Source organism: Sphingopyxis sp. FD7 (assembly GCF_003609835.1).
Classification (GTDB): Bacteria; Pseudomonadota; Alphaproteobacteria; order Sphingomonadales; family Sphingomonadaceae; genus Sphingopyxis.
Map to the genome: position 1 here is coordinate 2,815,440 of NZ_AP017898.1, position 441,701 is coordinate 3,257,140.

Sequence of the window (441,701 nt, forward strand, 5' to 3'; positions counted from 1 at the left end):
GAAGCCGCGGGATCGGCATCGCCCCAGCCGGCACGCCGCGAACGTCCCGCTGCCGCGACGATCGTGACGATGCCCAAAAGCCCGGCGGTCAAGATGCGCGAGGCCGACGAAATCATCGCGCGCGCCGATGCCGGCGAGACCGTCGACGCCGATGCCCTCCGCCGTGCCCGCCTTTACGCCTCGACCAGCGAATACCGCGCCCAGCGCGCCGTTGCCGAGCACCTCGCGACCCCCACCAGCGGCAAGACATCCGCCTGACTGAAGGAGAATAGCCTTGATCGACCTTTTGACCCGCCCCGCGCCGGCACCCGCCGCGCCCCGGCGCGGATATGCCCCCCTCCCCAACATGGCGCTCGCGCTACAGACGCTTGTCGAATGCACCGAGGCCGAGGAGGATCAGCCCCGCCTTGGCCTGCTCTATGGCAACAGCGGCTTCGGCAAGACCGTTGCCGCCGCCTTCGCCGCCGCGCAGACCGGCTCGGTCTATATCGAGGCAAAGAGCCTCTGGACCGTGCGCGCGCTGCTGGAGGCGAAGGCGGAGGAACTCGGCATCACCAAGCCGGAGCGCACCGCGCCACGCCTGCTGCGCCAGATCATCGACGAACTGAACCGCGCGCCGCGCCCCCTGATCATCGACGAGATGGACCACCTGGTCAAAAAGCAGATGGTCGAAATCATCCGCGACATTCACGACGCAACGTCGATCGCGATCCTGATGATCGGCGAAGAAGCGCTGCCGTCGAAGCTGAAAGAATGGGAGCGGTTCGACAACCGTATCCTCGTCGCAACGCCCGCGCAGCCCGCAACGGCCGAGGACGCACTGCTGCTCCGCGACCACTATGGCCTGAATGGCATCATCGCCGACGATCTCGCCATCTATTTCGCCGAGCGGTGCAAGGGCGTCACGCGCCGCATCGTCAACAACCTGCGCGCGGCTGCCCGCACCGCCGCGACCGAAGGTGTCGACACGATCGACCGCGCCTGGTGGGGGCCGCGCCTCGTCACCAACGGCGACATCCCGACGCGCCGGAGCCTCGGCCAGTGAGCCCGCGTCGGCCTCATCTCACTGCGCCGCCGCTCTATCGCCCGGCATTGGCTGTCGCGCAGCTTGTCAGGGCGCTGGATCCAACAGCTCGTCTTGTCCGGGCAACAAATGCTGTTGATGAACGGCTTCAGCGACGTGCCGAACAGCTTTGCGATATCCAAGACCGCGGACGTCTCCAACGTCTCGAACTACGGCTAATATATTGGCTGACCGAAGAGCATAAGCGCGCGCCAGCACCCACAGAGGCAGCCTGTCCGCTTCCGCAGTGCGATCCCACGTCGCGCGGCGCTTCGATGGCGTCGCCGTCGCAAAGGCCAGTGCGCGCTGCAACGCCGCCGCGCTCATGTCGCGCCAGCATTCCGGATCGTCATCGTCCAGCATTTGTCGAAACGACGCCTCTTCCTGCGGGGACAGAAGATCCAGCAGTTCGTCCGCAATCAGCCGCGCCTGCCACGCATAATCATCAAGGCTCATCCTGCATCGCTCCCACCGAATCGGACTGCAATAGCAGCCGCAAAGGCGCTGCGTAATGGCGACTTCGGCTCTCCCACGCTTCTGGCCGCCGCAGCATTGGGCCGCGCGTCAGCGTCTCGCCGATCCCGCCGAGGCGCTGTGGAGCGAGCTGCGCATCGCGCGCGGCGCGATTGACGTCGTCGAACTGACAATCCGCGCGATCGAGCATTGCGAGGACGCCTTCGCAATCCGCGGCGATGCCTTCCGCCGCTTCGATCAGCTGCTCGACGACTGGGTCGCGCGCGGCCTCGTCACCGTCACCGGCCATCCGGCCCGCTACGATCTTGTCAGGGAATATCAGCACTTGCGCTCGCCGCCACCGCCGCCCGCTCCGCGCGCCCTCCCGTTCCCGAAGCGGACCCAGCAACAACGGCTATGGACCGCTATGAAGGTGCTCCGGACATTCGACCTGCCGACCCTGTTGATGGCGGCCGACGCGAATCGCCGCGCGGCGCTCGACATGGTCCGCACCCTCGAACGCGGCGGATGGCTTCGCGCGACCGCCAACGGCTGGACCACCACCGCCGCGCGTAAATGGGGGCCGGTCGTTCCGTTGATGCGCCGCCAGATCGTCTCTGGCGTCAGCGTCATGCGCGTCACCGACCGCCTTACCGGCGCGATCGTCGACTTTCCGGCGCGCTCCTACGCCGCCCGCGCTCGCGGTCAGGACAATTCCAGCAACAGCTTAGCGGACGGGGGGTAGGTTAACCATGTCGGGTAACGTTAATAAAAACAGCGACTTGTCGAACCTCGATCGCGCGCGCGCGGCATGGGGACCGAACCTGCCTCGCTGGGTCCAGCTGCTCGCCAGCGCCTGCGATGCGACCAGCCAGCGGGTCGCCGGCGAAAAGCTCGGAAAATCGAGCGGCTACGTCAGCCGCCTGCTCAACAATTGCTATCCCGGCGATCTTGCCGAGGCCGAAAAGCTGGTCCGCGCCGCCTGGGGAAATGAGGATGTCGTCTGCCCGCTGTGGGGACCGATCCCGCTCGCCAGCTGCATGACCGCGCGCCGACGCACTCTGCCGCCGACGAACCGCGTCCATCATCTGCACCGCAGCACCTGTCCGACCTGCCCGAACAACAGCGACGAGCGGCATGACGAAGTGGAGGCCGCCTGATGCGCCCGCCCGCCGACGTCCGCCGCGTGCAATGGCGGGGAGCGGTCCTCGCCTTCTCCTGGCTGTTGCCGCTGCTCGCCACGCTGCTCACCGGCGTGATGGTGGTGACTCCGTGATCGCGCCGCCTCCGCCCCCGTCGCTGTGGAACCAGCTGCTGCTGGCGATCTCCAGCGTCCTCGCCGGCGCCTTCGTGGCCGCCGCCATCATCTTCGCCCCGCTCATCTGAAAGGAATAACCATGGGCCGCCGTAAAGCCGCACCTCAACAAGCGCCGACGACGCTCCCTGAAGCGATCGCCACGCTCGAACGCTATCTTTCCATCACGGGTGAGATCGACCGCACGAAGGCCGAAGCCGATCGCGCGATCCTTGCGATCCAGACGTCCCGCGACGAACTCGTCGCACCGATGAAGACGCAGGCCGAAGATCTGTTCCTTCAGCTGCGCGCATGGTGGGGCGTCGCCGGGCCGGACATGGCAAAGGGCCGCAAGTCGATCGAACTGGCCGGCGCGCTGATCGGCATCCGCACGACGACACCCAGCCTGAAACTTCCACGCGGCATGAAAGTCGAAGAGGCAGTGGCATTCGTCCAGGCGATCGTCGCCGACTATCCGGGCGCCCGCGATCTGCTTCGCGTCAAGACCGAGCTGGAAAAGCCGGCGCTCATCAAGCTGCTGCGCAGCTCGACGGCCGTCGGGCCGGTGGTGGAGCGGATCTCGCGCGGCGGCTTCACCGTCGCGCAGCGTGACGAATTCTTCATCGATCGCGCGGCGCCGAAAGAGCCCGATCCCGAAACCGTCGAAACGCCCGCGCCCGTGATTGCCGAGGTGCGCTCGTGATCCGCGTTCGCGGCGCCAGCGCGGGGGAGGTGCAGATCCTTCTTCGCTTCGACAACGGCTGGACTGCGTCGATCGCGCCGGGCGCCGACGGCACCGCCGTGCTCGCCGCCTGGGCCAGCCACGAGGACGAACCGCGCTTCGGCCTGTGCCGCGTCGCGGGCGGCGGCCCCGCGAGCGCCGGCGAAGTCGCCGCTTTCCTCTCCGACATCTTCAATGCAGCCGAGGTGAAATCCCATGACAAAACGATTTGAAGCCAGCACCTCGGACCGGGTCGGGTTCCACATGATCCGCGCCCAGGTGGTCCCCGACGCAGTCGGGCCGCACGACGCGCGCTTCACGGGGGTCGGCTTCGCGATCGTCGACGGGCGGCTGTCGATCGCGATCATGGATGCGATCACGGGCCTCACGCTGTCGGCCCGCGTCGATGGCGCCGACCTTGATCGCTTTTGCGGCATCTTTGCCGATCACCTCACCGAAGTGTCGCCAGAGGCGGCGAACGCCCAGCTGGAGGCCGTGTCATGGCCGACCATGCAATAAGCGACACCGTCACCATCCGCGTCGATCGCTTCCGTCGCTGGTTGCCCCAGCTCGTGGCTGCGACTGCCGAGATCGGCTGCATGGACGCGACCGAGCTGGTGGCGCCGTGCCGCATCGGATGGAATATCAAGCTTCGCGCCGCGATCATTCTCGCTGCCGTCGACGTCTTCGGCAAAAGCTGGAGTGAGATCGGCCGCGCCCTGGGCGGGCGCAATCATGCGACGATGAGGCATACCTATAAGACCGCCGAGCGGCTCGCCCAGCACGATGCAGAGTTCCAGAAGCTGTCGCAGCTGATCCTCGCGGTTGCGCGCGAGATCGCGCGGCGTCCGGCCATGACGGTCGAGATCGAGCCGGAGCTGCCGCTGTGAAGCCCAATCCCGGCCACTGCCCCGACGAGGCAATCGGCAAGCGCGTCCGCGTGCGGCTGGCTGACGGCTCGATCGCAAAGGACGTGCCCGGCGCCCCGCCGGGCTGGGCCGCCGATGGCCGGAACGGCTGCCGCTGGACGCTCACCGGCCACCCCCTCGACATCGCTGAATATGAGGTGATTTCATGAAAGCCGACGAAGAGAAGCTGCTCGCCTTCATCGCCAGTAGGATCGAAGCGACCGGCGAAGCCCCGACCTATAGGGAAATGCGGGCGCACACAGGACTTCAGAGCAACCACGGCGTCGCCCTTCGCATCGACCGCCTCTGCGCCCAGGGACATCTCGTCCGCAACGCGCGCGTCCACCGCGGGCTGAAGCTCGCGGGCTCGCCGTTGGGCAATATCCCGACCGCCGAGTTGCAGGCCGAACTGGCGCGCCGCGAGCGGGAGAGCGGACGATGACAACGCTCCTTCCCGACGAGGCGGCGATTGTCGCCGCATGGTCCGCGTCGGAGGCCGCCACCGAGTTGCTGCGTTTCGCGCGCGAAGGCCGCTTCAGCGGCAACATACCATTTTCGGATGACGTTGTCGGCAAGCTCGCAGACGCCATGCTGAAGGTGATCGACATCGAGGGGCCATCGCCCTTCCTGATCGCCGAAGAGCGTGAGCTTCTTGCCGCGTTTCGCGCCCACGTCGCCCAATTCATCGAAGGTTGGTGAAAATGAGCGACCTGCAATTCAAGTTGGCCGTGCAGCGCGTCACGCGCGGCAAGTTCGACATCGGCCTCTCCGGCGTGTTGCGCGATCTCTATAACGCCGGCCTTCCCGATCTCGGCGGCGCCCAGGTCGCGCGCCAGCTCCGCGCTCTCGGCTATCGCCGCGATGGATGGCACGGTACCGGCTATGACCGGACGCCCCGCTATGTGTGGGGGAACGCGTCGTGACCGTCCTTCCCGAACTGCGCCGCCGCCGCGCCGCGCCCGTCGATCCCAAGGTCGCGCTGATGCGTGCGATCATGGCCGCCTGCAAACGCCAGGGCGTCGATAACGAAACCCGCCGCGCGGCGCAAAAGCGTATCACCGGCAAGAACTCGATGACGGACATGACCGTGGCCGAGCTGATCCGCCTGCGCGATCATTTCAATCGCGGGTGGAATGGGCCGAAGAGCCAGCGACCGCACGTCGGCAAGATCCGCGCGCTTTGGTGGTCTCTCTACTGGATCGGCGCGATCGAGCGCGTCGATGACGAGGCGCTCAACGCCTTCGTCAAACGCCAGGCGCATATTCAGCACATCAATTTCCTCGACCATCGCGGCGCCATGCCGGTGATCGAAGGGCTGAAGGCTTGGTTGGAGCGCGAAGGCGTTATGTGGTGGTCGGCGGAGCAACTCGCCGGCGTGGTCGCGACCGGCGCGATGACATCGGCGGGCACGCCCTTTTCGCAGGCCGAGGCCGATCGCCATGCCGTCCTGAGCCAGCTCGCGGCCCGCCTCGACGACGCGGGCTTGATGAACAGGCTCGCGCTCTACAGCTGGATTGGCAACGCCGTCGGCCGCCCGACCTTGAACCAATGGACCTTCTCGGCGTCCGAGCTGGATCAGGCTCTCCGCGCCCTTGGCAAGAAATACCGCGCGCATCTCGCAAAGGAGCAGCGGCTGTGAGCGGCCACACGATTCGCGATAGCTTCCGTGGCGCCGTTCCTGTTTGGCGTCAGACCGGGCCGCACACCGTGGAGCGCGTCGGTGTGCCCGCCCTGATCGGCGTGTCCCTCGATGTCGACGCTTTGGTCAGCAAGCTGGGTGAAAAAGCCCTGAAGTCGAAAGGCAAGCGAGCGACAGCCTTCCATGGCGCTCTTGTCCTTCAGGTCAAGGAATTGCCGGAATGACCTGCCACCCCATCAATTTCGGCAATGACACCCGCGGTTTCGTCTGCACAGGTCGGCGCGGGCGCCGCAAGTGCATCGAGTGCGGCCAGGCCGCCGACCTGCTCTGCGACTGGAAGGTCAAGGCGCGGCGCACAGGCACCTGCGACGCGCCGATCTGCTCGATCTGCACGAGCAAGCCCGCCGAAGGCAAAGATCTGTGTCCGAAGCACGCGGCCGAATGGGCTGCCTATCCGAAGGCGGGCGCCCGATGAAGCTCGATCGCCCCTGCACGATCGATGAGCTGCCGATCCCCGCCGACGCCCGCGTCACCAAAAAGTGGACCGAGCAGATGCGCGAAATGGCCGCCCATATCGGCGCCTATCGCACGCTCCTGGTCGTTGACGCTCTCGGGGGGCAGTCGATTTACATCCCGGCGTCGTCCGCGCGCGGTCGGTTGGCGGAGGTCATCGGCGAAGAGGGCGCCGCGATCATGTCGCGGATCTACGGCTGCAACCGGATCCGCGTCCCGGTCGGACGTGCCGCGCTCCATGAGGCGCGCCGCGCCGGCGTCATCGCGGCGATCCGCGAAAAGCGGATGACGATCGGCGAGGCGGTTCCGATCCTCGGAACCTCGCGCAGCTATCTCAGCCACCTCGTCAACGCGACCGACGAGGGCGATGATGCGGCGCCCTTTGTCCCCAGGCGATCCCGTCATGATCCACGCCAGCTCGATATGTTCGCCGTGTCGAGCGACGCCGAATGAAGCGGCAGCAACCGGTAGCGGCCGATACCGCCGCGTTTGCGCGGTCTATGAGGGCGGCGGCCGATCAGCCCGACGCGATGGAGATTCTGGACCCCACCTATCGGGCCGCCGCAATCCTGTTTGCGCGCGGCATTTATGTCGAGCCATGCCGGCGCTTGATCCCGCAGCATCCGATCGTCTATCTCGCCTGCTGGCCCGATGGTGAACGACGCCATCTTTCCGAAACCGAACTCCTCACGCTCGCTGGCGCCCCCGCCGGACAGGTGTCCGCGAACGGACGCCGCATTCTACCAGATCGTCCTGACAATGTGATCCCCGCGCGCGGCGCCTGAAAGGCGCCGCTGTTTTGCAGCTGCATTGGGGTTTCACATGGGTTCAACACTGGCAAAGTTCATGGTCTATTGGCCGCTTGCCGTTTTCGCGCTGCCGATCCTGCTGGCGGTCGGCCTTCTCTGGCTCCGCACCAAGTTCCCCGAACTGGCCGCGTTCAACCAGGCGGTCAAAGACATCGCCGATCTCAAATCCAAGGTCGGCATTTTCGAAGTCGAGCTGAAGGAGTTGCGCAACGACATCGAAAGTGAGCCGACCCGCGCCCAGGTGCTGGCACAGCTCGCCGACGCGATCGCGCGGCTGAGCCGGGTCGAAGGCGGGATCGAGGGCGTCAACCGCCAGCTTCAGGCACAGAGCCAGTGGATACAGGCCCTCGCGCTGCCGGAGGGACGCCGGTGATCCATCCTGCCATTGCTCCGACCGTTCGGCGGGCGATCCTCGATCTCATTCACGACGTCGGCGGCGAGGTCGATGACGACACAGCGACGATCCTGCTCAACGAGATCGGTCATCGCGTCGCGCGATCGGATGTCGCCGACGAAATCCGCTGGCTCGCCGACAAGGGGCTCCTGAAGGTCACCGAAACGCCCGCGATGCTCGTCATCGCCTCGACGAGCGACGGCCGCGACACGGCCATGGGCCGCCTGCGGTTCGAAGGCGTCAGCCGTCACAAGACGGGCGAATGACGTGGCGCCCCGTTCCTCTATCGAGCGCAACCCGGCCCTTCAGGCTGCCGTCGAACGGCTGATCGCCGAAGGCGAGCACACGATCGACGAGATCCACGAAGCGGTCGCCGAATATGGCGTCTCGCGCTCGGCCGTCGGTCGCTACGCCAATCGCTACCGCCCGCTTGTCGACACCATCATCCGCGATCGCGCCGTCCGGCAGGCGATGCAAAAGCATCTGCCTGCCGGCGTGGACACCGGCCTGATCGACATCGCCATCCATCGCGCGCAGTCGGAAGTCCTGCGCGCGATGGATGCCATGGGCGACGATGAGGAGCCCGCGAACGCCGATCGCATCGCCAAGCTCGTTCGCGCTCTCAATGGCGTCATCAAGGCGATGCGCGAAAAGCGCGAGTTCGAGGAGGAGGTCCGCGCCAGCGAACGTCAACGCGCCGCCGACGCGGCCGTCGAGGCATTGGCCGAAGCGGGCGCCGGCGAAGCACAGATCGACACGATCCGCCGCCGCATCCTCGGTATGCGGGAAAAGCCGCAATGAGCGGTGCCGATCAGCCCGAACCGCTCCTGCGCTTTGCCGGGCGGCGCCCCGACGAGGGCATCCGCGCGGCCACGCCGTTTCCGCTCGCGGTCGCGCTGCGCGACTATGCGATCGCGCGGGGGCTCGCGATCGACAAGCTGGAGCGCAGCCGCGTCCGCGTGTCCGGGAGCATTTATCTCGCGATGACCGATTGCAGCGGGCGCTGCTGGAATATGCGCGTCTCCAACCATCGCCGCCCGCGACGCACCGGCCATCCGACCCCGCACATCGATCTCATCAGCTTGGACGGCGTCGCCGGCATCGCCGTCGGTCGCCGCCTGATCGACGACATCATCGCCGGGAATGTGCCGTGGTTCGATCCAGACGCGACCGTCCGCCCCCTCCCGCGCACCCGCCGCAACAGCAGGATACGCCGCCGATGAACGCCGCCGCCGAAGCCCCGACGGTGCTGCTGCCGTATCAGGTCGAAAGCATCGAACTCGCCGAGGAGCATCAATTCCTCGTGGTCGAAAAGTCGCGCCGTATCGGCCTGTCCTACGCCTTCTCGCCCTGGGCGAACCTTATGGCATCGGTCGCGACCGGCGCGCAGAACGTCTACTATATCGGCTACAATCTCGACATGGCGCGCGAGTTCATCGGCTATTGCGCCGACTTCGCGCAGGCATTCGAGGATGTCCGCGTTTCGCTGCCCGACGAGGATCGGGCCGACAGCTTCGTCCAGCGCCGTTTCGACGGGAGCTATCTCGATACGGCGGGCAAAGTCCTGGTCGATGCCGCCGACGGCGATTTCCGCTCCGATCGCGTTGTCCAGGAGGCGCGCGGCGGCTTCCTGATCAAAGGCGACGCCGGCAAGTCGATCAAATCCTTCCGGATAGACTTTCCGTCGGGCAAGGCGGTGGTCGCGCTGCCGTCCAGCCCGCGATCGGTGCGCGGTAAGCAGGGCATCTTCATCATTGATGAAGCGGCCTTTCACGACAATCTGGAAGAGCTGATCAAGGCGATCCTCGCCGCCCTCATGTGGGGCGGCCGCGTCATCGTCATTTCGACCCACGACGGCACTGACAATTATTTCAACACCCTGGTCGAAGAGATCCGCGCCGGCAAGCGCGGCGGCCACGTTCACCGCATCACGCTGAAGGATGCGATCGCCGCCGGGCTCTACCAGCGCATTTGCCTTGTCCAGGGGAAGGACTGGACGCCCGAGGCCGAGGCGAAGTGGGAGGCCGATCTCCGCAAGACCTATGGCGACGCCGCCGACGAAGAGCTGGACGTTATTCCTTCACGCGGGACCGGCACCTATCTCGCGCGCGCCACGATCATCGAAGCGATGTCGGCCGAACTCCCCGTCGTTCGCCTTCGCTGCCCCGATGGCTTCGAACGGTGGGATGACGAACGACGCCGCGATTGGCTGCTCGAATTCCTTGAGGACGAGGTCAAGCCCTGGCTCGGCAGCTTCGATCCCTCCCGCCGCACCTTCATGGGTCAGGATTTCGCGCGCTCCGGCGACGTCTCGCCGGTCAAGTTTGGGCAGCATGACGAATATATGCGCTTGGTCTGCCGACTGACGCTGGAAATGCGCAATGTCCCCTTTTCGGATCAGGAATTCATCCTCGAATGGCTGATCCGCCGCGTCCCGCATTTCGCCGGCGGCAAGATGGACGCCCGAGGCAACGGCTCGGCGCTCGCCGAGAAAATGCAGATGCTCTTCGGCTTCGATGTGATCGAGGCGGTGATGGCGAGCGACAAGACCTACCTGAAATATATGCCGCTGCTGAAAGCGGGGATCGAGGATCGGACGTTCGTAATCCCCTATGACGAGGGCGAACTCGACGATTTGCGGATGATCAAGATGATCCGCGGCATCCCGAAAATCCCCGACGGACCGCAGCGGAGCAAGGAAGACGGCAAGATCGCCCGGCGCCACGGCGATAACGCGATTGCCGACATGCACCTGATCGCCGCCGCTGCCGAAGATCCCGGCGACATCGAATTCATGAGCGCCGGCTCGCGCACAAGCAACGCCGGTGACTTCGGCACCAGCAATCGCGGCTTCGGCACCGTGTCGCGCCGCTCATCCGGAGGATTTGGACTATGAACGCTCGCACCCGCAAGCGGACGGCGACGGCCGCGAACCGCAGGCTGCCGGCGCAGCTCGGCGCGGAGATCGCGACGACGGCCGACGGCCGCGACATCACCCAGCCATTCATTTCGGGGTTGCGCCAGCCCGCCGATCCGCGCCTTGCCGGTGCGGTCGATTGGGGCGTCTACGATAGCGTCTATCAGGACGATCAGGTCAAATCGACGTTCCAGCAGCGCCGTCTCGCCGTCGTCAAGCATACCTGGTCGACCTTGCCTGGCGACGAGAATGATCCGCGATCGGTCGAGGCCGCCGAACGCTTCGGCGCGACGATGGACCGCATCGGCTGGGACCGCATCACCGACAAGATGCTCTATGGCATCTATAACGGATACGCCGTCTCCGAAATCATGTGGGGCGCCCGTGATGGGCTGATCGACATCGACCGCGTTAAGGTCCGCCACGCGCGCCGCTTCCGCTACGACGCGCAAATGCGGCTCCGGATGCTGACCATGGCTGGTGGCCTCGGCGAGATTCTGCCCGATCGCAAATTCTGGGTGTTCAAGTCGGGCGGATCGAACGACGACGAGCCCTATGGTCGCGGCCTCGCCGAATGGCTCTATTGGCCGGTGCTGTTCAAGCGCAACGGTATCGGCTTCTGGAACATCTTCCTCGACAAGTTCGGCTCGCCGACGGCCGTTGGCAAGTTCCGGCCCGGCACGCCGAAGTCCGAGCAGGCCAAATTGCTCGCCGCGCTGCAGGCGATCGCCACCGACAGCGGGATTGCTGTTCCAGAGGGCATGGTAATCGAGCTGCTCGAAGCCGCGCGATCGGGAACCGGCAATTACGAGCAGCTCGTCCGCTACATGGACGAGGCGATCGCCAAGATCGTCCTCTCGCAGACGATGACCACGCAAAACGGCTCCAGCTTGAGCCAGGCCGAGGTGCATCAGGACGTGAAGTTCGAAGTCGTCAAATCCGACTCCGATCTGCTCTGCGACAGCTTCAATGCCGAGGTGCCCCGCTGGTGGACCGATCTCAACTATGGCCCCGACGTCGCCAGTCCGATCGTCTCGCGCCCGGTCGAGCAGGAAGCCGACACCAGGGCGCAGGCCGAAACCGACGAAAGCCTTGACCGCCTCGGCTGGGTCCGCACCGAGGAAAGCTTCCGCGACACCTATGGCGACGGCTATGTCCGCAAGCCGAAAGCGGCCGATCCCGCCGATGGCGACAAGGTCGACGTCGACGATCCGGACGCCGACGAGGCGAACGATAACGATCCCGCCGATCCCAATGTCAACGACCGCAATATCAGCTTCGCGGCCGACGATCCGCGCCCGCTCTACGTTTACCGTCCCTTGACCGAGGAAAGCGCGACCGAGCTGCTCGCCTGGGCGCGGGAGGAGGGCTTCACCGAATTGATGGAGCCCAAGGATCTGCACGTCACCGTCATGTATTCCCGCCGCCCGGTGAATTGGATGAAGATGGGCGGCTTTTGGGGCTGGGGTCCAGACACGAGCGAGCATCTCGTCCCCTTCGGCGGCCCGCGCCTGGTCGACCGGATTGGCGCCGACGGCGCCGTCGCGCTCCACTTCTTCTCGGGCCATCTCAACCAGCGCAATCGCGAGATGCGCGACGCCGGATGCAGCTGGGATTATCCCGACTATCTGCCGCACATCACCTTCACTTACTGGCCGGGCGACGTCGACCTGAAAAAGGTGACCCCGTTCCGCGGCGAGCTGCGGTTCGGTCCCGAGGTTTTCGAGCCGATCCAGTCGGAGTGGGAAAAGGAAATCCGCGAGGCGAGCTTCGCCGAAAGCGACGTCCCCGACAGTGCGACCGACAAACTGGTCGACGATCTGATCGCCGAAGACGGCTACCGCGCCGTCCGCGCGCTCACCGATCCCATGCTGGGCGCGATCCGCGCCGCCCGGTCACCCGCCGAGCTGCTCGCCATCCTCGGCGCCGGCCCCGGCGACACCGCGCCGATCGGCGCCGACCTCGAAGCCGCCGGCCTCGCCGCCTCGCTCGATGCCGGGGAGAGCAACGATGACTGATCGCGCGATCATCGACAAAATCCGCAAGCTGCTCGCACTCGCGAAAGGTTCGACTGAGCATGAGGCGGCCGCCGCGCTCGCCAAGGCGCGCGAAATGATGGACGCGCACGGCGTGTCCGACGCGCATATCGCTATGGCCGATATCGAGGAGGCAACCGCGCGCGCATCGCGGACGCAGCGACCGCCGCGATGGGAAGGCATCTTGTGCGCCACCGTGCGCCGCGCCCTTGGCGTGGAAGTCTTCATCACCGCTTGCGGCGACCGAACCTACGTCGGGCGGGCACCGGCGGCTGAGATCGCGGCCTATGCCTTCGCAGTGCTGTTTCGTCGGCTGAAGGCGGCGCGCGCAGACTATATCCGGACGCAGCTCAAGCGGTGCGGACCGGCGCGGAAACGCCAACGCGCCGACATATTCTGTGAAGGGTGGGCAATCGCCGTTTTCCAGAAGATCGCTGAGCTGATGCCCGAACCGCAAGGAGATGAACTGATCGGCCAATATCTGGCTGAGAGGCATCCGCACCTCGCGCCCGTCGGCTCCCGCGCTGCGAAGCTCAAAGGCCGAGTCGCGGGCAACGACTATTGGCGCGGTCGCGAGGCGGGTCATGACGTCCAGCTTCATATGGGTGTCGGCGGCACAGCCGCGCGGCTGGCGTTGCCAGCGTGAAGCGGGCGCGGCCGACATATCCGCGCGTCAATTGCCTCGTGCCGGGCTGCAAGCGGGGCACGACTCGCGCCGCGCCGCATAACGACGGCTCGCCGCCTGAAGTCATCTGCGGGCCGCACTGGCGCACCGTGCCGAAGGAATGGCGGCGGCGTCTCTCGCTATACGCGCGTCGATATCGCGCGGCCGAGGCAAAGGATGACCAGCGCGGCATGAGGATGGCGGGTCAGCTCTGGTGGTCGCGCTGGCGCCGCATCGGCGATCTATTTCGCGAGCCCGAGAGCGAAATGGTCGAGGACATGCCGATTACCTTGGTCGAACGGCTCAAGGCAGAGGGCCTGCTATGACGACGCGCCCCGACCTCCGCGACACGATCTACATGGACCCAGGCGACATCATTGCCGCCTGGGTCGAGCGGTCGAACTATCGCTTTTCCGAGCATTGGACCGACACTTGGCAGGAAGAGCACGCGGCAGCCTTCACCGTCGCCAAGATCGCGAAGCTCGATCTCCTCACCGCGATCCACAAATCGCTCGACGACGTCATCCAAGGCGGCGGCACGTTCGAGCAGTGGAAGGCGAACCTGCTCCCCGAGCTGAAGAAGCACGGCTGGTGGGGCGTCGTCCAGGACGAGGCGCTGACCGGCACGCCCGATCCCGTCATTGTCAACGAACGCCGCCTGCGCACAATCTACCGGACCAACATCCGGATGAGCATGGCGGCTGGCCGGTGGCGCAAATATCAGCGCGAAAAGGAGCTGTTCCCCTATCTGCGTTACCGCTCTGACCATTTCCGCAAGCACCCGCGCCTCGATCACAAGAGCTGGCACGGCCTGATCCTGCGCGTCGATGATCACGCGTGGCAATGGATGTTCCCGCCTAACGGCTGGGGCTGCAATTGCCGCGTCGAGCAGGTCAGCGAAGCGCGGATGCGCCGCATGGGCTGGAAGCTCGACGAGGCGCCCAATCCGCCGCGCCACGACTTCATAACGGCGGCGGGCGAGATCGTGTCGGTGCCGCAGGGTGTCGCGCCGGGCTTCGGCTACAATCCCGGCACCGCGCACCTTCGCGTCCTCGCCGATCGCGCGACGGCTTCGCTGAAATCCGCCCTTGCGGCTGGCAACGATCAAGCCGCCCACCACACGCTCCGTCAACTGATCGGCGACCCGGCGTTCGAGCAGTTCCTTGCGATGCCGGATGGTGCGTTCCCCGTCGCGATCCTCGATCCGGATCATCAGGCCACGATCGCGGCCGCATCGCGCATCGTCATGCTGCCGGGCAAGGTATATCGCAAACAACTGGGCGAGTTCCCCAACATTTCTTCCGGTCATCCCGAACTGACGATTGCGGATTATCGGATGCTTCCCGACATCGTCGAACGTGCCATTCTCGTCGCGATGCAGGGCGACAACCGTTTGATCTATTTCGCTGACGAAGCTGGCCGTCTCTGGAAGGCGGTAGTTCGTCAGGACGCCGGGGTCGGATTTCCGGCGGTGGTGAGTTTCCACAGGAGTCGCGCGCGCAACATCGCACCCGAAACGCGCAATCTCGAAATCCTGCTGGATCGCCGCTAATGACGGAAGGGGCAGCGAGCGGCAGGGACTTCCGGTCCCCTGCTAAAGCGGTCGACGGCCGAAACCTCGCGCTACGGAGGGAAGAATTCACCGCGTCGCGCTCACTGCACGGCCGATATAGCACCCAAGCCATCAATTCTCAATTCCCGCCGAAAGAGGCGGGGGAAAGGGCGTTGGCGCGCCCTTTAACCGACGGAGGACACCCGTCATGGCCCAACCGGTTCCGCTCTAGAAAACGAAGAGCTGGACCACCCCGCCTGTCCGACCGGACGGCGGAACGAATAGGGAACATTGATAATCGTGTCGAGTCTGCCTTCCTCTCCCGCGGCGGGGCTGTCGCCCGTTGCGCCGACCCGTCCTGTCGCAGGCTACATCGGTGGCAAGCGCAACCTTGCCAAGCGTATCGTGCAGCGGATCAACACTATCCCGCACGTCACCTATGCGGAGCCCTTCGTCGGCATGGGCGGTATTTTCCTGCGCCGGGATCATCGACCGCAGGCCGAGGCGATCAACGATTGGTCGGCCGATGTTGCGACCTTCTTTCGCATCCTCCAACGGCACTACGTCGCCTTCATGGACATGCTTCGCTTCCAGCTGACGACGCGGCTGGGTTTCGAGCAGCTTCTTCGCACCGATCCGACCACGCTGACCGATCTGGAGCGCGCCGCGCGCTTCCTTTATCTTCAGCGGGCATCCTTCGGCGGAAAGGTCGCCGGCCGCGTCTTCGGCGTGTCGCCGACGACGGCGGCGCGCTTCGACATCACCAAGCTGGCGCCGCTGCTCGAAGCGGCTCATGAGCGGCTGGCATCCGTCACGATCGAGCGGCTGCCCTGGTCGGAGTTTATCACCCGCTATGACCGGCCGGGGACGCTCTTCTATCTCGACCCGCCTTATTATGGGTCTGAGCGCGACTATGTCGGCGACGATTGCAAGCCTCTTTTCGAGCGCAGGGAGTTCGAGGCGATGGCCGAGCAACTCGGCGCCATCCGCGGGCGCTTCCTGCTCAGCGTCAACGACCATCCGGACGTCCGCGCGATCTTCGCGGGCTTCGATATGGAGGCCGTCAAGACCACCTATTCGGTCGGCGGGATGGACCGCGCCAAGCGCGTCGGCGAGCTGGTCATTTCAGGAGGGGGCAGCGGGTGATTTCGCGTCCCACTTCGCGTCCCAGTTCCGCGTGGCCGGCCAAAAACTCCGCGAGGCTCTGCCCCGCAGATATGTGCGCTTTGCGACGTCCCACTTAGAAAACCGCATAAGTGGGACGCACCGACGCGTTTCTGCGCCTTTCAGGGCCATTGAAACGCCATTTTCGCCGCAATGCACGTCATCCCGGCCAAAAATTCGATATCCCACGTCGAAACCGCAAAAATCCCGGATTTCGGCCACTTCGGTCCCGCCCAAATGCCCCGATGTCCCCGCATATCCCGTCACACCATTATTGGCCGGTCACAATCGAGGCATTTCTGAAGGAAACGGCGATGCCGCCGACGGTCTTTGGCCGCGCGGCGGTGCGCGACCCGCGCCTCGTCAGCGACCTGCGCGGCGGACGCGAACCGGGCGCGAGATTGAAAAGACGTGTGGAACATTTCATGAACAAGTGGCGCGCGGAGCGTGTGAGCGAATGCGCCGAAACGGAAGCCGCGGCATGATGTCCTGGTCGCCCGCACGCCCGCCGCGCCCCGGTTGCCCGCACCGCCGCCTGCGCCACCTGCTGACCCGCGAGCTGCCGCTCGGCCTGGCCGCCGACGCCTCGACATTCCGCCCCTGGGCCAGCGCGAGCTTCGTCGGCGCGCGTCATATCTTTCCCTGCACCCTTGCCGCGGGCGAGGCCGAGCCGATGCGCCGCGCGCTACAGGAGCGGCTGGGCGCGCTCGAATGGCGGCTGCCCGGCCATATCGTCGCCGATGTCGCGGTGGAGTGCGGGCGCGATCCGCAGATGCTGCGGATCGAGATTTTGACGGTCGAGGATTAGCCGACCGATTGCCGCGTCATCCGCTGCAAGGTGCCGAGCGCGGCTTCGAGCGCGAAGTCGATCTCGGGCTCCTCGGCGGGAACCGCCGCGTCCGCGCCCGGAATCGCCGCGCGCGCGACCGCCGCCTGTCGGCGCCGCGCGAGGCCCGCCTCGAAGCGCGCGACCATCGCGGCGAGCGACGTGTCGGCGAGGTCGGATGCAGGCGCGGGAGCGGTCATTTCGGCGGGCTGGAGCCAGGGCGCGTCGGCACCGAGATCCTCTTCGGTCGCCAGGTCGGCGAGGATCAGCTCGTCGTCGGCCGCGATGTCGACACCTTCGCCGCGCGCGGGATCGGCGGCGGCTTGAAGAACGGGCGCCTCGAAACCATCGAGCCCGCCCGCGGGCAGATCACGCCCCGCGCGGAGCGGGGGGCGCAGCGAATCGTCGGGGTGGAGGTCGGCGCGGCGGCGCGTGAACACGGGCTCGTCATCGTCGCTCGCTTCGGCGTGCCGACGAAACGGATTGCGCAGCCGCGACAGACCGGCGGCCTCCGGTCTGGCGATCAGCAGCGCGACAAAACCGGCGATCAGCGCCGCGACCGCCGCCATGCCAAAGGCGAGCGCGAGGCGCCCGCCATTGCCGACCGGCGGCACGAACAGATCCGAAAGGCGGTCGAGATAGAGGTTCCAGCTGATCGCGCTGACCCAGGCGAAGGGCATCAGCGCGGCAAAGAGGAAGGTCAGCGCGGCAGCGCCGATCACCGCGGGGATCGCGGGCCGGAGCGCGCGCAGCAGCGCGCCCGCCATGCCCTTTGCCCCATAGTCGCTCGTCTCGTCCATATCGTCCCAAATCCATGGCCCCATCGGGCCCGCGTCGCGTCGTGCCATTTGCCTCATGCGCCGCGCAGCAGTCGCTGGTAAACCGGCTCGTAACGTAAAATGTTTGATGACCAGTTACGATGGCTTTCGACAAAAATACGTGCCGTCCGCCGCCTTTCGGGCCACATCTCGCGATTTGCCAGCAGCTTGTCGAGCGCATCCGCCATCGCTGCCGGATCGTCGGGCGCGAACAGCGTGCCGGTTGCGCCATCCTCGATCAGTTCGCGGTGTCCGCCGACATCCGACGCCGCGACCAGCCTGCCCTGCGCCATCGCCTCGAGCGGTTTCAGCGGCGTCACAAGGTCGGTCAGCCGCATCTTCTTGCGCGGATAGGCGAGGATGTCGATCAGCGAATAATAACGCTCGACCTCGCCATGCGGCACGCGGCCAACGAAATGGATCCGCGCCGATGCGGGCGACGCCGCCGCCTGGGCCTTCAGCGCCGCCTCCATCGGCCCGCCGCCGACGAGCAGCAGCCGCGCCGTCGGCTGCGCGGCGACGAGCGCGGGCATCGCGGCGATCAGGTCGTCGATCCCCTCATAATCGTAAAAGCTGCCGATATAGCCGATCACCGCATCATCGGCCGCGATTCCCAGTTCGGCCGCGAGCGCATCGTCGCGCGGCGGCGGGTCGCCGAACAGGTCCAGATCGACGCCGTTCGGCGACACAATAATCTTCGCCGGGTCGATCCCGCGCGCGATCAGGTCGCCGCGCAGCCCGTCGCAGATCACCGCGACCGCATCGGCCGATCGGACGGCGTGCGTTTCGACCGCCTTGGTCAGCCGGTAGCGCAGGCTGCCCTCGCGTCCCGTCCCGTTGCCGACCGCCGCATCCTCCCAGAAAGCGCGGATTTCATAAATGACCGGGATACCCAGCCGCTTGCCGATGCGCAGCGCCGCCAGTCCGTCCAACACCGGCGAATGGGCATGGAGAACATCGGGTTTCCAGTCCCGCGCCAGCGCCTCGACGCGCCGCGCCAGCGCGCCGATCTCGCGCCATTCGCGCAGCGGCGAGCGCGCGGGCGCGATCGGCGGCGTGCGATAGAAGGTCAATCCGTCGACCGTTTCGCCATCAGGGCCAGGCTCGGGATGCCGAACGCCGGTGACGCCCGCGACTTCCCACCCCTTTGCGACCTGCGCCTTCATCAGCGCGCGGGTACGAAAGGTATAGCCGCTGTGCGTCGGCAGGCTATGGTCGAGAACATGCAATATGCGGGTCATCGTGCGGGGCTTTGACAGACAAGGCTTAACGCGGCGTCAACCCCGATAGCCTAGGCGGCGTCCGATATGGTCGACAATTTCTCCATTGGCCTGACGCACTTGCTGATGGCGATCGCGCTGGGGCGCCTGCTCTATCGGGGCGATCTCGACCGCGAGGTGAGCCCGCGGATGCTGTGGCAGCAGCGCCGCGACGCCGAACGCGCCGCAGAGGACGCATCGGCCGATGCGTGACCTGGTTTTCGTCGCCTTTCTCTTCGCCTTCATCGGGGTCGGCTTTCGCAAGCCGTTCCTGTTCGTCCTCTGCTTCTGCTACATCGACATCGTCGCGCCGCAGCGGCTGAGCTATTTCCTCATTAATTCGATCCCGGTTTCGCTGATCGTCTTCGGCCTTGCGATCACCGGCTGGCTGGTCGCCGACGACAAGCGCGATACCAGATGGTCGGGGCGGCAGAGCTTGCTCGTCCTCATCCTCCTCTATTGCTGGCTGACGACGATCCACGCCGATTTCCCCGTCGAAGCCGCGGACAAATGGAGCTGGGTGTGGAAGGCGCTGCTGTGGGCGATCTTCCTGCCGCTGACCTTGCGCACCAAGCTGCGGATCGAGGCGCTCGCGCTGATCATGCTGCTGTCGGCGGCGTCCATTGCGATCGCGGGCGGGATCAAGACCGCGGCGGGTGGCGGCGGCTACGGCACGCTCCAGCTGCTGCTCAACGAAAATTACGGGCTGTATGAAGGGTCGATCATGTCGACCGTCGGCATCGCGATCATTCCGCTCATCCTGTGGTATCGGCGCCACGGGACGATCTTTCCGCCCGACTGGCGCGTCTCGCTCTTTGCCTTCGCGCTCTGCTTTGCGTGCATGTTGCTGCCCGTGGGGACGCAGGCGCGCACCGGGCTCGTCTGCCTCGCCGTGCTCGCCGTGCTGTCGCTGCGCGCGGTCAAGCATCGCTTCCTTTACATTGCCGGGGCGGGGCTGCTCGCGGTCGCCGCGATCCCCTTCCTGCCGCAAAGCTTTACCGAACGCATGGAAACGATCCGCGACCACCGCGCCGACCAGTCGGCCTCCACCCGCGTCGCCGTGTGGCAGTGGACATGGGATTATGCCAAGGAAAACCCGTTCGGCGGCGGCTTCGAGGCCTATATCCAGAACCGCGTGCGCGTCGAAAAGGCGGCGAGCGATTACGACCCCGCCGCACCGCAGAACGCCGAACCGACGGTGTATGAGGAACATTCGCGCGCCTATCATTCGAGCTATTTCGAGATGCTGGGCGAACAGGGTTATCCGGGGCTTGCGCTCTGGCTGCTCCTCCATGCGATCGGCCTTGTCCGCATGGAGCAGCTCCGGCGGCGCTATCTCAAGACGCGCCGCGCCGAGGAGCAATGGATCGCACCGCTCGCGACCGCGCTCCAGCACGGCCATATCATCTATATGGTCGGATCGCTGTTCGTCGGCATCGCCTTCCAGCCGTTCATCTATATGATGCTCGCGCTCGAGATCGGGCTGTCGACCTATTGCCGCCGCCGCGAGCAGGAAGCGGGATGGCGCCCGCTGATGGCGCGCCCGGCACAGGTTCCGGCGCGCCACAGCCTGCCCGCGAACCCATAGAAGCGGAACCATCGCAGCGGCCGAGCGCTATGGGATCAGGCATCCGCACAGGTTTTGCGTTACGCGCGCGGATTTTTGACCTATCCGGGGCGCGCCCGACAAGGGCATGATGCTTCGTCCCACCAATCGAACCAGAGGACCAACAGGCCCCGCATGACCGCCACGATCCTGACCGCCGCCGCCAAGACGTCCCCTGCCAAAGCCAGTGCCGCGACCGGCGATCCGCTCGACGCCATGCGCGACTGGCTGGACGGCAGCGTCGCCTGGATAAACAGCCACTGGCTGGAGATCGGCATCGCGATCGCGCTCGGCCTCGCCATCTATTTCCTGCTTTCGATGATTCGCCGGATCGCGCTGAAGCGCGCGCAGGCGGCGCCGGGACAGTTCACGCTGACCGACATTGTCGGGCGCGTGATCCACAAGACCAAGTCGCTGGTGCTCGCGATCATCTCGATCCGGCTCGTCGCGGGTTATGCGCAACCGCCCGCGCTGGTGATGCAGGCGATCCATTACGCCTTCACCGTCGCCGTCGTGCTGCAGGCGGCAATCTGGGCGCGCGAAATCCTGCTCGGACTGATCCAGCGCCGCGCCGCCGAGGGGCATAATGAAACGCTGAGCAACGCGATGGGGATCATCCGCCTGCTGATCAGCGTTGCGCTGTTCGCGGTCGCCGCGATCGTCATCCTCGACAATATGGGGGTCAATGTCACCGGCCTGGTCGCCGGGCTCGGCATCGGCGGCATCGCGATCGGCCTTGCCGCGCAGGGCATTTTTTCGGACCTGTTCGCGTCGCTGTCGATCATCTTCGACCGGCCGTTCCGCGTCGGCGAGACGATCAAATATGACAACAGCACCGCGACGGTCGAGCGAATCGGGCTGAAAAGCACGCGGCTCCGTTCGATAAACGGCGAACTGCTCGTCATCTCGAACACCAATCTGCTCGCCAAGGAGATCACCAACTATGCGCATCTGCACCGCCGCCGCGTGACCTTCATGATCGGCGTCGTCTATCAGACGACGCCCGCGATGCTGCGCGACCTGCCCGCGCTGCTGGAGGAACAGGTGAAGGCCGCGGGCCACGAGTTCATTCGATCGAGCTTTGTCACCTTCGGCGCGTCGAGCCTCGATTTCGAGCTGTTGTTCGACGTGTTCAGCGACGATTATGACGTCGTGACCGCCGCGCGCACCGATGTCGCGATCCGCCTGTTCGAAGCCATGACGGCCGCGGGTTATGATTTTGCCTATCCGACGCAGACGACCTTTACCGCGGCGCCCGACGGGACGATGATTCTCCCCTATGCCGACCCCGCGACGACCAGGGCGGCAAAGCCCGCCGGGGGCTGACGCTACGGCGCCGCGGCCAAAGTCCTTGGCCCTTGTGCAATGCGGCAGGAGAGGCCTAGAACGCGCCCCGAACCAGGATTGAGGGGATGATTTATGGCCACCATCACGCCGCAGGAATTGCAGTCAAAGGTCGGGCAGCATCTCGGCACCTCCGATTGGGTGCTCGTCGACCAGGCGATGATCAACAAGTTCGCCGACGCCACCGGCGATCATCAGTTCATCCATGTCGATGAGGAAAAGGCCAGGCTGACGCCCTTCGGCGGCACCATCGCGCACGGTTTCCTGACGCTGTCGCTGATCCCGATGCTCGGCGCGCGCACCGACGGGCCGAAGATCGAAGGCGTCAAGATGGGCGTCAACTATGGCGGCAACAAGGTCCGCTTCCTCGCCCCCGTCCGTTCGGGCAAGCGCGTGCGCAGCCATGTGAAGCTGCTCGAACTCGAAGAAAAGCGCCCCGGCCAGTGGCAGCAGACCAATGAAGTGACCATCGAGATCGAGGGCGAGGAAAAGCCCGCCCTGATCGCCGAATGGATCAGCCAGTTTTTCGTTTGAGCTCAGCCCTCCCCGGCAAAGATTTCGCCAAACTCATCGAAAAGGAATTGCATCATGCGTGACGCCGTTATCGTTTCCACCGCCCGCACCCCGCTGACCAAGGCGGCGCGCGGTTCGTTCAACAACACCCTCGCCCCGACGCTGGGCTCCTTCTCGGTCAAGGCCGCGGTCGAGCGCGCGGGCCTGGAGGGCGGCGAGATCGACGACGTCGTCTTCGGCGCCGCGATGCAGCAGGGGTCGCAGACGATGAACGTCGCGCGCCTGATCGCGCTGCGGTCGGGCCTGCCCGTCACCGTCCCCGGCATGTCGATCGACCGCCAGTGCTCGTCGGGTCTGATGACGATCGCGACCGCGGCGAAGCAGATCATCGTCGACCGCCAGGACATCTGCGTCGCGGGTGGCATCGAAAGCATCTCGAAAGTCAGCGGCAGCGGCAAGGTCTTCATCGAAACCGACGCCGATCTGATCGCGATGCACAAGGACACCTATATGCCGATGATCGGCACCGCCGAGGTCGTCGCCAAGCGCTACAACATCAGCCGCGAATATCAGGACGAATACTCGCTCCAGTCGCAGCAGCGCACCGCTGCCGCGCAGGCCGCGGGCAAATATGACGACGAGATCGTCGCGTGCAAGGCCACCATGGCGGTGATGGACAAGGAAACCAAGGAAGTCAGCTTCAAGGAGGTCGTCGCCGACAGGGACGAGTGCAACCGCCCCGACACGACGCTCGAAGGGCTGGCCAGCCTGAAGCCGGTGATGGGCGAAGGCCACACGATCACCGCGGGCAACGCGAGCCAGCTCGCCGACGGATCGTCGGCGTGCGTCGTGATGGAGGCCAGGGTCGCCGAAAAGCGCGGGCTTCAGCCGCTCGGCCGTTATGTGGGCATGGCCGTTGCGGGCACCGAACCCGACGAAATGGGCATCGGCCCCGTCTTCGCCATCCCCAAGCTGCTCGAACGCTTCGAGCTCAAGATGGACGACATCGGCCTCTGGGAACTCAACGAAGCCTTCGCCGTGCAGGTGCTTTACTGCCGCGACAAGCTCGGCATTCCGAACGAGCTGCTCAACGTCAACGGCGGCTCGATCTCGATCGGCCACCCGTTCGGCATGACCGGCGCGCGCTGCGTCGGCCACGCGCTGATCGAAGGCAAGCGTCGCGGCGTCAAATATGCCGTCGTGACGATGTGCATCGGCGGCGGCCAGGGCGCAGCGGGCCTGTTCGAGGTCTTCTGATGCGCCTCAGCGCTCCGCGCATCGAGCCGGTCGATCTGGACCGGCTCGATGCCGAACAGCGCGCCGCGCTCGAACCCTTCCTTTCCACCGAGGGTGGAAAGGTCGGGGGCGGCAAGATCCTTCATATCTTCCGCACCCTCGCGCACGCGCCGAAGGCGCTCACCGCCTTTCTCGCGTGGGGCAATTATATCCTGTCGAAGCGCAACGCGCTGAGCCCACGGAATCGCGAACTCGTCATCCTGCGCACCGGCTATAATTGCCGGTCGGGTTACGAGTGGACGCAGCACAAACGCATCGGCCTCGATTGCGGACTTTCCGAAGCGGAGATTGTGCGGATCAAGGCTGGACCCGATGCAGCGGGATGGGGCGACATCGAGCGCGCGATGCTCCGCGCGACCGACGAGCTGACCGCCAACCATTTCGTCAGCGACGCGACCTGGGCCGCGCTCGCGCCGCTCGGCGACAAGGGGCGCATGGACCTGGTGATGACAGTCGGGCAATATACGCAGGTCTCGATGATCCTGAACAGCTTCGGCGTTCAGGTCGAGGAAGGATGGGAGGTCGACCCCGACCTCAAGGCCTGACGGGAAGGGATAAGGACATGAGTGCCATCGGCATTATCGCCACGCTGCGCGTGCAGCCGGGCAAGGAAGAGGCCTTTGAGGGCGTCTTCGCCGAACTCGCCGCCGCGGTGAGCGCGAACGAGAGCGGCAACAGCTATTATAAACTGTTCCGCACCGAAACGGCGGGCGTCTACAAGGTCATGGAATGTTATGACAATGACGCCGCGGTCGAAGCGCACCGTGCGTCGGAGCATTTCCGCAGGCTGGGCGCCAAGCTCGGCCCGTGCCTCGCGGGCGCGCCGGAGATCGAGCGGCTGACCGCCGCCTGAGGACCGGTTGCGGACGGCGGGTTTCGGCTGATAGCGGTCTGAGGCGATCCTCCCCAAAACAGCCGCCGCTCACCCCACCTCGGCAATCTCCCCCGCCCGGTCGCCCAGCACATAGCGCGGCCCCGCGCCGCGCTGCGCCGCCTTGTCCTGCGCGTTGTAGAGTCGGCATTTCTTCAAGGACAGGCAACCGCAGCCGATGCACTGGTCGAGCAGGCCGCGCGTGCGCGTCAGCGCCGCGATCTGCGCGTCGATGCGCGCGCGCAGCCCGGTGCTGATCCGCGTCCAGTCGGCGGCATTCGGCGTCCGTCCGGCGGGCAGCCGCGCCAGCTCGGCGCCGATCTCCTCAAGGCTCAGCCCCATCTGCTGCGCGATCAGGATGAACGACACGCGGCGGATGTCGGCGCGCAGGAAGCGCCGCTGCCCGCCGCGCGTGCGCAGCGCCTCGATCAGCCCCTTCGCCTCGTAAAAGCGGATCGCCGATACCGCGACGCCGGTGCGCGCGGCCAGCTCGCCGATCGAAATCAGGTCGGTGCGGTGCATGACATAAACTCCCGTCATTGCGAGGAGCGAAGCGACGCGGCAATCTCCAGCCGTCGGCACAGCCGGGCCGACAGCTGGAGATTGCTTCGCTTCGCTCGCAATGACGGACCAGAGAATGATCGTCATTTCCTCTTGATCTAAACTCGACTTGAGCTTTCATAAGTCGCGGCGTCAACCCGAATCAGGAGTTCCCCCCGTGACGCACCCCTTCATCGAACATGTGAACCTCACCGTCAGCGACCCCGACCGCACCGCCGGCATATTGTCGGCGATCTTCGGCTGGCACGAGCGCTGGCGCGGCCCGGCGCGCGATGGCGGCCGCACGATCCACCTCGGCAGCGACACCGCCTATATCGCGCTCTACACCGGCCCCGACGGCGAGCATGCAGGCGTCCGCTATCCCAAGGGCGAACCGCTCAACCATGTCGGGGTGCAGGTCGATGACCTCGACACCATCGAAATGCGCGTGAAAGCGGTCGGCCTCACGCCGTTCAACCACGGCGACTATGAACCCGGCCGCCGTTTCTATTTCTTCGATCCCGACGGCATCGAATATGAAGTCGTCAGCTATGCCGAGCCGCGTGCGGGCTGAACCGGGCATCAAGTGTCGGTCAAGCGCGCGGTCGGATTGACGACGAAGGACCGCGATCCTGGCAAGCACGCCGCTCTAAGAAGGTTGGAAAATCCGTTCGCATCGAGCGAAGTCGAGATGCCCATCGGTCGTGTATGCCTGTGGGGTGTCTCGACTTCGCTCGACACGAACGGATTTCGCGGTCAGCCCACCGGCGGGCCGATCCGCCCCTCGCGATACTCGAACCCGCCCTCGCGGTCCCGCTCCAACAGCGCCGGACCGTCGAGATCGACCCAGCGCGCGCGCTGGGCGAGCACAAAGGCCGGGGCGATCGCAAGGCTGGTCGACAACATGCAGCCGACCATGATCGCCAGCCCCGCGGCGTCGGCGGCGTCGGCGATGCGCAGCGCCTCGGTCAGCCCGCCCGCCTTGTCGAGCTTGATGTTCACCCCGTCGTAAAAGGCGCCGATCCGCGCGACGTCGGCTGCCGTCTGGCAGCTTTCGTCGGCGACGAAGGGGATCGACGCATAAACGGGATCGAGCAAGGCGTCGGCGCCGACCGGCACCGGCTGCTCGATCATCTCGACCCCCATGTCGGCAAGCGCCTCGGCCTCCTCCAATATGTCGACCTGTCCCCAGCTTTCGTTGGCATCGACGATCAGCCGGGCATGAGGGGCGCCCTTGCGCACCCCGGCGACGCGCAGCCGGTCGTCCTCGCCGGTCAGCTTGATCTTGAGCAGATGATAGCCGTCGGCCTCCGCCGTCGCCGCCTGTTCGGCCATCGCGCCGGGGCTGCCGAGCGAGATGGTGAAGGCGGTCGTGCGCGCGGTCGGCGCGCCGTCGCAGCCCGCAAGCTGCCAGAGTCTCACGCCGCGCTGCCGCGCCTCCAGATCCCAGAGCGCGCAATCGAGCGCGTTGCGCGCCGCGCCCGGCGCCATGATTTCCTGCACCGCGGCGCGCGCCTCGGCCGCGTCCATCCCGGCGAGATGCGCCGCGGCGAGCAATATCTGGTCGCGGCACGCCGCCGCATCTTCGCCCAGATAATAGATCGGCGTCCCCTCGCCGCGTCCCACCGCACCGTCTCCCTCGATTTCGGCGACGACGACGTCGACATGGTCCCTGGCGCCGCGGCTGATGACGAACGAGCCCGCGACCGGCCAGCGTTCGACGCGCGCGCTTTTCAGTTGGATAGCCATGGCGGGACGTTAATGATCGAAGCGATGACCGGCAAATCCCTTTCCGAACGCATTGGCGACGTGGGCCGCCGCCTCGCGGTCGAGGCGCACGCCGCCTGGCTCGCCGCGCGCGACCCGCGCGTGCCGTGGTTCGCGCGGCTGCTCGCGGTCGCGATCGCCGCTTATGCGCTTTCGCCGATCGACCTCATTCCCGATTTCGTGCCCGTGCTCGGCTGGATCGACGACCTCGTCGTCGTGCCGCTCGGCCTGCTTGCGGTGCGGCGGCTGATCGCGGCGCCGCTGTGGGCCGAACTCCAGGCCACGGCCGAAGCGGCAAGCGAGCGCCCTTCGAGCCGCGCGGGCATGATCTTCATCCTGCTGATCTGGGCCGCGCTGCTCGCCATCGTCTATTGGTCGGTCCGCACCTCGCCGCTCCACTGAATCGCTATTTGCCTCGTCATCCCGGCGGAGGCCGGAATCTCGCCGCAGCGCCGGAACGGGGGGGGCGAGACCCCGGCCTCCGCCGGGATGACGATTCAGGCGGGGTCAATCATGCCCCAGCCCCGAATCCGCTTGCCCCACCCTTTTCCATCCTTACATATCGGCGCACGATAATTTCTTTTCAGCATAATGAGGATCGCCTTGCCATGCCCGCCAAACGCCTGTCCGCGCCGCTCGCGCTGGTCGCCCTTGCCATGACCCCCGCCGCCGCGCAGGCCGCCGACGCGGCGGCGGCATCCGCGCCCGCCCCCGCGCTCACCTATCCGGACACGGCGCGCGGCGACACGGTCGATCCGCAGTTCGGGGTCGATGTCGCCGATCCCTATCGCTGGCTGGAGGATGACGTCCGCGTCAATCCGAAGGTCGCGGCGTGGGTCGCGGCGCAAAACAAGGTCACCGACGCCTATCTCGATACGCTGCCCGGCCGCGACGCCTTCCGGGCGCGGATGACCGAGCTGTACAATTACGAACGCTTCGGCCTGCCGACCAAGGCGGGGACGCGCTATTTCTATACGCGCAACGACGGGCTTCAACCGCAGTCGGTGCTTTATGTCCGCGAAGGGCTGAATGGCGAGGGCCGCGTGCTCATCGACCCGAATCTGTGGGCGAAGGACGGCGCGACCGCGCTCGCCGAATGGGAACCGTCGGACGATGGCAGGCATCTCCTCTATTCGGTGCAGGACGGCGGCACCGACTGGCGCATCGTGCGCGTCAAGGATGTCGCGACGGGGCAGGACTTGCCCGACGAGGTGCGCTGGGTGAAGTTTTCGTCGCTCGACTGGGCGAAGGACGGCAGCGGATTTTTCTATTCGCGCTTTCCGGAACCCGAAGCGGGCGAGGCCTTCCAGTCATTGAACGAAAATCACGCCGTCTATTTCCATCGGCTCGGCACGCCGCAAAGTGAAGACGTGCTGATCCACGCGACGCCCGACAAGCCGAAGCTCAACAACAGCGCGCTCGTCACCGACGACGGCGAATATCTGCTCGTCGTCTCGTCGGAGGGGACCGACGAACGTTATGGCCTGACGCTGCACCCGCTCGGCAAGCCGGGCGCGAAGCCGATCACCCTGGTCGACGATTATGCGAACAACTGGGAATATGTGACCAACGCGGGCACGCGCTTCACCTTCCTCACCAACAAGGGCGCGCCGCGCGGGCGCCTTGTTTCGTTCGATATTGCGAAGCCGGGCAAGCTCACCGAACTCGTCGCCGAAAATCCGGCCACGCTGGTCGGCGCGTCGCGCGTCGGCGACCGCATCATCCTCTCCTATCTCGGCGACGCCAAGTCGGAGGCGCGGATGGTGGCATTGGACGGCAAGCCGGTCGCGAACATCAACCTCGCCGACATCGGCGCGGCGTCGGGATTCGGCGGGAAATCGAGCGACCCCGAAACCTTTTATGCCTTTTCCAGCTTTGCGCGGCCGACGACGATCTACCGCTTCGACACGCAGACCGGAAAGAGCGAGATTTTCGCCGAGCCCAGGCTGACGTTCGATCCCGCCGACTTCAGTGTCGAGCAGCGTTTCTACAAATCGAAGGACGGCACCGAAGTCCCGATGTTCGTCGTGATGAAAAAGGGCATCGACCGCAGCAAGGGCTCGCCGACGCTGCTTTATGGCTATGGCGGCTTCAACGTTTCGCTGACGCCGGGCTTTTCGCCGACGCGGCTCGCATGGGTCGACAAGGGCGGCGTGCTCGCCATCGCCAACCTGCGCGGCGGCGGCGAATATGGCAAGGCGTGGCACGACGCCGGCCGCCTCGCGAACAAGCAGAATGTCTTCGACGACTTCATTGCCGCGGGCGAATATCTGATTGCTCAGGGCATCGCGGGCAAGGGCCAGCTCGCGATCGAGGGCGGCTCGAACGGCGGGCTGCTCGTCGGCGCGGTCACCAACCAGCGCCCCGACCTGTTCGCCGCCGCGCTGCCCGCGGTCGGGGTGATGGACATGCTGCGCTTCGACCGCTTCACCGCGGGGCGCTATTGGGTCGACGATTATGGCTATCCGTCGAAGGAGGCCGATTTCCGGAACCTGCTCGCCTATTCGCCCTATCACAATATCAGGGTCGGCGTGGCCTATCCGGCGGTGCTGGTGACGACCGCCGACACCGACGACCGCGTCGTTCCGGGGCACAGCTTCAAATATACCGCCGCGCTCCAGCACGCCAAGGCGGGCAGCAAGCCGCACCTCATCCGCATCGAAACGCGCGCAGGCCATGGCAGCGGCAAGCCGACCGACAAGATCATCGCCGAGGCCGCCGACAAATATGCCTTTGCGGCGAAGTGGACCGGGCTGGACGTCGAATAGGATGAGCTACACCCTCTCCTTCACCGCCGCCGATCCCGCCGAACGGTGGGCCGAGGCGGGCGACGCCGCGGTGGCGCTCGTCGCGGGCGAGCATGACGGGATCGCCAATATGGCGAATGTCGCGGCGCTGATCTGGCAGGCGATCCCCGACCTCAACTGGGCGGGCTTCTATCGCTTCGACGGGCAGGAACTGGTCCTCGGCCCGTTCCAGGGCAAGGCGGCGTGCATCCGCATTCCGCTGGACAAGGGGGTGTGCGGCGCCGCCGCGCGGCTGCGCGTGGCCCAGCGCGTCGACGATGTCCACGCCTTTCCCGGCCACATCGCCTGCGACGCCGACAGCCGCAGCGAACTGGTCGTGCCGGTGATCGCGAACGACCGGCTGATCGGCGTGCTCGACCTCGACAGCCCGCTTCCCGCCCGCTTCACCGCCGCCGACCAGGCCGGCGCCGAGGCGCTGGTCGCGCGCATCGCGGCGGCGCTGGCGTGAAGCGGCGGCGGCGCTGACAAAAGCGGGACCATGCGCGGGGCAATGGCGGCTTTGGGGTAGGGAGCGGACGTTCGCCTTATTGTTGTACCCCGGCGAAAGCCGGGGTCCAGGGCGCCCAGGAGCAGGCGTTGGCTCATCCCGCTCTGGACCCCGGCTTTCGCCGGGGTACGGCAACGATCGGTCGAAACCGGATATCGACTCCCATCCACCTGACCCAAATCGGGACGCAATCCTTAGGGTTAACGGATTCGCGAATCCGCGCCCTTTTTGCTAACAACTTGTTAACCAAACGGTTCGCGCCGGGGAACAGGGAGCTTAGGCATGCGCACCATCTTGCTATTGGGTCTGGCCGCGGGATCGGTGCTGCTGACAGAGCATGCCCACGCCGAACCGCCCGCGCTCGACTATGGCGTGCCCGCCGATCCCGACGCGCGCGTCTACACCGGCTATCCCGACCGCGTGCCCAGCGAAATCGAATATCGCCGCGTCAGCGGCTATGATGCCGAGGGTCGCTGGACGGGCACGTGGGACGGCACCTACGAGACGCCTGACGGCCGCCGTTACGAGGGCCGCTATGAAGGCACGGTCGAAGGGCATGGCGCCCCCTACCCGCCACCGCCCTATGGCCATGCCTGGTATCACGGCGATTATGATCCGCGTCATGACGCCGAAATGGAACGCCGCTGTGGCCGGGGGGGCACAGTCGGCGGCGCGGTTGCCGGTGCTGTCGTGGGGGGCATCGCCGGCAACCGCATCGCCGGGCGCGGCAACCGCACCGAAGGCACGCTCATCGGCGGCGGGCTCGGCGCGCTCGCGGGCAGCGCGATCGGCAGCGCCGAAGACAGGAAGAAATGCGAACAATGGTGGGCGCGCAGCCGCGGCCACCATCGGGGCGGCCATGTAACCACGCATTACCACGGCGGCTACGGCTATGGTTATGGCTGGTACACGCCGGGAGTCGTCGTTACCACGATCATCAATGGCGCGCCCGTCGTGACCGAAACGGTCGAAACGACGACGCGCACCTATTATGAAAATGTGCCGGTGCGCAAACGCCATGTGGCGAAGAAAAAGTGGAAGCCGAAACCCAGGCCGAAACCGCGCTGCGTCTGCTGACAAGCCGCACGCGCTGGTCACCCGTGCCCGTCCCGAAGGCCCGTCGTCCGCTGGATGGCGGGCTTTTCGCCGGCTCACCCGTCGCCGCAAGATGAACCTCGGCCAACCAAGGCTGAACGCCGGATAAGCGCCGGGTTCAGCGCCGTGTCACCACCGAATCGCTAAACCCTCCCCAACAGGCCGCGACGTGCCGCCTGCGCTTGTTTGAGGAGACCGAACCATGGCTAGGAAGGCCAATCTGACCAGGGCCGCAATTGGGGCGGCCACCGCGGGAGCGTTGGCGATGAGCGCGACCCCCGCGATGGCGCGCGACCATTATGACGACGACGGAATCGGCGCGGGCGAGATCATCGCCGGCGCCATCGTTCTGGGCGGCCTTGCGGCGATCCTGTCGTCGGACAATGACCGTTATGACCGTTATGACCGTTATGACCGTTATGATTATCGCTATCGCGATCGCTATGGCGATCCGCGTTATGGCTATGGCTATGATTATCGCCGCTATGGCAACAGCCGCCGCGCGGTTCGCCAGTGCGTCAATGCCGTCGAATATGGCAGCCGCCGCTACGGCCGCACTGACGTCACCGAGGTGACGAGCATCGACCGCAAGCGCGACGGCTACAAGGTCAAGGGCCGCGTCGTCGTTCGCGACGGATACGGCGGTCGCTGGGGTCGCGGCGGCTATTATGATCGCGGCAAGTTCACCTGCGACGTCCGCTACGGCCGGGTACAGGACATCCGTTTTTCAGGCCTGCGTTAACATCCCGAACCTATGGCAAGGAGCCCGCCCGTGCCCCGGCACGCGGCGGGCTTTGTCATGTCCGCGCCCTTCCTTTTGCCATGAGCAAATATCGAATCCGACCTTGCTAAGCCGCCCGCGTCCCGCAACAGTGGATTTTTCACAAATGAGGGATCCCAGTTCATGCGCCGCCGCACACTCCTCGCCGCCGTCCCCGCCGCCGCGCTGTTGCCGACAGCAGGCCTCGCGCAAGGAAGGAAGCCCAAGGCAGCGCCCGCCGCCGCCAGGCCGGACGGTTCACTGCCGCCGGTATGGGAAGCGGGCGCCGACCGCTTCGTGCGGCCCGACGTGCAAAGCGGCGATCGCCCGGTCGGCGCGAGCTTCGCCTCGCGCACCGCCGTTTACGGTCTCAGCGGTGCGGCGGGCACCGCGCACCCGCTCGCGACGCAGGCGGGGATCGACATGTTGAAGCGCGGCGGATCGGCGGTCGATGCGGCGATCGCGATCAACGCATGTCTCGGACTGCTCGAACCCACCGCGAACGGCATCGGCGGCGACGTCTATGCGATGATATGGGATCCGAAGACGAAAAAGCTCGCGGGACTGGCCGGATCGGGGAAAAGCCCGCGCGGGCTCGATCTCGCGACGGTGCGTAGCCGCGCCAGGGGCGGCACGCTGCCCGCCTATGGCGCGATCAGCGTATCGGTGCCGGGCACCGTCGACGGCTGGTGGACGATGCACCAGCGCTACGGCAAATTGCCCTGGAAAGACCTGTTCGAGCCTGTCATCGCGCATGCCGAAGCGGGGGCGCCAGTGCCCGACCTGATCGCTTATTATATGCGCCGCAGCCTCGCCGGTTTCCGCCAGCCGGGCCGCGGGATCGAAGAGATCGACAATGCGCTGCGCACCTATGGCCTGAACGACGGGAAGGGACCGGCGGCGGGGCAGGTTTTCCGCAACCCCGACCTCGCGCGCACCTTTCGCCTGATTGCCGAAGGCGGACGCGACGCCTTTTACGAGGGCGACATCGCACGGACGATCGACGCCTATTTCAAACGGATCGGCGGCTGGCTGCGCTACGAAGATCTGGCCGCGCACCGCTCCGAATGGATCGAGCCGCACAAGATCGATTATCGTGGCACCGACGTCTACGCGCTGGGCGCCAACACACAGGGCATCGCAACCTTGCAGATGCTGGGCATTCTCGAACATTTCGACCTGAAGGGCGCGGGGTTCCAGTCGGCGCTGTCGATCCATCTGCAAGCCGAGGCGAAGCGCCTCGCCTATGAGGATCGCGCGCGCTACTATGCCGATCCGCATTTTGCCGAGGTGCCGGTCGAATGGCTGATCTCGAAGGATTATGCGGCGAAACGCGCCAGGCTGATCCGCCCCGACCGCCTGCTCACCCCCGTCCATCCGGGACAGGCGCCCAGCCACGGCGACACGACCTATTTCAGCTGCGCCGACCAGGACGGCATGATGGTGTCGATGATCCAGTCGAACTTCCGCGGCATGGGATCGGGACTGGTCGCCGACGGTCTCGGCTTCATGTTCCAGGACCGCGGACAATTGTTCAGTCTGGTCGACGGGCATCCGAACATCTATGCGCCCGGCAAGCGGCCGTTCCAGACGATCATCCCCGGCTTTGCGGCGCGCGGGGACGTGCCGTGGATGAGCTTCGGCGTGATGGGCGGCGACATGCAGCCGCAGGGCCAGGCGCAGATCGTCATTAACCGCGTCGATTATGGACTCGAAATCCAGGCTGCGGGCGACTCGCCCCGCTGGCATCACGAGGGGTCGTCCGAAACCATGGGCGAGGATGCAGCCGATCTGGGCCCGACCGGCCTCTTGCGGCTCGAAAGCGGCGTACCCGAAGCCAGTCGGCGACGGCTTGCCGACATCGGCTGGACGCTCGGCGAACCCGACGGCGGGTTCGGGCGCTATCAATGCGTCGAACATCGCATGGACGGCGATACGCGCGTTTACGCCGCGGCAAGCGAAATGCGCGCCGACGGATGCGCGCTGGCCTATTGAGACGGGCGGGCGGCGAGGCAGCACGACTGCCGCCCGGAAAATTACCGCGCGCGATATCCGAATATTTACCTTCTTCCTTTAGAAGATGGGTCGGGACCAATAAGATAACCGTCCGAGGTGGGAGTCGGGCGGCAGATGTTGAGTCGCGCATGTCCTATTCCGAGGCCACCCCCGCCTCACCGCCCCCGGAGGAGAAGCGCCAGCCGCGCCAGTCACGGCTGGTGAAAGCGGCGCTCGGCTGTGAACGGCTGGGGCGCTTCGACGTCACGTTGCGCAATGTCTCGCTCACCGGGATCGGCGGACAGGGGCCGCACATGCTGCAGATCGGCGAACGGATCAGCGTATTCCTGCCGGGGCATCAACCCATGCTGGGGACGGTGCGCTGGGTCGCGGGGACGCGTTTCGGCATCCAGACCGACCGCGAGATTGAAACCGTCCGCTTGCGCGCGGCGCATGACGATCAGATCGTCCCGGCCGACAGCCGCCTCGATTTCCAGATCGTGCCGCCGCCGCAAATCGACACTTGGCGACCCGGCGTGACCCGCGCCGCCAACCTGCCGGGGCATTTCGGCCGAAAGCGCTGAACGCGGCTCCCGACCGACCGTCCGGTCAGCCGTCAACCACCGTGCGCGCGGATCCACTCCTCGACCACCGGCGCGATCGCCTCGCGCCACTTGCGGCCGTTGAAAATGCCATAATGGCCGACGCCCTTGGCCAGCAGATATTTCTTCCGCTCGGCGGGCAGCGCCTTCGCCAGCGTCAGCGCGGCCCTGGTCTGGCCGATCCCCGAAATATCGTCGCGCTCGCCCTCGATCGCCAGGATCGCGATATCCTCGATCGCGCCGATGTCCACCAGCTCGCCGCGATGCTCGAACGCGCCCTTGGGCAGCAGGTGGCGCTGGAAAACCGCATCGACGGTCTGGAGGTAAAACTCGGCGGTCATGTCGCACACCGCGCGATATTCGTCATAGAACTCCTTGGTCTTGTCGGCGCTTTCGCCGTCACCCTCGACCAGATGCTTGAACATTTCCCAATGGCTCATCATGTGATTGCCAAGGTTCATCGACATGAAGCCGGCGAGCTGCAGGAAGCCCGGATAGACACGGCGGCCCGCGCCCGGATAATAGGCCGGCACGGTCGCGATGACATTTTCCTGGAACCAGGCATAGGGCCGCGTCGTCGCATGTTCGTTCACCGCGGTCGGCGCCTTGCGCGTGTCGATCGGCCCGCCCATCATCGTCAGCGTCTTCGGGCGGCATTTGTGCCCCGACGCCGCCATGATCGCCGCGGCGGCGAGGCTCGGCACCGACGGCTGACAGACCGCGAGCATGTGCGCACCCGGCCCGATATGTTCGAGCCACGAAATCAGATAGTCGATATAGTCATCGAGATCGAACTTGCCCGCTTCCAGCGGAACGTTGCGCGCGTCGCGCCAGTCGGTGATCCACACGTCATGGCCCGGCAGCATCCGTTCGACCGTGCCGCGCAGCAGCGTCGCATAATGGCCCGACATCGGTGCGACGATCAGCAGCTTGGGCGCGTTCTTCGTGCCCTTGTGCCTGAAATGCTTGAGCTGGCCAAAAGGCCGCCGCGCCTCGATCGCCTCGGTCACGCGCACCGTCGCGCCATCGACGACCGTTTCATACAGTCCGAACCGCGGCTTGCCGCGCGGCGCGGCGGCATGGGCAAAAACCTCAAGCGCCGAGGCGAACATCGGGCTGCCGCTGAAATAGCCGAGCGGATTGGCGGGATGCTGCATCGCCTGCGCCCCCGCGGTCGCCAGCGCGCTGGCGCCCGCCAGCCAGTTCTTCTGCATGTCAAAGGCGTGATACAGCATTGATCAAGATTTCCTTGCGTCCGATTGGGCGCTCTTCCGGCGTTCCCCTGTCGTCCAGTCTAGGCGTTGATCGCCATTGTGCAACGCATCATTTCGCGCTGCTTCACGGCGTTTGAAGGCGCGGCGGCATTTTGCGGCGTTGAGCGCGCATCGCCCCGCTGCTAGGGCCGACGCCATGGCCAGCCAATCCGACCAGCCCGCCGCGAAAGCCGGTCCCAGCCGCAAGCTCGGCAGTCTGCATATGGTGTGGCACTTTGCCAGCCGTTATCCGCTGCAACTTGTCATCGCCGCCGTCGCGCTCTGCATCGCGGCGCTCGCGACGCTGGCGATTCCCTATCAGTTCAAGGAAATGATCGACAGCGGCTTCATCGCGGGCGGTGGCGACGTCGCGCCGCATTTCCGGCTGTTTTACGTGATCGTCGGCGTGCTGGCGCTGGCGACGGCGCTCCGCTTTTATTTTGTCAGCTGGCTCGGCGAACGCACGGTGGCCGACATCCGCCGCGCGGTACAGCGCAACCTGCTTCGCCTCGCGCCCGGATTCTTCGAGGAAAACCGCCCGTCCGAAATCGCTTCGCGCATGACCGCCGACACGGCGATCATCGAACAGGTCGTCGGCACCACCGTCTCGGTCGCGCTCCGCAACATGGTGATGGGGATCGGGGGCATCGCCTATCTCTTCAGCCTGTCGCCCAAGCTGACCGCGGGCATCTTGCTCGGCATCCCGGTCATCATTCTGCCGATCGTCCTTCTCGGCCGGCGGCTCCAGAAAGTGTCGCGCGCCAGCCAGGATCGCGTTGCCGACATCGGCGCGACCACCGCCGAACAGATGGGCGCGATGAAGATCGTCCAGGCCTTCGGACAGGAGGAACGCGAAGCCGCGCGCTTTGCAAGCGCGGTCGAGGCCAATTTCGTCACGGCCAAGCGCCGCATCCGCCTGCGCGCGATCATCACCGCGACGGTCATCGGCCTGCTTTTCGGCGCGATCACCACTTTGCTCTGGTATGGCGCGGAAGGCGTCGCCCAGGGCACGATCACCGGCGGCACCATCGCCGCCTTTGTGCTCACCGGCGGTCTGGTCGCGGGCGCTTTCGGCGCGCTGACCGAGGTTTATGGCGATCTGCTCCGCGCCGCCGGCGCCGCCGAGCGTCTCAGCGAGCTGCTGAACGCCGGGACCACCATCGCAGCCCCCGCGCACCCGCGCTCGTTCCCCGATCCGCCCACCGGCGCGCTCGAGTTTCGCGGCGTTGAGTTCCGCTATCCGACGCGCCCCGACGCCCCGGCGCTCCATGATTTCAGCCTCACGATCCGCCCGCGCGAAACCGTCGCGATCGTCGGCCCGTCGGGCGCGGGCAAGTCGACGCTGTTCCAGCTCGCCGAGCGCTTCTACGACCCGCAGGCGGGGCAGATTTTGCTCGACGGCGTGCCGCTCGTCGACGCCGATCCCGCCGACATCCGCGCGCGCATCGCGATGGTGCCGCAGGAAACGGTGATCTTCGCCGCGTCGGCGCGCGACAATCTGCGTTACGGCCATTGGGACGCCAGCGACGAGGATCTCTGGGCTGCCGCGCGCGCCGCCAATGCCGAGGAGTTCCTCCGCAAGCTGCCGCAAGGTCTCGACACTTTCATGGGCGAAGGCGGCGCGCGGCTGTCCGGCGGCCAGCGCCAGCGCGTCGCGATCGCACGCGCGCTGTTGCGCCGTGCGCCGCTGCTGCTGCTCGACGAGGCGACCTCGGCGCTCGACGCCGAGTCCGAAAGGCTGGTGCAGGATGCGCTCGAAACGCTGATGCACGATCGCACGACGGTCGTCATCGCGCACCGTCTCGCGACCGTGCGCGCCGCCGACCGCATCATCGTGATGGACGAAGGGCGGATCGTCGAGGAGGGCCGTCACGACGACCTCGTTGCCGCCGACGGCCTTTATGCCCGCCTCGCGCGCCTCCAGTTTCAGGACAGTCTGGCGCCCGCCTGATCGCCCGCCAAGCCGCCCCAACGGGGCCAGCCGCAAAGGATTGCCGATGCTCTACGATCTGACCGTGCCGGCCTATGTGAACGGATTGAAGGCCCTGTCGGCCCAGCTCGACAAGGCATTGGCCTGGGGCGCCGATAGGGGCGTTGGCGAACAGCAGTTGCTGGTTGCGCGGCTCGCGCCCGACATGTTCCCGCTTGCCGCGCAAGTCCGCTTCGCCTGTTTGCAGGCGGTTCAGCCCGCGACGCGCCTCGGCGGGACAGGCGCACCCGGTTTTGCCGAGGATGTCGCCGATTTCGCCGGCCTTCAGGCGCAGATAGCCGATGCGCTGGCGTGGCTGGACACGGTCGATCGCGCGGCATTCGACAGCGATCCGGGCCGACCGGTCGGCTTCGATCTGCCGAACGGCATGGCCTTCGACATGACCGCGCTCACCTATGTCCGCGACTGGGCGCAGCCGCAGTTCTATTTTCACCTCGTCGCCGCCTATGCCATCCTGCGGCATATGGGGGTGCCGCTCGGCAAGGCCGATTATGTCGGCTATATGATGGCCTATCTCCGCCCCGGAACCGCTCCGACGGGATAGCGTCCTGACCGCGGGGCGCGATCAGATCAGGTCGCGATAGCCGTCGATCCCCGGAAAGGCGATTGTCTTCGCGCCATTGCGGCGGATCGCCCCGATCGCCTGATCGACGCGCAGGTATCGCGCTCGCGCATCGGGTTCCAACAGCAGCGTGGCGGGCTCGGCGCGGTCGGCGGATGCCTTTACGAGCTGCCCCAGCTGCGCGAGGTCGACCGCCTCGCCATTCCAGCGGATCACATCTGCCGCGTCGATGCTGATATGATTTTGATCGTGGATCGCGGCCGATCCAGGCTCGGTTCCCGGAAGATTCACGTCGACGCTGTGCGTCGGCCGCGGGATGGTGATGACGAACATCACCAGCATGACCAGCATCACGTCGATCAGCGGCGTCGTGTTGATCAGCGGGCTGGCATTGGGGTTGGTGCGGAAAATGCTGCGGCGTCGGCGCATCGTCTCTCTCCCGGTCGGTGGAGGTGTCGCGGCCGATGATCGGGCGATCCCCCGTTCGACGACACCAGGGCTCTTGGCATGGCCCTTTGGCATCAATGTAACGGTATAACATTATTCCCCAATGACAAGCCCCGATCGAACGCGATGAAAGAACGAGCAAACAATGATCATGAAGAAAGGGCGGCGCCTTTCGGCACCGCCCTTCTTTTTCTTCCAGTCCCCGTCGGGGATGGAAACCGGTCTTACATGCCCGAATTCGGACCGTAAGTGATTTCCACGCGACGGTTCTGGTCGTTGCGGACGCCGTCGGCGGTCGCAACGGCCGGACGGGTTTCGCCGAACGCCTGCGCGCTGATCGAGCTGTCCGCGATGCCGCGAGCGGTCAGATAGCTGCGGACCGCGTCGTTGCGGCGTTCCGACAGACCCACGTTGTACCTGGCCGAACCCGAACGGTCGGCGTGACCGGCGAGCATGATCTGCGTGCCCGTGCAACCGCGGTTGTAGGCGCTGATCGCGTTGTCGAGCGTCGAAGCCGCTTCCGGCGTGATGTTCGACTGATCCCAGTCGAAATACACGATGTACGGTCCAGGCGCACATTCCACAACCGGCGGCGGCGGCGGGGGCGGCGGGGGCGGCGGGGGCGGCGGCGGCGGGGGCGGCGGCGGGGGCTCGACCGGTTCCGGCGCACCGCCGAAGTTGTAGGTCAGCGTGCCGAGGATCGAGTGCGAGCGGAAGCGCGTCGAAACGTCGCGACCGACCTGATCGACCAGATCGACATTGTCGACGTTGAAGAAGCGATACTTCAGCCCGACATCCCAGTTGCTGCTGAGCGGCGCGCGGACGCCCGCGATGGCCTGCCAGGCAAAGCCCGTGTCCGAATCGTCGATGAACGGCCCGGCGAACACGGGTTCGACCGACACGCGGGCGACACCGGCGCCACCGCCGACAAAGCCCTGCAGGCCGTCGTCGTCGCCGAAATCGAGCATGCCGTTGACCATGAAGCTGAGCGCGTTCGAATCGCCGTTCAGATCGGTCGAACCGGTGTAAAGCGTCCCGGCGCCCGACGCCGACTGCGGGATGCCGGGGTTACCGAAACGACCCGACTTGATGTCGGCTTCGCGATAGCCGACTTCGACTTCCGCGCGGAAACCGCCGAAGTCATAACCGACGGTGCCTTCAAAATCATAGCCAGCGCGATGATCGAGCGTCCCGGCGTTGTTGAAGGTACCGATATCGAGATCAATGTCTTCGACGAGCATCGCGCCCGCGCCGACACCGACATACCAGGAATCGTCACGCGCCATGGCAGGCGACGCGAGGGTGGTGGAGGCCAACGCCACAGCGACGGCAAGCTTCCTCATAATAATTCCCCTTTCAATTTGAGATATACGTCTCGCCAGACGTCCTACTCGCCGCTTTGGTTCCGTGCAAGCTAACAAATCGTCAATCTGTTGCCAAAAAGTCGCACTCGCGCCCCCAAAAATCGCAAAATCAGCCTGAAATCATAAGACCCTGCGCCGCGAGGTTCGTCATCAGCGCGAGCAGCGCCGCGCGTGCTTCCACGTCGATCACGGTCCCGCCATCGGGCGCGGCAATCGTCGCGGGCGCGACCCAGGCGCCGCCATGAAAGCGAAGCCGCGCGCCATCGCTCGGCCGGACGATCCGCATCGCTTCGCGCGCGGCGAAGAACCGCCAGCCGCCGCTTGTCCACAGCGCGATCGACCCGCCCTGCCCTGCCCACGCGCCGGTCGGCGCCGCACCGACGATCCAGCATTGCCCTTCCATCGGCGCGCCGGGCGGCGCCGCCAGCGGACCGTCTTCGACGGCGGCGTGCAGCAGCGCGTCGATCAGCGTCAGCGCCTCATTGTGCGTCGCCTCCTTCTGCGCCTGCGCGACGGCAAGCAGCGGCAGGGCAAATCGCGGCGTCGCGAGCGTGTCGGTCATCCTGTCCTCCTATGTCAGCGGTATGAAAAGCGGCGGGGACTGGTCGAAATCGCCGACCTGCCGAACCTCGATCGCCGTTCCCGGCGGCACGGCCGCCAGTTCGTCTGCCGTTATCGCCAGCAGCGGCGATGCAAGCGTCCACGGTCCGATGCCCGGCGCCGGTGGCGCCAGCGCGGCGCGCCACGCTTCGCGGCTTTCGCCGAGCGGCAGCTCGACATGATCGCGCCATCCGTTATCGACGCGGCTGCGCCGCACCCAGCGCACGATCGCCCCGCCCGCCCCGTCGGGCGAGACTCGACCATGCACCGGCGCCAGCGGCCGCAACGCGCGGCCCGCCGCCGGCACCGCGACCTCGTTCAGCGCCGCGCCGCCGCGCGACGCCCATTGCACCATCGCGCCGCCGCTTTCGGCCCAGTCCGCCAGCATTTCGGGCAGCATCAGCGCCGCCGGGTCGTCCAACAGCACAAAGGGCTCGCCCGCCGCATGGATCGTCGCCGCGTCGGTCCCCGCGCGCCCGCGCAGCAGTCGCGACAGACGCCAGACGCCGGGCGCAACGATCTCCGCGCGCCCGAATTGCAGCAATTCGCCGCCCAGCATCGCCCGGTTCGCCCCGCCCAGCAGCGCGGCATCACTCACCGATTCCAGCGTCATCGCCGGATTGACCAGCTCGACGAGCACCGCATTCGCCAAATCGAACAGGCTCGCGCTTCCCGCCGCCAGCAGCGCGGTCAAATGCCCCAGCGCCGCCGCCGGGCGCGCCGTTCCGATCGCGATAGGCTCGGCGCCGGGCGCGGGCACGAACCAGCAATCGGCGCCTCGCCAGCCGTCGTTGCTACCCGCCCCCGCAATCAGGACGTGCGGCGCCGACGCGGCCGGGCTGCCAAGGTTGGGCAGATCAAGCACATGGACGGTCCCGACGGCATCGGGCCAGTCGGGCGCACCGACCGGAGCGCCCGGATCAGCCGGCACCTCGTCGGCAGGAAGCGGCTGGTATCGCTTCAGTTCCAGCCAGATGTCGTTCCCGCGCATCGTGCGTTCGGCCAGCCGCCAGCCGCTGCCGTCGGCCAGTGTCACCACCTGCCCCACCGTCAGCGCCGCGGCCGCCAGGTCGGCGCGCAAAATCATCGTGTCGCGACCGTCCGCCGCAGCCCCCGCCAGCCGCGCGGCCAGCGCGCGCGCCGAGGCGACGGGCAGCGCGGCGGGCAGGTCGATCCGCTCCTCGCGCGCCCCGCCGCCCGCGACGCCGCTCGCCTGCTGGCCGAGCTGATAATCGCGTCCCGGTTCATAATGGCGCAGCCGGATCGTGCCGGGCAGCGACGCCAGCGGCGCCCGTCGCCGCTCGGTATCGGCGCCCGCTTCCTCGCCCCGTCGCGCCTCGCGAAAATCGGCGAGCGCCACCGCTTCCCCGGCCAGCGCGGCGGGCGCCAGGCGCCACCCGCCCGGTCCGCTGCACAGCCGCACGCCGTCGGCCTCGAACAGCGGCGCCAGCGCGTCGCGCGCGCGGTCGCCCGACGCCGCATAGCCCGAAAAGCCCCAGTCGCCGTCGCACCGATCGGCATCGTCCAGCAGCCGCGCGCCGACCAGCCCGGCGTCGATGCTCGCCGCGTCGGCTTCGACCTCAAAGGTCAGCGAGGGAATGCGGTTGCCAAAGCTGCCCAGCTCCAGCTCCTCGAACAGCGCATAGGCCAGCCCGCGAAAGCCGCTCGCCGACGCGATCCCCAGCGCCGACGCGATCAGCGGATCGACCGCCTGATCCTCGCCGCCGTCATACCAGCGAAAGGTGCAGCGCTCGCGGAACGTCCCGCTCGCCCCGCGCAGCAGATTGCCGTCGGCCCAGATCCGCCGGATCGCGCGGATCGGCCGCGACGACAGCGCGATCGCCAGCGACACCGAATAGCTATATTCGGTCACCGACGGGCGCCCCTTGCCGCCGCCGCGCTTCTCGCGCCGCTCGATCAGGTCGGTCGCCCAGATCACGCTGCCCGCGACGCGCATCGTCCCGAACAATTGCGGAATCTGCTGGCCATAGGTCGACGCCTGCACTTTCAGGTCGGCGAGCCGCGGCCCCTCGCGTCCCTTGGGCGCCAGGATCGCCGCGTCGACCTGCTGGCCCAGCGCCGCCCCGATCGCCGCGCCCACCGGCCCGCCGATCAGGCCGCCAGCCACCGTCAGCACCAAAGTCGCCATCCTATCCCCCTTGTCCGAAGCGCCATCGCGGCGCCGCGCGCACCGCGGCATCGACGGGCGCCTCGACGACGCGCCGCAGCCCTGCATGGGCGTGAATCCAGTTGTCGGTGCCCATCAGCCCCAGATGAAATTGCCCCGCGGGCAGCGCGACCAGCGCCACATCGCCCGCTCGCCCCTCGCTTTCGGCGGGCACGAACCCCGCCCCACTCAACGCCGCCTCGACCCGCGCGCGCGCCCAGCCGCGCAGCGGATAGCCGTCCGGTCGCGCAAGCCGGACGCCCGCCTCGGCATAGGCCGCCCAGACCAGCCCGACACAGTCCAGCCCCGTCGCCGGATCGCATCCCTGAAAGCGGAACCGCGCCCCGACCATCGCCCGCGCCGCCGCAAGGGCGCGCGCGCCGACGTCATCCACCGGGATAGCGCGTCAGCAGGTCGTTGCCCGGCAGATGCGCCTCGCCGCGAAAATTGACCGCATTGGCAAAACGGTCGCGACAGGTGGCCAGCTGCTTGTCGCATCCCTCGGTCAGCCGCACGCGCACCGGCGCGGCTGGCAGAAACGCCGGGGCTTCAGCCAGATGCAGTGCGGCCCCGTCGGCGGCGATCACCGGGCTCGCCAGCCCGCAATTGGCGCCCTCGATCCACAACAGCTCGCCGAACGCCATATGTGGCGCGGCGGCGTCGAGCGTCACGACGCGCCCTTCGACGGCTACAACGTGCCGGATATGCGTCAGCGGCGCGAGGTCGACGCGGCACGCGCGATCGCCCAGCGTCGCGCGGCACGACGGTGAGGTCGCCGGGCACACCGGCCGGTCGAGCAACTGCGTCACACCCTTCAGCTCGGCGGCAAAGCTCGCGCCGCGCCGCTCGATCGTCCCCAGCGATCCGCGCGCGATCGTTACCGGCGCCGCATCGGGCGCCGTCCAGTCGGCCAGGAACAGCTCCAGCCCGGCGCCGTCCCAGCGCCCGGCGTCCAGATCGCGCGTCGCAATCGCGTCGCTCGCGATCGCCCCCTCGATGTCCATCGTCGCCGCGTCCAGGCTGTCGCGCGTTTCGATCGCCGATGGCTTCATCCCCGGCGCCGCGCGATAGGGCAGCCCGTCGATGAACAGATCGCGGTCGTGCGAGGTCAGCCCGATCACCACCCCGTCGCGCCGCGACAGCCGCCAGCACCAGGCGAGCGTCACCAGTTCCGCGCGCAGCCAGTCCGGCGCCGCGCTCAATCCGATCGGCGTCACCATGGCGCGCGCACCTCGACCAGCGGCACGCTCGCCAGTTCGCCCGCGAGGAAGGTCGCGCGGCTCACCTCCAGCCGGTCCTCGGCAAAGCGCACCGGCACGTCGAAGCGAAAGCCCGCGCGCACCGCGGCGCCCTCGGCAGGCGCCGCGTCGAGCAGCACTTCGCCCTCGCCCGTCACCAGAAAGGCCGCCGTCTCGATCCCACCCACCGACACGCTGACGCTGCCCGCGACCGGCAGGCGGATCGGCCGCACCACTTCGGCGTCGCCTTCGCCATAGCGCTTCACCAGCGCAAATTGCCGCCGCACCCCGTCGCCTGTTCCCAGCAACTGATCCTCGGCGGTCGGCAGCCCGTTGTCGGCCGCCGAACTGCTGTCGAACGGATCGCGAAAGCGGAACGCGCGCGCCGCACCGCGCCGCGCGCGGAAAAACGCCGTCAGCGCGCGCACATCGGCCTCGGACCTTATCCCCGGCCCGGCGTCATAGCGCATCCGTGCCTCGGCCCATTCGCTCGCGCGCTGTTCGTGCCCCGATGGCGAGCTGACGATCTGCGTCGAAAATTCGGTCAGCGCCACCGCCTCGCGCCCGATCGCGATCGGGAAATCCACTGCATCGAACGCCTGCACCCTGTCCTCCCCGTCAAAGGCCGTGAAGCCGTCGCGCGCCACCTGCGGCAGCGCCCAGATAAAGGTCCGCGCCACCCCCGCGCGCCGCGCCGCGTCGGCGGCCTCGGCGATCGCCGCCCACTGGCCGCGCTGTTCGGGCAGCAGCACGAACCCCGAAAAATAATGCTGTTCCGCAATGGGATAACCGAGCCGCAGCGCCATCGCGGCGCGCGCGCCAGCGGTCTCGCCGCTGCGCCCGCCGGTCACCCAGTCATAATCCTCGAGCTGGAGCACGTCGAACGCCGGCGCCGCCCAGCCGAGCGGCACATTGGCGCGCCGCACCTCTGCCGCCGCCGGGTCGAGCACCGGCGGCAGATAAACGAGCAAGTGGCTGACTAGCCCCGCCGCACCCGCCTCCTCCCGCGCCGCCGCGACCAGCGCGGCGGTCGAATCGGCGAGCAAGGCGCCCAGCGCATCGAGCATCGCCCGCTGCGGCGCATCGAGCGTCCCCCGCACGTCGGCGATCGGCACGCTCGCACTGCCCAGCATCGCGGTCGCCGCGGCGTCATAGGCACAGATGCGCCCCTCGCCCGCGATCCACCACCAGGGCTCGCCGACCTGGAACCTGCCCGCCAGCCCGGCGTCGCGCCCGATCGCGACAAATGCCCGCGCCACCGCCTGCAAATAAGCCATCGCCGCCGCATTGGCGGGCGACAGCAAGGTCGAGGGCGGCTGCCACCCGGTCAGCGCGGGCGCGCCGTCGGCGTCGCGCTGCTTCCAGTCTGCGGGGCAATAGGCGTCGAAGAGTTCATAGGAGAGCGACCAGATCAGCCCCAGCCCCGCCGCCGCGCAGGTCGCGGCGAAATCGCGGTGCCACGCGGCGCACGGGCCGTTGAGCGCGCCCCCCGCCGCATCCGCGAGCAGCCCCGCGCCCGACGGCGCCAGCCGCATATAATGGCTCATCCCGACATAATGGACGACGTCGCCGCGATAGCCCAGCTGCACGATCTGCCGCACCACGCGCGCCGGGGTCAGGTGGTAACAATCGTCATAGCCGTTCGTCATGCCCAGCGCCGTTTCGGGCAGCACCGCATCGCCGATCGCCAGTACCGATCCCGATCCGGTGCAGACGATGTCGCTCATCTCGGCCCAGCCCTCGGCGGGCGCCGCCAGCTCGCCCGCGCCGCCGTCATAGGTCGGCGGCACCAGCGAGACGAACATCCGGTCGATGTCCCCGGCCCACACCGGATCGGCCTCGCCGGGGAGCAGGAAGCCCCCGTCGAGATCGTCGAAATCGAGCGCGATCACCGCATCCTCGCCGGTCCCGTCGGCATAATTCCACAGCCGCACATACCAGGCGCGCGCATTGCCCGCCCCATCGCGCCCCTCGATCGTCAGCGTCGGCCCGTGCAGCGCGTCGAGCGGCTTCACCCCGCCCGACCGCCACCGGAAGCTCAGCTGCGTGTGCCGGAAATCGCGCCGCGTCTCATAGGCGAGCAGCGGATGATCCCAGCGGTCCGCCGCCTCCCAGATCAGCCCCGCCAGGTCCTGCTTGCGATAAAAGACCGCCTCGACGCGCAGCGAACCCGGCGCGTTGCTCGTCACGCTAGCCATCATCGGCCGCGCAAAATCGACCGTCCAGAACCGCGGGTCGAACCGCTTGATCCACCCCTTGCGATGATGCGGTTCGGCCGCCACCAATGCCCAGCCCATCACAAAAGCCTCCCCCTCCCGCCTGCGGGAGGGGCAGCGAGACTTGCGAAGTTGTTCGCTAGTCGCAGCGGGGTGGGCAGTCGCGACGTCGCTGGCCCACCCCCAACCCTTCCCGCAAGCGGGAGGGGAGCGAACGCATCACTCTTGATATTTGCATATAGGATCATGCCGTCGCTCCTAATCCTCCCCCGCCGCCACCGCGCGCCGCACCGCGCGCGCCAACTGCCGCCCCGTCTGCGCCAGCCGCTGCGGATCGCTCCCCGCCGCGCCCTGCACATTCACCGTGATCGCAAGATTGCGCACCGGCGCCCCCGCCGCCTCGATCCGCCCGCTCGCGGTCGGCACGAACAACTCGGGGCCCCGCTCGCCGACGCGATAGGCGCGCCCCGCGCTCACCGGCCCGCCTGTCGCGCGCCCCGGCGCGCCGAACAGCGCCATCGCGATCGACGAACCCAGCGACAGCAGCCCGCCGCCACCGCTCCCGCCGCCGCCCAGCGCCGCCCCCAGCCCGCCCGCCACCGCCGCGCGCGCGATGTCGGCCATCACCGACAGCGCCAGCCGCTTCAGATCCTCGAACCCCAGCTTGCCGGTGGTGATCGCGCGCGACAGCGCCCGCTCGATCGCGCGTCCGGCATCCTCGGCCCCGGCGACCAGCGGGCCGCGCAATTCCTCGCGCAGCGCCGCGATGTCGCGCCGGAACGCCCCCGTGTCGGCGCGCACCGCGACGACCATCTCGTCGATCTCATCCATCGGGAAATTGCTCCATCATTGCGCTCAGCGCCGCGCGGTCGAAACCGGCAACGCCGCTCTCGTCGATCCACCCCGCCAGCACCGCCGCGACATCGGCAGGCGTCGCCGCCCAGAAATCCTCCGGTCGCCACCCCGCGACGCGCGCCATCACGCCGAGCAGCCGCGCCGCGCGCGGACCAAAAGCCTGCTCGCGGGCGGCGTCGGTTTGGGACATCATCGCCTTTCGCTCCCTCACCCCCGGTTCAAAGGAATCTCACACAAAGGCACAAAGGTACGAAGAAGGAGGAATCGCGGCGAAGCCGCCTCCACCACAGCATCGCTCCGCCGTGGCGCAACGCTCACATGACCCGATAACCCCTCGCCGATCACGACATCTTCGTGCCTTTGTGTCTTTGTGTGAGACTCTTTTTCTTCCCACGGAACGCCCACTCTCACCGCCCCTGCAATATCTGCCCCAGCAGCACGCGCAGCGCCGGGGTCACCGCCGCCAGCCCCTGCGCCACGACCGCCTCGCCGACATCCTCGCGCGTCAGCGCGTCGGGCCGATCCTTCACACAATGCCAGAACAGCGTCGCCAGCTCGCCCAGCGCCAGCCGCCCGTCGGCCGCGCGCTCGACCAATGCGAACAGCGGCCCCAGCTCCGCCTCCGCCGCGACCAGCGCGGCAAAGCTCGGGCGCAGCACCAGCCGCGCGCCCGCGACGCACAGCTCCGCCTCGCCGCGCAGCGCGTTCGCTCCCATCCTTGCCGACGCGCTCACAGGCTCACCACCGCGCCGCTCGATTCGAGGTTCAGCGTATAATTGCGCTCGCCATTATAATCGCCGGCATAGTCGAGCCGCGTCACCAGAAAGCGTCCGCGCATCCGCTCGCCGCTCTCGAAGCTCAGCTCATAATCGTCGATCGCGCCCGACAACGCATGGCCGCGCAGCCGCAACTCGGCGTCGGAGCCGGTAAAGATGCCCGCGGCGCTCACCGACACCGACCGCACGCCCGCGCCCGACAACAGCTCGCGCCATCCGCCCGAATCCTTGGTGGTGACGTTCACCGCCTCGCCATTCACCGACAATTGCGTCGTGCGCAGCCCCGCCACGGTCCGATAGGTCGGCGGAGCGCCGCCGTCGCCGACCTTGAGCAGAAAAGCGCTCCCATTTTCGATTGCCATCGTCTAACCTCCTTGAAAAATAATCGTGCGGAATGGGGAGTCGCAGGATGCTGATCACGACACTGGTTCTGGCCATGATGGTCCAGTCGCCCGCGGCGACGGTCGACCGGACGCGCGCCGCTTTCACCAAATGCCTTCGCGACGATCTCAAGCGGGCGCTCGAGGCGAAGGTCGAAGAGGCCGAATATGTGATGACGCTCAAGGCGAACTGCACGGCCGAACGCGACGCCTTTCGCAAGGCGGTGATCGCGCTCGGCCGCGCCGCGGGCGATTCCGAAAAGGTCGCGACCGAGGACGCCGACTGGCAGGTCGAGGATTATCACGATAATTTCACCGAGAAGTTCAGGGATTATAAGGCGACCAACACGCTGCCCGGCGACTGACCGACGCGCTTCCCGATCTTCAGGCCACGAGGCATCGGCATTGCACGATCATCTCGTGCCGCCAGCCGCCCTCGCGCGCAAAGCCAAGGCGCGTGCGGATCGTCCGCGCGCCCACGATCGTCCAGCCGCCCGCCGCCCCCCGCATCGTCGCGACGACGCGTTCGATGCGCTCGGCGGCGCCTTCATCCACCGTGCCGCCGACACCCGCCAGCACCAGCGTCAGCCGAACCTCGCGCCCCGCGCGATCCTTCGTGCCCCAGTCGCGCCCCTCGACGCCGCCGACCGTCACAAAGGGCGCGCTCGCGCGCGGCGGTGCGCCGTCGAAGACGCCATGGACGATCCCCGCCAGCGCTTCGTCGCGCGTCAGCAGGTCGAGCGCGCGGGCGCGCACCGCGCTCTCGGCGCTCGTCACCGCCCGCTCCCCAGCGTCAGCCGCCGCCACGGCTGCCACAGCGCGGCGATGGCGGCGGGCGGGGCGGTGCCCGACCCGTCGCGCGCGTCGTGCAGATGTTGCGTCATGCGCAATATGCCCTGCCTTATCGCTTCGGGCACGCCGTTCGGCCCATCGGCGATGCCCGCGCGATAGGCGACGCGCAGCCGCTCGGCGTCGTCCGCCCGTTCGACCGCGATGCGCGTGCTGCCATCGCGGCCGACGGTTAGGCGATATTCGCCCTCGGCGAGCGGTCTTTCCCCGCCGCCCGGCACGAGCAGCGCCAGGCTGTCGATACCGGTCACCGGCTGCGCGGCCAGCCGGACCGCGCCCGCGTCGATCGGCAGTCTTTCCTCGACCGCGCGCACGATCAGCCACTGGCCGATAAAGGCCTCGCAGATATTGGTCGCGGCGCGGATCAGCCCCGCCACCACCGCATCGTCGACCGTCGCGCCCATCCTTAACCAGCCGCGCGCTTCATTCAGGCTTACCGGCGCTTCCCCCGGCAACAGACTCTCGGCCATCATCGCTCCTCCACCCGCATCGACACCGATCGCTCGTCGATCTGTCCATCGCTCAGCGTCACCCGGTTGGTGACGCGATAGAGGCGGCCCGCAACGCCGCCCGTCAGCGTGACGGTGGTTTGCAGCAGGCCGTGCGCCGCGCCCGCCACGCTCACGCCCCCCGCCTCGGCCGGGATGACCGACCAGTCGCTCGCGACGATGGCGGCCCCGTCGGAATAAGCGGCCGCCCAGTCGAACTCGAAATCGATCCGGGTGCCCGGATCCTTTACCATCATCGTCATCATCGGCCCTTTCCGTCAGGGTTTGCGTGGTGTCGCACGCCGCGCGATCGCGCGCGGCATCGGCAGCATTGTCTGCGGCGCTGCGGGGGCCGGCCCGGCCCATTCGCTCGCGAGGTCGCGTCGGCCGACATCGCCGATCGCGCGCGCCGCCAGCGCCGTTCCGCCGGTCACGCCGCCGCCTCCAGCGCCGCGATCCGCGCGTCCTGCGCGGCGATCAGGAACAGCGCGAGCTGGTCGACGCGGACCCCGAAGCGGCTTCCGGCGGGGCGACCGGCCTGCGCCGCGCGCACCGGGGCGATGAGGTTGCCTTCCCCGTCGCGGACTTCGTCGGTCGCCGTGACCGGCTCCACCGCGTCCCACTTGTCCCAGCAGAGAAAGGCATAGGCGCTGCCCGGATCGACGCCCTCGGCAAGCGGCTCGATCAGCCCCTCGTCGGCCATGATCGCCCACACCGCCTGCGCGCGCACGCCGAAGTGCATCCGCGCACCGTCCGCGCCCTTCGCGGCGATCGCGTCGTTCCACTGATAGAAACCGAGTTCAGCCGCGATCCGCCGCGCGGCGCGCAGTTCGGCTTCGGTCGGCGCGCCGCGCCACGTCTTGTCGCGCGCGTCGGATGTGTTGATCGTGCCATTGACGGCATAGATTTCGCTGACCCGGTTGACGCCGCCGCCAATCGTATAGGCATTGTCGGCGACCGGATAAAAACCGCCCGCCGACGAGATCGCCCAGCGATAGGTGCCATTGGTGCCAAAGCGTATCTGGTGGTTCAGGCTGTTCCAGATGTCGAAACCGTCGTCGATTGCCGAATAGCCGCAAAAGCCCTTCGCCCCCGACGGATCGTAAAAGCCCTGATAACAGGCGCCGCCGCCGCGCGCGGTGGTCGTTTCGAGCCGCTGGATTTCGCCGCCCGACACGATATGCAGGCGCGCGTTCGGCGCTCCCGGCATCGAACCGATGCCCAGATGGCCTGTCGCGCTCAGCCGCATCCGTTCCAATCCACCGGACACAAAGCCGATATTGTCGGCGGCGGGTTGCCAGAATCCGGTGTCGGCGTCGGCGGCAAAGCTGATCGACGGCGCCGCTGCGCTGCCCGCGGCCGCGCCCAATGCGCCGTCCAGCGGATAGCGCCCGCCGGCATCGCGAAACGCCAGCGCCGACAGGGGGATGTTGACCCAGTCCGCGCCGCGCCGAACGGTCACCGCGTCGCTTGCCTCACCCCCGCTCGCGCTGTCATGCGATGTCGAGATCGGTTGCCTCGCAGCAAGCGCGTCGTGCACGCTCGTCAGCTGGCCCGACAGCCCCGCCACCGCGGCCGCCAGCGCCGCCGTCTCCATGTCGCGCGCCGCGAACCAGTCCGCGCCCACCGTCAGCGCGATCGTCTTGAGGCCGACCGCGAAATCGACCGCCGCGCCGCCCGCGGACGAAGCCGCCACCGCGTCGCGCAGCAGCCGCCCGTCGCCGCCGATCCGGCCGGTCCCCACCTCCCATTCGGCGGGATGCGCTATCCCTGCGATGGCATAATGAAACGACACGCCGGGCGGCACGACGCCCGAAAAACGGCGATGGCCGGGCACCGCGCCGGTGGGCGTCAGCGGCCCGGTCCCGCCCTCCTGCGCCAGCTCGCGCACCAGGTCGGCGAAAAAGGGAGTCGGCATGGCAAAGCCATCCTTTCCAATCAATTTTAGATGAGAAGAATGTCGGTCGGCATTTGGCGCCCGGCTCCGCCCCGAAAGGGTTGGACGGGCCGGGCGCCCTCGCGCGCCTGCGCTGCCTTCGGGTCAGCTGGCGGCGAATTTCATCAGCTTGATCGCCTGCGAATCGATGATCGCGCCGCCCACCCTTTTGGTTGCATAGAAATGCACAAAAGGCTTGTTGCTGAACGGGTCGCGCAGGATGCGCGTCTCGCCGCGGTCGGCGATCAGGTAACCGGCGCGGAAATTGCCGAAGGCGATCGACAGGCTGTCGGCCGCAATATCCGGCATGTCCTCGGCCTCGACCACCGGATAGCCGAGCAGCGTCGCGGCCTGTCCCTCGACCATCCCCGGCTGCCAGATAAAGGCGCCGTCCGCCGTCTTGAACTTGCGGATGCGGGCAAGCGTGTCGCTGTTCATCACCCACACCGCGCCCTGCCGGTATGGCGCTTTCAGCGCATGGACCAGCTCGACCAGCCTGTCCTGCGGGTTCGACGCCGGAAAGGCGCCCGCGCTGCCCGTCGCCAGATGCTGCAAGGTGCCAAAGGCGCGCGCGCCGTCGCCCTCGTCGCTCGTCGCATAGGTCAGGAAGCCCCTGGGGCGGTTGACGCCGTTGCCGGTCACGAACGCCGCCCCCTCGGCGACCGCGAACTCGCGCGCGATCTCGTCCGCCAGCCAGTCCTCGACGTTGAACATCGCATCGTCGAGCATCGCCTGGCTCGCCGCCGGATTGGCGTAAAGCTCGCCCGACGGCGGCGCGATTTCGGCAAAGCTGCGCGTCGCCGTTTCGGGCCGCGCGTCACTCTCGCCGACCCAGCCCGCGCCCGTCGCGCCCGTCGCGACCAGCTTGCGATACCCGCTCGTCCCCGTCTGCACGACGGTCGCGATGCTGCGGATCGGCGACAGCGCCTTCAGCGTCGCGGCGATGCTGGTGTCGATCTCGCGCGGCACCGCATAGCCGCCCTCGGCTCCGCTCGCCCCCGACAGGCTCTTCATCTCGACGCCCGCGTCGATGCCGCGCCGCAAATATCGCTCAACGAACGCACCCAGCGCCGGATCGGCCGCCTTCGCCCCGTCGAGCGGCAGTCGCGCCGCCGCGACCGCCTGGGCGTCGACCTGCGCCTTCAGCGCCGCGACCGACGCTTTCAGCTCGTCGACCGCTTCCGCCGCCAGCACCGCATCGAACGCCCCGTCCAGCGCATCGGCCTTCACTTCCATATCCATTTCCATGCCCGTCACTCCTTCAACGAAATCCATCGCCCACTTTCCTCGTCATCCCGGCGAAGGCCGGGATCTCGCCCTTTCGCTCGCCTCAGCCGTCGAGATTCCGGCCTTCGCCGGAATGACGATGGAAGGAGACACCCCCACCACCCGCGCCAGCGGCTGCATCGGCGCCGCCACCAGGCTCACTTCGGCCAGGTCGAGCGCCAGCAGCTCGCGCGGCCGCGCCCCGCGCGCCGCCCGCACCCGGTATCCGAACGACAATCCCGTCAGCGCCCCGCGCGCCACCAGCCCCGCCGCCGTCGGATGCGTCACCCGCGCCACGACGCGCAGCCCGCGCCGATCCTCCGCCAGTGCCTCGATCATGCCGATCACCGCCCCCGGCCGATGCTGCCACAGCAAAGGCACCGCCCGCCCCTCGGCCAGGCTCGCCGCAAACGCCCCCGCGCGCACAATGTCGCCGCCGCGATCGACACGGTCGAACACGGCAGCGTAACCGGCGAAACGAATGGACAGAGGTTCACGCGGAGACGCGGAGACGCGGAGATTCTCCAACCCCGCTCGCCCTGAGCTTGTCGAAGCCTGTCCTGAGCGCCTGCAAGGCAGTCGAAGGGGGTTGTTCTTTTTTCCGACGTCATCGAAGGGAAAACGGTCCTTCGACAAGCTCAGGACCAATGGAGAGGGGCAAGCCTTTCTCCGCGCCTCCGCGTCTCCACGTGAACCTTTATCCAGCGCCGACGCCCCCCTCACCGCAAGAGCCCCGGCAGCCCCAGCTTCACCGCCAGCCCGACGACCAGCAGCGCCAGCATCGCGCGCACCGCCCAGTCGACCGCCGCCTTCCACGCGCTCCTCTTCGCGTCGCGCCACGCGCCCAGCAGCTGCCGCAGGTCCGCCACATCGTCGCGCGCCGCCGCATCGGCCAGCCCCAGCCGCGCCAGCGCCCGCCGCGCCCCCAGCTCGCTCGCCTCCTCGACCACCGCACGCAGCAAGGCCGCGTCGGGCGCCCCGGACGCTCCGGCCGCGCTCGTCCCCGCCAGCGCGATCAACCGCGCCAGCGCCTCTTCCTCATCCATGTCGTTATCCTCACAAAAAAACCCTCACCCTGGGATGGGGGAGGGTTGCGCAGCCTTGGCAGCTTGCTGCCCAGGCGAAGCTGGGTGGGGGTGGGCCGTCGCCCGCGAACGCTACGCCACCCCCAGCAACGCCTTCTTCTCGTCCGCGCTCAGCCAGTCCGCCGCCGACACCTCGCGCCACAGCGCCATCCGGTCCTCGGCCAGCGCGGGCAGCTTGTTAAGGTCGACGCGCAGCTCGGCGCCGTCGAACCAGCCGCGCAGCCCGTGCGCGATCGCCCCCAAAATCTTCGCGCACAAGGGCAGCACCGTCAGCCGCCACAGCGCGCGATTGGCTTCGCGGTAGTTGGCATAGGTCGCATCGCCGGGCAGCCCCAGCAGCATCGGCGGCACCCCGAAGGTCATCGCAATCTCTCGCGCGCTCGAATCCTTCAGCGCCAGAAAATCCATCTCGGCGGGCGACAGCGACAGCGCCTGCCACCGGAGCCCACCCTCCAGCAGCAACGGCCGCCCCGCATTGGCGCGTCCCGAAAAACTCTCGGCCAATTCCTCGCGCAGCCGCTCGACCTGTTCGGTCGACAGCGGCATTCCCTTGTCGCCCGGATCATGCACCAGCGCCCCCGACGGCCGCGCCGCATTTTCCAGCAGCGCCGCATTCCACTTCGCCGCCGCATTATGCGCCGCAATCGCCCCCGCCGCGGCGCCCAGGCACCCCGCGCCATAATGATCGTCCAGGGGGTGCAGCGCCTTCACATGCACCACCGCCACGCGCCCCGCGCCATCCTCGGCGGGCAGGACCGCCGCCGACCCGCCCGCCTTGTAGCGATAGGCAACCGGCCACCCCCGGCTATCGGCCTCGACCGTCACCCGCTCGGGCCGCAACGCGAACAGCTCGGCCGGCACCCCCGCGCCATCGGTTAATATCTGCACATAGCCATTGCCGTGGAGCAGCAGGTGCGACGCCAGCGTTTCGAGCAGCCCCTGCCCACCCGACGGCCCCGCGACGAGCGCCAGCAACGCCGGATCGCTCGCCTCCAGCGGCGCACTCGCCGCCGCCTCGGCGACCAGCCGCACCGATCGCTGCACGATCGCATTCGCCAGATACCCCTCGCGCACCTGCGCCTCCCACGACAGCGGCGCGGGCGCCGACCAATTCCCATACACACGCGACAAAGCAGGCCGCGCAGCACCCTGCGCAGCCTTCCGGCCAAACCAGTTCATGATGTTCTCCTCACGCCGCGCGCAGGGGATGCCCCCTCGTCACCCCGGGCTTGACCCGGGGTCCCGCTTCAATCCTCAAGCCAGCCTGTCGGACAGATCCAGCCAATCGGGATTACCCCGCTCGATCAGTTCGAACTTCCATTGCCGGTGCCACCGCTTGATGCGCTTCTCCTGCGCGATGCACAGCACAATATCGTCGCCTCGCTCCGCCCAGACGAGGCGGCCGAGCCCATAACGCGCGCAAAAATCCGATCCGTCTCCCGTCCGGTGCTGATGGATGCGCGCCGCGAGATGCGCGGTCACACCGACATAGATCGTGCCGCGATAACGGTCGGCCATGATATAGACCCAGCCTCCCTTCCGTTCGCGTTCCATTCGCTTGCCATCAGAAAAGCGGGACCCCGGGTCAAGCCCGGGGTGACGAGGATGGCGTGGAGAGACGTCGAAGGGGGCGTGAATCGCGTCCATATTGGCGCTTTCGCGCCTGAACTGTCGCGGAAAGCTGACTGCAATCGTCACCCCGGGCTTGACCCGGGGTCCCGCTTTCGGGCGAGCGGCAGGCTCAAACCACCCGCACCCCCGGCCCCCGCCCCTTGCGCATCCCCGCGCGCAGCGCCGCCAGCGCCCACACACACGCATCGGCCCGATCCGGCGACCGTCCCGGTCCCGCATAACCCCCGCCGATCTGGAGCCCGCAAAGCTGGTCCTCCAACTCGGCGAACACCCCCGCATGGACCACCTGCCCGCGCTCATAGGCGAGCGCGACCGGCTCGGCGCGCCGCACCTTGCCCGCGCTCGCGCGCACCGGAACGACGGGCAGCGCCATGTCGGCCTGGCGCAGCACCGCCTCGACCATCTCGCCGCCCATATTGCTCTCGGCGACCACGCGCTCGGCGCCCCACCGCGCCGCCGCGGCGGCCACCGCCTGCGCCCACACGCCCGGCACCGCGCGCTCGACGCTCGCATCCTCGACCACCGCCAGCCGCCCGTCGCGCAGCTCGGCGGCGACGATGATCCCGCACGCGTCGCCCCCCGCGCTCGCGGGCGGATCGACGCCGATCACGACGCGCACATATTTGCCCACGCTCTCCGCATCGACCCGGCACCGCTCGATCAGCGCGCGCGTCCACAGCGCGCCCTCGACATCCTCCAGCAATTCGCCGTCCAGCTCCTGCCGCCCCAGCCGCGTCCCGCCGTAACTCGCCAGCATCGCGACGACGAAATCGTCGGGCAGGTGCGGGTTGTCGCGCGTCCGGCCAAAGGTTTCGACGATCCCCGGCGCCGCCATCACCTTGCGCATCACCGCATTGGGGCGCGGCGTCGTCGTCACCAGCACGCGCGGCCGCTCGCCCAGCCGCATTCCCAGCATCAGATTGTCCCACGCCGCCTCGCCGCGCCGCCATTTGGCCAGCTCGTCGCACCAGGCGAAATGATGTTCGGGCCCGCGCAGCTCCTCGCCCGCCTCGGCCGAATAGAGCGTCGCCACCGCGCCGCTCACAAAGCGCAGCTCGCGCCGCCCCGCCACCCAGAGCGGTTCCTCGCCCCTGCGCGCCACCGCGATCAACCCGCTCGGCCCCTCGATCATCACGCGCATGGCATCGGCCTGCGTCGCGCCGACCAGCGCGATGCGCGCTTCGGGCCAGTCGCGCGCGATCTGGCTCACCCATTCGGACCCCGCGCGCGTCTTGCCGAACCCGCGCCCCGCGCGGATCAGCCAGATGCGCCACGCCCCCGGCGGTTCGCGCTGCCCGTCGTTTTCGAACCCGTACCAGCGCGCGGTCAGCTCGTCCTTCTGCGATGGCGACAGTCCCTCCAGCACCGTGCGCTGGTCGCGCAGCTTCATCGCGGCCAAGGTGCCCATAATGTCAAGCGACCGGGTCCGCCGCTCGGCCGCGCTCGCGCGCCGCGCCGCCGTCATGCGCCGCTCCCCGCGGGCGGCAGCGCGACCAGTTCGCCGCCATCGACCGTCCCCAGGCGCCGCGCCTGCTGGCGCTTGACCATCGCGATGCGCTTCAGCAGCACCGCGTCGGTTTCCTCCTGCGTCGCGATATGCCGCGCCTGCGGCCGCCGCCGATGGGCAAAGCCCTGCTGCACGCTCCGCCGGTGCTGGTTGAGCAGCCCGATCGCCTGTTCGACCGTCATTTTCTCGACCGGCTGCTCGCGCTCGTCGAGCGCAATCTCGCCGACCACCTCCAGCGCGCGGCGCAGCAACGCCGTCTCCAGCCGCTCGAAGCCGACCTCCAGCGCCCCCTGCCACGCCTGCGCAAAGCCCGGATCGCGCTGGCGGAGCACATAGCCGCTGCGGTCGCCCATGCCCGCCGCCCTGTGCGCGCGCGTCACATTACAGCTATGCGCCAGCTCGGCCAGAAACGCCGCGCGCCGCGCCTTGGTCCAGCTTTGCGGCTTCGCTTTGCGCCGTTGCAACGGCCCGCTCTGGAAGCCCGCAATTTCCTCGTCGCCACTCTCGTCCGCCATCGCCCATCGCCTCCAAAAGCGATCGGGCCGGAACACCCTCCCGCCACTGGGGAGCGCGCCGGCCCGACTCGCAATTCTTCATGATGTGACACTTGTGCCATATCAGCGTGACGATGTCAATAGAAAATAACCAATATGGTTATCTCATGGTCGCCAACCCATCCATCACCGCCGTCAGCGCCAGCGCATTCTCGCGCTCCATCGCGCTGTGCCCGGCGTTGGTGACGACATAGGACACCGGCTCCGCCCCCGCGGCGCGCAGCGCGGCGACCAGCCGCGATGCCTGTGTCAGCGGGCAGACTTCGTCGAAACGGCCGTGGACGATATGGATGGGGATCGCCGCCAGCACGTCGATATGGTCGAAAAAATGGCCCGCGGGCAGGAACAGGTCGTTCGCGAAATAATGCGCCTCGATCTGCGCGAAACACAGCGCGAAATCGGCCTCGCCGAACTTGCCCGTATCGGCGCTTTCGGGGATCATGTTGGAAATCACCCCTTCCCAGAGCGACCAGGTGAGCGCGGCGTTCAGCTGCCGCTGCTTCTCGGCGGGGGTCGCGGGGACCATATCGAAAATCGCCTTGTACGACGCCATGACGTCGCGCCGCTCGTCGGGCGACAGCACCGAGAGCAGCGCCGCCCATTCGTCGGGATATTTGATATAGGCGCCGGGCGCGGTCAGCCCGAACGGGTCGTCCCCCCACGTCGCGGCATTGCCCTGATACAGATAGAGCAGATCCTCCGCCGCCCCCAGGAAGATGCCGCGCAGGATCAGGCTGGCGCAATGCGCGGGGTGCCGGGTCGCGTATGCCATCGCCAGCGTGCTGCCCCAGCTCCCGCCAAACACATGCATCGGCCCCGCAATCTCCAGATGATCGCGCAATTTCTCGATGTCGCCGATCAGGTCGGCGGTGGTGTTTTTCGCCAGCGCGACCGCCGGCCCGGCCGAGGCGACATTGGGCTCGCTCTTGCCGCATCCGCGCTGGTCGAACAGGATCACGCGGTATCGCTTCGGATCGAAGAATCGCGCCATCACCGGCGCGCATGCGCCGCCGGGGCCGCCGTGCAGGACCATCACCGGCTCGCCCGCCGGATTGCCATATTCCTCCCAATAAAGGCGGTGCGCGGGATCGCGATCGACCTCCAGCCACCCGAAATTGAGGCAGGGCGGCTGCGGATAGACCCAGTCCTCGCCGATCTTGCTCGACGCCTGAAGCCGCGAAAAATCCATGTCCATAACCCCATCCGCTCCCCGACAAGCCCCTCCCCTGAAAGGGAGGGGCTCGATTCCGCCCGACCCGAACAGACGCTCGACCCGCAAAAACCCCAAACCCTTGAACCATCAGGTAGTTGACCGCCCGCCCCCGAATGTCCAGACCCTGCACTTCGGGAAACAGGGAGCGATTACGGAACTCGACGTCGGATCGGCAAAGCGTCGCGACAAGGGAAAGCTGTACCCCGGCGGAAGCCGGGGCCAGGGCGTCCAGAAGCCAGGCGTTGCGCCAGGACGCTCTGGACCCCGGCTTCCGCCGGGGTACGTATGACGGCTTCGATAAGGCATAACCGCCAAGCCAAACCGCCCGCCGCTTGCCGACAGGCAGGAAGCAGCAAGGAAAAAGGGAAAGATGTTGATGCGCAAACTGGCCTTGTTTGGAACCGCCCTCCTCGCCCTCACGGCGCAGCCGCTCTGGGCGCAGCAGGAAGAGGCCCCCGCGCCGCAGCAGCCCGCATCCGAACCCGCCGCCGCCACCCCCACCCCGATGCCCGCCGCCGCGGTGGGCAGCGCGCGCACCGGCCCCGAACGCCGCTTCACCGGCGCCGACCTGTTCGACCTCGCGATCGCCGCCGATCCGCAGATCAGCCCCGACGGCCGCCACATCGCCTATGTCCGCCGCGCCAACGACATCATGACCGACCGCGCGGTCAGCTCGATCTGGCTGATCGACACCGCGACGGGGCGCGAAACCCCGCTTGCGGGACAGGACGGCCCGGCCTTTTCGCCGCGCTGGTCGCCCGACGGCGCGCGCCTCGCCTATGTCTCGGCCGCGGGCGGCAGCGCGCAGCTCTGGGTGCGCTGGATGGACGGCGGCGAAGCCGTGCGGCTGACCGGCCTGCCGACCAGCCCGTCCAGCCTGACCTGGGCGCCCGACGGCCGCTCGATCGCCTATACGATGCTGGTGAAGGACGAAGGCGCCAAGCTCGGCAGCGCGCCAGCGAACAAGCCCGAGGGCGCCAAATGGGCCGAACCGCTCGACATCCGCACCCTCCTCACCTACCGCGCCGACGGACAGGGCTATGTCGAGCCGGGGTTCGAGAAAATCTTTCTCATCCCCGCGACCGGCGGCGCGCCGCGCCAGCTGACCTTCGGTCCTTACCATGATGGCGGGCCCTTGAGCTGGTCGCGCGACGGCCGCACGCTCTATTTCAGCGCCAACCGCCAGCCGGACTGGGAAACCGACCCGCTCGAAAGCGAAATCCACGCGCTCGATGTGGCCAGCGGCGCGATCGCGACGCTCACCGATCGCAACGGCCCCGACGCCAATCCGCTGGTGTCGCCCGACGGCCGCCTCATCGCCTGGCTCGGCTTCGACGACGCAAAGCGCGCCTATGAACAGACGGAGCTTTATGTGATGAACCGCGACGGGTCGGGCCGCCGCCGCGTCGCCGCCAACTGGGACTACAGCGTCGATGCCGTGCAGTGGGCCGCCGACAGCCGCAGCCTCTATGTCCAATATGACGATCATGGCGAAACGAAGGTCGCGCGCGTCACGCTCGACGGCGCGGTGCGCGACGTGGCGAAGGGGTTGTCGGGCGGCGGGATGGACCGGCCCTATACCGGCGGCAGCTTCACCGTCGCCGACAATGGCGCCATCGCCTTCACCGGCGGCACCGCCACGCGCCCCGCCGAGGTGCAGCTCGCGCGCGGCGGCGGCGAGGCGCGCATCCTCACCGATCTCAACCGGACTTTACGCGAGGTCAAATCGCTGGGGCAGGTGCGCAAGATCACCGCGGCGTCGAGCCTCGACGGGCTGCCGATCGAGGGCTGGCTGACCTTGCCGCCGGGCTATGTCGAGGGACAGCGCGTGCCGCTGATCCTCGAAATCCATGGCGGACCCTTCACCGCCTATGGCCCGCATTTTTCGACCGACAACCAACTCTATGCCGCCGCGGGCTATGCGGTGCTGTCGCCGAACCCGCGCGGCTCGACCAGCTATGGCGAGGCCTTCGCGCAGCAGATCGACAAGGCCTATCCGGGCAATGATTATTTCGACCTCATCTCGATCGTCGATCAGGCGATCGCGCTCGGCATCGCCGATCCCGACGCCCTGTTCGTCACCGGCGGGTCGGGCGGCGGCGTGCTGACCAGCTGGATCGTCGGCAAAACCAACCGCTTCAAGGCGGCGGCGACGCAGAAACCCGTCATCAACTGGGCGACGCAGGCGCTGACCGCCGACGGCCCCGCCTTCTTCGGCCCCTATTGGCTCGGCGCCCAGCCGTGGGAACGGCCGGAGCTGTTCTGGGAGCGCTCGCCGCTGTCGCTCGTCGGCAATGTCGAAACCCCGACGCTCGTTGTCGTCGGCGGCGAGGATTATCGCACCCCGGTCAGCGAATCCGAACAATATTACACCGCGCTTCGCCTCCGCGGCGTGCCCACCGCGCTCGTCAAGGTGCCCGGCGCCAGCCACGGCAGCATCGCCGCGCGCCCGTCGCAATCGGCCGCCAAGGCCGCCGCGATCCTCGCCTGGTTCGACAAATATCGGAAAGGCTGGACGCGGCCCGCGCCATCGGATTAATCCCGGTGCGATGAGCGACGACAAGATTTTCATCAGCGCCAACGAACTGCTCGCCGATTCGCTGCGGCTGGGCCGGCAGGTGATCGAAAGCGGGTTCAAACCGACGCATCTCGTCGGCATCTGGCGCGGCGGCGCGCCGGTGGGGATCGCGGTGCAGGAACTGCTCGACTATCATGGGCACGCCTGCGACCATATCGCGATCCGCACCTCTTCCTACCGCGGCATCGACGATCAGGACACGCGCGTGCGCGTCTTCGCGCTCGGCTATCTCATCGACACGCTGAACCCCGACGACCGCCTGCTCATCATAGATGACGTCTTCGATTCGGGTCGCAGCATCCGCGCTTTCCTGTCCGAATTGAAGGCGCGCTGCCGTCATAATATGCCGCGCGACATCCGCATCGCGACCGTCTGGTTCAAGCCGCGCCGCAACGTCACCGACCTCCGCCCCGATTTCTTCGTCCACGAAACCGACCAGTGGCTGATCTTCCCGCACGAGATCGACGGGCTGACGGTGGACGAGATCCGCCGTCACAAACCCGAAGCGGCGATCATCCTCGGCGAAGCGGAGGTGCCGGGTGCCTGACGGCTTCGCCTCGCGCGAGGAGCGCGCCGCCTTTATCGCCCGCCTGCCCAAGGCCGAACTGCACCTCCATATCGAAGGCTCGCTCGAACCCGAGCTGATGTTCAGGCTCGCGCAGCGCAACGGCGTCGCCATCCCCTTCGCCAGCATCGACGACGTGCGCGCGGCTTACGCCTTCTCGAACCTTCAGGACTTCCTCGACATCTATTATCAGGGCATGGGCGTTCTCCAGACCGAGCAGGATTTTTACGACCTCACCGCCGCCTATTGCGCCCGCGCGAACGCCGACAACGTCCGTCACATCGAAATCTTCTTCGACCCGCAGGGTCATACGGCGCGCGGCGTCGCTTTTGAAACCGTCATCGCCGGCATCACCCGCGCGCTGGACGACGCGGAGGCGCGGTACGCGATGACCTCCAGGCTCATCCTCTGCTTCCTCCGCCATCTCAGCGAAGCCGAGGCCGAGGCGACGCTCGACGAAGCGCTGCCCTTCCTGGGTCGCATCGTCGGCGTCGGTCTCGACTCGTCCGAACTCGGCCACCCGCCCGCCAAGTTCGAGCGCGTGTTCGCGCGCGCCCGCGCGCTCGGGTTGAAGCTCGTCGCCCATGCGGGCGAGGAAGGCCCGCCCGAATATGTCCGCGAAGCGCTCGACCTCTTGAAAGTCGACCGCATCGACCATGGCAACCGCAGCCTCGAAGACCCCGCCCTCGTCGCCCGCCTCGCGGCATCGGGCATGACGCTTACCGTCTGCCCGCTCTCGAACCTCAAGCTGTGCGTCGTGCGCGACATCGCGGCTCACCCGCTGAAAACCATGCTCGATGCGGGCCTCAGGGCCACCGTCAACAGCGACGACCCCAGCTATTTCGGCGGCTATGTGAACGCCAATTACCAGGCCGTCGCCGACGCGCTCGACCTGTCGCGGGACGATCTCGTCATGCTCGCGCGCAACAGCTTCACCGGCTCCTTCCTGAGCGATGCCGAAAAGGCACGCCACCTCGCGGCGATCGACGCCTGCGCCTGATCGCGTGCGCGATGTTCGCTAACGACCGAAAGCGGACTTCTCAATTCTCGTCACCCTGAACTTGTTTCAGGGTCCATAGCCCAGCCGTTTCCTCCGGCGCAGCGCTGGATCAGAGGTCAGGCCATGGATGCTGAAACAAGTTCAGCATGACGAAATCATAGGGCAGCTCCTCACCCCATTCCGGCCCCGAACAACCTCACGCCGCGATCAGCACCCCGTGATAGGTGCGATCCTCGAACGCCCGCCCGGCGCCCATCGCGACGCAGATCAGCGCGTCGTCGGCGACCACCACCGGCAGTCCCGTCGCGCGCGCGATCGCCGCGTCCATCCGGCGCAGCAGCGCGCCGCCGCCGGTCAGCGTGATCCCTTCATCGATGATGTCGGCCGACAATTCGGGCGGCGTCTGTTCCAGCGCGGCGCGCACCGCGCTCACGATCTGCCCGACGGGTTCGGCCAGCGCCTCGGCGATTTCGGCTTCGGTCACCTGCACCTCGGCGGGTCGGCCGGTCACCAGGTCGCGACCCTTCACTCCCAGGACCATGCCGTCGCCGTCGGGCGGCGTCGCGCAGCCGATGGTCAGCTTGACGCGCTCGGCGGTCATTTCGCCGATCATCAGATTATGCTTGCGGCGGATGAACGACGAAATCATCTCATCCATCTTGTCGCCGCCGACGCGCGCCGAATTGCTATAGGCGATGCCGCTCAGCGACAGCACCGCAACCTCGGTCGTGCCGCCGCCGATGTCGACGACCATCGCGCCCCTCGGTTCGGCGACCTGCAACCCCGCGCCGATCGCCGCGGCCAGCGATTCCTCGATCAGCTGCACCGACGCTGCGCCCGCATTGCTCGCGGCGTCGCGGATCGCGCGGCGTTCGACCATCGTCGACCCGCTCGGCACGCAGATGACGACATGAACGCGCTGTGCAAAGCGGCTCGCGCCCCCCTGCGCCTTGTCCATGAAATGCTTCAGCATCTGCTCGGCGACGTCGATGTCGGCGATCACCCCGTCGCGCAGAGGACGGATCGCTTCGATATTGCCGGGGGTCTTGCCCATCATCAGCTTGGCTTCATCGCCGACGACTTTGACACGGCGGACGCCGTCGCGCGTCTCCAGCGCGACCACCGACGGCTCGTTGAGCACAATGCCCCGGTCCCGCGCATAAACCACGGTATTCACGGTCCCCAGGTCGATGGCCATATTGTGCGCGGCCGACGCAAAGCGGTCAAAAAACTTCATAGGTGGGGCAAATGCCTTCGCGAATGGAGGAAGAGCAGTCGCAGCTGGCTCGTCGGCGCCCGCAACGTCTGTCGCAATTTCGACTGCGTAAAAGGCGTGAGCGCGTCAACGAAGCGCGTCGGCAATAGTGCCAGAACGGTGGTTTCTCAGGCCCGGCCGTGCGTTTCGTTCAAAATTCGCGGTCAGCCGTCCTCCGGCACGAGGAACTTCAGCCCTTGCAGCCTCACGACGCGATCCTCCTCGCATACCGGGGCCGCTATCAATCGCATCCAGCGGCGCGGGGCCTGAGCAGGACAGATTTCGACGTCGATCGTGAAGCCGCGCCGGTGGCGGATCGCATAGGCGCGCAGCTTTTCCATCGCGGCGCGCGACGCTTCGGCATAAAGCGCCACCGCCTCTTCGCGGTGGACGACGGCGCCGCGCGGGATCCCGAAAATGTCGTGAACTTCGTCCGACCAGCGCAGCCGGTTGTTGTCGATGAGGTCGCAGTCCCATTCACCAACGCGAACGCGCGACGTCCCCAGCCGCGCGGCAATATCGACGACATCGGGGATCGGATCGAGCATGTCCGCCCTATGCAATTGCCCCAGCTCGAAAAAGCGGTCGCGCTCGTAAAGCGGCCAGCTATGATGAACGGGCAAGGGATAGGTCGGTTTCAATGCTGGCATCTTCCGCTGTTCGCGACGATAGCCTTTGCCGCTTAACGATTGATGATCCAGCTTTCCAGCGAAGCGCCCCGTCTCACAAAAAGGGCCCGCCTTTCGCTTGAACGGCGAGCCTTTGACGCAGGGTTGGCGTTCAGCCCTTTTCGGGCGGCGCCACCGTGATGCGCACCCGTTCGCCCGAATTGCCGGGGAAGCCGGTGAACATCGCCTCGACCAGATTGGGGACGAGCGCCTGCAGATCATTGTCGCGCGACTGCGCCTCGGCGCGCCCCTCGAACAGCCGCGTGCCGTCGGCCGCGCGATTGATCTGCAACGTCAGTCCGCTCGTATAGACGGTGTAGCTGCTGATGTCGCCATATCCCCAGCTCGGGCCGAAACCGCCCCACAGAAAGGGATCACGATAGCCATAGACATAGCGGCGCCCGCCCGGACCGCGGACGATCACCGGGCGATAGAAGCCGCGGCCGTAATAGCCGCCGTACCAGGGATCAGCGAAACCGGGGCTCGACACCACGCGCTCGCGGCCCTTGTCGACGCCATAGTCCATGCGCACGATCAGGTCGGCCTTCTCGCCATTCGCCGCCGGGCGATAGCCATAGCGCGTCAGCTCGCCCGCCACGATATTGGCATATTGACCGAACTCGATGCCGCCTTGCAGCGCGGGGTTGCTCGCTTCGACGACGAAGCTCTGCCCCTGCGGCGCCGGGAGTTGCGACTGGAAGCGCGCAACATCGGCCTTGAACGGCGTCGCGCAGCCCGCAAGCGCGAGCGCCGCGCCCGTCAGGGCGGCAAGGCCCCATCGCCGGAAGTTCATCTTGCTCATCGATCTGGCTCCATGATTCGGTGCGCCGTCAGCCTGCGCCTTCATAGCATAGACTATGCCGATGCGACTTAACCTTGGTTGAACCCGGTTCGTCGCACCATCCTTCCCCAAGGATATGGAGCGTAATCGCCGATCCGCAAGCTCTTCCAGCCGGTTAGCGGCAAAGCCCGAGCGCCGCATAGGCGGCATCGAGCGTCGGCTTCGCCAGCGCCGATGCCCGCGCCGCCCCCGATTCCAGCGCCGCGTCGATCGCCGCCGGATCGCCCTTGAGCTCGGTCAGCCGCGCCGCGATCGGGCGCAACGTCTCGACCAGCAGTTCGCCGAGCGCGGGCTTGAACGCCCCGAAACCCTGCCCGGCAAAGCGCGCGAGCACCTGATCGACGCTTTCGTCGGCCATCGCGGCATAGATGGACACAAGGTTCTTCGCCTCGGGCCGCCCCTCCAGCCCCGCCGCCTCCGACGGCAAAGGTTCGGGGTCGGTCTTTGCCTTGCGGATCTTTGCGATGATCGTGTCGGCATCGTCGACCAGATTGATGCGGCTCAAGTCGCTCGGGTCCGACTTCGACATTTTCGCGGACCCGTCGCGCAGGCTCATGATCCGCGCCGCCGCCGCCGGGATCGTCGGTTCGGGCAAGGTGAACGTCTCGGTCCCCGTGTCGAGGTTGAACTTGGTCGCGATATCGCGCGCCAGCTCCAGATGCTGTTTCTGGTCGTCGCCGACGGGAACGTGTGTCGTCTGATACAGCAGCACGTCGGCGGCCTGGAGCACCGGATAGGCGAAGAGCCCGACGCTCGCGCCCTCGCGGTTCTTGCCCGACTTTTCCTTGAACTGCGTCATGCGGTTGAGCCAGCCGATGCGCGCGGTGCAGAACAGCAGCCAGGCGAGCTCGGCGTGCGCGGGTACGCGCGCCTGATTGAACAAGATCGCCTTTTCAGGATCGATCCCCGCCGCCATCAGCGCCGCCGCCATCTCGCGCGTGTTCGCGGTCAGTTCGGCGGGATCGTTATGGACGGTGATCGCGTGCAGGTCGGCAAGGAAATAGAGCTTCTCGCCCTCCATTTCGTCCTGCATTCGCACCCAGTTGCGGATCGCGCCCAGATAATTGCCGAGGTGCAAGTTTCCGGTGGGCTGGATGCCCGATAGCGTCCGCATGTCGATAATCCCGTCTGTGTTTACAGTTGCCGTCGGCGCAGCTGGCCGACGGTGTCGCGATTGACCACGCCGAAAAGCAAGGCGCAACCAAAGAATATCATCGCCCCCACCGCAACGATCGCACCGAGCGCGGCGATCCGCTCGAACACGCCGCCGGTGAAGGCGTCGCCCGCCAGCGGAACGGCGAAATGCAGCCCCGCCGCCATCGCCGCCGCGGCGAGCGCGATGCGCGCGATCCGGCTGAGCACCTGCCCCGTCAGGTGGAACAACCCGTTCCGATGCAGGATCGCATAGAGCATCGCGACATTGCACCAGGCCGCGATCGACCCCGCGAGCGCCAGCCCGACGATGCCGAGCGGCGGGATCAGCAGCAGGTTGAGCCCGATGTTGATGATCAGCGATGCCGCCGCGGTCCAAACCGGCGTGCGCGTGTCCTTGCGCGCAAAGAAATTGGGGACCAGCACCTTGACCAGCACATAGGCGGGCAGGCCGACGACCAGCCCCCCGACGACCGCCCCTGTCGCCAGCCCATCGGCCGCGCTATACGCGCCACCGACATAAAAGGCGCTGGTGATCGCGGGTCCGGCGACGAACAGCGCCACCGCCGCGGGCATGGTCAACAGCATCGACAGCTCGACCGCATTGCTTTGCAGGCGAAAGGCGCCGTCGCGGTCTTCCTGCGCGACAAAGCGCGACAGCGCGGGGAGGATCGCGGTGCCGAGCGCGATGCCGATGATGCCGAGCGGCAGCTGGTTGAGCCGGTCGGCCATCGCCAGATAGGTGATGCTCTTGTCGGGCAGCATCGCGATGAAGAACAGATCGACGAAACGGCTGATCTGATAGACCCCCGCGCCGAACACCGCGGGCAGGATCAGCACCCCCATCTCGCGCACCCCCGCGGTCAGTCGCGGGCGGCGGAGCGCCGGGCGAAACCCCGATTTCCGCACCCAATAATAAAGCCAGCCCAGCTGGAACAACCCCGACAGCGACACGGCGATCGCCAGATACAGCCCCGTCGCCGCCTTGGCGTCCTCGCCGCCATCGCCGGTGAACATTCCCAGCAGCAGCGCCGCGATCAGGCAGATGTTGAGCAGGATCGGCGCCGCCGCGGCCGCCGCAAAGCGCGACAGGCTGTTGAGGATCGCCGCAAACAGCGTCGCGACGCTCATGAAGGCCAGATAGGGAAAGGCGATGCGCGCCATCGTCACCGCCAGGTCGAACCGCGCGCCGTCGGCTTCCAGCGCGTCGCTCGCGAACAGCCCCATCACCCATGGCATGACGATCAACAGCAGGGCCGAAAAGACGATCAGGATCGGGATCAGCACCGCCAGCACCGCCTCGGCAAAGGCACGCGCCTCGCTTGCCTCGCCATCCTTTGTCATCCGCTGGTTGAACAGCGGGACAAAGGCGGCGGCAAAGGCGCCCTCCGCGAACAGGCGGCGAAAGATATTGGGGAGCTGAAAGGCCAGCTGCCAGGCGTCGGCGATCCCACCCGCACCCAGGATACGACTCAGCAGCATGTCGCGCGCAAAGCCGAAAACGCGGCTAACCAGCGTCAGCCCGCCGATCGTCCCGACGCTTTTGACCAGGTTGCTCAATGCGTTGGTCCGCTCCCGATGCCGGGGTCAGGCCTGCCCCACTGGTGCGCCTTCGCCGACCCGCTCGCCTTGCGCTGCCTGGACCTGTTGCATGAAAAGACCATGGAAATCGATCGGCTCAAGCAGCAGGGGCGGAAAACCGCCATCCTGCACGGCGTCGGCGACGACGCGACGCGCGAAGGGGAAAAGGATGCGCGGCGCTTCGGCAAGGAAAAAGGGCTGAAGCTGATCGTCGGGCACATTGCGAACCCCGAACAGACCCGCATATTTCAGCTCGATCACAAAGCTCGTGCCATTATCGGTCTTCGAGGTGACGTCGATCTTCAGCGTGACTTCATACAGATTTTCGCCCACGCCGTCGGCAGCAATGTTGAACTGGACATCGACCTGCGGCGCGCCCTGCCATTGGTAGACCGCGGGCGCGTTCGGATTTTCGAACGACAGATCCTTTACATATTGCGAAATCAAGCCAATCGCCGGGCTGGTGTCTTCACCATTGGGTTGCAATGCCGGATTGTTGATGTCGGGGCTCGTCTCGTCGGCCATGATGAGAATGCTTTCGCTGAAAATATGGACTGCCAATGCCGCGAGCCGTATCGGGACCGCGGCGAACGGTTGCGCCGGCGCTTAGCAGCGACGGTTCAAGAGCACAATGGTGCGCCAGAGGGGCGCAAGCCGAGGCCGAAATCATTGACGCGCCGGACGCCAGCGACCATGGCCATTTGAAACACGACAACGTATCGCCTATGTATTACGCGACATGTTGCCATTGCTCGCATTGGACCTTTGCCCGTGACCGCTTTTTCGATTGTCCTGCTCGCCATGATCGCCGCCTTTCTGGGAATGCGGCTCTACTCGGTGCTCGGCAAGCGGACGGGCCATGAACAGGAGCCTGTGCTGCCGCGACGCGACGATCGCGCTACCCCAGCGCCGATCCGCCTGGACGACGGCGACGCACCGGCGCTCGCGACTCCGGCCACCAATATGGCGGGCCTTGTCTATGAGCCTGCCGCAGAAGCGGGCCTCCGCCAACTGCTTGCCAACGATCGCAGTTTTGACGCCGGCCGCTTCATGGAAGGCGCAAAGGCAGCCTATCGCATGATTCTCGAGGCCTTTTGGAAAGGCGATCGCGAAACGCTCCGCGATCTTTGCGACGACGACAGCTACGCGGCCTTTGTGGAAGCGATCGACGCGCGCGAGACCCGAGGCGAGACGCTGGAGAACCGCCTGATCGGCATCGATTCGGCAAAGATCACTGCGGTTGAGTTGCGCCGCGGCGAAGCCCGCATCACTGTGCGGTATTGCGCCGACATCAGCGCCGTCACGCGCGACGCCGACGGCAAGCTGATCGCCGGGTCGATGAGCGACGCGGCGCAAACCGACGACCTCTGGACCTTCCGCCGCCAGATCGGCAGCAACGATCCCAACTGGCTGCTCGACGAAGCCGAATCGGCCTGACCCCATGATCCGGATGGCGGCAGCGTCGCGGGCGCGTCTTTTTGGGCTCGCGCTGCTCGCTGCCTTCCCGCTCCTGTCGGGCTGCGCGTCGGTCATCCCCAACACGGCCGACCCCGCCCGCCCCGCGGTATCGCCCTCCGCGCCGTCGCGGCCGCTGGGCCAACCGCGCCCCTATATCCCGCGCCCGTCCGAACGAGTCGGCATCGTGGTCCAGCCGATCCCGGCCACCCCGCGCGCGCCGCTTGCCGCCGCTGCCGTTCCCGCCGACGCGACCACTGCGGCGAACAGCGGGGTGACGCCCGGCCCCGACTTTTCCGTCCTGGGTGTAACCGCCGAACAGGCGGCGGCGGCGCTCGCGGCCTTTCGCATCAGCTGCCCGTCGGTCCAGCGCCGCGCCGACGCCAGCGGCCTCACGCAAAATGCCGACTGGACCGAAAGCTGCGCCGCTGCGGCCAGCTGGGCCGACAGCGACGCCGCCGCCTTCTTCGCACGCTATTTCGGTACGGTGCAGATCGGCACCGGCGCCGCCTTCGTCACCGGCTATTACGAGCCGGAGATTGCGGCCTCGCGTACCAGGCAGCCGGGCTATGACGTCCCCATCTATCGCCGCCCCGCCGATCTCGTCGACGCCGATCTCGGCCAGTTCGCCGACGATCTCAAAGGCCGCAGGATCCGCGGCCGCGTCGATGGATCGAGCTTTGTGCCCTATTATGACCGCGTTGCGATCGAATCGGGCGCGCTCGAAGGGCGTGGACTCGAACTGGCGTGGGCCGCCGACGCCGCCGAGTTGTTTTTCCTCCAGGTGCAGGGTTCGGGCCGCCTCCGCCTTCCTGACGGCGGCGTGATGCGCATCGGATATGACGGTCAGAACGGCCGCTCCTATGTCGGCATCGGCAAGCTGCTGCTCGATCGCGGCGAACTGCAGCGCGGGCAGGCGTCGATGCAAGGCATCCTCGATTATCTGCGCGCCGATCCGGTGCGCGGCGCGGCGGTGATGAACGAAAATCCCAGCTGGGTTTTCTTCCGCGAACTGACCGGCCCCGGCCCGCTCGGGGCGCTCGGCGTGCCCGTGACGGGCCGCGTCAGCGTCGCCGCCGATCCCAAATATGTGCCGCTCGGCGCCCCTGTTTTCCTCTCGCTCGACCGCGCCGAACCGAACGGCCTCTGGATTGCGCAGGACACGGGCGGCGCGATCAAGGGCGCCAACCGCTTCGACAGCTTCTGGGGCGCGGGCGAAGAAGCGCGCGCAATCGCCGGTGGCATGTTGGCGCGCGGGACCGCGCTCTTGCTGCTGCCCCGCGCCAGCATCGCGCGCCTGCTTCCCGAAAGCTGACCGGGGATGCCGCGGCGCCTCGCTCCCGAAGAAAGCGCGCTGTGGAAAAAGGTCGCGGCGACGGTGACGCCGCTGCCGAAGCCGCCCTCGCCGCTCGCTCCTGCCGCGCCGCCGACGGCCGTGCCGCCCCTGCCCGCGCCGCGCAGCACCGCGCCGCGTGCCGCCGCGCCGCCGCGCAGCGCAGCACCGCTTCCACCGCCACGCCGCACCCACGGCGCCGCCACGCTCGACGGCCATTGGGATCGGCGCCTGCGCAAAGGGCTCGTCCGCCCCGACATGAGCATCGACCTGCACGGTCACACGCTCGCCTCGGCGCAGGCACTGCTCGACGACGCCATCGGCCGCGCGCTGCTCCGCGGCGCGCGCGTGCTGCTCGTCGTCGCCGGGCGCCTTCGCCCTGGCGCCGACCGCTTGCCGCAGACGCATGGGGCTCCGCGCCCGCGCGGCGCAATCCGCGCCTCGCTCCCCGACTGGCTCGCCGTCTCGCCCCACGCCGACCAGATCGTCGCGCTGCGCCCCGCGCATATCAGCCACGGCGGCGCGGGCGCACTCTATGTGATCCTGCGACGCTCAAGAGACGATTGATCTCACGCAAAGGCTCAACGGCGCCAGCCTGAACAAGCGCCACTGGCTGCGGATCGCGCGAAGCGCCTTTATTGATCGCCTGCGGCAACAAGCCCGTATCGCGGACTTTCGCCCCATCTTCGTGTCTTCGTGTCTTTGTGTGAGATTATTCTTCTTGGCGCCTTCGCGCTTTTGCGCGAAACAAGTTCAATCCAGCAGCGCCCGCATCAGAATCCCCCCATAAATCGCCGTCAGCTTGTGCAGATCCTCGACCGCAACCGCCTCATCGAGCTTGTGCATCGTCGCATTGGTCAGCCCGAATTCGACCACCGGGCACAGCGCGTGCAGGAAGCGCGCGTCCGACGTGCCGCCCGTCGTCGACATTTCGGGGCGAATGTCGGTTTCGGCATGGATCGCCTCGGCGACCAGCTCGGACAATTCGCCCGGCGGCGTCAGAAACGCCTCGCCCGAAATCTTGCCCAGAACTTTCGCATTTGGCTCGACCTCATGCGCGATGCGCTCGATCATCGCCACCAGCTCGGTGCCCCGATGCTGGTCGTTGAAGCGGATCGACATGCGCGCGCGCGCCGAGGCGGGAATGACGTTGGTCGCGCCGTTGCCGACCTCGATGTCGGTGAACTCGATATTCGACGGCTGAAACCAGTCACTGCCTTCGTCCAGCACCACCGCATCGATCGCCGCCAATATCTTCACCAGCTTGGGAATCGGATTATCGGCGAGATGGGGGTAAGCGACATGCCCCTGCGTCCCCGGCACGTCGATCCAGATATTGACCGACCCGCGCCGCCCGATCTTCACCATGTCGCCCAGCCGGTTCACCGACGTCGGCTCGCCGACGACGATCATGTCGGGCTTCACCCCGCGCGCGTCCATATGCTCCATCAGCGCGCGCGTGCCGAAGATCGCCGGGCCTTCCTCGTCGCCGGTGATAATGAGGCTGATCGTGCCGGCATCCCGCGGCGTCGCCGCGGCCGCGGCTACAAACGCTGCAATTGATCCCTTCATGTCGACCGCGCCGCGTCCGTAGAGCAGCTCGCCGCGCACTTGCGGATCGAAGGCATCGCTCGTCCATCCCACCCCCGGCGGCACGACGTCGAGATGTCCAGCAAAGCCGAAATGCCTTGGCCCGCTCCCGCGCCGCACCGCGAGCAGGTTCTCGACCGGCCCATCGGGTTCGATCCCGTCGATAAAGCGCTCGACGGTGAAACCGAGCGGAACGAGCGCCGCTTCAAGCACATCGAACACCGCGCCCATAGCGGGGGTGACGGAGGGGGCGGCGATCAGTGCCCTGGCTAGCTCGATGGGGTCGATGCTGTGTGTCATGCCCGCCCTTTACGCCTTCGCATGACGCGAAGTCGAGGCTTTGCATCGCGCACCAATTATGCGAAACAAAGGCAGAACAGAAAGCAGGACTGCATCATGCCCAAACTCGATCTCGATACCATCCCGCAAACCAATGTCACTGGCTATCCCGCGCCCTATGACGCGCCCGTGCAGGGCCGCTGGTACCGCCGCCTCGCGCCGCCGACGGGGCTCAGCGATTTTGCCGCGAGCCATGTGGTGCTCAAACCCGGCGCCTGGTCGTCGCAGCGCCACTGGCACGACGGCGAGGATGAGATGCTGGTCATGATCGCAGGCGAGGCGGTGCTGGTCGAGGACGACGGCCGCCACATCATGCGCGCGGGCGACATTGCGGTGTGGCCAAAGGGCAGCACCAACGGCCATCACCTCATCAACGAATCCGATGCCGACTGCGTCTTCGTCGCACTCGGCGGCGGCAAGAAATATGACACCGGCGGCGGCTATTCGGACATCGACATGATCTTCACGCCCGACGGTTATTTCCACAAGGACGGCACCCCCTATCCGACCAAGCGGATTCCCTGAGCGGGGATAGCGTTGGACACATGGGCCCGCACATCCCCATCGCGCTCACAACAATACCCCTCGATAATGTCTCAACCCCCTAACCCCAGCCAAGGCATTCCTTACCCGACTGGTGCACTCCAAATGTGAACCCACCCCACAGGCTTCGCCGGGATCACGGATAATGCTGGTGCCGGTGTTCAGCCCGGCCTTTCCGCCTTCAATTCGCGCACCAGCGGCTGCAACCGCTCGTCATATTTCGCCAGCATCGTGTGTGCGCCCGCATGGTCGTAGAAACTTACCAGTTCGCGCCCGTTCCAGCGGTGGAGCGCATAGGCGGGATCCTCCGCAACGATCATCGGGCGGTCGTCGGGGTGATTTTCGTCGATGGGCCTGAGGTCGAGCGACACCTGCGGCGCGGTCGATGAGCAGATCGCGATCGTCCGCCCCTCCCACGCCACCGTCACGCTGCGGTGGAGGTGGCCGCAGATCAGCCCGCGCACCTGCGGATGACGCCGCACCACCTCGGTAAAGGTCGCCACCCATGGTTCGTCGGGATGGGTGTTCATCCATTCGATCCCGCTTTCGACCGGCGGGTGGTGCATGACGATATAGGTCGGCTTGGCAGGCTCCTTTGCGAGTTCGGTGTCGAGCCACGCCGCGCGGCGCGCGCAAAAGGCGCCGCCGTGGCGTCCCTCCTCCAGCGTGTCGATCGTCACCAACCGGAGTTCGGGCAGTTCGACCGTATATTGGACAAAGCCGTTGCCGTCGTCGAAACCCGGAAAGCGCGCGTGGAAATTGCGACGCAAATCATGGTTGCCGACGCTCGGCCACACCGGAAAGGGGCAGCGCGAAAAGGCGGTCGCAAGGCGACGATAGCTGTCGGCGTCGCCACGGTCGGTGATGTCGCCGGTGGCGAGTAACAGGTCGGGGCGGTTCGGCCCCTCGATCAGCACGTCGAGCACCTCGTCGAGGCGCTTGCGATTATATTCGGCCGGATTGTCCGGATCGAACCCGATATGGATATCGGTGATCTGGGCGATCAGCATATCCGTCCCCTGCTGTCACCGGCTGGTCCCGGCCCGATAGTTCACCCGCCCCGCCTTGCCCCGTGCAAGGCGGGTGTGCGCCACGTCACACGATAAAGACCGCGCGCCGCGGTTCCTGTGATCGCGCTCACACCCGCACTAGCATCGGCACGTTTATTTGTAATTGCCGCGCTGTTAACCCTCCGCTGACGGTTCGGCACCCACGGCTTCCCGCCGTCCGAATGATATTCGTGGCACATCGCGCACGGCGACACGGTCGCGGTCTCGACCTTGACCAGCCGCGCCCCGCCCTCACCGACATGACAATCGCGGCATTGGCGGAGGCCGGGGACGAGCAGATCGGTCGAGCTTTTCGACGCGGGCGCCGCGGTGTGGCAATCGGCGCAGGCGGTTTCCTTGTGCGCGTCATGGTCGAACCAGCCCTTTTGCAGATAGCGCGGCGTCTGGTTGACCGCCGCGACGCGCCAGCTGTTCCCGGCTGCGGGCGCAAAGATCGTGTGGCAGTCGTAACATGCGCCGCCTTTTGAAAAGACGGCGCGGACCGCATCCTGCGCGCGGCTCGGCCGCACCGCCACCTCGTTGAAATAGATGTTATAGACTTGCCCCTCGGCATAGGCGCCCGGCCGCCGCCGCTGCATCCCGCCGAGCTGGAGCGGCCGCGACGGCGGGGTCGAGCGATAATAGGCGGTGAGGTCGGCGACGACCTGTGCCGGTTCACCGTGGCGCAAGGTTCGCGTCACCCCGCCGACCGTCTCGAATGCCAGGCTGTGGCACATGGCGCAGTCGCGTTCCATTTCGACCGGCTTGACGCGCACCCCGTCGGTCTCGACGCGATGGCAATTTTCGCACTCCAGCTTTTGCCCGAAATCATGGCGCCCGCGGAAGCTCGCCGCCATGCGCGCCACGCCGCCGGTCGCCTGAAGATGCAGGTCGTGCGGGAACTTCAGCCCGTTGTAATCGACCGTCGCCTTGCCCGGGGCAGCGCGCGCCGGCTGCGCTCCCGACGCCGCGCGGACGAGCGGGCGGAACTCGGGGTGGGCGGTTCCGAAATCGCTGGCATCGGCCAGCATCGTCGGATGCCCCGCGTTTTGGAGCCGACCCTGCATCCCGTCGTGGCAATCGGCGCAGAACTTTTGCGGCGTCGCGGCCATCGGCCCCGCGCCTTCATGTTCGGTGTGGCAATCGACGCAGCGCCCCTGCGGCCGGTTGAACGCCTCGCCGACATTGGCGAGCAATTTGTCGAATCCGCCCGTCGGCGCGCGCGCCGCGAGCAGCATCGCGGTCGGCGCACCCGCGTGCGCCATGCTCATCGCCTTGTGCTCGCCGGTGTGACAGTTGACGCAGGCCGTGTCTGTCACCGCGACGAAGGGCTCGACATGGCACGACTGGCAATCCTTGGTCAGATTGGCGTGCGCGCTCGACAGCGGACCCGAAATCCAGGTGCGATCGGCGTGGAAATTGCCCGGCCGCTCGTCGACATTTTTATAGCTGTACCACGCCCAGATCGGGCCGATCAGAAACGCCAGCAGCATGAGCAGGCCAAAGGTCCACGCGCCGACGCGCTTGCCCGGCATCACGCCCGCGAGCGAAAAGGCCTTTACCTCGTCGACATCCTTCGACGATTGCGACAGTTCGTCGATGCGCTCGACGAGCAGGATGATCTTGTCCTCCTCGCGCGCGATCGTCAGCCGGTGCCCGCCGAAACGCAGCTCGGCGCCCGCGGCGCTGTCGATGTCGGCGACAGTTTCGGTGCGGCCGTTGAGGTCGAACCCCAGCCCTTCCTGCGCGGTCACCCGCACCGTGCGCCCGTCGCTGCTGGCGATCGTCGCATGGTGCGGGTTCACCGCCAGATCGGCGATGTGGATCGTGCTCGCGCTGTCGCGCCCCAGCGTGATCCTGTCGCCGGGAAGGGCCAAATCGCGGACGATCTGCTTGCCCGTCTTGGTCGTTGCGATGCGGCGCAGGATGAAGCTCATCGTCCCTGCCTCACCAATAGAAAAAGACGCTGACGATATGCGCCGACAGCGCCGCGATCAGCGCAAAGGTCAGCGGCACATGCACATAGAGCCAGATTTCGAGCAGCGCGCGCAGCCGCAGATGTTCGCGCAGCCGCGCCAGCGCCGCCTCCTTCTGCAACAACAGCTGCACGACCTTGGCGCGCGCGTCGGCGTCGCCGCCCTGCGATGTCGCGAGCGCGCTGCGCGCCGCGGCGGTGGCGCAGGCGGGATAGCGGCCGCGCAGCCGCGCCCACGCGCCGCCCGCAAACGGATCCTGGTCCAGCGAGGCGAGCACCGCGGCGCTGTCCGTCGGGGTCAGCGGCTGCGCGGCGCTGTGCAGCTGGCGGTCGAAGGCGCGGATCGCCTCCAGCATCTGCATCTGCGTCATCTGCTCGCGATTGTTCGACAGCGCGGTGGGCAAGGTCGCATAGACGATGACGCCATAAAGCCCCGACAGGATGACAAGCATCATCAACGCCCAGGCGAGCGTGTGGACATTCCAGCCGAGCTGAAAGCCGGTGTGCCAGGTGCCGATGACGATCAGGCTCAAACCCAGATAGACATGCGCCGAGGTCCAGGCTTTGAGCGACCAGTAATCGCGCGTCATCCGGCGCTTGCGATAGCCGAGCGCGGTCAGCCACAGGATCAGCAGCGCGCCGATCGTCCCGAGCGTATAGCCGTACCAGCTGCCGCCATTGTGCCGCGGCGTCACGTCGACAAGCGCATAGGAGAGGATGACGAGCAGGCAGATCCCCCCCGAAATCTTCGCCCAGCGGAACCCCGCATAGCGCAGAAAGCCTTCGTGCTGGCGCTCGCGCACCCGCTCGACCTGCGTGGCTTTCGACCGGCGGCGTTGGAACAGGCTGGCCATCAGTCGGTCGCCTCGTCGAGTCGCGCGATCGACAGAAACTCTTCGGGCGAGACGCGGATCGCGGCGCCGGTCGGGCACGCCCGCACGCACGCCGGACCGCCCGCAATGCCCTTGCACATGTCGCATTTGACCGCGATCTTCTTGGGCTTCTCGTCGCCCAATTGCTTCTTGGTCCATTTGGGCGAGGGTTCGCCCGGCCCCGGCCCGCGCCCGAACAACAGCCAGCTCAAAAGCCCCGGCTTGGGCGGCGGCGCCGCTTCCATGCGGATCACGCCATAGGGGCAGTTGCGCATGCAGTTGCCGCAGCCGATGCAGCCCGGCTCCATGAATACCTCGCCGTCGGGGCCGCGGTGGATCACGTTCGGCGGGCAGTCGGCCATGCAATGCGGATGCTCGCAGTGGCGGCAGCTGGTGGGGACGTGCAGATGGGCAAAGGTCTTGCCCGCCTCGCGGTCGAGCCGCGACAGCCCTTCGTGGCTGTCGGCGCACGCCTTTTCGCAATTGTCGCAACCGACGCACAGATTCTCGTCGATCAGCAGCGCGTCGGTCGCCTCGCCCAGCCCCTCTTTCATGATGAAGCTGGCGGTGTCCGAATAGAGATCGACCGCGCTCGAATAGCTCGCCTTGCGCGATTCGATAAAGCTGTTCATCGCCGCGCGCTCGGCGACCGCGGCCTCGGTCGCCGCGCGCACCTGCGGCCGCGCGGCGAGCATCTTGCGGAAACTGTCGCCGGTCAGCTTGATGACCTCGCTGCCGACCGCGGCCTTCACCGTGGCGTTGCGCGGCTGTCCGCTCAGCACCCCCATTTCGCCGAAGAAGCTGCCTGCGGGCAGGTAGCGGAGGAAGATTGGTTTGCCGCCGATGTCCTTTTCGACCACCATCGAGCCCGACCGGATCACATAGACATCGTCGCCCTGCTCGCCCTCGGTCAGTACCGCCTTGCCCGCGGGGACGCGCTCGACCTCGGCCGCCTCGACGACCGGCGCCAGATCCTCGGCGGTCAGCCCGCCCTTGAAGATTTGCAGCAACTGGCGTTCGAGCGAAATGCGGTTGATCGCGCGCTTCGCCCCCGGCACCGCCGCCATCAGCTTGAGCGCCGCGGTGCGCGACACTTCGACGAAGATGCTGTCGGCGCCCGCGCGGATCGTCGCGCCGCGCTTGCGCCCCGAAATCAACCCGACCTCGCCGAAAATCGACCCCTGTTCGATCGGCACGGTGACGCCAGGACCGACCTCGACCTCGGCGAAACCATCGGCGATCGCGAACAGTGACGACCCCGGTTCGCCCTTCTCGAACACCACCTCGCCGCTGCGATAGAAAGCGACCGTCGAATCGAGCATGAACTCGCGCATCTGGAGCGGTGAGACATCGGCAAAAATGCTCACCCGTTCGCGCAGATAGTCGAGCCATTCGCTCACCGATTTCTGCTGCGGCAACCCCGCAAAGATCGCCGCCAGATCCTTTTCGTCGGCGGGGGTCAGCGCCGTGTTGCCATTGATGAACTCGACGACGTCATAGCCCTGGTTCATGCAATGCTTGATCAGCGGATAGCCCGCGAGCGCGCCGATCACGAAAATGCCGGGCACCGTCGATTCAAAGGTCGGCGACAGCTTGGGAAACGCCTCGCGGTCGGGTCCGGTGAACTCGATCCCCATCGATTCGACGAAGGCGCGCGGCGCGACCGACCCCAGCCGCGCGACGATGACGTCGCACGGGATGCGTTCCTCGCCATCGGGGGTGTCAAGCGTCAGCCAGCCGGGTTCGACTTTCTTCGGCTGTGTCTCGGTGCGGATCGCGATCAGTCCGTTTTCGCCCGCTTCCATCAGGTCGGAGACATTCTTGGCCTTGGCGCGCGCAAAATCCCTTGATCGGTTGAGGATGGTGACAGTGTTTTCCAGCGCCTCCTCGGCCACCCCCAGTGCATTCTCGATCCCCGCGTCGCCCGATCCGACGACGGTGATGTGCTTGTCCTTGAAATCCTCGGGATCGTCGACCTGATAGATGATGTGCGGCAGGTCGTAGCCTTCGCAGCGCAGGCGGTTCGGATTGCCCTGCGTGCCGATCGCCAGCACGATATTTTCGGCGTGAAAGACGTCGCCCTTCGCGGTCTTGATCGCAAACGCGCCCTTCTCGCCCGTTACCTCGGCGACGTCGGCGCGATAGGCCACATTGACCCCGTTGTTCGCGGCATCCTCGTCCCAATTGGCGAGGATATGTTCGCGCGCGCCCTCGGCAAAGCGGCAGTCGGAGCGGAGATCAAGGCGTTCGGGCGTCGCGAGCACGCGCTTGCCCTTTTGATATTTGAAGATGGTGTCGGACAGATGGTCGGTCTTTTCGAGCAGGACGTGGCTCATCCCCAGCTGCGCCGCGCGCGCCGCGGCGCTGAGGCCCGCCGGACCCGACCCGATGATCGCGACCTTTACGCGATCAAGAGCGGCGGCCTCGTTCATGCGCGCGCGCCGTCGCGGGCGGAGCGACCATCCGCGAACAAGCCATCGGCGAACGCATGTTCGGGCATCCCATTTCCCCCAATCGCCCACCCCTGAGCGACCACCAACACTGGATGCGACCCGGACTTATGTCCTGACGGCAAGCTATGCCCTTGAAAGCGGGAAAAGGTCAACCGGCGACGCGGCAATTCCCGCTGCGACGAGACGTTCGCAGTCTTTTGCCGTCAGAAGACGCGAACGACCGAAACCAGACCTTCATTCCATCGCCATCCTGGCGAAGCCTGTTCTGAGCGCCTGCAAGGCAGTCGAAGGGGCCGGGATCTCACCGGTGCGTCTTTGCGATAGGTCGAGAGCCCCTTCGTTCACAAACGAAGCGCAACCCCAGCTTGAGGTGTTGCGATGGGAGAGCGTTGCCGCCAGTTATCGCTTGAGGAGCGATGTGCGATTGCCGCGCCCATTGGAAAGCCGATCGCATGCCGTTTGCAAGCCATGGCCAAGCCATCCTCGCCGCCCACGAACGCAGCTCGCGCCTCACGCTCATCACAAGAACCCCCGGAGAAGCCGCCGCCCCGATCGCGCTTACAACAATGCCCCTCGAAAATGTCTCAACCCCCTTAACCCCAGCCAAGGCATTCCTTACCCAACTGGTGCACTCCAGATGTGAACCCACCCCACAGGCTTCGCCGGGATGACAACCCATATCTTGTGTCAGCCAAAGCTGGCGCTTGTAAGCCGCTACGCCGCCGTAAACCGGATCGGCAGCCGCTTCAGCCCGCCGACGAACACCGATTCGACGCGCGCGGGTTCGCCCGCCAGCGCCAGGCTGGTCAGCCGCGGCAGCAATTCCTCCATCAAAATCCGCATCTCCAGCCGCGCCAGATGCTGCCCCAGGCAGACATGCGCGCCGAAACCAAAGGCGATCTGCTGATTCTTCTCGCGATCGGGGTCGAAAGCGAAGGGATCGGCAAAAACCGCCTCGTCGCGGTTCGCGGAAACATAGTTCAGCATCAGCCAGTCGCCCGCGCGGATCGTCTGCCCGCCGATCTCGACATCCTCGCGCGCGCTGCGCATGAAATGCTGCACCGGCGTCGTCCAGCGGATCGCCTCCTCGATCAGCCCCGCCTTGTCGCTCGCCGCGTCACGAAACCGCTCGAACAGCGCCGGGTTGCGCGCCAGCTCCATGATCGCCCCCGCGGTCGATGCGCTCGTCGTGTCGTGCCCCGCGGTCGCGATAATCATATAATAGCCGGCTAGTTCGCGGTCGGGAATCTGCTCGCCCCCGACCATCGCATTGGCGATCACGGTCGCAATATCCTCGCGCGGATGGGCGCGGCGGTCGGCGGTCAGCGCGCCGAAATAGGCCTCGAAATCGGCGATGACGTAATGCAGCATCGCGATCGCCTGTTCGGAGCTGGTGATCGCTTCCCTGCTGCGGTTGAGCTCCGGGTCGGTCGGACCGAACAATTGCTGCGTCAGCATCAGCATCCGCGGTTCGTCCTCGGGCGGCACCCCCAATATGTCCATGATGACGCGCAGCGGATAATGCGCCGCAACGTCGCGCGCGAAATCGCATGACCCTCCGGTCTCCAGCATGTGCTCGACCGTGTCGCGGGCGATCTGCCGGATGCGATCCTCGATCGTCTTCAGATTCTTGGGCATGAACCAGCTCTGCGTCAGCAGCCGGTATTTTATATGATCGGGCGCATCCATCTGGACGAGCGAGCGCACCAGATGACCGTCATTATTCGGCGTCGCCGCGCGCGCCAGCGCCTCGCCCGCGCGGTCGGTCAGCACCGTCGGCCGGATGCCGTTGGCAAAGCGCTGCGGATCGCGGCTGATCGCCATGATGTCGGCGTGGCGCGTCACGAGCCAGAAGGGATCGTGGTTCGGATTCTCCGCGACGCCCAGCGGCATGTTCGCCCGCGCCCAGGCGAGCTGTTCGTGCAGCGGCTCCCACGCCCCATAGGCGGCGGGATTGACGACCGCGGCGGCTACCTCTCCAGGCAATATAGGTTTTGTCATGCAACCCAGGCTGCCGCGATTCGCACGCCGAGTCGACCGCAAAGATGACGGGGTGTCTTTGGTGAACGACGACCTATTTGAACAGGCTGCCCAGAATCCCGCGCATCAACTGGCCGCCAAACTTGCCCGCGACCTGCCGACCGAGGCTCGTCGCGGCCGAGCGCGCCGCAGACTGCATCATCTTTTCGGCCATGCTCGGCTTCGCGGCCTCGCGCGCCGCTGCTCTTTCCAGCCGGATGCGTTCGCGCTCCTCGGCCGCCTTGCGCTTCGCCTCTTCCTTCGCGGCGATCGCCGCTGCCTTGTCGGCCTCTTCCTGCGCCTTCGCTTCGATCGCCGCGGCCTGCGCCTGCTCGGCCTTGGCGGCGAGCAGTTCCTCGGCGCTTTCGCGGTCGACCGCCGTGTCATATTTGCCCTCAACGGGCGAGACAGACTGGATGACCGCGCGTTCCTTGGCGTCGAGCGGCCCCACGCGCGAGCAGGGCGGCTTGATTAAAGTGCGCTCAACCGGCGACGGCGCGCCGTCGGGCATCAGCAGCGACACCAGCGCCTCGCCGACGCGAAGCTCGGTGATCTCACGCGCCACATCGATCTCCGGATTGGGGCGAAAGGTGTCGGCGGCAGCCTTCACTGCCTTCTGATCGCGCGGGGTAAAGGCGCGCAGCGCGTGCTGGACACGATTGCCCAGCTGGCCCGCGACCGCCTCGGGAATATCGATCGGGTTTTGCGTCACAAAATAGACGCCAACGCCTTTCGACCGGATCAGGCGCACGACCTGTTCGATCTTTTCGGTGAGCGCGGGCGGCGCATCGTCGAACAGCAGATGCGCCTCGTCGAAGAAGAAAACCAGCTTGGGCTTGTCGGGATCGCCCACCTCGGGCAGCGTCTCGAACATCTCGCTCAGCAGCCACAGCAGGAAGGTCGCATAAAGCTTCGGGCTCGCCATCAGCTTGTCGGCGGCGAGGATGTTCACATAACCGCGACCCTTTTCGTCGGTGCGGATCATGTCCTGAATATCGAGCGCGGGCTCGCCGAAGAAATGATCGCCGCCCTGGCTTTCGAGCGTCAGCAGTTGCCGCTGGATCGCCCCGACGCTCGCCTTGGTGACATTGCCATATTTTGCGGTCAACTCGTCGGCATTTTCGGCGCACCAGACGAGCATCGCCTGCAAATCGCCCAGGTCGAGCAGCAGCATATTCTGTTCGTCGGCAACCCTGAACGCAATCGCGAGCACACCTTCCTGCGTCTCATTCAGCCCCATCAGCCGTGCGAGCAGCAGCGGCCCCATTTCGGAGATCGTCGTGCGCACCGGATGCCCCTGTTCACCGAACAGATCCCAGAAGATCACCGGATTATCGCGATAGGCCCAGTCGGTGTCGCCGATTTCGGCGGCGCGCTTCGAAAAGGGCTCGTGCACCTTGGCGGTCGGGCTGCCCGCCATCGCCATGCCCGCAAGGTCGCCCTTCACATCGGCGACAAAGACGGGCACGCCCACCGCCGAAAAACCTTCGGCCAGCCCCTGCAAAGTCACCGTCTTGCCCGTGCCCGTCGCCCCGGCGATCAGCCCGTGGCGGTTCGCGCGCTTCAGCACCAGCGATTGCCGCGCCCCCGCCGCCGCCCCGCCGCCGCCGAGGCCAATATAGATTTCGCTCGCCGCGCTGCCTTCGCTCACTCGCCGCCCTCCGCTTGATAACGTGCTGCAAAGGTTAGAGCGGCGGCGGCGGACAGGCAATCGGCAAACGGGCGCGGGCATCGAAAACAGGCACGCAGCCTGACCCGAAGAGAGCGAAGTTGCGCCGCGAACGCCGCGCCGCCCATTTCCCGTCCGGCATGCCAGTCCTATCTGGTTTCCGCGGTTACCGTAACGGGCTTTGGCCTGTCCGGATCGCTTTCAATATAGGCAGGATTATGAACCGCCAGCCACTTTTCGGCTTCGACCAGCCATTCGATATGGACATCCTCATAAGGCAGATTGTGTGTGCCCTTGGGCTGCTCGACGTAACGGAAGTCCACCCCTTCCTTCTTGCCTGACCGCTTGAGACGCGACACCAGCGTGCGCGATTGCTCGATCGGAATTCGCGCGTCGCGCAGACCCGCCACGATCAGGATGGGCGACCATGGGCCATCGGTGTTTCGCGCAGACGAGATCGCGATAAGGTCATCGGCCGTCGCCTGAAAGCTGGCGCCAAAACTGCCGAAGGTTTGGGTATCGAAGGATTTCATCATCGGGAAATCATAGACACCGGCCCCCGCGATAGCGCAGCGCCACACATTCGGGTCGCGCTGCGCCCCTCTCGCACTGGCATAGCCGCCATAAGACCAGCCCATTATGCAGGCGCGCTTCGGATCGACCAACCCCTGCTGCGCGAACCAGGTGACCGCATCGTTGAGATCATCCTGCATTCGGTTGCCATATCCGTTGGGCTTGCGGCCTTCCATGACGAACGATTTTCCGTAGCCCCCGGACCCCCGGTAATTGGGTTGGATCACGACATAGCCGAGTTCGGCAACCGCCTGATGCCAGGGAAAGAATCCAAAGCCTTCCTCGTCACGCACACCATAGGGGCCCCCGTGCGGCATCACCACGACGGGCAGCTTCTTGCGATCCTTGCGGTGGCGCGGGTAGGTCACGATTGCCTCGATCTCCAACCCGTCCGATGCCTTGTAACGCACCGTATCCGTGGGGTTCATCTTGGCGCCCTGCAGGATGGGGTGGACCCAGCCGAGCAGTTGCAGCTTGCCGGTCTGCGTATCGTAAAGATAATAGCCCCCCGGATCGCTTGTTTCGCCGATCTGGACGATCAATTTTGTGTCACCGTCATTGGTCGAGGTAATAAGCGCGTTACCCTCGCCAAAATCCTCGTCGAAAAATTGCTGCACCTGCGCAAGCCGTTCGTCGACCCATTTGCGACGATCCTTGTCGGTGATGTAGGCAAAGCCGAGAATGTTGTTGCCGGCTTCATTGGGAATAATGCCGCCGACATCATAGCCGTCGAGCTGGAACAGCGGCGGACCGACGATCTCCATCGCCTTCATGTTGACCTTGTAGACGCGGCGCAGATCATCCTTGTTGCTTGTCGCATAGGCCATGTCGGGTTCGTCGAGAAACACCGACGGCACGATCTGCGACTGGGTGAATGTCGGATCTTTAGCATTTGATACAGTCTTGATCGTCGAGGTAGCGTCCGACCGATACATCAACCGCTGATTCCCCTTGTCGTCCTGCCCCAGCCCGCCGCGAACAACTCCCTTGCCGTCGACGAGCCAGTTGCTGACCTCGACATTGGGTCGCTGGATGGTCCTGTATTTTCCGGTCCTGACGTCGACGTTGATCACCTCGGGGCCTGGCGAAAAACTGCCGTCCTTGAAAATGCCCCGTTGCACGAGGATCGTTTCTTTCTCATCGTCGACGTGCAAGATGGTGCCGCCATCACCACCGGCGTCGGTCCAGGCGAGCGGAGTGAGTTTTCCCGATTCCAGGTCGTAGGCAGCAAGACGCCGCAGGTCGGATCGCTGTCCGAAAATAATCTCACGCGACATCAATGTGATAACGAGTGTGCGGTTCCCCACCCAACGCCAGCCGGTCATCGTGCGATCACCGGCCTCGCGATATTCCTCGGCTTTCGCTATCAGCGTGGGGGCAGTTTCCGTTTTGGTTAAGTCGATGAGGACCAGATTATCGACGCCATCGCGGCTCATCATCACCGCCACCTTGCTTCCGTCCGGTGACAGACGCGGGTCGCGCATGAATGGCCTTTTTCCAAATACGGCCGTATCGACACGCCCCTTTTGTGCCATCACCACAATGTCGCTCCGCTGCGCGGTAGTCGGCAGCGCGACCGCCGAAGCGAGCAATGCCGCAACGAAAAGCTTCGTGGTCATCTTGATCCCCTTTTTACGCACGTTGAACGGATTAACCCTCTGTCCGACAATCCGATTGTTCGTACTGCCCGTGGCCGCAAGCGTAGAAAGGCCGCTGCGCGTTGACAACACCGACCGTCGCCACAAGGAACGGAAAGGCCCCGCCGGATCGCTCCGGCGAGGCCCTTGTTCACCTACAGATGCGGTGCAGCTTAAGCCGCGCCGTGCGCCAGGGCCGCGAGGAGCAGGATCGCCACGATATTGGTGATCTTGATCATTGGATTCACGGCAGGCCCCGCGGTATCCTTGTAGGGATCGCCGACGGTATCGCCGGTCACCGCGGCTTTGTGGGCTTCGCTGCCCTTGCCACCGTGGTTGCCGTCCTCGATATATTTTTTCGCGTTATCCCAGGCGCCGCCGCCCGAAGTCATCGAGATGGCGACGAACAGCCCGCCGACGATCACGCCGAGCAGCAGCGCGCCGAGCGCTTCGAGCGCTGCGGCCGGACCCGCGACCCACAGGATGACGAAGTAAACGACGATCGGCGCGAGCACCGGCAGCAGCGACGGGATGATCATTTCCTTGATCGCCGCCTTGGTGACGAGGTCGACCGTGCGGGCGTAGTCGGGGCGGCTGGTGCCGTCCATGATGCCCTTGTTGTTCGCAAACTGGTCCCGAACATCCTTGACCACGTCACCCGCCGCACGGCCCACGGCGGTCATGCCCAGCGCCCCGAAGAGATAGGGCAAAAGCGCGCCGAGCAGCAGTCCGACGATGACATAGGGCGACGACAGCGAAAAGGTCAGCGGAGCGTCGAGACCGAGCGCTGCCGAATACTCCGTAATGTCCGCGGTATAGGTGCCGAACAGCACCAGCGCTGCGAGACCCGCCGAGCCGATGGCATAGCCTTTGGTCACGGCCTTGGTCGTGTTGCCCACGGCGTCGAGAAGGTCGGTCTTCTCACGCACACTGTCATCGAGACCCGCCATTTCGGCAATGCCGCCGGCATTGTCGGTGACGGGACCATAGGCGTCGAGCGCGACGACCATGCCAGCCAGCGCGAGCATCGCAGTGGCACCAAAGGCGATACCGATGATGCCCGCGACCTGATAGGCGACGATGATGCCGACACAGATGACGAGCGTCGGCAGCGCGGTCGATTCCAGGCTGATGGCCAGACCCTGGATCACATTGGTGCCATGGCCCGTTTCCGACGCCTTGGCGATGCTGCGAACGGGGCGATAATTGGTGCCCGTATAATATTCGGTGATCCAGATGATGATGCCCGTGATGGCAAGGCCGAGCAGCGCGCAATAGAAAAGATCGCTGCCGTTGAAATCGGTGCCCGCGATATCGGTCGCCATGTCGCCGAGTGCATATTGCGTCGAGAACCAGATTGCCGGGATCGAGAGGATCGCGGTAACGAGAAAACCCTTGTACATCGCACCCATGACGTTCGTCCCGCTGCCGAGACGCACGAAATAGGTGCCAATGATCGAAGTGATGATGCAGACACCGCCCATCAACAGCGGCAGCGTCATCAGCGGGAGCAGCATGTCGCCCGCCCCCTTCATCAGCAACGCGATCAGCACCATCGTGGCGCCGACGGTGACGACATAGGTTTCAAAGAGGTCGGCGGCCATGCCCGCGCAGTCGCCGACATTGTCGCCGACATTGTCAGCGATCACCGCAGGGTTGCGCGGATCATCTTCGGGGATTCCCGCCTCGACCTTGCCGACGAGGTCGGCGCCGACATCGGCGGCCTTGGTGAAGATGCCGCCACCGAGCCGCGCGAAGATCGAGATCAGCGAAGCGCCGAAGGCAAGGGCAACAAGCGCATCGACCACGGTGCGATCGTCACCGCCGACGGTAAAGCCGCCGGGGCCGGTCAGATACCAGAAGAAAACAGCGATCGCGAGCAGCGCAAGGCCCGCAACCAACATGCCGGTGATCGCGCCGGCGCGAAACGCCATGGTGAGGCCCGCCTGCAACCCGGTCTGCGCCGCCGCGGCCGTGCGCACATTCGCACGGACCGAGATGTTCATGCCAATATAACCAGCCACACCCGACAGCACAGCGCCGATGACGAAACCCGTCGCGGAGATCGGGCCGAGGAACAGTCCGACAAGCACGGCGACGACAACGCCCACAACAGCGATGGTGCGATATTGGCGGCCCAGATAGGCTTTGGCGCCTTCCTGAATGGCGCCGGCGATTTGCTGCATCTTTTCGTTACCCGCCGATGCGCTGAGCACCTGTCGCGAGGTAATGAATCCATAGAGCACGGCCAACAGGCCGCACCCTATCGCGATCAAAACCGGATTCATGCGTGTTGCTTCCTTCCCCATGAGAAGGGCGACGCAGAAGATAGCAGTCGAGCACGTCCGACTATTGTTGCCGGTTCGCTCTTCCCCTGATGCGACCGCCCCAAATTAGACCGGCGGGTTATGGGAAGAAAGAAAGCCAAGGGCAAGCCCGGTTATTCGGCGCATTTGCGCAATCTCGCCTCAGGCCGTCATGCCGACCTTCGCCCGGATGACGATTCGGATAGGTTCCTGCCGTCAGTGCATGAAACCCGGCCGTTCGGGTACCGCGATGCGCTGCGCACGGTGCGTCAGCACGATCCCCTCGCCTACTCCCGCGTGGCCGATCGCGGTGACCGCGACATTCAACCCGGCGGCAATCTCGCGGATCGCGCCTGCGGCGGCTGGATCGGCCGCGAACAGCAATTGATAATCGTCGCCCGCCGTCGCCGCGGCCAGCCGCGTATCGAGCACATCGGGCCGCACCGCGAGCAGCGCCGCCGACAGGGGGATGGCCTCGAGCATGATCCCCAGCTCGCACCCGCTCGCCGCCGCCATGCGCTGTGCGTCGATCAGCAGGCCGTCGGATATATCCATCATCGCGCGAACATGCGGCGCCACCGCCTGTCCGAAGGTCAGCTGCGGCTGGGGGCGGCTATAGGCGGCAAGGCAGGTCTCGTTCGGTTCGACCTGCCCAAGCCGCATCGCCAGGCCCAGCCCGGCATTGCCGACCGTCCCCGTCACCCATAGCTGGTCGCCCGGCCGCGCCCCGCCGCGCGTCGGAGCCCCGTCCTCGGGCGCCCGCCCGATCGCGGTGAGGCCGAAACTGCGGGGTGTTCCCGTGGGCGCGCGTACCGTGTCGCCGCCGAGCAGGGCGACCCCGAAGCGGCGCAGCGCCACATCGAGCCCCTCGACAAAGGCCGCGTCCCAAGCCGCGTCGCCGAGGCTGTAGCCGACGAGCACCCCGACCGGCGGCGCACCCTTGGCCGCCAGGTCGGACAGGTTCACCGCGACGAGTTTCCACGCGACATCCTGCGGCCGGTCGTCAGGCAGGAAATGGACACCCTCGACGATCATGTCGTGGGTGAGCACCAGCCCCTCCCAGACCGCCGCATCGTCAGCGAGCCCGCGCGCGGCGGGATCGGTCGCGATGGCGCGCAGGCGGGCGATGAAATCGGCTTCGGTCATGCGGCCCTCTCATTCGATCAAGGCATCTCTGTCCGCTCGTGTCGAGCGAAGTCGAGACACTCATCGAGCTGGCGCCAGGCCGCCGGGCATCTCGACTTCGCTCGATGCCAACGGATATCCTAGGCGCCGGTTCCCCGCACATCCTTGCCGATGGCGTCGAGCAGCCCATTCGCAAACCCCGCCTCGCGGCCGTCGAAAAACGCCTTCGCGACATCGACATATTCGCTGACCACCGCGCCGACCGGCACGTCGCCGCGCGCGAGCAGCTCATAGGTGCCCGCGCGCAGGATCGCCTTCATCGTCCGGTCGAGCCGCTCCATCGTCCAGCCGCTGGCAAGCCGCGCGACGATCGCCGCGTCGATCTCGTCCGCACGCGCCAGCACGCCCCTCACGATGTCGTCGAAAAAGGGGACGTCGGCGTCGGCATATTCGGCGTCTTCGATGATCGCGCCGATGCGGTGCTGGTGAAATTCGTGGATCAGCTGCGCGACCGGCGTCGCCTCCATCTCGTGCTGATAAAGCGCCTGCACGGCGGCAAGGCGGGCGGCGGAGCGGGCCTGGGTACGTTTGTTCATGGTGTCTGCTTTATCTTAAATCGTCATCTGCTCAAATCGTCATCCCGGCGAAGCCTGTCCTGAGCGCCTGCAAGGCAGTCGGAGGGACCGGGATCTCAACCTCGCGTCTTGTCGTGACGGCGAGATCCCGGCCTTCGCCGGGACGACGGAGATTGGGGTTCATGGGGCAATTCTATTTCAACCGATTCCGGACGCTGAGCGCATGGGCGGGAAGCCCCTCGGCCCCGGCAAGCGCGACCGCCGCGGGGCCGATGGCGGCAAGGCTTGCCTCGTCGAGCGCAAGGAAGCTGGTGCGTTTCATGAAGTCGGTCACCGACAGGCCGCTCGAAAAACGCGCACGGCGCCCCGTAGGAAGGACATGGTTCGGGCCCGCGACATAATCGCCGATCGCCTCGGGGGTCTGGCGACCGAGGAACACCGATCCGGCATGGCGAACCCGCGCGAAGAGCGCATCGGCTTCGGCGGGATCGACCGCGAGTTCGAGATGTTCGGGCGCCAGCCGGTCGCACAGCGGAATCGCGTCGGCCAGCGCCGGCACGACGATCACCGCGCCATTTTCGGCCCAGCTCGCCTGCATCGTCGCCGCGGTGCTCAGTGTCGGGATGACCTCCGCCACCGCCGCAACGACCGCATCGGCAAAGGCCGCATCGTCGGTGAACAGGATCGACTGGCTCGTCGGGTCGTGCTCGGCCTGGCTCAACAGGTCGGCGGCGATGACATGCGGTTCGTTCCGGTTGTCGGCCACGACCACGATCTCGCTCGGCCCCGCGACCATGTCGATGCCGACCACGCCATAAAGCTGGCGCTTCGCCTCGGCGACCCAGGCATTGCCAGGGCCGGTCACGACATCGACCGGCGCGATGCGGCCGGTGCCATGGGCCAGCGCCGCAATCGCCTGCGCGCCGCCGATCCGCCAGATTTCATCGACGCCGCCGATGTGCGCGGCGGCCATCACCACCGGATTGACCCCGCCATCCGGGGTCGGGGTCACCATCACGATGCGTTCGACCCCCGCGACCTTTGCGGGCAGGATATTCATCAGCACCGACGAGGGATAGGCGGCGCGTCCGCCGGGGACATAGACTCCCGCGGCATCGACCGCATTCCAGCGCGCACCAAGCCGCGCGCCCGTCGCATCGCGATAATCGCGATCCTCGGGCAATTGCGCGGCATGGTAAGCGCGAATACGGTCGGCGGCGAGGTTCAGCGCGTCGCGCAGATCGGGCGCCAGCGCCGCATGGGCCGCGGCGCAGTCCTCCTTTGAAATGCTCCACCCGCGCGCGTCGAGGTCGAACCGGTCGAATTGCGCGGTATAGTCGGTGAGCGCCGCGTCGCCCTCGGCCTTCACCCGCGCGATGATCGCGGCGACGTCGGCCGACACGTCGGACGCGCTCTCGCGCCGGTCGTTCACCAGCACGTCGAACGCGGCCGCAAAACCGGGCGCCGAGGCGTCAAGCCGCCGCATCGACCACCGCCTGACGGAAGCGTTCGACGAGCGCCGGCACCTCGGCCGAATTGAGCTTGAACGCCGCGCGGTTGACGATCAGCCGCGCCGACACCTCGCTGATGACCTTCTGTTCGGCGAGCGCGTTTTCGGTCAGGGTGCGCCCCGTCGATACCAGGTCGACGATGTGCGACGCGAGCCCCAGCTTCGGCGCGATTTCCATCGCGCCATTGAGCTTGATGCACTCCGCCTGGATGCCCTGTGCCGCGAACCAGCGGCGCGTCGTCGCGGGATATTTGGTCGCGACGCGGATGTGGCTTTCGCCCAGCCCCGGTGGCGCGCTGCCCTCCGGTCCCGCGAGCGACAGGCGGCAATGGCCGATGCCGAGATCGACGGGGGCGTACAACTCCGAATAGTCGAACTCATCGACGACGTCGGACCCGACGATGCCGAGCTGCGCCGCGCCATGGGCCACGAAGGTCGCCACATCAAACGCGCGCACACGGATCAGCGCGATATGCGGCTGGTTCGTCCCGAACACCAAAGCGCGGCTCTTCTTGTCGAAGAAGTCCGCCGCGGGCTCGATCCCCACGCGCGCGAGCAGCGGCAACGCCTCGTCGAGGATGCGTCCCTTGGGGATGGCAAAGATGATCGGTTCGGGCATAAGCGTCGCGCACATAGGCGGCGACGGGACAAAGGGCAATGAGCGAGCGCTATCACTTTGCCGACATGGCGGAAACCGGACGTGACTCGGTGCTCGCCGCCTTCGCCAACCAGGTTGCCTATTGCCGCGCCAACGACGCGCCCGTTACCGCGCGCGTCGTCGCCGCAATTGCCAGCTTGCTCGATCGACCTGCGAGCGACTTCGCGCGGCGCATTGCCGATTGGCCGGGCGCGCCGCTCGCCGACGCGCTGCCGCTGCGCGCCGCGGGGGGGTTTCATGCGCTGCACCTGTCGGAGGCCGCGCACGAACTTGCCCCCATTTATGCCGATGCCGAGGACATCAACGACGCCGCAATAATCGCAGGAGTGGTGGCGCGGCACGAGGCGGCGCTGCTCCCCTGGCTCGACGGCCCCCCGCAGACGAACGAGGCGGGGCGCTCGTCGAACTTCATCGCGGCGATGCTCTGGCTTGCCGACAGGGGATTGCCGCCGCGCTTCGACTGCCTCGAAATCGGCTCGAGCGCGGGGATCAACCTGATGATCGACCGCTATCGTTATGATCTTGGCGGGGTGCATGTCGGGCCGCAACCGGCTGCGATGACCTTTGCCCCCGAATGGCGCGGCCGTCATCCGCCGATGCACGCGGTTGGCTTCGCCGGGCTCAGCGGCTGCGACGTCGCGCCCGTCGATTTGACCGACCCGGCGCAGGCGCTCCGCCTCAAAGCCTATATCTGGCCCGAGCACCATGTCCGCTTCGCGCGCATGGAGGCGGCGATCGCCGCGGCGCACGCGGAAAAGCCCAGGCTCATCCGCGCCACCGCCGCCGATTTCGTCGAGGCCGAGCTGGCAAGGCCGCAGGCCGCCGGGACCACGCGCGCGCTGATGCACTCGATCGTCTGGCAATATGTTCCCGCCGACCAGCAGGCGCGCGTGACCGCGGCGATGGAGGCCGCCGGCCGCCGCGCCACCGCCGATCGCCCGCTCGCCTGGATCGCGCTCGAAGCGAACCGCACCGTCCACCATCACGAACTCCTCGTCCGCTACTGGCCGGGCGGTGACGAGCCGGTAAAGCTCGCCCACGCGCATGCCCATGGCGCGTGGATCGAGTGGCTGGGTTAGGCCTGCCGCCGACGCGACGCCTCAATGCACCGTGTCGGCGGAGTCCTGGACGGGCGCCGCTGCCGCGCGAGAGAGCACCCACCAGCTGCCGAGCATCAGCAGCACCGACAAGGCTTCGACGATCATGCCCTGCACGATGCCGAAATTGGTCGGATCGCCCATCGCGACGCCGACCAGCCGCCCCGCCAGCGCGGTGCCGTAGAGCGCCGCGGGCACCAGCAGCGCGCGCACCCACGCGGGAATCAAGGCGCCGAGCGCCGCCGCGCCGGCCGAAACGAGAAAGAAGGAGGACAGGTCGGCGCGCAGCGTGTTGATCGCGACGCCGCTGATCGTGAAACCGAAGGTTTCGCTATAACTCGCAGGATCCAGCAACCCGCGCGCACCGACGATGGCAAAGAAAGCCGCCCACAACAGGACGGCGCCGCGCAAGACCATATTGACCATCATATTTCTCCCCTGTTTGGCGGCACGCTGCGGCATCGGGGAAGAAAGTTCAATCTATTCCGCCGCGAACGTCTCTTCGATCCAGCCGCCGCCGAGCACGCGCGACGTGTCGGCGGCGTCATAGAGCACCGCGGCCTGTCCCGGCGCGACGCCATATTCGGGGGCGACGAAATGCAGCCGGTCGCCGGTCACGCGCGCGGGAACGGGCTTTGCCATGCTGCGCACCTTCGCCAGCACATCGCGGCTCTCGACGTCCGCGAGCCAGTTCGCTTCGCCGAGCCGCGCGCCCGACACCGCCAGCGCGCGCCGCGGACCGACGATCACTTGCCGTGTCGCCGCGTCGAGCCGCACGACATAGAGCGGCTCCGCCTGTCCGCCGATGTCGATCCCGCGCCGCTGGCCGACCGTATAGTGGATCAGTCCCCGGTGCGTGCCGAGCACCGTGCCATCGACATGGACGATCTCGCCCCGATCCTCGGCTTCGGGGCGCAGCTTGCGCACGAGCGAGGCATAATCGCCGTCGGGGACGAAGCAGATGTCCTGACTGTCAGGCTTGCCCGCGACGCCGAGGCCCATGTCACGCGCGATCTCACGCACCACATTCTTCTCCAGCCCGCCGAGCGGAAAGCGCAGGAAGTCGAGCTGTTCCCGCGTCGTGGCAAAGAGGAAATAGCTCTGGTCGCGTGCGGGATCGACCGCGCGGTGCAGTTCGGCGCCCGCAGGCCCCATCACGCGCCGCACATAATGGCCGGTCGCGAGACAGTCGGCGCCGAGATCCCGGGCGAGCTGGAAAAGGTCGGTGAACTTCACCCCCATGTTGCAGCGCACGCACGGAATCGGCGTCCGCCCGGCGAGATATTCGTCGGCGAACTGGTCGATCACCGTGTCGCGAAAGCGGCTTTCATGGTCGTGAACGTGGTGCGCGAAGCCCAGCCGGTCGGCGACCGCGCGCGCGTCGCGAATATCCTGCCCCGCGCAGCAAGCGCCGACGCGCCGCGCCTTGGCGCCGTGATCGTAGAGCTGGAGCGTCACGCCGATCACCTCCGCGCCCGACCGCGCGGCGAGCGCGGCGACGACGCTCGAGTCGACTCCGCCCGACATGGCGACGACGATTCGCCGGTCCTTCATCGGTCCGGCAAGCTGGAAGTCGGCCTGGGCGAGCCCGGCGGGGGAGGACAAGGTCGCGATCATCGTCGGCGCCATCTAGGGATGCGGACCGAAATATGCCAGCTTTTCCGCCGCGCCCGTCAGGATATTGACGGGAGTTAAGCTTCGCTAACAGGTGCTGAAACGGGCATTTACGGGACTTTAGGCCCTCCGCGCTAGACGAGTCGCATGAACCTCGATCCGTCCGATTTTCCGCGCGTCGCCGGTGCGGCCCGATTGTCGAAGCCAGGCTTCGACATCGTTCTGGCCGTGGCCGGGGCCCGGCAGGCGGCGCTGCCGACGGTTCGGCTGCTCAGAGCGCAGGCGCAGCATCGCAGGCATGTCGAACGACTGGATGCGCGCCGGAGGATTTTCTGCGGAAGCCGGTCGCCGCTGGAACAAAAGGAGGTCCGCGCCGTTCGTTTTCTCGACCTGTCGGACGACATGCACGGATCGCCGGAAACTATGAACGAGCCGTTTACCAGAGGATTTCAGGCGATGTTGAACCCCTCCGGGCTAGATCGAAACGCGTCGGACACACCCCCCATCCGACGCTGACAATATGGAATGAGCATGATCGAGAATCAGAAAATCCGGCCCGCACAGGTCATCGGCCCCTTGGGTGAACCGCTGACGCTGGACTCGCTGCCGCCGCCGAACACGACGCGCTGGGTCGTGCGCCGAAAGGCAGAGGTCGTTGCGGCAGTCAATGGCGGCCTTCTGACCGTTGACGAGGCGTGCGAACGCTATGGGCTGACGCTCGAGGAGTTCGCCGGCTGGCAACGGTCGATCGACCGCAGCGGGATGCCGGGGCTGCGCGTGACGCGCATCCAGCACTACCGCGATCTTTACGAACGCCAGCAGCGCTTCTGATCCGCAGGATCGAACCGCGATGGAGAGGGCGTCTTTCGGCGCCCTCTTTTTTCGTCCCGTGCAGCGCCGCCGCAATCCGGAACCGACGGAAAGAGGCACGATTTCCGGTGATTGACAATTTTATTGCAACCCTCCCGTTCACCCGGCGTTAAGCCCCCGAGTCAACTTTGGGAGTCACTCATTATGCGCAAGATGTTCATCACCCTCGCCGCCTCGTCGGCGCTCGCGCTCGGCGCCTGCCAGAGCCCGGAAGCCGACAAGGTCGAGGATCAGGCCGAAGCCCAGGCCGAAGCCATCGACGAACAGGCCGACGCCATGCCCGAAGGCCCGGCGAAGGAGGCGATGGAAGACAAGGCTGACGCCGTGGAAGAAATGGGCGAGGAAAAGGCGAACGCCATGGACGACAACGGCGAGATCGCCCCGTCCGAAACGGGCGTCGGCGACACGCAGACGAAATAAGGGCCGCCCCCCTGAATGGCGGGAAGGGCGCCGGGCGATCCCGGCGCCCTTTTCCATGCGCCATCGATTTCGGAAGCTGTGATGACCGTCACCGCGCGACATGGCGATCACGGTTAACGCCGGTTCGGGACGGGAACACGCTTTCAGCGATAAGCTTCGCGGACCACCCTCCCGTCGCCCCCAGCGACCCGGGGCGGCGGGAGGGACTATATCATGCGCTGAGCGCCGCCAGCACATCGCGCACGCCGGGCGCATCGGCGTCGGAGCGCAAGGCTTCCAGCCCCGCCGCGACGTCGAGCCGATATTCGGCAACCCCGGCCGTTTCCCCCGCCCAGCGCGCGCCGAGCGCCTTGACGAGCCGCCGGGCAGCGGCATTTTCGGACAGCATATGGACATCGAGTTCGACGAGTCCTTCGGCCAGGCAATGGACGAGCAGCGCCGCGGTCATCATCCGGGCGAGCCCCTGCCCATGAAAATCGTCGAGCACGGCGACCGAAAACTCGCCGACCGGGCCGTCGGGGCGATGGCGCACCGCGTGCACCGCACCGATTGCAGGCCGGTCGGGGCACGAGCTGCAAATCGCGCCCCACGCGATATGATCGTGCCCGTCGACATCGACGAGCCGCTCGATCACCGCGTCGGGCAGCGACGACGCCGGCGAGAAGAAGCGCAGATAGCGCGATTCGGCCGACAGGCGGGCGATGCCGTCGCGGATCAGCGGGGCGTCGTCCGGGGTGATCGTGCGCAGGCAGACGGCGGTGCCGTCGTTGAGCCGGCTGTGGATCGCGACATCCTCGATCCGGCGCCGCCGTCCTGCGCCGTCTGCCCGCCCGGCCTCCCGCCTGCCCGTCCCGGTCATCGCAGCCTCCCGATCATGGCGGGACAATAAGGCCGACCCGCCGCGCGCTATCCGTCGTCGCCCATCCGCAGCGCGGCGATGAACGCCTCCTGCGGGATGTTCACATTGCCATATTCGCGCATCCGTTTCTTGCCCTCTTTCTGCTTTTCGAGCAGCTTTTTCTTGCGGGTCGCGTCGCCGCCATAGCATTTGGCGGTGACGTCCTTGCGCAGCGCGGCGATGGTTTCGCGGGCGATCACCTTGCCGCCGATCGCCGCCTGGATCGGAATCTTGAACATGTGGCGCGGGATCAGATCCTTCAGCCGCTCGCACATGCCGCGGCCGCGGCTTTCGGCCGAGCCGCGATGGACGATCATCGACAGCGCATCGACCGGCTCGTTGTTGACGAGGATGCTCATCTTCACAAGGTCGCCGGGGCGGTGGCCGATCTGGTGATAGTCGAACGACGCATAGCCGCGCGAAATGCTCTTCAGCCGATCGTAGAAGTCGAACACCACCTCGTTCAAGGGCAGTTCGTAAGTGATCTGCGCCCGCCCGCCCACATAGGTCAGGTTCTTCTGCACCCCGCGCCGGTCCTGACAGAGCTTCAAAATCGGCCCCAGATAGTCGTCGGGGACGTAAATCACAGCCTCGATCCACGGCTCCTCGATCTCGTCGATGCGGTTGGGGTCGGGCATGTCGGCGGGGTTGTGGAGCTCGATCTCCTTCGCCGCCTCATTCTTGGTGTGCGAAAGCTTGAGCTTGTAAACGACCGACGGCGCGGTGGTGATGAGGTCGAGGTCATATTCGCGGGTCAGCCGCTCCTGGATGATCTCCAGATGCAGCAGGCCCAGAAAGCCGCAGCGGAAGCCGAAGCCGAGCGCCGCGCTGCTCTCCATCTCGAACGAAAAGCTCGCATCGTTGAGCCGCAGCTTCTGGATGCTCTCGCGCAATTTCTCGAAGTCGTTGGCGTCGGTCGGGAAGAGGCCGCAGAAGACGACGGGCTGGACCTCCTTGAACCCCGGCAGCGGCGCCGCGGCGGGCTTCTTCGCATCGGTCACCGTGTCGCCGACGCGCGCCTGCGCGACGTCCTTGATCTGCGCGGTGATGAAGCCGATCTCGCCCGGCCCGATTTCGACAAGGTCGGTGCGCTTGGGCGTGAAACAGCCGACGCGGTCGATCAGGTGGGTGGTCCCCGCCTGCATGAACTTGATCTGCTGGCCCTTTTTCAGCACGCCGTCGACGACGCGGACAAGAATGACGACGCCGAGATAGGGGTCGTACCAGCTGTCGACGAGCATCGCGACGAGCGGCGCGGCGGCGTCGCCCCTGGGCGGCGGGATGCGCGCGACGATGGCTTCGAGCGCTTCCTCGATGCCGATCCCCGCCTTGGCGCTGGCGAGCACCGCATCGTCGGCGGGCAGGCCGATGATATCCTCGATCTCGGCCTTCACCTTGTCGACGTCGGCCGCGGGCAGGTCGATCTTGTTGATGACGGGGACGATTTCATGGTCGTGCTCGATCGACTGATAGACGTTGGCGAGCGTCTGCGCCTCCACCCCCTGCGCCGCGTCGACGACGAGCAGCGCACCCTCGCACGCGGCGAGCGACCGCGACACTTCATAGGCGAAGTCGACGTGCCCCGGCGTGTCCATCAGGTTGAGCTGATAGGTTTCGCCATCCTTTGCGGTGTAGCTGAGGCGCACCGTCTGCGCCTTGATGGTGATCCCGCGCTCTTTCTCGATGTCCATATTGTCGAGCACCTGCGCCGACATTTCGCGCTCGGTCAGCCCGCCGGTGAACTGGATCAGCCGGTCGGCGAGCGTCGACTTGCCATGGTCGATATGCGCGATGATCGAAAAATTGCGGATGTGCGAGAGGGGCGTGGTCATGGCGCGCCGTTAGCAGGCGAAAGCCCGGCTGTCAGCAGGGAGTGGCGCTCCGGCCGGCGCCGCGGGCTTAACTTGTCAAACTTGTCACCTGGTTGCACCGGAAAACAGGGGGTTGGCCGTGCGGTGCCGGAGGGAAGGTCGCGAAGGTCACCCACGCGGCGCACACGCGCGAAACATCGCAAAGGTCGCGCGCGGGCGCGATGTTTGGCGCGGCGGAAAGGCAGCGGATTCAAGGGGTCAAAGAGCGAGGAGCGGCGAGGCTGGCATAGCCGGCGAGGTAGGAAAGCGGTTTTTCGCGCGGAGACGCGGAGGGCGCGGAGGGGACTTGCCCCGCCCGCCGATGATCGCCACTGTGCCGCCGGTTCGCGCGGGGCGAGTGAGGGCGAAAAGACCAATGGATATTGCAGCTTATCTGGACGAGGTGCGGACGCAGTTCGAGAGCGGGCACGCGACCGAGCATAGCTATCGCCCCGCGCTGCACCGCCTGTTCCAGAGCATCGACCCGGCGATCCGCGTCGTCAACGAGCCGAAGCGCGGCGACGCGGGCATGGTCGATTTCCTGTTCGAGCGCGACGGCGTGCCCTTCGGCTGGGCCGAGGCGAAGGACATCGACAAGGACGTCATCCGCCTGAAAGGCTATTCGGTCGAGCAGCGCAAACGCTATGAGGCGGCCTATCCCAACCTGATCTATACCAACGGCGTCGATTTCGAGTTCATCCGCGACGGCGCGCAGGTGCATTTCGTGTCGATCGCCGATTTCCTGATGGGGTTGCAGGCGGTCCCCGACCGGTTCGAGGAACTGGAACGCCAGCTGCGGCTGTTCGCGGAAGCGAAGCCGATCAGCATCCGGTCGGCGGCAAAGCTGGCCGCGATGATGGCGGCGAAGGCGGCGATCATCAAGGACGAGATCGGCATCGCGCTGGCCGACGATCCCGATTACCGAACCGGGCTGGGCGGCCAGTATCAAAGTTTCAAGGCCAATCTGCTGCCCGCGCTCGAACCCGACGAGTTCGCCGACATCTATGCCGAAACGATCACTTACGGCATGTTCGCCGCGCGTTTTCACGACGACACACCCGACACGTTCAGCCGCGCCGAGGCGCTGGAAAAACTGCCCGCGTCGAACCCCTTTCTGAAAGGGTTGTTCGATTATATCGCCGGCCCGGCCCTGCCCAATCGCCTGCGTTACATCGTCGACGATCTGGCGCAGGTGCTGCGCGCGAGCGACCCGCATTCGCTGTTCAAGGATTTCGGCAAGTTCACCGCGCGCAACGACCCCTTCATCCATTTCTATGAAGACTTTCTCGCCGCCTATAACCCCAGGAAGCGCAAGAGCCGGGGGGTGTGGTACACGCCCGAACCCGTCGTCGATTTCATCGTCCGCGCGGTCGACGATGTGCTGAAAAGCGAGTTCGGCCTGCCCGACGGGCTGGCCGACACCAGCAAGGTGACGGTCGACTGGGACACCGGGCAGGACGACCCCAAGACGGGCAAGCCGCGCACGATCAGGAAGGATGTTCACAAGGTCCAGATACTTGATCCCGCAACGGGTACGGGCACCTTTCTGGCGAAGGCGGTGCAACTGATTTCGGACCGGGTGAAGGCGCGCGCGCCGGGCAAATGGTCGGCCTATGTCGAGCAGGATCTGCTGCCGCGCCTGCACGGCTTCGAGCTGCTGATGGCGAGTTACGCCATGTGCCATATGAAGCTGGACATGATGCTGACCGAAACCGGATACAAGCCGAGCGCAAAGCCGCCGCGCCTGTCGGTGTGGCTGACCAACGCGCTGGAACCCGCCGAGCGCGAGGTGAAGGATTTGTTCTTTCAACCGCTTGCCGAGGAAGCGCGCGGCGCAAGCGAGGTGAAGCGGCAGACGCCGATCATGTGCGTGATCGGGAATCCGCCTTATTCGGGCGAAAGTGCGAACAAGGGCGATCACATCAGGGAATTGATGGAAGCCTATAAAAAGGAGCCGGGCGGCAAGGAGAAGCTCAAGGAGCGCAATCCCAAGTGGATCAATGACGATTATGTGAAGTTCATCCGCATGGCGGAGGATTTGATTTCCCGAAACCCGTCGGGGGGCGTATTAGGGTTCATCACCAATCACGGATACCTCGACAATCCCACCTTTCGGGGGATGCGCTGGCATCTGCTCAGGACGTTTGACAAGATTTGGGTGCTCGATCTGCACGGCAATTCCAAGAAAAAGGAAATGTCTCCGGACGGATCACCGGACAAAAATGTCTTTGACATTCAACAAGGTACGGCTATTGTCATAGCTAGTAGGCTCGGCAGTGGCTCGGCAGTGGCTCGGCAGTGGCTCGGCAGTGGCTCGGCAGGCCGAGCTTTACCATGGGGAGCTTTGGGGCAGTCGCGCCGCCAAGAACGAGGCGCTTTGGACGGGAACGCCCGGCAACCTTTCCCTTACGCCGCTGCCGCATAAGGCGCCGCTTCACCCGTTCATCTCCCGCGATTACGGACGTGAAGAGCGCTACCAGCGAGGGTTCTCGGTCGCCGAGCTGATGCCGGTCAATTCCGTGGGAATTGTCACTGCACGAGATGCGCTGACCATCGACATGGATCGGGAGACCCTGTGGGAACGAGTCAGGGACATGAAATTGTCCGATCCCGAGGAACTGCGGCAGCGCTACGCTCTCGGCGCAGATGTGCGAGACTGGCGTGTTGAATGGGCCAAAGCGGACATTACGCGGCACTTTGGACAGACTTATCTGAAGCAGATTGCCTATCGACCGTTCGACATGCGCTGGACCTATTATACCGGCAATTCGCGCGGGTTTATATGTTACCCGCGCGATGAGGTAATGCGTCATCTTGCAGAGCACGAAAATTTGGCGCTGATGGTTCCGAAACAGACCAAGGACGAACTCGGCGGTCTGGTGAATGATGGAATAGCCGGTCACAAAGCGTTCAGCGGCTTTGATATCACCTCCAATTTTCCTCTCTATTTCTATCCCGATAATGCGACCGAGCAACGCGACGCTTTCGCTCCGAAACAACGCACCCTCAACTTCGACCCCAAACTCTACGCCGCCATCTGCGCCGCCGCCGGGATCGACCCCGCCGATACGGCGATGTCGCGCGATGCCGATGGCCCCCACCCCAATCCCTCCCCTGAAGGGGAGGGGCTTTATGATTTCCGCGCGGCCACGGGCGACGCGCGGCCGAGCGAGGTCAAGGTCTTCGACTATATCTATGGCGTGCTGCATTCGCCCGCCTATCGCGAGACCTTTGCCGAGTTTCTGAAGATCGACTTTCCGCGCATTCCCTACCCCCACTCGCCTGAGGTGTTTCGCCACGTCAGCGAAAAGGGCGAGGCGCTGCGGCGGTTGCACCTGATGGAAGCGGGCGCGATCGGTGCGACGCCCTATCCCTATCATGGCGAGGGGGACGATGTGGTGGCGAGCGGGTTTCCGAAGTTTGAAAAATCCTCCCCATCGCTGCGCGACAGGGAGGGGGACCATGCGGAGCATGGTGGAGGGGCCAGCGGCGCAAAGGCCCCTCCACCGCCTTCGGCGGTCCCCCTCCCCACGGCTTCGCCGCAGGGAGGATCAACCGGCCGCGTCTTCATCAACAGGGACCAGTATTTCGATGGCGTCCCCGAAATCGCGTGGACGTTCCGCATCGGCGGATATCAGCCCGCGCAGAAATGGCTGAAGGACCGGCGCGGGCGCGCGCTGTCGTGGGACGACATCGGCCATTATCAGAAGATCGTCAAAATCCTGATCGAAACCGACCGGATCATGCGCGAGATCGCGCTGCCGCTGGATTGAGCCCCGGCCCGCCAGCGCCCCGCCCCCGCTCAGCCCAGCGCGCGCGTCCTTGCCAGTTCGGCGAACAGCGGGTGGTCCGAATGGATGTGGTTTTCGGCGACGAATCCGTCCTTCAGCACCAGCCGGTCGACGCCGACGATCGTGTCGGGACCGACCGGAAAGGCGCCGCGCAGCACCCAGCGGACGAAGGCGACGTCGCCGCTTGTCGCATGATCGGTGACCTCGACGCTGAAATCGGGAAGCGCGGCGAGGAAACTGGCGATCGCGCCGATATAGGCGGCGCGCCCGACGACGGGGACCGACGCGCGCGGCCATGTCCCGCGCACGTCGGGAAGCACCACCGCCGCGACCATCGCGGGGTCGCGCGCCTGCGACCAGAAATAGGTGAACCCCTCGACCGACCAGCGCCGGGTGGGCGGGGCGTCGTGCGACATATCGGACATGCTCGGCCTTTCTGCTGTGACCCGCCGACGATAGGGCGCGGCGGGCGGCGCGGGCAATGACGCGGGGGGTAATGGGGCGCGGCGGCGATGCCGGAGGGACGGCCCCGCGGCGCCCTCGCCCCCGATCAGCCCCCCGGCAGTTCGGCGCCGAGCGCCGCGATCACCGCATCCTGCGCCGACACCAGCCCGGCGAGCCGTTCGCGCAGCGCGTGGATCTGTGGAAGTCCGTCGATCGCTTCCGCCACGCGGCGCTCGAGATAGAGGCGGTCGATATCGGCGAGCGCCGCGGTCGTCGGCGCGCGCGCGGCGACCATGCGCGAGATCGCCTGCTGTGCGACGATCCAGCGTTCGCTGGCGACCGGCGCCCCCGCCGCGGCGGCGACGAGCGCCGCGGCGGCGCTGCGTTCGGCGGCAAAGGCGCGCTGCCCGGCGGCCGCTTCGGCCTCCCACCGCGCGAGCCGTCCGGCGAGGTCGGCGGGCAGCGGGCCGGGCGGCGGAACCGGGGTCGGCGACGGCGCGACGTCGAACCGCCCCTCGACCGGGCGCTTCGCGAGCGAAGGCGCGTCGCCGCCGACGCTCGCGGCGCAGGCGGGCAGCGCCAGCGTCAGCAGAAGAAGAGGAAGGATGCGCGTCATCGCCGCCCCTGATATGGGGACGCAGCCGGTGCAGCAAGGGGCGAATCGGCGGCGCCGACGATAAAGCGCCGCACCCCGCCGTTGCGGACAAAAAGCGCGGAAATATGCGGTTGACAGCCGCGCGTCATGCCGCTAGTGGCGCTGACTTTCCCGCATGACGGAAAAATCGCCCGCTTCGGCGGGGGACCGGCAGCGCGGGTGTTCTAGTTTCTGATTGGATGGAAGACCATGTTCGCAATCGTGCGCACGGGCGGAAAGCAGTATCGCGTTGCCGCCGGAGACAAGATCGCCGTCGAGAAGATCGAGGGTGAAGCCGGCGACACCGTGTCGCTGGGCGACGTCCTCTTGGCCGGTGACGGCGGCGAGGTGAAGGATGCGAAGGGTCTGACCGTCTCGGCCGAGATCATCGCCCAGACGCGCGGCGAAAAGGTCATCGTCTTCAAGAAGCGCCGTCGGCACAATTATCGCCGCCGCAACGGCCACCGCCAGTCGCTGACGCTGCTGCGCATCCTGGCCGTCGGCGAAGCGAAGAAGGCCGCGCCGAAGAAGGACGCCGCGCCCAAGGCCGATGCCGCGCCCGCCGCCGAAGCCAAGGCTGCGCCCGCCAGGAAGGCTGCTGCGCCGAAGAAGGACGCGGCGCCCAAGGCCGATGCCGCCGAAAAGAAGCCCGCTGCAAAAAAGGCAGCCCCCAAGAAGGACGCCTGAGCGCGGCAACGCGGCTCGGCCCCTCCAGACGAATTAAGGAGCATCAGTCATGGCACATAAGAAAGCAGGCGGTTCGTCGCGCAACGGTCGCGATTCGGCCGGTCGTCGCCTTGGCGTGAAGAAGTTCGGCGGTCAGGAAGTGATCGGCGGCAACATCATCGTGCGCCAGCGCGGAACCAAGGTCTATCCGGGCGTCAATGTCGGCATGGGCAAGGACCACACGCTGTTCGCCACCGCCGACGGCCGCGTCCGATTCCACGACGGCAAGCTTGGCCGCAAATATGTGTCGGTCGACATGATGGCCGACGCCGCCGAATAAGGGACGACTTGACGGGTCGTCCACCAGGGATGACCCGGAGCCGTCCTTTCTGCGCATAGCGGAAACAAGGTTCGAAAAGAGGGAGACGGGTCGCCCCGGACTCCCTTTTTTCTTGCCCGCAATCCAGCCACTTGGGCTTCGGGCGCGAAAATGGGGCCATCCATCTCCCTCGCACATCGGCTGTCGTCAAAGCGTCACCATCTGGCGCCAGGGGGCAGGCATTGGGAGTTAGAAAAATGTTCGCGCGTACCGAAAGACTGTTGCTGCGGCCCGGCTGGATCGAGGATGCGCCCGCGCTCGCGCGTGCGATCGGCGAGGAAGCCGTCGTCCGCAACCTCGCGACCGCGCCCTGGCCCTATGGCGAGAGCGACGCGCGCGACTTCCTGTCGCAGACGGTCGATCCCATGCAGCCGCGCTTCCTGATCTTTGCGCGCACCGGCGGCGCTCCGCGCCTTATCGGCGGCTGCGGCATTTCGGACGGTCCCGACGGTCGCCCCGAAATGGGCTATTGGATCGCGCGCCCCTATTGGGGCCTTGGTTTTGCGACCGAGGCGGGGCGCCAGCTTGTCCGCATCGCGCGCGCGATGAACCTGCCCAGGCTGTCGGCGGGGCATTTCCTCGACAATCCGGCGTCGGGCGCGGTGCTGCGCAAGCTGGGCTTCCGGCCCACTGGCAAGGTCGCCCCACGCTACAGCCTGGCGCGGGGCGGCGAAGCGGCCTGCGCGCTGTTCGAGGAAGGCGAGGCCGACGCCGACCGCGCCGCCACCCCGATGCGTGATCGCATCGGGGTGGACGAGGATTTCCGCGAGGAACTGCGCCTGATGGCAGCATAAGGCGGTTCGCGCAGCAAGACGCGGAGTCGGAGGCCTGCCCCCCCAACGGCGCACGGCTGCGAACGAGCGCCGCGTCCGCAAAGACCCGACAGCTTCGCCATTTCGACGCCTCGAACGCGGAATTAACGGGTTCTGACCCTGGTCACCTGAATCCAAAGTTCGCCACGATGACGATGATGAAACGAACTTCGATTCCACCATATTAGCGCGGGCCGATCATCCCCGCGCCCGTCGGCGGGCCAAGCCCCCTTACCGCGCGCGCGAGCAGGCGGCGTCTCTCGAACGGGCCAGGCAGATCCCACGCGCCCGTCGCGTCGGCGGTGAAGCCGAAGAAGCGGCCATAATATTCGGGATCGCCGATCATCATCAGCGCGCCGTCGGCGGCGCTTTCGGCGGCGGCGAGCATATGCGCCATCAGCGCGCGGCCGTGCCCGCCGCGCTGGACGTCGGGGCGCACCGCGACGGGGCCGACCATGACGAGCGGCGTTTCGGTGCCGTCCGCGGCGCGATGCGCGACGGGCCAGCACTGGATCGTGCCGACGAGCGCGCCATCCTCGACCGCGGCAAAGCTGAGCGCGGGCAGCGCATCCCTGCCTTCGCGGATGCGATAGGCGGTGCGTCCAAAGCGGTCGGTCCCGAACGCCGCGTCGAGGAGCGCCTCGACCGCCGCCGGTTCGATGTTCGACAAGGGAAGTAACTCGACCAACGCGCACCCTTTCGCTAATGCGGCGGCGCTTTAGGGTCCGGGGTCGGCGAAGGAAAGCCGAATAACGGTCCCGCCGAACAGGAAAATCTTGTGACCGATACATTGTGGCTGGAGGTGGACGGAATCACCACCCAGGTGCTCACCGGCATCTATTCCGAAGAAACGCACCTGCCGCAGCCGCTGCGCATTTCGGTGCGCGCGCGGCTGGCGATGGCCGATCATTATGATCCGACGACGCCGCTCAGCCGTTCCAAAAACTACATGCACCTGAAATTCGCGGCGACCGAGGGCATTCCCAAGGATGTGCATTTCGTGCTGATCGAAAGCGTCGCCGACCATATTATCGACACGCTGTTCCTGCAGGACGACAAGGTCGAGGAGGTCGAGGTGAAGATCGTCAAGCTGGCGATCGCCGAAGAGGGCGAAGAGATCGGCATCACGATGCGGCGGGTCAGGAAATGACGCAGAAACTCGCGCTGGTGACCGGCGGGCTCCACCGCGTCGGCGCGGCGATTGCGGCGCGACTGGCGCGCGATGGCTATGCGCTCGCGATCCACAAGCGCAGTCCCGGCGAGGCCGACGCGGTGCTTGCCGACGCGCTTGCCGAGACCGGCGCGCTCAGCCACCGCTTTGCCGCCGACCTCGCCGATCCGGCGGCGGTCGAGGCACTGATCCCCGCGGTGATCGACCGATTCGGCCGCGCCCCCGACCTGCTCGTCAACAATGCCGCGCACTTCGCCGAGGGCGGATGGGCCGATCTGTCGGCCGATGCGCTGATCGGCATGATGCAGGTCAATCATCACGCGCCGGTGATGCTCGCGAGAGCGCTCGTCGCCGCGAGCGAGGGCAAGCGCCCCGCGATCGTCCATATCGTCGACCAGCGCGTCGCGCATCCGGTGCCCGACCAGATTGCGTACAGCCTGTCCAAATCGGCGCTGTGGCAGGCGACGGCGACGCTGGCGGTCGCCTTCGGGAACCGCGCGCGCGTCAATGCCGTCGCGCCGGGGCTGACCTTGGCGACCGACGATTATTCGGCGGCGCAGCTCGAGCGGCTGGCGAAACGGATGCCCCTGGGCGCGCTGCCGACGCCCGGCGAGGTCGCCGACGCCGTCGCCTGGCTCGCGCGCGCCGAGGCGGTGACGGGGCAGACGATCTTCGTCGACGGCGGCGCGCATCTGGCGCCGCTGGGGCGCGATTTCGTCGCGCTGGAGCGCGATTGAGCGTTGCTGGTTGACGATGGCCGGAAACGACCGGTTGCGGACGTAATCTCCCCTCCCGCTTGCGGGAGGGGGCACTAGCGCCAATCAGCAACGTCCGCTCACCGCCCCAAAAACTGCCATTCGCCTCGGCGCCCGTGCGGCGCTCAGTAGATGTGCACCGCCTTCGTCACCAGATAGCCGTCGAGCCCCTCCGGCCCGCTTTCGCTGCCGAAACCCGATTCCTTGATCCCGCCGAACGGCGTGTCGAGCGCCGAGATGACGAAGCTGTTTACCCCGACCATCCCGCTTTCGATGCTGTCGACGATGCGGTTGATCCGCCGCCCATTCTCCGTGAAAGCAAAAGCGGCGAGGCCGTAGGGCAGGCGGTTGGCCTGTTCCAAGGCCTCCTCCTCGGTGCCGAACGGGCGGATCAGCGCCATCGGACCGAAGGGTTCATGGTTCATCGCATCGGCTTCGACCGGAACGTCGGCGATCGCGGTGGGCTGGAAGAAATAGCCCTCGCCCGTCGCTTCGCCGCCCGCGATCACGCGCGCGCCTTTCGCCTTTGCATCGGCGACCAGCGCTTCCAATGCGGGGATGCGGCGCGCGTTGGCGAGCGGTCCCATCTGGGTGTCGGGGTCGAGCCCGCTGCCGATCTTTACCTTCTGCGTCCGCTCGGCAAATCCCTTGACGAAGGCGTCGTAGATGCCCTGCTGAACGTAGAAGCGCGTCGGCGAGATGCACACCTGTCCGGCGTTGCGGAACTTCTGCCACACGACGCGGTCGAGCGTCGCTTCCAGGTCGCAATCGTCGAAGATCAGCACCGGCGCATGGCCGCCAAGCTCCATCGTGATCCGCTTCACCCCGTCGGCGGCGAGCTTCATCAGATGCTTGCCGACCGCGGTCGAGCCGGTGAAGCTGACCTTGCGGATCACCGGGCTGGCCAGCAGGTGGCGGCTGATCCTGTCGGGGTCGCCATAGACGAGCTGCGCGACGTCGCCGGGGATACCCGCATCGGCGATGCAGCGCATCACCGCGCTGGTGCAGCCGGGCGTTTCTTCGGGCGCTTTTGCGATCACGACGCAGCCCGCGGCGAGCGCGGGGGCGATTTTCTTGACCATCAGATTGACGGGGAAGTTCCACGGGCTGAAGCCCGCGACGGGGCCGACGGGATGTTTGGTGACCATCGCGCGCTGGCCGAGCGGGCGCTGGAGCACGCGCCCCTCGATGCGTTTGCCCTGCTCGGCGAAATAGTCGAACAGCCCGGCCGCCGAGAGCACCTCGCCGCGCGCCTCGGCGATCGGCTTGCCCTGTTCGAGCGTGAGCAGCGTCGCGATATGGTCCACCCGCTCGCGGATCAGCCCCGCGGCCCTGTGCATCAGCGCGGCGCGCTCGTCGGGGGTCTTCGCGCGCCACACGGGCCAGCCGCGTTCGGCCGCCGCGAGCGCTTCGTCGAGGTCGGCGATGGTGGCGACCGGGAGCGCCGCGATCGTGCCCGCGGTCGCGGGGTTGTAGACCGGCCGTTCGTCGCGCCCCTCGCCGCTCCGCCAGGCGCCGTTGATGAAGAGCTGAAGGTCGGCGTCGTAGGTGGCGGTCATATATGGCTCCGTTCTAGGCACGTCATTGCGAGGAGCGAAGCGACGCGGCAATCTCCGGCTGTCGAGGCAGCTTCAGGTCGATAGCTGGAGATTGCTTCGCTTCGCTCGCAATGACGGAGCGCGATATAGGATCGGCTCAGCGATAGTTAAAGCTGATGCTGATCCGTTCGCCCTTGCCCGTGTGCGGCGTGACCTCGTGGCGCAGCCAGCTTTCCCACAGGAAGACGCGCCCCGCCGCGGGGTCGGCATAGACGAAGGGGCGCAGATGTTCGGGCGCATCGTCGGTGCGGCCGGGCGCCGCCATCAGCATCGGCAGGCGCGGGTCTTCGAGCTTGAGCGCCCCCGATCCCGGCGGGACCGCGACGTAGAAGGTGCCCGATATGATGGAATGCGGGTGGATATGGCCGCTGTGCGTGCCGCCGGGCTTGAGGATATTGACCCACAGGCTGTCGAGTCTGAGCGGTCTGGCGAGGTCGAAGTGGCAGGCCTTCGCAAAGGCCTTCACTTGCTTGTCGAGCAGCTTCTTGAGGTCGTGAAAGGCCGGATCGCGTTCGGGCAGGTCGCCGAGGCTCGCATAGCTGGTATAGCCTTTGTAGCCATGCGCGCGGCTCCACGCGCGGCCCGCGCCATCCTCTTCGGCGAACAGGCGGCAGCTTTCCTCCAGCGCATCGAGCAGGTCGGGGGTGCCGATGTCGGCTTCATAGAAAGTGCTGGCGAAGAGCGTGCGAACGGGCATGATGGGCGGGAAAGCATAGTGAAGCGACGAGAGCAAGAGAGCGGAGCTTATCCTGATACGTCATGCTGAACTTGTTTCAGCATCCATGGCCCGAACTTGCGGCGAGCGCCGCGTAAACCGGCAACACAGACCATGGATGCTGAAACAAGTTCAGCATGACGGAAGGAGAGAATATCGAGTAGGGAGATGGGGATGGCCGAGTTTGAACTGATCGCCGACGGATTGCGTTTCCCCGAGGCGCCGGTGGTGATGGATGACGGCAGCGTCATTGTCACCGAGATTGCGGAGGGGCGAATCACGCGCTGCTGGCCCGGCGGGCGCAAGGAGGTGGTCGCGACCCCCGGCGGCGGGCCCAATGGGCTGGCGTTCGGTCCCGACGGCAAGCTGTATTGCTGCAACAACGGCGGGTTCAACTATGTCGAATCGAACGGCTATCTGGCGCCGCACGGCATCGCCGACGATTATTCGGGCGGGCGGATCGAGCGGATCGACATCGCGACGGGCGAAGTCGAAATCCTCTACGAATCGGGCGATCATGGCGTGGTGCTGCGCGGACCCAACGACCTGATGTTCGACGGCCATGGCGGCTTCTGGTTCACCGACCATGGCAAGGTCGATTATGCGAAGCGCTGCCACGACATCGTCGGCATCTTTTACGCGCACGCCGACGGCAGCTTTATCGAGGAAGTGATCTTCCCCAGCTATAACCCCAACGGCATCGGCCTCTCGCCCGACGGGAGCAGGCTTTATGCCGCCGAAACCTATACCTGCCGCCTGACCCAGTTCAACATTGTCGCGCCGGGCAAGGTCGACGATGCGGCGGGGCCGGGCGGCCCCGGCATCCCGCTCTATCGCCCCGCCGGTTACAAGTTCTTTGACAGCCTGGCGATGGAGGCGAGCGGCAATATCGCCGTCGCGACGATCGGCGAATGCGGGATCAGCGTCGTCTCGCCCGCGGGCGAGCTGGTCGAGTTCGTCGCGACCGACGATATTTTCACCACCAACATCGCCTTTGGCGGACCCGACCGGCAGGACGCCTATATCACCCTGTCGGGCACGGGGCGGCTGGTGAAGACGCGCTGGGCGCGGCCGGGATTGCAGCTGGCATATTGAGGGACGCCGGATGCACGAGGAAACGCATAGCGTCACCCGCATCAGCTGGCTGCGCGCCGCGATCCTGGGCGCGAACGACGGCATCGTATCGACCGCCAGCCTGATCGCCGGCGTGTCGGCGGCGGGTGCGTCGGAGGCGTCGATCCTGATCGCCGGCAGCGCCGGGCTGGTCGCGGGTGCGATGTCGATGGCGGCGGGCGAATATGTCTCGGTCAGCTCGCAGGGCGACGCCGAAAAGGCCGATGTCGAGCTGGAGAAGCGCCACCTTGCCGCCGATCCCGAGTTCGAGCTGGAAGAGCTGACGCAAATCTATGAGGCGCGCGGGCTCGACCGGCCGCTCGCCGAACAGGTTGCGGTGCAGTTGACCGCGCACAACGCGCTCGACACGCATCTGCGCGACGAACTGGGGATGAGCGCGGTGACCGCGGCGCGGCCGGTCCAGGCCGCGGCGGCATCGGCGGCAAGCTTTTCGGTCGGTGCGGCGCTGCCGCTCGCGACTGTGCTGCTCGATCGCGGCACGTCGCTGCCGTGGACGGTGTCGGCGGCATCGCTCGTCTTCCTTGCGATCCTGGGCGCGCTGGGCGCGTGGGCGGGGCAGGCGCCGATGTTGCGCGCGGTCGTCCGCGTGACCTTTTGGGGCGCCTTTGCGATGGCGGCGACGATCGCCGTCGGATCGCTCCTTGGAACGACGGTGGGTTGAGACCGGCGGCGATTGTCAGCGGCGCCCCCATCTGTATGACTGGCGCCCGGCCCGCGTCGGCGGCCAAATAACCGGAGGGGTCCGCAATGAGTGCAAAAAGCTGGGCGATCGACATCGATCGCGACGATATCACGCAAGCCCGAGGGGTGGAGGAAGCCGGCGAACCGCTCGCACCGGGTCAGGTGCGCGTGCATCTGGACAGCTATGCGATGACCGCGAACAACATCACTTATGCCGTGTTCGGCCAGCCCGCCGGATTGTTCGGCAACGACCAGGGCTATTGGGATTTCTTTTCGGAGCCGGGCGGTCCCGGCCGCCTGCCCGTCTGGGGATTCGCGACGGTGACCGAAAGCGCGGCCGAGGGCGTCGCGGCGGGCGACCGCTTCTATGGCTATTTTCCGATGGCGAACGAAGCGGTGCTGACCGTCGGCAAGGCGGGGCCCGGCGGTTTCATCGACGTGACGCCGCGCCGCACCACCCTGCCCCCCATCTATAACCAGTATCAGCGGATCGAGGCGCTGGAGGGCTATCGCGCCGCCGACCATGATTATTGGCCGATCTTTCGCCCGCTGTTCCTGACCGGCTGGCTGATCGCCGACCAGTTCGCGGACGAGGGCGATTATGGCGCCGACCAGATCCTGATCGCGAGCGCGTCGAGCAAGACCGCGATCGGTCTTGGCTTTTCGATCGCGCGGCGCGCCGACCATCGCCCCGAAACCATCGGCCTCACGAGCAAGGCGCATGTCGCGGAGCTGGATGCCCAGCGCATCTATGACCGCGTGATCGCCTATAACGACATCATGACGCTGAACGCCGGGGCCGCCGCCGCGCTGGTCGACATGGCCGGCAATGGCGCGGTGATCCGTGCGATCCACAGCCATTTCGGCGGCAATCTGAAAGCCTCGATCGCGGTGGGCAAATCGCACTGGACCGCCGATGGCGGCGAAGGCGCGCTGCCGGGCGCCGCTCGACAATGGTTTTTCGCGCCGGAGCGCAGCCAGAAACGCATCGCCGACTGGGGCGGGGCGGCTTTCGGAGCGAAGATCGCCGCGGCCTGGACCGCCTTCATGGATGTTGCGCCACGGCTGGCATCGGTCGACCGGCGCCACGGCGCCGACGCCGCGCTGGCCGCCTATCGCGAAATGCTGTCGGGCGCGGCCGACCCACGGAAGGGGATCATCGTCGTTCCATGACCTATACCACCGTCATTTTCGATTTCGGCGGCGTCATCACCGCATCGCCTTTCGAGGCGTTCAACCGGCTGGAAGCGGAGCGCGGACTGCCCCGCGACTTCATCCGGCGCGTCAATGCCGCCGACCCCGATGGCAATGCCTGGGCCCGCTTCGAGCGCGCCGAGATCGATGCGGCGGCGTTCGACGCGCTGTTCGCGGCCGAAGCCCGCGCGATGGGGCATGAACTGGAAGGCGAAGCGGTGCTGGCGGTGCTCGCGGGCGCGGTGCGCCCCGCGATGGTCGCGGCGCTCGACACGCTGAAGGCGCGGCAATTCACGATCGGCTGCATCACCAACAATGTGCCGTCGGGCAAGGGCGCCGGGATGGCGCGCAGCGAAGCGCTCGCGGCCGAGGTCGCGGCGATCATGGCGCGCTTTGATCATGTGATCGAATCGAGCAAGGTCGGCGTGCGCAAGCCCGATCCCCGGATTTACGAGATGATGTGCGCCGCGCTGGGCGCGCGGCCCGCCGAGTGCGTCTATCTCGACGACCTTGGCATCAACTGCAAACCCGCAAGCCGGCTGGGGATGCACGCGATCAAGGTGGCGAGCGGCGAGCAGGCGCTCGCCGATCTGTCGGCGGCGCTGGGGGTGGAATTGCCCTGAACTGGCGGTTTTGGAGTGGATTTCCGACCTTTCCTTATTCGTCATCCCGGCGAAGGCCGGGATCTCACCCTATCGGTTTACGCACGGGCGAGATCCCGGCCTTCGCCGGGATGACGATGGATTAAAGGTCCGCTTCCAGTCGAAACCCGCCGTTCGGTTCAACCCGCTGCTTCGGCGAGGTCGAGCTTCGCCGCGCGCTCGAAGATTTGCATGAGCAACGGCTCGGTGTCGGCGACGCGCATCGCGACGTGGAAGGCGACGGGGGCGAGCGCGGGCATGGCGGCGATTTCGACGAGCGCGCCCGCCGCCACCTCGCCGCGCACCATCGGGCGCGGGAAGATGCCGATGCCGCCCCCCGCCCGCGCGATGTCGATCATCATGCGGGCATTGTTGCAGAGATTGAGCGATTTCTGCGCGATGCGCGACGCCGCGATCGCCTCACGCATCCGGCCGTGAATCGGCGAATGGCTGGCGAGCGACCAGACGGGGGGCATCGCCTCGCCCCCTGCAAAGGCGGCGGCGACCGCAGGATTGGCGAGCCAGACCAGCTCGACCTCGCCGATCGGACTGGTCTTGAGCGCGGGATGCGCGATCGGCCCCGCGGCGAAGGCGATGTCGGTGCGGCCGGTGAGCAGCTGCTGGATCAGGTTCGCGGTCAGGTCGATCTCGATTTCCAGCGCGACCTGCGGCATGTCGGCCTTCAGCCGCGTCACGAAAGCGGGCAGGCAGCTCGCCGCCGCAATCTCCCCCGCGCCGATGCGCACGACGCCGCTCGCCTCGGCGAAGCCCCCGCTGCCGAGCAGCGCGAGCTGCATGTCGCGCAGCAAGGGGTCGCAGTCGCGCACCAGCTTGCGCCCCGCGGCGGTGAGCGCCATCGTCCGCCCGTCGCGGTGGAAGAGCGGCGTGCCGAGCCTTTGTTCAAGCTCGCGCATCCGCGCCGACACCGCGGGCTGCGTCGTGTTGAGCCGCTCGGCGGCGGCCGAAAAGGTGCCGAGCCGGTCGATCCAGAGCAGCGTTTCGAGATGGTAGAGCGCGACGCGATTGATAGACATGATTTATCCATAATCGAAAATTAGAACAATTAGAATTGATGGATCATTTGCGCCAAGGTCGCGCCCGCACCCCCAGCCAGGAGGCCGCTCTAATGGCGAACAAGCTTTATCCCGACGCCGCCGCCGCGCTCGACGGCCTGCTCTTTGACGGAATGCAGATTTGCGCGGGCGGCTTTGGCCTGTGCGGCATCCCCGAACGGCTGATCGACGCGATCCGCGACGCGGGGGTCAAGGATCTGACCATCGCGAGCAACAACGCGGGGATCGACGGCGAAGGGCTCGGCAAGCTGCTCCGCACGCGGCAGGTCAGGAAGATGATCTCTTCCTACGTCGGCGAAAACAAGGAGTTCGAGCGGCAGTATCTGGCGGGCGAACTGGAGGTCGAGTTCTGCCCGCAGGGCACGCTCGCCGAACGCTGCCGCGCCGGCGGCGCGGGCATTCCCGGCTTCTACACCAAAACCGGCGTCGGCACGCTCGTCGCCGAGGGCAAGGAGGTGAAGAGTTTCGACGGGCAGGATTATATCCTGGAGCGCGGCATCTTTGCCGACCTTGCGATCATCAAGGGGTGGAAGGCCGACGAGAGCGGCAACCTCATCTTCCGCAAGACCGCGCGCAATTTCAACCAGCCGATGGCGACCGCGGCGAAAATCTGCGTCGCCGAGGTCGAGGAAGTGGTCCCCGTCGGCAGCCTCGACCCCGACGCCATCCACCTGCCCGGCATCTATGTGAAGCGCATGATCGTCGGCGCCCCCTATGACAAGAAGATCGAGTTCCGAACCGTCCGCAAGCGGGAGAATGCACAATGAGCTGGACCCGCGACGATATGGCGGCGCGCGCCGCGAAGGAATTGCAGGACGGCTATTATGTCAATCTGGGCATCGGCATCCCGACGCTGGTGGCGAACCATATTCCCGACGGGATGACGGTGACGCTGCAAAGCGAGAATGGGATGCTCGGCATCGGTCCCTTTCCCTATGAAGGCGAGGAAGACCCCGACCTCATCAATGCGGGCAAGCAGACGATCAGCGAGTTGCCGCAGTCGGTCTATTTCAGTTCGGCCGACAGTTTTGCGATGATCCGCGGCGGGCATATCGACCTCACCGTCCTCGGCGCGATGGAAGTCGCCGAAAATGGCGACATCGCCAACTGGATGATCCCCGGCAAGATGATCAAGGGCATGGGCGGCGCGATGGATCTGGTCGCGGGGGTCAAGAAGATCATCGTCGTGATGGAGCATAATGCCAAGGACGGCAGCCCGAAGTTCATTCCCCAATGCACGCTGCCGCTGACGGGCAAGAATGTCGTCGATATGATCATCACCGACCTCGCCGTGTTCAAGCGCGACGACCATGACAGCCCGTTCAGGCTGATCGAGCTGGCGCCGGGAGTGAGCGCCGACGAGGTCGCGGCCAGGACGACGGCGCATTATATTGGCTGACGTCGCGGCGCATCCGGGGTCGTCCTGGCTGATCGCCGGGGCGTGGCTGTCGATCCTTGCCGCGCTCGCGCATCTTGCGTGCATCGTCGGCGGACCCGAATGGTATCGCTTTTTCGGCGCGGGCGAGGCGATGGCGCGCGCGGCGGGGCGCGGCGAATGGACGCCGACGCTGGTGACGCTGGGGATCGCGGCGATGCTGCTCGTCTGGGGCGCCTATGCCCTGTCGGGCGCCGGGCTGCTGCCGCGCCTGCCGTTGCTGCGAACGGGTCTGGCCGTCATTGCCGCCATCTATTTGCTGCGCGCGCTCGCCTTTGTCCCGCTCAACCTCGTGACGCGCCATCATTCGGACGGCTTTGCGATCATTTCGTCGCTGATCGTGCTGATTTACGGGGTCGTTCATGCCATCGGAACCGCAAAAGCGTGGGAGCATCTTGCGCGTTGAAGCGCTCCGCGGATAAGAGGCGCGGCACCACTCAGGCGGAGATGAATGATGCGCGTGCTGCTGACCGGGTCGTCGGGGTGGCTCGGGCGCTATCTTGCGCCCTTGCTCGCACAAAATGGGCATGAGGTCATCGGGCTCGATGTCGTGCCCGGCGCGCACACGCAGATCGTCGGCACCGTGGCCGACCGCGCGCTGGTCGAGCGGACGATGGGCGAGCATGGCATTGACGCCGTCATTCATGGCGGCGCGCTGCACAAGCCCGACATCGTGCGCTATCCGCGGCAGGCCTTCGTCGACGTCAATGTGACGGGCACGCTGAACCTGATCGAGGCCGCGGTCGCGGCGGGGAACGACCGTTTCCTCTTCACCTCGACCACCTCGCTGATGGTGCGCGCCGATGTCCGCGCGGGCGCGGGCGAGCGGGGCGCGTGGTGGATGGACGAGGATTTCGCGCCCGTGGAGCCGCGCAACATCTATGGCATCACCAAGCTTGCCGCCGAACAGCTGGTCAGGCTGGCCCACCGCGAGCATGGGATCAACGTAGCGATCCTGCGCACCGGGCGCTTTTTTCCCGAGGATGACGATACGCACGCCGTCCCGAGCGGGGAAAATCTCAAGGCCAATGAAATGCTCCACCGCCGCCTGACGGTCGAGGACGCCGCGGCGGCGCATCTCGCGGCGCTGGAGGCCGCGCCGACGATCGGCTGCGACTGCTTCATCCTCTCCGCCCCGCCGCCCTTCGCGCGCGACGACGCCGGGGAGCTGGCGCGCGACGCGCGCGCGGTGATCGCGCGCTATCACCCCGACGCCGCCGAGCTTTATGCCGCGAAAGGCTGGACGCTTCCCGATGTCATCGACCGCGTTTACGATCCGTCGCGCGCCGAACGCCGCTTCGGCTGGCGGGCAAAGAGCGATTTCGGCAGCGTGCTCGCGGCGCTGCGCGACGGCACGCCGATGCCCTTTGCGCACGATCCCGACTATATTTCCCCCATCCTCGCCCGGGAGCGCGACGCATGTACGAGCTGATCACCGCCAACCGCAATTATTCGAGCTGGTCGCTGCGCCCCTGGATATTGATGAAGGGGCTGGGCATCGCGTTTCGCGACCGCATCGAACCCTTCACCAAGCCGAGCAATTATGACGAGTTCCGTCGTTTTTCGCCGACCGGGCAAGTGCCCGTGCTGCTTCACGAGGGGCGGACGATCCACGATTCGCTGGGCATTGTCCTCTATCTCGCCGACCGGCACGAGGGCGTGTGGCCGACCGATCCCGACGCGCGCGCATGGGCGGCCTGCGCGGCGTGCGAGATGCACGGCGGCTTCGCCGCGCTGCGCAATGATTGCCCGATGAACGTCGGGGTGCGCATAACCCCGAAGCCGATGTCCGATGCCCTGCGCGCCAACGTCGCGCGCGTCCGCGAACTGTTCGAGGACGGGCTGGCGCGGTTCGGCGGGCCGTGGCTCGCGGGGGCCGACTTCACCGCGGTCGATGCCTTCTTTGCGCCCGTGGCTTTTCGTATCCGCACCTATGGCCTGGACGTCGGCGCCGGACGGGCTTGGGTCGATCATGTGCTGGCGCATCCAGCGATGCTGGAGTGGGAGCGGCAGGCGCTCGCCGAGCAATGGCGCGAGGAAAGCCATGAGGCGGAGCTGGCGGCGGCGGGGGTGATTACCGCGGATTATCGCGCGGCTTAGGCCGAACAAACGCCGTCATTGCGAGCGAAGCGAAGCAATCTCCTGCTATGCGCGCTGCGCCAGAACGACAGCTGGAGATTGCCGCGTCGCCTTCGGCTCCTCGCAATGACGCGGATTAATCCGCCAAAGCCTCGCGCACCACCGCAATCCCGGCCTCGCGCTGCGCTTTCAATTCGGCCTTCAATTTCGCCGGATCGCGCGCGAACACGAAGCCGAAGCTGACGCCGCCCTCCTTGCCGATCGTCGCATGGTGGAGCTTGTGCGCCTGCACGAGCCGCTTGGCGTAGCCGCGCCGCGGCACCCAGCGAAAATAGCGCTGGTGGACAAGCCCGTCGTGCACGAGCGTGTAGATGATGCCATAAAGCAGGATGCCGAGTCCTATCCACGTTCCCGGCTCCCACGCCGCGGCGCCCATGATCATCGGGCTGCCGACCGCGAAGGCCGAGATGCTCATCGCCGCGCCGAACAGCGCAAAGCGGTCGTTCTTTTCGAGCCGCTTATCGTGCGGTTCGTGGTGATCGCGGTGCCACGCCCAGCCAAAGCCGTGCATGATATATTTGTGGCTCGCCCAGGCGACGCCCTCCATCGCCACGACGGTGGCCGCGACAATCGAGAGAATGGAGGCGATGTTCATGTGGCGCTTATACCGTCAGGGACGCCGGACCGCCACACTCCTGCCGTCAGATTGACTTTTCTGTACATCGAGCCGAAATCGGTCCGGGGGGACGCGTTTATGCGACATTTCCGGTTCACCATGCTCCTTGCGTCATGGGTGCTACTACTCCCGGCAACGGTCGGCGCGCAGCAACTTTCCCCTCGTGCAGCAGCGGTCCTGTCGCAAGAGGGCCGACTGGGGTTTGGGGAGAACCGGATTGAGATCGGGCCGAGTTCGCGGCTCGATCGGACCGCCATGCTTCGCCAATGCGAAGCCCAGCTGGGCGATTATCTGAGCAGCGCCCGCATAGCGCAGATGGGCGAAGCCAATCTCGTCAGGGGGGCGGCCGATGTGCTGGCCGAAGCCGTACGTCAGCTTGCCGAGGCGCGGTCGAACGCATCGGCTCTGGCGACGTTGCAGGAGCGCATTTCATTCTATTCCAACGATGCGAAGCGCGAATCGGCCTATAGGTCCGAACCTGCGTTGATCGCCTGCTTTCTGAGCGAGGCCCGGCGGCTGGTCGGCCGCGCGTCGCCGCCGCAGGTGGCATCGCCACCGGCGCTGGGCGCGAATGCGTCCCGGGTGTTGCAGATCGAAGCGGTCGGCGGGATGCAGGCGCATCCGGAAACGCGGGCCGATCGGGTGGAGATGTTACGGCAATGCCAGCCCCTCGTCGACGCCCGGTTCCGGTCGGGACGCGATGGCGGCCGACCGGTCACCAGCGTCGCAAAATTGCTCTTGAGCGCGACGACGGCCTTGACCCAGGCGCGCCACGGCGACGCGACCAGCCTGAACTATGAAGTTAAAACGCTCTACAATCAGGACGGCGTACATGATCCCGAATTGCTGGAATTGGGGATGTGCTTCATGCGCGCCGGCCGAAACATTCTGGCAGGAGCCGCCCCGTCGCAAAGCGCGTCACCGACCGCCCCTGCTGCGGCCCCGCAGGTATCGGTACCGGCCTCCGCGCCATCCACAACGCGGCTGTCCGACGAGGACCGCATTGCATGGGCCACCGCGATCAACGCTGAGATCAGCGCCTTTCGGGCCCGTTACCCGGTCAACGCCGCATGGGATGCGCAGCAGATTCATCAGTATAACATTTTTTTCGGAACCTATTTCCTGGACTATCTCCAGCGGAACAAACCGCATATGGACCGCGACGACAATGAGCGCTTTACCCGAACGGCAACGGCAACCCGCAACAGCGGCCTGGCTGGCTGCCCCGAGTGCAAGGCCGAATACCCCGGCGCGCCGAAGCCGACGCCACCGGCGATGCCCCTGAGGCTGGCGGGCGTTTATGGCACCGGTTGCGTCACGCCCACCATCCGCAACATCCGCAAGCCCGCTGAGGCGAATCCGCTGCCGACCATTTGGGTCGGCGACTGGGTGCTGTCCAACAAATGCGCGACCGGTCAGTGGGTGCGGATCGAGGCGGGGAGCGGGCATCTTTTCTGGCCCGGCCTCCAGACCCCCGGCGCGCGGATGCAACCGAGCCCACGCCGCGTCCCGCCGCTGCCGTTTCAACCCATCCAGGAACTTCATTTCGGTTTCGGGTGGTATGTCCCCGGCAATTCCGAGATTGTTACAGACAATGGCATTCGCGTCTTCACCGACACGCCGGTCGATATCTGGATCGCCTCTTGCGCCGGTGCGGCCGACGGCACCTGGCAGGCGATCTATTTGTCCGCCCCGTTCAGAAACAATCCGAAAGCGGTATGCTATAATCATTCGCTGCCCAACGGAGGCAATGAAACGCCCTGATCGGTCTCGCGACACACGGACATTTGCGCCGCTTGAGAATGAAGCGGTCGTCGCACCGCGACCGAAAATTGCGTTTTTCTTCGCCACTCGCTTGCAAAGTTATGCAGGCGGCGTAAGTGAGCCGCATGACTCGGCCCCGCACGCTTTATGAGAAAATCTGGGACGCGCATGTCGTCGAACAGCGCTCCGACGGAACTGCCCTGATCTTCATCGACCGACACCTCGTCCATGAAGTCACCAGCCCGCAGGCCTTCGCCGGGCTTCGCGCGAGCGGGCGCACGGTGCGCCGCCCCGACCTGACGCTCGCGGTCCCCGACCATAATGTCCCGACGACGCCGCGCAAGGATGCGGCGGGCAACCGCCTGCCCGTCGCCGACCCCGAAAGCGCGGCGCAATTGGCGGCATTGGAAAGGAATGCGCCCGAATATGGCATCCGCTATATCGACGCGGTCGCGCCCGAGCAGGGCATCGTCCATGTCGTCGGCCCCGAACAGGGGTTCTCGCTGCCCGGCGCGACCATCGTTTGCGGCGACAGCCATACCGCGTGCCACGGCGGCATCGGCGCGCTGGCCTTCGGCATCGGGACGAGCGAGGTCGAACATGTGCTGGCGACGCAGACCTTGCTGCTGCAACCGTCGAAGACGATGGAAGTGCGCGTCGAGGGCAATGTCGGCCCCGGCGTCAGCGCGAAGGACATCATCCTCCACATCACCGGCGCCATAGGCGCCGCGGGCGGCACGGGCCATGTCATCGAATATACCGGCAGCGCGATCCGCGCGCTGTCGATCGAGGGGCGGCTGACGGTGAGCAACATGGCGATCGAGGGCGGCGCGCGCGCCGGGCTGATCGCGCCCGACGAAACGACCTTCGCTTACCTCAAGGGCCGCCCCTACGCCCCCAGCGGCGCCGACTGGGATGCGGCCGTCGCCTATTGGCAAAGTTTGGCCACCGACCCCGGCGCGACGTACGACAAGGTGGTGGTCATCGACGCGGCCGACATCGCGCCGAGCGTGACGTGGGGCACCAGCCCCGAGGATGTCGTGCCGATCACCGGCACCGTCCCCGATCCCGCAAGCTTCGCCGACCCGTCGAAACAGGCGGCCGCCGCCAAGAGCCTCGCTTATATGGGGCTGGAACCCGGCACGCGGATGCAGGATGTCGCGGTCGAAAATATCTTCATCGGCAGTTGCACCAACAGCCGGATCGAGGACATGCGCGCCGCCGCCGCGGTGCTGAAAGGCCGCAAGAAGGCAGCGAATGTCAAATGGGCGATCGTCGTCCCCGGATCGGGCCTGGTGAAAGCCCAGGCCGAGGCCGAGGGGCTTGACCGCATCTTCATCGACGCGGGATTGGAATGGCGTGAGCCCGGTTGTTCGGCCTGCCTCGCGATGAACCCCGACAAGGTGCCCGCGGGCGAGCGCTGCGCATCGACCAGCAACCGCAATTTCGTCGGCCGACAGGGACCGGGGGCGCGCACGCACCTTGTCAGCCCGGCGATGGCGGCGGCGGCGGCGGTGACGGGCAGGCTGACCGATGTGCGCGAGTTGATGGGATGAACCGAAACAATGGGAGCCAAGGCATGATCGGGAAAGCCATTATGACGATCGCGGCGGCGCTGGCGCTCGCCGCCCCCGCGCTGGCGCAGGAGAAGCCCGCGAGCGCGACGCTGAGCCTGACCCGGCTCGATTGCGGAACGGTGCGCGTCAACCGGCTCAACGCCTTTTCGGATACGGCGGCCTATCCGGGGCAAAGCCGCGATCTGACGGTCGGTTGTTATCTGATCCGCCATGGCGACCAGCTGATGCTCTGGGATCTCGGCCTGCCGACGGCGCTGAAAGACGCGGCGTTCAGCACCGACGGCGACATGTCGGCCACGGTGCGCAAAAGCCTGGTCGAGCAACTCGCCGAGCTGGATATCAAGCCCGATGACGTCGACGTCGTCGGCGTCAGCCATTTCCACTTCGATCATATCGGACAGCTGCCCGATTTTCCGGCGGCCAAGCTTTATATCGGCAAGCGCGACTGGGATCTGCTGACGCAGAGCGAGCCGCCCGCCTTTCTCGACCCGAAACCCTTTGCACGCTGGATCGGCGGAGGCGGAACGGTCGAGCCGGTGACGCGCGACAAGGATATTTTCGGCGACGGCCGCGTCGTGATGCTCGACATGCCGGGGCATACGCCGGGACACCATGTGCTGCTGGTGCGGCTCGCGAACATGGGTTCGGTGCTGCTCAGCGGCGACCAGGCGCATTTTCAGGAAAATTACGACAGCAACGGCGTCCCGGAGTTCAACACCGACCGCGCCCAGACGCTCGCCTCGTTCGACCGTTTCAAGGCGCTGGCGAAAAATCTGGGCGCCACGGTGATCATTCAGCACGAGCCGCGCGACCTCGCCAAGCTGCCGGCCTTTCCGAAGGCGGCCGAATGACATGACCCCGCTCCATCAGGTAGAGGGCCGCGCCATTCCGCTGGGCCTCAAAAATATCGACACCGACGTCATCATCCCCGCGCACTGGCTGAAGACCACGACGCGCGAAGGCATGGGACGCGGCGCGTTCGAGAGCCTGCGCGCCGACCCCGACAATCTGTTCGACCGACCCGAATACAGGCAAGCGCCGATCCTGATCGCGGGCGACAATTTCGGGTGCGGGTCGAGCCGCGAACATGCCGCCTGGGCGCTCGGCGACCTTGGCATCCGCGTCGTGATCGCGCCAAGTTATTCGGACATTTTTTCGGGCAATGCGGTGAAGAACGGCATTTTGCCGGTCGTGCTGCCGCAGGCGGCGATCGACCGGCTGATGGAGGTGGCGACCACCGATCCGATTCGCGTCGATCTTGAGCATCAGACGGTGACGACGCCGTTTCAGGATCGCTTCGCCTTCGAGATCGACCCGTTCCGCAAGATGTGCCTGATGGAAGGGCTCGACGAGATTTCGCTGACCGAAAAGAGCGACGCCGCAATCACCGCCTATGAACAGCGACTTGATGCCGCGCGTCCGTGGATGCGCCCGGCCGCGCTTATGAGCTAACCGCACCGGCCCGCTCCCCCACCCGACCTCCCATAGTTTGCAGTCGTGGGGGAGCGGGCCGGTGCCGCCACGAAGAAGAAGAGGAGAAGATGATGAAGGCGCTCTTGTCGACCGCAACCGGCGGCCCCGAAACGCTGGTCCTTGGCGAGCTGCCGCGCCCGAATGCGGGCAAGGGGCAGATCGTGATCGACGTGAAGGCCTGCGCGGTCAACTTTCCCGACACGCTCATCATCGAGGACAAATATCAGTTCAAACCCGAACGCCCCTTTGCGCCGGGCGGCGAGGTTGCGGGGCTGGTCGCCGAAGTGGGCGAGGGCGTCACCGAGTTCAAGGTCGGCGACCGGGTGATCGCGGGGTGCGGCAACGGCGGGATGGCCGAGGCGGTCGCGGTTTCGGTGCATAATGTCTATCACCTGCCCGCCACCCACGACTTCGCCGAAGGCGCCTCCTTGCTGATGACTTATGGCACCAGCATCCACGCGCTCGTCGATCGCGGTCATATCGAGGAAGGCGACACATTGCTCGTGCTCGGCGCGTCGGGCGGGGTCGGCATCGCCGCGGTCGAGCTGGGCAAGGCTTTCGGCGCGCGCGTCGTCGCGGGCGTGTCGAGCGAGGAAAAGGCGCAGGTCGCGCGCGACGCGGGCGCCGACGAGGTCGTGATCTATGGCCGCCAGCCGTTCGACAAGGACCAGTCGAAAGCGCTGGCGAATCGATTCAAGGAAGCCGTCGGCCCGGGCGGCGCGAACCTCATCTATGACGCCGTCGGCGGCGACTATGCCGAGCCCGCGCTACGCGCGATCGCATGGGAAGGCCGCTATCTGGTCGTCGGTTTCCCCGCCGGCATCCCGCGCCTGCCGCTCAATTTGACACTGCTCAAGAGCTGCGACGTCGCGGGCGTCTTCTGGGGCGCGTTCGTTGCGCGCGAACCCGCGCGCAACCGCGCCAATATCGCGCGGCTGTTCCAGCTGTGGGAGCAAGGCAAGATCAGGCCGCGCGTCACCGGCAGCTATGCCCTCGAAGACGGCGGCAAGGCGATCGCCAGGCTCGGCGATCGCAGCGCGGTCGGCAAGCTGGTCGTCACCATCTGACATAGCGCGTCGGCCGCATAGCGCGCGATGGACCTGTCGCGGGTTAACCAATTGGCAGGGCATCGGCGCTATATCCGGCAGCAGGACTAGCTGGACCAAGGTGGATCATGGCGAAACGCCGATCGACACGCGCACAAGGAGATGCGAGCATCGCCAATATCTCGCGAACCCGCCGCGCGCAGCTGGTCGCCGAGTTCGAGGGCGAGCTCGGGATCGACTATAAGGCGCGCGCTGCCGCCGAAGAGGCCGAACGACGCTGGATCGCGCGCAAGACCTTCATCGTCTGGACGATCGCGCTGATATTCTTTGCGATCGCGTGCCAGAAACTGTGGATCATGGGCCAGGACGTCGATGTGCCCTTTTCCGATATCAATCCGGTGCGCAGCCTGATCGGGGATTGACGGTATCTGGACGGCATTACCAATATTTGGTATATCCGCCAGCATGGCTGTCAAGAACACTTCGGTCGCCCTGGGCGAACCCTTCATCGAATTTGCGCGCCGCAAGGTCGAATCGGGCGAGTTCGCGACGACCAGCGAAGTCGTGCGCGAAGCGATGCGACGCTATATTGCCTATGATGATCGCGTCGAAGCGCTGCGCCGCGAGATAAAGAAGGGCATCGACAGCGGCCCGGCGCGTCCATTTGACTGGGACGCCTTCATGGAACGGAAGTTCGGTCCCGAAAGCGATGCGTAGCGTGGCTGTCCGCCCCGAAGCGGAAGCCGACATTGAAGACGTCGCTGATTACACCATCGAACAATGGGGCGCGGAGCAAGCGCGCCATTATGTCAGCGATCTCCGCAAGGCGATCGAAGGACTTGCGACAAACGGATTACGCCACCGGGAAGAAGCGGATGTTTTCCCGGGCTTAAGACGAGCCCGTAGCGGGCATCATCTGATCTTCTATCTGATCGACGACGAACGGGTCGATGTGCTCCGCTTGTTGCACGAACGGCGGGATGCGATGCGGCACCTTAAGGGTTGAAGACGCCTATGAAGACGCGAGGTTAGACCGCTCTCGCTGTCTCTATCGCGCCCGGCCACCCGGCTCAATAAACCCGCGCCTTCGGCTTGATATATTCGGCGTCGTCGGTGAGCGTATATTCGTGGACCGGGCGGTAATCGAGGCGGACGCCGCCGCCCTTGCCGCCCCAGCCGTCGAACCAGGCAACCGTGTGCTTCATCCAGTTGGCGTCGTCGCGGTTCGGGAAGTCCTCGTGCGCGTGGGCGCCGCGGCTTTCCTTGCGGTTGAACGCCGAGTGCATCGTCACCGTCGCCTGCGCGATCAGATTGTCGAGCTCCAGCGTTTCGACCAGATCGGTGTTCCAGATGAGGCTGCGGTCGCTGACGTGGATGTCCTGCATCCGCGCATAGGTCTTGGCGAGCTTTTCCTTGCCCTCGGCCATCAGTTCGTCGGTGCGGAACACCGCCGCGTGCGCCGACATGGCGCGCTGCATCTCGGTGCGCACCTCGGCGGTCGGCGAGCCACCATTGGCATGGCGGAAATGGTCCAGCCGCGCGAGCGCGAGATCGGCGCTGTCCTTCGGCAGCGGCTGCTGCGCGGCGCCGGGGGTGAGCAGTTCCTTGAGGCGATGCCCGGTCGCGCGGCCGAAGACGACGAGGTCGATCAGGCTGTTCGAGCCGAGGCGGTTCGCGCCGTGAACCGACACGCACGCCGCCTCGCCGACCGCGAAGAGGCCGGGAACGACGGTGTCGGGACCGTCCTTGCCGAGCGTGACGACTTCGCCGTGATAGTTACAGGGAATGCCGCCCATATTGTAATGGACCGTCGGCACGACGGGGAGCGGCTGGCGCGTGAGATCGACGCCGGCGAAAATCTTGCCGCTTTCGGTGATGCCGGGAAGGCGCTCGGCGAGCACCGCGGGGTCGATATGGTCGAGGTGCAGATAGATATGATCGGCGTGCGGGCCGACGCCCCGGCCCTCGCGGATTTCGAGCGCCATCGAGCGCGAGACGACGTCGCGCGACGCCAGATCCTTCGCCGAGGGGGCGTAGCGTTCCATGAAGCGCTCGCCTTCCGAATTGGTGAGGTAACCGCCCTCGCCGCGCGCGCCCTCGGTAATCAGCACACCCGCGCCGTAAATGCCGGTCGGGTGGAACTGAACAAACTCCATGTCCTGCAAGGGCAGGCCCGCGCGCAGCACCATGCCGCCGCCGTCACCGGTGCAGGTGTGCGCCGAAGTGGCGGTGAAATAGCAGCGACCATAGCCGCCCGTCGCGAGCACGACGGCCTGCGACCGGAAGCGGTGGATGCTGCCATCCTCCATGCACAGCGCGATCACGCCGCGGCACGCACCATTTTCCATGATGAGGTCGAGCGCGAAATATTCGATGAAGAAGTCCGCGTCATATTTCAGCGACTGCTGATAGAGCGCGTGGAGCATCGCATGGCCGGTGCGGTCGGCCGCGGCGCAGGTGCGCTGCACCGGCGGGCCTTCGCCCATATTCTGCATATGGCCGCCGAACGGGCGCTGATAGATGGTGCCGTCGGCGTTGCGGCTGAACGGCACGCCCGCATGTTCGAGTTCATAGACCGCGGCGGGCGCCTCGCGCACCATATATTCGATCGCGTCCTGGTCGCCGAGCCAGTCGGAGCCCTTGACCGTGTCGTACATATGCCATTGCCAATGGTCGGGCGAATTATTGCCGAGGCTGGCGGCGATGCCGCCCTGCGCCGCGACGGTGTGGCTGCGCGTCGGGAACACCTTGGTGATGCAGGCGGTTTTGAGGCCGGCCTCTGCGCTGCCCATCGTCGCGCGCAGGCCGGAGCCGCCGGCGCCGACGACGACGGTGTCATAGATATGGTCGATGATCTTGTAGGCTTCGGTCATCTTACATGCCCCCGGGGCCGAGCGCCGCGGGCGCCAGCGCAATGCGCACGATCGCGAAAATGCCATAGGCGGCGCCGCCGATCGCATAGAAATTGAGGATGACGAGCGCGAGCAGCCGCGTCGCTTCGCCATGGACATAATCCTCGATCATCACCTGAAGCCCCAGCCGCAGGTGCCAGAAGACACTGACCAGCATCAGGATGAGCGCGAGCGCCACCGACGGGTTCGACGCCCAGCGCAGCACCGCGCCATGATCGGTCATCGGCAGGCGCAGGAAGGAGACGAAGAGAAAGCCGACAAGCAGGATATTGCCGAGCGCGGTCAGCCGCTGTTGCAGCCAGTGATGTGATCCGTGGTGCGACGAGCCGAGCCCGCGCACGCGGCCGAGGCGCGTGCCATTACCCATTGAACGTCCCCTGCAGGATATAGAGCCAGGTCGCGGCGGTCGCGGTCAGCGCGCCGACGAAAACGAGCGTCGACCAGAGCCTGTTCGTCTTGAGCTCATATCCCGCCCCCGCATCGAGCACGAAATGGCGCAGGCCCGAGAAGAGATGCTGGAAGAAAGCCCAGGTGAGGCCGATCAGCACGATCTTGCCGAGGATATTGGTCACCCGATGAAATGTCCCGGCGTCGGGATCGTGCCAGACGCAGGCGATGAAGGCCGCATAGGCATCGGGCCCCGCGGCGAGCGCGCCGAGCCACCAGAGAAACAGGCAGGCGCCGACGATCGCCAGCCCGTCGCCGCTGACGCGGTGGAAAATGGAGACCGCCATCGCGGGGGTCCATTTATACACTTGCAGGTGGGGGGAGCGCGGCCGCGCGCCCGGTTCATTGCCAGCCATATCAGCCCTGTCCTGACTCTAAACGGTCGATGCGCCGCCGGTTAAGCCTTCCCGTCGCGATATGCAATTGCTTAGGCCGTAAACCCATAAATTGGCCGTTCGAGGTTTGAAGCGATTTTGCTCGGGGCGAGGAGAAAAGGCGCGGGAATATGTCGATATTTCAAGACTTTTCGACGACGCCATGGGCAAATCGGGCAAATCCCGGAGGGACGCCGAAATGGCTTCGATCTCGCCTCCGGGCGGCCTTGCGGGCGATGGACCCAAGATTTTGCGCCATCCGCCGGGTCGCGGCACAAAAGAGCCTGCCGCGACAGTGCCCGGCCGCGGCAGGCCCCCCTTGGCCCTCCCCGTGCGCGAGGAGGACGGGCGGTGGTCAGAACTGGCCGCGCAAGGTCACGCCCCAGGTGCGCGGTTCGCCGGGGAAACCGACGAAGAGCTGGTTCGCGGTCGCCGGAAAGCCGAGCGAGGCGGGGGCGGCGACGGTGCGGAACGACCCCGATCCCTGAAGCGGCATGTCGGCGCCGATCTGATAATATCGCCTGTTGAAGAGATTCTGCCCCCACAGCTCGATGCCCCAGCGGCGATCACGGCCGTAAAGGCCGATCCGGCCGTTGAAGACCGCAAAGCCGTCCTGGATCTTTTCGACGTCGAGGTCGGAACCGGTGTTGGTGTCGCTTTGCAGGCGCGTGTCGAGATAGACGAGCGCGCTCATCCCCGACGATCCGATCGGCGGCGTCCAGCTGATCCCCGCGGTCGCGACATAGTTGGCGGCGTTCGACACGCCGCGCCCCGGCAGCTGGAACAGCACCGGCGACAGCGGCCGCCCGCCCGTGCCGACGAGGTTGCGGCGATAGAGAGTGTCGACATAGGTAAGGCCCATATTGACCGACAGATAGCGCGCGGGGCGCAGGAAGGCCTCGATCTCGATCCCCTTTGAAACGACGCCGGGTTTCAGCCGGTCGGATGCGCAGGCGCCGGTCGCGGCGCTGTTGTCGATCGGCCCCGTCCCAAGGTCGTCCTTGCACGCCTGAATGTTCGTGACCTCGAAGTTGACGCCGTTGAAGGTGTTGAGCTGGTAATTGCTATATTCCTGGTAGAAGGCCGCCAGATTGACGTCGATGCCCGGGCCGTCCCATTTGACCCCCAGCTCATAGGCGTCGACCTTTTCGCTCGCGAATTGCAGGTCGCTCGCCTCCGGCCGCGCATTGCCGGGCGTGTTCGCCGGGCGCGCGAGCAGCGCGGCGCAGGCGGCGTTCTGCGCCGCCGAACCCGCGGTGGTGCTGCACGGCCGGTCGAGCGCCGAATAGTCGAGGTTGAATCCGCCCGCCTTGTACCCCTTTGACGCCGAGCCATAGACCAGCCATTCGGGCGCGGGTTTCCAGCTGAGCACAGCGGTGCCCGTCCACTGCCCCTCGCTGAACTTCGTGCCTTCGGCGCCGCGCACGATATCGGGCGCGGTGCCGTTGATGACGCAGGCGAGGCTCGCCAGCGCCTGAAGCGACGAATTGACGATCGCGGGGCATAAGCTGTTGGTGAAACTGGCGTCGCCCGCGAGCGTCTTTTTCTCGTGCGTGTAGCGCGCGCCGATGGTGAGCGTCAGCGCATCCTCGACAATGTCGAAGCTGTTGTGCGTGAACAGCGCATAGTTGGTGCTGCGCTGCGCGAAGGTCGAACCATTGTTGCCCGTACCGTTCAGCGGCGCGGCGCCGAGCAGCGCGGCGATACCCTGAAAGCCGGGGAAGCTTGTCGCGGGCAGGTTAGAACAGGTCGGCGAGGCCGGGTTGAGGAAGGTCGGTGCGAGCGCCGCCGCGGCGAGGCAATTGGCATAGCGCTGATAATCGGCGCCATAGACGATGTCGTCGTCGACATCGAGCTTCTCATTGGCGTAATAGCCGCCGACAAGCCAGTCGAGCCGTCCGTCCAGCGCCTCGCCCTGCAGGCGCAGTTCCTGCGTGAACAGGCGGAAGCGGCGGTCGAGGTCGGTGCGCCGCAATATGTCGAGCGCACTGAAATCGGAATCCTGTCCCTGCGCATTTCTGTAATCGCGATAGGCGGTGATCGAGGTCAGCGTCGCGCCGCCGAAGTCCCAGTTGAGCTCACCCGACACGCCCCAGTCCTTTGTGTCCGAACGATAGGAAACACCGGGCGTCGTTGCCTGTTGGCGAATGAAACTCGTTCCGGCGGGCGGAACCTGGTGATTGGCGCCGAGCAGCTGAAGCAGCGGCAACAGCGTGTTCGGCGACGCCACCGGAAAGCCGTCGGGGCCGCGCGTCAGGCTGCGCACCGGGTTCAGCAGCACGCCGCCGCAGCAATTTTCGTCGCGCTCCGAATAATCGGCGATCAGACGCAGCGTGACATTTTCGGCGGGTTCGAGCAGCAGCTGCGCCTTCGCGAGCCAGCGGTCGCGGTCGTTGATGTCGTCCTCACCCGGCGTGACATTGTCGATGAAGCCGTCGCGCCGCTGCCACACGCCATCAACGCGCACCGCGGCCTTTTCGCCGAGCGGAGCGTTGACCATCCCGTCGACGCGCCAATAATCATAATTGCCGTAGGATAGCGATCCCTTGCCCGAAAAGGCGCCAAGCTCGGGTCCTTTGGTGACGATATTGATCAGCCCCGCGGTCGAGTTGCGGCCGAACAAGGTGCCCTGCGGCCCGCGCAGCACCTCGACGCGCTCGATGTCGCCAAGCTCGGACAGGCCCACCCCTGTCCGGCTGCGATAGACGCCGTCGATGAACAGCCCGACCGAGGATTCGAGGCCCGGATTCTCGCCGACCGTGCCGATGCCGCGGATGCGCGCGGTGAAATTGACCTCGCTCGTCGCGCCCGACACGAGCAGCGAGGGCGCGACCTGCCCGAGCGCGCGCACGTCGGTCGCGCCCGTCTTTTCGAGCGTGTCGCCCGTGACCGCCGACACCGCGATGGGCACGTCGGACAGCGCTTCGCTGCGCCGCGTCGCGGTGACAATGATCGTGCTGTCGTCGGCTTCGGCGCCGCCGCCCTCCTGCGCCATCGCCGGCGCGGCGGCGAGCATCGCGGCGAGCGGCAATGCGGCGGCGCCGGCGCGCAGCATCGAAGCAGCGCGATAGGAATGAAGCGTCATGTTCAGGCCCTCCTCTCTTCCATATTGTTTGGCGGGGAGGCTATCATGGCGCCGGGCGAGGTCGCCAGCATCGGCAAGGTGCCGTAACGTCATTTCCCGAAACGCGCGGCTTTTGTGCCACAGCTGTCAAAGGTGACAGCTTGACTTCGCCCGGCAAGAAAAAGGGGCGGGACCATCGGCCCCGCCCCCCATCTCACGCTGTCGGCGCGGTTCAGAATTTGCCGCGCAACGTCACGCCATAGGTGCGCGGTTCGGCGAGGAACTGCGAGAAGAGTTGACGCCCGCCCGGATATTGCGGGTCGGCGAAGGCGGTGCCGGTCGACGTCGCGCCTTCCTGGAACGGCGAGTTGAACGCGACCTGAGCATATTGTTTGTTAAAGATATTCTGCCCCCAGAACTCGATGCCCCATGTCTCGTCGGGGCCGCGAATGCCGATGCGCGCGTTGAAGATCGCATAGCCGTCCTGTCCCTTTTGCGGGAACAGGTCCGACCCGGTGTTATAATCGCTGGTCATGCGGCCATCGACATAGACGAGGCCGGTCAGCCCGCTGCTGCCGATGTCGGGGGTCCAGGCGACGCTGCCGGTGGCGACCAGTTCGGGCGCGTTCGACAGATTGTTGCCCGGCAACAGGCGCAGCGCCTGATCGAGCGGCGCGCCCGAATCATTACCTACCAACTGGCCGCGATATTTGGTCTTTGCATAGGTCAGGCCTGCGGTCATGCGGAAGTCCCGCGCCGGAACGAGCGAGGCTTCGAGTTCGAAGCCCTGCGACCGCACGCCGTGGCTGACGTCGCCGGCGGGACAGGCGCCGGTGGTCGCCGCTGCGCTGTTGTAGTTGGGCGCACCGAGAAACTTGCTCTGGTCGCGGTCGCCGCCGGCCAAGTCGCTGTCGCAGCCGTTGATGTTCTGGACAAGGAAGACGGAGCCGTTGAATGTGTTGAGCTGGAAGCTCGAGAAGTCCGACCGGAAGAAGGTCAGGCCAAGGCCGAACGGGCCGGTCGCATATTTGGCGCCGATTTCATAGCTGTCGACCGTTTCGGGGTCGAACTGCAGATTGCCGACCAGTGCTTGCGCGCCGCCGACGGCAGCAAAGCTGGAACTGGAATCCGCTCCGGCCAGAATCACCGGCGGCTTCAGCGCCGAGCGGTCGAGGTTGAAACCGCCCGCCTTATAGCCGCGCGAATAGCTAGCGTAGAGCATCAGGTCGTCGACCGGCTTGTAAGACAGGATCGCGGTGCCGGTCCATTCGTCCTCGCTCCTTTTGTCGCGAATCGACACGCCGTTCAGTTCGGAGGTTGAGTTGCCCTGACAACTCAGGCCCAATATGCCCGCGGCGGTGGCTGCGAGCGGGCCGCTGAGCAACGGCTCAAACAATGCCTGATTGGCGACGCAAGCAGTATTGTCGTTGGTGAAGGTCGCCGAAAACTTCTTCTTATCGTTGGTGTACCGGACGCCGAAGGTGAAATCGAGCTTGTCGGTGATGTGAAAGATATTGTGCGTAAACAACGCCCAATTCTCGCCGTTCTGGCGATAGACGTCGTTTATGCTGCCCCGGTCGCTGATCGACGCCAGGTTGTTCACCCCAGCCAAGATCAGCGGACCGACGCCGGTCGGCAGCGTCGGGATCAGGTTATTGCCCAGCGCGAATTGTCCCGTGGGGCTAATGCAGTTGGTGGTGCTGGGGTCGTAGAACGGCACCAGTGTAGACCCAGTGACGAGACGGCACGCCGCGAACTTGCCATAATCCTCACCGAAGCGGAGATTGTCGCGCACGCGCAGCTTTTCATTGGCGTAGAAGCCGCCGACGAGCCAGTCGAGCTTGCCGTCGAAGGCTTCGCCCTGAAGGCGCAGTTCCTGCGTGAAAGTGTGGAACTGGCGATAGGCGTCGGCATCGGGCGCGCGATAAAGGATATCGACCGTGCCATAATCGACGTCGCCCGCCTGGCTCGACCGGTACTCGCGATAGGCGGTAATCGAGGTCAGCGTCGCACCACCGAAATCATAGTCGATCTGGCCCGAGAAGCCATAATCCTTTGTCTTGCCGGCATAGCTGCGGCCGGGAGTCACCGAAATGTCGCGGCCATAGCCCTGGTTGAAGGCGCCCAGGTCCTGCCCGAGATCGGCGAGCACGCGCACGATATTGTTCGTCGTGGCCGACGCCGGGACGCCCGGATTGTTGAGGTTGCCGATGTACGGATTGACGCTGCTGTCGATATAGGTCGCCGCACAGCATTCTTCGTCGCGATAGGTATAGTCGGCGATCAGCCGGATCGACAGCGCATCCGTCGGTTCGAACAGCAATTGCCCGCGCAGGAAATAGCGGTCGCGATTGTTGACATCGCGATTGTTTGCGGCGTCGTCATAGAAACCGTCGCGCTTGACCCATACGCCGTCGATACGCGCGGCGAGCGTGTCGCTGATCGGGCCGGTGACGCTGCCGCCGAGGCGCCAATAGTCATAATTGCCATAGGTGACTTCACCCGTGGCGCCGAACTGGAAATCGGGCTTTTTCGAATAGATGCTGATCAGACCTGCCGACGAGTTGCGCCCGCCGAGCGTGCCCTGCGGGCCGCGCTGCACTTCGATGCGGTCGATTTCGCCCAGTTCGTTGAGGCCGATGCCCGAACGCGAGCGATAGACGCCGTCGATGAAGACGGGGACCGAGCTTTCGAGGCCGGGGTTGTCGCCGACCGTGCCGATGCCGCGGATACGCGCCGAACCATTGGCTTCCGAGCCGGTCGACGAAACGAGCAGCGACGGCGCCACCTGATTGAGCTGGCGAATGTCGTTCGCGCCACTGTTCTGGAGCGTTTCGGCGCTGACCGCCGAGATGGCGACGGGCACGTCGGACAGAAGCTGCGAACGGCCTTGCGCGGTGACGACGATCGGCGCGTCGCCGCTGTCTTCGGTCGCGGTGTCGGCCGCCGTGTCGGCGCCGCTGTCCTGCGCCAGCGCGGGTGCCGCGACGCTCGCGATGGCGATCGACACGCCCATCGCCGTCGTGCGCAGCAAGCGGGCAGCATGAAGGGAAGATGATTTCATTTCGGGCACTCCTCTCAACATTTCATTATTTTTGTTGCGGCGGGAACATAACCCAATTGCGCCGCCATTCCAGCGAAACGCCAGCATTTGCGTCGTTTTTGCCGGGGTGATGCTTTTTGGCCACAGGCCGGAACCAGCCTGAAGACCTAAGGCGCAGCAGCAGCCGGGCGTGCCGTAGCGTCACCCGCCGCGTGGCCGGGACAGGGGAAATCGAGCCGTCGCCCGCCTGCCACGAGCATCGCCCGATAGGGGCCGCCGAAATTGGCGGCGACGGCCGGGTCATCCGCCGCCAATCCACCCGCGAAACTGCCAAAGGCTGGAAGGATCAGCCGCCGCTCGTCGCCGACGAAACAGGCGCGCGCAACGCGACGGCCACGGATATGGCTGCACAATTTGGGATGGAAATGCCCCGATATTTCGGGCCGCCCCTCGCCCCGTTCGGCCTGGTGGCGAAAGACGATGCCGTCGACCAGCAGTTGGTCGGCGACCGTGCCGCCCCACGCGCCCGCGCTGAGCCCGTCGTGATTGCCCGCGATCCAGACGAGCGCCACCGATCGCGCCTGTCGGGCGAGCCGGTCGGCAACGGCGGGGACGATGCGCGCGGCGGCATCGCGGTCGTGGAAACTGTCGCCGAGGCACCAGATCGCGCGCGCGCCGGTGCGCGCGCCAAGCGCGGCGAGCCGGTCGAGCGTGTCGTGGCTGTCATAGGGTGGCAGCGGCTGGCCGCGGGCCGCATACCAGCTCGCCTTTTCGAGGTGCAGGTCGGCGACGATCAGCGCGCCGTGGCGCGGCCAGAACAAGGCGTTTTCGGCCAGCATCTGAAAATGCTGGCCCGCAAAGTCGAAGGGCGCGGCGGCGGACATTCGCTTCCTATGGCAATGCCCCCACGCCACGGCAAGCGACTACCCCCCGAACGCGCCCCCATTCGCCGCGAAGCGCTGCCCCGCGTTGCGGTGCGCGCGTTCGGGCAGGTCGAAGACGACGCGCTTGTTCGGAAAGTCGATCTCGATCCGGTCGAACAGCGACAGGCTGTCCATGCCGAGGAGCAACGCCGGGCGCTCATCGAGCCCGAGCGCGCGGAACGCCTGACTGTCGGCGAAGCTGACGGGAAGATCGTTGATGTCCATGCCGTTGATGACGATGCGCTTGATCGCGGTGCGCGTCGCCTGCACGTCCTCACCTGTCACCGCGGCGAGGGTCGTCGGCAGGAAGGGCAGCCGGTTCGCGCGCTTTTCGGCCACCAGCCGTTGCAAAGCGAGGTTGCCGACGCTGGTTTGGGCGCCGGTGTCGACGATGACGTCGATGCGCCGGCCGTTCAGCCGCGCGTCGGACAGGATCAGCCGCCCCGCCGAATTGCGCGCCGTGACGACGATGGCGTCATCGTCGCGGATCACGGGCCGCGCGCGCTTGCGCGTTTCCAATATCTCCATCGTCTCGTCGCGGAAATCGATGAGCACGCGTCGTTCCTCGAGCATATCGACGCCGATCAGCCCCGCCGCGCCGATATGGCGGCCGTGAAACGCCGGGACATTGACCTTGGCCAGATGCAGCCTGGTCATCTGGAGCGCCGCGACATGATAGCTCGGCACCGTCGCCGATCCGCCGATCGTCGCCATCCGCAACTTTTCGCCCTCGACAAGCCCCAGCCGGTCGGCGAGTTCGCGCGCGATCACCGTGCGTTCGGCGCCGGTGTCGACGAGAAAGGAAAAGGGGCCCTTGCCGTCGATCATGACCTGAACCGCCATGCGCCGCGTCGCGTCGAGGTCGAAGGGTTCGATGAAAGGCACGACCCCGACCGGCGGCGCGCCGGATTCGGCCGCCGGGCCGGGCGTCGCCGCGGGAGAAGGCGGCGTCGCGGGAGAAGGCGTTGCGCTGAGCAGCAGCGGCGCGGCCGCGGCGAGCAGCGCCGCAAGGATGGGCCGTCGGACGGAACGGGTCATCGCTGGCATCCTCTTTCCATATTTTGTCGCAGCCTACGCCTCATCGCGGTCGTCGGCAAGCGAAACGCCCGGCGTCTCCGGCGCGTCAATCCGCCCGCATCGCGGTGCGGGCGAGCGTGTCGGCGAGCTCGCCGAGCAGCGCATCGTCGAGGTCGGACGCCGCGACGCTTTCGCGCCCGATGAGCACGAGCACGGGAATGGCGAGCGGGCTGATGCGATCGAGCCCGACATGCCGCATCGTTCCTGCCGCGCGGTCGAGCAGATCGCCCAGCCGCGCGACGTCGGTGAGCCGCTCGCGCGCGTCGGCCCACGCCGCTTCGAGCAGGAGATGGTCGGGTTCATATTTGCGGAGCACATCGAAGATGAGGTCGGTCGAAAAAGTGACCTGCTTGCCCGTCTTGCGCTTGCCGGGATGCTGGCGCTCGATCAGCCCGCCGATCACCGCGACCTCGCGAAAGGCGCGCTTCAAAAGATGCGAATTTTCGACCCATTCGACAAATTCGTCCGACAGGATTTCGGCGTCGAACAGCGTTTCGGGGCGCGTCACCGGCTGGAGCGACCAGATGGCCAGCGCATAGTCGGAAGCGACAAAGCCCATCGGCTGCATCCCCGCGCGGTCCATCCGCTTGGTGATGAGCATCCCGAGCGACTGGTGCGCATTCCACCCTTCAAAGGGATAGGTGACGAGATAGTGCAGCCCTTCGTGCGGGAAGCTTTCGACGAGCAGTTCGCCTGCGCGCGGCAGCGCCGACCGCAATTGCTGCATCTCCAGCCAGAAGCGCACGTCATCGGGAAAGCGCGACCAGCTCGCGGGATCGGCAAGGAAGCCGCGCACCCGGTCGGCAAGCCGCGTCGAAAGCGCCATGCGCGCGCCCATATAGGATGGAATGCGCGCGGGCCGCGTCGTCGCGCGGACGATCAGGTCGGTGTCGCGGATCGATTCGACCTCGAGGCTCAAGCCCGCAAAGGCAAAGGTGTCGCCGGGGACGAGCGTGCTCGCAAAATATTCCTCTACGCGGCCGAGGCGGCGGCCGTTCCTGAAGCGCACATCGAGCGTCGGCGCATCGACGATGATGCCCGCGTTGAGCCGGTGCTGCGCGGCGAGCCGCGGGTGCGAAATGCGCCAGCCGCCGTGCCCGTCGGGCGCAAGGCGGCGGAAGCGATCATAGCTTTTGAGCGCATAGCCACCGTCGCGCACAAAGCCGAGCAGGCGGGAAAAGACTTCGGCGTCGATCCACTGATAGGGCGCGGCGCCGCGGATCTCGGCGAGCAGCGCCTCCTCGCGGAACGGTGCGGCGCAGGCGAGCGCCATCACATGCTGCGCGAGCACGTCGAGCGCGCCGGGGCGGAAGCGGTCGGCGTCGCGCTCCCCGGCCGCCACGGCATCGAGCGCCGCGCGCGCCTCGAGATATTCAAAGCGGTTGCCCGGCACGATCAGCGCGCGGCTCGGCTCGTCGAGGCGATGGTTGGCGCGGCCGATGCGCTGGAGCAGGCGCGACGATCCCTTGGGCGCGCCCATCTGGATCACGCAATCGACGTCGCCCCAGTCGAGCCCGAGGTCGAGGCTGGAGGTCGCGACGAGCGCGCGCAGCCGCCCTTCGGCCATCGCTTGCTCCGCGCGCTGGCGCGCCTCGATGTCGAGGCTGCCGTGGTGGATCGCGATCGGCAGGCCGAAGTCGTTGACCTTCCACAGCTCCTGAAAGATCAGCTCGGCGAGGCCGCGCGTGTTGCAGAAGATGATCGTCGTGCGGTTGCGCGCCACCTCCGCCATCACCTGATGCACCGCCCAGCGCCCCGAATGCCCCGCCCAGGGCACCGCGCCTTCGGGCAGCAGGATGGAAATGTCGGGGTCGGCGCCCGCCTCGCCCTCGACCAGCGCGACCTTGTCCGCGTCGGCATCGGGCGCGAGCCAGGCGCGATATAGGTCGGGGTCGGCGATCGTCGCCGACAGGCCGACGCGGCGGAGGCCGGGGGCGATCGCCTGAAGCCGCGACAGCGAGAGCGACAGCAGGTCGCCGCGTTTGCCCGGCGCAAAAGCGTGAATCTCGTCGATCACCACCGTCTTGAGGTCGGCGAACATCGTGAAACTGTCGGGGTAGGAGATCAGCAGCGACAACGATTCGGGGGTGGTCAGCAAGATGTTCGGCGGCCGACTGCGCTGGCGCGCCTTTTTGTCGGACGAGGTATCGCCGCTGCGGCTTTCGACGCTGATGGCCAGCCCCATGTCGGCGATCGGGCCGAGAAGATTGCGTTCGACGTCGGCCGCGAGCGCCTTGAGCGGCGAGACATAGAGGCTGTGCAGCCGGTCGGAGGGATGCGCGGCGAGATCGACGAGGCTGGGGAGGAAACCCGCAAGCGTCTTGCCCGCGCCGGTCGGCGCGACGAGCAGCGCGTGCTCGCCGCGCGCCGCCGCGCCAAGCATTTCGGCCTGATGCCGCCTGAGCCGCCACCCGCGCGCGGCGAACCAGTCGGCGAAGGGGGTGGGAAGGCGCATGGCACAGATGTGGCGACCGCAGCGCGAGGGGGCAAGCGTTTCGGGTGACGGCAGTTCGGGATGGTCGGGGTGGCGCGTGGCCGGAAGCGGCCGGTAGTTGCCATGGCCGCGCAGGCGGGTTTGAATAGGATTCGCGCAGAGATCGCAGAGAGTCCCGGTGAAAGGCTCGCGCGCGGAGTCGCGGAGAGGAACGCTCGCCGCGAAGCGGCTTTCTTTCTCAAACGCCGCCAGACGTCGGGAGGCAGGAGTGGAGAATGGGCCTGTCGGCCCGATCCGACCTCTCCGCGTCTCCGCGTCTCCGCGTGAAGAATCTACTCGGCGATCTCTGCGCGAATCTCCCCTTTTCCAAACGGAAGCGGTCATTCGATCGGCATTACGAAGCGGAAAGGCAGCCCCCCATCCCCGCCATCGTCCTCACATCCGCGCCGCCATCGCTTTCAGCAACCCGCGCCAATGCTCACCCAGCCGCCGCTGGAACAGCATCAGTTCAAAGCCGTGGCGCGCGACATGCTTCTGCGGGATGCTGTCCCAGCCGCGATGTTCGACCGTCACGCGCGTTTCGGGGCCGAGCGCCTCGAAGCGGACGTCGACCTCGGTTGCCTGATCCTCGCGAAAGCTTGGCAGGCGCCAGCCGAACGCCAGCCGCTCGCCGGGCAGCCAGTGGCGCACCGGGCCGATTTCCCACTCGCGGCCATCGTCGAAGCGCGTGACGAGGCGGCCACCCGGTCCCGCGGGATCGAAGCGCAGCGTCCCGTCGCCACGCCGGCTGAGCTGGAACAGCGGATGGCTTTGCCACCAGATGCCGATGTCGCGGGTGAAGGCCGCGAAGGCCGCTTGCGGAGTCGCCGCGACGCGCAGCGCGACGATCACCGCGGCGCTCATGCGTCCCCCTCGACATGGGCCTTGAACGCGGCGAGCTGGCGCGTCCACAGCGCCTCGGTTTCGGCAAGCCATTGCCTGAGCTCCGCCGTCGCGCCGTCCTTCAGCGAATAGATGCGCACGCGTGCGTCGAAGGCGGGGTGGCCATCCTCAACCAGCCCGCCCTCCTTCAGCGCCTTCAGGTGGCGGCTCATCGCGGGCGGCGCAAGACCAAGCTCGCGCGCGAGTTCGCCCGCGCTGCGTGGTTGCTGTCCCAGCAGTTCGATCGCGCGCCGCCGCACCGGGTCGGCGAGCGCGCCGAGCGTCCGGTCGAGCGCCGCGCTCAATTGTCGAGCCGCGTCTTGGTGGTGAAGCCGCCCGCGGCGTCCCATTCGGCCGCGCTCTTGACCTCGACCGTCACGCCAAAGGTCCAGATATGCCCCTCCGGATCCTTGGCGCGATAGGTGCGGTCGCCATAGAATTGCGTTTCGGGGTCCGCGACAATCTCGGCCCCGGCGCCGCGCGCGCGCTCGCAATGCGCGTCGATGTCGTCGCCCGCCGCAAGCTGGACATGGACCGACTGCGTGTTCTTGCCGCCGAGATTGACGGGGCTGCGATGGTCGTCGGACCATTCATTGCCGACCATGACCACCGAATCGCCGAAGCTCATTTCCGAATGCGCGAGGTTGCCCGCTTCGTCGAGCAGCACGAACGCGGGCTCGAACCCGAAGGCCACCTCCAGCCAGCGGAACGCCGCCTTGGGATCGCGATAGGTGACGGCGCTCGAAAGCCCCTTGGAACGTGGATGGTCGACCATGTCTCGTCTCCCGATGCTCAATTGATTTCTCATATATATAATATTTTCGTAGAACTGCAAATACATGCTTTGTGCCGCAAACCTGTTAAGCGAAGCCGATGACCGATGATCTTCGCAGCCATATCGACGAAGCGATGACGCTGGCGGCAGCGCAGCTCGGCAAGGGCCGCGTCGCCGACTATATTCCGGCGCTGGCTAAGGTCGATCCGAACCGGCTGGGTTTCGCGCTCGCGCTCCCCGACGGCAGCGTCCACACATCGGGCGACGCCGACGAGCCTTTTTCGATCCAGTCGGTGTCGAAGGTGTTTACGCTGGCGCTCGCGCTGCGCCGGATCGGCGGCGCCTTGTGGGACAGCGTCGGGCGCGAGCCGTCGGGCAGCGCGTTCAATTCGATCGTCCAGCTGGAAAGCGAGGCGGGCATCCCGCGCAATCCGTTGATCAACGCGGGGGCGATCGCGACGACCGACCGGCTGATCGACGGGCGCGACGGCGATACGGTCGCGGACGAGATCGTCGATTTCATGCGCGCGCGGGCGGGCGACGAAAGCGTCGCGATCGACCTCGATGTCGCCTTGTCCGAATCCGAAACCGGCGCGCGCAACCGCAGCCTCGCGCATTTCATGGATGCGTTCGGCAACCTTCGGCATCCGGTCGAAACCGTCGTCGGCGTCTATTTCCGGCAATGCGCGATCGCCATGTCGTGCCGCCAGCTCGCGCGCGCCGGGCTGTTCCTGGCGATGGCGGGGCGCGATCCGCGGACCGGCGAGCAGCTGATCGACGCGCACCGCGCGCGGCGCATCAACGCGATCATGATGCTGTGCGGTCATTATGACAATTCGGGCGAATTCGCCTTTCGCGTCGGCCTGCCCGGCAAGAGCGGCGTCGGCGGCGGCATCCTGTGCATCGCGCCGGGGCAGGGGTCGATCGCGGTATGGTCACCGGGGCTGAACGAGGCGGGAACCTCGCTCGCGGGCGCCGCGGCGCTCGAACATTTCGCCTATGCCGCGGGGTGGTCGGTGTTCGATTGACGGTGGGGCGGCATTGGGATGGATTCCGGGCCTTCCCTCATCCGTCATCCCGGCGAAGGCCGGGATCTCGCCCTCTCGGTTTGCCGCACCGGCGAGATCCCGGCCTTCGCCGGGATGACGATGGAATAGAAATCCGCAAACGGTCCACACCCGCCGCTGCCGCGAATCACCCGCGCGCGCCGAACAGCGCGGTGCCCACGCGCACGTGCGTCGCGCCCAGCATCACCGCGGTTTCATAATCGCCGCTCATCCCCATCGAACGCAGCGGCAGGGCGTGGCGCTCGGCAAGTTCGTCGAGCAGCGCGAAAAAGGGCGCGGGTTCCTGTGTCGCGGGGGGGATCGCCATCAGGCCCGCTATCGCCAGCCCCGCATCCTTCGCTTCGGCGAGCAACGCGGGGAGGTCGGCGACGGCACAGCCGCCTTTCTGCGCCTCGTCGCCGATATTGACCTGGACGAACAGCTGCGGTTGCCGCCCCGCCTTTTCGCACGCCTTCCCCAGCGCCCGCACGAGCGAGGAGCGATCGACCGAATGGATCGCGTCGAACAGGGCCACGGCTTCGTCGGCCTTGTTCGATTGCAGCTGGCCGATCAGGTGGAGCACGACGCCGGGCGTTTCGGCGCGCAGCGCAGGCCATTTCGCCGCGGCTTCCTGCACGCGATTCTCGCCGAAATGGCGCTGGCCCGCGGCGATCAGCGGACGGATGGCGTCGGCGCCGTGCGTCTTTGACACCGCGATCAGGCAGATGTCGCCCGCCCCACGCTGCGCGCGCCGCGCCGCGTCGGCGATATGTCCCTGCACCTCGGCCAGCCGGTCTGCTGCGTCGCTCATCGTCTCATTCCCATCGGCGCGTTGCGCGCGCTCGCGACGCGCCTATAGAAAGCGCGATGCGCGCGCGCCACCCTCTACGGCCCAAAGTTCCGGGCATCTGGCTGTTCAGCGACGAGCGGGCGCGGGCCGGTCCGCTGGCGCTCGCGGCGCTGCTGCCGCCCGGAAGCGGGATCGTGCTGCGCCACGATCGCCTGCCGCCGCGCGCGCGCTGGCGGCTGCTGCGGCAGCTGATTCGCCTGGGCCGGACGCGCGGCCTGACCGTGCTGCTGGCCGGAACACCCGCAATCGCGCGGCGCTGGGGCGCCGATGGCGTTCATCTGCGCCAGCGCGACGCGCATCGGGCGCGCCAGGCTCACGCGCTCGGCCTGATCCTCACCCTGCCCGTCCATGACGCGCACGAGGCGCGGCGCGCGCGGCGCGCGGGAGCGCACGCCGCCTTCGTCTCGCCGCTCCATCCGACGCGCTCGCATCCCGGCGCGGCCGCACTGGGGCGCGCGGCGTGGCTGCGGCTCGCGCGGCTGTCGGGCGGCCAGCCGGTCGCGCTCGGCGGCATGACCACGGCGCGCGCGCGTCGGCTCAACCGCGCGAGTAGAATCGGCGCGGGCTGGGCGGCAATCGATGCGTGGGAGGAAAAGGCGGCCAAGAGATCTTCAAGGCTGCGTTGAGATTTGGTTCGGGGCCGCTCCGGGCCCAATATCAATGCAGGCTCAGAAGCGGAACGCCGTCCCGACATAGACCGCCTGGCTGTCGCGGCGCGAATCGGTCAGCGGCTCGAAGCGGTCGTCGGCCTTGTACCGCACGCCCGCGGTGACATCGATATTCTTCGTCAGGCGATAGCTGGTGACGACATCGACCGCGGACGCTTCGCCGGGAGCGGTGACGCGATCGGTCGCACCGCTCGGGTCGCTGGGGCGGTTGACCATGCGCGTGGCGAAGCGCGACTTTTTCTCGGCCTGTTCGGGCGCCCTGGCGACCGGCAGGTTGCGCAGGTCGGTGCCGCGCGGCAGCGTCGGCGTGACGAATTTTTCAAAGCCCACCGACGCGCCGAGATCATATTTCACCGGAGCGATCGCCACCGGCGCGGTGCGTCCCGCCGCGAGCCCCGCGGTGCGCGCCGCGCTCGACGCATCGTCGCGCGCGCGGATCACGACAGTGATCGCGCGATTCTTGCGCCCGTCATCGGTGAGCGCGGGGGTGAAACTGAAATTGCGGCGCTGTTCGGCCGACATCTTGTTGTAGCGCGCGATCAGCCGTTCGTCGCCCGACGCCGGAGTGAACTGGCCCAGAAGGGTTTCCGACAGCGCGGTGTCGCGCAGCCGGTCGCTGCTCGACATCGCCGCGAGCGCGGGCGGAAGCGCAAGCATACCCACCGCCAAAGCGGTGAGCCCTGCTTTCCAATAATGTCGCGATGTGCGCGCCATCGTCCTGCGACTCCAACCCCAATCGACTCGTCAGATAGGCCCGTTGGTGTAACATTTCCAGTGATTCGGGTCATATCATCGTGACCGAAGGGCATTTCGCCAGAAAATGTTGCGCATTCGTCACACCGCGCGCCTCGACTGACCCGAAGCTGAACGGCCGCGCAGCGCAAATTGCCGTGCTTGCCGGACGGCGGCAAGGGCGATAGAGACGCTGGCAATTCCGTATGCACGGGCGGTTTGCGAAGCTGCCCGGTGCCCAAGAGATAAGGTGTATCGGCATGTTCCAGCTTTCCGTCCCCGCCAGCCCCGGCCGCCGCGCGGCTTCGCTTGCGCTGATCGGGCTTGCGGCGCTCGGCCTTGCGGCCTGTGCGAACAACGACCGTCCGCGCGCCGATCTTGCCGCCAGCCAGGTGACGACGATCGGCGTGAACAGCTATTTGTGGCGCGCCTCGCTCGACGCGCTGTCGTTCATGCCGCTGCTCCAGGCCGATTCGGCGGGCGGGGTCGTCATCACCGACTGGTATGCCAACCCGTCGAACCCCGGCGAGCGGATGAAGGTCACCGTGTCGATCCTCGACCAGGATCTGCGCGCCGACGCGCTGCGCGTCGCCGCCTCGCGTCAGGTGTCGCAGGGCGGCACCTGGGTCGATGCGCCGGTGCAGGCGGCGACGGTGCAGAAGCTCGAGGAAATCATCCTCACCCGCGCGCGCGACCTGCGCCGCTCGGCCATCCGGGATTAATTTGCGGCGCGCTGCCGCGCGCTCGCCCAGACAGACTGACGGGGTAACCGACACATGACCCGCGAAACGCGCTTCGGCGCCCTCGCCGCCGACGCCCGCTGGCAAAAGGCGTGGGAGGCGGCGAACAGCTTTGCCACGACCGACGGCGGCGACAGGCCGAAAGCCTATATCCTGGAAATGTTCCCCTATCCGTCGGGGCGCATCCACATGGGCCATGTCCGCAATTACGCGATGGGCGACGTGCTCGCGCGGTTCAAGCGGATGACGGGGCACGATGTGCTGCATCCGATGGGCTGGGACGCCTTCGGCATGCCGGCCGAAAATGCCGCGATGGAAAAGGGCGTCCACCCCGGCGGCTGGACGCGCGCCAATATCGACGCGATGCGCGCGCAATTGAAGCGCCTCGGCCTCGCGATCGACTGGAGCCGCGAGCTGGCGACCTGCGAGCCCGATTATTATGGCCAGGAACAGGCGCTGTTCCTCGACCTCCATGCCGCGGGGCTCGTCTATCGCAAGGAAAGCTACGTCAACTGGGATCCCGTTGACATGACGGTGCTCGCCAACGAACAGGTCATCGACGGTCGCGGCTGGCGCTCGGGCGCGCTCGTCGAGAAGAAGAAATTGTCGCAGTGGTTTTTGAAGATCACCGACTTCGCCGACGAACTGCTCGAAGGCCTGGGCAGCCTCGACAGCTGGCCCGACAAGGTGCGGCTGATGCAGGAAAACTGGATCGGCAAGTCGCAAGGGCTGGAGTTCTCGTTCAAGCTGGCGGGCGGCGCGCCGGGTTTCGACGTGTTCACGACGCGCCCGGACACGCTTTATGGCGCGAGCTTCGCGGCGATCTCGCCCGACCATCCGCTCGCCGAAAGGCTGGCGAAGGATTCGCCCGAACTGGCGGCCTTCATCGCCGAATGCCGCCGTCAGGGCACATCGGCCGAGCAGCTCGAAACCGCCGAGAAGCTGGGCTTCGACACCGGCCTGGCGGTCGAGCATCCGCTCGACCCCGACTGGCACCTGCCCGTCTGGGTCGTCAATTATGTGCTGATGGACTATGGCACCGGCGCGATTTTCGGATGCCCGGCGCACGACCAGCGCGACCTGGATTTCGCGCGCAAATATGCGTTGCCGGTGCACCGCGTGATCGCCGACGGGGATGAGACCGCTCAGCATTTCACCGGCGACGAAGCCTATACCGGCCCGGGCAAGCTCGTGAACAGCCACTTCCTCGACGGGATGAGCATCGACGAAGCGAAGGCCGCGGTCATCGCGCGCGCCGAGCATGAGGGCTGGGGCAAGGGCACGACCGTGTGGCGGCTGCGCGACTGGGGTGTGTCGCGCCAGCGCTATTGGGGGACGCCGATCCCCTTCATCCATTGCCCGGCGTGCGGCACCGTTCCCGTGCCCAAGAGCCAGCTTCCGGTAAAGCTGCCCGAGGATGTCGATTTTTCGGTCCCCGGCAATCCGCTGGATCGCCATCCGACGTGGAAGCATGTCCAATGCCCGAGCTGCGGCGGCGAGGCGGTGCGCGAGACCGACACGCTCGATACCTTCGTCGATTCGAGCTGGTATTTCCTGCGCTTTGCATCGTCGCCGTCGGACCGGCCCTTTGACCCTGACGTCATCCGCCGCTGGCTGCCCGTCGACCAATATATCGGCGGCATCGAACATGCGATCCTCCACCTGCTCTACGCGCGCTTCTGGACGCGCGCGCTGAACAAGCTGGGAATGATCGACATCCAGGAGCCGTTCGCGAGCCTGTTCACGCAGGGCATGGTGACGCACGAAACCTATAGCCGGCCGCAGGGCGAGGGACTGCCGCCGCTCTTTTTCACGCCCGACGAAGTCGAGCGCGGCGCCGACGGAGCGACGCTGATCGCCGACGGCGCCCCGGTCGAGGTCGGCCGCGTCATCAAGATGTCGAAGTCGAAGAAGAATGTCGTCGATCCCGACGCCATTCTCGACCAATATGGCGCCGACGCCGCGCGCTGGTTCATGCTGTCCGACAGCCCGCCCGAGCGCGACCTGCCGTGGAGCGAGGCGGGGATCGAGGGCGCGTGGCGTTTCGTCCAGCGGCTGTGGCGGCTGTTCGGCGAGACCGCGAATGTCGGCGACGGCGGCGAAGACAAGAGCCTTGCCCGCAGGCTCCACCAGACGATCGCCGGAGTGGCCGCCGATATCGAGGCGCTGGGCTTCAACAAGGCGGTGGCGAAAATCCACGCGCTCGCCAACGAGATCGAAAAGGCCAGGCCTTCGGCGACACGCGCCGAGGCGTGCCGCACCCTGATCCTGCTCGTCGCGCCGATGATGCCGCACCTGGCCGAAGAGGCATGGGCGGCCTTGCCGGAGGGCCAGCGCACGACCACGCTGGTCGCCGACGCCGCATGGCCGGCCGCCGATCCGGCGCTGCTCGTCGACGACGAGGTGACGATCGCGATCCAGATGGCCGGCAAGCTGCGCGACACGATGACGGTGGCGAAGGGACTGGACAGGCAGGCCCTCGAAGCCGCCGCGCTCGCGCGCCCGCGCATCGTCGAACTGCTGGCAGGCGCGACGCCCAAGAAGGTGATTGTCGTTCCCGACCGTTTGGTGAATATCGTTCCCTGATGGCGGCCGGGAGCGGAACCTTTCATTTCCGTTCGCGTCGAGCGAAGTCGAGACGCCCATCGTTCGTGAGCGGCCTCATGGTGTCTCGACTTCGCTCGACACGAACGGGGATAAAGGTCCATGTTGTTAACGATGCGTAGCCTCCTCATCTCCGCCCTCGTTGCCGCCTCGCTGACCATTGGCGGCTGCGGCCTGCGTCCGCTTTACGCCAATGGCGGCGGCGGCGCGGTGGCGCAGACACTCGCCGACGTCGATGTCGCGCCGATCGCGGGGCATGAGGGCTGGCTCGTCCGCAACGCGCTGCGCGACCGGTTGCGCCCGACGCAGGGCGGCGAAGGCGCTGGCAAGCGGCTGCGGCTCGACGTGCGGCTCGAAGATTCGATCACGGGGTTCGGGGTGCGCGCCGACGATGCGGTGACGCGCGAGCGGCGGACGCTTCGCGCGCGCTATCAGCTTGTCGACGCCGCGACGGGCGAAGTGTTGCTCGACGCGACCGCCGCACAGGACGCGGGCATCGACGTCGTCGGCAGCGAATATGCGACGATCGCCGCCGAATCGACCGCGCTCGAACGGCTCGCCTCGGGCATCGCCGATCAGATCGTCGCGCGCCTCGCCGTCTATGCGAACCGCGGCGGCGGCCAGCCGACCGACGGCGCGGCCCCCGCCGGGCAATGAAGAGCGTCAAGCCCGCCGATCTCGAACGCCAGACGCGCCTCGACCCCGCGGTGCGGCTTGTCCTCCTCACCGGTCCCGACGAAGCGACGATGGGCGCGGTCGCGAACCACCTCGTCGGCCTCGCGGGCAAGGAGGCCGAGCGGCTCGACCTGACGAATATACAGCTGGCACAAGACCCGTCGCTGCTCGCCGCCGAGGCGGCGTCGATGTCGCTATTCTCGCCTGCCCGCCTGATCCGCCTCGACCTCACCGGCAGCGGCGACGACAGCCTCGCGGCGGTCGAGGCGTTGCTCGCCGCCGACACCGCGATCAACCCGGTGATCGCGACCGGCGCGTCGGTTACCGCCAAGTCGAAACTGGTGAAGCTGGTCGAGGGATCGAGCCATGCGGTCGCCGCCATCTGTTACCAGCCCGACCGCCGCGCGCTCGTCGGCATCGCGATGGCGGCGGCGCAGGACCAGGGACTGCGCCTCGCCAATGCCGAGGCGCAATTGCTTGTCGATCTGGTGTCGGGCGACCAGGCGCTGATGCGCCGCGAGATCGAAAAGATTGCGCTCTATCTCGACGCGGCCGCCGACCGCCAGCGACAGGTGACCGCCGCCGACATCGCCGCGCTGGGCGCCGCGACGCACGAGGAGGATGTCAGCGCGTGCATCAACGTCGCGCTGGGCGGCAAGGTGCGCGAACTGCCCGACATGCTCGCCACCGCGGCCGCGGTCGGCGTCGCCGAAATCCGCATCATCCGCGCGCTCGCGATCCGCGCCATGCAACTTGCGCGGCTGCGCGCCGAGGTCGACGGCGGCGCGCATCCCGCGACCGTCGTGTCGGCGCGCAGCAGCGGCGTGTTCTGGAAAGAACAGGCGGCGGTGACGGCGCAGCTCCACCTCTGGGATTCGGTGCGCATCGCCCGCCTGATGAGCCGACTGCTCGACTGCGAGCGCGCGCTCAAAGCATCGGGCACCGCGGGCGCCGTGCTGTTCCGCAAGCTGATGACCGACATCGCGCACCAGGCCGCGCGCGCGCGGTAGCGGTAATCGTCCCTCCCCTTTTCGTCATTCCGGCGAAGGCCGGAATCTCGCCGTAGCCGATCAATGCGGCGAGATCCCGGCCTTCGCCGGGATGACGATCAAAGAAAAGTCTGGGCTATCGTCGCGCGATCAGAATATCCCCGCCGCCAGCCCTTCGGCGAGCGCGGCGCCGAGATCGCGGGCTTCGGCAAGGCGTTCCGGCGGAATCGTCTTTGGCGCCAGGATCGCCTCGGGCGTCTGTGCATGGGTGTTGACGATCACCGGATCGGCGACGCGCCGGAGCCGCCAGCCGGTCGCGATGCGGTCGAGCTGGCGCTGGGCGCTTTCGCCGTCGGAGCCCGCGCAGATGATCGTCGCATAGGGGCGGCCCTCGATCCGGCCGAGGCAGGGATAATAGGCGCGGTCGAACATCTCCTTCATCGCGCCCGACAGCGCGGCGAGATTTTCAGGGCCAACGAACAGATAGCCCGCGGCCGCGAGCAGCATATCGGGGGTGACATCGGCCGCCGCGACGCGCTGCGCCGCCCCGCCCGCCCCTTCGGCCGCGGCCCTGGCGAGCGCTTCGCTGCCGCCGGTGCGGCTGTGCCATGCGATCAGCAGGGGCGGCGCATCGTCCATCGCCCCTGCTTGCCAAGCGCGGCGACGCGGCGCAAGCTGCACGGAAAAGAGGGAGGGACCAAATGCGCCGACTGATGACCCTGTTGTTCGCGGGCTGCCTGCCACTCGCCGCACATGCGCAGGACGCCGCGAGCGAGGCGACGCGCACCGCGCAGGCCGAGCTTGCCAAGCGCCTGCCGCTCGGCGACCCGCGCGACGAAGCGAATGCGACGCGCGGCAAGCTCGCCGAAATTGCGGATGGCGTGATTACCGGCAAGGACGGCGCGATCATCTGGGACCGGCGCCCCTATGCCTTTCTGGAGGCGCGCGAGGCGCCCGATACCGTCAACCCCTCGCTGTGGCGACAGGCGCGGCTCAACGCCGTCCACGGGCTGTTCGAGGTGGTGCCGGGCCAGATCTGGCAGCTGCGCGGTTACGACCTGTCGGTGATGACGGTGATCCGCGGCCAGACCGGCTGGATCGTCGTCGATCCGCTGTTGTCGGAGGAAGCCGCGGCGGCCGCATGGAAACTGTTTGCCGACACGATCGAAGCCAGGGAAGGACGGCGCCCGATCAGGGCCATAGTGTTCAGCCACAGCCACAGCGACCATTTCGGCGGCGTCGGCGGCATCGTAACGCCCGAACAGGTCGCGCGCGAGAACATCCGCATCATCGCCCCGCACGGCTTTTCGGAAGAAGCGACGTCGGAAAATGTGCTCGCGGGCGCGGCAATGGGGCGGCGCGCGCTTTACATGTTCGGCGCGATCCTGCCGCCGGGGCCGCGGGGACAGGTCGATACCGGGCTGGGCCCCAAATTGTCGTCGGGGACGATCGGTTATATGGAGCCGACCGAGACGGTGGGCGCCGAGGGCGGCACGCTGACCATCGACGGGCTGGCGTTCGACTTTCTCGACGCGGGCGGCACCGAGGCGCCGTCGGAGTTCGTCTTTTACATTCCTGCTTTCAAGGCGCTGCACACGACCGAAGTCGTCACGCACAACCTGCACAATATCCTGACCCTGCGCGGCGCGCAGGTGCGCGACGCGCTGCGCTGGTCAAAGGTGATCGACGCGATGCTGCTGAAATGGGGCGGGGTGGCCGAGGTCGCGCTGGCATCGCACCACTGGCCGACGTGGGGCGCGGACGAGGTGCGCGCCTTGCTCGCGAACCAGCGCGATGCCTATCGCTATGTCCACGACCGCACGCTCTTTCTCGCGAACCGCGGCGCGACGCTGCACGAGCTTGCCGACGCGACGGCGGAGGCGCCGGTGCAGGGCCGCGATTTTTCGACGCGTGGCTATTATGGCACGCTCAACCACGACATGAAGGCGGTCTATCAGCGCTATTTCGGCTGGTGGGACGGCAACCCCGCCAATTTCAACCCGCTGCCCCCCGAACAATCGGCGCCCAGATATGTCGCGCTCGCGGGCGGCGCCGACAAGCTGCTCGCGGCGGGGCGCAACGCGATCGCGGCGGGCGAATATCGCTGGGCGGCCGAACTGCTGAACAGGCTCGTCTTTGCCGAACCGGGCAATCGGGCGGCGCGCGACGCGCTCGCGTCGGCCTATGACCAGCTCGGCTATCAGGCCGAATCGGGGGCGTGGCGCAACTATTATCTCGCCGCCGCGGCCAGTCTGCGCGGCAATGCCGCCGAGGCGGCGACGAGCAACGGGCAAAGCCGCTCGTTCGTCAGCGCGATCCCCACCGCGGTCTTTTTCGACGCGCTCGCGGCGCGCTTCGATGCGGCGAAGGGCGCCGCGCTCAACGGCACCTTCCAGTTCGTGCTCCCCGACAGCAAGGAAAGGGTTGCGGTCGTCGTCGGCGGCGGTGTCGAGTTTCCCCGCTATGGCGTGACCGACCCCGCGCCGACCGCGACGATCACCATCGACCGCAAGACGCTCGACGATGTGATGCTGGGGCAGGCGCAGTTTCCCGCGCTGATGCAGTCGGGCGCGATCCGCATCGAGGGCGATCGCCTCGCCTTTCTGACGTGGTTCGCGCTCCACCCGCCCGCCGACCCGCGCTTCAATATAGTTGTGCCGTAACCGCATGACCCGCTAACGAAGGCGCATGACCGACACCCCCGCCGCGCACCCGACCGATCCTTTCGACGCCGAGGCGCTCAACGCGGCCGAGGGGCTTGACCCTGTCGATCCCGCCTATGCCAGCGTGCTGCGCATCGCGACGGCGCTCAACCTGATCCCGCTCGCAATCGGCGCCAGCGTCCTCGACTATCTGCTGATCCGGCATGTCGAGGGCCCCTATGGCCTGCTCACCGCGCTCGCCTGGCTCGCGGCGATCGTCATCATCCTTGGCTATCCCGCGCGCCGCGTGTCGCGCTGGGGCTACCGGATCGGCGATGGGCAGCTCCGCGTCGCGCGCGGCTGGCTCTTCCGTACCGACACGATCGTCCCCTTTGTGCGCGTCCAGCATATCGACGTCGGACAGGGGCCGATCGAACGCTGGTTCGGCCTGTCGCACCTGATCGTCCACACGTCGGGGACGCACAACAGCACGGTCACGCTGCCCGGCCTGCCCGCCGACCTTGCCGCGGCGATGCGCGAGACGATCCGCCGCCATATCCAGACCGATTTTACATGACCGAGGCCGCGACCGCGATTTCCCAAACCGGCGAAGGCGGCGAAGCGGCCGATTGGCAGCGGCTGCACCCCGCAACGCTCGCGCTCGCCATCGCCGGGCTGGGGCCCCGATCGCTCAACCTCCTGCCCGCGGTCGCGGCGCTGGGCTTTACCGGCAACTGGATGTGGATCGTTCCCGCGATTCTGGCCTTTCTGCTGCTGTCGCTCGTCACCGCATGGTTCCAGTGGCTGCGCTTCCGCTTCCGTGTCGGCGACGACGAGCTGGCGATCGAAAGCGGCGTTTTCGCGCGCCAGCACCGCACCATCCCCTTCGACCGCATCCAGGACGTCAGCATCGAACAGGGCCTCGTCGCGCGCGCGCTCGGCATCGCGAGGGTGGGGTTCGAGACGGGCGCGGGCGGTCAGGAGAATGACGCCCATCTCGATTCAATCGGACTGGACGCGGCGCAGGCGCTGCGCAGGGCGATCCGCGCGCATCGCAGCGGCGCGGTCGCGGCGCCCGTTTCCGATTCGCCGGAGAGCGCGGCCGCCGACGCGGACCGGCTGCTCTTCGCGATGGGGCCGCGACGGCTGCTGGTCGCCGGGCTGTTCAATTTCTCGCTCGCCGCGCTCGCCGTCGTCGGCGCCGCGATGCAATTTTTCGACGGGCTGTTGCCGTTCGATTTCAACATCTTCAACCCGATGGACTGGATCGACCTTGCCGAGGATTATGGGCTCGATCAATGGCTGCTCGCGCATCGCTGGGTCGCGGGGATCGGCGCGGCGGCGTCGTTGCTGCTCATCGGCTTTGCGAGCGGCGTCGCGACGATGTTTTTCGCCAACTGGAACTTTCGCCTGACCCGCGAGCCGCGCACGCTCCGCCGCACGCGCGGCTTGACGACGCGCACCGATGTCGCGGTGCCGGTGCGCCGCGTGCAGGCAGCGATCCTGATCACCGGCTGGTTTCGCCGCCGCTTCGGCTGGCACGAACTGAGGCTCCAGAGCCTCGCGAGCGACGGCGAGAAGGAACGCGACCATCAGATCGTTCCCTTTGGCCGCTTCGCCGAAATCGATCCCGTGCTGGCCGAAGTCGGCGTCGTGCGGCCCGACGAGATGACCGATTGGCACCGGAGCCACGGCGTCGTCGCGCTCGGCGGGCTGGTCGGGGCGCTGTTCGCGGCGCTCGGCGGGCTGACCGCGATGCTGTTCGGCCAGCCGCTCGGCGGGCTGGGGGTCGCCGCAGGCACATTGATCGCGGCCGCGTCGCTGTTCGGCGCGCGCTTTCATCGCTGGGCGGAGATGGACGATCAGCTTGCCATCCGCCGCGGCTGGTGGACGCAGCACACGACGCTGCTCCCTTACGCTTCGGTGCAAAGCATCGACCTCAAGAGCGATTTCATCCAGCGCCCGCTCGGCCTGGCGACGCTCGTGTTCGGCGTGCCGGGGGGCAGCGCGCTTGCGGCGCACGCGATTCCGGCGATCCCGGCGGCGACCGCGCACGCGCTGCGCACGCGCATCCTCGCCGCACGGAGTCGGCGATGAGCGAGGCGGCGCTGGGCATCACCCGCTCGATCGCGGGCCAGCCGTGGCGCTGGCGGCGCGCGAGCGCCGACATGGTCGGCGAGAATCTGGCACCCGACGACCTTGTCACACAGTTGCTGCTCGCGCGCGGGGTTGCGCGCGACGACCTCGAGCGCCAGCGCACCCCGACCTTGCGCGGCTTCATGCCCGACCCGTCCTTGTTCCGCGACATGGACGCCGCCGCCGCGCGGCTCGCCGATGCGGTCGAAAGGCACGAGGCGGTGACGATCTTCGGCGATTATGACGTCGACGGCGCGACATCGGCCGCGCTGCTCGTCCGCCTGCTCCGCGCGCTCGGGCTGCCGGTCGGCGCCTATATCCCCGACCGTCTGATGGAAGGCTATGGCCCGTCGGGCGCGGCGCTGGTCAGGATCGGCGAAGCGGGGTCGAAGCTGGTCGTCACCGTCGATTGCGGCGCGCAGGCGTTCGACGCGATCGCCGAGGCCAATGCGGCGGGGGTCGAGGTGATCGTCGTCGACCATCACCAGTGCGCGACCGCCCTCCCCGCCGCGCTCGCGCTGGTGAACCCCAATCGGCTCGACGAGGCGCCAGAGGCGGCGGTCCACGGCAATCTGGCGGCGGTCGGCGTCGCCTTCCTGCTCGGCGCGGCGCTGCTCCGCACGCTGCGCGCGCGCGGCTTTTTCACAAGCCGCGACGAACCGCCGCTGATCGACCTGCTCGATCTGGTCGCATTGGGCACCGTCGCCGATGTCGCGCGGCTCACCGGCTTCAACCGCGCGCTGGTGACGCAGGGACTGAAGGTGATGGCGCGGCGCGGCAATATCGGCCTCGCTGCGCTGATGGACGCGGCAAGGCTCACCAAGCCGCCGGGCGCAAGCGACATGGGCTTTGCTCTCGGCCCGCGGATCAACGCGGGCGGGCGCGTCGGCAAGTCGGACCTTGGCGTCCGCCTGCTGACCACCGACGACCCGCAGGAAGCCGCCGACATCGCGCAGCAATTGTGCCGCCTCAACGAGGAGCGCCGCGCGATCGAAGCAGCCGTGCTCGACGAGGCGCTGGCGGCGAGTGCTGCGTGCGGCAATGCGCCCGTGGCGGTCGTTGCCGGTGAAGGCTGGCACCCCGGCGTGATCGGCATCGTCGCCGGGCGGCTGAAGGAACGGCTGCACCGTCCCGCGGTCGTCATCGCGGTCGACGAGGAGGGCGTCGGAAAGGGATCGGGCCGCTCGATCAGCGGGGTCGATCTGGGCGCGGCGATCCTCGCTGCCAAGGAGACGGGACTGCTCGTCGCGGGCGGCGGTCATGCGATGGCGGCGGGGCTTACCGTCGCGGCGGAGCAGATCGACGCGCTCGGCGCTTTCCTGAACGACCGGCTCGCGGCGGACGTCGAGCGCGCGAGCGGCGAGCGGTCGTTGCTGATCGACGCCGTGCTGGCGCCGCGCGGCATTTCGCGGCTGTGGTGCGACGCGATCGAGAGCGCGGGCCCCTATGGCGCCGGCTGGCCCGCGCCGCGCGTCGCGACCGGGCCGGTACGAATCGTCGAATCGGGGATCGTCGGCGCCGATCACGTCCGGCTGATCGTCGCGGGCGACGACGGCGCGCGGTTCAAGGCGGTCGCCTTTCGCAGCGCCGAAACGGTGCTGGGGCAGACATTGCTCGGCGCGCGCGGACGCAAGCTGTGGCTCGCGGGCCGGGCGAAACGCGACGATTGGGGCAGCCGCCCCGCCGCCGAGCTGCACCTGGAGGATGCCGCCTGGGCCGACTGAGTCCGCGCGCCCGCGCGCCCGCGCAACATTTTTGCGCCGCACCGGCCGTCGCACGCTTGACCGCGCGGGAAGGCGCGTCTAAGGCGCCGCTTCACCGATCAGACGGCCCCTTCGTCTAGCGGTCTAGGACGTCGCCCTTTCACGGCGAAAACACGGGTTCGAGTCCCGTAGGGGTCACCATCGGCGGATATCCGCCGTTTGATCATAGCGGTGGCGTCACCGATATGGTCGGTTCCCCCAGCAGTTCCCCCACGGGTTCCCCCAGCGCCTGATTTGCGCGCTCGATAATGTCGCTCGGCCAAGGCCCGTAGATGATGCCCGAACCGGGAGCAGGCTCGCCTGGCTCAAGGATCTTCGTGTCGAATCGATAACGAAACCCGCGCACGTCGTTCTCGGGCTCGGGATTTGAAATGAAGATGCGATAGCCCTCGCCCTTCGACGCGGCCTGTCGGCAAAGCTGCTCGGCGAGCGCTGCGAGCTGCTCGGCGGCGTGGTGTTCAAAAATGCTCATTATCGTCCCATCTTCGAGAAGGGCACGGCCGTCATCTTTGCCGCGGCGCCCTGGGCGATCGTCAGCGCGCGGGCGCGCTTGCCGTAGTGGCGGACCGTCTCGGGCGTCATGCCGAGGATCGCGCCGACGTCGGTGTCGCTGAGGCCGGTTTCGAGCAGGTAGCAGCACGCGTTCTTGCGCAGGCCGTGGAAGGTGTAGAGCGCCTGCCCCTGCGAATCGACGTGGCCCAGCTTCTTCATCATGCGCCGGATCTGCGACTGGATCGCCTCTTCGCTGCTGAAGGGGCGGCCGCTGCGGTCGTAGAGCACGGTGACGGCCTTCTTGGGCAGCTTGTCGATCTCCTCGCGCCAGAGCGGGTGCACGGGCACGCTGGCGTCGACATCGGTCTTGAACTGGGACAGCGACATGATGCCCGTCTTCAGCCAGCTGTGATGGATGCGAATCACGTCGCTGATACGCTGGCCGCTGCAAAGCCCGGTGGCGATCGCCAGCCAGAGCATCTGGCTCGCCTCGGCCTTCGCCTCCTCGAGCACGGTGGCGGGCCATGGTTCGTGCTCGCCGATCGGCAGCGGGGCGATGTCCGCCGCGGGATTGTCGGCCCGCCAGTCGCGCTCGGTGGCATAGGTGAGCATCAGTTTCAGGACGGTGAGCCAGACGTTCGCCTTGCCCGGCGTGCTCGCCAGCCCGTCGCGGAGCTCGTGGATATGGACCGGCCGGATGCCCTTCACGTCGAGGTCGCGCACCGCGGTGCGCTTCTTCGTCTTCTGGTTTTCGTAGATGAAGTCCGGATCCTCGAACATCGCGACGTAGCGCAGATAATTGGCGAGGGTGCTCGGCGAATAAGGCTTGATGCCCTTTTCCGGCTGGCCCTCGCGCTTCTTGCGCTTGCGCTGCTTCTTCGTCCAGCCGGCGGCGAGCGCGGTGCGGAAGGCAGTCGCCAGCGCCCAGAAGCTGCCGGGCTCGGGCGTGTCGCGCGATTCGGGCGCCGTGGCATATTCGCGGTTGACCCGGTCGAGCTCGATCGCGAAGCGCGGGTCGGTCGGCGCCGGAAGCTTGACGTAGAGATCCTTCCGCTTCCCCGCCTCGTCATAGTAGCGGAAGCGGCGATAGAAGCTGCCCTTTTTCTGGCAGACACCGGGGATGTTCAAGCGTCCCATCCCGTCGAGGTGTCACCGAAACCGCTGCGGCGGTCAATATAGGCGTCGAGCAGCCGGATGTCCCACAGCTTCACATTGCCGTTCGTGTCGCTGTGCGAGGGCAGGAGCCGCTTCGCCACGTCTTCGCGGAATTTGGTGCGGCCACGGCCGACATACGCCGCAGCCGTCTCCTCGTCGACCAGGCGGGGCGTTATTGCTGCGATGGTGGCGTGCTTACCCATAGCCGGCTCGCATGTCATCGAGCAGCCAGTCGGGGGCGAGGAAGCCTTCGCCAATCAGTTCCTCGACCTTGGCGATCGCGTCGGCCATGTCGGTGAACTCGAAGGTCTGCCCCGCCGCAGGATGGTCGATCGGCTCCCGATTCGCGTCGAGCCAAGCAAACCATTCCGGATTGCCTTTGCCGAGCTTCGTTTTCGGGTCGACGTCAATGACCTTCTGACCCGTGAAAGGTCGGCTCGGCCGGTGCCGATTTCCTGCGACGTTCACCGACACGAAACCGTCGACGTGATCGTAGATATGGAAATCGGATGTCGGCACATCCCAGTAAAGGTCGCCCCGCACGAAGAATTCGATCGCGCTGACACCTTCGGGAAGGGCGAGCGGGGTGCTCCAGCGAACGTAGCTCAATGCGCCGCCCTCCATAGGATCGGCGCGGCGAGTGGATCGATGCGATGCTTGCCGCGCGCCATCGGGTGCGTAGGGGCGCCGCTCTTCGTCGTCCCCCAGCACCATAGGTCAGGTTGCGGCGCGACACCGGTCTGGATTTCCTCGATGACGCTTTCATTCCATTCCCAGTCGATCTCGTTGGCGATGTTGCCGAAGCAGACGAAAACTTGATCCGCTGCCTTCGCGACGCGCGCGACGTGATCGCGGTTCGCGAATAGCTCGTCGCGGTCGTGCCAATAGCCACCGAAAGCATTTCGCACCCGTTCGCGGCAAACCTTGGGAGCGCTCGCGACGAAGCTGTAAAAGTTGACCGCGTCGAAGCCGCCGAAACCATAATGCTGGCACCAGTGAATCCACCAACGCGAGGTCGGGTCATCGCGATCCCCGCCTGCATCCGACGGGTTGCAGCCGATCATGCAAGCGATCGGCCCCGGTCCCCAGCGGCGGCCGAGCGTGCGCCGAACGCCCGGCGCGGGGAAGAAGGCAGTGCGACGCATGACCGGCTCGCCGAAGAGATCGACGGCAGGGGTGACAGCTTCTGTCATGCCGCCGCCTCATTGTCCGAGATCGCGGCCATGAACGTGTCGATCGAATCGGCGAGCGGCCGGACCTTCTTCGCCAAGTCAGCCAAGCCGCCATAGGTCTTCGCGACGCCGAGCCGGTGGACCATGCCGACGGCGCGGGCGAAGTTGTCGCCGCCGAACATGCGGCTGACCTCGTGCGGCTCCAGCCCGCAAGCGTCGTAGATCGCCTGGAGCTTCTCGTGCGCATCTTTCGCCTTGTCCTCGGCTCGGCGGACGCGGAACTCGACTTCGTTCTCGATCCGCTGTTTCGTCGTCTCCTCGTCGCGCGCTATGGCCTTCTCGATCGCTTCGCGCTCGATCTTGCGGTCGAGCTCACTGGCGCGGCGGAGCAGCGCGGCGAGGAATTCGCGCGATATCGGCACCGCCTCGGTGATCGGCGCCGGCTTGATGACGCGCAGTCCGTTGGGGTGAAGCTCGAAATGCCCCCATAGCTCGGGGAGCTCGCCTTCCTTGATCAGTCCCGGCGCGGTGACCATCCACCATTGCGAGCAATAGCGGGCGATCGCCTCGGCCTTCGCCGGCTGGCGCATCTCTTTCACCCAGTCCTGACGGCTGACCTTGATCTCGAATCCGGACAGGGAGAGCCCGCGGGAGGGCCATAGGCCCATCGCGACGGCATCCGCCCAGCGCCGCGCGCGGCCGCCCGTGGCGTCGCCGACCTCGAAGAACAGGGCATATTCAGGCGCGCAGAACTTCCTCGACAGCGCGGCGCGGATATCCGCGGCCCTCATGCCATCGGTTCCTTCGCCCGCAGCACGATCATCGTGCTGTCTTCGTTCTTCGACTGCCGCACCCAGCCGCCCTGGCATTCGTAAAACGAGCCCTGCTTGATGGTGAGCTCGCGGCTTCCGTCGTGGAGCTTCCCGATGATGCCGCGCTCCGTGTCGGATTCGGGGGTGAGCACGATCTGTTCGAGGCCGTCCTCGATGTAGAGGGCGATCTTCATGCTCGTTCTCCATCCTGCAAAGCGGCGTTGATCGCCTCGACGGCGAGATCGGCCAGCCAGGCGCGGCGCATGTTTTCGTCCATGTCCTCGCTGACGAGGGGCGTCATCGCCGCCACGGCGCGCGCGATCGCAAGGGGCGAAAGCGCGTAGCCACGCGCGCATGCCGCCTGGATGCGGGCCCTGCGCCGGGAATCGTTCCACTCCTCCCATTTCTCATCGATGATCGAAACGTCTTCGGTCGCGATGAAGTTTGCCGCGAACAGCGCGCGGGGCAGCCCGCCGGCGGGCGGGGCGCACGATACGACATCGCCGCGGTCCCACACCTTGCCGTAATCGACGACAACGCTCCTGACGACGCTCTCGCTGCCCACAAACGCCGGGTAGAAGCTCAAGCCCGACATCACCGACAGGAAGACCTTGCCGGTGCGGTTGACCTCGTCGAGCTCCTCGGGCCGCAATTCCCAGCAGCTGACATTGCAGGGGCCGCCGGGCTGGCGGAAGGTGTGCAGGTCCCGCACGTCGTCGCGCTCGGGCGGCGCCGTGAAGGTGAAGTTGCTGCCGGGGAAGTTGACCGCGTCAGCCATGGGCGGCTGCGCTCTTGCCGGTACCGTTGCAGTCTGCGCACTTGATGAAGTGCCAGCCGTCATCGTCTGGTGCCGCTTCCTCAGCTGCGGCCCAAGCGGCGCGCTCCGCTTCCGTCAACGAATCATCGTCTTTGTGGATCGGATAAACCCCGGTTCCTTCGCACTGCCCGTTGCACATTGTGGCGGGATCGGGCGGTGCCATTCCGAGGGCCGAGTATCGGTCGGTAAATTGCAGGTCCGTCATGAAAATCTCCTATCGTTGCTCCGCCTCCGGGTGCGTGATGCTGCGGACCCACTCGGCGAACTCGCCGGTTTCCCGGCAGGCGCGCTCGTAGATCGCGTCGAAATTCTGGTGATGGATCTCGATAGTCGACGACTGGCGCTCGCCCTGCGCCTTCAGGTCCGCGTTTTCCTTGCGAAGCGTCGACAGCTTCTCGTTGAGATAGTCGCGGGCAAGATCGTCGAAACACTTCGGCGCGATCTCGTCGGCTTCGTCCTCGTGAACCGCCGTAACTCCAGATGCTTCGTCGGCGTCGGATTCTGGATAGCGCCCCGCACGCTCTTTGAAGCCGGTGTAACCGCTATTGTTGGGGCGATAATAGAGGCCGCGCTTAACGAGCAGGTAGCTATGTGCCTCAGCCATTGGTCGCCTCCCTTGCCTCGTACCAGCTGGGCGGCGGCGCCCGCCCGCCACGGCAGAAACCGCAGCGCCCTTCGACTAAGCGGGGCATATCCTCGCCGCATTGAGCGCACTCGCCGGGCGCGCCGGCCGGGACAGGCGCGCGGGCGGCGATGATCGATCGCTCGAGGTGGGCATCGGCGAGCGTTGCTGCGAAGTCGGCGGTGTCAGCCATCTGCTTCGGTCACTTTCAGTTGGGCCGCGTGTCCGCTGTCGCAGAGTTTCGGGTGGGGGTTCCCGCACAGAGGGCAGCGGAGAGATTTCATGACAGCAGCGGCGAGCAGCATCTCCATGGGCAGCCATAGGGCGACCCAGACGTGTTCGCAGTCGCTCGCGCCGCAAAGCGCGACCATCGGCGTGCGGCCTTCAGGGACCGGGATAGGGATCGTCTTCACGCTGCACCGTCTGCAAAGGGAAAGGTGATGTCGGGGTTCGCCTCGCGCATCATGTCGCGCAGGAGCGGCGGCGGGGGCGCCTTCGGGTCGTATTTCGCGAGATACTCGCGCTGCGCCTTGCCCCATGCCTTGTAGGGCCAGTAGGCGCGCTCGCCGAAGGGATATGCGTCGCGGATCGCCCGGCGCCGGTCGGCAAAGCTGATATCGGCCGGGAGCGTGGCGTGGACCTGCGCGATGACCTGGCGGGCTTCGTCGGTGCGGCTCATGCCGCCACCTCGCCACTCTCGACCGGCGTGACGCGGTCGAGCAGATAGCAGCCCTTAACGCCCTCCAGCCAGATCACGGCCGAGTGGCCGGACAGGATGGCGGCGCGGGCGCGCGTGTGGGTGTCGACGTCGCTGCCGTCGTCTTTGCGCAGCGTGACGCGCTGGCCGATCGGGTACCGGGCGTTGAAGGTGTCGACCTGGTGCTGCAGGTCTTCGCGGGTCGGGCGGCCGGTCACGCGATTGCCGCCAGCGCTTCGTCGCGCGCGCGGGTGAGCGCGGCCATCTTGTCCTTGCTGCCGCCCGGCTTGTCGGGATGTTCGGTCTGCGCGAGCTCGCGATAACGCGCCTTGATGTCGCTCGCGGTTACATTCGCCTGGCGTAGATCAAGTACCTCCCGCCACGGCTTCGCGCCCTCGGGCGCCGGCAGGGCGACGAAGCCCTTGAACGTCTGCCGGACGATATGGAGCCCGCCGTGCCGCATTTCCGTGCGTCGGGCCTCAAGAATATGGTGGATCGCCTGCAGATTGTCCTCGACCTTGGGATAGCGGTCGACCGCGATGCAACGCTGTTGCCCCTCCCAATCGAACCAAACCGCCACACCGACATCTTTCGGCGGCTCGAACGCGATGCCCGCGACATTGCTGGTCACCGCGATCTCGGAAACCGCCTTGCCAGTGTCGGAAGCGAAGGCTGCGAGGGACTTTGTCACATTGTTGATCGCGGTCGACAGCCCGGTCTTGAACTGGCTGTGCGCCTTCCGCTCGGTGCGCGGTAGCCCGTCGGGCCAAGTCAACGGATAGGGGGGGATCGTTGTCATGCTGCCCTCGTCTGAAAAGGAAAGATCACGCCGTCGAGCAGCGGCCCGAGCGGGGTTTCGGGGTCATACTGGCGCAGATACTTGGCGCGCTCCTGGAGCCACGCCTGGTAGGGCCAGAAACGGCGCTCGCCGAAGGGATAGCCGCGCTTCAGCGCGCTGACGCGCATGCTGTAAGTGGCGTCGGCCGGGAGCGCGGCATGGATCTCGGCGATCTTCGCGCGGGCGCGCGCCGGATAATCCATGTCGATGGTACCGCCGTCGGGCATCCCCGCCTTCAACGCCTGGTTGTCGGCGTGGAGCAGCGCGTTAGCCTGCCGCGATGCCCGATAGGTGGCGGCGAGCGACCGGATAATCTCGGCATCGCGGTGGCGGCCCTCGGCGATGAGGCGCGCGCGTAGGTCTTCGGCCTCGCGCAGTTTAAGGTCGGCGCGGGCGGTCATGCGACTTCCTCCGCCGCCATCTCCTTGGCGATGTTGGCTCTCCACATATTGAGGTAGCCGCGGCAAAGGCGCATCTTGCGCGGGTTCTTGCCATCCTCGGGGTAGGCAAAGCCGTTCGCGTTCTGGATGTCGATCGGCACACCCTTATGGCAGAAGAATTGGCCGCCAGCCTTGAGCGCCGCGATCGTCTTCTTCCATTCTTCCTTGTCCTCCTGCTCGGGCGAGCCGGGACGGAAGGCGCAATTGTTGCACGGCTCGCTGAAGCTCGCGAGCCGTTCGGTCGGATCGAACATGTCGGCCGGTTCGAACGGCTCCCAGATTGTCTGGCAGTTACGGCAGACGCGAACCTCGCGCGAATAGAAGCCCTTCGGGCTCGGCGCATCGACGTCGATCGTCGCGCGGCTCCCGCATTTCGGGCACTGGTCGGCGCCCTTCATGATGCCGCTTCCTCTATGACCTCGTCATAGGTCGCGGCGAAAATGTCGGGCTTGCAGGGGTAGAGCTCACCCTGCACGCCGCGAATAACCCAGTCGTTCGGGCTGACGGTCATGATGCCTTCGAGCGTGCGGATATGCAGCGTGTTGAATTCGCCGTCCGCGCGCCCGATTGCGGTCACCCACATGGCGCCTTCCTGCCACGACTGCTTGCACAGCGCGTCGATCAGCCAGGTCGGCCACGTCGCGTCGGGCGCCTCATCGCCAGCGAAGACTGCGTTGCCGCTCGCCGGTTCGACGCGCAGAAACTGCACGGCTTCGATACGGACCGGCTTCTTGGTGAAGAAGGGCATCAGTTCATCTCGCCTTCGAGCGCGGCGATCTGGCGCTCCGCGTGAAGCTTCCCGAAATGGATGCCGAGCGGGAAGTTCGTCTCGAGCATCTGCGACAGTTGCTGATTGAGCTCGGGCGATTCGACATAGTCGCCCATCGCGATCAGGTGTCCGGCCTGCATTCCGGCGAACATGATGGCCGCAGTCATGCCGATCGCGATCAGGTCGCGCGGATCGTCCGCCTCGCCGATGCGCGCAAAAATTGTTTTGCGGAATTCGTCGCAGAGTTCGAACGACAGCTGCATCTGCGCTTCGTCGACACGGACCATGTTTTCGACATTGGGGTCGGTGGGCATCATCAATCTCCAGAAGGTCCGCCGCCACCCGCGTGGACGGTTGCGGGGGCGGCGGCAGGTTGTCCCGGTCGCGAGGTCAAGGAGCCGGGGGGTTCGGAATTAGGGCGGTGAGCGCCGCGGCGAATCTCGTCCGCGAGGCTGAAGTTCGGGCTGTCGACAGGGTCGATCCATTCCGCGACATCGGCTTCGATCAGCGGCAGGATCGACGCGATCACGCTAATATCGCGGGCGTCATAGGCGGTGCCGGCGCGGTGAAGCAGGTCGAGCGCGTAGAGGCGGTTGGCGTTGTCGATCATGGCTCGATCACCGGATTGCCGGCGACGTCGAAGGTGTTGCCGCGGTTGACGTGGATCACCGTCCCGCTGGCAAAGCACAGCCGGTAGCCGTCGCGGTGCGCGACGACGGCGGTCACCGTCTCGTGCGCAAGGTCGGCGACATCGACGGGCCGTTCGGCGAGATCGGTCACGGCGCTGCGCATGCACGCGTCGATGGTTTGCAGGCCGCCCGTCACCGCAGCACCGCCGCGGCGGCCGGGACGATGATCGTCAGGAAGCTGAATGCGATCGCGATCTTGGCGAGGGTGACGTCGAACGTCACCTCGGCGGTATCGGGATGCTCATGAGCAGACAGCATAGTGACCTCCGGCGTGGGCACCTGATGTGCCCTACGGCCGGAATAATGTGCCCTGATTGGGCATGTGTCAATCCATAAAATGCCCTATGCGGGCATATATGCCCTAAGCGCCCCAGTCGTCGGGATATTCCGGGTCGGGCTGCCAGTCGTCATCGACACGCTGGTCGGCCGGTTCGGGCGGCAGCACGGGCTCCTCGCCGTCGAAGGCGATTCGGATGAAACCGCCGCGATCGGTGCGGCCCTGAAAGATTGCCGCGGCCGAACCGCGCCGGATCTGCATCCCCACGTAAACCGCCCGGTTCGCGGGGATATAGCCCATCATCATGCCGCCGGTGTTGTCAACCGCGATTGCATGCTCGTCGTAGGGATTGTCGGGCTCGGGCCGCAGCTTCACCGGCTCGCCGCGCACGCACAAGCCGATCGCGAACAGGCGCGTCGGTGCCTTCGGGCTCTTGTTCGGATGTTCGGAGCCGACGATCGGCAGGGTGATCTGGGCAGGCACGCCCTATAAATATGCCCAGACCGCGGTAAGGGCAAACAGGCCTGCGATCCACAGTGCCATGACCTTGTGAAAGCGCTTCTCGCGCGCGTCATAGGACGCGACGTTCGTCGAGCCGGGGAGCCCCTGCGGCCGCTGCTCGGCGCCGTTCCCCATGCCCATGATCGGCAGCGCCGCGAGCACATAGGCGACGAAGATAATACCCCAGACGGTGTCGGTCATATCAGTGTCTCCTGGCCGACCACATGATGCGGCCGATGATCTTGATCGCGCTGCGCGGGAAGGTGCGCACGCGGTTTGCATGGTTCGGATTGTCGGAAATCACCTCGATCATGCCGGAGCCCGCGGGCGAGAGACGCTTGATCGCGCCGGCGCCCTCGATCGTCAGCGCGTAGATCCCGTCGAAGCGGCCTAGCTCCGCCTCGTCGAGGTTGATCATGACATCGTCATGGCTACCGATCGTCGGCTCCATGCTGTCGCCGATCCCCTTGCCGATGAGCAGGCGCCGCGGCGGCGTCGTGGTAATCTCGCGCAGCTTGGTCGCGTCGAAATCATAGGGCTGTTCCTCGATCCAGTCTTCGAGGCTGGTACCGTCGCCCATCGCGAGCTCGAGGTCGACCCTGCGCAGCTGCACCGGGCCCGCGTCATGGTACGCGCTGCGCGTAGGCATCTGGTCGGGCGCGCGCGCCATGTCGAGCGGCCGCGCCTCTTCGCGCTGGCCCGATGGCGGCATGAAGTTTGGCGATGCCCGTATCAGTTCGTCGGGCGGGCACCCGAGCGCCGCGCTGATCCGGTCGATCCAGTCCTGATTGAGCCGCCGGGCGCCGCGCTCGAGCTTACCGAGGTTGTTGATCGTCGTGCCGATCGCCTCCGCAAGCTGCTCCTGCGTCAGTCCCTTCGCTTTTCGAAGCTCGGCTATTCGGTTGTTCGCCATGCGTTTCTTGTGCCCCTGTTGGGCAGCTTTCGTATAGAGGACAGGTTGGGCACATTTTGTGTTTGACGATGTGCCCAAATTGGGCATATTGGGCGCATGACGCTGCTCGAACACATCAAGGCCAAGGGGCTCACCATGCCAGAAGCTGCGGCGCAGCTGGATGAGGCCGAGAGCACGATTCGCAAGATCGCCTATCGGCAACGCCAGCCCAGCCTCCCGCTCGCGGTCAAGATCGCGGCCTGGTCGGACGGCGCGGTTACCGAGGCCGAGCTCATCCTCGCGGAGGATGCGGCCTGATGTTTCACCGGTTCTCGCAGGGTGGCGCAGCGGCAGCGCACCGGGTTCATACCCCGGGGGTCGCGGGTTCGAATCCCGCCCCTGCAACCCATCCCCGGAGCGTTTCGCCCCCCCGGCGCTCCGGGCAGGCACGGCGGGGCTCCCTCCCCCCACAACCTCGGCCCCGCCGTGCCGTTTTTCGTCATCCTGTTCCATGGACGATCAGATGCCGGGCGGCCGCGCCTCATCCAATGGAAATGACGCCCGAATTTTCCAACGAGGCTGTAAAAGCCCTTGTCCGCGATGTCCTGCGGCACTTCGTCGGCCACGGCCGGACGGTCAGCTGGTCGGCCCTCGCCGATTCCACGTGGAACGGCGAAGGTCATGTCGACACCTGGGAGCGGCGCCTGCGCAGTTACGTCGAGCCCGACGGCCCGATGATGCCGCTCGACACGGCGATGCGTATCTTTTCGGCGCTGCCGCCCGCGGCTTTCCAGCGCATAGCCCGCCGCATGGGCTTCGTCACGGCGCCGCTGCGCGTCGAGCTCGACACGACGGTGCGTCATGCCGTCGCGGCGTGCGCCCGCTTTGCAGCGAACGGAGCCGAAGCGCTCGCTGACGGCCATCTGTCGCACGTCAGCCTCAACCGCCTTTCGAACGACGCCTTCGAGCTCGGCCCGATCATCAATTCCATCGCGGGGAGCGGATCGGCCCTGCGCTGACAGGCCCATTTCCCCGCGATGGTCCCACACGGCTCCTGTCGAGGGGGCGAACATTGGAGCATGAACCATGAGCGAAGCCACGGTTTCGGACGAACAGTTGCGCCTTTTCATCGAGCGCATCGAACGGCTCGAGGAGGAAAAGAAGGGCGTCGGCGACGATATCCGCGACACCTACAGCGAGATGAAATCGCAGGGGTATGACACCAGGCTTGTCCGCAAGCTGATCAAGTTGCGCAAGATGAACCCCCACGACCGCGCCGAGATGGAAGCGGTGCTCGAAGTCTATTGCAACGCGGTCGGTTTGCAGCTGAACCTGCCTCTCGCCACGGCGGCGTAATCATGCCCGAGGCCCGCGTCCACAAGCCCCGGCACTTGCCGTCCGGCGGCCCGCTACGGCGGCACGTCAAGCCGAAGGGTGCGCGCCGCGCGATCGTGCTGGCGGCGGATCATCCCGCGGTCGTCGAGGCTCGGACCATCTTTCCCACGACGGTCAACGAGCAGGATCATCCCCGCGTCAAGAACCTGCTGACAAGCGGGCACAACAGCCGCAAGATCGGCAAGGCGGTGACCAAGGGCCGCTGGCGCGGCATGCCGATCTTCACCCTGACACTCGAAGAGCGCGCCACCTGCCCGCGCAGCTGCAAGGAATGGCGCAGTTGCTACGGCAACGGCATGCCCTATGCGCAGCGCCTGCGCGATGACGGCTGGCTAATGACGGGCCTCGCCTTCGAGATCGAGGCGCTGGCGGAGCGGCACCCGGCCGGGTTCGTGGTGCGCCTGCATGTGCTCGGCGACTTCTACAGCACTGAATATGTCGGCTTCTGGCGCCTGATGCTGGCTCGTAACGACGCGTTGCGCATCTTCGGCTTCACCGCGCACGCTATGGAGAGCGAGATCGGCGGGGCCGTGCTCGCGCTCGACTTCGACTTCCATGACCGCTGCAGGATCCGCTTCTCCGGCACCGACGAAGAGGGGCTCGGCAGCCTAGTCATCGATCACGCCGCCGACAGCCAGCACGTTCTCTGTCCCGCCCAGTCCGACGCAACCGAGTGCTGCGGCACCTGCGGCCTCTGCTGGACCATGAACCGCACCGTTGAATTTGTGAGGCACTGATGGCCGCCGAGAATTACCGCAGCTTCCTCGAAGCAAAGATGCCCGCCGCGCCGCTCGCGGGGCTGCCGTGTACGCTCGACGAGGTGCCGACGCACCTGCTCGACGGGCGCCCCATCAAGGATCATCAGCGTCATATCGTGCGCTGGGCGGTCGAGGGCGGGCGACGTGCCCTGTTCGAAGCATTCGGGCTGGGTAAATCGATCCAGCAGTTGCTGATATGCGACATTATCCTGAAAAAGCTGGCGGCGCTGGAAGGCTTCATGCCCGACGCGCTGATTGTCTGCCCGCTCGGCGTCCGGATGGAGTTCATGAAGGATGCCGCGCTGCTTGGCATCGACGTCCGGTTCGTCAAATCGGACGCCGAGATTGAGGCCAGCGGCGATGACGGCGGCATTTTCCTCACGAATTACGAGAGCGTGCGCGAAGGCAAGATCACGGTCAGCCGGTTTCGCGTCGCCAGCCTGGACGAAGCATCGATCCTGCGCAGCTATGGCAGCAAGACGTTCCAGGAGTTCCTGCCCCTGTTCGAGGCGGTGCCTTATCGCTTCGTCGCGACCGCCACGCCCTCGCCGAACCGCTACAAGGAATTGATCCACTATGCCGGGTTCCTCGGCGTCATGGACACCGGGCAGGCGCTGACCCGCTTTTTCCAGCGCAACAGCGAGAAAGCGAACGACCTCCAGCTCTACCCGCACAAGGAAGACGAATTCTTCCTCTGGCTCAACAGCTGGGGCGTGTTCGTCCAGAAGCCGAGCGACCTCGGTTTCAGCGACGAAGGCTATGACCTGCCGCCGATCGAGGTGCGCTGGCACTGCGTCGAAACCGATATCAGCGACGCCGGCGCCGACAGCAACGGGCAGCAGCGCCTGATCCGCGACTATGCTGTCGGCGTCGTCGAGGCCAGCCGCGAGAAACGCCGCACGATGGATGCGCGCATCGCCAAGGCCGCCGAGATCATGGCGGCCGATCCCTCGGATCATTTCCTGATCTGGCACGACCTCGAGGACGAGCGGCGCGCAATCGAGGCGCTCGAAGTGCCCGGCCGCGATAAGATCGCCGCGGTCTATGGCTCGCAGAATCTCGACGCGCGCGAAGCGATTGTAGCCGACTTCAGCGAGGGTCGCATAAAGGATCTCGCCGCGAAGCCGGTGATGCTCGGCTCCGGTACCAACCTCCAGCGTCACTGCCACCGCGAGATTTTCGCGGGCATCGGCCACAAGTTCAACGACTTCATCCAGGCGATCTTCCGCGTCCAGCGTTTCGGGCAAACCGAGCCGGTCATCGTCGACTGCATCTATGCCGAAACCGAAGAGGAGGTCCGCCGCGACCTGCTCGAAAAGTGGGCGCTGCACGAAGAGCTCACCGCGCGCATGAGCGCGATCATCCGGCGCTACGGCCTCAACCACGCCGCGGCGGCCGACCTCGCCAGCCGCAGCATCGGTGTCGAGCGCGCCGAGGTGTCGGGGGCGGGCTGGACGCTCGCGCATAACGACTGCGTCGAAGAGGCCAAGCTGCTCGCCGATGACAGTCTCGACCTGATCGTCACGTCGATCCCCTTCAGCAATCACTATGAATATACGCCGAGCTATAACGACTTCGGCCACACCGACGACGACGCGCATTTCTTCGCGCAGATGGATTATCTGACGCCCGAGCTCTACCGCGCGCTCGCGCCCGGCCGGCTCGCCTGCATCCATGTGAAGGACCGGATCCTGTTCGGCGCCGTCACCGGCGAGGGCGTGCCGACGGTCAATCCCTTCCACGCCAAGACGCTGTTTCACTATCAGCAACACGGCTTCCAGTTCATGGGCATGATCACCGTCGTCACCGACGTCGTGCGCGAGAACAACCAGACCTATCGCCTCAGCTATTCGGAGATGCTGAAGGACGGCACCAAGATGGGCGCCGGCAGCCCCGAATATATCCTGCTGATGCGCAAGCCGCAGAGCGACCGCAGCAGGGGCTACGCCGATACGCCAGTCGCGAAGGATGCCAGCGATTACAGCCTGGCGCAGTGGCAGATCGACGCCCACGCCTTTTGGCGATCGTCGGGCGACAGGCCGCTCACACCGTCCGAGCTCGCCGAACATGCCCCGCGCTTCGCCGAAATGGGTGTCGGCCCGCTGGTCAAGGCGTTCACGACCGAAAGCCGCGAGATGATCTATGACGCCGCGGCGCACATCGCGATCGGCGAGACGATTGAGGCGCGCGACAAGAACGACGGCCGGGGTCATCTGCCCCGCACCTTCATGTCGCTCGCGCCGGGCAGCCATCACCCCGATGTGTGGGATGATGTCATCCGGATGAAGACGCTGAACCAGCTTCAGGTCGCGGCGAACCGGGAAAAGCATGTCTGCCCGCTCCAGTTCGATATCGTCGATCGGCTGATCGACCGCTTCAGCATGAAGGGTGAGCTCGTTTATGATCCCTTTTGCGGGCTTGGGACGGTGCCCATGCGCGCGATCATGAAGGGGCGCCGGGGCGCGGGCAGCGAGCTCAACCCCGATTATTTCCGCGACAGCTGCGCCTATCTCGCCGCGACCGAGCGCGAGATTGCCGTGCCGTCGCTGTTCGACCTGCTCGACATGGAGGAGGCGGCCTGATGCTCGCAGAACCGGAATTGCCGCTCGCCGATATCGGCCCGCTGACCTCGGCGAGGGTCGGCACACGCTTTGATCGCATCTCAGTCGAAGTCCGGCCGGACTATGGCGCGCCCGGAAAGCCGACGCGCGAATCGCCAGAACGATGGCCTGGAGTTGAAGTGCGCGGGCCTGCATTTCTGTCGCGAATGCAACAAGGCGGAGGGGCTGGTATGAAACTGCACCCCCTCTTCATCGACGGCTTCGCGGGCGGCGGCGGCGCCAGCACCGGTATTGGCCAGGCGCTTGGGCGCGACGTCGACATCGCGATCAACCACAGCCCAACCGCGATCGCCATCCATAAGGCTAATCATCCCGATACGGAACATCACTGCACCGATATCCGGCAACCCTTCCTTCCGCGCACTGCGACGCGTGGTCGGCCGGTGGCGGGCGCCTGGTTCTCGCCCGACTGCAAAGAATACAGCAAGGCGAAGGGCGGGCCGGTCAAGGACCGGTCGATTCGCGCGCTGTGCTGGGAAGTCATCCACTGGCTCGAAGAGACGTTGCCCGACGTCGGCTATCTCGAGAACGTCGAAGAGTTCGAATATGCCGCTCCGCTCGACAGCAACGGCGTGCCGCTGCCGGATCACAAGGGGCGCGAGTTCAAGAAGTTCAAGCGCAGCATCCGCCGCCTCGGCTATCGGGTGCAGCACCGCCTGCTGATCGCGTGCAACTATGGCGCGCCGACCAGCCGCAAACGCCTCTACATGATCTTCCGGCGGGACGGGAAACCGATCGTCTGGCCGAAGGCGACGCATGCGCCGGCCAAGGATCCCCGCGTGCTCGCGGGCAAGCTGCTGCCCTATCGCACCGCTGCCGAGTGCATCGATTGGAGCATCCCGTGCCCGTCGATCTTCGAGCGCCAGCGCGAGCTCGCCGAGGCGACGAAGCGCAGGATTGCGCATGGCGTGATGCGCTACGTCGTGAATGCCGCGCGGCCGTTCATCGTATCGGTCGCGCACGGCTACAGCGGCGGCAGGCGGGAATATCCCAGCACCGACCCGCTCGGCACGATCAGCGCTGGTGGCAATGCTCACGCGGCAGTCGATGCGACCCTTGCCCCGCACGTTACTAAATTCAGGGGCGGAGCGGTCGGATCGGACATGGCCGACCCGGCGCCGACGGTCACCGCGAACGGCTCGCCAGCGCGGCCCGCTGGCGCGACGCCGCTTGGCATGGTTTCGGCGCATCTTCACAAGATGGCGCAGAACGGCGTCGGGAAGGATGGGCGCGAGCCGCTTGACACCGCAATGGCGGGGGCGGCCAAGCATGGCGTCGTAGAGACCGAAATCGCGCCGATCATCACGCACGGCCAGCACGGGGGGCGCAATCACCGCGTCGACCAGCCGCACCACACCATCGCTGCGTCGAAGAAGGACACGAATGGCGTTGCCGCCGCGACGCTGATCCAGATAGGCTATGGTGAGCGGAAGGGTCAGGAGCCTCGCGTTCCGCATGTCGATAAGCCATTGGGTACCGTCGTAGGCGGCGGCAAGCACGGCGCCGTGACGGCGTTCCTTTCGAGCTTCTATACGAGCAGCACCAATGGCGGCCGCGCCGATCCGCTGCAGCCGCTCAAGACCACATGCGCCGGAGGCCAGCATCATGCCGTCGTCGCAGCGCACATCGAGCAGGCGAACACCGGCATGGTCGGGCATCTGCCTGAGAAGCCGCTCAGCACTATTGTCGGTAAGGGCTGCACGCAACGCATCGTCGAGACGACGCTGATCGAAGAGGGCGCGCTGCCGCCCGATACTATGGCGCGCGCGGTCCGCACCGCGGCCTTCCTCATAAAATATTATGGCAACGAGTCTGACGGACATGGTCTTTCCGAACCGATAGCGACGGTGACCACGAAGGATCGGTTCGCCGTCGTGACGGTAACCATCGACGCCGTGACCTATGTCATCGTCGATATTGGGTTGCGCATGCTGAAGCCGCGCGAGCTCGCCCGGGCGCAGGGCTTCCCCGACGACTATGTTCTCGACCCGGTTGTGCGCAAATTTCTGCGCGGCAAGTGGGTCGAGCGCCCGCTGACGATCGCCGAGCAGATCAGTGCGATCGGCAACAGCGTCTGCCCGCCCGTGGCGCGCGCGCTCGTGGCCGCCAATCAGCCGGACCTCTGCAACTGGCAGCCTGAGGCGATGGCGGCATGACCAGCGCCGCTACCGGCCGGATGGCACGCATCCTCGGCGCAGTCTTCCGCGTCAAAGCAATTGCGCCTGCGCAGCGCGATGAGGGCGGCCGGTATGTCTCACCGCATAGGCTCGCCGTGCGCGCCAAATGTCGCGAGCAGTGCGCCGCAATGGGCAAGGAAGTGCCGGAGGCGCTCCGGTGAGCAACCACCTCATCACCGAATGCTACAAGCGGAAGCTGGGCAGCGTCACGCGCCTGGCGATGATGGCCTATCTCGCGGACAAGGCGGCCGACTGCGGCGGCGGCATCTATGCGTCGAAGCAGACGATGGCCGATGAGCTCGACCTGACCAAGAAGACGGTCATCACCACGATACAGGGATTGATCGCCGACGGGCTGCTGATCGCCGTCGGAACGAAGCCCTGCGCCAATGGCCACACGGTCGATTATGCGATCGTCGTCGATGCCCTGCTCGCGCTGCCGCTGGTCGGATGCTGGGAGCGCAAGGCGCGTTTCACCGGTGTAAAATCTTCACCGGTGAAGCGGCCGGACCGGTCACGCTCCGACACGGGGAGGGGTGTAGCAGCTACACCCAAACCCCCCTTAGAACCTAAACCCCTATCATCAGCTGACGCTGATGATCCGCCCCACGAGGAAAAGGGCGAACAGGAAGGAAAGAAAGATCGACCGGAGCCGAAGGCTCGGATGCGCAAAACCCGCACGCCCGGGCACCGTCTCCCCGCCGATTGGGAGGCGCCGGCGCCCGAAGACCTGCCGCCTGTCGCCGCGCGTCTGGTCGCGCAATGGCCCGACGGAGCATACGAGGCTGTCTGCGAGGCGTTCAAGCTACACTGGCTCGCCGAAACCCGCGCGATCGGCTGCAAGTCCGATTGGCGCGCAGCGCTCGGGAAGTGGGTCAACAACGACCATCCCCGTGTAATGCATGCAAAAATGCGCGGCGTCAGCTTCGCGCCGCCGCACGCCGCGCGCCCCGCGGTGGCTTCCGCGCTGCCGCCTGCGCCGGTTCGCGCCAAGGCTCGCGAGGATGCGCGGAGCGCGGCCGTTCACGCCGCGCTCGAAAAGGAACTCGGCCCCACGACCTACAGCAGCTGGATCAAGGGAGCGGCGATCCTGTTCGGCGAGGAGACGGTGACCGTCGTCTGCGTCTCGAAGTTCGCGGCGGGCTGGGTCGAGAATAATCTCGCAATCCAGATCGGCGCGGCGGTCGCGGCGGCAAGCGGCTCTGTCGTCGGGCGTGTCGTCTTTCAGGCAGAGGCGGCGGCGCCCGCGCCGCGCCAGGAGGCGGTCGGTGGATGATGTCCGCATACCGATCGTCATCACCCTGCATGCCATCCGGCGCTACCGCGAGCGCGTCGCCAAGATCCCGGCGCGGATCATTGTCGAGCGGCTCAGCGGGCCCGCGTTCGACGCCTGCGACCGGCTCGGCGGCGGTGCCGTCATCCTGCCGACCGGGCACCGCGCCGTGTGCGGCGACGGCGCGGTCATCACCATTCTGCCGCACGGGCGCAAGTTCATGGGTTTCGTTGGGAAGCATCGTCGATGAAGAAAGCTGAAGTGGCCGCGCTGATTTGCGACCTGCCGATCAAGGATCGGCGGATTTACGGCGCCCTGGTCGCGGCGGCCGATGCCGGGCGGCCCGCGCCGACATGCGACGATCTGCTCGAGGTCAGCGGCTATTCGGCGGTGAGCAGCACCGTCGGTGCGGTCCAGCGGCTGGAACAGCGCGGCCTGATCGAGGTGCGCCGGTACCAGCGCAGTCGGCAGATCATGATCGTCGAATCGGGTCTGTGGACCTCGCGCCCGCTCAACACCGCGCCGCACTGGCGCGAGCGGCCGCGCGAGGTGCCGACGCCCTCGCCCGTCGCGGTTAAGGCGCGCGATCCCGATGTCAGCGCCGAGATCCTGAAATGGGCGAGCAGCCGCGGCGTGAGCCTGTCCGAGGCGCTCGCCGATCTCGTCTATGTCGGCTGGAAGGTGGAGATGGAGCGTGGTTGAAGCCCAAAAATTTGTAGCGCCCGAACCGATCGTCGGGGAAATGCATGATCACTATCTCCGTCGCCTCGCCGTTGCCTTCACGGCGTGGGTGAACATCTGCCCCCGTCGGCATTATATCCTGGCGAAGGACCTTGTCGCTGCTGCTGCTGCTAACGGCGAGACGATCAGTATCAGCATAGGTCCAGGACCCGCCGACTTCACCGCGCTCCGCTCCCCCGCGCCTGACATCGCACCGCGGGGTGACGATGGCTAAAGCACCCGCCGCGAAGAAGGTCGCACCGAAGAAAGCAGCCAAGCCCGCTGCGACTGAGAGGAGGCGTGTGGCGCCGCCCGTCCGCGATCGGGAGACAGGTCTGACGCCGAAGCAGGCGATATTTGTCATTGAGTATCTCGTCGATCTCAATGCGACACAGGCGGCGATCCGGGCGAAATATAGCGCGAGGACGGCAGAGGACATCGGGCGCCAACTACTCCGGAAAACTCCGGTTGCCGCGGCAATTCAAAAAGCGATGGATGAGCGAGCGAAGCGCACGGAAATCACGCAGGATAAGGTGCTTCAGCATTGGTGGAGCATCGCGACGGCCGACCCGAACGAGCTGGTCCAGTTTCGACGCACCTGCTGCCGCTACTGCCACGGAAAAGGCTTCAACTATCAGTGGGTCGACGAACAGGAGTTCGCGCAGGTCGTCGCATCCATTGAAATAATGAATGCGAAGAAAAAGAGGGGTCGCCCTGCTCTTCTGCCGACCGACGAAGGTGGCTTCGGCTTTGTTCGCGTCAAGCCGCCGCATGCCGACTGCCCCAAATGCTGGGGCGAAGGGACACCCGATGTCTTTGCGCATGACACGCGGCATCTGGAGGGCCCGGCCCGGCTTCTATACGCGGGCACTAAGCTCACCCAGGCGGGTTTCGAGATCAAGATGCAAGACCAGGGTAAAGCGTTGGAAAACGTCGCGCGACACCTCGGGATGTTCAAGGAACGCATCGAGATCGACGACAAGGGTATTGAGAAGCTCGACGAAGTCGGCCGCGCGTCGCGTCTCGCCGCTATTTTCGCGAAGATCGAAGCGCGGCTGGCCGAGGAACGAGATGACCCCGCTAACTGACCCGGCCTATCTCGATGCCCTTTGGGAAGTTGCAACGCCGGAGGAGCGCGACGAGATTCGTCGGCTGCTCGACAACGATCTATCGCATCATATCTGGCGGGCGCAGGTCGGTCGGCAATCGGAGGCGGCCGACAGCCTTGCCTTCGTGACGGGCTATGGAGGATCCGCGGGCGGCGGCAAGTCCGATCTGATCTGCGGCTTGTCGCTTACCGATCACCAGCGCTCGGCAATCTTTCGCCGCGAGAAAACCCAGACCGAGGGCATCATCCAACGATTGACCGAAGTGCTCGGTTCGACCGATGGCTACAATAGCCAGAAGTCGTCGTGGCGCACGACCGTCGCAAATGTCCCTCGCCTGATCGAATTCGCGGGTCTCGATGGTCCGAGCGATCATCAGAAATGGCAGGGCCGCCCGCACGATGGGAAATTTTACGACGAGGTGACGGAGCAGCGCGAGCACCAGGTCCGCTTCACAATGGGATGGACGCGGAGCAGCGATCCGAATCAGCGCTGTCGCGTGCTGATGACGTTCAACCCGCCCACTACGGCGGAAGGGCGATGGGTTATCAGCTATTTCGGGCCGTGGCTCGATGACAAGCATCCGAACCCGGCAAAGCCGGGCGAACTGCGCTGGTTTACCACGATCAAGGGTGCGGACGTCGAGTGCGCGGATGACCGCCCCTTTGTTATCTTCCGCGGCGAGCCGCTTTACGATTTCGATCCGAGCGAGTTTTCGCCTGAGAAGATAATCCGTCCGCGCTCGCGCACCTTCATCCCTTCGCGCGTCACCGACAATTACTTCTATGTGCGTTCCGGCTATATTGAAACTCTGCAGAGCCTGCCCGAGCCCTTGCGCAGCCAGATGCTCGAGGGCGACTTCCTGGCCGGTGTAGAGGACGATCCGTGGCAAGTCATTCCCACCGCCTGGATCGATGATGCGATGGCGCGATGGCAGCCACGCGAGGCGAAGGGTGTGATGGACAGCCTCGGTGCGGACATCGCTGCAGGCGGGAAGGACAATATGGTGGTTTACGCCCGGCACGGGACGTGGTTCGACCTGCCGATCACAATTCCGGGCCGTGAAATTCCCCAGGAGCGCGCCGGTCCGATAGCGGCGGGGCACATTATCACGAACAGGCGGGATCGGGCTGTCGCGCATGTTGACGTGATAGGCTGGGGCCTCGCGTGCTGCAATTTCCTCACGGCTAACGAAATTCAGCATGTAGCTGTCAATTTCGCGAACGGGTCGAACGAGAGGACCGCCGACGGGAGCCTCGGCTTTCACAATATGCGTGCGCAAGTGATCTGGCGCATGCGCGAAACACTCGATCCTACGAACCCTAATCCTGCGGCTATCCCGAACCTGCCTCGCCTGCGCGCGGATCTCGCGTCGTATCGTTGGCAGCTGCGGCCGACCGGGATCTTCATCATGCCCAAAGAAGAACAGAAGCTGAAGCTTGGACATTCGCCCGACGATGGCGACGCGATTTGCCTCGCCAATATGGCGACGATGAAACAGGCCGTTTTTGAAGAGATGGTTGCTCAAGCCAACGATTACGATCGGTATGGAGAACTGCCATGAGAGAACAGCCATTCGAGATATGGGCTCGCGAAACCTATGGCGACCGCGACTTCGTTCGGCGCAATTACGCTGAGATCCGCCGCATCTATGACAGCGACATGGAAGTAAAGCCGACGCGGCCTAAGCCTCCACCGCCGCGCGACCGTTACGACGAAATATAGGCCCGATTCAAAGCCGCGGGGCCCGACCGTAACGCTCATCCCGACCAAGGAGAGCGTTGCGCATGTGCACCCCGAAAGCCCCCGATATGCCGACGATGCCGGAACGGCAGGCCATGAAGCTTCCGGACGAGGGGCTCGACCTTACAAAGGATAGCTCCAAGCGCCGCCGCGCGATCATGGCGGGCATCATCACGTCGCCGCAGGGCGCGCTCGGCAATCCCAGCACCGCCAACCCGACGCTCGGCTGACATGGCGTCGATCCGCCAGGACTGCGAAACCCGCCTGAGCGGGATGAAGACGATCCGGTCCGATTATGAGGACGAGGTCCGCCAGATCGCGCGCTTTGCCCAGCCCGCGCGTTCGCGGTTCCTTTCGACCGAGCGGAACAAGGGCGGGAAGCGGCGCCAGTGGAACAATCGCTTGCTTGACCCGCACGGTATCATCGCGCAGCGCACGCTGACGCACGGCATGGCGTCTGGTCTGTCGTCGCAGTCGACACCGTGGTTCACGCTCGCTGTCGCCGCCGAATTCATGGAGGCCGAGGGCGTCCGCGAATGGCTGAGCGATGTCGAAGCGCGCATGTATGCGTTTCTCGCGTCGACCAATTTCTATGGCGCGGCGAAGACCGGATATGGCGAAACCGGGCTGTTCGGGACCGAAGCGACCGTCATGGTCGAGCACCGCATTCACGGCGGTGTCTGCCACAGCCTGACCTTCGGCGAGTACTGGATTGCGCTCAGCGACGCGATGCGGCCCGACACGCTCTATCGCCTGTGCCCGATGACGGTGCGGCAGGCGGTCATGTCGTTCGGCGACAAGGTGCAGCCGTGGATTCGGACTGCCTATGACCGTAGCGATTACGAGAAGGACGTCGAAATCTATCAGGCGATCGAGCCGGATCCGGCCGGGCGCTTCAATTATCGCAGCGTCTATTGGGATGCGAGCGATGATAAGGACGCAACGCTCCGCATCAGCGGCTATACCGAACAACCCTTCTGGGCGCCGCGGTGGGATGTCGCCGGCGGTGACGTCTATGGCACCTCGCCGGGTATGGAAGCGCTGCCGGCGCTCCGCGAGCTCCAGTTGCAGACCAAGCGCCGCAACGAGGCGATCGACCTCATGGTGCACCCCGAGAAGATCGTTCCGCCGCACATCCGCCTGACCGGGCAGCCGCGCAGCATCGTCACGGGCAACGGCGTTCTTAAAGAGAATATCGTCGTTCCGTACCAGATGCCTTACCAGGCGCCCGAGGCCATCCGCGCCGAGATCGAGAAGTGCAAGGAACAGGTCGACACGCTCTTTTACGCCGACCTGTTCAACGCCATCACCAACATGCGCGGCATCCAGCCGCGCAACATGGAAGAGATCGCGAAGCGCAACGAGGAAAAGCTGACCCAGCTGGGGCCGGTGATCGAGCGCGTCAGCACCGAAAAGCTCATGGTCGTTATCGACCGCGTCTTCAGCCTGATGGAGCGCGGCCGGATGCTGCCGCCCGCGCCGCCCGCGCTTCGCGATGCCGAGATCAAGGTCGAATTCGTGTCGATCCTGACGCAGATGCAGCGCCTGGTCGGCATCGGGCAAATCGAGCGGAGCGTCAGCTTTGTCGGCAATCTCGCCGGTGCCTTTCCGGATGCGGCCGACAAGCTCGATATCGATGAAGCCATCGACGAATATGCGCAGCGCGCGGGCACCCCGTCGAAGATCATCCGCAGCACGGCCGATGCACAGAAGCTTCGGCAGGCACGCCAGGCCGCTATCCAGCAGGAAAAGATGCTGGAGGCGGCGCCCGCTGTTCGCGACAGCGCCGAAGGCGCGCGCCTGCTCAGCGAGACGGATGTCGGCGGTGAACCCCTCCTCGATACGCTGTTGGGCGCGTGATGGACGACAAGGACCGCGCCCTTCTGCTCGCCAACCCGCTGTTTCGCGAATTCCTCTTTGAAGCGATTCAACTGGCTGGCATTTTGGCGCCAGCCAATGGGCATGACAGTCGTGATCTCGCATTCGCCGAGGGACGTCGAAGCCTGGGGCTGGAACTGCTGCAGCTGGTCGACCTCGGCCAACCCAAGGCTCTGCGCTCGCCCGAGGCGCTTGCGACCCTCAACGCAGTCATCCTGACAGCCCTGAACCCCCCTTCGAAATCCGAGGAGAAGAAACGTGCGGACCGCTATGACGATATTCCCGACTAAATCGACCGCGCTGCGCGGCGCCCTGCTGGCCTCGGCCGCCTTCATGTCGCCCGTCGAGCGCGCCATGGGCCGCTTCATGCGCGCGCCGGACGATCATGGCGACGGCGGCGGTGACGGCGGCTCCGGTGGCGGCGAAGGCGCTGGGGACCAGGGCACCGATGACGCTGGCGGCGGTGACGCTGGTACCGACGATGCCGGTGCTGGTGATGGTGGCGACGCGGATGCCGGTGACGATGACGGATCCGGTGGCACCGCGCTCGGCGACGGCGGCGATGACGACGACGCTGGGGACGGCGACGGATCCGGCGAGGTGGAGGGTGACGGTGACGGCGCCGAGGGCGCGCCCGAGGCCTATGACCTGTCGGTCGAAGGCGTCGAGCTCGATCCCGAAATGGTGGCCGAGGCCGAGCCGATCCTGCGCGAGCTCAACCTGTCAAACGACGCTGCAAAGAAGTTTGTGCCGATCGCGGCGAAGATGATGGACCGCGCCGTCGAGGCGACGGTCAACGACATCGTCGCGAAAGGCAATGCCCAGCGCAAGGAGTGGCTCGATAGCGCGAAGGCGGCCGAGGACATCGGCGGCGCCAAGTGGGATGCCACGATGCACATGGCCGCCAAGGGGCTCGACGCGCTCGGGTTCGTGAAGGCCGACAAGGACAAAAATGTCGAGGCTCACCCGTTCCGGCTCGCGCTGGAAGCAACGGGTTTCGGCAATCACCCCGACATGATCCGCATGGCCGCCAAGCTGGGCGAACTCGTGTCGGAAGATGGCGATTTCGTGCGGGCGAATGCTTCGTCGCCTGCCGCGAAGGATGATGTGGCGAAGCGTCTCTATCCCAACGACTGAAACAGGGGGAAATTCCCATGGCTATTATCGGCAACACCTATCTCGGCCTCATCGACGTGATGAAGCAGGAAGGCAACGAGCTCGGCGACATCGTCGAGGCGCTGCACACGCTCAATCCGATCATGAAGGATTCGAACGTCATCACCTGCAACATGGGGACGAAGCATCGATCGAACATCCGCACCGGCCTGCCCAGCGTCAGCTGGGGCGCGCTGTATGAGGGTATTCAGCAGTCGAAGTCGACCACGACGCAGGTCGACGACGTCACCGGCTTCGTCGAAGGTCTCTCGACCGTCGACAGCCGCCTGCTCAAGATCGCGGGCGAGAATGCCGCGAAGGTTCGCATGTCCGAATCGACGGCGTTCCTCGAAGCGATGGCGCAGGAGTTCGAAAAGACCTTCTGGTACTCGAACATCGGCAGCGCCCCGCGCAAGTTCCACGGCTTCTTCGCGCGCTATAACACGCTCGCGAACCCGAACGTGGTCACCGGCGGCGGTTCCGGCTCCGACAACACCTCGATCGCGATGATCACCTGGGGCGATCAGGCAACCTCGATCATCACGCCCAAGGGCATGTCGGCGGGCGTCGATCGCGAGGACAAGGGCGAGCACCGCGTCCTCGATGCGGCGGGCAACCCCTACTACGCCAAGGACGAGCTGTTCACCCAGCATGGCGGCCTCACCGTCAAGGACTGGCGCTACAGCGGCCGCGTCTGCAACATCGACGTGTCCGAGGTCATCGCCGGCAACACGCCCGTCAACCCGCTGCTCCGCAAGCTGTTCTACAAGCTGCAGGGCCGCCGCAACTACGGCATGGAGAACCAGGGCGGCATCATCGGCGCCACCCGCACGGTCATCTACATGAACCGCACCCTGCTCGAAGCGCTCGACGCCGAGGGAACGAACGCGGGTTCGTCGGACAACTTCGTCCGCCTGAAGCCGCGCGAGATCCAGGGCGAAGAGGTGATGACGTGGCGCGGCATTCCGATCCGCGACACCGATCACATCCTCAACACCGAGGCTGCGGTCGCTTAACATACCGGGGCGGCGTTTTCCGGCGCCGTCCCCGGTCTTCAAGGGGAAGACAGATGAGCATTATGGACATCACCAACCTGTTCGGCGAGGATCAGGCCATCACGGCCGATGCCGCTTCGACGAACAGCATCGATCTGGGTGCCACCGGCACGCCCTTCGGTGCATCCGCCGCGCTCGTCCGCGACATCGGCAAGGGCTGCCATGTGCCGCTCTCGATCAATGTCGTCGAGACGTTCAACAACCTCACCAGCCTGAAGGTCTCGCTCCAGGTCGACGCCGATCCGGCTTTCGGATCGCCGAAAACGGTCGCGGAGGCGACCTACTTGCTCGCCGACCTGACCATCGGCGAGCAGCTGCCTTTCCCGGATTACATCCCGGAAGGCACCAACGAGCGCAACATGCGGCTCTTTTACGACGTGACGGGCACCGCCCCCACGACCGGGAAGATCACCGCGGGCGTCGTCGCTGCCCGCCATAGCAACTTCGTGGGAGGCCAGTGACATGTCCGACGAATTCAAGACCTATCGCGCCAATGCGGAAGGCTTCGACGGCGACAAGATCCGCGTCGAGGGCGAGGAGTTCACGACGAACATCGCGCAGGGCAGCTGGATGGATCTGCTCGATAAGGACGGCAATGTCGTCGAGCGTCCGAAGCACACGCCTGCACCCGGCGCGGCGAAAGCCAAGGGCGGCAAGGACGCTGCGGCGGTTTCGGGCACCATCGACGCGCTGAAAGCGGAACTCGAGGGCAAGCTGGCGCTTGTCGACGAACGCCTGGCCGAGCTCGCCGAGAAGCTTGAGCAGACAAGCAAGCCCGCCGCCGAACAGCCGGATCCGGGCCCGCTCGACAAGAGCATCCCTGAACTGACGACCTATCTCGAATCGATCAGCGATGTCGGCGCGATCGACGCGCTGATCACTGCCGAGAAGGGCGGGAAATCGCGCAGCGGGGCGCTCGAAGCGCTCGAAGCGCGCAAGGCCGCCCTGCAGGGCAGTTGACGATACGCCTCCGGGCGGAAGGGGGAAGGGCCGGCCGAGTAATCGTCCGGCCCTTTTTCGTGCCCGATTCAAGCCCTCTGCGCGCCGCCCTACCCCCATCGCATGACGACAGTCGCGCTCTACAACCAGGCCATGGTCGAACTGGCGGCGCCAGCGATCGCCTCGCTCAACGAGCCATCAACCGAGGCGCGCGCATGCAATGCCGTTGCGTTCGTCATCATGGAGGAGCTGCTCGACTGGACCGACTGGCACTGGACCGAAACTTACCAGGTGCTTGCCGGCGTCCCCAACGACCGGCCCGCCGAATGGCTGTTCGCCTATGCCTTGCCCGCCGACTGCGCGGCGCCGCTTGCGGTGCGTGGTGTCGACGCGGCTGCGTCCAATCTGCCACTCGGCGGCCCCGGCACCTTCCCGGTCCAGGCGGCGATGCCGCTCGCATTCACCATCTCTAACGGCAAGGTTTACACGAACGTTGAAACGGCGACGCTTGTCTATAACCGAAGCGCAAATTTCCTCCTGCCAGCGCTTGTTGCCCGTGCCTATGTCCTCGAGCTCGCCGCGCGGACCTGCTACACGATCAAGAAGGACCGGAAGCTCAAGAATGAGCTTCGGCAGGAAGCGGCCTTCGCGAAGGCCGAGGCGATCAGCGACGAACAGAACAAGCGTCCACGCCAGCAACCCCGCCATATCAGCGATGCCGAATATGCCCGCGCCGGCATCATGGAAGAATTCTGATGTTCCGCGCGGGGCAGCCGAATTTCAGCCGCGGCGTCCTGTCGGAGCATCTGCACGGCCGGTTCGACGTCGATGCCTATAATGCCGGTCTGAAAGAGGGCACGAACGTCATCGTGCTCAAATACGGCGGCCTGACGAAGCGGCCGGGAACGCGGCTCGTCGCCGAGGTGATCGACGGATCCGAGCCGACGCGCATCATCCCGTTTCAGTTCAGCCTGACCCAGACCTATGCGCTTGAAATGGGGCAGGGCTATATGTCGCCCTGCGCGCTCGGTGGGCGCCTGCTCGAGGAAGAGCTGGCGATCGTCAATATCACCAATGCAGCCAACGCCGAGATCGAAGCAGCCTATCATGAATATCTGCCGGGCGAGAGTGTCTACCTGACCGGCATAGAGGGTGAGATCGGTGATCTTCTGAACGGGCGCTTCTGGCCAGTCGAATCGGTTGTCGACGCGAATAAGTTCACGATCGGCGCCGACACGACAGGCCTTGCTGCCTTTACCGCAGCCGTGGGCGGAATTACGCGCGTCGCTGCGCCCGATCCGCCGCCGCCGCCGCCCGCTGTCCCACCGGTGGTGCCTCCGCCTCCTCCTCCGAACTACGGTGGTGGCGGTGGCGGTGGCTTTGGCGGCGTGGACATTCGCTGATGGGGGTCGCACGCGCCTATATTGTTGGGAGTCCCTATAACGGGGTCGAGCTGGCCGACATCGATTTCGAACAAACCGCGGACACGATGTTTCTCGCGCACATCGATCATCCGCCGCAGGAGCTTCTGCGCGCCGGTCACACCGAATGGCTGTTCAATCCGGTCAGCTTCGGCCCGACGATTGCCGCACCGGCTGGCGTGAGCGCCGCCGCAACGACGCCGAACACCGACGCCGACAATAGCGGGGCTGCCTATTTTCCTCAGCCCGACAGCTACGTCGTCACGGCCGTAAACGACGACACCGGGCAGGAAAGTCGCGCCAGCGCCGAGGATTCTGCGACGAACGATCTTGGCCTCAAGCGCAATTACAACACGATCACGTGGAGCGCGGTGGCGGGCGCCACCCGGTATAATGTCTATAAGGCGCATAACAGCCAATTCTTCGGATATATCGGCACGACCGAAGACCTGAGCTTCATCGACGACAATATCGGTCCCGCGCTCGACCAGGCGCCGCCGCAGGGTTTCGATCCCTTCAGCGGCGAAGGGGATTATCCTTCAACCGTCACGCTTTTCGAACAGCGCCTGTTGTTTGCGCGCACGAAAAACGCGCCAAACGGCGTGTGGGGCAGCCGAAGCGGTGGCAGCCAGTTCCGCAATTTCGACCGGTCACGGCCGCTGCGCGCGGATGACAGTCTGTCCTTCAGCATTGTCGCGGGGCGGGTGAACAGTGTGGAACAGCTCGCATCGACGACAAGCCTGCTGGCGCTGACCTCTGATGCGATCTTCAATGTCGACGGCGACGGATCGGGCGGCGTGCTCACCGCGACCAGTCAGGCACCGAGGCGGCAGATCGGCCGCGGATCATCGCGACTGCCGCCGCTGGTTGTGGACAATGTCGTCTTCTATGCGCCGAGCGTCGGCCGCAGCATCCGCACGATCAATTTCAGCTTCGAAATAGACGGGTTGAAGAGCGACGACGTGTCGATCTTCTCGCCCGATTTCTTCCCGAAAGACATGAATATCGTTTCGTGGTGCTATTCGCAGGAGCCGCGGTCGTTGATCTGGGCCGTGCGGTCGGACGGCAAGCTGTTGTGCTTCACCTGGGAACAGGAACAGAATGTCTGGGGCTGGACGATTTGCGAAACCGACGGCGAGGTGCAGTCAGTCTGCTCCATCACCGAAAACGGCGAAGATCGCGTCTATCTTATCGTGAAGCGGCGGATCGGGGAGACCGATCGCTTTTTCATCGAACGCATGGCCTCGCACGACTGGGCAGAGCTCAAGGAATGCTGCTTTCTAGATTGCGCGGTCACGGGCGTGTTCGAAGAGCCGCGCAGCAGCTTCAGCGGGCTGTGGCATCTGGAGGGCCGCACCGACGTCGCTGCGCTGGTTGACGGCGTGCCGGTGACGGGGCTGACCGTGACCAACGGATCGGTCACCCTTCCCGCCTCGGTGCCCAGCGGCAAACATGTGACCTTCGGCCTGCCTTACGAGGTGGCGATCGAAACGTTGCCGGTGCGCGCCAACGTGCCGGGGCAGGGCTGGAATGTCGGCCGCAAGCAACAGGCGGGTGAAATCGTGCTCACGCTTCACAAGAGCTCGGGGGTCTACGCCGGGTCGAGCGAGTCTGACACCGCCTACGTCAAGCAGCGCGTTGCCGAGGCCTACGGCAGTCCCGACAACCTGATGACGGGCGACTATCTGATCAACTCGGGCAACGTCGAATCCGGGAAGGTGTGCGTCCATGTAAAACAGACCGCCCCGCTCCCGCTGACCCTGCTCGGCGCCTTTGTCGATCCGGTCATCAATGATTAGCCGGATCCGGCTCGAACTTGCCCGCACGAAGCATGTCGGATCAGTCGCGCGCAGGATGCGCAGCATCGACGCCCGCGAGTGCGCCGCCTTCGGCCATACGCCAAAAGCGGCCTTGCGCGAAGCAATCCTGAACAGCGCGCAGGCGTGGACCGCTTTCGTCGACGATCGCCCCGAAGCCATTTTCGGTGTCGTGGTCAACAGCGCGCTCACCGGAGCGGGCGCTCCGTGGTTTCTTGGCACTGATGTCGTGTGGGGGCACGCGCGCGCGCTGCTGACCATGGGGCCCGCGATCATCTCCCGGCTGCACGATTCAAGCGAATGCCTGGCAGGATATGTCAGTTGCGAGAATGCTCCGGCGATCCGGATGCTTCGGCGTTGGGGTTTCGATATCGACGACGATCGCCTCCGGATCGGCGGCGTTCCGTTCTACCGTTTCGAGAAGGTGCGCTATGTGTGAGCCAGCAACTCTAGCGATCGCCGCAGCCGCGGTGACGGCCGCCGGACAGGGATATGCCGCGCTGCAAAGCGCCGCTGCGTCGCGCTACGAGGCGCGCGTTGCCGACCAGAATGCCAGGCTCGAAAATGAGGCGGCTTTCCGCGAGACCGAAAACACGAAGACTGCAGCGCTTGCCCACTACCGCCGCGTCGCGCAGCTGAAGGGCGAGCAGCGGGTAGCTCAGGCTGCCAACGGCGTGTCGCTGGACTTCGGCAGCGCCGCCGATGTGGCGGCCGATACCGACATGCTGGCGCGCGAAGACGTCCAGCGCATCTACGACACCGGTGCCGAGAACGTGCGTGGTTTCGATATCAGCGCGTCGAATTACCGCTCGAGCGCCAAGGCGTCGCGCTTCGCGGCGAAGGGCGCGATCGTCAAAGGGGCCTTCGACATGGCATCGACTGCGCTCGGCGGCGCGCAGCAGTATAGCAAGATGAAGGCGGCCTGATGCCGCGCGTCCAGGTCTATCAGCCCGATCAGGTCGCTCCCGCGGAAACGACGCGCGCGCGCCATCGCCCCGCCGATATGGCGGCTGGCGGGCTTGCCATCGCTGCCGGTGTCACCAACCTGGGGCGCAGCGCCGCCGAGTTCGCCGAGGCGCAGGAAGAGATTAACCTCCGCTTCGACGATACCGAAAGCCGAAAGGCTGCCCAGCGGTACCAGACCGGCGCCGCAAAGATCCTGTCGGATTTCCAGCTTGAGGCCGGGTCGAACGCCTATTCGAAGCGCAGCGCCACCGAAGAGGCGCTGGCGAAGCTGCGGGAAGACACACTCGGCGCCACGACGAACGACCGGATGCGCCGCATGGCCGACGATCGCATTGCCGGGCTCTACGGAGCGGACACGGTCAAGATCGGCGAACACGCCACGCGCCAGTTGCGCACCGAACAGGAAGGTACGCTGAAATCACAGGTTGTCCTCTCCGGCGAGGATGCTGCCGCGAATTGGGACCGACCGGACCTGATGGGTGCACATCTCGATACGATGAAGGCCGCCGTCGACGACTTGGGGGCGCTCAACGGATGGTCTGCCGACCAGGTGCGTCTGGAAAAGTGGAACGCGGTGAGCGCCGTTCACAAGGATGTGATCAACCGCATGCTAGCCGACGACGATATCGACACGGCGCAAATCTATCTCGATGCCAACGCCGACGAGATGAACGCGAACGATGAGCTCGCGATCCGCGGCGCGATGAAGGAGCCGCTCCTCACCCGGCAGGCGCAGGGTGATTTCGATCGCGCAATCGGCACGATGCCCGTACCCGAAGGTGCGAGCACCGCGGACGCGGCTCCGGCCGGTACCAGCTTCGAGGCGATGGTCGCAGTGACCGCGCAGAGCGAATCAGGCAATCGCGAGCGAGACGCGGCCGGCCGCCTGATTACGTCGAAAGCAGGCGCGCAGGGCAAGATGCAGGTCATGCCCGGAACCAATCTGGATCCGGGTTTCGGTGTACGGCCGGCGAAGGATGCGAGCGACGCCGAGCGCACCCGCGTCGGCCGCGACTATCTCGCGGCCATGCTGAAACGTTATGGCGGCGATCCTGCAAAGGCGTGGGCGGCCTATAATGCCGGTCCCGGCCGGGTCGACGATGCCATCGCTGAAGGTGGCGACTGGCTGGCACGCCTGCCCGGCGAAACGCAGGCCTATGTCAAAAAGAATGTCGCGGCCATCGGTGGCGGCGGGGCCCAGCAAAGCGCGCGGACATGGGACAAGGCGGCGGTATATGCCCAGATCGATGCGCTTGCGGACAAGGAAGGCTGGTCGCCGGAACGTCGCGAACGATCGAAGCTGTGGGCCGACAAGGAAATTGCCCGCGACGAGCAGCTTAAGGCGCGTGAAGAGGATGCTGCCGAGCGCGAAGCGTCGGAATGGGTGCTGAAAAATCCCGGGTTCACCGACATTTCGCAGATGCCGGCGCGCATTCGAGACCGCCTCGGGCCGCAGGCGCTGCTCCGGTATCAGGATGCGGGCAAGCGCAATGCGAAACCGGTCGAGGTGCAGGCCAACGGCGCGGCGGCGCTCGGCCTCAACCTGATGGCGATCTATGCCCCCGATGAATTCAAGAGCGCGAACCTTGGACAATATGCCGGACAGGTCACGCGCGCCGAACTAGAGGGGCTTGCCGTGCGCCAGGCGAAGATGCGGACGGAGAAGCCGAAGGACCAGAAACTCCGCAGCGGCATCACCGGTGCAATCAGCTGGGGCGAGAAGTACGGCGGCCTTGGCGATCTCAGCGAGCAGCAGCGCGTCGCGATCTATGGCATCATGGAGAGCGATGCGCGACGGCTCAGCGAGAACGGCAAGCGCGAGCTTACCGAGGACGATTATCAGAAGCTCTTCAAGCGCGCGACGCGCGAGGTGCCGACGACGACCTGGTACGGCGGCTCGGGTTCGCGGCCGATCTATGACATGGGCGCGTCGAACATTCCCGATGTCACGCGCGAGAAGATCGTCGCGGCCTATAAGCGCACCTATGGGAAGGAACCGACCGACGATCAGGTCGCGGATTACTGGCGCCGCTACTACGCCAAATAAAGACGCGGCCAGTGTGCATGTCCGAAGACAGAGGCCGGCCGCGTGCGATCGGATCGATTATAGCAATGTGGAATTCACTTAGCCACAGCTTCCTTGAAGCGGCGCTGAGCCTCCTCATAGTCGCGGTTGACCTTGTCCATTTCGAGCCGCTTTAGTCGTTCGTTGCTATTGTCGAACACGGGGCCCGGCGCCGTCGAGGGGGTGGCGGTGTCCCTCTTTAATTCTACGGTTGCTTCAGCAAGGACGTCCTGAACCGCGTTCAGCTTCTTCGTTTGCTCTTCCAGGTCCGCGACCTTTGTTTCAAGCTCGGCGATCCTCGCCTCCTGATAATCGTAAGACTTATCTTCGTCGGGCTTTTCACCGCAGGCAGCAAGGAGGAGAGGCAGGAAAATAGCGCGATTCAAGAGCATTTGCGTCATCCCTAGCGTTCCGGGGCAACAGACGAGGTGCCACTTGCCCCCGACCCTTCCCGGCCTGGACTATTACGACCGCCTCTATTCCCGGCGCAAGCCCGCGAATGAGCCGGTCGCGCGAATCGACCCCATCGAAGCGGACATGCGCCGCGAGCGCGACCAGAAGACGCGCCTCGACCTGCTCCTTTCCGGATCGCCCGAGACGATCGGCCGCGCGACCGCGCTCAGCCGCGAGATTGGCGTTCCGCCGCTCGATGTCGAGGATCGGCTTGCCGAAGCGGAAAAGGGCCGCGACGTGCGGCGCTTCATGTCGGTTGCTGAACGCTATCCTGCTGTCGGCAAGTGGGCCGTCGCGCAGCCTCGCGGCGCCGCGGCGGCCTCGGACGACTGGGACAGCCTGTCGCTTCTCGGCAAGGCGTGGCGGTCGACGCGGGAAACAGTGACCGGCATTGGGCCCTCGTTGATGGCGGGCCTCTATTCGGTCGGCGAAAGCGCAGAGAGCGCCATCGGCGCCGTGTCCGACGTGCTTGACGCCGTCGACCCGAAACCCGCCATCGCAGGTTTCTTCTCCGACATGGTCGGCACCTATTTCGGCGTAAATCCGCGCTGGGATAAAGAGATGGAGAAGACGCGAAAGATCCGGCGCGAAGCGGCGGCGTCAAGGCGCGCGGCGCTCGAGCAGGCTTCGCAGGAATGGCGGCCGCAAACTACCAGCTGGATCGCGCGCGACCTCCTCCGCGGAACCGAATCGACACCACTGACCCTGTCGGCGATCCTGCTCCGCGATCCGAAGGCGGCGTCTGGCTTCATGGGCGCGATGGTCGGGTCGAGCGAATATCAAACCGCGCGCGGAGCGGGCAAGGATATCGGTACCAGCCTCGCCTACGGCGCGCGGCAGGGCGTCGTCGAAGCCATCACGGAACGCATCCCCGCCTCGAAGCTGCTCGGCGATATCGCCAACCGCACCCCGTTCGGGAAGCTGCTTCTGAACCAGCTGGTGACCGAAATTCCGGGCGAGCAGGTGGCAACGCTGCTCCAGGACTTCGACAGCTGGGTGACGCTGAACCCCGACAAGACGCTCGGCGAATTCATCAACGAGCGCCCCGCGGCCGCGTCGCAGACGCTGCTCGCGACGATCGGCGGGGTCGGAACCACGACACTGACGGTGAAGACGGCGGAGAAGTTTGTCGACGGCGCCGCATTGCTCGCCGCGCGATCGGGGGAGGCGCGGCGAGCGCAGAGCGAAGGCGAAATCCTCGAAAAGGCTGGCGATGCCGCCATAAAGTCAAAGCTACGTGCCCGCGATCCCGACGCTTTCTCGGCGCTGATGCGGGAGATGGCGGAAGAGAGCGGCGCGACCGACGTCTATATCCCTGCCGAGGCGCTGCAGGAATATATGCAGTCGAGCGAATTCGACCCCGATGATTGGGGGTATGAGGCCGAGGCACTGGAGGCGATGGCATCGGGGGGCGATCTCGTGCTGCCCGTCGAGCGCGTGCTTACCGACTTTCCCGGTACTCCGGCGTGGGACGCGCTGCGCGATCATATGCGCCTGTCACCGGGCGGCATGTCGCGCTTCGAAGCCGAGGCGTTCAACATGGAGGTCAGCGACCTCCGGCAACAGCTCGAGGAACAGACCGCGGCAATCGAGGAATTCGATCGCGAGATGATGGAAGGCCGCGAGGCGCTGATCGCCGACGTCGTCGAGAAGCTCCAGTCGGCAGGATATACGCCGTCGGTGGCGCGAACGCAGGCCGAGCTTGTTGCGGCGCGGTATGAGACGCGCGCGATCCGCAAAGGGCAGATGCTGACCGGCAAGGAATTCGCCAACGTCGATGTCGTGCAAATCCTTCCGGAACAGCTGGCACTGCGCCAGAAAGACGATGGGCTGGATCGCGTCATCAATGCCATGCGCAGCGGGACCAAGGGCGCGAAGCAGGGACCGTCGCTGCTGGAGTTCATTTCGCGTCGTGGGGGTATCGACGATGCCGGCGGAGACATCGCCAGCATGGGCGGCGACACCTGGCATCGCGCCGCACCATTCCGGAAACGCCTGACCCGCGCGATCGACACCGACCAGGCCAGTATGCTTGGCGCTGCGCCGCGTGACACTGCGCCGGAAGACGTGCTGCGCGCGGCGATCGACGCGGGATATTTTCCCGAGCTCGCCGGCCGGGAAGCGGGCAGCTATGAAGATGCGCTCGACAACAATATCCTGCTCGATGCAATCGGCGCCGAGCTTCGCGGCGAAGCGCGATACGCCTCGGAAACCGATACGACGCTGGCGGATGCTGCGCTCGAACTTGCTACGCTGATTGCCAACGAGGGGCTCGATCCGGCGACCGCGACGCGGAAGCAGATCCGGGACGCCGTGTCGGCCTATTCCGCGCGAAATGCGGCGGAGGGCCGCGATTACCGCCAAGCCGGGCTGCGCGATGATATTCGCGAAGCGTGGGAGGGGCAGCGCACGCGCGGCTTCATCGATCTCGGGCCGGTGCCGACCGCCCTGGTCGATTACGGCCTCCCGGCTGGGACGCTGACGATCGGCCGCGGCAAGATCCGCAATATCGCCGGCAAGCACGATATCGACATGAACATCCTCACGCGGCTCGGCGCGCTGCTGGAACGGCCGTGGGCAATCTATCCGTCGACGCTTGCCGGATCCGGCCGGATCGTTGTCGCGCTTCCGGTGCGCGACAACAACGGCGATCCCGTTGTCGCGGCGATCGGCGCCGATGGCAATGTATCGATCGTCAATAGTGTCTACGGCAAGAAGCCGCGGGGCAACGTTAGCGGTGATGAGCAGATTCTGCAGGCTGTTGCCGCCGCCAAGGCCAAAGGCCAAAAGGTGCTGGAAGGTGACCCTCCGGCACGTGATCCCGCATCAATAGAGGGCATTAGGCCGGAGAGGCCGAAACGACCTATACTCGGGGTCAAGCCAAAAGACAAACCGGCCGGCCTCGAGCAGAGCGGCGATCCCAACGTTCCGCGCGGCCGTATCGTGTTTCCGAGCGAGGAATTCACGGGCGCCGCGGTGATCGAGCTTTTCAAGTCACGGAACCTGTCGACCTTCCTGCACGAGACGGGGCACCTATGGCTGGAAGAGCTGCGATCCGATGCCCTGTCCGACGACGCGACCAACCGGCTGCGATCGGACTGGGAAACCGTGACCGAATGGTTCGCCGCCAACGGCCACCCTGTCGAGAATGGCGTCATCCCGGTCGAGGCGCACGAGATGTGGGCCCGCGGCGTCGAGCAGTATCTGATGGAAGGTCGCGCGCCCGTACCGGCGCTGCGCGGCATCTTCGAACAGTTTCGCGCCTGGCTGGTCGGCATCTATCGCAGCGTCAAGGCGCTTCGGTCGCCGCTCACCCCCGAGATCCGTCGCGTCATCGACCGGCTGATCGCCACTGACGACGATATCGCGCTTGCCGGACAAGAGCAGTCGGTGACGCCGTTGCTCGACGGGACCGACATGACCGCTGCGGAATTCGAGGCGTATAAGCGCCTGACCGCCGATGCGCGGATCGAAGCGCGGGCTCAGCTGCTCGACCGGACCGTGCGCGACGTCCGCGCGCGCAATACCAAAAAATACCGCGATATCGCGGCCGGGCTTCGCGAAGAGATCGAGGCGAGCGTCGCGGAGCGCCCGGCGTTCCGCGCGATCGACGCGATGAAGGCGCAACCAATCGACCGGCGCTGGGTGGTCAATGTGATGGGCGACGAAACCGCGGTGATGATGCCGCGCGGCGTGCCGCCGCTTATGCGCAATGGCGGCGTCCATCCCGACACAATCGCGGAACAGGCGGGTTTCGCGACCGGTCACGAGATGATCGAAGCGCTGATTGCGATGGAAACCGCTCACCGGATGGTGCGCGAGGAAGGCGACCAGCGCACAATGCGCGACCGCGTCATCGAAGAGGAGCTCGATGCCATGATGCGCGAGCGATACGGCGAGCCGCTGACCGACGGTAGCATCGAACGCGAAGCGATCGCCGCGATCCACAACGACATGCAGGGCGAGGTCATCGCCGCCGAGGTGCGCGTTCTCGGGCGCAAGGCCGGACAGCCGCCGACGCCCTACCGCGCCGCGCGCGATTGGGCGCGCCAGAAAATCAGGGCGGGGCTTGTCAGCACCGAAGCGATGCCGGGCGCTCTGCAGCGCTATGCCCGCGCCAGCCGCCGCGCAGCACGTCTTGCCGAGGCTGCCTATCTCGAACAGGACATTGAGGGCGCCTTTCGCGCGAAACAGCAGCAGATGCTGAATAATGCGCTCTATGCCGAGGCGAAGAAGGCGCACGAGGAAGTCGACGCCGCCCGCAACCGACTGCAGAATATCGCCTCGAAGCGCGTGATGAAGTCGGTCGACCAGGAATATCTGGAGCAAGCGCACGCGCTCCTCGAGGCGGTCGACATGAAGCGCCGGTCGCAGAAAGGTATCAACCGTCAAGGAAAATGGGAGGAATGGTCATCCCAGCGCCAGGCGGAGGGGTATGACATCGTTGTGCCGGCGTCGTTCGAGGCGACGATCTCGAAGAACAACTGGACCCGTCTCACCGTCGAGCAGCTGCTCGGGCTCGACGAAGCGGTGCGCCAGATTATTCATCTCGGCCGGTTGAAGCGCGAGCTTCAGGTCGGGCAGGAAAAGCGCGAGTTCGAGGTCACCGTGACCGAGGCGGTGCAGGCGGTGGCAAAGCTGCCGCAGCGCGCGCCGAGCGACCTTATGGAGCCGTCGCGCTGGGATGCGGTCAAGTCGAAGGTCGCCGCTGCCGATGCCGCGCTGCTCAAGATGGAGACGGTTTTCGACTGGCTCGACAGCGGAGACAGCAACGGCATCTTCAATCGCGTCGTCTTTCGCCCACTCGTCGACGCCCAGGAGAATGAACGGATCCGCATGGCCGACATTCTCGGCCAGTTGAATGATGCGCTCGCCGCGGTACCGAGAGAAACGCTGCGGCGATGGTCCGACAAGGTTGTTGCGCCTGAGCTCCTCAATATCGAGACGGGCAATCCCTTTGTGATGACCCGCGAGATGGTCATCGCGATCGCGCTCAACACCGGCAACCGCGGCAATTTCGACAAGCTGCTCGGCGGCTATCGCTGGTCCGAAGCGGGGGTGACCGCGATGCTCGACCGCGTGATGACGCAAGAGGAGTGGGCCTATGTCCAGTCGGTCTGGGATATCATCAACAGTCTCTGGCCCGACATCGAGGCGATGGAGAAGCGGGTCAACGATATTGCGCCCGAAAAGATCGAACCCATCCCCGTGCAGACGAAATGGGGCGTGCTGAAGGGCGGATATTACCCGGTGGTCTATGATCCGCGCCGCAATTACGAATCGGAAAGCTATGCGGCCAAGTCCGACAGCCTGTTCGAGGGCATCTATACGCGCGCGACGACGCCGAAGGGGTTCACCAAGGAGCGCACCAATGTCGAGCGGCCGATCCATCTGAGCCTAGGCGTCATTCACCGGCACGTCGGCGAGGTCATCCATGACCTTACGCACCGCGAAGCGATCATGCAGGCCGACAAGTTCCTGCAAGCGCGGCCGGTGATGAAAGCGGTCGATGACAGTCTGGGCCCCGAGATACGCAAGCTGTTCCGGCCGTGGCTCCAGCGCATCGCGAACGAGTGGGCATACGACCGCGCGGGGCAGGCGGGCATGGAGGCCTTTATCAAAAAGGCGCGCCTCAACGCGACGATTGTCGGCATGGGGTACCGGGTGACGACGATCATGCTCCAGGCGGCAGGATATTCGAACAGCTTCGAACGGATCGGCTTCAAATGGGTGGCCGCCCGCCTGAAGGACGTTGCCAACCCCGAGGCGTGGAATTTCGTCCTCGAAAAGTCGAAGGAAGTCCGTGCCCGCATGGACACGCTCGACCGCGATATCCGCGATAACGTCCGCAAGGCGGCCGGCCAGCGGAGCATCAGCAACGTCAAAAAGTTCGCGTTTCACGGCATCGGGTACATGGACCGGATCGTCGTCATTCCTTCGTGGCTGGGCGCCTATGACAAGGCGATTGCAGCGGGCATGAGCGAAGAGGATGCGATTTATGCCGCCGACAAGGCTGTGCGCCAGTCGCAAGGCGCGGGCGCTGCAAAGGATCTCGCGGCAATCCAGTCCGGGCGCGGGACTTTCGGCGAGGCGGGCAAGCTGCTCACCATGTTCTATTCGTATATGTCGGCCTTCTATCAGCGGCAGCGCAGCTTTGCGCGTGACGTCCGAACTGCCAGACTGAGCGACGCGCCGGGCCTGATCGCACGCGCCTGGTGGCTGTTCGTTGTTCCGCCGCTTCTTTCCGAGCTCCTCGCCGGCCGCGCGCCCGATGATGATGACGATGAGAGTTGGGCGGAGTGGGCGGCGTCGTCGATGATCTTTCAAATATTCGGGCCCATCCCGGTGTTGCGCGACGTGGGCCCGCCTCTCTGGGCGAAAGTGTCGAACCGACCGAGCTTCGGGTACCGGTTCACTCCTGCGCAGGGCGGCGTCGAGTCGGTGATCAACGTCGGTAGCGACCTCGGCAAGATCGCGCGCGGCGAGGAAACGAAACGCGCCACTCGCAATGCCATCGAAACGACGGGCTATTTTACGGGCCTGACCACGGGCCAGATGGCCGTTGCCGCGCAATTTCTGGTCGATGTTGGATACGGCGACGCGGATCCGGAAGGCATCGGTGAATGGTGGCGCGGTCTCACGACCGGCAAGACAGAATAGATACTGGCACGCCTGCCCGATTCAAGACCATCGAGTGATCCCCTACCCCGCCATGACGCGCAACATGGGTTCCCAGCATGGCGATCGAAACGACAGACAGCTTCAGCGGTCCTTATTTCACCAACGGCGCTACGACCGTCTTTCCTTTTACCTTCAAGGCGCTCAGCACAACCGACATCGAGGTAACTCTCGACGGTGTAACGGTTGATCCGGGCAGCTATTCGATCACGATCAATCCCGGGCCGGGCGGGTCCGTGAATTTCGTCACGCCCCCGGCGGCCGGGCAAGAGCTCTTCGTCAATCTCGAGCCGGTCTTTACCCAACAGATTACTTTCGAGAACGGAGCGGCATGGCTTGCTGAGCCGGTAAACGAGGTCGCCGACCGGTCAGCGCAGCGCGACATCTGGCTTCGCGACAAAGTACTTCGTGGCCTGATTTTCCCCCGCGGCGAAGAGGGCGTCGAGATACCCGTCGCGGCCGCTCGCGCGTCTCGGTTTTTCGGGTTCGATGCCGCGGGCAATTTGATTTTCAGTTTCGGGACGGGCGCCGACGTAGGCTTGCGCGAGGACCTGGCCGATGAGGAGATCGGTGGGTCGCTGCTGGCCTATGCCGCGGGGCTGACGGTCAAGCAGATGCTGGACATTCAGCAGGTGAGCGTGCGCCGATATGGCGCAGTCGGCAACCTGGACCTCGACACCGATGCTGGCACCGACGACACCGACGCGATCCAGGCGGCGATCGACGCGGTTGCAGCCGAGGGCGGCGGCTTTGTCTATTTCGAGCGCGGCAAGGCTTACAAGGTCACGGCGGACATCATCATCAAGGAGAATGTCCGCGTCGATCTGAACGGCGCGACTGTCGCCGGCTATTTCGACGGCGGAGATTCCAGCACTTTTCGCGTGCGCAGCTGGGCCGCGCTGTTCGGCGGAACGGTGCTGGTACGGTCCAGCGGCGATGCAGGCATCCAGGCGACCGCACATTGCTGCGTTTCTGCGGGCTGCCGATATGGCGATCCCAATACGGTTGCGGCGCTGAATGCCGACCATGATCCGCAGCATTTCGAGATTTTCAACCTGACGCTCGAAACCGACAAGTGGATCGACGACGGCGAGGGACATATGCTGGGAGCGCCCGGCATCCAGATCATCGGCGGCGCGCATTACCGCGTCGAGAATATCCGCGTGCCGTCGAGCGCGGTTATGTACGGCGCGGTGCATGTCGATTGGGGCTATGTCGGCACCCTTTCGACCGCGGACACGGCGACGGCGCAAAATGCGAACAAGGCCGCGTATGAAGGCGGCACGGCCTATATCGTTCTGTCGCGCCACGGCACCATCCGCAACGTCCGTGCCGGAGCGCTGACGGCTCCGTCGACCGACACTGACCGCGGCAGCTTTTGCATTCGCCTATCGGGCGTTCACGACATGATCGTTGAAGATTGCGCAGCCGAAAGCGTTACCTATCAGGCATTCGTCCACGAGGTTGGCGACCTGGGCGCCGAGTTCGTGCCCGCAGCCGACCGGCATAAGCTGGCCAAGAACGTTCGTTTTCGCAATTGCAGTGTCGTTTCGACATCAGGGCAACTGTTCGAGCTTAAATCCTATGCCGACAATGTCGCGCGCGCCGTCGTCGACGGATATGTTGCGATGGCCGACCCGCTGGTCGAATGCGACGTCATCTTCGACGGCGGCAGCGCTGTCGGCCCCGGCGAGGGCGCGACGACGCCAGGGGTGCGCGTGATCCAGACGCGCGGCGGCGAAGTGCGCAACGTCGAGCTTTCGGGTTTCAAAGACGGCATCCTGGTCGATGAAAGGGTGTTCGGCACGCGATTGGTGCGCTGTCACACGCATGGCAACGAGGACGAGGGCATTCGCGTCCATCACGCGACCTTTCCGCCCGAGGATGTCGTCGTCGAGGACGTATGGGCGTATGAGAACGGACAGGACGCTGGCTATGCAGATCCGGCGGTCGGCGTTCACTTGGACACGTCGAAACGTTGCAAGATCGTTCGCGGGCGTTTCGGCAAGACCGGGGTGGCGAACGACCCGACACAGGCTTTCGGCTATCGCATCGCCAGCGGCGCCGAAGCGGCGACGGTCGAGATGCCCGAAGTTCTGTCCTTCAAGGCAGGCGGCGGCGATGCGTGGATCCAGCGCAGCGACCTGATCCTGATCGGCCGCAAGGAAAGGCGCGGGCCGGGCGCGCCGTTCTACGCGAGCGGCGTTGCCACCGCGGCGGTGACCGGCACCACCGACGAAACGTCATTCGGACCGACGATCACTATTCCCGGCGGAATGCTCGGCAAGAACGGCATGATCGACATCGAGGTGCTGGCGAGTTCGAATGGTGCCGGCGGCAGCAAGATCGTCAACGTCTATCTGGGCGCGACGCGGATGCACGCGGTCGTCATTGCGGCGGGGGACGGCGCCTCGCGCGCATCGGTGCGCATCTTCAACCGCAACGACGAAGCCGCGCAGGTGTCGATGCTGGCAGGTTCGGGCGGCTGGGCGTCGAACGGATCGGGCATCGCGACGGCGGCGATCGACACGACAGCCGACGCCGACATCAGTTTCAAGGCCGACCTTGAGGTGGGCACCGACAGCGTGCGGATCGAGGCGCTGATCGTCCGCATCGAGCCGAAGCCGTGAGCGCGCAGGCGCTCATCGAGGCGGCGGGCATCATGGCGGTGCTGGTGGTCGCGCTGTTTGGGAGCTTGTGCATCGTCGCGAACGAAATGTTCCGGCGCCGCGGCGAGCCGGACGATGAAGGTGGTGAATGATGGCCAGCGCACCAATGAACGGGGGAAATGAAGTCATGAAGGTCGACCCGTTCGGGGTGCTGTTTGCCTATGGCGCGGTCGGCGTGGCGTCGATCGAGCGCGGGTATGATTTGGAATTTATCGCGGCGTTACTGACCGGCGGGTTCCTCGCGCTTTGCTTTTCGCTGTGGAAATCGCGCCAGCGCAAGGCCGACGGGATCGACACGTCGCTGTGGGCGATGATCGCGCTGGTTGGCACGATGGCGCTGGCGTTCTTTCTGGCGCCGTCGCTGGACGGCAAGAGCATCCCGATCGTCGGCATCACGCTGACCAAGCCGCTGGCGGCGTTCCTGATCGCGACGGGCGGTACGCCGTTCATCGAATGGCTGTTGACCGGCGAGGCGTTCGCCTGGGTCCGCAAATGGGGCGACAAGCTGACCGGCAAGGGGGGTGTGGCATGACGCTGGCCTTCCATCACGATGCGTTCATGGTCGCGCTACGCAAGCGTCGCGGGAAAGTGCCTGCAGACCTGTATGCCGACATCATCGCGGCGATCGAGGGATCGCAGCGCGGTGGGATGGCGCCGACGACGCCGCCGTTCGCGGCGAGCGGCGAGCCAATCTGGCTGAAATTCGCGCGCGACGACATCGGGCTGAAAGAAACGCCGGGGCCGACGCACAACAGCCGGATCGTCGCGATGTTCGCGGCGGCCAAGGCGCCGTGGTACAAGGATGACGAAACGCCGTGGTGCGGCGCGGCGATGGCGTATTGGTTTATCAAGGCCGGTCTGCCGATCCCCGAAAAAGGCACCGCGGTCACTGCGAAAGCTTGGGCAAAATGGGGCGTCGCGTGCGGCGCCGTCGTCGGCGCGGTTGCGGTGTTCGGGCGCAAGGGCGGCGGCCATGTCGGCACCCTCGTCGGCCAGAGCGCGACCCATTATTACATCCTGGGCGCAAACCAGCAGAATATGGTCTGCATCATGCCGATCGAGAAATCGCGCCTGGTCGAAGGCGGCCTGCGCTGGCCGTTCGGCGTCCCCATTTCCACGATCGTCGCGCCGAAAATGAGCGGCGGCATCGTGTCGACGAACGAACAGTGACGCGGTTCGGCGCCTTTCTGTGCTGGCTCGGGACGCCATTTCGCGCGATCGGCAATATGTTGCGCGCGCTGGTCAACCTGACGCGGGCGCAGCTGCGCGCAATATTCTCCCTGGGCATGTTGCTCGGCATCGTCGCGCTGTCGGTGCAGAACATGGTGCTGCTCTATTGGGTGTTCGCTTTCCTGAAGGGCGCGGCGCCCGGATCCTTGTTCGGCCAGATGGCGCTGTCGCAGCAATTCTGGAACAACGCGATCGCGGCGGGTTTTGCGACCATCGTCGGGCTGATCGTGTTCGGCGCCGACTGGCTCAATGCCAAAATCCGCGGCGCCGAAATTTCCATCGGCAAGGGTGACGCGCCTGAAAACGCAAGCGAACTGAGCGGGGCTGCGATTGAGCCGTCGGCGGCATCAGCATCCCCGCCTGCTCCCGACCAGGAGATCGTGTAATGCTGATTCTGATCCTTGGCCCCTGGCTTCTTCGTCGTCTCACCGGTCGGCTTGGCGAGCGGTGGGCAAAGGCAGCGGCTCAAGGGGTAACAATTCTAGTCATCCTTGCGGCGTTTTGGTTCGCGATCGGCGCAATCCGCGAAGATGCGCGGAATGATCTTCTCGCCGAACAGGCCGCCGCAAGGGCAAAAGCTGACGCCGCGCAGCGCGAACGCGAACGGCGTGCTGCGCAAGATCGCCGCGACGAACTCCGCGCCGGCGCGACGAAAGACGCGGCACAACAGAAGGAAATCTCCGATGCCACGAAAAGCCTTCCCGATGCTCGCCCTTCCGATCGTGCTCGCAGCCGCCTCTGTGTCGAGTTGCAGCAACAGGCCCGACGCAAATCCGAACCTGCGCCTGACTGCTGACGCATTCGAGCGCGACGACCGGCCGGAGATGACGCGCGAAGCGCTGGAAAGCGAAGTCGCGAAAGAGCTCGTCGACGATGCGCGCGATCAATGGGGCAAGGATGTCGCGCGGCGCCTCGATGCGGCTTGTCGGATGCTCCAAAAGGTCGCGGTTGCCGATCTGCGCTGCCGGCCGGTCACGCCGGAGTGGGAATAGGCCGCTGTTCCATCACGAGCAGCGGACCCATGACCAGCGTTTCGCCTTCCCACCAACCCAGCCCGTTGCGCACAGCACTATTTGCCGCGGCGCGATAGGTCTTGAACCAGCGGCTCTGGCGAAGGCCGCACCGCCAGCGATGCTCCATCGGCACCGGCTTTCTCCAGGCATAGCGCCCGCGTCTCACGGCTTTACCTTCGTACGAGGGTAAATTTTGAGCGCTGCGTGGGCTAGCGACTGCTCGACCGCAACAGTCGGTTCTATGCCGACCGCGCGCATTACACCGCGCAGTTGGGCTTGAAGGTGCGTCGAGCGACAATAGCTCGCTATCGTTTCAGTCTTCATCACGCTCTCGTCGTTACGCATCTGGCGCCAGAAATCGACAAACGGCGCCTGCTCGCCCGCGCTGAACATGTGGAGCACTTTAAGCGCCAAGCGCACGCCGTGGCTGGGACGCGGCGGGGCGGCACTGGCGAGCTCGACCTGTTCGGCCAGCGTCTTCAGGCTGAGTTCGATTAGGCCTTCGCGGTCGATTCGCATAGCCCTTTAGAACATTATGCGAACATGACGACAAGCTTGCATCGTGCCCTCGGTGTCCATAAAGTTCCCCCACCGTGCGGAAAGGCGCGGAAACCTGTGACGCCGAAACCGTGCCCAATGGGGGAACGGTCGTTGATTTTATTGGAGATTGTGCTTTCACGGCGAAAACACGGGTTCGAGTCCCGTAGGGGTCACCATCGGCGGAGCGGGCGGTCGGCCCGCCTTTGTCCAGAATGTCCGACCCACGCGGCCCCTTCGTCTAGCGGTCAGGACGCGGCCCTCTCACGGCTGAAACACGGGTTCGATTCCCGTAGGGGTCACCAGATTGGCTTGGTGGCGAACGGCGCCCCCTGGGTCGCAGTCACCGCGGCCGTGACGACCATCATCCGGTCATAAAGAATGTCAAAGTTCAGTGAAGGTCAGCCCGACGGCGATCGTCCGCCATGGCGGGGCATGAGGGGGCTTTGCAGGAAAGAGATATTTCGTGAACCGCAAAAAATTACGTTGGGATTACAGTAGTATATAGCTTAGCCCAAATGGCCCTCGCCCCGCGCGTCGGCTCGCGCTGCAAATTCAATCGGCCAGACGATAGACCGTTGCCTCCTTCAGCTTGCCGATCGGCTTTGCGGACAAATCGAGCGGCCGGTAGCGCGCGTCGGCGATCAGCGCCGCAAGGCGGGGAAATCCGCTGGTCGCGAAGTCGAATCCCCTGACGTCGGATTCCGAAGCCGCGGCCTGCACCAGCGCGAGGGCGGACATCCGGCAGACCCAGCGCTTCGGCTGCTGATCGGCACAATCCGGAAGGTCGAAATCGGCGCTGGGCGGATCGGGATAAAATCCATCGACAATGATCGTTTGCCGGGGCGCGACCTCGAACGAGGCGAAATGCTCCTTCAGATCAATGGCGATGTTCAGGCCCGGAACCGGCACATTGACCAGCGTGTCATAATAGCCGGCGGGCTGCACGAGTTCGCGTTCTCCAAACACCCACCGATATTCCACGCAACCGCCGCCATAGGTCGCGGCGCATTCCTGATAGGGTTCGACGTCGCGCCACTGTTCGGGCTGCCATTGCTGTTCGACCCTCATCTCGTTGAAGGCGACCACCTCGAGCGATATCGTGCCCAGCCGTCCATCGGCCGCCGCGCGACCGGCGGCCGTGGCGCGGTCAGGCAATGTCGTTCGCGGCATGGGGTGGCGGACGGCGGACAGGCGATACCGTCCGGGCTCCGCGATGAAGATATGGTAGGTGACGGCGCCGACCGAAAAGCGATGGATCGAACCGCTCGCATCCGAACCCTGGGGCGGCCTGCCTTCGCTCACGACCAGTCGCGCGCCCTGGCTTTGGTCGCTCCGCCATTCCACCAGCGCCTTCCTGTCGATCATCGCCGCGCCGTCGATGTCCGAACCCTGGTCGGCAAGGTGCATGTCCTCGACTATATCGTTCGGATATTTGTGCCGGAAGTTCAGCGCGGCCATGATGACGATCGCCTTGCCGCTCTGGTGCGCCAGCGCGAGCCTGTTGTCGATGTCTTCGCGCTCGTCCCGCGCCGCCGCAGAACTGGCCGGCACGCCGGACCGGCCGGACGGCGCCTGGGCGTGTGCCTGGACCCCGATGGCGCCCGGCAATTGCAAGGCAATGACGCCTGCGATCATCGCAAGATGGCGGGATTTCATGGTCATTCTTCCCTCGATTCGGTTTGCGCGAGACGATGCGCGCCGCCCGCGCGGCCGGAAGACGGCCGAGCGCGCTCGGCAAATGGCGACCAGGTTCAACCTTGGCGCACCGGTTCCGCAAGCGCGGGGGAAAAGGAGAGGAACCCCAATATGCCGCTGACGATCAGCATCGTTGCGAGCGACGCATTGACGCTTCCGAACTTGAGTTCGGTACCGTCGCTGTTGACCATCGAGCCGCCATATAGATCCATCGTCAAATAGGCGGCGAGAAAGGCGAGGGGCGCAACCAGTCCAAGGCGCGCGGCCATCCGCAGATCCGGACGGGTCCAGGCCAGATAGGCCGCCGCGGCCGAAAAGGCCGAATTGGTCGCAAGTTGCCATACATCGTGCAGTTTCGCATGTCCGGGCCAGTCCGGATTGAAGACATGGGTTGGACCATATTCGAGATAGGGCACGAGAACGCCCAGAACGGAAACCGACAAGGTAAGCAGGACCCGCCGGAAGAGCAGACTGGCTGACATGCAAAGCCTCCGCGACCGAATGTGATTGACACTGTCAATTTACAATCGCAATTGACGGCGTCAATAAGAAAAGATGCCAGGCCCGCGAACGCGAACGACATCATCGCCGCTGAAGTCCAGATTGATCGAGCAGGCCTTCCTGCTGCTCGACCGGGAGGGGCCCGACGGGGTCACGATCCGCGCCGTGGCGCGTGCCGCGGGCGTATCGCACGCGGCGCCCGCCAATCATTTCGCGGACCGACGCCAGTTGCTCACCGAAATGGCCTCGCGCATCTTCCGGCAATATCTGGACATGGTCACGACGCGCGGATCCGTCAGCGGCGCAAGTCGTGCAAGGGCCTACCTCACGGCCTTGACCGACTATGGCCTGTCCTTTCCCGGGCGCTATCAGCTGCTGTGGCGGAAGGATCTGGTCGATTGGCAGAACCCGGCATTCCTCGACCAGCTCAACCGGGCCTATGACGATTTCCTGCAAGCGCTTGCCGCCGGTTCGCCGCGCGTCGCCGCCCGCGATCGGGATATCGAGACGCTGGGCACCGCTGCCTGGGCGATGGCGCATGGCTATGCCGTACTGCGCTCCACCGGAATCTTCGAGCCCCGGTCGGACGCCTTCACCGGAAAACCCCGAATGGAGGCGATGCTCGACCTCCTGCTCGGCCCCGATGAGGACCACCGGCTTCCACCCGAATGACCGCGGCAATGGCGCCTCCCCCCGCCATCACGGAGCGTCACGGCGACGCCGCATCATCGCCGCATTGCGGGACTGCCGCGTCGACCCGATGCCGTGCGCCCACCATACCGCCCCGTGGAAGGGCGAACCGGAAGCAGATGTCGCCGCATTTCGCGATTCGATCGGCCACGCTCAGGATCGGCGCTGCGCGCGGAAGATCGCGGAAGTCGGGATTGAAGAAGCCGGCTTCGATGCGAGGGTCCATGCAGCAACCCTGTCAGACGCCGATCACGTCGGGCCGGGGCCTGGCGAAGACCCGATAAGCCGCCTCGATCAGCTCCGCGAACGGATCTTCGGGCGCCATGCCGACGGGCGACGGTGCCATCATGCCCCTGTTGCAGCCACGCCTTTGCGATGGCGGAGAAAAGCCGCGAAGACGGCCCAAAGATCACGCAATTTCGGCGCAGTCTGCGCCGTATGCCGCACCACGGGCGACCATGGCCCCTTCAGGCAAATGCCCCGACACTCTCGATGAACTTGATCACCGAAATCGGTTTGGAGACATAGGCTTCGGCGCCCGCCGCGCGGATCTGTTCCTCGTCGCCCTTCCCCGCATAGGCGGTGACCGCCATGATCGGCACCGCGCGCAGAATCGGATCGGCCTTCATCTGCGCGATGAGTTCGAGCCCCGATACATGCGGCAGCTGGATGTCCATGATGATGAGGTCGGGCGACACCTCGCGCGCCTTTGCCAGCGCGTCGCGGCCGTCGCGCACCGGATGCGCGCGATAGCCATGGGCATTGAGGAGGTCGCAGAACAGGCGCAGGTTGAGTTCATTATCTTCGACGACCAGGATGGTCTTGCCCATGTGCGTTCCGTTCCCCACCTTGCGTACGCGGCCCGTTTAGGCGAATCGGCAGCATGACACAATTGCATCGCGGCGAAGGGGGCTGACGTGCTTGAGGATGACGCGGCGCTGGCGCTCCACGCGCTCGGCTGGATTCTGAACGACGAGCCGCGCGCCGAGCGATTGCTCGCGCTCACCGGCCTCGCGCCGGACGACCTGCGCGCCTCGCTCGGCGAGCGCGCGACGCTCGCGGCGATCCTGTCGTTCCTCGCCGCGCATGAGAATGACCTTGTCGCCTGCGCCGACGCGTTGCAGGTGCCCCCTGCCAGCCTGGCCGCCGCCGCCCACAGACTCGAAGGAACCCTTGCATGACCCGCCCGCTCGTCATCACCGATTGCGACGAGGTGCTGATGCACATGGTCGTGCCCTTCGCCGAATGGGTCGACGCCGAACATGGCGTGATCTTTCGCATCGAGGATGCGAGCTTTGCGAACGCGCTGAAACGCAAGGAATGCGGCACGCCGCTGGAGGCCGCCGAGGTGTGGCCGCTGCTCGACGGCTTTTTTCGGAAGGAAATGATGCGGCAATATCCGATCCCCGGCGCGATGGCCGCGATGGCGGCGATCGGCGCCGAGGCCGACATTGTCGTGCTCACCAACGTCGGCCCCGAGCATCAGCAGGCGCGGATCGAGCAGCTCGCTCTCCATGATTTCCACGCGCCGGTGATCGGCAGCCGCGGCGGCAAGGGCGAACCCGTGCGCCGCCTGATCGAGCAATATCGCCCGTCGGTTGCCGTGTTCATCGACGATCTGGCGGGGCATCACCGCTCGGTCGCCGAGGAAGCGCCCGAGGTGTGGCGACTCCATTTCGTCGGCGAACCCGCGATCGCGGGCAAAATTGCCGCTTCGCCGCACGCCCATGCGCGAATCGACGACTGGAAAGCGGCGCAGCATTGGATCATGGCGCGTCTCGCCGAAAACATCCCCGCCCCGGCGCCGCAGCCGGTTTGAAAGAAGGACTCCCCCATGGATATTGCCGCGAAGATCGCCGAACTCGGCCTCGAGCTTCCCAAACCCGCCGCGCCGGTCGCCGCCTATGTGCCCGCGGTCGAGCATGGCGGGATGCTCTATGTCAGCGGCCAGCTGCCGTTCCGCGACGGGCAGGTGGTGACCGGCCGCCTCGGCGAGAACATGGACGTCGCGGGCGGGCAGGACGCGGCTGAGCGCGTCGCGCTGATGCTCGTCGCACAGATCGGACAGGCGCTGGGCGGCGACTGGTCGCGCGTCGAACGAGTCGTCAAGCTGGGCGTCTTCGTCAACAGCGCGCCGGGCTTCACCGATCAGGCGAAGGTCGCCAATGGCGCGTCCGAGCTGTTCGAAAAACTGTTCGGCGAGACCGGCCGTCATGCGCGCGCCGCAGTCGGCGTCGCGGTGCTGCCGCTCGGCGCCGCGGTCGAGGCCGACGCGATCGTCGCGGTGAAACCGGCCTAGGCAATGGCCGAGGCCGATCCACCGGCACGGACGATCGCGCTCGGCACCGGCGTCGCCGCGATCGACGCGGCGGCGTGGGACGGCTTGCACGATGGCGGCAATCCGTTCGTCGGCCATGCCTTTCTGTCGCTGCTCGAGGAATCGGGCAGCGTCGGGCCGGGAACGGGGTGGCAGGCTGCGCCGCTGCGCGTCGAGGATGCGGGCGGCACGCTGGTCGCCGCGGCGCCCGCTTACCTCAAATCGCATAGCCAGGGTGAATATGTGTTCGACCATGGCTGGGCCGACGCCTGGACGCGCGCGGGCGGCGATTATTATCCGAAGCTCCAGATCGCCGTGCCCTTCACTCCGGTGCCGGGGCCACGGCTGCTCGCAGGAAACGGCGACGACGCGCTCCTGCTGCTGCGCGCCGCCGAAGCCATCGTGCGGCAGAACGGCCTGTCGTCGGCGCACGCCACTTTCGTTGCGCCCGAGCAGATGCCGCTGTTCGAGGAAGCGGGCTGGCTCGTTCGCCGCGACATCCAGTTTCATTTTGCGAACCGGGGCTACGCCAGCTTCGACGATTTCCTCGGCACGCTCAATTCGCAGAAGCGCAAGCAACTGCGCAAGGAGCGGCTGCGCGCCGTCGAAGGGCTACGCGTCGAGGAGCTGACCGGCGCTGCGATCCGGCCTGAACATTGGGATGCGATGTGGCTCTTCTATCAGGACACCGGCGCGCGCAAATGGGGGCATCCCTATCTGACGCGCGCCGCCTTCGACCTGATGGGCGAAAGGATGGCGGATCGGATCATCCTGCTGATCGCCTATGACGGCGATGCGCGGCCGGTCGCGGGCGCGCTCCACTTCCTTGGCGCCGATACGCTCTATGGCCGCTATTGGGGATGCCTGACCGAGATCCCTTATCTGCATTTCGAGCTATGCTATTATCGCGCGATCGACATCGCGATCGAACGCGGCCTCGCGCGCGTTGAGGCGGGGGCGCAGGGGGGGCACAAGCTCGCGCGCGGATACGGCCCCGTCGCGACCTGGTCGGCGCATTATATCGCCGATCCGGGCTTTCGCCGCGCGGTCGCCGAGTTTCTGGAGCGGGAACGCCGCGCCGAGGAGGCCGAGATGGCGTGGCTCGAAGGGCATATGCCGTTCCGGCGGGCGGATTGAATCCGGTCTCACGCAAAGGCAGGAAGAGGGATAGGCAAGGTCACCGACGGCAACCGCCCTCTTTGAGTCTTTATGAGGGATTTTGTCTTCTTCGCGCCTTTGCGCCTTTGCGCCTTTGCGCCTTTGCGCCTTTGCGCCTTTGCGCCTTTGCGTGCGATTCAAGAAGGGCCCGCGTGGCCAAAAATCTCAGGCCGCGAAGCGTCGCGCGGCCGGGCGGCGCGCCGTTTCGTCGAGCCAGGCGCGCGCCTGGCGCTGCGCTTCGGCGATTTCGCCCGGCGACATTTCGCTCGACACGTCGGCGCGGCACTGCTGGCCTTCGACATTGCCGGCGAGCGCGGCGAGGTTGAACCATTTATGCGCCTGGATCAGGTCGACATCGACCCCGCCGGTGCCGGTCGAAAAAGCGATGCCGAGATCGAAATAGGCATTGGCGTCGCCGCGCGCCGCGTCGAGCAGGCGACTTTCGATCAGATATTGGGCCGACTTCAGACTGTTCGCCATGTTAACCCCCTTTGCCTCCACCCCACATGGAAAGCTCGGGGTCAAACTTGCGGTTTATGGTCAACAAAAGGTTAACGGCGCGGTGATTTTTCGGGGATAAGCTGTCAACTGTCGGAAAAGACCTGTTTTTCATTCGCCCCTACGGTCAGCCCGGAGGGGCATCTCGACTTCGCTCGGGGAGGCGGTGCAGGTTTATCGCACGATGCTTTAGTCCCTGTTTCAGTAAGATTGAAGCGCGAGACGGAGCCCCACGGCCCGGCCTCATCCCCCCAGTCGCACCGTCCCGCCGCGGATCCAGCCCCAGCGGCACGGCCCCTGATATTCGCGGGCACCCGGCACCGACTTGCCGACGCCGCACATGTCGGGGTCGGTGCCGGGCGCGGCAAAGACGATGCCGAACCAGGCGTCATTCTCGGCCGCTTCGCACAGCGACACGCGCGCGCCGCCCGCGAGCCGCGCCTTGACCGCGCGCGTCTCGTTCGGCGCCCAATAGACGTCGGTGCCGCCGTCCTTCACCCGGCTGATGCTCGAACAGGCGGGCAGGCTCGGCCCCTCGGTGCCGATCATCACCGCGCGCGTCGCCAGCGGTTCGCCCGCGACTTCGGGGGCGTTGTCGGCGGGCGGCGCGGGCTGGCTGCACGCGGCGAGCGCAGCGGCAAGGAAGGCGGCGAGCGGGACGGCGGAAGCATGTTTCATGGCCCCGAAACTAGCCGCCGCGGCGCGGGGGTGCAACGCCCGTCGCGACATGGCGGAGAGCGGCATTTTCGCTTGGGTTTTATGCGCGCCGACCCTATATAATCGCCATGACAGACACCCCCGAGAACAGCGCGCCCGAAGGCGCCGCAAAACAGCCCAACGCCAATGCTTATGGCGCCGATTCGATCAAGGTATTGAAGGGGCTCGACGCCGTGCGCAAACGGCCGGGCATGTATATCGGCGACACCGACGACGGGTCGGGGCTGCATCACATGGTGTTCGAGGTCAGCGACAATGCGATCGACGAGGCGCTGGCGGGGCACTGCGACCTGGTGCTTATCACATTGAACAGCGACGGATCGGTCAGCGTCGAGGACAATGGCCGCGGCATCCCCACCGACATTCATGCCGAAGAGGGCGTGTCGGCGGCCGAGGTCATCATGACCCAGCTCCATGCCGGCGGGAAGTTTGAAAACACCAGCGACGACAATGCCTATAAGGTGTCGGGCGGCCTCCACGGCGTCGGCGTCAGCGTTGTCAACGCGCTCAGCGAATGGCTCGAGCTCACCATCTGGCGCGACGGGCAGGAACATTGGATGCGTTTCGAGCATGGCGACGCCATCGCGCCGCTCAAGGTCAATGGCCCGGCCCCCCAGAATCCTGATGGAACTAGCAAGAAGGGCACGCGCGTCACCTTCATGGCGTCGACCGAGACGTTCAAGAATGTCACCGAGTTCGATTTTGAAAAGCTCGAACATCGCTACCGCGAGCTGGCCTTCCTCAATTCGGGGGTGCGCATCAAGCTGGTCGACGCGCGCCACGCCGAACATGTCAGCCATGATCTGTTCTACGAGGGCGGCATCGCGGCGTTCGTCAAATATCTCGACCGCAACAAGAATGCGCTGCTTCCCGATCCGATCGCGATCAGCAGCGAGCGCGACGGAATCGGCATCGACGTCGCGCTGGAGTGGAACGACAGCTATTATGAAAATGTCCTCTGCTTCACGAACAATATCCCGCAGCGCGACGGCGGCACCCACCTCGCCGCCTTCCGCGCCGCGCTGACCCGGACGCTCAACGGCTATGGCGAAAAGTCGGGGCTGCTGAAGAAAGAGAAAGTCTCGCTCACCGGCGAGGATATGCGCGAAGGGCTGACCGCGATCGTCTCGGTCAAGCTGCCCGACCCCAAGTTCAGTTCGCAGACCAAGGACAAGCTCGTCTCCTCCGAAGTCCGTCAGCCGCTCGAAAGCCTGATGGCCGACCGGATGACCGAATGGCTCGAGGAAAATCCCGCTTACGCCAAGGCGGTGATCCAGAAGGTGATCGACGCCGCCGCGGCGCGCGAGGCCGCGAAAAAGGCGCGCGAGCTGACGCGGCGCAAGGGGGCGATGGACATCGCCTCGCTTCCCGGCAAGCTCGCCGACTGTCAGGAGCGCGACCCCGCCAAATGCGAACTCTTCCTCGTCGAGGGTGATTCGGCAGGCGGATCGGCGAAACAGGGCCGCGACCGCCATGTGCAGGCGATCCTGCCGCTGAAGGGCAAGATATTGAACGTCGAGCGCGCGCGCTTCGACCGCATCATCTCGTCGAAGGAAGTCGGCACGCTGATCCAGGCGCTCGGCACCGGTATCCGCGACGAATTCAACCTAGAAAAGCTGCGCTATCACAAGATCGTGATCATGACCGACGCCGACGTCGACGGCGCGCATATCCGCACGCTTCTGCTCACCTTCTTCTATCGCCAGATGCCCGAAATCATCGAGAACGGGCATCTCTATATCGCCCAGCCGCCGCTCTACAAAGTCGCGAAAGGACGGAGCGAGGTCTATCTCAAGGACGATACCGCGCTCGAAAATTATCTGGTCGACGCGGGCATCGACGCGCTGCTGCTCGAAACCGCGGGCGGCGCGCGTTCGGGCGCCGACCTGCGCTCGCTGATCGACCATGGACGGCGACTGCGCGCGCTGATGCGTTACGTGCCGCGCAATCTTGATCATGGGCTGGTCGAGGCGCTCGCGCTCACCGGCGCGCTCGATCCCGATCTCGACGCCGCGGGCCGCGACCGCGCGGCCGCGACCGCCGCGGCGTGGCTGGGCGCCGCCGAACGCGCGCTCACCGGCGGCGACGAGGCGGCGTGGACCGTCGAAGCCGCGCCCGGCGGGGGCTATATGCTCGAGCGCCGCTGGCGCGGGGTCAGCGATCATCATGCGATCGACGCCGCCTTCCTCGCCAGCCAGGAAGCGCGCCGGATGCACAAGCTCGCCGCCGAGCAGGCCGAAACCTATGCCCGCCCCGCGCGACTGGTGAAGGCGGGCGGCGCGGCCGCCGAGGTCGAGGCCGACGCCGCCGGGGGCGAGGAGGGCGACACCCCGGTCGCCGCCACCAGCGCCAAGGCCAGCCCGGTGACGCGCCCGTCCGAGCTGCTCGAGGCGATTTTCGCGCACAGCCGCAAGGGGCTTGCGATCAGCCGCTACAAGGGGCTGGGCGAGATGAACGCCGAACAGCTCTGGGAAACGACGCTCGACCCCGCCAACCGTTCGCTGCTGCGCGTCGAGGCCGAACAGGCCGATGTCGCGCACGAAATCTTCGAACGATTGATGGGCGACGAGGTCGAACCGCGGCGCGATTTCATCCAGACCAACGCGCTGTCGGTGGCGAATCTCGACGTCTGAACGCACATCCGGCCGCAATTTCGGTTCCGTTTGACGCGCGGCGGCTTGCCTTGGCGCGCCGCCGCTGCTTTGGGCGCCTCCTCTGACAAGGGGATGTGTCGTGCGAGGCTTTTCAGCCATGCTGCTTCCACTTCTGCTCACGGCCTCGGCCGCCGCGCAGGAAGTCCCGATCGTCGAAGAGACGATCGCCGAGATCGTGCCGGAAACCGAAATCGACGGCGGCGTCGCGAGCTATTATGGCAATGAGCTTGCCGGCAACCGCACCGCGAGCGGCGAACGCTTCGACCCCGGCCAGCTCACCGCCGCGCACCGCACCCTGCCCTTCGGCTCGATGGTGCGCGTCACCAATATCGCCACCGGCGACAGCGTCGTCGTGCGGATCAACGACCGCGGACCCTTTGCCCACGGCCGGGTGATCGACGTCAGCCACGCCGCCGCGCGCGAGATCGGCATGCACCGCAGCGGCACCGCACGCGTGAAACTGGCGCTGCTCGCCGACGATTGAGAGCGGACGTCGGCTGACGGCCGGTAGTTGCCATAGGCATTTCGGGCTCTCTCCCCTGAAGGGGAGAGGGCTTTATGTCCGCGCCTCACCCCAACGCCGCCCGCCCTATTGATACTCGACCGTCACCGGAATCCGTCCACGATAGTCGCCGTCGTCGCGCGCCGCGACCTGTAGCCGCCCGCCGAAGCGAAACCGCAGGCGACCGTCAGGGCCGAGGCGCGGCGCCGCCGACAGGTCGGTGACCAGGCCGGTCACGCGCGCGGTGCGGCCGTGGCCGCTTTCAAGGTCGATGCTGGCGGGCAGGATCACGCGCACTTCGGCGCCGGGTTCGCCGCGAACCGTGACGGTGCCCGACAGGGCAAAGCCGCCGAGGTCGACGACGTCGCCGCGCAACTGCCGCGCGCCCGATGCCGGGTCGATCGCGACCTCGCCGCCCATCGCGCCGACCGCGATCCGGCCCATGTCGAGCCGCGTTTCGACATCGACACGAAGCGGCGTTTCGACCTTGCGCGCCGAAACCGCCGCCGCATCCTGCGCGCAAAGCAGGCATTGCGCGGCGGCGGACGACGCAGCGGACAGCAGGACCGCGAACAGGAAAAGACGCAGTTTCATGCGCTTTCCATGCGCCGAACAGGGTTAATTCGGCGTAAAGCAGTTGATCGAGGCCCCTTGTTGCGGCGCCCCGCCGACCCGATATGATGGCGAACAAGGGCGACCCGTCCGCTGGAGAAACCCCGATGACCAATCCGAAAACCGAAAAGCCGCTCGACCCCATGGCCTATCATGTGCTGCGCGAGGGCGGCACCGAACGCGCCTTTACCGGCAAATATACCGACCATAAGAGCGACGGCGTCTATCGCTGCGCGGGTTGCGGCGCGCCGCTGTTCGACAGCCGCGCCAAATATGACAGCGGGTCGGGCTGGCCGAGCTATACCGCGCCCGCCGGTGAGGCAGCGGTGACCGAGCATCGCGACGCAAGCCACGGCATGATCCGCACCGAAGTGCGCTGCGCGACGTGCGAAGGCCATCTTGGCCATGTGTTCCCCGACGGCCCCGGACCGACGGGCCTGCGCTATTGCATCAACAGCGCCGCGCTTGACTTCGCGGACCGCTCGCCGGATGAGGCGTCAACCGGCGAAGGCTGAATCCTTCGCCAGATAACGCATCAGGGGCGACGCGAGGGAAGGAATACGGGCTTTGCGCCGCGAACGACAGCAAGCTTCGCCGAAAAAATCGTCATCGTCGGGCAAGGGCAGCGGTTCGCCGTCGCGTCTGCGCCTTTGGCTGCGCCGCGCCTTTCGCTGGGGGTTGGGCCTCGCGGTCGTCGGCCTCGTCGCGCTGGGCGTCGCGGTCGGCATCGCCGTGCAGCGGATGCCGAGTTTCGAGGAGCTGAAGAAATCGCCCGCGGGGCAGACGATCCGCGTCCGCGCCGCCGACGGCACCGTCTTTCTCTCGCTCGGCCCCAATTACGGCCGCTGGCTGTCGCTCAGCGAAACGCCGCAGGTGATGCAGGATGCGATGGTCGCGGTCGAGGATCGCCGCTTTCGCTATCACCCCGGCCTCGATCCGGTCGGCATGGCGCGCGCCGCGGTCTTTGCGATCGAGAATTACGGAACCGGGCGCCGGATGCAGGGCGCCTCGACGATCACGCAGCAGCTGGCGCGCAACATCTTTCTGTCGAACAGCTATACCTGGGCGCGCAAGGCGCGCGAGATGATCCTCGCGCTCGCGCTCGAATGGAAATTCTCGAAGGACCAGATCCTCGAACTCTATCTCAACAAAGTCTATTTCGGCGGCGGCAGCTATGGCATCGACGCCGCGTCGAACAGCTTTTTCGGGCATAGCGCGACCGAAATGTCGCTGTCGGAGGCCGCGGTCGTCGCGGGGCTCGTCAAGGCGCCGTCGCGCTATTCGCCGACCGCCGATGCGCAGGCCGCGCTCGGCCGCGCGGGCGTCGTGCTCGACGTCATGGTCGATGCCGGGGTGATCAGCCAGGCGCAGGCCGATGCCGCCGAACCCGCCAACGTCCGGCTCGCCAGGGAAACCGGGCAGAACAGCGCGCGCTATTTCACCGACTGGGCCTTGCCGCAACTCGACATGCTGATCGACGAGGGCAGCGAAGCATTGGACGTCTATACGACGATCGACCTCGATATGCAGCGTGCGGCCACGGCGTCGATCCAGGCGAACACGCCGCGCGGCGTGCAGGGCGCGCTGGTGTCGCTCGACCGCGACGGCGCGGTGCGCGCGATGGTCGGCGGCCGCGACTATGTGACATCCAACTATAATCGCGCGACGCAGGCACTGCGCCAGCCGGGATCGGCGTGGAAGCTGTTCGTCTATATGGCCGCGCTCGAAGCGGGCTATAAGGTCGACGACCCGGTGGTCGACGAGCCGGTGACGATCAACGGCTGGAGTCCCCGCAACTCGTCGGGCCGCTTTGCGGGCACGATGGATCTGCGCAGCGCCTTTGCCTATTCGGTCAACACCGTCGCCGCCAAGCTGGGCGACGAGATCGGCTTTTCGGCGGTCGCCAACATGGCGCGGCGCTTCGGCATCACCACGCCGGTCAACACCCACCCGTCGATGGTGCTGGGCAGCGCCGAGGTGCGCGTGATCGACATGACCGCCGCCTTTGCCGCCGTCGCGCGCGGCGGCGTGTCGGTGCGGCCCTATGGCATCACCAAGGTGACGACCGCCAGCGGCGAACTGCTCTATCAGCGCCCCGCCGAGCGCGGCAGCACGCTGGTCGATCACTGGGTCGCGGCGGGGATCACCGACCTGCTGCAAACCGCGGTCAACACCGGGACCGGCCGCGCGGCGCAGATCGGCCGCCCCGTCGCGGGCAAGACGGGGACGACGTCGAGCAACAAGGATGGCTGGTTCCTCGGCTTTTCCAGCGGTATCACGACGGGCGTGTGGATGGGGCGCGACGATGCGAAACCCGTCGGCGGGCTGCAGGGCGGCCGCGCGCCCGCCAAGGCCTTTGCCGACTATATGCGCGTCGCGGTCGCGCGGCGCCCGGTCGAGCAATTCGACACCGAAGTCGTGCTGCCCGAATGGCAGCTGGAGGATGAGGGCGAGGCCTATATGGGCGAGCCGGGAGAGGAAGGCTTGCTCGTCGATGAAAATGGGATGCCGATCGAGCTGCCCTATGACAGCCGCCCGCCCGACAGTTTCGACACGCCGCCGCCCGCGGTCGAGGGTCCGGTGCTCGACCAGCAGTGGATCGAGGAACAGACGGGACGCCGCCCGCCCGCCAACGGCAACGGCAGCCAGCCCAAGGTGATTTCGGTCCCGAAAGCGCCGCCGCCGGTTCGCGTCCCGCCGCCCCGCCCCGCTCCCGCCGAACCCGCCGACTGACCGCGCTCAGGCCGTGAAACGGTAGCGGTGCAGCGCGCGCCCTTCGCGGCGCAGCCAGGCGCGTGCCGCGGCGACGTCGCCGTCGTGCAGCGCATCGACGAGCGCGTGGAAGGCGGGGCTGTGATCCATGTGGCGCAGATGCGCGACCTCGTGCGCCACCGTCGCGCGGCGGACATGATCGGGCGCCATGATCAGCCGCCAGCTGTAACGCAGGTCGCCGCCCGTGGTGCAGCTGCCCCAGCGGCTGCGCGGATCGCCGACGCCGACGCGGCCGACGGTCAATCCGGCCGCGGCGGCGATTGCGCGGCTCTCGCTTTCCACGAGCGCCAGCGCCTCCGCCTTCAGCCAGCGTTCGATGCGGCGACCGACACTCTCGATCGGGCCGCCGACGGCGAGCGCGTCGCCGCCCAGCCGAATCGCGCGCGGCGCGCCCGGCGCCCAGTCGATGCGCCGGTCGATACCGCGAAAGGGGATGGTGGCGCCGGGGCCGACAAGCACGGGTCTGGCCGCCTTGCCGATCTGTTCGGCGAGCCACGCCTGTTGCCCGGCCGCCCATTGGATCGCCGCGCGTTCGCTCGCGCGGCGCGACACGGTGAGCCTCAGCTCGCCGCGCGCACCGTCGAAGACCAGGCGATAGCGGCGCGATTGCGCGTGGCGGACGACGCGCACCGGCCACGCCGCGTCTCCGACGCGGATATGCGGGCCATCCGCAGCGGGATCAAATGATGCGTTCGACAAGGTGATTCTCGAGCGGCCCGGCGACATCCTCGCTCACCGTCCAGCCGACGATCGATTCGCCCGCGCGGTGGACCGCGTCGCGGTCGCCGCAGACCAGATAATGCCAGTCGGGCAGCGGCGCGCCCTCGGCGCGCAGCCGATAGGCGCAGGTCTGCGGCAGCCATTCGATGTCGTCGACCGTGGCGCGGGTGAGCGTCAGGCAGTCGGGGACGTGGCGGCGGCGGTTTTTGTAATCGCCGCAGCGCGCCGTCGAAAGGTCGAGCAGGCGGCACGCGACGTTGGTCGGATAGATGCGGCCCGTGTCCTCATCCTCCAGCTTGTGCAGGCAGCATTTGCCGCAACCGTCGCACAAGGCTTCCCACTGGCCGGCGTCAAGGCTGGCGAGCGGCGCTTCCCAAAAAGGACGCGCCTCCGTCACCGTCATTTCACCCACTTCGCCAGTTCGGCCGCGACCTTGGCGGGCGCGCCCTCGTCGGGGTCGGTCGCGGGGTCGTCGAGCGGCAGCAGCGCGAGCGGCTTGCCGTCGGGGTCCATCAGGAAGGCAAGCTGGCTGTGCGCCATCAGATAGCGGTCTGCCGCCGATCCCGGCACCTTGTTATAGGTGACGACAAAGGCCTTGGCGGCCGCGGCGATCTGTTCCGCCGTGCCGGTCAGGCCGAGCAGGCGCGGGTGATAGCGCGCGACAAAGGGCTTCAGCGCGTCGGGCGTGTCGCGTTCGGGATCAACGGTGATGAACAGCGGCGCGACCCTGGCGCCGCGCGCGGCATCGGCCTGTTCGAACTGCGCCAGCCCGCGCATCAGCTTTTGCAGGTCGACCGGGCAGATGTCGGGGCAGAAGCTGTAGCCGAAATAGATGAGGCGGTACTGGCCGGCAAAATCGCTGTCGCGAACCGTCCGCCCATTCTGGTCGGTCAGCGTGAACGGCCCGCCGATCCGCGCGCCTTCGAGCGGCGGCGCGGCGGGCGCGGCGGCGGTCCCGCTGCCGTCGCACGCCGCCAGCGCGCTGCCCAAGGCGAGGATCAGGCTTGCACGGACGAAGCTTTGTCCCATATTTGCGATATTCATCATGCGGCCAGCCTTGGTCGGCTAGCCCGCGAAAATCAACCATTGTCGTCGCGTGCGCGGCGGACAAATTGCCCCAGGGGTCGCCTGCACCATGTTCCGCCATGCCGCGTTTCGCCTTGCCGCTTTCACCCTCGTCCCGCTCGCCGCGGTGGGGCTGCTCCATGGCCCGGCAAAGGCGCAGTTCCGCGGCGGCTATGCCTTTTTGCAGGCGGTCGAGAATCGCGACGGCGCCAAGGCGACCTCGGCGCTTCAGGACGATCCCACGCTCGTCAACACGCGCAACGTGGACACGGGCGAAACCGCGCTGATGATCGTCACCAAGCGGCGCGACACCAGCTGGCTGCGCTTCCTGCTCGCCAAGGACGCCGATCCGGCGATCGCCGACCGCAACGGCATGACGCCGCTGATGCATGCGGCACTGCTCAACTATACCGACGGCGCAGAGGAATTGCTGAAGCGCAAGGCGCCGGTCGACCAGACGAACCGGCGCGGCGAGACCGCATTGATCCTCGCGGTGCAGGCCAGGAATGGCGCAATGGTGCGCCTGCTCATGCGGCGCGGCGCCAACCCCGACAAGGCCGACCATATTGCCGGCATGTCGGCGCGCGATTATGCGAAGCGCGACGATCGGACGGGCCAGCTGCTTGCCCTGCTCGACACGCAGGCCGATGCCGATGCCCCCAAGCGCGAATATGGGCCGACCTTCGGGCCGAACTGAGGTACGATGTGATTATCTGATTGACGATCACATTATGATGTGAGACATGGCGGATATGTCTACCCATCTCATCGATCGTATCCGCGCCATCGTTGCCGACGGAACCATGTCGCGATCGGGCCTCGCGCGCGCCGCGGGGCTTCACGCGAACAGCCTGCGCGACCTCGATTCGCCCGGCTGGAACCCGACGGCCGAAACGCTGCGCAAGCTCGAAAACTGGCTCGCCAACGGCAGCGACCTGTCGCCGATGGCGACGCCGGAGGAGATCATCGCCGAGGCGCGGAATGGCCGCATGTTCATCCTCGTCGACGATGAGGACCGCGAGAATGAAGGCGACCTCGTCATTCCCGCGCAGATGGCGACCCCCGATGCGATCAATTTCATGGCGACGCATGGCCGCGGCCTCATCTGCCTGACGCTGACCAAGGCGCGCGTCGATGCGCTCGGGCTCGAACTGATGAGCCGCAACAATGGCACGCGGCACGAAACCGCCTTCACCACCTCGATCGAGGCGCGCGAAGGCGTGACGACGGGCATTTCGGCAAGTGATCGCGCGCGCACGGTGGCCGTGGCGATCGACGCCGGCAAGGGGCGCGACGATATCGTCACCCCGGGGCATGTGTTTCCGCTGATCGCGCGCGACGGCGGCGTGCTCGTCCGCGCGGGCCACACCGAGGCGTCGGTCGACATTGCGCGTTTGGCGGGGCTCAACCCCTCGGGCGTGATCTGCGAGATCATGAACGACGATGGCACGATGGCGCGGCTCGACGATCTCATCCCCTTCGCGCGGCGTCACGGGCTCAAGATCGGCACGATCGCCGACCTCATCGCCTATCGCAGCCGCACCGACCGGCTGGTCGAATGCGTGTCCGACGAGCCGCTCGAATCGGATTATGGCGGTGAATGGCGCCTCAAATCCTATCGCAACAAGATCGACGGCAGCGTCAATCTGGTGCTCCAGAAAGGGCCGGTCGATCCCGACGGCGTGACCCTGGTGCGGATGCACCCGGTGTCCCTGTTCGACGACATCATGGGGCGGCCGGGACCGAAGAAGCGCCGCCTGCAACGCTCGATGGACGCGATCGGCGAGGCGGGCGCCGGTGTCATCGTCATGCTGATGCGTCCGCTGCCCGGCTCGGCCGCCGCCGAAGCGCTGCCGCCACCGACCGGCGGCATGGACCTTAGAACCTATGGCATCGGCGCGCAGATCCTGGCCGACCTCGGCGTTCACGCGATGGAACTGCTCACCCCCACCCACAGCAATATCGTCGGGCTCGAAGGCTATGGCCTGTCGATCGTCGGCGAACGCCCCATTCCCGGAGAAGCCTGATGGCGCATGTCCTGATCGTCGAAGCCCGCTTCTATTCGCACCTCAACGACATGCTCCTCGACGGCGTGCGCGGCGCGCTCGAAGCCGAGGGACACAGCCACGAGACGGTGACGGTGCCCGGTGCGCTCGAAGTGCCCGCGGCGATCGCGCTGACCGACCAGAGCGGGCGCTTTGACGCCTATGTCGCGCTGGGCGTCGTGATCCGCGGCGAAACCTATCATTTCGAGGTCGTGTCGAACGAAAGCGCGCGCGGCATCATGGCGCTGACGCTCGACGGGCTCGCGATCGGCAACGGCATCCTCACCGTCGAAAATGAGCAACAGGCGCTTGCGCGCGCCGACAAGACGCGCAAGGATAAGGGCGGCGAGGCGGCGAAGGCCGCGCTCGCGATGCTCGCGCTCAAGGAACAATTCGGCATTGGCTGACCAGGCACCTCCCAGCCGTTATTCCGTCGTCGAACGCGGCGGGCGGCTGGTGGTGATCGACCGCGAAACCGGCGAGACCCCGCCGACCGCGGCCGAGCGCATGGCCGAGCACGACCGCCAGCTCGGCGTCGAGCCGATCCGGCCCGCGAAAGCGCGCGTCGCCCCCGACACCTCCGCCGCCGCGCGCGTCGAATCGGGCATGAGCGCGCGGCCCGCGCCGATGCAGGAACCGGCGGCGCGGCCCGAAAAGGTTACGGACGGCAGGGGCCGCCTGGCCGCTGCGATCGCCGAGCGCAACAAGCGACCGTGGAATAATCCGGCGCCCGACGATCGCCCGATTCCGCAAGCCGCACCCGCGCCCGCGCGGATCGTCAGCCGACCCGCGCCGCATGTCGGCGGCGCGCGCAAGACGATCGTCACCGGCAAATGGTGGGATGCCAAGGGGCCGCGCACGGTCGAACTGGGGCCCAGGGGTCAGGCCGAACTCACCGGCGGTTTCCTGTTCCTTTTCTTCGGCGTCATGATCGCGGCGATCGTGGCGCTGTTCATCGCGCCGGTGCTGCTTTTCGTCGGTGCCTTCCTGCTCTTCCGCTTTGGCGAGAAGGTGCTGGCGCCAATCGGGGCGGGGATCATCGACAAGGCGATTGCGGAGAAGGGCTGATCCCCGACCACAAAGCGGCGTGCCCCTGCCTTCGCGGGGACACGCAGATTATACGCCAATGCCGGATCAGGCCGCGACCAACGCCGGATAGTCGGTATAGCCTTCAGGCCCAGGCGAATACCAGGTCTGCGGATTGTCGGCGGCCCATTCGGCGCCGGTGCGGATGCGTTCGACCAGGTCGGGATTGGCGATGAAGGGCCGACCGAAAGCGATCGCGTCGGCGGCGCCGCTGGCGATTGCTTCTTCGGCGAGCGCGGCGGTGTAGTCGCTGTTGAGGATCAGCGGCCCCTTGAAGGCGGCCCGGATCGACGGTGACTGCTTGGGCACATCGGTTCGGCCGAACGTGCCGTCGGGGCCGGGTTCGCGCAGTTCGAGAAAGGCGATGCCGAGCTTGTCGAGCGCCGCCGCGGCGACCGGAAAAAGCTTGTCGGGCGCGCTGTCGTCGACCCCCTGCGTGTCGCCATTGGGCGACAGGCGCACGCCGACGCGCTCCCTGCCCCACACCGCGATCAGCGCTTCGGTCACTTCGCGGAGCAGGCGGATGCGGTTCTCGACCGGGCCGCCATAATCGTCGTCGCGCAGATTTGAATTGTCGCGCAGGAACTGGTCGATCAGATAGCCGTTCGCGCCGTGCAGCTGGACGCCGTCGAAACCGGCGCGCTTCGCATTTTCGGCAGCCTTGGCATAATCGGCGATGACGCGCGGGATTTCAGCGAGCTCGAGCGGCCGCGCGACTTCATATTCGAGTCGGCCGACGGGCGTGTGCGCCTTGCCGGGCGCCCGCGTCGCCGAGGCGGAGACGGGCGGCCTGCCGTCGTTGAACACCGAATGGACGACGCGCCCCATGTGCCATAGCTGCGCGACGATGCGGCCGCCCGCGTCATGCACCGCATCGGTCACCGGCTTCCAGCCTTCGACCTGCGCCTCGGTCCACAGGCCCGGCGCGTTCGGCCAGCCGAGCCCTTCCTGCGAAATGCCGGTGGCTTCGGAAATGATGAGCCCCGCCGAGGCGCGCTGGCGATAATATTCGCGCGCGAGTTCGTTCGGGACGAAGCCCGGCCCGGCGCGGCCGCGCGTCAATGGCGCCATGATGATGCGATTCGGCGCCTCGATGGCGCCCAGCGTGATCGGTTCAAACAGCGATGCGGTCATATAATCTCCACCTATTCAATCCTGCACGGGCGGCTTTCTCGGTCGCCGCGCTCGCGGTCAAAACTATGGACCGCGCGGCGTCAGCACAATGGTTAAGTAGCAAAAGAAAATCTAACGCATGGCGAAGAAGCGCGGTGTCGACACGGCCGTCCCGTACGGTTCCGGTTGCCGAGCCGTCCCGTACGGCCTATCTGACGCTCATGGCCTCGATCCTTCCCGCCGATCCCACGATCGATGAGATTCGCGCCGCGCTGGCGCCGCTGATCGCCGCGTCGGCCGCGTTCGATGGTTTCGGTCCCGCGGCGCTCGACGATGCCGCGCGCCGCGCCGCGGTCGATCCCGACGTCGCGCGTCTTGCCTTCCCCGGCGGCGGGCGCGACATGGTCGACGCCTGGTTCGCCGACATCGACGCGCGCATGGCCGCCAAATGGCCCGCCGAAAAACTCGCGGCGCTCAAGATTCGCGAACGGATCACCACGCTCGTCGAAACGCGCCTCGACCTGCTCGCCGGAACCCGCGAATCGCTGCGCCGCGCGCTCGCGCTGCTCGCCTTGCCCGGCAATGCGCCGCACGCCGCGAAGCTCGGCTGGCGCGCCGCCGATCATATGTGGCGGCTCGCCGGCGACAGCGCGACCGACTTCAACCACTACAGCAAGCGCGCGATCCTCGCCGCCGTCTATGGCGCGACGCTCGCGGTGTTCCTGAACGACGAGAGCGAGGGTCATGCCGACACGCGCGCTTTCCTCGCGCGCCGCATCGACCGCGTGATGCGCTTTGAAGGCTGGAAGCGCCGCCGTGCCGCGAGCCGGGCCGACCGGCCCAGCCTCGCGCGCTTCGTCGGACGGCTGCGCTATCCGGGGCGTTAGGGACCGGGCGATAAAGGGCTGGCGCCGCGCAGCCGTTATTGATAATCGCTCGCAAATGACTGCTTTGCTCGACAGGACGCCGCTCGGCGTGATGGTGCGGATCGCGCGCATCGACTGGACCGCCATGTCCGACGACGAAGGGCGCCGCCTGCGCGAGTTCGGCCTGATGGAAGGGTGCGAGGTCACCCCGCTCCACCGCGGCAGCATTTTTTCGCGCGACCCGCTCGCGCTCACCGTCGGGCGCATGAAGGTCATCATCCGCGCGCGGCAGGCCGCGGCCATCGAAGTCGAACCCGCATGACCGCCGCCATCCCCTCGATCGCGCTCGTCGGCAACCCCAACGCGGGGAAATCGAGCCTGTTCAACGCGCTGACCGGGGCGCGGCAGAAGATCGCCAATTATCCGGGCGTCACCGTCGAGCGGAAGGCGGGCCACGCAAGCTTCGCCGACGGCCGCCCGCTGTCGCTGATCGACCTGCCCGGCACCTATAGCCTCACCCCCGCGAGCCTCGACGAGGCGGTGACGCGCGACGTGATCCTTGGGCGGCAGGCGGGCGAGGCGCGCCCCGACGCGCTGATCATCGTGCTCGACGCCGCGAACCTCGACAATCATCTCTGCTTCGCGCTCGAACTGCTCGCGCTGAACCTGCCGACGGTCATCGCGCTCAACATGGTCGACCTCGCGACGCGCGACGGGCTGATGCTCGACGCCGAGCGGCTCTCGCGCGATCTCGGCGTGCCTGTCGTGCCGACCGTCGCGGTGCGGCGGCGCGGTCTGGCCGAATTGCTCGAGGCGGTCGATGGCGCGATCCGCGCGCATCAACCGCGTGATACGGTCGCCGGACCGCTGAACGACAGTTCGCTCCACCAGCGCGCGCGCGCGATCGCACGCGCCGCGATCGTCAGCGAAACGCCGGTGCGCCGCTGGACGCAGCGCGTCGACAATATCGTGCTGCACCCCCTGTTGGGCATGATCATCCTGCTCGCGCTGATGTTCGTGATGTTCCAGGCGGTCTATGCCTGGGCCGCGCCGCCCGCCGACGCGCTCGAAGGTCTTGTCGGGACGATGCAGACATGGATGGTCGATCATATCCCGCAGAACTTCCTGCGCGACCTCGTCGTCGAAGGGCTGCTCGCGGGGGTCGGCGCGGTCGTCGTTTTCCTGCCGCAGATCCTGATCCTCTTCCTCTTCATCCTGCTGCTCGAGGCGTCGGGCTATATGACGCGCGCCGCCTTTCTGATGGACGGGCTGATGGGCAAGGTCGGGCTGTCGGGGCGCGGTTTCATCCCGCTCCTTTCCAGCTTCGCCTGCGCCGTCCCCGGCATCATGGCGACGCGCGCGATCCCCGACGAGAAGGACCGGCTGACGACGATCCTGATCGCCCCCCTGATGACCTGTTCGGCGCGGCTTCCCGTCTATGCGCTGATCATCGCCGCTTTCATCCCGAATAGCGGGGTCGGCGGCACCGGCATCGGCTTGCAGGGGCTGGTGCTGTTCGGCCTCTATATCGCCGGGATCGTCGGTGCGCTCATCGTCGCCTTGGTGCTGCGCCGCACGGTGGCGCGGGGCACGGGCGCGGGCTTCATGATGGAAATGCCGCGCTATCAGATGCCGCGATTGCGCGACATCGCGCTCGGCCTGTGGCAGCGCGCGTGGATCTTTCTGCGCCGCGCGGGCACGATCATCGCCCTGACCACCATCGTCTTGTGGCTGCTCCTCACCTTCCCCAAGGCGCCCGAGGGGCAGAGCCAGGTCGAATATAGCGTCGCCGGCCGCATCGCGAGCGGGCTGGAGGTCGCGGTCGCGCCGATCGGCTTCAACCACGATATCGCGCTCGCATTGATCCCCGCGATGGCGGCGCGCGAGGTCGCGGTGTCGGCGATGGCGACCGCCAATGCGATCGACGCGGGCGACGACGAGGAAGCGATGGCGGCGACGCTCGGCGAACGATTGCAGGGCAAGTGGAGCCTCGCCACCGCGCTCGCCTTCCTCGCCTGGTTCGTATTTGCGCCGCAGTGCATTTCGACGATTGCGATCACGCGCCGCGAAACCAACGGGTGGAAGTGGCCGCTGTTCATGGTTGGATATTTGTTCGCGCTCGCCTATGCCGCTGCCGGAATCACATACTGGACAGCCGTTGCCTTTGGACTAGGCTGATCCTCCCAACTTATTAGCGGAGCGGAGCGGCGGATGGCTGGCAGCGTCAACAAGGTAATTCTCATCGGCAACCTCGGCGCCGACCCCGAAATCAAGTCGTTCCAGAATGGCGGCAAGATCGCCAATATCCGCATCGCGACGAGCGAGACGTGGAAGGACCGGATGACCGGCGAGCGCAAGGAGCGCACCGAATGGCATAATGTCGTCATCAACGGCGAAGGACTGGTCGGCGTCGTCGAACGCTATCTCAAAAAAGGCAGCAAGGTTTATGTCGAGGGCAGCCTGCGCACCCGCAAGTGGCAGGACCGCGACGGCAACGACCGCTATACGACCGAGGTGGTGATCGCCGGCATGGGCGGCAATCTGACGATGCTCGACGGCGCGCCGGGCGGCGGCTCGCGCGGCGGCGGCGACAGCTGGAACCAGGGCGGCGGGTCGTCGGGCGGCTGGGACCAGGGCGGCGGCGCCGGTGGCGGGTCGGGCGGCGGCTGGAACCAGGGCGGCGGCGGATCGTCGGGCGGCGGACGCGCGCCGTTCGACGACGATCTGGATGACGACGTCCCGTTCTGAGGCTTTGAGCGATGGTGAGCGACCTGTTGACCGCCGCCGATGTGGCGCGCGGCGTGTGCCGCCTGTTCGCGCAGCAGGGGCTGGTCGCGATTCCCGAGGTCACGCTGCCCAACGGACGGCGCACCGACCTGACCGCGATCGACGCCAGGGGGCAGATCACGATCGTCGAGATCAAGGTCAGCCGCGCCGACCTTATCGGCGACGGCAAATGGCCGGACTATTGCGACTGGTGCGACCGCTTTTACTGGGCGCTCGCGGCGGGACTCGACCCCGCGATTCTCGACACGCCCGATTACCGCCCCGAAAGCTCCGGCCTGATCGTCGCCGACCGTTATGGCGCCGCGGTCGTGCGCGAAGCGGCGAGCCGCAACCTTGCGCCGGCGCGCCGCAAGGCCGAACTGCTGCGGATCGGGCGCCTCGCGATGCGCCGCGCGATGATCGCCGCCGATCCCGAGCTGGCGGCGGGGTGGAGCGAAGGCTGAATCGCTGGCGTGGGTGCAGGAAAATTATCTCACGCAAAGGCGCGAAGGCGCGAAGAAAAATAATCTCACACAAAGACACAAAGATGGCGTGACGTTGTGCGGCCGTCGCCTGTTGCCGCGGCCGATCATCCCCGCGCCTGCATCCGCGCCAGATAGCGCGCGAGGATGTCGATCTCCAGATTGACCGGCCGCCCCGCGGCGACCTCGTCCAGCGTCGTCATCGCCTGCGTATGCGGGATGATGTTGAGCGTGAAATGCGCGCTGCCATCGGGCTGGTCCGTCACTTCGTTAACGGTCAGCGACACGCCGTCGAGCGTGATCGATCCCTTGGGCGCGATATGCGGCGCGAGCGCGGCGGGCGCCTCGACCGTCAGCTTCACGCTGTCGCCCACGCGTTCGGCGGCGACGATCCGGCCCACCGCGTCGACATGGCCGGTGACGATATGCCCGCCCAGCTCGTCGCCGACCTTGAGCGCGCGTTCCAGGTTCAACCGGCGGCCCGCGTCCCACATGCCCGGCGCGGTGCGCGCCAGCGTTTCGGCACTGGCGTCGATTGCGAACCAGTTGCCGTCACCGTCGCGCCCCTTGTCGACGACGGTCAGGCACGCGCCCGAACAGGCGATCGAGGCGCCCAGGTCGATCGTCGCCGTGTCATAGGCGGTTCCGATGACCAGCCGCGTATCGCCGCGATCCTCATGGGCCAGGATGGTGCCGATATCGGTGATAATGCCGGTGAACATGCGTCGCTTATCCTTCTCTGACGCGCTCGTAGACGTCGAGGCGGTCGCTGCCAAGCATCCGGCTGTCGGCAAGGCGCCAGCGGCCGTGCGCGGCGGCGAGATCAGAAAGCCCGATGTCGCCGAGCGCCGGTTTGCCGTCGCCGATCAGGATCGGCGCGCGGTAAAGGAGCAGCCGGTCGACGCGGTCGGCGGCGAGGAATGCCGATGCCGCGCCCGCGCCGCCTTCGACGAGCAGCGAATCGACGCCCTCGATGGCGTCGGGCGTAGCCACGGCCGTCCATCCCTCGGGCGCCGCGCCGCGGGTGAGCACATATTTTTCCGGGCTGCGATCCTCCAGCCCCGGCAGCCGCACGTCGAGCCGCGGCGCGTCGGTATCGAGCGTCGCGCGCCCGACGAGGATCGCCTCGTGGCTCGCGCGCTCCAGATGTCCGTGCGCGCGCGCGCGGTCGCCCGTGATCCAGCGGCTCGACCCGTCGGCGCGGGCGATGCAGCCGTCGAGCGAGGTCGCGAGCTTGAGCGTTACATAGGGACGCCCGGCGGTCAGCCGCGTCCACCAGGGCGCCATCGCGGCGCGCGCCTCGGCGGGCAGGACACCCACCTCCACCTCCAGCCCCGCGGCCCGCAACCGCGCAATTCCCTTGCCGTCGGTGCGCGGATCGGGGTCCTGCGCCGCGATGACGACGCGCGCGACACCCGCTTCGATCAGTAAATCGCTGCACGCGGGTCCGCGCGCGCTGGCATGGGCGCATGGTTCGAGCGTGACATAGGCGGTCGCGCCGCGCGCAGCACTGCCCGCCGCCGCGATGGCCATCGCTTCGCCGTGCGGGCGGCCGCCCGGTTGAGTCCAGCCGCGCGAGATCAACCGCCCCCCCGCCTCCGCGGGGGCAGGCTGGACGATCAGGCAGCCGACATTGGGGTTGGGCGCCGAGGCCGGTCGTCCGCGCCGCGACAGCGCGACGGCGGCCGCCATCCAGTCGGAATCGCCAGGCGCGCAGGGGGTCACGTCAGTCGGCGGCCTCGGGCTGCGGCCCGCGCGCCGCGCGCTCGGCCAGCGTCGAGCGCGGCGGCGGCGCAGGCCTTTGCCTGACCGCCTCGGCGGTTTCCTCGCCCAGCGTTTCGCGCGTTATCCTGTCGGCCTCGGTCGAATCATATTCGATGCCCAGGCTGTCGGCGAAGCGCTGATATTCGGCGCGCTTTTTCGCGTTGCGCAACGTTTCTTCCCTGGCGCGCGCGATCCAGTCGGCGCGGATCTCCTCGGCGCTGCGGTCGGCTTTCCAATTCTCGAAATAGATGATCTGCGCCTTGGGCTTGTCGACGGGGATCAGATATTGTTCGACCCCATTGAACACCACCCAGGTGAGCGCCAGCGCAACGCCCCAGATCGCCCAGCGGTGCGGGCGCGGCTCGCGGATATAGGCCCAGAAATCGGACAGCCCGCCGCCGACATCGACTTTGCCAAACATCTTCATGGCCGCAATTTAGGCGAAGTCGCGACGATTGGCGAGAGGGTCCACATTGGCGCGCCGCGATCCTCGCCGCGCCAGCGATTGCAAAAAATGCAAACACGGATGCTGATTTCGCAGTTGCAACATTCATTGTGCAGTGCAATATCACCCTTGCCTTTTAGGCATCCTCTCCCAAAACTTTCACGGGCCGCCCTTGGGCGGCCCTTTTTTTTGCGCTTTTCCGGCAGAAAAGCCGACTTTTTCAGTCGAGAAATCGAATCCGGTTCGAATCGCCTGTCGCGAATCAGTCCTGTACGGGCGTACGCGCTTCGAATCGCCGCACCTCGGCAATGAAGCTACCGGGCAGCGGTGTCGGCTGGCCGCTGTCGCTGTCGATATGCGCATAGCTGATCTCGATGTCGGTAAGCCGTTCGGAATCACGGAAAATCCCGCAATGCAGCGTGAAACTCGCGCGGCCGAACGCGCTGATTCGCGCCGCGATCGTGATCAGTTCGTCGAGTCGTGCAGGGGCATGATAGTCGATTTCACAGTGCGTTTCGCGAATGTCTGTGCCATATTGGTTAAAATACGGCCCCGGTTGCCCTTCTCCCAGCGCGCGGAAATACTCGGTGACGCCGATGTCGGCGTAAACGAGATAATTGGCGTTGAAGACGATATTCTGTCCGTCGATCTCGTTGAAGCGCACGCGCACGCGCTCCTGCACGCGGAAATCGGTGAGCGGCACCGTGCTGCGATGATCGGTCATCGGGGGGCTCAGGCGGCGAGCGCGGCGGGGGTGCGGTCGAGCGGCGCGCAGGCGACGGCGAGCCAGTCGCGCGTCGCCTCGTCCATCCCCGGCGCCAGCTTCTCGAACACCTTCGCATGATAGGCGTCGAGCCAGTCGGCCTCGGCGGACGAGAGCAGCGCCGTGTCGACCAGATCTCTCGCGATCGGCGCAAAGGTGATCGTCTCGAACCCCAGCATCTCCTCTTCGGCGCCGTCGATGTTCTGCGGCACGACGACGACCAGATTTTCGATGCGGATGCCGAAATGCCCCGCCTTGTAATAGCCGGGCTCGTTCGACAGGATCATGCCCGCGTGCAGCGGCTCCTCGGTCCCCGCCTGCCCGCCCGCCGGCTTGGCGATGCGCTGCGGTCCTTCGTGGACCGCCAGATAGGCGCCGACGCCGTGCCCCGTGCCATGCGCATAATCGACCCCGTCGGCCCACAGATATTGGCGCGCGAGGATGTCGAGCTGGCTGCCGCGCGTGCCCTTCGGAAAGCGCGCGGTGGCGAGCGCGATATGGCCTTTCAGCACCTGCGTGAAGCGGCGGCGCATTTCGGCGGTCGGCGTGCCGATCGCGATCGTGCGCGTGATGTCGGTCGTGCCGTCGGCATATTGGCCGCCCGAATCGACGAGGTAGAGCGTGCCCGTCTCGATTGCCCGGTTGGTGGTTTCGTCGACCTTGTAATGCGGTAGCGCGCCATTCGGCCCCGCGGCCGAGATGGTGTCGAACGACAGATCCCTGAGCCCGCCGTTCTCCTCGCGAAACGCACGCAGCTTCGCCGCCGCGCCCAGCTCGTCGAGTCCGCCCTGCGGTGCGACCTCCTCCATCCATTTGAGGAAGCGCGCCACGGCCCGGCCGTCGCGGACATGCGCGGCGCGCGTGCCGTCCAGCTCGACCTCATTCTTGATGGCCTTGGGCAGCACCGCCGGATCGCGGTGCCGTTCGATCTGCGCGCCCGCGCGTTCGAGCGCGGTGAAGATGGCGGCGACCGCGCGATCGGGATCGACGGCAACCCTCCTGCCGGCGAGCCCCGCCAGCGCGCCTTCAAAGGCGCCACGATCGTGAATCCGCACGCTGTTGCCCAGATGCGCGCGCACCGCGTCGCTGACCTTTTCGGGCGCGATGAACATGTCGGCGGTGGCGTCGGCGTGGAGCAACGCAAAGGCGAGGCCGACCGGCGTGTGGCTGACGTCCTCTCCGCGGATATTGAAGGTCCAGGCGATCGAATCGAGCGCGGTCATCACCGTCGTATCGAGGCCTCTGGCTTTCAGCCAGTCGGCGATCACGTCGCGTTTTTCGACCGCACTCTGCCCGGCGAGCGCCGTATCATAAACGCTGACCGGCGCATCGCTCGGCGCGGGCTGGTCGTCCCAGGCGGCGTCGATCGGGTTGGCATCGACCGCAACCAGGTGCGCGCCCTTCTCCGCCAGCGCCTTTTCCAGCCCGCGGACCCAGTCGATGCCGTGGAGCCAGGGGTCGTAACCCACCTTCTGTCCGGCGCCGACGTTCGCGCCGAGCCATTCGGCGACGCTTGACTGCGGCACGCTGACATAATCGAACAGCGAGCCGTCGACCTGGCCCCGCACCTGCACCGTATAGCGTCCGTCGACGAACACCGCCGCCTTTTCGGGCAGCACCGCCGCGGCGCCGGCCGACCCGCCAAAGCCCGTCAGCCACGCCATGCGCTGCGCATAGGCGCCGACATATTCGCTCATATGCTCGTCGCTGATCGGCACGATGAAGCCGTCGAGGCCGCGCGCTTTCAGTTCGGCGCGGACGCGGGCGAGGCGCTCGATGTGGACGGGGCTGGACATGGTTGCTTCCTTGTTCCTACATCGCAGCCGTTCCGGCCCATGCGGCCGATGCTGCGGGGGGGGTCTTCTGATGCGCGCTATTTGGATGTTTCTGGCTGCAATTACCACCCCGCTTGTCGCGTCCCCCATCGCCCCCGCCCAAGAGAAAGAGAATGAATTGACCGAACGCCCCGCGCTGCCCGCCGCTCCCGTTGCCGAGCAGCGGCCCCATATCATCACGCTCCACGGCAAGACGCTGTCCGATCCTTATTTCTGGCTCCGCGACCAAGGCTATCCGACGATCGACGACGCCGACATCCTCGCCTATGTGAAGGCTGAGAACGCCTATTTCGACGCGGCGATGAAGCCCCATGCCGATCTGGTCGAAACCTTGTTTCAGGAGATGAAGGGCCGCATCAAGGAGGCCGACAGCTCGGTCCCGCAAAAGGATGGCGACTGGCTCTATTGGGTCGAATATGAAGAGGGCGCCGAGTATAAGAAATGGTATCGCAAGCCCGCGGCGGGTGGCGAGACTCAACTGATCCTCGACGAGGTCGCGATGGCGGAGGGCAAGGATTATTTCCGCCTCGCCGAACTATCGGTCAGCCCGAACGGCAAGCTGATGGCCTATTCGTTCGACGACAATGGATCCGAACGCTTTGAAGCGCGCATCCGCAATCTGGAGACGGGCGAGCTGCTGCCCGACACGATTCCCGGCACCTTGTCGTCGCTCGTCTGGACGTCGGGCAGTGACGCGATCCTTTATGGTCTCGCGAATGAGAACTGGCGCACCGACAATGTCCGGCTGCACAGGCTCGGCACGCCGGTGAGCGAGGACAAATTGCTCTACAAGGAGGCCGACATCGGCTTCGGCGTCGGCATCGGCAAGACCGCCGCCGACAATTATATCGTCATCGCGACGGGCGATAACGAGACGAGCGAGGTCTACCTCCTCCCCGCCGACAATCCCGAAGCGCCGATGCAGCTCGTGTCGGCGCGCCAGAAGGGGCGTGAATATAGCGTCGACGAGCGCGAGGGCATTCTCTACATCCACACCAACGACGAACATCCCAATTTCCGCATCGCGACCGCGAGCATCGACAGGCCCGGCGAATGGCAAACGCTGATCCCCGGATCGGATCACAGCTACATCACCGGCCTGTCGATCTTCCGCGACTATTTCGTGCTGGAAGCGCGCGAGGACGGGCTCGATCAGGTCGATGTCCGCCGATATGACGCGCCGCTGACCCCCGGCCGGATCCGGTTTCCCGAGGCGACCTATGTGGCGGGACTCGGCGACAATCCCGAATATCACCAGGACAAGCTCCGCCTCGACTATGAATCGATGGTCACCCCCGACACCGTCTATGACTATGACGTCGCGAGCGGCACGCTCGAAACGCTGAAGGTGCAGGAAATCCCTTCGGGTTATGATTCGTCACAATATGTCACCGAATGGGTGAATCTGCCGAGCCGCGACGGCCAGACGATGATCCCCGCCTCGCTCGTCTACAAAAAGGGCACCAGGCTCGACGGCAGCGCGCCGCTGCACCTCTATGCCTATGGCTCCTACGGCTATCGCGTGCCGCCGGGCTTTTCGACGACGCGGCTCAGCCTCGTCGATCGCGGGATGATCTATGCCATCGCGCATGTCCGCGGTGGCGACGATCTGGGGCGCGCCTGGTATCTCGCGGGCAAGACGACCCAGCGCACCAACACGTTCAACGACTTCATCGACGTCGCAAAGGGGTTGATCGCCAGAAAATATACGAGCGCCGGCAGGATTTCGATCGAGGGCCGCTCGGCGGGCGGGCAGGTGATGGGGGTCGTCTATAATCAGGCGCCCGAATTGTGGGGCGCGGTGCTCGCGGGCGTGCCCTTTGTCGATGTCATCAACACGATGATCGACGAAACGCTGCCGCTGACCCCCGGCGAATGGCCCGAATGGGGCAATCCGATCACCGACAAGGCGGCTTTCGACTATATGCTGAGCTACAGTCCCTATGACAATGTCACCGCCAAGGCCTATCCGCCGATGCTGGTGTCGGCCGGCCTCAACGACCCGCGCGTGACCTATTGGGAACCCGCCAAATGGGTCGCCAGGCTCCGCGCGACGCGCACCAACGACTCGCTGCTGCTGCTCCGCACCAACATGGGCGCGGGCCATGCCGGAAAGTCGGGTCGCTGGGGCGCGCTGCGCGAGGATGCGGAGGAATATGCCTTCGTGCTGACGCAGCTGGGGGTGGAAAAGTAAAGCTGCGGCCTCGCGACAGGATTGCGACATTTCGGCACATTGATGCGACGTCCCCGGTCGATGTCTCCCGAACGCTGAAGGGAGGGGTCTGATGTCCCGAATATCGTCGATTGCGGTCCTGCTTGCCATTCTCGCCTTCGATGCCGACGCCGCGTCGGCCAGAGCCGAAGACAGCCCCGATGGGGGCAGGATTGCGCAGCGTCTGCTCGACACATTGCGCGAAACCAATGGCGTGCCCGGCATGGCGGCGGCGGTGTGGCGGGACGGGCGGATCATATGGGATGGTGCGAGTGGACAGCGCGACCTCGCCAGCGGCGCGCCGGTCACGCGCGACACCTTGTTCCGGCTGGCGAGCGTATCGAAGGTCTTCACGGTCGCCGCGGTGGCGCGACTCGCCGAACAGGGGCGGATCGACCTCGACGCGCCGGTGCAGCGTCAGTTGCCGTGGCTTGGGGCAAACTGGCCGGCGATCACCCCGCGCCAGCTCGCCGCGCATGTTTCCGGCTTGCCGCATTATCAGCCGGTCGATGCGACCCGCGGATCGCGCCGCTATGCCACCGGGCGCGACGCCGTCGCGATCTTCGCCGGACGCGACCTGCTCAGCCCGCCGGGAACCGCCTACAGCTATTCGTCGTGGGGCTATACGCTGCTCGGCGCAATGGTGGAGCAGGCGGCAGGGCGTTCTTTTCCCGACCATGTGGCGGCCGAGGTCGCGCCGGGGCTGGCGATCCGCGCCGACGCGACGGACAGCGGCGATGCTCATGCTGCGCGTGCCTATGGCTTCGACCAGGGCCGCGTCATCGAAGCGCCGCGTCACGACTACAGCTACACCTGGGGCGGCGGGGGGCTGGGCGGCACCGCAAGCGCGGTCGCCGCTTTCGGCGGGCGGATGATCGACGGTCGCGTGGTGCGCCCCGAAAGCTTCGACGCGATGCTGGTGCCGGTGCGGCTCGCTGACGGCAACCTCGCCGGCGAGGACGGCTACAGTGTCGGCTTCGGCTGGCGCATCGGCGTCGATTCGGACGGCGCGGCTTTCGTGCACCACAATGGCGTCACGCTTGGCGCGCGCAGCACGATCGGCCTGTGGCGCGGCGAACGCACCGCGGTCAGCCTGCTTTCCAACGCCTCCTGGGTGTCGCGCATGGAGCCCACCGCGCAGATGATCGCCGCGCCTTTCCGTGCTGTTCCCGCCGGGCTCGTTTCGGCCCCCTGTCCGCGCGGCGCGCGGCGTTACAGCGGCACGTTCGGCGATTCGGCGGTCGCGGGCGTCGTCCGCTTTCGGCTCGAACAGGGGCTGTGCATCGGGATCGCCGAGCAGCATCCGGCCATGCGCGCCTATTTCGGAACCGCGCCGCAGCGCACCGACGCCGCGCTCACGATCGTCGGGCTCGATGCCAGGGGAGGTTTGGCGCGCGCGGGACTCGTCAACCCCTTCGGCATAGCCGATCTTCGCGCGCAGGCCGACGGCAGTTTTGCCGCCGACGTCACCGCGACACGGCGGCTGGTTCTGCGCTTCGATCAGCCGGGCAGATAGGCACGCGCCCGAAGCTCTTGTTCGAGCGCCGCTGCGCCCGCGAAAACATGCCCCGCCATGCCAACCGATTCGGCGGCAGCGACATTGGCCGGCACATCGTCAATGAACAGCGCGCCCGCTGGGTCGATGCCGAATCGCTCGATCGCAAGGCGGTAGATTGCGGGATCGGGCTTCGTCAATTTCTCGGCGCCCGACACGACAATGCCCTGAAAGCGGTCGAACACCGGCTGGGTCGGGCGGAAGCCTTCCCAGAACTCATGGCCGAAATTGGTGATCGCGAACAACGGCACAGCCGCATCGTCAAGCCGTTCGACCAGTTCGAGGCTGCCCGGCACCGGCCCCGGGATCGTCTCGTTGAAGCGCGCGGCATAGGCGTCGATCAGCGCGGCATGATCGGGAAAGTCGGCCTTGAGCTCGGGCAGCATATCGGCGAGCGGACGGCCCGCGTCGTGCTGGTAATGCCACTGCGGCGTCACGACGTTGGTCAGGAACCATTCCAGTTCGGCCTCGTCGTCGATCAGCTTGGCGAACAGATGGCGCAGATCCCAGTCGAACAGGACGCGACCGACATCGAAGATCACAGATCGGCGAATCATGGCTGCTCCACACGCGCGAAAGCGCCGCCGGAAGCATCCGACGGCGTCACGCTGACTCGCAAATGCACGCGGGGCGACAAAAGCCCCGGCAGGACAATCAGCCCTGGCGCGCCTTGAAGCGGCGGTTGGTCTTGTTGATCACATAGGTCCGGCCACGGCGGCGGATCACGCGGTTGTCCCGGTGGCGGTCCTTCAGCGACTTCAGGCTGTTGCGAATCTTCATCGTTCTTGTCCGTAAATCTTGGCGTGTTGACGCGAAGCGGCGCAACTATGGGGATGAGCCGAAAAAGTCAACCGTCGCATGAAGTGCTAACGGCTCAAAAGTTCACGCGGAGACGCGGAGGCGCGGAGAAGAGGATATTAGCGTAGAGATCGCAGAGTGTGCAGAGACGAGAAAAAAGGGCGGTAAAGCCGCCAATCTCCTTTTTCCTCCGCGTCTCCGCGGCTCCGCGTGAACAAAAATCTCTGCGCTCTCTGCGCTCTCTGCGCGAATCAATGTCTAACCGGCCAGCGCCTTCTGTCGTCGCCTTTGCACCGATGAGCCATAGCCCATCGCCTCGCGATATTTGACGACGGTGCGCCGCGCAATGTCGAATCCTTCGGCCGCCAGCTTCTGCGCGATGGTCTCGTCGGACAGGATCGCGCGCGCATCCTCGCCTTCGATCATCGCCTTGATCCGGCTCTTGACCGCCTCGGCCGACACCGCGCCGTCGCCTTCGGTCGCCGCGATGCCCGACGAGAAGAAATATTTGAGTTCGAACAATCCGCGCGGGCAGGAGAGATATTTGTTGCTGGTGACGCGGCTGACGGTCGATTCGTGCATCCCGATCGCCTCGGCGACCTGGCGCAGGGTCAGCGGGCGCATATGCGCGACGCCGTGGAGGAAAAATCCCTCCTGCTGTTTGACGATCTCGCTCGCGACCTTGACCATCGTGCGCTGCCGCTGGTCGAGCGCGCGCACCAGCCAGTTGGCGCCCGCGAGCTGCTCGGACAGCCACGCCTTGTTTTTCGCCGCCGCGCCCGCGGCCAGCTCGTTATAATAACGGCGGTTGACGAGCAGGCGCGGCAAGGTGCCGCTGTTCACTTCGACCGCCCAGCCCGCCGCCGTCCGCCGGACATACAGGTCGGGGACGACCGCCTGCGCGGGCGCGCCGTCGAACTTGAGGCCCGGTTTGGGATCATAGCCGCGAAGCTCGCGGATCATGTCGGCCAGATCCTCGTCATCGACGCCGCAGATGCGCTTCAATTGCGCGAAGGCGCCCTTGGCGACAAGGTCGAGATGCGCGATCATCGTCGCCATCGCCGGATCATAGCGGTCGGCCTCGCGCGCCTGGATCGCGATACATTCGGCGAGGTCGCGCGCGCCGACGCCCGCGGGATCGAAACCGTGGATCACGTCCAGCACCGCCTCGACCAGCGCCAGCGGCACGCCGAGCTGCGCGGCAAGTTCGGCCAGGTCGGCGCGCAGATAGCCGGCCTCGTCGATCAGCGCGACGAGCTGACCCGCGACGATCGCCTCGATCCCGTCCAGCCGCTCGCCGACCTGCGCGAGCAGATGGTCGTGGAGCGTCCCCTGGGCCTCGGCGAAACTGTCGAAATCGACATCCTCGCCCGCCCCCGACAGGCCGACGCTGTCGCTCGCGCTGTCGTGGTGGAAACGCTCCTCGGCGAAATCGACGTCGAGCTCGTCGGCGGTGCCGCTATCGGACGTCATCGCCTGGTCGGTGTCGGCGGGCGTTTCGGCAACCGGCGGCGCGTCGTCGCCCGGTTCGTCGGCGCCATTGTCGCCGTCCGCCGCGCCCGTGTCGAGCAGCGGATTGCCCTCGAGCGCCTCGGCCAGATAGGCTTCAAGCTCGAGGTTCGACAGGGCGAGCAGTTTGATCGCCTGCTGGAGCTGCGGCGTCATCACCAGCGATTGCGACTGGCGGAGATCGAGGCGCGGACCCAACGCCATCAAAGCCGTTCTATCTTGTCACACACCCCCGTGCTCCCGCGAAGGCGGGAGCCCATCTCCGGTCGGCGCTATTTTGAACCCACCGGCGATGAACCCCCGCCTTCGCGGGGACACACGGATTTTCTTTACGGAAAAAGTCCCCGGCCGTCACAGCGAGAAGCCCTCGCCCAGATAGAGGCGCCGCACTTCGGGATCGGCGACGAGTTCGGCGGGCGATCCCGCCAGCAGCACCTTGCCGTCATAGATGATGCACGCGCGATCGACGAGGTCGAGCGTCTCGCGCACATTATGGTCGGTGATGAGCACGCCGATGCCGCGCGTCTTCAAATCGGCGACAAGGTCGCGAATATCGCTGATCGACAGGGGGTCGATGCCCGCAAAGGGTTCGTCGAGCAGGATGATCGAGGGGTTGGCGGCGAGCGCGCGGGCGATTTCGGCGCGGCGCCGTTCGCCGCCCGACAGCGCCATCGCCGCCGCATCGCGCAGCCGCGTGAGGCCGAACTCGTCGAGCAGCTCCTCGAGCCGCCGTTCGCGTGCGATCCTGTCGGGCTCGGCCAGCTCGAGCACCGCCTCGATATTCTGCGCCACCGTCATGCCGCGAAAAATCGACGTTTCCTGTGGCAGATAGCCAAGGCCGAGGATCGCGCGGCGATACATGGGCAGCGCGGTGATGTCGGCGCCGTCGAGCATGATGCGCCCCGCGTCGGGCTTTACCAGCCCCATGATCGAATAGAAGCAGGTGGTTTTGCCCGCGCCATTGGGGCCGAGCAGCCCGACGACTTCGCCCTTGCCGACCGACAGCGAGACGTCCGACAGCACGACGCGTCTGTCATAGCTTTTGGCGATCGAAATGACCGCCAGGCCATTGCCCGCCGCGGCGTCGTCGCGGACGTGCGCGCGATGCTCGGCGACGCCATGATCATTTTCGGTCAGCGTGCCCGCAATGGATTCGTCGTCGGTCATAAAGCGGTCGGTTCCCGTCTGGCTTCGCTGCCGCGTTACCCCAGCGGCGGCGCCATGGTCAATCTGGCAAGCTTATTGCATCTCTGAAGCCCCTCCCCTTCAGGGGAGGGCGTCATCCCGCTAATGCCCCACGCTTTCCCCGCGCACGACACCCGACAGCGCCAGCTGCTCGTCGATCGCCGCCAGCAGCCGCGCCAGCGCCTCCTCGTCGGTCGCCTCGGCGCGCGCGACGAGCACGTCCTGCGTGTTCGAGGCCCGGAGCAGCCACCAGCCGTCGCCCGTCATCACGCGCGCGCCATCGGTGCGGTCGACGCGCGCGCCCGCCGCGGTCAGGCGCTCCAGAACTTCCTCCACAATGGCGAATTTGCGGACCTCGTCGACCTGAAAGCGCATTTCGGGGGTGTTGACCATCGGCGCCATGGAACCGCGCAGGTCGGTGACGCTCTTGCCCAGCTTCGTCGCCGCCTCGATCAGCCGCACCGCCGCGTAGGGCGCGTCGTCATAGCCAAAATAGCGGTCGGCGAAAAAAATATGTCCGCTCATCTCGCCCGCGAGCGGGCTGCCCGTTTCCTTCATTTTCGCCTTGATGAGACTGTGGCCGGTTTTCCACATCAAGGGCGTGCCGCCAAGCTCGGCGACGCGGTCGAACAGCGCCTGGCTCGCCTTCACATCGGCGATCACCGTCGCGCCGGGCAGGTCCTTCAGCACCGCGGCGGCATAGATTTGCAGCAGTTGGTCGCCCCAGATCACCCGGCCCTGGCCGTCGATCGCGCCGATGCGGTCGCCGTCTCCATCGAAAGCGACGCCGAAATCGAGATTCTTCTCGGCGACGAGCCTTTTGAGATCGGCGAGGTTCTTCTCCTCGGTCGGATCGGGATGATGGTTCGGGAAATGCCCGTCAATGTCGGTGAAAAGCAGGTGGTGCTCGCCCGGAAGCCTGGCGGTGAGCTTTTCGATGACGGCGCCTGCCGCGCCGTTACCCGCATCCCAGCCGATGCGGAACGCGCCCCCGGCAAAGCCCTCGATCAGCCGGTCGACATAGGCGTCGACGACGTCGATGCTCTCCGCCGCGCCTTCGCCCGCCTCCCAGTCGCCCGCCGCGGCCATTTCGCCGATCCGCCGGATGTCGGCGCCGAAGAAGGGACGCCCCTGAAACACCATCTTGAAGCCATTATAGTCGGGGGGATTGTGGCTGCCGGTTATCTGTATGCCGCCATCGACCTGCTCGGTTGACGCGGCATAATAGAGCATCGGCGTCGGCCCCAGCCCGACGTTCAGCGCATCGACCCCGGCGGCATTGATCCCCGCGACCAGCGCCTCGGCGAGCATCGGCGATGAAAGCCGCCCGTCATAGCCGACCGCGATACGCCGACCGCCTGCACGGCGGATCAGCGTCGCGAAGCTCCGGCCGATGGCATAGGCATCCTTGTCGGACAGCGTGTCGCCGACGACGCCGCGAATATCATATTCGCGCAGCATCGTCGGATGGAAATCATGGCTCATCGTCGATCCTCTTTGCGGGAGAGAAGGTCAGGCGGCGGCGAAGAGATCGCCGTCGGGGTGCAGCCGCTCGCGCGCGGGCAGGTTGAGGCCGCCCATCGCCTCGCGAAGTTCCTGCCGTGCGACGACATGGCCGATCCCCATGCCGCCAAGATGCGCCTTGTCGAGCAGGGTGAGGCCGGCCGGGAAAAGCTCGCGATAGATGACGCGCTCGCCGAGCCCCGGGATGACGCGAAAGCCGACGCGGCGCGACAACTGGTTCAGCGCCTCGCCGACGCGGCGCATATTGTGCGCGTCGACATGCTGGAGGCGGTTGCGCAAAATGATCCAGTCGATCGTCCGCCCGTCGCTCTTCGCGCGCGCCTTGCGCGTGTCCCAGATGAGTTCGGAATAGAAGCTCGGCCGCGTCACCTGAAACGTTTCGGGATCGACCTGGCCGATCAGGTCGAAATCGATGAAGCTGTCGTTGATCGGCGTGATCAGCGTGTCGGCGCTGGTGGCGAGATGGCGTGCGAAGACATCGTCGCGCCCCGGCGTGTCGGCGATGAAATAATCGACCCCTTCCGACAATCGCGCGACCTGCGCGTCGAGTTCTTCGATCGTCGATCCCTCGAACACCTCGAACTGCGGGGTCGGCAGCACGATGTCGCGCCGCTTCGCGGTCTGTTCGCGATTCTCCAGATAGCGGTGAAAGGTGCGCTGGCGCGGGTCGAGGTCGATCCCCGCGACGCGCCAGCCCTGGCTCGCCAGCGCAACCGCGAAATGCACGGCGCAGGTCGATTTGCCCGTCCCGCCCTTTTCATTGGCAAAGATGATGCGGTGCGGTGCGGGCGTCGTCATGAGCGTTGCGATTTTCCTGTTGGCGGCGCATGGGGGCCGCATCGGTGGTGTCTCAGCGCCGCCAATATCGGAGGGCGCCCGGCCGTGCAAATCATCCGTGACATCGCAATGCTCCACCGTGCCGTTACGGCACTGAAACAGGGCGGCAGGAGCGTCGCGCTGGTGCCGACCATGGGCGCGCTGCACGACGGCCATCTTTCGCTCGTCCGCATGGCAAGGCGCGTCGCCGATCACGCCGTCGTGTCGATTTTCGTCAATCCGACGCAATTCGGGCCGAATGAGGATTTTGCCGCCTATCCGCGCGACGAGGCGCGCGACGCCGCGCTGCTCGTCGACGCCGGGACGAGCCTGCTCTGGGCGCCCGACGTCGGCACCATGTATCCGGGCGGGCACAGTACGCATATCGAGGTTGCCGAACTCGGCGCCGATTATTGCGGCGCCGCGCGTCCGGGCCATTTCGACGGCGTTGCGACCGTCGTTGCCAAATTGTTCAACCAGGTGCGCCCCGACATCGCGATCTTCGGCGAAAAGGACTGGCAGCAGCTCGCGATCATCCGCCGCATGGCGCGCGACCTCGATTTCGGCATCGATATATTGGGCGCGCCGATCGCGCGCGACACCGACGGCCTCGCGCTGTCGTCGCGCAACACCTATCTGTCGGACGGGCAGCGCGCGGCGGCGGCCGCCTTCCCGGCGGCGCTGAGCGCGGCGGCGAAGGCGATCGCGGGCGGCGCCGACGTTGGCGAAACGCTCGCCAAGGCCGAGGCCGCGATCGTCAGCGGCGGGTTCGACAGCGTCGACTATGTCGCGCTCGCCGATGCCGATAGCCTCGAACGGCTGATCAGCTTTCGCAAGCCCGCCCGCCTGCTGGCGGCCGCGCGGATCGGCAAGACGCGGCTGATCGACAATTGGCCGGTAGGCTAGACCCTGTTTGGTGCCAAAGCCGTAAACCCAGAAATCGACGCCAATTACCCCCGGCAATCCTCGATCACCCGGCCGATTTCGGACTGCACCGGCAAGGTCAGCGCACCGCCACCCGGCGTTTCGAGCGCGAAGCGGCCGCGGCTGAAGGCGATGCGGTCGAGGCGCGGGTCGCGGCTGGGCAGCGTCGCGCTGCCGCGCTCGAAGCGGAGCTGGTCGGTGCCCGCGCTGGTGCGCAGGCTGACCGCCCCGTCGAGCGCCGAGGTCAGGCGGATGCCGCCGCCGCTGCACGCCATCGTCAGCAGCGGGTTGGCGCTGCCCGTCGGCACAAAGGCCGCGGTGCGACTGGCGGCGTCATAACGCCACGCGCCGCGATCCACCGCGCGGTCTTCCCATCCCAGCGTCGGGGTCGGCAGCGGCGCGGGGGGCGGCGCGGGCGCGACGGGCCGCGGCGCGGGGGGCGGGGCTTCGGGTTGCGGGATGGCGGCGCAGCCAGCGAGCACCAGAACGCCCGCCGCTACCGTCGCGTGGCGTAATCTCGTCCTGCTCATCCCTAAAATCCCTTCCAGTCGATCACTTCACCCAGCGGCGCGCGCGGCACCGGCCACTGGTTCACCGCGGCCGCTTCGTCGGCATGGCCGATCGCGAGCCCGGTGAACAAAATCTGGTCGTCGCCCAGCCCGATCGACCGGCGCACGGTTGCCCCATACATGGCCCAGCATTCCTGCGGGCAACTGGCAAGGCCCTGCTCGACGAGCAGCAGCATCACCGATTGCAGCCACATGCCCATGTCGGCCCATTGCGGCGGCCCCATGATGCGCGAGCAATGCAGGAAAAGCATCACCGGTGCGCCGAAACCCCGGTAATTGTCCATGAACCGAGCGAGCCGCCCCCTCTTGTCCTCGCGCGGGATGCCGAGCGAGGCATAGAGCGCCTCGCCGACGCCGAAGCGGCGGTCGGTCCACGGCGCGGTCAGTTCGGGCGGATAGATGTCATATTCGGGTTCCTGCCCCGCGCGTCCCATCGCGATCCGCGCGGCCACCGCATCCTTGACCGCCTGCCAGGGTTCGCCGGTCAGCACCGTCGCCTGCCACGGCTGGAGGTTGCCGCCCGACGGCGCGCGCTGCGCCGCCGCAAAAACCTGTTCGAGCAGCGCGGGGTCGACCGGCCGGTCGGTGAAGGCGCGGACCGAGCGCCGCCGGTGCAGCGCCTGCGTCACGCTCATGTCCGTCGCTGGCATGTCAGTCGCTGGCATATTTATCCTCTCGCCTTTTTCCGAACAGCAGGCCGCGTTCGAGCCGTGCTTTGAGCTGGCGGTAATAGGAAAGCAGGAAGACGTCATCCTCTTCGGCGACCGGGCGGCCGATCTTGGCGCGGATCGTGTCGGCAACCTCGCGCATCGCGCGCGCGTCGCGGTGACGCAGCACGCGCTCGAGCTCCTGCAGCTCGAAAATGCCGTAGACCGAAAGCTCGGCGTCGGTGAAGACCATCGCCTCGCCCGCGGCATCGACCGCGATGTCGGCGTCGAGCTTCGCGCGCTCGGCCATCACCACCCATGTCCCGGCGATCAGGTCGCCCATTCGCATCCGGTCGCGGTTGAACAGCAGGAACAGGCTCAAGGTCAGCGACCAGAGCACGCCCGCGAGCATCGTCCAGCCCGACACCATATCCTCCGCCGCGCCGACGCCGAGCATCATCAGCGGCAGGAACAGTTCGAGCTCGCGGATCAAATTGCGCGCGACCACCGCGTCGGCGGTGAGGCGTCCGCCGTCGCGCGCGACGACGCGAATGCCCATCAGCCTTTTGCCCGGCGTCGCCGCGCGCGCGCCGAGCTCGAAGCCGATGAACCAGAAGGTGCGCAGCACAAAGGCGCCGAGCATCCACACGACGACGGCGACGTCCGACTGCGACGCGATGCCGACCCACAGCATGAACAGCGAGAAGAGAATGAGCGCCGCCAGGATCAGGAGCAGGTCGACGAGCAGCGCGCCGAAGCGCAGCCCCGCGCCCGCGATGCGCAGTTCGAGGTCGACGCCCTCGGGCGTCACGAACTGGCGGGTCTTTTTCGCCCTTGCGGCGCGCGCTTTGGCGTTGGCGGCCGCGGTCATGCCGCGTCCCCGCGCCGCGGAATATAATAATGGCCGAGCCAGAGCAGCAGCATGAGCGACCCGATCGCATAGCGCAGCATCGTGTCGGTGATGAGCTGGCGCCCGAAGCCTTCGAGCAGGCCCGCGGCGAGCAGCATCAGGATGACGCCGATCATCACCTTGCCCGCGGTGCGCCCTGCGGCGGCGGCGGCCTCCAGCCGCCCGCGCGCGCCGGGAAAGACGACCGCGGTTCCGATGCGCAGCCCCGCGGCGCCCGACAGCGCCGCCGCGAACAGCTCGGTCGTGCCATGGATGAACAGCCAGCCACCGAAATCGAATCCCAGCCCCTTGGCCGCAAAGACCGCCATCATCGCGCCGAGCCCGATGCCCTGGTAGAACTCCAGCATCATCGTCGGCACGCCGAAAGCGAAGCCGAGCGCAAAGGAAAGGATCGACACGCGGCTGTTGTGCGTGAACAAATAGGTGGCGAAGATGTGGAGGCCGCTTTCGCCCTCGCCCGCGTCCCTGCCATGGCCGAGCGTCGATTGCAGATATTCGGCGCTGGCGCGCGGGTCGCGGCCCGACGCCATGCCTTCGTCGACGAAATTATAATACCATTCGGGGTTGCTCGACACGAGCGAATAGCTGGTGAGCGCGCCGAGCAGGATGATAAGCGCGATGACGACCGTTTCCTTCCACACCGACCGCACGGCGGCGGGCCAGTCGGTGAGGAAGAAGCGGCGGAGGCGGTTCCAGCGGCTTTCGCGTACGCCATAGATGAGGAAATAGCCGCGGATCGACAGCGCCTCGAGATGCGCCAGCAGCGCCCTGTCGAGGCTGGTCGCGCGCGCGATCGACAGCGACGACAGGGTGGCGCGATAGAGGATCGGCAGTTGCAGCAATTCGTCGCTCGACAGCCCCTTCGCGCCCTTTTTTTCCAATTTGGTCAGCAGCCGGTCGAAGGCGATCCAGTCGGCTTCGCGCTCGGCGCGAAAGCGGCTGGTCGAGAAACTCGGCGCGTCGAGCGCGCGCGGCGCGGGAGGCGGCGGCGGGATCACAGGCTGCCCTGCCTTTTGATGCCCAGATAGGCCTCGACCGCGCGCGCCGCCATCGCATCGGCAGGAACCTCGATGACATCGGCACCGAGCCGCCGCAGCCGCGCGATCACCAGCTGGCGGTCGGTCAGCATCGCCGCGGCGACATTCGCGCGCGTGACGTCGGCGGCGCTGTCGGGGTGGCGGCGCTCCTCCGCCTCGACCTCCTCGTCGCGCATGGCGACGAAGAGCAGCCGATGTTTGCGCGCCAGCCGTCCCGCGGCGCGGATCATCAGGTCGGCGCTCGTCGCGTCGGCAAATTCGGTGAACAGGATGATCAGCGAGCGGCGGTTGAGCTGCGCGCTGAGCGTCGTCAGCGCGAGGGTGAAATTGCTCTCGACGGGCGCATAGTCGATCAGGCTCGCCGCGCGCTGCAACGCCGGAAAATCCTGCACATGCATATAGGCGGGGGTCAGCGCCTGCGGACTGGCGGCAAAGGAGAAGAGGCTGATCCGGTCGTTCAGTTTGAGCCCGACATAGGCGAGCAGCAGCGCCGCCGACACCGCGCGGTCGACGCGCGGCATCCCGCCGACCGGCTCCGCCATTGTCCGCCCCGCGTCGATCGCAAGCACGACGCGATTGTCGCGTTCGACGCGATATTCCTTGGCGAGCAGCCTGACGTGGCGCGCCGAGGCGTTCCAGTCGATCGCGCGGCGATCCATACCCGGCTGATATTCGGCGAGCGCCTCATACTCGCTGCCTTCGCCGCGCAGGCGCTGCTGGCGCAGCCCGAACCAGCTGTTCCGCTGGAACAGCCGGCTGCCCTCGTCGGTCACCGCGCGCAGGCTGGGCACGACGGCGATCGCGCCATCGACCTGGAACCGGCGCTGTTTCCACACCAGCCCGAGCGGCCCCGCCCAGCGCACCCACAGCGCCATTATCCCTGCCTGCCCCCGCCGCTTTGCGGCGAGCGACAGCGTGCGGACGAGCGCATCGCCCGCACGGCGCATCTCGCCCGCAAGCCGCCCGCCTTCGGCCAGCCGCTCGTCGAGCGACAGCGCGATCTCGGCACGCGGCGGCAGGGCGCGGCCGCGTGCGACGAGCGACAGGTCGAAGGGGTCGCCGACGCCGACCTGCGCCGGAAAGCGCGCGTCGAGTGTGAGGTGGCGCGGATTGGCGCCCGTTATGGTGTCCAGAATCAGGCAGGCGACAATGACCCCGATCCAGCCGGGCGCGACCAGCCACAGCTCGGGCCGCACCAGCCCGAGCGCGAGCGCCAGCGGCGCGCCCGCGAGCAGCAGATAGATGGCGCGGCGGGTGGGGTAGATCATCGCAAAAGATCCTCCCTGTGCCGCAGGCATGGGGGAGTCGCAGACGGCGCGCAGCGCCAGCGGGACCGCCGCCGCAGGCGGTGGTGGAGGGGCCGCGACGGTAGCGCCATGGCCCCTCCGTCAGCCCTGCGGGCTGCCACCTCCCCATCGCTGCGCGACAGGGAGGATTGAATGCAGCCCCCAATCACCGCGGCACATCCTCGCGTTCGAGCAGCGCGGCGACGACCTGTTCGACGCTGCGCCCCTCGATCTCGGCCGCCGCCGACAGGATGACGCGGTGGCGCAGCACCCCGGCGGCGAGGCGCTGGACATCGTCGGGGATCGCATAGTCGCGCCCGTCGAGCGCCGCCGCCGCGCACGCCGCGCGCGCGAGCAACGTCGCGGCGCGCGGGGACGCGCCGCATTCGAGGTCGGCGCTGGCGCGCGTCGCGCGGACGAGGCGGACGATATAATCGACAATCTCGTCGGCGAGCCGGACGGTTGCGATCGTGTCGATCGCCGCGCCGATCGCCGCGGCATCGGCGACCTGCGCGACACCGAAATCGCCGACCGCGGGACTTTTGAAGCGCCCGCCATGGTCGGCGACGATCCGCCGTTCCTCGTCGGCCGCGGGATAATCGACGACAAGCTTGAAGAGGAAGCGGTCGAGCTGCGCCTCGGGCAGCGGATAGACGCCCTGCTGCTCGATCGGGTTCTGCGTCGCGAGCACGGTGAAGCGCGGGCTCATCATATGCGGCTCGCCGTTGATGGTGACGCGGCGTTCCTGCATCGCTTCGAGCAGCGCCGCCTGCGTCTTGGGCGGGGTGCGGTTGATTTCGTCGGCGAGCAGCAATTCGGTGAAGATCGGCCCCTTGGTCAAGGTGAAACTGGACGTCTGGAAATTGAACAGGTTGGACCCCAATATGTCGCCGGGCATCAGATCGGGCGTGAACTGGATGCGCCCGAAATCGAGCCCCGTCGCGCGCGCGAAGGCCTGCGCGAGCAAGGTCTTGGCGGTGCCTGGCGGGCCTTCGAGCAGCACATGGCCGCCCGCGAGCAGCGCAATCGTCACCATGCGCGTGAGCGGTTCCTGCCCGAACACGGCCTTGGCGACCTCGCCCTCGATCGCGGCGCCGAGCGCCTGAACGCTCTGGATATCAGCTGTCACGGAGTAGATCCTTCCTGATGGCGTGCAGCGCCTGGGCGTCTGCAAGAAATTCATGGGTGCTGCGCGCGAGCGGCAGGCGCCGCGCGAGGGCGGAAAAAGGCTCGCCGCCGCGCTGGTGCCGGTCGATCCAGGCGTCGGTCGCTTCGTCATCCAGCCCTGCGGGCGCATGCAGCCGCCGGGCGATCGCGCTGCGCTGGCTCTTCACATAGGCGGCGGCGCCGTCGATTTCGCGGCGCGCCTGTTTGATAAGGTCGGCGCTGTTCGCGATCAGCGCCGCCTTCGACACCGGGATCGCGCGACCGGGCCTCAGCGCCGGGCCGAAACGCGCCCACGCCTGCCACAGCGCGAACAGCCCCGCGGCGATCAGGCAGAGCGTGATGCCGATGAAGGGCGGGACGAAAGCGAAGCGCAGCAGCGAGCGCTGCGCGCCAAAGCCATTCAGCGTCAGGTCGAACGCCAGGCCGTCGGCGCCCGCATCCTCGGCGATCGCATCGAGCAGCGTCGCGGCGGCGGCGGCCCTGGCGCCGTTCGCAAAGGCCAGATTATTGACGAGGTCGGGGTCGGCGAGGATGTAGAGATTGCGATCGCGCACCCGCGCGAGCAGCGCCGATCCGTCCGATGCGGCGATCAACGGCTCCAGACGCGCGCCGCGTATCGTGTGCAGCTGACCAGGTTCGACAAGGCGGATGTCGCGTCCGCCGATGCGTCCGCGCGCATCGTCATTGCCCCACCGTGCGCGGCCCGCCTTGACGGGGCCGAACATATCCTCGGGCAGCAGCCGCGTCGGCGGCAGGAGCGCGATGCCGCTGCCGACCCAGCCGGGCTTCGGCGCCCTGGCGCCCGCGCGGCCCGCGGCCCATTTGGGGAGGATGACGAGAATCGGCGCGTCGCCCTGCGCCGTCAGAAGGTCGCGTATATCCTGCGCCCGCGTGCGCATCGTCGGGGTCAGGATGACGAGCGAATCTGGCCCGTCATGGCGGCCCGGTTCCACCTTGCGCCGCAGTTCGACCGTGGCGCCCGCGCGCTCGGCGAGGTCGACGATCGCGGCATAGCCCGGCGCCGCCTTCGACAGCGCATGGCCGCCGCCGTCGTTGCCGCCGCCGATCTGCGGCCCCAGCGCGATCAGCGCCCAGAGCGCGATGAACGCGACGACGCCGATCGCGACGACCGCCGCGATCAGCCGCGCGTTGAAGCCCTGGTCGGCGGCGGCATCGGTCATGCGCGCGTCCAGTTTCTGGCGACGGTGAGGTCAGCATAGGCGGCGCGGCACTGGTCCCACGCGCCGGCGTCGATCGCGCGCCCGCCGAACAGGCTGATTTCGACCGCGCGCGCGATGCGGCTGAATGCGCCGCGCGCGACCGGCGGCAGGTCGCGCGCCTCGGCAAGGTCGCGCGAGGTGATCGCGGGTTTGACGAGGCCGGGGCGGCGCGTCTCGATATCCTCGACGCTGCGATGGAGGAGCAGGTGCACCGCCTCGGCAAAACGGCCCGCGGCGGCGAGCGCGTCGGCCTCGGCGAGCAGCGCCCGCGCCGCGCCCGCCTCGGCCGCGCCCGCCCTGTCCGCGTCATCGGCATCGCTTCGGCGAGCGCGGAAACGCAATGCGTCGACCCAGCGCGCAAAGGCGGGAACGAAATGATAGAGGAGGTACAGCGCGACGAGCGCCACCGCGACCCACATCAGCGGCTTCGCCGCGGGGGCGCTCCAGTCGAAAAAGCGGCCGATCGCCTCGTACAGCGACGTCAGCCATTCGGGCGGCGGCGCGGGCGGCGGAGGCGGCGGTGGAAAGGCCGTCTGGATCTCGCCCCCGGCAACAGTCTGGCTGAAGGCGGGGTCGACCAGTTCGGGATCGAGCAGCCAGCCCCCCTCTCCCGCGCCGCGCGACGCGTCGGCCACGGCCGACGTCTGGGCGATCCACATGGATATCATGTTGATAGGTCGATCTCGCCCCGCTCGGTCATCACCGAAGTTGGTAGCGCGAGCGTGCGTGGCAAGGCAAGAGATGCTTGCGCGCCGCGCGGCCCCGTTCTAGCGCCCGGCAAAATCGGTCGGGTGGTTACAACGGCAACCAGCGATCGAACGACAGGAGAGACAGGTGGACGCGGCGCAGGCGGTACATGAAAAATTCCTTGGCGCGCTGGCCGAAGGGCGATTGCCCGGCCGCGCCGATGCCCCCGACCCCGGCGCGATCGGCTTGTCGCGGGCAGAGGCGACCGACATCTTCCTGTCGCAGCTGACCAGCCGCCAGATGGACCGGCTGTCGCGCCACCTGCAAGCGCGCGGCGAAGGATTCTACACGATCGGCTCGTCGGGGCATGAGGGCAATGCCGCGGTCGCCGCGGCGCTGCGCGTCACCGACATGGCCTTCCTCCACTATCGCTCGAACGCCTTTCAGCTGCATCGCGCGCGCCAGCTTCCCGGCGGGACGCCGACGTGGGACATGCTGCTGAGCTTCGCGGCCTCGTGCGAAGACCCGATTTCGGGCGGACGGCACAAGGTCATCGGGTCGAAGCCGCTCAACATTCCCCCGCAGACCTCGACGATCGCCTCGCATCTGCCGAAAGCGGTCGGCGCCGCCTTTTCGATCGGCATTGCCCGCCGCCTTGGCATGAACGATCTGCCGCTGCCGGGCGACGCGGTCGTGCTCGCGAGCTTCGGCGATGCGTCGGCGAATCATTCGACCGCGCAGGGGGCGTTCAACACCGCGGGCTGGGCGGCGTTCCAGGGTTCTCCCATGCCGCTGATATTTCTGTGCGAGGACAATGGCATCGGCATTTCGACGCGCACCCCGACGGGCTGGATCGAGGCGCAGTTCGAGCGCCGCGCCGGACTCCATTATATCCGGTGCGACGGCACCGACCTCGCTTCGGCATATAAAGGGGCGCGGGAAGCCGCCGATTACGCCCGCCGCACCCGCAAGCCCGTGTTCCTCCATATGGCGACGGTGCGCCTCTATGGCCACGCCGGGTCGGACGTGCAGGGGGCCTATCTCCCCAAGGCGCTGATCGAAGCCGACGAGGCGCGCGATCCGCTGCTGAAAGGCGCCGCGCTGATGATCGAGCAGGGGTGGATGAGCGCGGCGGACATCGCCGACGCCTATGAAACGATTGGCGCGACGCTGGCGCGGCAGGCCGAAGACGCGATCCGGCGGCCCAAGATCACGAGCGCGGCGGGGGTGATGGCGAGCCTCGTCCCGCCCAGGCGCGAGGTGGCGCGCGCCAACGCGCCATCGGGCGACGATCGCAAGGCGATGTTCGGCAGCGACTGGGGCCAGATGGACAAGCCGATGCACATGGCGCGGCTGCTGAGCTGGGCGCTCGCCGACCTGATGCTCGCGCACAAGGAGATCGTCGTCGCGGGCGAGGATGTCGGGCCGAAGGGCGGCGTCTATAATGTCACCGCCAGGCTCCACCAGCGTTTCGGGTCGGCGCGCGTCGTCAACACATTGCTCGACGAACAGGCGATCCTGGGGCTCGCGATCGGCATGGCGCATAACGGCTTTCTGCCGATGCCCGAAATCCAGTTCCTCGCCTATGTCCATAATGCCGAGGACCAGATCCGCGGCGAAGCGGCGACCCTGAGCTTCTTTTCCAACGGGCAATATACCAACCCGATGGTGATCCGCGTCGCGGGGCTGGGCTACCAAAAGGGCTTTGGCGGCCATTTCCACAATGACAACAGCCTGGCCGTGTTCCGCGACATTCCGGGGGTGATCCTTGCGGTGCCGTCGAACGGGCGCGACGCGGTGCAGATGCTGCGCGAATGCGTCCGGCTGGCGCGCGAGGAACAGCGCGTCGTCGTGTTCGTCGAACCGATCGCGCTCTATATGACCCGCGACCTGCACGAAGAGGGCGATGGGCTGTGGACGAGCGTTTACGAAGCGCCGGGCGAGGGCGCGCCGATCCGCCTCGGCGATGTCGGCGTCCATGGCGACGGCACCGACCTCGCGATCGTCACCTATGGCAATGGATATTATCTGTCGCGGCAGGCCGAGAAACTGCTCGCCGAGGGCGGCGTCAAGGCGCGCGTGATCGACCTGCGCTGGCTGGGGCCGGTCGATGCCGACAGGCTGGTTGCCGCGGTCGGCGATGCGGGGCGCATCCTGATCGTCGACGAATGCCGCATCACCGGGTCGCAGAGCGAGGCGCTGATGGCGCTGTTCGTCGAGCGCACGCCGGAGAAGCGGCTGAAGCGCATCGCGGCGGACGACAGCTTCATCCCGCTGGGGCGGGCGGCGACGCTGACCCTGCCCAGCCGCGATTCGATTGTCGCCGCGGCTCGCGAACTCCTCGCCCGGCGCTGAGATTCAAAACCGTTCGCCCTGAGCTTGTCGAAGGGCCATCCCATATTTTGACGACGCAGAAGGAAGAACAGTGCTTCGACAGGCTCGGCACGAACGGATGAGGGGGTTGTGATGACCGCAGCGAAGAAAACCGCGATCGTCGTCGCGCCCGGCCGCGGCACCTATGGCAAGGGCGAACTCGGCAGCATCGCGCGGCTCCATGGTGCGCGCTTCGCCGAGCTGATCGCCGATTTCGATGCCCAGCGCCGGATGCGCGGCCAGCCGACGGTGAGCGAACTCGACGGCGCCGAGCGCTTCAGCGTCGCGACGCACATGCGCGGCGATGTCGCGGCGCCGCTGATCTATAGCGCGACCGCGCTCGATTACCTCAGCATCGACCGCGACAAATATGACGTCGTCGCCGTCGCGGGCAATTCGATGGGCTGGTACAGCGCGCTCGCGCTGGGCGGCGCGGTGTCGATCGAGGACGGGTTCCGCATCGCCAATGCCATGGGGCTCAACAGCCAGACGCACGGCCCTGGCGGGCAGATCCTGCTGCAAGTCGTCGACGAAGACTGGCGACCGGTGCCGGGGCTGCGCGACCGGCTGCTGGGCCTCGTCGCGGCGATCGACGCGCGGCCGGGGCACGACCTCGCGCTGTCGATCGACCTTGCCGGGATGCTGGTGCTCGCGGGCAACGAGCAGGGTCTTGCCGCGCTGCTCGCCGAAGCGCCGCCGACGCCGGGGCGCGATCCGCTGCGCCTGGCGGGGCACGGCCCCTTCCATACGCCGCTGATGGTCGGCAGTTCGGACAAGGCGAAGGCCGAGCTGCCTGCGTCGCTGTTCGGCGGTCCCGCAATCCCGATGATCGACGGGCGCGGCCATGTCTGGCGGCGCTTTTCATCCGATCCGACAGAGCTATGGGATTACACCTTCGGCCACCAGATCCTCGCGCCCTATGATTTCGCCCTTTCGGTGCAGGTCGCGGTCAGGGAGTTCGCCCCCGACGTCATCATCCTGCCCGGCCCCGGCGACACGCTCGGCGGCGCGATCGCGCAGGCGCTGATCGGCATCAGCTGGCAGGGAATCGCCAGCAAGGCCGAGTTCGTGGCGCGGCAGGCGGCGGACCCGATCCTTCTGTCGATGGGGCGCGCCGAGCAGCGCGCGCTGGTCACCGCCAAGGAATAGGGCCGACAGGGAGCTTTCCCTGCCGGCCCCGCCGTGCGCGCACAGCCAGGTGGGGTTGACCGGACGCGAATGAACGGACGCGCCAATGGGGACCAACACAAGGGCGCCATGCCGTTCCCGATCCTTATAGCGCAGACCGCGCAAGAACGGCCGCCGCGGCCGCGCGATCATGCGCCGAAATGGACCCGATTGCCCGGCGCCGCGCGCGCCGCTTCGGCGACGAAGCGCAGGTGCAGCAGCTCGGCGACATTGCCCGCGCCCGCGCGGCGCATGATGTTCGCGCGGTGGACCTCGACCGTGCGCGGGCTGAGGTCGAGCCGCCGCGCGATCGCCTTGTTGCCGAGCCCGGCGGCGATGCCGTCCAATATGTCGCGCTCGCGCGGAGTGAGCGCGGCGAGCCGCGCCGCGGCCGCGCGCTGACGATCGCGCGCCGCCTGCCACGCCGCGCGCTCGGCAAGCGCGGCGTCGATCGCGCGGCGGACAAGGTGCGGGTCGAGCGGCGCGGGCAGCAGGTCGCGCGCGCCTGCCAGCAGAATAGCGCGCGATTCGGCGACGCTGAGCCGTTCGGCGGCGACGAAGGCGGCGATGCCGTCGCGCGCGGCTACGTGCGAAAGCAGCGTCGCGCCATCGCTCACCCCCGGCTGTTCCCAGCGCAGCAGCAGCACCGCGCAGCTTTGATCGTCGCCCGCCGCGAGCCAGTCATCGCCGCTCGCAAAGCCGCGCACGACGCGCGCCGCGCCCGCCGCCAGCACGCGAAAACAGGCCGCGCGCTCGACCGGGTCGGGAAGGATCAGGTGGATATGGCCGCAGGTTCCGGTCACCCGGCGATGCTGCCTGCACGGCGGCGCGCGCGACAGCGCAACAATGTCGGCGATGGCGTCATAATGGAGCACGTCCGTCCCTCGCCGACGATCATGCCGACCGGCACGGCGCTCCGCCAACGCAAAGGGGCGGGCCGTGTGGCGGCCCGCCCCGATCCTTATCCAGCCAGCGTCAGTTGTTGCGGACGTGATTCCGCGGTTCGTGAGGGCGTCCGCCCGCGGCCTGCCGACCCGAGGCCGGTTGCGCGGCGGCGGGCTGTCCCGACGAGGCGGCGGGCTGCCCGGCCGATCCCGCTTCCTCCTGCGCCTTCGCCATATCCTTGAGCTGGCCCTTGGTCATGCCGCTGACGAGCACGTCGCCTGAACCGGCAAAGCTGGCGGCGGGAAGCGTCGCGACGCGATCACCGACCTCGACGGTCACCGCCTCGACCACGCCGCGGCCCGTCTGGCGCACGTCCTGGACATAACCGATCACCTTGCCGCGCGGGTCGGTGACGGGCATTCCCGGCGCGACGGCGAACATGCCGCTGCCGCTGGCCGCGCCGCTGCCGGCGGCGGCAAGCTGGCCAAGGCTGCCCTGAAAGCTGCCCGCGGCCGAACCGGCGGCGCTGGCGCTGCCCGAGACGTTCGACAGCGCACCGCCAGCCCGGTCGCGGACAGCCCCGGCCGCGCCCTGCGCGGTCCCGGTGGCGGTGGCGGCAGCGCCGCGCGCGGTGCCGAGCGCGCCGCCGACCGTGTCACCAACGGTGTCACGAGCAAAATCGGTGCCGACCGCCTGCGCGCCGACGCTGCCGCCGGCCGAGGCCTGGCCCGACCCCTGGGCGCTGCCGCCCAGCGTGCTGCCGAGCAGATTGCCGCTGGCGTCGGCCGAACCGCTGCCGCGCGCATCGGCGCTGCCGCGGCCTTCGACGCGGCCCGAACGGCGATCGACCTTTGCATCGCCGCGGCCCGAACCCGCCAGCTCGCCCGCGCTGCCGATCGTGCCGCCGATCGGCCCGGTCGGATTGCCGAGCGTCCCGCCCAGCGTTCCGCCAAGACCGCCGCCAAGGCCGCCGCTGCCGCCGAGCAGCTGCGCCGCGGCCGGCGCCGAAAAAGCCAGGGCCGACGCGGCAAGCGCGAGGGCCGGAATGAAAATGCGATTTGCCATTGTCCTTACTCCTGCATTGGGGCCCGGAGGGGATGGGCCTGAAGCAAGAACGATGGCGCCGCGGATATTCTTCCAAAAAAATCGCCCTGGGGGCGTTCAGCCGCCGCAATCGCCGCAAACCAGGCCGTGACCGTAGATTTTGTCGCGCCCTTTGCGGCCAAGGTCGCGCGCTTCCATCACCAGCGCCGCGATCGCCGGGCCGATCGCCGCGATCGACGCCGCGGGATAGCGGCGCGCAAGGCGACCGGCGACGAGCGGCGCGGCGAAGGACGTTCCGCGCAGCCGTTCGACGCTGGCCGGGCCCGTCGCCGCGCGCACGGCATCGCCGGGCGCGGCAAAGTCGACATGCAGCGCCCGCCCCGCTTCGGGAAGCGCGCGGCCGCGGGCGTCGACGCCGGTGACCGCGAGCACGCCGCGATAGGAGGCGGGATAGGCAGGCGGCGCGGCAGGACCGTCATTGCCGACCGCCGCGACGATCAGCATTCCCTTGCGCTGCGCCGCCGCCACCGCCGCCGCGAGCAGCCTGTTGTCGGGACCGACGAGGCTGATCGTCGTCACCGCGACGCGGCGCGCCGCGAGCCAGCCGAGGGCGCGGGCGATCGCGCTGGCGCTGCCGCCCGCGGGGTCGGCGCCATAGACGTCGGCGGCGAGCAGGCGCTGCCCCGACGCGGCGCCCCGCACCGCGCCCTCGCCGACGAGCAGCGAGGCAACCGCCGTCCCGTGACGGCTCGCGGCGGGAGCGCCGCGGGCAAATCCCCGTTGTTCGACGCGCCCCGCCACCGACGGATGCGCGGCGACGCCCCCGTCGATCAGGCCGAGCGGCGCGGCCCCGCCGTCCGCCCCCGCGGCCGTCGCGAGCGCAGCCCCCGGCAGCGCGCCGCCCGGCCCGCTCGCAAAATAGATGTGATCGACGTCGACCTCGACATCAGGCAATAATCGGGCGAGCTGTTTCTGCGCGCGTTTCAGGCTGCGGCCGTCGGGCACGCGGAAACGCACGATGTCGAGATCGAGCGCGTCGAGCCGTTCGCGGTCGATGAGTGCAAAGCCCGCCGCGCGTGCGCGCGCGATCATCGCGGCGTCGGCGCCGATGGCGACGAGCACGCCGCGCACCGCGGGTTCGCCGCGCGCGTCGCGCTCGATATGCGCGCGACGGGCGCCGACCAGCGCGGCGATCCGGTCGAGCCGCAGGCGGCGCAACTCATCCCCCGCCGTCGCCAGCGGCTCGGCGGCCAGGTCGGGCACGTCCGGCAGCAGGCGCCCCGTGTCGGGAAGCGCGACCGGCGGCAGCGCAACCTGCGCCGCGACGCGCGGGCCCGCCGCAACGGACAGGAGGCATAGCGCCAGCATGGCTGCGATCACATGTCTCATCTCGGCCTTTCCGGGCGCGCAGCGCCCGCCTTCGCGAAAAAAATAGCACGATAGGGAAGAAACGATAGAAGGACATCGTTTCGTCCACAGGCAATCGAAAAGGCGACGATGCGCTTTGAAGAGGAACTGATCGAGCTGCTGCCGCGGCTGCGCCGTTTCGCGCGCGGCCTGACGCAAAGCGCGCCCGACGCCGACGATCTGTGCCAGGCGGCGATCGAGCGCGCGCTGAAGTCGCGCGATCAATGGCAGGATGGAACAAGACTGGACAGCTGGATGTATCGCATTACCCGAAATCTGTGGATCGACGAGCGCCGCGCCGCAGGTCGGCGCGGCGTTCACGCTCCGATCGACGAGGCGGCAACGCAGGTCGCGGGCGACGGCGCCGCCGAGGTCGAGGCCGGCGCGCTGCGCGGCGACGTCGACGGTGCGATGGCGCGCCTGCCCGACGAGCAGCGCGAGGTCGTCATGCTCGTCCTCGTCGAAGGCTATGCCTATCGCGAGGCCGCCGAAATCCTCGACGTGCCGGTCGGCACCGTCACCTCGCGCCTCGCGCGCGGCCGCGACACGTTGATGCAGCTTTTGGGAGAAGCGGCATGAGGTTCGATCCCGCCACCATTACCGCCTATGTCGACGGCGAGCTCGACGACCTCACCGCGCGCCGCATCGAGCGCGAGGCGGAGGCCGACCCGGCGCTTGCCGCCGAAATCGCACGCCACCGCGCGCTGAAGGCGCGGCTCGTCGCCCATTATGCGCCGGTCGCCGCCGAGGCGGTCCCCGACCGGCTCCGCGCGCTGCTGAACGACGCGGCGAAGGCCCCTGTGGTCGATACCAGCCTCGCCGCGCGCCGCGAGAGCAGGCGATGGCGCCTTGCACCCGCGCAGATGGGCGCACTCGCGGCGTCGCTGCTGCTCGGCCTGACGATCGGCCTGCGGCCGTGGGCGCCCGCGGCGGAGGTGACCGAACGCGGCGGCGCACTCGTCGCATCGGGCGCGCTGGCGGCGGCGCTCGATACGCAGCTCGCGTCGACGCAGGGTGCCGACGCCGCGATCCGCATCGGCCTCAGCTTTCGCGATCGAGAGGGCCGTGTCTGCCGCAGTTTCGAAGGCGCCGCCCTGTCGGGCATCGGCTGCCGCGACGCGGGCGGCTGGACGCTCGAACGCACGTTGGGCGGGCGGACGACGGACGCCCCCTATCGCCAGGCAAACGCGGGCGCGCTGGCGGCCGACGCGGCGGCGATGATGGTCGGCGAACCGTTCGACGCCGCCGCCGAACGCGCCGCGCGCGCGCGCGGCTGGCGGCGCTGAGCTTTCACCGGTTCCGCCCGAACGGGTCTTCGTGGAGCGAACGCCCCGCGGTTTCGGGCATGAAGCGCAGCGCGGCGAGCCCGACGAGGCAGGCAAGCATCATATAATAAGCCGGCATCAGCGGGTCGCCGGTCAGGCTGATCAGGCCGCTGCCGATCATCGGCGCGGTGCCGCCGAAGATCGAGGTCGAGATATTATAGGCGACGGCAAAGCCCGCGAAGCGCACCGCGGTCGGGAACATCGCGGGAAAGGTCGCCGAGATCGTCGCGAGCTGCGGCACATAGAGAAGGCCGAGCGCCATGAAGGCGGCGACCGCGCCGGCGAAGCCCGTGCCGATCAGCATGTAGAGCGGCACGACGAACAGGAAGAGGCCAATCAGCGACCAGCGCCACATCGGCCGCCGCCCGATCCGGTCCGACAGCGCGCCGGCAAAGGGCAGGAAGCACATCATGAAGAGCATGCCGATGATCGGCACGAGCAGCGCCTCCTCGCTCGACAGGCCGATGCGCCGCTGGAGATAGGTCGGCATATAGCTGAGCAGCGAATAGTTGACGACATTGAGCGCCACCACCAGCCCGCCGACGACGAGCAAGGGGCGCCAGTAATCGCGCATCAGCGTCAGCAATCCCGGCGGTTCGCGCCGCTCGGCCGAGGCCATTTCCGCCCGGAACACCGGCGTATCCTCCATCTTCGAGCGCACATACATGCCGATGAGGCCGATCGGCCCGGCGATCAGGAAGGGAATGCGCCAGCCCCATTCGTGCATCGCGGCATCGCCGAGATAGAGCGAATAGCCGAGCATCAGCGCCGCGCCGAAGGAAAAGCCCGCGAGCGTCCCGAACTCGAGGAAGCTGCCGTAAAAGCCGCGCCGGTCGTCGGGGGCATATTCGGCCATGAAGGTCGCCGCGCCGCCATATTCGCCGCCGGTCGAAAACCCCTGCACCATGCGCAGGACGACGAGCAGCGTCGGCGCCCAGAAGCCGATGCTGTCATAGGATGGAATGAGTCCCACCGCGAAGGTCGCGCCCGCCATCAACAGGATCGTCATCGCGAGCACCGACTTGCGCCCGATGCGATCGCCGAGCGGACCCCAGAACAGCCCGCCGAGGGGCCGCACGAGGAAGGAGATGGCAAAGGTCGCGAGCGCGAACAGCACCGCTTCCTCGGTCTCGCCGGGAAAGAGCGCGGCCGAGATATAGGTCACGCCATAGGCATAGATGCCATAGTCGAACCATTCGACGGCATTGCCGAGCGCCGACGCACCGACCGCGCGGTGGAGCGGCGAGGGTTCGCGGAACGGCGGCGGGTGTCCGGGGGCGTGAGGGAGCAGCGTCTTGTCCATGGGTCACCTGTTTTCCGGGTGGGGTTCGGGGCCGGCGGGGTCGAGCAGCGCGGCAACGGGCGTCGTGCGCGGCAGGATCTGGAAATCCTGCTGCGCGGCGCCCGGCACGGGGTCGCTGGCGGCGAGGCGCCAGAGGCCGAAGGCGAGCATCATCGCGGCCGCCGATGCGATAAAGAGAAAAAGGCCGCCCGCCCCCGACGCGCTCATCGCCGCCGCCGCGCCGATCGGGCCGAGCGCGGCGCCGACCGAATAGAGGAGCACGAGCTGGCCGCTCGCGGTGACGCGCTCCGACGGCAGCAGCCGGTCGTTGGCAAAGGCGACGCACAGCGGATAGAGCGCGAAGCTGAGCCCGCCGAACAGCGCGCCGAGCGCGAAGATCAGCGCGCCCGTCGGCGCCATGGCGAGCGCGATGCTGACGCCCGCCGTCGCGGCGAAGCAGGCGATGATGACGCGCCGCCGGTCGAAACGGTCGGACAGACGGCCGAGCGGCCATTGCAGCGCGACGCCGCCGAGGATGACGGTCATCATGAAGGTTGCGGTGTCGCCGAGGCCGAGCCCGATCCGCCGCGCATAAATGGCGGCGAGGCCATAAAAGGCGCCAAGCAGCAGCCCCGTCATCCCCGCGCCCGCGACGCCGAGCGGCGACGCCTTGAACAGCCGCCGCAGCGGCAGCGACGCCGCATCCTCGAGCGTCGGCGCGGCGGCGCGGGTCAGGCAGACGGGGATGATCGCGAGCGAGATGAGGACCGAGGCAAGCTCGAAGGGGATTTGGGGCGCGCTATTGCCCGAACGCAACAGCAACTGCCCGATCGCCTGCCCCGAATAGAGCGCGACCATATAGAAAGCGAGCACCGTCCCGCGCGTTTCGGCCTCGGCGCGGTCATTGAGCCAGCTTTCGACGCAGATGAACACCCCCGCGATGCACAGGCCGTCGACAAGGCGCAGCGCGCCCCAGAGCAGGGGATGCTGGAACAGCGCATAGGTGAGCGTGCTCGCCGACAAGAGCGCGACGAAGGCGGCAAAGGCGCGGATATGGCCGACGCGGCGCACGACATCGCCCGCGCGCAGGGCGCCGAGCACCAGCCCGCCGAAATAGGCGGTGGCGATCAGGCCGATCACCATCGTCCCGCTGCCCGCGCGTTCGAGCCGGAGGCCGATCAGCGTCGACAGGAAGCCGCTGCCCGCCATCATCACGAAGATGGCGACGAGCAGGCTGCGAACGGGGGTGATGACAGCGAGCATCGGCGGCGTCGGGTGCGACCGTCAGGCGGCGCGTCGCTTTTCGTGACCCCTCGCGTCGCGCTCGACCAACGCGCGATGCAGCGCCCGCACCGCCGTGTCGAAGTCGCGCGGGTCGACGAGGAACTGGATATCGACGTTGCGGATCTGATGCTGCATCGCGATCATCGGGACGCCCGCCGCGTCGAGCGCGGCCAGCGCATCGGGGACGAGACCGGGACGCGCGATGTCGCTGCCGATCACCGACACCATCGCCACCGGCTGCGCCGAAATGGCCGCGTCGGGATATTGGTCCTGCAGGTCGGCGATCACCCTGTTCACCGCGGCGGCGCTTGCCGACAGATAATGGGTGATCGTGTTCGCATTCGACGATTTGCTGACGATCCAGATCTTGTGGCGCGTCAGCGTGTCGAGGATCGCGGCGTCATACCCCTTCACCCCGACCATATCCTGTTCGAAGAATTGCAGCGCCTGAACCTGACGCAGCCCGGTGACGATCTCGACGCGCGGGACGTCGGAGACATAGTCGCCGGTGACGAGCGTGCCTTCGTCCTCGCGGTCGAAGGTGTTGCGGACGCGCAGCGGAATGCCCGACTGGCGCAGCCCGCGCCCGGCGCCGGGATGAATGGCCTCCATCCCCAGATTCGCCAGCTGGTCGGCGACGTCGTAATTGGTGCGGCCGATCTTGCGCGCCTTGTCCTCGCCGACCAGCTTCGGATCGGCGCTCGAAAGGTGGAACTCCTTGTGGATGATCGCCTCGCGCGCGCCGGTCAGGACGGCGATGCGCGAAAAGGTCATTTCGGTGTAGCCGCGCGCATAGCGTCGCACCATGCCGCCCTCGCACCCGGCATAGCCGGTGACGATCGGCAGCGTCGTCGTCAGGTCGATCGCGGCAAAAGCCTCCCCGATCCGTTCGTCAAGGCTGCGAAGATCGTCCTGGTCCCACAGCGTCAGGTCGATGAAGCGCGCGTCGACGTCGCGGTCGCGCAGCAGCAGCGCGGTGCTGTGCGCGCTGTGCGCTTCGCCGATCCCGGCGAGCAGTTCGCGCACGGTGGCGAGCTGGTCCTTGAGCCCGAAGCGCCCGTGGCTGCGCAGCCGCGCAAGATCGTCGAGGCAGGCGGTAACGGCGTCTATCCGCGCGTCGACGAAGCGGTCGGCCTCGGCCCGGCTTTCGCCGCGCACGAACATCTCGGCATTGCGCGCGTGCATCGCGGTGCGCACCGCCGCCATGCCGCGGCGCCACGCATCGGCATCATCGTCGTCGACGAAATGGCCATAGACGCCGGGGGCGCCCGTCTTCTTGTTCTCGAGCAGGAGGTCGGTCATCCCGGCATAGGCCGAGACGACGAAGATACGGTTATAAAGGTCGGCGCCCGACCGCCCCGCGATCAGCACATTGTCGAACAGGGTCGCCGTCGCGGCCATCGAGGTGCCGCCGATCTTTTCGACGCTATGCCGCCCGTTCATGCCGGCACCGCTTCGATGAGCGGCCCGCGCGCCACCGTCAACGCCTCGGGTTCGTCGCGGTTGGCGAGGAACCAGGGGCGCGGCTTTTCGACCCCGAAGGGCTTTTCGAGCCGGTTGCTCACCGCATTATAGACGAGGAAGGCGTTGGCGCGCGGAAAGGGCGTGATATTGCCGTTCGACCCGTGCATCAGATTGCAGTCGAACAGGATCACCGTCCCCGGCTTGCCCGTCGGCGCGACGATGCCATGCTTGTGCGCCAGCTCGGCAAGGCTTTCCTCGTCGGGGACGCCATATTCCTGCTTCTTGAGCGAGCTCAGATAATGATCGTCGGGGGTTTCGCCGACGCAGGTGAGGTAGGTGCGGTGCGAGCCCGGAATCACCATCAGCGGCCCGTTGTGCGGCGTGTTTTCGGCGAGCAGCACCGACATCGACAGCGCGCGCATCCGCGGCATCCCGTCCTCGACATGCCAGGTCTCGAAATCGCTGTGCCAGTAGAACTCCTTGCCCTTGAAGCCGGGTTTATAGTTCAGCCGCGACTGGTGGATATACACCTCGTCGCCAAGCAGGAAGCGCGCGACATCGGCCAGCCGCGCGTCGGCGGCTAGGCGCGCCATCACCGGGCTTTGCGCGTGAATCTCGAAGATCGAGCGGATCTCGTTGCTTTGTTGCTCGGTGACGATCGTGTCGGCGTCGAGCGCCGCCGGATCGGCGAGCAGGTCGCGCGCGGCGCTTTGCAGGAAGGCGACTTCGTCGGCCGCAAAAATATCCTCGAGCACGATATAGCCGTCGCGGTCGAACGCCGCGGCCTGCCGTGCGCTGATCGGCGCGTCGTTGGTCCATTCGCCATGGACGACGGGGTCCAGCCGCGGCCGCATTTCGGCGTCCGCGCTCTGGCGCGAGGGGTAGAGGTCTTGCATCGGACGTCTCCCTTTCTGGTTCGGGTGAAGGTCAGTCGGCGGCGACGGGCTCGCGCGCCAGCTCCGGGTCGGCCGGATAGGCGCCGCTTTCGTCATGCACTTCGCGACCGGTGACCGGCGGGTTGAAGACGCAGGCGGTCAGAATGTCGGTTTCGGGCCGCACGATATGGCGGTCATGGTCGTCGAGCGCGTACATCACGCCGGGGCGCAGCGCGTGAACCTCGCCGGTCGCCAGATCCTCGATCGTGCCCGTGCCCTTCAGCACCAGCACCGCTTCCAGATGGTTCTGATAGTGCATCTTGAGCTCGCTGCCCGCGAAGAGGGTGGTGACGTGGAAGGAAAAGCCCATGCCATCGTCCTTGAGCAGCAGGCGGGCGCTGGCCCAGCCGTCGGAACGGACGTTGCGGTCGGTCTTGCGGATGTCGCCCAGGTTGCGAACGATCATGTCGGTTTCTCCTGTTCTTATTCGGCGGCGACGGCGTAATCGGCGGCCATCGCCTCGCGGATCTTGGTTTCGAGAATGTCGAGCCCGGCGCCGAGCACCGCGTCGTCGATGACGAGCGGGGCGAGCACCTTGATCACCTCGTCATGCGCGCCGCTGGTCTCGATAATCAGCCCCGCGTCGAAGCAGGCGGCGGTGACGCTCGCGGCGAGCTCGCCCGATCCGACATTGACGCCGCGCATCATGCCGCGGCCGCGCACCTCGAACCCATGGTCGGCGGCGATGCGTGCGAGGCGGGTTTCGAGCAGCGCGGCGCGGCGGCCTATGTCGCGCTGGAAATCGTCGGTCGCCCAGAAATGGCGCAGCGCGGCGGTCGCGGTGACAAAGGCATGGTTGTTGCCGCGGAAGGTGCCATTATGCTCGCCCGGCGACCATTGGTCGAGCTCGGGGCGGAGCAGGGTCAGCGCAAAGGGCAGGCCCATGCCCGACAGCGATTTCGCCAGCGTGACGATGTCGGGGGTGAAGCCCATATCCTCGAAGCTGAAGAAGCTGCCGGTGCGGCCGCAGCCCGCCTGAATGTCGTCGACGATCAGCAGCGCGCCATGCGCCTTCGCGATTCCCGCAATGCGGCGCAGCCATTCGGCCGACGCAGCGTTGAGCCCGCCTTCGCCCTGCACCGTTTCGACGAGGATCGCCGCCGGGGCGTCGAGCCCGCTCGACGGGTCGGCGAGCCGTTGTTCGAGCAGCTCGGCGGTGTCGACCTCGGGGCCGTAATAGCCGTCATAGGGCTCGTGAGCGACGTGGCTCAGCGGCACGCCCGCGCCGCCGCGCTTGGTCGCATTGCCGGTGCAGGCGAGCGCGCCCAGGGTCATGCCGTGAAAGCCGTTGGTAAAGGCGATCACCATCTCGCGGCCCGTCACCTTGCGCGCGAGCTTGATCGCCGCCTCGACGGCATTGGTGCCGGTCGGGCCGGTGAACATGACGCGATAATCAAGCCCGCGCGGTTTCAGGATCAGCGCCTCGAAAGCGCCCAGGAAATCCCGCTTTGCACCGGTGTGGAGGTCGAGCCCGTGGGCGATCCCGTCGGCGGCGATATAGTCGAGCAGCGCCTGTTTCAGGATCGGGTGGTTGTGGCCATAGTTCAGCGTCGAACAGCCCGACAGGAAGTCGAGATAGCGCCCGCCCTGATCGTCGTGCATCCACACGCCCTCGGCCTTGCCGAACTGGCGCGGCATCGACCGGGCGTAGCTGCGCACCGCCGATTCGCGGCGCTCATAAATGCTCCGATCCGGAAGCGTGCCGGACGGTTGCGGTGTCGTAATCATCATCTATCCCTGTTCTGCGTCGATTTTCATGCGGTCGAACGGCCCGATGCGGGCCAGATATTCGGTGGCGTGGGCGCCCGCGAAATGCGTCTCGCGCTCAAACAGCGGCGTGCGCTCCAGCTCGGCATCCCAGTCGCGGGCGAGGCCGCGGAAAAGCCCCCACGACGCCTGATTGTCGGCGGTGATCGTCGTGATCATGTGCGTCACGCCCTCCTGCGCGGGCCGCGCGAGCAGCGCGGCGATCATCCGGCTCGCGAGCCGCCGCCCCCGACCTTCGGCCGACACCGCGACCTGCCAGACGAAGAAGGCATGCCCGTCCGACGGCGGGCGATAACCCGACACCCAGCCGACGATGCGCCCCGCGCGCTCGGCGATGATGCACTGGTCGGCGAAATGTTCGCACTGGAGCAGGTTGCAATAGCGCGAGTTGCGGTCGAGCGGCGGACAGGCCGCGATCAGCGCGGTGACCGCCGGGCCGTCGGCCGCGACCGGACGGCGAAAGCGCAGGTCGGACGAAGCGGCCGCCGATGCGTCCGGGTCTTTCGGCGTGGGCAGGGGCTCCGCGTCTTTTGACCGGTCCAATATATTTCATCTCCTGAAACAAATGCTGACGCGTCACGCGCCGATCGAATGATGAATCGCGCGAAATATAGGATTGTTGCATCGCGACGCAACCCGTTGCCAGAAATATCTTTCGTTTATTGAAATAAATTGATGATCGCGCGGCACTTGAAAATCGGTTTGGCGCCGCTGCGCCGCCCAGCTAAGTGAAGGCGATGGAAAGCGAGATCGCCACTGCCACGCTGAAGGCGCTGCGCCGCGTGCTGCGCGCGGCCGAGGGCGGGACGCGGCGCATCGCCGCCGCCACCGGTCTCACCCCGTCGCAGCTGCTCGTGCTGCGCGAGATCGACGCGGGCGGCAATGTGACGCCGGGGCTTGTCGCACAGCGGCTGGAGTTCGGCCACGCGACGGTGACGGCGATCGTCGACCGCCTCGTTGCGCTCGACCTCGCCACCCGGTCGCGCAGCGCCGAGGACAAAAGGCGCGTGCTGCTCGCCGCGACCGACAAGGGCCGCCGCTGCCTCGCCGAAGCGCCCGACATGTTGCAGGAAATCTTCGCCGCGCGCTTCGCCGCGCTGCCGACGTGGGAACAGGCGATGATTCTTGCGGGCACCGAGCGGCTCGCCGACATCCTCGGCGCGCGCGAAATGGATGCCGCGCCGCTGCTCGACACGGGCGCGATCGACCGCATCTGATCCGGCGCGGCCCACAGGCCGCGCGTCGCGGACGCGAAAAAGGGCGGCGCCATGGCCGCCCTTCGGCTTCCCCGCCTGCGCGGGGATGACGCATTTTCAGACCGCGCGGCCCTGCCGCACGGGCGAATGCGTCACTTGATCTTGGCTTCCTTGAACTCGACATGCTTGCGCGCACGCGGGTCATATTTGCGCACCGTCATCTTCTCGGTCATCGTGCGCGGGTTCTTCTTGGTGACATAGAAAAAGCCCGTGTCGGCGGTGCTCACCAGCTTGATCTTGACGGTCGTCGGCTTGGCCATGGCCTTGTTCCTCGAAGTAATGGCACATCCGCCGGTGGCCCGGTGGATGCCGCGGGACTAGCGGCCCCGACGTTGGTGTGAAAAACATGAAAGGGCCGCGCGACGCCGCGCCGCCCTTCGATATCCGCGCGCCTTTGGCGGGATTCGGCGCTTCTGTCAAGCGAAAGGAAGGACGAGCGGCGCATCGGCCGCCCGTCCGGGAGGGGTCAGCCATTCCTTATCTGAAAGCGCACGGTCATCACTTTCCAGCTTTCCTCGGGCACGCCGTCGCGCGTCGCGGGCCTGAAGCGCCATTTGGAAAGCGCGCGCCGCTTCGTCTCTTCAAAGAAGCCGGGGCTGTCGCTGCTCACCAGTTCGACCGCCTTCACGCGGCCGTCGGTGCCGATGAGCACGCGCACCTTCACGACCCCCTCGACCCCGCGCCGCTGCTCGCGCGCCGGATAGTCGGGCTGGAACGCCCCGGCAAAGCGCGCGTCGAGTTCGGCAAGCACCAGTTTCGGCGCGGGCGGATCGGCGGTGATCGCGGGCGGGCCGGGATCGGCCGGCCGCGCGTCGGGGATCACCGGCCCGACGACGACGCGGTCGTTGTCCAGCGGCACGGTTTCGACGCGCGGCGCGACCGTTTCGGTCGCCGAGGCGGTTTTCGGCGTCGGCCTGGCAGCCTCTGCCGGTTCGGGCGGCGGCGGCTTGGGCAGTTCGATCAGCGTGCCGGTGATGGGTTCGGATTTGGGCGGCGGCACCACGATCATCGGCGACAGCGCGGCGACGGCGACGAGCGCGGCGGGCAGGGCGACCGCAAGAAGCGCCGCGACCGGATGGCGACGGCGATCGCTGCCATAGACGGCGCGGGCCGATGTCGCCGCGCGCGCCGCGGGCGCGGCGGTCGCTTCGGGCGTGGTCATCATCGCCGAAATCAGAGGTATCAGGGTCATGGCATCTCTCCTCGCCTTGCGACCCGGCCCCGGCGGCGGTCGACCGCCGCCATCAGCCCGGTCTGGAGATAATAATGTTATAACATCACTTAATTGTCAAGTTGATTGCTTGGGTCTGCCCCTTGTGCCCCTGCGAGGGCAGGGGCCCATCTCCTGCCGCCGATTTTCAGCGCGGCGCGCGTTAAATCCGCATCATCCCCGAATCCGTTCGTGTCGAGATGAGGACGATTCAAACCCACGCCAAGCAGCCCGTTACCCAAACCGAAAGCCCGGGTGATGGACCCCTGCCTCCGCAGGGCCGCAATGGTGGCCTTCCTTACGCCCCCCCGGCCGCCGCCAGTCGCGCGATCGCCTCCTCCTTCGCGATCAGCGGCAACAGCTCGGCCATGTCGGGACCATGGTCGCGCGCGGTGAGCGCGCGGCGCAGTGGCAGGAACAGCGCGCGGCCTTTCGCCCCCGTCGCTGCCTTCACCGCGGCGGTGAGCGCGCGCCACGGGTCGGCGCTCCAGTCGATGCCCGGCGCTGCCTTTGCCGCGGCGGCCAGCACCGGACGGTCGACCGCCTCGGCCGCGGGCGGGACGAACGGCCCGTCGAACACCGCCACCCAGTCGGCCGCCTCGGCAACGGTCGCCAGATTGGGCCGAATCGCGTTCCAGCGAGCCTCGTCGATCGCCGCGGGCAGGCGGTTTGCCACCGCGGCATAATCACTGTGGTGCAGGATCTTCTGGCCCAGCAGCGCCAGTTCGGCCTCGTCGAAACGCGCCGGCGCGCGGCCGAAGCGCGCGAAGTCGATGCCCGCGATCAGCGGTGCCATATCGGTCACCGGCTCGACCGGATCGCTGGTGCCGAGCCGCGCGAGCAGCGCGGCGAGCGCGATCGGCTCGATCCCCTGTTCGCGCAGCGCGTCCATGCCGAGCGAGCCCAGCCGCTTCGACAATTTGCCCTCGGTTCCGACGAGCAGCGCCTCGTGCGCGAAGGCGGGCGGCGCGGCGCCGAGCGCGGCAAACATTTGCACCTGCGCGGCGGTGTTCGACACATGATCCTCGCCGCGCACGACATGGCTGATGCCCATCGCAATGTCGTCGATCACGCTCGGCAACAGGTAAAGCCAGCTGCCGTCGGCGCGGCGCACGACGGGGTCGGACATCGTCTTCGGCTCGAAGTGCTGCGGCCCACGAATGAGGTCGGTCCATATGATCGGCGCATCATGGTCGAGCCGGAAGCGCCAGTGCGGCGCGACGCCTTCGGGCGCCGGCGTCCCCTCGGGCTTGCGCTCATAGACGGGGGGCAGCCCGCGCGAGAGCAGGATCTTGCGGCGAATCTCCAGCTCCTCGGGCGTTTCGTAACAGGCATAGACGCGGCCGGTCGCCTTCAGTTTCTCGAACTCGGCCTCGTAGAGCGCGAAGCGCATCGACTGCCGCGCCTCGCCGTCCACGTCGAGCCCCAGCCACGCAAGGTCGGCGCGAATGCCCGCGACATATTCCTCCTTCGACCGCTCGAGATCGGTGTCGTCGATGCGCAGCAGGAAGCGCCCGCCATGCTTGCGCGCCCACAACCAGTTGTGGAGCGCGGTGCGAACGTTGCCGACGTGGAGCCGGCCGGTCGGCGAAGGGGCGAAGCGGGTCGTGACGGTCATGGCGCGCGCCTATAGCCGCATTGCCGCCCCGCTGGCGATATTTATCGCGCCGCGCGTTCCCGCGCCGGCCAATAGGCCCAGGCGATCGCGAGCAGCGCAACGATCAGCAACACGCTATATTCCATGCCGTTGCGCCCGCCGCCGACGACGAACCAGCCGGCGGGCATATGGACGAGGATCATGCCCAATGTCAGGATGAAGGCGTGGCCGAGCGCGGCAAGGCTGGTCCAGCGGCGCGCGAGCATCAACGCGGGACCGACCAGCTCGTAAATCGTCACCGCCATCGCCCAGCCATAGCCATAAGGAAAGCCAAGGCTGTCGAGCCAGGTGCCGAAGGGGACGACCAGATCGGCCGCGAGCCGGTAGACGCCGTGAATCAGGATGAGCAGCGCCACCGTGATCCGCAATATGTCGAGCACCCGTTCGGCCCGGTCCGCCGGCGCCTTCGACCCCAATGCCAACATGATCCTTATCCTCCTCCTCTGTTCCGGCGCTATCCCGTCCGGAACCCGTGCGTGATCGGATAGCGCCGGTCGCGACCGAAGTTGCGCGTCGAGAGCTTGACCCCCGGCGGCGCCTGGCGGCGCTTGTACTCGGCAATGGCGAGCAGCCGTTCGATCCGCGCCACCGCGTCGCGGTCGAAGCCGTGGCGCGCCACGACATCGTCGACGCTCGCTTCCTCCTCGACGAGCATATGCAGCATCCGGTCGAGATCCTCATAGGGCGGCAGGCTGTCCTGATCCGTCTGGTCGGGGCGCAGTTCGGCGCTCGGCGGCTTGGTGATGATCGTATCGGGCATCACGGGCGCGCGCCGGTTGCGCGACAGCCGCGGCACATTGTCATTGCGCCACTTCGCGAGCGCAAAGACCGTCATCTTGTAAGCGTCCTTCAACGGATTATAGCCGCCCGCCATGTCGCCATAGATGGTCGCATAGCCGACGCTCATCTCGCTCTTGTTGCCCGTCGTCAGCAGCATCGGACCGAATTTGTTGCTGAGCGCCATCAGCGTCACGCCGCGGATACGCGACTGGACATTCTCCTCGGTGATATCGACGTCGCGGTCGGCGAAGCTGCCCGCGAGCATCGCGTCGAACGCCTCGACCGCCGGGGCGATCGGGATGGTGTCGAGACGGCAACCGATCATCTTCGCGCACCCTTCGGCATCGGCCAGGCTTTCGTGACTGGTGAAACGGCTCGGCAGCATCACGCACCAGACCTTGTCGGGGCCGAGCGCGTCGGCGGCGATCGCGGCGCAGAGCGCCGAATCGATCCCCCCCGACAGGCCGAGCACGACGCCGGGGAAGCGGTTGCGCTCGACATAGTCGCGCAACGACAGGATCATCGCGCTATAGATGTCGGCGGGGCGCGCTTCCCATTCGGCGATCGCGCCGACGTCGCAGCGCCAGCTTGCTGCGTCTTTTGTCCAGCGCGTGACCCGCTCCTCCGCCTCCCAGTCGGTCAGGCGATGCGCGGTGCTGCCGTCGCCGTTCAGCACGAAGGAGCAGCCATCGAACACCAGCTCATCCTGCCCGCCGATGCGGTTGAGGAAGATGAGCGGCAGGCCGGTTTCGGCGACGCGCGCGGCGAACACCTGCGAGAGGCGCCGCTCATCCTTGTCGATCTCATAGGGGCTGCCGTTGACCGAGATCAGCAGTTCGGCGCCCTGTGCCGCGAGATGGCGGCACACCGTCGGCAGCCAGCCATCCTCGCAGATCGGCAGGCCCAGCTTCACCCCGCGCCATTCGACAATGTCGGGCAGCGGGCCGGGCGCGAACACGCGCTTTTCGTCGAAGGTGCCGTAATTGGGCAGTTCATGCTTGCGCCGCGTCGCGATCACGCGGCCGCCATCGAGCAGCGCGACGATATTATAGAGCTTGCCGTCCGCGTCGCGCTCGACCGATCCCACCAGCATCGCCGGGCCGCCATCGGCGGTCTCGGCGGCCAGTTCGGCGAGCAGCGCGGCGGCGCGTGTCGCGAGCGCGGGCTTCAGCACCAGATCTTCGGGGGGATAGCCGATCAGTTGCAGCTCGGGATAAAGAATGAGGTCGGCTTGCCCGTGCCGCGCACGAACCGCGCGCATCGCATCGGCATTGGCCGCGAGGTCGCCGACCGCCTGGGTCATCTGCGACAGGACGATGGTGAGCGTGTCGGCGCGGTCGATCATGGCGGCGAGCCTTACCCCCGGCGCGCGCGATTGCAACGACCAAGCAGACAGGGATTGCGGCGACGCGAACGCAGACGGCGCCAGCGGGCGGCCGTCGCCCCTTTAACCCCTTCCCCTTCGCGCCCGCGCTGGCTAAGGGGGCGCGCAATCCCATCCGCCGCGAAAGGGCCCTGCACCCCATGAAACTCATCTCCGGCAACAGCAACCTGCCGCTGGCCCGCGCGATCGCCGACTATCTCGAACTGCCGCTGACCGACACCAGCGTGCGCCGCTTCGCCGACGAGGAAGTCTTCGTCGAAATCCACGAAAATGTCCGCGGACAGGATGTGTTCGTCGTCCAGCCGACCAATTTCCCCGCGAACGACAATCTGATGGAATTGCTCATCATCAACGACGCGCTGCGCCGCGCGTCGGCGAAGCGCATCACCGCGGTCGTTCCCTATTTCGGCTATGCGCGGCAGGACCGCAAGCCCGGCCCGCGCACGCCGATCTCGGCCAAGCTCGTCGCGAACCTCATCACCACCTCGGGCGCCGACCGCGTGCTCGCGATCGACCTGCACGCCGGGCAGATCCAGGGCTTTTTCGACATTCCGACCGACAATCTTTACGCCGCGCCGGTGATGAGCGCCGACATCCAGGCGCGCTTCGGCGACAAGAATCTGATGGTCGTGTCGCCCGACGTCGGCGGGGTCGTGCGCGCGCGCGCGCTGGCGAAGCGCCTCGACAATGCGCCGCTCGCCATCGTCGACAAGCGCCGCGAGCGCGCGGGCGAATCCGAAGTGATGAACATCATCGGCGATGTCGCGGGCCGCTTCTGCATCCTCATCGACGATATCGTGGACTCTGCCGGCACCCTCTGCAACGCCGCCTCCGCGCTGAAGGCCGCGGGCGCCGAAGGCGTCGTCGCTTATTGCACGCATGGCGTGCTGTCGGGCGGCGCGGTCGCGCGCGTCGATGCGAGCGAACTCACCGAACTCGTCATCACCGATTCGATCCAGCCGACCGACGCGGTGAACGACAGCGCCAAGGTCCGCACGCTCACCGTCGCGCCGCTGCTCGGCGAAGCGATCAAGCGCATCGCCGACGAAACGAGCGTCTCCTCGCTCTTCGACTAGGCCGGTTGTCATGACGCCGCCTTTGGTTGTTGTGTACCCCCGCCTTCGCGGGGATACGGGATTTATTCCTTGGCCTGGAGCCGCTAGATGAGCCTCGCCTCCGATCTTGCTCTCGCCAACCGCCTCGCCGACGCCGCCGGCGAAGCGATCCGTCCGCTTTTTCGGTCCCAGTGGACGCACGAAGCCAAGAGCGACGCTTCGCCGGTGACCGAGGCCGACCGCGCCGCCGAAGCCGCGATGCGCCGCCTGCTCGGTGCCGAGGCGCCGCGCGACGGCATCGTCGGCGAGGAATATGGCGCCGAGCGCCCCGAGGCCGCGCGCCAATGGGTGCTCGACCCGATCGACGGCACGGTCAGCTTCATGGCCGGACGCCCGATCTTCGGCACGCTGATCGCGCTTTTGCAGGACGGCTGGCCGCTGATCGGGATCATCGACCAGCCGGTCACCGGCGAGCGCTGGGTCGGCGCGACCGGCCATGGGACGCTGTTCAACGGCAAACCCGCGACGACGCGCAGCTGCCGCAGCCTGTCCGATGCGGTGCTCGCGACGACGGGGCCGCAGTATTTCAGCGACCATGACGGCGAGCATTTCATGGCGCTCGCCGCAAAGACGTCGCACAGGCGGATGCTCTTCGGCGGCGACTGCTATAATTACGGCCTGCTCAGCTGCGGCCATATCGATCTGGTGGTCGAGGCAGGGCTGAAGCTCCACGACTTCGCCGCGCTCGTGCCCGTCGTCGAGGGCGCGGGCGGGACGATGTGCGACTGGAACGGCGACCCGCTGCACCGCGAGAGCCAGGGCCATGTCATCGCATTGGGCGATCCGGCGCGGCTCGAGGATGTGATCGAGGGGCTCGCCTGTCACCACTAGATAGGAGAGGAACGGACATGGCGTATGAAGGCAGCTGCCATTGCGGCGCAGTGACCTACACGGTCGAAGGCGACATTCCCGATACGGCGATGAGCTGCAACTGCTCGCACTGCCGCCGCAAGGGCTTCCTCCTGACCTTCGTTCCGATCGACCGGTTCCGCCTGGAGAGCGGCGCCGAGCGGCTGAAGTCGTACAAGTTCAACAAGCATAATATCGACCATCAGTTCTGCGACACATGCGGGTGCCAGAGTTTTTCGGTAGGAACCGGGCCCGATGGATCGAAGATGGCGGCGGTAAACCTGCGCTGCGTCCCAGCCGCAGATCTCGATGCCCTGAATATCCAGAAGGTCGATGGCGCGAGCTTTTGATCGCCGAATCGCTTGCATTTCCGGGCGAATCCACCTAAGCGCCCCGCTTCCGATTGTGTCGGCTGGCTGAAAGGGCTGCCAGGTCGACACCAAAGCGGACTTCAAAGGAGACCAAAATGCCCAAGCTGAAGACCAAGAGCGGTGTGAAGAAGCGCTTCAAATTCACCGCGTCGGGCAAGGTGAAGCACGGCGTCGCCGGCAAGCGCCACCGCCTGATTTCGCACAATTCCAAATATATCCGCACCAACCGCGGCACCAGCGTGCTCAGCGATTCGGACGCGGCCCATGTGCGCCTCTGGGCGCCCTACGGCCTGAAATAAGGAGCGCCGGGATATGTCACGCATCAAACGCGGCACGACGACGCGCGCCAAGCACAAGCGCGTATTGGAGCAGGCGAAGGGCTATTATGGCCGTCGCAAGAACACCATCCGCATCGCCAAGCAGGCGGTCGAAAAGGCCGGCCAATATGCCTACCGCGACCGCAAGGTAAAGAAGCGCAGCTTCCGCGCGCTGTGGATACAGCGGATCAACGCCGCGGTTCGCGCCGAAGGCCTGACCTATTCGCAGTTCATGCACGGCGTGAAGCTCGCCGGCATCGAACTCGACCGCAAGGTCATGGCCGATCTCGCGATGAACGAAGGCGGTGTCTTCGCCGCGATCATCGCGCAGGCGAAGGCGGTCCTGAGCGAAGGCGAAGGGGCCAAGGCCGCCTGACGTTTTTGCGCCAGGGCGAACGAAACAAGGGCGGTCCCGGCGGGGCCGCCCTTTTCATTTCCCGCCCACCGGCCGCCGATCATGGGCGACCGCACGCGTCACGCGCACAAAGATGCCCCGGCTGTGGGGGCCGGGGCATCCGATCAGGCTATTTAAGGGACCAACCGAATATAGCCTGAAGTCTTTTGTCCGAACTTAGCGGAGCAGGTTCATCACGCCCTGCGTGCTCTGGTTCGCCTGGGCGAGCATCGCGGTCGACGCCTGGGCCAGGATTCCGGCAGCGGCGAGATTCGTCGATTCGACCGAGAAATCGGCATCTTCGATCCGCGACTTCGATTCCGCCAGATTCGTGACGGTCGACGTCAAATTGTCGACAGCCGAAGTCAGACGATTCTGCTGCGCGCCAAGGTTGGCACGCTGCGTCGCCACCGTCTGGATCGCGGTGTCGAGCGTCGCGAGCGCACCCGACGCACCCGCCGAAGTCGAAATGTCGAGCGTGCTGACACCCAGGGCAGCGGCCTGCATGTCGGCGATCGTGATGTTCACAACATCGCCCGAATCGATCCCCGTCTGGATATCGAAGCCGGTTGCCGCACTGCCGTTGAGCAGGACATTGCCGTTGAATTCGGTGCGCGTTGCGATGTCGCCGATCTGCGAAATGAGCGCGGTAACTTCGGTCTGGAGCGCCGAGCGGTCGGTGGCGCCGTTGGTGCCGTTGGCCGACTGGACGGCCAGTTCGCGCATCCGGACGAGGATGTCCGAAATGCTGCCAGCGGCGCTGTCGGCGGTCTGCGCCAGCGAAATGCCGTCATTGGCATTGCGGATCGCCTGAGTCAGACCGCGCGCGGTGGCGTCCATGCGGGTCGCGATGGCGAGGCCGGCGGCGTCGTCCTTCGCGGCGTTGATGCGCTTGCCGCTCGACAGGCGTTCCATCGCCTGCGACTGCATTTGGCTCGCGACACGCGAATTATTCTGGGCGCGCAGCGCGCTCACATTGGTGTTGATGACAGTCATCTTAGTTCCTTTCCGGCCTCGACGGCCATTCCCGTGATGTGAGGGCTCGAGGAGCGGTCACGGAATGCAGTAACGGCGGCGCGCGGTCCGGCTTAAGCATGTCATGTCAAAAAAACGCCGAAAGCCGCCGAGCGCGGATCGAGATTCCGATCAAATGTATGAAAAATAACATATTTTAACTTTGGCACGGGCTTTGCATTCTTCTTTGTGCGTGCGGCGCAATGCCGCGCATCAGGACGGATGAAGAAGCAATGAGCACGATTGACCCGAGCCGGCTGCTGCAAATGCGCAGCTCGATCCTCAATCAGAATCAGGCGCTGCAGCGCGCCGCCGGACGCGGCGGCGCCGACGGTGTCGACAACGCGGGAGGCGCCCCCGATTTCGGCGCCGCGATCAACCAGGCGCTGCAACAGGTGAATGCCCAGCAGGCGAAGGCGAGCGAGCTCAGCGAAGCCTATGAGCGCGGCGACACGCACGACATCGTCAGCGTGATGATCGAACGGCAGAAAGCCTCGCTCGGCTTTGAAACGACGTTGCAGGTCCGCAACAAGCTGCTCTCCGCCTATCGCGACATCATGAACATGCCGGTGTAACCGATGACCGACGCACAGACCCTGACCCCGATCGATCCCGGCGGCGCGAACCGCCTGCCCGCCCCCGTCCTCGGCGGCCGCTTCGCGCCGCTCGCGCAGTTCGTCCGCCAGCCCGCGGTGCAACGCGCGCTGCCGGCAATCGCCATGACCTCGGCGATCGGCATCGCCGCGCTCGCTTATTTCACGATGCAGGCGGCGCCGCAGGCGCAGCTGTTCGCCGGTCTCGACGACGCCGACAAGGCGGCGGTCGCCGAAGCCCTGCAGGCGCAGGGTATCGGGCACAGCATCGACGCAGCGACCGGCGCGCTCACCGTCGATGCCGACAAGCTGCATCAGGCGCGCATCGCGCTCGCCGGACAGGGTTTGCCGAAAGCGGCGCCGAGCGGCGACAGCCTGATCGCGTCGCTCCCCATGGGGTCGAGCCGCGCGATCGAAGGCGAAGCGCTACGATCGGCGCGCGAAGCCGATCTGTCGCGGACGATCGAGACGATCGACGCGGTCAAGAGCGCGCGCGTCCATATCGCCGCCGCCGAGCCCAGCCTGTTCGTGCGCGACGACAAGCCCGCGACCGCATCGGTGATGCTGACGCTGCAGAACGGCCGATCGCTTTCGGACGGCCAGGTGCAGGCGATCCGCTTCCTCGTCGCGTCGTCGGTCCCCGGCATGAACGCCGATCAGGTGTCGGTGATCGACCAGCGCGGCGCGCTGCTTTCCGACACCGCGACCGGCAGCGACATGAAGGCGTTCCAGTTGCAATTGCAGGTCGAGGACCGGTTCCGCCGCGCGCTCGACACGCTGCTCGGCCCGATGCTCGGCGCGGGCAATTATACGGTCGAAGTCCATGCCGATGTCGACATGTCCGAAAGCCAGGCGACGCGCGAAAGCTTCCCCGAAAACGACCGCGCGCTGACCAGCGAACAGATCACCCGCTCGGTCAGCGGCACCGTCGGCGCACCGGCCGTCGGTATCCCCGGCGCGCTCGCCAACCAGCCGCCGCAGGCGACGACGATCACCGCCGAGGGTCCGCAGCCCCTGCCTGCCAACGCGCCGGCGCCCGGCACCGAAAGCAATGAAAATGCGGCGCGCGCCTATGAAGTCGGGCGCGAGATTTCGGTGACGCATTCGCCGCAGGGCAGGCTGCGCCGCGTGTCGGTCGCCGTCGCGCTCAATCAGGGCAAGAAAGCGCTGACGCAGGCCGACCTCGCCAAGATCGACGCGCTGGTCAAAGGCGCGATCGGCTTTGATGCCGCGCGCGGCGACCTGGTCGCGATCAACCAGCGCCCGTTCGTCGCGGTCGAAGATACCGCGGCCCCCTTCTACGACCAGGGCTGGTTCCTGCCGCTCGTCAAACAGGTCGGTGCGATCCTCGCCGCGCTGCTCGCTTTCCTGTTCATCGGCCGCCCGATGATCCGCGCCGCGAAACAACGCGCCGCCGCGCGCGCCGAACAGAATCAGGCGATCGAGGAAACACTTCTCGCCGCGACCGACCGCCCGGCGCTCGCCGGCGGCGCGAACGGCCGCGAAATCACGCTCGAAATGATCGAGGCGGCGCCGAGCTATGAAGCGCGCGCCAACCTCGTCCGCGCCTTTGTCCGCCAGGATTCGGCGCGCGCCGCGCTCGTCGTGCGCCAGCTGATGCAGGAGGGCGCCCGTGGCTGACGCCGCCGAACTCGACACCGCGCCGACCGAGACCGCGATCGACGGGTCGGCGGCCGCTGCGATCCTGCTGATGCTGCTCGACGAAAGCGAAGCCGCGACGATCCTGAAGCATCTCGGCCCCGAAGAAGTGCGCCAGCTCGCCAAGGCGATGTTCGACACCGCCAACGCCAGCGAACAGCAGATCGGGCAGGCGCTCGACCGGTTCGTGACGCGCAGCCGCGACGTCAGCGCGCTCGCGATCGGCGCCGACACGCGCATCCGCACCGTGGTGACGCAGGCGGTCGGCAACGTCCGCGCCGACAATATCCTCGCCGCCGTCGCGCCGCAGCGCAGCGCCGCCTCGCTCGAAATGCTGCGCTGGATGGACGTCGACGCGATCAGCGCGCTGCTCGCCAGCGAACATCCGCAGGTCGGCGCGCTGATCCTTTCGGTGCTCGTCCCCGACGTCGCCGCGCGCGCGATCGAGACGCTCGACGACGTGCTCCAGGCCGATCTCGTACTCCGCGCCGCGATGCTCACCGCGGTGCCTGCCGCCGCGATCGAGGATCTGGAAGCGGTGCTCGCGAGCGCCAATGTCGACGGTCAGCGCGTCGCCAGGCAGGCGATCGGCGGTCCGAGCGATGTCGCGAAGATCATGAAGAAGATGCCGAAGCAGCTCAGCGAGCGCACGCTGCGCTCGCTCAAGAAGCATGATCGCATCCTCGCGCAGACGATCGAGGAGGAGATGTTCATCTTTGAAAATCTGCGCGACCTCGACAAGAAAAGCCTCAGCAGCGTGCTTCGCTCGGTCGATGCGGCGCAGCTTGCGATCGCGCTCAAGGGCGCCGAGGAGGATATGGTCGACATGTGCCTCGCCACCATGTCGCAGCGCGCCGCCGAAACGATCCGCGACGAAATGGCCGAAATGACGATGGTCAAGCGCGCCGACGTCGAGGATGCGCAAAAGAGCGTGATGCAGATCGTGCGCCAGATGGCCGCGAACGGCGAAATCATGATCGCGGGCGGAGGCGACGATTATGTCTGACCTCGCCGCCGAAACGGGCTTTGTCCCCGTGCGCCTGGCCGACGCGATGGCGCAGCATCGCGGCTTTCGTCCGCTGTCCTTCGCGCCGACCGTCGAACCGGCCGCGTCCGCGCCCGAGCCAGCGGCCGAGCAGGGCGAGGACGATCCCTTCGCGCGCGGCCTGGCCGAAGGGCAACGTATGGCCGAAGCCGCCTATACCGCCGAGCGGCACCAGCTGCTCGCGCTGCTCGCCAGCGCCGAGGCATTGCAGGACGAACCGAGCGAGGAGCTGGCGCAGCTGATCGCCGAGACGGTCGAGCGGCTTGTCCGCCAGATCGTCGCCGCCGCGCCGATCGACGCCGAATGGCTGCGCGCGCAGGCCGAAACCGCCGCCGCGATGGTCGCCGACGCCGACAAGGCGCGCACCCTCTGGGTCCATCCCGACGACGCCGCGCTGCTCGCCGAATGTCCGCTGGCGCTGGCCGTCGAAAGCGATCCCGCGATGATGCGCGGCACGATCCGCCTCGAAACCTCGACCGGCTGGATCGAGCATGGCCGCGCCGTCTATCTCGACGAACTGCGCGCCGCGCTGGGCGAAGGCGCCGCCGCGTGACGCGCCGCCTCGCCCTCTCGGCCCAGCAGCTGCTCGGCGGCGTCGATCTGGCGCAGGCCAGCCCGCGCCGCATCGGCACGCTCGTCGCGCATGAGGGGATCATGCTCGAGGTTTCGGGTTTCCCCCAGCCGCTCGGCAGCAATGTCCGCATCCGCTCGGCCGACAATGATTATGTCTATGGCGAGGTCGTCGGCTTTCGCGGCCACCGCAGCCTCGTCCTGCCCTTTGACGCGGGCAAGCCGCTCGTCACCGGCGCGCCGGTCGAGCCGCACGGCGCCTCGTCGATGGTGCCCGTCGGCAAGGCGCTGCTCGGCCGCATCATGGACGCGCAGGGCAATCCGCTCGACGGCCGCCCCGCGATCAAGTCGCAGTTCCAGTGGCCGCTCGCCGGGCGCAAGGTCAATCCGCTGCGCCGCGGCCGCGTCACGCGCGCGCTCAACATGGGCGTGCGCGCGATCAACGGCCTGCTCACCGTCGGCGAGGGCCAGCGCGTCGCGATCATCGCGGGGTCGGGGGTCGGCAAGTCGGTGCTGATGGGCCAGATGATCGCGGGCACCGAATGCGACGTCATCGTCGTCGGGCTGATCGGCGAGCGCAGCCGCGAGGTCAGCGACTTCGTCGAAACCAAGCTGCCCCCCGAAGTGCGCAAGAAATCGGTCGTCGTCGCGGTTCCCGCCGACCATCCGCCCCTGCTCCGCCTGCGCGCCGCGATGCGCGCGACCGCGATCGCCGAAGCCTTCCGCGCCGAGGGCAAGAAGGTGCTCCTCCTGATCGACAGCCTGACGCGCGTTGCGCATGCGCAGCGCGAGATCGGGCTGACGCTGGGCGAACCGCCGACGATGAAGGGCTATCCGCCGTCGGTCTTCGCGCTGATCCCGTCGCTCTGCGAACGCGCGGGTATCGACCGCGAAACCGGCGGGTCGGTCACCGCGCTATACACGGTGCTCGCCGACGGCGGCGACATCGACGATCCGGTGGTCGACTCGGCGCGCGCGATCGTCGACGGCCATATCATCCTGTCGCGCGCGCTCGCCGAACAGGGCGTCTATCCCGCGATTGACGTCGCGCGCTCGCTGTCGCGCACCATGGCCGATTCGGTCGATCCCGACCACGCTGCCGCCGCCGCGCGCTTCCGCCAGCTCTGGTCGCTCTATGAGGAGAATCGCGACCTGATGCTGATGGGCGCCTATGTCGCGGGCGCCGATCCCGTGCTCGACGAAGCGATCGCGCGGCGCGCCGACCAGCTCGCCTTTGTGTCGCAGCCCGCCAGGGCGCAGGTCGATTTCGACATTTCCCGCCAAACCCTGATCGAAGGATATTCCGCATGACCGCCCGCATCGCACGCCGCAAACGCATCATCCGCGTGCGCTCCGTCGAACATCAGCTGGCCGAGGCCAATCTGGCGCGCGCCAATGGCGAGCTTGCAAATCTCGTCGAGCTTGCGCGGCGGCTCGAAACGCTGCGCAGCGACCTCGCGATGGCGAAGGGCGCGGTCGCGGGCCGCGCGCTCAACACCGTCGGCGAACTCGCGATGCGGCTCGACCTCGCGCAGGAGAATCTGACCGCGCCGCTCAGCAACGCCAGCGCGCGCCGCGACCAGATGGGGGCGCTGGCGCAGCGCGCGATGGCCAAGGAAGAATCGGCCGTCCGCCTTTATGAAAAGAGCCGCAAGTCGGCCGAAGCCGAGCAGGAACGCCGCAGCGACGCCAACCGCCCGCACCGCGCGCGCGTCGGTATGCGGCTGCGTCTGATCGAAGGCGGCGCGGCATGATGAACGCCCCCGCCCTCCCCGCCGCGCCGGGCGCGATGCCCGCAGGCTTCGCCGCCTTCCTCGCCCATATCGGGCAGGTTGCGCCGAATGGCAAAGCCGTGGGCTTCGACCGACTGCTTGCCGCGGCGCCGGTGCCGCTGCTCCCCGTGACGACGGACGCGCCCGCCGCACCGGTCGCCCCGCCCGCAACGACCATCAAGACCGATGTGGTGCCAGCCGCCGAAACCGGTCCCGACGCCGCCGAGTTGCCCGTCGCACCGACGTCGGACACCGCCACCGTGAAGCTCGAAACATCGCCCGCGAAACCCGCCCCCGACGCAGGCGATGCGGCGGCGCTCGCCGCGACCCTGCTCGTCGCGCTCAGTGGCGCGCGTCCCGGCCCCGCGCATGGCGCGAACAAGCCGACAGACACCGACCCAGCGCCCGACGTCGAGCACCCCGGCGGGGCGCCCGCGGCCCCCGCCATCGAAAATTGGGCGACGATCGTTTCGGCCGTCCTTCCCGACACCGCGCGCGCGGGCGAACCCAGGGCCGCGAAGCCCGAAACCGCCAAGCCGCACGCCGCCGCATCCGGTATCAACACGCCGGGCGCCGCTCCCGACAAAGCCGCGACCGATATGCGGGGGCTGCCGCCCGGCACCCTCGCTGCCGCATCACCGCCCACCCGCGACGCTGTCATGTCCGCGCTTCCGCTTGCCGCCGACCCGCCCGTCGCCCGCGTGGCCGAGGCCGCGCCCGCGATGACGGTGTTGTTCACGCAGGCAGCCGCCCTCACCGCCGCCGCGCCGCTCGACGCCGCCGCCCCGGCACCGATCGCCGAGCGCGTGCTCGACATGGACAGCGACGGCGCGTGGATCGACCAGCTCGCGCGCGACATCGCCGCGACCAAATCGGACAGCGGCGACATCAGCTTTCGCCTGATGCCGCGCCATCTCGGCCGCCTCGACGTCGCGATGCAAATGGGCGACGAGGGCATGTCGCTGAAGATGGACACCCAGCATGAAGCGACGGCGACGATCGTCACCGCCGCGCAGGGCCGCCTCGTCGACGAACTGCGCCAGCAGGGCGTGCGCGTCGCGGGCGCCGAAGTCACGCACACGCCGGGCGAGACCGGGCGCCAGTCGCAGGGCCAGAGCCAGGGCCGCGCCGCGACGCCCGACACCGCCCACCTCATCGAAACCGCCACCGAACGCGCCGAGCCGCGTGACGAAGCGCGCGCCGCGGATCGCCGCGGCCGCTTCGCCTGATCAGAAAGGGTCCGTCATGGCCAAGGATGTTGTCGAAGCCACGCCGAAGAAAAAGGGCAAGGTCAAAAAGCTGCTGCTGGTCGGCGTCGCCGCGATCGCGCTGATCGGCGCGGGGGCGGGCGCGGGCATCTATTTCGGCGCGCTGTCGGCGCACGAAGCCAGGCCCGAGGATCATTATCCCAAGCTCGTCCTTCGCAGCACCGATGACGCCGCGCCCGCGGCCGAGGGCGACGACAAGGAAGCGCCGCTGAAGGTCGGCACCGTGTCGGTGCCCAACGACCGCTTCAAGGTCGATCCGCGCAAATATGAAATCACCTATTACCCGATCAACGACAGCTTCACGACGAACCTCGCCGACGGATCGGGCTTTCTCCAGGTGGGTATCAGCCTTTCGACCTTCTATGACGGGAAGGTTATCAATAATATCAAACGACAGGCGGTGCCCATCCGCTCGGTCGTCCTTATGGTCCTCGCCGAACAGGATCCGGCTCTGCTCTCCACATCAGAGGGGAAACAGCGGCTTCAGCGTCAGTTGACCGCCGCGATCAACGATGTGCTGCGCGAGAAGGAAGGTTTCGGGGGCATCGACAATGTATATTTCACGAGCCTGGTGATCCAGTGACCGCCAGAGCCAAAACCGTTCGGGCCGTGAAGGCGCCGGGCGCACCCGCGGCCGCGCCCGCGGAAAGCAAGGAGTCGCTGCTGCTGCGCCGCGCCGCGGCCAGCTATGCCTTTCCCGCGCTCGAAAGCGTCGCAAATCAGTTCGCGCGGTCCTTGCGCGACCTGATCCGCGCGCTCGGCGCACCGGCGGTTCAGGTCGAACGGTCGGGCGCCGAACAGCTGAGCTTCGCCGAATGGAGCGCGGCGAGCGCGCCCGCCATTTTCTGGCGCTATCACGCGCCGCCGCTCAAGGGCCCGCTGTTGATCGCCGCGGCGCGACCGCTTCTCCTCCAGCTCGTCGACATCTTCTATGGCGGGCGCGGCCAGCTCGCCGCCGAGCGCGAGGAGCTGACCGACGCCGAAGACCGTTTCGCCGCGCGCCTTGGCCGCGACATCGGTATGCAGATCGCCGCCGCGTGGCGCGACAAGCTCGCCATCGAACCCGAACTCGACTGCGTCACCGGCGACCCGGCGAAGCTTGCCGCCGTGCGCGCCGACGACGAATTGTTCGTCCAGCGCTTCACGCTGCGCGGCGCGCCGCTCGACGGGCGGACGATCGTCTGCGCCTATCCGGTCGCGGCGCTGCGCGGCATCGCGGACGACGAGCTGCTGCCCGATGCGGCAAGCAGCGGCGCCGACCCGGCGTGGACCGCCGCGCTCGACAAGGCGCTGCGCGGCGTGCGCCTGCCCGTCCGCTCGGTGCTCGCGCGCCCCGAAATCAGCCTCGTCAAGCTGCTCGCGCTCGAGGTCGGCGACATCATTCCGCTGTCGATGCCGCGCCATGTGCCGGTGACCGTCGCCGGGCGCAGCTTCGCCTTCGGCAGCATCGGCGAAGCCAATGGCAACGCCGCCATCCTGATTGACCATATCGAAAAAGGACCCGACCATGACTGACATCGCCGACGCGCCCAGGGCGGCGCGCGCCGACCGGCGCGACAAGAGCATCGCGGCCGCGCCCAATTTCGACCTGCTCGCCGGTGTCTCGCTGCGCGTGTCGGTCGAGGTCGGGTCGACCGCGATGACGCTGTCCGAACTGCTCGCGCTGGGCGAAGGCAGCGTGATCGAGCTCGATCGCGCGGCGACCGACCTGCTCGACATCTATGCCAATGGCACGCTGATCGCCAAGGGCGAGATCGTCAGCGTCGACGGCCGCTACGGCATCCAGGTCGCCGAAGTCGTCGCGCCCGCGCGCGGCCTCGAAGGCCTCGAACGGAGGGCCTGATGCTCGAATATATCCTCCGCTTGGCTCTCCTGCTGCCGCTCGTCGGGGCGATGGCGTGGGGCAGCCTGTGGCTGTGGAAGCGCGTCCAGATGGGCGTGCCGCTCGTCGGCGGCAATGCAAAGCCGCGCGCGGTCGAGATGGTCGACGTGCTGCCGCTCGGCCCCGGATCGAAGCTCGCGGTCGTCGAGTTCGCCGGGCAGCGCATCCTCGTCGCCGTGTCGCGCAGCGGCATCACGCGCATCGCCGACGACGCCCAGGGGGATTTCCATGTCGATTGATCGCCGCTTCTGGCTGCGCGCCGCCGCGCTGGTCGGCGCCGCCGCGCTGCTCACCGCCGCCACTCCGGCGTTCGCGCAAGCCGCCGACGGACTCAGCCGTGCGGTGAACGAAATCGGCGGCGACGGCCGACCCTTGAGCCTGTCGCTTCAGATCCTCGTCCTGATGAGCCTCTTGACGGTGCTGCCGTCGCTGCTGCTCATGATGACCAGCTTCACGCGCATCATCATCGTGCTGTCGATCCTGCGCCATGCGCTCGGGCTCCAGCAGACGCCGCCCAACCAGGTGCTCGTCGGCCTCAGCCTCTTCCTCTCGCTGTTCGTCATGCAGCCCGTAATCAGCGAAGTGAACCGGGTCGCGATCGAGCCCTATGGCCAGGAACAGATCGACATCGGCGAGGCCGTGTCGCGTTCGGGCGACGCGCTGCACGGTTTCATGATGAAACAGACGCGCAAGACCGACCTGATGATGTTCGCCAAGATCGCCAAGGCGCCGGCCTATGCAAGCCCGAAGGACGTGCCTTTCTCGATCCTGCTCCCCGCCTTTGTCACCAGCGAACTCAAGACCGCGTTCCAGATCGGCTTTCTCATCTTCCTGCCCTTCCTCGTCATCGACCTGATCGTTGCATCGGCGCTGATGTCCTTGGGCATGATGATGTTGTCGCCGACGATCATCTCGATGCCCTTCAAGCTTCTGCTCTTCGTCCTCGTCGACGGCTGGGCGCTGACGATGGGGTCGCTCGCCTCCTCCTTCGTGGGTTAGCAGGGGTCTGGCAACATGGAAGCCGACTATTTCATCGGGGTCGCGCAGCAGTCGCTGTGGATTCTCGCGCTCGCTTCGGCGCCCTTGTTGCTGCCGGTGCTCATCATCGGCGTGCTGCTCGGCATGGTGCAGGCGGCGACGTCGATCAACGAACAGACGCTGACCTTCGTGCCCAAGCTGATCGTCGCGGCGATCTGTCTCGCGATCTTCGGCGGCAGCATCCTCGTGCTGCTCACCGATTTCACCCGCGACCTGTTCGCGCAGATTCCGGCGCTGGTGCGCTAAACCGGCCGTGAACCCCGCCGACATCCCCAATGTCGAGGCGATGCTCCAGCTGTGGATGCTGGGGATGATCCGTCCCGGCGCGGCCTTTATCGCCGCACCCGTGTTCGGCGCGGCGAATGTGCCGGTGCAGCTCCGGCTCGTGATCGCGCTCGCGGTCGGCGTGCCCGCGGTCGCGGCGTCGGGCATGGTGCTGCCCGCCGAAGGGATCGTGTCGGTGCCGGGGCTCTTCTTCATCATGGGCGAGGTGGTGATCGGCCTTGCGATCGGCTTTATGCTCCAGATGGGGCTCGCCGCAGCGCTGCTCGCGGGCGAAGTCATCAGCAACGCGATGGGCCTCGGCTTCGCGTCGATGGTCGATCCCTTGAGCGGCGCGTCGAGTTCGGCGATCGGCCAGTTCCTCGCGATGCTCGCGACCGCGCTCTTCCTCGCCGCCGACGGCCACCTGCTGCTGATCGACATTGTCGTGGACAGCTACGCCGCCCTCCCCCCCGGCAACGCCTTTCCGTCGTGGGACGCGCTCGGCGGCGTCATCCGTTTCGGCAGCCTGATGTTCGCCGCCGCGCTGACGATCGCGATGCCCGTGGGGTTCGTGCTGATCCTCGTCCAGATCATCATGGGCGTGATCGGCCGCTCGGCGCCCGCGCTCAACCTGTTCGCGGTCGGCATCCCCGCGACCTTGCTCGCCGGGATTGTCCTGCTCGGCGTCGCGACGCCCGCGATGGCCGAAGCGATCCTGCGCATCCTCTCCGACGCGCTCGACGCCGCGCGGATGGTCGCGGGCGTCTGAGCCATGGCGGAGGGCCCCGACAAGGACCAGAAAACCGAACAGCCGACGGCGAAGAAGCGCGCCGATTCGATGCGCGAGGGCGATGTGCTGATGTCGCGCGAGCTGGCGACCGCGCTGATGATGCTCGCCGCCGCGGGGTGGATCGTCGCCGCGGGCGGCTGGTTCGTGCAGTCGGCGGGCGACCTCGTCCGTCGCGGCCTCACCCTGACCGCCGCCGACGTCGCCGATTTCGCCCCCGCGGAGGCGCTGATGCGAAACGGCGCCGAAATCCTGCTGCCGCTCGCGAGTCTGTTCGCGCTGGCGCTCGGCGCCGCGGTCGCAGGCCCCGCGATGCTCGGCTCGATGGGCTGGCGCGGGAAGGCGCTGCATTTCAAGGGCAACCGCATCAATCCGTTGACCGGACTCAAGCGCATGTTCGGAATGCAGGGCGCGACCGAGCTGGCCAAGGCGATCGCGAAAGTGCTGCTGCTCGGGACGATCGGTTACTGGCTGGTCGCGAGCAGCCTGCCCGCGATCATGACGATGGCGTCCACCGACCTGATCGCCGCGATCGGCCTTGCCGGCAAGGCGATCGGCCATGCGATGCTGGCGCTCGCCGGGGGGCTCGTCGTCATCGCGCTGATCGACGTGCCGGTGCAATGGTTCCAGCGCAACAAGCGGCTGATGATGAGCAAGCAGGAGGTGAAGGACGAGATGCGCCAGTCCGACGGCGCGCCCGAACTCAAGCAGGCGCAGCGCCAGCGCGCGCACGAGATTTTGAGCGGATCGGCGCGCAAGGCGGTGTCCGAGGCGACCGTCGTGCTCACCAACCCGACACATTTTTCGGTCGCGCTGCGCTATAGGCCGGGGACCGACGCCGCGCCGGTCGTCGTCGCGCGCGGGCGCGGCGACGTCGCTTTGTCGATCCGCGAACTCGCGCGCACGGCCAATGTGCCGCTGCTCGAATATCCGCAGCTGACCCGCGCCATCTATTTCACCGCGCGCGCGGGGCGCACCATCCCCGAAGAATTGTTCGTTGCGGTGGCGACCGTGCTCGCCTTCGTCTTCCAGCTCGAACGCGCGGTCGCCGACGGCATCGCGCCGCCCGCGGTCGATGTGCCGCCCTCGCACCGTTTCGACCCCGAGGGGCGGCGCCAGGCTTAAGGTCGCCCGCCCGCTGCCGTTAAGCAGTGCGAAGGATATTTCGCCATGGTCAATTCCATCGCCAACAGCCTGGGCTTCGGGTCGGGCATCGACATTCCGAAGCTGGTCGACGACCTGTCGAACGCATCGCGCCAACCCAAGATTGCGCGCCTCACCGAATTGACGCAGGCGAACCAGACACGGATCAGCGCGGTGGCGCAGGCGCGCGCCGACCTCGACGGATTTGCCGATTCCCTGAGCCAGATGATCGGCGACGGGACGCTGCGCAGCACCCCGACCGTGTCCGACGACAGCGTGCTCGGCGCGACCAGCCGCGCGGGCCTGTCGGCCGACAGCTTTGCCGCGACCGTCGTGGTGAACCAGCTTGCGCGCGCGCAGACCAATTATTCGGGCGTCGTCGCCGATCGCACCGCCGCGATCGGCACGGGAACGATGACGCTGACCGTCGGCGGCGTCGCGCAGGCGATCGCGATCGACGCGGCGGGCAACAGCCTCGACGGGCTTGCCGAAGCGATCAACGCGAGCGGCGCGGGCGTCACGGCCTCAATCATCGCCGACGAGGGCGGCCACCGGCTGATCCTGAAAGGCCCGACGGGCGAAGCCAATGGCTTTACCCTCACCGCCGATGCCGGTGCCGATCCGGGGCTCGCCGCCTTTGCCACCGATGGCGGCATGACGCTGGGCCAGAGCGCCGCCGACGCCGAGTTCACGATCGACGGCATCGCCTTCAGCCGCGCGACCAATATCGTCGACGATGTCGTTCCCGGCATGTCGCTGACGCTGAAAAAGGCAGCTCCCGGACAGCCCGTCGATATCGGCGCGAGCCGCCCGCTCGACATGATCAAGCAGACGGTGGGCGATTTCGTGGCCGTCTACAACCAGCTCAAGGCGAGTCTCACCGCGGCTTCCAACCTGCCCGGTGCAACGGCCTCGCTGCGCGAACTCGAACGCGAGCTCGGCGGTCTGATCCACCAGGTGATTTCGAGCCACGACAGCATCAACCAGCTATCCGACATCGGCCTTTCGGTGACCAAGGAGGGGCTGCTGTCGGTCGATAACGCCAAGCTCGACAAGGCGCTCGAAACCGACGCCGGTGCTGTCGAAGCCTTGTTCAATCCCCGCCGCGACGCGACGCACAATGAAACGACCGATCCCGGCATCGCCTTTGCGCTCGATGCGATCCGCGACAAGGCCGTCGGCGCCAATGGCGCGATCGACCGCGTATCGCGCTCGCTCGCCGACAAGCAGAAAAGCCTCGCCGACCAGCTTGCGAAGGTCGAGGAGCGCGAAGACGCCTATCGCGCGCGGCTCGAGAAGCAATATGGCGCGCTCGAAGCCAAGCTGGCGGCGTTCAAGGCGACGCAATCCTATCTCGAACAACAGATCAAGCTCTGGACCAACCAGGGCAACGACTAGACCGGATTCCGAGGACCGCCGTGACCGCCACCGCATCGACCGTTCGGGCAACCGGGCTTTACCGCCGATTGCAGAATGAAAGCCGCGCCGCCGCCGCCGACCCCGTCGAGCTGGTGACGATGCTCTATGACGAGCTTGAAACCGCGGTCGGCGTGCTTGCGGCGATGGTGCGGCAGGGCCAGCGCATCTCGGCCACCGAACCCGCGCACCGCGCGCGCGCGATCCTGATCGGGCTCGACGTCAATCTCGACCACGACAAGGGCGGCGACGTCGCGGCGGCGCTGTCGCGCGTCTACCGCAGTATGCGGCGCAAGCTCGACGACGCCGTGGCGACGAACAGCGCCGATGCGCTTGCCGAACTGCTTGAGGGCATCAAGACGATCAGCGCCGCGTGGCGGCAGCTTCGCTGACGCTTTTTCACTTTTGCGAAACGGCACCGGCCCACCCTTCGCACGAAGGGCGGGCCGGTTTTCTTTCGTCGGAAACCCGCTGGGTACCCGGCCGCCCTAGGTGGGGACGGGCGACCGGGTGGTTCAGGAGCGGACCAGAGCTCCCTTTTTCAGCGGGTGCTGAAACCTGTGTCGGGCAGACCGTCAGGCGGCCTGTTGATGAACCCCATATTTGCGCATCTTTTCGATCAGCGTCGTGCGCTTCAGCGTCAAGAGGCGCGCCGCTTCCGAAATTATGCCGTCGGCGAGGTCGAGCGCGACGTGGATCTGTTCGAGTTCGATCGTCTCGATCTCGCGCTTGAGGTCGATCGGTCGGCCCGGCGCCGGCGTCTTGGCCACAGCCGCCGCAGGCAGCGGAGCCGAGCGATCGTTCGGGCGGACCGGCACCGCGGCGGGGCTGCCGGGGACAGCGGGCCGCGGCGCCGGCGCTGCGGTGGGGTTCAGGAGCATCGCGACGTCCTGCGCATCGAGCGTCTCGCCGCCGTGGAGGACGCTGGCGCGTTCGACGAAGTTTCTGAGTTCGCGCACATTGCCGGGCCAGCCGTGCTGCATCAGCATCGTCATCGCACCGGCGTCGAAGCGGCATTTGGCATCGGCGGGCATCTTGCGCTGAAAATGGCGAATAAGCGCTGGAATATCCTCGGCGCGGCTCGCCAGGCTGGGGACCTGGAGCACAACCACGCCGAGCCGGAAGAACAGGTCTTCGCGGAACTTGCCCTCGGCGATCGCGGCGCCGAGATCCTGGTGCGTCGCCGAAATGACGCGCACGTCGACGGGCTTCACCTCGCTCGACCCGACGCGAACGATTGTCCGGTCTTCCAGCACGCGCAGCAGTTTGACCTGCATGTCGAAGCGCATGTCGCCGATTTCGTCGAGGAAGATGGTGCCGCCTTCGCTGGCCTCGAAATGGCCGATGCGGCGGGCATGGGCGCCGGTGAAGCTGCCCTTTTCATGCCCGAACAGTTCAGATTCGATAAGCTCGCCGGGAATCGCGCCGCAATTGATCGCCGAAAAGGCGTTGCCCGCACGGACGCTTTCGTCGTGGATCGCACGCGCCACCAGCTCCTTGCCCGACCCCGAGGGACCACAAAGCATGACCGACGCGTTCGACCGCGCCACGCGGCGGATCATTTCGCGCAGCCGCGCCGCGCCTTCGCTCGTCCCGATGATCGAGGCTTCGAGCGCCACTTGTTCCTTGTGCCCCACGGTCATTCTGGTCTCCATCGCGCCGCCCGCTCGGCGCCCCTTCGATGGCCTCAGAAATTGAGGAAACTGGTAAACAAAACCTTATCGAGAAGCCATTAAGTCACTCAAAAATAATGGTTATTACCAAAGTGGGAGTATCTTCGGCGCTTCTGCGTTAACCATCGTCGATATGCCGCCAAATTGGCGCTAATTCTTTGCCGAGCGCCAGCCGAGCGTGATCGAGATGCGCCGGTTGCGCGGGTCGAGCCGATCCGAGGGAACATAGGGTTCGCGATCGGCGACCCCTTCGATTCGCGCGAAGCGATCCGATTCAATGCCCCGGAACTCGAGATAATGGCGCGTCACTTCGGCCCGGTCGACCGACAGGCGCCAGTTGTTCGTTCCCGATTTCGCCGACCAGGGCGCGGCATCGGTATGGCCGCGAATCATCAGCTGGTTGGGCGCCTCGGCGATCGGCACCGCGACTTCGGCAAATAATTTGGCGCCAGCCGGGGTGAGCTGGCTGGTGCCGAGCGCGAACATCGAAAAGTCGGCGTCGTCGACGATGTCGATGCGCAGCCCCTCCATCGTCTCAGTAAAGCGCAGGTTGCGCGCAAGTCGCTTGAGGTCACCCTTGCTCAGGATGCGGTTCTTCATCGACTGGGCGAGCAGGCTGAACCGCTTCGACTCCGCCTCGCGCTCGCGCCCCGATGCCTCGCGCGGGCCGCCCACCGCATCGCGCGGGATCGTCATCGCGCGCGTTCCCGTCTGCGCCGCGCCGTGCGGATATTTATCGACGGACACCAGCGAGTCACCGCCGAACAGGCCGTTCGAACCCGCAGTGTCCTGCTTGCTCTGCACGATCGTCGGCGCGAAATAGTCGGCGAGCGCCTTGCGCTGTTTTTCGTTGGTCGCGCCGAGCAGCCACATGAGCAGGAAAAAGGCCATCATCGCGGTGACGAAGTCGGCATAGGCGACCTTCCACGCGCCACCATGATGGCCGCCATGCCCGGCCTCGATCACCTTTTTGACGATGATCGGGCGTATCGGCGTATTGGGCCGCGCAGCCATCAGCGGCCCCGCATCCCGTCAAAGACCTCGGCGAAGCTCGGCTGGTTATGATGATCGACGCCCGAGCGCGCCGCCTCGATCACCAGCGGCTGCGGGTGGCCGTGGAGCGAGGCGATGATGAGCTGCTTCACGGTATGATAGATAGCGCCGTCGCTTTCGATCACCGTCTTGGCGCGCGTCGCAAAGGGCCCGACCAGGCCATAGGCGAGCAGCACGCCCAGGAAGGTGCCGACAAGCGCCGAGCCGATCATCGCGCCAAGGATTTCGGGCGGCTTGTCGATCGAACCCATTGTCTTGACGACGCCGAGCACCGCGGCGACGATGCCGAGCGCGGGCAACGCATCGGCCAGGCTCTGCAGCCCCTCGGCAGGCCTCATGCTATGATGGTGGTGGTTTTTCAGGGCGTTGTCCATGACCTCCTCGACGGCGTGGGGGTCGAGCGTGCCCGAGGAGACGACGACGAGACGCAGCGTGTCGCAGATCAGATGGACGAGCGTATCGTCCTTCAACAGCTTGGGATATTGCTGGAAAATCGTCGAGTTCTTCGGATCCTCGATATGCGGTTCGACCGCGACCGGCCCTTCGGTGCGCATCATCTTCATCAGCGACGAGACGAGCAGGATGCAGTCGAGATAATCCTGTTTTTTATACTGCGGCCCCTTGAACACCTTGCCGAGGCCGCCGGCGAGCGCCTTCAGATCGGCGCCCGAATTGCCGATGATGAGCGAGCCGAGCGCGGCGCCGCCGATGATGAGCATTTCGTGCGGCAGCGCGTGCAGGACGGGGCCGAGGTTGCCGCCGGTCAGCGCAAAACCCCCGAACACCAGCAGGATCAGAACGACGATGCCGACAACGGGAAACATGCGCGGGCCACTCCAATCGGGCACCGGACGTCACCGGCCACCCGCAAATCCAAAGGACGTCTTGATGCTTAACGGCAGCGCGGCCGCGATGTTGAGCGCACTCAGCGCAAAAGATCGAACAAGGTCTGCCGGTTGATCTTGGCAAAGGCCGCCTGCGCGGCATTGAGCGTCAGTTCCTGGGCATGGAGCTCGGCGATCGCGACGGTGAGGTCGGTGTCCTCCACCGTCGAGCGTTCGTCCTTGAGCGTGATCCCGCGCGCCGCCAGCCCGTCGCCGATGCGGTCGAGTCGCCCGCCCGCCAGGCCGATCGCGGCATGGGCGTCGGCGACATGGCTGATCGACGCCGCAAGCGTGCCAAGCGACAGGTTCATCGCCGCCGTGTCGCCCGCCGCGACCGCGGCCGCGGCGTCGCGAATCCCCGTCGACAGGCTGTTGCCGCCGAGGACGAACACGTCGGCCGCCGACGGCACGGGTGCGAAGCTGAGATCGGCGTCGAAGCGCATCACGCGCGCCGGCCCCGCCGCGAACAAGGGCTCGCCATTCGAATCGCGCGACGCGGCGAGCGCGTCGATCTCGTCGGCGATCGTCGTGAGTTCGGCGGCGATCGTCGCGCGGTCGGCCGGATTGGCGGACTCGCTGACTGCGGCGAGCGTCAGCTCGCGCGCGCGCGTCATCAGATCGCTGACCGACTTCATGACGCCATCGGCCTGCGACACGAGCGCGGCGGCCGAATTGACGTTCGCCGCCCACGCGGTCATGCTGGCCTGCGTCGTGCCGATCGTCGCGATCCGCCGCGCCGCGACCGGATCGTCGGACATGCGCAGCAGTTTCTTGCCGCCCGAAATCTGGATCTGCGTCCGCTCGAGTTGTTCCGCGAGGCTTTGTTGGCGCGCGATTTCGCGCGTCATGCGATTGCCGACGGCGTTGATCATCGTCCCGGACCTTCCTTAAAGCGAGCTCAAGAGCGTTTGCATGGTTTCCCGCGCGACCTGGATCGTGCGCGCGGCCGCCGAATAGGCTTGCTGGAACCGCAACAGTTCGGCGGCTTCGGTGTCGAGATCGACTTGGGCGACGCTGTCGCGCGCCGCCGCCGCCGCGTCGGCGCGCGTCGTCGCGGCGGCATGGTGCGCGCGCGCTGCGGCGACTGTCTGCGCCTGCGTCGCCATATGGCCCGACCAGCGCGCTTCGGGATCGTTCGCGCCGCGCATCGTGCCGAACACCAGCATATTGCCGTTGCCGCCCGACGCATCGGCGGCGGCGACCTGATCGGGCGTCAGCGGCGCGGCGGTCAAAGTCGCCGCGCCGGTTCCGGTGAACAGCGGTTGTCCCGGATTGCCGCCCGCGTCGATGCCCGCCTGGTGCGCGGCGTTGAGCTGGGTGGCAAAGTCGGTCGCCATCGCGTCGAGCGCGGCGCGCTGGTCGGCCACATGATTCGCGCTCTCGGCCAATCCGGCAAGCACGCCGGTCGCGATCGCAAGCGGCGCGCCGCCGATGCTGTACGACAGGCGGCCGTCAGGCGCGGCGGTGACGGCGATCGGCGCGACCACACCGCCACCGACGAGCAGCTCGCCCGTCCCCGCGGCGCGGAGCGTCACCGCGCCATTGGTATCGAAGGTCGCGCTGACCCCCGCCTGCGACGACAATCGGTCGAGCAGCCGGTCGCGCTCGTCGAGCAGGCTCGCTTCGTTGGTCGACCCCGGCCGCGCCTTGCGCAACCCGATGTTGATTTGTTCGAGCGCGTCGAGATTGGCGTTGAAGTCGCTGACCGCGCTCACCGCGGCGCCCGAGATCCCTTCGCTCATGCCTGCAAGCTGGTCGGCGGCGGTGCGAAAACCCGATGCGACATCGTCGACCGCTTGCAGGAACTGCGCGCGGAGCGTCCGGTTCGCGGGGTCGGCGGTGAGCTGGTCGGCGGTGGTGAAAAGCGTCGTGAGCCCGGTCTTGATTCCGTTGGTTTCGTCGCTGAGCGCGCCCTCCACCTTGCCGAGCCAGTCGAGCCGTGCCGCCGCGCGCTCGGCATCGCCGGAGGTGAGCCGCGAATCCGCGATCAGCCACTGGTCGACCGAGCGGTCGAGGCCGCGAATATCGACCCCGCCGGGGCTGGTGTTGCCGCGGTAGAAGATCGAATTGCCGCCGCCGACCGCCTCCATCATCTCGAGGCGACGGCGTGCATATCCGGGCGTCTGCGCATTGGCGATATTGTCGCCGATCGTCGACAGCGCGCGCGAATAGGCCTTGAGCCCGCTGTAGCCGATGCCGAGCAGGTCGCTCATTGCACGCCTCCGCCAATGCGTCCGCGAAACTGCCGTTCGACCATGTCGGCGATGCCGAACTGGCGCATCGCGGCCAGGCTGTCGGCGGTGCGCGCGTCGGCCATTTCGCGGAAATTGTCGGTCGCGCTCGACCCGAAGATGTCGTCGCCGAGCTTTGCCTGCCGCATCGACGCCATCAGCTGGCGCAGGATCACGGCCTCGAACGCTTCGGCCGCCTTGCGCAGCCCGCCGTCGCCGCCCCCCGCAGCCGCGGGGGCAGGCAAGGCCGAAAGGGAAGAAATGGGGCTCGTCATATGATCACCAGTTCCGCAGTGAGCGCGCCGGCCTGGCTCAGCGCCTCGAGAATGGCGACCAGGTCGCCGGGGGGAACGCCCAGCCGGTTGATCGAATCGACCAGTTCGGAGAGCGAGGCATTGGACTGCATCAGGAAAGCGGGGCGATAATCCTCCGCCACCTCGATTTCGCTCGACGGTTCGATCGCGGTTTCGCCGCGACTGAACGGCGCGGGCTGCACGACCATCGGCGCTTCCCTGACCGACACGGTGAGCTTGCCGTGGCTGACCGCGGCCGTGCCGACGCGGACCGCGCCGTTGATGACGACCGTGCCGGTGCGCGCGTTGACGATGACCTTCGCAGGCGGCTCGGCGCGCGTGACGGTCAGATTTTCGATCCGCGACATCAGCCGCATCCGTTCATCGCCATTGCCCGCGGCACGGATCGCAATACTGGCGCCGTCGATCATCGACGCGCTGCCCGGAATGGCGGCGTTGATCGCGTCGGTGACGCGCTTGGCATTGGTCGCGTCGAACTGGTGAAGGTTGAAGGTCAGCCAGTCGCTCGTCGCAAAGCCGGTGTCGACCGCGCGTTCGACCGTCGCACCGGCCGCGATCCGTCCGCTCGACGGCACATTGACCGTCAGTTTCGACCCGTCGGCGGCGTCGACGCCGAGCCCGCCGATCACCAGATTGCCCTGCGCCATCGCATAAATCTGTCCATCGGCGCCATAGAGCGGCGCGAGCACGAGCGTGCCGCCGCGCAGGGATTTCGCCTTGCCGATCGCCGACACGGTGATGTCGAGCCGCTGGCCGGGCTTGGCAAAGGGCGGCAGTTCGGCGGTGATCATCACCGCCGCGGCATTTTTGAGCGCGGGGTTGACCCCCGGCGGCAGGGTAAGGCCAAAGCGCGACACCGCGCCCTTCATCCCCAGCGTCGAATAGTCGAGGCTGTCGTCGCCCGTGCCCGCGAGCCCGACGACGATGCCGTAACCCGTCAATTGGTTGGCGCGCAGGCCCTGGAACTGGCCCATATCCTTGATGCGCTCGGCGTGCGCGGGCGCCGCCAAGGCGAAGCTCGCGACGACGAACGCCAGAAGGGTGAGAAGGGTCGAACGCTGGGTCACGGATATTTCCTCGGTCTCAAAAGGGGCTGATCATCGAGAAGAAGCGTTGCAGCCAGCCCTGGCGGCTGGCGCGGGCAATCTCGCCCTTGCCGATGTAGCGGATCGTCGCATTGGCAACGCGCGTCGAGAGGATGCGATTGTCGGGGCTGATGTCGATCGCGCGGACGATTCCCGAAATCTGGACGCGCTCGTCGCCGCGGTTGAGCGTCAGGAACTTCTCGCCCTTCACCAGCATCGTGCCATTGGGATAGACGGCGGCGACGGTCACGCTGATCTCGCCCGACAGCGCGTTCGATTGCGACGCTTCGCCCTTGCCCTTGAACTGCTGGCCGCCGCCCATGCCGATGTCGCTGGGGTCAAAGAAGGCGAGCGGGCCGGTGGTCGGCGGGCTGAGACCGATGCTGCCGTCGCGCTGCGTTCCGGCGGCGTTGCTTTTCGTTGCCGCGGTGCGCTCGACGAGCTGGATCGTGACGATGTCGCCGACCGCGCCCGCGCGCCCGCCCGAGGTCAGCGGCACATAGGCACCCTGAAAGATCGAACCGTTCGCCGCCGGCGGCGGCGGCGGTGACGGCAGCGTCGCCGAAAAGGCGTCGGGCGGCAGCTTGTCCTTCGCCTGCGCCATGACGGGCGCGAGCGCGAGGGTCAGCAGCGCCAGTTCAGAGAGTCTGCGCCGCATTTTTCATCATCTCGTCGGTGGCCGAGATCATCTTGGAATTGACCTCATAGGCGCGCTGCGTTTCGATCATGTCGACCAGCTCCTCGACGACATTGACGTTCGATCCTTCGAGCATCCCGCCGCGCAGCGTGCCGCGCCCTTCCTCGCCCGCGCCGCCGACGAGCGGGGCGCCCGAGGCCTGCGTTTCGACGAGCATGTTGCCGCCGATCGCCTGGAGCCCGGCCGGGTTGGCGAAGCGCGCGATCTCGATGCGGCCGAGTTCGAGCGCAGTGCCGTCGGCGGCGGTCGCCGACACGGTGCCGTCGAGCCCGATCGACACATTGCTGGCGTCCTCGGGAATCTGGATCGCGGGGGTCAGCGGCTTGCCGTCGGGGGTCACGATCGTGCCGTCGGGGGCGCGGCCGAAATTGCCCGCGCGGGTATAGCCGATGCGCCCGTCGGGCAGTTCGACCTGGAAATAGCCGGCGCCGTCGATCGCGACGTCGAGCCCGTTGCCCGTCGTCTGGAACGTTCCCTGCGTGTCGATGCGCGCGGTGCCATTGAGGGCGACGCCGGTGCCGAGGTTCAGCCCCGTCGCATAGCGGTTTTCCGCCGTCGACGGCGCGCCCGCCTGCGTCATCAACTGATAGCTCAATGTCTCGAAGCTCGCGCGGTCGCGCTTGAAGCCCGTGGTGTTGACGTTGGCGAGGTTGTTCGCGATCACCTGCATCCGGAAGCTTTGCGCATCCAGGCCGGTTCGTGCGACGTGCAAGGCGCCGAGGCTCATGTCTCTATCTCCTTAACGGGGAAGCTGCATCAGATTGGCGGTCGCGCTGTCCATGTCGCGCACGTCGCCGATCATCTTCAATTGCGTGTCCCAGCTGCGGCTCGCCTCGATCATCTCGACGAGCGCGCTGGTGGCGGTGACGTTCGATCCCTCGATCGAACGGGTGAGCAGCCGCGCTTCGGGGTCATCGGGCAATATGCCGCCACCCTTCACGCGGAACAGGCCGTCGAGGCCTTTCGCAATCTCCGATCCCACGGGGGTCGCGAGCCGCAGCCGATCGACCTCCTGCGGGTTTTCGGGATCGCCGCCCTGCGGCACGATCCACACCCGGCCCTGCTGGTCGATGCTGATCGCGTCGGCGGGGGGGATCGTCACCGGCCCCTGGCCGCCCTGGACGGGGTGGCCGTCGCCGGTGGTGAGCAGGCCGCTTGGCGACACTTGCAGGTCGCCGCGCCGCGTATAGGCCTCCTCGCCGTTCCCCGCCTGGACGACGAGCAGCGCGTCGCCCTGCATCGCGATGTCGAGGTCGCGGCCTGTCGCGGTGACGGTGCCTGCCTTCATGTCGGCGCCGAGCACCTCTTCGGACGCCATGGCGCGCGCGTCGAGGCCGGAGCCGTCGAGCCAGAGCGACTGCGCGCTCGCCATGTCGGCGCGAAAGCCCGGCGTCTGCGCGTTCGCCAGATTGTTGGCGATCGCCGTCTGCCGCGCCATGCTGCCGCGCATCGCGGAGAGGCTGGTGTAGATAAGGCGGTCCATCGGCTTGCTCCTGGCGGTCGGCGGTCAGCGCGGCGTCAGCGCATGCCGATGATCGTCTGAGTCAGCTGCGACGCGCCCTCGATCGCCTTGGCATTCGCCTGAAAATTGCGCTGCGCCGCCATCAGCATCACCAGCTCCTCGGTGATGTCGACGTTCGAGCGTTCGAGCGCGCCCGAACGGATCGCGCCCATCGGGCCGTTGGTCGCGGCATCGATCGTCGGCGGACCGCTTTCGCCCGTCGATTGCCAGTGCGCGTCGCCCGTCGGGCGCAGCCCCGACATCGTCGGGAAGGTCGCCATCGCCACCTTGCCGAGCATCTGGTCCTCGCCATTGGCAAAGGTCGCGGTGACCAGGCCGTCGAGGCCGATGGTGACATTCACCAGCGCCGAGGTCGGGTCCGACGGCGCGCCGGTGGGCAGCTGGAAATCGAAGGCGCCCGCGAGCGTATTGTCGGTGACATTGCCCGCGGCATCGACCGGCAGCAGTTGCAGCGTCGCGCCGGTCGTGTCGATGACCCTGCCGTCGGGGGTCGGCTCGAACGAACCGTTGCGCGTATAGGCGACCTGTTCGCGCGGCGGCTCGCCCTTCACGATGAACAGCCCTTCGCCGACGATCGCGAGGTCGAGCGTCTTTTCGCTCGATTCATAGGAGCCCTGCGTGAACTGCTGGGTGATCCCATTGAGGCGCGTGCCCTGTCCGGCAATCATCTTCGTCGACTGCGTCGGCGACGAGGCGAAAATGTCGCCGAACTGCGCCTTGCTGCGCTTGAAGCCGACCGCGCCGGCGTTGGCGATATTGTTCGAGATGACCGACATGTCGGTCTGCGACGCCTTGAGGCCGGAAAGCGAGGTATAGAAAGACATGGGCGTATCCTTATTCTGCGGGGGTGGGGGCCGGGGTGGCGGCCTTGATGTCGCGAAGCAGCTGCGTCTGCGCCGCGAGCTGCTCCGAAATCTGCGCGAGCGCATTGTTCGTCTCGCTGATCCCGGCGAGGCTCGAGAATTGCGCCATCTGCGCAACCATCTCGGTGTTGTCGACGGGGTTGAAGGGATCCTGCTGCGACAGCTGCGCGGTCATCAGACGCAGGAAGTCGCTCTGGCCCATCTGCTGGCTGGTGCCGGGCGGGTGGAACACGGGATTGGTGTTGGTGATGCCGTTGACGCTCATCTTACTGTCCCATCCTCAAGGTTTCGTTGATCAGGCCCTTCGCGGTTTCGAGAACCTGGACATTGTTCTGATACTGGCGCGCGGTCTCGACCATCTCGACCAGCTCGGCGGCGCTATCGACCGCGGCTTCCCACACATTGCCGTCGGCGTCGGCGAGGGGGTTCGACGGATCGTGGCGCTTCGACGGCGCCATTTTCGAGGTCGTGATCTGGTCGATCTGGACCGTCGCGCGGCCATGATCGTCCATCACCGTGCGAAAGACGGGCTTCAGCGAGCGAAAGGCGCCCGCCTCGCTGCCCGCGACCGTCCCCGCATTGGCGAGGTTCGACGCGGTGGTGTTGAGCCGCACGAGCTGCGCCGACATGGCGCGGCCGCTGATATCGAAGACGGAGAAGCTGCCGTTCATCGTCATTCGCCCTTCAGCGCGCGCGACAGCGTGTTGATGCGGCCGCTGAGGAATGCGAGGCTCGAGCGATAGGCGAGCGCATTTTCGGCATAGGCCGTCTGCTCGGTCGCCATTTCGACGGTGTTGCCGTCGAGCGACGCCTGGACGGGCACGCGATAGGCGACCGCGCCTTCGGTCGACTGGCCCTGCCGCGCGAGGTCGAGCGCCTTCGCAAAGTCGATGTCGCGCGCCTTGTAACCGGGCGTCGCGGCGTTCGCGATGTTCGACGCGAGCATCATCATGCGCTGGCTGCGCAGCTGGAGCGCCGTCGCATGCAGGCCAAAGAGTTTCTCGGATGCCATCATCACATTCCCTTGCGCTGGCCGCGACCCGGCCGACTGGCGCGGACACACGGAAACACCCAAGGGATTATGCAATGGCTGTGCCAAACCATGTTTTCGGCTATTTTTCAAACGGATAACATCCGTCTTCATCCTTGCCCGGTACCCGTCGTCAAAAAACCGACGTGTCCGCTTCATGCCCGGCCCGAGGCCGCGTCGCGCCGCGGCTGGCACAGTTTGTGCAGTTTGTCGGGCGAGCCTTTCGCATTGAAGGAGACGAACCATGTCCCGCCGACTTTCCGCAGCGCTTGCCGTCTGCGCCGGACTCGCCCCGGTTGCCGCCGAAGCCCAGCCCGCCACCGAGGACTGGCAGGCGATCGACGCGCTGACCGCGACGGTCGCCAGCGCGCTCGGCCGCACCGCCGTGCCGATCGATCGCCGCATCAGGCTGGCGCGTTGTCCCGAACCCGCCACGGTCAGCGCGATCGACGCCAACACGCTCGCGGTGCGCTGCGTCCCGCTTGGCTGGCGGCTGCGCGTCGCGATGACGGGTGGCGCGGGCGCCGCATTGCCCGCCACCGCGCCTTTCGCGCGCCCGGCGCCGAGCGCACCGGTCGTCCGCCGCGGCGACAATGTCCGTGTGTCGATCGACACGCCGAGCTATTCGATCAGCTATGCCGCGATCGCGGTCGAGGATGGCCGTGTCGGCGAAACGATCGCGCTGCGCGGCAGCGACCGCAAATCGACGCTGAGCGCCACCGTCACCGGCCCCGGCGCCGCGCGCATCGACGACTGACTCCACGCCCCATCCGTGCGAACGGCCCGGTCGCCGTCGGCTTTCCGACGCGGCCGGGCCTTTCTTTTCTTTTTACCGGCGGCCGCCCTTAATCCCCGTGCCGATGCGCCGTTAAAGCCTTCGTGAAGCGCGTCGTCACTTTTCTGACGGCGCCCGATGGAGGCATTTATGTCGGGTGACAGCAAGATCGGACCCGTTGGCGGCGTCGCCCGCACCGGCCCGCCGCGCCGCGTCGCCGGCGAAGCGACCGCGTCGGCACGCCCCCCCGCAAGGGTGCAGGCGGCGCAGGACAATCTGCCCGCCGCGCGGTTGACGCGCCTGTCGACCAGCCTCGCCGACCAGCCGCCGCCGGTCGACGTCGCGCGCGTCGCGGCATTGCGCACCGCGATCGGCAGCGGCAATTACGGCGTCCACCCGGCGATCATCGCCAGCGCGATGCTGGACTTTCACGGTCACGGGACCGAATGATGCTGGCGGCGATGGATGAGGTGCAGGCGCGGCTCCATGCGCTGATCGACGCGCTCGACGGCCATGACGCGGGCGCGATCATCGCCGCGACGGAGGAACTGGCGACGGCGGTGATCCTCATGCGCGGCGCGCCTGTGCCCGCCGGGAGCGAGCATCGCGCGCGCGCGTTGATCGCCCAGACGCTCGGCCAGCTCGAAGCCGCCGCGATGCGCGTCAACATATTGAAGGACTGGACCCGTCAGCGGATTGACAGAAACCATGAAATCCGCGGCACCCGGCCGGGCGGGATCGCCCTAAGCTATTGAAATAAAATCGCTTACTTGCCGCTTTTCGGAAAGTGGCACGATGATTGCTTTGGGTCTGCTGAACCAGCGGAACCAGGACAATGAACGCAATCAACCGACCCCAGGACCCCGCCCGCATCGCCGCCCCCGTCCTCGACGCGGTGCAGCGCGCGGCGGCGCGCACGGGAATTGACTTCGACTATCTGTTCGACGTCGCGCGGGTCGAGAGCGGCTATAATCCGACCGCCAGAGCGTCGACCTCGTCGGCGCGCGGCCTCTATCAGTTCACCCGGCAGACGTGGCTCGCGACGCTCGAGCGCCATGGCGCGAGCCACGGCCTGGCCTGGGCCGCCGATGCGATCACGCGCGATGCGTCGGGGCGCCTGTCGGTCGCCGACCCGATGCTGCGCGACCAGATTTTTGCGCTGCGCGACGATCCCGCCGCAGCATCGAGCATGGCGGCGGCGCTGACCGGCGACAATCGCGCCTATCTGGAAAGCCGGATCGGGCGCAGCGCCGAGCCGGTCGACCTTTATCTCGCGCATTTCCTGGGATCGGCGGGCGCCGTCCGTTTCCTGACCGCGCTCGCCGCCAATCCCGACCAGCCCGGCGCGACGATGATGCCCGAGGCGGCGGCCGCCAATCGCTCGGTCTTTTACGCCGCCGACGGCAATATGCGCAGCCTTGCCGAGATCCGCGACCGTTTTCGCGCCAAGCTCGAAGACGGCGGCAAGATCGACAATCTGAAACCGTCGGCCCCGCTCGGCTGGCGCGCCGAGGTGCGCAGCGCGAGCGGCGTGGCGAACGGCGCGGGGCGACCTCCACTGCACATGATGGATATCCAGCCGATGCCCAAAAAACTTTCGATGGGCTTTGCCGCCGACGCCTATCGGCGTCTCGCCTCGCTTTCGGGAGGCGCGGCATGACCGCGGGTTTCGACCTTCGCAACATCGGCCGCATCGCGGGAGTGTCGGCGCTGCCCGCGGCGATGCTGATCCTCGTCGCGCTGATGGTGATCCCCGTGTCGCCGCTGATCCTCGACATCAGCTTTGTCGCGAACATCATGATCAGCCTGCTCATCCTGATGGTCGCGCTGCAGGCGTCGAAGCCGCTCGATTTCTCGGCGTTTCCGACCGTGCTCCTGCTCGCGACACTGTTTCGCCTCGCGCTCAACGTCGCATCGACGCGCGTCGTGCTCGTCAACGGGCATGAAGGCACCGCGGCGGCGGGACATGTCATCGAGGCGTTCGGCCAGGTGCTGATCGGCGGCGATTATGTCGTCGGCCTGTTCGTTTTTGTCGTGCTGATGATCATCAACCTGATCGTCATCACCAAGGGTGCGGGCCGCGTCTCCGAAGTCTCCGCGCGCTTCACGCTCGACGCGCTGCCCGGCAAGCAGATGGCGATCGACGCCGATCTGAACGCCGGGCTGCTCACCCCCGAAGAAGCGAAGGCGCGCCGCGTCGAGATCGGCACCGAAGCCGATTTCTACGGGTCGATGGACGGTGCGTCGAAGTTCGTGAAGGGCGATGCGATCGCCGGGCTGCTCATCCTGTTCGTCAACATCGTCGGCGGGCTGATCCTCGGCATCTTCAGCCATGGTCTCAGCCTCTCGGAGGCCGGCAGCACCTATATCACGCTGGCGATCGGCGACGCGCTCGTCGCGCAGATCCCCGCGCTGCTGCTGTCGATCGCCGCGGCGGCAATCGTCACGCGCGTCGCGTCGCCTTTCGACCTCAGCGGCCAGATCGGCAGCCAGTTCGCTTCGCCGCACATCTGGATCGCGGTCGGCGGCATCCTGTTCATCCTCGGCCTGGTTCCCGCGATGCCGCAGCTGCTGATCCTTCCGGCGTCGGCGGTCTGCTTTGCGATCGGCTGGCAGCTCCGCCGCGCCGAAGCCGCGGTTGCCGCGGCCCCCGAACCCGCGGCGGCGGCGCCCGACCCCTCGCGCATCGAATGGGCCGAGGTCAGCGAAGCGAGCGCGTGCCAGCTCGAAATCGGCTATGCGCTCGTCCCGCTCGTCGACGAGCGCAAGGGTTCGCCGCTGATGACGCGCATCACCGGCATCCGCCGCCAATTGTCGAAGGAACTCGGCTTCGTCGTCCCGCCGGTGAAGGTAACCGACGATCTGTCGTTGCCGGGCAATGTCTATCGCATTTCGGTCGCCGGAGTGATCGTCGGCGAGGATGAGGTGTTTCCCAATGAAATGCTCGCGCTCGATTCGGGCGATCTGGTCACGAGGGTTGCCGGGCGCGCGTGCAAGGATCCGACCTTCGGCCTCGACGCCCTCTGGATTCCCAAGGCGGCGCAGAATGACGCGATCGCGGCGGGCTATACCGTCGTCGACCCCGCCACCGTCGTTGCGACCCACCTCAACAACAGCATCGTCGGATCGGCCGCCGAGCTGTTCGGCATCGACGATGCGCAGGCGCTGATCGACAATCTGAAAGCGCATTATCCGCAGCTGGCGCAGAATCTGAGCCCGCAGGGCTATTCGCTGCCGCGCGTCGCCAGCCTTTGCAAATCGCTGCTCGTCGAGCGCGTCCCGCTGCGCGATTTCCGCAAGATTGCCGAAGCGATGGTCGCCCTGTCGGCGCAGCAACTCGGCGAGAGCGAGCTGGTCGAAGCGGTGCGGCAGCGGATCGGCGCGCTGATCGTCCAGACGATCGTGCCGAGCCGGATGCCGCTTCCCGTCGTCACCTTCAGCCCCGAGGTCGAAGTGCTGCTGAACCAGGCGGTGCGCGCCAATCCGGCCGCCGAATGGCCGTTCGAGCATGGCATGGCGATGAAGATCATCGAACAGATCGGACAGGCGGTCGAACCTTTGCTCCTGTCGACGCGCAGCTTTGCGCTTGTCGCCTCGCCGATCTGCCGCTCCGCGCTCTCGCGCCTCGTGCGCGCGACCTTCCCCGATGTCGCCGTCATTTCCTACCTCGAAATCCCGGCGACCAAGCAGACCGAAATCGTCGCGACGATCGGCGCCGAAGTGCCGCGCCTCGCGACCGGACCCGATGCCCCGATGGAGGATCATCTGAATGAGAATTGAGCCCGCCGAGCAATTCGCCGGGGCGCCCCGCCGCGCGCTGCGCCCGCATGGCTACGTCGAAAGCGCCGACGCGCTGGTCGCCGAATATGCCCCTTTGGTGCGCAAGATCGCCTGGCAGGTCTTTTCGCGCGTGTCGCGGACGAGCGAACTCGACGACCTGATCCAGACCGGGCTGATCGCGCTCATCGAGGCGAGCCGCCATTATGAGGAGCGCGGTTTCGCCTTTGCCACCTATGCCTCGACGCGCATTCGCGGCGCGATGATCGACCATCTGCGCCGCGAAGCCGATGTCGGGCGGTCGGCGATGGTCGCGGCGAAGCGGCTCCAGGCGACGCGCGCCGCGCTCGAACAGCAGTTGCTGCGCGCGCCGACCGCGGCCGAAATGGCGGTCGCGCTCGACATGGCGGCGGAGGATTATTTCGCGCTCGAACGCAATGCGACCCACGGCCGCTCGGCCTCGCTCGACGAACTGACCGAGATCGGCGCCTTCCTGGCCGCCGACGAGGAGGCGGGGGCCGACGAGCGCTGCGAGCAGGAGGATATGATGGGCGCGCTGCGCCAATGCATCGGCCGCCTGTCCGAGCGCGAGCAGATGGTGCTCCAGCTCTATTTCTTCGAGGAACTGAACCTGCACGAAATCGGCCTGACGCTCGACGTCAGCGCGGCGCGCATCTGCCAGATCAAGCGCGAGGCGATGATAAAGGTGGAACGCATGATGCGCGAGATGACCGACTAGACCCTGTTTCAGTGAGCCCCGAAGGGATGACCGGGTGCGGCCGCGACCCGGCCGCCGCACCCGGTCCGGGGGGCAAGGCGCTGTATCAGGCGGCGAGCGGTCGTCCGCCGCGGGTCGCGCCGCCGATCCGTTCGAAATAGGAGGCCATGCGCTCAGCCCCGGCGTCGGTCAGCCGGACAAGCGTGCGGCGGCGGTCGCGTTCGTCGATCGCCCGCTCGACAAGCCCATGTTGTTCGAGCGCGGCGATCATCCGCAATCCCGATGACAGCGGCACCCCCGCGCCGGTCGCCAGGTCGCTTGCGCCGAGCACCCGCGCGTTGGCGCGCGCAAGCATCAGGTCGAGCATCATGTCCCAGACCGCCCCCGACATGTCGGCGCCGCCGAAATGGCTGCGGCGGATACGCCGCGCCTCGATGCTGAACGACAGCTGGTCGAGCAGCGGCGGCTGTGCCCGCTCGTCACCGCGCCGATCGGCCGCGGAAGGTCGAAGCATCGCCGCGCCCTCATCGCCGCGGCGCGCGAGCAGATCGTGGATCCGGTCGACCCGCGATTTCAGTTCGGCCATTTCCTGATTCGAGAATTGCTGCATGTGTCAATGCCCCGGGGAGCCACCGCTACGCCGCAATCTCCTTTCGCCGACCCGACGATCCCGATGCGTAGATGATGAGCAGCAGGATCGGATAGGATATATACACCGACAGCAGCGAATAGGGCCGCGCCAAAATCTCCACGAACATCAGCTTCTGGATATGGCCGAAAATGGCGATCAGCTGCCAGCCGGTGATCCAGTATGGCCAGAAACTCCGCGTCCTGAGCGCGATGAACCAGAAGCTCAAAAGCACCAGCACGTCGATGATGAAGATATTGACCTCGATGTTGGTCCAGGTCGGAAAAGGCGTCACGACGGTCGTGAGGACCGAGGCGATCAATGCCGTATAGGCTGCCCAGCGTTCAAACGGCCCGCCGCGCCGAACGGCGACAGCGACGGTGATGAGCAGAACGACATAATAGATCGCCACGGACCACATATGTGGCAGTCAACCTTTCCTGCGGATCAACCCGCCTTCGCGAACGTCGGCGCGTCGGCGCGCTGGCGGTCGTTGCTGCCTTCATCGACCAGCCTCGCCGACGCCGGCTTGACGCCCGCGCCGAACATGCGCGTGCCGAGTCCAACCTCCTTCTGCGTCACCGTCAACGCCAGATGTGCGTCGGTCAGGAGCTGGCGCACTTCGCCGGCGGCGGCGAGCGCATGGGCGACCTTGGCCATCGCTTCCTGGCCGACGATCGCCGACATGTTGGTCTCGCGCCGCGCGGTCGGCAGCGTCGCCGCGAGCTGGGCAATGCGGATCATCGCTTCGTCGATGGCGTCTTCGGCCTGGTGCAGGTCGGACGCGATCTTTTTCGCCGCAGAAACTCGTTCGTTCAGCATTAACTTTTTCCTTGAAAAAGAATGCTACCGGTCTCCCCCCCGCAGCATTCGGTTCGAACAGTCAGGTCAGAACACGACCGAGTCCGACAAGGATCGAATAGAGGGCGGAAAAGGCCAAAATCGTCGCGAAAGCGATGAGGATCGGCCAGATAATCCTTTCCATCAACCCATGCCGATTGGTCGGCTGGGACGCGGTGGGAAAAGGCGAACCGATATCGAAAAGCCGCCGAAACGCACTGCGCCCCGGATCGGCATCGACGGCGGGCGGATCGTCGCCTAGGTCGATCAATTGATATGTCAAAGGCTGATAAGGGGTAACATGATCGAAGACACCGTTAACAGCCAACATCCGAGCCGCATCTATTCTGTTGGAAACATTGAGCTTTTTTAGAACTCGCCGCACACGTTCGTCGACTGTGTGCGGCGAAACATTCATGATCCGCGCGATCTGCTTGGAATTTTTGTGCTCATAAACGTGCCGCAACGTTTCGATTTGCGCGGCCGAAAGCAGGCTGATGTAATTGTCCGGATCGCCTTGCACGGGGGTTGGAATAGAGCATCACGAGTCGAAATCAAGGTCGGCAGCGGTCAAATTCATCCATCGTCCGATCATGTTACGGTGACATGGCGGCGCGCGGGCGATGGTTCACCGTAACTTTCGAAACCGGTTCGCCGCCGCGTCCGTCGCTCGACATCCCGCAGGCGGGCGATCGCCTGCGGTCCTTTCGAGGCGCAGCGACGGGTCACGGCCCCTGGGCCGATCGACCTTCAGCGCTGGCGGTCTGCAACCGGCGGCCCTCCGCGCGCCCGGCGCTCGGGTGCAAAAGGCACGCTACGCTCCGGGTCACGGAAAACCGCCATTTGCCCCATGGTGGTCGTCGTCAACGCCGACTCGCCAGCTTCCGAATGCCGATCGGTCCTAATATGGCGGAATCGAAGTTCGTTTCATCATCGTCATCCCGGGCTTGACCCGGGATCCCGCTTTTTCTTCCGTCCGTGCGCGAAAGAAAGCGGAACCCCGGGTCAGGCCCGGAGTGACGATATCACTTTAGATTCAGGTCACTAGTTCCGCCGTTCGACCAGCCCGCGCGCGATCACCTGCGCCTGAATCTCGGCCGCGCCCTCGAAGATATTGAGGATACGCGCGTCGCATAGGATGCGGCTGATCTCATATTCGAGCGCATAGCCATTGCCGCCGTGGATCTGCAGGCTGGCGTCGGCGTTCGCCCACGCCGCCCGCGCGGCGAGCAGTTTCGCCATCCCCGCTTCGATGTCGCAACGCTTGCCGCCGTCCTTGGCGCGCGCCGCGGCATAGGCGAGCTCGCGCGCCATGACGAAATCGACAAGGCCCATCGCCAGCTTGTCGGCGACGCGGGGGAAAGCGACGATCGCGCGCCCGAACTGCTTGCGAGCCAGCGCATAGGCGAGGCCCAGCTCCAGCGCGCGCCGGGCGACGCCGACCGCGCGCGCCGCGGTCTGGATGCGCGCTCCCTCGAAGGTGCGCATCAGCTGCTTGAACCCCTGCCCCTGGGCGCCGCCGAGCAGCGCGTCGGCTCCTGCCGCCATGCCGTCGAATTGCAGCGCATATTCGCGCATCCCGCGATAGCCGAGCACTTCGATCTCGCTCCCGCTCATGCCGGCGGCGGGGAAAGGATCGGCGTCGCTCCCGCGCGGCTTGGGGACGAGGAGCATCGACAGGCCGGCGTAGCCCTTCGCGTCGGGCACGGTACGCGCGAGCAGGGTCATCAGGTCCGAGCGCGCGGCGTGGGTGATCCACGTCTTTGCGCCGTCGATGATCCAGCGGCCGCCCTGAAACCGCGCGCGCGTCTGCAACGAACCGAGGTCCGAACCGACATCGGGTTCGGTGAACACCGCGGTCGGCAGCACCGCGCCGCTCGCGATCTTTGGCAGCCATTCGGCCTTCTGCGCGTCGGTGCCGCCGGTCGCGATCAGCTCGCCCGCGATTTCGGAGCGCGTGCCGAGCGAGCCCGCGCCGATCCAGCCGCGCGACAATTCTTCGGTGACGAGGCACATCACCAGTTTCGACAGGCCGAGCCCCCCGAACCTTTCGGGGATGCACACGCCGAACGTGCCAAGGTCGGCCATCGCCTGCACCGTGGCATCGGGAACCAACGCATTGGCGAGATGCCAGCGGTGCGCGTGGGGTATGATCTCGGCTTCGGTGAAGCGGCGAAACTGGTCGCGGATCGCGTCGAGCCCGGCATCGTGCAGCGTCTCGCTCGGCCAATGACCCTCGGCAAGCGCACCGGTAACCTCGGCACGCAGCGCGGCATGGTCGGCATCGAGAAGGTCTGCGCAACTGTCGGCGAGCTTGCGCGCTTCGGCGCCAAGTCCCAGATCGGCGGGACGGAAAATCTCGTTCTGTCCCATCGGCAGGCCGCCGCTGAGCTGGCCGAGCCCTTCGGCGAAGGCGAGCGTCGCGATCTTCGCGTCGAGCGGATTTGCGCCGTCGCCAGCGTCGAGCCAGTCGAGCGTCGCCTCCAGCGCCGCGACCGTCGTTGCCACCCAGGCGAAGCCGTGTGCGCCGCGCTGCTCGCGGTCGATAGGATACAAGGCGGACGGCGCGCGATCCTCAACACCCTGTTCCCCCGCGAAGGCGGGGGTCGATCGCCGGTCGGTGTCGTCTCGCGCCGCCGGACGATGGGTTCCCGCCTTCGCGGGGACACAGGGTCCATTCAGCCGCTTGCTCAACGCCGCCTGCGCCGCGTCGCGATAGGCCGCCGCGGCCTGCAAGGCTTTCCGCAAATCCCCCACGCTCAGGCGGCGCGCTCGAAGATCGCGGCGATGCCCTGCCCGCCGCCGATGCACATCGTCTCCAGCCCATAGCGCCCGTCGCGGCGCACGAGTTCGCGCGTGAGGTTGGCGAGGATGCGCCCTCCCGTCGCGCCGATCGGATGGCCGAGCGAGATGCCCGACCCGTTGACGTTGAGGATTTCGCACCGGCTGTCGTCGTCCGACCAGCCCCAGCCCTTGAGCACCGCGAGAACCTGCGGCGCGAAAGCCTCGTTGAGTTCAACGAGGTCGATGTCGCCCCAGCCGAGACCGGTGCGCGCGAACAGCCGCTCGACCGCGGGGACCGGGCCGATGCCCATGCGGCTGGGGTCGCACCCCGCCGACGCCGCGCTGTGATACCAGGCGATCGGTTCGAGGCCGAGTTCGCCCAGCTTGTCCTCGGCGACGACCAGGCACGCCGCGGCGGCGTCATTCTGCTGGCTGGCATTGCCCGCGGTGACGACGCCGCCTTCGAGCGCGCGCAATTTGCCGAGCGTCTCCATGCTCGCGTCGGCGCGATAGCCCTCGTCATGCGCGAAGACGACCGGATCGCCCTTCTTCTGCGGCACGCTCACCGGCACCAGTTCGTCGTCGAACAGCCCCTTCGCCCACGCCGCCGCCGCGCGCTGGTGGCTTCGCACCGCATAGGCGTCGGCCGCCTCACGCGTGATGCCATAATCCTTCGCCAGATTTTCGGCGGTCTCGATCATGCCGCTGATCACGCCGAAGCGTTCGACGGGCTGCGACATCAGCCGCCCGCGCGTCAGCCGGTCGTGGAGCGTCAGATTGCCTGCGCGGACCCCTTTGCGAATATCGGTCGAATAATGCTCGACATTCGACATCGATTCGACCCCGCCCGCGACGACGACGTCGGCCATGCCCGTCTGCACCATCATCGCGGCGTTGACGACCGCCTGCAACCCCGAGCCGCAGCGACGGTCGAGCTGGTATCCCGGCACTTCGAGCGGCAGCCCCGCCGCCAGCCACGACCAGTGGCCGATCGCCGGCGCCTCGCCATTGCCATAGCCTTGCGAAAAGACGACATCGTCGACGCGTGCGGGGTCGATTTTCGTGCGCTCGACCAGCGCCTTCAGGATCACCGCGCCCAGCGCGCCCGCGGTCATCGACGAAAGCGCGCCCCCGAACTTGCCGACGGCGGTGCGGATCGGGGCGACGATGGCGGCGCGGCGCAGGGTCATGGTTTAGTCTCCAATCTTCTTTTCCGTTCGCGTCGAGCGCAGTCGGGACGCGAACGGGGTTTGGATTTCGTCATTTTAAAGCCACACCGACGATACCGGCATCGATCAGGCGGGCAAGCTCGCCCGACGACAATGACAGGCGGTCGGCCAGGATTTCCTCGCTATGCTCGCCGTTCAGCGGCGCCGTGCGCGGCGGCTGGCGCTCGGCGTGCGGCAGGGTCGCAAAGGCGCCCGCGGCGGGGTAGGCGAAACCGCTGGGGTTGTCGGCGGCGCCAAAGATCGGATTATCGGCAACCAGCGCCGGATCCTCAACCGCCTCATACATCGTCCGATAGGGTGAATGGACGATCCCGCCCGCATCGAACGCGGCGGCGAGATCGGCATGGTCGCGCGCCGCGATGGCGCGCTCGAACAGCGGATAGAGCGCGTCGCGATGCGTGAAGCGCAACCCATCGTCGGTCGCGAAAGAAACGCCGCGATCCGCCTCGACCGCCGCCACCGCTTCGCCGAGCCCCAGCGCGGCGACGAGGTTCGCCCATTGCCGCGACGTCACGACGACGATCATCGTCCGCTCCCCGTCGCGCGTCACGAAATCGCGCCCGAACAGGCCATAGACCGCATTGCCGAGCCGCGGCCGGTTTTCGCCCGTATAGAGCATCTCGGCCACCCCGCCGAGGTTGGCGACGGTGCCGATAGCGACGTCGGACAGCGGCAGGCGCACCTCGCCGCCTTCGCCCGAAATGCTGCGCCGCCGGATCGCCGCGAGCAGCGCGAACGCCGCATAGGCGCCGGTGAGCAAGTCCCACGCGGGCAGCACATGGTTGACCGGATCGGGCCCCGCCCCGGTCAGCATCGGATAGCCCACCGCATTGTTCACCGTATAGTCGAGCGCGGGCGATCCGTCAGGCCAGCCCATCACGCGCACGGTGACAAGGTCGGCGCGGCCCTCGGCAAGCCTGTCGTGCGACAGGAAGCCGCCGACCGGGAAATTGGTGAGAAACTGTCCCGTCGCGCGCACCAGCGCCGTCAGCAGCTCGCGCCCCTCCGCCCGGCCGAGGTCGAGCGCGACCGACTTTTTCGCGCGGTTGAGATTTTCCCAATAGAATGAATCGTTATTTGCGGTGACCGGCCAGCGCCGGAAATCGGGGCCGCCGCCGATCTGATCGACGCGGATCACCTCGGCGCCCATTTGCGCGAGATACAGCCCGGCGGTCGGCGAAGCGACAAAGGAGGAGGCTTCGATCACCGACAGGCCGGCCAGCAGGTCGTACATCCGGCGCCTGTCTCCCCCGACATAGCGGCACGCATTGCCGCTCCGCAGCCATCTGGCGCACCCGAAGGGATTCGAACCCCTGGCCTCTGCCTTCGGAGGGCAGCGCTCTATCCAGCTGAGCTACGGGTGCGGACAGAGCGCGGCCTCTAGCAAGGCTGCGCCCCGCCAGCAATGGCCTATCGACCGGATCGCGCGGATATGCGAAGCGGGCGTTGCAGCAAGGGCAAGGAAGCCGCGGTGAAAGCGTCCGAACAACATTGGCCGATGGCCGCCGACCTGTATGGCGAGATGCAGCTCGAGGCGAACCCGCCGACGCGGCGGCGCTGGCGCGATTACCTGCCCGGCACCCTCGTTACCGCCATCGCCGCGCTCGCCGCGGCGTGGCTCGCCGATCATTATGCCGCGCCGATCGTGCTGATGGGCCTGCTCATCGGCCTCGCGCTGTCCTTCCTGTCGCAGGACGCGCGCACCCACGCCGGGCTCGACCTCATGTCGCAGACCGCGCTGCGCGTCGGCATCGTGCTCGTCGGCGCGCGGATCACCGCGGCTCAGCTCGCCGAGCTGGGGCCGCTGCCCTTCCTGCTGCTCGTCCTTATCATGCTCGCGGTCATCCTCGTCACCACCCTCAGCGCGCCCCTCTTTGCGCAGGACCGCCACGCCGCGCTGCTTGCGGGCGGCGCGACGGCGATCTGCGGCGCGTCGGCGGCGCTCGCGCTCTGGTCGCTGATCGGCGACCGGCGCGTCGACCAGGCGCGCTTCACGCTGACCTTGGTGGGGATCACCGTCGCCAGCGCGCTCGCGATGACGCTCTATCCGGTGCTCGCCGCCCAGCTCGGGCTGACCGACGCGCAGGCGGGGTTCCTGATCGGCGCGTCGGTCCACGACGTCGCGCAGGCGATCGGCGGCGGCTTTTCCTTCTCTCCGCAAGCGGGCGAGGTGGCAACGATCGTCAAGCTGGCGCGCGTCGCGCTGCTCGCGCCGATGCTGATGCTCGTCGCGCTGTGGCTCGGCCGTGGCGGCAAAGCGGGCAGCGGCGCGCGCATCCCGCTCCGCCTGCCCTGGTTCATCCTGGGGTTTCTGGCCGTGGTCGCCATCAATTCATTCGCCCCGATCCCGCGGCCGGTGCAGGACGGCGCGGCGACGGGCGCGCAGGCGCTGTTGCTGCTGGCGATCGTCGCGACCGCGATGAAGGCGCGGCTGCACCTGCTGCTCGATCAGGGCTGGCAAAGTTTTGCGCCGATCATCGTCGCGACGCTGACCAGCTTCCTGTTGTCGCTCGGCGCTGCGATGCTGTTATGACGGCGTGACGTCGGGGTAAGTAATTGTTTCCACTTGGGTTGTCATTGCGAGGAGCGAAGCGACGAAGCAATCCCCAGCCATCGACCGGACAGGACGATAGCTGGAGATTGCTTCGCTATGCTCGCAATGACGCGTTTTAAGTTTTGGGCAGCGCCCAGCTGACCGTCAGCTGCGTCGCGCGGCGCGGGATGTCGAGCTTTGCCTCGCTGAAATTGACCTTTTCATTGGGCGGCAGCACCCGCACCGGCGGCTTGATCGTCCAGCTGTAAACGATCGTCCCCTGCGCATCGCGCAATTCGGCGAGAATCGGCGGCACGCGCTGTTCGCGGTCGGTCGGGTTGATGATCACCCCCGACGCGGCGAAATAGATGGTGCCGTCGGCGAGTTCGCGGTGATCCTGATTGGGCGGCAGCTCGATCACCAGATCGGGCTCGGCGGTGCCGCCGGGAAGGCCCAGCCCCTCCGCCCAACTTGGCAGCCCGTACCAGGCGAGCGCGCCCGTCGCCGCCAGCATCAGCGCCGCGGCGCTCGCGGCGATAATCGTCCAGCGTCTCGCCGGGTTGCGGCGCGGGCGACGGAACGGCAAAGGCGCGTCGTCGGCCAGGGGAGCCGGGCGCGGGGGCGGCTCGGCGGCGAAGGTCGGCGGGGGCGGCACCGGATCGGGTTCGGGAAAGTCCGAATAGGTCGCGGCGGGGGCTGGGGTCGGGGCTGGGGTCGGCGCCGGTTTCGCCTCGGGCGCGGGTTGGGCGGCGACGCCCGGCGGGACGATGGCGTCGGCGGGCGGCGGCGCGGCGGCGGGCTGCTGGAACCAGCTATGGCGGCAATTGGCGCAGCGCACGGTGCGGCCCGCGGGCCCGATGGCGGTATCGGGAACGACATAGCGTGTGTGGCACGACGGGCAGGCGAGGATCATGGCCCTCTCTAAACACGCTGATTCGCGGCGTTGCAAGCGCCGCGTTCACTCGCACCTTGTCCTTGGGCAAGAGCCGTGCGAGAGGCAGCGGGATGAGCGGACCAGCGCCCCTGTTCCTTGAGGCCGTGCGCCCCGTCGCGCACCCGCGTGCGACGCGATGACCGACGCGGCCCCGATGCGCCCCGGCGGCGCGATGGTCGAGTTCAGCGGCGTCGGTCTGCGTTACGGTCCCGATGCCGAGGTTCTTTCGGACATCAGCTTCAACCTGCAACCCGGCAGCTTCTATTTCCTCACCGGCGCGTCGGGCGCGGGCAAGACGTCGCTTCTGAAAATGCTCTATCTGGCGCAGCGGCCGAGCCGCGGCATCGTCCGCCTGTTCGGCGAGGATCTGGTCGCCATGCCGCGCCACCGCCTGCCGGGTTTTCGTCGCCGCATCGGCGTCGTGTTCCAGGATTTCCGCCTGATCCCGCATCTGAGCGCGCGCGACAATATCGCGCTGCCGCTGCGCATCGCGGGGGTGGGCGAGGAGGATCTGGCGGGGCCGGTCGGCGAGATGCTGAGCTGGATCGGGCTGGGCGAACGCGCCGACGCCTTTCCGCCGACGCTGTCGGGCGGCGAGCAGCAGCGCGTCGCGATCGCGCGCGCGGTGATCGCGCGCCCGCAACTGCTCGTCGCCGACGAGCCGACGGGCAACGTCGATCCCGACATGGCGATGCGCCTGCTGGGGCTGTTCGAGGCGCTCAATCGCCTCGGCACCACCGTCGTCGTCGCGACGCACGACATCCACCTCATCAGCCGCATCGAAAATGCGCAGATGATGCGGCTCGAAAAAGGGCGGCTATTCGATCCCACCGGCGCGCTGCGCTATCCGCCGAACCGCGCCTGATGGACGAGCGATGATCATCCCGCGCGTTCCCGTCCAGCACCGCCGCCTGCTCCCCGACCGCCGCCTGTCGGGGCCGACGCCGTGGATTATCGCGATCCTGATGATGCTGACCCTGCTCGCCGCCGCCGCCGGGGTCGGGCTCGCGCGCGCGGCCAATGCGATCGGCGATGCGATCGCGGGCCGCGTCACCGTCCAGATCGTCACCGCCAATCCGGTGACGCGCGCCGAGCAGGCCGCGGCGCTCCGCCGCGCGGCCGGCACGGCTCCCTTCGTCCGCGCGGCGCGCGCGGTCGAGCGCGAGGAATTGCAGGCGATGCTAGGCCAATGGTTCGGCAGCGCCGAAGGCGACGACCCGCTGCTGCGTTCGCTGCCGCTCCCCGCTCTCGTCGACATCGACTTCGTCGGCGGCGACCGCGCGGGCGCGATGGCGGCGCTCGAAGCGCTTGTCGCGCGCGAAGCGCCCGGCGCGCGGATCATCCCGCATGCCGAATGGCTCGGCCCGGTCGCGCGGCTGATCCGCTCGCTCGCCTGGATCGCCGCGGGGCTGGTCCTGCTGATGACGCTCGCGAGCGCCGCCGTGGTGATCATGACCGCGCGCGCGGCGCTCGGCACGCATTTTGCGACGATCGAGATGCTGCACCTAATCGGCGCGACCGACCGGCAAATCGCACGGCTGTTCCAGCGGCGGATCGCGATCGACACCGCCTATGGCATCGCGCTTGGCAGCCTCGTCGCCGCCGCGATCCTGCTGCTTGTCGGCTGGCAATGGTCGGGGGTGACCGCCGGGCTCGCCGCGACCGCCTCGCTCGGCCCTGCGGGATGGGCGCTCTTGCTGGCGCTGCCGCTATTGGCTATCGCGCTCGCTGCCCTGACGGCGCGCCAGACGCTGCTCGCCGCGCTCAAGAAGATGTTATGATCAAGCGCCTGATCTCGCTGCTGTTCCTCGCGTGGGTGCTGGGTTTCGCCTGGTTCGCGCTGCTCCTGCCGCTGCCCGCGCCGCCGCAAAAGACCGACGCGATCGTCGTCGTCACCGGCGGCCCCGGCCGCATCGACCGCGCGCTCGAACGGCTCGAGGCGGGCGACGCCAGGCGCCTTCTGATCAGCGGCGTCGCGCGCGAGGTCAAACCGCGCGAACTTGCCGCCGAATATGACCGCCCGATGGCCTTGTTCGATTGCTGCGTCGCGCTGGGGTTCGAGGCGGAGGACACGCGCTCGAACGCCACCGAGGTCGCCGCCTGGGCAAAACGACGCGATTACAAGAGCATCCGGCTGGTCACGACCGACTGGCACATGCGCCGCGCCGAATATGAAATCGGCCGTGCGGTCGGCGACGATGTGACGATCGTGCCCGACGCGGTGCGCAGCCAGCCGAACCTGGCGACGCTGTTCCGCGAATATCATAAATATCTCGCGGGGCTGGCGGGCGGCCTTCTCGGCCTGTAAACGCCCCGCCGTGCGCACCGCCCTCGCCCTTTGCCGCTCGATCCTCTTCTGGCTGCTGTTCGTCCTGATGAGCAGCGTCGCGTCGATCGGCGCGGTCGTCGCGCTGCCGATCTCGCACCGGGCAACGATCGCATTCGTGCGCGTCTGGGCGCGCTTTCACCGGCTGATCTGCCGTTTCGTGCTCGGCCAGCGGATCGTCGTGGAGGGCGACATGCCCGACAGTCCGGTGCTTTACGTTTTCAAGCATGAAAGCGCGTTCGAGACGATCGAGCAGCCGCTGCTCTTCCGCCATCCCGCCGTGTTCGCGAAAGAAGAGCTGTTTTCGATCCCGGTCTGGGGCCAGGCGGCGCATTTTTACGGGCTGATCCCCGTCGACCGCGACGGCGGCGGCAAGGCGATGCGCGCGATGCTCGGCGCGGCGAAGGCCGCGCTCGCCAGCGGTCGTCCGCTGGTCCTCTTTGCCGAGGGGACGCGCGTGCCGCATGGGCAGGCACCCGCGCTGCGCCCCGGTTTCGCCGGCATGTACCGCCTGCTCGGCGTGCCGGTCGTCCCCGTCGCGGTGAACAGCGGCATCGCCTATCCGCCGCGGCGCTGGATCAAATGGCCGGGCACGATCACCTACCGCGTCGGCGAAACCATCCCCCCCGGCCTGCCGCGCGAGGAGGCCGAAGCGCGCGTGCGCGCCGCGATCAACGCGCTGAACCCGCCCGAGGCGTTGTGGGCGGACTGACTCCTTCCCCCTTGACGGGCGAAGGATGGGAAGCCTTGCCGCGAAGCGGTTAGGGAAAATTGGATGAGGGTAATCGCGCGTCCTTGCACCATCAAGGGGGAGGGAAAACGAGTCAATGTTTCCGCCCGAAATCGGGCGCCGCATCATCCTGCCCCTGTTCGATGATCGAGCGGCGGATCGCGCGCGTGCGCGTGAACCAGTCCTCCAGCCGCGCGCCGTCGCCGCGGCGGATCGCCTGTTGCAGCACGGTCAGATCCTCGTTGAAGCGCTGGAGCGTCGCGAGCACGGCGTCCTTGTTGGCGAGGAAAACGTCGCGCCACATCACCGGGTCGCTCGCCGCGATGCGCGTGAAGTCGCGAAAACCGCCCGCCGAATATTTGATGACCTCGCTCTCGGTGACTTCCTCCAGCTCGCTCGCGGTGCCGACGATCGTGTAAGCGATGAGGTGCGGCAGGTGGCTCGTCACCGCGAGCACCATGTCATGATGCGCCGCGTCCATCGTCTCGACCCGCGCGCCGAGCGCTTCCCAGAATGACGTCACCGCCGTCACGGCGTCCTGCGGCGCACTCGCCGGCGGAGTGACGATGCACCACCGCCCCTCGAACAGCGTCGCAAAACCCGCGGCTGGCCCACTGTTTTCGGTCCCCGCGACGGGGTGTGCCGGAATGACGGCATGATCGGGCAAGGCTTTGGCGAGCGCGGCGGCAACCCCCGCCTTCGACGATCCGACGTCGGAGATGATCGCTTGCGGTTTCAGCCCCGGCGCGATCGCCGCCGCCGCATCGGCCATCCGTCCGACCGGCACCGCAAGGATAACAAGGTCGGCATCGGCGGCGGCGGCGGCAGCATCGTCGACGATCGTATCGCAAAGCCCCAGCGCCCGCGCTTCGGCGCGCACCGCATCCTTCGCGTCATAGCCCGTCACCGCGACGCCGGGCAGCCGCGCCGTCACGGCGCGCGCGATGGATGAACCGATCAGGCCCAGCCCGACGATCGCGACGCGCGCGACGCGCGACGTTGCAGGCATCAACCGGCGAGCGCGGCGCGGATCGCCGCCGCCAGTCCGCGCGTCTCGTCCTCGGTGCCGATCGTCATGCGCAGCGCCTGCGGAATCCCCTGTCCGGGCAGCCAGCGGACGATATAGCCCGCGTCCATCAGCCGATGATAGACTGTCTCGGCGCTCACTTGGCCCTCGAACAGCACGAGCAGGAAATTGGTCGCCGACGGGATGACGCGCACGCCATGGTTGCCAAGGCTCTCCAGCTCCTGCGCCAGCCAGGCGCGCCAGCGGGCATTATGCGCGCGGCTGCGGTTTACGAAATCATCGTCGCCGAGCGCCGCGACCGCCGCCGCCTGCCCCGCGCGGGTAACGTTGAACGGCAGGCGGATGCGGTGCAGCGCCGCAATCACGTCGCTGGACGCATAGCCCCAGCCGATGCGCTCGGCGGCAAGGCCGTGGATCTTTGAAAAGGTGCGCGTGACAAAGACGTTGGGCTGCGTCTTCGCCAGCTCGAGCCCGCCGTCGTCCTCGTCCGGCGTCAGATATTCGGCATAGGCCTGGTCGATCACGAACAGCACGTCTTTCGGCAGCCCGGCATGAATGCGCGCAACCTCGTCGCGCGTCGCCAGCGTCCCCGTCGGATTGTTCGGATTGGCGAGATAGACCACGCGCGTCCTGTCGGTCACCGCGGCGAGCAGCGCATCGACGTCGGTGGCAAAATCGCGGTCGTCGGCCTCGACGGGCACCGCGCCGACCCGCCGCGCGGCGATTTCATAGACCGCAAAGCCATAGCGGACATAGAGAATCTCGTCGCCCGCGCCGGCATAGGCCCCCGCCGCGAGGTGGAGCAGCTCGTCCGACCCGTTGCCGCAGATCACCCGGTCGGGATCGAGCCCATATTTGGCGGCGATCGCCGCGCGCAGCTCCACCGACCCCGGATCGGGATAGCGCGAGAGCGCATCGGGCGCCGCCTGCGCCGCGGCAAAGGCCGCGCGCGCCTTGTCTCCCGTGCCGAGCGGATTCTCGTTCGCGCTCAGCTTGATCAGCGGGCGACCATCGGCGCCGGCCGATTTGCCGGGAACATAGGGAGCGATGCCGCTGATCCACGGCTTGGGCGTCAGGGTTGGGGTCGCGTCGGTCATGCGGCGGCGTTTAACGGCTGCGGCCGCCGAGTCCAGTTTGTTGATGGGATTCGCGCAGAGGCGCGGAGCGCGCAGAGGAAGAAAAAGGTTCACGCGGAGACGCGGAGACGCGGAGGATGGTATTCGGGGCCGAAAGGCCCCCTTTCTCCGGCTGCGCTCCGGTCGTGGGAGAAGCCGCGGATCGAGGGTCGCTTCGCGGCGGGCTCCATTTCTCCGCGTCTCCGCGTCTCCGCGTGAATCAAATCCTTGGCGGCTCGGCGTCGCTGCGCGAATAGTCCAGCCCCGGTTCTGCGCGCGCGCATCGTTGACACGCCCCCCTTGCCCGCTTAGCCCCGCCTTCCCATGGCGAGCCGGCTACACGAAATCCAGCATCAGAGCGTGACGATAGAGGCGCCGCTGCCGCTCGACAGCGGCCAGCGGCTGCCGTCGGTGACGATCGCCTGGCAAAGCTATGGCGCGCTCAACGCCGACAGGTCGAACGCGGTGCTCGTCTGCCATGCGCTCACCGGCGACCAATATGTCGCGAGCGACCATCCCGCGACGGGCAAGCCCGGCTGGTGGGCGCGCATGGTCGGTCCCGGCAAGCCGATCGACACCGACCGCTTCCACGTCGTCTGCGCCAATGTCCTCGGCAGCTGCATGGGGTCGAGCGGCCCGGCGACCCCCGACCCCGCGACCGGCGCGCCGCTCGGCATGGCCTTTCCGGTCATCACCATCGCCGACATGGTGCGCGCGCAGGCGATGCTGCTCGATCATCTCGGCATTGCGCGCCTCCACGCGGTCGTCGGCGGGTCGATGGGCGGGATGCAGGCGCTCGCCTGGGCGTCGGCCTGTCCCGAACGCCTCGCCTCGGCGATCGTCATCGCCAGCGCGGCGCGCCATTCGGCGCAGAATATCGCGTTCCACGAGGTCGGACGGCAGGCGATCATGGCCGATCCCGACTGGCAGGACGGCCAATATTATGGCAGCGCGCGCGCGCCCACCAAGGGGCTCGCGGTCGCGCGCATGGCGGCGCACATCACCTATTTGTCCGAAGCGGGGCTGACCGAGAAGTTCGGCCGCCGCTTGCAGGCACGCGACATAAAGAGCTTCGGCTTCGACGCCGATTTCCAGATCGAATCCTATCTCCGGCATCAGGGGCTGGCCTTCACCGACCGCTTCGACGCCAACGCCTATCTCTATATCACGCGCGCGATGGACTATTTCGACCTCGCCGAACCGCACGACGGCCGCCTTGCCGGCGCATTCGCGAAGGCGAAGGATGTGCGCTTCACGCTCGTCAGCTTCGATACCGACTGGCTTTACCCCACCGCCGAATCGCGGCGCATCGTCCAGGCGCTGCAAAGCGTCGGCGCGGCGGCGAGCTTCGTCGAGCTGTCGGCGCCCTTCGGCCATGACAGTTTCCTCCTCGACGTCCCCGCGCTCGACCGGATCGTCGCGGGCGCGCTGGGGGTCGGCCGCTGATGGCGCTGCGTCCCGACCTCGCGATCATCGCCGATGCCGTGCCGCCGGGCGCGCGCGTGCTCGACATCGGCTGCGGTGATGGTGAGCTGATGGTGGCGCTCGGTGCCAAGGGCGTCGACGCGCGCGGGCTGGAAATCGATCCGGCCAATGTCACCGCCGCGATCGCCCGCGGGCAATCGGTGGTGCAGGGCGACGCGAACCGCGACCTCGCCGACTATCCGGGCGATGCTTTCGACTATGCAATCCTCTCGCAGACGCTGCAAACGACCGAGCGACCCGACCGCGTCGTCGACGAGCTGCTCCGCATCGCGCCGCGCGCCTTTGTCAGCTTTCCCAATTTCGCGCACTGGCGCGTACGGCTCGCGCTTCTGTGGAACGGCCGGATGCCGGTGACCCGCCTCCTGCCCGTTGCCTGGTACGAAACGCCAAACATCCACCATGTCACCGTCAGCGATTTTCGCGACCTCGTTCGCGCCAAGCGAATCCGGGTCGAGCGCGTCTGGCACCTGTCGGGCGACAAGCCGACGAGCGACGCCGCGGCAAGCTGGCGTGCCGAACATGCGATCTTTCTGATCGCGCGCGGTTGATGCGCGCAGGTCGCGACCGCTTTCGACCGGTTGCGGACCTATCAATCATCGTCACCCTGAACTTGTTTCAGGGTCTATGGCCCAGTCGTTTCGTTCGGCGCTGCGTGGAATTAATGGGCAGGCCATGGATGCTGAAACGAGTTCAGCATGACGGAGTTATAGGGCTGCTCCCCACCCCAAAACGGCCATTCAGCCGCGCGCGGACGCAGCCCGAACACCGCCAAAGCCCCTCAATCCCGTTTCTTCAGCCCGTTCGCCACAAAATCATTCGCGATCCGTGCAATTTCGGAAATGTCGCTGTCAGTGTCCCACAGACCATAGCGCATCCCCAGAAACACGTTCATGCCGCCGATCGCCCAGGCGTGGATCTCCCCGACGTCGGCGCGGATCTCGCCGCGGGCGGCGCCGCCCTCGAGCCGCTGACGCACGCGCGCGACGGTGGTTTCATAGTGGCGGCGATAGCTTGCGTAATCGACGAACTCGGCCTCGTCGATGATGCGGTAAATCTCCTTATGCTCGCGCACGAAACCCAAATAGGATTCCAGCCCGATGCGCTCCGCGCTGATCTCGTCGGGTGCGGCCTGCACGCGCGGCGTCACATGATCGCGCAATTGCTCGCTCATATAGCGGACGAGCGCCTGGAAGATTTCCTCCTTTGAATCGAAATAGGTATAGAAACTGCCGAGCGCGGTCCCGGCGCGGCGCGTGATCGCGCTGATCGACGCCTCGTGAAAGCCGCGCTCGCCGAACTCGACCGCCGCGGCGTCGAGCAGCTTGCGCAAGGTGCGGCGTCCGCGTTCGGTGCGCGGCGTTTTGTCGCGCGCTTCGCCCGCGCCATCCTCCGCTGCGGCGTGCCGTTGATCCATAATGCCTTCCGCCTCTCCGTCGTTCGGCCGGGCCCTTCGCTCAATCGTGGCATTTCGGCACCACTGGCAAGCAAAAAACGACCGTCGCATATTCCAAGTTGAAACTTGGTTCATCTTTCATTATTGGCTGCGGCACGGCTTGGCAAGCTCCAGGCTCAACGAAAGCAGGGGTGGCGAGGGGCCGCCCGTGATTGGGAGACTTTCATGCGTCCTTTCGCTCGCACGCTGCGCCGCGCCATTCTCGCCTCGAGCACGCTGTCGATGCTCGGCCTCGCTCCCGCCGCCGTGGCGCAGGACGCGGGGGCCGCGCCCGCGGTCGAAGACAGCGGCGACAATGACATCATCGTCACCGCCCGCCGCCGCGACGAACGGCTGATCGATGTTCCTGTCGCGGTCACCGCCATTTCGGGCGCGGCGCTCGAAGCCGCGGGCGCGATCGACATCACCGACGTCCAGAATCAGGCGCCGAACGTCACGCTCGAAAACTCGCGCGGGACCAATTCGACGCTGACCGCCTTCATCCGCGGGGTCGGCCAGCAGGATCCCGTTTCGGGCTTCGAATCGGGCGTCGGCATCTATCTCGACGACGTCTATCTGAACCGCCCGCAGGCGGCGGTGATCGACATCTATGATGTCGAACGCGTCGAGGTTCTGCGCGGGCCGCAGGGCACCCTTTATGGACGCAACACCATCGGCGGCGCGATCAAATATGTGACCCGGCGCTTGCCCCAGGAACCCAGCCTCAAGGCCCGCGCCAGCTACGGCACCTATGACCAGGCCGACCTGGTCGTCACCGCCAGCGCGCCGGTCAGCGACCTTCTGCGCGTCGGTCTGTCGGGTGCGCGCCTCTCGCGCGGCGGCTTTGGCGACAACCGCAATCTTTCGGGCGTCGAAAACTACAACAAGGACGTCTGGGCCGGCCGCGGCAGCATCGAATTCGGCGGCCATGGCGAACCCGTCTTCATCCGCATCAGCGGCGACTATACGCGCGACAAGTCGGACCCGCGCAACGGCCATCGCCTGATCCCCGGCCTGTTGTCGGGAGCCCCCGTGCTGGGCGACGTCTATGACACGCGCGCCGGACTCAACAATCCCGAGCAGGACGTCGAGGCTTATGGGCTGGCGATGAGCGTGAGTGTCGACTTCAGCGACGCGTTCACCTTCCGCTCGATCAGCGCATGGCGCAAGGATTCCAGCTTTACGCCGATCGATTTCGACAGCCTGCCGGCGGTCGATGTCGATGTGCCCGCGGTCTACCGCAACGAGCAGCTCAGCCAGGAGTTCCAGCTTCTCTATGAAGGCGACCGGCTGAACGGCCTCGTCGGTTTTTATTATCTCGACGCCAATTCGACGACCGACTTCGACGTCATCCTCGGCACCACCGGCGCTTTGCTTGGTCTGCCGGGACTCAACGCCTTCACCTCGGGCGACGTGACGACCCGCACCTGGTCGGTCTTCGGCGACTTCACCTTCGACATCACCGATCAGCTCAGCCTGTCGGCCGGGGGCCGCTACACCAGCGACAAGCGCCGTTCGCGCATCCTGCGCCAGACCAAGATCGGCGGCACATCCCCCATTTTCGGGGGCACCGCGATTCCGATCGCGACGGTCACCAATTTCGACGGCAGTGCGAAATTCACCGATTTCAACCCGCGGGTGTCGGTCAGTTTCAAGCCGAATGTCGATCACATGGTCTACGCCTCCTATGCCCAGGGCTTCAAGGGCGGCAGCTTCGACCCGCGCGGCGACACGCGCATTGCGCCCGACACGAACCGCGACGGCGTCCGCAGCTATGACGAAATCTATGATTTCTTCCTGTTCGAGCCCGAAACGGTCGACAGCTATGAACTGGGCTACAAGGGCTCGCTGCTCGACGGCAATGTCCGCGTCGCGCTCACCGGCTTCTATGGCGACTACAAGAATGTCCAGATTCCGGGCTCGGTCGGCGTCGACGCGAATGGCGACGGCGTGTTCGAGAGCTTTGCCGGCGTCACGACGAACGCGGCCAAGGCGAGTTTCAAGGGCGTCGAATTCGAAACCCAGGCCCGCTTCGCCCGCGACTTCGCCGGCGCGGGCTCGTCGCTCAGCTTCACCGGCAACGTCGGCTTCATCGACGGCGACTATAAGCGCTATATCGTCAACGGCGTCGACGTTTCGGATCTGCGCCGCATCCAGAACACGCCGCGCTGGACGCTCGCCGGCATGCTCGGCGCGACGCTGCCCGTCATGGACGGCGATCTTTCGATGTCGACGACGCTCAGCTATCGCAGCAAGACCAACCAGTTTGAAACGCCGAGCCCCTATCTCGACCAGAAGGGCTATGCGCTGCTCGATGCGTCGATCGTGTGGACCGCGCCCGACGAGCGGTTCAGCCTCGGCGTCCACGGCAAGAATATCCTCGACAAGCAATATATCACGTCGGGCTATCAATTTGTTGCGGTCGGCGCCGACGGCACCCCGGTGCTGAACGCATCGGGCCTGCCGACGCCGACCCTGGGGCGCGAGGGTGTCGTCACCGCCTTTTACGGCAACCCGCGCCAGCTGTTCATCACCGGCACGGTCCGATTCTGACCGACGCGTTCAGGGCAAAGGGAAAGGGGCGTCGGTTGCGACGCCTCTTTTCGATGCACAGGCGGCAATGACGGAGATGGGGGTGGGGAGCGGCCACTTCCGGTCGCCTTCGGACATCAATCATCCAGCGGCGGCGCGCCGCCCGCCGCGACCATGCGCACCCCGTCGATGACGATCGGGCTCGCCACCCCGTCGATCGCCGCGCCGTCGGGGCGCAAGCGCATCCCGCGCGCGATCACCTGCGGGTCGGCGAAGACCTGCGCCAGATCGTTGATCGGCCCCGCGGGCACACCCTCGGCCTCGAGCGCGAGCGACAAGGGCTGCGCCTCCCACGCCGCGATCCTGGCCGCGAGCAGCGGGATCAGCGCGGCGCGGTTCGCCAGCCGCGCCGCATTGGTCGCAAAGCGCGGATCGTCGCCCCATTCGGGCACGCCCAATATGGCGCAGAGCCTGCGATATTGCGCATCATTGCCCACCGCGATCACCAGCTGGCCGTCGGCGGTCGCGAAGAGCTGATAGGGCACGACATTGGCGTGGGCATTGCCCATCCGTTTCGGCGCGACGCCGCTCGCGAGATAATTGGCGGCCTGGTTGGCAAGGACGGCGACCTGCGAATCGAGCAGCGCCATGTCGATATGCGCGCCGCCTCCCGTGACGTCACGCCGCCTTAACGCCGCAAGGATCGCGACCGCCGAATAGAGTCCGGTGAAGATGTCGGCATAGGCGATTCCCGCCTTTTGCGGCGGCCCGTCGGGTTCGCCGGTCAGCGACATGAAGCCGCTCATTGCCTGGATGATATAATCATAACCCGCGCGGTGCGCATAGGGTCCGGTCTGCCCGAAACCGGTGATCGAACAGACGATGAGGCGCGGGAAATCGGTACGGAGCCGCCCCGGATCGAGCCCATATTTGACGAGCGAGCCGACCTTGTAATTTTCGATGACCACATCGGCGTCGGCAAGCAGCGCGCGCACCTCGGCCTGCCCCGCGGCGGTGGCGATGTCGACCGCGACGCTCTGCTTGCCCCGGTTGCAGCTGTGATAATAGGCGGCCCCCAGATTTTCGCCTTCGTCGCCAGTGACGAAGGGCGGCCCCCATTCGCGCGTGTCGTCGCCGACGCCCGGCCGCTCGACCTTGACCACCTCGGCGCCGAGATCGGCGAGCAATTGGCCGCACCATGGTCCCGCGAGCACCCGCGCCAGCTCGACGACGCGGAGGCCCTCCAGCGGTTTCGGATCAGGCAAAGGCGCTGATGCCCGTGATCGCGCGGCCGAGGATCAGCGCGTGGACGTCGTGCGTCCCCTCATAGGTGTTCACCGTTTCGAGGTTCACCGCATGGCGGATCACATGATAATCGGCCGAAATGCCGTTGCCGCCGTGCATGTCGCGCGCGACGCGCGCGATGTCGAGCGCCTTGCCGCAATTGTTGCGCTTCAGGAAGCTGATCATGTCCGGCGCCAGATGCCCCTCGTCGATCAGGCGGCCGACGCGCAGCGCCGCCTGAAGCCCCAGCGCGATTTCGGTGAGCATGTTCGCGAGCTTCAATTGCACGATCTGGTTCGCCGCGAGCGGCCGCCCGAACTGCTTGCGTTCGAGCGTATAAGCCCGCGCCGCTTCATAGCAGAACTCGGCCGCGCCCATCGCGCCCCAGCCGATGCCGTAGCGCGCGCGGTTGAGGCAGCCGAACGGCCCCTTGAGCCCCGACACGTGCGGAAGCAGCGCATCCTCGCCAACCTCGACCCCGTCCATCACGATCTCGCCGGTGATCGACGCGCGCAGGCTCACCTTGCCCTCGATCTTCGGCGCCGACAGGCCCTTCATTCCCTTTTCGAGCACGAAACCGCGGATCGCGCCGTCGTGCGCCTCCGACTTCGCCCAGACGACAAAGACGTCGGCGATCGGCGAATTGGTGATCCACATCTTTGCGCCCTTGAGGCGATAACCGCCCGCGATCTTTTCGGCGCGCGTGCGCATCCCCGCGGGATCGCTGCCCGCGTCGGGTTCGGTGAGGCCGAAGCAGCCGACCAGCTCGCCCGATGTCAGGCCCGGCAGATATTTGCGCTTCTGCTCCTCGCTGCCATAGGCGTTGATGGGGTGAATCACGAGGCTCGACTGCACCGAACAGGCCGACCGATAGCCCGAATCGATCCGCTCGACCTCGCGCGCGATCAGCCCGTAGCTGACATAATTGAGCCCCGCGCCGCCATATTCGGGGTCGATCGTCGCGCCGAGCAGGCCGAGCTGGCCCATTTCGGACATGATCTCGCGGTCGAAGCGTTCATCGAGGAAGGCCGAGGTCACGCGCGGAAGCAGCTCGCCGGTCGCATAGGCGCGCGCGGCGTCGCGGATCATCCGCTCCTCCTCGCTCAGCTGGGCATCGAGCGCGAGGGGGTCGAGCGGGTCGAGCGCTTCGATGCGCTGCGGATCGGCGAGGGCCATGAAACGGGCTTTCCTAAAGAGGGTGGCACCCCTTGCGGGAATGCACGCTACGGAGTCGGGTCGGCCGTTGTTTTGGCCAGCGCGGCAGCCGGGCTGTCGCGCGGTTCCAATATCGCCGCCGTCTCGATCAGGTCAAGCGCGCGCCGCGCCTCGTGATAGCGGCGCGCGTCGATCAGCCATTCGCCCGCCGCGTCGACGCCGGGCATCGCCTCGACCTCGGCAATTGCCTTGTCGGCCTGCCCGGCGGCGAGATAACGACGCGCGCGATCGAGTCGTTCGGATGCTCTTGGCGACTGGGTGCCCGCCGCGCGCACAACGAACAATTCGCCGAGTTCGCGGCGCAGTCCGGTCCACAGACTGCCGCCGGATTCGCTGCTGCGGCCGACGAGCTGCGGCGCGAGCGCGTCGAGCCCGGCGCGCAATTGTTCGAGCGTCACCGGATCGCGCGAGGTGTCGATGATCGTCTTGACCGCATTGGGCTGGTCGTCGCCGAAGCGCAGGCGCAGCTGCGCGTCGAGATAGCCGAGCGACAGCCCGCGATCGAGCGCACGGCGCACCGCAAAGGCGACGAGCAGCCCCTCGGCGCGCGACGCATTGCCCGACGCCGATTCGGCCTGGAGCGTGATGCGCGACAGCCGCTGTTCGAGCTCGGCGACGCGCGCCGTCAGCGCACCGGCCCCGTCGACCGGAGCAATGACAAGCGGCGCCCCCGCTTCGGCCGCCTTGACGGCATCACCCGCAATCAGCAGCGGATCGACTCCGTTTTTCGGCGTCACCGCCGTTCGCGCCGCCGGGGCATTGGCGTCGGTCAACCAACGATTCACCGCCCATCCACCGCCCGCGACCCCGATCAGCAGCGCCAGAAAGGCGGCGATGGCGAGGGCTCGAAACGATAGCCCCCGTGCGGGGACCGCCTCGCCCGGCGGCGAGGAAGTATCGAGATTGTCGATTGCCATATGTCTCTTTCGAACGACCCTATTTTGCACCCTTGTGCCACAAAGCGCGCGCCTGTGCCAACATTGCGGCGTCGTTCGCCTCGGCGGCCACCGCAAGGGCGCGCCACCCCTGGCCGGCCGCCGCCGCGACCGCCGCGCTGATCGCGACCAGCGACAGATGCGCGCGCGCCGCCCCGGCGAGCGCCGCGACCCGCTCCGCCGCGCGCGCCGAATGCGCGAGCAGGATCGCCGGCGCCGCGATCAGCGCGCGCCATTGTGCAGGCGGATCGGCCGGATCGACCGCATAGCAGGGCAGCGGCGCCAGCGTCGCGCCGCCGGTACGCAGCAGCGTCCGGTCGCGCCCGCAAAGCCAGAGGATTCGCGCGATTTTCGGCGACGTCATTTCGTCAAGAAGTCGCTGCGCATCGGCGGCGCCTGTCATCGCGACGGTCAGCCCCGCCGCGCGGGCGGCCTCCGCCGTCGCCGCGCCGACGGCATAGGCGGGAAGCGATACGAGCGCCGCCAGCCCCGGCCCGGCAAGCCGCGCAGCAAAGGCGCTGGTCAGCAGCAGCGCATCGAAATCGGCAGCGGCGGGCGGGGTCCAGTGGAGCGGCCGCGCGGCAAAGAGCGGCATCGCGTGAACGTCAAAACCCAGCGAACGCGCGCGCGCGACAGTCGCCGCATTGCCCGGTTCGGGCCGCGTGACGATCAGCGGCACGCCGTCGCTCATGGCGCGAACAGCCGACGGATGCCGGGCGGCGCATCGGCCAGCAGGCGATGCCCCAGCGCCGCGACGACGCCAGCGTCGGTGACGATGACATGGCCCGCGACATGCTCGGCGCCATCCTCCGAATAGAGCTCGGCATCGAGGCGCAGCGCGCCGTCCGCCAGCCACGCCGCATAAGCCGCGACGGGCGAGCGGCAATCGCCCCCCAGCGCGGCAAGCAAGGCGCGCTCAGCGGCGACGGCGCGATGCGTCGGTGCATGGTCGACCGCAGCGAGCAGCGCTATGGCCCGCGCATCGTCGGCGCGGCATTCGATGCCGATCGCGCCCTGCGACGCCGCGGGAAGCAGCAGCTCCGGGCCCAGCGCCGTGCCGATGTCGTGCATCCCCAGCCGTTCCAGCCCCGCCGCGGCGAGCAATGTCGCGTCGACCTCGCCCGCCGCGAGCCTGGCCAGCCGCGTTGCGACATTGCCGCGCAGCAGCACCGTGTCGAGATCGGGGCGCAGCCGCCGCACCTGCGCCGCGCGGCGCGGGCTGCTCGTCCCCAGCCGCGCGCCGGTCGGCAGCTCGGCGATGGTTTGCGCCGCAATCCCTTCGCGCACCACCAGCCGGTCGCGCGGATCGGCGCGCTCGAGCATCGCGCCGAGGAAAAAGCGTGCGTCGCGCAACGTTTCGACATCCTTGAGCGAATGGACCGCGACATCGATCGTCCCGGCATCAAGCGCGGCGTCGAGCTCGCGCGTCCACAAGGCCTTGCCGCCGACCTCGGCGAGCGCGCGATCCTGGATCCGGTCGCCCGTTGCGGTCATCGGCACGATCTCGAGCGCCGCCATGTCGAGCCCGTGCGCCGCGATCAGCGCCGCCGCGGCCATGTTCGCCTGCGCCATCGCCAGCGGCGAGGCGCGCGTGCCGATGCGGAGGGGGCTGTCGGGGGTCGGAAGATCATTCATGCGCCGCTGCTAAGCCCTGCGCGCCCGAAAAGGAAGAGAAGGGATCGCGCAGAGGCGCAGAGGGCGCCGAGAAGGGAAGGATTTGATTCACGCGGAGGCGCGGAGGCGCGGGGAGGAATTGCGGGCCGACAAGCTCTGTTCTTGATCGACATCGCGCTTTGACGCGGCGCTCCGTGGAGAAGGCCGCTTAGCGGCAATCGCAACACTCTCCGCGCCTCCGCGCCTCCGCGTGATCCTCGATCCCCTGCCCACTCTGCGCGAATCTTCATAATGGAACCCGGCTTGCTCCCTTGCACACCGCGCGGGTAAGGGGACAAATCTATGACCCTCATCCTTGGCCTTGAATCGAGCTGCGACGAAACCGCGGCGGCGCTCGTCGACAGCGACCGACGCATCCTTGCGCATCGCGTCGCGGGGCAGGAGGCCGAGCACCGCCCCTATGGCGGCGTCGTTCCCGAAATCGCCGCGCGCGCGCATGTCGACCGGCTCGCGCCGATTATCGAGGGCGTGCTCGCCGATGCAGGGGTGCAGCTTTCGGATGTCGATGCCATTGCCGCGACCGCGGGGCCGGGATTGATCGGCGGGGTGATGGTCGGCCTCGTCACCGGCAAGGCGCTGGCGCACGCCGCGAGCAAGCCGCTGGTCGCGGTCAACCATCTCGAGGGCCATGCGCTCAGCCCGCGGCTCGCGGACCCCGACCTCGGCTTTCCCTATCTGCTGCTGCTCGTTTCGGGCGGCCATTGCCAGTTGCTGCTCGTCAAGGGCGTCGGCGACTATCGCCGCCTCGCCACGACGATCGACGACGCGGCGGGCGAAGCGTTCGACAAGACCGCCAAGCTGCTCGGCCTCGGCTATCCGGGCGGCCCCGCGGTCGAGCGCGTCGCGGCGGACGGCGATCCGAACGCCGTGGCGCTGCCGCGCCCGCTCGTCGGCAGCGCCGAGCCGCATTTCTCCTTCGCCGGGCTGAAAAGCGCCGTCGCGCGCGCCGCAGCGAGCGGCGACCATGCGGTTGCCGACCTCGCCGCCGCGTTCCAGCAGGCGGTGGTCGACTGCCTCGTCGATCGCAGCCGCATCGCGCTCGCGGCGTGCCCCGAGGCGACCGCCTTCGTCGTCGCGGGCGGCGTGGCGGCGAACAGCGCGATCCGCGCCGCGCTCACCGACCTCGCCGCGCGCTTCGACAAGCCCTTCGTCGCCCCGCCGCTGTGGCTCTGCACCGACAATGGCGCGATGATCGCGTGGGCGGGCGCCGAACGCTTCGCCGCGGGGCTTATCGACCCGCTCGACACCGCGGCGCGGCCGCGCTGGCCGCTCGATCCGGCGGCCGAGGCGGTGCGCGGCGCCGGAGTGAAAGCATGACGTCGTACAAGGGGTTCGGCGTCGTCGGCGGCGGCGCGTGGGGCACCGCGCTCGCGCAATTGCTGGCGGCGGACGGCGCGCCGGTGCGCCTCTGGGCGCGCGAGGCCGACGTCGTCGCGGCGATCAATGCCGAGCATCGCAACCCGATATTCCTTCCGGGCGCCGCGCTGTCGCCCTCGCTCACCGCCACCTCCGATCTGGCGGCGATGGCCGACTGCGACGCTCTGTTGATCGTCGTCCCCGTGCCCTATCTGCGCGCGGTGCTCGCCGAACTGCCGCCGGGCGACGCGCCGCTGGTCTTTTGCAGCAAGGGGATGGAGGCCGTCAGCTTCGCTTTCCCCGTCGATATGGCGCGCGACCTGGCGCCCGGCCGCCCGCATGCGGTGCTGTCGGGCCCGACCTTTGCGCACGAGGTCGCCGCCGGACTGCCCACCGCGATCACTCTCGCCGCCGCCGACCCCGCGCTCGCCTCGGGGCTTGCGCAAGCGCTCGCGCGCCCACATTTCCGACCCTATGTGTCGGGCGACGTGATCGGGGCCGAAATCGGCGGCGCGGTCAAGAACATCCTCGCGATCGCGTGCGGCATCGTCGAGGGAGCGGGACTCGGCCTCAACGCCCGCGCGGCGCTGATCAGCCGGGGCTTTGCCGAAATGACGCGATTTGGCCTGTCGCGCGGCGCCAAGGCCGAAACGCTCGCGGGCCTTGCAGGCCTTGGCGACCTCGTCCTCACCTGCACCTCGGCCAGTTCGCGCAATTTCGCGCTCGGCCAGGGACTCGGCCGCGGCGAGAGCATCGACGCGCTGATGGCCGACCGGCGGACGATTGCCGAGGGCGCGTTCAGCGCGCCGGTCGTCGCCGCCGCGGCGCGCGCCGACGGCGTCGACATGCCGATCACCGACACCGTGGCGCGCCTGGTCGCGGGCGAGATGCGCGTCGCCGACGCCGTTCAGGCCCTGCTCAGCCGCCCGCTGCGACCCGAGGGGCGATGACATGTTGCAGTCGATTGCCTGCCCCTCCCCACCGCGCTAGGATGGCCGCCGGGGAGCAGCAGAAGGGGCGCAAGGCTTGAGCCAGACGGACAGCGCAGCCGCGCCCTTGTCGTCCGATGCCCCGACGCGGGACGCGGACACAGCCGCGCTCGCCAGGGGCGGACGCACCAATTTTTTCGGTTTCATCCTTCGCCTCGTCGCACGCCTGCCTTTCCTTTACGTCGCGGGCCGCTGGTACGGGCCCGAAGCGGTCGGACGCTTCGCCTTTGCCGTGCTCGTCATCGAACTGGTGGCGCAGCTCGCAACGCTCGGCCTCAAACGCGGCCTCGCCGAACAGCTGAGCGCGCCCGGCGCCGACCAGCGCACCGTCGTCTGGGACGGCATGTTCGTCGCCTTCCTCGCCTCGGCCGCCGGATCGGCGCTGCTCCTGCTGCTGCCGCAGCTCATGTATCCGGCGGGCGACATCAACGAGATCGACCGCTGGATGGCGTGCCTGGTCTTTGTGATCGCGGGGACCGACATCGCGCTCGCGGCCTCGGCCTACAAGTTCGACATCGGCGCCACGGTGCGCGCGCGGGCGATCGTCGAACCCTGGGTGATCAGCGCGGCGGCGGCGGGATTCTGGTTCGTGTCGGTCGAAAACGGGCTGATGCTTTCCTATGCCGCGGCGATGCTCGGCGCCTTTCTGACCGCGCTCATCCCGATGATCCGCCATTTCGGCGGCCCCGGCGTCTGGCGCCCGCATCCCGCGCAGCTCATCACGCTGGCGCGGCGCAACGCCCCGCTCGCCGCCGCCGACGCGATCGAATGGGGCACGCGCCGCCTCGACCTCTTCATCCTCGGTCAGTTCACCTCGCCGACGATCTATGGCATCTATTATATGGCGCAGCAGGTCGCCTCGCTGCCGCAAAAGCTCAAGACGAGCTTCGAGCCGATCCTCGGCCCCGTCATCACGCGCAACCTGGCCGAAAAGCGGCTTTCCGCGGTCGCGGCGCAGGTGAGCCAGGTCGGCTTCTGGATCATCGCAGCGCAGGCCGGTGTCGCGCTGGCGCTCGGCATTCCGGGCGAAGCGGTGATGGGCCTCGTCGGTCCCGAGTTTGTGAGCGGCACCGCCGCGCTCGCTTTCCTGCTCGCCGCGGAAGTCGTCGCGGCCACTGCGGTGGTCAGCGAAGCCGCGCTCGTTTATGTCGCGCGCCACCGCAACCTGCTCATCAGCATCGCGACGCTCGCGCTGCAGGCCGCGCTCAGCGTTGCGCTGATCCTGATCGCGCAGTCGATGGGACTGCCGCCCATCTATTACGCCGCGGCGGTCGCGCTCGCGCTGATGCTCGCGCTCGGTTTCGCGTCGCTGGTGAAGGCACGCCTCCTCTCGCACATCCTTGGCGCGCCGGTGAACAGCCTGCGCTGGGCACTCGTCTGGGCCACCGCGGGCGCGGCGATACTCGGCTATGGCGCGACACAGCTTCCCGAATGGGCCGAACTCTTGATCGGCGTGCCCTTCATCCTCGGCATCTATGGCTGGCTGATCTGGACCCGCGGCTTCGGGCCCGCGGACCGCGAGTTGTTCAAGAAGCATCCGCCGGACGAGGCCGTGGCGGCTGCATAGGGCAAACGGCGGTTTTGGGGTGGATTCCTGCCTTTCTCTTATCCGTCATCCCGGCGAAGGCCGGGATCTCGCCCTATCGGTTTGCCGCACCGGCGAGATCCCGGCCTTCGCCGGGATGACGATAGAGTTGAGGGCAGCTTCCGGTCGCTTCCGGACTTTGCGAGTTACAGTCCTCCCTGTCGCGTAGCGATGGGGAAGTGGCAGCGCGGAGCGCTGACGGAGGGGCTTTGGCGCCGGCGTCGCGGCCCCTCCACCACCGCTTCGCGGCGGTCCCCCTCTCCACGGCCTTCGGCCGCAGGGAGGATATTATGTCCGTAATCGGCCGCTTCCCGCCGCCCTATCCTGTCCCAGCCGTTCAGCGACCCTGGCCTTGAGATCGGTCTGCGCGCGCGGCCCGACCTGCGCGATGATTTCGCACGCGCACACCGCGCCCATCGTCAGGCAATCCTTGATCGGGCGCCCGTCGGCGAGGCCCGACAGGAATCCCGCCGCGAACAGGTCGCCCGCTCCCGTCGTATCGACGACCGTTTCGATCGGTTCGGCGGGGACTTCGGTGCGCGCGCCGCCCTGGATCGCGAGCGCGCCGTGCGAGCCGCGCGTGACGACGAGCAAAGGCACCTGCGGGGCGATTTTCGCAACCGCAGCCTCGAAATCCTCGGTTTCGGCGAGCGCGCGGATTTCGACCTCGTTCGCAAAGAGGATGTCGAACAGGCCTTCGGCGATCAGCGCGCGGAAATCGGCGCCGTGGCGGTCGATGATGAAGGCGTCCGAGAGGGTGAAGGCGACCTTGCGCCCCGCCGCGCGCGCGACGTCGATCGCGCGCCGCATCGCCGCGCGCGACAGCGGCGGATCCCACAAATAGCCTTCGAGATAGAGGATTTCGGCATCGGCGATCCACGCCTCGTCGATCATCGCCTGGTCGAGCAGATGGCTCGCGCCCAGAAAGGTGTTCATCGTCCGCTGCCCGTCGGGGGTGACGAGGATCAGGCAGCGCGCGGTCGGCGCGCCTTCCTTGAGCGCGGGCGTTTCATATGCGACGCCCAATGCGCGCAGATCGTGGGTGAATACCGCGCCGAGCTGATCGTCGGCGACCTGTCCGATAAAGGCGCAGCGTTCGCCGAGCGCCGCCATGCCCGCCAGCGTGTTCGCCGCCGACCCCCCCGACATTTCGATCGCCGGGCCCATCGCGGCATAGAGGCGTTCGGCCTCGGCGCCGTCGATCAGCCGCATCGATCCCTTGGTCAGTCCCTCGGCCTCGATCAGCGCGTCGTCGGCGCGGGCGAGGACGTCGACGATCGCATTGCCGATCGCGACGACATCGAAACGGGCGGTGGCGGCCATGAAAAATCCTGTGATGAATGGGAAAAGCTGCGCGCGCCTTTACGGACCGGGGCGCGTCAAGGCAAGCGGAACGCTTGACGCGCCGAGCCGCGCCGACCATCCAGCGGCGATGTCCCGCGCGCTCCACGCTTTCCTGCTCGCGATCCGCGACCTCGCCAGCGCACGCGTGCTTGCCATTCTGGCGCAGAGCCTCGCGCTCACGCTGCTGCTGCTCGGCCTGTCGGGTGCGGCGATCTTTTTCGGCGCGCGCTGGGCGTTGGAACAATGGGGCTGGCTCGATACCGCGACGCGCGACATGGCAAGCGTGCTCGTCGTCCTTGCGCTGATCGCGGGCGGCTGGCTGCTCTTTCGCGCGGTCGCGATCATCGTCATCGGCCTGTTCGCCGACGGACTCGTCGCCGATGTCGAGGGGCGCCATTATCCCGCCGCCGCGACGCACGCGGTCGATGTCGGCTGGGGCCAGAACATCCGCCTCGCGCTCGCCTCGCTCGGCCGACTGATCGGCGGAAATCTACTCGCGCTGCCGCTCTATGTTGCGCTGCTCGTCACGGGCATCGGCACGCCGATCCTCGCGCTGCTCGTCAACGCGTTGCTGCTCGGCCGCGATCTGGAGGCGATGGTGCTCGCGCGCCATCCGGGTCGCCCGCGCCTCGACCGCGGTGCGCGCTGGCCGCTCGGCCTGCTGTCCGCCGCAAGCTTTGTGGTGCCCGTCGCCAATTTATTGGCGCCGCTGCTCAGCGCCGCTATGGCCGTCCACATGCTGCACCTCAGCGACGGGGACAAGAAACATGACCGATAACCGCCGGTTGGCCGCCATCGCCGGCCTGGCCCTGACGCTGGGCGCCTGCGCGGGTCCGGCGATCCCGCACCCTTCTGCGCGCCCGCCCGCGGCGCCGCCGCCAACCGCCGTACGGCCGGTGCAGAACAATGCGCTGATCGGCAGCAGCGTCGATGCGGTCGGACGGATGTTCGGCAAGCCGCGGCTCGACGTCACCGAGGGCGCGGGGCGCAAGCTCCAGTTCGCGGGGTCGCGCTGCGTGCTCGACATTTATTTCTATGCCCCGCGCGCGGGCGCGAATCCGGTCGCGACGCATGTCGACGCGCGCGCGCCCGACGGCCGCAACGCCGAAGTGAACAGCTGCGCCGAGGCGCTACGGCGCTAGAGCATCGTGCGTTAAATAGACATCATCCCCAAATCCGTTCGTGCTGAGCTTGTCGAAGCACCGTCCTTCTTCTTGCAGCGTCAAAAGAAAGAACGGCCCTTCGACAAGTTCAGGGCGAACGGTTCATATTTAAGGCTCGCCGCTCTGGGATCCCAGTTCGGCCAGCGCCCAGCGCGCCGCATCGGCGACCATCGGTGTTTCATCGTCCGCGAGCCTTTGGAGCGCGGGCACGAAGCGCGCATCGCCGCTGTTCCCCGCCGCAATCGCCGCGTTGCGCACCATGCGTCCGCGCCCGATGCGCTTGATCGGCGACCCCGCGAACACCTGTCGAAACCCGGCATCGTCTAGCGCGAGCAGGTCGCCGAGCGACGGCGCCGCCAGCTCGGCGCGCGGCAGGAAGGCGCGGTGCCGGTGGGCGCTATCGGCAAATTTGTTCCATGGGCAGACGGCGAGGCAATCGTCGCAGCCATAGATGCGATTGCCGATCGCGCGGCGGAACTCGGCCGGGATCGGGTCGTCATGCTCGATGGTGAGATAGGAGATGCAGCGCCGCGCATCGAGCCGGTAGGGCGCGGGAAAAGCGTCGGTCGGGCACGCCGACTGGCATGCCGTACAGCTGCCGCAGCGGTCGCGCCCCGGCGCCGACGGCACGAGATCGAGCGTCGTATAGATCGCCCCCAGAAACAGCCAGCTGCCATGGTCGCGGCTGACGAGGTTGCTATGCTTGCCTTGCCAGCCGAGCCCCGCCGCCGCAGCCAGCGGCTTTTCCATCACCGGGGCGGTGTCGACGAAAACCTTGACCTCGGCATCGCCGGCTTCACCGACGAGCCAGCGCGCAGTCGCCTTCAGCGCCTTTTTGACGACGTCATGATAGTCGGCGCCCTGCGCATAGACCGAAATGCGCCCCCGGTCCGCATGATCGGCGAGCGCAAGCGGGTCGAGCGCGGGGGCATAGCTCATGCCGAGCGCGATCACCGACCGAACCGCGGGCCACAACCCCCTGGGCGATCCACGCTGTTCGGCGCGGCTTTCCATCCAGATCATGTCGCCGTGACACCCTTCGGCCAGCCATTGCCGCAGTCGCGCGGCCGTCTGCGGCGCGGCATCGGCGGCGGCGATGCCGAACGCCACGAACCCCTGCGCGCGCGCGGCCGCCTCCAGGCGAGCTTCAAAGGGAGGCAAGGGCTTGGCAACCATTGGCGCTCTATACGCGAGCGGCCTCGCCGTGCCATAGCCTGCCATACGAATGATTGGGGACCAGCATTTGAGCGATTTCAGCGTCGAGGCGACCGGCCTCACCAAATATTTCGGCGATTTCAAGGCGGTCGATGACGTCAGCCTGGCGGTACCGGCGGGCAGCATCTATGGCGTGCTCGGCCCCAATGGCGCGGGCAAGACGACCAGCCTCAGGATGACGCTGGGCATCATTGACCCCGACGCGGGGACGAGCCGCCTGCTCGGCGGGCTGAAGCCGCAGGCCGTGCGCAGCCGCATCGGCTATTTGCCCGAGGAGCGCGGGCTTTATCCGGGCATGAAAGCGCGCGAGGCGATCGCCTTCATGGGCGCGCTGCGCGGGCTCGACTGGTCGGAGGGGCGCCGCCGCGCCGCCGCCTTCATGTCCGAACTGGGGCTCGAGCGCGTGATCGACGAAAAGATCCGCAAGATGTCGAAGGGCATGGCGCAGATGGTCCAGCTGATCGGGTCGATCGTCCACGCCCCCGACCTTATCGTCCTCGACGAACCCTTTTCGGGGCTCGACCCCGTCAACCAGGAACGGCTCGAGATGATCGTGCGGCGCGAACAGGCGCGCGGCGCGACGATCCTGTTTTCGACGCATGTGATGGCGCATGCCGAGCGGCTGTGCGATCGCATCGCGATCATCGCGCGGTCAGCGCGGCGGTTCGAGGGGACGGTTGACGAGGCGCGCGCGCTGCTCCCGATGCAGGTGCGCTATACGCCGCGCGAAGCAGGCGACGCCGCCGCGATCGCCGCCTGCCTGCCGACAGGCGCCGAGCGCCGCGGCGACGACTGGCATTTCGCGATCGAGGACAAGGATGTCGAACCTTTGCTCGCGCGGATCACCGCGAGCGGCCATGGCGTCCGCGGCCTGTCGATCAGCCGCCCCGCGCTGCACGATGCCTTCGTGCATATCGTGCGACAGGTCGATGCCGGTTTCGACGCCGACGCCACCGAGGATGCCATCGAGGAAGCGAGCGCATGACCCCCATTTTCCGAAACATCCTCGTAGTTGCGCGGCGCGACTTTCTGGCGATCGTCGCGACGCCGGCTTTCCTCCTCTTTCTCCTCGCGCCGCTCTTCATGGTTGGCATGGGGCTCGCGGGCGGCGTCGGCGCATCGCAGCTCGCCGACAGCGCGCGCGGCGCCGAGCGGATCGTTGCGATCGTCGATCCCGCCGATGTCGAGGCGCTGCGCGCCGCCGACCGGCGGCTGCGCGACGCTTTCCGCGACCCCGATGCGCCGCCGCTGCTCGAGGTGCGCCTCGCCGGGCCGACCACGGCCGATCCGCGCGCCGTCGCGCGCGAAAAGGGCGCCGATACCTATGCCGTGATGAGCGGACCGCTCGCCGCCCCGCATATCGTCGAGCGCAATGCCGACGGCCGTTCGGGCCGCTATCTCGCGCTGCTGGCGAGCGAAGCATTGCGCGACCGCGCCGCAGGCCCCGTCGCCCCGATCGCGCCGCGCTTTGAAAGCTTGCGAAGCGGCGGAGCCAGTATCGCGGCACAGCAATCCATGGGGTTCGGCGCGGTGTTCGTCATATTCCTGCTGACGCTGCTGCTCGCCGGACAGACAGTGAGCTCGCTCGCCGAGGAAAAGGGCAACAAGGTGATCGAGATCCTCGCCGCCGCGGTGCCGCTCGAAAGCGTTTTTCTGGGCAAGCTGCTCGGTTTCCTGGGCGTCGCGGTGCTGTTCATCGCCTTCTGGCTGGCGATGGCCTTTGGCGCCGGACTGGTCGCCGCGACCCAGCTCGATCCCGCCAGCCTCGCCGCGACGGGCAAGGCCGGCAAGGCCGCAGACGCGCTGGCGTCGATGCCCGCGACCGGCTGGCCCTTTTTCCTCGGCATCGGTTTTGCCTATTTCATCCTGTCCTTCCTGCTGCTCGGCGCCGTCTTTCTCGGCATCGGCGCGCAGGCGGCAACGGTGCGCGAGATTCAGATGCTCAGCCTCCCGATCACCATTTTCCAGGTCGGCATGTTCAGCCTGTCTGCCGCCGCGGCGAGCGCGCCGGACAGCGGCCTTGCCCGCTTTGCGCAAATCTTCCCCTTTTCCTCGCCGCTCGCGATGGCGGCGCGCGCCGCGACCGACAGCGACAAGGCGGTTCACCTGCTCGCGCTCGGCTGGCAGGCGCTGTGGGTCGCGCTGGTGATCTGGATCGCGGTGCGGCTGTTCCGCGCGGGCGTGCTCAGCGGCGGCGGCAACTGGAAGTTCTGGACGCGCGGCAACCGCGCCTGACCCGTCGTCCCGCCGTTGACAAAGTTGTAAATAGTGGCATTCTGCAACTGAATCGGTCGCACCAAGACGGCCGCCAGAGAGGAGCTGCCCGTGGCCACCCAGATTCGCCTTGCGCCTGAAACCCCGAATCCGCTCGATGTCAGCCGCGCCGAGCTATGGAGCGAGGATCGCTGGCAGGAACCGATGCGCCAGTTGCGCGCCGAATCGCCGATCTATTACTGCCCCGAATCGAAATTCGGCCCCTATTGGTCGGTGACCACCTACAAGCCGATCCAGCATATCGAGGCGCTGCCCAAGATTTTCTCGTCCAGCTGGGAATATGGCGGCATCACCGTCGCGGGCGACGGGGTCGAGCATCTGAAAGAGGGCGAGATTCCCATGCCGATGTTCATCGCCATGGACCCGCCGCAGCACACGGCGCAACGCCGCACCGTCGCCCCCGCCTTCGGCCCTTCCGAAATCGAGCGGATGCGCGCCGACACCCAGGCGCGCACCGCCGCGCTGATCGACACGCTGCCGGTCGGCGAGACGTTCGACTGGGTCGAAAAAGTGTCGATCGAACTCACCACCGATATGCTCGCGATCCTGTTCGACTTTCCCTGGGCCGACCGGCACAGGCTGACCGCCTGGTCCGACGCGCTCGGCGACATCGAAAGCTTCAACACGCTCGAAGAGCGGCAGGCACGGCTCGCGATCGCCTTTGAAATGGGCGCGGCGTTCAAGGAGCTGTGGGACCACAAGGCGAAAAATCCCGGCAAGCACGACCTTATTTCGATCATGCTCCAGTCCGACGCGATGAGCCACATGAGCCATGAGGAGTTCATGGGCAACCTCATCCTGCTGATCGTCGGCGGCAACGACACGACGCGCAATTCGATGTCGGCCTATGCCTATGGCCTCCACTGTTTCCCCGAGGAACGCGCCAAGCTCGAGGCGAACCACGACCCCGAACTCGCGGTGAATGCGATGCACGAGATCATTCGCTGGCAAACCCCGCTCGCGCACATGCGCCGCACCGCGATGGAGGACACCGAGCTGTTCGGCCACCCGATCAAGGCGCGCGACAAGATCGCGCTCTGGTACGCCTCGGCGAACCGCGACGAGAGCGTCTTTCCCGACGGCGACCGCATCATCGTCGACCGTGAAAATGCGCGCCGCCACCTCGCCTTCGGTTATGGCATCCACCGCTGCGTCGGCGCGCGGGTCGCCGAGTTGCAGCTTACGACGCTGATTTCGGAGATGCAGAAGCGCCGCCTGCGCGTGAATGTCGTCGGCGCGCCCGAGCGCGTCCATGCAAGCTTCGTCCACGGCTATCGCCGCCTGCCGGTCGAACTCGAACATTATTGACCGCGGCTGAAACCCGGCGCCTGTTTCCGCCGTATAAGGTGGCAGGAGGCAAGACATGATCGCGCGACGTCATCTTCTGGGCGGCCTGGCGCTTGGCAGCGGCATCGTCGCCGCGCCGATGCTGTTCGCCAAGTCGGCGCGGCCCAAGGCCGAGCCGGGCTGGCGCCTGTCCGAAGCCGAATGGAAAAAGCGCCTGTCGCCGCTCGAATATCGCATACTGCGCGAGGCGGCGACCGAACGACCCTTCACCAGCCCGCTCGACAGGGAAAAGCGCGCCGGCACGTTCGTCTGCGCGGGCTGCGCGCTGCCGCTTTATTCGAGCAAGACCAAATATGACAGCGGCACCGGCTGGCCGAGCTTCTGGGCGCCGCTGAAAGGCGCGATCGGCACCGCGACCGACTATGACCTCGGCTATCCGCGTACCGAGGTCCATTGTCGGCGCTGCGGTGGCCACCTCGGCCATGTCTTCAACGACGGGCCGAAACCGACGGGCAAGCGTTATTGCATGAATGGCGCGGCGCTGCGCTTCCGCCCCGCCTAAAATTGAATAGGCTGTGTGCTCCCGCGGTCCTGAGCAATAGGTCTTCTCAATTGAAGCGTCATCCCGGGGAAGGCCGGGATCCCACCATCTCCTCCTGATGCACCGGCGAGATTCCGGCCTTCGCCGGGATGACGGGATATAACAGGCCGTGTTTCAGGCCGGCCCGATCATGCTCTAAAAGCCCTTGACCCGCCACACCGCCAGCCCCGCGCGCGATTCGATCGGCACCGCTTCGAGCCACGACGGCGGATTCCTGGCATGGAGTTGCGCGGCAAGGCTGTCCTTGCGCGCGCGGCGATAGCGCGCAAAATCATTGGCGGTCCGGCAATAGACGATCATCGCCGCCTGCTGACGCCGCACCAGCGCTTCGGCCGCGGCCGGATCGCCCGCAAAGGCGCGGATCGTGTCGGCCATCGCGTGGCTGTTACGGTGATGCGGCGTCGCGACCAGCCGATGCGAGGTCCAGAAGACGAGGGGGGCGCCCAGGTCGATCGGGGTCAGCAACGTCGTCGGCGGCAGCCGATTGAGGTCGGCGATCGCCGCCCCGTCAAGGCAGTTGGTGCGGTAGCGGTTGGTATCGGCGAGCCTGGCCGCAGCGCGCGCCTCTTCCGCTCTCAAGGCGGGCACCGCGAGGCTGAGCAGCGCCGCCACGGCCATGCTCCCAAGCAGCGGCAGGGTCAGCGCCGCCATGGCCGAGGCAAGGATGCGCGGCACGGCCGCGCGGATCGTCCGCGCCCAGGTCCAGGCGCGCAGGCCGAGCCATGCGCAGCCGGGCAGCGCGAAAAGATGCGCGGTCGAGACGCTCCGAAAAACCAGCAGCGACAGCGCAGCGGCGCCCAGCAGCGCGGCAATGACCGTCGCCCAGTTTCGCCGGTCGGCCGCGACCGAGGCGCCGCGCCACGCGAGCAGGGCGCCGACCAGTCCGATGAACGAAGGCACCAGCACATGGATCATGTCTTGCGCCTTTGCGGCCCAGAGCGGCTGGCCCTCGATGACGTTGCGATACCAGAAATCGACGACGATGGGGTCGAGCGTGGCGAAGGGCCCCTTTGCACACAGGGGTTCGGTCCACACCAGCGCCCCCGCGGCGGCTGCACCGCCCAGGATCAGCAGCAGGAAACGCGTCGACATGCGCGCCGGATTGGCGCTGGCCGCGGCGAAAACCACCGCCGCAGCCGCGACCAATGCCGCTATATAGGGCGCCGACAGCGAATCGCACCAGGCGCCGACGAGACCGGCGGGCCCACGCGTCGCAAACTGCAACAGGATCGCCCCGCTGGCGAGCGCCCCCATATAACCGCAAAGCCGCGCGCGATCGTCGCCGCGGCCGTTGAGCGCCCAGCGCAGCGCGGCAAGGCCCCCGAACAGCGCCGACATCGGCAGCCCTTCGATCGACACCGCGAGCAACGCCGCGGCGAACAGCCCGCCGAACAGCCCCGCGCCCCATGATGCCGGGCGCAGCGCCTGGGCCATCACCAGCATCGCGAGCAGGATTTGCCAGCCATGATGATCGACGCGCAGCGGCCTGAACTGGACCAATATATAACCCGACATGATGAGGAACAGCGGAACGACATAGGCGATGCGGCGATCCGACAGGTTGCGGTAGCCGAGCGCGCAAGCGACGCTGAGCGCCGCGCCGAGCAATGGCGGCCAGGCCGCCATCACAATGCGTTCGGCCATGGTCTGACCGAACAGCGGTTGCAGCATCAGAATGCCGATCGCCAGCGGCGCGTCGACGATGCGTGACCAGTGCATCAGCACACCGCCGCCCGCCGGGTTGACGCGATATTGCGTGAGATCCCACCAGCCCTGCCCCGCAAGCAGATCGCGCACCTGCGCCATGCGCATCGCGTCGTCGGTGTCGCCGAGATCGAGCGCTCCGATCGCCCCCCAGTTCGCGGCGATCGCGATCAGGCTCATCAGACCCCAGACGACCAAAGCGATCCGCGTCGGGGTGAACCAGGGGCCGAGCCGGATGCCGCCCGGCGGCATTGCCGCCGCCTCGCTCATCCCGCAGCAGCCCGGAACACGATATGGCGGCGCAGCAAATAGGTCGTCTGGAAACTGACGATGATCGCCACGAGCTTCGCCAGCCGGGGGTCGAGCCCCAGCGCGCTGCCGCCGCCGACGATCGCGGTGGTGACCGCAAGCCCGACGACCGCCGATCCGACGAAGAGCAGCTTCTGGCGATGCCGCTCACCCGTGCCGCGCGCCGCGGCGCCGTCGGCAAAGACGAGGCGGCTGGAGATCAGCCAGTGGACGAGGATGCCGGCGCAATAGCCGGTAGCCGACGCCGGAACCGGAGCCAGTCCGGCATCGAGCAGGAGCAGGAACAGCCCGGCGTCGCTGCCGAGCGCAAGCGCGCTCGCGAGCAGATAATTGACCCAGCGGACCTCGCCGCGGCGCACCGATGCGATGAGTCTGAGCGCGGATTGCATCGCGCCTTTCCCCCCGGCCGAACGCTCAGGCGGCCCTGGCGACGCGCGCGGGCACGTCACGCACCGACGCCAGCGCCGCGCGTTCGCCCTCGGTGCCGCTTTCATGATATTCGGCGTCCTCGTTGACGCCCCAGATATCGTAAAGCCTCTCGCCCGCGACGATGTTGCGCACGGTCAGCATCGCGGTCATCATCGCATGATCCTGGTTGTTATAGCGGTGCATCCCGTTGCGCCCGACCATGTGCAGCGTCGGGTAACGCGCCTCGAGCTCGCTGCGCATCGTCTCGACATGCGCGGCATAATCATCGTCATAGACGGGATAGGCCTTTTCCTGCCGCACCACCGCGCCGCCGACGACGTCCTCGGCCCTGCAAAGACCAAGGATCGCCATTTCCCTGGTCGCGAGTGCAATGAGATCGGCGTCGCTCGACGACCACAGCCCGTCACCCTCGAAACAGAAATACTCAAGGCCGACGCACGCTATCGCCGGGTCGGGGACCATTTCGGGCGACCAGCTGCGGAAGTTCTGCACGCGGCCGACCTGCACCTGGCTGTCGTGGATATAGATCCAGTTGTCGGGGAAAAGCTCTTCCGAGCGGACCTTGAGCGCGACGGTCAGAAAGTCGCGATACTTGAGCCTGGGCGCCGCGGTGAGCGCGCACGCCGGAAGCGGATGGATGCGCGCGGCGAGCTCGCGCATCGGCGCCGAGCTGATGACGCGCGCCGCGTCGATGACGACATCGCCGTCGGGTCCGGTCGCGGTCATCCGCCACCGCCCCGTCGTCTGATCCTGCGTCAGCTGCTTGAAGCTGTGACCCATCAGCACATGGTTGCCACCCGCCAACACCTTGTCGCGTGCGGCCTCCCACATCATGCCGGGGCCGAGCCGCGGATAGCGGAAGGTTTCGAGCAGGGTTTTGGTCGCCATGCCGTCATTCGGCTTCTTGTTCAGCCCCAGGCTGCGCTTCAGCCCGTCGATCACCGCGCCGCCGAGGCTCAGCCCCTTGATGCGCTGCGCCGCCCAGTCGGCCGACATTTCGTCGCACGGCATCCCCCACACCTTTTCGGTATAGGTCTTGAAAAAGATCGAATAGAGCTTCCGCCCGAACTGGCCCACCGTCCAGTCCTCGAAACTGCGCACCTTTTTCCTGGGCAGCAGCTTCGCCTTGGCATAGCTCATCATGCACAGGGTCGAGCGGATCACGCCGAGGTTCCACAGCGCCTCGAACGCGCGCAGGGGATAGCTGTAGAACTTGCCTTCATAATAGATGCGGCTCATCCGCGGCCGCTCGATGAAGTCGTCGGGCAAAATCTCGTTCCACAGCTCGACGACTTCGCGGCTTTTCGAGAAAAAGCGGTGCCCGCCGATGTCGAAACGAAAGCCTTCATGCTCGACCGTGCGGCTGATCCCGCCGACGTAGACGGGATCCTTTTCGATCACCGTGACCGAATAGCCTTGCTTGGTCAGCAGATAGGCGGCGGTGAGTCCCGCCGGCCCCGCGCCGATGATCGCCACATCGACGCTCGTCGGGCGGTTTTGCGAACCAATGGCTTCGGACATTCGATTGTTCCCCACAGACAAATCACATTCGCCTCCGCTGTGGCCAAACATGGATAAAAACTGGTTAACACGGCGCCCGATTCTTGGCTTTCGGCCCGTCTCGCGCCTTGGGAAGCCACCGGATATGCGATAGCATTGGCCATTCGCAGGAGGCACGCGTCATGGCAGGCGGACTGGCGATCGTTTTGAGCGGCGGCGGCGCCAAGGGCGCCTTTCAGGTGGGCGTCGTCCACGAACTCGTCGTGAACCGCGGCGTCCGGCTCGACATCGTCGCCGGCGTTTCGACCGGCGCGATCCAGGCGCTCGGCGTCGCGCAGGACGATGTGCCCGCGCTGCTCGACGCCTGGCTCGGAATCAGGGGAAACAGCTCGATCTACAAGCCCCGCCCGCTCGGCGTCGTCGGCGGGCTGCTCGGCGAGGATGCGCTCTACGACACCGCGCCGCTCAAACGGCTGCTCAAACGTTTCGCCAATGAGGAAAGGTTGCGCGCGAGCGGGCGCAAGCTGTTGCTCGGCGTCGTCAATCTCGGCACCGGCCGCTATCGCACGATCGACGAGCGTGTGCCCGGCATCCACAATTGGGTCTATGCAAGCTGCGCGATGCCGGTCTTCTTCGATCCCTTGAAGACGCGCGCCGCCGACGGGACCGAGGAACAATGGGTCGACGGCGGCGTGCGCGACGTGACGCCGCTCAGCTCCGCCTTGCAGCTGAATCCGCGCGGGGTGATCGCGGTACGCGCCTCGCCCGCGCCGCAGCCGGGGGCGGTGCGCACCTTTCCCAACCTCATCAAGATCGGGCTGCGCGCGGTCGACATCCTCCAGTCGGAGGTGTCGGCGAACGACCTTGCCGGCGCCGCGCTCATCAACGACCTGATCGCCGCGCGCGAGGGCCAGCTCCGCGCGCTTCAGGCCGCGGGCATCGGCGGCGCCGAGGCCGCGCGCATCCTGCATCCGCTCGACGTCCAGATCGCGCGCTACCGCTTCGCACCGATCCGCATCATCGAGCCCGACGAAGAGGTCGCCGAAACGCTCGAGTTCGATCCCCAAAAGATCCGCGCCGCCATCGACGCCGGCCGCCGCGCGGTCGACCGCGAATGGGACGCGCTGGAGCCGTTGCTGAGTTGAGGTCGGCGGGCGACCCGAAGCCGCTATGGCCGCCGAGGCGGCCTCCGTCCGAATTATCGAGAAGGCGGCATTCGACCGGTAGTTGCCCTCAACTTTATCGTCATCCCGGCGCAGGCCGGGATCTCACCCTATCGGTTTACCGCACCGGCGAGATCCCGGCCTGCGCCGGGATGACGAATATGGGAAAGGCAGGAATCCACCCCAAAGCCGTCATCGCTACAACCCACCATTCCCCGGCGGGGCGCGCGCGCCGTTGGACCCCGGCGACGCATCGTCGCCCGCCAGGACATCGCGACGCACCGGCTTCAGCATCAGCGTGCCCAGCCGCACGCGCGGGCTTGCCTTGCCCGGCGCCGCGGCCATCGTGAAACGGCTGTCGAGCCGCAACGCCGCCGCCGACGCCTTGCCCGGCCGCACCGTATAACGCCCGTAAGCGACGCCCTCGAACAGAAAATAGCCATCGAACTCGGTGACCGTCGCCGCGCGCACGCGCCCTTCGGCGTCGACCAGCTCGACGAGCAGCCCCTCGACCGGGTTGCCGCCGTCGCGGCGCACGATACCCTCGATCTCGCCCGCGGCGGTCATCGGTATGGCGATGCGGGTCGCGACGCCCGGCCGCGGCGTAACCACCACCCCCGGCACCGCAGGCTGGACATAGGGGTCGGGCAGGCTGCCCGCATCAACGCCGATCAGCACCGGACGAAAGGGTTCGAGCCCGTCGATCGTCCCACGCCCCGCCGCGTCGGTCGCCGCGTCGGCATGGCCGTGGCCCGCGGTCAGCGGCACGCCCGGCAGCGCCGCTTCCTCCGACTGCCGCAGGCCGTCTCCATTTTCGTCCATCCACACTTCGGCGACCACCTGCCCGCGGCTCGCGAGCTTCTCGCTCGACACGCGCCAGCCGCCGCCGCTATCCGGTCCGAAGCTGAAAGCAAGGGAAAGCGACGCCGCCACCGACCCGTCGCTCGCCACCTCGCCAAAACCACTGAGCTGCAACGCCTTGAAACGGCGCGTATATCCAGCGCCGATGCGCGCGCGATCGAGCCCGCGATCATAGCCGAGCTCGGCGCGCCATTCGGCGTCACCCTTCCCGGCCCATTCGCCGATCAGCGTCATGCGGGTGTCGCCGCCCTCGCCGGCCAGCGCAAAGCGCGCCTCGCCGCGGAGACGCACGCGCCCGATGCGCGCGTTGGCGAGCAGGCTGGCGGTCAGATTGTCGGGCGGGTCGGGCCCCACCGGCGCCTTCGTCCGGCTCCAGTCGAGCTGGCCCGTAAAGGTCAGCGCGCGGAAATTCGCCGACGCGCGCGCACTCGCCTCGATGCTGTCGAACCCCGACCCGCGCTCGACGTGCCGCAGATCGAAATGCAGCGGCAGCATCGTCCGCCCGAGCTTGACCGACTGGTCGAGCGAAACCGAGGTTATAGCATTGACATTGTTCACGAATCTGTCCGACACAAACCCGCCCCAGCCGCGCATCGCGTCGGCGCGAATATGGGTCTCGCCAAAGGCGGCGAGCCAGCTCGCGCGTGCCGCGCCACCGCCATCGTCGGCCTGCGCCACGCCGACTTCGAGCAAGGTCGGGCCGATCGAACGCCGCAGCGCGACCTCGCCATAGTTACGGCGGACATTCTCGATCAGCAGGCTGTGCGCATGAGCGGCGATCGACGTGCGCGTGTCCAGCCCGCGTTCGATCCCCAGCGTGCCGCGCCAGCCGCGACGAAACGCTCCACGCCGCCGGTTTCCGAAGCTGAAAAGGTCGGTATCCTCCTGCGCGATGCCCGCCCAATACCAGGTTTGCTGCGGGGGAATCGAATCCATGCCGACCTGCACCTGCCGGATCTCGCGGCGGATCTGCCCCTGCGGGCCATAAAGCACGATCTCGAACCGATTGGCGCCATATTGCAGCGGCACGTCGATAAACTCGTAACGGCCGTCGCCCGTCGGCGTGGTGAAGGCGAGCAACTGCCCGTTGCGATACAGTTCGGCATCCCAGCCCGCGGGCAGGTCGCCGCGAAAATCGGTCTTGTCGAAGGCGTCGGGCCGCTCGACGGGGCGGTTGGTCACCACCGCGCCGCGGCCGGCCGCCGAAGCGGCGACGATTCCCGTCGACAGCAGGCTGACATCCCCCGCCGCGTAATGCGTCGCCCGCAGCGGCCCCAGCAGCCGTCCGTCGGGATCTGTGCGGTAGAGGCGCATCCTGAGGCTGTCGGGCACGCCCTCATTGTCCGACGACAGCCGCGCATCGAAGCTCTGCCCGGCGAGTTCGCCCGCCGCAAAAATCTCGTAGCGCGCCTGCACATGGGAACCGCCGCGCTTGTCCGATACTGCGCCCGCCGAGGCGACGACATCGACCGACGGCGTCGCCCACGCCCGGTACGGCCGCGCCGCCTGCGGCAGGCTGGCGAGGTCGAAGTGCGCCGGTGGGCGGATCGCGGCGGCGCGCGCGCGGCGTTCGGCGGCGAGCTGAAAGGGCAGCTTGTCCTTCGTATCGACGCGCAGCACCGCATTCGACAAATCGGCGGCGAGCGGCACGCCGAGCCACTGGTTCAGGCTGTCGAGATCGACGCACCAGCCCGCCGCGGTATCGCGGATCGTCGTCGCGTCGAGGCGATAGCGGGCGCTTCCCGCGCGCACCTCGCCCGCGTCGCGATCGATCGACAGGCTGCGCCGCTCGTCAAACACCCAGCCGGTTGCGCGGCGCAACTTCCGGTCGACGCGCACCGCAAGGTCGAGCGCGAGCACGACATCGCCGAGGTCGACGCAGATCCCCTGCGGCGTCTGATAGCCGCGCACCCCGTCGCCGAGGCGGTACGGCCCCGACCGCACGTCGAACAACCAGCTGTCGTCCTCATTCGGTGCCCAGCTGTCGGCCCGAATGGAGAGCGACGAGCGTTCAAGCGCCTGGGTGCCGGTCGGGACCATTGCCCCCACCAGCGCCAGCACCGCCAGCGCGCCCCTCCGCCATCGGCCAAGCGCCGCGCGGATCATCGCCCTGCCTGCGCCGGTCCGCCCTTAGCGCCTCACCTCACCACCCGCTCGGCTTCGTCGATCGTTCCGCCGCCGAGCTCGCGGTCTTCGGTATAGCGAATGCGCACCGACCCCTTGAGCTTCGCCGCGACCTCCTGCGGCACGCGCAGCGACACCTGGCGCTCGGCGATTTCGGGATAGACCGCGATGCCGCGTGCGACGAGCAGCGGCTCGGCTACCCCCGGCCGCGTCACCTCAATGTCGCCATAGACCGAGCGATTGCCCGTACGCGTCAGATCGAAATTGAACGCTGCGCCCTCATCGCTCTCGCTCACCCAGGCCTCGCCGATCGCCGCCTCGGCGTCCAGGTCACCGACGCGCACGATCACCGGGATGGTGATGCCATAGATCGGCGTCAGCGCGATCGACACGCCCGTGCTCGCGGGCCTGGGCTCGGCGGTCGCCGCAACCGCATCGGGGACCGCGCGGAACAGCATGTGCGCGCGATATTCGCCCGGCGGCGTCCCTTCGGGCACGCGCACGCCGACGCGCACGACCTGGGGCTGATTCGGCGGCAGGGTGACGCGGCGCGGGCTGAAGACGATCATGTTCAGCGCCGCCCTTTCGGCATCATTCGCATCGGCTTCGGCGATCTCGTCGAGCCCGCCCGCTGCGGTCATCCGCTTGACTTCAAGGCTGACGCGATAAGTCGCGGGCTCGGCACCGATATTGTTGAGCACGACTTCGGTCCCGCGCGACCCGTCGAGAATGACGCGCGTCGGCGCGACGAGCAGGTCGCCCGCGGCGTGCGCGGGCACCGACAGCAAGGCGAGCGCGCCCGCGGCAAGCAGGCGAAAGGCTTTGAAAAGGCGCAGCATGGATACGATCCCCACAATCGTTGGCGAGTCGGGGGCTGGCTGGTCCTTGCCCCCTTCGGTTGGTCGCCCCCTGCCTGGCGCAACATGGTTGATATTTCGCTAACCACGCCGTTGCCTGTCCGACAAATGAAAGCGGCCGCCGGGTCCATCCCGACGGCCGCCCAGACCCTGTTTCAGTGAAATTGAAGCGACGAGATCGTGCAGCGAGCTGTGCCGGGGAGGAGCGTTGCGCCGTGCGGGCCGGTGGGCCCGTGCAAGCGACGCGGCGCGCCCGGCGCGGCTCGGTGGACGACCGCCTGTGGCGGCGGGCGGATTTGCCGCGAGGACGTCGTTGCTCGTCGGTCACGATGGAAAACCATCGCTCCCTCCTCGCGCCTCGCCTCGCGACAAATCTGCTCCGTCCCGCGCTTCAATCTCACTGAAACAGAGCCTAGCGCTTCGGCGCGCGCGGCCCTCCGGCCCCCCGCGCTCTGTTACTGGTAGTTCGCGGTGACGTTGAACGTGCCGCTGTAATCGCCCGCGGTCTGGTTGGCGCCGACGTTCAGCGTGCCGCCGACCTGGAAGCTGCCCCCGCTCGCGCCGAGCGTGATCGTCGTATCCGAATAGGTCAGCGACGAGCTCATCGTGCCGCCAAGCGAGCCATTGAGCGTGACGTTCGCATCGCCGCCAACCACGACGACCGCGCCTTCGGTGCCTTCGACATCGAAGTTCGCGGCAGTGGTCGTGCCGGTGCAGGTCAGCCCCGCGCCACAGCTGACCGCGCCAGCGGTCGAGACGCTGACGGTCGAAGCGGTCGCGCCGCTGATGATCGTCGCGAACTGCAGGTCGCTGGTGTTGGTGAGCGTGATCTGGCGCAGGATCTTGGCGGTCGCCGTGCTCGTCGCGGTCGCCGCGTGCGCCGCCGAGGCGTTGAAGGCGAAAGCAGCAATCGCGGCGCCCAGCAGGGCGCGCTTCATTCCAGTGGTGCGCATATGATTGGTCCCTTGATTCGATAAATGGTCAAAATCCGAATGGAAATCCCACCCCATTCGCCAACCTCTTTAGGCGCCCAGCCGTTCAGGCTTTGCCAGCAATCATGGTTAACGATACATTAGGGGTTGCAGCCGGTTCCAGAGTATAATCCTTGAAAAACATCTAATTGCATCGAATCCGCCCGCGGCATCGACATCGGGTTTCGGATCTTTCCGGCCCGGCATGATACAGTTCGGGCATTGCTCGCAGCGATTCGCGACCCGGTGGATCGCGCCGCGTTGCCGAATCGGCCGAAATCCAGGGCGCCCACCCTATCATGGTGGAATCGACGTTCGTTTCATCATCGTCATCCCGGGCTTGATCCGGGATCCCGCTTTTCTTCTGTCCGCGCGCGAAAGAAGGCGGGACCCCGGGTCAAGCCCGGGGTGACGACATCAATGTGGTGAACTTTGGTTCAGGTGAATAGAGTGCGCCCGGTTTTGATCGAATCAGAACCGAGCGCACTCCAGATTCTTGTTTTGCCGTGTTTTCCGAGTCGTCAGATGATCCCACCTGACTTGAAAACTCGCTAGATACCCTCGCCCGACAATCGCTGGCAGATCATGTCGAGCTGGTCGAGCGACGCGAATTTCAGCGTCAGCGCACCCTTGCCGCCGCCCGCATATTGGATCGCCACCCCGATACCGAGCAGTTCGGACAGATGGCGCTCGACCGCGACGATGTCGGGGTCGCGCCCGCCGGGGCCGTCCATGCTCTTATATTCGAGCGGCGCCTTGCGCCCGCCGCCGCGCCCCGCGCGCACCAGCGCCTCGACCGCGCGCACCGACAAGCCTTCCTTGACCACCTTGCGCGCGATCGCTTCGGCATCGTCGGCGCCGATCAGCGCGCGCGCGTGGCCCATCGCGAGCGACCCGTCGCCGACGAGCGCCTGCACGGCGTCGGGCAGGTCGAGCAGGCGCATCAGATTTGCGACATGGCTGCGCGACTTGCCGACCAGTTTCGCGAGTGCTTCCTGATTATGCCCGAAATCCTCGATCAGGCGGCGATAGGCGCTCGCCTCCTCGATCGCGTTCAGATCCTGCCGCTGGATATTCTCGACGAGCGCGATCTCATAGGTCGCGGCATCGTTCAGCTCGCGCACGAGCGCCGGAATCTGGTGCAGCCCCGCGCGCTGCGCCGCACGCCAGCGGCGCTCACCCGCAACCAGCTGAAAACCATCGCCATCGGGCGACCGGCGCACGATGATCGGTTGCAACAAGCCGCGCAGGCCAATCGAATCGGCGAGTTCGGCGATCGCCGCCTCGTCGAAATGGCGGCGCGGCTGACCGGGCAGCGGGCGGATCGCGCCGACGGGCACATGCTGCACGGAATCGCCCGCCACCGGCGCGGCGCGCGCCGCGCCGCCCGGCGTTGCCAGAACCGGCGCCTCGACCGCGACGTCGCCGAACAGCGCGTTCAGCCCGCGCCCCAGGCCGGACGGGCGTTTGCGCGGCGAGGATACGCTATTTTCTTCTTTTTTATCAGTCATTTATGCTGCCTTGCGAATCTCGGGAAGCCGGTCGATCAGCTCGCGCGCGAGCGCAATATAGGCCGCCGACCCGGCGCAGCGATGGTCATAGATGAGCGCGGGGAGCCCGTGGCTCGGCGCTTCGGACAAGCGAACGTTGCGCGGGATCACCGTGTCGAACACCACCGGCCCCAGCACCTCGCGCACATCGTCGGACACCTGGTCGGTCAGCCGGTTGCGCCGGTCGAACATGGTGAGCGCGACCCCGAGGATCGACAATTTCTGGTTGAAACGCTCGCGCACGCGCTCGACCGTCGTGAGCAGCTGACTCAATCCCTCGAGCGCAAAAAATTCGCATTGCAGCGGCACGAGCAGCGATTCGGCGGCGATCAGCGCATTGAGCGTCAGCATCCCCAGTGACGGCGGGCAATCGATCAGGCAAATGTCCCATTGCCCCGCTTCGGCGCCCGACAGGGCTTTTTGCAGCCGGTGGAGGCGGTCCTGAAACTCGATCAGCTCGATCTCGGCGCCCGACAGATCGACCGTCGCGCTGACGATGTCGAGCCGCGGTACGGCGGTCGCGATCGCGCATTCGGCCACCGTCGCATCCCCGCGCAGCAACTCATAGCTTGAGCATTCGCGTTGCGCCTGCTTGATCCCCAGCCCCGTCGAGGCATTGCCCTGCGGATCGAGGTCGATGATCAGCGTGCGCCAGCCCGTCGCCGCGAGTGCGGTCGCCAGATTGATCGCTGTCGTTGTCTTGCCGACCCCACCCTTCTGGTTCGCCACGGCAATGCGGATCATGCTTTCCCTCGCTTTTTCGGCGCGATACGCCCCGTTCCGACCAATATGCCGCTTTCGGCATCGGTACGGCTCTGTTCCACGTGGAACATTCTCTGCCACGCCTCGGGCAGCGATGCCAGTTCCTTAACCCCGTTTCGCCCTTTTGGCAGCAGCCAGCGCGTCGATTCGGTGGAAAAACGCGCGGATAAGTCGATGAGCCGGTCGAGCGGCGCAAAGGCGCGCGCGCTGATCGTCGCCGCGGGGCGCGTTTCGATGCGCTCAAGCGGCGCTTCGGCGACCTCCACATGGCCAAGACCCAGATCGGCCACGACCGCGCGCAGGAAATCGCAGCGGCGGCGGCGCGATTCGATGAGCAGCATCGGCCGCGCGCTCAGAATCGCGACGACCAGCCCCGGCAATCCTGGCCCGCTCCCCAGGTCGACCCAAAGCCCCTTGCCTCCGGTATCGAGTCCGAGCAACTGCGCGCTGTCGGCAATATGCCGCACCCAAATCGTCGGGATCGTGGACGCGGCGATCAGGTTCTGCCGGTCATTCTCGGCCACCAGCATCGCCGCGAACCGCTCGAGCTGCGTCCATTGTTCGGTCGAAGGCGCGAACGCCTGCGTCAGCCAGCCGCGCGCAGCGTGTTCATCCTTCAATAGTTCGGCAGCGCTCACGTCGTTCCTTCACCAGCCGCGCGATGCGGGATTATCATCCGTCTTCGCGCCTTTGCGCCTTTGCGTGAGATTTTGAAAGCCTCACGCAAAGACGCAAAGGCGCGAAGAGAGGGGCCAGCTCTTCCGGCGCTGCAGAATCTTCTCACACAAAGATGTCGCGCCGACCCTCATACCACGGCTCATGATCCGCTCACCGCCGGTTTTTGCTCGAGTCGAGATTTCGCGGTACGGGAGCCTCCCGCCAGAACCAACGCGGCCGTCTTCGTGTCCTTGTGTGAGATTCCCAAACCTGCCTTCGCAGATTCAAGCCGCGCGCCGCCGGCTATGCACCATGATCGCGGTGAGCGCCGCGGGCGTCACCCCGTCGATTCGCGACGCCTGCCCCAGCGTTTCGGGACGTGCCTTGGTCAGCCGTTCGACCATCTCGCGCGACAGCCCGCCGATCGCGCCATAGTCGAGCGCGGGGTCGAGACTGATCGCCTCGTTCGCCGCGAGCGCGCGGAGTTCGGCTTCGTGGCGCGCGATATAGGGCGCATAATGTGCGTCTTCGACGACTTCGGCCAGGATCGTCCGATCGATCGATTCGATCGCGGGCGCCAGAATCATCAACTGCTCGACCGTCACGTCGCGAAAGCGCAACAGGTCGATTCGCCGCCGCGCGATGCCGTCGCCGGGCAGCGGCAATCCGATCGCCGCATAATCGGCGGTCGCCACCGGCGCTTCGAGCAGTGCCTCGGCGCGCGCCCGCTCGGCCATCCGCGCATCGAACAGCGCCGCGGTCGCGGGCCGCACCAGCCCCAGCGCCTTCCCCTTCGGGGTCAGCCGCGTCGCCGCATTGTCGGCGCGCAGCCGCAAGCGATATTCGGCGCGCGCGGTGAGCATCCGATACGGCTCGGTCACCCCCTGCAACACCAGGTCGTCGACCATCACCCCGATATAGGATTCGGACCGTTCAAGGATCAACGGGTCGCGGCCCTGAACGGCGAGCGCGGCATTGGCGCCCGCGACCAGCCCCTGCGCCGCGGCTTCCTCATATCCGGTCGTGCCGTTGATCTGCCCCGCGCACCACAGCCCGGCGATAGCGCGCACCTGCAAGGTCCGGTCGAGCGCACGCGGATCGATATGGTCATATTCGACCGCATAGCCCGGAACGACCATTTCGACCGTCTCAAGCCCCTCCATCGTGCGCAGCATCGCGAGCTGCACATCGGCGGGGAGCGAGGTCGAAATGCCGTTCGGATAGACAAGATGCGTGTCGAGCCCTTCCGGTTCGAGGAACACCTGATGCCCGTCGCGGTCGGCGAAGCGATGGATCTTGTCCTCGATCGACGGGCAGTAGCGCGGTCCCGCCGCGCCGATCGCGCCGGTAAACAGCGGCGAGCGGTGCAGATTATTGGCGATGATCCGATGCGATTCGGCGTTGGTGCGCGTGATCGCGCAGAAAATCTGCGGCACGCTCCGCCCATTGTTCCACGTGGAACAGGTCCAGGTCGCGCCCTCAGCGCTATCCGACGGCTGTTCGGCAAGCCGCGCCCAATCGATCGTCCGGCCGTCGAGTCGCGGCGGGGTTCCCGTCTTGAGCCTAGCCATCGGCAGATCGGCGGCGCGAAGCTGCGCGGCGAGCCGGTGTGCCCCCGCTTCGCCGATACGCCCGCCCGCCATCCGCTCCTCGCCGCGAAACAGTCGCCCGCCGAGAAAGGTGCCCGTCGCGAGCACGACGGCCGACGCTTTCAGCCCCGACCCGTCGCCGAGTTCGAGACCTTCGACCCGTGCGCCGTCGGCCGAAAGCGTCAGCGCGGCGGCTTCGCCTGCGACGACGGTAATGCGATCTTCCGCCGCGAGCAAAGTCTGGATCGCGTCGCGATACAGCTTGCGGTCGGCCTGGATGCGCGGCCCCTGCACCGCGGCGCCCTTCGACGCATTGAGCATCCGGTAATGGATCGCCGCGGCGTCGGCGGCGCGCGCCATCCAGCCGTCGAGCGCATCGACCTCGCGCATCAGATGGCCCTTGCCCAGCCCGCCGATCGCCGGGTTGCACGACATCGTCCCGATCAGCGCCGGGTCGAAACTGACCAGCGCAACCCGCGCACCCAGCCGCGCCGCGGCCGCGGCGGCCTCGGTCCCGGCATGTCCACCGCCGACGACGATGACATCGAAAATTGCGCTGCTGGTCATGATCGTGCGGCGCATAGCCGAAAGCGGTCGCGAAATCCATCGCGCGAAGCGTCTTCAAAATCTTACACAAAGACGGGCTTACGCCCACTCCGCCAAAGTCGCTGTTCCACGTGGAACATCATTTTCCGATGCAGAATCGCCCAAACAGCGTGTCGAGCATATCCTCGACCCCGGCGCGCCCCGTGATGCGGTCGAGCGAAGTCGCGGCGAGCCGGAGGCGCTCGGCGAGCAGGATCAGGTCGCTGGCCTCGCGCGACTCGGGATCGATCGCAAGCCATTGCTTTGCGTCGGCAAGTGCGGCGCGCTGGCGTTGGCGCAGTGCCGCTTCGCCCTCGCGCGGCAACAGCGTCCGTGCCATTTCGACGATCATGTGATGCAGCCTGTCCATCCCTTCGCCTGTCGCCGCCGACAGGATAAGGTCGCAGCGCGCAGCCTCGGCTTCGGCCGCCGCGTCGCCGCGCCAGCGGTCGGCCTGCGCCGCGATCAGGATCGTGCGCGGGTGGTGAGGCGCTTCCTTCGGCGGCCCGAGCCACAGCAATATATCGGCCGCCTCGACCGCCGCCTTCGCGCGATCGATCCCGATCGCCTCGATAGCGTCGGCCTCACCGCGCAGTCCTGCGGTATCCGAAAAGCGCATCGCGATCCCATCCAGCGCCAGCGGCGTTTCGATCACGTCGCGCGTCGTCCCCGCGACCGGCGACACGATCGCCAGCTCCCTTTTTGCCAAGACATTGATAAGAGTAGATTTACCGGCATTTGGCGGTCCTGCGATCACCACCGACAGCCCCTCCGATATCACCTCGGCCGCCGGCCGCGCCAGCCACTTCCCCAGCTCCTCCGCCAGCGCTGCCATCCCCCCCCGCACCCGCTGCGCCACAACTTCGCCAACTTCGACGTCGTCTTCGTCGGCGAAATTGAGCTCGGCCTCGGCGCCCGCCATCAATCCGAGCAGCCGCTCCTGCCAGTCCGCCACCGCGCGCGATACATGCCCGCTCGCATGGCCCAGCGCCTGCACCCGCTGGCTTTCGGTTTCGGCCGCGAGCAGGTCAGCCAGTCCTTCGGCCTCGGCAAGGTCGATCCGTCCATTCTCGAACGCCCGCCGCGTAAACTCGCCCGGCGCAGCGCGCCTTAATCCCGGCATGGCCGCCAGCACCGCCTCCACCGCCGCGACCACCGCGCGCCCGCCGTGCAGGTGCAGTTCGGCGAGGTCTTCGCCGGTCGCGGTCGCCGGCCCCGGAAACCAGAGGATCAGCGCATGATCGAGCGCCCCGCCGTCGGGGTCCGTCAACCTGGCGAGTGAAGCTTGTCGGGGCACCGGCAGTCGCCCTGCCAACGCCTGCAACGCCTTGGCGGCATCGACCCCGCTGATCCGCACGACCGCGATCGCGGCGGGCGGCATCCCGCTCGACAGCGCGAAAATCGTATCGCTTGCTGGCGCCTGGTTCAGCTTTTGCGCCCCTTGGCGGGTTTGCCGTCATTCGCGTCGCCATTTTTCGCCACGCCGCCCATCAGGCCGCCGCCGAACTGGCCGAGCAGCGACTGGACGAGCCCAAGCCCGCTTTCGCCCATCGGCACCCAGCTCCTGACCATCGCCTGGACCATCTCGGGCGTAATGCCTTTGGCCATCAGTTCCTTGACGCGATCGAGATAGATGTCGTGGAGCGGTTCGAGGTCGGGAAGGCCGAACAGCCGCCGCGCCTCTTCGGGGGTGCAATCGATCTCGATATGGAATTTCATCGCCTGTCTCCGCCCCCGTCATGGTAAGCCGCTTGAGCCATAGCCGCGGCGCCGCTAGCTTCGCGCTTTCACCGCCAAGAAGCAAGAGTCAGGAGAGCCCCCGCCATGTCCGCGACGAACATCAGCATACCCGCGCTCGACGGGACGAACCAGATTCCCGCCTATGTCGCGCGCCCCGACGCCGACAGCTCGCGCGCGGTCATCGTCATCCCCGAAATCTTCGGGGTGAACGCGGGCATCCGCCAGAAATGCGACGATTGGGCGGCCGAGGGCTATCTGGCGATCGCGCCCGACATCTTCTGGCGTTTCGCCCCCGGAGTCGAGCTTGACCCCGACATCGAGGCCGAACTCAACGAGGCTTTCGGCTATTTCGGTCGATATGACGCCGACGACGGGGTGAAAGACATCGAAGCGGCGATCCGCTGGCTCCGCAGCCAGGGCGCGAGCAAGGTCGGATGCGTCGGCTTCTGCCTTGGCGGTCGCCTTGCTTATATGGCCGCCGCACGCACCGACATCGATGCGTCGGTCGGCTATTATGGCGTGATGATCGACCAGATGCTGAACGAAAGCCATGCGATCGCCAACCCGCTGATGCTCCATATCCCGACCGCGGATCATCTGGTCGACGATGCCGCGCAAAAGCGGATCCACGACGAGCTCGATCCGCATCCGAAGGTGACGCTCCACGATTATCCGGGCCTCGATCACGGCTTCGCCGCGACGACGGGCAATCGCCGCAACGACGAGGGGGCGAAGCTCGCCGATAGCCGCACCAGGGCTTTTTTCGCCGAGCATCTGGCATGAGCGCGCATCGGGGGCTCGCCGCCTGGCACGCCTATATGGCGGGCGGCGGCGACCCGCAGACCTTGCGGAGCCTGATCGCCGACGATGCAGTGTTCCACTCACCCGTCGTCCACACCCCGCAGGAGGGGCAAGACAAGGTCTTTGCCTATCTCCACGCGGCGAGCCACGTCCTCGGCGGTGAGCATTTCCGCTATTTGCGCGAGATCGTCGACGGCGATCAGGCCATGCTGGAGTTCCAGACCGAGCTCGACGGCATCCAGATCAACGGCGTCGACATCATCCGCTGGAATGACGAAGGAAAAATAAGTGATTTCAAGGTGATGGTTCGTCCGCTCAAGGCCATCAACAAGGTCTGGGAAAGAATGGCCGCGATGCTTGCGGCGCAGGCGGGCTAGATCAGGCTGAGCCCGGCGAGTTCGCGATAGAGTTCGGGCGGCAGCTCGTCGATGCCGCTTCCATCCTCCAGCCCCTTGGGCGCGTCGGCGTCGGCCAGATAGCGCCACCCCTGATGCGCGCGCTTTGGCTGCGGATACACGCGCTCCAGATCGGCAGCGCAAACGATATCGACCCGCCCGTCGCTGCGATCCTCGAAACGCAGGATCCGGGCACGGGCGACAAGCATATGCTTGACGATGAAATGCAGCTTGCCGCCGATCAGCTCGTCGGCGCGCTTTGGCCTGAACCGCGTCGTAAAGCGGACTTCGCCGTCGCACGCATAGGTAGCGATCCGCGCCTGCAGTGCCGGATAATCGGAACAACCGACGGCAACGCGGGTCATGTGGAGAGCTGACATGTCCGAGAGATGGGAAATCGACGGGAGGCTTCAAGCATCCCATAACTCTATTGTCAGAACTCGATCGACCAAAAATTGCGATCGACTGTAAACCGACATTTTCCGAGGACATCCATTCCGATAATGACGTCAAAATGACGCGCCATCGGCCAGCCGAACCCGTCACACTCACCTATAACATAAGGAAATGCGTGTGTTTCGATCATTCCATTTGCGTCGCGATACCCAAGGAAACCCAACCGAAAAAAATAATAAGGCATCATGCGTTCGTCGGTCGCAGACCCGAGCGGCCTCTTTCCGTAGCTCCGCAAACCAAGTTGCGTGACGATAGTTGGTCCGACCCCGCTGCTTGTGGCACCGGTATCGATCAGCGCTCGACCAATCACATGGCTGAGGTCCGCCGGATTCTCCGCAGCTAACACCGCAACATCGGTGACGATGCGTCGCCCGTCGTGTCGGCCCTCAATCGACGGCAAGCGATAGAAATCCTAGATCGAGAGGTTCGTCGACGACTTGCTGAATCGAAAAAATTCGATCGGGAAACTGAGCGAGTGCAGTCCGCAATGCCTCGCCGGGCGATTGATAAAATCCGTGCACCGCTTCGCCACGCAACACTGCATAATCCCCGTCATGATCGACAAGGAAAGTTTTCAAGTTACGCTGAAACCAATCGTAATTGCGATCAACCTCGGCTTGTAGCTGGTCCATGAACCGACCTCCTCCGATTGGAGGATACTCTCACAAAACTGCCGAAAGAGAATCCCCCAATCGGTGAACCGAATCCATTTTGAGTCAAACTGTGACCGAAAAGACTCGACTCACCGAAGAGATTCAGCCGAAGAGCGTACCGATGCCGACGCTGGGGTCGATCCAGCCTTCGTAGATCATCTTGAATGCGACATAGACGATCACGGCAAGGCCGAGATAGGCGATCCAGCGATAACGCTCGATATATTTGGCGATGATGTTCGCCGCGACACCCATCAGCGCCACCGCGAAGATCAGGCCGACGATCAGGATGCCGGGATGGTCGCGCGCCGCACCGGCGACCGCGAGCACATTGTCGAGGCTCATGCTGACGTCGGCGACGGCAACCGCCCAGGCGGCGCCGGCAAAGCTCTTGGCGGGCCGGAGACCCGAATGTTCGTCGCCGACAATTTCCGGAGACCCCGCCGAATGGCCGCCGTCGCGCAGTTCGCGCCACATTTTCCAAGCCACCCAGATGAGCAGCAGGCCGCCGACAAAGATCAGCCCGACGATCTGCATCAGCTGCGTGACGACGAGCGCGAAGGCGATGCGCAGCACCAGCGCAGCGAGCACGCCGATGACGATCACCTTGCGGCGCTGGTCGGCGGGAAGTCCCGCCGCGAGCGCGCCGACGACGATGGCATTGTCGCCCGCCAGCACGATGTCGATCATCAGCACTTGCAGAAAGGCAGCGAAGGCCGCGGGCTCCGTAATGTTCGAGAAATCGTGAACGATCGCGTCCCACATGCCCGCGGGCCCGCCAAATCCGCCGGCGTGCGCGCCGACCTGCATCAAGATATCCAGCATCTTTGCTTAACCCGCCCTTTGCCTATTGGTTCATCGAATCGAAGAAATCTTCGTTCGTTTTGGAATCCTTGATCTTGTCGAGCAGGAACTCCATCGCATCGACGGTGCCCATCTGCATGAGGATGCGGCGCAGCACCCACATTTTGCTGAGCTTGTCCTTCTCGACGAGCAGTTCTTCCTTGCGCGTGCCCGATTTTCCGACGTCGAGCGCGGGGAAGATGCGCTTGTCGGCGACCTTGCGGTCGAGCACGATTTCCGAGTTGCCCGTGCCCTTGAACTCTTCGAAAATGACTTCGTCCATGCGGCTGCCGGTGTCGATCAGCGCGGTCGCGATGATCGAAAGCGAACCACCTTCTTCGATGTTGCGCGCCGCGCCGAAGAAGCGCTTGGGACGCTGGAGCGCGTTGGCGTCGACACCGCCGGTCAGCACCTTGCCCGACGAAGGGACGACGGTGTTGTAGGCGCGGCCAAGGCGGGTGATCGAATCGAGCAGGATGACCACGTCCTTCTTGTGCTCGACGAGCCGTTTGGCCTTTTCGATCACCATTTCGGCGACCTGGACGTGGCGCGTCGCGGGTTCGTCGAAGGTCGAGGAAACGACCTCGCCCTTCACGCTGCGCTGCATGTCGGTGACTTCCTCGGGCCGTTCGTCGACGAGCAGGACGATCAGATACACCTCGGGGTGATTGTCGGTGATCGCCTTGGCGATATTCTGGAGCAGGACGGTTTTACCCGTACGCGGTGGCGCGACGATCAGCGCGCGCTGGCCCTTGCCCTGCGGGCTGACGAGGTCGATGACGCGCGCCGACTTGTCCTTGACGGTCGGATCGACGGTGTCGAGCGACAGCTTCTGGTTCGGATAGAGCGGCGTGAGGTTGTCGAAATTGACACGGTGGCGCACGACATCGGGATCATCGAAATTGACGCTGATCAGCCTGGTGAGCGCGAAATAGCGCTCGCCGTCGCGCGGCGCGCGAATCTCGCCCTCAACCGTGTCGCCGGTGCGCAGCCCATATTTGCGAACCTGGTTCGGCGAGACGTAGATGTCGTCGGGACCGGCGAGATAATTGGCGTCGGACGAGCGCAGGAAACCGAAGCTGTCGGGCAGGACCTCGATCGTGCCCGACCCGATGATCTCCTCACCCTCTTCGGCGAGTTCCTTCAGGATCGAGAACATCAGATCCTGCTTGCGCATCGTCGATGCGCCCTCGACGCCCAGTTCCTCGGCCATCTCGACGAGTTGCGCGGGCGATTTTGTCTTGAGTTCTTTCAGATGCATGGATGGATTCCGGACAGATATTCGGGAGAAAATCAGACTAAAGTTCGTTGCACCGCCGGGTGCCTATCCGGCCGGGGGACGGCCGCCGATGATAGCTTCGGCGCGGGGGACGCACCGCCCGCCTGGGATGCGGGATTGACCGGCCCCTATAACCCGCCGCGCGCCAAGTCAATCGCGGCTGCGATGGGTCGGGATGGACCGGGCCCGTCGCTAAAGCCTCAAAAGTCCCGCACGGGCGATTCGATTCTGTGTCCTTTGTGGCTTTAAGGCGAGACGCGGCGGCGCGATATGCGTCCTAAAGCGACAAAATATACGGACGGATGCGACGAATCTGTCTCCTTTGTCGCTTTAGGACGGGGCTTGCGGTGGAGGGAAAGCCGACGCGGACGGTGACACGAACCCGTGCAGGCTGGCACGGCACACCAAGGTAGGAAAGCGGTTTTTCCGGGGGATCGATGACGGCGGCTTCGGGGTGGATTCCGGGCCTTCCCTTTTCCGTCATCCCGGCGCAGGCCGGGATCTCGCCGGTGCGACAAACCGAAAGGGTGAGATCCCGGCCTTCGCCGGGATGACGATAAAGTTGAGGGCAACTACCGGTCGTCAGCCGCCAATCCTCAAAAACGTCGGAGGCTTCAAGGCCGGACGACCGCAAGGATGACAATGATCGCCGCGGCGACGCCGGGAACCTCGTTGAGCATCCGCAGCTGCTTTTCGGTGAGCGGCCGCTCCCCCTTGCTGAGCCTCTTGAAATAGCCGATCAGCCAGCCGTGATAGCCCGACAGCGCGAGCACGAGGATGAATTTGGCGATGAACCAGGTCTCGCCCCAATAATTGCCGTTGAAGGCGAGCGTCAGCCCGAAGATCCAGACGATGATCAGCGACGGATTGAGGATGATCCGCCGCAGCCGGTCCTCGCGCTCGATCCACTTCTTGTCCTCGTCGGACCCGACGGCCGCCTGCTGGTGATAGACGAAGAAGCGCGGCATCATGAACAGGCCGGCCATCAGGAAAATCACGAAAATGACATGCGCGGCTTTGACCCAAAGCATGGTTGCTCCCAGAAATCCCGCCCAGTCTGCCATATTATCCGCCGCGGACGCGCTTGATGAGATGTTCGACATGGGCGATCGGGGTGTCGGGAACGATCCCATGGCCCAGGTTGAAGATATGGGGGCGCGACGGAAAAGCCGCAAGGATATGGTCGATCGCGCTGTCGAGCGCGGCGCCGCCCGCGACGAGCGCGAGCGGATCGAGATTGCCCTGCACCGGCAGATGTGGCGGCAAGGCGGCATCGGCCCAGGCGGGATCGACCGTCTCGTCGAGCCCGATCGCGTCGACACGCGTTTCGTCGGCATAGGCGCGAAGCTTGCCCCCGGCCCCCTTGGGAAAGCCGATGATCGGTGTATCGGGGTGCAGCGCCTTCAATCGCCGGACGATTTCGGCGTTGGGCGCGATCACCCATTGTTCATATTGGGCGGGGCTGAGGCTGCCCGCCCAGCTGTCGAAGAGCTGCACGGCGTCAACGCCATGTTCGATCTGGCCCGCCAGATAGACGACCGTAAGCTCGACGATCGCGTCGATGATCGTCTGGAAAGCCGTGGGATCGGCGAACGCCATCCGCCGTGCCGCCGCCTGGTCCTTCGACCCCTGTCCCGCGACCATATAGGTGGCGACGGTCCACGGGCTTCCCGCAAAGCCGAGAAAGGTCGTTTCGCCCGGCAGCGATCCTGCGACGCGCGCGACCGTCGCATAGACCGGGTCGAGCCGCTGCGGCGCGGCTTCGAGTGACGTCAAGGCGCTGTCGACGAGCGGAGGCGCGAGCCGCGGCCCCTCACCCGCCTCGAACCACAGATGCTGGCCGAGCGCGTGCGGAATGACAAGAATGTCGGAGAAGAGGATCGCGCCGTCGAACCCGAAACGCCGGATCGGCTGCAGCGTCACGTCCGCGGCGGCATCGGGGTCGTAGCAAAGCTCGAGAAATCCGCCCTTGGTTTCGCGAAGGGCACGATATTCGGGCAGATAACGCCCGGCCTGGCGCATCAGCCAGAGCGGCGGGCGCTCCTGCCGCACTCCGCGCAGCGTCGCGAGCAGCTTCTTCGGTGACGCCTTCACGCGGCCCCTCTTTCTCTCTTCATATATAATCTTGAATAAAATTGTTGTGGTTTGTTGGTCGGCGGACAAGGGCGGCTTTAGGCCGGGACGCCCGTTTTGCCAACAGCTTGACTCCCGGTTCACGGGCATCACTCAGAGAGTCGCGGCTCGCTTTGCCCCTTATTCACAGCATGTGGATAAGATTCATCCCATGTGGATAAGCGATGGAGCGGAATCGGTGCGCCTGGGGATCAATTGCGCGTGCCGAAATCATCCCGGCGCTTTTGCCAAACTTATCCACAGCCCAAACCGTCGCCCCGCGAAGACGGGGACCGCTGGAGAGATTGAGCAAGGCCGAGAACACCCCTGGCTTCGCCGGGACGACGGTTGCTATTGCCTTTTTCCCCCCTGCGCCCGAAAGCGGGGCGATGAGCCGCCTTCACCTGCACCTCATATCCGATTCCACCGGCGAAACGCTCGAAAATATCGCCAAGGCGGCGATCGCGCAGTTCGACGATGTCGAGGTGGTGCGCCATTTCTGGCCGATGGTGCGATCCGAATCGCATCTCGACCGCATCATGGCCGAAGTGCAGGCGAGCCCCGGCATGATCCTCTTCACGCTCGTCAACGGCGAGCTGCGCAGCAGCCTCGAGCGCCGCGCGGGAATGCTCAACCTGCCCACCGTGGCCGCGCTCGACGCGGTAACCGACGCCTTGTCGCGGATGCTGGGACAGGAAGCCAAGGCGCGGCCCGGACGCCAGCATGTTCTCGACGCCGCCTATTTTGCGCGCGTCGAGGCGATCCAGTTCACCGTCGCGCACGACGACGGCATCGGCTGGGAAAATTGGGAACAGGCCGACATCGTCCTTGCCGGTGTATCGCGCACCTCGAAGACCCCGACAAGCATCTACCTCGCCAACCGCGGGTTCAAGACCGCGAATATCCCGATCGTCCCCGAATCGCCGCCGCCGAGCGCGCTGTTCAACCTGAAGCGCCCGATGGTCGTCGGGCTCACGACGGGACTCGACCGGCTGGTTCAGGTGCGGCGCAACCGGCTGCTCTCGCTGAACCAGACGCCCGAGACGAGCTATGTCGACGATGAGCGCGTCAAGGCCGAACTGGCCTTTGCGCGGCGCATGTTCGCCGACAACGGCTGGCCGGTGATCGACGTCACGCGCCGCTCGATCGAGGAAACCGCGGCGGCGGTGATCAAGCTGGTCGAGGACCGCGCCAGCGCATGAGCGGGCTCGTTCTCGCCTCGCAAAGCAGCGGCCGTGCCGCGATGCTGCGCGCCGCCGGGCTGGCGTTCGAGACGACGGCCGCGCATATCGACGAAGAAGCGCTCACCGCTTCGCTGCGCGCGGCGGGGCAGACGCCGCGCAACATTGCCGACGCGCTGGCCGAAGCGAAGGCGGTCAAGATCGCGTCGCGGCTTTCGGGCGTTACGGTGATCGGCGCCGATTCGACGCTCGCGCTCGACGATGGGACGATGCTTACGAAACCGGCAAGCCCCGAAGAGGCCGCCGACCATCTCCGCCGGATGGCGGGAAGCCGCCACCGGCTGTTCAGCGCCGCGGTCGCGGCGCGCGACGGGGCGCCCGTCTGGCGCGCGATCGGCGAGGCAAGGCTGTGGATGCGCCCCTTGTCGGACGCCTTCATCGCCGACTATGTCGCGCGGAACTGGGACGGCATCCGCCGGACCGTCGGCTGTTACGAGATCGAGGGAGCGGGCGTGCAATTGTTCGACCGGGTCGAAGGCGACCCCTGGACCATCATCGGCATGCCGATGCTTCCCTTGCTGGCGTGGCTGCGTGCCACCGGGCACGCCCCGCAATGAGCAAGCCCTACGCCGAGGTCATTGGCGACCCTATCGCCCAGTCGAAATCGCCGCTGATTCATAATTTCTGGCTCGATGCGCTCGGAATCGCAGGCGATTACCGGCGCTTCCACGTGCCGGTTGATGCGCTTGCGGATTATATCGCGGGGGCCCGCGCCGACGCCGATTGGCGCGGTTGCAACGTGACCATGCCCCATAAGCAGGCGATCATGGATCTCGTCGACGATCCGGGCGACATTCGCGGCACCATCGGGGCGATGAACACGGTTGTGCGCCAGCCCGACGGGTCGGTCATCGGCACCAACACCGACGCTGCGGGCTTCTATGCGCCGCTCGCCGAGCTTGACCTTGAAGGAGCGCCGGTCGCGGTTGTCGGGGCGGGCGGCGCGGCGCGTGCCGTGCTGTTCGCGCTTGCGCGGGCGAAGGTCGGGCCGGTAACGATCCTCAACCGCAGCCCGCTCAAGGCGATGGGCCTGCTCGCCACCTTCGGCCTCAAGGGCGAGGTCGCCGGGCTCGATGCGCAGCTTCCGCCGGTGTCGCTGCTTGTCAATTCGAGCAGCCTTGGCATGACCGGAAACCCGCCGCTCGACCTCGACCTGTCGCCATTGCCGGGCGATGCGATCGTGTACGACCTCGTCTATTCGCCGCTTCGGACCGGCCTCCTCAACGCGGCCGAAGCGCGAGGGCTCGCCACGGTCGACGGGCTCGACATGCTGATCGGCCAGGCGGCGCTTGCCTTCGAGCTGTTTTTCGGGGCGCCGCCGCCTGAAGGCCGCGACGACGAGCTGCGCGCGCTCCTGGTCGCGTAAGATATTTCGCATGAGCCATTTCAAGCGCCCGCACCTGCCGCTCCGCCGCCCCTTCCTGCTCGGCCTCACCGGCTCGATCGGCATGGGCAAATCGACCGCGGCGGCGATGTTCGAGCGCGAGGGCGTCCCCGTCTTCGATGCCGATGCCGAGGTGCATCGGCTGCAAGGCCCCGGTGGCGCGCTGGTTGCGGCGATCGAGGCGCGCTTTCCGGGGACGACCGGCCCCGGCGGCGTCGACCGGCAGAAGCTGGGCGCGCGCGTGCTCGGCAATACACACGAACTCGCGGCGCTCGAAGCCATCGTCCATCCGGCCGTGTTCCGCGCGCAGAAACGCTTTCTCGCCAGGCACCGTGCGCGCGACGTGGTGGTGCTCGACATCCCGCTGCTGTTCGAAAAAGGCGGCTGGCGGCGCGTCGGCGCGATCGCCGTCGTCTCCGCGCCCGCCTGGATGCAGCGTCGGCGCGTGATGCGTCGCCCCGGCATGACCGCCGCGAAGCTGAAGGCGATCCGCCGCCTGCAGGTGCCCGACCGCGTCAAACGCGCGCGCGCCGATTTCATCATCGAGACGGGCCGACCGAAAAGCGAAACGCACCGTCAGATTCGCTTCATCGCCTCTTGTTTCCACGCGCGATAGGGTCCAGATTATTGCTTCGATGCGCGAGATTATTTTCGATACCGAAACCACGGGTTTCGATCCCAGGACGGGGGACCGGCTGGTCGAAATCGGATGTGTCGAACTGGTCGATCGACGCGAAACGGGCGTTACCTTCCACGCCTATTTCAACCCCGAGCGCGACATGCCCGCCGCGGCCGAAGCGGTGCATGGCCTGTCGAGCCAGTTCCTGTCGGACAAGCCGCTCTTTGCGGCGCGGGTCGACGAACTGCTCGACTTTTTCGGTGACGCGCCGCTGATCGCGCATAATGCGGCGTTCGATTTCGGCTTTGTGAACGCCGAGCTCGAGCGGATCGGGCGGCCCGCGCTCGACATGGCGCGCATGTGCTGCACGGTGCAGATGGCGCGGCGACTGCATCCTGGCGCCAAGCACAGTCTCGATGCGCTCTGCACCCGCTACGGCATCGACCGCAGCCACCGCATCAAGCATGGCGCGCTGCTCGACGCCGAGCTGCTCGCGCATCTCTATATCGAAATGACGGGCGGGCGGCAGATCGGCCTTGGCCTCGCATCCGCGGCCGCGCCGACGGCCGCGTCGACAGCGGGCCCGGTCGCGCCGCGCGGTCCGGCGCGACCCTTTCGCGAACCGAGACCGCATATGGCGTCGGCTGCCGAACTCGCGCGCCACGCCGATTTCGTCGCAGGGCTCAACCAGCCGCTGTGGCTCGATACGGTGTGACGACTCCCCCATTGTCGTCGCGCCGGCCATAGAAGGAGAAGAAAAATGGAAATCCGCGTCTCTGGCCATCAGATCGAAACCGGCGAAGCGCTGCAGGCGCATGTCGCGGACCGGATGAACGCGATTGCCGACAAATATTTCTCGCGCGCGATCAGCGCTCACGCGACCTTCGGCAAGGGTCCGCACGACAGTTTCCAGTGCGACATTGTCGCGCATGTCATGCAGGGGCTGGTGCTGAAGGGCCATGGCCAGGCGCAGGACGCGCATGTCGCGTTCGAGGGCGCGGCCGACCGCATCGAAAAGCAGCTCAGGCGCTATATGCGACGCTTGAAGGATCGCAACAACGGACCGGCCGAACCCTCGCCGACCATCGACGAGATCGAGGAAAATGCCAGCTACACTGTTTTCGATCCCGGCGCCGAAGAGGAAGAGGCGGGCGACGCGCCGGCGATCATCGCCGAAACGCGCGTCGACATCCCCAACAGCAGCGTCTCCGACGCGGTGATGATGCTCGACTTGCGCAACACCAATGCGCTGTTGTTCGTCAACAGCAAGACGGGCGCACACAATATGGTCTATCGCCGCGATGACGGCACCATCGGGTGGGTCGAACCACGATAGGACTGGATTTTATCCGCCATCCGGCTTAAGGGCCGCGCCCAACGATGCCCGAAGCCCGGATGGCGGCGGGCCTGCCACGACAGATCCGCGATCGCTAGCCAGCCCCTGTTTCTGGCGGTGTCCGGCGTTTTACAAGATTTGATCCGACGATGAATCTTTCTTCTCTTCTCTATCCGGCGACGGTGCGCGCGCACGTCCAGATCGATTCGAAAAAGGCGCTTTTCCCCTTCATCGGCGATCTCGCCAGCCGATCGCTCGGCCTCGATGCCGGCGAAGTGAGCGAAGCCTTGCTCGAACGCGAACGGTTGGGATCGACAGGATTCGGCCGGGGTATCGCGCTGCCGCACGCCAAGCTGGCCGATCTTGGCGGTGTGCGCGGCCTGTTCCTCCAGCTTGCACGACCAATCGATTTCAACGCGGTCGACGGCCTGCCGGTCGATCTGCTTTTCGTGCTGCTTTCGCCGCTCGATGCCGGCGCTGACCATTTGAAGGCGCTCGCCGGCGTGTCGCGGATGCTGCGCAACGACGCGATCGCCGAACGGCTGCGCGGCGCCAAGAATGACGAAGCGCTTTACGCGCTGCTCGTCGACACCGAAGCGCGTGACGCGGCCTGACGAGCGATCGGTCGGGCCTCCGCGAAGGCGGGGGCCCATCGCGCGCCGCCACGATTTCGGTCTCCCTCGCTTCAGGACGAGATATTCGGCGATGAACCTCCGCCTTCGCATTGGCGGGGGCTGACATGCGGCTCAAAAGCCGTTTCCTTGTCGATCTGTTGCTGCGCCGCACCGAAGCGGCGGGCGGCTTCGCGGCCGTGCTGGCCAGAGGCGACGACACCGCGGGTGTCATTCTGGTCCAGTGCAGCGACCGCGGCGAGCCTGGCCCGCTGCTCGAACGGCGATTTTCGGCCGACGGCAAATATATATGGGAGGAAGTCGGCCCCGCGGACGCCCAGGATCGTGAATCCCGCGCCAATTATCGCGAGCGGCGGCGAAAGGCCGATCCCGATCTGTGGGTCGTCGAACTGGACATCGCAGATGCGGCACGACTCGTCGCGGAGTGGGGCGCGTTAACTTGACTCTGTTGCGGTGCACAATAGCTGGCGCCCATTCGATAACGCGAAGGTCGGTCCGCGGGTTGCATCGCCATGCCATGCTCCCGAGAAAACGGACTGGACACGCAGTCGGACGATGACCGCAGGCGGCGATACAGGATCAAAGTCCCCCGTCTGTTCTTGAGAGGCTCGGTTCATCGGCCGCACTTTTGACGGACAATATGAGTCGCATTCTGAACGTGGCCAGCGTGGCCGCCGTCGGCATGACTGCCGCCACCATGCTGCTTCTGGCGGAACCCGGCTTTGCAAGCGACCTTGCTGCCGACGCCAATCTTCCCGCCATCACCCTGCCCGGCGCCGCGGCGCCCGAGGCGCAAAAGGCGGATTTGCCGACCGAGGCCGAGTTGCCCGTCGAGGAACAAGGCGATCCCGAGCGCGACGCCGCCCCCGAAAGTGAAAACACGCCGCCGGTAACCGCGGCGTCGCTCGCGGCGCTTGTCGCCGCGACGCCAAAGCCCGCCACGATCGACGGCGAGCTGCGCTGCCTGGCCGGGGCGGTCTATTTCGAATCGCGCGGCGAATCGCTCCCCGGCCAGCTCGCGGTCGCGCATGTCGTGATCAATCGCGCGCGGTCGGGACGCTTCCCTGCCAGCCTGTGCGGCGTCGTTCACCAGAAGCGCCAGTTCAGTTTCGTGCGCGGCGGCCGGATGCCCGCGATCCGCGAAGGCGCGCAGTGGGACACGGCGGTGGCGATCGCGCAGATCGCGCTCGACGGCAGTTGGAAGAATCACGCGCCGGGCGCGCTTTTCTTTCACGCGCGCTATGTCTCGCCTGGCTGGCGCAAGACGCGCATCGCGCAGATCGACAATCACATCTTCTACCGGTGATTCGATAGCGGCCGTTGCCGCACCGCCAATTCGTCATCCCGGCGAAGGCCGGGATCTCATCGTCGCGATATGACGCACCGTCGAGATCCCGGCCGTCGCCGGGATGACGATTCGGGTTGGGCGTGTCCTTTGGACGCCGATATCCTGTTCATTGCCAAGCCATGAATGCTGGCGCATGATACAGGCATGATGCGTCATCTTTCCGTCGCCCTGCCCTTCGCAGCGGCGCTTGCGCTCGGCGGCTGCGCCACCGCCGTTCCGCCGGTCGAGGTCACCCGTTTTCACAGCAATGCCGTGGCGGGCTGGGCGCCGGGGACGCGCTACACCGTCGATACCGCGCCGCTGGGCGACGCCGCGGCGATGCCGGGCGCCGCCGCGCCCTCGCTGGAATGGTCCAGCTATCGCGGCGCGGTCGAACGCCAGCTTCAATTGCAGGGCCTCGTTGCCGCGCCCGACGGCGCGCGTGCGCCGCTCAAGGTCCGCATCGGTTTCGACCGTGCGACGCACGAAAGCGTGGGCAAGCGATCGCCGGTGTCGGTCGGCGTCGGCGGTTCGACGGGCAGCTATGGTTCGGGTGTCGGGCTCGGCGTGGGGATCAACCTTGGCGGCGGCTCCAGACGCATGGTCGATCTCCAGCTTTCGGTGCGCATCGACGATGCCGCGACGGGTCAGGCGCTGTGGGAGGGCCGCGCGCTGACCGCGGTTCCGGTGAAGGCGCCCGCCAGCCAGCCGAGCCTTGCCGCGGCGAAATTGGCCGAAGCCCTATTCAAGGACTTCCCCGGCGAATCGGGACGCACTATCAGCGTCCCATGACCATCACCATCAACGCCGCTTTCGACAGCGGCAACATCGTCGTGGACGCCATCGACGGGACGTCCGCCCGCCTGTCGATCCGCAAGGATCGCGAATCGGACTTTTTCCAGTGGTTCCATTTTCGCGTCGCCTGCTCCGTCGGCGACCCGCTCGACCTTGCGATCACCGGTCTCGAAGCCTCGGCCTACCCCGACGGCTGGCCCGGCTATGCGGCGTGCGCGAGCTATGATCGCGAAAGCTGGTTCCGCCTCGACACGGCCTATGATGCCAAAGTGGACGGGGGCCGTTTGACCATCCGGCACACGGCCGAGGGCCCGCTGCTCTGGATCGCCTATTTCGCGCCCTATTCGCTGGAGCGGCACCACGACCTGATCGCATCGGTCGCCGAATGCGAGGGCGTGACCTATCGCTGCCTTGGCACCAGCCTTGAAGGCCAGCCGATCGACTGCCTCGAAATGGGCAGCGGCGATATTCAGGTCTGGCTCTATGCGCGCCAGCATCCGGGCGAGAGCATGGCCGAATGGTGGATGGAGGGTGCGCTCGAAATGCTCACCGACCCCGCCGACCCGCACGCGCGCTCGCTCCGGCAGAAATGCCGTATTCATATCGTGCCGAACATGAATCCCGACGGTTCGCGCCGTGGCCACCTGCGCACCAATTATGCGGGGGTGAACCTCAACCGCGAATGGCACGAGCCGACCGCCGAACGCAGCCCCGAAGTGCTGTGCGTGCGGAATGCGATGGACGAAAGCGGCGTCGACTGGGCGATGGACGTTCATGGCGACGAAGCGATCCCGGCGGTCTTTCTGGCGGGATTCGAGGGCATTCCGTCGCTGAAAGCCGAGCAGATGGAGAAATATAAGGCGTTCGAGGCCGCGCTCGCGGCGAACACCCCCGATTTCCAGCTCGATCTCGGCTATGCCGAATCGGCGCCGGGGCAGGCAAATCTGTCGATGTCGACGACGCAGCTCGCCGAACGCTTCGGCGCGGTGTCGATGACGCTCGAAATGCCGTTCAAGGACAATCGCGACCTGCCCGATCCCGTTCAGGGCTGGTCGCCCGAACGGTCGAAGCGGCTCGCGCACGCCTGCCTCCAGACGCTGGACCATATTTTGTGAGCGACGCCTGGCGGATCGTCGAGGATGATCTGTCGGGCGCCGCGATCCGTGCGCTGCTCGAGCTGCATTTTGCAGGGATGCTCGCGAACTCGCCCGCGGGAAGCTGTCACTTCCTCGATTTCGACGGGCTGCGCGCGGGCGATGTCACCTTCTGGTCGATCCACAAGGACGGCGCGCTCGCGGGCTGCGGCGCGCTCAAGATGCTCGATGCAAAGCATGGCGAGATCAAGTCGATGCGCACCGCCGCGGCCTTTCTGCGCCAGGGCGTCGCTGCGCGGATGCTCGGCCATATCATCGCCGAAGCCCGGCGCCGCGGCCTCGAACGGCTCAGCCTCGAAACGGGGTCGGGCGCAGCCTTCGAGCCCGCGATCGCGCTCTATCGCCGCTATGGGTTCGAGGATTGTGAGCCCTTTGCCGACTATCGGCCCGACCCCTTCAGCCGCTTTATGACGCGCGCTTTGTAATAGGGACTTGCACAAAGCGACGAAGCCACAAAGAAGCGCGTGCCGCGAAGCGGCTTTTTTCCTGCCCGCGGCGTCCGGGCGCGACGGTGTTGGATAAAGGGCCTGGCGGCCCGAGGCCCCTTTGTGGCTTCGTGGATTTGTGCGAACCGAAACAAAAGCGACACCGACGCCACGCGCGAAAGCAAACCGCCCGATAAAAAGGGGCCCGGAAGGGACTCCGGACCCCATAATGTCGATCGGCACGGGCGACGCTTACGCGGCCTTCTTGTCCTCGATCACCGGCGTGGCGCCGCCGCCGATCGCGATCTTGTGCGGCTTCATCGCCTCGGGGACTTCGCGGACCAGCTCGATCGTCAGCAGTCCGTCGGCAAGGTCGGCGCGTTCCACGCGCACGAAGTCGGCGAGCTGGAAGCGGCGCTCGAACGCGCGCGTCGCAATGCCGCTATAGAGCAGCTGTCGTTCCTCGCCTTCGGCAACCGGTGCCTTGCGGCCGCTCACGGTCAGCATATTTTGCTGCGCGGTGATGTCGATCTCGTCCGCTTTGAAACCGGCAACCGCGACGGTGATGCGGAAATGGTCGTCGGCGACCTTTTCGATATCGAACGGAGGATAATTTTCCGCGCTGGACGCGCCGGTTTCGAGGAAATCGAAGAGCCGGTCGAAACCGACGGTCGAACGGCGATAGGGGGTCCAGTCAAAGCTGTTACGCATGAGGCATTCCTTCCTTGTTCAAAGCGAAGCAAAGGGACCGCGGAACGCGCCCGCGATCACCACCCGACCCCGTTCCGGCGGCCGGATAAGGCCAATCTGGTAGCCGTCGAAACCATTTCAAGAGGGGCGTTGGCCTTTACCGAAAAGCCGCGCTAAAGGGCGGCGAAACCGCTCCATCCAAAGGATATGACATGCCCCAGCTCATCCTCATCCGTCACGGCCAGTCGCAGTGGAATCTCGAGAACCGCTTCACCGGCTGGTGGGATGTCGATGTCACCGAAAAGGGCGCGGCCGAAGCCTGGGCTGCGGGCGAATTGATGAAGGCCAGGGGCGTCGCCCCCGACATCGGCTTCACCTCGGTCCAGACGCGCGCGATCAAGACATTGAACCTCGCGCTCGAGGCGATGGGCCGCCTGTGGCTCCCCGTCACCAAGGACTGGCGCCTCAACGAACGCCACTATGGCGGGCTCACCGGACTCGACAAGGCCGAGACCGCGGCGAAACATGGCGACGATCAGGTCAGGATATGGCGCCGCAGCTTCGACATTCCGCCGCCGCCGCTCGAAGCCGGGTCCGAATGGGATCTGTCGACCGACCCGCGCTACGCCGGCATTGCGATTCCCGCGACCGAAAGCCTGAAAGACACGATCGCGCGGGTGCTTCCCTATTATGAGGCCGCGATCGTCCCCGAACTGGCGGCGGGCAAGACGGTGCTGATCTCGGCGCACGGCAACAGCCTGCGCGCGCTCGTCAAGCATCTGTCGGGCATTTCGGACGCCGACATCACCGGCCTCGAAATCCCGACGGGCCAGCCGATTGTTTATGAGCTGAACGACGATCTGAGCGCGCGCGAGCGCTATTATCTCAGCGAACGGTGAGTGACCCGAATGTCCGTCTTGCGTCCCGGCCAGTTTTCGACATGATGTCAGGAAATTGCGGGGGGAAAAATTGCGCAAGACGGGATGGGCATTGCTGGGGCTGGCGCTGGCGCATGTGTCGGCGAAAGCCGAGGAGACCGGGGTAAAGCGTGGGCCGACTCCAGACTGGGCGGTTCCCTCCGCCCTGATGCCGGTTCCAGAGGGAGCAAGCGGACTGCTCTTCGTCCGCCGTCAAGATATTGTCGCCCATCTCGACGATCGGGGGCAGGCGCAATATCTGGGCTATCGGATGCGGATACTCCATCCCAACGCCCTGCAACTCGGCAATATTTCGATCGCCTGGAACCCCGTCTCGGGTCCGCCGGTCGTGCATATGATCAATGTGCATCGCGACGGCGCGACGATCGACGTGCTCAAAAATGCGTCCTTCGAAATCTTGCGCCGCGAGGGTCAGCTCGAAGCCGCCATGCTCGACGGCATATTGACCGCGGTGCTGCGGGTACCCGATCTGCGCGTCGGCGACGAACTTGAAGTCGGCCTGACCACCCGGTCGAACGACCCCACGCTGGCGAAGAACGATTCGGGGATGCTCTTTCTGTTGCCCAGTCCGCAGCCCGGCCGGTTCCGCCTCGGGCTGAGCTGGGACAAGGGCGCCAAGCCCGCCATAAGGATGACGCCGGATATGGCGGCTGTGGCGCAAACCGGCGAGCAGCGCGTCGATTTCCTGTTCGACAATCCCGCGACCTTGACGCCGCCCAAGGGCACGCCGACGCGCTATCAGTGGCAACGCATTGTCGAGTACAGCGATTTCGCGGATTGGGCGGCCGTGTCGCGGCATTTTGCGCCGCTGTACGTCGAGGCCGCACGCATTTCCGGGAAGTCGCCGCTCAAGGCCGAAGCGCAACGGATCGCATCGGCGCACACCCGTCCGCTCGACCGTGCGGCTGCCGCGCTCAAACTGGTTCAACAGGATGTCCACTATATCTACGTCGGGCTTGGGAACGGGAACCTGACGCCCGCCACGGCCGACGAAACCTGGCAGCGCCGCTATGGCGATTGCAAGGGCAAGACGGCGCTCCTGCTCGGGCTGCTCGCGGAACTGGGCATTCGGGCCGAAGCCGTGGTTGTCAACAATCAGGGCCATGACGACGGTTTCGACGAGCGGTTGCCCAATCCAGGGCTGTTCGACCATGTGCTCGTCCGCGCGCAGATCGACGGCAAGACATATTGGCTCGACGGGACGCTGCCGCCCGTGGCGGCCCCGGCGCTTGATCCGGTGATCGATTATCGCTGGGTCTTGCCGTTGAGCTTGCGGGGCAGTGCGCTTGAAAAGCGGAAGTGGCGACCGGCCGACCGGCCGGACGAAATTACGTTGTTCGAGATCGATGCACGTGCCGGTTTCGACCAGCCGGCACGGATACGGAATACGACGATTACCCGTGGAATCGCGGGACTTCAGCAATATGCGCAACTATCCGGCCTGAGCGCCGACCAGTTGCTGACGGGAATGCGGCAGCAGCTGGTCGGCAGCACGTGGCAGACGGTCGAAGATGTCAAATTGCGTTATGACCCAAAGGCCGGAGCGAGCGTGCTGACGGTTGTCGGCGCGTGGGAGGTCGATTGGGACGACGACGGCGACGGCGGGCGGTCGCTGGCGCTGCCCGGCGGCGGTTTCAGTCCCCCTGAAAAGCGGATGCGACCGGACGATCAGGACCAGACCCTGCCTTTCGCCAACAAGCCCGAATTCTCTTGCGCCGTGACGACGCTCCGCTTTCCGTCGACGACCGATGCTGCGAACTGGACCTATAAGTCGGGCTTCGACACCAGCATCTTCGGGCAGAATTATTATCGCGCGTTCGACGTTCGCGATGGCTCGATACGGATGATACGCGGTTTTCGCGTCGACCAGATCGAGATCGACGCAGCGAGCGCACTGCAGGATAATGACCGGATTGCCGCTTTCGACAACAGCAAGGGCTGGATATTCTACGAACCGACAGGCGGCGCCTCGCCCAGCCCGGTGCGAACGCTTGTCCCGGCCACCTACGACATCGACTGGACCGCCGCCGACGTCCCCTGCCTGTCGCCCGCCGCAATCAATCGCGCAGCAGCTCGTTGATGCCCGTCTTGGCGCGCGTCTGCGCGTCGACGCGCTTGACGATCACCGCGCAATAGAGCGACGGCCCCGGTGTGCCGTCGGGCAGCGGCTTGCCGGGCAGCGATCCCGGGACGACGACCGAATAGGCGGGGACTTCGCCGATGAAGACTTCGCCCGTCGCGCGGTCGATGATCTTGGTCGAGGCGCCGAGGTAAACGCCCATCGACAGCACCGCGCCCTCGCGCACGATCACGCCCTCGGCGACCTCGGCGCGCGCGCCGATGAAGGCGCCGTCCTCGATCACCACCGGTCCGGCCTGCAACGGCTCCAATACGCCGCCGATCCCCGCGCCACCCGACAGGTGGACGTTGGCGCCGATCTGCGCGCAGCTGCCGACGGTGGCCCAGGCGTCGACCATCGATCCCTCGCCGACCCAGGCGCCGATATTGACGAAGCTCGGCATCAGCACCGCGCCCTTGCTGATGAAGGCGCCGCGGCGGACGATCGAGCCGGGCACAGCGCGGAAGCCCGCGTCGCGGAAACGATTTTCGCCCCAGCCGGCGAATTTCGACGGAACCTTGTCCCACCAGGTCGCACCGCCCGCGCCGCCCTCGATGATCGCCATGTCGTTGAGGCGGAATGACAGCAGCACTGCCTTCTTGAGCCACTGGTTGACCTGCCACCTGCCGTCTTCGGCGCGCTCGGCGACGCGAAAGCGGCCGTCGTCGAGCCCGGCAATCGCGGTATCGACCGCCTCGCGCACCACGCCGGTGGTGGTGAGGCCCAGCGTATCGCGCGCTTCCCACGCGGCTTCGATCGTGCTCTGCAGGTCGGTGGTCATGCTATTCCCCAGGGTGAAGGCAGGTTATCGAGCCAGTCGGCAATGTCGGTCGCGCGGAAATCGACATGGTCCGGCAGGTGGCCCCGATGGCCGCTTTCGCTGCCATTGTCCAGCCACACGGTCGTCATGCCGAGCCGCTTCGCCGGCGTCAGGTTGCGCGCCATATCTTCGACGAACAAGCTTTTCGCCGGTTCGACGCCGAGGTGTTCGACCATCATGGCATAGGCCGCCGCGTCGGGCTTGGGCGTATAGCGGGTGATACGAATGTCGCAGATGCCGTCGAACAGGTCGGCGATCCCGCGCGCGTCGAGCACGCGCGCCGCATAATCGGCGTCGGCGTTGGTGAAGACCAGCCGACGGCCGGGCAGCCGTTCGAGCCCGGCGCGCAGCCGCGGGTCGGGGGTCAACCGGTCGAGCGCGATATCATGCACATCGACCAGGAAGTCTTCGGGATTGACACCATGATGCCGCATCAGCCCCGCCATCGTCGTGCCATGGTCGTGGAAATATCGCTTCTGCACGCGCCGCGCCTCGACCGCGTCGACATCGAGCAGCCGCATGATGAAGGCGCCCATGCGTTCGTCGATCAGGTCGAACAGCTTTGCCGAGGGCGGATAGAGCGTGTTGTCGAGATCGAAGATCCAGGCGTCGATATGGTCGAGCGGCGGCGGCATGGCGTGGCGCATAGAGGGTGGGACGGGGAGGGGCAAGGCCGTCCGTTTTACCTTCCGGCAATGTCTATGGCCCAAAGCTGCATGATGTTATCTTGGCCGTCATCCCGACCTTCGCCGGGATGACCTGGATCAGGGGAATCGCGATGGCCGACGCGAAAGGGCGCAAGGATATGCGGGGGATCGCGGTGCGGCCTTTGCCGCTTCTGCTCGGCATCGCCTCGCTGACGCTCGCGGCGTGCGGCGGCGGCGCGGGCCCTTCGCCGACCCCGGCCCCGCCGTCAGCCCCGGCTCCGACGCCAGCTCCGACACCCACACCCACGCCGACTCCGCCACCGACGGGCAATTTCGACACCGCCGAGGTGCGCCGTTCCGACGGCGTCAATTTCCATGGCGCGATCACCGCCTATCGGGCGGGGGCGAGCGGGCAGGGGATATTGGCGGGGGTGATCGACGACGGGATCGATGTGGACAGCCCCGAGTTTGCCGGGCGCATCTCGCCACTCTCGGCCGACCTTGCCGGGTCGCGCGGGATCGACGGCGAGGGGAGCCACGGCACCAATGTCGCGCAGGTGCTGCTCGGTGGGAAAAACGATGCGGGCACGATGGGAATCGCCTTCAACGCGAACCTGCTCGTATTGCGCGCCGACCAGCCCGGCAGCTGCGCGACCGAGGATCCGTCGAACGACGAAAGCGGCTGTCGCTATCCCGAAAGCGCGATCGCGGCGGGACTCGACCGTGCGGTGAGCGCGGGTGCGCGCGTCGTCAATATCTCGCTCGGCGGCGACGATCCGCCGGGCGCGACACTCCGCGCGGCGGTGTCGCGCGCGACCGCGGCGGGGATCATCGTCATCCTCTCGGCGGGGAACGAGGGCGATACGACCGTGGGCGGCAACGACCCGAACAACCCCGGCCGCTTTGCGCAGGGGCTGCGCGATGCGGGCGGCGGGCTGGTCATCATCGCCGGATCGGTCGACGAAAATGGCGCGATCTCGGACTTCAGCAATCGCGCGGGGGCCTATGCCGCCTCCTATCTGTCGGCGCTCGGCGAGGGCGTGTGCTGCGTCTATGAAAATGGCGCGCTCAAGACCGAGGGCAATTTCGTGTTCCTGCTCAACGGCACCAGCTTCGCCGCGCCGCAGGTTGCCGGGGCCGTCGCGCTGATCGCGCAGGCTTTCCCCAATCTGACCAGCCAGCAGATCGTCGACCTGCTTTATCAATCGGCGCGCGATGCGGGGGCGGCGGGCGACGACGCCGTCTATGGCCAGGGCATTCTCGATATCGCGCGCGCCTTTCAGCCGATGGGGGCGACGACGCTGGCGGGCACCTCGACCGCGGTGGCGCTGGGCGCGCCGCTCGGCCTGTTGGGCGGGCCGATGGGCGATGCCGGCGGCGGCGCGACGGGACTCGTCACCGATGGCTTCGGCCGCGCTTTCGATGTCGATTTCGGCCAGTCGCTGGCGCAGCGCCGCCCCGATTTCAAGCTGACGGGCGCGATCGGCGGGCTCGTCCGCCAGCAGAGCGCCGCGAATGGGTCGCTGGCGCTGTCGCTCGTCACCGCGCCGGGAGCGGGCGGCAGCGACGCCCTTGCGGGCTTGTCCTTTCACGACGCGCAGGGTGCGCGTGCGCTCGCCGCCTCGGTGATGACGCGGCTCGGCGCGCGCACGCGCCTCGGCTTCGCGGCGGGGCGCGGGACGGGAGGGCTGCTCGCGGGCGAGCGCGGCGAAAGCGGCCATGCGATGCTGATCGGCGACGCCGCGCACGAAGGGCTCGGCTTTGCCGCAAACCCCGGAATCGGGACGCTGGTTCGGCATAATATCAAGAAAAATCAATATATTAACATATATGGCGAGAGTGGTTTCGTGTCGGGTTCGCGCTGGCATGACGACCCGCTGCTCCGCTATCGTTTCCACCGCGACAGTCGTTATCAGCGCTTCGGCGCGTCATGGGACGGCCGCTTCGGTCCGGTGGGCGCAGCATTGGGTGCGAGCTGGCTACGCGAATCGGACAGCCTGCTCGGCGCGCGGCTCGGCCCGCTTTTCGGTGCGGGCGGCGCGACCAGCCTGGTCGGCGATGCACGGCTGGCGTTCGATGCACCGCGCGGCTGGCAAATCGCCGCTGCCTGGCGCCAGATGTGGACGCGCCCTGACGCGCGCGGACTCGTCGCGGGGGGTGCGCTCTGGTCGAGCGCCTTTTCGCTCGACGTCGCGAGGGCGGGACTGGTGCGGCCGGGCGACCGCGCCGCGCTGCGGTTCGCGCAGCCGCTGCGCGTCGCGCGCGGCGGCATCGACCTGATGCTCCCGGTCGCTTACGACTATGCCAGCGGCCGCGCCGATTTCGGCCGCCGCGCCTATAACCTTGCCCCCACCGGCCGCGAACTGGTGGTCGAGGCGAGCTATTCGCTGCCGCTGTTCGGCGGCGACGTCGTCGCCAACGGCTGGTGGCGCCGCGATCCGGGGCATATCGCCGCCATGCCCGACGACAAAGGGGTCGCGCTGCGCTTTACGATGGGCTTCTGATCGGCTTTAACTGCCCGCGACACCGAATAGGGGACGCAGGATGAAGCCTTTCCATCTGATTTTGCTCGCGCTGGTCGGCGCGGCGCTCGCCACGCCGCTCGCTGCCCAGGCGCCCGCGCGCACCGTGATCCACGCCGGGCATTTGCTCACCGAGCCGGGCAAGCCCGCGCGCGGCGCCGCGACGATCGTGGTCGAGGGCGGCAGGATCGTCAGTATCGCCGACGGCCACCAACCCGCCGGGGCGGGCGCGACGCTGATCGACCTCAGCGATAAATATGTCCTCCCCGGCCTCATCGACAGCCATGTCCATCTGACCAGCGACACGGGCGGTCTCGCGGGCCAGCTCGAGGAGATCACGCTCAGCCCCGCGGCGCAGGCGTTCAATGCCGAGGTCAACGGGATGAAGACGCTCCGCGCGGGCTTCACCACCGTGCGCAACCTCGGCGATGGCGACGGGGTGACGCTGGCGCTCAGGGATGCGATTCGCGCGGGCAAGGTGCAGGGGCCGCGCATCGTCGATGCGGGGGCGAGCATTTCGGGCAGCGCGGGGCATATGGACGGGTCGCTCGGCTATCGCGACGAGCTTCGCCCTTTCTTTGCAGGGGCAGGCAATACGTGCAACGGCGCCGACGATTGCCGCCGCGCGGTGCGGCTCCAGATCGGGCGCGGCGCCGACGTCATCAAATTCGCCTCGACCGGCGGGGTCAACAGCCGGATCGGGGCGGGCCTGGGCAAGCAGATGTTCGACGACGAGGCGCAGGCGATCGTCGACACCGCGCATATGTTCGGCAAGAAGGTCGCGGTCCACGCGCACGGCGCCGACGGCATCCGCCTCGCGCTCGCCGCGGGGGCCGATTCGATCGAACATGGCACGATCCTCGACGAGGCGACGATCGCCGCCTGGGCGAAATCCAAGACCTATTATGTTCCGACGCTCTCGACCGTGAACGGGTACAAGGAACGGCTGGCCGCCAATCCGGACGCCTATGAACCCGATGTGCTCGCCAAGATCCAGTGGCGCATCGCGATCACCGGCAAGAGCCTGGAGCAACTTGTGCCGCGCGGCGTGCGCATCGCCTTCGGCACCGATGCCGGCGTGTCGAAGCACGGCCGCAACGGCGACGAGTTCGAGCTGATGGTCCAGCACGGCATGACCCCGGTTGAGGCGCTGAAGGCCGCGACGGTGAACGCCGCCGACCTGCTCGGTCTCGCCGACCAGATCGGCACGATCGCGCCGGGCAAGAGCGCCGACATCATCGCGGTCGCAAGCGATCCGCTCGCCGATGTGCGTGTGCTCAAGAAGGTCGATTTCGTGATGGCGCGGGGCCGGGTGGTCGATTGAACCGCATGCTTCGCTTCTCTCCCGCTTGGCCAAGGAATGAACGATGATCCTTTCGCTTGTCGCCGCCGCGCTCGCCGCCGCACAGGCCGCCGCACCGCAGCCCTTTGCCGATGCGGTGGCGCCGCCGCCCGGCGAAACGCGCGCCGACACGGCCGGGACTCCGGCGACGACCGGCGGTTGGACGCTCCTCGTTCACGGCGGCGCGGGCACCATCCGCCGCGACCGTATCACGGCGGAGCAGGACGCCGCCTATCGAGCGGCGATCGACGCGGCGCTGATGGCGGGGCAGGCGGTGCTGGCAAAAGGCGGCAGCGCGCTCGACGCGGTGCAGGCGGCGGTCGAGTTGATGGAGGACGACCCGCTGTTCAACGCGGGGCGCGGTGCAGTCTTCACCCATGACCGCACCAACGAACTCGACGCTGCGATCATGGACGGCCGCACGCGCGCGGCGGGTGCGGTCGCGCGGTTGACGACGAGCCGCCATCCGGTCGCGGTGGCGCGCGCGGTGCTGCGCGACGGGCGGCATGTCATGCTGACCGGTGCCGACGCCGACCGCTTCGGCGCCGACCGCGGGGTCGAGCAGATGGATCCCGCCTGGTTCGCGACGCCGCATCGCCGCGAGCAGATCGACGAGTTTCTGCGCCGCGAGGCGGGCGCGAAGGCCGTTTCTTCCTATGACATCGACCAGAAGTTCGGGACCGTCGGCGCGGTGGCGCGCGACGCGCGCGGCCATCTCGCCGCGGCCACGTCGACGGGCGGCCTGACGGGCAAAAGATGGGGACGGATCGGCGATGCGCCGATCGTCGGCGCGGGCACCTATGCCGACGATCGCGCCTGTGCGGTGTCGGCGACGGGGGCGGGCGAGTATTTCATCCGCGTCGGCGTTGCGCACGAAATCTGCGCGCGCGTTCGGCTGGCGGGGGAATCGCTGCAAGAGGCGGCCGACGCGGTGATGGCCGAGGTGCTGGCGCTCGGCGGATCGGGCGGGGTGATCGTCGCGGGGCCGGACGGCCGTTCGGCGTTCAGCTTCAATACCGAAGGCATGTATCGCGGCCGACTGACCAGCGACGGCGTGCATGAGGTGGCGATCTATGATGATGAATAGGTCGCCGAGCGCGCACCCCATTGACCGGGGGGCCGTTCGCGGCTAGAGGGCCGCCAGTTCGGGAATGGCGCTTTGTCGCGGTTTTCGAGTCACAACAGCGCTTGAACATTGCTGGCGCGGATGGAGCCTCCGGAAGATCATGCGATCGGCCGGGGTCTTTTGCTGTTATCAGGTCGGCCGTTTTCCGCCATTTCCGGCGGGGCGGGGCCGGAGCTTCATCCCCCGCGGCAGAGTAACCGTTCGCTTTGATGGGCGGACACAAAAAGGTGAAGCATTCATGCCCACGATCAACCAGCTGGTCCGCAAGGGCCGGACTCCCCAGAAGGTGAAGTCCAAGGTTCCGGCGATGGACGCAAACCCGCAAAAGCGCGGCGTTTGCACCCGTGTCTATACGACGACCCCGAAAAAGCCGAACTCGGCGCTCCGCAAGGTGGCCAAGGTCCGCCTGACCAATGCCCGCGAAGTCATCACCTACATCCCCGGCGAAGGCCACAACCTCCAGGAACACAGCGTCGTGCTGATCCGCGGCGGTCGTGTCCGCGACCTTCCCGGTGTGCGTTACCACGTCCTGCGCGGCGTGCTCGATACGCAGGGTGTGAAGGACCGCAAGCAGAGCCGTTCGAAATACGGCGCGAAGCGTCCGAAATAAGGACCGTTTTTTCGGCTATTTGGTCATCCCGAGGTCGCTCTTGCGCCGGGATGCTGTTGTAAAAGGAATTACCCATGGCTCGTCGTCGTCGTCCTGAGCGCCGCGAAATCCTGCCCGATCCCCGTTTCGGGGACGTCGTGCTCTCGAAATTCATGAACAGCGTCATGCTGGACGGGAAGAAGTCGGTCGCCGAAAGCATCGTTTACGGTGCGCTCGAGGCGGTCGAGGCCCGCGCCAAGAAGGAACCGCTGGGCGTGTTCCACGAAGCGCTGGCGAATATCCGCCCGAACATCGAAGTGCGCAGCCGCCGTGTCGGCGGCGCGACCTATCAGGTTCCGGTCGAGGTCCGCCCCGACCGCGCGCAGGCGCTCGCGATCCGCTGGCTGATCACCGCGGCGCGCAACCGCAGCGAAACCACGATGGCCGCGCGCCTGTCGGGCGAGTTGCTCGATGCCTCGAACAATCGCGGCAACGCGGTGAAGAAGCGCGAAGACACGCACCGCATGGCCGAAGCGAACCGCGCTTTCAGCCACTACCGCTGGTAAAGGGCGGCGGGTCTTTGGCCCGTCGCGCAATCGCAACAAAACTTCCTATATCGGGGGCGGCGCCAAAGGCCTCCCCCCAAATCCAAGGAAAAGATCATGGCACGCAGCCATCCGCTCGAACGCTATCGCAATTTCGGTATCATGGCGCACATCGACGCCGGCAAGACCACGACGACCGAGCGCATCCTCTATTACACCGGCAAGTCCTACAAGATCGGCGAAGTCCATGACGGCGCCGCGACGATGGACTGGATGGAGCAGGAGCAGGAACGCGGCATCACCATCACGTCGGCCGCGACGACCTGCCTGTGGAAGGCCGATGAGGGCAAGGGCCCCGAACATCGCCTGAACATCATCGACACGCCCGGACACGTCGACTTCACGATCGAGGTCGAACGTTCGCTTCGCGTCCTCGACGGCGCGGTTGCGGCGTTCGACGGCGTGGCGGGTGTCGAGCCGCAGTCCGAAACCGTGTGGCGCCAGGCGGACAAGTACAAGGTTCCGCGGATGTGCTTCATCAACAAGCTCGACCGCACCGGCGCCAATTTCTATTATTGCGTCCAGACGATCATCGATCGCCTGGGTGCGACGCCGGCCGTCCTCTATCTGCCCATCGGCGCGGAATCGGACTTCAAGGGTCTCGTCGACCTCGTCAACGAGCGCGCGATCATCTGGAAGGACGAAAGCCTCGGCGCCGAATTCTTCTATGAAGAGATTCCCGCCGACCTCGTCGACAAGGCTGCCGAATATCGCGAAAAGCTCGTCGAGCTTGCCGTCGAACAGGACGACGATGCGATGGAAGCCTATCTCGAAGGCAATCTTCCCGACGTTGCGACGCTGAAGGCGCTGATCCGCAAGGGCACGCTGAGTCAGGCGTTCGTCCCGGTGCTGTGCGGTTCGGCGTTCAAGAACAAGGGCGTTCAGCCGCTGCTCGACGCGGTCGTCGATTATCTGCCTTCGCCGCTCGACATCCCCGACGTTCAGGGCATCAACCCGACCACTGAACAACCCGATTCGCGCGCGACGTCGGACTCGGCGCCGCTGTCGATGCTCGCGTTCAAGATCATGAACGACCCGTTTGTCGGTTCGCTCACCTTCGCCCGCATCTATTCGGGCACCCTCACCAAGGGCAGCTATCTGAACTCGGTGAAGGACAAGAAGGAAAAGATCGGCCGTATGCTGTTGATGCATGCGAATAGTCGCGAGGACATCGAGGAAGCGTTCGCCGGCGACATCGTCGCGCTCGCGGGCCTCAAGGAAACCACCACCGGGGACACGCTCTGCGCCGCCAACGCGCCGATCATCCTCGAACGGATGGAGTTCCCCGAGCCGGTGATCGAGCTGTCGGTCGAACCCAAGACCAAGGCCGACCAGGAAAAGATGGGCATCGCCCTCAGCCGTCTCGCGGCCGAGGATCCGTCGTTCCGCGTGTCGACCGACCATGAATCGGGCCAGACGATCATCAAGGGCATGGGCGAGCTTCACCTCGACATCCTCGTCGATCGCATGAAGCGCGAGTTCAAGGTCGAAGCGAATGTCGGCGCGCCGCAGGTGGCGTATCGCGAATCGCTCGCGAAGCCGGTCGATGTCGACTATACCCACAAGAAGCAGTCGGGCGGCTCGGGCCAGTTCGGCCGCGTCAAGGTCAGCGTCGCCCCCGGCGAACGCGGCTCGGGCATCACCTTCATCGACGAGATCAAGGGCGGCAACATTCCGCGCGAATATATCCCGTCGGTCGAAAAGGGGATGCGCGAGGCCGCCGAAAACGGCCACATGATCGGCTTTCCGATCATCGACTTCGAAATCCGGCTGACCGACGGCGCCTATCACGACGTCGACTCGTCGGCGCTGGCGTTCGAAATCGCGGGGCGCGCGGCGATGCGCGAAGTCGCGGCAAAGGCGGGCATCAAGCTGCTCGAACCGGTGATGAAGGTCGAAGTCGTCACCCCCGAGGAGTTCATGGGCGACGTCATCGGCGACCTCAACAGCCGCCGCGGACAGATCCAGGGCACCGACAGCCGCGGCAACGCCCAGGTGGTTGAAGCGATGGTCCCGCTTGCCAATATGTTCGGCTACGTCAACCAGCTGCGGTCCTTTACCCAGGGGCGCGCGCAATACACGATGCAGTTCTCGCACTATGAAGAAGTGCCGAACAACGTCGCGGAAGAAGTGAAGGCCAAAATGGCCTGACAGGTCTGGGCCGCGCGGGCTTGCACCGCGCGGCAAAGCCTACTAAGGGCGGCGCCTGATTCAGCGGGCTCGTCCGGACTGATCAACGGAAACACATCGAACAAGAAGGTTCAATATCATGGCCAAGGCTAAATTTGAGCGGACGAAGCCGCACTGCAACATCGGCACCATCGGTCACGTCGACCATGGCAAGACCTCGCTGACCGCCGCGATCACCAAGGTGCTCGCCGAAGAGGGGCTGTCGCAGAAGGTCGATTTCGAAAACATCGACAAGGCGCCCGAAGAGCGCGAGCGCGGCATCACCATCTCGACCGCGCACGTCGAATATGAAACCAAGAACCGCCACTATGCGCACGTCGACTGCCCGGGCCACGCCGACTATGTGAAGAACATGATCACCGGCGCCGCGCAGATGGACGGCGCGATCCTCGTCGTGTCGGCTGCCGACGGCCCGATGCCGCAGACCAAGGAGCACATCCTGCTCGCGAAGCAGGTCGGCGTTCCGACGATGGTTGTCTTCCTCAACAAGGTCGACCAGCTCGACGATCCCGAACTGCTCGAACTCGTCGAACTCGAAATCCGCGAAGAATTGTCGAAGCGCGATTTCGACGGCGACAATATTCCGATCATCGCAGGTTCGGCGCTCGCGGCGCTCGAAAGCCGCGACGACAATATCGGCAAGGAAGCGATTCTGAAGCTGATGGAAGCCGTCGACAGCTGGATCCCGCAGCCGGAACGTCCGCTCGACAAGCCCTTCCTGATGCCGATCGAAGACGTGTTCTCGATCTCGGGTCGCGGCACCGTCGTCACCGGTCGTGTCGAAACCGGCGTCGTCAAGGTTGGCGAAGAAGTCGAAATCGTCGGCATCAAGGACACCAAGAAGACGGTCGTTACGGGCGTCGAAATGTTCCGCAAGCTGCTCGACCAGGGCCAGGCCGGCGACAACATCGGCGCGCTGATCCGCGGCGTCGGCCGTGAAGAAGTCGAGCGTGGCCAGGTTCTGGCGAAGCCCGGCTCGATCACGCCGCACACCGAGTTCACCTCGGAGGTCTATGTCCTGTCGAAGGACGAAGGCGGCCGTCACACGCCCTTCTTTGCGAACTATCGTCCGCAGTTCTATTTCCGCACCACCGACGTCACCGGCGAGGTCATCCTCCCCGAGGGCACCGAGATGGTCATGCCGGGCGACAACGTCCAGCTGTCGGTCAAGCTGATCGCTCCGATCGCCATGGACCCGGGCCTGCGCTTCGCGATTCGCGAAGGCGGCCGCACGGTCGGCGCAGGGGTTGTGGCGACCGTCACAAAGTAATATAGGGCCGCGAGCCGCGCGATTCGGACCGATTCGCGCGGCTCGTAGCTTAAAGGTTTTTGATGGCCGATCCGGCTTCCGGCACGGAAGTCGGAGCAGGCCATTTCGGCTCTTTCGCATCGTTAGACGGGATTCGACTGGAACAGTCATGGAAACGCAGAATATACGCATTCGCCTGAAGGCCTTTGATCACCGCGTGCTCGATCAGGCCACCACCGACATCGCCGACACGGCACGTCGTACGGGCGCGCTCATTCGTGGTCCGATCCCGCTTCCGACGCGCATCGAAAAATTCACCGTGAACCGCGGTCCGCACATCGACAAGAAGTCGCGCGAGCAGTTCGAGGTGCGCACCCACAAGCGGCTGCTCGACATCGTGCAGCCCACCCCGCAGACGGTCGACGCGCTGATGAAGCTCGATCTTGCCGCGGGCGTGAATGTTGAAATCAAGCTGGCCTGATTGGGCCAGCGTGCTCCGGACTTGATCCGGAGCCCAGGGTATAAGCGGCCGCCGGGCCGCGCTGAAACCGCCCTGGGTTCCTGTTTTCGCAGGAACATATTCAGGTTTCGGTGGATACCGCCGGTCGCTTCCATCGGAAGCATCTACGACCGGGCTGCGTCCCCCGTCTCGCCGCCAACTCCTTCGGGACCGGCGGCACCTCAGCCCGGACGGGGCGACGCATCGAAATTATGGGCTGGGAGGGTGGCCGTCGGGTTTCGACCCGTGGCTTCCCGCAAGCCGTGCGGAATGGTCCGCCCGGCCTCTGTTTAGGAGTATGGATCATGCGGACTGGCGTGATCGCGAAAAAAATGGGGATGACCCGCCTGTTTCAGGACGACGGCCGCCATGTGCCCGTCACCGTCCTGAGCCTCGAAGGCTGCCAGGTCGTCTCCGTGCGCGATAAGGAACGCGACGGCTATGTGGCCGTGCAACTCGGTGCCGGCTCGGCGAAGGCGAAGAATGTCGCCAAGCCGCAGCGCGGCGCCTATGGCAAGGCCGAAGTCGAGCCCAAGGCGAAGCTCGTAGAGTTCCGCGTCGCCGACGACGCGACGCTCGACGTGGGCGCCGAACTGTCGGCCGATCATTTCGTCGCCGGCCAGATGGTCGACATCCAGGGCGTGACGCAGGGCAAGGGCTTTGCCGGCGCGATGAAGCGCTGGGGTTTCGGCGGTATGCGCGCGACCCACGGCGTTTCGATCAGCCACCGCGCGCATGGTTCGACGGGCAACCGCCAGGATCCTGGCCGCGTCTTCAAGAACAAGAAGATGGCGGGCCACATGGGCGCGCGCAATCGCACCCAGCAGAATCTCGAAATCGTCCGCACCGACGTCGAGCGCGGCCTTCTCTTCGTCAAGGGCTCGGTTCCCGGATCGAAGGGCGGTTGGCTGCTCGTCCGCGATGCGGTGAAGCTGCCGCGTCACCCCGATGCTCCTTATCCGGCGAGCATCAAGAGCGCGGCCAACACCAACACTGCCCCGGCTGACGCGCCGGTCGAAACGCCGGCCGAAGCGGTCGTCGTCGACACCGCGGCCACCGACGGCGCACAGGAGTCCTGATCATGAAGGTCAAGGTTCAGACCCTCGATGGCAAGGCTGGCGCCGACATCGACCTTAACGACGACGTTTTCGGCGTCGATGCGCGTGCCGACATCCTGCACCGCGTCGTTGCCTGGCAGCTCGAAAAGCGGCGCGCTCCGGCGCGCGCCGCGCGCGAGCGCAGCGACGTTGCCCGCACCGGCAAGAAATTCGGTCGGCAGAAGGGCGGCGGCACCGCGCGTCACGGCGACCGCAAGGCGCCGGTCTTCATCGGCGGCGGCAAGGCGCACGGCCCGCGGGCGCGCACCTTCGGCCATTCGCTGAACAAGAAGATTCGCACGCTTGGCCTCAAGATGGCGCTGAGCGACAAGGCGAAAGGCGGCAAGCTCGTCGTTCTCGACTCGCTCGAGCTCAAGGACGCGAAGACCAAGGTGCTCGCCGGCAAGCTGGGCAAGCTCGACCTCGGCAATCGCGCGCTCTTCATCGACGGGGACGCGGTGCATGAAAGCTTCGCCATGGCTTCGGCCAACCTGATCGGTGTCGATGCGCTTCCCGCCATCGGGGCCAATGTCTATGACATCGTCCGTGCCGACACGCTGGTCCTGACCCGCGCGGCGGTCGAAAAGCTGGAGGCACGCTGCAATGGCTAAGGCAAAAACAGTCGACGCGCGTCACTATGACGTGATCCTCGCTCCGGTGATCACCGAAAAGTCGACGCTGCTCAGCGAAAACAACGCCGTGGTGTTCAAGGTCGCACGTGACGCGACCAAGCCCGCGATCAAGGCCGCCGTCGAGGCGCTGTTCGATGTCAAGGTGGTGGGCGTGAACACGCTCGTCACCAAGGGCAAGACGAAGCGCTGGAAGGGCAAGCCCTACACCCGCAGCGACGTGAAGAAGGCGATCGTCCGCCTGGCCGAAGGCCAGTCGATCGACGTCACCACCGGCGTCTGACGGATAGGGGAAGGCAGAGAAAATGGCACTCAAATCCTATAATCCGACCAGCCCCGGACAGCGCGGCCTGATCCTCGTCGACAAGTCGGCGCTGTGGAAGGGCAAGCCCGTCAAGGCGCTGACCGAAGGCAAGCGCAAGACCGGCGGCCGCAACAACAAGGGGCATGTGACCTCGCGCGGCATCGCCGGTGGCCACAAGCAGAAATACCGCTTCATCGACTTCAAGCGTCGCAAGTGGGACATGCCGGCGACGGTCGAGCGGCTGGAATATGACCCCAACCGCACGGCGTTCATCGCGCTCGTCAAATATGAAGACGGAACGCAGGCCTACATCCTCGCGCCGCAGCGTCTGGCGGTCGGCGACACGATCGTCGCGGGCAAGAAGACCGACGTGAAGCCGGGCAATGCGATGGAACTTGCGCAGATGCCGGTCGGCACGATCGTCCACAATATCGAGATGAAGCCGGGCAAGGGCGGCCAGATCGCCCGTTCGGCGGGCACCTATGCGCAGGTCGTGGGTCGCGACCGCGGACTGGTGATCGTGCGCCTGGGCTCGGGCGAACAGCGCTACATCCGCGGCGAGTGCATGGGCACGGTCGGTGCGGTGTCGAACCCCGACAACCAGAACACCAACCTCGGCAAGGCCGGCCGCAATCGCTGGCTGGGCAAGCGTCCGCTGACGCGCGGTGTCGCGAAGAACCCGGTCGACCACCCGCACGGCGGTGGCGAAGGCCGCACCTCGGGCGGCCGTCATCCGGTCACCCCCTGGGGCAAGCCGACCAAGGGCGCCCGGACCCGTCACAACAAGTCGACCGACAAGATGATCATCCGGTCGCGTCACGCGAAGAAGAAGAGGTAAGCCATGGCTCGCTCGGTCTGGAAGGGTCCGTTCGTGGACCTTCATCTCCTCAAGAAAGCCGAAACGGCCCAGGACGGCGGCAGCACTGCGCCGATCAAGACCTGGTCGCGCCGGTCCACCATCCTGCCGCAGTTCGTCGGGCTGACCTTCAACGTCTACAACGGCCGCAAGTTCGTGCCGGTGTCGGTCAATGAAGACATGGTCGGCATGAAGCTGGGTGAATTTGCGCCGACGCGCTTCTTCCCCGGCCACGCGGCCGACAAGAAGGGCAAACGCTAATGGGCAAGCAAAAGTCCCCCCGCCGCGTTGCGGACAATGAGGCGCTCTCGGTCGGCACGCAGATTCGCGGTTCGGCGCAGAAGCTGAACCTCGTCGCCGCGCTGATCCGTGGCCGCAAGGTCGAAGACGCGATGAACGTCCTCGCCTTCTCGAAGAAGGCGATGGCGGTCGACGTGCGCAAGGTTCTCGCCAGCGCCGTCGCCAACGCGGAGAACAACCACAACCTCGACGTCGACGCGCTCGTCGTCAAGGAAGCGAGCGTCGGCAAGTCGCTCTCGATGAAGCGCTGGCACGCACGCGGCCGCGGCAAGTCGACCCGGATCGTCAAGCCGTTCAGCCGCATCCGCATCGTCGTGCGCGAACAGGAAGAAGAGGCGTAAGATGGGCCAGAAGAGCAATCCGATCGGCCTGCGCCTGCAGGTCAACCGCACCTGGGACAGCCGCTGGTTCGCCGAGGGGCAGGACTATGGCCGCATGCTGGTCGAGGATCTGAAGATCCGCCAATATGTGTTCAAGACCCTGCCGCAGGCAGCGATCTCGAAGGTCGTGATCGAGCGTCCCGCGAAGCTGTGCCGCGTGTCGATCTATGCCGCCCGTCCGGGCGTCATCATCGGCAAGAAGGGCGCCGACATCGAAAAGCTGCGCAAGAAGCTGGGCGAGATGACGGGCAGCGACGTGTCGCTGAACATCGTCGAAATCCGCAAGCCCGAAGTCGACGCCAAGCTCGTCGCGCAGGGCATTGCCGACCAGCTCGAACGCCGTGTCGCCTTCCGCCGCGCGATGAAGCGCGCGGTGCAGTCGGCGATGCGCCTTGGCGCCGAGGGCATCCGAATCAACTGCGCAGGCCGTCTGGGCGGCGCGGAAATCGCGCGCACCGAATGGTATCGCGAAGGCCGGGTGCCGCTGCACACGCTGCGCGCCAATGTCGATTATGCCGAGGCCGAAGCGCACACCGCCTATGGCGTGTGCGGGATCAAGGTGTGGATCTTCAAGGGCGAGATCCTGGGTCACGACCCGATGGCGACCGACCGTCTGATGCTCGACGCGCAGACGACCGGCGTCCGTCCGGCGCGTGACGATCGCCGCTAAGGAACGCTGACATGCTGCAACCGAAAAAAACCAAGTTTCGCAAGGCGTTCAAGGGCCGCATCCATGGCAATGCCAAGGGCGGAACCAGCCTGAACTTCGGCTCCTACGGCCTGAAGGCGATGGAACCTGAGCGCATCACCGCGCGCCAGATCGAAGCGGCGCGCCGCGCGATCAGCCGTGCGATCAAGCGTCAGGGCCGCCTGTGGATCCGCGTGTTCCCCGACGTTCCCGTATCGTCGAAACCCGCCGAAGTCCGCATGGGCAAGGGCAAGGGTTCGCCCGAATACTGGGCGGCCCGCGTCAAGCCCGGCCGCATCCTGTTCGAGCTCGACGGCGTTCCCGGCCCCGTGGCCGCGCTGGCGTTCGAACGTGCGGCGATGAAGCTGCCGATCAAGACGAAGGTTGTCGCCCGCCTCGGCGACACCTCGCACCTGGAGGGTTAAGGACATGGCCAAGACCGAAGATTTCAAGGCCAAGACCGACGATCAGCTCGCCGAACAGCTTGGCGAGTTGAAGCGCGAGGCGTTCAACCTCCGCTTCCAGGCGGCGACCGGCCAGCTCGAAAAAGCCTCGCGCGTCAAGGAAGTGCGGCGCTCCATCGCCCGCATCAAGACCGTGCAGACCGAGCGCGCGCGCTCGGCCGCGAAATAAGGAGACACGTCATGCCGAAGCGCATTCTGACCGGCACGGTGGTGTCCGACAAGGGCGACAAGACCGTCGTGGTCAAGGTCGAACGGAAGGTGAAGCACCCTCTCTATGGCAAGATCATCCGCCGTTCGAAAAAATATCACGCCCATGATGAGGACAACGCCATCAAGGCTGGCGAAACCGTCCGCATCGAGGAAACGAAGCCGATTTCTAAGCTGAAGACCTGGAAGGTTCTCGACAAGGTCGAAACCTCCACCAAGGCGAAAGCGGCCGAGGCCTGAGGGCTTCGTCAGATTTTCACGGAACCGCCGGGACGGCCCGGTAGGCCAAGGAAGAAGGAAATGCATCGATGATCCAGATGCAGTCACAATTGGAAGTCGCCGACAACAGCGGCGCGAAGCGCGTCCAGTGCATCAAGGTGCTGGGCGGGTCGAAGCGCCGCACCGCCGGCGTGGGCGACGTCATCGTCGTGTCGATCAAGGAAGCGCAGCCGCGCGGCAAGGTGAAGAAGGGCGACGTGCATCGCGCCGTCATCGTTCGCACCGCCAAGGATGTGCGCCGCGCCGATGGCTCGGTGATCCGTTTCGACAGCAATGCCGCCGTGCTCGTCAACAAGAATGAAGAGCCGATCGGCACCCGTATCTTCGGCCCCGTCGTCCGCGAACTGCGCAGCCGCGGCTATATGAAGATCATCAGCCTGGCGCCGGAGGTGCTCTGACCATGGCGAACAAGATCAAGAAGGGCGATACGGTCGTCATCCTGTCCGGCAAGGACAAGGGCAAGACCGGCGAAGTCGTGCAGAGCCTGCCGAAGGACGGCAAGGTCGTCGTCGCGGGCGTCAACGTCATCACGCGCCACCGCAAGCCGAGCCAGCAGAATCCGCAGGGCGGTCTCGAGCGCAAGGAAGCGCCGCTGTTCGCGAGCAAGGTCGCGCTTGCCGACCCCAAGACGGGCAAGCCGACGCGCGTGCGCTTTGAAACCAGGGACGGCAAGAAGGTCCGCGTGGCCGTGAAGTCCGGGGAGACGATCAATGGCTGACAATTACACCCCGCGCATGAAGAAGCTGTATGACGACAAGATCGTCAAGGCGATGACCGAGAAATTCGGTTACAAGAATGCGATGGAAGTGCCGAAGATCGAAAAGATCACGCTCAACATGGGCGTCGGCGAAGCGACGCAGGACAAGAAGAAGGTCGAAGCCGCGGCGGCCGAAATGGAGCTGATCGCGGGCCAGAAGCCCGTCGTCACCCGCGCGAAGAAGTCGATCGCGCAGTTCAAGCTGCGCGAAGGCATGCCGATCGGTTGCAAGGTCACCCTGCGCCGCGAACGCATGTATGAGTTCCTCGACCGGCTGATCACCATTGCGATGCCGCGCATCCGCGACTTTCGCGGCGTGTCGGCGAAGAGCTTCGACGGCCGTGGCAATTATGCCATGGGCCTGAAAGAGCAGATCATCTTCCCCGAGATCAACTATGACCGCATCGACCAGGTGCGCGGCATGGACGTGATCGTCACCACCACCGCTCGCACCGACGAAGAGGCCCGCGAACTGCTCAAGCTGTTCGGCTTCCCCTTCCCGATCGAAGCGCAGGAAAAGGAAGCCGCCTGATCCCTTCCACGGGACCAGCCAGGCTCTTTCAAGAAGGAAAGAGAACTTAAGTCATGGCGAAACTGAGTTCGGTAAACAAGAATGAGCGTCGCAAGAAGCTGGTGAAGAAATATGCCGGCCGTTATGCGAAGCTGAAGGCGATGGCCGCGGATAGCTCGCTCGACGATGGCGAGCGCCTGATCGCGCGCCTCAAGATGGCGGAAATCCCGCGCAACGGCAACCCGACCCGCATCCGCAACCGGTGCGAGCTGACGGGCCGTCCGCGCGCCTATTATCGCAAATTCCGGCTGTGCCGCGTGCAGCTCCGCGATCTGGCCAACAAGGGCCTGATCCCGGGCGTTGTGAAGTCGAGCTGGTAAGGGACTAGAAGATGGCAATGACCGATCCCCTGGGTGATATGCTCACCCGCATCCGCAACGGCCAGCAGGCGAAAAAGGACAGCGTCCTGACGCCGGCTTCGACGCTGCGCGTCCGCGTTCTCGATGTCCTCCAGCGCGAAGGCTATATCCGCGGCTACAGCGAAGAAGCGCTGGGCGCCAAAGGCCAGCACAAGGGCATTCGCATCGAGCTCAAATATTTCGAGGGCCAGCCGGCGATCCGCCACGTGGCCCGCGTGTCCAAGCCGGGCCGCCGCGTCTATTCGGGCTCGAAAGAGCTGCCGATCGTGCGCAACGGCCTTGGCATCACCATCGTGTCGACCCCGCGCGGCGTCCTGTCGGACGCCGAAGCCCGCGAACAGAATGTCGGCGGCGAAGTGCTGGCGGAGGTGTTCTGATGTCGCGCATTGGTAAAAAGGCAGTCGAGATTCCGAGCGGCGTCACCGCCGCGATCGACGGCGGCACGCTGTCGGTCAAGGGGCCGAAGGGCACGCTCGCCATGTCGCTGTCCGACAACATCAAATATGAAGTCGGCGACGGCAGCATTTCGGTGCAGCCCGCGAACGACAGCCGCGAAGCCCGCGCCTTCTGGGGTATGCAGCGGACTTTGGTGCAGAATCTTGTCACGGGCGTGACCGAGGGCTTCACCAAGGTGCTCGAGATCACCGGTGTCGGCTATCGCGCCAACGCGCAGGGCAAGAATCTGAAACTGCAGCTCGGTTACAGCCATGACGTCGATTTTCCGGTGCCCGAAGGCATCGAGATCAAGACGCCGGACAATACGACGATCGAGATCAGCGGCATCGACAAGCAGAAGGTCGGCCAGGTCGCGGCGGAAATCCGCCGTTGGCGCAAGCCCGAACCCTATAAGGGCAAGGGTATCAAATATCGCGGCGAGTACATCTTCCGCAAAGAAGGCAAGAAGAAGTAAGCCATGGCACATCTTACCCCTTTCGAAAAACGCCGCCAGCGCGTTCGCACCGCGCTCCGCCAGCGCGCCGCCGGGCGTCCGCGCCTGTCGGTTCACCGTTCGGGCCGCCACATCTATGCCCAGCTCATCGATGACGCCGCGGGCACGACGCTGGCCGCCGCCTCGACGCTCGACAAGGATGTCCGCGGCAAGACCGGCGCGACCACGGCCGCTGCTGCCGATGTCGGCAAGCGCCTTGCCGCCGCCGCCAAGAAGGCGGGCGTGACGCAGGTCGTGTTCGACCGTGGCGGCTTCCTGTTCCACGGGCGCATCAAGGCGCTGGCCGACGCGGCGCGCGAAGGCGGATTGGAGTTCTAATGATGGCTGACGAAGTACAGAACGCCGAAGGCGCTGGTGAAGCGACCGAAAACACCGGCGCCCCCCGCCGTGGCCGGGGCGGCCGCGATGGCGGTCGTGGTGGCCGCGACGGCGGCCGCGGTCGCCGCGATGATCGTCGCCCGCAGGGCGAGGATGGCGGCGAAGAGCTGATCGAAAAGCTCGTCCACATCAACCGCGTGTCGAAGACGGTGAAGGGCGGCAAGCGCTTCGGCTTCGCCGCGCTCGTCGTCGTCGGCGACGGCAAGGGCCGTGTCGGTTTCGGCCATGGCAAGGCGCGCGAAGTGCCCGAAGCCATTTCCAAGGCGACGGCCGCCGCGAAAAAGGCGATGATCCGCGTTCCGCTGCGCGATGGCCGCACGCTGCACCATGACGGCCGCGGCCACTTCGGTGCGGGCAATGTGACGCTGCGCTCGGCGCCCGCCGGGACTGGCATCATCGCCGGTGGTCCGATGCGCGCGGTGTTCGAATCGCTGGGCGTGGCGGATGTGGTGACCAAGTCGGTCGGCACCTCGAACCCCTATAACATGATCCGCGCGACCTTCGAGGCGCTCGGCGAACAGACCAGCCCGAAGTCGGTCGCGCAGCGTCGCGGCAAGAAGGTTTCGGACCTGATCAAGCGCGGCGGTGCGTCCGACCGCGCAGCCGAGGCCGAAGCCGCGGCGGTGACGGAGTAAGACGATGGCCGACAAGAAGATCAAGATCCGCCAGATCGGCTCGCCGATCCGTCGACCCAAGGACCAGCGCAAGATCCTGACCGGCCTCGGCCTGGGCAAGATGCACCGCGAGGTCGAACTGGTCGACACGCCCGAAGTGCGCGGCATGATCCGCAAGCTTCCGCATATGGTGGAAGTCGTCGAGGGCTAAAGAGGCCATGAAGCTCTACCGTCTGTTGACCGGCCCCGACGATGCCGCCTTCTGCGCGCGGGTCGAGGGATTGCTCAACCGGGGGTGGCAGCTTCACGGCAGCCCCGCGATCACCAGCGTCGACGGCCGCGCGCATGTCGCGCAGGCCATCGTGATGGAAAAGGCCGGACCTTATCCGGGCTTCCAGCCATCGAGTGAAATCGAACCGGACTGATGCCGGTTCATAGCGCGAACATAGCGAAAGCGAGTGCAAGACATGACGATCAAGCTTAACGAACTTCGTGACAACAACGGCGCCCGCAAGGGCCGGATGCGCGTCGGACGCGGCATCGGCTCGGGCAAGGGCAAGACCGCGGGTCGCGGCCAGAAGGGCCAGAAAGCGCGCAGCGGCGTTGCGATCAACGGCTTCGAGGGCGGCCAGATGCCGCTCCACATGCGTCTGCCCAAGCGCGGCTTCAACAATATCTTCGGCAAGGATTTCGCCATCGTCAATCTGGGCATGATCCAGAAGCTGGTCGATGCGAAGAAGCTCGACGTAAAGAAGACGGTCGATCATGCCGCGCTCAAGGCTGCGGGCGTCGCGCGCGGCGGCAAGGATGGTGTGCGCCTGCTTGCCAAGGGCGAACTGACCGCCAAGCTCAATTTCTCGGTCGCCGGCGCGTCGAAAGGCGCGATCGCCGCGGTCGAAAAGGCCGGCGGCAAGGTCGAACTTCCCGAAGCTCCGGCCGAAGCGAAGGCCGAGTGAAAATAAGGGAGGGGCGGTTCGGAAGAGCCGCCCCTCGCCGCATACGAGATTCAAATACCCGTTCGTGTCGAGCCCTTCGACTGCCTTGCAGGCGCTCAGGATGAACTTCGACCTTTGGTCGAAGTCGAGACACCCCTCGGGACTGCGCAAGGTCGAGGGGCATCTCGACTTCGCTCGATGCGAACGGACAATGAAAGCGGAGTTCGACAGCGGCCTGCCGCTTAAAATAGGCCCTTTCCCCTTGCGTTCCGGCACATGCGAACGCACATAGGCGCCGGGTCGCGGGGGGCGCGGTCCGGACTATCCTCGAGGAAAATACCCATGGCCTCTCGCGCCGACCAGCTTGCTTCCAACCTCAATTTCTCGAAATTCGGTCAGGCGACCGAACTCAAGAACCGCATCTGGTTCACGATCGGCGCGCTGATCGTCTTTCGCTTCCTGTCGTTCGTACCGCTTCCCGGCGTCGACCCCGTCGCGCTGGCGAACCTCTATTCGCAGGCGGCGTCGGGCGGCGTGCTCGACATCTTCAATACCTTCTCCGGCGGCAGCCTGGAGCGCATGAGCATCATCGCGCTCGGCGTCATGCCCTATATCACCGCGTCGATCGTCGTGCAGCTTGCCGCGGCGCTCTCGCCCAGCCTTGCGGCGCTCAAGAAAGAGGGCGAGAGCGGGCGCAAGAAGCTCAACCAATATACGCGCTACGGCACTGTCGTGCTCACCGCGATCCAGGGCTATTTCATTGCCGTCGGGCTCGAAACGCTCGGCGCGTCGCAGGGCATCGCCGCGGTCGTCGATCCCGGCATGATGTTCCGCGTCGGTGCGGTCATCTCGATCGTCGGCGGCACGCTTTTCCTGATGTGGCTCGGCGAACAGATCACCAGCCGCGGCATCGGCAACGGCGTCTCGCTCATCATCATGGCGGGCATCCTCGCGCAGCTGCCGCGCAGCTTTGCGCAGATGTTCACGCAGGTGCGCGAAGGGTCGATGGGCGGCGGCACCGTCGTGGCGGTCATCGCCGGGGGCATCGCGATCATCGCCTTCATCAGCTTCATGGAGCGCGCGCAACGTCGCGTCCTCGTCCAGTATCCGAAACGCGCGACGCAGCGCGGCGTGATGCAGGCCGACCGCAGCCACCTGCCGCTCAAGGTCAATACCGCGGGCGTGATTCCGCCGATCTTCGCGTCGTCGCTGCTGCTCATGCCGCTCACGGTCACGCAGATGATGGGCAATAATGTCCAGGGCGATACCGCGTGGGGCGATTTCCTGATCACGCTCAACCAATATCTCGCGCATGGTCAGCCGCTCTATATGGCGCTCTATGCCGCGGGCATCATCTTCTTCTGCTTCTTCTATGTCGCGGTCGTCTTCAACCCCGAGGAAACCGCCGAAAATCTGAAAAAGCAAAATGGCTTCATTCCCGGCATCCGTCCGGGCAAGAACACCGCCACCTATCTCGATTTCGTGCTGACGCGCATCACGGTGATCGGCGCTGCCTATCTCGCGGTCATCTGCCTCGTTCCGGAGTATTTCATCGCCCAGTCGGGGCTGCCCTTCTACCTCGGCGGCACCAGCCTGCTCATCATCGTCAACGTGACGATCGACACGATCAGCCAGATCCAGAGCCACATGCTCGCGCATCAATATGGCGACCTCATCAAGAAGGCGAAATTGAAGGGCGGCGTTGCGCGGCGCTGACGCCTTCGTTAGGGCAGGCGGCGACACGCACGGGAACAGGGGCTTCCATGACGCTCAATATCATTTTGCTCGGGCCGCCGGGGGCGGGCAAGGGAACGCAGGCTTCGCGGCTCGAGGATGAGCATGGCATGGTGCAGCTGTCGACCGGCGACATGCTGCGCGCCGCGGTCAAGGCGGGCACCCCCATCGGGCTTCAGGCGAAGGCGGTGATGGACGCGGGCGAGCTGGTCTCGGACGACATCGTATCGGGGCTGATCGGCGAGCGGCTCGACGAACTCGGCCCCGATGTTTCGGTGATCTTCGACGGCTATCCACGCACCGCGGCGCAGGCCGATGCGCTCGACGGTATTTTGTCGGCGCGCGGCCGCAAGCTCGACCATGTGATCGAGCTGCGCGTCGAGGAAGACGCGCTCGTCGACCGCATCACGGGTCGCTTCAGCTGCGCCAAATGCGGCGAGGGCTATCACGATCGCTACAAGCTGCCCAGGGTCGCCAATGTCTGCGACATTTGCGGGTCGGAGGAGTTCAAGCGCCGTCCCGACGACAATGAGGAAACGGTGCGCACGCGCATGGTCGAGTATCGCGCCAAGACCGCTCCGATCCTGCCGATCTACGAGGCGCGCGGCATCGTCACCCATGTCGACGGCATGGCGCCGATCGACCAGGTCAACGACGCGATCGAAACGATCCTGAACACCGCTGGCTAGCCAGCCCCGCCGCCGCCCGTTATTGAGGGCGGCAAGGGGGACAGGCTGATGGCGATTTCTGGATATTTTGCCGGTTTTGCGGCTTTTGGCACGCTGGCACTCGCGCCCGCGGCAGACGCCAAGGTTATCGACCAGAGCGAGAGCGGCTTTACCGTCGCGCACACCGCGCAGGTCGCGGCGGCGCCCGCCGACGTGTGGAAGATGCTGCGGATGCCGCAGAACTGGTGGTCAAAGGATCATAGCTGGTCGGGTGATGCGGCGAACTTCTGGCTCGATTCGCAGGCGGGGGGCTGTTTCTGCGAAAAGCTGCCCGATACCGGGTCGGGGCTCGGCAGCGTCCAGCATGCGCGCATCCTTTTCGCCCGGCCCAACGCGCTGCTCCGCCTGTCGGGCGCTTTCGGGCCGCTGCAGGGCGAGGCGCTGACCGGCACGCTGACCATCCAGATCAAGCAAACTCCGACGGGCAGCGCGCTGCGCTTCGACTATGTCGTTGGCGGCTATATGCGCTTCAAGGTCGCCGACATCGCGCCCGCGGTCGACCGCGTGATCGGCGAGCAGCTCAAGGGGCTGGCCGAGGCGCTCGGCGGCGCGCTGCCCCCGGCGCGCGATGAAAAGGCGGCGGAAGAGGCAGCGACGCCTGACGCCGATGCCCCGGCGGCGAAGGATGAATCCGGCCTCGACGCCGCAGTCGCCGATCTGGTCGAGCCAGACGCCAACCCGAAGCCCGACGAGCGCCGCTGAAGCGCAAAGACCAAAATCGGGGTCAAGAGAATCGCGCGCCCCCGCGAAGGCGGGGATCCAGCTCCTGTCGGCGCCGAACATCGCCGTCGGGCGATGGGCCCCCGCCTTCGCGGGGGCACAGGCTATCCCTGTAGCAAAACGCTAACCCCCCGGCTTGCCGCGCAGCCTGGCGAGCGCCGCGAACGGCCCTGCCGCTTCCTCGCTCAGCACACCCTTTTCGGCGAGGATGCGGTCGGCGTCGGGGTGGCGCGGAAAGGGGTCGAGTGCGAGCGACAGCGTTTGCACTGCCGCCTCGCCAATGTCGGCGCGGTCGCCTTCGAGCGGCAGCAGGTCGAGCTCGTCGCGGCCGATCTCGACCTCCTCGTCGGCGTGCGCGGGGGCATCGACATCGCGCAGGAAGCGCAGGTCGAAGGGTTCGGCGATGCGCGTGGCGACGGGCAGGGCGGTGGCGGCGCACGCCTGCACCACCTCTGCCCTGACTTCGCCGGTTGCGGCGAGCCCCCCGGCGACGGCGCGCAGGCTGGCGGCGAGCGCAAAATGATCGAGCGCCATCAGGCCGAGCCGCGCCGCGATCCGCGCGCGCGCCGTCGCGTCGGCCTCGACGGCGATGGCGCGGCCCTGCGCCGCGTCGGCGAGCGTGACGACCAGCGAAAACTCGCTCGCCGCGTTCACCGCTCGGCTCCCGGCAGGCGGTCCGTCGCGACCAGCTCGGCGACCGGCATCGCCGCGAGCGCGCCGCGCAGCGCCGCCACCTTCGCCATCACATGCGCCAGCGCCGCTTCGCCCGGCGCCTTGCCGCGCCACAGGTTGCGCACCAGCGCGGCACGAAGCTCGTCCGACCCGTCGGGCGCGCGATAGGCGCCCAGCCGCCCGCCGAGCGCGCCCATCATCCGCCCGACCTGCTTGCCGACGACCATGTCGCCAAAGCCGATCTGGCGCATCTGCCCGTCCATGTCGCTCACGAACAATTCGGTGAGCTGGACCCCGGCGAGCGCCTGATCGGGATCGTCGTCGATCCGGTGGAGCACCAGCGCCATCACCAGGCTGACCATGTCGAACCGGCCGTCGAGCGTGTCGGGAACGCCGCCCTCGGCATACCAGTGCGGCGCGCGCGCGGTGGCGATCACCGCCTGCCACAGCGGGCGGCGCGCCTCGCGCGGGTCGGGTTGGGATCGGAACAATTTGCGAAAGGAAAACATCGCCGCTGCTTAGGCGCATTCGCGCCGCGCGAAAAGGGGCGCCGGTCAGCTTGTGGCAAGCTTTGCCGCGGCACAAGCGGCTTGTGCGCGCTCACCGCTTGCGGTTAAGAGGCGCGAGAGCCAGCGCCACCGCCCGACGCAGCGGCGGACCGGCGCAATGGAGATAGTTTATGCCGAATGCGAGTCCTGTCCTTTCCACCCCCCGCGCGCGCCTTGTCCTGCTCGGCCTCGCCGCCCTGCTCGCGACCAGCGGCTGCGCGCAGCTCAAGGGGCGGCAGGGCTATGTGGTCGATCCGGCGCTCACTGAGGCGATCACCCCCGGTGTCGACAATCGCGAATCGGTCGAACGCACGCTCGGCCGCCCCACCTTCGTCGGGCAGTTCGGCACCGGCGAATATTATTATGTCTCGCGCGAAACGCGCCAGCTTGCCTTCGCCAAGCCGCGACCGATCGCGCAGCAGGTGCTGCGCGTGCGCTTTGATGCCGCGGGCAACGTCGCCGCGGTCGATCGCACCGGGCTCGAACTGGTGAGCAGGATCAGCCCCGAAGGCGACAAGACGCCGACGCTCGGCCGCGAACGCAGCTTCTTCGAGGATATTTTCGGCAATATCGGCGCGGTCGGCGCGCCCGGTGCCGGTGCGCCGACGGGGCCGTAAAGGATAGAATCCTCCCTGTCGCGTAGCGATGGGGAGGGGGACCGCGTCCGAAGAGCGTGGTGGAGGGGCGTCGACGGCAGTGCCATTGCCCCTCCGTCAGCGCTTCGCGCTGCCACCTCCCCATGGCTTCGCCACAGGGAGGAGCGAAGAATTACTGCGCGATGCCGCCCGCGGCGAGCACCGCCAGCGTGACCAGGTCCGACGCGGTCGACGCCATCGTCGCGACCTGCACCGGATGCTCCATGCCAACCAGCATCGGGCCGATGATGGCGCCGCCACCGAGTTCGCGCAGCAGCTTCGCTGACAGGTTCGCCGATTGCAGCCCCGGCATCACCAGCACATTCGCGGGCCCCGACAGGCGGCAGAAGGGATAGTTTTTCATCACCTTGGCGTTGAGCGCGACGTCGGGTGCCATTTCGCCTTCATATTCGAACGCGGGCTGGCGCCGGTCGAGGATCGCCACCGCCTCGCGGATATTCTCCAGCCAGCTCCCCTCGGGGTTGCCGAAGGTTGAATAGGACAGGAAGGCGACGCGCGGTTCGTGCCCCATGCGCCGCGCGACCTGCGCGGTGCGTTCGGCGATGTCGGCGAGCATTTCGGCCGACGGCCGCTCGTTGACCGTCGTGTCGGCCATGAAGATGGTGTGATGCTGGTCGACCAGCACGTGAATGCCGAACGGCGTCTTGCCCTCGGCATGGTCGATCACGCGGCGGATTTCGCGCATCGTCTGCGAATAGGTGCGCGTCGTGCCGGTGATCATTGCGTCGCCCAGCCCCATCTTCAGCAGCAGCGAGCCAAAGATGTTGCGGTCGCGGTTGACCATCCGCTCGACGTCGCGGCGCAGATATCCGCGGCGCTGGAGCCGCTCATAGAGCATGTCGACCATCGCGGGCACATGCGGCGAATTGACACTGTTGTGGACCTCGAAACTCTCGGCATCGGCGACGCCCATCGCGCGCAGCTTGTCGTGCAGCCCTTCGCGCCCGACGAGCACGGGCGTGCCATAGCCGCCGTCGCGGAACTGGATCGCGGCGCGCAGCACGGTTTCTTCCTCGCCCTCGGCAAAGACGACGCGCTTCGGGTTGGTGCGCGCGGCTTCATAGGCGAGCGTCAGCACCGACGTCGTCGGGTTGAGCCGCGCGCGCAGCCGCGTGCGATATTCATCGAGGTCGGCGATCGGTTTCTGCGCGACGCCGGTGTCCATCGCCGCCTTGGCGACAGCGGCGGGGACGATTTCCATCAGGCGCGGGTCGAAGGGGGAGGGGATGATATATTCGGGGCCAAAGCTCGACGCGCGCCCGCCATAGGCCGCGGCAACCTCCTCGGGCACCTGCTGGCGCGCGAGGTCGGCGATCGCATAGGCCGCGGCGATCTTCATCTCCTCGTTGATCGCGGTCGCATGGACGTCGAGCGCGCCGCGGAAAATGAAGGGGAAGCAGAGGACATTGTTGACCTGGTTCGGATAGTCCGACCGCCCCGTCGCGATGATCGCGTCGGGCCGCGCCGCGCGCGCATCCGGCGGCGAGATTTCGGGATCGGGGTTCGCCATCGCAAAGATGATCGGCGCGGGCGCCATGTCCTTCACCATCTCGGGCTTGAGCGCGCCCGCGGCGGACAGGCCCAGGAACACGTCGGCGCCGACCAGCGCTTCGGTGAGGTCGCGCGCGTCGGTCGGGACCGCGTGCGCCGACTTCCACTGGTCCATGCCATCGGTACGACCCTGATAGATGGTGCCCTTGCGGTCGCACATGATGACATTTTCGTGCCGCACGCCCATCGCCTTGATCAGCGCGGTGCAGGCGATCGCCGCCGCCCCTGCGCCATTGACGACGACCTTGACCGCCCCCAGCTCGCGCCCGGTCAGGTAACAGGCGTTGATCAGCCCCGCGGCGGTGATGATCGCGGTGCCATGCTGGTCGTCATGGAACACCGGAATGTTCATGCGCTCTTTCAGCGCCGCCTCGATGATGAAGCAATTGGGCGCGGCAATATCTTCCAGGTTGATCCCGCCAAAGCTCGGCGCGAGCAGTTCGACCGCCTCGATAAAACGCTGCGGATCTTCGGTATCGACTTCGAGGTCGATCGAATCGACGTCGGCGAAGCGCTTGAACAGCACCGCCTTGCCCTCCATCACCGGCTTCGACGCGAGCGCGCCGAGGTTGCCGAGCCCCAGGATCGCGGTGCCGTTCGAAATGACCGCGACGAGGTTGCCCTTGACCGTATAGTCATAAGCCGCGGCGGGATTTTCGGCGATCGCCTTCACCGGCACCGCGACGCCGGGCGAATAGGCGAGGGACAGGTCGCGCTGCGTCGCCATCGGCTTCGATGCGACGATCTCGATTTTTCCGGGCCGCCCATATTCGTGGTAGAGCAGGGCCTCGCGATCCGAAAACTGCACCTTGCTGCCGCTGTCCATTCGTCATCCTCTCGATAAAGTCACAAGATGCGCGCCCGAGCCTTTCCCCTAGCGCCGCCTCGCGAAAATGTAACCGCCAATGTTGGGTGCGGGGGCGATGGGGATGACGGATAAGGGAAAGGCAGTTCCTCACCCCACACCCTCCATTCCACCCCGCATCCCCCCTCCGACCTTGCCATGCCGCCCCCAATCACTAAGCAGGGGGCGATGGCCGCCACCGCTCCCCGTCCCGCCAACAGCAACGCCGCCGCGCGCGCGGTTCCGTCGGCCTCGACGCCGATGATGGCGCAATATTGGGCGCTGAAGGAAAAGGCCGGCGACTGCCTGCTCTTCTATCGCATGGGCGATTTTTTCGAACTGTTCTTCGACGATGCCAAGGCGGCGGCATCGACGCTCGACATCGCGCTGACCTCGCGCGGCGAACATGACGGAGCGCCTGTGCCGATGTGCGGCGTGCCGGTCCACGCCGCCGAATCCTATCTCGCGCGCCTCATCCGCGCGGGGCACCGCGTCGCGATTGCCGAGCAGGTCGAAACCCCCGCCGAAGCCAAGGCGCGCGGCGGGTCGAAGGCGCTCGTCGCGCGCGACATCGTGCGCTTCGTCACCGCGGGCACGCTGACCGAGGAAAGCCTGCTCGAAGGGCGCAGCGCGAACCGCCTCGCCGCGCTGGCGCAGGTCGGCAGCGAGGGCGAGGTGGCGATTGCCGCCGCCGACATTTCGACCGGACGGTTCGAGGTCGTCGCGGTGCGCGCGGAAGCGGTCGACGCCGAACTCGCCCGGCTGGCGCCCTCCGAACTGCTGCTCAGCGAGAGCGCAGACGCGCTGCCCATCTCGTCGGCGCGGCAGGTGGTGCGCCGGCCGGCGGCGGACTTCGCCAGCACCGGCGCGCAGAAACGGCTCGAATCCTTTTACGGCGTCCGGACACTCGACGGTTTCGGCCCGTTTTCGCGCAGTGAAATCGCCGCGATGGGCGCGCTCCTCGCCTATCTCGATCATGTCGGGACCGGCGGCCCGACCTTCCTCCAGCCGCCGGTGCGCGTGTCGGCGTCGGATCGCATGGCAATCGACGCCGCGACGCGCGAAAGCCTCGAACTCGTCCGCACCATGGCGGGAACGCGCGAGGGCAGCCTGCTCGGCACGATCGACCGCACCGTCACCGCGGCGGGCGCGCGGCTGCTCGCCGACGATCTGGCGAGCCCGCTCACCGACCGCGCCGCGATCCTCGACCGGCTCGACCTCGTCGATGCGTTGGCGCAAGACGCGCTGTGGCGCGGCGATCTCCGCGCGGCGCTCCGCGCGCTGCCCGACGCCGGGCGCGCGCTCGGCCGCCTCGTCGCGGGGCGCGGCGGCCCGCGCGACCTCGCCCAGCTGCGCGATGCGCTCGGCGGCGCGCGGCTCCTGCGCGAACGGCTCGCGCGGCGCGCCGACCTCCCGCCTTTGCTCGCGCGCCTGCTCCCCGGCCTCGACGGCCATGGCGCGCTCGTCGATGAACTGACACGCGCGCTCGTCGAAACGCCGCCGGTCGACGCCGCGCAGGGCGGCTATATCGCCGAAGGCTATGACCATGCGCTCGACGCGCTGCGCGAAACCGCGCGTGACGGGCGCAAGGCGATCGCCGCATTGGAAGCCGGGTATCGCGACCGCACGGGCATCGCCTCGCTCAAGATCCGCCACAATGGCGTGCTCGGCTATCATGTCGAGGTGCCCGCGAAGCATGCCGACGCGCTGATGGCGCCCGATAGCGGCTTCACCCACCGCCAGACGCTCGCGGGGGTGGTGCGGTTCAACTCGGCCGACCTCCACGACGCGGCGAGCCGTGTGACGCAGGCGGGCGTCCACGCGGTCGCGGCCGAGGCCGCCCATCTCGAGGCGCTCACCGACGCCGCGGTGGCGCGGCGCGAGGCGATCGCCGCCTCGTGCGACATACTCGCGCGCCTCGACGTCGCCGCCGCGCTCGCCGATCATGCGATGAGCCACAATTGGTGCCGCCCGGAGCTGGCGGACGAACCGTGCCTTGATGTTGTCGGCGGGCGGCATCCGGTGGTCGAGGCGGCGCTGGCCAGGGCAGGCGAACGCTTCGTGCCCAATGATGTGTCCCTATCGGAACGCGACCGGCTCTGGCTCGTCACCGGCCCCAATATGGGCGGCAAATCGACCTTTCTCCGCCAGAATGCGCTCATCGTCGTGCTCGCGCAGGCGGGCGGCTTTGTCCCCGCCGTCTCGGCAAGGCTCGGCCTCGTCGACCGGCTGTTCAGCCGCGTCGGCGCGAGCGACAATCTCGCGCGCGGGCGCTCGACCTTCATGGTCGAAATGGTCGAAACCGCCGCCATCCTCGCGCAGGCGACCCCCGACAGCTTCGTCATCCTCGACGAGGTCGGGCGCGGCACCTCGACCTACGACGGGCTCGCGCTCGCCTGGTCGGTGGTCGAGGCGGTGCATGAGGTGAACCGTTGCCGTTGCCTCTTCGCGACGCACTACCACGAACTCACGCGGCTCGCCGAAAGCCTGGATGCGCTCTCGCTCCATCATGTTCGCGCGCGCGAGTGGCAGGGCGATCTGGTGCTGCTCCACGAGGTCGCCGACGGCCCCGCCGACCGCAGCTACGGCCTCGCCGTCGCGCGCCTTGCGGGGGTTCCGGCCGCCGTCGTCAAGCGCGCCGAGGCCGTGCTCGCCAAACTCGAAGCCGGGCGCGAAAAAACCGGCGGGCTCGCCGCGGGGCTCGACGACCTGCCGCTCTTCGCCGCGACGCTTGCCGCCGCGCCCGCCGAAAAACCGGACAAGCTGCGCGACGCGCTGGCAAGCATCGACCCCGACGCGCTCGCCCCGCGCGAGGCGCTCGACGCGCTCTATACGCTCAAGCGCCTGATGGCGGACGAGGGTTAGATGACGACATCCTCTCTCCGATTCCCCGAGCGAAGACGAGGGGCTCTGCCGAGCGAAGTCGAGGCGGGGTGTGTTGCCAAGGGTTCTCGCTGCGCTCGAACGGCCCCCTCGTCTTCGCTCGGGGAATCGGCTGTCAGAATCCGCCGGGCTTGTCTCGCATGACCGACCTCTTCGCCCATCTCGACCAGCGCCGCGCGATCATCGACCGCCGCGCGCTCGCGGGGCAGCTCGACGCCATCGCCGCCGAAACGGGCGATGCGAGCCAGCGCCGCCGCGCGATGGTCGCGCTGCTCAAGGCGGCGCTTGAGGATGGCCGTGCGGAGATCGAGCGGCGGCTGCTCGCGCACCCGTCGTCGGGGCGCGTCGCGGCGCAGGCGACTGCTTTCCTGATCGACCAGCTCGTCCGCCTCAGCCATGATTTCACCGTCCAGCATCTTTACCCCGCCAACAACCGTTCGGCGGGCGAGCGCATCACGCTGATCGCGGTCGGCGGCTATGGCCGCGGCGAGATGGCGCCGCACAGCGACATCGACATCGGCTTCCTCACCCCGTTCAAACAGACGAGCTGGACCGAGCAGGTGATCGAGGCGCAGCTCTATACGCTCTGGGATCTGGGGCTGAAGGTCGGCCATTCGTCGCGTTCGCTCGACGAGATGGTGCGCGCGGCAAAGGACGACCTCACCATCCGCACGGCGTTGCTCGAAGGGCGCTTCATCTGGGGCGACCGCGACCTGTACGACCAGGCCGCGGCGCGTTTCGATGCCGAGGTCGTCGCGGGCAATGCGCGCGCCTTCGTCGCCGACAAGCTCGCCGAGCGCGACGAGCGGCACAAAAGAATGGGTGATTCGCGCTATGTCGTCGAACCCAATGTGAAGGAGGGCAAGGGCGGGCTGCGCGACCTGCACACGCTCTTCTGGATCGGCAAGTTCATCCACCGCGTGCGCACCGTGCCCGAGCTGGTTGATGCCGGATTGCTCTCGGCGCGCGAGCTGCGTCAGTTTGCGCGCGCGGAAAACTTTCTGCTCGCGGTCCGCTGTCACCTCCATGTCCTTGCGGGCCGCGCCGAGGACCGGCTGACCTTCGATTTCCAGCGCGAGATCGCCGCCCGCATGAAATTCGCCGACCGTCCGGGCAAGAGCGCGGTCGAACGCTTCATGCAGCTCTATTTCCTTCATGCGAAGAGCGTCGGCGATCTGACCGGCACCTTCCTCGCGCATCTCGACGACCAGATGGCGGCGCGCGGGCGGCGCTTCCTGCCGACCATCCGGCGGCGGCCGGGCAAGCTCAATGGCTTCGTCCTCGATCGCGGCCGCCTCGCGCTGCCTTCGGATGATTTTTTTGCGGCCGACCCGGTGCGGCTGATCGAGATTTTCGCGCTCGCCGACCGGCACGGCCTCGAAATCCACCCGCAGGCGATGCGCCAGGCGCGCCACGATGCCAAGCTGATCGAGACGCAGGGCGTGCGCCGCAATGCCCGCGCCAACGCGCTGTTCCTCGACGTGCTCACCAGCCCGCGCGACCCCGAAACGGTGCTGCGCTGGATGAACGAAGCGGGGGTGTTCGGCCGCTTCGTGCCCGATTTCGGCCGCGTCGTCGCGCAGATGCAGTTCGACATGTATCATCATTATACCGTCGACGAACATACGATCCGCGCGATCGGGCTTCTGTCGGACATCGAACAGGGACGGCTCAAGGAGGATCATCCGCTGTCGACCGCGATCATGGACCAGATCCATTCGCGGCGCGTCGTCTATGTCGCGGTGCTGCTGCACGACATCGCCAAGGGGCGCGGCGGCGACCATAGCGTGCTCGGCGCCGAGCTCGCGCTGCGCGTCTGCCCGCGGCTGGGGCTGAGCGAGGCGGAGACCGAGACCGTGTCGTGGCTCGTGCGCTATCACCTCCTCATGTCGGCGACCGCGTTCAAACGCGACCTCGCCGATTTCAAGACGATCCTCGACTTCGCGCAGATCGTGCAGAGCCCCGAGCGCCTCCGCCTCCTGCTCGTGCTCACTGTCGTCGACATTCGCGCGGTCGGCCCCGGCGTGTGGAACAGCTGGAAACGGCAATTGCTCACCGAACTGTACGACGCCGCCGAAGAAGTGCTGCGCCTCGGCCACAAGCAGAAGGGCCGCGAACAACGCATCGCGAGCAAGAAGGAGGCGGTGGCGGCGCAATTCGGCTTCGACCGCAAGACCTTCGACAAGGTCGCCAGGCGCCTGCCCGAAAGCTACTGGATCGCCGAGCCGGTCGAAGTCATCGCCGCGAACCTCGTCCATATCCGGCAGGCGGGCGACGCGCCGCTGCACATCGCCGCGGTCCCCGACGACGATCGCGGCGCGACGCTCGTGATGGTGCTCGCCGCCGACCATCCGGGGCTTTTCTATCGCATCGCGGGGGGCATCCACCTCGCGGGCGGCAACATCATCGACGCGCGCATCCACACGACGCGCGACGGCCTCGCGCTCGACAATTTCCTCGTCCAGGATCCGATCGGCCGCCCGTTCGACGAGCCGGGGCAGATCGCACGCCTCACCCGTGCGATCGAGGATGCGCTCGCCAACCGGCAGAAACTGCTGCCCAAGCTCGAAGCCCGCGCGCTCCCGCGCACGCGGGCCGAGGCGTTCCGCGTCGCGCCCAACGTTTTCGTCGATAACAAGGCGTCGAACCGCTTCACCGTGATCGAGGTCAACGCGCAGGACCGCCCGGCGCTCCTCAACCAGCTCGCCTACGCGCTTTTCCAGTCAAAGGTCACCGTCCACAGCGCCCACGTCGCGACCTATGGCGAACGCGCGGTCGACACTTTTTACGTGACCGACCTGATCGGCGACAAGATCGACAGCGCCGCGCGGGTGAAATCGCTGGAGAAGAGGTTGCTGGAGGCGGCGACGAGTGCGAGCGAGGAGGCGGTGGCGGCTTAGGGGTTTGAAGAACCGCCGTCAAACCGCGCCGCGCGGCGGATCGGCGAGGCCGATCCGCCGTCGACGTCTATTTGTCAGCCGAACTTCACCAGATTGAGGGCCGGAAGCGGTCCGCCGGGGAACTGGACGAGCCGTCCGCCCACTGCCAGCGAGCCGAGGTCGATCCCGGCAAAACCGAGCCGGTCGATCAGCGAACCAATCTCCGCCTTGGCGCCCGCATCGTCCCCCGAGTAGAAGAGCACACGCTTTCCGCCCTCGCTGGCCGGATTGCCGGAGACGAGATGCGGTTGAAGGTGGTTGAACGCCTTCACCACGCGCGCGCCGGGCACCATGTCGGCGAAGACTTCGGACGAGGCCCGGCCGCCGAGATCGAACGGCTTGAACAGCGGCGCCTCGATCGGGTTGTTCGTGTCGACAACGATGCGACCATCGAAAGCGGGCAGGCCGCCGAGAGCCTGCGGCAGTTTCGACCAGTTCACCGCGACAAAGACGATGTCCTTCGCCGCCGCGTCCTCGCGCGTGCCTGCGGTGATCGCGGGACCGATCGCGCCGACCGCGTCGGCGAGGCTTTCGGGACCACGACTGTTGGCGAGTGTCGCAGCAATATCCTTGCGCGCGAGGGCCGTGGCGATGGCGCGACCGATGTTTCCGGCGCCGATGATGCCGATGCTGGGCATGATGATGCTCCTTTCGTTTCGGGATCAGGCGGTGAGGCCGCCGTCGGCAACGATGTCGGCGCCGGTGACGAAGGCCGCCTCGTCACTGGCGAGAAAGGCGACGATGCTGGCGATTTCCGATGGCTGGCCATAGCGGCCGATCGCCATGCCCGGACCGACGATCGCGGCGACGGGACCATCGGCGGGATTCATGTCGGTGTCGGTCGGGCCGGGGTGGACGGTGTTGACGGTGATGCCCTTGACCCCCAGGTCGCGCGCAAGGCTGCGGTTGAAGCCGGTGATCGCGCCCTTGGTCAGCGTATAGACCGACGCGGTCGGAAAGGCGGCGTAGCGCGTCATCGACGAGCCGATGTGGATGATGCGGCCGCCCGCCTTCATGCGGCGTGCGGCTTCCTGCGTCGCGACGAAGACGCCGGTGACATTGACCGCGAGCATCCGTTCGTAATCCTCGAAACGGAAATCCTCGATCGGCGCATTCACCGCGACCCCGGCATTGTTGACGAGGATGTCGATGCCGCCAAAGGTTTCGGCGGTCCGGGTTACTGCGGCGCGCACCGCATCCGGGTCGCCTGCGTCGGCGGCGATGGCGATCGCCTTGCCGCCCGCCGCTTCGATTTCGGCGACGACGTCGGCGGCGCGATCGGGCGAGGCGCTGTAGGTGATGGCAACCGCAGCACCGTCGGCGGCAAGGCGGCGGGCGATGGCGGCGCCGATCGAGCGCGAACCGCCGGTAACGAGGGCGATCTTGCCCGAAAGGTTCAAATTGGTGTTGGTCATGGTCTTTACTCCTGATTGCTTTGGTGGAGTGAAGATGGCTCATCCATTATGTCTCGATTAGCCGGTAATGATTTGTTATATTTTCAACTATTGATTGAAAATGGAAACGCTCGCCAATCTTGAATCCTTCGTGCGCAGCGCCGAGCTCGGCAGCTTTTCGGAAGCCGCGCGTCGGCTCGCGCTGACCCCCGCAGCGGTCAGCCGCAATGTCGCCATGCTCGAACGCAATCTGGGCGTCCGGCTTTTTCAACGCTCGACGCGCAAATTGACGCTGACCGAGGCAGGAGAGGCTTTCCGGCTCGCGATTGCTGGAAGCCTCGACGATATTCAGGCGGCGATTACCGGGATCGCATCGGACAGCGGCGAGCCCGCCGGGGTGCTGAAGGTCAGCATGGCCCCGACCTTTGGCATTATGCATATCCTGCCGATGTTGCCGGGCTTCATCACGCGCTATCCGCATATCCGCCCCGAATGGCATTTCGAGAACCGGCAGGTCGATATTGTCGCCGAGGGCTATGACGCAGCGATCGGCGGTGGTTTCGACCTGTCGCCCGGGATCGTCGCGCGGACGCTCGCGCCTGCGCACATCGTCGCGGTGGCGTCGCCCGCCTATATGTCCGGCCGCGTGGCGCCCACCGACCCGGCGGCGCTGGCGGCGTTCGACGGCATCGTCATGCGCTCGCTCCAGACCGGCCGGATCAGGCACTGGACGATGCGCGATGCGGCAGGCGTCGAGCGCGCGGCGACGCTAAGCGAAGATATTGTGGTCAACGACCCGGCCGCCATGCGCGAAGCCGCAAGGCTCGGGCTGGGCGTTGCCCTGCTCGCAGTGCCGGACGTGCTGCCGGACCTGGAGAGCGGCGCACTCGTGCGGCTCGTCTCACGCTGGTATGCCGATGCGGGTGCGATCTCGGTCTATTATGCGTCGCGAACGCTGCTGCCGGGGAAGACGCGCGCCTTCGTCGACTGGATCGCCGAGGCGTTCAAGCGCGACAGGCTGGCAGAGCGATTTGCCGGCAGCTTGGGAACATAGGCCGCGCAGAGCATAATTGGCGAGAAAACCGACGGCATCACCCCCGCAGCACCGCCCCAACCTTCGCCGCCGCGGCGACTACCTTGTCGGCGATCGCCTTCAACTCGGCATCGGTGAAGCTTTTCTCGGCCGGTTGCAGTTCGATCTCGACCGCCAGGCTCACCTGACCTTCGGGCACGCCCTGGCCGGTGAAGCGGTCGAACAGGCGGGCATCGACGATCGCCGCCTTGTCGGCGCCGCGGATCGCGCGGACCAGTTCGGCGGCGGTCAGGCTCGTCGGGGCGAGGAAGGCGAAGTCGCGGCGCACCGATTGCAACGCCGGGGGTGCGAACGCCGCGCGCGCGGGGCCGCTCGCGCGCTTCACGGGGATCGAACCCAGGAATATCTGCGCCGCCATCACCGGGCCATCGACGTCGAAGGCACGGGTGAGCGCGGGATGGAGCGCGCCGAACTCGGCGAGCACCGCCTTGGGGCCGAGGCGCAGCGTCGCCGACTGGCCGGGGTGCCAGATCTGGCCTTCGCTCACCGGCTCCATCACCTGCAGGCGGTCGGCGGGCGCGCCCGCCGCGTCGAGCAATGCCAGCGCCGCGGCCTTCGCATCGAACGCATCGAAGGGCGCGGCCTTGCCCGCCTGCCAGCCGCGCGCGTTCTTGTCGCCCGCCATCAGCACGGCGAGCGTCGGATGCTCGGCATCGGCCAGATAGCGGCGGCCGATCTCGAACAGGCGGATGCTGTCCTGCCCCCGATTCTGGTTGCGCGCCGCCGCGGCGAGCAGGCCGGGCAGCAGCGAGGGGCGCATGACCTTCAGCTCTTCGCTGATCGGGTTGGCGAGCGACCAGTTGCCGCCGCCGAAGGGCGCGGCTTCCTGCTCGGAAATGAAGCTCCACGTCACGGCCTCGTGAAAACCCGCCGCGGCGGCCGCGCGGCGCAGGCGGCGTTCGAGCATCTGCTCGGCGGTCGCGGTCGGTTTCGCGACCCCGTCCGCGCGCGGCAGCGGCACCGACGCGATCGCGTCGAAGCCGTTGATGCGCGTCACTTCCTCGACCAGGTCGGGCGCGCCGTCGATGTCGCGGCGCCAGCTCGGCACCTGGACCTGCCAGCGGGCGCCCTGTTCGATGATCGTGAAGCCCAGCGCGGTCAGGATTTCCTGCTGCCGTTCGGGCGCAATCGCGATGCCGCCGAGGGTCGCCGACAGCGCGGGATCATAATCGACCGTCTTGACCTCGGCGGGCGGCGCGCCCGCGCGCGTCACCGCCGACGGCGTGCCGCCGCAGATGCTCAGGATATGGCCGGTGACGATCGCGGTTGCATCGTCGAGAAACGCCGGATCGACCCCGCGCTCGAAACGGCTGCGCGCGTCGCTGGTCAGGCCCAGCGACTGTCCGGTCAGCGCGATGCGTTCGGGGGTGAAATAGGCGATCTCGATCAGCACGTCGGTCGTCGTCTCGCTGCACCCCGAATGTTCGCCGCCCATGATGCCCGCGATGTCGTGGACCTCGCGGTCGTCGGCGATCACCGTCATACGGTCGGTGAGCCTATACTCCTTGCCGTTCAAGGCGGTGACGGTCTCGCCATCCTTCGCGCGCCGCGCGACGAGCGCGCCGCTGAGCTTGGCGCGGTCATAGATGTGGCTCGGGCGGCCGAGGTCGAACATCACATAATTGCTGATGTCGACGAGCGCCGAGATCGAGCGCTGGCCGACCGCTTCCAGTCGGCGGCGCATCCATTCGGGCGCGCTGCCGTTGGTGACGCCGCGGATCGTGCGGCCGAAAAAGGCCGGGCAGGCTTCGGGGTCGCGCGTTGCGATTTCGGTCGCCGCGGCGCCTTCCCCCTCGATCGTCGGGACGTCGAGCGGCTTCAGCGTGCCGAGCCCCGCGGCGGCGAGGTCGCGCGCGATCCCGCGCACGCCCATGCAATCCTGCCGGTTGGGGGTGATCGAAATGTCGATCACCGGGTCGCCCGCGCCGCTGTAATCGGCGAAGGGGGTGCCCACGGGCGCATCCTCGGGCAGTTCGATGATCCCGTCATGGTCGTCGCCCAGCTCCAGCTCGCGCGACGAGCACATCATGCCGTTCGATTCGACCCCGCGCACCGCGGCGACCTTCAGCGTCATGCCGTTCGCGGGCACCACCGCGCCGGGAAGGCCGAGCACCCCGACCAGCCCCGCGCGCGCGTTGGGCGCGCCGCACACGACGGTCAGCGGCGCGCCGCCGTCGCCCGTATCGACGGTCAGCACCTGCAACTTGTCGGCCTGCGGATGCTTTTCGGCGGTCAGCACCCTGGCGACGCGGAAGCCCGCGAGCTTGTCGGCGGGATTCTCGACGCCTTCGACTTCGTGACCGATGCGGTTGAGCGTGGCGACGACATCCTCGACGGTGAAATCGCCGTCGAGATGCTCGCGGAGCCAGTCGAGAGTGATCTTCATGCCGAAATCCCCCCGCTCAGCGTTGGGACGCTCAGCGCGCCGAATCCGTAATGACTGAGCCAGCGGAGATCGCCGTCAAAAAAGGCGCGCAAATCGTCCATTCCATATTTCAGCATCGCCAGCCGGTCGACCCCCACCCCGAAGGCAAAGCCCTGCCACTCGTCGGGGTCGAGCCCGCAATTGGCGATGACGCGGCGGTTGACCATGCCGCTGCCGAGCAGTTCCATCCACGCATGGCCATCATCGTCGCCATGGCCGCCGACGATCCGGCGGCCTTTCTCTTGCTTATAGCCGACATCGACCTCGGCCGAGGGTTCGGTGAAGGGGAAATAGGAGGGGCGCAGCCGCAGCACGATGTCGTCGCGCTCGAAATAGGCCTTGAGGAAGGTCTCGAGCGTCCATTTGAGATGCCCCATATGGATGCCGCGGTCGATGACGAGGCCTTCGATCTGATGGAACATCGGCGTGTGCGTTGCGTCGCTGTCGCTGCGATAGACGCGGCCGGGGGCGATGATGCGGATCGGCGGCTCCTCGCTCATCATCGTGCGGATCTGCACCGGCGACGTATGTGTACGCAGCAGCATCGCGCGACCCTCGGCATCCTTGTCGGGGAAATAGAAAGTGTCGTGCATCGCGCGCGCGGGGTGCGTCTCGGGAATGTTGAGCGCGGTGAAATTGTGCCAGTCGTCTTCGATCTCCGGCCCCGTCGCCACCGCGAATCCCATGTCCGCAAAGACTTCCGCCAACTCGTCCATCACTTGCGAGACGGGATGAACGCTGCCGCGCGGGGCCGCGTCGGCGGGCAGCGTCATGTCGACCGCTTCGGCGGCCAGCCGTGCCTCCAGCTCCGCGGCGTCGACCGTCGCCTTGCGCGCCGCGATCGCGGCGGTCACGCTTTCGCGCAGCGCGTGGATGACCGGGCCCTTCGCCTGCCGCTCGTCGGGGGTCATGCCGCCGAGCGTCTTCAAAAGCGCGGTGATGCTGCCTGCCTTGCCGAGCGCCGCTATACGCACCGCCTCGATTGCGCTCGCGTCGCTTGCGTTCTCGATGTCGCGCAGGATCTGCGCCTCGATGGCTTCGATTTCGCTCATCATCATTCGTCCCGTTCCGGCGGCGCTGTCGCGGCCGGCCGCATCATAGTGCCGATTGCAAGGATAGGCGGCTGCCCGCGCGTCCGTTGCCAGCCGCTTGCACCGAAGCCCCGGCGCGGGTCAAGCCCGATGGCGGGCACAAGCTATTCCGGCGGCTTGTGCAGCCCCTGCACCGGCGCTCCTGCCGCCGCGGCGCGCGCGAAAGCGGCGGCGCCCAGGATCGGTTTGGGCCGCGCGGCATAGGCGCGCGGACTCATGCCCATGAATCGATGAAAGTCGCGGGTAAACTGCGCCTGATCGTAATAATGGTGATCCATCGTTTCGATCCACGCCATCGACGGGTCGAGCATGAAGCGTCCGAGCGAGCGCAGGAAGCGCTGACGGCGGAGCAGCAATTTGGGTGCGAAGCCGAAGGCGCGCAGGCTCAGCCGCTCGACTGACCGTTCGGACAGATTGAGCCGCGCCGACAGGTCGGCGACGCTCGTCACCTCGTCGTCGATCAGCGCGCGATGCGCGGCGACAATGGTGGGATCGTCGGATGGGGCCGACGCCAGCAGCGCGCAGAAATGCGCGTCGATCAGCGCGGCCGCCGCCTCGATATCATTGATGTGCGCCAGTGCCTCGGCGAGCGGCGCAAAGTTGGCAAAGGCCGTGTGCGCCCGGCCATCGCAATAGGCGTCGGCAAGCGCATGGGCCGTGAGCGGCGCCAGCTTCGCCCAGCCCGCGGGCAGGATACCGACGCCCCACACGCGCATGTCGCCCGCCAGGAAATAGGTTGCGCGGCTGGTCGGCCCGGTTACGACGAAGGATGGCGCGTCGGCCACCGGCTGCCCGCCGATCGCGACCCGCGGCGCGTCGCCTTGAATAAAGCGCATATTGGCCCATTCGGGATGGAGAAAATCCTCGATCCGCGGGGCGCCGTTCAACACAACTTCGGTCAGATAGATGGCGCTGAGATAGGGCGACAGCGCGCGCGATGGCGGGAAGAACCGTGTCGTGACCCGCGCGACGGCGGCAAGGGGTGCGGATGCGTCGCGCGGCGCCATATGTCCCGGCTTAGCGCATAAAAGGCATGAAAAACAGTGTGAGACTGCCGCTTCGTGTCGGTTTCTTACAATTCTATCTATTTCCTCTGCGCCATAATTGCTTTGTCCGATGCCAAAGCGGGCGAATTTGCATAATCGCGGTGCGGCGCCAGCTGGAGGGGGGTGGCGTGGACCTGCAACAGACGAGCGATTTTCGCAAACTTCGTCCCGGCCGTCAGCTTTCTGCGACCCATGGCTATTCGGTACGGACGGGGGGCGATGGTTTCCCACTGGAGCCATTGTCGGGGCGGCGTGATGCGAAAGCTTCGCGCCGCCTCATCCTGCAACGTGCCTGCTTCCGGTGCTCACGTAAAAATGCGCGCTATGCTCCGGGTCACGGAAAACCGCCATTTGCAGACTGCCAGAGCTGAATGTCGATTGGTCCTAATGGAAATCGCGCGATCTGGGCAGGATGCGAACATCGCGCGGATGGCCGTGGCGCGGCGTCCGACCGCGCGGATATTGCGGATGTTTGACCTCGTCGGCGCGCGCGAGATCGGGGTCGAAGACGCGGTTCGTGCCCAGCATATCGAGCATCGCCGTGCGGTCGACGATGCGCGTCGCCATCAGGTGGATCACCCCTTCCTTGCTCCGCTGCACCTCGCCTTCGGCGAGCATCAGCCGCGACGCCATGACGGCGCGGCGATAGCGTTCGAAATGCCGCGCCCACAGCAGCACATTGACGATGCCGCCCTCGTCCTCGAGCGTGATGAAGATCGCATTGCCCTTGCCCGGCCGCTGGCGGATCAGCACGATCCCCGCGGTGCGGACGATCGCGCCATTCTTCGCCGCCGCGACCTCGGTGGTGCTCAGCACGCCTTCGCGCTCGAGATCGCGGCGCAGGAAAGCCATCGGATGCCCTTTCAGCGACAGGCGCGTCGTCTGGTAATCGGTGAGCACATGTTCGACCAGCGGCGTCGGCGGCAGCGCGGCATCCTCCTCATGCCCCAGCTCGTTCGCTTCGGCCGCACCGAACAGCGGCAACACCCCCTGCCGCACGCGCCGCGCGTCCCACAGCGCCGGGCGCCGACCCTGCCCCATCGAGCGGCACGCATCGGCGTCGGCGAGCAGGCGCAGCGCGCGAGGCGGCAGGTTCGCGCGGCGCGCGAGTTCCTCGACCGAGGCGAAGGGCGCGGTGCGCGCCGCGACGATCTGCGCCACCCATTCTTCGTGAAACCCGTCAACCTGCCGGAAACCGAGCCGCAGCGCGAGGCTGCCGTCCGCGCGCCGCTCCAGGCTGTTGTCCCAGTGGCTGGCGTTGACGTCGACCGCGCGCACCTCGACCCCATGTTCCTGCGCATCGCGCACGAGCTGCGCGGGGGCGTAGAATCCCATCGGTTGTGAATTGAGCAGGCCGCAAGCGAAAATGGCGGGATGATAATGCTTGATCCATGACGACACATAGACGAGCCGCGCGAAGGACTGGGCGTGGCTTTCGGGAAAGCCGTAACTGCCGAACCCCTCGATCTGCTTGAAGCAACGCTCGGCGAAATCCTGCTTGTAGCCGCGCGCGACCATGCCGCCGATCATCTTGTCGCGGAAATTGTCGATCGTGCCGACGTTGCGAAAGGTCGCCATCGCGCGGCGCAGGCCGTTGGCTTCTTCGGGCGAGAAATCCGCCGCGACCATCGCGAGCTTCATCGCCTGTTCCTGAAACAGCGGGACGCCATAGGTCTTGCCCAGAACGGCATGCAATTCGCCCGGCGGATGCGGCGGGGCGGGCGCGGGAAACTCGACCGGCTCCTCCCCGTTACGGCGCCGCAGATAGGGGTGGACCATGTCGCCCTCGATCGGCCCCGGGCGCACGATCGCGACCTGCACGACCAGATCGTAAAACTCCTTGGGCCTGAGGCGCGGCAGCATGTTGATCTGCGCGCGGCTTTCGACCTGGAACACGCCGATGCTGTCGCCGCGCTGGAGCATTTCATAGACGTGCGGATCGTCGCAATCGATGTCGACCTCCAGCGTATGATCGCCCAGCCCGTGCGCGCGCATCAGGTCGAAGCATTTGCGGATGCAGGTCAGCATGCCGAGCGCGAGCACATCGACCTTCATCAGCCCCAATGCGTCGATATCGTCCTTGTCCCACTCGATGAAGGTGCGGTCCGCCATCGCGGCATTGTGGATCGGCACCAGCTCGTCGAGCCGCCCCTGCGTCAGCACGAAGCCGCCGACATGCTGCGACAAATGGCGCGGCGCCTTCAATAATTCGCCGACGAAGCGATGCAGCCTTTCGATCTCGCCATTATGCGGGTTGAGCCCGGCTTCGACGAGCCGCTCGACGGGCACCTCGTCGCCCCAGCTTCCCCAGCTCGTGTCGGCGAGCCGCGCAGTGACGTCCTCGCTGAACCCCAGCGCCTTGCCGACCTCGCGGATCGTGCTGCGCGGACGGTAATGGATGATGGTCGCGGCGATCGCGGCGCGGTCGCGGCCATAGCGATCATAGATATACTGGATCACTTCCTCGCGCCGCTCATGCTCGAAATCGACGTCGATGTCGGGCGGCTCGTCGCGTTCGGCCGAGACGAAGCGCGAGAAGAGGAGGTCGTGCTTCATCGGGTCGACCGACGTCACGCCGAGCAGGAAGCAGACGATCGAATTGGCCGCCGACCCGCGCCCCTGGCACAGGATCGGCGGCTCCTGCGCGCGCGCGAAGCGGACGAGGTCGTAAACGGTGAGGAAATAATAGACATAGTTCCGCCGCCGGATCAGGCGGAGCTCGTTGCCGATCAGCTTGCGGACCTTGGGGTTCAGCGGAACGCCATAGCGTTCCTCCGCCGCGCGCTTCACCAGATGGTGCAGATAGTTGAAGGGTTTCCACCCCGGCGGCACCGGCTCGTGCGGATATTCGTAACGCAGATCGTCGAGCCTGAAGCCGATGCGCGCGAGCAGGCCGGTGCTCGCTGCGACCGCCTTTGGATGTTGCCCGAAAAGTCGGCGCATTTCGGCGGGTGACTTCAAGTGGCGTTCGCCATTGGCGGCGAGCAGCCTGCCCGCCTTGTGAACCGTCGTTCCTTCGCGGATGCAGGTGATGATGTCGTGGAGCGGGCGCTGTGCGGCGGTCGCATAAAGCGCGTCACTGGTTGCGAGCAGCGGCACGCCGGTCGCCGCCGACAGGCGCTGGAGTCGGGCGAGCCGCCGCGCATCGGCGCCCGACCGCGGCATGGTGGCCGCCAGCCACAGTGATTTGGGCCGCGCGGCCTTGAGCGTGCGGAGCAGCGCCGCGTCGCCCGCCATCGCGATCAGCAACAGCTCGTCGCAATGCGCGAGCAGATCGCCCAGTTCGAGGATGCAGTCGCCCTTTTCGGCGCGCAGATTGCCGACCGAGAGCAGCCGGGTGAGCCGTCCCCAGCCGTGGCGGCTGACCGGATAGGCGATAATGTCGGGGGTGCCGTCGGCGAAGACGAGCCGTGCGCCGACGACCAGCCGGAACCCCTCCACCATCGCGGGATTCTTGACCTGCTGCTCTTTCAGAAAGGCCCATGCGCGCACCACCCCGGCGACGCTGTTGCGGTCGGCGATGCCGATGCCGGCCATGCCGAGCCTGATCGCCTCGGCGACCATCTCATGCGGGTGCGAAGCGCCGCGCAAGAAGCTGTAGTTGGTCGCGGCGACCAGTTCGGCGAAGGGCGTTCCGAGTGCCTCGCTCATGCGAACAATCCGTGGATATACCAGCGCGGGTTGGGTTTTTCGTGGTAAAGCCCGTGGCGAAAGAGCCAGAAACGGCGGCCCTGTGCATCCTCGACGCGGTAATAGTCGCGCGTCAGCCCGCCATTGTCGCGTCGCCGCCACCATTCGGCGGCGATGCGTTCGGGGCCTTCGTAGCGGCGGATGGCGTGCAAGACGCGGCGCCAGCGAAAGCGTTGCGGCGGGCCGTCGGGCACTTCGGCGATGACCTCGATCGGCTGCGGCGGGTCGAAGAGGTGAAAGGGGCGCGTCGGCGGCTCGCCCGGTTCGCCCGCCTGCCAGGGCAGCGGCGGCGGCGCGTCGATCGCGGGCAGTTCGAGCTGCGCCTGTTCGGGGATATGCGTGTCGGCGGGGCGCAGCCGCCGCACCTGCCTGCGCCCGAGCCGCGTCGCCAGCCGGTCGGCGAGCTCGTCGATCGCGGCGTCCTTGACCGCGCCGCCTTCGAGTTCGAGCTGGCTCGCGCCGAGCGCTTCGAGCCGCGGCACCGCGAAGCGGATCATGTCGAAGCCGAAACCGGGATCGAGCGGATCGGCAAGGCCGTCCATCCGCTCGGCGAACAGGCGCATGACAAGGTCCGTGTCGCGCGTCGGGTGCCCCGTTTCGATGGCGATGCCGCGCGCAAGGCCATCGCTGCGAAAGAAGGTCGCGCGAAAATGGCGCCCGCCCTTGCCGCGTTCAGCGAGGATCCGAACCGTCTCGCCGACCAGTTCGGCCAGTATTCTGACGGCGTGCGCGCTGCTGCCGAGCGGCTCGGCGAAGCGGCGCTCGGCGGCGACGGGGGGCGGGGTGATTTGCGGGTCGAGCGGGCTCGGCGCGTCGCCCAATATCCGCCGCAGCGCCATTACGGCGTCGGCGCCGAAGCGCGCGGCAAGGTTCGCCATCGGACGGCTTGCGAGGTCGCCGATCGTCTTGAGGCCCGCGCGCACAAGCGCGGTCGTCGCCTCGGCATCCAATTCGAGCGCGGCGACGGGCAGGCGGCGGATCGCCTGCGCTTCGTCGGGGGCGGGGCGCGCCTGATGGCGCGCGAGCGCGCGCGCGGCGTCGGCGGTGGGGCCGAGCGCATGGCGGAGCGTCATGCCGAGGCGCGCGAAGCGGTTTTCGACATCGGCGACCAGTCCGGCCTCGCCGCCGAAAAGATGCGCGGCGCCCGCGATGTCGAGGATCAACCCGTCGGGGGCGTCGAGCGCGACGAGCGGGGTATAGCGCGTGCAGCCCTGTGCCAGCCGATCGAGCCAGTCCTGATCGGCCGTCGGATCGTGTCGAACGACGACAAGCTCGCTCATCTGCGCGCGCGCGTCGGCGAGGGGCATATCGGGGCGCAGCCCGGCCGCGCGCGCGGCGGCATCGACGCTGGCGAGGCGCATCGCGCCGCGCTGCTTCGCGGCAAAGACCAGCGGCGCGTCAGGCGGCTTCGGCGCCGTGCGCAGCCAGCGCTCGGCGGGCAGGAAGGGGAAGAAGAGCGCCAGATAGCGCCGCGTCCCCGGCGCCTTGTCCAAAGCCTTGTTCGTCATGGTTCCAGTCCAGTCGCCAGCGCGCGCCCGCGGCGCCGCCGCGCCAGCGCAGCAGTTCGAGGTTGAAGGCGGGCGCGCCGGGGGCATCGGCGTCGAGCGCGTGTGACGCGGCGGCGGCGACGCTCCAGCGCGTTTCGGCGACGCTCGGCGCGGGCGCGGCACCCAGGCGGAGCATCAGCAGCGTGGTGCCCGCGTCGCGCGCGCCCAGCGCGAGCCGCCGCCCGGCGGTGAGGTCGAGCAGCGGAAACCGCCCCCAGCTTTCGACGATCACCGCCGCCGATCCCGCGCAGCGGACCGCGTCGTTGGCGCAGGCGAGCAGCGCCTTGGGATCGGCCGCCTCGACCAGCAGCAGCCGGTCGGGATCGCCGCCGAGTTCGGCGATGCCGGGGGCATAGATATGCCCTGCTCGCCGCGCCGCATCGGCGGTGCGCAGCCAGATCAGCGGCGCCCGACCCGGCGAGCGCAGCGCGAGAAGCGCGGCAAAGGCGGCGGCGCTTGTCGCGTCGAGCGCGTCGGCAGCGAAAAATTCATGGACCCGCCCGGTCGCGAGCCCACCGCCGAGCGCATCGTCAAAGGACGCATGGCCGCTCGCCAGCCAGTCCGCGGCCGGACGGCTTTTGAAATCGCCACTGGCGGCGATCCGGGCGATGCGTTGGCGCAGCCCGACGAGAGGGTGGGACGACTCGCGCATATTTGTTCCCTATATGTTCTATTGATGCTTTTGGAGCGGCGCTTGTCAAGGGAATCGAGCGCGGTTCACGATGCGCCATCTGTATCGCCGGATCGCCACCGCATGTCTGCTGCGCCGCTAGGGCCGATCGACATTCGGAAGCTGGCGAGTCGAAAAGGGTGGTTTTCCGTGATCCGGAGCGCAGCGTGCTTTTTGCACGTGAGCAGCGGAAGCGCGGAAGGCCGCCATTTGCAGACCGCCAGAGCTGAATGTCGATTGGTCCTAGACCGGACCCGCAGCCTGCATCTCGGCGATCAGGGCATTGTCGATCGCCTTGGCGCGCTTGTATGCCGCGCGTTCGCGCAACGGCGCGACATAGGCTTCAAAGGCCGGACGCGACGCGATCGTCCCGAATTGCAGTCCCCAGTCGATCTGGCTGCCGACATAGACGTCGACGGCGCTGAAACGCTCGCCCGCGACAAAGGCCTTGCCCGCAACCGCGCTCTCCAGCGCGTCGAGCGCCGCGGCGAGCGAGCCGAAGCCCGCCATGCGCTGCTGATCGGCGTCGGGTTCGAATCCGAACATCTTTGCGGTGATCGCCTGCTCGACCGGTCCCGCGGTGAAGAAGAGCCAGCGATAATAGTCGGCGCGGTCGGCGGGCGCGGGCGCGAGTCCCTTTTCGGGAAAGGCATCGGCCAGATAGGCGCAGATCGCGGCGCATTCGGTGATGATCCTGCCCTTGTGGACGATTGCCGGAACCTTGCCCATCGGGTTCACCGCCAGATAGGCGGCGTCCTTCATCGTCGTCCCATATTCGAGGATGCGCGGCTCATAGGGGACGCCGACCTCCTCGAGCATCCAGCGGACGATCTGCCCGCGCGACATGGGGTTGGTATAGAAAATCAGCTCGTCGGCCATGATGCCTCTCCGTCGATGTTGCGAGTCGTTCAGGAACATATCAGGAACACATACGCTGCGCCACTGCTCTTGTTTTGTCATGGCGGCGCGGTAAGGCAAGGCGATGACCGACGAACGCATCTGGACCGCCGCCGTGCTGGTGATCGGCGACGAAATCCTTTCGGGCCGCACGCAGGACAAGAATGTGTCGCAGATCGCGACCTGGCTCGACGTGCAGGGGATCCGCCTGCGCGAAGTGCGCATCGTCCCCGATGTCGAGGATGAGATCGTCGATGCGCTCAACGCGCTGCGCGCGCGCTACGACTATGTCTTCACCACCGGCGGCATCGGGCCGACGCACGACGACATCACCGTCGATGCGGTCGCCAAGGCGCTCGGCGTCGGCGTGATCGTCCACCCGCAGGCCCGCGCGATCCTCGAACGTTATTACACCGCGCGCGGCGGCGAGCTCACCGAAGCGCGGCTGCGCATGGCGCGCACCCCCGACGGCGCCGAACTGATCCCCAACCGCATGTCGGGCGCGCCGGGCATCCGCATCGGCAATCTGTTCGTGATGGCGGGGGTGCCGCACATCACCGCGGGAATGCTCGACGCGCTGACCGGCGAGCTTGAGGGCGGGGCGCCGCTGGTGGCGCATACGATCGGCGCCTGGGCGGCCGAAAGCGAGGTCGCCGACCTGCTTCGCCGCGGCGAAAAGGAGCATCCGGGGGTCGCGATCGGCAGCTATCCCTTTTTCCGCGAGGGCAAGGTCGGCGCCAATTTCGTCATCCGCTCGGTCGACGCCGCGGCGGTCGCGGCGTGCACCGCGATGCTCACCGCGGGGCTCGAGGCGCTGGGCTATGCGGTGACCGACGGCGGCATCTGATCCACGGTCTGCGTCGCGCGCGGCAGGCGGCGCAGCATCGCGATCGCCAGCAGCCCGAAAATCGCGGCGACGATGAACGCGGCGCCGGGGAAATGCACCGGGGCGGCGTCGGCCGTGAAATAGGCCATGGTCCCGGTGAGCAGCATCGGCGCGGCCAGCTGCCCCAGCCCCATCGCCATCGCCGAAATCCCCTGCACTTCGCCCTGCGCATCGGCGCTGGCGCGGCGCGACATCATCGCCATCAGCGAGGGCTGCACCGGCGCCTGCAACGCGATGGGGATCAGCAGCAGGAAGGCGCCGATCGTCGAGGTGGTGAAAGCATAGCCGATATAAACCGCGACCGCGACGAGGATGCCGAGCGTCGCGGCGTCGCGCTCGCCAAAGCGCGCGACCGCGGGGCCGACAACGAACATCTGGCCCAATGCGATCATCACCCCCACGGCGGCGAGGCTCGCGCCGATCATTCCCGGCGACCAGCCAAGCTGCGCGATGCAGTAAAAACTCCACGTCATCGGATAGACGAGGCTGGCGATCTGCCACAGCACGAGCACCCCGGCGACGCCGTCCATTCCGGGCAGCGCGCGCATCGTCTTCCACGCGCCGAGCGGGTTGGCGCGGCGCCAGTCGAAGGCGCGGCGACGTTCCTTCGGCAGCGTTTCGGGGAAGATGAAATAGCCATAGAGCATGTTCGCCGCCGCAAGGATCGCGGCGGCCAGGAACGGCGCGCGCGGGCTCATCTCGCCCAGGAAGCCGCCGATCGCCGGCCCGGCGACGAAGCCGACGCCGAACGCCGCACCGACGAAGCCGAAATTGCGCGCGCGTTCCGTCGGCGGGGTGATGTCCGCGATCGCCGCCTGCGCGGCGGCATAGCTGCCGCCGAAGATGCCCGACAGCGCGCGCGCGACGAACAGCCACGGCAATGTTTCAACCACGGTGAGCAGCGCATAATCGACCGCGAGCCCGCCGAGCGCGAGGAGCAGGATGCGCCGCCGCCCGAACCGATCGGACAGATTGCCGAGCACCGGCGAGGCGAGGAAGGTCGCGACCGCCATCACCAGCCCGATCCACGCGCCGACCTCGATCGCGCGGGGCAGGTCGATCCGCCCGACCTCCATCACCAGCTGGGGCAGCACGGGCATGATGATGCCGAACCCGACCGCGTCGATGAAGATGGTGACGACGATGAAGGGAATGGTGCGCCTTGCCGTCACTTGTGCTTTGCCCTGGCTGTCATTAGGCCGTAACCCCATAAATTGGCCTGGCGCGACCGATCCCTGCCTCATGGTTGCCGATAGATGAAACGGACCGTTTCCGCCTCCCTAAATTGCAGCCTTCCCGAACCCGCCCACCTGATGCTCCCGATCGAGGCGGCAGACGGCGGCGGCGATCCGCGTCCCGGACATTGAGGCCCCCGGCACGGGCAAGGCGCGCGTGGGCGGTTGCGATGACCCGTTGAACCCGCCACCCGAAACCGGACATTGCGACATCGTGGGGCATTGATCTCAAAGCGGCCGTTCAGCTGTTATCGTCCCGCTCCAATTCTGTTCAGCCTGGAATTGAGAACTCCGTTGTTGTCCCAAGCCGTGGTTTCGCGCGATGATCGGGTAACCAGTTGTCCATCGGCCCAATGACGTGCGGGCTCTTCGGAGGAGGGATCATGAAGATTGTTGCTTTCGGTCTCGCCGTTACGCTCGCGGGCATGAGCGTGGCTGCATGGGGTGAGACGCCTCGTAATGCGGGAATCTTTGTCGATCCGAACAGCACGACGAAACAGGCTGCCGAACGGCTGGATGGCCAATCGCGGCGTGACGCCCTGCTTTTGTCCCGCATCGCATCGGCGTCGTGGTTTGCCAATGGCACGCCGGAAATGGTCGAGGCCAAGGTCCGCGAGATCGTAGATCGCGCAACGGCCGCGGGGCAGGTTCCCGTCCTTGTAGCCTATAACATTCCGTTCCGGGACTGCGCGCTCTATTCGGCCGGCGGCGCATCTGATGGCGCGGCTTATCTTGCGTGGATCAAGGGTTTCGCGGCGGGCATCGGGGAGCGAAAGGCGATCGTCATTCTCGAACCCGACGGCCTTGGCATCATTCCCTGGCACCGGACGCTCGATGGATCGGTCGAAAATTGCCGGCCTGAGGGGCAGGATGGCCGTGCGTCCGAAGCGAGATACGCGCAATTGCGCGGCGCGGTCGCGATCCTTGCCGCCCTGCCCAATTCGCGCGTGTATCTCGATGGAACCGGCAGCAGCTGGCTTGCGCCGGGGGAAACCGCGAATCGCCTGATCAAGGCCGACGTTGCCCGCACCGCGGGCTTCTTTCTCAACGTCTCGAACTTCGAGAGCGACGTGCGCGTGCTTCCCTACGCGCGCTGGGTCAGCGATTGTATCGCGCTGGTGACGCGCGGCGGGATCGACCCGCGCGACTGCCCAAGCCAGTATGGCCCGGCGCTATTCGGCGATACGTCGACATGGTCGGCAACGGACGACGCATACGACAGGCTGTTCGAGATCGCCAACCTACGGCGCGATCCGGCATCGCAAAAGCATGCGGTGATCGATACCAGCCGCAACGGCAGGGGATCGTGGGAACCGCCGACAGGCAAATATCGGGACGCCGAAATCTGGTGCAACCCACCTGGTCGCGGGTTGGGGCGCCGACCGACGTTGGAGAGCGGCAATCCCTATGTCGATGGCTTTCTGTGGATCAAGGTTCCGGGTGAATCCGACGGGCAATGTTTTCGCGGGACGGCCGGGCCGGCCGATCCCGAACGGGGCATGATTGCGCCGTCGGCGGGGCAATGGTTTCCCGCGCAGGCCCGCGAACTGATCGAACTGGCCGATCCGCCGCTGGCGTCCGAATGAATGATATTTGCAGCCGCGCCGCGTCAGCTGCCGTGCGGCCGGGCAGTCGAAGCCCGCACGAGCAGGTCGTGCGAATGGTCGCGTCGCTGTGATGTCGGCGCGGCTTCCTCTCCGTCGAGCCGCGCGATCAAGCGGTCGGCGGCATCCCAGGCCATCTGGCGCACCGGCTGGTTCACGGTCGTAAGCTGCGGCCATGTCGTTCGCGACACTTCCGAATTGTCGAATCCTGCGACCGACAGATCACCGGGAACCGACAGGCCAAGGTCGCGCGCTGCGGCGATTGTAGCCACCGCCATGTCGTCGTTCTGGGCAAGGATGGCGGAGGGACGAGGGTTGCGATCGAGGAGTTCGCGCGCAACCCGGTAACCGACCTCGTAAGTGAAATCGCCCGTCACGACGCGCGATTCGGCGATGGATACACCCGCTGCCGCAAAGGCCCGGCGATAGCCCTCCAGCCGACTCCGGCTGGCGGCGTGCGAAGGGTCGCCCAGGATGATGCCGACGTCGCGGTGTCCCAGAGCCAGTATATGTTCGGCGATGCTGAAGGCGGCGGCGACCTCGTCCATCGCGACGACGATGCCGCGATCGAGATCGCTGTGCGGGGTGATCCGCGCATAGGGAAATTTCTGCCGGTCGAGAATGTCGAGCAGTTCGGGCTGGTCGCACGCGGGCGGAGCGAGCAGCGCGCCGTCCAGCCCGGCGCGCAGAAGCAGCCGCCCGAGTTCGTCGGGTCGGCTGGCAACATGGTTGAAGGGAAGGACGACGAGCCGGTAGCGCCCGCTTTCCAGACGGCCGAGCGCGCCGTTCTGCAATTCGACGACATAGCTGGGACTCGGACGCTCGTAGGTGAGGCCGATGAGAAAGGAGCGGCGTGCGATCAGGCTCTGCGCGGCAAGGTTGGGGTGATAGTCGAGCGCGGCCGCGGCTTCCTTGACCTTGCGGCGCACGGTGTCGCTGACATGCGGGGCGTCGTTGAGCGCGCGCGATACGGTCTTGGGCGTGACGCCCGCCACGCGCGCGATGTCGACGATCGTGGTTCGCTTTGAAATTATCCCCTCCGATCAGCTGGATAGCGATCGATTTCCGATGACATCCCGTGATGTCGACCATCGTCTTAGCGGCTCTGTTGACTTCTGTCGATGAGTAGCAGTAAACGTTGACCGAGAATCGGTAAACGTTGACATAAACGGGGGAGAGGAAATGAGCGTGCCGCGCGGGGCCTTGATGGCGCTTGGAGTGACGTCGTTGGTGGCGCTCGCTTCGCCTTTTGGTGTTCGCGCTGCGACGGCCGGGAGTTCGACCGGGATCGGCGCCGAGGCGCAGCCGGCGAACTGGCCGGCGCGCACTGCCACCGTTCCCCGCGACCCTGCGGTCGAGCGGCGCGTCGATGAACTGATCGCCGCCATGTCGCTCGAGCAGAAGGTGGGTCAAGTCATCCAGGCCGATATCGCCACCGTCACCCCCGACGACGTCTATCGCTATCATCTGGGTTCGGTGCTCAACGGCGGCAATTCGGATCCGGGGGGGCGCTACAATGCGCCCGCGAAAGACTGGCTCGCCGCGGCCGACGCCTTTTACGCCGCCTCGATGAAGCCGAACGGCGCGTTGCCCCGGATTCCGGTGATCTGGGGAAGCGACGCCGTCCACGGCCACAATAATGTCGTCGGAGCGACGCTGTTCCCGCACAATATCGGCCTTGGCGCCGCGCGAAACCCCGACCTTATCCGCCGGATCGGCGCGGCAACCGCGATCGAGATGCGCGTGACCGGGCTCGACTGGACCTTTGCGCCGACGCTCGCGGTGGTGCGCGACGATCGCTGGGGCCGCACCTATGAAGGCTTTGGCGAGACTCCTGAGATTGCAGCGAGCTACGCCGCGCCGCTGATCGAGGGGCTTCAGGGCAGAATCGGCGACAGGGACTGGCTGCGCGGCCCGCATATCATCGCGACCGCCAAGCATTTTCTTGGCGACGGGGGCACGACGGGCGGGCGTGACCAGGGCGATGCCCAGATGTCCGAGGCCGCGCTGCGCGACCTGTTCAGCCCGCCCTATCTTCCGGCGCTCGACGCGGGCGTCCAGTCGGTAATGGTGAGCTTTTCAAGCTGGAACGGCGACAAGATGCACGGCAATCGCTCGCTGCTCACCGGCGTGATGAAGGAGCGCTGGAACTTCGACGGCTTCCTCGTCGGCGACTGGAACGGCCATGGCCAGGTCGCGGGCTGCACACCGACCGACTGTCCGCAATCGCTGATCGCCGGGCTCGACATGTATATGGCGCCCGACAGTTGGAAAGAACTTTACCGGACGACGCTCGATCACGCGCGAAACGGAACATTGCCGTCAGCGCGGCTCGACGAGGCGGTGCGCCGCATCCTGCGCGTCAAGGTCCGCGCCGGGCTGTTCGAGGCCGGAAAGCCATCGTCGCGGCCCTATGCCGGTCGGTTCGAGCTGTTGGGCAGCAAGGAGCATCGTGTGCTCGCGCGCGAAGCGGTTCGCGAATCGCTCGTGCTCCTGAAGAACGCGGGCGGGGTTCTGCCGCTCAAGGCCAAAGCGAATATCCTTGTCGCGGGCGACGGCGCCGACAATCTGACCAAGCAGACGGGCGGCTGGACGCTGAGCTGGCAGGGGACGGGAACCAGGCGCAGCGACTTTCCGAACGCCCAGACGATCTGGGAAGGGATCGAGGCCGAGGTGAAAGCGGCGGGCGGGACCGCGACGCTGGCGATCGACGGACGTTATTCGGTGAAGCCCGACGCGGCGATCGTGGTGTTCGGCGAGGATCCCTATGCCGAGTTTCAGGGCGATCGCCCCGACGTCGGCTATGACGATGCCAGGAATCTGGCGATCATGCGGCGGCTGAAAGCCGAAGGCGTGCCCGTCGTTGCGGTATTCCTGTCGGGCCGCGCCATGTGGGTCAATCCCTTCCTCAATGCGTCGGATGCCTTCGTCGCGGCCTGGCTGCCGGGGTCCGAAGGCGGCGGGGTGGCCGACCTGCTGTTCGGCAAGGCCGACTTCAAGGGGAAGCTGCCCTATAGCTGGCCCAGATCGAGCGACCAGACGGCGGTCAATGTCGGCGATGCCGATTATGATCCGCTCTTTCCTTATGGTTTCGGGCTGACCTTCGCCGACAAGGGCGAGCTTGCCCCGCTGCCCGAAGCGCGCGCCACCAGCGCCGCCCCCGATCCCGGCATCCTTTTCGCCGCCGGAAAGCCTGGCAGCGGCCGACGCCTGCTGCTCGGTCCGCCCGGTGCGCTGTCGACCAATCCCGGCCCCGACCGTATCGAGGCGCGTGCCGCCGATCGCGTGGCGCAGGAGGATTCGGTGCGCCTTCGCTGGACCGGCGCTGGGCTTGCGGTCGCCGCGATCGTCGAAGACGCGCCCGTCGACCTCATGCGCGAGGCGAACGGCGAGCTTGCGCTTGAGGTCGAACTTCGCGTCAACGCGGCGCCGTCCGCCGATGTCAGCCTGCTGATGGGTTGCGGGACGAATTGCACGGGTGGTTTTCCGCTGCGCAGAGTGCTGACCGAGGCCGCCGCGACGGGCAAATGGACGCGGATCGCCGTGCCGCTGCGCTGTTTTGCACGGGCGGGGGTCGACATGAGCCGCGTCGAGACGCCGCTCAGCTTCGCAACATCGGGAACGCTCGACATCACCATGTCCGCGGCGCGCATCGCCTCGCCGTCCGGGCCGCAGCTTGCATGCAATTGAAAGTCAGAACAGGGAGGATGAGATGACAAGGGGTAAATTGACGCGTGCGGCGCTTTTCGCGTTGCTTTCGACGGCCGCGACGATTCCGGCGCACGCACAGACCGCCACGGCGACCGATGGCGCAAGCAAGGATCGCGACGAAATCATCGTCACCGCCAACCGCCGCGAGGAAAATTCGCAGGATGTCTCCGGCGTGGTCCAGGCACTGGGCGCCGATCAGCTGCGCCAGGACGGCATCGCCGAACTGCGCCAGTTGCAGGTCGCCGTGCCGGGGCTCAGCATCGCCAACCAGGAAGGCAATGTCGAAATCTTCATTCGCGGCGTCGGTTCGGCGAACAATACCGAACTCGGCGATCCGGGCGCCGCGCCGCACCTCAACGGCACCTATATCCCGCGTCCGCGCGGGCTGGGCCTGATGTTCTATGACCTTGAGCGGGTCGAGGTGAACAAGGGGCCGCAGGGCACGCTTTACGGACGCAATGCGCTCGCGGGTACGCTCAACATCATCACCGCCAAGCCGCGCTTCGGCGAGTTCAGCGGCTATGCGCAGGCCGAGATCGCCAACCGCTCCTCCTATGGCGCCGAAGGCGCGCTCAACATTCCGCTCGGCGAGACGCTCGCGCTGCGCGCGGCGGGTTACTATATCAACCGCGACTATGGTTTCAAAAATGTCTCGACCGGCGCCCCGGCGAGCGGCCTCAAACCCGCGGGCCTCGAAGAAAATTACGCGGGCCGCCTGTCGCTGCTCTGGGAACCCGACGACCGGCTCAGCATTTCGATCGTCGGCGATTATGGCAAGGAGACGGGCACCGGCTATCCGGGCGCGAACATCTTCAGCGCCGTCGTCGCGAGCGGCCTCCGCCCCGACAAGCTCAATCTCAAACATGTCGTCTATCGCGGACTGCAGGGCGACATGGAGAATGAGCTCTGGGGCATCCAGGGCAAGATCAACTATGATTTCGGCGGTTTCGGCGCCGAACTGACCGGCAGCTACCGCTCGGTCGATTTCTATCAGGTCAATGCGTCGAGCGACGGCATCGACTATCCGGGCCGCGATCTCTCGGCGGTCCAGTATGACAATTTCTCGGGCAATTTCTGGCAGACCAAATCGAAAAGCCAGGTTTACGAAGCGCGCATCTTTGCGAACGACGATCAGCGTTTTCGCTGGAACCTTGGAGGCTTCTATTTCAACGAAGACCAGGCGGTCGGCTACCTCGCGCTCGCCGATCGCGGCTATTGCTGTTATTCGGCGACCGAGTTCACGATGCCCGACGTGAAGGGTGAAAGCTATGCCTTCTATGCCGATGGCACGTTCGACGTCACCGACCGGCTGCGCTTCCTCGCCGGCATTCGTTACACCGAGGAAAAGAAATCGCGTTACGGCATCGGCGGCAACTGGGCGCTGACGCTTGGCGGCGAGAATTTCGACTGCTGCTTTGCAACGCGCGTCGGCACCGAAGGCTTCCGCCCGGCGCTGCTCGACCGGCCCAATTTCGATGTCAGCAATATCACGACGCCGCAGGGCATGGCGCAATTCCTGATCGAAGGGATCAAGACACCGGGCCTTCGCGACACGCTGATCGCACAGATCGGCTCGATCGCCGACGGCACCAATCCCAACGGCACCTGCATCGACCGGCCCGACATCGACAATGGGTTCGTCAATTGCCCTGCGCTCAATCCGTCGAATACGAACGGCGGGTTCAGCTATGCGAACCTGACGATTCCCGGCCAGCAGATCGGTCGCTCGAAGTTCGACTACATCGATTGGCGCATTGGCGTCGAATATGACATCGACGACGATCATATGCTCTATGCAAAGGTGTCGACGGGCCACAAATCGGGCGGTTTCAACGACAGTTTCAACGGCTCGCCGATTCCCGAGACGTTCAGCCCCGAAAAGCTGCTCGTCTATGAAATCGGCAGCCGCAACAGCTTCGATGCCTTTGGCCGCCGCGCGATCTTCAACCTGACCGGCTTCTATTATGACTATACGAACCAGGTGTTCCAGGATCTGACCTGTATCAATCTGGACGAGACGCAGAACCCGCCGGTCTGCAACGGCTATTCGCTGGTCAACCGCAACATCGGCGCATCGCGCATCTATGGCGCGGAGGCCGAACTGCGCTTCAAGCTGCCGGGCAATTTCGGGCTCGACATCAACGCTGCCTATCTCGACACGAAGATCACGCGCGGAACCGTGGCAGACGCGCGCGCGCAGGATTTCGGAGCGGGCGGCAATTCGCCGCTGATCAGCCTTGTCGGCAACCGGCTCCCGCTCGCCTCGAAGATGAACGTCAGCGCGCGCCTGTCGCAATGGTTCGACGCCGGGCCGGGCCGCCTCGACTGGCAGGCGCTGCTCAACTATCGCTCCTCCTATTTCCTCAGCCAGTTCAACGAAGACGACATCGTCTTTCTCGACGGAACGCGTCAAAGCGCGTTCGAGGCGGGCTTTCCCGACCGGCAAAAGGGCTATGTCACGCTCAACCTCGGCATTGGCTATACGATCGACAATTTCCGGCTGGAAGCATGGGCAAGCAATTTCCTCAACGAGGAAGTCTCGCAAAAGGCGCTGGTCGGATCGTCGCTCAACATCCGCTTCCTGAACGACGCGCGCAGCTATGGCCTGCGTGCACGGGTCAGCTTTTAGGCAAAGGGGGCAGCCGCCCGTGACCGCGACGCCGCGCGGGCGGCTGTAATCTTCCGGAGATTGCGCTAACCATGGCGTGATCGGCGCCGTCGGCCGTGCCGCACGTCATGGAAGAGGGCGATAAGGGAGCGGAAAGGGGAGCATTTGCGGCGGCAATCCGTTGTTTTCCTGCCGCTTTATGCGCTGGTCTGTGCCGACGGAGTTATCACTTATCCCACCGATCAGGGTGGCAAACTCAGCCGGTGATGCTGGTGCGCGTCGACAGCAGAATCTGCTGTCGTCCGCCATCAACGAGCAATTACGGTGACAGTTTACTGAACCCCTCAAGTTTTCATAATCGTCAAGCATGAGTCGTCTTCCGCGTATCGTTCTGCCCGGTGTTCCGCATCATGTGACACAGCGCGGCAATCGGCGCGAGCGGACGTTTTTCGAGGAGGGCGATTATGCGCTCTATCTCGACCTGCTCGCCGACGCCGCCGTCCGGCATGGTGTTGCCATCTGGTCCTATTGCCTGATGCCGAACCACGTTCACATCGTCGCCGTGCCCCGCGATGAGGACGCTCTGGGGCGGACATTCCGGCATGTTCACCGCCATTACACCGGCTATGTCAACGCCCGGATGCGGGTGACGGGGCATTTGTGGCAAGGACGGTTCAGTTCGGTGGCGATGGACGAGGTGCACCTGTTTGCGGCGTTTCGCTACGTCGCGCTTAATCCGGTGCGGGCACGGCTGGTGCGCCGCGCCGAAGACTGGCAATGGTCGAGCACAAGGGCGCTGATCGCAGGGGCGGACGATCGGGTTGTGACGGTCGCGCCGACACTCGAACGGATCGGCGACTTTGCCGCCTTTCTGGGCGAGGATTTCGACGAGGCGTTTACCTATGCTGCGCTGCGTAAAGCCGAAACGCTGGGCCGGCCGATCGGCTCGGCCGCCTGGCTGGAGGAAATGGAGCGTGCGACGGGACGGAAGCTGACGCCAAGCAAGCGCGGACGCAAGCCTTCCGAAATTCGGGGATAACGCACCTGTCACCGTAATTGACCGTAATTGCAGATCAGGCGTCTTAGCAAATAGGAGTTAGGTGTGTCGGTCGAGAAATTTACTGCTGCGGCGCAGGCCCACGCGATGTTCACAGAACAAGGAGATTCCACATCAGCCAACAAGGCATACAATGATGTGGTGAGTGCGCGCGAAGAAATGCGGAATTTTCCCGATCACGGAATTGCAGCTCTCAAAGATTTGCTGACCGACAGCGATCCAGGAGTGAGGCTCTGGGCCTCATACTACCTCCTTCCAACGGCTACTGTTTGTGCAACGAACACACTTGCTGATTTGTCCTCGGAATCGGGCCTTGTCGCTTTTAGCGCCAAGATGACGTTGCAGGAGTGGAATGCGGGTCGTCTTAAAGTTGAATAGCCGCAGATACGGTGGTCCAATTACGGCAATTACGGCAATTACGGCAATTACGGTGCAATTACGGTGACAGGTGCGTTATCCCCCAATTTGCTTGGGCAATGGCGGCCTGCTATGGATAGGTCATGGCCCGCCTTCCGCGCATGGTTCTGCCCGGTGTTCCGGAATTGCGGTGACAGTTTACGCAATCCCCGATTTCGGGAATTACGGGAATGAGGCTGCAATCCGCTCCCCCGCCTGCTCCCCAAACCCCGGAAACGACAAAGGCCGCCTCTCGGCGACCTTGTCAACTATCCCTATCTGCATAGGAAAACTGGAGCGGGCGAAGGGATCATAACAAATATCTATAAATAAACAACATTTTTTGGTAGAATGGCCCACACAGAACCTACACAGGTATGGCAAATCAACCACTTAGGTTGCCAATCTGCACAGTTTCTGCACAGTGGGAAGCGAAGATATGAGTTTCATCCTCGATAAAGAGCAGATCAAGCCCGGCCTTATCATATTCCGACGCGGCGATGTCGGCCACGACAGCTACTATTGTCGGATCAGAATCCAGAACGAGGACCGATACAAGACGATCTCGCTCCGCACGGCAGATCGCCAAACTGCCCGTGACCGAGCAATGGACGAGTATGCAGACATCCGTTTCAGGGTGAAGCACGACGTTCCCGTATTCAATCGCCCATTCTCACAGGTGGCCGAGGAGTATGCCGAGGCTCAACAGCGCCGCGCCAACGCTGGTGAAGTCAGCCAGGCGCGTGCCATGAACATCAAAAACAAGATCAATGGCCCCCTCAACACTTATGTAGGCAGCACGCAGGTTCATCTGATCACACAGGACCGCTGGTCAGAATATCCCCTTTGGCGACGCGAGACTGGCAAGGGCCGCCGCAATAGCGTTATCAGTGACTCCACAATCCGTATCGAGATGAGCATATTCGCAGCGATCATGAACTTCGCCATCAGCAAGCGATATGTGCCAGCGCATCATCGCTTCGAGGGGATGCCAAAGCTGAAATCCAACCGCCGCGACGAGTTCACGCTTGAGGAATATCGCAAGCTGCATACGAAGGGGCGCAAGTGGATGAAGGAGGCGACCACGCCGCAAGGCGTCTGGTATCGCCAAATCTGCTACAATTTCATCCTGATCATGTGCAACACGGGGATGCGCCCACCCGAGGCGAAGAACCTCCGTTGGCGGGACATCACCACCGCCAAGGACAAGGACGGGCAGGAAATCCTTGTCCTCTACGTTCAGGGCAAAGGCAAAACCCGCAAACTGATTGCGCCGATCAGCGTCGGAAAATACCTCGACCGCGTGCGTGAGTTGTCGAAGGCGACACAGCCCGACGACCATGTATTCACGATCATCAACGGCAAACCTGCCAAATGGCTCTATCGCGATACCGTCGAGGAGCTGCTCAAGTATACCGAGCTTCGCGAAGGGCCGAGCGGCATTCCACGCACGACCTATTGCTTCCGTCACACCTACGCCACGCTGCGACTGTCCGCAGGTGTCGATGTCTATATCCTCGCCCAGCAAATGGGCACGTCAGTCAAAATGATCGAACAACACTATGGGCATGTGAACACCATCAAGCACGCCGACCGCGTGCTGATGGGCATTGGCGGATGGGACGCCATGCACAATGAAATGAACGCCGAGATCGACGAACTCGAAGCCAAGGCAAAGACTGTGCAGTCAATTAAGGCCAAGCAGACGGACAAGCCGCGCCGACCTAAACGCTAGCGCGCATCGTAAAAGCCGTCGAGTTCGATGGCCGATGCTAATGGGCTATGCGTGTCTGCCGGATTCACAATGCGCCGCTGGCGCTTCTCGATTGTGAACCGGCTGGCGGTTTGGGGAGTACGCGATGTCGAGTTCGATATCGCCCTCAATTACCGCCTTCTTTTCTGCCCGGTGCCGCTGGCACTCTTGAGGGCAGCGCTTTCAATAAATTTGTGATCCAAGCTTCGCAACGAAAGTGGTCAGCGCAGGATATCTCTCCTTGGATCTAAAGGCGGAACATTAAGCCGCAATCATAGCCATTTGGACACCCGCAAAAACCCCTCGCGTTTGGGGCCATGATCTGATTCACTCTGTGCATTGGACGGAGAGGTTTGATGCACTCACGCAGCCTGTTTTCGCTGGCGGAGCACCTGGAGCGGCTGAGCAAGGACGGCGACCCGCTGGAGGTTTTGGCGGGCACGGTGGAGTTCGAGCGTTTCCGGCCGCTGTTGACCAAGGGCCTCGGTTATAGTGACGGCGCCAAGGGCGGCCGGCCAGCCTTCGATCCTGTGGCGATGTTCAAGGTACTGGTGGTTCAGGCGCAGCATAATCTGTCGGATGCGCGGATGGAGTTCATGATCCGGGATCGGCTGAGCTGGATGCGCTTCTTCGGCTTCGACCTTGGCGGCGCGATGCCAGACGAAAACACCATCCGCCACTATCGCAACCGGCTCACACAGAGCGGCACGCTCGAGGCTTTGATGCAGGCGTTCGAGCAGCAACTGCGCGAGGCGGGATATCTGGCGATGGGCGGTCAGATCGTCGATGCCACGCTGGTGCCCGCGCCCAAGCAGCGCAACACCGAGGACGAGAAGGCCGCGATCAAGGCGGGCAAGTCGGCAAGGCAGATCTGGCGCGGCAAGCCGAACAAGGCGCACCAAAAGGATGTCGACGCGCGCTGGACGGTGAAGATAGGGGGCAAGGTCCGCCATCGTCCCGATGGGACGCCGCTGCCGCAGATCGCCACGCCGGTGTTCGGCTACAAGTCGCATATCAGCATCGATCGGCGCTACGGCTTTATCCGCAAAGCAACCGTCACCTCGGCAGCCGACAGCGACGGGCGCCAGTTGCGCAGGGTGATCGACACGAGCAACACCGCTGGCGATGTCTGGGCAGACAGCGCCTATCGCAGCAGCAAGAACGAGGCATGGCTCAAGGCCAACATGCTCAAGAGCCGCATTCATCGCCGCAAGCCCAAGGGCAAGCCGATGCCCGAGCGCATGGCGCGGGCCAATGCGGCAAAGTCAGCGATCCGGGCACGGGTCGAGCATGTCTTTGCGCACCAGAAAAACCGCTATGGCCTGTTCATCCGCACCATCGGCATTGCCCGTGCTCAGGCCAAACTCACGCTCGCCAACCTCGCCTACAACTTCGACCGCCTGATCTTCCACGAACGGCGCGCAGCCACGGCATAGGTGCGCCCGAAATCCGCAGCAGCGGATGAAAAGCCCATCAAAACCAGCGCAAAAAGGACAATCTGTCCGCACAAACGGTCATCCTGTAGGCATCATGCCGCACCGCGGCCAATCAAGTCGCCAAAATCACGGTTGTTGCGGGTGTCCATTTGTCCGTTCGTTATAGCTAATAATACCTGGGGAGTTGAAGCAAGATGCGGATACTCCAAACGCTTGAACGTGACCGCTTATAGGGAAACCATCATCTGATTTTCTATCGATTAATGCTGCTTGCTTAGCTGACAGTGCGCCTAAGCCGGAGCCGCTTGTGAGCGACGAGTTCGCGTCCAGAACCAGCGCAATGACATTACCAGCAATGCGACTCGCAGCAGCCGGTGCCCCCGGCAAGGCTGACCCATCTGCATACCCTGAAACCCAACCACCATTGATCGGCGCAGCGGGATTGGTAATACCCCAGCGGGGCGACGGTTGATTAGTTCTTGGTGAAAACCGTGAAATTAAATCGGCTTTAGCAAGATGCCAAAAAAATAGCATCGTCTCGGCTGAAGCATCAGCATTTACAGCAAGTATCTGCGTGAATTGGGTGTTCCATCCAGCGGTGCCCCAGAATGGTAATCCAACGTATCCGTCCCCGGTTCGTCCGTCACCAATAAGAGGATTGCATTCGGTTCCACAGCCCGGAATTCTCGCTCCAGCCAGCGGCAGGTCACCTGGCAAATATGCGTAAGTGTCGCGAAATATATTTGTTGCACTTTGGTATGATTGCATTTCAGAGATAGTGGCAGTGATGCGAGCATTTTGCATCAGTTCCTGGCCCTTAAGAATGCCGCCTATGAGAAGACCAATAATCGTCATAACGATGGCAAGCTCGACTAGGGTGAAGCCGCCTTGCCGTACAACTAAAGGACCATTAAATAAATCGCTCACCGCAAGAGCTAGTTCAGTAGGACTTTTAACTGCCTGATCGACCAAGGCCATTTGGCTTCGACGCCCCGCTTGCGATCCCGCTGGCTTGTTTATTAACAACTGAGCTTCCCGACTCGCTGCGATCCTTCAATGATCGCGTCTCTAAATTATCACGATCCTTCGAAGCGCCAAAAGACTTTTCGAGAATATCGTTAAAAGGTCTGAAAACTGCATTCCAACCCTTGATAAGCTCACCTTTTGGAATAATACGCCTATAAGTCTCACGAATCTCTCTCACCATTATTGCGAACTCCTAGCAGGCTATACATACATCGTTATTATAACATGCATTATCGGTAATGTTATTTCATATTTGGCATAACTACGTGCTATTCGAAATCAGACATTTTTGTGAAGCGTGACATACAGGGCGCGCTAGCTGTGATTATGTCCCGAGCGCTCTCATCATCCCAGAGCAATCGTTGCAGTTTTCCGCGCAGAATGGTCCTTTCTGCGCGACGCACCTGCTCCCCCGCCTTCAGCGGGAGGATCGGCTTACCTGCAAATTCGTCCTTGGTGATGGTGCAGGCCCGCACCAGCAGTTTGACCCAGCCATCCTTGCCGCGCTCGATCACCTCGGCGGCGACCAGACGTTCGCCAATGCGCAAAGCCTTGCCGCGCTTGCGGCGATCATAGATGCCCTCCGTCCAACGGACGACATCAGCAGCGATGAAGTCTGCAGCGGGAATCCATTGATCCATCCGCGCCCCAACCGGCGTGTGTTTTCATCGCCCGAATTTCTGGACGATAGTGGTCTTTAGTCGCTTAAAAATCGAAGGCGGTTCGGCACGCTTGATCGCATCAGCGTGTTCGTGTCCCGTGAATATTCCCTTTGGCCCCATCTCGCCCTTTACGCGCTGGCCGATTGCCAGACTATCGTCCCAATCGCGGATCGACAGTTTGACATGCTCGCCGTTGTCGAGCCGCAGCGTGCAAAAATAGAAATCCCAATCCATGCTCAAGTGCGGACCGCTGAAATCGGTGAGGATGCCCTCGACTGGCCTTCCGCTATCTTGCAAGATCGTGCCGTTAAATGGG

The 441,701-nt window shown here is 66.4% G+C and carries 475 protein-coding genes and 4 tRNA genes (2 of these 479 cut by a window edge); 260 read left to right on the forward strand and 219 right to left on the reverse strand.

Annotation, left to right across the window (positions count from 1 at the left end):
- Both SPYCA_RS13460 and SPYCA_RS13465 read left to right on the forward strand, forming a co-directional pair.
- On the forward strand, positions 1-258 hold the end of the coding sequence (locus tag SPYCA_RS13460) for a DDE-type integrase/transposase/recombinase (protein WP_172595080.1). 1,545 nt of this gene lie to the left of the window's left edge; 258 of the gene's 1,803 nt are visible here — the last part of the coding sequence; its start codon lies off the left edge, out of view; its stop codon occupies positions 256-258.
- Between the two features lie 16 nt (positions 259-274).
- Entirely contained in the window at positions 275-1,045 is a 771-nt protein-coding gene (locus SPYCA_RS13465) for an AAA family ATPase (RefSeq protein WP_232003315.1), read from the forward strand.
- Between the two features lie 66 nt (positions 1,046-1,111).
- Here SPYCA_RS13465 and SPYCA_RS19080 read toward each other — a convergent pair whose 3' ends face one another.
- Positions 1,112-1,519: a hypothetical protein gene (locus SPYCA_RS19080; RefSeq protein WP_146625139.1), complete on the reverse strand. Its 408-nt coding sequence runs from the start codon at positions 1,517-1,519 to the stop codon at positions 1,112-1,114.
- A gap of 55 nt (positions 1,520-1,574) precedes the next feature.
- On the opposite strand from SPYCA_RS19080, the gene SPYCA_RS13470 reads away from it, so the two are divergent.
- From SPYCA_RS13470 to SPYCA_RS13600, 26 genes are all read left to right on the forward strand, one after another.
- Positions 1,575-2,261, forward strand: a complete 687-nt coding sequence (locus SPYCA_RS13470) for a hypothetical protein (RefSeq protein ID WP_120221174.1) — start codon at positions 1,575-1,577, stop codon at positions 2,259-2,261.
- A gap of 37 nt (positions 2,262-2,298) precedes the next feature.
- Complete coding sequence (locus tag SPYCA_RS13475; protein ID WP_232003316.1) at positions 2,299-2,676, forward strand: hypothetical protein; 378 nt, start codon at positions 2,299-2,301, stop codon at positions 2,674-2,676.
- A gap of 237 nt (positions 2,677-2,913) precedes the next feature.
- Positions 2,914-3,513: a host-nuclease inhibitor Gam family protein gene (locus SPYCA_RS13480; protein WP_120221178.1), complete on the forward strand. Its 600-nt coding sequence runs from the start codon at positions 2,914-2,916 to the stop codon at positions 3,511-3,513.
- Positions 3,510-3,764, forward strand: coding sequence for a hypothetical protein (locus SPYCA_RS13485; protein ID WP_120221180.1), 255 nt, complete (start codon positions 3,510-3,512; stop codon positions 3,762-3,764). The genes SPYCA_RS13480 and SPYCA_RS13485 overlap by 4 nt, the downstream gene beginning before the upstream one ends.
- Positions 3,748-4,050 carry a hypothetical protein gene (locus SPYCA_RS13490; RefSeq protein WP_146625140.1) on the forward strand — a complete coding sequence of 101 codons (303 nt, stop codon included), beginning with the start codon at positions 3,748-3,750 and terminating at the stop codon, positions 4,048-4,050. Before SPYCA_RS13485 ends, SPYCA_RS13490 begins: the two co-directional genes overlap by 17 nt.
- A complete protein-coding gene (locus SPYCA_RS13495) occupies positions 4,032-4,421 on the forward strand; it encodes a hypothetical protein (protein ID WP_120221185.1) in 390 nt (129 codons plus the stop codon). Before SPYCA_RS13490 ends, SPYCA_RS13495 begins: the two co-directional genes overlap by 19 nt.
- On the forward strand, positions 4,418-4,609 hold the full coding sequence (locus tag SPYCA_RS13500) for a hypothetical protein (protein ID WP_120221187.1): 192 nt from the start codon (positions 4,418-4,420) through the stop codon (positions 4,607-4,609). Before SPYCA_RS13495 ends, SPYCA_RS13500 begins: the two co-directional genes overlap by 4 nt.
- A complete protein-coding gene (locus SPYCA_RS13505; protein ID WP_120221189.1) occupies positions 4,606-4,881 on the forward strand; it encodes a hypothetical protein in 276 nt (91 codons plus the stop codon). The genes SPYCA_RS13500 and SPYCA_RS13505 overlap by 4 nt, the downstream gene beginning before the upstream one ends.
- A complete protein-coding gene (locus tag SPYCA_RS13510; RefSeq protein ID WP_120221191.1) occupies positions 4,878-5,138 on the forward strand; it encodes a hypothetical protein in 261 nt (86 codons plus the stop codon). The genes SPYCA_RS13505 and SPYCA_RS13510 overlap by 4 nt, the downstream gene beginning before the upstream one ends.
- 2 nt (positions 5,139-5,140) lie before the next feature.
- Complete coding sequence (locus tag SPYCA_RS13515; RefSeq protein WP_120221193.1) at positions 5,141-5,362, forward strand: hypothetical protein; 222 nt, start codon at positions 5,141-5,143, stop codon at positions 5,360-5,362.
- Positions 5,359-6,078 (forward strand): regulatory protein GemA, encoded by a 720-nt coding sequence (locus tag SPYCA_RS13520; RefSeq protein WP_146625141.1) that lies wholly within the window; start codon positions 5,359-5,361, stop codon positions 6,076-6,078. Before SPYCA_RS13515 ends, SPYCA_RS13520 begins: the two co-directional genes overlap by 4 nt.
- Entirely contained in the window at positions 6,075-6,302 is a 228-nt protein-coding gene (locus SPYCA_RS13525) for a hypothetical protein (protein ID WP_120221197.1), read from the forward strand. Before SPYCA_RS13520 ends, SPYCA_RS13525 begins: the two co-directional genes overlap by 4 nt.
- Positions 6,299-6,553 carry a hypothetical protein gene (locus tag SPYCA_RS13530; protein ID WP_120221199.1) on the forward strand — a complete coding sequence of 85 codons (255 nt, stop codon included), beginning with the start codon at positions 6,299-6,301 and terminating at the stop codon, positions 6,551-6,553. The genes SPYCA_RS13525 and SPYCA_RS13530 overlap by 4 nt, the downstream gene beginning before the upstream one ends.
- On the forward strand, positions 6,550-7,044 hold the full coding sequence (locus SPYCA_RS13535; RefSeq protein ID WP_120221201.1) for a hypothetical protein: 495 nt from the start codon (positions 6,550-6,552) through the stop codon (positions 7,042-7,044). Before SPYCA_RS13530 ends, SPYCA_RS13535 begins: the two co-directional genes overlap by 4 nt.
- The gene (locus tag SPYCA_RS13540) at positions 7,041-7,376 is read left to right on the forward strand and encodes a hypothetical protein (RefSeq protein WP_120221203.1); all 336 of its coding nucleotides are present in this window, start codon (positions 7,041-7,043) and stop codon (positions 7,374-7,376) included. The genes SPYCA_RS13535 and SPYCA_RS13540 overlap by 4 nt, the downstream gene beginning before the upstream one ends.
- 37 nt (positions 7,377-7,413) lie before the next feature.
- Positions 7,414-7,773, forward strand: coding sequence for a hypothetical protein (locus SPYCA_RS13545; RefSeq protein ID WP_146625143.1), 360 nt, complete (start codon positions 7,414-7,416; stop codon positions 7,771-7,773).
- Positions 7,770-8,060: a hypothetical protein gene (locus SPYCA_RS13550; RefSeq protein ID WP_120221207.1), complete on the forward strand. Its 291-nt coding sequence runs from the start codon at positions 7,770-7,772 to the stop codon at positions 8,058-8,060. Before SPYCA_RS13545 ends, SPYCA_RS13550 begins: the two co-directional genes overlap by 4 nt.
- Before the next feature lies 1 nt (position 8,061).
- Positions 8,062-8,595: a phage protein Gp27 family protein gene (locus SPYCA_RS13555; protein ID WP_120221209.1), complete on the forward strand. Its 534-nt coding sequence runs from the start codon at positions 8,062-8,064 to the stop codon at positions 8,593-8,595.
- Complete coding sequence (locus SPYCA_RS13560; RefSeq protein WP_120221211.1) at positions 8,592-9,017, forward strand: hypothetical protein; 426 nt, start codon at positions 8,592-8,594, stop codon at positions 9,015-9,017. Before SPYCA_RS13555 ends, SPYCA_RS13560 begins: the two co-directional genes overlap by 4 nt.
- Positions 9,014-10,690 (forward strand): hypothetical protein, encoded by a 1,677-nt coding sequence (locus tag SPYCA_RS13565; protein ID WP_120221213.1) that lies wholly within the window; start codon positions 9,014-9,016, stop codon positions 10,688-10,690. The genes SPYCA_RS13560 and SPYCA_RS13565 overlap by 4 nt, the downstream gene beginning before the upstream one ends.
- On the forward strand, positions 10,687-12,729 hold the full coding sequence (locus SPYCA_RS13570; protein WP_120221215.1) for a phage portal protein family protein: 2,043 nt from the start codon (positions 10,687-10,689) through the stop codon (positions 12,727-12,729). The genes SPYCA_RS13565 and SPYCA_RS13570 overlap by 4 nt, the downstream gene beginning before the upstream one ends.
- A complete protein-coding gene (locus tag SPYCA_RS13575) occupies positions 12,722-13,393 on the forward strand; it encodes a DUF2786 domain-containing protein (RefSeq protein WP_172595081.1) in 672 nt (223 codons plus the stop codon). Before SPYCA_RS13570 ends, SPYCA_RS13575 begins: the two co-directional genes overlap by 8 nt.
- A gap of 232 nt (positions 13,394-13,625) precedes the next feature.
- Entirely contained in the window at positions 13,626-14,963 is a 1,338-nt protein-coding gene (locus SPYCA_RS13585; protein ID WP_146625144.1) for a phage head morphogenesis protein, read from the forward strand.
- Between the two features lie 309 nt (positions 14,964-15,272).
- Positions 15,273-16,109: a DNA adenine methylase gene (locus SPYCA_RS13590; protein WP_120222347.1), complete on the forward strand. Its 837-nt coding sequence runs from the start codon at positions 15,273-15,275 to the stop codon at positions 16,107-16,109.
- Between the two features lie 263 nt (positions 16,110-16,372).
- Positions 16,373-16,612: a hypothetical protein gene (locus tag SPYCA_RS13595; RefSeq protein ID WP_120221221.1), complete on the forward strand. Its 240-nt coding sequence runs from the start codon at positions 16,373-16,375 to the stop codon at positions 16,610-16,612.
- The gene (locus SPYCA_RS13600) at positions 16,609-16,935 is read left to right on the forward strand and encodes a hypothetical protein (protein WP_232003318.1); all 327 of its coding nucleotides are present in this window, start codon (positions 16,609-16,611) and stop codon (positions 16,933-16,935) included. The genes SPYCA_RS13595 and SPYCA_RS13600 overlap by 4 nt, the downstream gene beginning before the upstream one ends.
- On the opposite strand, the gene SPYCA_RS13605 is transcribed toward SPYCA_RS13600, so the two are convergent.
- The gene (locus SPYCA_RS13605; RefSeq protein ID WP_120222349.1) at positions 16,932-17,753 is read right to left on the reverse strand and encodes a hypothetical protein; all 822 of its coding nucleotides are present in this window, start codon (positions 17,751-17,753) and stop codon (positions 16,932-16,934) included. The two genes, SPYCA_RS13600 and SPYCA_RS13605, sit on opposite strands and share 4 nt — an antisense overlap.
- Positions 17,754-17,806: 53 nt before the next feature.
- The gene (locus SPYCA_RS13610; protein ID WP_120221223.1) at positions 17,807-19,012 is read right to left on the reverse strand and encodes a TIGR04063 family PEP-CTERM/XrtA system glycosyltransferase; all 1,206 of its coding nucleotides are present in this window, start codon (positions 19,010-19,012) and stop codon (positions 17,807-17,809) included.
- A 66-nt stretch (positions 19,013-19,078) separates the two neighbouring features.
- On the opposite strand from SPYCA_RS13610, the gene SPYCA_RS19305 reads away from it, so the two are divergent.
- From SPYCA_RS19305 to SPYCA_RS13640, 7 genes are all read left to right on the forward strand, one after another.
- Positions 19,079-19,243, forward strand: coding sequence for a hypothetical protein (locus tag SPYCA_RS19305; protein WP_172595082.1), 165 nt, complete (start codon positions 19,079-19,081; stop codon positions 19,241-19,243).
- Complete coding sequence (locus SPYCA_RS13615; RefSeq protein ID WP_120221225.1) at positions 19,236-20,618, forward strand: putative O-glycosylation ligase, exosortase A system-associated; 1,383 nt, start codon at positions 19,236-19,238, stop codon at positions 20,616-20,618. The genes SPYCA_RS19305 and SPYCA_RS13615 overlap by 8 nt, the downstream gene beginning before the upstream one ends.
- A gap of 153 nt (positions 20,619-20,771) precedes the next feature.
- Positions 20,772-21,962: a mechanosensitive ion channel family protein gene (locus SPYCA_RS13620; protein WP_120221227.1), complete on the forward strand. Its 1,191-nt coding sequence runs from the start codon at positions 20,772-20,774 to the stop codon at positions 21,960-21,962.
- A gap of 93 nt (positions 21,963-22,055) precedes the next feature.
- The gene (locus tag SPYCA_RS13625) at positions 22,056-22,514 is read left to right on the forward strand and encodes a MaoC family dehydratase (RefSeq protein ID WP_120221229.1); all 459 of its coding nucleotides are present in this window, start codon (positions 22,056-22,058) and stop codon (positions 22,512-22,514) included.
- Positions 22,515-22,568: 54 nt separating this feature from the next.
- Positions 22,569-23,750, forward strand: a complete 1,182-nt coding sequence (locus SPYCA_RS13630; RefSeq protein ID WP_120221231.1) for an acetyl-CoA C-acyltransferase — start codon at positions 22,569-22,571, stop codon at positions 23,748-23,750.
- Positions 23,750-24,334, forward strand: a complete 585-nt coding sequence (locus SPYCA_RS13635) for a carboxymuconolactone decarboxylase family protein (protein WP_120221233.1) — start codon at positions 23,750-23,752, stop codon at positions 24,332-24,334. The genes SPYCA_RS13630 and SPYCA_RS13635 overlap by 1 nt, the downstream gene beginning before the upstream one ends.
- Before the next feature lie 17 nt (positions 24,335-24,351).
- Positions 24,352-24,642, forward strand: coding sequence for a putative quinol monooxygenase (locus SPYCA_RS13640; RefSeq protein ID WP_120221235.1), 291 nt, complete (start codon positions 24,352-24,354; stop codon positions 24,640-24,642).
- A gap of 69 nt (positions 24,643-24,711) precedes the next feature.
- Here the strand turns inward: SPYCA_RS13640 and soxR are convergent, their stop codons facing one another.
- Complete coding sequence (gene soxR, locus SPYCA_RS13645) at positions 24,712-25,182, reverse strand: redox-sensitive transcriptional activator SoxR (RefSeq protein WP_120221237.1); 471 nt, start codon at positions 25,180-25,182, stop codon at positions 24,712-24,714.
- 196 nt (positions 25,183-25,378) lie between these two features.
- On the opposite strand from soxR, the gene SPYCA_RS13650 reads away from it, so the two are divergent.
- A complete protein-coding gene (locus SPYCA_RS13650) occupies positions 25,379-25,774 on the forward strand; it encodes a VOC family protein (protein ID WP_120221239.1) in 396 nt (131 codons plus the stop codon).
- 182 nt (positions 25,775-25,956) lie between these two features.
- Here SPYCA_RS13650 and SPYCA_RS13660 read toward each other — a convergent pair whose 3' ends face one another.
- A complete protein-coding gene (locus SPYCA_RS13660; protein WP_120221241.1) occupies positions 25,957-26,949 on the reverse strand; it encodes a dipeptide epimerase in 993 nt (330 codons plus the stop codon).
- A 24-nt stretch (positions 26,950-26,973) separates the two neighbouring features.
- On the opposite strand from SPYCA_RS13660, the gene SPYCA_RS13665 reads away from it, so the two are divergent.
- The 7 genes from SPYCA_RS13665 (at position 26,974) to SPYCA_RS13695 (ending at position 34,695) form a co-directional block, all read left to right on the forward strand.
- The gene (locus SPYCA_RS13665; protein ID WP_120222350.1) at positions 26,974-27,369 is read left to right on the forward strand and encodes a YkvA family protein; all 396 of its coding nucleotides are present in this window, start codon (positions 26,974-26,976) and stop codon (positions 27,367-27,369) included.
- Positions 27,370-27,575: 206 nt separating this feature from the next.
- Positions 27,576-29,735 carry a prolyl oligopeptidase family serine peptidase gene (locus tag SPYCA_RS13670; RefSeq protein ID WP_172595083.1) on the forward strand — a complete coding sequence of 720 codons (2,160 nt, stop codon included), beginning with the start codon at positions 27,576-27,578 and terminating at the stop codon, positions 29,733-29,735.
- A gap of 1 nt (position 29,736) precedes the next feature.
- Positions 29,737-30,222, forward strand: coding sequence for a GAF domain-containing protein (locus tag SPYCA_RS13675; RefSeq protein WP_120221243.1), 486 nt, complete (start codon positions 29,737-29,739; stop codon positions 30,220-30,222).
- Positions 30,223-30,543: 321 nt separating this feature from the next.
- On the forward strand, positions 30,544-31,338 hold the full coding sequence (locus SPYCA_RS13680; protein ID WP_120221244.1) for a glycine zipper 2TM domain-containing protein: 795 nt from the start codon (positions 30,544-30,546) through the stop codon (positions 31,336-31,338).
- A gap of 220 nt (positions 31,339-31,558) precedes the next feature.
- The gene (locus SPYCA_RS13685) at positions 31,559-32,098 is read left to right on the forward strand and encodes a hypothetical protein (protein ID WP_120221245.1); all 540 of its coding nucleotides are present in this window, start codon (positions 31,559-31,561) and stop codon (positions 32,096-32,098) included.
- A 162-nt stretch (positions 32,099-32,260) separates the two neighbouring features.
- Positions 32,261-34,111, forward strand: a complete 1,851-nt coding sequence (locus SPYCA_RS13690) for a gamma-glutamyltransferase family protein (protein ID WP_120221247.1) — start codon at positions 32,261-32,263, stop codon at positions 34,109-34,111.
- 149 nt (positions 34,112-34,260) lie between these two features.
- A complete protein-coding gene (locus SPYCA_RS13695) occupies positions 34,261-34,695 on the forward strand; it encodes a PilZ domain-containing protein (protein WP_120221249.1) in 435 nt (144 codons plus the stop codon).
- Positions 34,696-34,727: 32 nt separating this feature from the next.
- Here the strand turns inward: SPYCA_RS13695 and SPYCA_RS13700 are convergent, their stop codons facing one another.
- The gene (locus tag SPYCA_RS13700) at positions 34,728-35,948 is read right to left on the reverse strand and encodes a polyhydroxyalkanoate depolymerase (protein ID WP_120221251.1); all 1,221 of its coding nucleotides are present in this window, start codon (positions 35,946-35,948) and stop codon (positions 34,728-34,730) included.
- 175 nt (positions 35,949-36,123) lie between these two features.
- Here SPYCA_RS13700 and SPYCA_RS13705 point away from each other — a divergent pair, with 175 nt between their 5' ends.
- Complete coding sequence (locus SPYCA_RS13705) at positions 36,124-37,917, forward strand: ABC transporter transmembrane domain-containing protein (protein WP_120221253.1); 1,794 nt, start codon at positions 36,124-36,126, stop codon at positions 37,915-37,917.
- A gap of 46 nt (positions 37,918-37,963) precedes the next feature.
- On the forward strand, positions 37,964-38,500 hold the full coding sequence (locus tag SPYCA_RS13710; protein ID WP_120221255.1) for a DUF1993 domain-containing protein: 537 nt from the start codon (positions 37,964-37,966) through the stop codon (positions 38,498-38,500).
- 21 nt (positions 38,501-38,521) lie between these two features.
- On the opposite strand, the gene SPYCA_RS13715 is transcribed toward SPYCA_RS13710, so the two are convergent.
- The 11 genes from SPYCA_RS13715 to SPYCA_RS13765 form a co-directional block, all read right to left on the reverse strand.
- Entirely contained in the window at positions 38,522-38,947 is a 426-nt protein-coding gene (locus tag SPYCA_RS13715; protein ID WP_120221257.1) for an ExbD/TolR family protein, read from the reverse strand.
- Positions 38,948-39,189: 242 nt separating this feature from the next.
- Entirely contained in the window at positions 39,190-40,308 is a 1,119-nt protein-coding gene (locus SPYCA_RS13720) for an OmpA family protein (RefSeq protein WP_120221259.1), read from the reverse strand.
- A gap of 130 nt (positions 40,309-40,438) precedes the next feature.
- Positions 40,439-40,891: a DUF2793 domain-containing protein gene (locus SPYCA_RS13725; RefSeq protein ID WP_120221261.1), complete on the reverse strand. Its 453-nt coding sequence runs from the start codon at positions 40,889-40,891 to the stop codon at positions 40,439-40,441.
- Positions 40,892-40,900: 9 nt separating this feature from the next.
- Positions 40,901-43,078 (reverse strand): phage tail protein, encoded by a 2,178-nt coding sequence (locus SPYCA_RS13730; protein WP_232003319.1) that lies wholly within the window; start codon positions 43,076-43,078, stop codon positions 40,901-40,903.
- 1 nt (position 43,079) lies between these two features.
- A complete protein-coding gene (locus SPYCA_RS13735; protein ID WP_232003321.1) occupies positions 43,080-43,490 on the reverse strand; it encodes an NlpC/P60 family protein in 411 nt (136 codons plus the stop codon).
- Positions 43,483-44,316 carry a DUF2163 domain-containing protein gene (locus SPYCA_RS13740; RefSeq protein WP_120221265.1) on the reverse strand — a complete coding sequence of 278 codons (834 nt, stop codon included), beginning with the start codon at positions 44,314-44,316 and terminating at the stop codon, positions 43,483-43,485. Before SPYCA_RS13740 ends, SPYCA_RS13735 begins: the two co-directional genes overlap by 8 nt.
- Positions 44,310-46,631 (reverse strand): DUF2460 domain-containing protein, encoded by a 2,322-nt coding sequence (locus SPYCA_RS13745; protein ID WP_120221267.1) that lies wholly within the window; start codon positions 46,629-46,631, stop codon positions 44,310-44,312. Before SPYCA_RS13745 ends, SPYCA_RS13740 begins: the two co-directional genes overlap by 7 nt.
- A gap of 177 nt (positions 46,632-46,808) precedes the next feature.
- A complete protein-coding gene (locus tag SPYCA_RS13750; RefSeq protein WP_120221269.1) occupies positions 46,809-47,381 on the reverse strand; it encodes a tail tape measure protein in 573 nt (190 codons plus the stop codon).
- Entirely contained in the window at positions 47,374-47,598 is a 225-nt protein-coding gene (locus tag SPYCA_RS13755) for a phage tail assembly chaperone (RefSeq protein ID WP_331852502.1), read from the reverse strand. The genes SPYCA_RS13750 and SPYCA_RS13755 overlap by 8 nt, the downstream gene beginning before the upstream one ends.
- Positions 47,599-47,812: 214 nt before the next feature.
- Positions 47,813-48,121 carry a gene transfer agent family protein gene (locus SPYCA_RS13760; RefSeq protein ID WP_120221271.1) on the reverse strand — a complete coding sequence of 103 codons (309 nt, stop codon included), beginning with the start codon at positions 48,119-48,121 and terminating at the stop codon, positions 47,813-47,815.
- A gap of 14 nt (positions 48,122-48,135) precedes the next feature.
- Positions 48,136-48,543, reverse strand: a complete 408-nt coding sequence (locus SPYCA_RS13765; RefSeq protein ID WP_120221273.1) for a phage tail tube protein — start codon at positions 48,541-48,543, stop codon at positions 48,136-48,138.
- A 47-nt stretch (positions 48,544-48,590) separates the two neighbouring features.
- On the opposite strand from SPYCA_RS13765, the gene SPYCA_RS13770 reads away from it, so the two are divergent.
- Positions 48,591-48,926: a hypothetical protein gene (locus SPYCA_RS13770; protein WP_120221274.1), complete on the forward strand. Its 336-nt coding sequence runs from the start codon at positions 48,591-48,593 to the stop codon at positions 48,924-48,926.
- Positions 48,927-48,945: 19 nt separating this feature from the next.
- On the opposite strand, the gene gp17 is transcribed toward SPYCA_RS13770, so the two are convergent.
- From gp17 to pip, 13 genes are all read right to left on the reverse strand, one after another.
- Positions 48,946-49,338 carry a tail completion protein gp17 gene (gene gp17, locus SPYCA_RS19310; protein ID WP_172595084.1) on the reverse strand — a complete coding sequence of 131 codons (393 nt, stop codon included), beginning with the start codon at positions 49,336-49,338 and terminating at the stop codon, positions 48,946-48,948.
- Complete coding sequence (locus SPYCA_RS13780) at positions 49,335-49,880, reverse strand: head-tail connector protein (RefSeq protein ID WP_172595085.1); 546 nt, start codon at positions 49,878-49,880, stop codon at positions 49,335-49,337. The genes gp17 and SPYCA_RS13780 overlap by 4 nt, the downstream gene beginning before the upstream one ends.
- Positions 49,880-50,164: a phage fiber-tail adaptor protein gene (locus SPYCA_RS13785; RefSeq protein WP_331852503.1), complete on the reverse strand. Its 285-nt coding sequence runs from the start codon at positions 50,162-50,164 to the stop codon at positions 49,880-49,882. The genes SPYCA_RS13780 and SPYCA_RS13785 overlap by 1 nt, the downstream gene beginning before the upstream one ends.
- 12 nt (positions 50,165-50,176) lie before the next feature.
- Positions 50,177-50,332 carry a hypothetical protein gene (locus SPYCA_RS19315; protein ID WP_172595086.1) on the reverse strand — a complete coding sequence of 52 codons (156 nt, stop codon included), beginning with the start codon at positions 50,330-50,332 and terminating at the stop codon, positions 50,177-50,179.
- Complete coding sequence (locus tag SPYCA_RS13790; RefSeq protein WP_120221278.1) at positions 50,329-51,816, reverse strand: tail fiber domain-containing protein; 1,488 nt, start codon at positions 51,814-51,816, stop codon at positions 50,329-50,331. The genes SPYCA_RS19315 and SPYCA_RS13790 overlap by 4 nt, the downstream gene beginning before the upstream one ends.
- Before the next feature lie 123 nt (positions 51,817-51,939).
- Positions 51,940-53,082, reverse strand: coding sequence for a phage major capsid protein (locus tag SPYCA_RS13795; RefSeq protein ID WP_120221279.1), 1,143 nt, complete (start codon positions 53,080-53,082; stop codon positions 51,940-51,942).
- Between the two features lie 42 nt (positions 53,083-53,124).
- The gene (locus SPYCA_RS13800) at positions 53,125-53,628 is read right to left on the reverse strand and encodes an HK97 family phage prohead protease (protein WP_331852504.1); all 504 of its coding nucleotides are present in this window, start codon (positions 53,626-53,628) and stop codon (positions 53,125-53,127) included.
- A 191-nt stretch (positions 53,629-53,819) separates the two neighbouring features.
- Positions 53,820-54,146, reverse strand: coding sequence for a DUF6127 family protein (locus tag SPYCA_RS13805; RefSeq protein WP_120221281.1), 327 nt, complete (start codon positions 54,144-54,146; stop codon positions 53,820-53,822).
- Positions 54,147-54,257: 111 nt separating this feature from the next.
- On the reverse strand, positions 54,258-55,364 hold the full coding sequence (locus tag SPYCA_RS13810; protein WP_120221283.1) for a phage portal protein: 1,107 nt from the start codon (positions 55,362-55,364) through the stop codon (positions 54,258-54,260).
- A gap of 75 nt (positions 55,365-55,439) precedes the next feature.
- Complete coding sequence (locus SPYCA_RS13815) at positions 55,440-55,739, reverse strand: GIY-YIG nuclease family protein (protein ID WP_120221285.1); 300 nt, start codon at positions 55,737-55,739, stop codon at positions 55,440-55,442.
- A 187-nt stretch (positions 55,740-55,926) separates the two neighbouring features.
- Positions 55,927-57,282, reverse strand: coding sequence for a DNA-packaging protein (locus SPYCA_RS13820; protein ID WP_232003323.1), 1,356 nt, complete (start codon positions 57,280-57,282; stop codon positions 55,927-55,929).
- The gene (locus tag SPYCA_RS13825) at positions 57,279-57,839 is read right to left on the reverse strand and encodes a hypothetical protein (RefSeq protein WP_120221287.1); all 561 of its coding nucleotides are present in this window, start codon (positions 57,837-57,839) and stop codon (positions 57,279-57,281) included. The genes SPYCA_RS13820 and SPYCA_RS13825 overlap by 4 nt, the downstream gene beginning before the upstream one ends.
- A 139-nt stretch (positions 57,840-57,978) precedes the next feature.
- Positions 57,979-59,067, reverse strand: a complete 1,089-nt coding sequence (gene pip, locus SPYCA_RS13830) for a prolyl aminopeptidase (protein WP_120222358.1) — start codon at positions 59,065-59,067, stop codon at positions 57,979-57,981.
- A 400-nt stretch (positions 59,068-59,467) separates the two neighbouring features.
- On the opposite strand from pip, the gene SPYCA_RS13835 reads away from it, so the two are divergent.
- From SPYCA_RS13835 to SPYCA_RS13845, 3 genes are read left to right on the forward strand one after another with little or no spacing between them, the layout of a single operon-like run.
- On the forward strand, positions 59,468-61,630 hold the full coding sequence (locus SPYCA_RS13835; RefSeq protein ID WP_120222359.1) for a S9 family peptidase: 2,163 nt from the start codon (positions 59,468-59,470) through the stop codon (positions 61,628-61,630).
- Between the two features lie 10 nt (positions 61,631-61,640).
- Positions 61,641-62,216, forward strand: coding sequence for a phosphoribosyltransferase (locus SPYCA_RS13840; protein WP_120221289.1), 576 nt, complete (start codon positions 61,641-61,643; stop codon positions 62,214-62,216).
- Positions 62,209-63,234, forward strand: coding sequence for an adenosine deaminase (locus SPYCA_RS13845; RefSeq protein WP_120221291.1), 1,026 nt, complete (start codon positions 62,209-62,211; stop codon positions 63,232-63,234). Before SPYCA_RS13840 ends, SPYCA_RS13845 begins: the two co-directional genes overlap by 8 nt.
- Positions 63,235-63,430: 196 nt before the next feature.
- On the opposite strand, the gene SPYCA_RS13850 is transcribed toward SPYCA_RS13845, so the two are convergent.
- From SPYCA_RS13850 to secB, 6 genes are all read right to left on the reverse strand, one after another.
- Positions 63,431-64,471 carry a rod shape-determining protein gene (locus SPYCA_RS13850; RefSeq protein WP_120221293.1) on the reverse strand — a complete coding sequence of 347 codons (1,041 nt, stop codon included), beginning with the start codon at positions 64,469-64,471 and terminating at the stop codon, positions 63,431-63,433.
- Positions 64,472-64,653: 182 nt separating this feature from the next.
- On the reverse strand, positions 64,654-65,139 hold the full coding sequence (locus tag SPYCA_RS13855; RefSeq protein WP_443029487.1) for a hypothetical protein: 486 nt from the start codon (positions 65,137-65,139) through the stop codon (positions 64,654-64,656).
- A gap of 130 nt (positions 65,140-65,269) precedes the next feature.
- Positions 65,270-65,959 carry a DUF4136 domain-containing protein gene (locus SPYCA_RS13860; RefSeq protein WP_120221297.1) on the reverse strand — a complete coding sequence of 230 codons (690 nt, stop codon included), beginning with the start codon at positions 65,957-65,959 and terminating at the stop codon, positions 65,270-65,272.
- Between the two features lie 154 nt (positions 65,960-66,113).
- Positions 66,114-67,112 (reverse strand): tryptophan--tRNA ligase, encoded by a 999-nt coding sequence (gene trpS, locus SPYCA_RS13865; protein WP_120221299.1) that lies wholly within the window; start codon positions 67,110-67,112, stop codon positions 66,114-66,116.
- A 20-nt stretch (positions 67,113-67,132) separates the two neighbouring features.
- Positions 67,133-68,710, reverse strand: a complete 1,578-nt coding sequence (gene murJ / locus SPYCA_RS13870) for a murein biosynthesis integral membrane protein MurJ (protein ID WP_120221300.1) — start codon at positions 68,708-68,710, stop codon at positions 67,133-67,135.
- A 27-nt stretch (positions 68,711-68,737) separates the two neighbouring features.
- The gene (gene secB, locus SPYCA_RS13875; protein WP_120221302.1) at positions 68,738-69,256 is read right to left on the reverse strand and encodes a protein-export chaperone SecB; all 519 of its coding nucleotides are present in this window, start codon (positions 69,254-69,256) and stop codon (positions 68,738-68,740) included.
- A gap of 246 nt (positions 69,257-69,502) precedes the next feature.
- On the opposite strand from secB, the gene SPYCA_RS13880 reads away from it, so the two are divergent.
- From SPYCA_RS13880 to SPYCA_RS13890, 3 genes are read left to right on the forward strand one after another with little or no spacing between them, the layout of a single operon-like run.
- Complete coding sequence (locus SPYCA_RS13880; protein ID WP_146625146.1) at positions 69,503-70,168, forward strand: Tim44/TimA family putative adaptor protein; 666 nt, start codon at positions 69,503-69,505, stop codon at positions 70,166-70,168.
- 4 nt (positions 70,169-70,172) lie between these two features.
- A complete protein-coding gene (mltA, locus tag SPYCA_RS13885) occupies positions 70,173-71,501 on the forward strand; it encodes a murein transglycosylase A (RefSeq protein WP_172595087.1) in 1,329 nt (442 codons plus the stop codon).
- 6 nt (positions 71,502-71,507) lie between these two features.
- Positions 71,508-72,086, forward strand: coding sequence for a Smr/MutS family protein (locus SPYCA_RS13890; protein WP_120221304.1), 579 nt, complete (start codon positions 71,508-71,510; stop codon positions 72,084-72,086).
- Between the two features lie 186 nt (positions 72,087-72,272).
- On the opposite strand, the gene dapE is transcribed toward SPYCA_RS13890, so the two are convergent.
- A complete protein-coding gene (gene dapE / locus SPYCA_RS13895; protein ID WP_120221306.1) occupies positions 72,273-73,409 on the reverse strand; it encodes a succinyl-diaminopimelate desuccinylase in 1,137 nt (378 codons plus the stop codon).
- A 96-nt stretch (positions 73,410-73,505) separates the two neighbouring features.
- Between dapE and SPYCA_RS13900 the strand changes: the two genes are divergently transcribed.
- Positions 73,506-73,973, forward strand: coding sequence for a cupin domain-containing protein (locus SPYCA_RS13900; RefSeq protein WP_120221308.1), 468 nt, complete (start codon positions 73,506-73,508; stop codon positions 73,971-73,973).
- A 179-nt stretch (positions 73,974-74,152) separates the two neighbouring features.
- Here SPYCA_RS13900 and SPYCA_RS13905 read toward each other — a convergent pair whose 3' ends face one another.
- The 12 genes from SPYCA_RS13905 to hisG all read right to left on the reverse strand — a co-directional run bounded on the left by SPYCA_RS13905 (position 74,153) and on the right by hisG (position 92,373).
- Positions 74,153-75,001: a metallophosphoesterase gene (locus SPYCA_RS13905; RefSeq protein WP_120221310.1), complete on the reverse strand. Its 849-nt coding sequence runs from the start codon at positions 74,999-75,001 to the stop codon at positions 74,153-74,155.
- 41 nt (positions 75,002-75,042) lie between these two features.
- Positions 75,043-76,977 (reverse strand): cytochrome c3 family protein, encoded by a 1,935-nt coding sequence (locus SPYCA_RS13910; RefSeq protein ID WP_120221312.1) that lies wholly within the window; start codon positions 76,975-76,977, stop codon positions 75,043-75,045.
- 10 nt (positions 76,978-76,987) lie between these two features.
- Entirely contained in the window at positions 76,988-77,869 is an 882-nt protein-coding gene (locus tag SPYCA_RS13915; RefSeq protein ID WP_232003325.1) for a hypothetical protein, read from the reverse strand.
- The gene (locus tag SPYCA_RS13920; protein WP_120221314.1) at positions 77,869-80,319 is read right to left on the reverse strand and encodes a cyclic nucleotide-binding domain-containing protein; all 2,451 of its coding nucleotides are present in this window, start codon (positions 80,317-80,319) and stop codon (positions 77,869-77,871) included. The genes SPYCA_RS13915 and SPYCA_RS13920 overlap by 1 nt, the downstream gene beginning before the upstream one ends.
- A 735-nt stretch (positions 80,320-81,054) precedes the next feature.
- Positions 81,055-82,341, reverse strand: a complete 1,287-nt coding sequence (locus SPYCA_RS13925; protein ID WP_120221316.1) for a cytochrome P450 — start codon at positions 82,339-82,341, stop codon at positions 81,055-81,057.
- A gap of 73 nt (positions 82,342-82,414) precedes the next feature.
- Positions 82,415-84,010, reverse strand: coding sequence for a helicase HerA-like domain-containing protein (locus tag SPYCA_RS13930; RefSeq protein ID WP_232003328.1), 1,596 nt, complete (start codon positions 84,008-84,010; stop codon positions 82,415-82,417).
- A gap of 167 nt (positions 84,011-84,177) precedes the next feature.
- A complete protein-coding gene (locus SPYCA_RS13935; RefSeq protein ID WP_146625147.1) occupies positions 84,178-86,331 on the reverse strand; it encodes an alpha/beta hydrolase family protein in 2,154 nt (717 codons plus the stop codon).
- A gap of 80 nt (positions 86,332-86,411) precedes the next feature.
- A complete protein-coding gene (locus tag SPYCA_RS13940; protein WP_120221319.1) occupies positions 86,412-88,526 on the reverse strand; it encodes a sodium-translocating pyrophosphatase in 2,115 nt (704 codons plus the stop codon).
- A gap of 234 nt (positions 88,527-88,760) precedes the next feature.
- Positions 88,761-89,690 carry a thiamine-phosphate kinase gene (gene thiL / locus SPYCA_RS13945; protein ID WP_120221321.1) on the reverse strand — a complete coding sequence of 310 codons (930 nt, stop codon included), beginning with the start codon at positions 89,688-89,690 and terminating at the stop codon, positions 88,761-88,763.
- Between the two features lie 119 nt (positions 89,691-89,809).
- Entirely contained in the window at positions 89,810-90,265 is a 456-nt protein-coding gene (gene nusB / locus SPYCA_RS13950) for a transcription antitermination factor NusB (protein ID WP_120221323.1), read from the reverse strand.
- 172 nt (positions 90,266-90,437) lie between these two features.
- A complete protein-coding gene (hisD, locus tag SPYCA_RS13955; protein WP_120221325.1) occupies positions 90,438-91,730 on the reverse strand; it encodes a histidinol dehydrogenase in 1,293 nt (430 codons plus the stop codon).
- A complete protein-coding gene (hisG, locus tag SPYCA_RS13960) occupies positions 91,717-92,373 on the reverse strand; it encodes an ATP phosphoribosyltransferase (RefSeq protein ID WP_120222364.1) in 657 nt (218 codons plus the stop codon). The genes hisD and hisG overlap by 14 nt, the downstream gene beginning before the upstream one ends.
- Before the next feature lie 38 nt (positions 92,374-92,411).
- Between hisG and SPYCA_RS13965 the strand changes: the two genes are divergently transcribed.
- Positions 92,412-93,491, forward strand: a complete 1,080-nt coding sequence (locus tag SPYCA_RS13965) for a DUF2332 domain-containing protein (RefSeq protein ID WP_120221327.1) — start codon at positions 92,412-92,414, stop codon at positions 93,489-93,491.
- Between the two features lie 21 nt (positions 93,492-93,512).
- Here the strand turns inward: SPYCA_RS13965 and SPYCA_RS13970 are convergent, their stop codons facing one another.
- The gene (locus SPYCA_RS13970; RefSeq protein ID WP_120222365.1) at positions 93,513-93,935 is read right to left on the reverse strand and encodes a hypothetical protein; all 423 of its coding nucleotides are present in this window, start codon (positions 93,933-93,935) and stop codon (positions 93,513-93,515) included.
- Between the two features lie 54 nt (positions 93,936-93,989).
- On the reverse strand, positions 93,990-95,138 hold the full coding sequence (gene mnmA / locus SPYCA_RS13975) for a tRNA 2-thiouridine(34) synthase MnmA (protein WP_172595088.1): 1,149 nt from the start codon (positions 95,136-95,138) through the stop codon (positions 93,990-93,992).
- Positions 95,139-95,270: 132 nt separating this feature from the next.
- Here mnmA and SPYCA_RS13980 point away from each other — a divergent pair, with 132 nt between their 5' ends.
- The 3 genes from SPYCA_RS13980 to SPYCA_RS13990 all read left to right on the forward strand — a co-directional run bounded on the left by SPYCA_RS13980 (position 95,271) and on the right by SPYCA_RS13990 (position 96,413).
- Complete coding sequence (locus SPYCA_RS13980) at positions 95,271-95,639, forward strand: hypothetical protein (RefSeq protein WP_120221329.1); 369 nt, start codon at positions 95,271-95,273, stop codon at positions 95,637-95,639.
- Between the two features lie 15 nt (positions 95,640-95,654).
- Positions 95,655-95,954, forward strand: a complete 300-nt coding sequence (sciP, locus tag SPYCA_RS13985) for a CtrA inhibitor SciP (RefSeq protein ID WP_095387481.1) — start codon at positions 95,655-95,657, stop codon at positions 95,952-95,954.
- Positions 95,955-96,137: 183 nt separating this feature from the next.
- Positions 96,138-96,413 (forward strand): hypothetical protein, encoded by a 276-nt coding sequence (locus tag SPYCA_RS13990; RefSeq protein WP_120221330.1) that lies wholly within the window; start codon positions 96,138-96,140, stop codon positions 96,411-96,413.
- 211 nt (positions 96,414-96,624) lie between these two features.
- Here the strand turns inward: SPYCA_RS13990 and SPYCA_RS13995 are convergent, their stop codons facing one another.
- Together SPYCA_RS13995 and lepA are read right to left on the reverse strand one after the other, a co-directional pair.
- Positions 96,625-97,272: a GNAT family N-acetyltransferase gene (locus tag SPYCA_RS13995; RefSeq protein ID WP_120221332.1), complete on the reverse strand. Its 648-nt coding sequence runs from the start codon at positions 97,270-97,272 to the stop codon at positions 96,625-96,627.
- Between the two features lie 47 nt (positions 97,273-97,319).
- The gene (gene lepA / locus SPYCA_RS14000) at positions 97,320-99,143 is read right to left on the reverse strand and encodes a translation elongation factor 4 (RefSeq protein ID WP_120221334.1); all 1,824 of its coding nucleotides are present in this window, start codon (positions 99,141-99,143) and stop codon (positions 97,320-97,322) included.
- A gap of 394 nt (positions 99,144-99,537) precedes the next feature.
- Between lepA and SPYCA_RS14005 the strand changes: the two genes are divergently transcribed.
- Together SPYCA_RS14005 and SPYCA_RS14010 are read left to right on the forward strand one after the other, a co-directional pair.
- Positions 99,538-101,586, forward strand: coding sequence for an Eco57I restriction-modification methylase domain-containing protein (locus SPYCA_RS14005; protein WP_120221336.1), 2,049 nt, complete (start codon positions 99,538-99,540; stop codon positions 101,584-101,586).
- Positions 101,587-101,665: 79 nt separating this feature from the next.
- Entirely contained in the window at positions 101,666-102,934 is a 1,269-nt protein-coding gene (locus tag SPYCA_RS14010; protein ID WP_172595089.1) for a type ISP restriction/modification enzyme, read from the forward strand.
- A gap of 29 nt (positions 102,935-102,963) precedes the next feature.
- Here SPYCA_RS14010 and SPYCA_RS14015 read toward each other — a convergent pair whose 3' ends face one another.
- Together SPYCA_RS14015 and SPYCA_RS14020 are read right to left on the reverse strand one after the other, a co-directional pair.
- Complete coding sequence (locus tag SPYCA_RS14015) at positions 102,964-103,377, reverse strand: nuclear transport factor 2 family protein (protein WP_120221340.1); 414 nt, start codon at positions 103,375-103,377, stop codon at positions 102,964-102,966.
- Positions 103,378-103,502: 125 nt separating this feature from the next.
- Entirely contained in the window at positions 103,503-104,012 is a 510-nt protein-coding gene (locus SPYCA_RS14020) for a hypothetical protein (RefSeq protein WP_120221342.1), read from the reverse strand.
- Between the two features lie 228 nt (positions 104,013-104,240).
- Here SPYCA_RS14020 and rplU point away from each other — a divergent pair, with 228 nt between their 5' ends.
- The 3 genes from rplU to SPYCA_RS14035 all read left to right on the forward strand — a co-directional run bounded on the left by rplU (position 104,241) and on the right by SPYCA_RS14035 (position 105,869).
- Positions 104,241-104,717, forward strand: a complete 477-nt coding sequence (gene rplU / locus SPYCA_RS14025; RefSeq protein ID WP_120221344.1) for a 50S ribosomal protein L21 — start codon at positions 104,241-104,243, stop codon at positions 104,715-104,717.
- Between the two features lie 49 nt (positions 104,718-104,766).
- Positions 104,767-105,036 (forward strand): 50S ribosomal protein L27, encoded by a 270-nt coding sequence (rpmA, locus tag SPYCA_RS14030; protein ID WP_120221346.1) that lies wholly within the window; start codon positions 104,767-104,769, stop codon positions 105,034-105,036.
- A 236-nt stretch (positions 105,037-105,272) separates the two neighbouring features.
- Positions 105,273-105,869 (forward strand): GNAT family N-acetyltransferase, encoded by a 597-nt coding sequence (locus SPYCA_RS14035; protein WP_120221348.1) that lies wholly within the window; start codon positions 105,273-105,275, stop codon positions 105,867-105,869.
- A gap of 202 nt (positions 105,870-106,071) precedes the next feature.
- Here SPYCA_RS14035 and SPYCA_RS14040 read toward each other — a convergent pair whose 3' ends face one another.
- On the reverse strand, positions 106,072-106,575 hold the full coding sequence (locus SPYCA_RS14040; protein WP_120221350.1) for a GNAT family N-acetyltransferase: 504 nt from the start codon (positions 106,573-106,575) through the stop codon (positions 106,072-106,074).
- Between the two features lie 90 nt (positions 106,576-106,665).
- Here SPYCA_RS14040 and SPYCA_RS14045 point away from each other — a divergent pair, with 90 nt between their 5' ends.
- Together SPYCA_RS14045 and SPYCA_RS14050 are read left to right on the forward strand one after the other, a co-directional pair.
- The gene (locus SPYCA_RS14045) at positions 106,666-107,037 is read left to right on the forward strand and encodes a dihydroneopterin aldolase (protein ID WP_120221351.1); all 372 of its coding nucleotides are present in this window, start codon (positions 106,666-106,668) and stop codon (positions 107,035-107,037) included.
- Positions 107,034-107,795 carry an SDR family oxidoreductase gene (locus SPYCA_RS14050; RefSeq protein ID WP_120221353.1) on the forward strand — a complete coding sequence of 254 codons (762 nt, stop codon included), beginning with the start codon at positions 107,034-107,036 and terminating at the stop codon, positions 107,793-107,795. Before SPYCA_RS14045 ends, SPYCA_RS14050 begins: the two co-directional genes overlap by 4 nt.
- Positions 107,796-107,938: 143 nt before the next feature.
- Here SPYCA_RS14050 and SPYCA_RS14055 read toward each other — a convergent pair whose 3' ends face one another.
- A complete protein-coding gene (locus SPYCA_RS14055; protein WP_120221355.1) occupies positions 107,939-109,372 on the reverse strand; it encodes an NAD-dependent succinate-semialdehyde dehydrogenase in 1,434 nt (477 codons plus the stop codon).
- A gap of 136 nt (positions 109,373-109,508) precedes the next feature.
- Positions 109,509-110,108 carry a TIGR02466 family protein gene (locus tag SPYCA_RS14060; protein ID WP_120222367.1) on the reverse strand — a complete coding sequence of 200 codons (600 nt, stop codon included), beginning with the start codon at positions 110,106-110,108 and terminating at the stop codon, positions 109,509-109,511.
- Positions 110,109-110,300: 192 nt separating this feature from the next.
- On the opposite strand from SPYCA_RS14060, the gene SPYCA_RS14065 reads away from it, so the two are divergent.
- The 4 genes from SPYCA_RS14065 (at position 110,301) to SPYCA_RS14080 (ending at position 113,758) form a co-directional block, all read left to right on the forward strand.
- Positions 110,301-111,221, forward strand: coding sequence for an SMP-30/gluconolactonase/LRE family protein (locus tag SPYCA_RS14065; RefSeq protein ID WP_120221357.1), 921 nt, complete (start codon positions 110,301-110,303; stop codon positions 111,219-111,221).
- 10 nt (positions 111,222-111,231) lie between these two features.
- A complete protein-coding gene (locus tag SPYCA_RS14070) occupies positions 111,232-111,921 on the forward strand; it encodes a VIT1/CCC1 transporter family protein (RefSeq protein WP_120221359.1) in 690 nt (229 codons plus the stop codon).
- Positions 111,922-112,007: 86 nt separating this feature from the next.
- Positions 112,008-113,114, forward strand: a complete 1,107-nt coding sequence (locus SPYCA_RS14075) for a DUF2855 family protein (protein ID WP_120221361.1) — start codon at positions 112,008-112,010, stop codon at positions 113,112-113,114.
- Entirely contained in the window at positions 113,111-113,758 is a 648-nt protein-coding gene (locus tag SPYCA_RS14080) for an HAD-IA family hydrolase (RefSeq protein WP_120221363.1), read from the forward strand. The genes SPYCA_RS14075 and SPYCA_RS14080 overlap by 4 nt, the downstream gene beginning before the upstream one ends.
- A gap of 158 nt (positions 113,759-113,916) precedes the next feature.
- On the opposite strand, the gene SPYCA_RS14085 is transcribed toward SPYCA_RS14080, so the two are convergent.
- On the reverse strand, positions 113,917-114,810 hold the full coding sequence (locus tag SPYCA_RS14085; RefSeq protein WP_120221365.1) for a LysR family transcriptional regulator: 894 nt from the start codon (positions 114,808-114,810) through the stop codon (positions 113,917-113,919).
- A 92-nt stretch (positions 114,811-114,902) separates the two neighbouring features.
- On the opposite strand from SPYCA_RS14085, the gene SPYCA_RS14090 reads away from it, so the two are divergent.
- Genes SPYCA_RS14090 through SPYCA_RS14110 form a run of 5 tightly spaced genes read left to right on the forward strand, consistent with a single transcriptional unit; the run spans position 114,903 to position 118,384 of the window.
- On the forward strand, positions 114,903-115,616 hold the full coding sequence (locus tag SPYCA_RS14090; protein ID WP_120221367.1) for a CoA transferase subunit A: 714 nt from the start codon (positions 114,903-114,905) through the stop codon (positions 115,614-115,616).
- The gene (locus SPYCA_RS14095; RefSeq protein WP_120221370.1) at positions 115,613-116,248 is read left to right on the forward strand and encodes a CoA transferase subunit B; all 636 of its coding nucleotides are present in this window, start codon (positions 115,613-115,615) and stop codon (positions 116,246-116,248) included. The genes SPYCA_RS14090 and SPYCA_RS14095 overlap by 4 nt, the downstream gene beginning before the upstream one ends.
- Positions 116,241-116,690, forward strand: a complete 450-nt coding sequence (locus SPYCA_RS14100) for a hypothetical protein (RefSeq protein ID WP_120221372.1) — start codon at positions 116,241-116,243, stop codon at positions 116,688-116,690. Before SPYCA_RS14095 ends, SPYCA_RS14100 begins: the two co-directional genes overlap by 8 nt.
- Before the next feature lie 48 nt (positions 116,691-116,738).
- Positions 116,739-117,716, forward strand: coding sequence for an NAD-dependent epimerase/dehydratase family protein (locus SPYCA_RS14105; protein ID WP_120222368.1), 978 nt, complete (start codon positions 116,739-116,741; stop codon positions 117,714-117,716).
- A complete protein-coding gene (locus SPYCA_RS14110) occupies positions 117,704-118,384 on the forward strand; it encodes a glutathione S-transferase family protein (protein WP_120221374.1) in 681 nt (226 codons plus the stop codon). The genes SPYCA_RS14105 and SPYCA_RS14110 overlap by 13 nt, the downstream gene beginning before the upstream one ends.
- Positions 118,385-118,499: 115 nt before the next feature.
- Here the strand turns inward: SPYCA_RS14110 and SPYCA_RS14115 are convergent, their stop codons facing one another.
- Complete coding sequence (locus SPYCA_RS14115) at positions 118,500-119,018, reverse strand: sterol desaturase family protein (protein ID WP_120221375.1); 519 nt, start codon at positions 119,016-119,018, stop codon at positions 118,500-118,502.
- Here SPYCA_RS14115 and SPYCA_RS14120 point away from each other — a divergent pair, their 5' ends adjacent.
- The 8 genes from SPYCA_RS14120 to SPYCA_RS14155 all read left to right on the forward strand — a co-directional run bounded on the left by SPYCA_RS14120 (position 119,019) and on the right by SPYCA_RS14155 (position 125,905).
- The gene (locus SPYCA_RS14120) at positions 119,019-120,803 is read left to right on the forward strand and encodes a hypothetical protein (RefSeq protein WP_146625148.1); all 1,785 of its coding nucleotides are present in this window, start codon (positions 119,019-119,021) and stop codon (positions 120,801-120,803) included.
- A gap of 125 nt (positions 120,804-120,928) precedes the next feature.
- Positions 120,929-122,359 (forward strand): 3-isopropylmalate dehydratase large subunit, encoded by a 1,431-nt coding sequence (gene leuC / locus SPYCA_RS14125; protein ID WP_120221378.1) that lies wholly within the window; start codon positions 120,929-120,931, stop codon positions 122,357-122,359.
- Between the two features lie 23 nt (positions 122,360-122,382).
- A complete protein-coding gene (locus SPYCA_RS14130; RefSeq protein WP_120221380.1) occupies positions 122,383-123,231 on the forward strand; it encodes an N-acyl homoserine lactonase family protein in 849 nt (282 codons plus the stop codon).
- 1 nt (position 123,232) lies between these two features.
- Positions 123,233-123,832 (forward strand): 3-isopropylmalate dehydratase small subunit, encoded by a 600-nt coding sequence (leuD, locus tag SPYCA_RS14135; RefSeq protein WP_120221382.1) that lies wholly within the window; start codon positions 123,233-123,235, stop codon positions 123,830-123,832.
- A 92-nt stretch (positions 123,833-123,924) separates the two neighbouring features.
- Complete coding sequence (locus SPYCA_RS14140; protein ID WP_120222369.1) at positions 123,925-124,920, forward strand: NADPH:quinone oxidoreductase family protein; 996 nt, start codon at positions 123,925-123,927, stop codon at positions 124,918-124,920.
- A gap of 107 nt (positions 124,921-125,027) precedes the next feature.
- Entirely contained in the window at positions 125,028-125,321 is a 294-nt protein-coding gene (locus tag SPYCA_RS14145) for a hypothetical protein (protein ID WP_120221384.1), read from the forward strand.
- Between the two features lie 43 nt (positions 125,322-125,364).
- A complete protein-coding gene (locus SPYCA_RS14150) occupies positions 125,365-125,616 on the forward strand; it encodes a type II toxin-antitoxin system ParD family antitoxin (RefSeq protein ID WP_120221386.1) in 252 nt (83 codons plus the stop codon).
- A 1-nt stretch (position 125,617) separates the two neighbouring features.
- Positions 125,618-125,905: a type II toxin-antitoxin system RelE/ParE family toxin gene (locus SPYCA_RS14155; RefSeq protein WP_172595090.1), complete on the forward strand. Its 288-nt coding sequence runs from the start codon at positions 125,618-125,620 to the stop codon at positions 125,903-125,905.
- Positions 125,906-125,969: 64 nt separating this feature from the next.
- Here SPYCA_RS14155 and sdhA read toward each other — a convergent pair whose 3' ends face one another.
- The 11 genes from sdhA to SPYCA_RS14210 form a co-directional block, all read right to left on the reverse strand.
- Positions 125,970-127,772: a succinate dehydrogenase flavoprotein subunit gene (sdhA, locus tag SPYCA_RS14160; protein ID WP_120221390.1), complete on the reverse strand. Its 1,803-nt coding sequence runs from the start codon at positions 127,770-127,772 to the stop codon at positions 125,970-125,972.
- 1 nt (position 127,773) lies between these two features.
- Positions 127,774-128,178 carry a succinate dehydrogenase, hydrophobic membrane anchor protein gene (gene sdhD / locus SPYCA_RS14165; RefSeq protein WP_120221392.1) on the reverse strand — a complete coding sequence of 135 codons (405 nt, stop codon included), beginning with the start codon at positions 128,176-128,178 and terminating at the stop codon, positions 127,774-127,776.
- Entirely contained in the window at positions 128,171-128,614 is a 444-nt protein-coding gene (sdhC, locus tag SPYCA_RS14170; protein WP_120221394.1) for a succinate dehydrogenase, cytochrome b556 subunit, read from the reverse strand. Before sdhC ends, sdhD begins: the two co-directional genes overlap by 8 nt.
- 373 nt (positions 128,615-128,987) lie before the next feature.
- On the reverse strand, positions 128,988-131,717 hold the full coding sequence (locus SPYCA_RS14175; protein WP_120221396.1) for a TonB-dependent receptor: 2,730 nt from the start codon (positions 131,715-131,717) through the stop codon (positions 128,988-128,990).
- Between the two features lie 211 nt (positions 131,718-131,928).
- Positions 131,929-134,760 carry a TonB-dependent receptor gene (locus SPYCA_RS14180; protein WP_120221398.1) on the reverse strand — a complete coding sequence of 944 codons (2,832 nt, stop codon included), beginning with the start codon at positions 134,758-134,760 and terminating at the stop codon, positions 131,929-131,931.
- A 146-nt stretch (positions 134,761-134,906) separates the two neighbouring features.
- Positions 134,907-135,623 carry a ligase-associated DNA damage response endonuclease PdeM gene (gene pdeM / locus SPYCA_RS14185; protein ID WP_120221400.1) on the reverse strand — a complete coding sequence of 239 codons (717 nt, stop codon included), beginning with the start codon at positions 135,621-135,623 and terminating at the stop codon, positions 134,907-134,909.
- 39 nt (positions 135,624-135,662) lie between these two features.
- The gene (locus tag SPYCA_RS14190) at positions 135,663-136,700 is read right to left on the reverse strand and encodes a retroviral-like aspartic protease family protein (protein ID WP_120221402.1); all 1,038 of its coding nucleotides are present in this window, start codon (positions 136,698-136,700) and stop codon (positions 135,663-135,665) included.
- Positions 136,701-136,785: 85 nt separating this feature from the next.
- Positions 136,786-139,194 (reverse strand): ligase-associated DNA damage response DEXH box helicase, encoded by a 2,409-nt coding sequence (locus SPYCA_RS14195; protein ID WP_120221403.1) that lies wholly within the window; start codon positions 139,192-139,194, stop codon positions 136,786-136,788.
- Positions 139,195-139,608: 414 nt separating this feature from the next.
- On the reverse strand, positions 139,609-140,076 hold the full coding sequence (locus SPYCA_RS14200) for an SRPBCC domain-containing protein (protein ID WP_120221405.1): 468 nt from the start codon (positions 140,074-140,076) through the stop codon (positions 139,609-139,611).
- Positions 140,073-140,399: an ArsR/SmtB family transcription factor gene (locus tag SPYCA_RS14205; protein WP_120221407.1), complete on the reverse strand. Its 327-nt coding sequence runs from the start codon at positions 140,397-140,399 to the stop codon at positions 140,073-140,075. Before SPYCA_RS14205 ends, SPYCA_RS14200 begins: the two co-directional genes overlap by 4 nt.
- The gene (locus SPYCA_RS14210) at positions 140,396-140,869 is read right to left on the reverse strand and encodes a VOC family protein (RefSeq protein WP_120221409.1); all 474 of its coding nucleotides are present in this window, start codon (positions 140,867-140,869) and stop codon (positions 140,396-140,398) included. The genes SPYCA_RS14205 and SPYCA_RS14210 overlap by 4 nt, the downstream gene beginning before the upstream one ends.
- 98 nt (positions 140,870-140,967) lie before the next feature.
- Between SPYCA_RS14210 and SPYCA_RS14215 the strand changes: the two genes are divergently transcribed.
- The gene (locus SPYCA_RS14215; RefSeq protein ID WP_120221411.1) at positions 140,968-141,897 is read left to right on the forward strand and encodes a glutaminase; all 930 of its coding nucleotides are present in this window, start codon (positions 140,968-140,970) and stop codon (positions 141,895-141,897) included.
- A 166-nt stretch (positions 141,898-142,063) separates the two neighbouring features.
- Here SPYCA_RS14215 and SPYCA_RS14225 read toward each other — a convergent pair whose 3' ends face one another.
- Positions 142,064-142,726, reverse strand: coding sequence for a YggS family pyridoxal phosphate-dependent enzyme (locus tag SPYCA_RS14225; protein ID WP_120221413.1), 663 nt, complete (start codon positions 142,724-142,726; stop codon positions 142,064-142,066).
- 56 nt (positions 142,727-142,782) lie between these two features.
- Between SPYCA_RS14225 and SPYCA_RS14230 the strand changes: the two genes are divergently transcribed.
- A complete protein-coding gene (locus SPYCA_RS14230) occupies positions 142,783-143,391 on the forward strand; it encodes a thiamine phosphate synthase (RefSeq protein WP_120221415.1) in 609 nt (202 codons plus the stop codon).
- Between the two features lie 42 nt (positions 143,392-143,433).
- On the opposite strand, the gene SPYCA_RS14235 is transcribed toward SPYCA_RS14230, so the two are convergent.
- On the reverse strand, positions 143,434-144,147 hold the full coding sequence (locus tag SPYCA_RS14235; RefSeq protein WP_120221417.1) for a hypothetical protein: 714 nt from the start codon (positions 144,145-144,147) through the stop codon (positions 143,434-143,436).
- A gap of 278 nt (positions 144,148-144,425) precedes the next feature.
- Between SPYCA_RS14235 and SPYCA_RS14240 the strand changes: the two genes are divergently transcribed.
- The 4 genes from SPYCA_RS14240 (at position 144,426) to holA (ending at position 149,194) form a co-directional block, all read left to right on the forward strand.
- A complete protein-coding gene (locus SPYCA_RS14240; RefSeq protein WP_120221419.1) occupies positions 144,426-144,887 on the forward strand; it encodes a DUF3576 domain-containing protein in 462 nt (153 codons plus the stop codon).
- A gap of 54 nt (positions 144,888-144,941) precedes the next feature.
- A complete protein-coding gene (gene leuS, locus SPYCA_RS14245) occupies positions 144,942-147,491 on the forward strand; it encodes a leucine--tRNA ligase (protein WP_120221421.1) in 2,550 nt (849 codons plus the stop codon).
- A 132-nt stretch (positions 147,492-147,623) separates the two neighbouring features.
- The gene (lptE, locus tag SPYCA_RS14250; RefSeq protein WP_120221423.1) at positions 147,624-148,166 is read left to right on the forward strand and encodes an LPS assembly lipoprotein LptE; all 543 of its coding nucleotides are present in this window, start codon (positions 147,624-147,626) and stop codon (positions 148,164-148,166) included.
- The gene (holA, locus tag SPYCA_RS14255) at positions 148,163-149,194 is read left to right on the forward strand and encodes a DNA polymerase III subunit delta (RefSeq protein WP_120221425.1); all 1,032 of its coding nucleotides are present in this window, start codon (positions 148,163-148,165) and stop codon (positions 149,192-149,194) included. Before lptE ends, holA begins: the two co-directional genes overlap by 4 nt.
- A 129-nt stretch (positions 149,195-149,323) precedes the next feature.
- On the opposite strand, the gene SPYCA_RS14260 is transcribed toward holA, so the two are convergent.
- A complete protein-coding gene (locus tag SPYCA_RS14260) occupies positions 149,324-149,812 on the reverse strand; it encodes a flavodoxin family protein (RefSeq protein ID WP_120221427.1) in 489 nt (162 codons plus the stop codon).
- Positions 149,813-149,874: 62 nt separating this feature from the next.
- On the opposite strand from SPYCA_RS14260, the gene SPYCA_RS14265 reads away from it, so the two are divergent.
- From SPYCA_RS14265 to SPYCA_RS14280, 5 genes are all read left to right on the forward strand, one after another.
- Positions 149,875-151,836, forward strand: a complete 1,962-nt coding sequence (locus SPYCA_RS14265; protein ID WP_120221429.1) for an alkyl/aryl-sulfatase — start codon at positions 149,875-149,877, stop codon at positions 151,834-151,836.
- A 25-nt stretch (positions 151,837-151,861) separates the two neighbouring features.
- Entirely contained in the window at positions 151,862-152,392 is a 531-nt protein-coding gene (locus SPYCA_RS19615; protein ID WP_232003334.1) for a PH domain-containing protein, read from the forward strand.
- Complete coding sequence (locus SPYCA_RS14270; protein ID WP_232003336.1) at positions 152,389-153,912, forward strand: PH domain-containing protein; 1,524 nt, start codon at positions 152,389-152,391, stop codon at positions 153,910-153,912. The genes SPYCA_RS19615 and SPYCA_RS14270 overlap by 4 nt, the downstream gene beginning before the upstream one ends.
- Complete coding sequence (recJ, locus tag SPYCA_RS14275; RefSeq protein WP_120221433.1) at positions 153,909-155,675, forward strand: single-stranded-DNA-specific exonuclease RecJ; 1,767 nt, start codon at positions 153,909-153,911, stop codon at positions 155,673-155,675. The genes SPYCA_RS14270 and recJ overlap by 4 nt, the downstream gene beginning before the upstream one ends.
- 104 nt (positions 155,676-155,779) lie before the next feature.
- A tRNA-Glu gene (locus SPYCA_RS14280) sits at positions 155,780-155,855 on the forward strand.
- A 22-nt stretch (positions 155,856-155,877) separates the two neighbouring features.
- On the opposite strand, the gene SPYCA_RS14285 is transcribed toward SPYCA_RS14280, so the two are convergent.
- The 24 genes from SPYCA_RS14285 to SPYCA_RS14400 all read right to left on the reverse strand — a co-directional run bounded on the left by SPYCA_RS14285 (position 155,878) and on the right by SPYCA_RS14400 (position 165,908).
- Entirely contained in the window at positions 155,878-156,186 is a 309-nt protein-coding gene (locus SPYCA_RS14285; protein WP_120221435.1) for a hypothetical protein, read from the reverse strand.
- Complete coding sequence (locus tag SPYCA_RS14290; RefSeq protein WP_120221436.1) at positions 156,186-157,343, reverse strand: tyrosine-type recombinase/integrase; 1,158 nt, start codon at positions 157,341-157,343, stop codon at positions 156,186-156,188. The genes SPYCA_RS14285 and SPYCA_RS14290 overlap by 1 nt, the downstream gene beginning before the upstream one ends.
- Entirely contained in the window at positions 157,331-157,564 is a 234-nt protein-coding gene (locus SPYCA_RS14295; protein ID WP_120221438.1) for a hypothetical protein, read from the reverse strand. Before SPYCA_RS14295 ends, SPYCA_RS14290 begins: the two co-directional genes overlap by 13 nt.
- The gene (locus SPYCA_RS14300) at positions 157,557-157,970 is read right to left on the reverse strand and encodes a hypothetical protein (RefSeq protein WP_146625149.1); all 414 of its coding nucleotides are present in this window, start codon (positions 157,968-157,970) and stop codon (positions 157,557-157,559) included. The genes SPYCA_RS14295 and SPYCA_RS14300 overlap by 8 nt, the downstream gene beginning before the upstream one ends.
- The gene (locus tag SPYCA_RS14305; RefSeq protein ID WP_120221442.1) at positions 157,967-158,554 is read right to left on the reverse strand and encodes a DUF1643 domain-containing protein; all 588 of its coding nucleotides are present in this window, start codon (positions 158,552-158,554) and stop codon (positions 157,967-157,969) included. The genes SPYCA_RS14300 and SPYCA_RS14305 overlap by 4 nt, the downstream gene beginning before the upstream one ends.
- Entirely contained in the window at positions 158,551-159,324 is a 774-nt protein-coding gene (locus tag SPYCA_RS14310; protein ID WP_120221444.1) for a hypothetical protein, read from the reverse strand. The genes SPYCA_RS14305 and SPYCA_RS14310 overlap by 4 nt, the downstream gene beginning before the upstream one ends.
- Positions 159,321-159,539, reverse strand: coding sequence for a hypothetical protein (locus SPYCA_RS14315; protein ID WP_120221446.1), 219 nt, complete (start codon positions 159,537-159,539; stop codon positions 159,321-159,323). The genes SPYCA_RS14310 and SPYCA_RS14315 overlap by 4 nt, the downstream gene beginning before the upstream one ends.
- A complete protein-coding gene (locus SPYCA_RS14320) occupies positions 159,536-160,123 on the reverse strand; it encodes a hypothetical protein (protein WP_120221447.1) in 588 nt (195 codons plus the stop codon). The genes SPYCA_RS14315 and SPYCA_RS14320 overlap by 4 nt, the downstream gene beginning before the upstream one ends.
- Positions 160,116-160,367 (reverse strand): hypothetical protein, encoded by a 252-nt coding sequence (locus SPYCA_RS14325; protein WP_120221449.1) that lies wholly within the window; start codon positions 160,365-160,367, stop codon positions 160,116-160,118. The genes SPYCA_RS14320 and SPYCA_RS14325 overlap by 8 nt, the downstream gene beginning before the upstream one ends.
- Positions 160,368-160,376: 9 nt before the next feature.
- On the reverse strand, positions 160,377-160,766 hold the full coding sequence (locus SPYCA_RS14330; protein WP_120221451.1) for a hypothetical protein: 390 nt from the start codon (positions 160,764-160,766) through the stop codon (positions 160,377-160,379).
- Entirely contained in the window at positions 160,759-160,977 is a 219-nt protein-coding gene (locus tag SPYCA_RS14335; RefSeq protein ID WP_120221453.1) for a conjugal transfer protein TraR, read from the reverse strand. Before SPYCA_RS14335 ends, SPYCA_RS14330 begins: the two co-directional genes overlap by 8 nt.
- A gap of 216 nt (positions 160,978-161,193) precedes the next feature.
- Positions 161,194-161,463 (reverse strand): hypothetical protein, encoded by a 270-nt coding sequence (locus SPYCA_RS14345; RefSeq protein WP_197715348.1) that lies wholly within the window; start codon positions 161,461-161,463, stop codon positions 161,194-161,196.
- Positions 161,460-161,699, reverse strand: a complete 240-nt coding sequence (locus SPYCA_RS14350; RefSeq protein ID WP_120221457.1) for a hypothetical protein — start codon at positions 161,697-161,699, stop codon at positions 161,460-161,462. Before SPYCA_RS14350 ends, SPYCA_RS14345 begins: the two co-directional genes overlap by 4 nt.
- Positions 161,696-162,280: a J domain-containing protein gene (locus SPYCA_RS14355; protein ID WP_120221459.1), complete on the reverse strand. Its 585-nt coding sequence runs from the start codon at positions 162,278-162,280 to the stop codon at positions 161,696-161,698. Before SPYCA_RS14355 ends, SPYCA_RS14350 begins: the two co-directional genes overlap by 4 nt.
- Positions 162,277-162,720 (reverse strand): hypothetical protein, encoded by a 444-nt coding sequence (locus SPYCA_RS14360; RefSeq protein WP_120221461.1) that lies wholly within the window; start codon positions 162,718-162,720, stop codon positions 162,277-162,279. Before SPYCA_RS14360 ends, SPYCA_RS14355 begins: the two co-directional genes overlap by 4 nt.
- Positions 162,717-163,157 carry a hypothetical protein gene (locus SPYCA_RS14365; protein ID WP_120221463.1) on the reverse strand — a complete coding sequence of 147 codons (441 nt, stop codon included), beginning with the start codon at positions 163,155-163,157 and terminating at the stop codon, positions 162,717-162,719. Before SPYCA_RS14365 ends, SPYCA_RS14360 begins: the two co-directional genes overlap by 4 nt.
- The gene (locus tag SPYCA_RS14370; protein ID WP_120221465.1) at positions 163,154-163,507 is read right to left on the reverse strand and encodes a hypothetical protein; all 354 of its coding nucleotides are present in this window, start codon (positions 163,505-163,507) and stop codon (positions 163,154-163,156) included. The genes SPYCA_RS14365 and SPYCA_RS14370 overlap by 4 nt, the downstream gene beginning before the upstream one ends.
- A complete protein-coding gene (locus tag SPYCA_RS14375) occupies positions 163,507-163,842 on the reverse strand; it encodes a hypothetical protein (RefSeq protein WP_120221467.1) in 336 nt (111 codons plus the stop codon). Before SPYCA_RS14375 ends, SPYCA_RS14370 begins: the two co-directional genes overlap by 1 nt.
- Positions 163,843-163,844: 2 nt before the next feature.
- Positions 163,845-164,138: a hypothetical protein gene (locus tag SPYCA_RS14380; RefSeq protein WP_120221469.1), complete on the reverse strand. Its 294-nt coding sequence runs from the start codon at positions 164,136-164,138 to the stop codon at positions 163,845-163,847.
- Entirely contained in the window at positions 164,135-164,320 is a 186-nt protein-coding gene (locus SPYCA_RS14385; protein WP_146625151.1) for a hypothetical protein, read from the reverse strand. The genes SPYCA_RS14380 and SPYCA_RS14385 overlap by 4 nt, the downstream gene beginning before the upstream one ends.
- A 29-nt stretch (positions 164,321-164,349) precedes the next feature.
- Entirely contained in the window at positions 164,350-164,475 is a 126-nt protein-coding gene (locus SPYCA_RS19725; RefSeq protein WP_269462426.1) for a hypothetical protein, read from the reverse strand.
- 103 nt (positions 164,476-164,578) lie between these two features.
- Positions 164,579-164,977 (reverse strand): HIRAN domain-containing protein, encoded by a 399-nt coding sequence (locus SPYCA_RS14390; protein WP_120221473.1) that lies wholly within the window; start codon positions 164,975-164,977, stop codon positions 164,579-164,581.
- 3 nt (positions 164,978-164,980) lie between these two features.
- Positions 164,981-165,196, reverse strand: a complete 216-nt coding sequence (locus SPYCA_RS14395; protein WP_120221475.1) for a hypothetical protein — start codon at positions 165,194-165,196, stop codon at positions 164,981-164,983.
- A gap of 1 nt (position 165,197) precedes the next feature.
- Entirely contained in the window at positions 165,198-165,908 is a 711-nt protein-coding gene (locus tag SPYCA_RS14400; RefSeq protein ID WP_172595091.1) for an XRE family transcriptional regulator, read from the reverse strand.
- 96 nt (positions 165,909-166,004) lie between these two features.
- Here SPYCA_RS14400 and SPYCA_RS14405 point away from each other — a divergent pair, with 96 nt between their 5' ends.
- From SPYCA_RS14405 to SPYCA_RS14530, 27 genes are all read left to right on the forward strand, one after another.
- A complete protein-coding gene (locus SPYCA_RS14405; RefSeq protein WP_120221479.1) occupies positions 166,005-166,205 on the forward strand; it encodes a helix-turn-helix domain-containing protein in 201 nt (66 codons plus the stop codon).
- 15 nt (positions 166,206-166,220) lie between these two features.
- Positions 166,221-166,292: transfer RNA gene (locus SPYCA_RS14410), tRNA-Met, on the forward strand.
- Positions 166,293-166,441: 149 nt separating this feature from the next.
- On the forward strand, positions 166,442-166,906 hold the full coding sequence (locus tag SPYCA_RS14415) for a hypothetical protein (protein WP_146625152.1): 465 nt from the start codon (positions 166,442-166,444) through the stop codon (positions 166,904-166,906).
- A 67-nt stretch (positions 166,907-166,973) separates the two neighbouring features.
- Positions 166,974-167,243, forward strand: a complete 270-nt coding sequence (locus SPYCA_RS14420; protein WP_120221483.1) for a DUF2312 domain-containing protein — start codon at positions 166,974-166,976, stop codon at positions 167,241-167,243.
- Between the two features lie 2 nt (positions 167,244-167,245).
- Complete coding sequence (locus SPYCA_RS14425; protein WP_146625153.1) at positions 167,246-168,019, forward strand: hypothetical protein; 774 nt, start codon at positions 167,246-167,248, stop codon at positions 168,017-168,019.
- On the forward strand, positions 168,019-170,622 hold the full coding sequence (locus SPYCA_RS14430; RefSeq protein WP_120221487.1) for a DNA methyltransferase: 2,604 nt from the start codon (positions 168,019-168,021) through the stop codon (positions 170,620-170,622). The genes SPYCA_RS14425 and SPYCA_RS14430 overlap by 1 nt, the downstream gene beginning before the upstream one ends.
- 209 nt (positions 170,623-170,831) lie before the next feature.
- Positions 170,832-172,817 (forward strand): DNA cytosine methyltransferase, encoded by a 1,986-nt coding sequence (locus SPYCA_RS14435; RefSeq protein ID WP_120221489.1) that lies wholly within the window; start codon positions 170,832-170,834, stop codon positions 172,815-172,817.
- Entirely contained in the window at positions 172,814-172,999 is a 186-nt protein-coding gene (locus SPYCA_RS19090; RefSeq protein WP_146625154.1) for a hypothetical protein, read from the forward strand. The genes SPYCA_RS14435 and SPYCA_RS19090 overlap by 4 nt, the downstream gene beginning before the upstream one ends.
- Entirely contained in the window at positions 172,996-174,114 is a 1,119-nt protein-coding gene (locus SPYCA_RS14440; protein WP_172595092.1) for a DnaA N-terminal domain-containing protein, read from the forward strand. Before SPYCA_RS19090 ends, SPYCA_RS14440 begins: the two co-directional genes overlap by 4 nt.
- The gene (locus tag SPYCA_RS14445; RefSeq protein WP_120221493.1) at positions 174,107-174,361 is read left to right on the forward strand and encodes a hypothetical protein; all 255 of its coding nucleotides are present in this window, start codon (positions 174,107-174,109) and stop codon (positions 174,359-174,361) included. Before SPYCA_RS14440 ends, SPYCA_RS14445 begins: the two co-directional genes overlap by 8 nt.
- A complete protein-coding gene (locus SPYCA_RS14450; RefSeq protein ID WP_120221495.1) occupies positions 174,358-174,813 on the forward strand; it encodes a hypothetical protein in 456 nt (151 codons plus the stop codon). Before SPYCA_RS14445 ends, SPYCA_RS14450 begins: the two co-directional genes overlap by 4 nt.
- Before the next feature lie 245 nt (positions 174,814-175,058).
- Positions 175,059-175,919, forward strand: a complete 861-nt coding sequence (locus tag SPYCA_RS14460; protein ID WP_120221498.1) for a terminase small subunit — start codon at positions 175,059-175,061, stop codon at positions 175,917-175,919.
- Positions 175,903-177,501 (forward strand): terminase, encoded by a 1,599-nt coding sequence (locus tag SPYCA_RS14465; RefSeq protein WP_120221500.1) that lies wholly within the window; start codon positions 175,903-175,905, stop codon positions 177,499-177,501. Before SPYCA_RS14460 ends, SPYCA_RS14465 begins: the two co-directional genes overlap by 17 nt.
- Complete coding sequence (locus SPYCA_RS19320) at positions 177,498-177,662, forward strand: hypothetical protein (protein WP_172595093.1); 165 nt, start codon at positions 177,498-177,500, stop codon at positions 177,660-177,662. The genes SPYCA_RS14465 and SPYCA_RS19320 overlap by 4 nt, the downstream gene beginning before the upstream one ends.
- 62 nt (positions 177,663-177,724) lie before the next feature.
- Positions 177,725-177,910: a hypothetical protein gene (locus SPYCA_RS14470; RefSeq protein ID WP_120221502.1), complete on the forward strand. Its 186-nt coding sequence runs from the start codon at positions 177,725-177,727 to the stop codon at positions 177,908-177,910.
- A 1-nt stretch (position 177,911) separates the two neighbouring features.
- The gene (locus SPYCA_RS14475) at positions 177,912-179,540 is read left to right on the forward strand and encodes a portal protein (protein ID WP_232003338.1); all 1,629 of its coding nucleotides are present in this window, start codon (positions 177,912-177,914) and stop codon (positions 179,538-179,540) included.
- Positions 179,540-179,848 (forward strand): hypothetical protein, encoded by a 309-nt coding sequence (locus SPYCA_RS14480; RefSeq protein WP_120221503.1) that lies wholly within the window; start codon positions 179,540-179,542, stop codon positions 179,846-179,848. Before SPYCA_RS14475 ends, SPYCA_RS14480 begins: the two co-directional genes overlap by 1 nt.
- A complete protein-coding gene (locus SPYCA_RS14485) occupies positions 179,817-180,695 on the forward strand; it encodes a hypothetical protein (RefSeq protein WP_146625155.1) in 879 nt (292 codons plus the stop codon). The genes SPYCA_RS14480 and SPYCA_RS14485 overlap by 32 nt, the downstream gene beginning before the upstream one ends.
- A 17-nt stretch (positions 180,696-180,712) precedes the next feature.
- On the forward strand, positions 180,713-181,729 hold the full coding sequence (locus SPYCA_RS14490; RefSeq protein WP_120221507.1) for a major capsid protein: 1,017 nt from the start codon (positions 180,713-180,715) through the stop codon (positions 181,727-181,729).
- Positions 181,730-181,782: 53 nt separating this feature from the next.
- Positions 181,783-182,229 (forward strand): Bbp16 family capsid cement protein, encoded by a 447-nt coding sequence (locus tag SPYCA_RS14495; protein ID WP_197715349.1) that lies wholly within the window; start codon positions 181,783-181,785, stop codon positions 182,227-182,229.
- 1 nt (position 182,230) lies between these two features.
- Positions 182,231-182,728, forward strand: a complete 498-nt coding sequence (locus SPYCA_RS14500; protein WP_120221510.1) for a hypothetical protein — start codon at positions 182,231-182,233, stop codon at positions 182,726-182,728.
- Between the two features lie 102 nt (positions 182,729-182,830).
- Positions 182,831-183,463, forward strand: a complete 633-nt coding sequence (locus SPYCA_RS14505) for a hypothetical protein (RefSeq protein ID WP_120221512.1) — start codon at positions 182,831-182,833, stop codon at positions 183,461-183,463.
- The gene (locus SPYCA_RS14510; RefSeq protein ID WP_232003340.1) at positions 183,463-184,110 is read left to right on the forward strand and encodes a hypothetical protein; all 648 of its coding nucleotides are present in this window, start codon (positions 183,463-183,465) and stop codon (positions 184,108-184,110) included. The genes SPYCA_RS14505 and SPYCA_RS14510 overlap by 1 nt, the downstream gene beginning before the upstream one ends.
- The gene (locus tag SPYCA_RS14515) at positions 184,110-185,927 is read left to right on the forward strand and encodes a hypothetical protein (protein ID WP_120221516.1); all 1,818 of its coding nucleotides are present in this window, start codon (positions 184,110-184,112) and stop codon (positions 185,925-185,927) included. The genes SPYCA_RS14510 and SPYCA_RS14515 overlap by 1 nt, the downstream gene beginning before the upstream one ends.
- Positions 185,920-186,384 (forward strand): hypothetical protein, encoded by a 465-nt coding sequence (locus tag SPYCA_RS14520; protein ID WP_120221518.1) that lies wholly within the window; start codon positions 185,920-185,922, stop codon positions 186,382-186,384. Before SPYCA_RS14515 ends, SPYCA_RS14520 begins: the two co-directional genes overlap by 8 nt.
- 31 nt (positions 186,385-186,415) lie before the next feature.
- A complete protein-coding gene (locus SPYCA_RS14525) occupies positions 186,416-186,871 on the forward strand; it encodes a hypothetical protein (RefSeq protein ID WP_232003342.1) in 456 nt (151 codons plus the stop codon).
- Positions 186,871-188,958 carry a transglycosylase SLT domain-containing protein gene (locus SPYCA_RS14530; RefSeq protein ID WP_197715350.1) on the forward strand — a complete coding sequence of 696 codons (2,088 nt, stop codon included), beginning with the start codon at positions 186,871-186,873 and terminating at the stop codon, positions 188,956-188,958. The genes SPYCA_RS14525 and SPYCA_RS14530 overlap by 1 nt, the downstream gene beginning before the upstream one ends.
- Positions 188,959-189,032: 74 nt before the next feature.
- Here the strand turns inward: SPYCA_RS14530 and SPYCA_RS14535 are convergent, their stop codons facing one another.
- The gene (locus SPYCA_RS14535) at positions 189,033-189,377 is read right to left on the reverse strand and encodes a hypothetical protein (protein WP_146625156.1); all 345 of its coding nucleotides are present in this window, start codon (positions 189,375-189,377) and stop codon (positions 189,033-189,035) included.
- 34 nt (positions 189,378-189,411) lie between these two features.
- On the opposite strand from SPYCA_RS14535, the gene SPYCA_RS14540 reads away from it, so the two are divergent.
- The 7 genes from SPYCA_RS14540 (at position 189,412) to SPYCA_RS19095 (ending at position 200,998) form a co-directional block, all read left to right on the forward strand.
- The gene (locus SPYCA_RS14540) at positions 189,412-196,089 is read left to right on the forward strand and encodes an acetyltransferase (RefSeq protein ID WP_120221523.1); all 6,678 of its coding nucleotides are present in this window, start codon (positions 189,412-189,414) and stop codon (positions 196,087-196,089) included.
- A gap of 77 nt (positions 196,090-196,166) precedes the next feature.
- On the forward strand, positions 196,167-198,737 hold the full coding sequence (locus tag SPYCA_RS19325; RefSeq protein WP_172595094.1) for a hypothetical protein: 2,571 nt from the start codon (positions 196,167-196,169) through the stop codon (positions 198,735-198,737).
- The gene (locus SPYCA_RS19730; protein ID WP_269462427.1) at positions 198,734-198,868 is read left to right on the forward strand and encodes a hypothetical protein; all 135 of its coding nucleotides are present in this window, start codon (positions 198,734-198,736) and stop codon (positions 198,866-198,868) included. Before SPYCA_RS19325 ends, SPYCA_RS19730 begins: the two co-directional genes overlap by 4 nt.
- Positions 198,869-198,903: 35 nt before the next feature.
- Entirely contained in the window at positions 198,904-199,308 is a 405-nt protein-coding gene (locus tag SPYCA_RS14550) for a hypothetical protein (protein ID WP_146625157.1), read from the forward strand.
- Complete coding sequence (locus SPYCA_RS14555) at positions 199,305-199,946, forward strand: TIGR02594 family protein (protein ID WP_172595095.1); 642 nt, start codon at positions 199,305-199,307, stop codon at positions 199,944-199,946. Before SPYCA_RS14550 ends, SPYCA_RS14555 begins: the two co-directional genes overlap by 4 nt.
- 59 nt (positions 199,947-200,005) lie before the next feature.
- Positions 200,006-200,392 (forward strand): hypothetical protein, encoded by a 387-nt coding sequence (locus tag SPYCA_RS14560; protein WP_146625158.1) that lies wholly within the window; start codon positions 200,006-200,008, stop codon positions 200,390-200,392.
- Positions 200,393-200,545: 153 nt separating this feature from the next.
- Entirely contained in the window at positions 200,546-200,998 is a 453-nt protein-coding gene (locus tag SPYCA_RS19095) for a hypothetical protein (protein ID WP_146625159.1), read from the forward strand.
- On the opposite strand, the gene SPYCA_RS19100 is transcribed toward SPYCA_RS19095, so the two are convergent.
- Both SPYCA_RS19100 and SPYCA_RS14575 read right to left on the reverse strand, forming a co-directional pair.
- Positions 200,979-201,185 (reverse strand): hypothetical protein, encoded by a 207-nt coding sequence (locus tag SPYCA_RS19100; protein WP_146625160.1) that lies wholly within the window; start codon positions 201,183-201,185, stop codon positions 200,979-200,981. The genes SPYCA_RS19095 and SPYCA_RS19100 overlap by 20 nt on opposite strands.
- The gene (locus SPYCA_RS14575; RefSeq protein ID WP_120221533.1) at positions 201,182-201,538 is read right to left on the reverse strand and encodes a hypothetical protein; all 357 of its coding nucleotides are present in this window, start codon (positions 201,536-201,538) and stop codon (positions 201,182-201,184) included. Before SPYCA_RS14575 ends, SPYCA_RS19100 begins: the two co-directional genes overlap by 4 nt.
- Positions 201,539-201,786: 248 nt before the next feature.
- Here SPYCA_RS14575 and SPYCA_RS14580 point away from each other — a divergent pair.
- Positions 201,787-201,861, forward strand: a tRNA-Glu gene (locus tag SPYCA_RS14580).
- A 250-nt stretch (positions 201,862-202,111) separates the two neighbouring features.
- Here SPYCA_RS14580 and SPYCA_RS14585 read toward each other — a convergent pair.
- Together SPYCA_RS14585 and SPYCA_RS14590 are read right to left on the reverse strand one after the other, a co-directional pair.
- Positions 202,112-203,215 (reverse strand): hypothetical protein, encoded by a 1,104-nt coding sequence (locus SPYCA_RS14585; protein ID WP_120221534.1) that lies wholly within the window; start codon positions 203,213-203,215, stop codon positions 202,112-202,114.
- Positions 203,216-203,310: 95 nt separating this feature from the next.
- On the reverse strand, positions 203,311-203,736 hold the full coding sequence (locus SPYCA_RS14590; protein WP_120221535.1) for a hypothetical protein: 426 nt from the start codon (positions 203,734-203,736) through the stop codon (positions 203,311-203,313).
- A gap of 121 nt (positions 203,737-203,857) precedes the next feature.
- On the opposite strand from SPYCA_RS14590, the gene SPYCA_RS14595 reads away from it, so the two are divergent.
- The gene (locus tag SPYCA_RS14595) at positions 203,858-204,427 is read left to right on the forward strand and encodes a TetR/AcrR family transcriptional regulator (RefSeq protein ID WP_172595096.1); all 570 of its coding nucleotides are present in this window, start codon (positions 203,858-203,860) and stop codon (positions 204,425-204,427) included.
- Positions 204,428-204,464: 37 nt separating this feature from the next.
- Here the strand turns inward: SPYCA_RS14595 and SPYCA_RS14600 are convergent, their stop codons facing one another.
- Both SPYCA_RS14600 and SPYCA_RS14605 read right to left on the reverse strand, forming a co-directional pair.
- Positions 204,465-204,671 (reverse strand): hypothetical protein, encoded by a 207-nt coding sequence (locus tag SPYCA_RS14600; RefSeq protein WP_120221537.1) that lies wholly within the window; start codon positions 204,669-204,671, stop codon positions 204,465-204,467.
- Between the two features lie 241 nt (positions 204,672-204,912).
- Positions 204,913-205,275, reverse strand: coding sequence for a response regulator (locus tag SPYCA_RS14605; RefSeq protein WP_120221538.1), 363 nt, complete (start codon positions 205,273-205,275; stop codon positions 204,913-204,915).
- An 87-nt stretch (positions 205,276-205,362) separates the two neighbouring features.
- Here SPYCA_RS14605 and SPYCA_RS14610 point away from each other — a divergent pair, with 87 nt between their 5' ends.
- The 4 genes from SPYCA_RS14610 to SPYCA_RS14625 are packed head-to-tail and all read left to right on the forward strand — an operon-like array spanning position 205,363 to position 207,899.
- Positions 205,363-205,626 carry a DUF3572 family protein gene (locus SPYCA_RS14610; RefSeq protein ID WP_120221539.1) on the forward strand — a complete coding sequence of 88 codons (264 nt, stop codon included), beginning with the start codon at positions 205,363-205,365 and terminating at the stop codon, positions 205,624-205,626.
- Positions 205,623-206,264: an HAD family hydrolase gene (locus SPYCA_RS14615; RefSeq protein ID WP_120221540.1), complete on the forward strand. Its 642-nt coding sequence runs from the start codon at positions 205,623-205,625 to the stop codon at positions 206,262-206,264. The genes SPYCA_RS14610 and SPYCA_RS14615 overlap by 4 nt, the downstream gene beginning before the upstream one ends.
- Positions 206,265-206,279: 15 nt before the next feature.
- Entirely contained in the window at positions 206,280-206,744 is a 465-nt protein-coding gene (locus SPYCA_RS14620; protein ID WP_120221541.1) for a RidA family protein, read from the forward strand.
- A 3-nt stretch (positions 206,745-206,747) separates the two neighbouring features.
- On the forward strand, positions 206,748-207,899 hold the full coding sequence (locus SPYCA_RS14625) for a GNAT family N-acetyltransferase (protein WP_120221542.1): 1,152 nt from the start codon (positions 206,748-206,750) through the stop codon (positions 207,897-207,899).
- 186 nt (positions 207,900-208,085) lie between these two features.
- Here SPYCA_RS14625 and SPYCA_RS14630 read toward each other — a convergent pair whose 3' ends face one another.
- Positions 208,086-208,400 (reverse strand): sel1 repeat family protein, encoded by a 315-nt coding sequence (locus tag SPYCA_RS14630; RefSeq protein WP_120221543.1) that lies wholly within the window; start codon positions 208,398-208,400, stop codon positions 208,086-208,088.
- A 261-nt stretch (positions 208,401-208,661) separates the two neighbouring features.
- Positions 208,662-209,096 (reverse strand): hypothetical protein, encoded by a 435-nt coding sequence (locus SPYCA_RS14635; protein WP_120221544.1) that lies wholly within the window; start codon positions 209,094-209,096, stop codon positions 208,662-208,664.
- Positions 209,097-209,203: 107 nt separating this feature from the next.
- On the opposite strand from SPYCA_RS14635, the gene gyrB reads away from it, so the two are divergent.
- A complete protein-coding gene (gene gyrB, locus SPYCA_RS14640) occupies positions 209,204-211,768 on the forward strand; it encodes a DNA topoisomerase (ATP-hydrolyzing) subunit B (RefSeq protein WP_120221545.1) in 2,565 nt (854 codons plus the stop codon).
- A 118-nt stretch (positions 211,769-211,886) separates the two neighbouring features.
- The gene (locus SPYCA_RS14645; RefSeq protein WP_331852506.1) at positions 211,887-212,273 is read left to right on the forward strand and encodes a septal ring lytic transglycosylase RlpA family protein; all 387 of its coding nucleotides are present in this window, start codon (positions 211,887-211,889) and stop codon (positions 212,271-212,273) included.
- A 105-nt stretch (positions 212,274-212,378) separates the two neighbouring features.
- Here SPYCA_RS14645 and SPYCA_RS14650 read toward each other — a convergent pair whose 3' ends face one another.
- Positions 212,379-212,885: a DUF4402 domain-containing protein gene (locus tag SPYCA_RS14650; RefSeq protein WP_120221547.1), complete on the reverse strand. Its 507-nt coding sequence runs from the start codon at positions 212,883-212,885 to the stop codon at positions 212,379-212,381.
- A gap of 125 nt (positions 212,886-213,010) precedes the next feature.
- On the opposite strand from SPYCA_RS14650, the gene msrB (SPYCA_RS14655) reads away from it, so the two are divergent.
- Positions 213,011-213,418, forward strand: a complete 408-nt coding sequence (gene msrB, locus SPYCA_RS14655) for a peptide-methionine (R)-S-oxide reductase MsrB (RefSeq protein WP_120221548.1) — start codon at positions 213,011-213,013, stop codon at positions 213,416-213,418.
- 52 nt (positions 213,419-213,470) lie between these two features.
- Entirely contained in the window at positions 213,471-215,636 is a 2,166-nt protein-coding gene (locus tag SPYCA_RS14660; RefSeq protein WP_120221549.1) for a transglycosylase domain-containing protein, read from the forward strand.
- Positions 215,637-215,642: 6 nt separating this feature from the next.
- Here the strand turns inward: SPYCA_RS14660 and SPYCA_RS14665 are convergent, their stop codons facing one another.
- From SPYCA_RS14665 to SPYCA_RS14675, 3 genes are read right to left on the reverse strand one after another with little or no spacing between them, the layout of a single operon-like run.
- A complete protein-coding gene (locus tag SPYCA_RS14665) occupies positions 215,643-216,374 on the reverse strand; it encodes a M48 family metallopeptidase (protein ID WP_232003343.1) in 732 nt (243 codons plus the stop codon).
- On the reverse strand, positions 216,355-216,798 hold the full coding sequence (locus SPYCA_RS14670) for a YcgN family cysteine cluster protein (protein ID WP_120221551.1): 444 nt from the start codon (positions 216,796-216,798) through the stop codon (positions 216,355-216,357). The genes SPYCA_RS14665 and SPYCA_RS14670 overlap by 20 nt, the downstream gene beginning before the upstream one ends.
- A complete protein-coding gene (locus SPYCA_RS14675) occupies positions 216,795-217,442 on the reverse strand; it encodes an SCO family protein (protein ID WP_172595097.1) in 648 nt (215 codons plus the stop codon). Before SPYCA_RS14675 ends, SPYCA_RS14670 begins: the two co-directional genes overlap by 4 nt.
- 88 nt (positions 217,443-217,530) lie before the next feature.
- Between SPYCA_RS14675 and SPYCA_RS14680 the strand changes: the two genes are divergently transcribed.
- Genes SPYCA_RS14680 through SPYCA_RS14695 form a run of 4 tightly spaced genes read left to right on the forward strand, consistent with a single transcriptional unit; the run spans position 217,531 to position 220,573 of the window.
- Entirely contained in the window at positions 217,531-218,157 is a 627-nt protein-coding gene (locus SPYCA_RS14680; protein WP_120221552.1) for an ankyrin repeat domain-containing protein, read from the forward strand.
- 55 nt (positions 218,158-218,212) lie between these two features.
- A complete protein-coding gene (gene ribB, locus SPYCA_RS14685; RefSeq protein ID WP_120222373.1) occupies positions 218,213-219,487 on the forward strand; it encodes a 3,4-dihydroxy-2-butanone-4-phosphate synthase in 1,275 nt (424 codons plus the stop codon).
- Entirely contained in the window at positions 219,487-219,912 is a 426-nt protein-coding gene (gene ribH, locus SPYCA_RS14690) for a 6,7-dimethyl-8-ribityllumazine synthase (RefSeq protein WP_120221553.1), read from the forward strand. The genes ribB and ribH overlap by 1 nt, the downstream gene beginning before the upstream one ends.
- On the forward strand, positions 219,905-220,573 hold the full coding sequence (locus SPYCA_RS14695) for a hypothetical protein (protein WP_120221554.1): 669 nt from the start codon (positions 219,905-219,907) through the stop codon (positions 220,571-220,573). The genes ribH and SPYCA_RS14695 overlap by 8 nt, the downstream gene beginning before the upstream one ends.
- Before the next feature lie 66 nt (positions 220,574-220,639).
- Here SPYCA_RS14695 and SPYCA_RS14700 read toward each other — a convergent pair whose 3' ends face one another.
- Positions 220,640-221,725 carry an alkene reductase gene (locus SPYCA_RS14700; protein ID WP_120221555.1) on the reverse strand — a complete coding sequence of 362 codons (1,086 nt, stop codon included), beginning with the start codon at positions 221,723-221,725 and terminating at the stop codon, positions 220,640-220,642.
- 200 nt (positions 221,726-221,925) lie between these two features.
- On the opposite strand from SPYCA_RS14700, the gene SPYCA_RS14705 reads away from it, so the two are divergent.
- Genes SPYCA_RS14705 through SPYCA_RS14725 form a run of 5 tightly spaced genes read left to right on the forward strand, consistent with a single transcriptional unit; the run spans position 221,926 to position 225,800 of the window.
- Positions 221,926-222,591, forward strand: a complete 666-nt coding sequence (locus SPYCA_RS14705) for a COQ9 family protein (RefSeq protein ID WP_120221556.1) — start codon at positions 221,926-221,928, stop codon at positions 222,589-222,591.
- A gap of 55 nt (positions 222,592-222,646) precedes the next feature.
- Positions 222,647-222,892, forward strand: a complete 246-nt coding sequence (locus tag SPYCA_RS14710) for a FeoA family protein (protein ID WP_120221557.1) — start codon at positions 222,647-222,649, stop codon at positions 222,890-222,892.
- Positions 222,889-224,748: a ferrous iron transporter B gene (feoB, locus tag SPYCA_RS14715; RefSeq protein ID WP_120221558.1), complete on the forward strand. Its 1,860-nt coding sequence runs from the start codon at positions 222,889-222,891 to the stop codon at positions 224,746-224,748. Before SPYCA_RS14710 ends, feoB begins: the two co-directional genes overlap by 4 nt.
- Before the next feature lie 33 nt (positions 224,749-224,781).
- Positions 224,782-225,318 (forward strand): single-stranded DNA-binding protein, encoded by a 537-nt coding sequence (gene ssb, locus SPYCA_RS14720; RefSeq protein ID WP_120221559.1) that lies wholly within the window; start codon positions 224,782-224,784, stop codon positions 225,316-225,318.
- A gap of 11 nt (positions 225,319-225,329) precedes the next feature.
- Positions 225,330-225,800 carry an MmcB family DNA repair protein gene (locus tag SPYCA_RS14725; protein ID WP_120221560.1) on the forward strand — a complete coding sequence of 157 codons (471 nt, stop codon included), beginning with the start codon at positions 225,330-225,332 and terminating at the stop codon, positions 225,798-225,800.
- A 125-nt stretch (positions 225,801-225,925) separates the two neighbouring features.
- Here the strand turns inward: SPYCA_RS14725 and SPYCA_RS14730 are convergent, their stop codons facing one another.
- The 5 genes from SPYCA_RS14730 to SPYCA_RS14750 form a co-directional block, all read right to left on the reverse strand.
- On the reverse strand, positions 225,926-226,540 hold the full coding sequence (locus SPYCA_RS14730; RefSeq protein WP_120221561.1) for a riboflavin synthase: 615 nt from the start codon (positions 226,538-226,540) through the stop codon (positions 225,926-225,928).
- 7 nt (positions 226,541-226,547) lie between these two features.
- Positions 226,548-227,510 carry a bifunctional diaminohydroxyphosphoribosylaminopyrimidine deaminase/5-amino-6-(5-phosphoribosylamino)uracil reductase RibD gene (ribD, locus tag SPYCA_RS14735; RefSeq protein WP_120221562.1) on the reverse strand — a complete coding sequence of 321 codons (963 nt, stop codon included), beginning with the start codon at positions 227,508-227,510 and terminating at the stop codon, positions 226,548-226,550.
- Between the two features lie 34 nt (positions 227,511-227,544).
- Positions 227,545-228,009 (reverse strand): hypothetical protein, encoded by a 465-nt coding sequence (locus SPYCA_RS14740; RefSeq protein WP_120221563.1) that lies wholly within the window; start codon positions 228,007-228,009, stop codon positions 227,545-227,547.
- A gap of 280 nt (positions 228,010-228,289) precedes the next feature.
- On the reverse strand, positions 228,290-228,751 hold the full coding sequence (locus SPYCA_RS14745) for an acyl-CoA thioesterase (protein ID WP_120221564.1): 462 nt from the start codon (positions 228,749-228,751) through the stop codon (positions 228,290-228,292).
- A gap of 8 nt (positions 228,752-228,759) precedes the next feature.
- Positions 228,760-230,586: an aminopeptidase P family protein gene (locus tag SPYCA_RS14750; protein WP_120221565.1), complete on the reverse strand. Its 1,827-nt coding sequence runs from the start codon at positions 230,584-230,586 to the stop codon at positions 228,760-228,762.
- Positions 230,587-230,671: 85 nt separating this feature from the next.
- On the opposite strand from SPYCA_RS14750, the gene SPYCA_RS14755 reads away from it, so the two are divergent.
- Both SPYCA_RS14755 and SPYCA_RS14760 read left to right on the forward strand, forming a co-directional pair.
- Positions 230,672-232,819, forward strand: coding sequence for a S9 family peptidase (locus SPYCA_RS14755; protein ID WP_443029507.1), 2,148 nt, complete (start codon positions 230,672-230,674; stop codon positions 232,817-232,819).
- 91 nt (positions 232,820-232,910) lie between these two features.
- Positions 232,911-234,353: a serine hydrolase domain-containing protein gene (locus tag SPYCA_RS14760; RefSeq protein ID WP_120221567.1), complete on the forward strand. Its 1,443-nt coding sequence runs from the start codon at positions 232,911-232,913 to the stop codon at positions 234,351-234,353.
- On the opposite strand, the gene SPYCA_RS14765 is transcribed toward SPYCA_RS14760, so the two are convergent.
- From SPYCA_RS14765 to SPYCA_RS14790, 6 genes are all read right to left on the reverse strand, one after another.
- Positions 234,338-234,949: an HAD family hydrolase gene (locus tag SPYCA_RS14765; RefSeq protein WP_120221568.1), complete on the reverse strand. Its 612-nt coding sequence runs from the start codon at positions 234,947-234,949 to the stop codon at positions 234,338-234,340. The genes SPYCA_RS14760 and SPYCA_RS14765 overlap by 16 nt on opposite strands.
- Before the next feature lie 97 nt (positions 234,950-235,046).
- Positions 235,047-235,172, reverse strand: coding sequence for a type B 50S ribosomal protein L36 (gene ykgO / locus SPYCA_RS14770; protein WP_003046794.1), 126 nt, complete (start codon positions 235,170-235,172; stop codon positions 235,047-235,049).
- A 276-nt stretch (positions 235,173-235,448) separates the two neighbouring features.
- Complete coding sequence (gene rpoN, locus SPYCA_RS14775; protein ID WP_120221569.1) at positions 235,449-236,903, reverse strand: RNA polymerase factor sigma-54; 1,455 nt, start codon at positions 236,901-236,903, stop codon at positions 235,449-235,451.
- Positions 236,904-237,050: 147 nt separating this feature from the next.
- Positions 237,051-237,866 carry an LPS export ABC transporter ATP-binding protein gene (lptB, locus tag SPYCA_RS14780; RefSeq protein ID WP_120221570.1) on the reverse strand — a complete coding sequence of 272 codons (816 nt, stop codon included), beginning with the start codon at positions 237,864-237,866 and terminating at the stop codon, positions 237,051-237,053.
- A gap of 120 nt (positions 237,867-237,986) precedes the next feature.
- Positions 237,987-239,369, reverse strand: a complete 1,383-nt coding sequence (pgmG, locus tag SPYCA_RS14785; RefSeq protein ID WP_120221571.1) for a phosphoglucomutase/phosphomannomutase PgmG — start codon at positions 239,367-239,369, stop codon at positions 237,987-237,989.
- A 27-nt stretch (positions 239,370-239,396) separates the two neighbouring features.
- Positions 239,397-240,206, reverse strand: a complete 810-nt coding sequence (locus SPYCA_RS14790; protein ID WP_120221572.1) for a division plane positioning ATPase MipZ — start codon at positions 240,204-240,206, stop codon at positions 239,397-239,399.
- Positions 240,207-240,290: 84 nt separating this feature from the next.
- Between SPYCA_RS14790 and panC the strand changes: the two genes are divergently transcribed.
- The gene (gene panC / locus SPYCA_RS14795; protein ID WP_120221573.1) at positions 240,291-241,130 is read left to right on the forward strand and encodes a pantoate--beta-alanine ligase; all 840 of its coding nucleotides are present in this window, start codon (positions 240,291-240,293) and stop codon (positions 241,128-241,130) included.
- Between the two features lie 44 nt (positions 241,131-241,174).
- On the opposite strand, the gene SPYCA_RS14800 is transcribed toward panC, so the two are convergent.
- The 8 genes from SPYCA_RS14800 to SPYCA_RS14835 form a co-directional block, all read right to left on the reverse strand.
- Positions 241,175-241,678, reverse strand: coding sequence for a hypothetical protein (locus SPYCA_RS14800; protein ID WP_120221574.1), 504 nt, complete (start codon positions 241,676-241,678; stop codon positions 241,175-241,177).
- A 2-nt stretch (positions 241,679-241,680) separates the two neighbouring features.
- A complete protein-coding gene (locus tag SPYCA_RS14805; RefSeq protein WP_232003344.1) occupies positions 241,681-242,367 on the reverse strand; it encodes a nitroreductase in 687 nt (228 codons plus the stop codon).
- A 1-nt stretch (position 242,368) separates the two neighbouring features.
- Entirely contained in the window at positions 242,369-243,235 is an 867-nt protein-coding gene (locus SPYCA_RS14810; RefSeq protein ID WP_120221576.1) for an RDD family protein, read from the reverse strand.
- Positions 243,232-244,272 carry a stage II sporulation protein M gene (locus SPYCA_RS14815; RefSeq protein WP_120221577.1) on the reverse strand — a complete coding sequence of 347 codons (1,041 nt, stop codon included), beginning with the start codon at positions 244,270-244,272 and terminating at the stop codon, positions 243,232-243,234. Before SPYCA_RS14815 ends, SPYCA_RS14810 begins: the two co-directional genes overlap by 4 nt.
- Positions 244,269-245,579 (reverse strand): DUF58 domain-containing protein, encoded by a 1,311-nt coding sequence (locus SPYCA_RS14820; RefSeq protein ID WP_120221578.1) that lies wholly within the window; start codon positions 245,577-245,579, stop codon positions 244,269-244,271. The genes SPYCA_RS14815 and SPYCA_RS14820 overlap by 4 nt, the downstream gene beginning before the upstream one ends.
- 184 nt (positions 245,580-245,763) lie before the next feature.
- A complete protein-coding gene (locus SPYCA_RS14825; RefSeq protein WP_120221579.1) occupies positions 245,764-246,726 on the reverse strand; it encodes an AAA family ATPase in 963 nt (320 codons plus the stop codon).
- On the reverse strand, positions 246,716-247,945 hold the full coding sequence (locus SPYCA_RS14830; protein ID WP_120221580.1) for a DUF4350 domain-containing protein: 1,230 nt from the start codon (positions 247,943-247,945) through the stop codon (positions 246,716-246,718). The genes SPYCA_RS14825 and SPYCA_RS14830 overlap by 11 nt, the downstream gene beginning before the upstream one ends.
- Positions 247,942-248,643, reverse strand: a complete 702-nt coding sequence (locus tag SPYCA_RS14835) for a DUF4129 domain-containing protein (RefSeq protein WP_232003345.1) — start codon at positions 248,641-248,643, stop codon at positions 247,942-247,944. The genes SPYCA_RS14830 and SPYCA_RS14835 overlap by 4 nt, the downstream gene beginning before the upstream one ends.
- A 175-nt stretch (positions 248,644-248,818) precedes the next feature.
- Here SPYCA_RS14835 and SPYCA_RS14840 point away from each other — a divergent pair, with 175 nt between their 5' ends.
- Together SPYCA_RS14840 and SPYCA_RS14845 are read left to right on the forward strand one after the other, a co-directional pair.
- Positions 248,819-251,026 carry a dehydrogenase E1 component subunit alpha/beta gene (locus tag SPYCA_RS14840; RefSeq protein ID WP_120221582.1) on the forward strand — a complete coding sequence of 736 codons (2,208 nt, stop codon included), beginning with the start codon at positions 248,819-248,821 and terminating at the stop codon, positions 251,024-251,026.
- A 111-nt stretch (positions 251,027-251,137) separates the two neighbouring features.
- A complete protein-coding gene (locus SPYCA_RS14845; protein ID WP_120221583.1) occupies positions 251,138-252,193 on the forward strand; it encodes an ACP S-malonyltransferase in 1,056 nt (351 codons plus the stop codon).
- 167 nt (positions 252,194-252,360) lie between these two features.
- Here SPYCA_RS14845 and SPYCA_RS14850 read toward each other — a convergent pair whose 3' ends face one another.
- The 3 genes from SPYCA_RS14850 to SPYCA_RS14860 form a co-directional block, all read right to left on the reverse strand.
- A complete protein-coding gene (locus SPYCA_RS14850) occupies positions 252,361-253,086 on the reverse strand; it encodes a response regulator transcription factor (RefSeq protein WP_120221584.1) in 726 nt (241 codons plus the stop codon).
- A 100-nt stretch (positions 253,087-253,186) separates the two neighbouring features.
- Positions 253,187-254,161, reverse strand: a complete 975-nt coding sequence (locus SPYCA_RS19395) for a hypothetical protein (RefSeq protein ID WP_197715351.1) — start codon at positions 254,159-254,161, stop codon at positions 253,187-253,189.
- Between the two features lie 96 nt (positions 254,162-254,257).
- Positions 254,258-255,529 carry a S8 family serine peptidase gene (locus tag SPYCA_RS14860; protein ID WP_120221585.1) on the reverse strand — a complete coding sequence of 424 codons (1,272 nt, stop codon included), beginning with the start codon at positions 255,527-255,529 and terminating at the stop codon, positions 254,258-254,260.
- Between the two features lie 108 nt (positions 255,530-255,637).
- Here SPYCA_RS14860 and SPYCA_RS14865 point away from each other — a divergent pair, with 108 nt between their 5' ends.
- Together SPYCA_RS14865 and SPYCA_RS14870 are read left to right on the forward strand one after the other, a co-directional pair.
- Positions 255,638-256,126 carry an RNA polymerase sigma factor gene (locus tag SPYCA_RS14865; protein ID WP_120221586.1) on the forward strand — a complete coding sequence of 163 codons (489 nt, stop codon included), beginning with the start codon at positions 255,638-255,640 and terminating at the stop codon, positions 256,124-256,126.
- Positions 256,123-256,833 (forward strand): anti-sigma factor family protein, encoded by a 711-nt coding sequence (locus tag SPYCA_RS14870; protein ID WP_120221587.1) that lies wholly within the window; start codon positions 256,123-256,125, stop codon positions 256,831-256,833. The genes SPYCA_RS14865 and SPYCA_RS14870 overlap by 4 nt, the downstream gene beginning before the upstream one ends.
- Positions 256,834-256,837: 4 nt before the next feature.
- Here the strand turns inward: SPYCA_RS14870 and SPYCA_RS14875 are convergent, their stop codons facing one another.
- Genes SPYCA_RS14875 through ectA form a run of 7 tightly spaced genes read right to left on the reverse strand, consistent with a single transcriptional unit; the run spans position 256,838 to position 264,147 of the window.
- Positions 256,838-258,175, reverse strand: a complete 1,338-nt coding sequence (locus SPYCA_RS14875) for an MFS transporter (RefSeq protein ID WP_120221588.1) — start codon at positions 258,173-258,175, stop codon at positions 256,838-256,840.
- Positions 258,176-258,178: 3 nt separating this feature from the next.
- Entirely contained in the window at positions 258,179-259,417 is a 1,239-nt protein-coding gene (locus tag SPYCA_RS14880) for an MFS transporter (RefSeq protein ID WP_120221589.1), read from the reverse strand.
- 21 nt (positions 259,418-259,438) lie between these two features.
- Positions 259,439-260,881: an aspartate kinase gene (locus SPYCA_RS14885; protein WP_120221590.1), complete on the reverse strand. Its 1,443-nt coding sequence runs from the start codon at positions 260,879-260,881 to the stop codon at positions 259,439-259,441.
- Positions 260,878-261,798: an ectoine hydroxylase gene (gene thpD / locus SPYCA_RS14890; RefSeq protein WP_120221591.1), complete on the reverse strand. Its 921-nt coding sequence runs from the start codon at positions 261,796-261,798 to the stop codon at positions 260,878-260,880. Before thpD ends, SPYCA_RS14885 begins: the two co-directional genes overlap by 4 nt.
- A gap of 31 nt (positions 261,799-261,829) precedes the next feature.
- On the reverse strand, positions 261,830-262,243 hold the full coding sequence (locus tag SPYCA_RS14895; protein ID WP_120221592.1) for an ectoine synthase: 414 nt from the start codon (positions 262,241-262,243) through the stop codon (positions 261,830-261,832).
- A 17-nt stretch (positions 262,244-262,260) separates the two neighbouring features.
- Positions 262,261-263,568 (reverse strand): diaminobutyrate--2-oxoglutarate transaminase, encoded by a 1,308-nt coding sequence (gene ectB / locus SPYCA_RS14900; RefSeq protein WP_120221593.1) that lies wholly within the window; start codon positions 263,566-263,568, stop codon positions 262,261-262,263.
- The gene (ectA, locus tag SPYCA_RS14905) at positions 263,569-264,147 is read right to left on the reverse strand and encodes a diaminobutyrate acetyltransferase (protein ID WP_232003346.1); all 579 of its coding nucleotides are present in this window, start codon (positions 264,145-264,147) and stop codon (positions 263,569-263,571) included.
- Between the two features lie 194 nt (positions 264,148-264,341).
- Here ectA and SPYCA_RS14910 point away from each other — a divergent pair, with 194 nt between their 5' ends.
- Positions 264,342-264,821 carry a MarR family winged helix-turn-helix transcriptional regulator gene (locus tag SPYCA_RS14910; protein WP_120221594.1) on the forward strand — a complete coding sequence of 160 codons (480 nt, stop codon included), beginning with the start codon at positions 264,342-264,344 and terminating at the stop codon, positions 264,819-264,821.
- Positions 264,822-264,952: 131 nt separating this feature from the next.
- Here SPYCA_RS14910 and rpmG read toward each other — a convergent pair whose 3' ends face one another.
- From rpmG to SPYCA_RS14935, 5 genes are all read right to left on the reverse strand, one after another.
- Positions 264,953-265,120 (reverse strand): 50S ribosomal protein L33, encoded by a 168-nt coding sequence (gene rpmG, locus SPYCA_RS14915; RefSeq protein ID WP_011543216.1) that lies wholly within the window; start codon positions 265,118-265,120, stop codon positions 264,953-264,955.
- 206 nt (positions 265,121-265,326) lie between these two features.
- A complete protein-coding gene (locus tag SPYCA_RS14920) occupies positions 265,327-266,052 on the reverse strand; it encodes an energy transducer TonB (RefSeq protein WP_120221595.1) in 726 nt (241 codons plus the stop codon).
- A 316-nt stretch (positions 266,053-266,368) separates the two neighbouring features.
- Positions 266,369-267,688, reverse strand: coding sequence for a glutamate--tRNA ligase (locus SPYCA_RS14925; RefSeq protein ID WP_120221596.1), 1,320 nt, complete (start codon positions 267,686-267,688; stop codon positions 266,369-266,371).
- A 41-nt stretch (positions 267,689-267,729) separates the two neighbouring features.
- On the reverse strand, positions 267,730-268,152 hold the full coding sequence (locus SPYCA_RS14930) for a DoxX family protein (protein WP_120221597.1): 423 nt from the start codon (positions 268,150-268,152) through the stop codon (positions 267,730-267,732).
- 29 nt (positions 268,153-268,181) lie between these two features.
- The gene (locus tag SPYCA_RS14935) at positions 268,182-269,852 is read right to left on the reverse strand and encodes an NAD+ synthase (protein ID WP_120221598.1); all 1,671 of its coding nucleotides are present in this window, start codon (positions 269,850-269,852) and stop codon (positions 268,182-268,184) included.
- 179 nt (positions 269,853-270,031) lie between these two features.
- Here SPYCA_RS14935 and SPYCA_RS14940 point away from each other — a divergent pair, with 179 nt between their 5' ends.
- The 5 genes from SPYCA_RS14940 (at position 270,032) to rplT (ending at position 272,919) form a co-directional block, all read left to right on the forward strand.
- Positions 270,032-270,967 (forward strand): ribose-phosphate pyrophosphokinase, encoded by a 936-nt coding sequence (locus SPYCA_RS14940; RefSeq protein ID WP_120221599.1) that lies wholly within the window; start codon positions 270,032-270,034, stop codon positions 270,965-270,967.
- 87 nt (positions 270,968-271,054) lie between these two features.
- Positions 271,055-271,837, forward strand: coding sequence for a histidinol-phosphatase (gene hisN / locus SPYCA_RS14945; protein ID WP_120221600.1), 783 nt, complete (start codon positions 271,055-271,057; stop codon positions 271,835-271,837).
- A gap of 17 nt (positions 271,838-271,854) precedes the next feature.
- Entirely contained in the window at positions 271,855-272,205 is a 351-nt protein-coding gene (locus SPYCA_RS14950) for a GFA family protein (protein ID WP_120221601.1), read from the forward strand.
- Between the two features lie 116 nt (positions 272,206-272,321).
- Positions 272,322-272,525 (forward strand): 50S ribosomal protein L35, encoded by a 204-nt coding sequence (gene rpmI / locus SPYCA_RS14955; RefSeq protein WP_053555918.1) that lies wholly within the window; start codon positions 272,322-272,324, stop codon positions 272,523-272,525.
- A gap of 13 nt (positions 272,526-272,538) precedes the next feature.
- Entirely contained in the window at positions 272,539-272,919 is a 381-nt protein-coding gene (gene rplT, locus SPYCA_RS14960) for a 50S ribosomal protein L20 (RefSeq protein ID WP_120221602.1), read from the forward strand.
- Positions 272,920-273,114: 195 nt separating this feature from the next.
- Here rplT and SPYCA_RS14965 read toward each other — a convergent pair whose 3' ends face one another.
- Entirely contained in the window at positions 273,115-273,933 is an 819-nt protein-coding gene (locus SPYCA_RS14965) for a flagellin N-terminal helical domain-containing protein (RefSeq protein WP_120221603.1), read from the reverse strand.
- A 251-nt stretch (positions 273,934-274,184) separates the two neighbouring features.
- Here SPYCA_RS14965 and fliE point away from each other — a divergent pair, with 251 nt between their 5' ends.
- From fliE to SPYCA_RS15050, 17 genes are read left to right on the forward strand one after another with little or no spacing between them, the layout of a single operon-like run.
- Positions 274,185-274,526 carry a flagellar hook-basal body complex protein FliE gene (gene fliE, locus SPYCA_RS14970; RefSeq protein ID WP_120221604.1) on the forward strand — a complete coding sequence of 114 codons (342 nt, stop codon included), beginning with the start codon at positions 274,185-274,187 and terminating at the stop codon, positions 274,524-274,526.
- A 3-nt stretch (positions 274,527-274,529) separates the two neighbouring features.
- Entirely contained in the window at positions 274,530-276,185 is a 1,656-nt protein-coding gene (gene fliF, locus SPYCA_RS14975) for a flagellar basal-body MS-ring/collar protein FliF (protein ID WP_120221605.1), read from the forward strand.
- Positions 276,178-277,209 (forward strand): flagellar motor switch protein FliG, encoded by a 1,032-nt coding sequence (fliG, locus tag SPYCA_RS14980; RefSeq protein WP_120221606.1) that lies wholly within the window; start codon positions 276,178-276,180, stop codon positions 277,207-277,209. Before fliF ends, fliG begins: the two co-directional genes overlap by 8 nt.
- Positions 277,202-277,801, forward strand: a complete 600-nt coding sequence (locus tag SPYCA_RS14985) for a FliH/SctL family protein (protein ID WP_120221607.1) — start codon at positions 277,202-277,204, stop codon at positions 277,799-277,801. The genes fliG and SPYCA_RS14985 overlap by 8 nt, the downstream gene beginning before the upstream one ends.
- Positions 277,798-279,129, forward strand: coding sequence for a FliI/YscN family ATPase (locus tag SPYCA_RS14990; RefSeq protein WP_120221608.1), 1,332 nt, complete (start codon positions 277,798-277,800; stop codon positions 279,127-279,129). The genes SPYCA_RS14985 and SPYCA_RS14990 overlap by 4 nt, the downstream gene beginning before the upstream one ends.
- The gene (locus tag SPYCA_RS14995) at positions 279,126-279,572 is read left to right on the forward strand and encodes a hypothetical protein (protein WP_120221609.1); all 447 of its coding nucleotides are present in this window, start codon (positions 279,126-279,128) and stop codon (positions 279,570-279,572) included. The genes SPYCA_RS14990 and SPYCA_RS14995 overlap by 4 nt, the downstream gene beginning before the upstream one ends.
- A complete protein-coding gene (locus SPYCA_RS15000) occupies positions 279,569-280,819 on the forward strand; it encodes a flagellar hook-length control protein FliK (protein WP_120221610.1) in 1,251 nt (416 codons plus the stop codon). The genes SPYCA_RS14995 and SPYCA_RS15000 overlap by 4 nt, the downstream gene beginning before the upstream one ends.
- 16 nt (positions 280,820-280,835) lie before the next feature.
- Entirely contained in the window at positions 280,836-281,441 is a 606-nt protein-coding gene (locus SPYCA_RS15005) for a flagellar basal body-associated FliL family protein (RefSeq protein ID WP_120222375.1), read from the forward strand.
- A 26-nt stretch (positions 281,442-281,467) separates the two neighbouring features.
- Positions 281,468-282,373 carry a FliM/FliN family flagellar motor switch protein gene (locus SPYCA_RS15010; RefSeq protein ID WP_232003347.1) on the forward strand — a complete coding sequence of 302 codons (906 nt, stop codon included), beginning with the start codon at positions 281,468-281,470 and terminating at the stop codon, positions 282,371-282,373.
- Positions 282,366-282,701, forward strand: coding sequence for a flagellar motor switch protein FliN (gene fliN, locus SPYCA_RS15015; protein ID WP_120221612.1), 336 nt, complete (start codon positions 282,366-282,368; stop codon positions 282,699-282,701). Before SPYCA_RS15010 ends, fliN begins: the two co-directional genes overlap by 8 nt.
- Complete coding sequence (locus SPYCA_RS15020) at positions 282,701-282,979, forward strand: flagellar biosynthetic protein FliO (protein ID WP_120221613.1); 279 nt, start codon at positions 282,701-282,703, stop codon at positions 282,977-282,979. Before fliN ends, SPYCA_RS15020 begins: the two co-directional genes overlap by 1 nt.
- Positions 282,969-283,739, forward strand: a complete 771-nt coding sequence (gene fliP, locus SPYCA_RS15025; RefSeq protein ID WP_120221614.1) for a flagellar type III secretion system pore protein FliP — start codon at positions 282,969-282,971, stop codon at positions 283,737-283,739. The genes SPYCA_RS15020 and fliP overlap by 11 nt, the downstream gene beginning before the upstream one ends.
- Before the next feature lie 15 nt (positions 283,740-283,754).
- Entirely contained in the window at positions 283,755-284,024 is a 270-nt protein-coding gene (locus SPYCA_RS15030; RefSeq protein WP_120221615.1) for a flagellar biosynthetic protein FliQ, read from the forward strand.
- A 7-nt stretch (positions 284,025-284,031) separates the two neighbouring features.
- Entirely contained in the window at positions 284,032-284,811 is a 780-nt protein-coding gene (fliR, locus tag SPYCA_RS15035) for a flagellar biosynthetic protein FliR (protein ID WP_232003348.1), read from the forward strand.
- A 3-nt stretch (positions 284,812-284,814) separates the two neighbouring features.
- Positions 284,815-285,954: an EscU/YscU/HrcU family type III secretion system export apparatus switch protein gene (locus tag SPYCA_RS15040; protein WP_120221616.1), complete on the forward strand. Its 1,140-nt coding sequence runs from the start codon at positions 284,815-284,817 to the stop codon at positions 285,952-285,954.
- Between the two features lie 45 nt (positions 285,955-285,999).
- Positions 286,000-287,370 (forward strand): flagellar filament capping protein FliD, encoded by a 1,371-nt coding sequence (gene fliD, locus SPYCA_RS15045; protein ID WP_120221617.1) that lies wholly within the window; start codon positions 286,000-286,002, stop codon positions 287,368-287,370.
- 20 nt (positions 287,371-287,390) lie between these two features.
- Positions 287,391-287,780 carry a flagellar export chaperone FliS gene (locus SPYCA_RS15050; RefSeq protein WP_120221618.1) on the forward strand — a complete coding sequence of 130 codons (390 nt, stop codon included), beginning with the start codon at positions 287,391-287,393 and terminating at the stop codon, positions 287,778-287,780.
- A 183-nt stretch (positions 287,781-287,963) separates the two neighbouring features.
- Here SPYCA_RS15050 and SPYCA_RS15055 read toward each other — a convergent pair whose 3' ends face one another.
- The 14 genes from SPYCA_RS15055 to SPYCA_RS15120 all read right to left on the reverse strand — a co-directional run bounded on the left by SPYCA_RS15055 (position 287,964) and on the right by SPYCA_RS15120 (position 298,725).
- Positions 287,964-289,031: a sigma-54 interaction domain-containing protein gene (locus SPYCA_RS15055; RefSeq protein ID WP_120221619.1), complete on the reverse strand. Its 1,068-nt coding sequence runs from the start codon at positions 289,029-289,031 to the stop codon at positions 287,964-287,966.
- A gap of 180 nt (positions 289,032-289,211) precedes the next feature.
- Complete coding sequence (locus SPYCA_RS15060) at positions 289,212-290,075, reverse strand: flagellar motor protein MotB (RefSeq protein ID WP_120221620.1); 864 nt, start codon at positions 290,073-290,075, stop codon at positions 289,212-289,214.
- Positions 290,075-290,938: a flagellar motor stator protein MotA gene (gene motA / locus SPYCA_RS15065; RefSeq protein ID WP_120221621.1), complete on the reverse strand. Its 864-nt coding sequence runs from the start codon at positions 290,936-290,938 to the stop codon at positions 290,075-290,077. The genes SPYCA_RS15060 and motA overlap by 1 nt, the downstream gene beginning before the upstream one ends.
- Positions 290,939-291,039: 101 nt before the next feature.
- Positions 291,040-291,870, reverse strand: a complete 831-nt coding sequence (locus tag SPYCA_RS15070) for a flagellin N-terminal helical domain-containing protein (protein WP_120221622.1) — start codon at positions 291,868-291,870, stop codon at positions 291,040-291,042.
- A gap of 15 nt (positions 291,871-291,885) precedes the next feature.
- Positions 291,886-293,211, reverse strand: a complete 1,326-nt coding sequence (gene flgK, locus SPYCA_RS15075; protein ID WP_120221623.1) for a flagellar hook-associated protein FlgK — start codon at positions 293,209-293,211, stop codon at positions 291,886-291,888.
- Positions 293,208-293,504 carry a rod-binding protein gene (locus SPYCA_RS15080; RefSeq protein WP_172595098.1) on the reverse strand — a complete coding sequence of 99 codons (297 nt, stop codon included), beginning with the start codon at positions 293,502-293,504 and terminating at the stop codon, positions 293,208-293,210. Before SPYCA_RS15080 ends, flgK begins: the two co-directional genes overlap by 4 nt.
- A complete protein-coding gene (locus SPYCA_RS15085; RefSeq protein WP_120221624.1) occupies positions 293,501-294,610 on the reverse strand; it encodes a flagellar basal body P-ring protein FlgI in 1,110 nt (369 codons plus the stop codon). The genes SPYCA_RS15080 and SPYCA_RS15085 overlap by 4 nt, the downstream gene beginning before the upstream one ends.
- Before the next feature lie 16 nt (positions 294,611-294,626).
- Positions 294,627-295,286: a flagellar basal body L-ring protein FlgH gene (locus SPYCA_RS15090; RefSeq protein ID WP_120221625.1), complete on the reverse strand. Its 660-nt coding sequence runs from the start codon at positions 295,284-295,286 to the stop codon at positions 294,627-294,629.
- Positions 295,267-296,052, reverse strand: coding sequence for a flagellar basal-body rod protein FlgG (gene flgG, locus SPYCA_RS15095; protein ID WP_120221626.1), 786 nt, complete (start codon positions 296,050-296,052; stop codon positions 295,267-295,269). The genes SPYCA_RS15090 and flgG overlap by 20 nt, the downstream gene beginning before the upstream one ends.
- Positions 296,053-296,064: 12 nt before the next feature.
- Positions 296,065-296,808, reverse strand: a complete 744-nt coding sequence (gene flgF / locus SPYCA_RS15100) for a flagellar basal-body rod protein FlgF (protein ID WP_120221627.1) — start codon at positions 296,806-296,808, stop codon at positions 296,065-296,067.
- Positions 296,809-296,843: 35 nt separating this feature from the next.
- Entirely contained in the window at positions 296,844-297,671 is an 828-nt protein-coding gene (locus SPYCA_RS15105; protein ID WP_120221628.1) for a flagellar hook-basal body complex protein, read from the reverse strand.
- A gap of 10 nt (positions 297,672-297,681) precedes the next feature.
- Entirely contained in the window at positions 297,682-297,975 is a 294-nt protein-coding gene (locus SPYCA_RS15110) for a flagellar hook assembly protein FlgD (protein WP_120221629.1), read from the reverse strand.
- A gap of 1 nt (position 297,976) precedes the next feature.
- Positions 297,977-298,387, reverse strand: coding sequence for a flagellar basal body rod protein FlgC (flgC, locus tag SPYCA_RS15115; RefSeq protein ID WP_120221630.1), 411 nt, complete (start codon positions 298,385-298,387; stop codon positions 297,977-297,979).
- The gene (locus SPYCA_RS15120) at positions 298,384-298,725 is read right to left on the reverse strand and encodes a flagellar basal body rod protein FlgB (RefSeq protein ID WP_120221631.1); all 342 of its coding nucleotides are present in this window, start codon (positions 298,723-298,725) and stop codon (positions 298,384-298,386) included. Before SPYCA_RS15120 ends, flgC begins: the two co-directional genes overlap by 4 nt.
- 259 nt (positions 298,726-298,984) lie before the next feature.
- Here SPYCA_RS15120 and SPYCA_RS15125 point away from each other — a divergent pair, with 259 nt between their 5' ends.
- The 6 genes from SPYCA_RS15125 to SPYCA_RS15150 all read left to right on the forward strand — a co-directional run bounded on the left by SPYCA_RS15125 (position 298,985) and on the right by SPYCA_RS15150 (position 304,031).
- Positions 298,985-299,497, forward strand: a complete 513-nt coding sequence (locus SPYCA_RS15125) for a flagella basal body P-ring formation protein FlgA (RefSeq protein ID WP_120221632.1) — start codon at positions 298,985-298,987, stop codon at positions 299,495-299,497.
- Between the two features lie 168 nt (positions 299,498-299,665).
- Positions 299,666-299,965: a flagellar biosynthesis anti-sigma factor FlgM gene (flgM, locus tag SPYCA_RS15130; RefSeq protein WP_172595099.1), complete on the forward strand. Its 300-nt coding sequence runs from the start codon at positions 299,666-299,668 to the stop codon at positions 299,963-299,965.
- The gene (locus tag SPYCA_RS15135; protein WP_120222378.1) at positions 299,965-300,270 is read left to right on the forward strand and encodes a hypothetical protein; all 306 of its coding nucleotides are present in this window, start codon (positions 299,965-299,967) and stop codon (positions 300,268-300,270) included. Before flgM ends, SPYCA_RS15135 begins: the two co-directional genes overlap by 1 nt.
- An 80-nt stretch (positions 300,271-300,350) precedes the next feature.
- Positions 300,351-301,175, forward strand: coding sequence for a transglycosylase SLT domain-containing protein (locus tag SPYCA_RS15140; protein ID WP_120221634.1), 825 nt, complete (start codon positions 300,351-300,353; stop codon positions 301,173-301,175).
- Positions 301,172-303,295: a flagellar biosynthesis protein FlhA gene (flhA, locus tag SPYCA_RS15145; protein ID WP_120221635.1), complete on the forward strand. Its 2,124-nt coding sequence runs from the start codon at positions 301,172-301,174 to the stop codon at positions 303,293-303,295. The genes SPYCA_RS15140 and flhA overlap by 4 nt, the downstream gene beginning before the upstream one ends.
- Positions 303,285-304,031, forward strand: a complete 747-nt coding sequence (locus SPYCA_RS15150; RefSeq protein ID WP_120221636.1) for a sigma-70 family RNA polymerase sigma factor — start codon at positions 303,285-303,287, stop codon at positions 304,029-304,031. The genes flhA and SPYCA_RS15150 overlap by 11 nt, the downstream gene beginning before the upstream one ends.
- Before the next feature lie 85 nt (positions 304,032-304,116).
- On the opposite strand, the gene SPYCA_RS15155 is transcribed toward SPYCA_RS15150, so the two are convergent.
- From SPYCA_RS15155 to SPYCA_RS15190, 8 genes are all read right to left on the reverse strand, one after another.
- Entirely contained in the window at positions 304,117-304,620 is a 504-nt protein-coding gene (locus tag SPYCA_RS15155; RefSeq protein WP_120221637.1) for a winged helix DNA-binding protein, read from the reverse strand.
- A 25-nt stretch (positions 304,621-304,645) separates the two neighbouring features.
- Positions 304,646-305,059 (reverse strand): hypothetical protein, encoded by a 414-nt coding sequence (locus tag SPYCA_RS15160; RefSeq protein ID WP_120221638.1) that lies wholly within the window; start codon positions 305,057-305,059, stop codon positions 304,646-304,648.
- Between the two features lie 26 nt (positions 305,060-305,085).
- Positions 305,086-305,460, reverse strand: a complete 375-nt coding sequence (locus tag SPYCA_RS15165) for a hypothetical protein (RefSeq protein ID WP_120221639.1) — start codon at positions 305,458-305,460, stop codon at positions 305,086-305,088.
- 61 nt (positions 305,461-305,521) lie between these two features.
- On the reverse strand, positions 305,522-306,001 hold the full coding sequence (locus tag SPYCA_RS15170; protein WP_232003350.1) for a response regulator transcription factor: 480 nt from the start codon (positions 305,999-306,001) through the stop codon (positions 305,522-305,524).
- A gap of 521 nt (positions 306,002-306,522) precedes the next feature.
- On the reverse strand, positions 306,523-308,226 hold the full coding sequence (locus tag SPYCA_RS15175; RefSeq protein ID WP_232003352.1) for an acyl-CoA dehydrogenase family protein: 1,704 nt from the start codon (positions 308,224-308,226) through the stop codon (positions 306,523-306,525).
- 11 nt (positions 308,227-308,237) lie between these two features.
- Positions 308,238-309,452, reverse strand: a complete 1,215-nt coding sequence (locus SPYCA_RS15180) for an acetyl-CoA C-acetyltransferase (protein WP_120221641.1) — start codon at positions 309,450-309,452, stop codon at positions 308,238-308,240.
- Positions 309,453-309,522: 70 nt separating this feature from the next.
- The gene (locus SPYCA_RS15185; RefSeq protein WP_120221642.1) at positions 309,523-310,725 is read right to left on the reverse strand and encodes a CoA transferase; all 1,203 of its coding nucleotides are present in this window, start codon (positions 310,723-310,725) and stop codon (positions 309,523-309,525) included.
- A 53-nt stretch (positions 310,726-310,778) separates the two neighbouring features.
- A tRNA-Arg gene (locus SPYCA_RS15190) sits at positions 310,779-310,855 on the reverse strand.
- Between the two features lie 68 nt (positions 310,856-310,923).
- Between SPYCA_RS15190 and SPYCA_RS15195 the strand changes: the two genes are divergently transcribed.
- Positions 310,924-312,024, forward strand: coding sequence for a YeiH family protein (locus tag SPYCA_RS15195; protein WP_331852507.1), 1,101 nt, complete (start codon positions 310,924-310,926; stop codon positions 312,022-312,024).
- 136 nt (positions 312,025-312,160) lie between these two features.
- Here the strand turns inward: SPYCA_RS15195 and SPYCA_RS15200 are convergent, their stop codons facing one another.
- Entirely contained in the window at positions 312,161-312,937 is a 777-nt protein-coding gene (locus SPYCA_RS15200) for a zinc-ribbon domain-containing protein (RefSeq protein ID WP_120221643.1), read from the reverse strand.
- Positions 312,938-313,094: 157 nt separating this feature from the next.
- On the opposite strand from SPYCA_RS15200, the gene ftsE reads away from it, so the two are divergent.
- The 4 genes from ftsE to SPYCA_RS15220 are packed head-to-tail and all read left to right on the forward strand — an operon-like array spanning position 313,095 to position 315,996.
- On the forward strand, positions 313,095-313,823 hold the full coding sequence (ftsE, locus tag SPYCA_RS15205; protein WP_232003354.1) for a cell division ATP-binding protein FtsE: 729 nt from the start codon (positions 313,095-313,097) through the stop codon (positions 313,821-313,823).
- 10 nt (positions 313,824-313,833) lie between these two features.
- On the forward strand, positions 313,834-314,739 hold the full coding sequence (locus tag SPYCA_RS15210; RefSeq protein WP_120221645.1) for a cell division protein FtsX: 906 nt from the start codon (positions 313,834-313,836) through the stop codon (positions 314,737-314,739).
- Complete coding sequence (locus SPYCA_RS15215; protein WP_120221646.1) at positions 314,736-315,266, forward strand: YdcF family protein; 531 nt, start codon at positions 314,736-314,738, stop codon at positions 315,264-315,266. Before SPYCA_RS15210 ends, SPYCA_RS15215 begins: the two co-directional genes overlap by 4 nt.
- 10 nt (positions 315,267-315,276) lie before the next feature.
- A complete protein-coding gene (locus tag SPYCA_RS15220; RefSeq protein ID WP_120221647.1) occupies positions 315,277-315,996 on the forward strand; it encodes a lysophospholipid acyltransferase family protein in 720 nt (239 codons plus the stop codon).
- Positions 315,997-316,108: 112 nt separating this feature from the next.
- Here SPYCA_RS15220 and SPYCA_RS15225 read toward each other — a convergent pair whose 3' ends face one another.
- On the reverse strand, positions 316,109-317,023 hold the full coding sequence (locus SPYCA_RS15225) for a prephenate/arogenate dehydrogenase family protein (RefSeq protein WP_120221648.1): 915 nt from the start codon (positions 317,021-317,023) through the stop codon (positions 316,109-316,111).
- Complete coding sequence (hisC, locus tag SPYCA_RS15230; RefSeq protein WP_120222381.1) at positions 317,023-318,138, reverse strand: histidinol-phosphate transaminase; 1,116 nt, start codon at positions 318,136-318,138, stop codon at positions 317,023-317,025. The genes SPYCA_RS15225 and hisC overlap by 1 nt, the downstream gene beginning before the upstream one ends.
- 342 nt (positions 318,139-318,480) lie before the next feature.
- On the opposite strand from hisC, the gene metX reads away from it, so the two are divergent.
- On the forward strand, positions 318,481-319,602 hold the full coding sequence (metX, locus tag SPYCA_RS15235) for a homoserine O-acetyltransferase MetX (RefSeq protein WP_120221649.1): 1,122 nt from the start codon (positions 318,481-318,483) through the stop codon (positions 319,600-319,602).
- Positions 319,602-320,189: a methionine biosynthesis protein MetW gene (metW, locus tag SPYCA_RS15240; protein WP_120221650.1), complete on the forward strand. Its 588-nt coding sequence runs from the start codon at positions 319,602-319,604 to the stop codon at positions 320,187-320,189. Before metX ends, metW begins: the two co-directional genes overlap by 1 nt.
- 230 nt (positions 320,190-320,419) lie before the next feature.
- Here the strand turns inward: metW and SPYCA_RS15245 are convergent, their stop codons facing one another.
- A complete protein-coding gene (locus tag SPYCA_RS15245; protein ID WP_120221651.1) occupies positions 320,420-321,055 on the reverse strand; it encodes a TetR/AcrR family transcriptional regulator in 636 nt (211 codons plus the stop codon).
- A gap of 204 nt (positions 321,056-321,259) precedes the next feature.
- Between SPYCA_RS15245 and SPYCA_RS15250 the strand changes: the two genes are divergently transcribed.
- Positions 321,260-323,626: a TonB-dependent receptor gene (locus tag SPYCA_RS15250; protein WP_120221652.1), complete on the forward strand. Its 2,367-nt coding sequence runs from the start codon at positions 321,260-321,262 to the stop codon at positions 323,624-323,626.
- Between the two features lie 116 nt (positions 323,627-323,742).
- On the opposite strand, the gene SPYCA_RS15255 is transcribed toward SPYCA_RS15250, so the two are convergent.
- Genes SPYCA_RS15255 through hemC form a run of 5 tightly spaced genes read right to left on the reverse strand, consistent with a single transcriptional unit; the run spans position 323,743 to position 328,674 of the window.
- Positions 323,743-324,870 (reverse strand): CaiB/BaiF CoA transferase family protein, encoded by a 1,128-nt coding sequence (locus SPYCA_RS15255; RefSeq protein WP_120221653.1) that lies wholly within the window; start codon positions 324,868-324,870, stop codon positions 323,743-323,745.
- Positions 324,863-326,065, reverse strand: coding sequence for an acyl-CoA dehydrogenase (locus SPYCA_RS15260; protein WP_120221654.1), 1,203 nt, complete (start codon positions 326,063-326,065; stop codon positions 324,863-324,865). Before SPYCA_RS15260 ends, SPYCA_RS15255 begins: the two co-directional genes overlap by 8 nt.
- 47 nt (positions 326,066-326,112) lie before the next feature.
- A complete protein-coding gene (locus SPYCA_RS15265; RefSeq protein WP_120221655.1) occupies positions 326,113-327,021 on the reverse strand; it encodes a hypothetical protein in 909 nt (302 codons plus the stop codon).
- 19 nt (positions 327,022-327,040) lie between these two features.
- Positions 327,041-327,730 (reverse strand): uroporphyrinogen-III synthase, encoded by a 690-nt coding sequence (locus SPYCA_RS15270; RefSeq protein WP_120221656.1) that lies wholly within the window; start codon positions 327,728-327,730, stop codon positions 327,041-327,043.
- The gene (gene hemC, locus SPYCA_RS15275) at positions 327,727-328,674 is read right to left on the reverse strand and encodes a hydroxymethylbilane synthase (protein WP_120221657.1); all 948 of its coding nucleotides are present in this window, start codon (positions 328,672-328,674) and stop codon (positions 327,727-327,729) included. The genes SPYCA_RS15270 and hemC overlap by 4 nt, the downstream gene beginning before the upstream one ends.
- Positions 328,675-328,995: 321 nt before the next feature.
- Between hemC and tsaD the strand changes: the two genes are divergently transcribed.
- The 3 genes from tsaD to SPYCA_RS15290 all read left to right on the forward strand — a co-directional run bounded on the left by tsaD (position 328,996) and on the right by SPYCA_RS15290 (position 332,625).
- Complete coding sequence (gene tsaD / locus SPYCA_RS15280) at positions 328,996-330,030, forward strand: tRNA (adenosine(37)-N6)-threonylcarbamoyltransferase complex transferase subunit TsaD (protein ID WP_120221658.1); 1,035 nt, start codon at positions 328,996-328,998, stop codon at positions 330,028-330,030.
- On the forward strand, positions 330,027-331,019 hold the full coding sequence (locus tag SPYCA_RS15285; protein WP_120221659.1) for an NAD(P)H-dependent glycerol-3-phosphate dehydrogenase: 993 nt from the start codon (positions 330,027-330,029) through the stop codon (positions 331,017-331,019). The genes tsaD and SPYCA_RS15285 overlap by 4 nt, the downstream gene beginning before the upstream one ends.
- 76 nt (positions 331,020-331,095) lie before the next feature.
- Positions 331,096-332,625, forward strand: a complete 1,530-nt coding sequence (locus SPYCA_RS15290; protein WP_172595100.1) for a lipopolysaccharide biosynthesis protein — start codon at positions 331,096-331,098, stop codon at positions 332,623-332,625.
- A gap of 306 nt (positions 332,626-332,931) precedes the next feature.
- Here SPYCA_RS15290 and SPYCA_RS15300 read toward each other — a convergent pair whose 3' ends face one another.
- On the reverse strand, positions 332,932-333,966 hold the full coding sequence (locus tag SPYCA_RS15300; protein WP_120221660.1) for an adenosine kinase: 1,035 nt from the start codon (positions 333,964-333,966) through the stop codon (positions 332,932-332,934).
- Between SPYCA_RS15300 and SPYCA_RS15305 the strand changes: the two genes are divergently transcribed.
- On the forward strand, positions 333,965-334,765 hold the full coding sequence (locus tag SPYCA_RS15305) for an EI24 domain-containing protein (RefSeq protein WP_331852508.1): 801 nt from the start codon (positions 333,965-333,967) through the stop codon (positions 334,763-334,765). The genes SPYCA_RS15300 and SPYCA_RS15305 overlap by 2 nt on opposite strands.
- Positions 334,755-335,129, forward strand: coding sequence for a hypothetical protein (locus tag SPYCA_RS15310; protein WP_120221661.1), 375 nt, complete (start codon positions 334,755-334,757; stop codon positions 335,127-335,129). Before SPYCA_RS15305 ends, SPYCA_RS15310 begins: the two co-directional genes overlap by 11 nt.
- 129 nt (positions 335,130-335,258) lie before the next feature.
- Here SPYCA_RS15310 and queG read toward each other — a convergent pair whose 3' ends face one another.
- Entirely contained in the window at positions 335,259-336,326 is a 1,068-nt protein-coding gene (gene queG / locus SPYCA_RS15315; RefSeq protein WP_120221662.1) for a tRNA epoxyqueuosine(34) reductase QueG, read from the reverse strand.
- A gap of 49 nt (positions 336,327-336,375) precedes the next feature.
- Between queG and SPYCA_RS15320 the strand changes: the two genes are divergently transcribed.
- From SPYCA_RS15320 to msrB (SPYCA_RS15335), 4 genes are all read left to right on the forward strand, one after another.
- Complete coding sequence (locus tag SPYCA_RS15320; RefSeq protein WP_120221663.1) at positions 336,376-337,350, forward strand: ABC transporter ATP-binding protein; 975 nt, start codon at positions 336,376-336,378, stop codon at positions 337,348-337,350.
- On the forward strand, positions 337,347-338,600 hold the full coding sequence (locus SPYCA_RS15325) for an ABC transporter permease (RefSeq protein ID WP_120221664.1): 1,254 nt from the start codon (positions 337,347-337,349) through the stop codon (positions 338,598-338,600). Before SPYCA_RS15320 ends, SPYCA_RS15325 begins: the two co-directional genes overlap by 4 nt.
- Before the next feature lie 90 nt (positions 338,601-338,690).
- Positions 338,691-339,947, forward strand: coding sequence for a cytochrome P450 (locus SPYCA_RS15330; RefSeq protein ID WP_120221665.1), 1,257 nt, complete (start codon positions 338,691-338,693; stop codon positions 339,945-339,947).
- A 55-nt stretch (positions 339,948-340,002) separates the two neighbouring features.
- Complete coding sequence (msrB, locus tag SPYCA_RS15335) at positions 340,003-340,488, forward strand: peptide-methionine (R)-S-oxide reductase MsrB (RefSeq protein ID WP_120221666.1); 486 nt, start codon at positions 340,003-340,005, stop codon at positions 340,486-340,488.
- Positions 340,489-340,662: 174 nt separating this feature from the next.
- Here the strand turns inward: msrB (SPYCA_RS15335) and SPYCA_RS15340 are convergent, their stop codons facing one another.
- From SPYCA_RS15340 to SPYCA_RS15350, 3 genes are read right to left on the reverse strand one after another with little or no spacing between them, the layout of a single operon-like run.
- Complete coding sequence (locus tag SPYCA_RS15340) at positions 340,663-342,501, reverse strand: hypothetical protein (protein ID WP_146625161.1); 1,839 nt, start codon at positions 342,499-342,501, stop codon at positions 340,663-340,665.
- The gene (locus SPYCA_RS15345; RefSeq protein WP_120221668.1) at positions 342,498-342,929 is read right to left on the reverse strand and encodes a GtrA family protein; all 432 of its coding nucleotides are present in this window, start codon (positions 342,927-342,929) and stop codon (positions 342,498-342,500) included. The genes SPYCA_RS15340 and SPYCA_RS15345 overlap by 4 nt, the downstream gene beginning before the upstream one ends.
- Before the next feature lie 25 nt (positions 342,930-342,954).
- Entirely contained in the window at positions 342,955-344,490 is a 1,536-nt protein-coding gene (locus tag SPYCA_RS15350) for an NAD(P)/FAD-dependent oxidoreductase (RefSeq protein ID WP_120221669.1), read from the reverse strand.
- Between the two features lie 161 nt (positions 344,491-344,651).
- Between SPYCA_RS15350 and SPYCA_RS15355 the strand changes: the two genes are divergently transcribed.
- Complete coding sequence (locus SPYCA_RS15355) at positions 344,652-345,614, forward strand: patatin-like phospholipase family protein (RefSeq protein WP_120221670.1); 963 nt, start codon at positions 344,652-344,654, stop codon at positions 345,612-345,614.
- A gap of 216 nt (positions 345,615-345,830) precedes the next feature.
- Here SPYCA_RS15355 and SPYCA_RS15360 read toward each other — a convergent pair whose 3' ends face one another.
- The 9 genes from SPYCA_RS15360 to SPYCA_RS15400 all read right to left on the reverse strand — a co-directional run bounded on the left by SPYCA_RS15360 (position 345,831) and on the right by SPYCA_RS15400 (position 357,307).
- On the reverse strand, positions 345,831-348,599 hold the full coding sequence (locus SPYCA_RS15360; RefSeq protein ID WP_120221671.1) for an MSCRAMM family protein: 2,769 nt from the start codon (positions 348,597-348,599) through the stop codon (positions 345,831-345,833).
- Between the two features lie 32 nt (positions 348,600-348,631).
- Positions 348,632-349,456, reverse strand: coding sequence for a fimbrial biogenesis chaperone (locus tag SPYCA_RS15365; RefSeq protein ID WP_120221672.1), 825 nt, complete (start codon positions 349,454-349,456; stop codon positions 348,632-348,634).
- Positions 349,457-349,929: 473 nt separating this feature from the next.
- On the reverse strand, positions 349,930-350,427 hold the full coding sequence (locus SPYCA_RS15370; RefSeq protein WP_120222384.1) for a DUF4402 domain-containing protein: 498 nt from the start codon (positions 350,425-350,427) through the stop codon (positions 349,930-349,932).
- A 569-nt stretch (positions 350,428-350,996) separates the two neighbouring features.
- On the reverse strand, positions 350,997-351,956 hold the full coding sequence (locus SPYCA_RS15375) for a ParB/RepB/Spo0J family partition protein (protein ID WP_120221673.1): 960 nt from the start codon (positions 351,954-351,956) through the stop codon (positions 350,997-350,999).
- The gene (locus SPYCA_RS15380; RefSeq protein WP_120221674.1) at positions 351,957-352,739 is read right to left on the reverse strand and encodes a ParA family protein; all 783 of its coding nucleotides are present in this window, start codon (positions 352,737-352,739) and stop codon (positions 351,957-351,959) included.
- On the reverse strand, positions 352,736-353,395 hold the full coding sequence (gene rsmG, locus SPYCA_RS15385) for a 16S rRNA (guanine(527)-N(7))-methyltransferase RsmG (protein ID WP_120221675.1): 660 nt from the start codon (positions 353,393-353,395) through the stop codon (positions 352,736-352,738). The genes SPYCA_RS15380 and rsmG overlap by 4 nt, the downstream gene beginning before the upstream one ends.
- A 303-nt stretch (positions 353,396-353,698) precedes the next feature.
- Positions 353,699-355,570: a tRNA uridine-5-carboxymethylaminomethyl(34) synthesis enzyme MnmG gene (gene mnmG / locus SPYCA_RS15390; protein ID WP_120222385.1), complete on the reverse strand. Its 1,872-nt coding sequence runs from the start codon at positions 355,568-355,570 to the stop codon at positions 353,699-353,701.
- 118 nt (positions 355,571-355,688) lie between these two features.
- Entirely contained in the window at positions 355,689-356,969 is a 1,281-nt protein-coding gene (gene mnmE / locus SPYCA_RS15395) for a tRNA uridine-5-carboxymethylaminomethyl(34) synthesis GTPase MnmE (RefSeq protein ID WP_232003356.1), read from the reverse strand.
- A 44-nt stretch (positions 356,970-357,013) separates the two neighbouring features.
- Entirely contained in the window at positions 357,014-357,307 is a 294-nt protein-coding gene (locus SPYCA_RS15400; protein WP_120221677.1) for a DUF6489 family protein, read from the reverse strand.
- Positions 357,308-357,412: 105 nt separating this feature from the next.
- On the opposite strand from SPYCA_RS15400, the gene SPYCA_RS15405 reads away from it, so the two are divergent.
- A complete protein-coding gene (locus SPYCA_RS15405) occupies positions 357,413-358,111 on the forward strand; it encodes a dienelactone hydrolase family protein (RefSeq protein WP_120221678.1) in 699 nt (232 codons plus the stop codon).
- Positions 358,108-358,506, forward strand: coding sequence for a nuclear transport factor 2 family protein (locus SPYCA_RS15410; protein WP_120221679.1), 399 nt, complete (start codon positions 358,108-358,110; stop codon positions 358,504-358,506). Before SPYCA_RS15405 ends, SPYCA_RS15410 begins: the two co-directional genes overlap by 4 nt.
- Here SPYCA_RS15410 and SPYCA_RS15415 read toward each other — a convergent pair.
- The 7 genes from SPYCA_RS15415 to hemE form a co-directional block, all read right to left on the reverse strand.
- A complete protein-coding gene (locus SPYCA_RS15415; RefSeq protein WP_120221680.1) occupies positions 358,503-358,904 on the reverse strand; it encodes a DUF1489 family protein in 402 nt (133 codons plus the stop codon). The two genes, SPYCA_RS15410 and SPYCA_RS15415, sit on opposite strands and share 4 nt — an antisense overlap.
- Before the next feature lie 53 nt (positions 358,905-358,957).
- Positions 358,958-359,380: a hypothetical protein gene (locus SPYCA_RS19105; RefSeq protein ID WP_146625162.1), complete on the reverse strand. Its 423-nt coding sequence runs from the start codon at positions 359,378-359,380 to the stop codon at positions 358,958-358,960.
- Entirely contained in the window at positions 359,367-359,612 is a 246-nt protein-coding gene (locus SPYCA_RS15425; protein WP_120221682.1) for a hypothetical protein, read from the reverse strand. Before SPYCA_RS15425 ends, SPYCA_RS19105 begins: the two co-directional genes overlap by 14 nt.
- Positions 359,613-359,735: 123 nt before the next feature.
- Entirely contained in the window at positions 359,736-360,458 is a 723-nt protein-coding gene (locus SPYCA_RS15430; RefSeq protein WP_120221683.1) for a TerC family protein, read from the reverse strand.
- Between the two features lie 22 nt (positions 360,459-360,480).
- Entirely contained in the window at positions 360,481-361,737 is a 1,257-nt protein-coding gene (rho, locus tag SPYCA_RS15435; RefSeq protein ID WP_120221684.1) for a transcription termination factor Rho, read from the reverse strand.
- A 632-nt stretch (positions 361,738-362,369) separates the two neighbouring features.
- Positions 362,370-362,819 carry a CopD family protein gene (locus tag SPYCA_RS15440; protein ID WP_120221685.1) on the reverse strand — a complete coding sequence of 150 codons (450 nt, stop codon included), beginning with the start codon at positions 362,817-362,819 and terminating at the stop codon, positions 362,370-362,372.
- A gap of 1 nt (position 362,820) precedes the next feature.
- Positions 362,821-363,849: a uroporphyrinogen decarboxylase gene (gene hemE / locus SPYCA_RS15445; protein WP_120221686.1), complete on the reverse strand. Its 1,029-nt coding sequence runs from the start codon at positions 363,847-363,849 to the stop codon at positions 362,821-362,823.
- Between the two features lie 407 nt (positions 363,850-364,256).
- Between hemE and SPYCA_RS15450 the strand changes: the two genes are divergently transcribed.
- The 12 genes from SPYCA_RS15450 (at position 364,257) to SPYCA_RS15505 (ending at position 372,780) form a co-directional block, all read left to right on the forward strand.
- Positions 364,257-365,069, forward strand: a complete 813-nt coding sequence (locus tag SPYCA_RS15450; protein ID WP_120221687.1) for a pyruvate, water dikinase regulatory protein — start codon at positions 364,257-364,259, stop codon at positions 365,067-365,069.
- A complete protein-coding gene (locus SPYCA_RS15455) occupies positions 365,066-365,665 on the forward strand; it encodes a Maf family protein (protein WP_120221688.1) in 600 nt (199 codons plus the stop codon). The genes SPYCA_RS15450 and SPYCA_RS15455 overlap by 4 nt, the downstream gene beginning before the upstream one ends.
- Positions 365,662-366,474 (forward strand): shikimate dehydrogenase, encoded by an 813-nt coding sequence (aroE, locus tag SPYCA_RS15460; protein ID WP_120221689.1) that lies wholly within the window; start codon positions 365,662-365,664, stop codon positions 366,472-366,474. The genes SPYCA_RS15455 and aroE overlap by 4 nt, the downstream gene beginning before the upstream one ends.
- Before the next feature lie 10 nt (positions 366,475-366,484).
- Positions 366,485-367,108, forward strand: coding sequence for a dephospho-CoA kinase (gene coaE / locus SPYCA_RS15465; RefSeq protein ID WP_120221690.1), 624 nt, complete (start codon positions 366,485-366,487; stop codon positions 367,106-367,108).
- A gap of 19 nt (positions 367,109-367,127) precedes the next feature.
- Positions 367,128-367,826 carry a DNA polymerase III subunit epsilon gene (dnaQ, locus tag SPYCA_RS15470; protein WP_120221691.1) on the forward strand — a complete coding sequence of 233 codons (699 nt, stop codon included), beginning with the start codon at positions 367,128-367,130 and terminating at the stop codon, positions 367,824-367,826.
- 45 nt (positions 367,827-367,871) lie between these two features.
- On the forward strand, positions 367,872-368,447 hold the full coding sequence (gene hpf / locus SPYCA_RS15475; RefSeq protein WP_120221692.1) for a ribosome hibernation-promoting factor, HPF/YfiA family: 576 nt from the start codon (positions 367,872-367,874) through the stop codon (positions 368,445-368,447).
- Positions 368,448-368,596: 149 nt separating this feature from the next.
- The gene (locus SPYCA_RS15480; RefSeq protein WP_120221693.1) at positions 368,597-369,061 is read left to right on the forward strand and encodes a PTS sugar transporter subunit IIA; all 465 of its coding nucleotides are present in this window, start codon (positions 368,597-368,599) and stop codon (positions 369,059-369,061) included.
- Positions 369,062-369,186: 125 nt separating this feature from the next.
- Positions 369,187-369,522, forward strand: a complete 336-nt coding sequence (locus SPYCA_RS15485; RefSeq protein ID WP_120221694.1) for a DUF1491 family protein — start codon at positions 369,187-369,189, stop codon at positions 369,520-369,522.
- A 197-nt stretch (positions 369,523-369,719) separates the two neighbouring features.
- On the forward strand, positions 369,720-370,385 hold the full coding sequence (locus SPYCA_RS15490; protein ID WP_120221695.1) for a cell wall hydrolase: 666 nt from the start codon (positions 369,720-369,722) through the stop codon (positions 370,383-370,385).
- Between the two features lie 189 nt (positions 370,386-370,574).
- Positions 370,575-371,198: a DUF4136 domain-containing protein gene (locus tag SPYCA_RS15495; protein ID WP_232003358.1), complete on the forward strand. Its 624-nt coding sequence runs from the start codon at positions 370,575-370,577 to the stop codon at positions 371,196-371,198.
- Positions 371,195-372,316, forward strand: a complete 1,122-nt coding sequence (locus SPYCA_RS15500) for a M14 family metallopeptidase (RefSeq protein WP_120221697.1) — start codon at positions 371,195-371,197, stop codon at positions 372,314-372,316. The genes SPYCA_RS15495 and SPYCA_RS15500 overlap by 4 nt, the downstream gene beginning before the upstream one ends.
- Complete coding sequence (locus SPYCA_RS15505; protein ID WP_172595101.1) at positions 372,313-372,780, forward strand: GNAT family N-acetyltransferase; 468 nt, start codon at positions 372,313-372,315, stop codon at positions 372,778-372,780. The genes SPYCA_RS15500 and SPYCA_RS15505 overlap by 4 nt, the downstream gene beginning before the upstream one ends.
- A 252-nt stretch (positions 372,781-373,032) precedes the next feature.
- Here SPYCA_RS15505 and SPYCA_RS15510 read toward each other — a convergent pair whose 3' ends face one another.
- Positions 373,033-373,491: an Hsp20 family protein gene (locus SPYCA_RS15510; protein WP_120221698.1), complete on the reverse strand. Its 459-nt coding sequence runs from the start codon at positions 373,489-373,491 to the stop codon at positions 373,033-373,035.
- A gap of 191 nt (positions 373,492-373,682) precedes the next feature.
- Between SPYCA_RS15510 and gpmA the strand changes: the two genes are divergently transcribed.
- Complete coding sequence (gpmA, locus tag SPYCA_RS15515; RefSeq protein WP_120221699.1) at positions 373,683-374,369, forward strand: 2,3-diphosphoglycerate-dependent phosphoglycerate mutase; 687 nt, start codon at positions 373,683-373,685, stop codon at positions 374,367-374,369.
- Positions 374,370-374,439: 70 nt separating this feature from the next.
- Entirely contained in the window at positions 374,440-376,488 is a 2,049-nt protein-coding gene (locus tag SPYCA_RS15520; RefSeq protein ID WP_232003361.1) for a DUF3857 domain-containing protein, read from the forward strand.
- Here SPYCA_RS15520 and dapD read toward each other — a convergent pair.
- Together dapD and SPYCA_RS15530 are read right to left on the reverse strand one after the other, a co-directional pair.
- Positions 376,466-377,308, reverse strand: coding sequence for a 2,3,4,5-tetrahydropyridine-2,6-dicarboxylate N-succinyltransferase (gene dapD, locus SPYCA_RS15525; protein ID WP_120221700.1), 843 nt, complete (start codon positions 377,306-377,308; stop codon positions 376,466-376,468). The two genes, SPYCA_RS15520 and dapD, sit on opposite strands and share 23 nt — an antisense overlap.
- Complete coding sequence (locus SPYCA_RS15530; RefSeq protein WP_120222388.1) at positions 377,305-377,982, reverse strand: pyrimidine 5'-nucleotidase; 678 nt, start codon at positions 377,980-377,982, stop codon at positions 377,305-377,307. Before SPYCA_RS15530 ends, dapD begins: the two co-directional genes overlap by 4 nt.
- 143 nt (positions 377,983-378,125) lie before the next feature.
- Here SPYCA_RS15530 and SPYCA_RS15535 point away from each other — a divergent pair, with 143 nt between their 5' ends.
- From SPYCA_RS15535 to SPYCA_RS15690, 32 genes are all read left to right on the forward strand, one after another.
- Positions 378,126-380,498 (forward strand): S8 family peptidase, encoded by a 2,373-nt coding sequence (locus tag SPYCA_RS15535; RefSeq protein ID WP_146625163.1) that lies wholly within the window; start codon positions 378,126-378,128, stop codon positions 380,496-380,498.
- Positions 380,499-380,538: 40 nt separating this feature from the next.
- On the forward strand, positions 380,539-381,840 hold the full coding sequence (locus SPYCA_RS15540; protein ID WP_120221702.1) for a metal-dependent hydrolase family protein: 1,302 nt from the start codon (positions 380,539-380,541) through the stop codon (positions 381,838-381,840).
- Positions 381,841-381,883: 43 nt separating this feature from the next.
- Positions 381,884-382,945, forward strand: a complete 1,062-nt coding sequence (locus SPYCA_RS15545; protein ID WP_172595102.1) for an isoaspartyl peptidase/L-asparaginase family protein — start codon at positions 381,884-381,886, stop codon at positions 382,943-382,945.
- A 277-nt stretch (positions 382,946-383,222) separates the two neighbouring features.
- Positions 383,223-383,594, forward strand: a complete 372-nt coding sequence (gene rpsL / locus SPYCA_RS15550; protein WP_011543092.1) for a 30S ribosomal protein S12 — start codon at positions 383,223-383,225, stop codon at positions 383,592-383,594.
- Positions 383,595-383,668: 74 nt separating this feature from the next.
- Positions 383,669-384,139, forward strand: a complete 471-nt coding sequence (gene rpsG, locus SPYCA_RS15555) for a 30S ribosomal protein S7 (protein WP_003042192.1) — start codon at positions 383,669-383,671, stop codon at positions 384,137-384,139.
- 96 nt (positions 384,140-384,235) lie between these two features.
- Positions 384,236-386,329, forward strand: a complete 2,094-nt coding sequence (gene fusA, locus SPYCA_RS15560; RefSeq protein ID WP_120221703.1) for an elongation factor G — start codon at positions 384,236-384,238, stop codon at positions 386,327-386,329.
- A gap of 118 nt (positions 386,330-386,447) precedes the next feature.
- Entirely contained in the window at positions 386,448-387,638 is a 1,191-nt protein-coding gene (gene tuf / locus SPYCA_RS15565) for an elongation factor Tu (protein ID WP_120221704.1), read from the forward strand.
- Positions 387,639-387,786: 148 nt separating this feature from the next.
- Complete coding sequence (gene rpsJ, locus SPYCA_RS15570) at positions 387,787-388,098, forward strand: 30S ribosomal protein S10 (protein WP_011543089.1); 312 nt, start codon at positions 387,787-387,789, stop codon at positions 388,096-388,098.
- Between the two features lie 323 nt (positions 388,099-388,421).
- Positions 388,422-389,195 carry a 50S ribosomal protein L3 gene (gene rplC / locus SPYCA_RS15575; protein ID WP_120221705.1) on the forward strand — a complete coding sequence of 258 codons (774 nt, stop codon included), beginning with the start codon at positions 388,422-388,424 and terminating at the stop codon, positions 389,193-389,195.
- Positions 389,196-389,197: 2 nt separating this feature from the next.
- Entirely contained in the window at positions 389,198-389,824 is a 627-nt protein-coding gene (rplD, locus tag SPYCA_RS15580; RefSeq protein WP_120221706.1) for a 50S ribosomal protein L4, read from the forward strand.
- Positions 389,817-390,125 carry a 50S ribosomal protein L23 gene (locus tag SPYCA_RS15585; protein ID WP_011543086.1) on the forward strand — a complete coding sequence of 103 codons (309 nt, stop codon included), beginning with the start codon at positions 389,817-389,819 and terminating at the stop codon, positions 390,123-390,125. The genes rplD and SPYCA_RS15585 overlap by 8 nt, the downstream gene beginning before the upstream one ends.
- Before the next feature lie 22 nt (positions 390,126-390,147).
- Positions 390,148-390,984: a 50S ribosomal protein L2 gene (gene rplB / locus SPYCA_RS15590; protein WP_120221707.1), complete on the forward strand. Its 837-nt coding sequence runs from the start codon at positions 390,148-390,150 to the stop codon at positions 390,982-390,984.
- Between the two features lie 3 nt (positions 390,985-390,987).
- Positions 390,988-391,263: a 30S ribosomal protein S19 gene (gene rpsS / locus SPYCA_RS15595; RefSeq protein ID WP_120221708.1), complete on the forward strand. Its 276-nt coding sequence runs from the start codon at positions 390,988-390,990 to the stop codon at positions 391,261-391,263.
- Positions 391,263-391,643 (forward strand): 50S ribosomal protein L22, encoded by a 381-nt coding sequence (gene rplV / locus SPYCA_RS15600; protein WP_120221709.1) that lies wholly within the window; start codon positions 391,263-391,265, stop codon positions 391,641-391,643. Before rpsS ends, rplV begins: the two co-directional genes overlap by 1 nt.
- Before the next feature lies 1 nt (position 391,644).
- Entirely contained in the window at positions 391,645-392,352 is a 708-nt protein-coding gene (rpsC, locus tag SPYCA_RS15605) for a 30S ribosomal protein S3 (RefSeq protein ID WP_120221710.1), read from the forward strand.
- Between the two features lie 11 nt (positions 392,353-392,363).
- Positions 392,364-392,795 (forward strand): 50S ribosomal protein L16, encoded by a 432-nt coding sequence (gene rplP, locus SPYCA_RS15610; RefSeq protein WP_120221711.1) that lies wholly within the window; start codon positions 392,364-392,366, stop codon positions 392,793-392,795.
- Positions 392,796-392,799: 4 nt separating this feature from the next.
- Complete coding sequence (gene rpmC / locus SPYCA_RS15615; protein WP_120221712.1) at positions 392,800-393,003, forward strand: 50S ribosomal protein L29; 204 nt, start codon at positions 392,800-392,802, stop codon at positions 393,001-393,003.
- Positions 393,004-393,014: 11 nt separating this feature from the next.
- On the forward strand, positions 393,015-393,281 hold the full coding sequence (gene rpsQ, locus SPYCA_RS15620) for a 30S ribosomal protein S17 (RefSeq protein WP_011543079.1): 267 nt from the start codon (positions 393,015-393,017) through the stop codon (positions 393,279-393,281).
- 68 nt (positions 393,282-393,349) lie between these two features.
- Positions 393,350-393,718 (forward strand): 50S ribosomal protein L14, encoded by a 369-nt coding sequence (gene rplN / locus SPYCA_RS15625; RefSeq protein ID WP_120221713.1) that lies wholly within the window; start codon positions 393,350-393,352, stop codon positions 393,716-393,718.
- 2 nt (positions 393,719-393,720) lie between these two features.
- Entirely contained in the window at positions 393,721-394,038 is a 318-nt protein-coding gene (gene rplX / locus SPYCA_RS15630) for a 50S ribosomal protein L24 (protein ID WP_120221714.1), read from the forward strand.
- The gene (rplE, locus tag SPYCA_RS15635) at positions 394,031-394,609 is read left to right on the forward strand and encodes a 50S ribosomal protein L5 (RefSeq protein WP_120221715.1); all 579 of its coding nucleotides are present in this window, start codon (positions 394,031-394,033) and stop codon (positions 394,607-394,609) included. The genes rplX and rplE overlap by 8 nt, the downstream gene beginning before the upstream one ends.
- A 53-nt stretch (positions 394,610-394,662) precedes the next feature.
- Positions 394,663-394,968: a 30S ribosomal protein S14 gene (gene rpsN / locus SPYCA_RS15640; RefSeq protein ID WP_120221716.1), complete on the forward strand. Its 306-nt coding sequence runs from the start codon at positions 394,663-394,665 to the stop codon at positions 394,966-394,968.
- 11 nt (positions 394,969-394,979) lie between these two features.
- A complete protein-coding gene (gene rpsH / locus SPYCA_RS15645) occupies positions 394,980-395,384 on the forward strand; it encodes a 30S ribosomal protein S8 (RefSeq protein WP_011543074.1) in 405 nt (134 codons plus the stop codon).
- Complete coding sequence (rplF, locus tag SPYCA_RS15650; RefSeq protein WP_120221717.1) at positions 395,384-395,917, forward strand: 50S ribosomal protein L6; 534 nt, start codon at positions 395,384-395,386, stop codon at positions 395,915-395,917. The genes rpsH and rplF overlap by 1 nt, the downstream gene beginning before the upstream one ends.
- 3 nt (positions 395,918-395,920) lie before the next feature.
- Positions 395,921-396,274: a 50S ribosomal protein L18 gene (gene rplR, locus SPYCA_RS15655; protein WP_120221718.1), complete on the forward strand. Its 354-nt coding sequence runs from the start codon at positions 395,921-395,923 to the stop codon at positions 396,272-396,274.
- Between the two features lie 2 nt (positions 396,275-396,276).
- Complete coding sequence (gene rpsE / locus SPYCA_RS15660; protein ID WP_120222390.1) at positions 396,277-396,969, forward strand: 30S ribosomal protein S5; 693 nt, start codon at positions 396,277-396,279, stop codon at positions 396,967-396,969.
- A gap of 4 nt (positions 396,970-396,973) precedes the next feature.
- Positions 396,974-397,159 (forward strand): 50S ribosomal protein L30, encoded by a 186-nt coding sequence (gene rpmD, locus SPYCA_RS15665; protein ID WP_120221719.1) that lies wholly within the window; start codon positions 396,974-396,976, stop codon positions 397,157-397,159.
- 7 nt (positions 397,160-397,166) lie between these two features.
- Positions 397,167-397,373 (forward strand): DUF1737 domain-containing protein, encoded by a 207-nt coding sequence (locus SPYCA_RS15670; protein ID WP_120221720.1) that lies wholly within the window; start codon positions 397,167-397,169, stop codon positions 397,371-397,373.
- 48 nt (positions 397,374-397,421) lie between these two features.
- On the forward strand, positions 397,422-397,904 hold the full coding sequence (gene rplO / locus SPYCA_RS15675; protein ID WP_172595163.1) for a 50S ribosomal protein L15: 483 nt from the start codon (positions 397,422-397,424) through the stop codon (positions 397,902-397,904).
- Positions 397,905-398,225: 321 nt separating this feature from the next.
- Positions 398,226-399,599 carry a preprotein translocase subunit SecY gene (secY, locus tag SPYCA_RS15680; protein WP_120221722.1) on the forward strand — a complete coding sequence of 458 codons (1,374 nt, stop codon included), beginning with the start codon at positions 398,226-398,228 and terminating at the stop codon, positions 399,597-399,599.
- A 47-nt stretch (positions 399,600-399,646) separates the two neighbouring features.
- Positions 399,647-400,306, forward strand: coding sequence for an adenylate kinase (locus SPYCA_RS15685; RefSeq protein WP_120221723.1), 660 nt, complete (start codon positions 399,647-399,649; stop codon positions 400,304-400,306).
- A 48-nt stretch (positions 400,307-400,354) separates the two neighbouring features.
- Complete coding sequence (locus SPYCA_RS15690) at positions 400,355-401,047, forward strand: hypothetical protein (RefSeq protein ID WP_120221724.1); 693 nt, start codon at positions 400,355-400,357, stop codon at positions 401,045-401,047.
- A 141-nt stretch (positions 401,048-401,188) separates the two neighbouring features.
- Here the strand turns inward: SPYCA_RS15690 and SPYCA_RS15695 are convergent, their stop codons facing one another.
- Together SPYCA_RS15695 and SPYCA_RS15700 are read right to left on the reverse strand one after the other, a co-directional pair.
- Positions 401,189-401,719 (reverse strand): YceD family protein, encoded by a 531-nt coding sequence (locus tag SPYCA_RS15695; RefSeq protein WP_120221725.1) that lies wholly within the window; start codon positions 401,717-401,719, stop codon positions 401,189-401,191.
- Positions 401,716-402,246 (reverse strand): ubiquinol-cytochrome C chaperone family protein, encoded by a 531-nt coding sequence (locus tag SPYCA_RS15700; RefSeq protein ID WP_120221726.1) that lies wholly within the window; start codon positions 402,244-402,246, stop codon positions 401,716-401,718. The genes SPYCA_RS15695 and SPYCA_RS15700 overlap by 4 nt, the downstream gene beginning before the upstream one ends.
- A gap of 170 nt (positions 402,247-402,416) precedes the next feature.
- Here SPYCA_RS15700 and SPYCA_RS15705 point away from each other — a divergent pair, with 170 nt between their 5' ends.
- Entirely contained in the window at positions 402,417-402,902 is a 486-nt protein-coding gene (locus tag SPYCA_RS15705) for an outer membrane protein assembly factor BamE (RefSeq protein ID WP_120221727.1), read from the forward strand.
- Positions 402,903-403,053: 151 nt separating this feature from the next.
- On the opposite strand, the gene SPYCA_RS15710 is transcribed toward SPYCA_RS15705, so the two are convergent.
- On the reverse strand, positions 403,054-405,318 hold the full coding sequence (locus SPYCA_RS15710) for an NADP-dependent malic enzyme (RefSeq protein ID WP_120221728.1): 2,265 nt from the start codon (positions 405,316-405,318) through the stop codon (positions 403,054-403,056).
- Positions 405,319-405,597: 279 nt separating this feature from the next.
- On the opposite strand from SPYCA_RS15710, the gene mutS reads away from it, so the two are divergent.
- Both mutS and SPYCA_RS15720 read left to right on the forward strand, forming a co-directional pair.
- A complete protein-coding gene (gene mutS, locus SPYCA_RS15715; protein WP_172595164.1) occupies positions 405,598-408,201 on the forward strand; it encodes a DNA mismatch repair protein MutS in 2,604 nt (867 codons plus the stop codon).
- Positions 408,202-408,359: 158 nt separating this feature from the next.
- Positions 408,360-411,119 (forward strand): [protein-PII] uridylyltransferase, encoded by a 2,760-nt coding sequence (locus SPYCA_RS15720; protein WP_120221729.1) that lies wholly within the window; start codon positions 408,360-408,362, stop codon positions 411,117-411,119.
- Between the two features lie 74 nt (positions 411,120-411,193).
- Here SPYCA_RS15720 and SPYCA_RS15725 read toward each other — a convergent pair whose 3' ends face one another.
- Positions 411,194-411,796 (reverse strand): NADPH-dependent F420 reductase, encoded by a 603-nt coding sequence (locus SPYCA_RS15725; RefSeq protein WP_120221730.1) that lies wholly within the window; start codon positions 411,794-411,796, stop codon positions 411,194-411,196.
- A 24-nt stretch (positions 411,797-411,820) separates the two neighbouring features.
- The gene (locus SPYCA_RS15730; RefSeq protein WP_120221731.1) at positions 411,821-412,573 is read right to left on the reverse strand and encodes a 3-oxoacyl-ACP reductase family protein; all 753 of its coding nucleotides are present in this window, start codon (positions 412,571-412,573) and stop codon (positions 411,821-411,823) included.
- 100 nt (positions 412,574-412,673) lie between these two features.
- Here SPYCA_RS15730 and SPYCA_RS15735 point away from each other — a divergent pair, with 100 nt between their 5' ends.
- Positions 412,674-413,606 carry a LysR family transcriptional regulator gene (locus tag SPYCA_RS15735; RefSeq protein ID WP_120221732.1) on the forward strand — a complete coding sequence of 311 codons (933 nt, stop codon included), beginning with the start codon at positions 412,674-412,676 and terminating at the stop codon, positions 413,604-413,606.
- A gap of 37 nt (positions 413,607-413,643) precedes the next feature.
- Here SPYCA_RS15735 and pheT read toward each other — a convergent pair whose 3' ends face one another.
- From pheT to SPYCA_RS15770, 7 genes are all read right to left on the reverse strand, one after another.
- Positions 413,644-416,031: a phenylalanine--tRNA ligase subunit beta gene (gene pheT, locus SPYCA_RS15740; RefSeq protein ID WP_120221733.1), complete on the reverse strand. Its 2,388-nt coding sequence runs from the start codon at positions 416,029-416,031 to the stop codon at positions 413,644-413,646.
- Positions 416,028-417,122: a phenylalanine--tRNA ligase subunit alpha gene (pheS, locus tag SPYCA_RS15745; RefSeq protein WP_120221734.1), complete on the reverse strand. Its 1,095-nt coding sequence runs from the start codon at positions 417,120-417,122 to the stop codon at positions 416,028-416,030. The genes pheT and pheS overlap by 4 nt, the downstream gene beginning before the upstream one ends.
- A gap of 143 nt (positions 417,123-417,265) precedes the next feature.
- On the reverse strand, positions 417,266-418,168 hold the full coding sequence (locus tag SPYCA_RS15750; protein WP_120221735.1) for a helix-turn-helix domain-containing protein: 903 nt from the start codon (positions 418,166-418,168) through the stop codon (positions 417,266-417,268).
- Positions 418,169-418,591: 423 nt separating this feature from the next.
- On the reverse strand, positions 418,592-421,858 hold the full coding sequence (locus SPYCA_RS15755) for an error-prone DNA polymerase (protein ID WP_120221736.1): 3,267 nt from the start codon (positions 421,856-421,858) through the stop codon (positions 418,592-418,594).
- Positions 421,855-423,405: a Y-family DNA polymerase gene (locus SPYCA_RS15760; RefSeq protein WP_120221737.1), complete on the reverse strand. Its 1,551-nt coding sequence runs from the start codon at positions 423,403-423,405 to the stop codon at positions 421,855-421,857. The genes SPYCA_RS15755 and SPYCA_RS15760 overlap by 4 nt, the downstream gene beginning before the upstream one ends.
- Positions 423,296-424,096 (reverse strand): ImuA family protein, encoded by an 801-nt coding sequence (locus tag SPYCA_RS19620; RefSeq protein WP_120221738.1) that lies wholly within the window; start codon positions 424,094-424,096, stop codon positions 423,296-423,298. The genes SPYCA_RS15760 and SPYCA_RS19620 overlap by 110 nt, the downstream gene beginning before the upstream one ends.
- 261 nt (positions 424,097-424,357) lie before the next feature.
- Positions 424,358-424,993 (reverse strand): glutathione S-transferase family protein, encoded by a 636-nt coding sequence (locus SPYCA_RS15770; protein ID WP_120221739.1) that lies wholly within the window; start codon positions 424,991-424,993, stop codon positions 424,358-424,360.
- A gap of 103 nt (positions 424,994-425,096) precedes the next feature.
- Between SPYCA_RS15770 and SPYCA_RS15775 the strand changes: the two genes are divergently transcribed.
- Entirely contained in the window at positions 425,097-425,858 is a 762-nt protein-coding gene (locus tag SPYCA_RS15775) for a competence/damage-inducible protein A (protein WP_120221740.1), read from the forward strand.
- Here SPYCA_RS15775 and SPYCA_RS15780 read toward each other — a convergent pair.
- The gene (locus tag SPYCA_RS15780) at positions 425,831-427,069 is read right to left on the reverse strand and encodes an MFS transporter (RefSeq protein WP_120221741.1); all 1,239 of its coding nucleotides are present in this window, start codon (positions 427,067-427,069) and stop codon (positions 425,831-425,833) included. The two genes, SPYCA_RS15775 and SPYCA_RS15780, sit on opposite strands and share 28 nt — an antisense overlap.
- 446 nt (positions 427,070-427,515) lie before the next feature.
- Between SPYCA_RS15780 and SPYCA_RS15790 the strand changes: the two genes are divergently transcribed.
- The gene (locus SPYCA_RS15790; protein WP_120221742.1) at positions 427,516-428,718 is read left to right on the forward strand and encodes a glycoside hydrolase family 6 protein; all 1,203 of its coding nucleotides are present in this window, start codon (positions 427,516-427,518) and stop codon (positions 428,716-428,718) included.
- A gap of 23 nt (positions 428,719-428,741) precedes the next feature.
- On the opposite strand, the gene SPYCA_RS15795 is transcribed toward SPYCA_RS15790, so the two are convergent.
- Entirely contained in the window at positions 428,742-429,770 is a 1,029-nt protein-coding gene (locus SPYCA_RS15795) for a LacI family DNA-binding transcriptional regulator (protein ID WP_172595165.1), read from the reverse strand.
- Positions 429,771-429,918: 148 nt separating this feature from the next.
- On the opposite strand from SPYCA_RS15795, the gene SPYCA_RS15800 reads away from it, so the two are divergent.
- The 7 genes from SPYCA_RS15800 to SPYCA_RS15820 all read left to right on the forward strand — a co-directional run bounded on the left by SPYCA_RS15800 (position 429,919) and on the right by SPYCA_RS15820 (position 439,697).
- Positions 429,919-432,426 (forward strand): glycoside hydrolase family 3 protein, encoded by a 2,508-nt coding sequence (locus SPYCA_RS15800; protein ID WP_120221744.1) that lies wholly within the window; start codon positions 429,919-429,921, stop codon positions 432,424-432,426.
- Between the two features lie 22 nt (positions 432,427-432,448).
- The gene (locus tag SPYCA_RS15805) at positions 432,449-435,076 is read left to right on the forward strand and encodes a TonB-dependent receptor (protein ID WP_120221745.1); all 2,628 of its coding nucleotides are present in this window, start codon (positions 432,449-432,451) and stop codon (positions 435,074-435,076) included.
- Positions 435,077-435,422: 346 nt separating this feature from the next.
- Complete coding sequence (locus tag SPYCA_RS15810; protein WP_120221746.1) at positions 435,423-436,094, forward strand: transposase; 672 nt, start codon at positions 435,423-435,425, stop codon at positions 436,092-436,094.
- A gap of 63 nt (positions 436,095-436,157) precedes the next feature.
- Positions 436,158-436,490: a hypothetical protein gene (locus SPYCA_RS19110; RefSeq protein ID WP_146625164.1), complete on the forward strand. Its 333-nt coding sequence runs from the start codon at positions 436,158-436,160 to the stop codon at positions 436,488-436,490.
- 457 nt (positions 436,491-436,947) lie between these two features.
- On the forward strand, positions 436,948-438,243 hold the full coding sequence (locus SPYCA_RS15815; RefSeq protein WP_120221747.1) for a tyrosine-type recombinase/integrase: 1,296 nt from the start codon (positions 436,948-436,950) through the stop codon (positions 438,241-438,243).
- A gap of 69 nt (positions 438,244-438,312) precedes the next feature.
- Positions 438,313-438,459 carry a hypothetical protein gene (locus SPYCA_RS19335; RefSeq protein WP_172595104.1) on the forward strand — a complete coding sequence of 49 codons (147 nt, stop codon included), beginning with the start codon at positions 438,313-438,315 and terminating at the stop codon, positions 438,457-438,459.
- 158 nt (positions 438,460-438,617) lie between these two features.
- Complete coding sequence (locus SPYCA_RS15820; protein WP_120220341.1) at positions 438,618-439,697, forward strand: IS5 family transposase; 1,080 nt, start codon at positions 438,618-438,620, stop codon at positions 439,695-439,697.
- Positions 439,698-439,823: 126 nt separating this feature from the next.
- On the opposite strand, the gene SPYCA_RS15825 is transcribed toward SPYCA_RS15820, so the two are convergent.
- From SPYCA_RS15825 to SPYCA_RS15835, 3 genes are all read right to left on the reverse strand, one after another.
- Complete coding sequence (locus SPYCA_RS15825) at positions 439,824-440,675, reverse strand: prepilin-type N-terminal cleavage/methylation domain-containing protein (protein ID WP_120221748.1); 852 nt, start codon at positions 440,673-440,675, stop codon at positions 439,824-439,826.
- A gap of 317 nt (positions 440,676-440,992) precedes the next feature.
- The gene (locus SPYCA_RS15830; protein ID WP_120221749.1) at positions 440,993-441,364 is read right to left on the reverse strand and encodes a hypothetical protein; all 372 of its coding nucleotides are present in this window, start codon (positions 441,362-441,364) and stop codon (positions 440,993-440,995) included.
- A 24-nt stretch (positions 441,365-441,388) separates the two neighbouring features.
- On the reverse strand, positions 441,389-441,701 hold the 3' portion of the coding sequence (locus SPYCA_RS15835) for a hypothetical protein (RefSeq protein WP_120221750.1). It continues 11 nt past the right edge of the window; 313 of the gene's 324 nt are visible here — the last part of the coding sequence; its start codon lies beyond the right edge, outside the window; its stop codon occupies positions 441,389-441,391.

What these genes read in the sequence shown, in the direction of transcription:
- SPYCA_RS19080 (WP_146625139.1), bottom strand. Translation starts at nt 1,519, where the DNA reads ATGAGCCTTGATGATTATGCGTGGCAGGCGCGGCTGATTGCGGACGAA.
- SPYCA_RS13470 (WP_120221174.1), top strand. Translation starts at nt 1,575, where the DNA reads ATGGCGACTTCGGCTCTCCCACGCTTCTGGCCGCCGCAGCATTGGGCC.
- SPYCA_RS13480 (WP_120221178.1), top strand. Translation starts at nt 2,914, where the DNA reads ATGGGCCGCCGTAAAGCCGCACCTCAACAAGCGCCGACGACGCTCCCT.
- SPYCA_RS13490 (WP_146625140.1), top strand. Translation starts at nt 3,748, where the DNA reads ATGACAAAACGATTTGAAGCCAGCACCTCGGACCGGGTCGGGTTCCAC.
- SPYCA_RS13495 (WP_120221185.1), top strand. Translation starts at nt 4,032, where the DNA reads ATGGCCGACCATGCAATAAGCGACACCGTCACCATCCGCGTCGATCGC.
- SPYCA_RS13505 (WP_120221189.1), top strand. Translation starts at nt 4,606, where the DNA reads ATGAAAGCCGACGAAGAGAAGCTGCTCGCCTTCATCGCCAGTAGGATC.
- SPYCA_RS13510 (WP_120221191.1), top strand. Translation starts at nt 4,878, where the DNA reads ATGACAACGCTCCTTCCCGACGAGGCGGCGATTGTCGCCGCATGGTCC.
- SPYCA_RS13515 (WP_120221193.1), top strand. Translation starts at nt 5,141, where the DNA reads ATGAGCGACCTGCAATTCAAGTTGGCCGTGCAGCGCGTCACGCGCGGC.
- SPYCA_RS13530 (WP_120221199.1), top strand. Translation starts at nt 6,299, where the DNA reads ATGACCTGCCACCCCATCAATTTCGGCAATGACACCCGCGGTTTCGTC.
- SPYCA_RS13535 (WP_120221201.1), top strand. Translation starts at nt 6,550, where the DNA reads ATGAAGCTCGATCGCCCCTGCACGATCGATGAGCTGCCGATCCCCGCC.
- SPYCA_RS13540 (WP_120221203.1), top strand. Translation starts at nt 7,041, where the DNA reads ATGAAGCGGCAGCAACCGGTAGCGGCCGATACCGCCGCGTTTGCGCGG.
- SPYCA_RS13545 (WP_146625143.1), top strand. Translation starts at nt 7,414, where the DNA reads ATGGGTTCAACACTGGCAAAGTTCATGGTCTATTGGCCGCTTGCCGTT.
- SPYCA_RS13560 (WP_120221211.1), top strand. Translation starts at nt 8,592, where the DNA reads ATGAGCGGTGCCGATCAGCCCGAACCGCTCCTGCGCTTTGCCGGGCGG.
- SPYCA_RS13565 (WP_120221213.1), top strand. Translation starts at nt 9,014, where the DNA reads ATGAACGCCGCCGCCGAAGCCCCGACGGTGCTGCTGCCGTATCAGGTC.
- SPYCA_RS13570 (WP_120221215.1), top strand. Translation starts at nt 10,687, where the DNA reads ATGAACGCTCGCACCCGCAAGCGGACGGCGACGGCCGCGAACCGCAGG.
- SPYCA_RS13575 (WP_172595081.1), top strand. Translation starts at nt 12,722, where the DNA reads ATGACTGATCGCGCGATCATCGACAAAATCCGCAAGCTGCTCGCACTC.
- SPYCA_RS13595 (WP_120221221.1), top strand. Translation starts at nt 16,373, where the DNA reads ATGTCCCCGCATATCCCGTCACACCATTATTGGCCGGTCACAATCGAG.
- SPYCA_RS13600 (WP_232003318.1), top strand. Translation starts at nt 16,609, where the DNA reads ATGATGTCCTGGTCGCCCGCACGCCCGCCGCGCCCCGGTTGCCCGCAC.
- SPYCA_RS13605 (WP_120222349.1), bottom strand. Translation starts at nt 17,753, where the DNA reads ATGGACGAGACGAGCGACTATGGGGCAAAGGGCATGGCGGGCGCGCTG.
- SPYCA_RS13610 (WP_120221223.1), bottom strand. Translation starts at nt 19,012, where the DNA reads ATGACCCGCATATTGCATGTTCTCGACCATAGCCTGCCGACGCACAGC.
- SPYCA_RS19305 (WP_172595082.1), top strand. Translation starts at nt 19,079, where the DNA reads ATGGTCGACAATTTCTCCATTGGCCTGACGCACTTGCTGATGGCGATC.
- SPYCA_RS13615 (WP_120221225.1), top strand. Translation starts at nt 19,236, where the DNA reads ATGCGTGACCTGGTTTTCGTCGCCTTTCTCTTCGCCTTCATCGGGGTC.
- SPYCA_RS13620 (WP_120221227.1), top strand. Translation starts at nt 20,772, where the DNA reads ATGACCGCCACGATCCTGACCGCCGCCGCCAAGACGTCCCCTGCCAAA.
- SPYCA_RS13625 (WP_120221229.1), top strand. Translation starts at nt 22,056, where the DNA reads ATGGCCACCATCACGCCGCAGGAATTGCAGTCAAAGGTCGGGCAGCAT.
- SPYCA_RS13630 (WP_120221231.1), top strand. Translation starts at nt 22,569, where the DNA reads ATGCGTGACGCCGTTATCGTTTCCACCGCCCGCACCCCGCTGACCAAG.
- SPYCA_RS13635 (WP_120221233.1), top strand. Translation starts at nt 23,750, where the DNA reads ATGCGCCTCAGCGCTCCGCGCATCGAGCCGGTCGATCTGGACCGGCTC.
- SPYCA_RS13640 (WP_120221235.1), top strand. Translation starts at nt 24,352, where the DNA reads ATGAGTGCCATCGGCATTATCGCCACGCTGCGCGTGCAGCCGGGCAAG.
- soxR (WP_120221237.1), bottom strand. Translation starts at nt 25,182, where the DNA reads ATGCACCGCACCGACCTGATTTCGATCGGCGAGCTGGCCGCGCGCACC.
- SPYCA_RS13660 (WP_120221241.1), bottom strand. Translation starts at nt 26,949, where the DNA reads ATGGCTATCCAACTGAAAAGCGCGCGCGTCGAACGCTGGCCGGTCGCG.
- SPYCA_RS13665 (WP_120222350.1), top strand. Translation starts at nt 26,974, where the DNA reads ATGACCGGCAAATCCCTTTCCGAACGCATTGGCGACGTGGGCCGCCGC.
- SPYCA_RS13670 (WP_172595083.1), top strand. Translation starts at nt 27,576, where the DNA reads ATGCCCGCCAAACGCCTGTCCGCGCCGCTCGCGCTGGTCGCCCTTGCC.
- SPYCA_RS13675 (WP_120221243.1), top strand. Translation starts at nt 29,737, where the DNA reads ATGAGCTACACCCTCTCCTTCACCGCCGCCGATCCCGCCGAACGGTGG.
- SPYCA_RS13680 (WP_120221244.1), top strand. Translation starts at nt 30,544, where the DNA reads ATGCGCACCATCTTGCTATTGGGTCTGGCCGCGGGATCGGTGCTGCTG.
- SPYCA_RS13685 (WP_120221245.1), top strand. Translation starts at nt 31,559, where the DNA reads ATGGCTAGGAAGGCCAATCTGACCAGGGCCGCAATTGGGGCGGCCACC.
- SPYCA_RS13690 (WP_120221247.1), top strand. Translation starts at nt 32,261, where the DNA reads ATGCGCCGCCGCACACTCCTCGCCGCCGTCCCCGCCGCCGCGCTGTTG.
- SPYCA_RS13695 (WP_120221249.1), top strand. Translation starts at nt 34,261, where the DNA reads ATGTCCTATTCCGAGGCCACCCCCGCCTCACCGCCCCCGGAGGAGAAG.
- SPYCA_RS13700 (WP_120221251.1), bottom strand. Translation starts at nt 35,948, where the DNA reads ATGCTGTATCACGCCTTTGACATGCAGAAGAACTGGCTGGCGGGCGCC.
- SPYCA_RS13705 (WP_120221253.1), top strand. Translation starts at nt 36,124, where the DNA reads ATGGCCAGCCAATCCGACCAGCCCGCCGCGAAAGCCGGTCCCAGCCGC.
- SPYCA_RS13710 (WP_120221255.1), top strand. Translation starts at nt 37,964, where the DNA reads ATGCTCTACGATCTGACCGTGCCGGCCTATGTGAACGGATTGAAGGCC.
- SPYCA_RS13715 (WP_120221257.1), bottom strand. Translation starts at nt 38,947, where the DNA reads ATGCGCCGACGCCGCAGCATTTTCCGCACCAACCCCAATGCCAGCCCG.
- SPYCA_RS13720 (WP_120221259.1), bottom strand. Translation starts at nt 40,308, where the DNA reads ATGAGGAAGCTTGCCGTCGCTGTGGCGTTGGCCTCCACCACCCTCGCG.
- SPYCA_RS13725 (WP_120221261.1), bottom strand. Translation starts at nt 40,891, where the DNA reads ATGACCGACACGCTCGCGACGCCGCGATTTGCCCTGCCGCTGCTTGCC.
- SPYCA_RS13730 (WP_232003319.1), bottom strand. Translation starts at nt 43,078, where the DNA reads ATGGCGACTTTGGTGCTGACGGTGGCTGGCGGCCTGATCGGCGGGCCG.
- SPYCA_RS13740 (WP_120221265.1), bottom strand. Translation starts at nt 44,316, where the DNA reads ATGGTGACGCCGATCGGATTGAGCGCGGCGCCGGACTGGCTGCGCGCG.
- SPYCA_RS13745 (WP_120221267.1), bottom strand. Translation starts at nt 46,631, where the DNA reads ATGGGCTGGGCATTGGTGGCGGCCGAACCGCATCATCGCAAGGGGTGG.
- SPYCA_RS13750 (WP_120221269.1), bottom strand. Translation starts at nt 47,381, where the DNA reads ATGGATGAGATCGACGAGATGGTCGTCGCGGTGCGCGCCGACACGGGG.
- SPYCA_RS13755 (WP_331852502.1), bottom strand. Translation starts at nt 47,598, where the DNA reads ATGATGTCCCAAACCGACGCCGCCCGCGAGCAGGCTTTTGGTCCGCGC.
- SPYCA_RS13760 (WP_120221271.1), bottom strand. Translation starts at nt 48,121, where the DNA reads ATGGGAGCGAACGCGCTGCGCGGCGAGGCGGAGCTGTGCGTCGCGGGC.
- SPYCA_RS13765 (WP_120221273.1), bottom strand. Translation starts at nt 48,543, where the DNA reads ATGGCAATCGAAAATGGGAGCGCTTTTCTGCTCAAGGTCGGCGACGGC.
- SPYCA_RS13770 (WP_120221274.1), top strand. Translation starts at nt 48,591, where the DNA reads ATGCTGATCACGACACTGGTTCTGGCCATGATGGTCCAGTCGCCCGCG.
- SPYCA_RS13780 (WP_172595085.1), bottom strand. Translation starts at nt 49,880, where the DNA reads ATGGCCGAGAGTCTGTTGCCGGGGGAAGCGCCGGTAAGCCTGAATGAA.
- SPYCA_RS13785 (WP_331852503.1), bottom strand. Translation starts at nt 50,164, where the DNA reads ATGATGACGATGATGGTAAAGGATCCGGGCACCCGGATCGATTTCGAG.
- SPYCA_RS13790 (WP_120221278.1), bottom strand. Translation starts at nt 51,816, where the DNA reads ATGCCGACTCCCTTTTTCGCCGACCTGGTGCGCGAGCTGGCGCAGGAG.
- SPYCA_RS13795 (WP_120221279.1), bottom strand. Translation starts at nt 53,082, where the DNA reads ATGGAAATGGATATGGAAGTGAAGGCCGATGCGCTGGACGGGGCGTTC.
- SPYCA_RS13805 (WP_120221281.1), bottom strand. Translation starts at nt 54,146, where the DNA reads ATGGATGAGGAAGAGGCGCTGGCGCGGTTGATCGCGCTGGCGGGGACG.
- SPYCA_RS13810 (WP_120221283.1), bottom strand. Translation starts at nt 55,364, where the DNA reads ATGAACTGGTTTGGCCGGAAGGCTGCGCAGGGTGCTGCGCGGCCTGCT.
- SPYCA_RS13815 (WP_120221285.1), bottom strand. Translation starts at nt 55,739, where the DNA reads ATGGAACGCGAACGGAAGGGAGGCTGGGTCTATATCATGGCCGACCGT.
- SPYCA_RS13820 (WP_232003323.1), bottom strand. Translation starts at nt 57,282, where the DNA reads ATGACGGCGGCGCGGCGCGCGAGCGCGGCCGAGCGGCGGACCCGGTCG.
- SPYCA_RS13825 (WP_120221287.1), bottom strand. Translation starts at nt 57,839, where the DNA reads ATGGCGGACGAGAGTGGCGACGAGGAAATTGCGGGCTTCCAGAGCGGG.
- pip (WP_120222358.1), bottom strand. Translation starts at nt 59,067, where the DNA reads ATGGATTTTTCGCGGCTTCAGGCGTCGAGCAAGATCGGCGAGGACTGG.
- SPYCA_RS13835 (WP_120222359.1), top strand. Translation starts at nt 59,468, where the DNA reads ATGCGCAAACTGGCCTTGTTTGGAACCGCCCTCCTCGCCCTCACGGCG.
- SPYCA_RS13840 (WP_120221289.1), top strand. Translation starts at nt 61,641, where the DNA reads ATGAGCGACGACAAGATTTTCATCAGCGCCAACGAACTGCTCGCCGAT.
- SPYCA_RS13850 (WP_120221293.1), bottom strand. Translation starts at nt 64,471, where the DNA reads ATGAAGTTTTTTGACCGCTTTGCGTCGGCCGCGCACAATATGGCCATC.
- SPYCA_RS13855 (WP_443029487.1), bottom strand. Translation starts at nt 65,139, where the DNA reads ATGCCAGCATTGAAACCGACCTATCCCTTGCCCGTTCATCATAGCTGG.
- SPYCA_RS13860 (WP_120221297.1), bottom strand. Translation starts at nt 65,959, where the DNA reads ATGAGCAAGATGAACTTCCGGCGATGGGGCCTTGCCGCCCTGACGGGC.
- trpS (WP_120221299.1), bottom strand. Translation starts at nt 67,112, where the DNA reads ATGCGGACGCTATCGGGCATCCAGCCCACCGGAAACTTGCACCTCGGC.
- secB (WP_120221302.1), bottom strand. Translation starts at nt 69,256, where the DNA reads ATGGCCGACGAGACGAGCCCCGACATCAACAATCCGGCATTGCAACCC.
- mltA (WP_172595087.1), top strand. Translation starts at nt 70,173, where the DNA reads ATGATCCGGATGGCGGCAGCGTCGCGGGCGCGTCTTTTTGGGCTCGCG.
- SPYCA_RS13890 (WP_120221304.1), top strand. Translation starts at nt 71,508, where the DNA reads ATGCCGCGGCGCCTCGCTCCCGAAGAAAGCGCGCTGTGGAAAAAGGTC.
- dapE (WP_120221306.1), bottom strand. Translation starts at nt 73,409, where the DNA reads ATGACACACAGCATCGACCCCATCGAGCTAGCCAGGGCACTGATCGCC.
- SPYCA_RS13900 (WP_120221308.1), top strand. Translation starts at nt 73,506, where the DNA reads ATGCCCAAACTCGATCTCGATACCATCCCGCAAACCAATGTCACTGGC.
- SPYCA_RS13905 (WP_120221310.1), bottom strand. Translation starts at nt 75,001, where the DNA reads ATGCTGATCGCCCAGATCACCGATATCCATATCGGGTTCGATCCGGAC.
- SPYCA_RS13910 (WP_120221312.1), bottom strand. Translation starts at nt 76,977, where the DNA reads ATGAGCTTCATCCTGCGCCGCATCGCAACGACCAAGACGGGCAAGCAG.
- SPYCA_RS13915 (WP_232003325.1), bottom strand. Translation starts at nt 77,869, where the DNA reads ATGGCCAGCCTGTTCCAACGCCGCCGGTCGAAAGCCACGCAGGTCGAG.
- SPYCA_RS13920 (WP_120221314.1), bottom strand. Translation starts at nt 80,319, where the DNA reads ATGAACGAGGCCGCCGCTCTTGATCGCGTAAAGGTCGCGATCATCGGG.
- SPYCA_RS13925 (WP_120221316.1), bottom strand. Translation starts at nt 82,341, where the DNA reads ATGACAAAACCTATATTGCCTGGAGAGGTAGCCGCCGCGGTCGTCAAT.
- SPYCA_RS13940 (WP_120221319.1), bottom strand. Translation starts at nt 88,526, where the DNA reads ATGAATCCGGTTTTGATCGCGATAGGGTGCGGCCTGTTGGCCGTGCTC.
- thiL (WP_120221321.1), bottom strand. Translation starts at nt 89,690, where the DNA reads ATGACCGAAGCCGATTTCATCGCCCGCCTGCGCGCCATCGCGACCGAT.
- nusB (WP_120221323.1), bottom strand. Translation starts at nt 90,265, where the DNA reads ATGAACAAACGTACCCAGGCCCGCTCCGCCGCCCGCCTTGCCGCCGTG.
- hisD (WP_120221325.1), bottom strand. Translation starts at nt 91,730, where the DNA reads ATGCGGCGGCTTGACGCCTCGGCGCCCGGTTTTGCGGCCGCGTTCGAC.
- hisG (WP_120222364.1), bottom strand. Translation starts at nt 92,373, where the DNA reads ATGCCCGAACCGATCATCTTTGCCATCCCCAAGGGACGCATCCTCGAC.
- SPYCA_RS13965 (WP_120221327.1), top strand. Translation starts at nt 92,412, where the DNA reads ATGAGCGAGCGCTATCACTTTGCCGACATGGCGGAAACCGGACGTGAC.
- SPYCA_RS13970 (WP_120222365.1), bottom strand. Translation starts at nt 93,935, where the DNA reads ATGGTCAATATGGTCTTGCGCGGCGCCGTCCTGTTGTGGGCGGCTTTC.
- mnmA (WP_172595088.1), bottom strand. Translation starts at nt 95,138, where the DNA reads ATGGCGCCGACGATGATCGCGACCTTGTCCTCCCCCGCCGGGCTCGCC.
- SPYCA_RS13980 (WP_120221329.1), top strand. Translation starts at nt 95,271, where the DNA reads ATGAACCTCGATCCGTCCGATTTTCCGCGCGTCGCCGGTGCGGCCCGA.
- sciP (WP_095387481.1), top strand. Translation starts at nt 95,655, where the DNA reads ATGATCGAGAATCAGAAAATCCGGCCCGCACAGGTCATCGGCCCCTTG.
- SPYCA_RS13990 (WP_120221330.1), top strand. Translation starts at nt 96,138, where the DNA reads ATGCGCAAGATGTTCATCACCCTCGCCGCCTCGTCGGCGCTCGCGCTC.
- SPYCA_RS13995 (WP_120221332.1), bottom strand. Translation starts at nt 97,272, where the DNA reads ATGACCGGGACGGGCAGGCGGGAGGCCGGGCGGGCAGACGGCGCAGGA.
- lepA (WP_120221334.1), bottom strand. Translation starts at nt 99,143, where the DNA reads ATGACCACGCCCCTCTCGCACATCCGCAATTTTTCGATCATCGCGCAT.
- SPYCA_RS14005 (WP_120221336.1), top strand. Translation starts at nt 99,538, where the DNA reads ATGGATATTGCAGCTTATCTGGACGAGGTGCGGACGCAGTTCGAGAGC.
- SPYCA_RS14010 (WP_172595089.1), top strand. Translation starts at nt 101,666, where the DNA reads ATGCCGGTCAATTCCGTGGGAATTGTCACTGCACGAGATGCGCTGACC.
- SPYCA_RS14015 (WP_120221340.1), bottom strand. Translation starts at nt 103,377, where the DNA reads ATGTCCGATATGTCGCACGACGCCCCGCCCACCCGGCGCTGGTCGGTC.
- SPYCA_RS14020 (WP_120221342.1), bottom strand. Translation starts at nt 104,012, where the DNA reads ATGACGCGCATCCTTCCTCTTCTTCTGCTGACGCTGGCGCTGCCCGCC.
- rplU (WP_120221344.1), top strand. Translation starts at nt 104,241, where the DNA reads ATGTTCGCAATCGTGCGCACGGGCGGAAAGCAGTATCGCGTTGCCGCC.
- rpmA (WP_120221346.1), top strand. Translation starts at nt 104,767, where the DNA reads ATGGCACATAAGAAAGCAGGCGGTTCGTCGCGCAACGGTCGCGATTCG.
- SPYCA_RS14035 (WP_120221348.1), top strand. Translation starts at nt 105,273, where the DNA reads ATGTTCGCGCGTACCGAAAGACTGTTGCTGCGGCCCGGCTGGATCGAG.
- SPYCA_RS14050 (WP_120221353.1), top strand. Translation starts at nt 107,034, where the DNA reads ATGACGCAGAAACTCGCGCTGGTGACCGGCGGGCTCCACCGCGTCGGC.
- SPYCA_RS14055 (WP_120221355.1), bottom strand. Translation starts at nt 109,372, where the DNA reads ATGACCGCCACCTACGACGCCGACCTTCAGCTCTTCATCAACGGCGCC.
- SPYCA_RS14060 (WP_120222367.1), bottom strand. Translation starts at nt 110,108, where the DNA reads ATGCCCGTTCGCACGCTCTTCGCCAGCACTTTCTATGAAGCCGACATC.
- SPYCA_RS14065 (WP_120221357.1), top strand. Translation starts at nt 110,301, where the DNA reads ATGGCCGAGTTTGAACTGATCGCCGACGGATTGCGTTTCCCCGAGGCG.
- SPYCA_RS14070 (WP_120221359.1), top strand. Translation starts at nt 111,232, where the DNA reads ATGCACGAGGAAACGCATAGCGTCACCCGCATCAGCTGGCTGCGCGCC.
- SPYCA_RS14075 (WP_120221361.1), top strand. Translation starts at nt 112,008, where the DNA reads ATGAGTGCAAAAAGCTGGGCGATCGACATCGATCGCGACGATATCACG.
- SPYCA_RS14080 (WP_120221363.1), top strand. Translation starts at nt 113,111, where the DNA reads ATGACCTATACCACCGTCATTTTCGATTTCGGCGGCGTCATCACCGCA.
- SPYCA_RS14085 (WP_120221365.1), bottom strand. Translation starts at nt 114,810, where the DNA reads ATGTCTATCAATCGCGTCGCGCTCTACCATCTCGAAACGCTGCTCTGG.
- SPYCA_RS14090 (WP_120221367.1), top strand. Translation starts at nt 114,903, where the DNA reads ATGGCGAACAAGCTTTATCCCGACGCCGCCGCCGCGCTCGACGGCCTG.
- SPYCA_RS14095 (WP_120221370.1), top strand. Translation starts at nt 115,613, where the DNA reads ATGAGCTGGACCCGCGACGATATGGCGGCGCGCGCCGCGAAGGAATTG.
- SPYCA_RS14105 (WP_120222368.1), top strand. Translation starts at nt 116,739, where the DNA reads ATGCGCGTGCTGCTGACCGGGTCGTCGGGGTGGCTCGGGCGCTATCTT.
- SPYCA_RS14110 (WP_120221374.1), top strand. Translation starts at nt 117,704, where the DNA reads ATGTACGAGCTGATCACCGCCAACCGCAATTATTCGAGCTGGTCGCTG.
- SPYCA_RS14115 (WP_120221375.1), bottom strand. Translation starts at nt 119,018, where the DNA reads ATGAACATCGCCTCCATTCTCTCGATTGTCGCGGCCACCGTCGTGGCG.
- leuC (WP_120221378.1), top strand. Translation starts at nt 120,929, where the DNA reads ATGACTCGGCCCCGCACGCTTTATGAGAAAATCTGGGACGCGCATGTC.
- SPYCA_RS14130 (WP_120221380.1), top strand. Translation starts at nt 122,383, where the DNA reads ATGATCGGGAAAGCCATTATGACGATCGCGGCGGCGCTGGCGCTCGCC.
- leuD (WP_120221382.1), top strand. Translation starts at nt 123,233, where the DNA reads ATGACCCCGCTCCATCAGGTAGAGGGCCGCGCCATTCCGCTGGGCCTC.
- SPYCA_RS14140 (WP_120222369.1), top strand. Translation starts at nt 123,925, where the DNA reads ATGAAGGCGCTCTTGTCGACCGCAACCGGCGGCCCCGAAACGCTGGTC.
- SPYCA_RS14145 (WP_120221384.1), top strand. Translation starts at nt 125,028, where the DNA reads ATGGCGAAACGCCGATCGACACGCGCACAAGGAGATGCGAGCATCGCC.
- SPYCA_RS14150 (WP_120221386.1), top strand. Translation starts at nt 125,365, where the DNA reads ATGGCTGTCAAGAACACTTCGGTCGCCCTGGGCGAACCCTTCATCGAA.
- sdhA (WP_120221390.1), bottom strand. Translation starts at nt 127,772, where the DNA reads ATGACCGAAGCCTACAAGATCATCGACCATATCTATGACACCGTCGTC.
- sdhD (WP_120221392.1), bottom strand. Translation starts at nt 128,178, where the DNA reads ATGGGTAATGGCACGCGCCTCGGCCGCGTGCGCGGGCTCGGCTCGTCG.
- sdhC (WP_120221394.1), bottom strand. Translation starts at nt 128,614, where the DNA reads ATGGCTGGCAATGAACCGGGCGCGCGGCCGCGCTCCCCCCACCTGCAA.
- SPYCA_RS14175 (WP_120221396.1), bottom strand. Translation starts at nt 131,717, where the DNA reads ATGACGCTTCATTCCTATCGCGCTGCTTCGATGCTGCGCGCCGGCGCC.
- SPYCA_RS14180 (WP_120221398.1), bottom strand. Translation starts at nt 134,760, where the DNA reads ATGAAATCATCTTCCCTTCATGCTGCCCGCTTGCTGCGCACGACGGCG.
- pdeM (WP_120221400.1), bottom strand. Translation starts at nt 135,623, where the DNA reads ATGTCCGCCGCCGCGCCCTTCGACTTTGCGGGCCAGCATTTTCAGATG.
- SPYCA_RS14190 (WP_120221402.1), bottom strand. Translation starts at nt 136,700, where the DNA reads ATGACCCGTTCCGTCCGACGGCCCATCCTTGCGGCGCTGCTCGCCGCG.
- SPYCA_RS14195 (WP_120221403.1), bottom strand. Translation starts at nt 139,194, where the DNA reads ATGCGCCTTCCCACCCCCTTCGCCGACTGGTTCGCCGCGCGCGGGTGG.
- SPYCA_RS14200 (WP_120221405.1), bottom strand. Translation starts at nt 140,076, where the DNA reads ATGAGCGCCGCGGTGATCGTCGCGCTGCGCGTCGCGGCGACTCCGCAA.
- SPYCA_RS14210 (WP_120221409.1), bottom strand. Translation starts at nt 140,869, where the DNA reads ATGGTCGACCATCCACGTTCCAAGGGGCTTTCGAGCGCCGTCACCTAT.
- SPYCA_RS14215 (WP_120221411.1), top strand. Translation starts at nt 140,968, where the DNA reads ATGACCGATGATCTTCGCAGCCATATCGACGAAGCGATGACGCTGGCG.
- SPYCA_RS14225 (WP_120221413.1), bottom strand. Translation starts at nt 142,726, where the DNA reads ATGAGCGACGCAGCAGACCGGCTGGCCGAGGTGCAGGGACATATCGCC.
- SPYCA_RS14230 (WP_120221415.1), top strand. Translation starts at nt 142,783, where the DNA reads ATGCGCGCGCGCCACCCTCTACGGCCCAAAGTTCCGGGCATCTGGCTG.
- SPYCA_RS14235 (WP_120221417.1), bottom strand. Translation starts at nt 144,147, where the DNA reads ATGGCGCGCACATCGCGACATTATTGGAAAGCAGGGCTCACCGCTTTG.
- SPYCA_RS14240 (WP_120221419.1), top strand. Translation starts at nt 144,426, where the DNA reads ATGTTCCAGCTTTCCGTCCCCGCCAGCCCCGGCCGCCGCGCGGCTTCG.
- leuS (WP_120221421.1), top strand. Translation starts at nt 144,942, where the DNA reads ATGACCCGCGAAACGCGCTTCGGCGCCCTCGCCGCCGACGCCCGCTGG.
- lptE (WP_120221423.1), top strand. Translation starts at nt 147,624, where the DNA reads ATGCGTAGCCTCCTCATCTCCGCCCTCGTTGCCGCCTCGCTGACCATT.
- holA (WP_120221425.1), top strand. Translation starts at nt 148,163, where the DNA reads ATGAAGAGCGTCAAGCCCGCCGATCTCGAACGCCAGACGCGCCTCGAC.
- SPYCA_RS14260 (WP_120221427.1), bottom strand. Translation starts at nt 149,812, where the DNA reads ATGGACGATGCGCCGCCCCTGCTGATCGCATGGCACAGCCGCACCGGC.
- SPYCA_RS14265 (WP_120221429.1), top strand. Translation starts at nt 149,875, where the DNA reads ATGCGCCGACTGATGACCCTGTTGTTCGCGGGCTGCCTGCCACTCGCC.
- SPYCA_RS19615 (WP_232003334.1), top strand. Translation starts at nt 151,862, where the DNA reads ATGACCGACACCCCCGCCGCGCACCCGACCGATCCTTTCGACGCCGAG.
- SPYCA_RS14270 (WP_232003336.1), top strand. Translation starts at nt 152,389, where the DNA reads ATGACCGAGGCCGCGACCGCGATTTCCCAAACCGGCGAAGGCGGCGAA.
- recJ (WP_120221433.1), top strand. Translation starts at nt 153,909, where the DNA reads ATGAGCGAGGCGGCGCTGGGCATCACCCGCTCGATCGCGGGCCAGCCG.
- SPYCA_RS14285 (WP_120221435.1), bottom strand. Translation starts at nt 156,186, where the DNA reads ATGAGCATTTTTGAACACCACGCCGCCGAGCAGCTCGCAGCGCTCGCC.
- SPYCA_RS14290 (WP_120221436.1), bottom strand. Translation starts at nt 157,343, where the DNA reads ATGGGACGCTTGAACATCCCCGGTGTCTGCCAGAAAAAGGGCAGCTTC.
- SPYCA_RS14295 (WP_120221438.1), bottom strand. Translation starts at nt 157,564, where the DNA reads ATGGGTAAGCACGCCACCATCGCAGCAATAACGCCCCGCCTGGTCGAC.
- SPYCA_RS14305 (WP_120221442.1), bottom strand. Translation starts at nt 158,554, where the DNA reads ATGACAGAAGCTGTCACCCCTGCCGTCGATCTCTTCGGCGAGCCGGTC.
- SPYCA_RS14310 (WP_120221444.1), bottom strand. Translation starts at nt 159,324, where the DNA reads ATGAGGGCCGCGGATATCCGCGCCGCGCTGTCGAGGAAGTTCTGCGCG.
- SPYCA_RS14315 (WP_120221446.1), bottom strand. Translation starts at nt 159,539, where the DNA reads ATGAAGATCGCCCTCTACATCGAGGACGGCCTCGAACAGATCGTGCTC.
- SPYCA_RS14320 (WP_120221447.1), bottom strand. Translation starts at nt 160,123, where the DNA reads ATGGCTGACGCGGTCAACTTCCCCGGCAGCAACTTCACCTTCACGGCG.
- SPYCA_RS14325 (WP_120221449.1), bottom strand. Translation starts at nt 160,367, where the DNA reads ATGACGGACCTGCAATTTACCGACCGATACTCGGCCCTCGGAATGGCA.
- SPYCA_RS14330 (WP_120221451.1), bottom strand. Translation starts at nt 160,766, where the DNA reads ATGGCTGAGGCACATAGCTACCTGCTCGTTAAGCGCGGCCTCTATTAT.
- SPYCA_RS14335 (WP_120221453.1), bottom strand. Translation starts at nt 160,977, where the DNA reads ATGGCTGACACCGCCGACTTCGCAGCAACGCTCGCCGATGCCCACCTC.
- SPYCA_RS14345 (WP_197715348.1), bottom strand. Translation starts at nt 161,463, where the DNA reads ATGAGCCGCACCGACGAAGCCCGCCAGGTCATCGCGCAGGTCCACGCC.
- SPYCA_RS14355 (WP_120221459.1), bottom strand. Translation starts at nt 162,280, where the DNA reads ATGACAACGATCCCCCCCTATCCGTTGACTTGGCCCGACGGGCTACCG.
- SPYCA_RS14360 (WP_120221461.1), bottom strand. Translation starts at nt 162,720, where the DNA reads ATGACCGCCCGCGCCGACCTTAAACTGCGCGAGGCCGAAGACCTACGC.
- SPYCA_RS14365 (WP_120221463.1), bottom strand. Translation starts at nt 163,157, where the DNA reads ATGAAGGGCGCCGACCAGTGCCCGAAATGCGGGAGCCGCGCGACGATC.
- SPYCA_RS14370 (WP_120221465.1), bottom strand. Translation starts at nt 163,507, where the DNA reads ATGCCCTTCTTCACCAAGAAGCCGGTCCGTATCGAAGCCGTGCAGTTT.
- SPYCA_RS14375 (WP_120221467.1), bottom strand. Translation starts at nt 163,842, where the DNA reads ATGCCCACCGACCCCAATGTCGAAAACATGGTCCGTGTCGACGAAGCG.
- SPYCA_RS14380 (WP_120221469.1), bottom strand. Translation starts at nt 164,138, where the DNA reads ATGATCGACAACGCCAACCGCCTCTACGCGCTCGACCTGCTTCACCGC.
- SPYCA_RS14385 (WP_146625151.1), bottom strand. Translation starts at nt 164,320, where the DNA reads ATGCGCAGCGCCGTGACCGATCTCGCCGAACGGCCCGTCGATGTCGCC.
- SPYCA_RS19725 (WP_269462426.1), bottom strand. Translation starts at nt 164,475, where the DNA reads ATGCTGTCTGCTCATGAGCATCCCGATACCGCCGAGGTGACGTTCGAC.
- SPYCA_RS14395 (WP_120221475.1), bottom strand. Translation starts at nt 165,196, where the DNA reads ATGACCGACACCGTCTGGGGTATTATCTTCGTCGCCTATGTGCTCGCG.
- SPYCA_RS14400 (WP_172595091.1), bottom strand. Translation starts at nt 165,908, where the DNA reads ATGGCGAACAACCGAATAGCCGAGCTTCGAAAAGCGAAGGGACTGACG.
- SPYCA_RS14405 (WP_120221479.1), top strand. Translation starts at nt 166,005, where the DNA reads ATGACGCTGCTCGAACACATCAAGGCCAAGGGGCTCACCATGCCAGAA.
- SPYCA_RS14415 (WP_146625152.1), top strand. Translation starts at nt 166,442, where the DNA reads ATGACGCCCGAATTTTCCAACGAGGCTGTAAAAGCCCTTGTCCGCGAT.
- SPYCA_RS14420 (WP_120221483.1), top strand. Translation starts at nt 166,974, where the DNA reads ATGAGCGAAGCCACGGTTTCGGACGAACAGTTGCGCCTTTTCATCGAG.
- SPYCA_RS14425 (WP_146625153.1), top strand. Translation starts at nt 167,246, where the DNA reads ATGCCCGAGGCCCGCGTCCACAAGCCCCGGCACTTGCCGTCCGGCGGC.
- SPYCA_RS14430 (WP_120221487.1), top strand. Translation starts at nt 168,019, where the DNA reads ATGGCCGCCGAGAATTACCGCAGCTTCCTCGAAGCAAAGATGCCCGCC.
- SPYCA_RS14435 (WP_120221489.1), top strand. Translation starts at nt 170,832, where the DNA reads ATGAAACTGCACCCCCTCTTCATCGACGGCTTCGCGGGCGGCGGCGGC.
- SPYCA_RS19090 (WP_146625154.1), top strand. Translation starts at nt 172,814, where the DNA reads ATGACCAGCGCCGCTACCGGCCGGATGGCACGCATCCTCGGCGCAGTC.
- SPYCA_RS14450 (WP_120221495.1), top strand. Translation starts at nt 174,358, where the DNA reads ATGAAGAAAGCTGAAGTGGCCGCGCTGATTTGCGACCTGCCGATCAAG.
- SPYCA_RS14460 (WP_120221498.1), top strand. Translation starts at nt 175,059, where the DNA reads ATGGCTAAAGCACCCGCCGCGAAGAAGGTCGCACCGAAGAAAGCAGCC.
- SPYCA_RS14465 (WP_120221500.1), top strand. Translation starts at nt 175,903, where the DNA reads ATGACCCCGCTAACTGACCCGGCCTATCTCGATGCCCTTTGGGAAGTT.
- SPYCA_RS19320 (WP_172595093.1), top strand. Translation starts at nt 177,498, where the DNA reads ATGAGAGAACAGCCATTCGAGATATGGGCTCGCGAAACCTATGGCGAC.
- SPYCA_RS14470 (WP_120221502.1), top strand. Translation starts at nt 177,725, where the DNA reads ATGTGCACCCCGAAAGCCCCCGATATGCCGACGATGCCGGAACGGCAG.
- SPYCA_RS14475 (WP_232003338.1), top strand. Translation starts at nt 177,912, where the DNA reads ATGGCGTCGATCCGCCAGGACTGCGAAACCCGCCTGAGCGGGATGAAG.
- SPYCA_RS14480 (WP_120221503.1), top strand. Translation starts at nt 179,540, where the DNA reads ATGGACGACAAGGACCGCGCCCTTCTGCTCGCCAACCCGCTGTTTCGC.
- SPYCA_RS14490 (WP_120221507.1), top strand. Translation starts at nt 180,713, where the DNA reads ATGGCTATTATCGGCAACACCTATCTCGGCCTCATCGACGTGATGAAG.
- SPYCA_RS14495 (WP_197715349.1), top strand. Translation starts at nt 181,783, where the DNA reads ATGAGCATTATGGACATCACCAACCTGTTCGGCGAGGATCAGGCCATC.
- SPYCA_RS14500 (WP_120221510.1), top strand. Translation starts at nt 182,231, where the DNA reads ATGTCCGACGAATTCAAGACCTATCGCGCCAATGCGGAAGGCTTCGAC.
- SPYCA_RS14505 (WP_120221512.1), top strand. Translation starts at nt 182,831, where the DNA reads ATGACGACAGTCGCGCTCTACAACCAGGCCATGGTCGAACTGGCGGCG.
- SPYCA_RS14510 (WP_232003340.1), top strand. Translation starts at nt 183,463, where the DNA reads ATGTTCCGCGCGGGGCAGCCGAATTTCAGCCGCGGCGTCCTGTCGGAG.
- SPYCA_RS14515 (WP_120221516.1), top strand. Translation starts at nt 184,110, where the DNA reads ATGGGGGTCGCACGCGCCTATATTGTTGGGAGTCCCTATAACGGGGTC.
- SPYCA_RS14520 (WP_120221518.1), top strand. Translation starts at nt 185,920, where the DNA reads ATGATTAGCCGGATCCGGCTCGAACTTGCCCGCACGAAGCATGTCGGA.
- SPYCA_RS14530 (WP_197715350.1), top strand. Translation starts at nt 186,871, where the DNA reads ATGCCGCGCGTCCAGGTCTATCAGCCCGATCAGGTCGCTCCCGCGGAA.
- SPYCA_RS14535 (WP_146625156.1), bottom strand. Translation starts at nt 189,377, where the DNA reads ATGACGCAAATGCTCTTGAATCGCGCTATTTTCCTGCCTCTCCTCCTT.
- SPYCA_RS19325 (WP_172595094.1), top strand. Translation starts at nt 196,167, where the DNA reads ATGGCGATCGAAACGACAGACAGCTTCAGCGGTCCTTATTTCACCAAC.
- SPYCA_RS14550 (WP_146625157.1), top strand. Translation starts at nt 198,904, where the DNA reads ATGAAGGTCGACCCGTTCGGGGTGCTGTTTGCCTATGGCGCGGTCGGC.
- SPYCA_RS14555 (WP_172595095.1), top strand. Translation starts at nt 199,305, where the DNA reads ATGACGCTGGCCTTCCATCACGATGCGTTCATGGTCGCGCTACGCAAG.
- SPYCA_RS19095 (WP_146625159.1), top strand. Translation starts at nt 200,546, where the DNA reads ATGATCTTCTCGCCGAACAGGCCGCCGCAAGGGCAAAAGCTGACGCCG.
- SPYCA_RS14575 (WP_120221533.1), bottom strand. Translation starts at nt 201,538, where the DNA reads ATGCGAATCGACCGCGAAGGCCTAATCGAACTCAGCCTGAAGACGCTG.
- SPYCA_RS14585 (WP_120221534.1), bottom strand. Translation starts at nt 203,215, where the DNA reads ATGAAATCCCGCCATCTTGCGATGATCGCAGGCGTCATTGCCTTGCAA.
- SPYCA_RS14590 (WP_120221535.1), bottom strand. Translation starts at nt 203,736, where the DNA reads ATGTCAGCCAGTCTGCTCTTCCGGCGGGTCCTGCTTACCTTGTCGGTT.
- SPYCA_RS14600 (WP_120221537.1), bottom strand. Translation starts at nt 204,671, where the DNA reads ATGGACCCTCGCATCGAAGCCGGCTTCTTCAATCCCGACTTCCGCGAT.
- SPYCA_RS14605 (WP_120221538.1), bottom strand. Translation starts at nt 205,275, where the DNA reads ATGGGCAAGACCATCCTGGTCGTCGAAGATAATGAACTCAACCTGCGC.
- SPYCA_RS14615 (WP_120221540.1), top strand. Translation starts at nt 205,623, where the DNA reads ATGACCCGCCCGCTCGTCATCACCGATTGCGACGAGGTGCTGATGCAC.
- SPYCA_RS14620 (WP_120221541.1), top strand. Translation starts at nt 206,280, where the DNA reads ATGGATATTGCCGCGAAGATCGCCGAACTCGGCCTCGAGCTTCCCAAA.
- SPYCA_RS14625 (WP_120221542.1), top strand. Translation starts at nt 206,748, where the DNA reads ATGGCCGAGGCCGATCCACCGGCACGGACGATCGCGCTCGGCACCGGC.
- SPYCA_RS14630 (WP_120221543.1), bottom strand. Translation starts at nt 208,400, where the DNA reads ATGGCGAACAGTCTGAAGTCGGCCCAATATCTGATCGAAAGTCGCCTG.
- SPYCA_RS14635 (WP_120221544.1), bottom strand. Translation starts at nt 209,096, where the DNA reads ATGAAACATGCTTCCGCCGTCCCGCTCGCCGCCTTCCTTGCCGCTGCG.
- gyrB (WP_120221545.1), top strand. Translation starts at nt 209,204, where the DNA reads ATGACAGACACCCCCGAGAACAGCGCGCCCGAAGGCGCCGCAAAACAG.
- SPYCA_RS14645 (WP_331852506.1), top strand. Translation starts at nt 211,887, where the DNA reads ATGCTGCTTCCACTTCTGCTCACGGCCTCGGCCGCCGCGCAGGAAGTC.
- SPYCA_RS14650 (WP_120221547.1), bottom strand. Translation starts at nt 212,885, where the DNA reads ATGAAACTGCGTCTTTTCCTGTTCGCGGTCCTGCTGTCCGCTGCGTCG.
- msrB (WP_120221548.1), top strand. Translation starts at nt 213,011, where the DNA reads ATGACCAATCCGAAAACCGAAAAGCCGCTCGACCCCATGGCCTATCAT.
- SPYCA_RS14670 (WP_120221551.1), bottom strand. Translation starts at nt 216,798, where the DNA reads ATGACGGTGACGGAGGCGCGTCCTTTTTGGGAAGCGCCGCTCGCCAGC.
- SPYCA_RS14675 (WP_172595097.1), bottom strand. Translation starts at nt 217,442, where the DNA reads ATGATGAATATCGCAAATATGGGACAAAGCTTCGTCCGTGCAAGCCTG.
- SPYCA_RS14680 (WP_120221552.1), top strand. Translation starts at nt 217,531, where the DNA reads ATGTTCCGCCATGCCGCGTTTCGCCTTGCCGCTTTCACCCTCGTCCCG.
- ribB (WP_120222373.1), top strand. Translation starts at nt 218,213, where the DNA reads ATGTCTACCCATCTCATCGATCGTATCCGCGCCATCGTTGCCGACGGA.
- ribH (WP_120221553.1), top strand. Translation starts at nt 219,487, where the DNA reads ATGGCGCATGTCCTGATCGTCGAAGCCCGCTTCTATTCGCACCTCAAC.
- SPYCA_RS14700 (WP_120221555.1), bottom strand. Translation starts at nt 221,725, where the DNA reads ATGACCGCATCGCTGTTTGAACCGATCACGCTGGGCGCCATCGAGGCG.
- SPYCA_RS14705 (WP_120221556.1), top strand. Translation starts at nt 221,926, where the DNA reads ATGGCCTCGATCCTTCCCGCCGATCCCACGATCGATGAGATTCGCGCC.
- SPYCA_RS14710 (WP_120221557.1), top strand. Translation starts at nt 222,647, where the DNA reads ATGACTGCTTTGCTCGACAGGACGCCGCTCGGCGTGATGGTGCGGATC.
- feoB (WP_120221558.1), top strand. Translation starts at nt 222,889, where the DNA reads ATGACCGCCGCCATCCCCTCGATCGCGCTCGTCGGCAACCCCAACGCG.
- ssb (WP_120221559.1), top strand. Translation starts at nt 224,782, where the DNA reads ATGGCTGGCAGCGTCAACAAGGTAATTCTCATCGGCAACCTCGGCGCC.
- SPYCA_RS14725 (WP_120221560.1), top strand. Translation starts at nt 225,330, where the DNA reads ATGGTGAGCGACCTGTTGACCGCCGCCGATGTGGCGCGCGGCGTGTGC.
- SPYCA_RS14730 (WP_120221561.1), bottom strand. Translation starts at nt 226,540, where the DNA reads ATGTTCACCGGCATTATCACCGATATCGGCACCATCCTGGCCCATGAG.
- ribD (WP_120221562.1), bottom strand. Translation starts at nt 227,510, where the DNA reads ATGGCGGCCGCCGTCGCGCTGTCGCGGCGCGGACGACCGGCCTCGGCG.
- SPYCA_RS14740 (WP_120221563.1), bottom strand. Translation starts at nt 228,009, where the DNA reads ATGAAGATGTTTGGCAAAGTCGATGTCGGCGGCGGGCTGTCCGATTTC.
- SPYCA_RS14745 (WP_120221564.1), bottom strand. Translation starts at nt 228,751, where the DNA reads ATGACCGATCATCGCAGCACGGTGCCGCTCACCGATTTCCGCGTGCAG.
- SPYCA_RS14750 (WP_120221565.1), bottom strand. Translation starts at nt 230,586, where the DNA reads ATGTCCAGCCCCGTCCACATCGAGCGCCTCGCCCGCGTCCGCGCCGAA.
- SPYCA_RS14755 (WP_443029507.1), top strand. Translation starts at nt 230,672, where the DNA reads ATGTTTCTGGCTGCAATTACCACCCCGCTTGTCGCGTCCCCCATCGCC.
- SPYCA_RS14760 (WP_120221567.1), top strand. Translation starts at nt 232,911, where the DNA reads ATGTCCCGAATATCGTCGATTGCGGTCCTGCTTGCCATTCTCGCCTTC.
- SPYCA_RS14765 (WP_120221568.1), bottom strand. Translation starts at nt 234,949, where the DNA reads ATGATTCGCCGATCTGTGATCTTCGATGTCGGTCGCGTCCTGTTCGAC.
- ykgO (WP_003046794.1), bottom strand. Translation starts at nt 235,172, where the DNA reads ATGAAGATTCGCAACAGCCTGAAGTCGCTGAAGGACCGCCACCGGGAC.
- rpoN (WP_120221569.1), bottom strand. Translation starts at nt 236,903, where the DNA reads ATGGCGTTGGGTCCGCGCCTCGATCTCCGCCAGTCGCAATCGCTGGTG.
- lptB (WP_120221570.1), bottom strand. Translation starts at nt 237,866, where the DNA reads ATGACCGACGACGAATCCATTGCGGGCACGCTGACCGAAAATGATCAT.
- pgmG (WP_120221571.1), bottom strand. Translation starts at nt 239,369, where the DNA reads ATGAGCCATGATTTCCATCCGACGATGCTGCGCGAATATGATATTCGC.
- SPYCA_RS14790 (WP_120221572.1), bottom strand. Translation starts at nt 240,206, where the DNA reads ATGACGACGCCCGCACCGCACCGCATCATCTTTGCCAATGAAAAGGGC.
- SPYCA_RS14800 (WP_120221574.1), bottom strand. Translation starts at nt 241,678, where the DNA reads ATGAGCAGGACGAGATTACGCCACGCGACGGTAGCGGCGGGCGTTCTG.
- SPYCA_RS14805 (WP_232003344.1), bottom strand. Translation starts at nt 242,367, where the DNA reads ATGCCAGCGACGGACATGAGCGTGACGCAGGCGCTGCACCGGCGGCGC.
- SPYCA_RS14810 (WP_120221576.1), bottom strand. Translation starts at nt 243,235, where the DNA reads ATGACCGCGGCCGCCAACGCCAAAGCGCGCGCCGCAAGGGCGAAAAAG.
- SPYCA_RS14820 (WP_120221578.1), bottom strand. Translation starts at nt 245,579, where the DNA reads ATGATCTACCCCACCCGCCGCGCCATCTATCTGCTGCTCGCGGGCGCG.
- SPYCA_RS14830 (WP_120221580.1), bottom strand. Translation starts at nt 247,945, where the DNA reads ATGACCGATGCCGCCGCCGACCAGGGCTTCAACGCGCGGCTGATCGCG.
- SPYCA_RS14835 (WP_232003345.1), bottom strand. Translation starts at nt 248,643, where the DNA reads ATGTGGATCGCCCAGACGTCGGCCGTGGCCGACGCGTCGCGCGGCGCG.
- SPYCA_RS14845 (WP_120221583.1), top strand. Translation starts at nt 251,138, where the DNA reads ATGACCGCAGCGAAGAAAACCGCGATCGTCGTCGCGCCCGGCCGCGGC.
- SPYCA_RS19395 (WP_197715351.1), bottom strand. Translation starts at nt 254,161, where the DNA reads ATGGCAAATCGCATTTTCATTCCGGCCCTCGCGCTTGCCGCGTCGGCC.
- SPYCA_RS14860 (WP_120221585.1), bottom strand. Translation starts at nt 255,529, where the DNA reads ATGAGACATGTGATCGCAGCCATGCTGGCGCTATGCCTCCTGTCCGTT.
- SPYCA_RS14865 (WP_120221586.1), top strand. Translation starts at nt 255,638, where the DNA reads ATGCGCTTTGAAGAGGAACTGATCGAGCTGCTGCCGCGGCTGCGCCGT.
- SPYCA_RS14870 (WP_120221587.1), top strand. Translation starts at nt 256,123, where the DNA reads ATGAGGTTCGATCCCGCCACCATTACCGCCTATGTCGACGGCGAGCTC.
- SPYCA_RS14875 (WP_120221588.1), bottom strand. Translation starts at nt 258,175, where the DNA reads ATGGACAAGACGCTGCTCCCTCACGCCCCCGGACACCCGCCGCCGTTC.
- SPYCA_RS14880 (WP_120221589.1), bottom strand. Translation starts at nt 259,417, where the DNA reads ATGCTCGCTGTCATCACCCCCGTTCGCAGCCTGCTCGTCGCCATCTTC.
- SPYCA_RS14885 (WP_120221590.1), bottom strand. Translation starts at nt 260,881, where the DNA reads ATGAACGGGCGGCATAGCGTCGAAAAGATCGGCGGCACCTCGATGGCC.
- thpD (WP_120221591.1), bottom strand. Translation starts at nt 261,798, where the DNA reads ATGCAAGACCTCTACCCCTCGCGCCAGAGCGCGGACGCCGAAATGCGG.
- SPYCA_RS14895 (WP_120221592.1), bottom strand. Translation starts at nt 262,243, where the DNA reads ATGATCGTTCGCAACCTGGGCGACATCCGCAAGACCGACCGCAACGTC.
- ectB (WP_120221593.1), bottom strand. Translation starts at nt 263,568, where the DNA reads ATGATGATTACGACACCGCAACCGTCCGGCACGCTTCCGGATCGGAGC.
- SPYCA_RS14910 (WP_120221594.1), top strand. Translation starts at nt 264,342, where the DNA reads ATGGAAAGCGAGATCGCCACTGCCACGCTGAAGGCGCTGCGCCGCGTG.
- rpmG (WP_011543216.1), bottom strand. Translation starts at nt 265,120, where the DNA reads ATGGCCAAGCCGACGACCGTCAAGATCAAGCTGGTGAGCACCGCCGAC.
- SPYCA_RS14920 (WP_120221595.1), bottom strand. Translation starts at nt 266,052, where the DNA reads ATGACCCTGATACCTCTGATTTCGGCGATGATGACCACGCCCGAAGCG.
- SPYCA_RS14925 (WP_120221596.1), bottom strand. Translation starts at nt 267,688, where the DNA reads ATGACCGTCACGACCCGCTTCGCCCCTTCGCCGACCGGCCGGCTCCAC.
- SPYCA_RS14930 (WP_120221597.1), bottom strand. Translation starts at nt 268,152, where the DNA reads ATGTTGGCATTGGGGTCGAAGGCGCCGGCGGACCGGGCCGAACGGGTG.
- SPYCA_RS14935 (WP_120221598.1), bottom strand. Translation starts at nt 269,852, where the DNA reads ATGATCGACCGCGCCGACACGCTCACCATCGTCCTGTCGCAGATGACC.
- SPYCA_RS14940 (WP_120221599.1), top strand. Translation starts at nt 270,032, where the DNA reads ATGAAACTCATCTCCGGCAACAGCAACCTGCCGCTGGCCCGCGCGATC.
- hisN (WP_120221600.1), top strand. Translation starts at nt 271,055, where the DNA reads ATGAGCCTCGCCTCCGATCTTGCTCTCGCCAACCGCCTCGCCGACGCC.
- SPYCA_RS14950 (WP_120221601.1), top strand. Translation starts at nt 271,855, where the DNA reads ATGGCGTATGAAGGCAGCTGCCATTGCGGCGCAGTGACCTACACGGTC.
- rpmI (WP_053555918.1), top strand. Translation starts at nt 272,322, where the DNA reads ATGCCCAAGCTGAAGACCAAGAGCGGTGTGAAGAAGCGCTTCAAATTC.
- rplT (WP_120221602.1), top strand. Translation starts at nt 272,539, where the DNA reads ATGTCACGCATCAAACGCGGCACGACGACGCGCGCCAAGCACAAGCGC.
- SPYCA_RS14965 (WP_120221603.1), bottom strand. Translation starts at nt 273,933, where the DNA reads ATGACTGTCATCAACACCAATGTGAGCGCGCTGCGCGCCCAGAATAAT.
- fliE (WP_120221604.1), top strand. Translation starts at nt 274,185, where the DNA reads ATGAGCACGATTGACCCGAGCCGGCTGCTGCAAATGCGCAGCTCGATC.
- fliF (WP_120221605.1), top strand. Translation starts at nt 274,530, where the DNA reads ATGACCGACGCACAGACCCTGACCCCGATCGATCCCGGCGGCGCGAAC.
- SPYCA_RS14985 (WP_120221607.1), top strand. Translation starts at nt 277,202, where the DNA reads ATGTCTGACCTCGCCGCCGAAACGGGCTTTGTCCCCGTGCGCCTGGCC.
- SPYCA_RS14995 (WP_120221609.1), top strand. Translation starts at nt 279,126, where the DNA reads ATGACCGCCCGCATCGCACGCCGCAAACGCATCATCCGCGTGCGCTCC.
- SPYCA_RS15000 (WP_120221610.1), top strand. Translation starts at nt 279,569, where the DNA reads ATGATGAACGCCCCCGCCCTCCCCGCCGCGCCGGGCGCGATGCCCGCA.
- SPYCA_RS15005 (WP_120222375.1), top strand. Translation starts at nt 280,836, where the DNA reads ATGGCCAAGGATGTTGTCGAAGCCACGCCGAAGAAAAAGGGCAAGGTC.
- fliN (WP_120221612.1), top strand. Translation starts at nt 282,366, where the DNA reads ATGACTGACATCGCCGACGCGCCCAGGGCGGCGCGCGCCGACCGGCGC.
- SPYCA_RS15020 (WP_120221613.1), top strand. Translation starts at nt 282,701, where the DNA reads ATGCTCGAATATATCCTCCGCTTGGCTCTCCTGCTGCCGCTCGTCGGG.
- fliP (WP_120221614.1), top strand. Translation starts at nt 282,969, where the DNA reads ATGTCGATTGATCGCCGCTTCTGGCTGCGCGCCGCCGCGCTGGTCGGC.
- SPYCA_RS15030 (WP_120221615.1), top strand. Translation starts at nt 283,755, where the DNA reads ATGGAAGCCGACTATTTCATCGGGGTCGCGCAGCAGTCGCTGTGGATT.
- SPYCA_RS15040 (WP_120221616.1), top strand. Translation starts at nt 284,815, where the DNA reads ATGGCGGAGGGCCCCGACAAGGACCAGAAAACCGAACAGCCGACGGCG.
- fliD (WP_120221617.1), top strand. Translation starts at nt 286,000, where the DNA reads ATGGTCAATTCCATCGCCAACAGCCTGGGCTTCGGGTCGGGCATCGAC.
- SPYCA_RS15055 (WP_120221619.1), bottom strand. Translation starts at nt 289,031, where the DNA reads ATGACCGTGGGGCACAAGGAACAAGTGGCGCTCGAAGCCTCGATCATC.
- SPYCA_RS15060 (WP_120221620.1), bottom strand. Translation starts at nt 290,075, where the DNA reads ATGGCTGCGCGGCCCAATACGCCGATACGCCCGATCATCGTCAAAAAG.
- motA (WP_120221621.1), bottom strand. Translation starts at nt 290,938, where the DNA reads ATGTTTCCCGTTGTCGGCATCGTCGTTCTGATCCTGCTGGTGTTCGGG.
- SPYCA_RS15070 (WP_120221622.1), bottom strand. Translation starts at nt 291,870, where the DNA reads ATGATCAACGCCGTCGGCAATCGCATGACGCGCGAAATCGCGCGCCAA.
- flgK (WP_120221623.1), bottom strand. Translation starts at nt 293,211, where the DNA reads ATGAGCGACCTGCTCGGCATCGGCTACAGCGGGCTCAAGGCCTATTCG.
- SPYCA_RS15080 (WP_172595098.1), bottom strand. Translation starts at nt 293,504, where the DNA reads ATGACGAGCCCCATTTCTTCCCTTTCGGCCTTGCCTGCCCCCGCGGCT.
- SPYCA_RS15090 (WP_120221625.1), bottom strand. Translation starts at nt 295,286, where the DNA reads ATGCGGCGCAGACTCTCTGAACTGGCGCTGCTGACCCTCGCGCTCGCG.
- flgG (WP_120221626.1), bottom strand. Translation starts at nt 296,052, where the DNA reads ATGAGCCTCGGCGCCTTGCACGTCGCACGAACCGGCCTGGATGCGCAA.
- flgF (WP_120221627.1), bottom strand. Translation starts at nt 296,808, where the DNA reads ATGGACCGCCTTATCTACACCAGCCTCTCCGCGATGCGCGGCAGCATG.
- SPYCA_RS15105 (WP_120221628.1), bottom strand. Translation starts at nt 297,671, where the DNA reads ATGTCTTTCTATACCTCGCTTTCCGGCCTCAAGGCGTCGCAGACCGAC.
- SPYCA_RS15110 (WP_120221629.1), bottom strand. Translation starts at nt 297,975, where the DNA reads ATGAGCGTCAACGGCATCACCAACACCAATCCCGTGTTCCACCCGCCC.
- flgC (WP_120221630.1), bottom strand. Translation starts at nt 298,387, where the DNA reads ATGACGATGAACGGCAGCTTCTCCGTCTTCGATATCAGCGGCCGCGCC.
- SPYCA_RS15120 (WP_120221631.1), bottom strand. Translation starts at nt 298,725, where the DNA reads ATGATGGCATCCGAGAAACTCTTTGGCCTGCATGCGACGGCGCTCCAG.
- SPYCA_RS15125 (WP_120221632.1), top strand. Translation starts at nt 298,985, where the DNA reads ATGTCCCGCCGACTTTCCGCAGCGCTTGCCGTCTGCGCCGGACTCGCC.
- flgM (WP_172595099.1), top strand. Translation starts at nt 299,666, where the DNA reads ATGTCGGGTGACAGCAAGATCGGACCCGTTGGCGGCGTCGCCCGCACC.
- SPYCA_RS15135 (WP_120222378.1), top strand. Translation starts at nt 299,965, where the DNA reads ATGCTGGCGGCGATGGATGAGGTGCAGGCGCGGCTCCATGCGCTGATC.
- SPYCA_RS15140 (WP_120221634.1), top strand. Translation starts at nt 300,351, where the DNA reads ATGAACGCAATCAACCGACCCCAGGACCCCGCCCGCATCGCCGCCCCC.
- flhA (WP_120221635.1), top strand. Translation starts at nt 301,172, where the DNA reads ATGACCGCGGGTTTCGACCTTCGCAACATCGGCCGCATCGCGGGAGTG.
- SPYCA_RS15150 (WP_120221636.1), top strand. Translation starts at nt 303,285, where the DNA reads ATGAGAATTGAGCCCGCCGAGCAATTCGCCGGGGCGCCCCGCCGCGCG.
- SPYCA_RS15155 (WP_120221637.1), bottom strand. Translation starts at nt 304,620, where the DNA reads ATGCAGCAATTCTCGAATCAGGAAATGGCCGAACTGAAATCGCGGGTC.
- SPYCA_RS15160 (WP_120221638.1), bottom strand. Translation starts at nt 305,059, where the DNA reads ATGTGGTCCGTGGCGATCTATTATGTCGTTCTGCTCATCACCGTCGCT.
- SPYCA_RS15165 (WP_120221639.1), bottom strand. Translation starts at nt 305,460, where the DNA reads ATGCTGAACGAACGAGTTTCTGCGGCGAAAAAGATCGCGTCCGACCTG.
- SPYCA_RS15180 (WP_120221641.1), bottom strand. Translation starts at nt 309,452, where the DNA reads ATGACCCTGCGCCGCGCCGCCATCGTCGCCCCGATCCGCACCGCCGTC.
- SPYCA_RS15185 (WP_120221642.1), bottom strand. Translation starts at nt 310,725, where the DNA reads ATGTACGACCTGCTGGCCGGCCTGTCGGTGATCGAAGCCTCCTCCTTT.
- SPYCA_RS15195 (WP_331852507.1), top strand. Translation starts at nt 310,924, where the DNA reads ATGCGAAGCGGGCGTTGCAGCAAGGGCAAGGAAGCCGCGGTGAAAGCG.
- SPYCA_RS15200 (WP_120221643.1), bottom strand. Translation starts at nt 312,937, where the DNA reads ATGATCCTCGCCTGCCCGTCGTGCCACACACGCTATGTCGTTCCCGAT.
- ftsE (WP_232003354.1), top strand. Translation starts at nt 313,095, where the DNA reads ATGACCGACGCGGCCCCGATGCGCCCCGGCGGCGCGATGGTCGAGTTC.
- SPYCA_RS15210 (WP_120221645.1), top strand. Translation starts at nt 313,834, where the DNA reads ATGATCATCCCGCGCGTTCCCGTCCAGCACCGCCGCCTGCTCCCCGAC.
- SPYCA_RS15215 (WP_120221646.1), top strand. Translation starts at nt 314,736, where the DNA reads ATGATCAAGCGCCTGATCTCGCTGCTGTTCCTCGCGTGGGTGCTGGGT.
- SPYCA_RS15225 (WP_120221648.1), bottom strand. Translation starts at nt 317,023, where the DNA reads ATGCCTGCAACGTCGCGCGTCGCGCGCGTCGCGATCGTCGGGCTGGGC.
- hisC (WP_120222381.1), bottom strand. Translation starts at nt 318,138, where the DNA reads ATGACCGACGCGACCCCAACCCTGACGCCCAAGCCGTGGATCAGCGGC.
- metX (WP_120221649.1), top strand. Translation starts at nt 318,481, where the DNA reads ATGGCGAGCCGGCTACACGAAATCCAGCATCAGAGCGTGACGATAGAG.
- metW (WP_120221650.1), top strand. Translation starts at nt 319,602, where the DNA reads ATGGCGCTGCGTCCCGACCTCGCGATCATCGCCGATGCCGTGCCGCCG.
- SPYCA_RS15245 (WP_120221651.1), bottom strand. Translation starts at nt 321,055, where the DNA reads ATGGATCAACGGCACGCCGCAGCGGAGGATGGCGCGGGCGAAGCGCGC.
- SPYCA_RS15250 (WP_120221652.1), top strand. Translation starts at nt 321,260, where the DNA reads ATGCGTCCTTTCGCTCGCACGCTGCGCCGCGCCATTCTCGCCTCGAGC.
- SPYCA_RS15260 (WP_120221654.1), bottom strand. Translation starts at nt 326,065, where the DNA reads ATGGCCCTCGCCGATCCGCAGCGCATCGAAGCGCTCGACCCGCTCGAC.
- SPYCA_RS15265 (WP_120221655.1), bottom strand. Translation starts at nt 327,021, where the DNA reads ATGGCAATCGACAATCTCGATACTTCCTCGCCGCCGGGCGAGGCGGTC.
- SPYCA_RS15270 (WP_120221656.1), bottom strand. Translation starts at nt 327,730, where the DNA reads ATGAGCGACGGCGTGCCGCTGATCGTCACGCGGCCCGAACCGGGCAAT.
- hemC (WP_120221657.1), bottom strand. Translation starts at nt 328,674, where the DNA reads ATGAATGATCTTCCGACCCCCGACAGCCCCCTCCGCATCGGCACGCGC.
- tsaD (WP_120221658.1), top strand. Translation starts at nt 328,996, where the DNA reads ATGACCCTCATCCTTGGCCTTGAATCGAGCTGCGACGAAACCGCGGCG.
- SPYCA_RS15285 (WP_120221659.1), top strand. Translation starts at nt 330,027, where the DNA reads ATGACGTCGTACAAGGGGTTCGGCGTCGTCGGCGGCGGCGCGTGGGGC.
- SPYCA_RS15305 (WP_331852508.1), top strand. Translation starts at nt 333,965, where the DNA reads ATGAAAAATCCTGTGATGAATGGGAAAAGCTGCGCGCGCCTTTACGGA.
- SPYCA_RS15300 (WP_120221660.1), bottom strand. Translation starts at nt 333,966, where the DNA reads ATGGCCGCCACCGCCCGTTTCGATGTCGTCGCGATCGGCAATGCGATC.
- SPYCA_RS15310 (WP_120221661.1), top strand. Translation starts at nt 334,755, where the DNA reads ATGACCGATAACCGCCGGTTGGCCGCCATCGCCGGCCTGGCCCTGACG.
- queG (WP_120221662.1), bottom strand. Translation starts at nt 336,326, where the DNA reads ATGGTTGCCAAGCCCTTGCCTCCCTTTGAAGCTCGCCTGGAGGCGGCC.
- SPYCA_RS15320 (WP_120221663.1), top strand. Translation starts at nt 336,376, where the DNA reads ATGATTGGGGACCAGCATTTGAGCGATTTCAGCGTCGAGGCGACCGGC.
- SPYCA_RS15325 (WP_120221664.1), top strand. Translation starts at nt 337,347, where the DNA reads ATGACCCCCATTTTCCGAAACATCCTCGTAGTTGCGCGGCGCGACTTT.
- msrB (WP_120221666.1), top strand. Translation starts at nt 340,003, where the DNA reads ATGATCGCGCGACGTCATCTTCTGGGCGGCCTGGCGCTTGGCAGCGGC.
- SPYCA_RS15340 (WP_146625161.1), bottom strand. Translation starts at nt 342,501, where the DNA reads ATGAGCGAGGCGGCGGCAATGCCGCCGGGCGGCATCCGGCTCGGCCCC.
- SPYCA_RS15345 (WP_120221668.1), bottom strand. Translation starts at nt 342,929, where the DNA reads ATGCAATCCGCGCTCAGACTCATCGCATCGGTGCGCCGCGGCGAGGTC.
- SPYCA_RS15350 (WP_120221669.1), bottom strand. Translation starts at nt 344,490, where the DNA reads ATGTCCGAAGCCATTGGTTCGCAAAACCGCCCGACGAGCGTCGATGTG.
- SPYCA_RS15355 (WP_120221670.1), top strand. Translation starts at nt 344,652, where the DNA reads ATGGCAGGCGGACTGGCGATCGTTTTGAGCGGCGGCGGCGCCAAGGGC.
- SPYCA_RS15360 (WP_120221671.1), bottom strand. Translation starts at nt 348,599, where the DNA reads ATGATCCGCGCGGCGCTTGGCCGATGGCGGAGGGGCGCGCTGGCGGTG.
- SPYCA_RS15365 (WP_120221672.1), bottom strand. Translation starts at nt 349,456, where the DNA reads ATGCTGCGCCTTTTCAAAGCCTTTCGCCTGCTTGCCGCGGGCGCGCTC.
- SPYCA_RS15370 (WP_120222384.1), bottom strand. Translation starts at nt 350,427, where the DNA reads ATGCGCACCACTGGAATGAAGCGCGCCCTGCTGGGCGCCGCGATTGCT.
- SPYCA_RS15375 (WP_120221673.1), bottom strand. Translation starts at nt 351,956, where the DNA reads ATGACTGATAAAAAAGAAGAAAATAGCGTATCCTCGCCGCGCAAACGC.
- SPYCA_RS15380 (WP_120221674.1), bottom strand. Translation starts at nt 352,739, where the DNA reads ATGATCCGCATTGCCGTGGCGAACCAGAAGGGTGGGGTCGGCAAGACA.
- mnmG (WP_120222385.1), bottom strand. Translation starts at nt 355,570, where the DNA reads ATGACCAGCAGCGCAATTTTCGATGTCATCGTCGTCGGCGGTGGACAT.
- mnmE (WP_232003356.1), bottom strand. Translation starts at nt 356,969, where the DNA reads ATGCCGCCCGCCGCGATCGCGGTCGTGCGGATCAGCGGGGTCGATGCC.
- SPYCA_RS15400 (WP_120221677.1), bottom strand. Translation starts at nt 357,307, where the DNA reads ATGAAATTCCATATCGAGATCGATTGCACCCCCGAAGAGGCGCGGCGG.
- SPYCA_RS15405 (WP_120221678.1), top strand. Translation starts at nt 357,413, where the DNA reads ATGTCCGCGACGAACATCAGCATACCCGCGCTCGACGGGACGAACCAG.
- SPYCA_RS15410 (WP_120221679.1), top strand. Translation starts at nt 358,108, where the DNA reads ATGAGCGCGCATCGGGGGCTCGCCGCCTGGCACGCCTATATGGCGGGC.
- SPYCA_RS15415 (WP_120221680.1), bottom strand. Translation starts at nt 358,904, where the DNA reads ATGTCAGCTCTCCACATGACCCGCGTTGCCGTCGGTTGTTCCGATTAT.
- SPYCA_RS15425 (WP_120221682.1), bottom strand. Translation starts at nt 359,612, where the DNA reads ATGGACCAGCTACAAGCCGAGGTTGATCGCAATTACGATTGGTTTCAG.
- SPYCA_RS15430 (WP_120221683.1), bottom strand. Translation starts at nt 360,458, where the DNA reads ATGCTGGATATCTTGATGCAGGTCGGCGCGCACGCCGGCGGATTTGGC.
- rho (WP_120221684.1), bottom strand. Translation starts at nt 361,737, where the DNA reads ATGCATCTGAAAGAACTCAAGACAAAATCGCCCGCGCAACTCGTCGAG.
- SPYCA_RS15440 (WP_120221685.1), bottom strand. Translation starts at nt 362,819, where the DNA reads ATGGCAGACTGGGCGGGATTTCTGGGAGCAACCATGCTTTGGGTCAAA.
- SPYCA_RS15450 (WP_120221687.1), top strand. Translation starts at nt 364,257, where the DNA reads ATGAGCCGCCTTCACCTGCACCTCATATCCGATTCCACCGGCGAAACG.
- SPYCA_RS15455 (WP_120221688.1), top strand. Translation starts at nt 365,066, where the DNA reads ATGAGCGGGCTCGTTCTCGCCTCGCAAAGCAGCGGCCGTGCCGCGATG.
- aroE (WP_120221689.1), top strand. Translation starts at nt 365,662, where the DNA reads ATGAGCAAGCCCTACGCCGAGGTCATTGGCGACCCTATCGCCCAGTCG.
- coaE (WP_120221690.1), top strand. Translation starts at nt 366,485, where the DNA reads ATGAGCCATTTCAAGCGCCCGCACCTGCCGCTCCGCCGCCCCTTCCTG.
- dnaQ (WP_120221691.1), top strand. Translation starts at nt 367,128, where the DNA reads ATGCGCGAGATTATTTTCGATACCGAAACCACGGGTTTCGATCCCAGG.
- hpf (WP_120221692.1), top strand. Translation starts at nt 367,872, where the DNA reads ATGGAAATCCGCGTCTCTGGCCATCAGATCGAAACCGGCGAAGCGCTG.
- SPYCA_RS15480 (WP_120221693.1), top strand. Translation starts at nt 368,597, where the DNA reads ATGAATCTTTCTTCTCTTCTCTATCCGGCGACGGTGCGCGCGCACGTC.
- SPYCA_RS15485 (WP_120221694.1), top strand. Translation starts at nt 369,187, where the DNA reads ATGCGGCTCAAAAGCCGTTTCCTTGTCGATCTGTTGCTGCGCCGCACC.
- SPYCA_RS15490 (WP_120221695.1), top strand. Translation starts at nt 369,720, where the DNA reads ATGAGTCGCATTCTGAACGTGGCCAGCGTGGCCGCCGTCGGCATGACT.
- SPYCA_RS15495 (WP_232003358.1), top strand. Translation starts at nt 370,575, where the DNA reads ATGCGTCATCTTTCCGTCGCCCTGCCCTTCGCAGCGGCGCTTGCGCTC.
- SPYCA_RS15500 (WP_120221697.1), top strand. Translation starts at nt 371,195, where the DNA reads ATGACCATCACCATCAACGCCGCTTTCGACAGCGGCAACATCGTCGTG.
- SPYCA_RS15510 (WP_120221698.1), bottom strand. Translation starts at nt 373,491, where the DNA reads ATGCGTAACAGCTTTGACTGGACCCCCTATCGCCGTTCGACCGTCGGT.
- gpmA (WP_120221699.1), top strand. Translation starts at nt 373,683, where the DNA reads ATGCCCCAGCTCATCCTCATCCGTCACGGCCAGTCGCAGTGGAATCTC.
- dapD (WP_120221700.1), bottom strand. Translation starts at nt 377,308, where the DNA reads ATGACCACCGACCTGCAGAGCACGATCGAAGCCGCGTGGGAAGCGCGC.
- SPYCA_RS15530 (WP_120222388.1), bottom strand. Translation starts at nt 377,982, where the DNA reads ATGCCGCCGCCGCTCGACCATATCGACGCCTGGATCTTCGATCTCGAC.
- SPYCA_RS15535 (WP_146625163.1), top strand. Translation starts at nt 378,126, where the DNA reads ATGGCCGACGCGAAAGGGCGCAAGGATATGCGGGGGATCGCGGTGCGG.
- SPYCA_RS15540 (WP_120221702.1), top strand. Translation starts at nt 380,539, where the DNA reads ATGAAGCCTTTCCATCTGATTTTGCTCGCGCTGGTCGGCGCGGCGCTC.
- SPYCA_RS15545 (WP_172595102.1), top strand. Translation starts at nt 381,884, where the DNA reads ATGATCCTTTCGCTTGTCGCCGCCGCGCTCGCCGCCGCACAGGCCGCC.
- rpsL (WP_011543092.1), top strand. Translation starts at nt 383,223, where the DNA reads ATGCCCACGATCAACCAGCTGGTCCGCAAGGGCCGGACTCCCCAGAAG.
- rpsG (WP_003042192.1), top strand. Translation starts at nt 383,669, where the DNA reads ATGGCTCGTCGTCGTCGTCCTGAGCGCCGCGAAATCCTGCCCGATCCC.
- fusA (WP_120221703.1), top strand. Translation starts at nt 384,236, where the DNA reads ATGGCACGCAGCCATCCGCTCGAACGCTATCGCAATTTCGGTATCATG.
- tuf (WP_120221704.1), top strand. Translation starts at nt 386,448, where the DNA reads ATGGCCAAGGCTAAATTTGAGCGGACGAAGCCGCACTGCAACATCGGC.
- rpsJ (WP_011543089.1), top strand. Translation starts at nt 387,787, where the DNA reads ATGGAAACGCAGAATATACGCATTCGCCTGAAGGCCTTTGATCACCGC.
- rplC (WP_120221705.1), top strand. Translation starts at nt 388,422, where the DNA reads ATGCGGACTGGCGTGATCGCGAAAAAAATGGGGATGACCCGCCTGTTT.
- rplD (WP_120221706.1), top strand. Translation starts at nt 389,198, where the DNA reads ATGAAGGTCAAGGTTCAGACCCTCGATGGCAAGGCTGGCGCCGACATC.
- SPYCA_RS15585 (WP_011543086.1), top strand. Translation starts at nt 389,817, where the DNA reads ATGGCTAAGGCAAAAACAGTCGACGCGCGTCACTATGACGTGATCCTC.
- rplB (WP_120221707.1), top strand. Translation starts at nt 390,148, where the DNA reads ATGGCACTCAAATCCTATAATCCGACCAGCCCCGGACAGCGCGGCCTG.
- rpsS (WP_120221708.1), top strand. Translation starts at nt 390,988, where the DNA reads ATGGCTCGCTCGGTCTGGAAGGGTCCGTTCGTGGACCTTCATCTCCTC.
- rplV (WP_120221709.1), top strand. Translation starts at nt 391,263, where the DNA reads ATGGGCAAGCAAAAGTCCCCCCGCCGCGTTGCGGACAATGAGGCGCTC.
- rpsC (WP_120221710.1), top strand. Translation starts at nt 391,645, where the DNA reads ATGGGCCAGAAGAGCAATCCGATCGGCCTGCGCCTGCAGGTCAACCGC.
- rplP (WP_120221711.1), top strand. Translation starts at nt 392,364, where the DNA reads ATGCTGCAACCGAAAAAAACCAAGTTTCGCAAGGCGTTCAAGGGCCGC.
- rpmC (WP_120221712.1), top strand. Translation starts at nt 392,800, where the DNA reads ATGGCCAAGACCGAAGATTTCAAGGCCAAGACCGACGATCAGCTCGCC.
- rpsQ (WP_011543079.1), top strand. Translation starts at nt 393,015, where the DNA reads ATGCCGAAGCGCATTCTGACCGGCACGGTGGTGTCCGACAAGGGCGAC.
- rplN (WP_120221713.1), top strand. Translation starts at nt 393,350, where the DNA reads ATGATCCAGATGCAGTCACAATTGGAAGTCGCCGACAACAGCGGCGCG.
- rplX (WP_120221714.1), top strand. Translation starts at nt 393,721, where the DNA reads ATGGCGAACAAGATCAAGAAGGGCGATACGGTCGTCATCCTGTCCGGC.
- rplE (WP_120221715.1), top strand. Translation starts at nt 394,031, where the DNA reads ATGGCTGACAATTACACCCCGCGCATGAAGAAGCTGTATGACGACAAG.
- rpsN (WP_120221716.1), top strand. Translation starts at nt 394,663, where the DNA reads ATGGCGAAACTGAGTTCGGTAAACAAGAATGAGCGTCGCAAGAAGCTG.
- rpsH (WP_011543074.1), top strand. Translation starts at nt 394,980, where the DNA reads ATGGCAATGACCGATCCCCTGGGTGATATGCTCACCCGCATCCGCAAC.
- rplF (WP_120221717.1), top strand. Translation starts at nt 395,384, where the DNA reads ATGTCGCGCATTGGTAAAAAGGCAGTCGAGATTCCGAGCGGCGTCACC.
- rplR (WP_120221718.1), top strand. Translation starts at nt 395,921, where the DNA reads ATGGCACATCTTACCCCTTTCGAAAAACGCCGCCAGCGCGTTCGCACC.
- rpsE (WP_120222390.1), top strand. Translation starts at nt 396,277, where the DNA reads ATGGCTGACGAAGTACAGAACGCCGAAGGCGCTGGTGAAGCGACCGAA.
- rpmD (WP_120221719.1), top strand. Translation starts at nt 396,974, where the DNA reads ATGGCCGACAAGAAGATCAAGATCCGCCAGATCGGCTCGCCGATCCGT.
- SPYCA_RS15670 (WP_120221720.1), top strand. Translation starts at nt 397,167, where the DNA reads ATGAAGCTCTACCGTCTGTTGACCGGCCCCGACGATGCCGCCTTCTGC.
- secY (WP_120221722.1), top strand. Translation starts at nt 398,226, where the DNA reads ATGGCCTCTCGCGCCGACCAGCTTGCTTCCAACCTCAATTTCTCGAAA.
- SPYCA_RS15685 (WP_120221723.1), top strand. Translation starts at nt 399,647, where the DNA reads ATGACGCTCAATATCATTTTGCTCGGGCCGCCGGGGGCGGGCAAGGGA.
- SPYCA_RS15690 (WP_120221724.1), top strand. Translation starts at nt 400,355, where the DNA reads ATGGCGATTTCTGGATATTTTGCCGGTTTTGCGGCTTTTGGCACGCTG.
- SPYCA_RS15700 (WP_120221726.1), bottom strand. Translation starts at nt 402,246, where the DNA reads ATGTTTTCCTTTCGCAAATTGTTCCGATCCCAACCCGACCCGCGCGAG.
- SPYCA_RS15705 (WP_120221727.1), top strand. Translation starts at nt 402,417, where the DNA reads ATGCCGAATGCGAGTCCTGTCCTTTCCACCCCCCGCGCGCGCCTTGTC.
- SPYCA_RS15710 (WP_120221728.1), bottom strand. Translation starts at nt 405,318, where the DNA reads ATGGACAGCGGCAGCAAGGTGCAGTTTTCGGATCGCGAGGCCCTGCTC.
- mutS (WP_172595164.1), top strand. Translation starts at nt 405,598, where the DNA reads ATGATGGCGCAATATTGGGCGCTGAAGGAAAAGGCCGGCGACTGCCTG.
- SPYCA_RS15720 (WP_120221729.1), top strand. Translation starts at nt 408,360, where the DNA reads ATGACCGACCTCTTCGCCCATCTCGACCAGCGCCGCGCGATCATCGAC.
- SPYCA_RS15725 (WP_120221730.1), bottom strand. Translation starts at nt 411,796, where the DNA reads ATGCCCAGCATCGGCATCATCGGCGCCGGAAACATCGGTCGCGCCATC.
- SPYCA_RS15730 (WP_120221731.1), bottom strand. Translation starts at nt 412,573, where the DNA reads ATGACCAACACCAATTTGAACCTTTCGGGCAAGATCGCCCTCGTTACC.
- SPYCA_RS15735 (WP_120221732.1), top strand. Translation starts at nt 412,674, where the DNA reads ATGGAAACGCTCGCCAATCTTGAATCCTTCGTGCGCAGCGCCGAGCTC.
- pheT (WP_120221733.1), bottom strand. Translation starts at nt 416,031, where the DNA reads ATGAAGATCACTCTCGACTGGCTCCGCGAGCATCTCGACGGCGATTTC.
- pheS (WP_120221734.1), bottom strand. Translation starts at nt 417,122, where the DNA reads ATGAGCGAAATCGAAGCCATCGAGGCGCAGATCCTGCGCGACATCGAG.
- SPYCA_RS15750 (WP_120221735.1), bottom strand. Translation starts at nt 418,168, where the DNA reads ATGGCGCCGCGCGACGCATCCGCACCCCTTGCCGCCGTCGCGCGGGTC.
- SPYCA_RS15755 (WP_120221736.1), bottom strand. Translation starts at nt 421,858, where the DNA reads ATGAGCGAGGCACTCGGAACGCCCTTCGCCGAACTGGTCGCCGCGACC.
- SPYCA_RS15760 (WP_120221737.1), bottom strand. Translation starts at nt 423,405, where the DNA reads ATGACGAACAAGGCTTTGGACAAGGCGCCGGGGACGCGGCGCTATCTG.
- SPYCA_RS19620 (WP_120221738.1), bottom strand. Translation starts at nt 424,096, where the DNA reads ATGCGCGAGTCGTCCCACCCTCTCGTCGGGCTGCGCCAACGCATCGCC.
- SPYCA_RS15770 (WP_120221739.1), bottom strand. Translation starts at nt 424,993, where the DNA reads ATGGCCGACGAGCTGATTTTCTATACCAACCCCATGTCGCGCGGGCAG.
- SPYCA_RS15775 (WP_120221740.1), top strand. Translation starts at nt 425,097, where the DNA reads ATGACCGACGAACGCATCTGGACCGCCGCCGTGCTGGTGATCGGCGAC.
- SPYCA_RS15790 (WP_120221742.1), top strand. Translation starts at nt 427,516, where the DNA reads ATGAAGATTGTTGCTTTCGGTCTCGCCGTTACGCTCGCGGGCATGAGC.
- SPYCA_RS15800 (WP_120221744.1), top strand. Translation starts at nt 429,919, where the DNA reads ATGAGCGTGCCGCGCGGGGCCTTGATGGCGCTTGGAGTGACGTCGTTG.
- SPYCA_RS15805 (WP_120221745.1), top strand. Translation starts at nt 432,449, where the DNA reads ATGACAAGGGGTAAATTGACGCGTGCGGCGCTTTTCGCGTTGCTTTCG.
- SPYCA_RS15810 (WP_120221746.1), top strand. Translation starts at nt 435,423, where the DNA reads ATGAGTCGTCTTCCGCGTATCGTTCTGCCCGGTGTTCCGCATCATGTG.
- SPYCA_RS15815 (WP_120221747.1), top strand. Translation starts at nt 436,948, where the DNA reads ATGAGTTTCATCCTCGATAAAGAGCAGATCAAGCCCGGCCTTATCATA.
- SPYCA_RS19335 (WP_172595104.1), top strand. Translation starts at nt 438,313, where the DNA reads ATGCGCCGCTGGCGCTTCTCGATTGTGAACCGGCTGGCGGTTTGGGGA.
- SPYCA_RS15820 (WP_120220341.1), top strand. Translation starts at nt 438,618, where the DNA reads ATGCACTCACGCAGCCTGTTTTCGCTGGCGGAGCACCTGGAGCGGCTG.
- SPYCA_RS15825 (WP_120221748.1), bottom strand. Translation starts at nt 440,675, where the DNA reads ATGGCCTTGGTCGATCAGGCAGTTAAAAGTCCTACTGAACTAGCTCTT.
- SPYCA_RS15830 (WP_120221749.1), bottom strand. Translation starts at nt 441,364, where the DNA reads ATGGATCAATGGATTCCCGCTGCAGACTTCATCGCTGCTGATGTCGTC.